Origin of the sequence: Bacillus sp. SIMBA_154 (assembly GCF_046536015.1) — a bacterium.
In the GTDB taxonomy this organism is placed as follows: Bacteria; Bacillota; Bacilli; order Bacillales; family Bacillaceae; genus Bacillus; species Bacillus pumilus_P.
In genome coordinates this window covers 114,950-575,390 of sequence record NZ_JAWJBV010000001.1, presented here as the reverse complement: position 1 = coordinate 575,390, position 460,441 = coordinate 114,950, and the positions used below count along the sequence as shown (strand labels likewise).

The window sequence follows — 460,441 nt, the reverse complement described above, 5'->3', positions numbered from 1 at the left end:
ATTGCAAGAGCACTTGTCAGAAAGCCCTCATTCTATCTGTTTGACGATAGTTTCTCTGCACTTGATTACAAAACGGATGCGAAGCTTCGTGCATCATTAGAAGCCGAAAAAGAGCATGCAGCCCTTATCATTGTCGCCCAAAGAATCAGTACAGTGAAGCATAGCGATAAAATCATTGTGCTAGATGATGGGAAAATTGCAGCTATCGGAACACATGAACAATTAATAAAGGACAATCTTGTGTATCAAGAGATTGTCGCATCACAGGAAGGTCAGGAGGTGGACCAAGGATGAGTAAGAAAATGTCTTCTGGAATGGGACATAAAGGCGGTCACCCTAGGGGAACGGTCGCAAAACCGAAGGAATTTAAGAAAACACTTCTTCGTTTGACTGGCTATTTAAAACCGAGGAAATTTCAGCTGATACTTGTACTGATTGCAGCGATCGGTTCAACCGTCTTTAGCGTGATTAGTCCTAAACTACTCGGGGATGCCACCTCTTCCCTGTTTGAAAGCTTTACACAAGGAACAGCCGTTCAATTTGATGTCATTTCACGCATTTTATTGCTGCTTGTCCTGTTATACGTCGTTGCCTCTCTCTTTTCATTCGTCCAGCAATACGTGATGGCAGGTGTTTCCCAACAGACCATTGCTGAATTACGGCAAGAAGCAAATGACAAGCTCACACGTCTCCCCCTTCGTTATTTTGATAAAACAACCCACGGGGACACGCTGAGCCGTGTGATGAACGATATCGATAATATTAATACATCGCTTCAGCAGGCACTCACCCAAGTGATTACATCTGTGATTACGGTCATTGGGATTGTCGTCATGATGCTTTTCATTAGTCCGTTACTCACCTTGCTTGTTTGTTTGACGCTGCCACTTAGTCTATTTGCGATTCGCGGCATCACGTCATTTTCTCAAAAGCATTTTAAGGCGCAGCAAAAAGAGCTCGGTATGATCAATGGGCATATTAATGAAATGTTCACAGGACATCAGACCGTTCGTGCGTATGGCTATGAAAAGAAAGCGATTGATACATTTGATCAATTAAACGAAAAGCTGTATGAATCTTCTAGGAAAGCACAGTTTATTTCCGGTTTAATGATGCCAATAATGACCTTTATCGGGAACCTTGGCTATGTGGCAGTCAGTGTAGCCGGCGGTATTCTTGTCATTAACGGGAATATTCGTGTTGGGGATGTGCAGGCGTTTATCCAATACACGCAGCAAATGTCTCAGCCGCTTGTGCAAGCATCAAGTGTCGCAAACTTAGTTCAATCTGCGATCGCTTCTGCTGAAAGGGTCTTTGAAATCCTGGATGAGGAAGAAGAAAGTGCCGAAGAGGATGCGGTGATTGATCTTGAATCACTTTCAGGAGATGTGACCTTTGAACAAGTTCAATTCGGATATGAGAAAGATCATCCGATTATTAAAGATTTGAATTTACATGTAGAGGAAGGACAAACGGTTGCCATTGTCGGGCCTACAGGCGCGGGAAAAACAACCATCATCAATTTATTAATGCGTTTTTATGAATTAGATCAAGGCTCCATTCGCATTGGCGGTGTCAAAACAACCGATCTCAGCCGTCAGCAAGTACGGGACTTATTTGCGATGGTTCTTCAGGATACGTGGCTTTTTGAAGGGACGATTTACGACAATATTGCATATGGCAGGCAGCATGTCTCAAAAGAGGATGTCATCAAAGCCGCCAAACATGCCTATGCAGATGATTTCATCCGCACGCTTCCAGACGGATATGACACGCTCTTAACAGAAGATGCAGGTAACCTTTCACAAGGTCAGCGTCAGCTGTTAACCATCGCCCGTGCGATTTTATCTGATCCGAAGATTTTGATACTAGATGAAGCGACGAGCAGTGTGGATACGCGGACAGAGATGCACATTCAAAAAGCGATGAATGACCTGATGAAAGGCAGAACGAGCTTCGTCATTGCACACAGACTTTCAACGATCAAGGATGCCGACCTCATTTTAGTTATGAAAGATGGCACCATCATTGAAAAAGGAACTCACAGTGAACTTTTGAAAGAAAAAGGCTTTTATGCTGACTTATATATGAGTCAATTTGCAGAACATCAAGTAGGTTAAAATCAAAAAAAGAGGATAGTCAGCATGGAAAATCGTGTCTATCCTCTTTTTCATTTCTTAATCTGCTCGTTTTTTCACTTTTACACTGAGTTTTGTCATATACTCTGCTTCATTTTTAGACATGAGCGAATGAAGCAAATATTCCTCAAATACATCTCCATCCAGCACCATGTCCTCTTTCTCGATGTCAGCTAACAGACGTGAATAGGCTGATTCGAGCTCTTCATATGTTCCTTGATCATACATGACCGCATAGAGGCCGGCAGGTTTTTGGACTGCACCTGGTCCTTCCATTCGGCAAAACAGCACATCTGACTGATGAAAGTGACGATGAAGAAACTGCTCCTTTTTTAAAACGGAACCATTCGCCGCAGCGCCTTTAATGCCAATTTCCTTTAGAAATTCTCCTACAATTCGAGATATTTCTTCTACGGGCGTGTTCAAATCAATCGGATGTGATGCACTTAGTATGACCGGTTCTTCTGGCAGTTCTTGAAACAAGACCTCCCCTGTCTTCACAGATGATAATTCATTCGTCGTCTCAATCACGCGCAAAAGAAAAGACTGGATATCCTGAAGTTTTTCAATCTCCTGCTTGACCTTTTCAACTTGTTCGGTCGCAAGGCTTTGAAGTCTGTCCCGGGAAGGCTCTGTGAAGTATTGTTTTAATTCTTTAATAGGAAATTGAACAGCTCGAAGGGACTGAATGGCAATGAATTGATCAAATTGCTCGAGAGTATAGTAACGGTACCCATTTTCATGGACCCCAGCCGGCTTAAACAAATCGATTTTATCATAATAAAGCAGCGTATCTTTCTTCACATCGAATAACTTTGCAAATTCCCCAGTGAAAAATGTTTTTTGCACATCATTGATCATCTGCATGTCTCCTCTCTTGACTATGGAGTTACTCCATCCTTTATCATAACATGTAGCAACACCACATACGTGGAGAAAGGATATAAAAATGAACAAAACATCTCGACATCAAGTCACATTATCACTTGCAAATAAAGAGGATTTCCCTTCTATGAAAAAAGAATTACAGGAGGCTTTTACAGCTGGCGTGATCGAGGCATTTGGCGATGCACAAGGTGGACCGATTCCTCCAGATGAAGCAATTGATGAATCCTTTCATGCGGCCGGGGCCCTTGTTTATCATATTTTGCTAAATGGTGAAAAGGCTGGAGGCGTTGTATTAAAAATCAACCCACAAACAGATCACAATTCGGTTGACTTACTTTACATCTCTTCATCATCACACAGCCGCGGCATTGGTCAGGCTGCATGGAAAGCTATTGAGGCTCAATATCCAGAAACCAAAGTATGGGAGGTTGTGACTCCTTATTTTGAAAAGCGGAACATTCATTTTTATGTCAATAAATGCGGGTTTCAAATTGTAGAGTTTTATCACTTACATCATCCAGACCCGAACTTTCCTCATACCAGTGATAAAGAAAATGACTCGTTAGCACCTGAGACATTTGAGTTCTTTAAATTTGAGAAAGTCATGAAGAAAGACTGTTCAAACGAATGAAAGTATTGAACTTATTAAAAAACACTACCCCATGAAGAAGGTAGTGTTTTTAACATTTATTCTCAGCTTCTAATCTGACCATCACCAGACAGAAGCAGCTTAGTTGTTGTAAGCGCAGGAAGCCCCATTGGCCCTCTTGCGTGCAGCTTTTGAGTGGAGATGCCTATTTCAGCCCCATATCCAAGTGCGCCGCCGTCTGTAAAGCGGGTGGATGCGTTATGATAAACTGCAGCCGCATCGACTTCGTTTAGAAACGTCAGTGCATTTTTTTCATCTTCTGTCACGATGGCTTCTGAATGTTTTGTGCCGTACTGGTCAATATGGTCAATCGCTTCCTCAATTGAATCGACTACTTTTACCGCAAGATCAAGACTTAAATACTCATCTGTCCAATCCACTTCCTCAGCAGAAACCGCATTTGAAAAGTAAAATTGTGCTTCCTGATCGCCATGTACAGTGACTTGATGGTGAAGCAGTGCTTCATTCAATGCTGCGCCATTCTCTTTCAGCCAATCACGATGAATGATTAGTGTCTCAAGTGCATTACACACAGCTGGACGATTCGTTTTCGCATTGATAACAATCTCAATGGCCTTATCGATATTCGCTGTTTGATCAATAAAAACATGGCAGTTCCCTGTTCCTGTTTCAAGGACTGGGATGGTTGATTCTTCAACAACTGTTTTGATTAAAGAAGCCCCGCCTCTTGGAATTAACACATCGATCCATTCCTTTAGATGAAACATCGCTTGAACAGATGAACGGTCTGTTTGTTCAATAAATTGGACCGCATCACGAGGGATCTTTGTATGATCTAATGCTTCATGAATGACGCTGACGATGGCTTTGTTGGAAGAAATAGCGGAGGAACCGCCTTTTAAAATCACTGAATTACCCGCCTTCAAGGCAAGTCCTGCTGCATCGACAGTGACATTCGGTCTCGCTTCATAGATCATACCGATCACGCCGAGCGGTACTCTTCGGCTTTTCACATGTAAGCCGTTTTCAAGAGTCCATTCATCCAATATTTCTCCAACAGGATCTGTTAATCTCGTCACAAGCCGCAAACTTTCAGCAAACTCATGAATTCTCTCCTCATTTAACATTAATCGATCCATCAATGCCTCAGAGAAGCCCTTTTCTTTTCCTGCGTCTAAATCCTTTTGATTCTCCTGTAAAATGAAGGTGCTTTGCTTTTCTAACGCTTCAGCTATTTTAAGCAGCGCCTCATTCTTTTCCTCTGTTTGAAGTAAACCTAGTTTTTTTGATGCGTGCTTTGCTTTTTTCGCTTTTTCTTTGACCGATGTGACAACTTCAGCTGTCAGTGTCATGAAATTCCTCCCTTTTGGTTAGCAAACTGGTATAGATAAATCTAAATGACAAACAAATGCTTCAAGATCGACGACATGAACAACTTCATCTTGTAACAAGCCACTGTTTAGCGCGAGTTCGTCAGACGTATAATTCACAATGCCAAGTCCTATTTCTCCTCTATCTTGATCTAAAATACGGACGACATCGCCTTTTTTAAACGAACCCTTCACATCTACTATGCCATCAGAATCAAGGCTTTTCTCACGGTGCATGAGGTGCTCCTGTGATTTCTCTTGAACAACGATCTCGCCTTTTGGTCCAGAATGAAATGCGATCCACTGCTTCTTATAATTCAGCGGCGCTAAATTTTCATCAGCTGTAAAATAAGTGCCGTCCTCTGTGCCATTGATCGCTTTGTCTAAAATGTGCGGCGTATCCGCTTTTCCTAGAAAGCCATTGATGCCTGCGGCCATTGAAATTTTAAAGGCGTCGAGCTTCGATTTCATTCCGCCTGTTCCAACGCTGCTTCCTGCATCTCCAGCAGCTGCTTCGATGTCTTCAGTGATTTCTGTGACTTCGAGAATTCTCTTCGCATTTGGGTTTGTATGCGGGTTATCTTCATACAAGCCATCAATATCAGATAAAATGGCAAGGAAATCCGCATCAATTAGTCCAGCTACTTTTGCAGACAATGTATCATTATCTCCGAACCTCAGCCGATTGATCGTCACTGTATCATTTTCATTGATAATCGGGATGATGCCTCTATCTAATAACACATTCATGGTGTTTCGCACATTTTGATAGCGCGTTTCATCTGAAAAATCACTTCTTGTAATGAGAAGCTGTGAGGCAATATAACCGTGCGATAAAAATAAAGTGGAATATGATTCCATTAAAAGCCCTTGCCCAATTGAGGCAGATGCCTGCTTTTCTGGCAGTGTTTTGGGTCTATCGATAAATCCTAGTTTTCGGTAACCAGCTGCAACCGCACCTGATGAAACCAAAATGACTTCGTGTCCTTCATCTTTCAGTTTCACAATTTGATTGACGAGGTTTTCTAGTTTTTTTATACTAATCTCACCTTGAAAGCTAGTAAGAGAGCTGCTTCCGATTTTCACAACAATTCGTTTTCTCTCTTTATCTGCGTACACCTTATCACTCCTGTATTGAGGCTCTATTTATATCGTTACTTTTTGTTTTTGCTGTTCACTTATCTCTTTTGATCGATTGGCGGCATGTTTGACGGCCTGCTTGATTGCTTCTCCCCCGCCAAAATCGTCTAATGCATTCAGTCCTGCAGCAGTTGTTCCATTCGGTGACGTGATTTTTTCTCTTAGGACAGAAGGATTTTCAGCTGTTTCTTGAAGCATTTTCGCTGCACCGAGAAGTGTCTGTGCACCGATTTGGCGAGACATTTCCTTTGATAAACCTGCTTCTTCTCCTGCTTCTTCAATTCTTTCCATTAAGAAATAAAAATAGGCTGGCCCGCTTCCGGCAATTCCTGTGAAAATATCCATTTGCTCTTCCTGAATGGTATAGACTTCTCCCATTTCAGATAAAAGGGCCTGACTCATGCTCACATGTTCTTTTTTCACATAACGTCCAGCAGATAGAGCGGTCGCTGACGCCCCAATCGTACTTGACGTATTTGGCATCACCCTCATGACGGGCTGACCCCCATGCAGCATGCCTTCAATATACGATTGCTTAACACCTGCAAGTACAGACAAGATGAGCTGATCTGGCTGAATATGAGGTTTTAATGATTCAAGTGCTGTTTCAGCATCCTTTGGCTTCATTGCCAGGATCAAGATGTCCATTTCTTCAAAAGGAAATGAGTCCATTGCGGCTGTTTGAATCCCGTATCGTTTCGTTAGTTCATTCAATCGAACTTGACTTTTTCTGTTTGTTGCGTAAATATGGTTGAGCGGCAGCTGTCCTGATCGCACAATACCTGCAATCATTCCTTCCGCCATAGAACCTGCTCCAATGAAAGCAACTTTCTTTTGATCAATGATATTGATCCTCTCCCTCGTTCGCTTTTTGTTCGTGTTTTTCCCACGTTAGTTATCGTAACATGATGAGAAATCGTGTCAAGAAAGAGCCGGCGCTTTTCAAAAGTCCCGAATGCATGGTGAACAGCTTGCTGTATGTATGTTAACCGTGTTTTTTCAAATCAGCAATTTAGATCAAAAGAACTATATGGATTTGATTCATAGTACCCTTTCGTTCGACTGAATTCACCATTTTACTTTTGGTTTCGGTGACTTCAATTCTATTTTTTAGAAAACGCTATCATTTTTGATGACTTTCTATTTTCCTATACGATGAATGTGCTTGAATATTTCGATTAGACTATTGACATATTTTAGAAAACATGTCCGTTGAAATGCAATTGTACTGGTGATACCGTGTAGGGGAAATCAAGTGAAAAAGGAGCGTTCATAATGAAAGTGAAAGAAAACTACGTCAATGTCATTCCAATGAAAGAAATCCGATCCACTGATGACCTTCTTTTCCCGTTCCCTATTTACAATGATTTACGTGCGCAGGGTGATATTAGATACGATGAGACTAGAAAGTGCTGGGATCTCTTTCGATATGCTGATATCCAGTCCGTTCTGAGGCAGCCAAAAGTGTTCTCATCACAGCGAGGAAGAAGCACGTCTAAAACGAGTATTTTAACAATGGACCCTCCAAAACATACAAAGATGAGAGCCCTCGTGAATAAAGCATTCACGCCAAAAGCGATCAAGCAATTAGAAGAAAAGATCAAAGACCTGACACATGATCTATTAAAACAAGTCAAGGATCAACGTACATTTGATATGGTTCAAGATCTAGCAGCTCCCCTGCCTGTAATGATCATCGCTGAGCTACTCGGTGCAGAGGTAAAAGACAGAGAGCTGATTAAGAAACATTCTGATGCTCTTGTGGCAGGGGCTAAGGATGAATCAGAAGAAGCCATTCAGGCGGTTGTAGACATGCAGAAACGCGCAGAAGAAGAGCTGTCCGTTTATTTTGCTCATTTGATCCAAAAACGAAAAGAAACACCTGCTGATGATTTGATCTCTCTTCTCATTCAAGCGGAAATTGATGGTGAGCGTTTAACGGAAAATGAACTACTTGGCTTTTGTATTCTATTACTCGTTGCTGGCAATGAGACAACGACCAATTTAATCACAAATGCAGTACGACTGCTTACAGAGCAGCCTCATATCGCCGAATCAGTGCGGCAAGATCCTTCTCTTATTCCTCAATTAACAGAGGAAACATTACGCTATTATCCGCCTGTTCAAGCAATTGGGCGAATTGCAGCAGAGGATGTTGAGATCGCAGGCTCACGTATTGAAAAAGGAGACTACCTCATCAGCTGGGTTGCTTCTGCGAATCGTGATGAACGGAAATTCGAAGATCCTGATACGTTCCGCCTTGACCGGAAATCAAACCCTCATATGAGCTTTGGTTTTGGTATTCACTTTTGTCTTGGTGCACCTCTTGCCCGGCTTGAGTGTAATATTGCGCTTGATATTTTACTCCATACGTTTCAGGAGATCACCTGTGCAGCAGATAGGCTAAACCCAATTCAAAGCACGTTTGTTTTTGGGGTAAAAGAATTCCCAGTACAGGTTACCCGATGTTAAAAGTCCCTTTTAGGGGGGCTTTTTTTCATTTTCTTCAATTCATCATCTCTTTCTTACCTTCCATCTCCGAACATGCTAAAATATAGTCCATACAAAGCGATAACGGAATGCAGAAAGGAAGCCAAAAACTCATGACCGATTATACAGCAATGAAAGACGGAATATTCAAATCAGTTTGTTCGTTAGATTGCCCGGATCAGTGCGGTCTTTTAATACATAAAGAAAACGGGAAGATCGTGAAAGTTCAGGGAGATCCAGATCATCCTGTGACACAAGGAAACATATGCAACAAAGTGCGAAATGTCACAGCCCGCTTATATGATGAAAAACGACTGACGACTCCTTTAAAACGTGTTGGCCGAAAAGGAGACGGTCAGTTTGCGCCTATTACGTGGGAAGAAGCCATTGAAACCATTCGGCAAAAATGGACAAAGCTGATCGAAGAAAAAGGTGCAGAAAGTATTTTACCTTACAGCTTCTATGGAAACATGGGCAATCTTAATGCAGAGGGAATGGACCGCCGCTTTTTCTATCGTCTTGGTTCAAGTCAGTTGGATCGAACCATCTGTCAGTCAGCTGGAACGACTGGCTATAAATATACAATGGGCGCAAGCATTGGGACAGATCCAGAAGACACCATTCATACAAAACTATTTATCTTTTGGGGCATCAATGCTGTGTCGACCAATATGCACCAAATTACCTTGGCTCAAAAAGCTCGAAAGCAAGGGGCAAAGATTGTTGTCATTGATGTTCACAAAAATCAAACCGGCCGGATGGCAGATTGGTTCATCCCGCTTCGACCTGGTACTGACAGTGCGCTTGCCCTTGGCATCATGCATGTCCTTTTTGAAGAGGAGCGTACAGATGCTTCATTTTTAGAGACATACACGGTCGGCCACAAGGAGCTTCGCGAGCATGTGAAGCAGTATGATCCAGAAACTGTTGAGCATATCACGGGTGTCCCTAAAAACGATATCATCGCACTTGCAAGAATGTATGCAGAGACATCACCATCTCTAATTCGCATTGGCAATGGTTTGCAGCATCATGATAATGGCGGGATGAGTATTCGAACCATCGCCTGCCTCCCTGCCCTGACTGGTCAATGGCTGCACAAAGGCGGCGGTGCGATGAAATCGAACTCTTCTTTTCTCAGCTATAATGAAACAGCTCTTCAGCGGCCGGATCTATTAAAGGAACGCTCGCCTAGAACATTTAATATGAATCAGCTGGGCAGTGTGCTGACGAATGCAAAGCCTTCCGTAGATTCACTTTTCGTCTACTCTTGCAACCCAGCCGTCGTAACACCTGAAGCAAATAAAGTAAGAGAAGGTTTGCTGAGAGAGGACTTATTTACAGTTGTTCATGACTTGTTCCTTACAGAGACAGCCGCATATGCAGACATTATTCTGCCGGCGACATCTGCCTTTGAAAACGAGGATTTCTATACATCGTACTGGCATCATTATATTCAAATTCAAGAGCCGGTCATTGAACGCTATGGAGAAAGCAAATCCAACACTGAAGTATTTCGCCTTTTGGCTCATGCCATGGGCTTTGAAGATGACGCCTTCCGCGAGACAGATGCGGAACTCATGGAACAAGCCCTTCATCACCCGGAAAACCCGCATTATGAAGACATTTCATATGAAGCATTAAAAGAGAAAACGTGGATCAAAGCAAAACGAGGGGCTTTCCAGGACTTAAAGCTTCCTACCCCAAGCGGGAAAATTGAGCTTTACTCTGAACAAATGAAGCAAGACGGATATCCAGCACTTCCAACCTATGTACCCCTTTATCAGGAAAGTGATTATCCGCTTACCTTTATACCGGGGCCGAACCATAATTTTCTTAATTCCACCTTCTCACTTCATGAAAAGCACCAAAAGCTTGAGAAATTTCCGAAGCTTCATATGAATGAACAAGATGCAAAAGAGAGAAAGATTGAAGATGGTGACATGGTGCGTGTGCTGAATGATCGGGGAGAATGTGAGCTTGTCGTTTCAGTCGGTCACAATGTATTATCTGGCGTTGTGGTCAGTCAAGGATTATGGGCGGATCAAAAAGGCAAAAAGCATTTGGTCAATGGATTAACACCTGATCGTTTGGCAGATATGGGCGGCGGTGCCACGTTCTTTTCCGGCAGAGTCGAGGTTGAAAAATTATCATAGAAAGGGGAAAAGCCAGCAATGAGACTGCTGGCTTTTCATTATGATCTTTTTTATCGTCCAATAAACAGTTGATTGGTCATCACATTCGCACTTCCATTGCTTCGGTAGCCTTCTACAGTTAATGCTGTTTCATACATTTTTCCCATTGGCATCCCTAAGCTTTCCCATTTTTTAAAATGCTGACTGACGGATACAGTCCCGCTTGTACGTTTTGTTTGACGTACACTCCAATATTGCTTGAAGGTCGCAATCCCAATAATGGAAGGCTGATTGACACGGGTTGTTTCATAAATGTCATATGTGCCTCCATCTACAGTAAATGTTCCTTTATGTGTTCCTGTTGGACGATACGTGCCCCATGAATCAACAATGTAGTATTCAGCTAGTGGAGATTGTGTCCAGCCATAGACACATAAATACGAATTTCCGCCTGGGTTAAAGCTTGCGTTGTAATTGATGGAGATGTTGCCAAGCTGATGATGAGTTTTAGTGGAATCAAACTTCTTTCCTTTTCGGAACAAAGCATTTCCGATATTGTTCCATTGCGCGCTAAATGCCCCGCCATTATTAAGCGTCATCGATGTATTTCCATAATCCTTCCATAATTCATAATCGTAGCCACTATGGTTACCCATTTGATTATTGGTAATCGTCATTGCATGAGCTGGTACAGCAGTCAGTATAAGCGTCAGTCCAATGCACATCACAAACAATAGCCTCAATCTTTTGAAATTCATTCTTTATTCCTCCCTTTTTTCATCCTTATTGTTCTGTCATCCCTAAGATGAAACGAGCCCATCACCTCCTTTCATGTAAAGACTCTCTGCTAGATGGAACGATACTGCTTTAAACCGACCTGTATGTCTCTTGTTTTTGTATAAATGCTTTGATACAAACGAAATAGATGGGCATAGACATCAACACGCTGCTGATTTGGCTCATATAAGGCCGCTTGATGAATAAACTGATCAGCGCATGCTTCAAGTGATGGATACCATCCGCCGCCAACCGCTGCAAGCATCGCTGCACCTAAAGCGGGCCCTTGTTCATTTTCTAACTGGATGACCTCCGCCTGAAAAATATCTGCCTGCATTTGAAGCCATGTTTGACTTCTCGCACCGCCGCCAATGGACACAATAGACTCTATTCTTTTTCCTGCCTGCCGGAATAAAGCAATTGATTCATTTAACGAGAAGGTGATCCCCTCTAGCACAGCTCTGACCATATGCGCCCTTTCATGCCTGCTGTCTAATCCAATCAAGCTTCCGCGAATGATTGAATCCGCATATGGCGTTCTTTCCCCAACTAAATAAGGGGTAAAGAGCAATCCATTCGCTCCTGGCGCTACATCAGCCACACCCTCTAACAGCGCTTGGAACGATTTTTCTGGAGCCAGTAAGGATTTTGTCCATTCAAGGCTATATCCTGCTGAAAGAGTGACACCCATTGTATAAAAAGCGTCTTTTTTTGCATGATGAAACAAATGCAAGTTTCCTTGCAGCTCTCTTTCATGGTCCTCTTCGTAGGAGAGAATGACACCGGATGTGCCAATGCTGCATAACGTGTGACCGGATGACAAAATGCCAGCACCGATTGCCCCGCACGCATTATCTGCTCCCCCTGCAAAGACTTTCACACCTTCTTTGATCCCAGTCTCCCGTGCAACTTGAGGCAAAAGTGTACCGACCTCCGCCTCTGATAAGACAAGCGGCGGGCAAACATGAGGAGGAATATCAAATGCCTGACAAATCTCCTTACTCCACGTCTGTTCTCCGATATCTAACAGTAAAGTGCCAGCCGCATCGGAATAATCAATATGAATAGCGCCGGTTAATCGAAATCTGACATAATCTTTTGGAAGTAAAAACATGTCTATTTGTTGATCAATATCTGGTTCATGCTCCTTTACCCATAATAATTTTGGCAGTGTGAATCCTTCTAACGCCTGGTTTTTAGTGATCTTTTGCAGCCGGTCCCCTAGCTTTTTTGTGATGCGTGTACATTGCTCTGTCGTTCTTGTATCATTCCACAAGATTGCGGGGCGGAGCACTTGGCGTGATTCATCTAATAAAACTAAACCATGCATCTGTCCAGAAAAGCTGATCCCTTCTACTCGCCTTGAATGAGCAGGCTGCCTCGCCATGAGTTCTCTCATTGCGGCAATCGTCTGCTCTACCCAATCCTCAGGATGCTGCTCACAATATCCAGGTTTATCTTGTATGAGGCGGTAAGGCTTAGAAGCTTCGCAGCACACCTTTCCGCTCTCATCTACTAATATCGCTTTGACTCCGCTCGTTCCAAGATCAATTCCCATCACATACTTCATGTTTTCACTCCTTCAAAACAGGTCCGCCTATTCAATTAATCTTCTAACAAGTATTGATTCAATCGTGCTTTCAGCTGTTCCTCTCTTCCCGATTCGTTTCTGATGAAAGGATGCGTCAAAGCATATTCTTCTAATGTATGAAAGTTTGCTTTCCCTTCTGAAATGTCGCGTCCAATTCCTTCAGAAAAGCTGCGGTACCGGTGCTTGATTACATCTTCAAACACACGATCTTCGATGAGTCTATGAGCCACCCGCAGCCCTTTTGCGAACGCATCCATTCCCGCAATATGGGCATACAAAATATCTTCAAGTTCAAAGGAGGCTCTTCTGACCTTTGCATCAAAATTGAGACCCCCAGTTCCAAGTCCACCATTTTGCAGAATTTCATACATGGCCAGTGTTGTGGCATATAAATCGGTTGGGAATTCATCAGTGTCCCAGCCTAGAAGCGAATTGCCTTGGTTCGCATCAACAGAGCCGAGCAGTCCATGAATTCTTGCTACACGTAATTCATGTTCAAATGTATGACCAGCTAGCGTTGCATGATTGGCCTCGATATTTAATTTAAAATGTGAATCTAATCCGTATTGCTTTAAAAAGGCGATAGATGTCGCTGCATCTGAGTCATATTGATGGGTTGTCGGCTCCTTTGGCTTTGGCTCAATTAAAAATTGACCGGTGTACCCAATTTCTTTTGCATAATCAACAGCCATGTGCAAAAAGGTCGCCATGTGGTCAAGCTCTCTTTTCATATCTGTATTCAGCAGTGTGTCGTAACCTTCTCGTCCTCCCCAGAAAACGTAATTTTCTGCACCGAGTTCTTTTGCGGTTTCAATTCCTTTCTTGACTTGCGCAGCCGCATAGGCAAATACATCTGCATGACAAGATGTAGCAGCGCCATGTACAAACCGGGGATGCTTGAACATGTTGGCAGTGTTCCACAGCAGCTTCACCCCGCTTTGCTGCATGTAATCTTTCATCCTTTCTAAAATGATGTCTAACTGTTGGTTCGTCTCTTGAAGCGTGTCTCCCTCTGGTGCAATATCACGGTCATGGAATGAAAAATACGGAACCTCCAATAGGTCAAAAAGCTGAAAAGCCACTTCTAATCTAACTTTCGCCAAATCCATTCCGCTATAGGAGTCCCAGGCTCTCTGCATGGTGCCCGTTCCAAACATGTCTGTTCCATCAGCAGTCAATGTGTGCCAATAAGCGACTGAGAAACGCAGGTGGTCTTTCATTGTTTTTCCACCAATCATTTCGTTCGGATCATAATATTTAAAAGCAAGTGGGTTTTTTGATTGTTTTCCTTCATATTGAATTTTGCCAACCGCCTCTAAACTGCGTAAGGATTTCATATTTGATTTGACCATTCTTCATTCCTCCTATGAATACACTTTGTAAGTTCACCCAACAAACTAATTATGAATTTGTCATCAAATCTCTTTGAATTTTCCATATTTTTTAGTTTTTTAGAAATATTTTCGTTATAATAAAGTTAAAATCATACTTCTCATGAAATACATTCGTAAAAAAGCACCTTTTTTCAACTTAATCTAAAGACGAAACAAATGGAGTGGATAACGTGAATATCGCTGATCAGAACTTTGTGAAAAAAATAAATCAAAAGCTATTGCTAAAAGAAATCCTCCATCATGCGCCAATCTCTAGAGCGAAATTATCTGAACGCACTGGTTTAAATAAATCGACTGTTTCATCTCAAGTGAGTACGTTAATGAAAGAACATCTCGTCTATGAAATCGGCCAAGGTGAATCTAGCGGCGGGAGAAGACCTGTTTTACTCATGTTTAATAAACGCGCAGGATACTCAATTGGCATTGATGTCGGTGTTGATTATGTAAACGGCATTTTAACAGACCTTGAAGGGTCTATTATCCATGAAGAGCAGCTCAAGCTCCCATCAAGCTCTCCTGATGTAACCATACGCATATTAATTGAATTGATTCATCAGTTGATCGCACAAATCCCCTCTTCCCCATACGGACTTATTGGCATTGGCCTTTGTATACCTGGGTTAGTGGATGCAGATGAACAAATCGTGTTTACACCTCATTCAAAATGGAAAAATGTTGACCTGAAAACAACGCTCCAAGATACCTTCCAAGTACCCGTCTTCATTGAAAATGAAGCAAATGCCGGTGCATATGGCGAAAAAATCTTTGGTGCCGCTAAACACTATGACCACCTGATTTATGCAAGTATCGGCACTGGAATTGGAATCGGTATCATTCTCAATCATCATTTATATAGAGGCGCATACGGTTTTTCTGGTGAAATGGGACATATGACGATCGACTTTAATGGACCAACATGCAGCTGTGGAAACCGTGGATGCTGGGAGCTGTATGCATCTGAGAAAGCATTGTTTCAGTCACTTCAAACAAATGGCCAGCACGTATCCTATCAAGACATTGAACAGCTGGCAAAGTTAAATGATATGAAAACACTCAATGCCTTGCGCAACTTTGGCTTTTATCTTGGCTTGGGTCTCACAAACGTCCTGCACACCTTTAACCCGCAAGCCGTTATTTTACGAAATAAGGTCATTGAATCACAGCCAACGGTTCTGAGTGTCATTCAAGATGAGGTATCCTCTAGAATGAATGCACAATTCAGTTCACGTGTTGAGCTGCTCCCTTCATCATTAGGGCACAACGCACCGGCGTTAGGGATGACATCTCTTGTCACTGAAGCTTTCCTGCATGATGCTACCCTTTCCCAATGAACCGCTAACTGATAAAAAGAGACAGCTTTTAGAGCGTTGTCTTTTTTTTATTCACCTGTTTCCTCATAGCGAAAATAATTGAAATCAGCTGGCAGATGCTCGCCGCTTGTATCTTGGCACTGCATGCCGACAAATGCCCCTGTAAAAAATCCCCCTCCGCGAATGAAATCATCGGATAAATGGCTTGATTCAAACGGCACATCAATCTCCTCCCACTCTTGCTGGTCAAAAGAATAAGAATATTTGTACGTCTCTTTCTGAACGGTCACTTTTAAATACACATACGTGACCTCGTCTGGAATGACGACTTTATTTGTCAACGGCTGAGAAAAGGTCAGATTTTCGCAGACGGATAATTCAAGGATACGGCCAAGCTCCTCGTCATATGTTACCTGAAGCGCTGTCCAGTTTTCCGTATTATAATAATTCACAAGACCAGCGGCTTGCTGAAAATTTTTTGGAAAGAATGAAACAGCTGTCTCAGCTTCAAAATAAAAGCTTTGCCAGCGCCTTGCAACAAACGCTTGGGTAAATTTAGACGTAAGAGACTCCTGACCGTATAGCCTTAAATGATGAGGGTTCTCCGTCAATGAACCTATCTGATCAGTAAAAGGGATTCTTAATGTTTGGAAATGTCTATTTAACGCCGATTCTTTAAATTCATCGACTGTATGGTGCGTTGGAGAGAAGACTTTTTCACTTATTGCTGGCGCTTCAACTTCCATTGCTCCTTCTTTTCCGCCTACCACATAAGGCCAGCCATCTTTCCATTCGAGCTTTTGAATCGCTGTCTCTCTTCCTAAAGGACACCAACCTCTTTGTTGAAAAATAGATTCCTTATTTGATTGAATCGGACGGCCCGTGAGATGAGCCAAGTACCATTCATTTGTATGCGTATGAACAATTGAGGCATGCCCGCATTTTTGAAGCGGATGGCTAGGCTCATGGAAAGCACTTAAGATCGGGTTATCAGGATGAACCTCATAAGGCCCTTCAATATGCGAGGACCGGGCAATCGTGGCCGCATGCTCGTACCGAGTGCCCCCTTCTGCCGTTAATAAATAATAGTAATCACCAAAGTGATAAAGATGCGGGGCTTCTGTCAGTTTAATAGACGTGCCTTTAAAAATGATCTTCCTCTGACCGATCAGTTTCTTTTCAGGCACACTGTATTCCTGCAAGGCAATACCTGCAAAGGAATGGTGCTTTTCTCTATGATCCCACAGCATATTTAATACGTATTTCTTCCCGTTTTGATCATGGAATAAAGATGGATCAAATCCAGAGCTATTGAGCCGAATCGGTTCGCTCCACTCGCCATCGACTTCGCTTGCCGTGACCAAATAATTATGACCATCCTTAAACGGGCCATCCACTACTTTAATATCTGAATAGATGAGCCAAAACTGGCCATCGGCATAGCTTAAGCACGGTGCCCATACCCCTCCTGAATCGGGATTTCCTTTCATGTCTAGTTGAGATGTTTTTTGCAAAGGGCGCGCGGCGAGCCGCCAATGGACAAGATCCTTCGAATGATAAATTTGAACCCCTGGAAACCATTCAAATGTAGAGACTGCAATGTAATAATCGTCTCCTACACGGCAAATACTCGGGTCCGGGTTAAACCCTTTTAGCACTGGGTTGGTAATCTTCATTGATCTCCCTCCTCTTTCAATGATTTACATTTTAAAATCGTCAATATGATCGACATACACCTGATCCCTATTCTCTAGCTCCCTCACGACTTTTTGATGTTTTTCTTCATCCAGGTTATAAAAATTAATATCAATCATCGCTAAAATCAGTAAGCATACAGGAATAACCGTTGTAGTGATTAAAATGCCAAGTAATGCTTCTGGTGTTTGCATTTGGTTCGCTACATAGCCAAACCGATCGAGTACAAGACCTGGAACGATCCCGCCTAATGCCATGCCAAATTTAAAGAAGAATCCAATCACTGCGTAGATGAGCCAGCCCATCCTTTTCCCTGTTTTATATTCGCCATATTCAACCGTTTCAGGAATGAGCGCCCACATATAAGCACCTGCTGTAATACTCCCAGCAGCAGCGACGAGTCTGAAAATAAGAATCAGAACAATTTGACTCGGCGGTATCACAAGTAGAGCAAGAAGACCTACGATATTCAGCAATAATGAATAATTCAGCAGTTTTTTCTTTCCTAGCAGCTTGTGTAGCCGCGGAATAAACGGCAGCACCATTAAAGCTGGCAGGCTGCCAATGAGTCCGTACCACTTCACTAAATCTTCTCTGCCAAGGTTATATGTCACATAATAAATCCCTACTGAGTTGCTGATCGAGTTCACGCCAAAAATAATGATAAAGAAAATACTTAACACAACAAGCGGACGATTCACTCGTAACTGGACAAAGATATCGCTGAATTTAATCTTTTCCTCAGGCCTTTGAAGCGTGACGCGTTCATTTGTGCTTTTAAAACAGAAAATAAGTAATGCGCCGCCAAGAACGCCGAGAAATGCCATCGTCATCTGCCAGCCAAGTGCTGTATTTCCAGTTGTATCGCCTAATAAAGTCGCAAGAAAAGGAACAAAAAAAGCAACAACCAAACCGCCGAGATTTGCAAAAACCATACGAACAGACGTAATGCTGACAACCTCTTGGTTATTTCTTGTCATTGCGGATGTTAAAGCCCCATAAGGAACGTTGATGAACGTGTATGTAAGCGATAAACCGACATACGTGATGTAGGCATAAATAAGTTTGCCCATAGCGGAAAAGTCAGGTGTCGTAAAGCAAAGGATTGCGAGTACCACAAAGGGAAACGCACCGAATAACAAGTAAGGTCTGAACCGGCCAAAACGGCTGTTCGTTCGATCAACCATTGCCCCAATAAAAGGATCTGCAAGCGCATCGATGGCGCGAACAACCAAAAACATCGTCCCTGCTGCTGCCGCTGATAAACCATATACATCTGTATAAAAAAATAATAGATACGTAGAGACAGTTGCATAAATTAAATTACATGCGAAATCTCCTGAAGCATATCCCACTTTTTCAGACATACGAATCTTCTTTAAATTCTCACTAACCATGAGCTTTCTCCCTTCTTTACTTAGCCTCTTCTAAAGAACAGATGGTGCAGGGCAGCAGCAATCAATGCATAAAATATAAAGCGCTTTCAATTCGTTGCAAAAATGAAGCTGAATCTCTCAATCATTCAGCTTAGCCCACATACACAGTCAATCATTTGAATGATGGAATCATCCCCTTTAGTGAACGGATAAACTGGTGATCTTTATCTTAGTTTATTGATTAAACAAACTAAGTTGAATTCATTTTATAAAATCTGATCTGACTTTTCAATATTTTTTGAAAAAATAATCCAAATAATCGATATCTTGTCATTATTTCTTTCATATGAGGTTCAATATCCTCTAAAATGACGACAAATGAAGAGAGAAAATATTTAATGGTTGCATTCAAGCTCATCCCATGCTATATTAATCAAGCGATGAGCTGAATTGTGTAAGTCGGGTAACATGTCTCTTTGAGACACACACGAATGTGGCGTGTGGTTATTCCGCCTCAATACGCAAAAGACATCTTCTATTGAAGATGTCTTTTTTCTTATCCTATTTTCGTCCCATTTTCAACCGGCTCATCTGTGGCAAGCAAGACAACGTCTTCTTTCGACGGCATGCCTCCTAAGACAAGCACTTCTGATTTGAATCCTGCAATTCTTCTTGGCGGGAAATTGACGACTGCCACGATTTGTTTGCCGATCAGATTTTCAGCGGTATAACGTTTTGTCAGCTGTGCACTAGATTGCTTTAGACCAATTTCGGCACCAAAATCAATCTTTAGTTTCAGTGCAGGTACTCTGGCTTCTGCAAAAAATTCTGCTTCTATTATTGTCCCAACACGCATATCTAACGCTAAAAACTGTTCAATATCTGCCATATGAATCTCTCCTCTTCCTTTAAAGGTACAAGCACTCAATTCCTCATCTGCTAGATGACCGCTAGTCTCTCGTTGATTTCCTCATTGTAGCACATCCAATTTTTAAAAAAACGGGTTCAAAAGCCGATTCAGCACCAACATCACTCACTAGTTTACATAATGAATTTATTGCAGTCTATTAAATGTTTGCATCTTGAAAATGAATTCTATAAAATGGCAAATAATCCTACTGCTTCCTCTCGAATATTTCAGGGAGGGTTAACACTTGTTTACATTGTCAGATATGTGGACGTTTTGCTGGTCGTTTTTCGTCATTCTTCCTATCGTTGCCATCCTGCATCAGCTAGGCCATGTTGTGGTCGCATGGATGTTTGGGGCAAAGGTTTCTTTTGCGCTTGGCAGAGGCAAACAAGTGCTGAAAATAGGTGTAGTTGAAATTAGACGAATCTATTTTCTAGATGCATTTTGCCATTATGAAGAAATGAGGAAAAATAACCGTTTGTCGCACATTCTTGTCTACTTAGGCGGATCATTATGCAACCTGCTCAGTGTTCTCATACTGAATACAATGATCGCCAATGATTTCCTGCCAGAACATCAATTTTTCTATCAATTTGCTTACTTCTCAGTCTACTATGTATTTTTTGCGCTGCTGCCAGTACAATATGCAGATCATCATCCGAGTGACGGGCAAGCGATTGTGAACATCATTCGGCACGGTGAACCATGTGACATCATTGACTAAAATAGATGACTTTTGCTGTCAATATGATACTGAATCGTTAAAAAAGGAATACCGAACAGCTTCATTTGATGAACCGCTGTGAGACTTTCTTCTGTCTCCGGTTTCATATGAAAGCTCTCTTCCATTGGCAGTTTCATGGTGATAAAAGGCGTATTCAAATACAATCCTTCGTCACCGCTACTGCCTTTTGGACATTTGCTTTTTAATAGAAAGTCTTCCTGCTCATTAAAGGGTTTTAAAATGGCGGTAAGCTGTGAATACGGAAGCGGCAGAGCAATATTCATATAACCCGCATCTGCATTGTGATGATGAGCATAAAGCGCAAAAAAGACTTGCTCACCTTTCTCGTTGTGACGAATCCACGCACGCACATTCTCTCTTTCTTCCTTAGGGTGTTGAAATCTGCAAAGGCTTCCCGGCATTTCATACGGAATACGAGATGACCCCAAATATAGCTGACCTATTTTTTTGAAAACTGGTTGAAATATATAGACAAAAGGCCTCACCCACCAATGAAAATTGACCGCTGCTTTTAACGTAAATTGCATGGGGTCCTCATAAAACCTGCGAATAACAGGTGACACCCTTTCAGCTGAAAACGTCTTTCCATTTAATTCTTCAAGCGAATCTACTAAACCGATCTTCTCGCTATCATGTATTCTTTCATTTTGAAAAGACAGCAACTGAAAACGACCATGAACCCTCGAAATCGGAAAATCCTTCTTGTTCAATCGATCGGCCGGCTTTTCGATCAGCCATCCAATCAGACCCGGTAAAATAACAAAACATGCGTTGATACTGCCATGAAACCAAAGCATTTGATCAATGCTTATGTAGGTCACACGCATGAGCATGCCAGCAGAATATAGAAGAGATAACACAATGGTCCCCATTAACATGCTGCTAGAAAACACAATCAGCCCTTTTGCCACAGCTGAACGAAACCTTGTTTTCATACAAAGGATTCCATACACGTAGAGTGCGATCACATAAACGATGACGCTAAACGTATCAAATAGACGGGAGAAGCTAATCCCAACAGCAATCATCACGGGTGACAGCAAAATGACCCAGCCACTTGCTTTGTATAAAAGCGTCTCTGATTTGCGCTGCCTCCCTAATAATCCATAAAAAAGCGGGATAAAAAAAGCGGAGTAATGAAAATGAATAGCAGTCAAAAGAACAATAAGCGGCGAAAATGTCATCACTTGTATATTTGCCGTGTACAGCCAAAACCAAAGCCCACCTAAAGCGATATACATAAACGCACCATCTATCATGAGCTCATGGAGCGGAAAGAGTCCTCTTTTCAGCAAACGAGTCAAACCAAATAAAGCTAGAACCACTGTATAGACAAGCCATCCCGATGCAAACCAAGCGGAATGATACATGAATGCACCAGTTGCACAGAGAGCAGCAAATGGAAAGGCTTTCATTAAAAAGCCGATAAGCAACCCCTTCTTCCGCTTTTTCCCTTCCTGATCGAAAAAGTGTAATACAACGGGAAGAAAAAACAAAATTGCAAGGAGAACAAAGAATTCTGCAATCGGACCTGTCAACAAACGGGTGGCGAGAAAACAAGACATGAAGATGATGCTAGACGCCAAATGCCATTTATTCATCATGAGACACCCTTTCAGTAAACCGGCCTTTATAAGTAAAAAGAGTTCCAAAAAGGCGATTCTTCACATGCACATCAATTGTATACTTACCTGCATGCTCGTCGTAGCCTTCCGTGACATCCGACACACCATATAGCCATGAAGGCAGCGGCAATTCCCGCCCTAACATCAGACATTTTTGCTTACCGGATTGAATGTGCAGGCACCCATTTTCCGTTACTGTAAAATGAAGCTCTGACATAAGAAGTCTAGGCTTTCCAAAGTAGTCTAGTACTTTATGACTCTCCTGATCAATGATCATATCTGCATCAAAATGTCTTTCCCTCTCAGGGAAATAGAACGTACGAAACCAGTGCATTCCTTCCTCTCCCTTGTTTGTCATAAAGGGTTCGTTCACAATTCGAAAGGGAATGTTTTTCCCTCTCTCAGGGAAAAAACAGCGAAACAATGGACCTATTCTGAAGAAAAATCGTATGAGCCTCGTCCCGCCGCCTATTTCCTCCATGATCCCTTCGGCAGTAAACGCGCGGTTGTACCGCTCTTTCAATTTCGGATGCAGCTTATCGTAATCCTTTACTTGATGACGATGAACGACCATGTCTACCTCCCCTTTTTCGTTTGATCGAAAACACATCTACACAATCTTTTAAATTAATCATTCCTGCAATGGATAAAATGAAAAATGCACTCACCACAAGCGGCTCATGAAGGCTCGCCTCAGGGGATAGGATTCCTATACAAAGCATCATAAGCAGAAAAATGCTTTGCAGAATAAAGAGATATTTCTTTGATAGCTTAGGAATCAAAAATGATACGCCTAAAAGGGCATAAAACAAGCGAAACCCGGTGCTATGATCAAAAGCAGAATGTGAAAAAGGAATGATCGCTTGGCATAGCCAGACGATGGCAAACAGCAAACAAATCCCGTAATGAGCAAGTGTTCTCTCTAGCAGCAAACGGGGATGTGTTCCCTTTTCAAGCCACGTCTTTAATGCGCCAAAACTAAAGGCGGTCATAAAGCCGATCATCGGCCGAAAAAAGAATCGGTCTGCCCATTTCCACCCTTTTCCTTCTTTCGTTTCATAATCAAATTGAGTTTGAAACACAATGTGATCGTTCGTTTTCATGTACTTCCAATAGCCGCTGCCTTCTTTAATGAAAGATAAAGGATGTGACGATTTGAATTTGAGCGAGGACGCTCTTTCATCGCGCTCATCCATCATTCTTGCTCGATACGCTCCTGTCCCTGTCACACTTATACCGAATCCAAGATGTTTTTCATACAAGAAGGATTGAGGCTGTTCATCTCTAGGTTCATTTAATGAAATGGTTGAAAATCGCAAATCCCATTGTTCATGAAGCTTTGGATTTTGCGTATATTCCCATACTTTCTCTATAGGTGCATGAATGGTTGTTTCCACATAAACAGGCTTTCTTTTCATCTGCCTCTACTCCTCTATGTGAATTATTTCACATAATAAGCATACCATGTTTCACAGAACTGTCAAATCTTTATTGGTTTTCTGTCAAAAAAATTTATATTCACGAAGCACTATAGCCCTTTTCATGATATCGGTTCGATACTTAAAAAAGACCTGTCAATGAGACAGATCTTCTTTTTGCTGTACGTCTGAGATATAAAGCCGGACCGCATAACTCACACTATCTTCAAGCTGTTCTTTTCGTTGAAATCCCTTTTTATTTGAAATATCTCCAAAGCCATGCAGTAAGCTTCTGAGTCCTCTTACTACATGCGTCATTTCCTCTCATCGTATAAAGAAATATCTTTTCGATCGGTTTGTCTTTTTGTGCCAAATTCAATGATCGAGCTTGCTGCCATTTTTAAAGCAGCATCAATGTGAGCTAATATCATTAGTTTCAGCAACTATTTTTTTATCAACCGCAATATAAATATCAATTTGCGCTTCTTTTGGATCAATTGATCTTTCGTCGTACCATTCAAAATCGCCTGTATATGTGCGAAAATAACGCTGATCCCAATTCCAAATCTGCTGCCATGTTTCAAGCACAACTTCTTCAATCGGTCCCTTTCTCGTTCGAAATCTTGCATAGGTGGACGAGGGAATCTCTTTTGCATGTTCCACATGATGATCCACAAATTGTCCCGCTGTAAATAAATATGAGCCATTTTCATCTGTTTCATAATCTGAATATAGCCCGATGACAGGCGCTTTTCCGCCATGAAGCTGCTGCGCGAAAAATTGCTGCCAAAGAGGTGCAATTTTCCGGTCTTCCGTCCGTTCCATTTCATTCGTTGTTCGGATAGACAACCCTTTGATCAAATATTTCTCTAATGTCACGATATCGTACATACATTCTCATCTCCTTTTTTACCATCTTATAAAAAGAAACCTGACAACACTGTGTCAAGTTCCTTTAGGTAAAAGAAATTGTTTCAACTGGAGATCAAATGCTTCCTGGACATGCTGCGGTGAGATAATGTCGACATCTGGTCCTAAATGGAATAGGAAGCTATATAACCAATCATCTTGAGGCAGGCTGATTGCTGCAAGATAGGTTCCGTCTGAACATACGATTAATTCGCTCTCATCCACCCACTCCTTCACTCTGCCAACTGATGCTTCTGTTACTCTTAGCATAAGTGTGCTTACTGAAGATGCTTCGTGCCAAGAGTCATTCCAGGGCTTCTCTTCGTTTTTGATCCTTTTCGGTTGGAAAAACCCTGAAATCGTGATGAGGTCTGTCATTCTTGTGAGCTTGAACAGACGAAAGGCTTTTTTCACACAACAAAACGCATACAAATACCAATGCCTTCCTTTTAAGACGAGCGTGTAAGGCTCCACTTTCCGAGGAAGTGTTTCTCCTTTCGCATTGCGATAGGTGAACTGAATATATTGGTGCTCTGAGGCAGCTGTATGAATGAGCTGGAGCTTCTTCTCTAAGTGGCTGTCTTTTCCCCAGGAGCTTAAATCAATGAAGATATGGTGCTGTTTTTCGCTTTCATCTGTTTGAGACGGAATCAAGGATTTGATTTTTTTCAGTACATGCTCACTTTCTTTAAAGGAGTATGCACTCGTCATGCTTTCAAGGGCTGTTAAAATGAGCTCGATGTCATCATCGGTGAATAATTTTTTCTCTAAACGATAGTCGTCAACAAGTGAAATGCCTCCGCCTGCTCCTTGCGTTGTCACAACTGGAATCCCGGCTTGATTGATAGTATCAATATCACGATAAATGGTCCTCACGCTCACTTCATGAAGTTCTGCAAGCTCTTTCGCTTGTACTTGCTTTTTGCTAATGAGCAGCATCACAATAGACAAAATGCGATCAATTTTCATGACTTTTCCTCTTTTTCATAAATGTAGGTTTTGATTTGATAAAAAAAGAAAGAATGGTAAAGATAAGTAACAGCCAGCATTCGTTTACATCCCTGCACGTGCAGGAGGAGGTTGCATCATGACACATAACGTGTGGCAGTTGTTCATTGTCGGGTTCGTCATATTGATCTGCATGATCATTCGAATGAATCGAATGAGACGCTATCAGCTCGTACGCCCGGTAAGTCTTTTGATAAGAATGTATGTATTTGGTTTCACTGCCCTTATTCTTATGACAGAAGGATGGCAAAATCACAGTATTTTCATCTATGCCGCCATTGGTATGATCTTCGGTAGCAGTCTGGCCGTTCACGCCTATCAGACGATTCGCATGAAAGAAGAAAATGGCCGTCTTTATGTCAAAACAAGTAAATGGATTGAAAGCTTCATTTTATGCTTGTTTTTATCGAGATTTGCCTTTAAATTAGTCGAGCTGACAAAACATTCACTGACGAAGATCGATGTCATTGAATTGTATCAGCGTATTGTGAGCGATGATGCCTTGACCATGCTCAGCTTTTTTCTACTAGCTGCTTACTATATTGTTTTTTCTTATCACATGATGAAAGCAAATAAAAGATCGAGTCATGTGCATCATGCATAAAAACCTTCCTATAAGAAAGTAGGAAGGTTTTTTATCAATCATGCTGTGCATGGTGAATCATTTGTTCAAGCACTTCCATCACATGCTGATCTTCAGGACTGTAGAAAATCGAGGTCCCTGCTCGTCTAGATTTCACAAGACGAAGGTTTTTTAAAAAGCGCAGCTGATGAGAAACGGTTGATTGCATAAGATTCAGTGTTTCCGCTATATCATTTACCGAGTGTTCACCTTGAGACAGCAGGTGCAGGATACGAATACGTGTCGGATCAGATAAGGCTTTAAATGTTTGTGAGACAAGAAATAGACTTTCTTCGTCCAGCTCCATCCGCTCCTGCTCTTGATTTGTATTCAGTTCTTCCTTCATTTCGCTTCACCTTTCTTGTCAGTCAAATCACGACTTATTCTATGTATCATCATATACCAAAACGTGCGGCGTGCAAAGCTTACACACCTTTAGAAAAAAGATTTATCCAAATAGCATTGACACTTGGTAGCATTCTTTTTAAAATGAGCATTATTTATTCATTTTTTTAGAGGAGCTGATAGGCAAATTGACTGAAGAGCCAAGACTAAAACGCAGCCTGACTGTCTTTCCACTTGTTGTGATCGGGCTTGCTTATATGGATCCACTTGTCGTATTTGATTCATACGGCATTGTTGCTCAACTGACGAAAGGACACGTCGCTGCAGCTTATATATTTACTTTACTAGCATTACTATTGACAGCGCTTAGCTATGGGAATATGGTGAAAGCTTTTCCAAAAGCAGGATCTGCATATACATATGCGCAAAAAAGTATTCATCCTCACGTCGGCTTCCTTGTGGGCTGGACGCTTTTGCTTGATTATTTATTTTTGCCTATGGTGAATTTCGCTATCGGAAGTGCTTATTTAACCGCAGCCTTTCCTGATGTACCTCATTACATTTGGATCATCATACTTGCTATCGCCATAACGACTGTCAATGTAATCGGTATTCGGCTTACAGCCAACATTACGGCACTATTTGTTACCTTTCAGGTCATTGTCGCCGTCACCTTTGTTGGGTTTATTATTTATGGACTCACGCAAAACGCAGGCAGTGGGGAATTATTGTCAGCCCGGCCTTTTTATTCAGCTAGCTTAGACCCGGCTCTTATTTTTTCAGGGGCGACCATTTTATGTTTTTCTTTTCTAGGATTTGATGCGATTTCGACCATGTCTGAGGAAACCATTAAGCCAAAAAAGACGATTCCTCTTGCGATTTTCTTAACGGTCGCCATTGGAGGCGTGCTGTTTACCCTTACCTCATATTTTTTGCAGCAGGTGTTTCCAAATTTCCAGCAGTTCAAGCATCCAGATGCGGCCTCACTTGAAATTGCGGAATTTGTGGGTGGCGCATTTCTGCACTCGTTCTTTTTAGCTGGCACGATGGTCGCTGTCATCTCTTCCTCATTATCGTCACACGCGAGTGCAGCAAGGCTGTTATATGCAATGGGAAGAGATCAATCGTTACCGAAGCGTTTCTTCGGTTATATTCATCCAACATTGAAAACCCCTGTTTTTAATATTTTATTAATCGGTGTTTTCTCTTTAACCGCAGTTATTGGCGAGCTTGAAGTCATTTATTCATTTATCAGCTTCGGCGCATTGATTGGCTTCACTTTTGTGAACTTGTCTGTGTTTGCGTACTATTTCGTCAGACATAAACAAAGAGGTGTACTGAACACATTGAGATATGCAATGATTCCTCTTTGCGGTACGGCCTTTTGTATTTGGCTGTTAACAAGCATCAGTACAAATGCATTAATCATTGGAATGGTCTGGCTCATTACCGGTTTCCTTTATTTCTGCTACAGGCTGAAAACAAGACCTGAATTTACGTTTGGGTATGATTGATCATAAGGTTTTCACTTGGTATCCGGTGCAGGATGTGGCATAATAAAAAGGCTGTACTTCCCTTTTAAAAGCGGGACAAAACAGGGGTGAACTGACCTTGAAAAAGAAAAAAACAGGATGTTTTGCCATTTCAGGCTGTTTCACGATTTTTCTGTTTGTTTTCGTATTAGCAGCCATTGTCATTTCCTTTAATCAAAAGGAGTTAAAAAAGCTGCCGATTGATACGGAATCAATTGTTTTGTCGAGATTGGATGATTACAAACCGCTTGTAGAAACAGAGTTAAGAGATCAAGATTTAGATCAATATACCGCGTTAATCCTCGGTATGATGTATCAAGAATCAAAAGGCAGAGGCGGAGATCCAATGCAATCCTCTGAATCTCTTGGTTTGAAAAGAAATGAAATCAATGACCCTCAGAAAAGCATTAGACAAGGAGTCCATCATTTTTCGACCATGTACAAGCATGGGAAGAAAAAAGGCGTTGATTTGGAAACCATTATTCAAAGCTATAACATGGGAATCGGCTATATTGATTTTGTTGCAAAAAACGGGGGAAAACATTCTGAGAAATTGGCAAAGCAATACTCCAAAAAGCAAGTGAAACGAAACCCCGAAGTTTATACGTGCGGGGGCAACAAAGATAACTTCCGCTATCCTTATTGCTATGGTGATTTCACTTATGCTGAAAAAGTAAAAGAAAAAACGAAAACAGTTGAAGAAAAGATGAAATTGGCTTCATCATCCACACCATCATCGTAAAAAAAGCACTTCCTACATGGAAGTGCTTTTCAATTTATTGATGCTCTTTTCCGATTTCCGGCAGAATCGTTTTCGCTAAATGCTGATCCATTTCCTCATATTCATCATAATGAATCGTTTCATACAGCTCTTTTCTCGTTTGCATGTCCTTCAGTATTCCTTGCTGCGTTCCCTTTTCCATGATCTCTGTAAATAAGCGCTCATACGCCTTTGCAGCGACTCTGAGTGATGATACAGGATAAATAACCATTTGAAAGCCAAACATGGAAAATTCGTCTGCATGATAATAAGGTGTCTTGCCAAACTCCGTCATGTTTGCAAGGAGCGGTCCTTTGATATGGTTTGAAGCATGCGTGAAGTCTTCTGCAGTGATGAGCGCCTCAGGAAAAATGGCATCAGCACCTGCTTCTACATAGAGATTGGCCCGGCGGATGACATCCTCCATCCCGTTAACGGACTTTGCATCGGTTCTAGCAATGACCAAAAGCGATGGTGCCGCTTGTTTGATGGCTTTGATTTTTGCGATCATCTCTTCTACTGGAACAAGTGACTTCCCGTTTAAATGCCCGCATTTTTTCGGCATTTGCTGATCTTCGATTTGAACAGCCGCCACCTTGCTCTCAACCATTTCTTTTGCTGCCCTTGCTGCATTTAATACACCGCCATAGCCTGTGTCCAGATCCACCAAAAGAGGCAATTGAGAAGCTCGAATGATTTCCTTCGCTTTTTCCGCCATTTCTGTTGAATGGATCATGCCGAGGTCAGGCAGTCCTTTGCTCGCACAAAAAGCTGCACCTGATAAATAGAGCCCTTGAAAGCCCGTTTTTTTCGCATAAAGCGCAGACATTCCATCGTGAACGCCTGGAATTTGAAATAAAGCTGATTTATTCATTTTCTCTTTAAAGGCTGCGGCTAAATCAGCTTGACTCGTTTCATCATTCACGATCCACACGCTAGTTCCCCCTTATATCACGAATAAGTCCATAAATGCTGGTACTGTCGTTGTTTTTAATTGATTTGGATTTTGGCAAAGAGACTCAATTTGATCGACTTGTTTTTGAGGAAATCTTGTCTTCAAATGATACGCCCATTTCTTTTCAAGCAGCGGAATGCCTTCCTGTCTTCTTCTGCGATGACCTAGCGGATATTCAATTTCGATTCGGTCTGTCATCGTTCCGTCTTTAAAGAAAATTTGAACACAGTTTGCAATCGATCTCTTTTTCGGATCTAAATAGTCAGCTGTATAACGTTTATCTTCCTTCACAACCATTTGATCCCGTAAACGATCAATGACCGGATTTTGCGCAGTTTCTTCTTCATAATGATCAGCTGTCAGTTCACCATAGATCAGCCCAATGGCGGTAATATATTGCAAGCAGTGATCGCGGTCTGCTGGATTGTATAGCGGCCCTTTCTTGTCAATAATTCGAATCGCTGACTCATGTGTCGTAATTTCCACCCGGTCAATCTCATCTAATCGATCTTTCACAGCGTCGTGCAGCATCACAGCAGCCTCTGCAGCAGTCTGCGCATGAAATTCAGCAGGATAAGCAATTTTGAAAAGCACATTTTCTATGACGTATGAGCCAAGCGGCTGAGCGAGTGTGAGTGGTTTTCCTTTCATGAGAACATCTTCAAATCCCCACTTCTCTGCACTGAGCGGCATTTGATAGCCCATTTCCCCTTTCAGTGTCATCATCGCCAGTCTCACCCCGCGGCTTGTTGCATCTCCTGCTGCCCACGATTTCCTTGATCCTGTGTTCGGGGCGTGGCGGTACGTTCTAAGCGGAGAGTTGTCAACAAAGGCTTGTGATAAAACATGCTGCACTTCCTCCTTCGTTCCGCCAAGCATCGCACAAACGACGGCACTTGTTGCCACCTTGACAAATAAAACATGATCCAAGCCATTTCGATTCAGGCAATTTTCTAAAGCAAGCACACCTTGTATTTCATGTGCCTTTACAATCGCATGCAGTACGTCATTCATCGTGAGCGGTTCTTCTCCGTTTGCAAGCCGCGTTCTGCTGATATAATCACTTACAGCTAATATCCCGCCTAGGTTATCAGACGGATGGCCCCACTCCTGTGCAAGCCACGTGTCATTATAATCTAACCAGCGAATCATACATCCTATATCAAAAGCCGCTTGGACTGGATCTAACACAAACGAAGTGCCAGGCACCCTTGCTCCGTTAGGCACAACTGTTCCAGGTACAATCGGCCCGAGGTGCTTCGTGCATTCAGGAAAATGGAGCGCCAGCATTCCGCAACCGAGCGTGTCCATGAGCACATACCGTGCTGTTTCAATTGCCTCTTTGCTCGTAATTTCTCCGTCCACTGCATAGGCTGCGATTTCTTCTAATAGCTGATCTGTTTGATTGGCGACTGCTGTTTTATTCATGTTCATTCCTCCGTTTTTCCATCATCATTTGAGACTTTTAATCCTCTTGGCCCTAAATACCGGACCCTCGGTCTAAAAATACGATTATGCAAATGCTGTTCAATGACATGGGCAGCTAATCCGCTTGCTCTTACCGCAAAGAAAATCGGTGTGTAAAGGGAAATAGGAATTCCAAGCACGTAATAAATAGGTGCTGCGTAATAATCAAGGTTCGGATAGAGGTTTTTCTTCTCTTTCATGTATGCCTCACCTGCTACACACATGTCATATAGCGTCGTATCTCCCTTTGACTCCGTAAGCGTTTTCAGCGATCGTTTTAAAAGAGCGGCTCTCGGGTCCATTTTTCTCATGTATACCCTGTGGCCAAAGCCCATCATTTTTTCTTTTGCGGCTAATTTTCGTTCAATGAGCGCAAGGAAACCTTCTGTTGTTTTCCCTTCGAGTAACATGTGCATGACTGCTTCATTCGCTCCTCCGTGTAGGTCACCTTTTAATGAGGAGATCGCTCCAGTAAAAGCGCCATACATGTCAGAATGAGTAGATGCAATGACTCTGGCAGCAAATGTTGAATTTGGCAGCTCATGTTCGCTATAAAGCGTGAGCGTTTGGTCAAAAGCGGTGATTTCGTCTTCTGTTGGAGTCCGGCCAGTTAACATGGCTAAAAAGGTTTCAGTATAGGATTTGGTCTGATCTGGAGAAATAGTGGCGTCTTTTGTGAGAATGTGATAACTTCCAGCAACAATGGCTGGCAGCTGGCCTAGTAATCGAACTGCACGCGCTTGTTGGCACGCTTCTGATCGATCATGTAATGCTTCATCGTACCCTGCAAGAGCAGATAAGCAAGTTCTCATGGCATCCATCGGGTGAGTGGTTTTTGGCAGCTTTGTCAAAATGGTTTGAATGGTTGGATGTAAGTTTGTTTGTGAGGAAATGTCTTGCTGAAATTGGTGATGTTCCATAGCATCTGGTAATCTTCCATAAATGAGCAGATAGGCTGTTTCTAAGTATGTCTTGTTTTGTGCCAACTCGATGAGGTCATAACCGCGAATGACAATTTCTTCTTGCTTCACATCTAAGTATGAAATGGACGTTTCGCTTGCCACAATGTCTTCAAGCCCCGGTTTATACTGCAATTGTTCAGTCATCATATAACCCCCGTTTCGTTCAATTGTTGTTCTCCAAACGAGCAAACGGCCAGAAATGATGTGATTCTATCGATGGGAAGATACCGTGCAAGCCGGATACCCAATTCCCATTTTATCCAAAGCGCTTCATCTTGTAAATAAAAGAACGTATGTCCAGTTGGACATACGTTAGCTGTAGTAAGGTGAAATCATGATATACACAATGACGCCAGTTAGACTGACATAGAGCCAAAGCGGCATTGTCCATCGGGCAATTTTACGGTGACGCTCGACTTGCATCTGTGCGCCTCTAAATAGTGTAATCAGTGCAAGCGGTACAATGACGGCAGATAACACGATATGTGTGATTAAAATAAAGAAGTAGATCGGGCGAATAATCCCTTCTCCCCCAAAGTGTGTATCAGCTGCCATTGAATGATACGTCACATACGAAATTAAGAAGACAAGTGTTGTTGAAAAAGCGGCAAAGATAAATCGTCTATGCGCTTTAATGTTCTTTTGTTTAATCATGATAAGCGCTGAAAGTAAAAAGATAAACGTAAAGCTATTCATCACGGCATTGAGTAGCGGCAGAAATGTAATATCCAGATGACTAAATTTATCTGTTTTTGGCATTAAAAATAATAAAGCAATTAATCCGTTTATGGCAATTGTTAAGAAAACAACAATGCCAGTGAAATTTTTTGGTTTTTGATTCTGTTCTTTCATGTTTGAAAACCTCTCTTTATTAGTTCCGACTAAGAGTATGTTATTTAACTTTCTCTATAAAGTCAATGAATTCGCTATCTTCGTCGAATTTTAGACAAACTTGCCGCCCGCCCGCATTCTAGCAGCTTGAAAGATTCATCCAATTCCTTTAGAATGGGAATTTATGCGGTTTTTATGATCTCTTATAGGAAAGGAGCAATGGACTTGTCAATCTTACAGGAAACAACCAAAGATGTGAAGACGTTAGAGAAAGAATTACAGCAATTGCAGTTCCAAATGTATCGAATGCAAGAAAATATGAAAGATATTTCGAAAAAAGCAAAGATCATTGGAATTGATCAAGCCAAAGAAGATGAGTGGATGATCGTCTCTGCCATTGAAAGTGCTGATACTTGTAAAATCATGTTAAGCGATTGTGAAAAAGCTTTTCGCGGACAATCTGATTTTTCCTTAATAGCAGAATATCCTGAAGAAGGAAAGATTCATATTGCCGATATTAAAGGCCCTCCAGACAATGGTTACGGCTCAATATGTATGAAGCATTTAAAAGAAATCGCAAGAGAACAGAACATTCCAGTGATTACTGGTGATCTCGTTAAAAGAGACTGGAATCATGTGGACCGCTTAATTCATTTTTATGAAAAACACCATTTTGAAGTCCAAATCAATTGGAAAGAACAAAGCGGAGGAATTTATTGGGTGGACAGCTAACGACAAAAACCAGCGTATATCTCATCATAAACGCTGGTTTTTGTCGAAAATGCAAATTTTTCAGAAAAATATGTGTGTTTTGACCAAAAAAAGGGTATAATAAAAGCATCAGGCCGCCACCTGATGCTTTTTTCCAAAAACAATAGACTACTAGTTAAGTACTTTTATTTTGACTGATTTTACGCCCCAATTTTTTGCTTGGGATTTGCTTGGTACATGTACATCGATTTTGTTACCTTTAATTGCGCCGCCAGTATCTGCTGCGATGGCTTCACCGTAGCCTTCAACATAAACCTTACTTCCTAATGGAATGACATTAGGGTCTACTGCAATGACTTTTGCATTCGGGTTTTTGTTTAAGTTTACCCCTGTTGCAGTGATACCTGAAATGCCACCATCATTTGCTGTATAAGCCGTAGCTGTTACAGTCATTGCTTTTTGAACACTTTGACTAGCAGAAGATGATTCTGCTTTAGCTGTTTCCTTTTTAGGAGCAGCTTTTTTCGTTGTTTGCTCTTTTTGGACAGGTGCCTGTTTTTGAACAGGTTCTGAGCTTACCGGAGCTGAGCTTTGACCAGCAACACTTAGTGTTGAACCAATCATAATTATATCTGAGTTTAAGTTATTCCAAGACTTAATATCGCTAATTGACACATTGAATTTTTGAGCGATTTTCCAGAGGCTGTCCCCCTTCTGGACTTTGTACTGCTCCTGAGTTTTCTCTTTTGAAGAGATTGTCAATTTATCTCCTACATAGATCATGTCTGTAGATAAATTGTTCCAACCCTTTAGGTTCTTTAGAGACACATCATTTTTTTGAGAGATTCCCCAAAGTGTATCACCTTTCTTCACAGTGATTTCCTTTGCAGAAGCTTGCTGCGCTCCAAATGCTGTTGTTGAGATTGCTGCAACAGCAACCAAGGACATAATAGTCTTCTTCATAAAGTAAATCCTCCCTTGTTAGCTTTTTATGGCGGCTAACGAGTGCTATCGTAACATATGTAAATGTCATTTCAATAACAAAACGATATGTTTTAGATTACAGTTCCTTTACATGAAACATCTCTCTCCATTGGTAAATCAGACCACAAAATGGCTCGGTCCCGCACCATATCAAGGTTTTGAAAGGATAGAAAACGTTCTGATGAAAACGTGTCCAATCTCAGCGAAAAAAATTTATTTTTCTTCTTCAAACTCTTTATTTTTTCTCTTTTTCGATAAATAAACGAATTTCTTCTAAAAAAACATCCCCGTATTTCTCTCTTTTTTGAGCACCGATACCCTTAATATGGAGAAGTTCTTCTTCCGTTTTAGGCTCCACTGCTGACATTTTCTTCAAAGTTTGATCTGAAAATACAACAAATGGCGGGACGCCCTGCTCTCTCGCTAACTTCATTCTCACAGCTCTCAATCGCTCAAATAATGCGTCGTTTTCTTGAATGGCCTCTGCTTTGATCGCCTGCTTTTTATATACAGCTTCTTGTCCTACTAACACTTTCTTTCCTTTATGTGTCACCTTTAGCGTTGGATAAGCCCCTTCAGACATGTGCAAATACTCTTCTGTAATTAAAAATTCGATGAAGTCACTAATTTGCTGGGCTGAATGTCGTTTCATTAAAGCATATGTAGGAAGCCGGTCGAAACCAAGGTCAAGTACTTTTTTGTTTTTAGAGCCTGCCAGTACTTGGGCGATCATCATTTTTCCGAATCGTTCATTCATTCTAACCGTACACGATAAAACCATTTGCGCTTCTCTTGTAACCTCTTCACGCTCTCTCTCGTCTAGGCAATTGCCGCATTTTTGGCAAGGGGCGCTTGTTGATTGATCAAAGTAGTCCATGACAAATTGCTGTAGACACTGCTCGGTATGACAGTAATCCACCATTTGTCTTAGTTTAAGCAGTTCATGCTGATACCGCACTTCATCTTCTGTCGACTGTTCAATGAGAAAACGCTGCACTCGTACGCCTTGGGGTGAAAACAGTAAAATACATTCACTTTCAAGACCATCTCTGCCGGCGCGCCCAGCTTCTTGATAATAACTTTCAATATCTCTTGGAATTTGATGATGAATTACAAAACGTACATTCGACTTATTAATCCCCATGCCAAATGCAGACGTGGCGACCATCACCTGGATGTGATCATTTAAAAAAAGGTTTTGCTGCTCTTCCCTCACATCGTCATCTAATCCACCGTGATAAACACCAGCTTTGATCTTTTGTTTTTTTAGGCGATTGTAAATGTTATCTGCTTCTTTTCTTGTAGCTGTATAAATAATGCCAGACTCACGGCTGTTTTTCTTCATATATTGTGTGATAAAACGGTCACTATTTTCTCCTTTGATCACTTGAAAAGACAAATTTTCTCTAGCAAACCCAGTAAAGATGGTTTCTTGCTCGTTCATGCCAAGCTGTTCACATATATCTTGGTGGACTTTCTTCGTGGCCGTAGCTGTTAATGCGATAATCACTGGCCTTTTTGACAGTTTGTTTAAGCATTCTTGAATATAGCGATAGCTTGGCCTAAAGTCATGCCCCCACTCAGATATACAGTGCGCTTCATCAATAGCGATGAAGGGGATCGTCAACCGATTAAGCAGCTGAAAGAAGCGCTCATTTTGTAAGCGTTCAGGCGTGATATAAAGCAGCTCATATTCCCCATTTTCGCATTTTTTCAGCCTTTCATTCATTTCGCGTGCTGACAGTGTGCTGTTTAAAAAGGACGATCGTATCCCCATCTCGTTTAATGCATCAACCTGATCTTTCATTAAAGAAATGAGCGGAGAAACAACGATCGTCGTTCCTTCCATCATAAGGGCAGGAATCTGGTAGCAAACCGATTTTCCCCCGCCTGTCGGCATGATGCAGACGGTATCCTTCTGTTTGCTCACAATCGATTCAATGGCCTGTTTCTGTCCCTGCCTAAAGGCGTCGAAGCCATAGTATTGTTTAAGAAGTGCTTCTGCTTGTTCTAACATCCAATTCCCTCTCCGTCATTTGTTTTGTCTATTTTAACATACATTCATGCTTCTACATGCCGTCTGTTGAATTTCGTCTTTTCACAAAATAAAAAGCCATTTTCCAAAATGGAAAATGGCTTGAATCATCCTAGGAAAAGCTGCGGATGCCGTAATCTAAGTAAGAAAGTTTTAAACCACCACTCCTCAAAGTGGGTGTTTGCAGAAACGTTCCTGTCTTCCTCTCTAAGGAGGCATGACATTCCGGCTTCAATATAAAACTCCCTATTACAGCTTAAAGGTTAAAACTTAATTAACATTACGCGCATCGCAGCCTTTAAACTATACTACACGAAAGTTTATTAAATTTCAAGAGATCTTTTTTCTATTAAATACTCATGTATACAAGACATTTGTGCTTGCGTATACAAGAAAACATTATTCTGAAAAAATTTAACTTCTTCCTATTTTCCTCAATCAACATCTTGCTCTTCCTCTAATCTTTCATACGTGTCTGAATGCATCTGATCCATTGTTTCTCTATTTGTTAAATCACGCATTTGATCGGAAAACGACCGATCAAACTCATTCGGATCTTGATTGGTTTCTTCGTTCTTCTTTGCATCGATTGAATAACGTGTATATGGTACTGCTTTTAACCGTTCGTATGGAATGTCTTTTCCTGTTTTCTCACATATCCCATATGTCCCGTCTTCCATTCGTTTCAGTGCTGCATCAATTTCACCTTCAAGCTGACCATCGACTTGATCCAACGTTTGTTCTGTCATGCGGTCTAAATAGATGCTGCCATGATCAGCGATGTGATTCCCAACACCATTTGAAATCTCATTTGATTCCACCAGCATGGATTCTTCTTTCTTTTTTGATCCTTTCACATCCTCTTGTAATTGAATCAGTCTTTCGTATAAATCAGCTTTTTGTTCTTTCGTTAAGCCCACGGTCAATCACTCCTTTCTCATTACCTTCCCGCTACAAGGTAAATAAAAACATCAAAAAAGCTACCGCCTCTTTGGCAGCAGCTTTTTCCTTTTAAAGCGTGCGAAGTGCTTCTTCTATTGGTTTGTCCCCTTTAATTAAGTCAAAGGACTTATTTTTCACATTGGATTCTGTTAAGCTTTCCACAAGAACAATGGCTACATCTTCTCTTGAGATCTCAATGGTTTGATCATCTGGGATATGCGCGGCAGCTTCGATTTTTCCTGTCTTTTCCTCATGCAGCAAGGCACCTGGACGGACAATGGTATAGGAAAGGCCAGACTGTTTTAAATGTTTATCTGCTTTTCTTTTCGCTTCATAATAAATTTCCATACTTCCTTGCCCTTTTCCTTGGTTAGGGTTATCGGCATTATAGGAACTCAGCATAACAAAATGCTGAATGTTTTCTTTTTTGGCTGTATCAACGAGGCGTTTGGCACCTTCTTGATCCACCGCAATGGTCTTATCTGCACCTGTTTTTGAGCCTGAACCAGCTGCAAAGATGACAGCTTCTGCTTGTTTCACAGCAGATGTAACATCCTTTTCAAGATCACCGATGACAGGTGTTGCACCAAGTTCTTTTAGTGCATCCGCTTGTTTTTCATCTCGAATGAGAGCAAGCGGCTCATGTCCTTTTTCTTTTAAATAACGAATGACGAGTCTGCCTGTATGTCCATTTGCTCCAGCAACTAATACTTTCATTGTTCATTCTCCTTTCTGTATCTGTTTCATCTTTATCCTTTTTTGCTATCATTCAAACACCTAAACAAAAAAAGCCCTTCCCAGCAAATATGGGTAAGGGCTCAGACAATGTGCGATCTATTAAAATAAGAACAAAGAATGAGAAAAGTGCATGTGATCTATGTAATCGCAACGTTGATCAGCAAAGATGTTTTGTTAAAATGGCTTGCACATCACTCAAATCTGTGTCTTTAGAAAAATCGAGTTCAAATACTTTTGAGCTTGTGACGAGTAGCATACCTGTGTCCTGATCAAACACGCCAGCTTCTTGAATGGCAAAACTTTCAATTGATCGATACGGCAAGGAGACCCTGACTTTCTTCTTAGAAAATACGCGGTTATCGCCAAAGATCAGTCGTTTATTGGTGAAACAAATTTGGTCGTGACGCAGTCTGTAAACAGCCTCAATTCTTTCCCCTTCAATCAATAAGGACTCGAATTTTTTATGATCATTTTGTTTACTGACAGAAAAAATACCCACGTAAACCCCCTCTTCCTGCATCAAATTCCTTTATGACAAAACGGCCACACGGCTCTGTGGGTACGTTTTATTCTCATTTATAGAATACGCTATAAATGGTCGTTATTCCATTACGAATAGATTAAATTTCATTTAACTTTTTCTTTTTGATCCGATGCTCTTTCCTCTACTTATTTAGACTGTTAAAGCAGGAAAAAAGTTTCAGTTCTTTTCTAGAAAAAAATGCTTCATCATCCCATAAAAAAACAGTGATTGTTCAAAATCACTGTTTTAGATGGCTATTCATCTTTTGGTGTATCAATGGTTCCCTCGGCATACACATCAGAAATCTGTTCAAGCGTAATCGCCATATTAGCATCCTCGTTATCGTGCCAAGCATGTTGGTTTTTCTGCTCGTCTGTTTGCTGCTTTTTCATCATCATCACCCTTTACTGTTTTTCTTAGTATGAGTGATGATCCTCAAAATCATTCAGCAGAAATATCTTCGAAATACTCCTTGTAATACCCGCCTACTTTACCCGTATTATCAACAACAAAGAGGAATTCCTCTGTTTCATTTTTCACTTCATATGTGCTTCCAACCGTTAATGCCCGGTCGACCATATATTTTTTCGCATTCGTATGTACACATTTTACTTGTTTTAACGTTTGAGCCGTTTGCCAGTTTTGATGGATCATGATTAAAAACTCCTTTTTTCATCTATACATTTATTGTAGCCAATTTTTCGTGAAATGCAATGAGTGTTATGGATTGCATTCAAACATGTCGTGTAATATGATGAATGTATACGTTTACATATGTGTGCGTATACATGTTCAGTTGCTTCATGTCCGCTTTTTCCACCTAGAACTCGCAGAACAACCCATATCTTTAAGGAGGTTTGTTTATTTATGAGCTCTACAACACTTCAAATTAGTTCAAAACTCGAATCTTTTCTCCAAGGGACAAAAAAACTCTACATCAACGGCCAGTTTGTCACAAGTCACAATCATAAAACCTTTTCTACTCCTAACCCAGCCACAGGCGAAACCCTTATTGATGTATATGAAGCAGGTGCGATTGATATTGATGAGGCAGTGAAAGCTGCTAAAAAAGCCTTTCATGGTCCTTGGCGCTCAATGTCTGCCGCTGAACGCGCTCGGCTTATGTTTAAGCTTGCAGATTTAATGGAAGAAAATCAAGAAGAGCTTGCTCAGCTTGAAACACTTGATAACGGAAAGCCAATTAATGAAACAACAAATGCGGATGTCCCTCTCGCCATTGAGCACATGCGCTATTACGCAGGCTGGACCACAAAAATGACTGGACAAACCATTCCTGTCAGTCAGGGTTATTTTAATTATACCCGCCATGAGCCTGTTGGTGTTGTGGGACAAATCATTCCTTGGAACTTCCCGCTGCTGATGGCCATGTGGAAAATGGGTGCTGCCCTCGCAACAGGCTGCACTATCGTTTTAAAACCAGCAGAACAAACACCACTTTCTGCTCTTTATTTAGCTGAATTAGTGGATAAAGCCGGTTTTCCAGAAGGCGTAATTAACATCGTTCCTGGATTCGGTGAAACAGCCGGGAATGCACTTACCGATCACCCTGATGTCAACAAGCTAGCCTTCACAGGATCAACAAGTGTTGGGAAATTAATCATGGAGAAAGCCGCTAAATCCATTAAACGCATCACATTAGAACTTGGCGGAAAATCGCCAAACATTATTTTACCAGATGCAGATTTAAAGAAAGCCATTCCAGGTGCTTTAAACGGCGTCATGTTTAACCAAGGCCAGGTATGCTGTGCAGGTTCACGGGTCTTTGTTCACCGGAGCCAATACGATGAAGTGGTCGATCAAATGGCCAAATATGCGACATCACTTAAGCAAGGCGCCGGTCTCCATCAAGATACGCAAATCGGACCTCTTGTGAGTAAAGAGCAGCACGAACGCGTATTAGGCTATATCGAAAAAGGTAAATCAGAAGGTGCAACAGCCGTTGTCGGTGGTGATTGCCCTTATGAAGCAGGCTACTTCGTCTCTCCTACTGTTTTTAAGGATGTAGAAGATGACATGACCATCGCTAAGGAAGAAATTTTCGGTCCTGTTTTATCCGCAATTCCTTATGATTCCATTGATGAAGTGGTCGAACGGGCCAATCAATCTGACTATGGATTAGCCGCAGGACTTTGGACAGAAAACTTAAAGCATGCCCATGATATTGCTGCACGTCTTGAAGCAGGAACAATTTGGGTCAACTGCTATAATGTCTTTGATGCCGCCTCCCCGTTTGGAGGATATAAGCAGTCAGGTTTAGGCAGAGAAATGGGTTCGTATGCGTTGAATAATTACACTGAAGTGAAAAGTGTATGGATTAATCTCCAAGATTAATAGACAAGCAGCAAAGCCGATGGCAATGTCATCGGCTTTTTTGTGATTGCATGTGACAGGCAGGCTCCTGAATATAGTAGTAAAGGAAAGGAGCATAGCCGAATATGCAAGGTTTCAAAACGAGAGTAAACGAGTATATTGAGGAACTGCACAAACAAGTAGAACGCAGACAACGAGAAGATGGCGCTTTTGTTTTCTGCTTTGAAGGCTCCATGATGACAAATGCTTTTTTAATTATGCTGTTAAAGGCTGTCGGCGATCCAGATCAGGCATTCATTCGTCAATTGGCAGAAGCGATACGCACGAAGCAAAATGAGGATGGTTCCTTTTCTCTCTATCATGATCAAACGGGACATTTAACAGCCACAGTGCAAGGCTATTGCGGAATGCTCGTTTCAGGCAGGTTTCAACAAGATGAGCCTCATATGGAAAAAGCAGCACAATATATTCGATCAAAAGGTGGTTTAAAGAACGTTCATTTTATGACAAAGTGGATGCTCGCCGTAAACGGAATGCACCCTTGGCCCTACTTCTATGCACCACTTTCTTTTTTACTCATCCCTACATACTTTCCGCTGCACTTCTACCATCTTAGTGCATATGCAAGAATTCATTTTGTGCCGATGATGATTGCACTGAATAAGCGGTATACCTCTCATGCAAAGTTTCCATCCTTAGCACACCTTGATGAGAGCATGTCTAAAAATCCATTTGACTGGTTTATGGCAAGAGAAGAACGTTCAACTCACCACTTTTTGACGTATATGCGATCATATGTAGCCTTAGACAGCCGGTTGGACTTTTTCGGGTATGAAGCGGCTAAACGATATATGTTTGACCGTCTTGAAAAGGATGGCACGCTGTACAGCTACTTAAGTGCGACCATCTTTATGGTCTATGCGCTCATGAGCCTTGGGTACTCTCCGGGATATCATCTTATCCAAAAAGCGGTGAAAGGCATGAAAAAGCTTGTCAGCTCCTGTCAAGGCGAGCTGTATGCTGAGAATTCTACATCCACAGTTTGGGATACTGCGCTTGTCAGTTATGCTTCTCAAAAAGCAGGCAGAAAACGAGAAGAGCCCCTTATCACAAAGTCTTTTACATACTTGCTGAATCGGCAGCAAATGAAGAAAGCAGATTGGGCGTTTCATAACCGCCATGCCGCTCCGGGGGGCTTTGGTTTCTCAGATATCAATACGAATAACCCTGATTGTGATGATACCCAAATTGTGTTAAAAGCCATTCCTAAAGCATGCGCACCTGTTCAATGGAGACGAGGTTTTGATTGGCTCCTTTCCATGCAAAACCGTGATGGCGGCTTTTCTGCTTTCGAAAAAAATCAAGATCACTTCTTGCTTCGTCATCTCCCGCTCGAATCTGCGGAGGATGCGGCCATTGATCCATCTACTCCCGATATTACAGGCCGCGCGCTTCATCTTATTGGTCTCGAGGAGAAAAACATTTCTCCACCAATTCTTAGGCAGAAAGATCAATGTGTAAAATGGCTCTTTGATCATCAAGAGAAAAACGGATCATGGTTTGGCAGGTGGGGCGTTTGCTATATTTATGGAACCTGGGCAGCGTTAACAGGACTTAAAGCTGCGGGCATCCCCTACTCACACCCTGCCGTTCAAAAAGCGTGCCGTTTCTTAAAACAGATTCAACTAGAAGATGGCAGCTTCGGAGAATCGTGCAAAAGTGCAGAGGTAAAAACGTTTGTCCCGCTCCCATTTGGCACAGTGGTTCAAACTGCTTGGGCCGCAGAGGCTCTTTTGCAATATGAGAAGCCAGATGACAAATCGATTTTAAAAGCCATTTCATTTTTGGTGAATCATCAGCATTCCAATGAAGCCTTGTACTATCCAGTAGGCATTGGCCTTCCAAAGCAGTTTTATATCACCTATCATAGCTATCCTTTTGTATTTCCAATGATGGCTTGTTCCACATTTTTAGAAGAAATGGGGCGTATCAATGAATAAGGAAGAATATCGAATGCAGCTCAAAGAGTGGCTTAGCTCTTTTCAAAACGTGGTTCAAGATGAAAAAATCCGTCAGAAAACAGAAAATTTATTGTTAAAAATGAATGATGAGCGCTCAAGTGAACAAGAGTGGTATGAACTTGCTGAAAGTATTGCAGTTGACATGAACCAGCCCGAAGCACTGCGAGATGTAGCAGCTGGAGGTCACCAATTACCACCTCTCCCTTATCGGTATGAAGCACTAGAACCCTATATTTCAAAAGAGATTATGTATTTGCACCACCAGAAGCATCACCAATCATATGTCGATGGCCTGAACAAAGCTGAGCTTGCGTTAAAAAAAGCAAGAAGAACAAATGATTTTACGATGATCAAGCACTGGGAACGTGAGCTTGCCTTTCATGGGGCGGGACATTATTTACATTGTATTTTTTGGTTTTCCATGAGTCCTTCAGGAAAAAGAAAGCCTACTGGTCAAATGCTCCGCCTCATTGAGCATTCGTTTGACAGCTATGACGCATTCAAATCCCAATTTTCAGCAGCTGCTAAACAAGTAGAAGGTGTTGGCTGGGCTATTCTCGTATGGGTGCCCCGAACACAGCGTTTAGAAATTTTACAGGCAGAACGTCATCAGCTTTTATCGCAATGGGATGTCATCCCTCTTCTGACCCTTGATGTATGGGAGCATGCCTACTACCTTCAATATCGGAATGAAAAGGCGCAATACGTAGACAGGTGGTGGAATGTAGTTGACTGGCGTGAGCCAGAAGCAAGACTTAAACAAGCGCAACAAGTCAAATGGACACCATTTTGAGATTTTACTCTATGTAGGCACAAGCCTATGTGGAGTATTTTCAGTTTACATAATTTTATTATTGAAACCCATCTAAAGAATGGGTTGTTTTTTCAGAAAATTCATTTAAAATAAGAAAGATATGTGAGGAAAGAGAGCTGAAGCAATGAATGAAGATTTTATTAACTATTAGTCACTTTGCAGGAAGAACCTTTGCGATTTGGGTCATTGTATTTGCGTGTCTTGGGTTTGCCTTTCCTTCCGAATTTTCTAAGATTGGACCTTATATTCCTTTTTTACTCGGTATCATTATGTTTGGGATGGGGCTTACCCTGTCTGCTGAAGATTTTAAAGAGCTGTTTCGAAAACCTCTCTATGTGTTGATCGGGGTTCTGACGCAGTACACACTTATGCCGCTTATTGCCTTTTTGTTAGCTTATGGATTACGGCTGCCTTCTGAAATCGCTGTAGGCGTTATTCTCGTAGGCTGCTGTCCAGGTGGTACAGCATCCAATGTCATGACCTTTTTGGCGAAAGGAAATACGGCATTATCTGTAGCCGTCACCACCATATCGACGCTCCTTGCTCCCTTTTTGACCCCTGTCTTTATTTTAATCTTTGCAAGATCTTGGTTACCAGTATCGCCGGGTGCTCTATTTTTGTCGATTGTACAAGTTGTGCTGATTCCAATTATTTTGGGCGTCATCGTTCAGTTGTTTTTTAAAAAACAAGTGACATATGCGGTTCAAGCACTCCCGCTTGTATCTGTTGCCGGAATTGTGGTGATCATTGCAGCAGTTGTCAGTGCAAATAAAGAGCAGATTCTTCAATCTGGCTTGCTTATTTTTGCAGTTGTCGTTTTACATAATGGTCTCGGTCTTTTATTTGGTTACCTCATTGCAAGATGGTGCAAAATGGATATTCCTTCTCGAAGAGCCATCTCGATAGAAGTAGGCATGCAAAACTCTGGCCTGGGCGCAGCTCTTGCAACAGCACATTTCTCGCCCCTCGCAGCCGTACCAAGTGCGATTTTTAGTGTGTGGCATAATTTAGCTGGATCCTGGCTTGCGACATATTGGTCAAAACGAGGAAATCAGGAAATCGAAAAGAAAAAAAGCTAGCACCTTAACGGGTGCCAGCTTTTCATGTCGATCATTATCCTTCAAGCAATAGCTGCTCAGGATCTTCAAGCAAGTTTTTAATCGTGACGAGGAATCCAACTGCTTCTTTTCCATCGACAATACGGTGATCGTAAGAAAGAGCCAAATACATCATTGGACGGTTTTCAAAACGTTCTTCATCAATCGCAACAGGACGAAGCTGAATTTTGTGCATTCCTAAAATCCCAACTTGAGGGCTGTTTAAAATTGGTGTCGAAAGCAGAGAACCAAATGTTCCGCCGTTTGTGATCGTGAATGATCCACCTTGTAACTCACTAAGAGACAATTTGTTGTCTCTTGCTTTTTTCGCAAGATGACCAATTTCTTTTTCAATCCCGGCAAATGACAATCTGTCTGCATCACGGACAACCGGTACGACAAGTCCTTCATTTGCAGCGACAGCGATGCCGATGTCGTAGAATTTCTTCAAGACAAGTTCATCACCTTGAATTTCTGCATTAAGAAGCGGATATTTCTTCAGTGCTGCTACAACTGCTTTTGTGAAGAAGGACATGAAGCCAAGTTTCACATCATTTTGTTCAAGGAAGGCATCTTTACGACGCTTTCTTAAATCCATCACAGCTGTCATATCAACTTCATTAAATGTTGTCAGCATTGCAGCCGTTTGTTGAACTTCAACTAAGCGTTTTGCAATCGTTTGTCTGCGGCGTGACATTCTTTCACGCTCAACTGGTTTTCCTGCTTGATCATTCTGCACCGCAGCATTTGCTTGTGGCGCGGCTTTTGGTGCTCTTGCAGGTGCTTCATTCTTTTGATAAGAAGCTACATCCTGCTTTCGTACCCTGCCCAGCGGATCTACGGTTGGAATCTCAGATAAGTCTAGCCCCTTCTCTCTTGCTAATTTTCTAGCTGCAGGAGAAGCGATGGTTCTGCCATTACCAGATTTCGGCTCTTCTTTTGCTGCTGCTTCTTTTTGTTCAGCTGCCGGTTCTTCTTTCGAAGCTGGTGCAGAATCTTGCTCAGGTGCTGGAGCTGCGGACTCGCTTCCGCCAGCTTCACCTGCTGCAATGGTTCCGATGACTTCTCCAACTTGTACAGTGTCACCAGAATCTTTCAGTACTTCTTTGAGTACGCCAGATTCTTCGGCTGTCAGTTCGACATTGACTTTATCTGTTTCAAGTTCTAACAGGTATTCTCCCTGCTCAACATAATCGCCCGGCTGCTTTAGCCATTGAGCAATCGTTCCTTCCGAGATCGATTCCGCTAATTCAGGTACTTTAATTTCCGCCATTTTTCATTTCCCCCTTAGTTTTTGCGAGTCAAGCTATCAGATACAATTCGTTCTTGTTCTTTTTTATGCACAGTTGGATCACCCTCAGCCGTACTTGAACGTCTTCTTCGGCCGATGTAACGTACTTTTACTTTTTCAGGCGCTATTTCACGTAAATATGGCTCAATGTATCCCCAAGCCCCCATATTTTGTGGTTCTTCTTGCACCCATACGATTTCTTCTAAGTTTGTCAGTTTCGTTAAAATTGCTTTAATATCTTTGGCCGGGAATGGATATAGTTGTTCCACTCTTGCAATATGAAGCCAATCTTTTGGCTCTTCCATTTGAGTAAAACGATCACTAATATCGATCGATACCTTCCCGCTAGATAGAACGAGTCGTGAAACTTTTTCATGATCATGCACAATACCTGGCTGTTCAAGAACTGGACGGAACTGTCCATCCGTTAATTCTTGGACTTCAGACAATGTGTTCGGATTACGAAGCAGACTCTTCGGTGTCATGATGACAAGCGGACGAATCTCTTCACGAAGCAGCATTTTTGCCTGTCTTCTAAGAATGTAGAAGTATTGCGCTGCACTTGTCAGGTTCGCAACTGTCCAGTTATTCTCAGCAGCTGATTGCAGGAAGCGCTCTGTTCTTCCACTTGAATGTTCAGGACCTTGTCCTTCATATCCGTGCGGCAAGAGCATGACTAGACCTGATTTTTGTCCCCATTTTGCGCGGCCTGCTGAAATAAATTGATCGAAATACACTTGAGCCGCATTTGCGAAGTCTCCAAATTGAGCTTCCCAAATCACTAATGTTTCAGGAGAATAGACATTATAACCATATTCAAATCCGATGACAGAGCCTTCCGACAGGGGACTGTTATGGACTGTAAATGATGCATTCACATCACTCAGTTCATGAAGAGCAATAAATTCATTTCCCGTTTGACTGTCGTGAAGAACAAGGTTTCTTTGAGCAAATGTGCCTCGCTCTGAATCCTGTCCGGTCATTCGAATTGGCGTACCGTCTTTTAATATAGATGCAAATGCGAGTGCTTCACCAAGTGACCATTCCACTTTACGGTCATCTGTAAACACCTTTGCACGTTTTTCAAGGATCCGCTTTAGCTTACCGAATACTTGGAAATCTTTCGGCCAGCTAATTAATTCTTCGTTCAGCTTTCTTAATACATCAAATTCTACTGATGTATCCACTGCTGGGAAGCCATTAGATACAGGCTCTGGCAGTTCGATTTCTTGAATCGTATGTTCTTTCTTTGAAGGCACTTTTTTATAGGCTTCTTCTATCTTCGTCGTCACAGCCTGCTCGATTTCTTCTCGTTGTTCTTTTGTCAGAAGACCTTCTGTGACAAGTTTATCTGCAAAGATATTCTTGACCGTTTTATGCTTTCTGACTGCATCATATAGCATTGGCTGAGTTGTAGAAGGCTCATCCATTTCGTTATGACCATATCTGCGGTAACCGATCAAGTCAATTAAGAAATCCTTCTTGAAGCGTTTGCGGTATTCTACAGCTAGCTGAACAGCCGCTAAACATGCTTCCGGATCATCTGCATTGACGTGCACAATTGGAATCTCAAAACCTTTTGCAAGGTCACTTGCATATTTCGTCGAACGAGATTCATTGCTTTCCGTTGTGAACCCGATCATGTTGTTTGCAATGATATGGATGGTTCCACCAACTTGATAGCCTACAAGTTGACTTAAATTTAATGTTTCTGCCACAATTCCTTCTCCAGGAAATGCCGCATCACCATGAATTAAGATGGCTAACGCTTTTTCAACGTCTTGTACTGGATAGCCTTTTTGAGTACGTAATTCCTGAGCGGCACGTGTGCTTCCTTCAATAATTGGGTCAATAAACTCCAAGTGACTTGGGTTATTAGCAAGCGTGACTCTCGCACTCTTTGTATCTTCGTCTTTAATTTGACGATCAGCTCCAAGATGGTACTTGACATCCCCTGTCCATCCGTAGCTAATGCCAATAGAGCCTTCTGATGGAACAAGCTCTTTATTTGGCGCATGCTGGAATTCTGAGAAAATGATCTCATATGGTTTTCCTAAAACATGTGCTAATACATTTAAACGGCCTCTGTGTGCCATTCCAATGTTAATATTTGAAGTCCCTTGTGTAACAGACTCTGATATAATTTCATCAAGTACTGGGACAAGTGCATCTAATCCTTCGATAGAAAAGCGCTTTTGCCCAACAAATGTTTTATGCAGGAACTGCTCAAAGTACTCGACTTCTGTTAATCTTTTGAATACAGAAACTAGTTTATCTGCTGGTTTTTTCTTAAATAGTTCACCAGACTCGATAGAGCTTGAGAGCCAGTTTCGTTCTTCGAAGTCATGCACGTGATCAAACTCAAATGAAATGGTGCGCTTATACGTATTTCTCAAATGGTTAATGGCTTCTATGCCGTTTGAAATGTGTTTTGGTGCGTCTGCACTAATAATCGATATCGGAATATTCTTGACATCTTCTTCTGTTAAACCGTACTCCTTTAAAGGGAACAGCTCTTGTAATTCCTTTTCTTTGCGAAGAGGATTGACGGAAGCATTTAAATGGCCATACGTTCTGATGTCTTCTGCCAGTTTAACGACTGATGCTATCTTTTGGATTTGTTCAGAAGTAACTACATTATTTTCTTTTTTCCCAATTTCCTCCTTCATTTCACTCGGTGGTGCACCAAGTTCATCAAATATGCCTCTTAGATCTTCGTCAACACTATTAGGATCTTGGACATACTGATCGTAGAGCTCGAGCACATAGCCGAGGTTCGGACCATGAAATTCTTCCCAACTCAACGGTTGTTTCACATCATTTTGAAACATTTTGAACACTACCCCCAACTTTGATCATCAAGTGATTGAACACTATCTCGATATAACTTCCAGAACACAATGACCAAATTTATGTAATAAAACGCTTCCAATAATATTCTACCACTGTTTCGGATTACTTTCTACATTCTTTGTTCAATTAAAGATAAAAAATTCACAGAAAAACAAAAAATTTAAATCATTCCGAAAAATATTTTGAAGAAAGGGGCAAAACCTTATGCCCCAATGCTTTTATGCAGCAGTTTCTTCAATAATGGATATAAGACATCTGGCAATGTATCGACATCTGGTACAAAAATGCTGAACTTGCCATACATATCTTGGATGGTTTTCATCTGTGCTTCTTCAATCGGCGAATTGGATAAAAACACGTTGATCACTTCAATTCCCTTTTTCCTCGCTTCAAGAACTGCTTCATGTGTATCCACGATCCCATTTTGTTCGTAGCTGAACGCAGCTGGCTCTCCGTCTGAGAATACAATGAGAAACTTTTGCTCTTCTCTTCGTTTTAAAATCATTTTCGTCATTTGACGAATCGCATAGCCGTCCCGGTTATCCTCTTCTGGCTCAAGTGACATAATGGAAGGTCCTGCATCAAATAAAGAATCTTTGAACGACACGACTGTGTTGAAATAGTTCGGCTGGCTTGTTTCTGTTGCATCGTTTGTATCTTCCCAAAACCCAACAATTTGATGTGGTACTTGAACGGATTTTAAGGCTTCATGAAATAGAACAATTCCCTTTTTCGTCTCATCCATCTTGTCAAACATGCTTGCAGAACAGTCAACTAATAAGGTGAAAACAGCATCAATTTGAGAAGACGGTGCCTGCTTTTTATAGAAAAGACGCGGGTTAGACTCTGTAAAATAGCGAATGAGCTTTTTACTCAGACGGCCTGCATGAAGATCCGTTTTCGGCCATGATTTTTTATGTTCAAGTGTTTTTTGAATCATCTGCTTTAAGCGTTTCTGGTAAGGCTCAATCGCCTTTGCATGCTGCTTGTACACATCTATTTGCTCTGGCTCAGGCGGCTCAGGCGATATCATAATTGGAAACGCATATTTGTTCTCTTTTCCATTCTCATGAGCACCTGCTCCGCTTTCTTCGCCTTCAGCCTCTTCTAATGCTTCGAGCTTTGAATAATCTTTTCGATGTGTTTGTTTTGCAGAGCCTTGAACAGTTCCAAGCGCCTGGTCTCCATCGTCACCTTCTCTTGCTGCATCCTTGCCGAGATCACTTTTCCCGCCGTGTTCTAAATCAAATTGAAGGAAGCTTTTTGATGGCGCTTCAGTTTCCCTATGCCATACTTCCATATATTCTTGGTGGATGTCTTCATCCCCCTCTTTTTCCCGGTCGACTTTGATGTCCTCACTTAATTTAGGTTTTCTTTTTAAGTCATGGAACAGCGGTTCTTTTGCCGCTTTTTCATAGTCCAATTCTGGAAAGAAAAAGTACGTATTCAGCATATCTTTTTCAAGAAGCTCATCAAAGCCTTCTGTCAATTCTTTTACAATGGTTGCGATGTCAGATGTTGAACCTGCTTCATATACACGTTCAAGACTTGACTCAATAAACGGAATCATTGGATGAATCTGCTCGTGAAGGGGCGGAATCTCTTCCAGCGGTGAATCAGCTGTCAGCTTTACATACATTGCACAAAAGAGTGCATCCGTTAAAATGGTTCGTTCTTGGTTAATCGTTAATTGCGTCTTAAAGTGACGCCTGTAAAGCTCTCTTCTCCGTTTAAACACCTTTTTTGTTCCTGGGCGGTCGCGTTTAATTTGCTCTTCAATCCGGATATCTTCAAACAGCATAAACAATTGTTTACATACATTAGGAATGGATAATGTGTGGGCGTAGCGGATCATGTCCTCAAATACAGTGAGATCACTATAGACTGTCCCTACTGCACGCAGGAAAACATCACTTTTTAGCCCTGCTGTCATGTCTTCTTGGTTACGATCATCCCAAAAATGGCTGATGAAAATTTTCTTTTCAAAAGGTTCATAGTAGGACTGCACACCGTATTCAAGCTCGACATCATCACTTTTCGCTAACGTTTTGGCTAAATCTGTTAATTCCATAAATAGAAATGAATCGATTCTGCTGTCATTAAATTTGATGAATTTCAAAAGTCAGAACCTCACTCGAATAATGTTTGGGCGATATTTCTTACCGCTGCTTTTTCCCGGTCATCTTCTAGCTTTTCAACAATCCCTCGTTCAATGGCACGAAGCGGCGGGATATATTGCGCAAGATCACATGTATCTAAGAGGGCGCGAATGGATGCTGCTTCTTCACTGACCTGTCCATTGTGTGCTTGTGTAATCAAGTCTGATGAGAGCTGTACGAATTGGTCGATTAACCGCTCATCCTTTAAAACAGATTGAGATTGAAGGACATCTTTCAGGATGCCGCCGCCGATGTAAGGAACATCAATGACAACAAAACGGTTTTTCAGGGCTTCATTTAGAGGCACTGTGCCAACATACCCTTCGTTGATTGCCGCAATCACGCCAAAGCCCTCTTCTGCTCTGACAACCTCACCTGTAAATGGGTTTGTCATCATTTTTCGGTAGTCGAGTACACCGTTTAAAATAGGCAGGGTTTCCGGTTTCGCCATGTTGATTTCATCAATATATAAAAGGTGGCCTTTTTTCATTGCTTTTGTAACGGGTCCTTCAATGAATTCAATAGAAGCGATCTGACCATCATTGTGGATGGTTTTATAGCCAATTAAGCTTTCTGCATCTAGATCAACCGAGCAGTTCACACTGTGCATCGGCTGCTGAAAGAAAGCGGATAAAGTTTCTGCTAGTTTTGTTTTACCTGAGCCAGTTGGCCCTTTTAATAGAACGTTTTTTCCTAGTGCTAGTGCAATCATGGCATCTTGAATGATAGAAGTATCCTGTGATTCATAGCCGCCTGTTCCAATGAGCGGACGGAATTCTTCTTCTAGCACTTTTGCTTTTGCTTCGATCATTGCTTGAATTTCTTCTGGGAGTGATTGTTGGTTGAACATATATGATTAATTCCTCTCTTCGATCATTTTCCTCACCAAGTATACTAAAAAAACCTTTATGCACTCAATACATAAAGGTTCGTCTTCTGTTATTTTACCATTTCTTTTGTGATCGCTCCGCAAGCAATTCGCTTTCCAGAGTTTCCAGAAGGGTTGCTTAAATAATCATCTGCTTCTGCATGAATGATAAAGCTTCGCCCATTTTGACCGATTAATTGATTCGGACCTCCCTTTAACGTCACATCTGGTACATTGACGACGACATCAATTTGGCCATCTGCTCCTACCTCTAAATTAGGCATATCTCCAGCATGATGCCCCTTTGGGTTGTCAAAGCCATGCTCCCTATGCGTTGGATTAAAATGAGGACCTGCCGTTTCAAAATCTGGCGCTTCACATACACCTGTCTCGTGAATATGGAAGCCATGAGGACCTGGCGGTAACCCTTTTGCTTTTACGTGTAGATCCAGACCATTTGCTGAAGATTCTCTCACTTCGATGCTTCCTATTTTCTGCCCACTTTCATTGATCAATGAAGTGGTCACCGGCGCTTGTTTAGGTGCTGCAACTTCATGACTTTCTTCTGCCATTTCTTTTTTCGGCGGTGCATGACATGCTGATACGAGAAAGACCAAACACATCATGATCGTCCACACTGACTTTTTCATATGACTGCCCCCTTTTCCTTTTGTTATCAGTATGGACAATCTCATGAGAGGGCAAACAAAAAAAGCCGAAAACCGGCTTTTTTAGAAGAAACGTTTTGCACCTAAATAGGCTTTTTTCCAATATGAGTTACTTAAGTTCGAAATACCTACTCCGCTGTCACTTGCATGAAGGAAATCTCCTCCACCCAGGTATAGTCCCATGTGAGAAGGACCTGCTTTGTATGTTGTAAAATAAACAAAATCTCCAACTTGCGGTGTACTGACAGGCGTCATCATATTCCAGTAGCCCGCTGTGCTTAATCTAGATACAGATGAAACCTTGTTAATGAGATAGTAAACAAAGCCGCTGCAATCAAACCCAGCTGGTGTATTACCGCCCCATCTGTAAGGAATTCCTGTCAGCTTTTTACCTTCTTGGATCATCGTCGTGATTTTTGCATTCATTGGAACATCGGTTTTGTTATTGTTGACCGGAGTTGTTGAACCGTTAGACGTAGAACCATTAGAGCCGGAAGCCGTACCATTAATTTTTAACACTTGTCCAATTCTAAGCACATCACTTTTCAGGCTGTTTGCCGTGCGAATGGATTGAACCTGCACCTTAAACTGATTCGCAATTTTCCATAATGAATCACCTGATTTTACGGTATAAGATGTTGTTTTCCCGCTTGAAGACGGGTTGCTAGGTTTAGCAGGGGCTTTCGGCTGACTTGGTTTTGATGCAGCCGTCCCTTTTACTTTCAATACTTGATTCGGATAAATCATATCAGATTTTAATCCGTTTAATGTTTTGATTTCACCAATCGCCATATTTAACGAATTCGCAATTTTCCAAAGGGAATCGCCTAATTTGACCTTGTATGTACTAGATGATGATGAACTATTTGAGTTCGTCGTCTTATTGCTTGAGTTTGAATTTGATGACTGACTGCCGCTCGTCTTCGTGCTCCCAGAGACTTTCAGCTTTTGACCTGGTCGAATCAGGTCACTGTTTAAGCTGTTTAGGCTTTTCAAGCTTGCGACTGACATTTTATGATTTTTCGCAATCAGCCATAGTGAATCTCCAAGCTTTACAGTATAGCTAGATGTCGTTGAAGCACCTGATTTCGTCGCTTTTGAGCCAGTTGATGAGCTGGTTTTTTTACTTTTTGCGCCAGGAATCTTTAAGCTTTGTCCTGCAAAAATCATCGTCGTTTTTAATTGATTAAGAGATTGAAGCTCCGAAATACTTGTATTGTACTGTTCGGCAATCTTCCAAAGTGAGTCACCGCTTTTCACCTTGATCGTCTGTGCTTCTGCCGGTGCAGCAATAACAGCTGAGCCTGCGATCGCTGAAACTGTGAGGCCGGTTACTACTTTTTTCTTCATAGATGAATCTCCGCCTTTCATGATTTCGTTCAACAAAACTTATGTACTAGTTTTGAGTTTCGCATTTAACGGTTCTGCTTCTCTTGCACTATTTTATCTTTATTTCTATTATATTACTCGACATGAAGACGTTGGGCAATAACAAATAGGTTAGAGCAGCAAACTCAAAATGCTAAAACAACGCCATATCGTTTCTATCGGCTGTTTGCTGTATTTATAAACATTTTTTAAGGAATTTTTAAGTTGACGTTTAGAAATATGTCAAAACAAGCACTTTGCTAGTTTCATAGTTCTATTCTACATGACAAATTTTTCTGTATCAAATGACTTTTTACTTAATTGGCTGTTTTTTCTCCTCAAATGAAAAAAGCATCCTTCCCAATGAAGAATGCAGCGATTCGTTTTTATTTTCTTATTTCCGGATCTTTCACGGTGAGCGGATAAAGCACTCCTTCTTTAGCAAACGACATCTTTCCCGTTTCTTCTGATACAACGAGAACCAGTGCGTCGGTCATCCCAGAAAGACCGATGGCCGCCCTGTGTCTTGTGCCAAGAGAAGGACTGACTTTTTTTGAGGTGAGCGGCAGCACATTTGCAGCGGAAACGAGTGTATTTTCTTTCACTAAAAGAGCACCATCATGAAGTGGATTTCCCGGATAGAAAATGCTTTCTATTAATGATGCACTAATTTTCGCATGGAGGTTTGTGCCTCTTTGGATAAAATCCTCGACTTCATCCCTCCTTTGAATCACAATAAGCGCTCCGTGCTTTTGTTTAGATAAATGCTCAATCACTAACGAAAATTGAGCAAATCCAGGCGTGAATTCCTCCATATATGATTGTAAATAAAACGAGGAAGCCTCTGCATGCATTTCATTAAACTGATCATGCAATGATTCGAGGTCACAAAGAAGACATTGTTCCGTCTCATCAAGTGAATCGGCGATTTTCCTTGCATCCATCATGATTTGCATCAAATGTGATTTCATTTCTAATTTAAACATCGCTTCTTCGTTTGTGCGATTTAACATCTTGACCATTTCCCTCCTTCTTTGGTTTGTGTCATAAAATAACAAATTGTGCACATTCTATTTGTATGGAGGTGAACTCAATATGACCATTCAGAAAGTCATTCAATATGCTTGCAGCATTTTAGGTGTTGTCAGTCTTTCTTTTATTTATGCCCAAATGTTTAAAAAAACGAAGCCATCAAAGAAAAATAATCCGACGGAGAATTGATTTTTTTACATAGCATGATATAATTCCTCTCGTTATTTCTGTTCAGAGAGGAACTGATGATGAGAGAAACGAATAGCATTCGAACAAAGTTGACACAATTTCTAACCATTTTGATCCCGATTTTAATCACACAAGCGGGTCTTTCGCTTATTACGTTTTTAGACACGGTGATGTCTGGAAAGGTGAGCGCAGAAGACCTTGCGGGTGTCGCGATCGGTTCCAGCATTTGGACACCTGTTTATACAGGGCTTGCCGGTATATTAATGGCCGTTACTCCGATTGTGGCCCAGCTGATGGGTGCAGACCAAAAACAAGACGTTCCTCGGGCTGTCTTTCAGGCCATCTATTTATCCTTTCTTTTAAGTGTCGTTGTGATCGTCATTGGAACGATTAGCGTCCCTTTCATATTAGGAGGACTTGGTCTTGACCCATCCGTTGAGGATATTGCCCGGCATTTTCTCAGCTTTCTTGCTTTTGGGATCATCCCGCTGTTTGGTTATTCAGTGCTGAGGTCATTTATTGATGCATTAGGGAAAACACGTGTGACGATGTTTGTTACGTTAACAGCACTTCCTATTAACTTTGTTTTAAATTATTTATTGATATTTGGGAATTTTGGCTTGCCAAAGCTAGGCGGTGCAGGGGCTGGCCTTGCATCTGCGATGACGTATTGGGCCATTTTCATCATGAGCATTTGTATTGTCATCAAGGCAGAACCATTTGCCTCATTTCGTTTGTTTCAAAAACTGCCTCGGTTCAACATCTCCCGTATGGGGCAAATACTGAAAATCGGTATCCCTATTGGGTTTGCGATCTTTTTTGAAACGAGCATTTTCGCAGCTGTCACGCTTTTAATGGGTCACTTTGATACCGTGACGATCGCCAGTCACCAAGCAGCAATGAACTTTGCTTCTATCTTATACATTTTACCGCTTAGTATCTCAATGGCTTTAACGATCGTCGTTGGCTTTGAAGCCGGTGCCATGCGGTATAAAGACGCACAAATCTACAGCTATATTGGAATTGGAACTGCTGTTTTATTCTCATTATGTACGGCAGCACTCATTTTGTTATTTAGACCAGAGATCGCAGGTTTATATACAACTGACTCGGCTGTTTTACAGCTGACACAGCACTTTTTGATTTACGCCATCTTTTTCCAGCTGTCAGATGCGATCGCTGCACCGATTCAAGGGTCTCTTCGCGGCTATAAAGATGTGAACTATACACTCATTGCAGCTTTTTTCTCTTACTGGGTCATCGGTCTTCCTGCCGGCTACCTGATTGGCACATATACCTCATTTGGGGCGTTCGGCTATTGGATCGGTCTCATTGCAGGGCTTGCCGCTGGTGCAATCGTCCTCTTTATCCGTCTCAGGTTGATTGAAAAACGACTGATTCAACTTAAACATGCACCCAATCATTAAATACGACACAAAAAAGCAGCTGATCCTTGTCAGCTGCCTTTTTCATTAGTCATTCCATTGATACGTCCAGAAAATTTCTTCATCCAACCATTTTTGGACGACTGGTTCTTTGTTTTTCAGTTTCTGCTCAATTTCTCTCAGTATGCCTTCTGTTTGTGTTCTGTGCGCTCTCAGTGCATTTAATTTGATATCTGCTACATCTGTAATATTGATCACAATATCTGCATTTCCTAGCACTTCTTCTCTATTTCTCGTAATGGCCATGCAGTATGTGACAGGACGGTCTTCTTTTTTCTTACGGTAAAGAGCACGGATGACGGCTTCCCCTGTCGCATCATGATCAGGGTGTACACCGTGTCCTGGGTAAAACGTGACAATAAGTGTTGGTTTGACTTCATCGATGATGTTTTCCATCACATCCGCCAAATACTCATCATCTTCAAATTCGAGCGTCTTATCACGTAGTCCAAGCATACGTAAATCCGTGACATCCATTTCTTTGCATGCATTGATTAATTCCTGTTTTCGTAATTCAGGAAGTGTCTCACGGTTGGCATATGGTGGGCTGCCCATAATTCTGCCCATTTCCCCAAGTGTCCCGCATGCATACGTGACTGGAATTCCGCGTTTTCTGCTTTGTGCGATGAGACCTGCGACCCCATAGGATTCATCATCGGGGTGAGGCAGCATCACTAATACATGTTCGTTCATCACTCGTCACCCTTTCTCCTACACCTGAAATGGTGTTTCACTAATTTGTAATGAGATCGCTAGTTTCCCGTCTGGCAAGTGCCCTGCTAATAGCAGGCGGCCTTGTTCATCAAACACATAGTCGGTCAAGCCTTCTGCGTAAATCCAGCCATCTTCTGTTTTCATTCCAACACGGTACGGACCTTGTCCTTTTATTTTCGCCTGTGAATAGACAACTTTCGCATTGCGGATATACGCCACGACCGTCATATTTTGTTCATTTACATGAGCTGAATAAGAACCAGTTGTCGTTTCAAGATGAACGAAGACTGGACGATTTAAAAACGATTCAAGATGTGCAGTGACATCTTCCGTTTGAATTGGTTTCATGAGTGGTTCCTTCCTTCATTTTGAATTAATTCTCGCAGCTTTTTCGTATGTAAGCTGATCAGCTGCAATTGATGATCATGCTCAAGCTCACTTTCTAATATTCTCTCCACAGCGAGCACATACTTTTGATGTAACGATTTTCTCGCCCGCGGATGGGTGCGAGCATCCAGTAAATCATCACGTATGGCCTCGTGTAAAGAAGACATATTATCGACATCAAGCTGACGATTTTTCCATAAAGATCGATAAGCGGCTGTAAGCTCATTGGCTGATGACATGTGATCACCTCTACAGTTTTGGTAACAACTTATTATGACATGATCTGCCTTTAAAAAAAAGCAAACTGCTTGTTCTCTTTAATGAGAATTCGCTGTTTTTTTCATGCGTAATTGTGAGGTGGTAAACAGTAAAATGGCCACCCAAATACAGAAAAACGTCAAGATTTTTGCTGCAGATAAGTGTTCGTGATACACAAATAGCCCTAAAAACAGCGTAATCGTCGGTGCAATGTATTGCAAAATGCCGACTTGATACAGAGGAAGCCTTTTTGCGCCTTCAGAAAATAAAAGTAGCGGCACAGCCGTAAAAACCCCTGCAAAAAATAAGAGGCCCAGCGATCCGAAACTGTTTGGATTCATGGTCACCACAGGTTCTTTTAAGTAGAATAATAAATAAACAAGTGCAGCCGGTGCGAGAAGCAGCGTTTCAATCGTTAACCCAATAGCGCTCGTAAAGCTCATCCTTTTTTTAATCAGTCCATAGAAACCAAAGCTAAAGGCTAATAAGAAAGCAACGACAGGAAATGAACCGTACTGAACCGTTGAAATGATCACACCAGCGGCGGCAATGAGAATCGCGATCGTTTGCATTTTATTCAGTCGTTCTTTCAAGAAAAGGATGCCTAATAAAACGGATACTAGCGGATTAATATAGTATCCTAAACTTGCTTCTAGCATGAGATGATGGTTGACTGCCCAAATGTACACATACCAGTTGACCGAAATTAAAATAGCAGATAAAAGTAATGAGAAAAGTGCTTTTCCATCCATCATCAGCCCCTTCACAGTCTGTATTGCTGGGCGGACTTGCTTTAAATAAAGGAGAATACCACACATAAAAACAAATGACCATACGATTCTGTGAGCTAAAATTTCGCCTGACGAAATATGCTCCATCAGTTTCCAATATAATGGGAATAGCCCCCATAATGTAAAAGATGCTGCAGTATACAGGACACCTTTTGATTGATGCTGTTCGTTCAATCTAACCATTCCTTTCTAAACCTATCGTATATTATAGCACGCACTCAGGTGAATGGGCATATACTAATTCAGGGCATTTAGAAAGGATGATTTGCATGTTTGACTGGAACCGATTATTCCCTTTTCAAAAGCAATTTTCAAAAGAAGCCTTAAAAAATTCAGATCCTAAAGACGTTGAGCAATATGTCAATCAAGTGATGGAAAGTGTATTCGGCTCCAATTATTCTGCTCAGTTCCCCTTTCAGGATCCGCTGTCTCAGCATCAAAAAACAAGAGAGCCAGACGTCAAAAAAGAGAAAGAGCCGAATGTTGAAGTGTTTGAAACAACTGATCACGTGTTTGTCAAAATAGAGCTTGCTCGTCCGAACACAGAAAAAGTGAAAATCAAACATACAGCCAATCTGCTGTTTATTGATCATTTTCCTGAAGAGAATGAACAAAAGAAGATCGTCCTGCCTGCTGCCGTGAAAAGAAAAGGAACGAAGGCTTCGTATCAAGAGGGTATTTTGGAAATTATGTTCTTAAAGCATGATGATCCGGGGATCTCTGAAATTGATATTCCATTATAAAAAGCCTGCTTTGATATGGAAGCAGGCTTACTCTTTTTTCTTAATAATATGGTGGATATCCGCCGCCATAAGGTGGTGGAGCAGGCGGTGGTGGTGGTGGCGGGTAATATGGACGAGGATAATTAAAAATCGCACTTCCTAGAAATCCGCCAAGCAGTCCGCCGACTAAAGGAGCGCCAAAACCAAAAAACAAAGGGACTCTGGATTCATATGGCGGAATGCCAGGGGCGCCGCCTCGAAAATACGGAGTATGAGGGTACATGCATTTCTCCTCCTTTGTCATGTGCCTAACATCAGCATATTCACCAGGAGACAAAACGTTTGGGCAAACCTGAAACTAGGCTTGCTCCTTTTTTTCATGAGATCCAGCATATTCCCCTGCCCAGCGCGATACTTCTCCAAACACACCGTTTAATGCATTCCCCTTTTCGGTTAGACAATAGATGACTTTGACAGGCGTTTCAGGCAGTACAATTCGCTCTATAATTCCTTCTTGCTCAAGCTCTTTTAAGCGTTCTGCGAGCATTTTTTGACTGATGGATGGAATAATGTCCGTCAGGTCTTTAAACCGCTTTGGACCATCAAGCAATACATGAATAATGAGACCATTCCACCTTTTGCCAAGAAGTAAAAAAGCTTGCTGAATGTGTGGACATAATTGGAATTCCATATATTTCAGCCTTTCTTTTCCTGATTGTTTGACAAACTAACGGTATACAATTTAAAATATCTTTAGTTACAATAAGTAAGTTTCTCACTTTTTTATTTATTGTACCATACTATTTGCAAAAACGGGAGGAAATATCCATATGGCGAGCGATCAAAAAACGATTGAAATTTTAAAAGAAAGAGCTTCAGTAAAAGAGTATGATACAACTCATGAAATGACAAAAGAAGAGCTAACAGAACTTCTTAATGTTACAACAAAAGCACCATCTGCGTGGAACCTTCAGCATTGGCATTTCACTGTATTCCATAGTGCTGAATCAAAAGCAAAGTTACTTCCAATCGCTTACAACCAAAAGCAAGTCTCACAAGCATCAGCTGTTATTGCAGTGTTAGGTGACCTTGAAGCCAATAAAAATGGCGAAAAAATCTACAGTGAGCTAGCAGAACAAGGCTTCATTACAGAAGATATTAAAGAAACACTCATGACTCAAATTAATGGCGCTTACCAAAGTGAGCAGTATGCACGTGAAGCAGCGTATTCAAATGCATCATTAGCTGCTATGCAATTAATGATTGCTGCTAAAGCAATGGGATATGATACATGCGCAATGGGTGGTTTTAGTAAAGAAGCGTACATCAAAGAATTCAATGTGAGCGGCCGCTACGAACCAGTCATGCTGATCTCAGTTGGTAAAGCAGCAAAAGAAGCTCATAAAAGCAATCGTTTTGACATCGAAGAAGTATCTGATTTCCTATAAAAAATGGCAGAGCCTCAGCTTTCATGCTGGGGCTTTTTTATTTGTTTTAAATATTATTCCTCCATACTTTTTTTCAAATCCCACTCTTCACTCTTCTGTCTTTTTGCGAATGAAAGCGTTATATTAGTATGGCATTCTCAAAAATGATTGTTTTTTCTGAAAATGGTCTTGTGATCTAATCTGACAACTGCTATTATTATGAAATTACAAAATATTCAGGAGGAAAACATGAATAAAAAATTGATGCTGGCACTACTTATATCGATTCCTTTCATCGGACAGCTCGCACTGCTTCCCTTTGTGAATCGTATTCATCCATTTGTGATTGGGCTGCCCTTTTTCCACTTCTGGCTCTTACTATGGATTGTTCTCACACCAGTTTGTACATTTATCATTTACCGGATGCAACATTCAAATGGAGGAACTGACTAATGCAAGGAAATTTAACAGCTTTATTGATTACTGCAAGTATTATTTTCATCGTCGTGGTCATCGGATTTGCCGCTGGTCGTGACAAATCGTCAAGACAGTCGGTAGAAGAATGGTCTGTCGGCGGGAGAAAATTCGGCGGGCTACTCGTCTGGTTCCTCGTTGGCGCAGACTTATATACAGCTTATACCTTTTTAGGGCTCACAAGTACAGCTTATACAGCTGGAAGTGTCGCTTTTTTCGCTATCCCTTATTCGGTTCTTGCTTATTTTATTGCTTATTTTTTCTTACCGAAACTTTGGACAGTTGCGAAAAATCACAAGCTTACAACCCTTGCTGATTATGCACGTGAGCGGTTTGACAGCAAGCTGTTATCTAGTTTGATTGCCATTATTGGTGTACTTATGCTTATTCCTTATATTTGTCTTCAGCTGAGCGGGATTCAAGATACGTTAACTGTCGCTGGAACTAGTTATATTAATGTGAATGCAGTTGTTATTATTTCATTTATTTTAGTTGCACTTTATACATTTTTCAGCGGTATTAAAGGACCTACATATACAGCCATTATTAAGGATATTCTTGTTTGGGTGATCATGCTCTTTATGGTGGTTTCTCTGCCAATCATTCATTTTAACGGATGGACACCTATGATGAATACGTTAGTCAAGGAAGCACCACAGCTTCTGACGATACCTGAAGGCGGTCCTAAAGGCATTTTGTGGTTCATTACTGCTTCAGGCGTTTCTGCCCTTGCTCTTTTTATGTGGGCACACGCGGCAACTGGTGTTTTTACAGCCAAAAGCGCAGATGCCATCCGTAAAAACAGCATATTTTTGCCTCTTTATAACATTGTGTTGATTTTGGTCATCTTCCTTGGGTTTATTGCATTTTTAGTCTTACCAGAAGATACTAATCCAAGATTTGCTCTTCTTCATTTAATTCAAACGTCATATGGTGGCGTGATGCAGGGGCTGGCTTATTCAACGATTGCGCTGGCTTCTCTCATTCCATGTTCCATCATGGCCATTGGCGCGTCGAATTTATTTGCGAATAATTTATACCGTGACTTAATCCATCCAAATGTGACACCGAAAAGATTAACCATCATTACACGTTCGATGGTGTTTATTGTCATCGGGCTGGCCCTTTTATTCGGGATGCTCTTCCCAACTGCACTCGTCACGCTCCAGCTGATCGGTGTTTCAGGAATGGTTCAAATTTTCCCAGCGATTGCGATCAGCTTGTTCTGGAAAAAACAGTCTAGAGAAGCCACCATTGCAGGGCTGGTCGTAGGGATTATCGTCACCTTTACAGCCAATATTACACAAGTAACGTTCGGCCTTTATGAGGGCTTTCTCGGTTTACTAGCAAACGTTGTGGTCATCTTGATGTTGAATCCATTCTTCCAAAAGAATGTCACATACAATTCAGTTACAAATGATCTGTTTGAAAAGGACAACGAAAAAGCAGCAACGATGGCAAATGAAGCGTAAGCATAAGAAAAAACAGTCCCCTAATGAGGACTGCTTTCAGCGTGTAGACAAACCCTCGCATTCTTTGTCAGGTCTGCGCTCCGGTGCTCACGAATGTCAAATTCGCTCCGCTCCAGTGCTCGTCCTTCCTAGACTTCAAAGGTTTTCTATCACGCTGAAAAGAAGACAAAGGGCTAAAATAAACATCATTTTAGCCCTTTGTCAACAATCTAAAAGCAGTCCCCTGATGAGGACTGCTTTTTCTTTATTTCATTTCTTTTTTTAAGACTTCAAGTGCTTTTTTCATTTGCGTATCATTTTTCTTTAGCTTATCTTGGATGTTTGTCATGAGTACCGTCGTTGTATCCCCTGTGAGAATACCGTCTGCCTTCAGATCATGATCTGTTTGGAAGCTTTTCACGATAGACTGGAATGCTTGATCATACTCACCATTTGCTTTTGCTTTATAGCCAAGTGCTTGGAACATTTTTTGAGCCGCTTTGACTTCATCACCATTATCATTGAGCTGATACGTCTTTTTAGGGCTTAAATATGGCAGCTTCGCATAACTTGGCAAAGATGCTTTCACCTGTGGTTCAATTCCTTTTTTGTGAATCCAAGAACCGTTCGGTGTCAGCCACTTCGCAATGGTTAACTTGACACTAGAACCATCATTATAGCTTTGCGCATTCTGAACAGTTCCTTTACCGAACGTCTTTTCACCAACAATTTGAATGCCTGATGATTGGTGCAGAGCAGCCGCCATGATTTCAGCAGCGCTGGCTGAGCCGCCGTTTACAAGGACAACTGCCGGTTGATGGACTTTGCGTTCTTTTTCAGCCTTGTACACTTGTTTCTTCCCTTTTTCTTCAACCTGCATAATGACTTTTCCTTTATCGATAAAGTCATTACTCATTTCAATCGCTTCTGTCATAATACCGCCTGGATTATCTCTCAGGTCGATGACAAATCCTTTTGCCCCTTTTTTCTCGAGGTCATCAATCGCTTTATCTAGCTCTTTAGATGTTGTTTCAGCAAAGGACGTAATTTGGATTTCTCCTATTTTATCTTTTGTTAATTTTGCATAAACCGTTTCAAGTGGAATGGTGTCTCTTGTGATGTTCACATCTACATTGCCAACACCTTGCCGATTGAGATGCAGCTTGACATCCGTTCCTTTTTTGCCTCTGATGAGAGAGACTGCTTTGTTTACCGACATTCCTTTTGTACTTTTTCCATTCACCTTTAAAATACGATCATGAGGTTTCAAACCAGCTTTTTCAGCAGGAGAGCCTTTAATCGGCGCGACAATTAAAATTTGTCCATCCTTTTCTTCTACTTGTGCACCGATTCCTTCAAATGAGGAAGAAATGGTATTGTTAAATCCTTCGGCTTCCTCCTGATCCATATATGTAGAGTATGGATCATCAAGTGATGCAATCATTCCTTGAATCGCACCATCTACTAGTTTTTGATCATCCGTTTTTTCGTAATACTCATCTTTTACTTTCGTATAAGCAGCCATGAGTTTACTAAACTTCTCATCTCCTGAGACACTGACAGCACCTTGTTTTGTGATCACAAATGTAATCGCTGAGGAAAGTGCAGCTGTCACCAGAATGGCTATCACGAACTTGAATTGTTTTTTCAAAAAAACACCACCTTTATCTCCTTTCATTATTATCAAGGACGATTCTCCATCCGTCAACCAAAGGATAAAACTTCTATTTGAAAAGATAAGCCACTTGACTCTGCATTGCATAATCTTTAGAGAGGAATATGATAAGGAAAGAAGGGATTTCATGAGTGATTATGTAGAAATGCTTGCCTATTTTGGCGTATCGGGTGCCCATCCTGGTGGAATTGAGTTAACGAAATCGATGATTGAGCATATAAAACTGACGCCGGATGCGCGTATACTGGATACCGGATGCGGTACGGGACAAACGGCTGCGTATTTAGGAAATTTAGGTTATCAGGTGGAGGCGATTGATACGCACCCTTTGATGATTGAAAAGGCCAACCTTCGATTCGAGCGAGAGGAACTGCCGATCCGTGCCTTGCAAGCATCCATTGAACAGCTTCCATTTCCAGATACAGCTTTCTCTCTACTGATCAGTGAATCTGTTTTAAGTTTCACCGAATTACCTGCGGCGCTTGCTGAGATTAAACGGGTGCTTTCCCCTGGAAGTCAATTGATCGCAAATGAAGCTATGTTAAAAGCACCTTTGAAACCGGAAGAGCTGGCAGTTGTTCGAGATTTTTATGGCTTCCACTCCCTCTTTTCGCTTGAAGAATGGAAAGAGCAGCTAATAGCGGCAGGCTTCCGTGATATTCGGATTCTCTCATTCGATGAACACATGGTGCAGGAGGAGCCTACAGAAATGGATTTATCTGAACAAATACCGCCTTCTCTTTACGATACACTGCAAACACACTATGACCTCATTCAAGCGCACCGGGAACATCTGAGTCACATTCTATTTGAATGTACAGTATAAAATGAGCAAAACTCCTATATGTTTTGTCCAAACTCTATGAGGTCTCTCGCATAGGATAAGAGTGAAAAGAGTTTGTCATAAGGAGGAAAAACATGGAGCGCTACTACAAGCTTTGTCAGCAGCATATGGGGAAAGTCGCTAGAATTACCGATCGTAATGGCAGAGTGCATGTTGGACGTATTGAGCGGGTGACAAACCGCAAAGTTTATATTCGTCCAGTCGGTGGGTCTCGCCAAGGCTTTGGCTTTGGTTATTACGGAGGATATTATGGCTGGGGTGCAGCTTATGGCATTGGTCTCGGATTCATTACCGGCTTCGCACTAGCAGGATTGTTCTTTTTTTAAAAGGAGAATAAAAGAAGGCCCCCCAAACAGCTGGGAGGCCTTTTATTTGTTTAGATTTTCTTCACTTTGTTCATGTACTCTTCAAATGTTAAGTCGTGATCATGCATCGCTTTTGCTGCTTCTTTTCCAACATAGCGCAGGTGCCACGGCTCATATTCAAATTTCGTGATGTCTTCTTTTCCTTTTGGATAACGAATGATAAAGCCATATTGATAAGCGTTTTTAGCAACCCATTTGCCATCAGGTGTTTCACCAAACTTTTCAGAGATCTCAAAGCCGGCACTCTTTGAGGAAATGTCCATTGCGAGACCTGTTTGATGTTCACTTTCGCCTGGTAAAGCTACTGCTTCTTGGGCTTTGTCTTTCCCTTTTAATTTGACCTCACTGTCAAAAATGACTTTTTGACGGTCGTAGGAGCGATAGCCAGATACAGCAGCCAGTTCGAAGTTTTCCTTTTTCGCGCCTTTGAAGAACTTCTCAAGTGCTTCCGCTGCTTCTTTACGAATATATCGTTTTTCAATATCCTCTGAAAAAGAGAATTCTACTTTTGGTACAACGAGATCAGAAGGTTTATAGGTTCCTGGCAGTGCGTATTCTTTGTTGACTAATGCTAGCACATTTTCAGGATTTTGTATGGTTTTCAGCCCACTGACAACCTTGATGTCATTGAAATGTTCACTCTTTAACGTCAGCTCTTGATCAGATGAATCTGCCGTATCATTTGAGTTTTGCTGGGATGTTGAACTTGCTGTGTTTTTTTGTTCGTTTGTTTTGCTTGATTCAGATGTACCGCTTTTTTGATCCAGCAACTGGCAGCCTGATAGTGCCGCTGTCAAACCAAGAATTGATGCGATTGAGAGTATTTTATAGCTTTTCTTCATGACATACCTTCCTTTTGCTCTACTAAAAAAATAAAGATGCGCTACATCGTAGCACACCCTTTATATTATTATAAAACAGAGTCTAGTGCAATTAAGATCATTTCGTCAAAAGTCGTTTGACGCTCTTCAGCAGTTGTTTCTTCTCCTGTCAGAACATGATCACTTACTGTCAGAATCGATAACGCTTTTCTACCAAATTTTGCAGCAAGCGTATAAAGAGCTGTTGTCTCCATTTCAATCGCTAGGATACCGTATTGATCCATAAGTTCAAGTGGTTTTTCATTGTAAAATTGGTCTGCTGTAAATACATTTCCGACACGAACGGCTACATTTTTTGCTTCTGCTGTGTCGTAGGCTTTCTTGAGAAGACCAAAATCAGCGCAAGGCGCGTAATCAATCGGTCCAAATGCCACACGGTTCATTTGTGAATCTGTTGAAGATGTCTGGGCTAAAATGACATCACGCACATTGACATCCTTTTTGATCGCTCCGCAAGACCCAACGCGGATTAAGTTTTGAACATCATAGCTTTGAATGAGTTCATTCACATAAATCGAAATAGATGGTACGCCCATTCCAGTGCCTTGTACAGAAACGCGCTTTCCTTTATAGGTTCCAGTAAAACCATACATTCCGCGCACTTCGTTATAGCACTCAACATCTTCTAAATATGTATCTGCTATATATTTCGCACGAAGCGGATCGCCTGGCAGCAATACCGTTTCTGCAATTTGTCCTTTTTCTGCTCCAATATGTACACTCATTTTTTAGCCTCCACTTACGTTTAACATGTGTTTTGTCCTATTTATTATAAACGATTGAGACCTAAAAAGAAAATACCAGCTGGTTCGAAAGCTGGTATCCTAGATCATCTATTTAACTTATCGTCATCAGTCGTTCACTGCGTTTCCACCCTGCCGGAAAGAGCTGATAATAGCATTTCCCCTTTTTCCTATCATCAATCACAACGATATCCCCTGTTGTGATAAACCGCGCATTGTAATCATTAGGGACTGTATCATGTACATTAAATGTCGAGAATGCTTTTTCCAGAACATCAAGGTGTGTTCTGCCGCCAATCTTTGTCCGGTACACAGGCTGATGCCCGCTTGCAGCACCATATTCAGGTGTCTGATAAATGGTTAAGTGATATGCTGAAGGTTTCTTTTGAAAAAATCTCAACGTCAATTGCATTCAAATCCCTCCCCTTTTATATAAAATTGGCTGGGATCTGTCAATTTCCTTCTTCTATTTTTGTCGAATGACAGGCAACCTTTCGTCAATCTTTTTACATAGAAGAAATAAAGCTAGTCCTATCGCAAAGCCTCCCGTGACATCTGTCAAATAATGGACACCAATATACATCCGGCTGATGCCAATCAAAAACACGCATAGTCCTGTGATCAGGTAGACGGTTTTTTGTTTTTCTTTCAGCCATGGAATCATCTCAACTAATAGATATGCGATAAAAGGATAAATCGTCGCTGCATTCATCGAATGTCCACTCGGAAAGCTGTAATAGGTTTCATTGACAAGATGATCAAAGGCCGGACGCTCTCTAGCAAACAGCCCCTTTAGTTCATGATTGATTGTTTTTTCTGTAAGATATAATAGAAAAAGCAGCATGATAGAGTAGTAGCGCTTATACACTAGGAGTACCACACTAAAGATGAGCATGATTGGAACTAGCAGCGCGCTGATGCCAAAGTCCGTCGCAGCCAGCATGACATCATTTATAAAAGGGAGTCTGATGTTCTCAAACCATAGGATGACCTGGTTGTCCAATTCCTGAAATACACCAGATACCATGAGCGCAGTGATGGCACCAAATAAAATGAAAAGAAATAGGATATACACGCGAAAGATTCCCCTCCCTCCTCAGAATCTCTTCAAAGTATAGTGCCTACCACGCCTCTTCTTCAACTATCATTGCTTTCCTCAGCATATATTCAAATGTAATGTCAGCCAGCTCAAACGTTTCTAGCTCAGTCGGTATGTACCCTCTTTTGACCAGCTCCATGTAGAAGAATTCCGCAATTTCCTCTGTATCAATCACCAAATCTGCTTCTTTCATTGCTTTCCGCCTCCTTTTTTATGATGTATGAACGCTGCCTGTTTTTTATTACAGTTTGTCATAATGGCTCATTCCATACATATAAATGCATTAAACAAAAAGAAAAGGGGCTTGAGGCAATGAAATGGTTAAGCATATTAGATGGAGAAACGTTTGATCAGGTGATGGGCCGTATCTTGAGGGGATGGTTTTATGTGATTGTATTTTTATGTGTACCTTATTTTTTATTCGTGTTAGGACAAGTCTTTCTTTAACCAAAATGCTCGTTTAAACTTTCCAAAATAAAATCCATCATATCCTTATATTCTGGATCTTGGAAAAATTCGTAGAGAATTTTATAATCATTGTAAATATCAAGAAGCTCATCCACTATAGATACAGCGAGGAATTCTAGTGGTGCTTCGCTTTCTTGTTTCTCTCCCAACTGTAATAGAGCCGTTTGTACCATATCTTCCTCTATTTCTTTTGAGGTTTCTCCCACGTAATGCACAAAAAGAAGCTGATGAACAAACTGGTCCATCTCATATTTCCTTAGGACAAGCGTTAAGTCTTCCTCCTCTGTTTCCAGCCACTCTCCGTCCTTTAGCCTCGTGAGTTCGTAAATCACATCTTCCCAGCCATCTTCAAGGTAGCGCCAAATTTCAGTCCGATGACCAATGATTTTAAATAGCTCTTTTCCGTAATCTTTTACATATACAACATCGCCAATGAGGAACTCATATTCAATGTCCAGCTTTTCTGTATCCACAATCACTCCGTCGTACTCATCGTAAAGCTGCAGTGATGTTTCAAAATAAAGCACCTCATTATGATTGACCTCATATAAATAGTGCTGGTCAATTTGATGGACTTTTGTAATCGTTCCGACTGTGCCGTACATGACAACGACGACAATATCCCCTACTTGATATTTTGGTGCTTTCGCCTTCATTCTGTCTCCCCCTTGCCCGACTTTTGGTCTTAACGTATCGTATGCCGGCGCAAGGAATTCTGCATGGGCAACCACACCATGCAAAACGCCATTTTATTTCTCCATCAAAAAACCGCTTCTCCCATCCGGAACAAGCGGTTGTATGTGTGTTATTTTTTTTTGACTTCTACTTCGTATTGTTCAAACGCTTCGTCAAATGTAGTCATCGAGTTTAAATAATCGCCATTCAATTCTAAATAGGCACACAGCTCATGATAATCAGTGGAAGCTTTAGGAAAGCTGTGATCTTCATAAGCAGCATTTGCAAAATGACTGATTTCATCTTTCGGTTTTGGATGTCTGTACTTCATTAAATAATGGTAAAACGACTTCACCTGGTTTTCCCTCCGCGACACTCTATTTTGTTGTTATATTATACAGGAATTTGCTGACTTGTATAGGCGGAGGTACAACTTATGATGAAAAATCAAAGTAATTTCGCTTTAATAACCGCTCCATGCTCATTAATTCTTCGTATGACATTTTTTCTGGAAGTTTTGTTTGGTCCACTAAAATTAATTGATCTTCTATCTCTTTTACCGTCTCATCCTTTTGATATGTCATTCCGCAATGCATGCAAGAAATGGACGGCGTGTCGATAATTTCAATGGATTGTGTGCCAGTGATCAGCTCCCAATAGACGGTTGTCTGCTCCGCGTTTGCTTTGTTTTCCTCACACCAATCACATGTCAGCAAGGTTATTTCTCCTCCTTTACAGTTTCTTCTTTTTTGAGCTGCGCTTGATATTTCTTCTCTTTTAATTGATCCCGTTTTTCACGTTTGTTTTTGAGCGTATCATGCTCAGGATTTGTCTCATATGCTTCTCTTCGTTTCATCCGGCTTAAATTTTCAGGCGTAAACGATCTTGCTTCATCTTGAAATAGAGCAGTGACGCCAATTGCCGGTTCTTGTTTTTCTTCATAAATTTCATTAAAATACGCATCTCCCTGGCCTGCGACGTAATGCTCTGGCTCTGGGTACGATGTGATGACGCCTTCAAAGTTACGAAGGACGACTTTGTCAGGGCTTTGCGATAATAAATAATTTGGCTGCAGGGCGATCTTTCCTCCGCCTCCTGGGGCATCTACAACAAAGCTTGGCACTGCATAACCGCTCGTATGCCCTCTTAAGCCTTCAATGATTTCAAGTCCTTTTGAGACGGGTGTTCTAAAGTGACCAATGCCCTCAGATAAATCACATTGATAAATATAATAAGGTCTGACGCGAATCTTCACGAGATCGTGCATCAGCTTCTTCATAATTGGAACACTGTCATTAATACCCGCTAGGATCACGGCCTGATTGCCTACAGGGACACCGGCATTCACAAGACGTTCACACGCTTCCTTTGCTTCTTTTGTGATTTCAATACTTGTATTGAAATGGGTATTCAGCCAGACCGGATGATATTTTTTCAAAATCTCACACAGTTCATCTGTAATTCTTTGCGGAAAGACAACCGGCGCGCGGGTACCAATACGAATGATCTCAACGTGCGGAATGTCTCGTAAGTTTTTCAAAATGTATTCGAGCACTTGATCATTGATTAACAGCCCATCTCCGCCTGAAATTAACACATCCCGCACCTCAGGTGTTTCTCTAATATAGCCAATTGCAGCATCTAGTTGCTTTTTTGGTACGCCCATGCCGATCTGTCCGGAAAAACGTCTTCTCGTGCAATAGCGGCAGTACATGGAGCACTGATTTGTCACAAGAAACAGCACACGATCTGGGTACCGGTGCGTTAAACCTGGGACAGGTGAATCCTCATCTTCATGAAGCGGGTCTTCCAGGTCATATTTTGTTTTATGAAGCTCCTCTGCAATTGGCACAGATTGCATGCGCACCGGACATCTTGGATCGTCTGGATTCATCAGTGAGGCATAGTAGGGTGTAATGTTGAGTGGAATGGTTTTGGTGGAAATCTTCACCCCTTCTTTTTCCTCTTCTGTTAAGTTCACGATTTTTTCTAAATCATCAAGCGTTTTAACGGTATGCGTCAACTGCCAAATCCAGTCGTTCCACTTTTCCTCGGGTACATCTTTCCAAAGCTCAATGTCCTTCCAATGACGCGTTGGTTCATACAGTTTCTGATTCATATCCATTCCCCCTATCAGCATTCACTTTATACTATGCAAGTTATGTGCCAACATGGGAAAATGCCCCTATTGTTTACAAAAGGAGCTTTTTTCACCATATTTTCATGATTGGAAGTGCCTACATTTCGGCATCTGCATATTTCTTCAGTTTGTATTGCAGCGTTTGTCGAGGGATCTTTAAGGCTGCGGCGGTTCGTTTAATATTCCCGTTATGCTTACTTAAAGCTTCTTGAATCAATGTTTGTTCAAATGAAGTAACCTGACTTTTTAATGTGGACTGCTGAGATTCGTTTTCTCTCTTCTGAGCCCGTAAATGAGCAGGAAGATATGCCGGGGTGATGTCTTCCGCTTCCTTTGGCATCATCAAAACAGCATGCTCAATGGTATGTTTTAATTCTCGGACGTTCCCTGGCCAGTGGTGCGCCATAAACAATTGTGCCGTTTCTTCAGAAAGGCGGGTGACATTTTTAGAAAACTGGTGATGATAGGTTTGAATGAAATGATGGGATAGCAGCTTGATATCTTGCTTTCTCGCTCGAAGCGGTGGAATATGAAAAGATGACACATGCAGTCTATAAAATAAGTCTTCTCTTAAAATTTGCTTTTTAACCGCTTCAAATGGATCTATATTGAGTGCAGTAATGACTCTGACATCCACTTTAATGGCCTTTGCACCACCGATGCGGCGCACAACGCCATCTTCTAACACACGTAATAATTTTGTTTGCAGCGTGAGCGGCATCGCTTGCAGCTCATCAAGAAAAAGCGTGCCCCCATCTGCTAATTCAAAAAGCCCCTTGCGATCAATTGCGCCCGTATAGCTCCCTTTGACAGATCCAAACAATAGACTCTCAAGTAATGATTCTGGAAGCGCTGCGCAGTTTTGCGGAATGAACACCTGGTTTTTTCGGTCAGATTCATGGACAATGGCTTGTACAAGCACTTCTTTTCCTGTCCCTGTTTCCCCGTAGACGACAACAGACGAAGGATAAGCAGCTGCTTTTTTTGCCTTCTCAAGCATCTCTTTTAAGAGCGGATCATTTGTTAAAAATGAAGAAAAATCATGCATTTGGTCTGTCTCAGAAACACCATTCGTTCGTTTTTTTTGATCTAAACGATTTGAAAGTGCCGACAGCTTTGATACATCTTTTGCTACTTCCACTGCTCCTATTAACTTGTTATCTTCAATAATGGGCAATGTGGTGTTGACCGTTTCAATTTTTTCTCCATTTTTATTCAAATACGTTTGTAAAGAATGATAAATGGGCTTCCCCGTTCTGAGGACATGCATGAGTGTACTTGTTTTTTCAGTTAACGATGGGTACACATCAAGGATGTACTTGCCAATCACCTCTTCTTTTTGTAAACAGTCAAATTTAGCGGCATTGTGATTATAAAAGATCGTGACCCCTTGATCATCTACAACGTGAATGGCTTCATCGATGGCTTCTAAAATTAATTCAAACCAATCCGCTCTTTCGACAACCTTCCCCATTCTTTCCCCCTCACTTTCAGTGCCGGAAAATCGGCATCTATCGCCCAATTTTCAGCGGCTTGTTCGTGTTCATATGGTTCCCCTGTCCTTTTCACGTTTCGCTTTTTCCTTTCGATTTCCTGCTTTTTTCGTCTATTGCAAAAAAAGCCCCCCTTTTATGAGGAGTGCTTCCGACCTGATGTTTGATAAAGAGACATATCGAATTCTTGCAGCGATTTCCATATACAGCGGTACAATTGGCTTTTACTTCTTGAAAAAATGCAAATCGAGAAGGATGCAGCTTGATTGGCTGATAGTAAAGCGCAAATAACTTCACTACCTCAGGGACAATCTATCATACTGTAAGGAACGCTCACTCTTAGCTGATTTTTTGCATGTTTAAAAACCGCACTGTGTCAAACACTTCCCGACCATCACTCTTTGGAATACATTCCACTAATTAAGTGGTTACGTGACAATGCCTCCCACATTCCGACCATTTAATAATTGTTTAATCCCATTCTAAATTACCTCTCTTTTCATGTAATCTTTACTAGAATGTGAAATTCATTTTATTTAGCCTAAGCATTTGAAAACTTTAAAAAAATGCAAGATGATTACATGAAAAAAACGAATGATTGAACATTCTGCTTATACCAAAAAAAGTGAATGGCATATACATAGTGGTGAGTTTAAATAAAAAAGAAAGGATGGGGAGCAAATGAGTGACAGTCGTACCGAGTTAAGAAGACAACTATTGAACCTATTCTTCAGACCGCTTAGCGACGCGTTAACAGTCAATATTGACGAAGGAGGAACCGAAATGGCAAATCAATTAAATAATCTATTAAGTGAAGTAGCTCTTGGATCATTATCAGCTTCAGCTTCAGTTTCAACCTCTGCTGGAACACCCACTTCACTTCAAGGAGCAAGATGGATTTTCTCAACACTTACACCAGGAACGGTTATTACTATTGTAACTGATTCTGGAGACGTCATTGGACCCGTTACATTTGTAACATTCGATGCTTCAACTGGTATCGTTTTTGTGACACAGGAATCTGCTGTTACACCTAACGGATCTGGAATCACTCTAATAGATGTAGATAAAATTGAAAGTGTTACCATCCCATCATAATGTGAGAGGGTTATCATGAAGCTACTTTATATCAGCTCTGGCTACGGAGGGATCTATCAAACTTTCGATCAATGGATAGTAGAAAGCTTCATCGATTCACCCTTTTCATGTTTAAAGATGGAAAGAGAATCTCTACTGACGCACATGCACAAAATCCGGACATTTTCTCCGGATTTTGTTTTCATGATGATCGGTGATCGTGTTCCAAAAGAAGTGCTTCAGCAATTCAAACAAGAACAGATACCAGTGGTCCTATGGATGACAGAAGACCCTTTTTATACAGATGTGTCAGCCAGCTGTGCACATGATGCACACATGATTTTGACAATTGACGAAGGCACACTGCCTTTTTATAAACAATTAGGTGTTCATCACGCACACTACTTTCCCATTCCGACAAATACACGTGTATTTCAGAAAAAAATGCCGCCAGCAGATTCGTTCCTCTATGATATTGCATTGATCGGTTATCCTTATCCAAATCGCATCAAATCGATCCGTGCACTATTGCAACAGCACAAATGGCGTATTCTCGTTGCAGGGAAGGAATGGCACCGTCACTTAAATAAATCTCGCAGACTATATCGTGATCTGACACTCGTGACCAATTGGCTGAACCCTCAGCAAATGGCCAAAATGTATGAGCAGTCAGCCATTATCCTTAATCCACACAGGCCTGCTCAATTTGCTTATAACCGAAACAAAGCAATGATTGAAAATATAAGTTTGAACAACAGAGCATTTGATATCGCAGCAAGTGGAAGTTTTCAATTGACGAATATAAATCCTCCAGGTGCTTTTTCAAGCTTTGCCTTTTACACTCATGAAGACGACTTGATTGAGAAAGTCGAATATTATGTATCAAATGATGAGAAAAGAAAGGCGATATCTCTTAAAAATTACGAACAAGTCGTTTCTTGGAATACATTTGACACGCTGCCATATAGGCTGTGTGAAATGGTAAAGAGCACCCTATAACCGGGCGCTTTAAATTGTTGACAAAGGGCTAAAATGATCTTTATTTTAGCCCTTTGTCTTCTTTTCAGCGTGATCGGAAACCTTTGAAGTCTAGGGAAGACGAGTACCGGCGCGTAGCGAGTTTAAGATTCGTGAGCACCGGCACTTGGACTGACAAAGAATGCGAGGGTTTGTCTACACGCTGGAGCGCCCTATAACAGGGCGCTTTTCCTTTTTTATATCAGTTTTATACTGTCCCTTTCGTATCTCGTCGTGCCAATAATACTTTCTCTACCTCTGTCCTATCTGCCTCAGTTTTGAAAACAAGCGAATGTGTGCGATCCATGATGTATGCCCCAACAGACCCTTCTAAAAATGAGTGTATGCATTCTTTTGCATAATGAGCATGAAAAGCATATACAGCGCCATTTAGACGACCATACGTATAAGGATGTTCTTGCTTTGGAATAAAAAAATGATGATTGTCCTTATACAACGTCGCTTCATTGTTGTCATGCAGTGTCCATGTTTCGTTTGGGTTTTCTAGCGCCTCTGTAAAAGAAGCGGTACAATCATAACTCCCTTCTACAAGAAGCTCCAGGCATTTCTCAATATCAATCGGCTCTCTCAGTGGAGATGCTGGATGCAGATACAGGACAATATCAAACGTCTTCCCTTCCCGCTCTAAATAAGCAAGCGCATGCTTCACAGCTAGTAATGAAGGCGTTTGTTCAGTCACATGTGTGCTTGGAAGCTCAATGACATTTGCTCCGTAGTGGGACGAAATAATTTGAGTATTCACATCATGTGAAGAGACGATAATTTCATCTAACTCAACCATTTGGAGGAGCGGCTGAATGGTCCAATAAATAAGCGGTCGCTCCGCCAATAGACGAATATATTCATCATGATGATCTTGCTGCCTATGAAAAGCTGGTATCAAAGCTAAAATACGTTTTCCCCTATACATGTATGTTCTTCTCCCCTCACGCCCAGCTCAATATCGAGCGAAAAAACTTCCTCTACTTTTTCACCCACCATGAAGCTGTTGGCAGTATTGAAGTGTTTTTCTCTCGTTCTTTCTACTTTTTCTTTGATCTCTCCATATTCTATTAAGAAGCCAAATGAAAAGTTATAATTTGTTCACCTAATTTATGCATGAAGTGGTTTTTTTCCTCAAACGTCTGCCGCTCTTTCACATATGATGCAAAGTAGAGAAATAAGAGTTGGGGGATTGGATATGTCCAAACAGATAGAAACAAGTATGAAGACCTTTTTTCGTGACAAAACGATTTTAGTCACAGGCGGTACTGGTTCGATCGGCCGGCAAATCGTGAAAAAGTTAACAGCATGCTCTCCAAAGAAGGTCATTGTATTTAGCAAAGATGACAGCAAACAATACATGATGAAAAATGAGTATGCAGAATATCCAGAGGTCGTATTTGCACTTGGAGATGTGCGGGATGCAAGCCGCGTGAGACAGCTCGTCAAAGGGGTTGATATCATCTTTCATGCAGCAGCCTTAAAACAAGTACCCTCTTGTGAAGATAATCCATTTGAAGCCGTTCAAACCAATATCATCGGCGGGCAGCATGTTATTGAAGCAGCGATCGAACATGAAGTCAGTCATGTGGTTAACATTTCAACAGACAAAGCCGTCGCTCCGACAAATGCCATGGGTGCAACAAAATTGATTTCAGAAAAACTATTTTTCCAAGCAAACGAAAGTATTCCGAATCAAAAAACGATGTTTTGCTCTGTACGCTTTGGCAATGTGCTTGGATCAAGGGGTTCCGTCATTCCGATCATGCTCCAGCAGCTGTTAAATGAGAAGCCTTTGACCGTGACAGACCCTAATATGACACGTTTTTTTATGTCCATTGAAGAGGCTGTATCCCTCACACTTGAAGCAGCGATCATGATGAAAGGCGGCGAAACGTTCATTCTCAAGATGGAATCATTACAGCTTGCTGATCTATTAAAGGCGTTTCATGAATATGCCAGTCAAATCAACGTCGCATCTCCAGATATTCTCGTTATCGGGAAAAGACCCGGAGAAAAACTTCACGAGGAGCTCACATTCCCGCACGAGGCAGATGCACTGTTTGAACATGAACAATTTTATGCGATCTTACCGAGACCACATCTGCACCCTGCCTTCCAAAAAGTCGATTTGACCAATTACACGTCAAATGAAGCACCGCTCATTACAAAAGCGAAGCTATTCCATATCATCGAACAATTACATCACACGCATCATAAAAAATAAAAAATCGTCACACGGAAGCAGATGCTTTCCATGTGACGATTTTTAAATGAATTATTCAAATAGATGTGCCAAATGACCGTAGCCTTCTTTTTCAAGAACATCCTTTGGGATAAACTTCAAAGCGGCTGAGTTAATGCAATATCGAAGACCGTTTGGCCCTGGTCCATCAGGAAAGACATGACCAAGATGAGAATCAGCTGTTTTGCTGCGAACCTCTGTCCGAACCATACCATGACTCGTATCAACCTTCTCCGCTACTTCCTCGCCTTCAATCGGTTTTGTAAAACTTGGCCAGCCGCAATGGGCATCAAACTTATCGAAAGAAGAAAACAATGGCTTGCCTGAAATGATATCCACATAAATGCCCTCTTCTTTGTGGTCCCAAAATTCATTTTGAAATGGCGGCTCAGTGCCATTATTTTGCGTGACCTCGTACTGCATCCGGTTTAATTCTTTGATGCGCTGCTCTTTTTCATTTGCCATTATTTATCACTCCAATGGGATTGAATAAAACCCGCTCTACCCGAACCGACATGATATCGTTCGTAGTGCATTTTGTTCTTTTTATAATAGTGCTGATGATATTCCTCTGCGGGATAAAAAGGACCAGCCTCTAAAATTTCTGTGACGATTGGCTTTTGGAAAATTCCGCTTTGACTCAGCTGCTCTTTCGAAGCTTCTGCAAGCTTTCGCTGCTCCTCATTATGAACATAAATACCTGTACGGTAGGACTCTCCTCTATCACCAAATTGCCCTCCATCATCTGTTGGGTCTATTTGCTGCCAATACAGTTCTAATAGTTTTTCATACGGGAAAACGTCAGGATCAAATGTGATTTGAACCGCTTCTCTATGTCCCGTTGTATTTGTACATACTTCCTCATAGGTCGGATTCACTGTATGTCCGCCAGTATACCCTGATTCAACTTTGATAATGCCTGGCTGTTCATCAAAAGGTTTAACCATACACCAGAAACAGCCTCCAGCAAATGTGGCTAATTCTTGTTTTTCAGACATATTAGTGCCCCCTTCATTTAAAAAATGGTATCATCATATTATAACATGATAAAAAATAATGAAAATGATACGACTTGTATACCTAAAATGAACGAAAGCTTTCTATCGTATCTTAACATATAATGGGGGTTTAATGATTGGAACAAAGAAAACAAATGATGTATGAAATGGATACTTTACTGAGAACCGTATTTAAGCAGATACGTTATGAAATTAACAGCCTGCTCGATAACGAATTATCTCGAAATGAATTTCTCATTTTAAATCTACTCCGTGAGCAAGGTGCAAAAAAAGTAACGGAATTCGCTTCGATTCTTGGGGTGTCAGCAAGCCATATTACAGCAGTGACCGACACACTTGTAGAAAAGGGCTGGATCACTCGTATCCGCTCAAAAGAGGATCGCCGCATCATCAAAATCCACTTAACCGATAAGGGTAAGGAAATTACTGAGCATTTTGAAAAAAAGAAAACAGAATACTTTATGGAACGATTTGAATCATTTGATGATGAAGAACTCAAAACGATGATCAAATTATTCAAAAAGCTGGATAAAAGTCAAAAGGATTAAGCATAGATTTTAGCGCTTAGGACATGCTACGGATAAAAAGAGGTGGATGAACTATGACAAGCCCTTATCTTTGTCCAAACTGTAAAACCAACAGAACGCGCTTTAATCTGATTGAGCAGCTTTCAGAACCTGTGAAGCTTGATCCGGCGACTGGAGCAGTTGTCGAAACATACAAAGGAGATCAGCTTTCTCCTTTTCACATGAGCTATCAAGGACCTCAACTCAAAGTCCAGTGCGGCGTTTGCGGTTTAATTGAGGATGAAAAAACATTCATTAAGCTAGCTGAATATCATCAATATTCTTCTCCTTCTTAACATGCAGGTCTGACGGAAAACGTCAGGCTTTTTTCTATGTTTCTTTTGCCTATACAGATCGTCCCTTTCGTGCATACGCTACAAAAAACACCATCGTATGAGAAAGAAGGAATGATAACATGCAGCAGCTCTGTGATATTAATGACTTTCCATATCGTCCATCAGCTACCGTCTACCAATACCATCAGAGACATACTTCTCAAAAAGCCGTTATTCGACTATTTCACGCTGCACCAGATCTAAGTGAGCTCGCTGTATTTGTGAATCGGCAGCAGATCGTGAGAACGATGCCGTATGGCCAGCTGACAGCTTATATGGAGTGGGATGAGGGTGTTTATGAGATAGAAGTATTCAAGCTGGCTACAAAAGAAAGGGTTCTTTATTCTCGCAAGATGCTCCAGGGAGACGAGACTTACACACTGTGTATCACAGGGGCTCGAACAGGCTTTGCATTGCTAACAGAGCGCCAAGATTCTCTTATCAAGCAAGATGACCTATCAGCACTTACATTTGTCCAGCTGTCTCCAGACCTCCCTTCCATTGATATATATGAACGTGATCAAGGAATGTTATCAAAGGAGCTTGGTTATGTGAGCGGCACCCAAACTCATCATTTCTCTCCAAATAAGTATCATTTTGAACTGAAAGCTTCCGGTACTCAAAGTGTACTGCTTGATATCCCAAAAGTTCACCTGCAAACAAAGCACGCATACCTCATTTTGCTTCATGGTTTTGCAAACGGAGAGCCAGAGCTCATGGCGAAGGTGGCCTTGTCTCGCCAAATATAAAAAGAGCCTTTCCAGATGGAAAAGGCTCCGAGCGTGTAGACAAACCCTCGCATTCTGTGTCAGTCCTGTGTGCTGGTGCTCACAAATCTCAAATTCGCTCCGCTCCAGTACTCGGCCTTCCTAGACTTCAAGGGTTTTCATACCACGCTGAAAAGAAGACAAAGGGCTAAAATAAGGTCATTTTAGCCCTTTGTCAACAATCTGAGAGCCTTTCCAAATGGAATAGGCTCCTTACGAGACATCTTCAGCTTTTTCTTGCTTTTGAAAATCAAAAGCAAGAATCATGATGCCTAAAAATAATGCACAATAGGCAATATTTAAGTAAAACTGATCGATATTTTCTGCTTTTAAATCAGTGGCAGCCGTAATGCCAAAGTACGCAGCAAATAAAAGCGACAGTAAACTAAAATATTGATAGATTCGCTTCATGATTTCACTCCTGACTTGCACGTTCTATTGTTTTGGATGGTAATATGAGAATTCGATTTCATCGTTCTCAAGATCAATTTTGTTCGCTTTGACATACATATCATTCGTCAGTGGCATTTCTGAAAGGCGCACTTCAACCGTTTTTTGGTCTGGTTTCACATGAACGAATTCTGGCAGTTCATAAAACTGACCCATGTAGCTTAAAACAAAACTGATCGGAATGCTCAATTGTCCAATTGAAAAGTCATCCACTTTCAGCAGGACATCACCATTATCTTCAACAGTTGGCGTAAATGACACGTTTGCATCAATGGTTGAAGAGAAGGCTTTAATCGCGCCTGTTACTTTCACATCTTGATCAATCGCAACATGAAAGTCAGGCATATCACTTGATCCTTGATTTTTCAAATAATCATTTACAAAGCTGGTCAGCGATTCTTTTGAGCTAGAAATGTTAAAAGAATACTCGCTTTTCGCTTCTTTTTCTGAAGCGGATTGACCGCCTGGCAGCAGCATCAAAATGCCGCACGCAACAACAATCAATAGATTGATGGCAAGTAAAATAAAAAATAAGCTTTTCCATTTTTTCATATGTTCACCCTATTCCTTCGGCAGTCCTTCTTTTTTCACTTCTGAGAATAAACGATTTGCCATAAGAGAGTACCCCTTTTGGTTTGGGTGGAAATCATCATCTGCCAGTAATTTTTCATCAGAATCTTCTTCAAATAAATCTGCCACATTGATCATGTCAGCATTGCCGTCTTTTTTCAGTTCTTTTTTAGCGACCGCGTTCCAGTCTTTGACAACTTCATCGATATCTCTCAGCTCAGTCAGACTGAACTTAAAGGGATTATACATACTTACATACATGATCTTCGCGTGGTCATTATGTTCTCTCAGTTGAGCAAGAATGGTTTTAAAGCGCTCCTCAAAAGGACCTTGCTCTTTTTGAAAAGGAGCAAAAGTCAAATTGAGTACATTTTGACGGACGACATGCATTAAGTCATTTCCTCCGATCGTAAAGAAAATATAATCAGCGTCTTTCAGCCCATCTTGCACCTTTTTCTCTTTTAATCTCTTTAATAAATCTACCGTTCTACTGCCTTTAACAGCATAGTTTTTTAATGTAACAGATTGCACGCCGTCCACCGCTTCTATCTTGTCGCGGGTGATGCCTGCATACCCCTTTTTATTTTGATCTCCGATTCCTTCTGTTAAGGAATCTCCAACCGCTGCGATGGTAATATGTTCTTTTACGTTTTGTGTGTCTTCTAGTTTATCCTTTATGCCAGCCTCTTTTGCAGAACATGCAGAAAGAACAAAAGCTAGAGACATCACAATCAAAATCAAACGAGCTTTCAAACGATGATGTCCCTCCTTTTTCTAATTAAAAAAGTTTACCATGTTTTCGCTCATTTGAACATCCTTATGCTAGCTTCGGTTAAGCGTTTTGATGTCCTTGATGATTTCATCATATGGTGTATTTTGTACGCCATCATAATTTTTCATCACTTTCCCTTCTTGATCGACTAGGAAAAACAGTGATTGATGAATGACTTGGTCTTCATCTTCAGGTTTTTTCACAATGGTTTTAAAGCTCTTCATGGCGAATTTTTCAATCGCTGACTGTGAGTAACCAGTGAGGAAATCCCAATTTTTAAAGGACAATGGATATGCTTTAGCAAATTCCTTTAGCTTTTTCGGTGAGTCCACCTCTGGGTCAACACTAAAGGAAATGATATGCGCATCCAATTTTTCTTCTTTTAACCGTTTTTGCAGCTCTGTCATATGAGCAGTCATAGGCGGACAGATCGTTTCACAGCTTGTGAAAATAAAATCTGCAATCCATACTTTCCCCTTCAAATCATCCAGTGACACCTTTTGACCCTCTTGGTTTTGATACTCAAACGGCTGTATTTGATAATTTAACGCATCCTTGATTTGTCCATTTGAACACGATACTAAAAGAAGCACGCTTATCATCATAAGCGCACCAAGCAAGGCTCCCCTTTTTCTATACATGATATGCCCATCCCCTTTTTCAATCAATCGGTATAAAAAGTAAAGCCTATTGCTCCCTTTCCAGTATGACAGGAAATAATCGGAGTTGTGTAGGCGATATCAACAAGTGCATCAGGTGTGTGATCGAGCAGTGCTGATTTGAGCTTTTCTGCAAGCTCCAATGCATCTGCGTGCGCAATCCCAATTGCCTGAACGGTTTTTCCTTTCACCGCCTGTACATACTGTTTTGTCAGATAGCGGACAAGAGCAGAGTAGCTTCTCACATTCGCTTCCGGCGTGTATACTCCGTCTGTTAAGCTGGCAATTGGTTTGATGTGAAGAAGTGAGCCGATAAGCGCCTTTCCTCTTCCAATCCTTCCACCCTTCACGAGATTTTCTAATGTATCAATTGTGACATATAGCTTTGTTTTATGGCGGATTTTCCCCACTTCTTTGATGATGTCTTCACGGCTTGCACCCTTTTTTGCAAGTTCTGCTGCTTTGATGACTTGAAACCCTAATCCATAGGAGATAAAGTTTGAATCAATCACCGTGATGTTTCCATCCACCATTTTCGAAGCGCTTTCAGCAGTTTGAACTGTACCACTCATTCCACCGGTTAAATGAATACTAATGACTTCGCTTCCATCTGCCGTCAGCGTTTCATATAATTCGACGAATTGACCGATTGCAGGTTGAGACGTTTTCGGCAATTCCTCAGCGGCCTCCATTTTATGAATAAATTCATCAGGCTGCAAATTCACTCGGTCAATATAATCAACTCCAGAAATGGAGATATTGAGCGGAATCACGTGAATTGAAAGATCATTGATTTTCTCTTGCGGAAGATCTACAGTTGAATCAGTTACAATTTTAATTTGTTTCACTATCGTCTCATCCTTGCTGTCTTAGTCTTTACTTATGATATTACCTTATTTCCTGTATTCTTGAAAACAACTGTCCTCACGTTTTTGAAATTGTCACATTTTCTTCTTTTCATGAAAAAAATCCTTGCCAACTGAGCAGCCGCCTTTTCTAAACGGCGCTCACTCCTTTTGACAAAGATTCCTATTTATGCATTGTGTTTCAGTGTAGGCTGCTGATAGATCTGTTCATATGTGCTCCACTTGACGTTACGTTTCACGTACTCCCTGAAAGAGTACACATCTCTCTTTCCTTTAGATACATAGACTTTTTTCAAGAAAGCTTCAAGTCTAAAGGTGAGCATGAAACAATACGTCTCATCCCCCTTTAGAACAGGGATTTCTGTTACCTTGATCTGATCTCCATCCATCCGTCTAAAACATATTGTTTTGAGCAGCACAAACGATCAATCCTCTTTTCCAATGATCTGTTAAGCCTAAATAAATAGGTGGAATAAATCTTGATCTTTATTCACTTCAACATAGTGGAAGCCTTTTTTATTCATCCGCTTAATCAGCGCCGCATAGTCATTTCTTTCTTTCAATTCGATGCCAACAAGTGCGGGACCTTTGCTTCGATTATTCTTTTTCGTATATTCAAAGCGTGAGATATCATCATTTGGCCCTAACACTTCATCTAAAAACTCCCTGAGAGCTCCTGCTCTTTGCGGAAAATTGACGATAAAGTAATGTTGAAGCCCTTCATAAATCATTGAGCGTTCTTTGATTTCTTGCATTCTGCCAATGTCATTATTTCCCCCGCTGACAATACAGACAACATTTTTGCCTTTAATCTCCTCGCGATGCGCTTCTAATGCCGCGATCGGCAAGGCGCCTGCTGGCTCTGCTACAATCGCACATTGATTATACAGCTCTAAAATGGTTGTACACACTTTTCCTTCTGGTACAAGACTAATTTTATCGACAACGGATTGAAGGGACGTAAACGTCTTTTCACCAATCCGCTGAACCGCTGCCCCGTCTACAAACTTATCAATCGAATCAAGTGTCACAACCTCTCCCTTCTCATGGGAAGCATGCAGTGAAGCTGCGCCAAGCGGCTCGACAGCAATGATTTCGGTTTCTGGTGCAATGTTTTTGATATATGTGCCAACGCCAGATAGCAGTCCGCCACCTCCGACGCTTGCAAATAAAAAGTGAGGCTCCATATCGATATCATTTAATATTTCTACAGCAGTTGTTCCTTGTCCTGCCATCACATCCAAATCATCAAACGGATGGATAAATTCGCGCTTTTCCTTATCTCCGCATTTTACTGCTTCATGATAGGAATCATCAAACGTATCTCCGGTTAAGATAATTTCAACATATTCTTTTCCGAAAAGCTCCACTTGAGATACTTTTTGCCTTGGCGTCGTAGCCGGCATAAAGATTTTCCCGTGGATACCTAAATATTTACAAGAATAGGCAACACCTTGCGCGTGATTTCCAGCACTTGCACAGACAATGCCGTTTTCTAGTTTATTTTTTGGCAGCTGGCTCATTTTATTAAAAGCGCCTCTTAATTTAAAGGAACGAACTACTTGAAGATCCTCTCTTTTTAAGTAGACATTACATTCATATCGTTCAGAAAGTCGCTCATTTTTTTGAAGCGGTGTATGAGTCACTACATCCTTCAAATTTTGATGGGCTTTTAAGATGTCTTTCACTTGAATTAGCGTGTTTTCTTTGAGCAACGGTTTCATGTACAAGATCCTTTCTCTTTAACCTTATTTAATTTGTCATTATAACATGAATATTCAAAAAATAAACTAATAGATCATGGATCAAACATAAATTTCGTGAACTTTTTCGTTTTACTATACATTTGTTCCAATTGGGTGTTATAATTAAACCAATTAGAACCATAAGGAAAGGAATCACCCTATGACCACACGTCCGTTTACTTCTATATATGGAGAGCACCAAGATATGAAGCACGCCATTCATTTGGCAAAACAATTCACGCAAAACAAGCAGCCTGTCTTAATAACGGGGGAAATCGGAACAGGCAAAACATTATTTGCCCAAGAAATGGCAAATACTTCTGTTCCTCACGCTTCGCTGACACATATTTATTGCCCGACATTGGATGAAGAGACCTTACAGAAAGCATTCACTCAAAAGAAGAATCAAGCTCTTTATTTAGACGAAATTGGCGCATTAAGTATTCCTATGCAGCATCAGCTCATTCGTTTTCTAGAAACTTCACCTGCAACAAAAATCATCGCTTCTTCGTCTTTATCATTAGAGGCATTGAGGGTTTCATCTACCTTTTTACCTGAGCTATTTTATCGTCTCAACGTACTCCATCTGTCCATTCCGTCTTTAGCAGATCGAAAAACAGATATTCCTGCTTTAACTACTGCCTTTTTCAAAGAGCTGGGCATACAGCCTGACATTGATACAAGTGTTTGGGAAACCTTGCAGCAGTATCCATTTGAAGGCAATGTACAAGAGCTCAAAAATATGGTTCATTACGCTGCAGCGATTCTCGAGGGGCAAACGGTTTTCTTACACCACTTACCGCCTTTTGTGTTATTACCTCAACACGCAGCGGCTGGAAAAGGAAAAAAAGAAGAGCACCAGCTTACACTTATGGAGAAACAAGAATTTGTTTTCTTACTTGAAGCCATTAAAGCACTGAATGAAAAAGGAGAAGCAGCAAGCAGACGACTCTTGTCTGAATTAAGCAAACAAGGTGACATTCCGCTGACCCCTCAGCAGGTGAGGAGCCGATTAGATGATCTTGAGAAAAAAGCATACGTGACGAAAGGAAAAGGCAGGGCTGGAACGAAGATTACACTTGAAGGTCTTTCATTCCTGAAGTCGCTTGATGGTTATATACCGATTCAATAAAGGAGGAAATCTATTGTTTACTGTAAAAGAAGAAATTGCAAACGCCGTTACACATGGCATTGGGGTTATTTTATCCATTCCAGCCATTGTTTTTCTCGTTTTATTCGCTGTTCAATACGGCACAGTCACAGACATTATTAGCTTTTCGATATTTGGTGCATCCATGCTGCTGCTTTATTTAAGCTCGACCCTGCTTCATAGCATTCGGCACAAAAAAACAAAAGATGTGTTTGAGATTCTCGACCACTCTGCTATTTATGTATTGATTGCTGGTACATATACACCCTTTTTACTTGGACCATTAAAAGGCGCACTCGGCTATACTCTACTTGCGATTGTATGGGCTCTTGCTGCAGGTGGTATTGTCTTTAAAATCTTTTTCGTCAAACGGTTTATCGTTGTATCCACTCTCGTTTATTTATTAATGGGCTGGATGATTATCATCGCCATCAAACCACTCTACATTCAATTAACGGGAGCAGGATTCGGCTTATTACTGTTAGGCGGTCTATTATATTCGGTCGGAACCATCTTTTATATTTGGCGTAAAATCCCTTATCATCATGCGATTTGGCACAGCTTTGTTCTCGGCGGAAGTGCGTCGATGTTTTTCTGCATCCTATTCTATTGTGTCAGCATCCCAGCGGCATAGAAAAACCAGCATCCACTTTCGGATGCTGGTTTTTCTATGCGCGCTTTTGAACGTAATCACTGATCACGACAGGTGCTTTAATATGAATATCGACATTGACAGGACGCAGCCTTTTCACGATCTTCCCTGTTAAAAGCCGATCCGTTCCGCTTGTTTCAATCGTAACAAGCGGACAATTACATTCTTCGGCAAGCGCCTCTGCAATGGCACGATATTTTTCTGAAAGCAATACACTCTGCCCAGACATGACCCTTTCTTTTGCTTCTTCTAACAATCCCTCATCAGACTGATTGTGACGAATAACCGCCATCTTTTTCAGCCATTGTTTTAAGATGGGGTAGCGAAACAGATTCGGCTTCGCCATGAAAGCAAATGGCTTCTCAAGGTGCCCAATTAATAATGTCGTTGTCACCGGATTAAGCTCATGGGTGACATAAATGACCGGTCCATCCGGCAGCTTCTTTTTCTGATGGATGGTCATCACTGATCCTGACTGATCAATACATCCTCTTGCAAACCTTTTCGCATGCTCATGAATGAGTTGCATTCGTTTCGTATAGGAAATGCGCGGATCAGTTAATTCATGATCATACAAATGCCTCATACTTTTTAAAAAGGATACAACAACATAAATCGTTAAAAACCAATAACGAAACAACCGTACTCCTCCTACTCATTTATCCTTCTTTTCTGTCATATACGACAAATTCATAATTGTAGGGGTTCTTTTCGTCACGATGGCCTTTTTCGCGTGATACAATCGTCCATTCGTCTTCATTGTAATGAGGAAAATAGCGGTCACCTTCAAAAGCATGATGAATGTGCGTGATGTAAAGACGATCCGCATATGGCATCATTTCCTCATACAGCTTAGATCCGCCAATGATAAATAATTCTTTCTCATTCTTCCCGATTGTTAAAATGTCAGCAATTGAATGGACAACCTCACATCCCTCTCTTTGAAAAGAAGGACTTGTGGTTAAGACGATATTACGGCGGTTAGGCAACGCTCGTCCAATCGATTCAAATGTTTTCCTGCCCATGACAATGGTATGGCCGCCTGTGACTTTTTTAAAATAAGCTAAATCCGCGGGTAAATGCCACGGCATTTGATTATCTTGACCAATGACTCTGTCTTTACCTGTCGCCACAATCATAGAAATCATACACTGACTTCTCCTTTAATATGCGGATGTGGATCATAGTTCTCAAGTACAAAATCATCAAACGTAAAATCAAAAATGCTCTTTACATCTCTTGTGATGCGAAGCTGCGGAAGTGTGCGCTCCTCGCGCTCCAGCTGCATTTTCACCTGCGGAAGATGATTTTGATAAATATGAGCATCCCCAAGTGTATGAATAAACTCTCCTGGCTCAAGATTTGTCACTTTGGCAATCATCATCGTTAGAAGTGCATATGAAGCAATATTAAAAGGCACGCCTAAAAAGATATCTGCCGATCTTTGATAAAGCTGGCAGGATAATTTACCGTTTGATACGTAAAATTGAAACAAACAATGACAAGGAGGCAGGGCCATTTGATCAATTTCTCCTGGATTCCAAGCACTGACGATGAGTCTTCTTGAATTCGGATTGTGCTCAATATCATGGATCAGCCTGCTGATCTGATCCACGGTCTCTCCATCTCCGCTATCCCATGATCTCCACTGCGCACCATACACACGGCCTAGTTCTCCATTCTCATCTGCCCATTCGTTCCAAATACGGACACCATTTTCTTGAAGATATTTGACATTTGTATCACCTTTTAAAAACCACAGTAACTCATGAATGATTGATTTCAGGTGTAATTTCTTGGTTGTTAATAAAGGAAACCCTTCCTGTAAATCAAATCTCATTTGGTAACCGAACGTGCTGATTGTGCCTGTTCCCGTTCTGTCACCTTTTTCATCCCCGTGCTGTAATACATGACGGCATAACTCTTTGTATTGTTTCATTTTTTTCATCCTTTATTTATGTTCTTGTTGTAGTTTACCTTATTTCTGCTTTTGTTGAAACCAAAAAAACACGTCTGCGTGATGAGCAGACATGTTTTTCTTATTATACTTGATTCACTCGATCCTGCTCTTCGTCCTTAATATCTTGGTGAGAGTGAGCAATGCGGCTTGCTGCTGCTGCTGCAAGTGCAGCGACAAGATCATCAAGGAAGGTGTGTACTTCTCCTGGACGACCTTCATCTAATTCTCGAATAATACCAAATTTCTCTTTATCTAAATAACCGAAGTTGGTCAAACCGATTGATCCATATACATTGACAATGGAAAGCGGAATAATTTCGTCAATTCCATACAGCGGCTCATCTGTTTCAACTAAGTGCTGTAAAGGTTCTGGCAGAAGCTTTTTTTCTGCCAGCTGATCAAGGGCAAGCCCTGTTAAAACAGCATGGACAATTTCCCTTTTCTTCAGCACTTTTTCAACATTTTCAATGCAGACACTAAGCGGGAGATTCGGATGATATTTTTCTTGAAGCTTAAGCACAATGTGTGCGATATCTTCAATTTTCACTCCGCGATCGTTTAACATTTGTTTTGTAATGTGCACCATTTCGTTCATTGTATACTTTTTCAATTGGCATGACATCTCCTTCTAGTGGCTCATCCAGCTCGGCGGGGTGTTTTTGTCCCAGTAAATATTACCGAGTTCATGGTGCGTCTGGAATCCATCTTCTGCTGTATGGTAATGAAAGTTAAACCAATATCCGCTATGAGGCGGCTGATCTCTTCTCACATGAAAACGGAGCAAATCTTCTCCGGTCTTCCGGTTGTAAATGTGAAAGATTTTTTCGCCATTTCCGCTGGAAGGTTGATCAGTTAAAACAACATCTTGAAATTTTTCGTCATCTTTGAAATTTGTTAAAAAGTCGGTTAACACTTGTTCAATCTTCGGTTGAATCTCTTCTCTGTACTCGTCCTCAATGACAGGTGTGATTTTATGACCAAATTTGAGAAAGGATTGGTTTTCTGCACTTGATAGAACCTCTTGCTTATATTGCTCAAAGGGATCTATCCGCTCTTTGTTGTCCTCTTGCGATAGTTCCCAGCTGCGCGTTTCATCTGATGTATCATAAACAGCTGTATAAGGGGACTTATCAGATGAAGAAAGTTCAGATGGCTTGTCTGTCATCAAAGCCGATGGAGGAGAGATTAAACCAAAAGTTGCAATCGTAAAGAGTGCAACAAGCGTTTTTCTCATCCACATCTTCATGATATCTAATTCCTTCCATAAGTTATCATACTGCTATTCTAGCATATAATGAATTTTCAGTCATTCAATTTGGTCATTGATTTGAGACTTTCTTTTTCATAATAAAACGTTTACAATGACAGTAACAGCGACTAAAATTTGGGAGGAATGGGTATGCTTGAAGGGTTTTTCGTCACGGCTTCCTTGCTGACATTATTTTATTTTGTCTATATGGAGATCACAGATTAAAAGCCCCTAATGAGGGCTTTTCAGATTGTTGACAAAGGGCTAAAATAATCTTTATTTTAGCCCTTTGTCTTCTTTTATTTGGATATACCCATAATGGAATTGGGCTGTTTTTCGTTTGATGACCTGAAATTGATAGGAGTCTGCTGTAAACCGAGTGCTTTTCCAATGATCTTTTAAAACCACTCTTTTTCTCGCTACTCTTATCGCTTCTTGCATGGCCATTTCGTGGTCAAAGTAGTGCTCTGCCGCATGACGAAGCGGCGCTATACTTGTAGATTCTTGAATCGTTTCCTCAAACATTGGATCAAAATAGACGATATCAAATGAACGATTTGGGAGCTTTTTTAGCTGCTCGATACTGTCTCCGCTTATGACAGATATCCGTTTCATCGCTTCATCTGCCTCGCCTACACCTGTCTCCCATGTGTTTAGCCCTTCTTGCACTAGTAATGCCGTCATGGGGTTCTTTTCAATACCAACTACCTTTCCATTTGGACCTGACGCGCAGCTTGCGGTAATGGCATCTGACCCTAAGCCAAGCGTACAGTCCAAAACGGAATCTCCTGGCTTAAGCTGTGCTGCTTCTATCAATGGATCCTTTTCGCCGCGGAGGAGCCGCTTCACCCTAAACATCGCTGAGCTTGGATGGAAGAAAAACTTTTCACCATTTGACTGATACCATTCAAATCTTTCTTTCCCGACAACGAGTACGTCCCCCCGTTTGATAGCAAGCTGTTTGACGGATTGTTTGCGCCGCTCTACATACTCACCATGCAAATCCTCTGCTAGTGCCTTTGCTGTTTCAATCGTTTGTACATTTGCTCTAAAGCTTGTTGTGATAAGCATGCGGTTCCTCCATCATGATCAAGAAAAAATGCCCTGATTTGATCACAGGACATTTCAACACTTGTATTAGCAATGTTTTTCGAATGCAGATAATACATTTTTCATAATGTCTTCCATTTCATGACCTTCAATTTCGTCACGCGGAATAAAATGAACAAGTTCATTTCCTTTTAAAAGTGCCATAGAAGGAGAAGATGGTTCCTCACCTGTGAAGTATTCTCTCATTTTTGCAGTTGCTTCCCTGTCCTGACCAGCAAAAACCGTCACAATTCGATCTGGTGCTTTTTCCGCCTTCATCACAGCTTGAGTGGCAGCAGGGCGTGCTAAGCCGGCCGCACAACCGCATACAGAATTGACCACAACAAATGTCGTTCCTTCTGCTTCTTGCATCGTTTGTTCTACCTCTTCTTCAGTTGTTAGTTCTTGAAATCCCGCACTTGTAAGCTCTTGGCGCATTGGTACAACGAGCTGACGCATATATTCTTCATATGCCATTGACATAAAAAAGCCCCCTCTAAAATCCTTATGTTGTGAATAAAGGATACTATAGAGAGAGCCAATTTTCAAATGTTCGCTTTCAGATTAAATTTTCATGATTCCGCCTGTATTGGCTGATGTCACAAGTTTTGAGTATCTGGCTAGATAACCAGTTTTCACTTTTGGCTCAAAGCCTTTCCAATTCGCTTTTCTTCTTTCCCATTCTTCTTCTGGAACATCTACGCTTAAAATACGCTTTTCAATATCTACAACGACATGATCACCATTTTCAACAAAAGCAAGCGGGCCACCCTCAGCTGCCTCTGGAGAGACGTGTCCAATGGACAATCCGCGAGAAGCGCCAGAAAAACGTCCGTCTGTAATTAAAGCAACCTTTGGACCAAGCCCCATTCCGACAATTTGTGAAGTGGGTGCAAGCATTTCAGGCATGCCAGGTCCGCCTTTAGGTCCTTCATATCGAATAATGACCACATGTCCTGCTTCTACTTTTCTATTAATGATTCCCTCAAGAGCTTCTTCTTGGGATTCAAATACGATCGCAGGTCCTTCATGACGTGTGATACCATCTTGAACTCCGCCTGTTTTAATAATAGCCCCATCTGGCGCAAGGTTTCCAAATAAAACGGCTAAACCGCCTTTTTCAGTAAATGGCTTGTCAATTGGATAAATGACGTTATAGTCTTTTACCTCATGCCCCGCAATATTCTCACCGAGCGTTTTCGCTGTGACGGTCATTGTATCTAAATGAATAGCTCCTTCTTTTTTGGACAATTCATTTAGCGCAGCTGTCACACCGCCTGCTTCATGTAAATCCTCAATATAAACATCCGAAGCTGGTGCAAGTTTTGATAAATGCGGCACACGCTCTGCTACTTCATTGATACGCTCGAGTGAATATTCAACGCCCGCTTCATTTGCGATCGCCAATGTGTGAAGAACCGTATTGGTTGAACCACCTAGTGCCATATCTAGTGCAAATGCGTTATCAATCGCTTTTTCAGTGACAATATCACGTGGTTTAATATCTTTTTTAATGAGCTCCATCAGTTGTTTTGCTGATTTCTTCGCAAATTCTCTTCGCTCTGGTGATGTCGCCAAAATTGTTCCATTTCCAGGAAGAGCGATGCCAAGCGCCTCTGCTAAACAGTTCATTGAGTTTGCCGTAAACATACCTGAACAAGATCCACATGTTGGACAGCCAAACTGCTCTAACTCATTTAATTCCTCTTCATTAATTTTTCCTGACTGGTATGCACCAACGCCTTCAAATACGGATGAAAGAGAAATTTTTCTGCCATCACTTGTTCTACCTGCTTCCATCGGACCGCCGCTGACAAATACAGTTGGGATGTTCACACGCATTGCTGCCATCATCATGCCTGGTGTGATTTTATCGCAGTTAGGAATACAAACCATTCCATCGAACCAGTGTGCAGACACAACAGTCTCTACTGAGTCAGCAATGATTTCACGGCTTGGTAATGAATATCTCATCCCAATATGCCCCATGGCAATTCCGTCATCGACACCAATCGTATTGAATTCAAATGGCACCCCGCCAGCTTCACGAATGGCTTCTTTCACAATTTTACCGAATTCCTGAAGGTGGACATGTCCTGGGACAATATCAATATAGGAATTACATACGGCAATAAACGGTTTACCGAAATCCTCATCCTTTACCCCCGCTGCTCTTAGTAAGCTTCGGTGAGGTGCTCTGTCAATTCCCTGCTTAATCATATTACTGCGTAGTTCTGCCATCTGTTTAAAAAGCCTCCTATACTACAAGTCTAAGTTGACTGCATGATTTTGAGTTGATTTTATTTTACAAATTTTCTGTTTATTTAGCCACCTATGAATGACTGATGACCAATATGGCTGCTGAAGCAAGCGCTCAGCAAGGATCGTGTCATAAAATCTGACCTCCAATATTCTATATTGGTACTACTATATAGAGTTTTTTTGTATATTTCAACAATATTCAAAATAATTTTTCTAAAAAAATTTTTCTGTCTATAAAAAACGTTATTCAGAAAACAAGCTGCCTTTCATTGGCAGCTTGCTCATCATCCTCATGATTCTAATGCATTTTTTCTACTTTCTGTCATTTGCTTCCACACTGAGCCTTTCGCTTCTTCTCCAAGCTCAATTCGCTCAATTGCCATTTTCACTTGTAGACTGACTTCAAATTCAGGGTCTTGCTCTGCTTCTTTCAATGCTTCAAGTGCCGTTTCGTCACCTTCTTCATAAAGGAACATGGCCGCACGCCAGCGGACAAGCTTACTTGGATCCTTTAATGCTGCGATCATCGCTTCTATAGCACTAGGGTCACCAAGATCCGAAATACAGTCTCCAGCTGTTCTGCGGACCGTGACTGTTTTGTCTTCAAGCCCCTTATATAAAATAGGCAGGATAGCAGGATCTTCAATCATTCCAGCATTCACAACGGCTTGTCTGCGAATAGACGTTTTTGGGTCCTCCATTGCTTTCATTAAAACAGGTATATCCTTTTGCTTGGGCTGCATTTGCTCTAAATGGGCAAAACGCTTTTTCCAATCTTCCTCGCGCAGCATCTCTTCTGTGACATCATATGCCTGGCGATTCACCTGTTTATCTACAGCCTCTTGTCCTTCCTTGACTGCCTCTGTTAAACGGAGTAAACGCTCGTCATCATAAGCTGCTTGAAGCTCTTCTGTGACTTCTTGACCGATATCAGCAAATTCCCCAAAACGAACGCCGTGTTCTTTCCACACACGTTCAAACACAACATTGTCTGAACTGCTTCTGAGCTTTAAGATGGCTGCCTGGAAGCGTTCAGGCATTCCAAACCGCTCTTCTCTCTCACCGTCCGTCAGCTTGACCTGCATCGGAATCCCATTAAACATTTGGACGAACACTTTGACTTCGCCAAATGTGTCATCGCCTGACTGCGACCCTTCCTGAAGACCTTCTGTTTCTTGTCCAAAGGCCTCTCTGACCTGTTGTAAAATGCCCTGCCAGTCAAATTTCGCATTGCGCTCGACCGCTAAGAAATCCGCTACATGATAAACCCCTTTAACACCTTCAATATTTAAAATGCGCTTGATCATCTCTGGCGCTTCGTCTTTTTGATCCTTTTTGTAGTTGTTGCTTTTACCGCCGGCAAGCGCTTCTGTCAAAATGACCTTCATTGTATTCGGACTTGGCGTCGGTTCTATTGCTGTTATTTTCATCTATACATCCTCCTTACACACATAAAGACCCTACTCATCTGTAAGGCCGCATTCTTCTTTCCACGTCTTGATAAATAAACACATGAATTCATGACGCTCTTCAGCAAGCTGCTTTCCTGCACGGGTGTTCATCAAGTCTTTTAATTTGAGCAGTTTTTCTTCCATATGCTCAAGCACTGATCCCTGCTGTGAATTGTGTGAATAATGGGGCTCACCTGTTGCACCTGCGTACGTAAACACTCTTGCAATGCCGCTTGCTCCTATCGCATCCAGCCTATCCGCATCTTGAACAATGGTCCCTTCTAATGTCATTGGCTTATGCTGCATATGACGGTGACGAAAAGACATCGTTGTAATGATGTCCATGATATAACGAATATCTCGCGTATCCACTTCCCACAATAGAAGCTGTTGTTCCAGTTGCTGTGGTGAAAGCTCCCATTCAATTGACAGTTTTTCATCAATTAAATCATGCACAATAGCCGCCATCTCGATGATAAATAGAGAGCCGCCTTCCTGCTTTGCGATATGGACTGCTAGCAGGCGGACACGATCGATATGAGCTGCATCGTGTCCAGTTGGCTCATTCTTCAGCTTATTTGAAACAAAGGAGGCAGCTGCCTTCAATTGTTTTTGCTGCATGATCGTCTGCATCTTATTTGTCCAATAAGGCGATGATTGAGCTTTCTAATTCTTTTGGTGGTGTCTTAGGAGAAAATCGTTCAGTGACTTCTCCGTTTTGATCGACGATAAATTTTGTGAAATTCCATTTCACTGTCTTCGTACCAAGCACACCTTTCGCATGACTTGTTAAGTGTTTGAAAAGCGGGTGCGCATTGTCACCATTGACATCTACTTTTTCAAACATTGGGAAGGTCACACCATAATTCAACGAACAGAATTCTTGAATCGCTTCTTCCCCTTCCGGCTCTTGGTTCATAAATTGGTTACACGGAAATCCTAAAATTTCAAGGCCCTTTTCATGATATTGATCATATAACTCTTGCAATTGTTTAAATTGAGGGGTAAGTCCGCATTTGCTCGCTGTGTTCACGATAATGAGCACTTTCCCTTTGTAATCTGCCATTGATTTTTCATGACCGTTAATGGTCTTGACCTGAATATCATAAATTGACATCTCATAGCCTCCTAGGATTCACTTTTTTTCTATCGTAACATGCTTCTTTTAGAAAATCGCTTTTTATGCTTCCTACTAAAAGAGTCCTGTCACACTGCCATCTTCCAATAAATCCATCTCAAGTGCCGCAGGTTTTTTAGGCAAACCCGGCATGGTAAGAATGCTTCCTGTTAAAGCAACAATAAATCCTGCTCCTACAGATGGTTTTAACTCACGAATCGTAATGGTAAAACCTTTAGGTCTGCCGATTAAAGCTGGGTCGTCTGAAAGAGAATATTGCGTTTTTGCCATACAAACCGGCAAATGAGCCCAGCCGTTCTTCTCGATCGCTGCCAGCTGCTTTCTTGCTTTTGATGTGAGCGTGACGCCATCTGCCCCGTAAACCACTTGGGCTACTTTAGATAACTTTTCTTCGATGGAATCTTTCTCCTCATACAAATAGGAAAAGCGGTTCTTATTCTTTTCAATAAGTGTCGTGAGTTCCTCGGCAAGTGCTGTCCCGCCAGCGCCTCCTTCTTCCCATACATTCACGGCTTTGACTGGATGCCCATGCGTTTTGCACCAATCTTCTACTGCTTGAATCTCTTCTTTTGTATCGGTGATAAAGCGGTTCACTGCGACGATGTATGGAAGACCGAAGGCTTGCACTGTTTCAATATGCTTTTCTAAATTATGTATACCTTCTAATACGGCACGTGCATTCTCTTCTTTGAGCTCTGTTTTCTGCATTCCGCCATGCATCTTCAATGCTCTGACAGTCGCAACAATCACAACTGCACCTGGTTTGAAATCACCGGCTCTTGTTTTAATGTGCAGGAATTTTTCCGCACCTAGGTCTGCACCAAAGCCAGCTTCTGTCACTACATAATCTGCTAGTTTTGCCGCCATTTTTGTTGCAATTAAACTGTTGCATCCATGTGCAATATTGGCAAAAGGACCGCCATGAACAAGGGCTGGAGTTCCTTCAATCGTTTGTACAAGGTTTGGTTTGAGCGCATCTTTTAAAAGTAAGGTGAGTACGCCTTCATATCCAAGCCCTCCAACTGTGACCGGCTCACCTTGTTGATTATAAGCAACAACAATAGAAGAAAGACGTTTTTTTAAATCGTTTAAGTCTTCTGCTAAACAGAGGATCGCCATCATTTCGGAAGCAACCGTGATATCAAATCCATCTTCTCTAGGATACCCATTTAATTGACCGCCAAGTCCTACAACAACCTGTCTTAAAGCACGGTCATTTAAATCTAGCACTCGTTTCCACACAATCCGGCGCGAGTCGATGCCAAGTTCATTTCCATGATGGATATGGTTATCAATAAATGCAGATAACGCATTATGAGCAGATGTAATGGCATGAAAGTCTCCGGTGAAATGGAGATTGATTTCTTCCATTGGCAGTACCTGAGAATAGCCTCCCCCCGCTGCACCGCCTTTAATACCCATTGTTGGACCTAGTGAAGGCTCTCGCATGGCAATGATCGCTTTTTTCCCGATTTTTTCGAAAGCTTGACCGAGACCAACTGTTACGGTGGACTTCCCCTCACCTGCTGGCGTTGGGTTAATTGAAGTCACAAGAATGACGTTTCCTTCTTTTTGTTCCTTTAAACGATCAAAAATGGTCAAAGATATTTTCGCTTTTGTGAAACCATAGCATTCTAATTCTTCGTCATGTATTTGTAACTTTGCTGCGATGTCTTGAATTGGTCTCAGCTGTGCCTTTTGGGCAATGTCAATATCTGATAAATGCTTAGTAATCATAAATAAACGGCCTCCTTTTTTACAGAAACAGCTTTCATTTTTGCTCTATTTTTCATTGTAACATAATTGAAACATTGAAATATCGCCAGAAAGTTCCTATAATGAAGTGAAATTAGCTTTGGTTCAGGGGGTGGCGAGTTGCCTATTAACATACCAGTTCATCTGCCGGCAAAACAAATACTAGAAAGCGAAAACATTTTCGTCATGGATGAGACAAGGGCATTCAAGCAAGATATCCGTCCTTTGAATATCGTGATCTTAAATTTAATGCCAAAAAAAATACAAACTGAAACGCAGCTGCTGAGAATGCTCGGGAATTCTCCTTTGCAAGTGTACTTTACGTTTTTGATTCCAAGTACGCATACACCGAAGAATACATCGAGAGAGCATCTAGATGAATTTTATACGACCTTTGAATCGATTCGCCATAAAAAATTTGATGGAATGATCATCACCGGCGCACCAATTGAGCATCTACCTTTTGAAGAAGTTTCCTACTGGAAAGAGCTGCAGGACATCTTGGACTGGAGTAAAAACAATGTGACGTCTACTCTTCATATTTGCTGGGGTGCACAGGCAGGTCTATATCACCATTATGGCATTGAAAAAATCAAGCTTCCTGAGAAAAAGTTTGGCGTATTTGAGCATCTTGTCAAAGAGAAAAAAGAAAGATTAGTAAGAGGTTTCGATGAAGTATACTATGTCCCACATTCTAGGCATACAGATATTAATACAGAACAATTAAAAAACACACCGAATCTAAAAGTGTTGAGTATGTCTGAAGAAGCTGGTGTTTGTTTAATTGTTTCAGATGATGATAAACAAGTATTTTTAACTGGACATCCTGAATACGATACAGACACATTGAAGCAGGAATATGAAAGAGATTTGTTGAAACATGATACAGTCAAAAAACCCGTCCACTATTTTATAGAAGATGGTGACACACTCGTCCCAATAAATCGCTGGAAAGCCCATGCAACCTTACTGTTTATGAATTGGCTTAATTATTATGTGTATCAGGAAACTCCATATGTGTGGGAATAAAATAGACTGAGGTCTGATGATAAATGTTCAAAATGTGTTAAAATACAAATGGCTCTGTCTTCCATTATCAATTTAGTCTGTTTGTTTTTTAAAATTAGTTTAATTCTTTCGTAACGAATGATATGCTCTGACTGTTTATATGTTATCTTTATGTATATGTAGACCTATGAGATTCATAGTTTTCGTACGAAGTTTTGTTGTTGTTGATTACATTTGAGGTGAATATTCTTGAATACCAATAAAAAAATATTAATCTTGACCGCAAATTATGGAAATGGACATATGCAGGTGGCAAAAACACTGTATGATGAATGCAAATCCCAAGGGTTTGAACATGTGATAGTTTCTAATTTGTATCAAGAATCCAATCCCATTGTGTCAGAAGTGACTCAATATTTATACTTGAAGAGCTTTTCCATTGGGAAACAATTTTATCGCTTGTTTTATTACGGTGTAGATAAAATTTACAATAAACGCAAATTTAACATTTACTTAAAGATGGGAAATAAGCGTCTCGACGAATTAATTCAGTTACACAACCCTGACATCATTATTATTACATTCCCGATGATTGTTGTGCCAGAATACCGAAACAAAACAGGCAAAGTGATTCCGACATTTAATGTCATGACAGATTTCTGTCTTCATAAGATTTGGGTACATGAAAACATCGACCGATACTATGTTGCAACCGATTATGTGAAACAAAAATTAGTGGAAATCGGCACACATCCAAGCGATGTCAAGGTGACAGGCATTCCTATTAGACCACAATTTGAAGCAGACGTGCCAAAATCGATAATTTATAAAAAATATGGATTATCATCAGACAAAAAGGTCCTTCTCATTATGGCCGGTGCTCACGGTGTACTAAAAAATGTGAAGGAATTATGTGAAGCGTTACTTCTTGACAGTGAAGTACAAATTGTTGTTGTATGCGGAAAAAACGCAGCGCTGAAACAATCGCTCAGCGATCTTGAACAAGCACACCCAGATCAATTGAAGGCGCTTGGATATGTGGAACAAATTGATGAATTGTTCAGAGTAACAGATTGTATGATTACAAAACCCGGCGGTATTACATTAACAGAAGCAACAGCAATCGGTGTTCCAGTTATTCTTTACAAACCTGTCCCTGGACAAGAAAAAGAAAATGCTCTTTTCTTTGAAGATTATGGTGCTGCCATCGTCATCAACAGACATGAAGACATTTTAGAATCTGTGACCAACCTGCTGCAAGATGAAGAAAAATTAGAAGCAATGAAACAAAACATTAAAAAACTGCACTTAAAACAATCTTCTCAAACCATTTTGGAAGATATCGTTGAACAATCAGATCTCATCACGAGTAACAAAACGTATGCTCGTGCATTATCATAAAAAGGTGCCCGTCATATACGGACACCTCAGATTGTTGACAAAGGGCTAAAATGATCTTGATTTTAGCCCTTTGTCTTCTTTTCAGCGTGATAGAAAACCTTTGCAGTCTAGGAAGGACGAGTACCGGAGCGGAGCGAATTTGAGATTCGTGAGCACCGGCACACAGGACTGACACCTTTTTTTCTTTTAGCCTTGATTCCCATTTGTTGTGTACACCTCTTCAAACGGCTGAACGACAACAAAACCGCTTCCGCTAAACTTCATTTGTATGGACTCCCCGCTCCCTCTGCCAATAAAGGTTTTGAACGAAACATCTGTCACAAATTCAGTTTTTAAATCCCCTGACCATGCGACCGTCGCATTTGGATCTGTATAGACAGAGTCACCTGGCTGAACAATTAATGTAAGCGGTTCGTAATGACTCGTGATCGCAATAAGGCCTGGCCCTTCAAGTTTGACATTAAATAATCCGCCTGCAAGCATGCCAGAAACCTTTTTCATCAATTTGATATCCCAGCGGACTGACGGTTCAAATGCAAGAAGATCATTTCCATTAACGAAAATGGATTCACCTTGAGCCAAACGAAGAATCGAGATCTTTTTGCCTTGGTCTGCGACATATAATTTTCCATCACCTGTTGCTTTCATGAGTGAGGTGCCTTCTCCTGATAACATTTTCTTGAACATCTTTGAGACGCCATGTTCAAAAACGCCCTCACGTTCAAACTTGATTTTGCCTCGATATGAGACCATGGAACCTGTTTTTGCCCAAATGGTATCGGTCAAATTAATTTCTAGAAGTCTTGATGTTTCAAGCTCGAAGACCCCTTCTCCTTTATCTTCTTGCTGGGTTTTTTGGACAAATTCTTCAATCGTATAACGATTCATGCCGCGCACCTCTTTCTGTATTTTTTTTATATACGGACAAGATGCACGTTAGGTTTCGGAACATCAGATTCTTTTATATATAAGTGACAATTCACCAAAAAAATCAAACATTTTGCTCAAAATTTGGTTCGCCTCCTTGACGCTTTACTTTTGATGGTGTATAGTGGAACCATCATTTAACAACTTCTAAGGCGTTAGATGATGAAAAATTTTTTTTAGTATGCCAAAAGGTATGCTACAGTACTAGGAGGAAAAAGCAATATGCAAAACGGTAAAGTAAAATGGTTCAATAATGAAAAAGGTTTCGGCTTCATTGAAGTTGAAGGTGGAGACGATGTATTCGTTCACTTCACAGCTATCGAAGGTGACGGTTACAAGTCTTTAGAAGAAGGACAAGAAGTTTCTTTTGAAATCGTTGAAGGTAATCGTGGACCTCAAGCTGCAAACGTAACAAAAATCTAATCAACTAAATGAATGATGAACCGACAAAATAAAGAGAGGCTTATGCCTCTCTTATTTGATTTTCAGCTGAATTTCAATCGCTAAAATATTTTGCTTCAGTCTTTGTTCAATTTCAGAGATATCTTTTTCGAGAAAAGGTCTTCCCTTCTTTGCTACATCTACTAGCTGCTCTAGATCGCTATACACCTCTTGAAATGTTCGATGTAATACCGTTTCGAAATCCTTATTATTCATACCGGCCTTCCTCTTTTCCTCTAATATCCGTCACTTAGTCAAAAAGTAACTCAACCAAAACTTTCTATAGTTATATCGGCTCATTTTCTGGAATATGTTCTTTTTTTACGCATTCTATCCGTTTTTTTTCACGAGCCGATGTGTGATCAGGGAAAACCGGTGCACCCTCTTACTTTTTGAGCAGTGCATTTCCGTATTCTTTTATTTTTTCTCCTACTGTACATTGCTGAATACAAAAGGAATGGGCATATTTTTTGCCAAATTCTTTTCGAAAGTGCTTTTTAATAAAACAATCTGAACAATACGTGTCTTGAAGATCTGTCAATTCTTTTACTGCTGTTTTTTTATCCACATTATTCAGCTCCGTCTGCATCTAATTTCAACTTACTTTCGATTGGGACGTCTGCAAGAATCTGCCTTGCAAGCTGATCCGCTTCTGCATTTTGTTTACGATCGATGACTTCATATGTTGGCGTGAGCTTCAGCTCTTTTAAAGACGCTTCAATCCGGTCGAGCCATTTGTTATGTATATCATCATAACAAGGCCATTCTCCTTTTAGCTGATTCATGACAACAAGTGAATCTCCTCTAATCGTGACAGAATTTCTGCTGGCACCCAGGTCTTTTAAAGCTTTTACTGCTTCAAATAAAGCGGCATACTCTGCTTCATTATTGGTGATCCCTTGGAAAGGCTGATTTTTTCTCAACCGATAAGCATCTTTTCCGAGCTTGTAATAGACGACAACTCCAAGTCCAGAGTCACCTGTTTCTTTACGAAAACTTGCATCAAAATAGACTTGAATCTGATCAGGTTCAAGCTTTAGTTCTTCCTTTAGCTTTTCAAGTTCTTTTATCGACCACATGGCCCCTTTTTCATCTTCAAATGATAGGAGTGACTGTGGTTCTTTTTTGTCGATATGTTTTGCAAAAATCAAGGCCTCTTTTAGCTCCATCCAATCTTCTTGAAAAAAAGCAATAGACCCAATTGATGTCACTTTCATTGTATAGTGTGCTCTTAATTTCATTGATCACATCGCCTTCCCGTGCTTTTAAGGTAAACGTTCGTTATGCTATAATCAAAAAGTTACATTTTACAATGAGAAAGGAAGTTCATGTCACTTGTTTAATGAAGGTATTTGGATCTTATTTGCGATCATTAATTTTATCATTGTTCTTCTATTTTATAAAGGATTTGGCAAGATGGGCCTTTTCGTCTGGATTGGCTTTGCGACTGTTGCCGCAAATTTACAAGTTGTCAAAACCGTTGAATTGTTTGGATTAACTGCAACACTGGGGAATATTTTGTATGGCAGTGTGTTCTTTGCAACGGACGTATTGAATGAAAAATATGGACAAAATGAAGCTAGAAAGGCTGTCTGGATTGGCTTTGCCACCCTTTTAACGTTAACTGTTGTCATGCAGGAGGCTTTGCTTTTCCACCCCGCTCCCTCTGATATCTCACAAGCATCGTTAGAAACCATTTTTGGCTTTATGCCGAGGGTTGCACTTGGTAGTCTTGCTGCTTATATCATCAGTCAAATGTTAGATGTTTATGTATATTCGTTTATTCGCCGGATATTTCCTTCCGATGGTGCGCTTTGGGTGCGCAACGCTGGAAGTACGATGATTAGCCAGCTGCTTGATACACTCATTTTTACGACCATTGCCTTTCTTGGCACCTATCCATTTCATGTATGGATTGAAATCTTCATCACGACATATGTCATTAAATTTATCGTAGCCGCGATTTCGACACCATACGCGTATGCGGCGAAAAAAATGGTCCCACTTGATGAAAGGGGGAAATAAATTGCCAGCTGAAATATATATTGATGGTGCTAGTGCAGGTAATCCAGGCCCCTCTGGCATCGGCATTTTCATTAAATATGATGGAAATGCTGAATCTTTCTCCATTCCTCTTGGAACAATGAGCAATCATGAAGCAGAATTTTCCGCTCTCATCGAAGGGATGAAAATTTGCGTAGAAAAAGGATTGCGTACCGTTTCGTTTCGAACAGATTCACAGGTAGTTGACCGTGCTGCCAATGCAGGGTTTGCTAAAAATCCAGCGTTTCAGCACTTTATTAAAGAGATGATCCAGCTTCAAAGCCAGTTTGATTTATTTTTCATTAAGTGGATTCCAAGCAAGGAAAATCAAATAGCTGATCAGCTCGCTAGAAAAGCGATTCACCTATCTAAAGGATGAATCGCTTTTTTTTTGGTTATGCTAATGTATGAGGTGATACTGATTGGATAAAGAGAATAAAGGTCGTGTCACAAATGGGACAACCCCTCAAGGTGATGCGCAAACAAAAGATAAACAGCCTCTATCTCAGCTAGAAAATCGGGCGAAAAAAAGCAATACGAAAAGATAAACCATGGAGATCAGCTTTAGCTGATCTCTATTTCACTTAAGCGGTTCACCATTGGTTCAATTCCTTTGATTTGATGTAGGCGCAGCATAGCCGCTGCCCGCTCTTGATTGATTTGCATTTTCGTCTCTTCCATTGGACAGCTGAGTGGTACATCACATTTGATCTCTGCCAGTATACGTGAAAGCTTCAAATCTTCTACACCTGCTTGCATTTTTTTTTGCTGCGCAGCCGTTAATTCATGAACATTTTCTAATAGCCGGTCAATCGTTTGATACGTTTGGATAAATTTCAACGCCGTTTTTTCTCCGATTCCTTTTACACCGGGATAATTATCACTTGAATCACCCATCAATGCTTTCATATCAATCAGCGCCTTTGGAGAGATTCCCATTTCCTCTTCAAATAAGGCTTTTGTATATTGCTTATAATTCCCGATTCCTTTTTGCATCAGGGCCACTGTCACTTGTTCATTCAAAATCTGCAGCAAATCTTTGTCTCCAGTTAAGACGGTTACACGCGCCTCTTTTTGATAGAGTGCAGCAAGCGTACCGATACAATCATCTGCTTCAAAGCCTTTTAAACCAACATTCACAATTCCTAGTTCTTCTGTAGCCTCTTTTGCCAAATCGAACTGCGGGATAAGCTCGACAGGCGGCTCCCCTCGATTCGCTTTATAATCTTGAAACAATTCATTTCGGTACGTTTGGCTTCCCATATCCCAGCAGCAAACAATATGAGTTGGCTCAAATGTCTGTACAGCCGTTAATAAATGCTTCAAATACCCATTGACTCCATTTGTCGGCACACCGTTATCATTTATCATAAAATTGCGATGGACAGCCGTCGCATAAAACGACCTGAAAAGTAGTGCCATTCCATCTACAAGCAGTACGTGTTTATTCATTTTATAAACTCCCTTTTTCAAAACAATACTACTATTCTATCACAGAACAGCAAAATGGACATAAAAAAGGCGCCTTCTTCTTTTTGAAAAGAAGAGGCAGCCCTTTTACTTTTTACCATATTGCATTTTTTCTGTTTCTGCTTCTGCATAGGACGGCATGTCTTTTTGTTTAGGCACACGCTCTTCCTGCTGCTTTACGTTTTTCTTTTTTTCCATCATCATTCCCCTTTCTCGGTTCATTTGTTAAGATGACCAAAAAAGAGAAAGTTACTCTTTACTTCTGTTTACGCTCGACATACTCCCTGACCATATCGATCGTGACATGCTTACGCAGCGGCACAATTCCGCCTCTTGCAAGCTCATTCATTTTTGAAGTAACGGCATTGATCTCATCTGTTGTAAATGGCTCTTTTTGCTCACACTTTGCCACAGCAGCCTCTATCGCCTGTTCTCTTTTCTGTTCAAGCTCGAGAAAGGACTGGATATGGGCATGCTGCTTTTGTGAATGTGCAGAAATGTCTTCGTGTACGCTCGTCATTGTGTATCAACTGCTTTCTTTTTTTATCTAGTCTACCATGAATCAAATGGTTTTCAACTGGCTTTTCCATTCATTTGTTTGTTCATATACTTGTTCAATGATGGCCTGCTCTTTGTCATCTGTCGTCAAGCTTGTGATAAATGTTTGTTTTTGTTCATTCAGCTGCTGGAGCGCTTCTGTTTCATATCTTACAGTAAAGGTCTCCACCATTTTTTCGTATCTACTCAATAATTCTTCTTTTTCTTTATCAGCCCATTCAGTGGTTAATTGAAGAAGAATATCTCGAATCGCTTCAATACACGCAGCCTTCCCATTTTGTTCAAAGAAAGCTTTCGCTGATTTTTGCTTTTTTAAGAGCGGCTCAAATTGGCTAAGTTCTGCTTCGACTTCAATTTGTTTTAGCTCAGCTTTTTTCTCTTCTGGCGGTGACAGTCTGAGAGAAAAGTAAGGATCCTCAGCACATGCAGCCTGCATACCCTTCTCCCACTCCTCTTGGAAATACTGGTTGATAAACGATTCCATTCGGATATCGAGCGCCTTGAGCTCCTGTACAAATTCAAATTCATAATCCTTCAGCGCCTGTTCAAGCGCCTTTTTCAACTGCTGTCCGAAGTTTCCTTGGGATAGTCCAGGATAAAAGGCGGTCTTTAACATATCATTCGCAAATAGTGATAAACGCTGAACAATGTGGTAAAGCTGTTCTTGCAAGTCCTTTTTCACGCTTTCTGTCACTAGCTTTGACCGTTTGACATGACTCATTTTTTTAAGGATTGCTTCATATGATGATTCTACCTTTTTCTTTTCGGCTTGTTTTTCATCCTCTGACTGATGCAAGGTGGCATGTAGCTTGTCGACGGTTCCACATAATGTACTAGCTTCAAAATGCAAAAGCTCGATGGCATCTTTCGTTAATTCTTCCTCAATAAAATAGTCGAGTTGTTTTCTAAGCTGTTCATATTGATTATAAGGTGTTGACCCTTTTCCTTCGATCTCTTCCTTACTGGACACATGATGAAGATTTGGGTTTCGGATGCCTTCTTTTGTGAGCTCTTTTCGCACATAGTCAAAGACGGTTTCAAGCTCTGCTTGATCCTTTGCCAAATCAGCTGCATTGATAATAAAGAACATTTTATCCATGCTAAAAGAATCTTTTACGAGCCCAAGCTTACGTAAAAATGACCGATCGGCCTTGGAGAAAGAATGCTGATAGTAAGTTAAATAAAGAAGGGCGTCTGCGTCCTTCATATATTGAAAGGCCATCTCTGTGTGACGCTTATTCATACTGCTGGCGCCTGGCGTATCAACAATCGTCAGCCCTTTATCTGTCAAAGGTGTACTTAAATACACCGTTACTTCCTTGACCACACAAGAAACAGCTTCTTCTGCCACATACGGCTTTAGTTCTTGAAGTGTGACATTTAATGGGGTTTGCTTGTCAATGTATTCATGAAACCGGGCATGCGCTTCTAGAAAATGTTCAACAATGATGCGGTGATCTTGTTCAAACTGTCTTTTTTTCAGTACTCGTTCGAGTTTCGCTCTAAACGTATCTCCCTTTTCTCCTGTGATAGAAAATCCGAGAATCTGATCGAGCTCTTCTAAAATATCCTGCTCTGATTTGAACACCACTTTGACACTTTCATGCGGGTGATCTTCCGTCGGCTGCGTTAGCTTATTGATCGTTGCCGTTGTTGGGGTAGGAGACGATGGCAGCACCTTTCGCCCAACAAGGGCATTGGCAAAGGAAGATTTCCCCGAACTAAAAGCCCCGAATAAGGCGAGTGTGAATTCTTTCGCCTGCAGCCGCTTTGTTCGTTTTTCAAAGGACTTTCTTTGAGATTGAAGAACGTCTAATGGCAATAAAATACGAGAAAGCTGTTCAAACTGCTTAATCGACTGTGCCGTCGTTAAATGCTGAGACTGACGTATTTGATCATGATCTGTCTGCTCGTTTTCTTGCCCGCTCTCTTCAGCATGAAATGGCGCGTGGTACTGCTTCAGCTGGTCATGCTGCATCCTTTGTTTTTTCGCATAAAACCAATCTTCTTGGACCAGCTCATCCGTTCCGTTTTTCCATATATCCCATACATGCTGGATGTCTCGTTTGATTTGTTCATTTTTTTCGATGCACTGCTCAAGCATTTGAAGCTCTTGTTTCGCCTGCGTCCATTTTTCTTGCTGCTTCCCCTTTTCCTTCGTGAGCTGGTCTTTCAGGGTCTCAGCCATTTGTTCAATCAATGGCAACGCTTTCTGTTTAGCCTGTCTTTTTAGGGCTTCACCAGCATCTTTCGCATATTGAAGAACATATTCATTAGAAAAAGTCGCACCGGGATGAATGACTTTTTCAAGCAGGGATTCTTGGACAGGTGTTTCAAATGCCATCACTTGATCTAACAGCTCTTCTCCAAGCTGATGCCGCTTGACTTCCTTTTTGAAAAGCTCTGCAATATGCCAGTCCACTTCTGCTTTCATTCTCGTCTTTACATCTGTTACGATATCGTTTGCCCGTTTTTCTTTTTCCTGCTCGGTTTTATTTTTAGAAAAGAGCAACCCTACTTTAAAGCCAGGTGCTTTCGATTCGATATAGTCACTTGCGAGCTCCCTCATCTTAAATGGAGTTAGATTCGCATTTTTTAAAATGTTCTCCATTTCAGAAGATATTTCGTCTTCTAACTGTTTTGCGCCATTTTCGATGAATCGGTTTTTCGCTTCAAGTTCTTTGACTTCATTTCTTTTATCTTGAAGCTGCGTATCAAGACCCTCTTCCTGCAGCTCTTCTTTTAACGATTCGATATGTTCTTTTAGGACATGCTCTATTTTCTGCTCTGTATAGGCTCGAAGTGATGCTTTAGGCAATGTTTGTAATTCTTGTAGTTTCTCAATTAAACGAAGCATTTCGTTTCTTGGGTGTGCCTCATCGGTTACAGATGTAAAATACAGATGTTCTTCCTCAATGCCTTCTTTGAGGAGCATTTCAACCACTTGTTTTTTGTAGTCTTCAAAAGCTGTCTCATGTTCATCATGTCGATCGACTTGATTCACAATGAAATAAAGATTTGGCACTTGGTCTTTGATGGAGCGAATAAAACGAATATTTTCTTCAGAATGAACATGGTTATAGTGAACGACATAAAAAAGAGCATCTGCTTGATGTAGAATTGACGCAGCCGATAAAAAGTGCGCATGATCCGTTGAATCAATTCCTGGCGTATCGATCAGTGCCACCTTTTCTTCAAGTCCCCTATAATCACCGCTCATTTCGACCATTTCAATCTGTTCTCCATCCTTACAAAAACGCTGCACCGCTTCTTTGTCATAAGAACCGCTCATTTTTGCAAAACGGCCATCAGAGGTGTGAAGCTGTACTTCACTTCTCCCTTTTCTTACAACGACTAAGTTTGCACTTGTTGGGATTGGGCTCGTTGGCAGGATGTGATCATGAAGCAAATGATTCACAAGTGATGACTTACCAGCAGAATAGTGGCCGGTAAATGCAATATACACTTCTTCTTCTGCTTCCTTTTTGATAATCGATGCAAGTTTGACTGCGCGCTCATGATCATCCCTTTTGAGAAGGCTTTGATATAAAGCACCTGTAGTTTGAACGAGCGAATCTCGAATAGACAAGTCTTTCATGACGATAAACCCCTTTGTTTTTAGAAAAGTCAGTTATGTATGTGATACCATTTTACACAAAATAAAGAGATTTTTCTTCTGATCTGAGGAAATAAAAAAAATCTGCTGCCCGATCAGTCGTAATTGACTGCGATCAGGAAGCAGATTTTTTTGAAACACCTTTTAATACAAAGCCAATTAATAGGCTGTATACACAGACCGTACCTAGTAAGAAAATCATTGTCATGTGATCACCGTCCATCCTTCGTGATTGAGAATGCTTATCATTAATGAAAGTGTATCACAATTGATAATGATTTTCAATATTAATTTAGTAAATACTGATTTAGTGCTTTCTCTTCTGTTTGAATTCTCACCATCATCATCCATGCATTTAAACACGTAAACAAAATGGCGGTAATGTACGCTTCAAACAATAGCGGGATCAAGATAAGCTCAATCGCCACCACCACATAGTTAGGATGCTTTAACCAGCGATACGGTCCCTTTTTTACAATCACCGCATTTGGCACCACTAAAATCTTTGTATTCCAGTACGTCCCAAGGGAACATAATGCCCAGTATCGAACCACCTGTGTAGCCAGCAGGAAAATGAGCAGCAACAGAAAAAAACGGGATGGTTCCCGGTTTAACAGCCATGTCTCTCCAATGAGTGAGAGGAAAAAAGCAGCATGCATTCCGACCATATAAGGATAATGGTTAGCGCCGAATTCGATGGCGCCTATCGCTTTCACTTTCTTCTCATTTCTTTTGGCAACAAGCATTTCAATCAGGCGCTGACAAATGAAGAAACCAATGACCAGCCAAAAAATCATGACGAGATCTCCTCCCATTTCATGAGTAATAATTCAGAGGAAAAGCCCGGACCAAGAGCCCCGCAAAGCCCCACATCGCCCGGATCAGCTGATTGATGTTCAAGAAAATGCTTCATGACATACATAACTGTAGCAGAGGACATATTCCCGTGGTGTTTGAGTACTTCTTTTGAAGAAAAAAGCTGATCCTCTTGTAAAGATAGACTTTCAAGATAGGCATCAATTACTTTTTTACCTCCAGGGTGGGCAAGAAAAACAGTTAGATCATCTGTTGAAAACCCGAGCTGATGTAGAAATTGATCCACCTGCTCTTTTAACCAGCCTGAAATAATGGACGGAATGTCACGTGAGAAAATGACCTGAAAGCCGGCACTTGTAAATTCCCAGCCCATCACATCCTCAGAATCTTTCATCGTTACTGACTGTGTACCCATCACTTTAGGCACTGTTTTTAACTGCGTATAGTCAAATGCAGCTTTTTCTCCAGTTAACAGAACCGCCGCCGTCCCGTCTCCGAACAAGGAGGTGCCGATTAAATTGCTTTTTGATTGATCTTGCGGCTGAAAGGTTAAACTGCAAAGCTCACATGCGACAACTAGAACCTTCGCTTCTGGGTATGCCCTTATATATTCATAAGCTCGAGACAATCCTGCCGCTCCGCCCCCGCACCCTAGCCCCCAAATCGGCACTCGTTTCGTATAAGGCGAAAAAGGGAGAACGTTCATCAGCTTTGCATCAAGACTTGGTGTCGACAATCCGGTGCTTGAGATGAAAAACAAAGCATCGATTTCTTCAAACGGAATAGGCCTTTGAAGGAACGTCGTCTCATGAAGACAGTGAATGATTGCTTCTTTCGCATGAGCCAGTGCTTTTTCCAAATAGATATTATTTTTCTCTTCAAAAGAGTGGTGCTTCTGATACCATTCAATAGGCTGCACAAACTGTCTGCTCTGAATTTCTCCATTATTAAAAGCTCTTAGCAGCCGGTCAATATCTTTAAACGATCGTTTAAATTGAGATCTTGCAAATTCAGCTGCTGTTTGCTGATTCACATGATTCTTTGGCAGACTCGTTCCAACTGAAAGAATGTAAGCCACCTGCTTCACCTCTTTTTTCGGTTAATATACCCTATCAAAAATAGGATATACATGCCAAAGCGTCAAAGCGTCACAATTCAGTCAAAATATTTTCCTTCGTCTAACTTTTTGTCTTGACGACAATTGATAAATATTGGATAATATAGGTGGAAACATGATGTAGTTTTCCTCCTTCACAGGTTCGTTCCAAGCCAAGCGAACCTGCTTTTTTTATGCAAAAAACACCTCTAAAAGAGAAGTGCAGACCGTAGACAAACCCCACCTTTACTTCAAGTAAAAGTGGGGTTTTCACATAATTATAAAAAGTTACGCTGGACATGGCGTTTTCCATGTCTAGTTGGCTAATTTTTTAAGATTCATGGCAGCGAAAGTAAGCATCGCTTGCATTGAAACTTTTTTTAGTACACGAAGTTTCGCCCAACGCATACCATGCTTTTCTTTTGCATCCGCAAAGACGCGTTCTATTATTTCTCACCGCTTTGCATAGATGTTCTTATTCATTTCAGTGAGTCTTAGGTAGTTTGGTTCATCTAGTCTTGCCAAATATGCCGATGAATTTGTTTGGTATAATTTTGACTTTGTGTACAGTTATCTAGAAAAGAACAAGTTTTACATACCTCTGAATCGGACACATATTGCTTATATCTCTCTAGTCGTTGTACGGTAAGAGAGAATTTGACGGTTTAGGCACATGTAACAATCAAAATATGCGTCCATACACGCATTCATTCTTTTTGAATAACCAGCTGCTGTTCTCAGACGAGTATAAGGCTTGACAGGTCTTATCTCTTGATCCATTAAAAACTTAGCGATGTAAGGTGTTTTATATCCAGCATCTACTGCAACTACATTTGGTTTTCCGACTTTCTTTGTCACCTTTGATACGAGCGAATCTAACATAGGACTATCATGAACATTTCCACCAGTGACCAGTGATCCAAAAATAAATCCTTTTGAATCACAAGCTGTATGAAAGGAATAAGCAAATGACTTTTCACGTTCACCTTTTACATAGTAGCCAATCTCTGATTCAGTTGTACTGACTTTGATCTCTTTTGTTTCTTCTTTATTTTGTAGGGGTAAGAGCTTTTCTCCATGTTTTTCGCGATTGATAGCCTCTATCTACAATATCCACATGAGCATCCTTTTTTTCAATGAAATCGTCATTATACAACACTTTCATACGGAATTTCCCTTCCCTTCGCATTAATGGTTAAATCTGATGCTATCTTAGCGTATACATATCAACGTTTCGATCATTATTCAGAATTATTTCATTTAAACATGAATGGATCACCTTTTTTCTGATCCATACAAACAATAACCATAAAATTCTAATTTATTTGATTATTATATATAAAAAGGTGTTTTTTCCTGTATACTTAATCAATATGAACACCATGAAAAACAGTGAAAAAAGATAGAATCTACTACATGATTCGGCACAAAATTTAATTGACTGGAGTGATTGTAATGAAAAAGGTGTCCAAAAAACAGACACCCTACAACACGATACTTCTCTCGAAGATAATTGGTTTAGTGCTTCTTACACTGTTTCTCTTTTTTATCTGGGATATGTCTAAACCCCATTTGCAGGCGACACATGGGCAAGCAAAAATTGTTGCCAACAGTGACTTCCGAGACACAAGCATCAGTCTGAAAGCAAAAGATCATTCTACAAGAACATTGGATACACATTTTAAGTCCAATCCAAACCAACAGACAACGAATAAAACGGTCTTTTTAACATTTGATGATGGTCCTTCTGCTACATCAAATCAGCTGTTAAATGTATTAAAAGCACATCACGTGAAGGCGACATTCTTCATGCTTGGACCGCAAATCCAAGCACACCAAGCAGCTGTGAAAAGACTTTATCAAGAAGGACATCAATTAGGGCTTCATGGCATGACGCATGATATAAACCGCTTTTATCAGAACAGTGAGTCTCCCGCAAATGAAATGAGAGAAGCTCAGCGCATTCTTGCTTCTGTTACAGGTGTTTACACCCGTCTTGTGAGAACACCCTATGGCAGTGTTCCAAATTTAACATATCATCAAAAAGTACGTTTAAACCAAAATGGCTTTATTTACTGGGATTGGACGATTGATAGCCTTGACTGGAGATATAAAAACTCACAATATGTTCCAGAGGTATTGAATCAACTGCAAATGTTTGAGAAAAATAAACCATGGGAACCAAAAGTTATTTTAATGCATGATCAACCCTCTACCACAAACTATTTAGATAGCCTGATTACACAGCTAAAAGCAAGGGGCTATACATTTGCAGTCATTAACGAAACAATGCAGCCGGTACAACATTAATAGCACTAATCACAACAAGCCCGTATCCAAAAGATGCGGGCTTTCAACTCCAAGAGAAGTGTTTACACAACAGATTTCTTAGGCTCTTCCATCAGGTCCTGCCCGGTTTCTTTTTTAAAAGGAATCATGTGATAAATAATATGAAGCAAAATAGCGATAAAGCTGCCGGCCACGATGCCATTACTTGTTAATAATTTGATTGATTCTGGCAGATGCTCAAACATTTGCGGCACAACGGTGACACCTAAGCCGATCCCAACTGAGCAAGCAACAATCAGTAGGTTTTCCTGTTTGGCAAAATCCACACGCGAGAGCATTTTAATACCGTAGGCAATGACCATCCCAAACATGGCAACCATTGCGCCGCCAAGAACCGATTTTGGGATAATCGTTGTAAATGCAGCGATTTTAGGAAAAAGACCGAATATCATTAACAATGCCCCTGTCACAACAATGACCTGGTTTTTCTTGACACCTGTTAACTGAATCAACCCAACGTTTTGTGAGTAGGCTGTGTACGGAAAGGCATTGAAGATACCGCCTAATAACACAGCAATCCCTTCTGCACGGTAGCCCTTTGCTAAATCCTTCTCCTTTAATGAGCGATTCGTTAAATCTCCTAGCGCGAAATAAACACCTGTTGATTCAACTAAAGACACGACGGCAACTAAAGTCATGGTCATGATTGGCGCAAATTCGAAGGTAGGCATGCCAAAATAAAAAGGTTCAATCATGCGGAAAACTTGTGCATTTGCTACTTCGGCCGTTTCCACTTTTCCTAGCAGGGCTGCGACTGCTGTCCCAAGTAGAATGCCGATTAAAATAGCGATAGCTTTCATAAATCCCTTTGTGAATCTATAGAGCAAAACAATGATAAACAGCACAAGGAAAGCAAGCCCTAGATTTTCAAAAGAACCATAATCTGCACTTCCTTCCCCTCCTGCCATATTGTTCATCGCTACCGGAATGAGGGTAATTCCAATAATGGTGACGACAGATATAGCTTGAGTACAACAATGAATACACTTTAATTATAATAAACTTTTACACTCAACTCAGGCTGTTTTCCATCTTCATCTTTAACTTTATATGACACATGGCTAATAAGTTTTTTGAGAATTATATTGATCTCTGACTCTGACATTCCCTGATCTGATTCTAGCAATGCCTGAACATCTTCTTTTTGCCATAGGTAAGTTCTTTTTTCTAATGCCTTTTCTTTTTGATATTCAACTGATGAATATAATTCACTGAGCTCTTTTTCAGATTTTATTAAATTTTCTTGTGCTTTTTCTAATTTTTCTTTGTACTCATTTTTGTCTAAATCACCGTCTAAGTAGAGTTCTTTTAACCGATCAATTCTTCCTCTCAGTTTTTTAATCGCTTTTTCTTTTAATTCAATTAACTGCCCCGAAAAAGTAGCTTGTTCGTCAGTTTTAGTATTCTCATTCCTTTTGAATAATTCAGAGCTATACTGTTTCATTTCTTGTAGTATCGCTCGGTATAAAATGTCTTCATTTATCCCTTTTGTTGTATCACACATTGGTTCACGAGCTGTCGATCTTCTGAGACACTTTCTTACGTGTTTTTGTCTTCCTTTTGGCTGATCTATACTTTGAACTTTCAAACAATAAGGACATCTAACTATTCCTGAAAGTCTGTTAGTGTTCATGTTCAAACGTCTTCCAGCCTCTGGATATGTCCTTAGTTTTGATAGTCGTTCTACAATTTTTATATGCTCTTCCTCTGTTTTGGTTGGCTGATGAATACCTTTGTTCTGTTCATCTTTTCCATACCAGACAAATCCTCTATGAAAATCATTTATCAAAAGATAGGTTACCACTTCTCCATACCACATTTTCCCTCTACTAGAAGGAGGCGGGATTTCCAATTGATTCAGTCTATCTGCAATTGCCATGGAAGACATTTCTTCATTAAGAAACCAATCAATCATCATACGATAAATTTTTATTTTTTCTTCATCAACCTTTGCCTTCTTGTCATTCTTGTCCCATTTAAACCCGTATGGAACAGATCCAGAATGCGGTCTTCCCTCTTTGACAGCACCTTTTCGACCATTTAACAGCCTTCTCTTAATAGCTCTATATTCATTTCTAGCAATAACCAATTCGAACTCTGAGAGCATTTCATCACTCTCATTGGACATATTATATATTTTTTGAGGAGTTATGAGTAGAGTGTTGCTTTCTTTAAAGGCTTCCATGATACGTCCTGAATCTATCTGTGATCCCCTGGAAAGTCTATCGTTCGCAATTACACACACAACATCAAATTCACCTGATCTGATTCTAGGCAACAATCTAGAAAAAATAGGCCTATTATCAATAGAATCAGAAGAGACAACTTCTTCGAACCACTCTACATCTGTAAAACTGTATCTATTTAAGAGTGCTTTTAGTTGATCCCTATGTTTCAGTAAAGTATCTTCTGTGTCTGGGTCTTCTCTTGATTTTCTTGAATAGACTGCCACTTTTGAATTTTCATCAATGTTCATATTTAATCACCACACATTTTTATTATTAGTTGTAAATATTATAACAAAAATAAAGACAGAGACTTATCCTGATCCCTGTCAATAATATGCATCACCTCCTTGAAATTAAATTCTCGCACATCTTATTTATGTAGTATGTATAATTCACTTTCTTCTTCATCCACCTTACCTCTGTTCCGATCTCTTCACAGATGCCAATAGGTATGCTGGCTTTATTAACCTTGCTTATGTATGTATGTGCTAATTGTTTTTGAGCTATATTCTTATATGTAAGAAAGTCTTTAATGTGTACAAAGAAAGTTCTATTCTCATGCTCTCTAAAGTTAAACAGAAAACCAGGTAACACTCCTTCATATTTAGAAGCTACCTCTAAATGTTTTATCTGCTGTGCTTTAATGATACTTTCTGAGAACGAAACGTACCCTTTTTTCGTTGATTTTAATTCTAGTGGAAACAAATGCCCCTTAGCGAAAAGAATACAATCATATTTATTTTTCGATATTCCAAAATTTCGTTTCAAAGCCATTGGATTTACATCTTTAATTCGATAAAAAAACAAACCCTGATCTTTTGCTGATTGTTGAATATTTGCTTCAAAAACTTTTCCCAAGTTTGTGCTCAATAAACCAATCCTTTCTTTGTGTTTAATAACTAAATGGGGTATTCTATGATTATCAATATCTAGGAGAGTGTTCCCATTGACTAAACTGATCAACCAACACAATGAACTAACTGAATATCTAAAATCCAATGGTTATACAGTAAAATTTCATGTGGATATGTCTGAAAATCATTTATTCGAAAAACACTATGCTGTTTACAATGAAACAGAGTCTAAAAGTGCAGAGCTCGTATTCAAAGCAAATGCTAAAACAAATGAAGTTGAATACTCTTTCGTTGATAACAACCAGTACCCTGATTTAGTTAAAGAAGTGAATAATCTAATTAAAAATTTTAAATCTTCATGATATACACCCTTGTCCTATGACAGGGGTTTAAAATTTCAATTCGATTACATCTCCTTCGATAAACTTCACATACTTCTTATCAAACTTATACCTATCTCCTAAAACAGTATTCTCCAAATCAATCAAGTCTAAGTGGAGCAACTCTTTACCGTTTACATCCTCAGCAAGAATATAGTCACTTGAATCAAATTCAGTTTTGTACCAAATGGCAGTTAAATTTGTTTCGATGTTGAGTTTATTTGTTAAGTACATGTAAGCATCCTGTGATGTATTGTCTGTAACATCTCTAATTTCTTCATCATCAATGTTGTTGATAACAATTAAGTTGTTTGATTTCTCATTATAAAAATAAGCAAAATCACCTCCTTGATTTTTTAATTGATAAGCGCCTTTTAAGTTATGTAAGTTAAGCATATGTATTTACGTATCTCCCTTTTTCATTGTTGGACAAGTCTCTTGCTTCTTGCATTAATTCTTCGTTATTGTTACTTAGACTGATGCCTAGACGGTTTACTTTTGAAAAATCATTGTTATGTATCGCTTCTTCAATTGATTCCATTTGTTTTTTCATTTTGCTGTGCAGCTCAACCAAACTATTTTCTTCTATTATTTAACTCCCCTTTCATAAGCGCATTGTCTACATGCTGGCCTATAATCGTTCCCAACTTTAACTTGAGTATTTGAATCATTAGAAACTTCAAGTGAAACCCAAGCGTCATCGCCACAAAAAGCACAAACTGCATGATGTTTAGTCACATGATCTGCTTTGGCCATTAAGTACGGTACAATTCCAAATGGCTTACCATATCTGTCCATGTCTAATCCTGCAACAAACACTTTCTTCCCTTGTTCGATTAGTTTCTCAATGTGAGTGATCATTTGATCTGGGAAAAATTGAACTTCATCAATGCAAACAACATCAGCTTCAAACAAATCTAGGGGTATACCAACCTTGTTTTCATCTGTTATTTGTATGTTTAACGCCTCAACTTTCTTACCATCATGTGTCACAATGAAGTCTTCTGAGTATCTGTTATCTATGGACGGTTTGAGAAACACCACTTTCTTTCCAGCTAACATGAATCGTTTCCCGTGACGCTGCAACGCTGTTGATTTCTCAGCAAACATACTTCCTACATCAATTGTTAATGATCCTACTGTTATGATTCATCACCTCCTCCAAGAATGAGTTGTCTATATCTCTTATAATCTTCTTCACTATTAAACGAAAATACTGGAGTTTTGCCCTTTTGAAAAGAAATTCTACCGCCAACTTGAGATAGGTACGCTTGTTTTAATGCATCCTGTTCAAACGGAATTCTAATAGTCATATGTAATTTCTCCTTTCAATATAAAAAGTGCTTGATTTATGTAGTAAATATGAATACTTATTTCTGGTTAAAAGACCGATTTTATCTAGAACTTTTAAGTTGTATAACAATACCACACATAATAATTAAATATCCAAGACCAATTAAAGGCACAAAAATGACTGCCCAGCTTGTTTTATCGTGCCCCCATCCATTTGTTCTTGCCCATCTAACTAAGCAAAACTTAATTAGAGTGGTTAATATGTAATAAATTATTGCAATGAGTATCATTGGAACAATCCTCCCCAAATTACTCCAGCAGCTACTGATACAATAATCATTGAAATAAACTTAGCTACTCCAACCCAAACAGCAAACTTCATATCTCCATCTGAATCCCATTCACCTAGCACAACAAGTCCAAATGCAATTAACAAAACCCAAGCGGTAACGATCATCTACGAATCGCCGCCTTATGAGATTTCTCTAATTTCATTTCAAGTAATTCTCTTTCAGTAATAGGTATCAAAGATTTGTTTTCCTGCTCTGTTTTCGATTCTACATAGAATGTATCGTTGTATGTAATAAACTCAATAGCACCAGTAAGGTCGTATACAAACACTAAAAAATTTAAACTTTGCATTCTAATAGCATGAGTCAGGTTATTTTCTTTGATAAATTTATCCCACTTCTTAAAGTAGCTTGAACTTTTCTTAAATTGTTTGAAAATACGTCCATCTAATTCTTGTTCTTTTTTGATGAAATGCTTATCATCAATCTCATCAGCATAAGCTTCATTTATTAAAAGACCTCCATTAAAATCATATGCTGCTTTACTCGCTAAATCTTCGATCCCAACTAAACTTGAAATTTCCTCGTTCCTATCTTGCATAAATTGTCCTTTGATGAAAAATCCATATTCAAGATCTCTGTGTAAGTTAGAAGTTTGCTCCACTTTGTAATAATATTTATTCATTTTCCGTCCCCCTTTATATTTGTTATTTTTCATTTATAAACGTTGATAATAGCTGCCTACGACCACTCCATATCTTTTTTGATTTCTCTTATTCGCTGCTTATTAACTTGGTCTGTAATGACAACACCAGAATCGCTTAAAAAGTCACCTTCATCATTTTGAATACAAGTGCTTCCTCCAAACTCAATACCGTTTGCTTCAATTAATTTAATGAACTCTTCATATGTAAACTGTGTGCCGTCTTTTTTAAAGAATGTACCTTCTACATGTAATCCTTTCATTTAATCACCTTATTTTTATAATAGTTAATAAAATCATCAAACTGAATCAAGTAAACACCATAAGCTGTGTTATTCAATTTATTAATTGTCTCTTCATTAGGTTCTTCAAACCAGCTGTCAGTTCCCTGACCACGGACTTCATAGATTTGAAGTATCTCTTTTTTATGCTCAAAGAATGCCCGTTTATTTTCGAATTCACTTTCTTCATCAACCGGATTCCCCACATGATTTGTCGCATATTCCATCATTGAAGTTAGCATGTAACCTAATTCAACCTCTGAGAAGCTTAGTTGAGGTGTAGGAATTCCGTAATACATATCAGCTTCATTTAGAGATCCTCTTTCCTTAACCTCTTTAAGGATTTCTTCAAAAGCAGCACAACCTTGATGAATGATGAAATCTTTTTCCATTTCCTCTCTTCTTTTTCTTTCCTCAAAGAAACTCTTTATTTTAAGATCATCATCTTTATTCATTTAGATTCTCCTTTGTTTTAAATTGAAGTAAAAACTGTTTCACCTTTTTCGATGGATAATCACTAAGTGCAAAATCTCCAATCATTTTCAAGAAGATTTCTTCGTGGTAGGTGTCGATCCATTTTTTAAGGTCGTGTTCAGGGCTACATGGACAATTCTCTTTGTTGCAATAACGAAAATCATTAACATATCTTGTTGTATGTACGATTAATTCAAGGAAAACAACTCTTAATTCATCTTTGTCATCTCCACGATAGCCGCTCATAAAATCATTTTGATATATTTGAATTAATGCTTCTAAAACTTTTCTATCCATTAAAATAACATCCTCATTGTTTCTGGCATCTCCTTAATAACTGAAATTAATGTACCTCTCATCTCTTTGTGTTCTTGCTCCCACTCATGTTCATTTTCAATAACGAATTTATCGAACTCAATAAAGCTAACAAATCTCTCTTCTTGTGACACTCTTTCAATATTTAATTGATGTAGTGATGAAAAACCAATTGCTTTAAACCACTCAACGAAGTAACTATCGTTGCTACTTTTATCTAATAGCTCTTGTAATGTCTCCGATTGACTCACCTGAAAGTATTTATGAAGTTCACTTTTAATTAAATTAAGCCATTCCTCAAACGCATTCTGAATGTTTTTTGAGGAGCTTCTTTTGAAATCTGCGCCGTACCATGAATAGATATTCTTCATACATTTCACCCTTCTATATACTTGTTATTTGTTATTTAATAAGCAACTTCGTGGCTATAATAAGGAATACAGGCAATAAGATTAAGTTTGAGTAGAACGCTCCTGAATAGAACCCTTTCACATATTCCGATGGCAACTCTTCTTCTTTTTTAAATTTTGACTTCATTGTTTTAATCATTGATTTAACTCCTCCAATCATCATTGACTTCAATTACAGTGAGACCATTTGCATCTGTTTTTGTATTTTGTTTAGCAATCTGATACATTTTATTGAGCTTATTCAGTCTGTTAATATCTTCATTTAGCCTATTGAAAAAGGTGATTATAGTATCTCTGCTGCTTACAGGATAAATACAGTCGATTTCTGGTTCGTAAACATATAAAGCATACTCCATTCTTAAAATAAACTGCCTGTCACAGACACTGATATTTTTGATTCCTTCTCTAAGTAAGGATAGCTCATCTTTTAGAAATCGAATAATTGGTTTTTCGTAATCTGGAATCACACTTCCCAATTCTTCTATAGCAGAATCAATTGAAGATCGTTTAACATTGTATAGGTTCTCAAATGTTTGCTTAATCGTACTAAATAGTTTTATTAACAAGTCTCTAGAAGATTCATCTTTGATTCTTAAATTAATTCCCCACCATTTCAACTCATCCACCTAATCACTCCTTACTTTTAAACTTCTCTCCCGCTTGCTTTTCCCAGAGTTTAACCGCTTCATTCATCGTGTACTTATCGAATTCTTCGCAGTATAATTCTTCATTACATTCACTACAATAAGCTACCATGCTGTTTTTTACGACCACCGTTTGTCCCTTAAATGTAAGCTGCTCATCTTTTAATCTAGCAAACATCAAAACGTCTTTATCGCAGTTATTGCAATACTTAGTCACATCTTTCTTTATCTTATTGAAGTATTTATGAACGCTTTCCATAAATCACATCTCCTTTAAATAAAATCAACGTTTTAAACTAAGGGGCAGTAGCCCCTACAGTCTTTTAAACCCTTTACTTGCAATGTCATCTATTACCCTTTGATGATACTCTGGATCATCCTCTAGAGAGTCATAAACAATCTTAGTGTTAATTGATGCAGCCCATGTGAGATCCAATGCATCTTGATTACTTACCAAAATGAGTTTCTTTACTTTCACACGATCGAGTAAATTAGATATAGCTTCTGTTCTTAGTTTTTCAGCGCTCATAGGTTTAAGTGGATATATAACCGCTGTATGGATTGGATCACCGTGCTTGCCCCATGTTCTTTCTTTTAAGGTATCTACATAAATGTTATTAAGACTTCCACGATACGCTACACCTGTTTTAAGTTTTGTTGATGACTTTAAGAATCTTGATGCGTTTTCTAGTGTGTAGGTTCTGAAAAGAATATTCTCAGAAAACAAGTGCTCGCATAACACATTCATAACTAGGTCTATCTTTTGATGCATATGAGTACCTGTGACAATCGCAACCCTTTCATCAGACTTCAAAAAATCAATAATCTTCTCTTCAGCTTGTTCTCTTCCATTCATAGTATCAGCCTCCATAATTTGCTACATAAATAGTATAGAGTTGATTCGTATTAAATTAACAGCTAAATGTTGTTTTGTTCGAATTTAATTCTGATAAACTCTTCATGTAGCCTATTAAACTCTTCTTTGTTTATGTAAGCTTTGGCATCACCTTTAAAGTCGAATAGTTTTAGAAACTCTTTGTTGATTCTTACTGCCTTCATGGCCATAGATGAGCTGACCCACTCTGATTGCTCTGTCAGCTGCAATACTTCACTTAATTCAAATAGTCTCTCTAATGCCAATGGATTTTGATTTGTTTTAATATGTAGCAGGTCTCTTTTTTTCTCTAAGATGTCCGATTTAAGCTTGTATTTGCTTTTTTCTAACTCATTTAATTCTTGATGTGATTCAGTCTTTATATCACACACCTCCTACAAGACTTTGTTTAAAATTCAGATTTTATGTAGTTTAAATAGCTTTTAAATGATTCTTCTTAGATTCAGATTTCCACTTGATCAAGTTGTTATTTGTTTTATTGATACGGCGCTTGGCATTTTCAATTGTTTTGATTTCTTTTTCATCAACACTCAGCAAGGACTTTCCGAGTGTATCTCTAATCATACGAAGTTTGTCGTATTCACATTTGACTTTTCTTCTTTCAATAAGAATTGCTTGCCCTCTTTTAGATAGGCTCCATCCTTCACAGGCATTGAATACTGCAACTTCTAAGTCATGATAAAACTCACTGAGTTCTTTATCTGTTCTGCTAACTTCTTTTCTATAGAATTCAATGTCCTTATCGATCTTTTTCTTGATTTCATTTAGTTCGTTTACTTTCACTTCAATTTCTTTTATGTATTTAGTTGCTTTACACATTCAATCATCCCCCTTTTTAAATTAAAAAAGATAAACCGATTTGGCTTATCTTTATAATATATGTAATTTGTATTTTAGTCAATATAAATTATATGTTATTTGCATTTTTATAATGGATGAAACTGTACCCAACAGGTCTCCCTTTGTCTCTGTAGTGATGTTCACTACTATTTCTTAACCAGTTGTCATTAAGACTAGGAAAATATGAGTCTGCTTCAGACATATCATGAAACATTGTTAAATAAACATTGCTTGCATGATTAAGGAACTGTTTGTATATCTCACTGCCTCCTATAACCATAACTTCATCTCCATAATTAGCTTGCCCGTTAATTAATTTCAATACCTCATCAATTGAATGATAAACAAATGTGCCTGGTAAGGATTTATATGTCTTATCCTTTGTTAAAACAACATTTGTTCTGTTAGAAAGTGGCTTGCCGTTAATCTTAATAATTGATTCATATGTTTTTCGTCCCTGTATGCATAGCTTACCTTCAGTTAATTCTTTAAACCTTTTCATGTCTTCTTTAACAGAAAACATGAGTTTTCCATTTAATCCAATACCCATGTTCATGTCACATGCTGCTATTAAACTGATCAAATTGCTACATCTCCTTTGATCAATGGATGGTGGTCATATTCGATCACTTCAAAGTCTTCTAAGCTATACTCAAAGATTGACTCAGGCTTACGTTTAACATTAAGCTTTGGTGCTTGATATGGAGATCGAGCTAGTTGTTCTTTAATTTGATCTAAATGATTGTGATAAATATGAGCTACACCAATTGTGTGTTTCATGATACCTGGCTTTAGATCACATTGTTGAGCAATCATGGTCAATAGCGTTGCATATGAAGCGATGTTGACAGGAACACCTAGAAACATGTCTCCTGAACGTTGATAGTGATACATATGAAGGTAATCACCTTCTACATAGAATTGAACAACTGTACTGTGACAACATGGTAAAGCCGTATCTTCCCATTGCATCTCTGGAGCATTCCATCCAGTGAATAAGATACGTCTACTTGTTGGGTTATTTTTAATTTGATCAATCACATATTTAATTTGATTGAAAATGTTCCCACGACCGTCTTCCCACCTAGTCCACTGTTTTCCGTAGATGTTCGGTAACTGACCAACTTCATTCGCCCATTCTTTCCAAAACTTGATACCATACTTCTCTTCTAACTCTTTATTGGATGTTGAACCACTTAAAAACCATAGCAACTCTCCAAAGACTCCTCTAGTAAACATCTTCTTAGTTGTAACCAAAGGAAACCCTTCAGACAGATTAAATTCCATTGTCTCTCCAAAAAGGCTTCTCATACCTGTTTCCGTTCTGTCTCCAGTGTCATGACCATATGCATAGATTTTTTGTAATAAATTTAAGTACTCTTTTTCCAATATATCTCTCCTTAAGTTATAATAGATTCATAATAAAACAAGGCGGTGCTTTCCATAGCTAAAACAAGTAACAAATCCATTTCTTATCCTGAGTATGTAATTGAAAAAAACTGTGATTGCCACTCATTTGTAAGTCAGCAAGGAAAAACGATTAATGTTAGAACATCATTAGTCATAAAAACTGATAAAGATACTAATAAGGTAATAACCTATATTCTTAAAAATCCTAGTAAAGCTAATGAGCATGAATCAGACCTCACCATAAATAAAATAATAGCCGCAGCTTACAAACAAGATGCATCCAAAATTTTTATCTTTAATGTACTTCCATTTTATTTAACTGATTCAAATCAACTTATATCTTATGTGAAAAAACTTATGAAAAACGACAAAAGCGAATATGATACCGTTGTATTTAAAAACTTAGACGTAATTAAGAATTACTTAGCTACAAGGTCAGAAGATGAATTTGTTTGTGCCTGGGGATCGAATACAACAGATGAAGGTAATCTTAACAATATAATTAGTGCAATAAAACAATACCGTGTACAAGTTAAAAAAATTAAACTAGTAGATGACTTTCCAGTTCATCCTCAAGGCAAACCAATCGACATGGATGATCCTTTTGAACCGTTGGATTTATAAAGCTGAGCTAAACTGTCTCAGCTTTTTTCTTTGTATTAAGCATCTCAATTCTATTTCCAACGTCTTCACTTCCAACTTTCTTTAATAAAGCAGTAGCCTGTTTTATACCTTCTAGTGCTCCATCTCCAATTGAATCAAACTCTCTAATCATGTTTTCCAATGCTTTCATTTTCATTTCTGGATCATCGTCCATTAGGTCATACACTTTCATTTGTTTATCTATCTTTGCTAATGAATTATGTAATGTGTCAATTTTAATCAAGTTCTCTACCTCTTTTCCTTAAACACTTATTTAGGGTTAAATCTGTTGCAAGTCCTAGTAATACTATTGCTGATGGGATTGTTACTGCATAATGAAGTATTTTTAAACAAGGGAGAAGCACAAGAAGCAGAGATACTAAAATACATGTTTTTATGATTATGCACTCAAATTTTACCAGTTCCTTTAAATCTTTGTGTATAGCTATTCCTCCTCCTTAATCAGCAAAAACAAATCTTCAATAAACTCGTAAGCATTCTCAATGACTCCGTCTGTTTGATATATTGCTTCTTCACATTCGATCCCGTTTTCTTCCATAAATCTTTTCACACGTTTCAAAACAGTCTCTTGCATAATTTCCTCCCTTTTGTTTAAAAGTCTTCTTTTATTGGAAATCCTGTTGTTCCGATGGATATCATTACCTTTAATTTCTTTCATTTGATATAATCAAATTATTAATACTATTCATAAAAAGGCGGTAGATCAGATGAAAGTTGCAAAAGTTATCACTGAGAAGAACAATATTGAAGGTACTATCTACGAAGCAGGTTTTGACGAGAAAAGTCACTTTAACTATCTCTATGAACCAGAAAAGAAAATACTTCATATATACGATGATAGATCGCACTTTAGTACCAGTGCCGTAAACTCAGTTAATGAAATTGTTGCTGAGATTGACAAAATCATCACAGGAGAGGTCAAGGGATTAAACAAATTCACTCAAAATTTCATCTCTCTTTTTTCTAAGCAGGAGCCTGTAAAAATTATTATCTATACTGAAGCTGGAGACCTTGGAGGATCAGGTACAAATAACTTCGGTGACCCGTTACGCATACAAGCCTATGACCTACAAAATAAAGATTACACAGGATACACGAAAGACGAACTTCATCCCAACTTTGCGTATATTCATTCAGTTGTAGAACCAAACTAAACAAATCACTTGGCTGTGATACCCCACAGTATAAAATCTTCAGAAATCACACCATGCACGCAGCCAAGTGTTACTATTATTTAGTACCCGTTGATCCATGTCCTCCACGATCATCGTTACCTAGATAATCTACTTCAATCAATTCAACCTCTGGCATTTTCTCAATGATTCTAAATTGACAGATACGCACACCTTTCTTAATTTCTGTGTCTCGTAGAGCGTAAGCTGGTAGGAACCAGAAATCATTGTCTCCTTTGAATGATTCATCAATAACTCCTTTGGAGTTTGTTTGAATGATCCCAAAGTGTTTAAAAGTGCTTCCCCGTGGGACAACGTGTGCTTCATACCCTTCTGGTAGCTCCATCGCAACTCCTAATGGAATAAGTTTAAATTCGTCTTTGCTCATTAGAATATCCTCAGCTGCACGAAGATCAATCCAGTCTCCTTTTTCAATTTTGCTGATTCTTGTTTGTGTCTCGTCTAGATATTTGATTTTAATTTGCATTATGTCGTTTCATTCCTTTGTGATATTTGTTATTTATCTTTTCTTATTTCGAATCTTTTTACGTTTTTCCCACTCATCTCTGAATTCCTTATATTCTTTACTGACTTTAAACTTTACATAGAGTTCATCCAAGGGCGGATGTTCTTTTCCTCCAAAATCAGTTAAATCAAATTTTCTTTCCTCACATAGTGTGATCTGCTTTTCTCGGCTTCCGTCTTTTTGTTCCCACACTAAGAAAGCATCGAGTTTAGATTGAGAGACTAAATAAAATAACCTCTCAAATGTAGTTTTTATATCTAAATCCAAACTGTTCATTATCGTTTCACCATTAAACATGTTTTCTGCCAGGTAGTCTATATTCTCATTGATTAAATCATCGATTAGCCACTTATACATTACTGACTTCTTTTTTAATATATTCATAGCAATTACGACATTTATATCTTGTCTTGTCCCATGACCATGAATCAACTAGGTAGGTATCTTCATGGGGGCATACAGCGTTTAATTTCTTTCTGATCTCATTTTTTACCGTCCCTAGCCGACTTATCTCTTTCTCAATGGCTGTTAGTTCATTTTTTAGTTCTTCATGAGTTTTAATTTGACTCACTCCTTGCAAGCTCTCAGAAAGTTTTTTAATAGCTTCTTGACCAAGTTTAGTGAACATATCGTGCCTAATGATTACATTTGAACCTAGCAAGTCTCTAACAGTCCATTTTGACTTTTCACCAATAGTGTTAAACCAAGTAATGTCGGAAGAGTTCCACCTATTTTTTAAAATCACTTTCTGTCCTCCAACTTCAATCGCCCCAATTGAAACGATTTCAAGCAAGTGCTTATGTTTTAAGTGGCCTCTTATAGTATCGATTAGATCTGATTGTGTTGTTGTTAATTCACTTTGTCTGATAACGTGCATAATTCATCTCTCCTTTTAATTCTCAATAAAATTACCATTTCATACAGACTACATGACGATTTTTCATTGACCCCAATTAGATTCTTTTGTTAAGTTATATCACCAAAGACAAAATCCTCATCTTTAAGTGCTTCAACAGTTGCTTTCTTATAACTAACACCCTTCATTGAGAAGAAGTCTTGTGACTTTGTTTTTGTATTGAGTCCGTTCAATACAATTGGATTGATCTCTTCTTCTTCAAAGTAAGGGGCAAATCCAAGGTTCATTAACGCTTTATTGGCATTGTAACGAATGAACTTTTTCACATCACTTGATAGTCCTACTTGATCGTATACATCTTCTGTATAGTCGCATTCATTTTCATATAGAGCACTCAATAGATTGATTGTCCACTTATGTAATTCATCTTGTACATTGGCAGGTTGCTTATTATAAATCTCCTGAGCTAGCAGCCCGACATATACTCCATGAATAGCCTCATCTCTTAAAATTAAGTTGATAATTTCCCCTGATTGCATCAACTTACCTTGACCATAAAAGTAGAGTGGGTAATAAAAGCCGCTATAGAACAGAAAGCTTTCCAGCATCACTGATGCCACCATTCCCTTGTAAAGGGAAATGGGATCACCTTTCATAATATTTCTATATTCAGATATAATCAGGTCTGCCTTCTTCTGAAGATATTTGTTATTTTTAGTCCATTCAAACACTTCATTGATCGTTTCAGTTGGTGCGAGTGTCATGAAGATATTTGAGTATGATTTCGCATGTACCGCATTTTCCATCATCGCCATAAAGTTTAATACCGCTTTACGCTGATGGCCTTCTACATGTTCAGCCACAATCGGCATCCCTGTATTTCCTTGTTCTGTATCAAGCAAAGTCAGTCCAGCAAGTACCTTCATATACGTATCTCGCTCTTTTTCACCAACCGTTCTCCAAGCTAACAAGTCTCCTTGTAATGAGATTTCCTCAGGAAGCCAGAACTGCTTCACATTTTGGTTGTAAAACATTTGTGTAAAATCGTCTTCGTGTTTTGACCAATCTGCAGCTGTGTATGTTGAATTTTTGTTTAAATTTGTTATTTTTTACTCCTCCAGACAAAAAAATTAAAAAAGTTTGGTTTCAGTACTTGTAAAACACCTACATTTGTTGCCCCTATATACGAGGTGGTCTTTAAGCCTCAAAAAAATAATAGAGGTGACTAATATTGAGTGGAAAAACAATAGTTGAGATGGTAGAGATAGTTTTTGAATTAGGGTTAATTGCACTTACAAGTAACAACTTTAATCAGTTCATGCTACAGACATCTGTAGCTTTTTTTATTAGGTTTGGTTTCGGGTATATAAAAAAAGAGGATTAAACAACGCAGCTAAGGCAGCCCTCTTGTGTTGTATCCTTAGTTCTTGCATAGTAAAGTGTTTTGATACCTTTGTGATGTGCATATAGATCAATTCTATTCAAATCTCGTGTTGTCATAGTGTCTTTGAGGAACAATGTAAACGAGATACCTTGATCAACATGAGTTTGAATAGTTGAAATTAAATCAATAACCTTAAACATATCCATATCATAAGCTTCTTTATATAAGAACCAATTGTTCGGAGACAGTCCAGGCATAGGATAATAAGTCTTACTGTTTCCGTAGGTTCTTTCCTCAATTCTTTCCATGATAGGCATTACGCCTGCGGTAGATGACTGTACATATGAAATGCTTCCAGTAGGTGCTACGGCTTGTCTGTAACTATGATAAAGTCCATATTTCTGTACATCACTCTTTAATTGCTTCCAATCTTCAATCGAAGGAATATGCTGATCTTTGAAAAGTTTCGCTACCTTATCAAGCATCGGTGAATAATCAATACTTAAATACTTATCAAAAAAGCTTCCTGATTTATATGTAGATCCTTCAAACATGTAATATGTTTCTCCAGTCTCTTTAGCGATTTCCATTGAACGCTTCAGAGAATAATAGTTGATCATCATAAAGTATGTATTAGCAAAATCAATTGCTGCTTCTGATTCATAAGGGATACCGTTTTGAGCTAGATATCCATGTAGATTCATCTGACCTAAACCAATTGATTTCATTGTTTTATTAGCTTTATTAACTGCTGGAGCATTAACAATATTAGTGGCATCAGAAATTCTTGTAAGAGCATCTACTGCAGTTCTAACTGTCTTCTCGATTGATTGGTTATTCATAACATTTAAGATGTTCATTGAGCCTAAATTACATGAAATATCGAGGCCGATTTCATCTTCTTGGTCGTAGTCAGTATACTTTGACACTTTAGAGGACTGAATCACCTCGCTGCAAAGATTGGAAAATTTAACCTGCGATATTTGGTTATTCGCATGAACCTTGTTTACGTTATCCTGGAACATAATGTATGGATACCCTGATTCATATCTAAGGATGGCCAGTTTCTCAAGAAGCTTCCGAGCACTTCCTTTAGCTTTTCTGACATTGGGATTGTTCACTAACTCATCGTACATTTCATTGATGTTCATCTCGTCTAAATGTTGCCCATATACTTTATAGACTGAATGAGGATAGAACATATAGTAATCTTTATCTTCTCTGGCCAATTCGATGAATTTGTCAGGAACAACTACTCCAATTGATAAAGTTTTAGCTCTTACATCTTCATCTGCTGATATTTTTTTTGTATCTAATACATCATTGATATCTGGGTGAAATACTGTTAAATATGTTGCTCCACTTCCAGTACGACTACCCATCTGATCTGCATATCTAAAAGCATTATCGAGAAGTTTCATAACTCCTACAACACCCTTTGTTACATTCTCTATATCTTTAATATCTTCACCTTTAGCTCTAATCTTACTTAAATTGAGTGCTACTCCACCGCCTAGTTTAGAAAGCTGCATGGAAATATCGATAGCTCTAGAGATGTCATTCAAGCTATCCCCGACTTCAATTAAGAAGCAGCTAACCATTTCACCTCTACGTTTTCTCCCAGCATTCATAAATGTAGGAGTTGCCGGTTGATACTCTTGCTTGATCATTGATTCAACATACCCAATCGCTTTATCAGTATTTCCCTTAGCCAAATACAATGCAACAATAGAGATACGATCTTCGTAACGCTCTAAAATTTTCATCTTATCGTTAGTCTTGAGAGCATAGTCGTTGTAAAACTTAAACGCACTCATGAATGATGGGAATCTAAATTTAAAACCGTAAGCAAACTTGAATACTTTTTTGATATCCTCTTTGCTGTATAGACTTAAAAATTCTTCTTCGTAATAATCATGTTCCTTTAAATAATCCAATTTCTCCTCAAGATTATGAAAGAAAACCATATTCTGATTAACGTAATCGATAAAGTAACTCTTTACAGCTTCCTTGTCTTTTTCAAATTGAAACTTTCCTTCCTTCTGAATCATGATCTCGTTATTTAATTGAATCCACTTAGGTATATTGTTTGTGCTGATTGTCAATAAATTTAACCTCCTGTAAGAACTTAGCTACATCAGAATCTGTTCCAGCCAATTCAAATTTAAGTAAGATTGGAACACTGTATTGGTTTGCTATTTTATCTGCAGCAAGCCCAAAATTATTCCCCCAATTCTTATTTCCGCTAGAACAAATTCCTCTTAGCATATCCTTGTTGTTATGTATGAATATCTGAGTTAACTTTGGCACCTCACCAAATCCGATTGTGTATGTAATATGTATGAATGGTTCAGTAATCAACATGTCCTCAGTTATTTTCTTAACTTTATAATATTTGTTATTTGTAATTTTATCAACGAATCGTTGAACGTTTCCAGTCAAACTATCATAAGTGATTAACATCAAAGAGTGCTTTTACCTGATAACAATTGAGCTGTTAACATTTCTGCACGATTAGTTGCATTATGACCTGCATTCGCTTCTTCTAGATTAATCTGACCCATTTCTTCATATCCTTTGGCCATTTCCTCATAAAAAGAGGTAGATTTAACTTTTTCAACTTCAGTGTATTTAGCAATGTACTTTTTTGGTACCGTATACTGCTCACCAAATTGATTTGTTGCAAGCATCTCTCCAGCTACAGCAAGAAACGCAGTCCCGTCTGGATTATGTATAGGCGTATCTGTTTTAACTTCTTCTAAGCTAACCAAGTGTCTTTCATTAACATATAATTTTTTAACAGCTCCCATTGCCATTGTATTTCCCCCAATTTTTATTTATATGAAACTGTGATTTTATAGCAAGCTTCTATCCATTGATAACAACATTTCTTCATCGTTTGTTAGCTGTTCAAACACTTCGTTCGCAGTTAACTGCTTTCCATCATGATCAACTGTACGACTGTGACAAATTGCAGAAAATAAATCTGTTACCTCAGTAATTTCATCAGATAGATTACCGTCATCGTCAGCTACTGTATCTGTGTAAATCTCCATAGCTTTTTCTTTTGTCCTCGCTTTAATCAGTGCTCTGTAGGGCTCATTCACTTCAAAAAACTTCATAACGGGCTTATCCACTTCCAATTCATCAACATAATCGCCTTTAATTTTGACATCATCAACACCGTTTTCTAGCAAATTGTCTACAATGTCCTTTCCTAGTTTTTTTAATGTCTCCCCTTGAACAGATGCGCTTTCGTCATTAAAACCTTCATGAGCGTAACAAGTTGCTTTTATTTCAAATACCGCTGCTTTATTTTCCATAATCTATTCTCCTCTAATCTATTTTTGTGAACCTGTCTATCTCTTTTCCATCAACAATAACTTTTCCAAAGAACATCTCTTTAGGTCTTGCCCATAATACAGTACCGTCCATATCATGGTATACAGCAAGCTCTTCTTCTGTTTCTGTATGAATGACTTCTCCAACGAGTTTATAGGTTCCGCCCTTGTAGTGCTTGAAGTCGCTCATGATATGCTCAAATATTTCTATTGAATTCTCCTCCTTAAGCTTCCTCTATATTTAACACAAGCACATTTTTATATGGATCTAGTTGAATTTCATCGCTTGTTTCTTCGTCATCAATCCAAAATTCAACTCGTGTATCTCCGTAAAAATCTAGTTGATCTTGTAATGCTTTCATTACATCACTTACCTTGGGTTTACTTAGCTTTCCTTTATATTCATCATATGCCATTTAAAATTTCCTCCTTTCGCTTAAATTTTCTTATCAAGAATATCTTTAATACTCTTTAGAGTTTGCTTGTACTCACTATCCAATCCGCTTACATCAAGATTTGTTGAGATTCGATAACTTCCTGAGTTGTCATACATTGCGATGAAAGCCTCAGTGTCATTATCTTTAGCACTGAAAGTGATATCATGAAGCTCAACTTGTTCTGCATCGTTTTCTTGTTTTAGTTGTTCAATATAATCGGGCTGCATCATCTTAAACAGCTCTTTAACTGTGGTGAATTTTACTTGTTCCAATATGCTATCCTCTTTATAATCAAATGAATGAAAATAAAGATTAAATGTTATGTAACCTTCTACTGATTTTCCATGCTTAGTGTATTGCATCCTATCCTCCTCATCTGATTTCTCTTTGAAATCATCCTTTTATTTTATTTATAGCTTCATCCTTAAGATCAAGAAGTAGATGCCCTTGTTCTTCAGTGATGTTCGAATTATCCGCAATAGCCCTTATATAACCCAGTAAAAAGGCCTCTTGATAGACTCGAGGTAATCCGTTGGTGTACGCTATAAAATTATTCATATTATTCAAAATTGACTCCCAACTCTTCATAATGTCTTCCTCCTTTCTCAATGAAATAAAACTTTTATTTAAACTTTTCAGTGTTTTCGATTGGAGTGAAAGTGATGTTTCCTTCTCCTTTAATCCGCTTGGAAACAATTTTTCTTAATTCTCCATAAGAGAACCCAGATTGCACAAACTTGTAATTCATTATTTCTTTTAAAGGAATTGTCATTCCACTACCAAAAGATGATAAATCGTAACTGATATAATCAGTGATTGAAATGTTTCCATTTACGATGCTAACCTCATTGCAGTAAACTCTGAACTCGCCGTTTCTGTCTGTAATTAAAATTGCCAATTTAACACCTTCTTCTAAAATTATTTTTAGATAAACAATGAAGCAATGTATAACATAAGTAAGACAAAAGCTGATCTTGCTACACCTTTACCAAAAATTTTGAAAATCGTATCATCATCTTTCTTTTCAGAGTTTTTACTTCCTTTCACAAACACCATTAACAGAACCCCGATTACAAATGAATGTGCTAGTGAAATTTCAGGGAAGCTAAACCCATATACTTTCACAAGTGGACTTAGTACAAAATTTAAGCCGTAAAAGATTACCCCTGCATTGACTACAGCACCAGCTGCTAACATTAGTGCGGATAATAAAATTGCACCTGATCCAATAAAGAATCCATTCCAAACTTGTTTTTCTTGATTATTCATTTCATTCTCCTTTTAATATATGTAATTTGTATTTTATTTTGATGAAACTGTAGTTGGTAGCAGAAAACCAACCAGGTATCCAGCTAAAAATGCAGCTAATGACCATTTAATTAATGTTAACCAGAATTTCTTATCTAGCTTATTGATCTTTTTTGGCAATATTTATTTCCTCCTATTCATTTATCTTCTTTAATCAATCTGTCCAAAGCTTTTAAAAGCATATTAAGTGATTTCTTGTCGCCCATTTCTTTTCGATTTGCCTCGATAAAACCTACTGCTGTGATTAATTTTTCTTTCATTTCATATCCTCCATTCTCTATAAAACTTGAATTTTATTTAAATACTTCTCCCAGGATAACAAGTATAAACATTCCAACGCTGCCAACTACACCAAACCACTTTGAAGCATCTAATGACTTTATGAATAAGATATTTTTACTTATCATAGATCAATTAAATTCAGGCCATTCATTCCATAGACCTTTCCACTTTCGGTTATTTTGCCATTGTTCTTCATTACCCTCAGTGCATTTTCAGCTTGTTTTTGATTAGAGTAAATTTTGGGATGATAGTAATTTAGGTAATTGCCAACATCACTCTTAGAAGCGATAACGAACATATTCATTTTTGCTCTCTCCATTCTCATTTTTTATAAGGCTTAATATGATCAATCCCAAGCACATTCAATGTTTTCTTTACATTCATCCCCTCACATTTTTCTCGAATTTTCTCGCTCAATTCATCAGCACATTTACTGCAGCAATTAAATTCAATTCTTTCTTCAATGCTTTTTGAGTTCTCTTCTGTTAATCTTAAACATAAGGGGTATTTCTCAACCCCTTCGCTGCAAATCTCACATATGTAGTCCATTGATTCTCCTTAGCTGTTATATCGATTATATATGTAATTTGTATTTTAATCAATACTTTTTATATGTTATTTTCAATTTATTCAGATCCTAAGTTCTTCTTGATTTCCTCTAATAATACCCATGACTTAGTAATTCTCGGCTCAATTAATTTCCATGTTTCATCATCAATTGCTGCATCCTCTTCCAGAGTAGTGTGTATATAATCCAGGTTGTTATGTACTGTCTCCAGATCATCTTCCATCTTAGCTTTATCCCGTTCTCTCAGTCTATCTTCTCCTCCTTAATGCAAGGGAATATGGTACGTCCAGCTGTCTACAAATTTGTTATCATATGTACGTTCTTGTATCTCACAGGTGAATCCTTTCCTGCGTCTAACAAACACTTCTGCTTTTGCTTTGGTATCAAACTTCTTTGGAACTCTTGTTCCGTTCCATAATACTCTAAAATAATTCTCTATCTACTCCACTAACCCTTCTTCTAAAGTTTTTCTTTGTTGAATTAAATCATCAAACCAATCCTTATCTTTTGTATCTAATGCTTGGTCAATTAGTGAATTTATCTCAGCTATTTTAATCTTACTAGATTCTTTATCTTCATATGTAAGTAATGATTCATCAAATTCCTGAGCGTACAAAAGCCCATCCACTTCAACTTTATATTTAATAACACTCAGTTTTTTTCCTTTTTCAATTGATACATGGTGTGTTGCTTTAATAACTTTACCAACAACACCCCTAGATGAAATCAGAACGCTCTGCCCAATTTTAAATTTCATTCCTTTCTTCCTCTCTAGTGGATAAGATTATTCTTATCAACAATTTGCATTTTAGGATGTCCGCCAAGTGACACAATCATATTCTCAAGGTATTCTATTCTGCTGTTCAACTCTAAACACCGCTGCATGTTGAACTGCTTAGGTTCAGATACAAATCCCTTGCCTTGTTTATATCCATCCGCTGCTCCTGTTCCGATTACAGCAGGAATTAGATCGAGTAAATCATCTTTGCTGAAGTTATGTATGTACTCTTCTACAGTCATATCCTTAACCAATGTATGTAATATATGAATCACTTGCTCGTTTTGCTTAACGTAAATTGCGTAGTTGTCTAAATCAATATGTACGACTTCCAATGAGTTGATTTGCTCTAGGATGCTTTTCATTTTCCTAGACCGTGTTTTTTCAAGTCGGCGTTAATAATGTTCATACCTTCTTGGTATGCTTCCTTTAAATTATTTAAAGCCTGGATTTCAGTAGCTAAATATTGAATAAATTTTTCAGGGTGCGCTTCTCTACCAGAGGCCAGTTTTACACGAAATTCCTCAACACTTTTCTTGAAATTTGTGATAATAATTTCACTTTCCGTCATATTTCACCTTCCCTTTCTGTTTAAAATTCTTTCCTTATGAGCGTAATTAATCCAGGAGAGGATTTTTACTTTTCTACTTGCACTGTAATTAGGATTTTCAGTGGTATACCACTCTTTAAATTCGAACGTCCATTTACTGCTGTTGCAATTTTTGCACGCAGGTACACAGTTACTCAAGTCATTTAGACCTCTATGAATAACATGCTCTTTATGTAGATCTTGTTGATGCATTTCTCTGTGATTCTGTTCAGTTAGTCCGCAGTATGCACAACTATTATTAAAGTATGTTTTACAACTATTCCATTCTTCATTATTAATTGTATGGTTTCTAGATTTTCTTTCAATTCCGTACCTTTTATATAAGGCCTTGCCCTTTTTTGATTGCTGATATTCTCCGAAATACCTCTTTATATGATCTTTATTCTTCTGTCTCCAGTCTTTCCTTCTTGCTGAATGTTCTTTACTATGTTTGATAAAATATTGCTTTAAGTTTTCTTTGTATTTGCTATGATCTTTTAATTGGTTTTGCCTTACTCTAGTTTTGGTACACTCTTTACATTCATTGAAATAATATATCTTCAGGTTACCAACTGAGTCTTTTCTTTTCTGAGAATAATAGTCATCGATACTCTTAGAGATGTTACACGTTTTACATACTTTATTTATTTTCTTCACCTCTGTATACTATATTGCGGCAATGAGCTATATTCTTTCCTCACTGACCAAGTAGATAATGTCCTCAACAATTTCATCGCTACCATAAATCTCTGTATCAAATGAATATGTATGTAATTTTGACTTTGGTATCACTTCATTATAGAGTTCCACAATTGGTTCAATGTCTTTCGTGTTAACCTGATCATCTCCTCTGCTAAGAATCCTTTCTTTAATTACTTCAGGTCTTGCATACAGATAGATTAACTTGGCCTTACTCAGTAATTTGTTCTCGATATTGCTTACTTGCCCATGTGTGAGCTTTGTATTACCAGGGAATTTGGTTGCATAAACAAGGTTAGAATATATGTATCTATCGATGATCAAGTTGTCGTGTTCTGTTAGTCCAAAGCAATAATCATATAGGCTGTCTTGACTTCTTTTTGCTAATTCAAACGATGAACCCCGTAGTATCTTGTAATCTAGTTTCTTTGACAGCTGCTTTGCTACTGTCGATTTATAGCAGCAGTCACATCCCTCTAAAATGATGATCATTTATCATCCTCCTTTGTAACTTTGTGAAATCCCATAACTTCATGTGAACCATCCCCATACTGGACTTCAAGTTGTGAATATCGAGTCGACACTGTAGCCACTATTGCCCTCTCTTTGTTATGGTTGACTATTACTGCATCGTTTACCTTAAACACGACATCACCCCCTTAATTGAGCTAATTCACTTCTGTCATAAAGCTCGACCATATTGTATTCATCATCAGCAACTCCATATTGATCGTTCTTATGTACTTCCACTACTGTCCCTACTCCATATAAAGTAAGAACTCTTTGTCCTAAAGTAAGCTTGTTCAATCAAGTCACTCTTTTCTTTATGTATTATTTGTTATTTTTCATTTATTTCATCGACTGCTAATGTTTTTCGTCCAAACTCTCTGGCCTTTTTTAAGTTATCAATGAAGACATCTAATCTATTTCCTTTTATGTCTCCACCTCTATCCTGACACACTCTTAGTCCGACATCTTCTATGTATAATTTTGTTCCAAATTCCATATATGGCGGGCAAGCAATTGTAACGCCTTGCTTTGTAGTCAAACCGCTTGCTGTTGTACCATACTCAGAATGACCTGGATGCTTGCCCGTGCTTTCGAAGCCGTTTGTATATGCTGTAACAACCATTTTGCGTGTTTGACTCTTTTGTTCCACAGTTTTCTTAGCTTGTTTGACATTTTTATCTCCTTTCTTCTTTTCAACCTTTTTTGCTTTCTTTTGAATTGGCTGTACTTTTACCTTCAGGTATTTCATTTGTAATTTCTTAATTATTTCTTTTTTGCTTTCTTGTTTTGGCAATGGAGCATGTAGCTCGATATGCCTCATTGGGAAACCCTCAACCAACTTTGTCCTACTTGCCTTTTCATTCGGCTTGTCTCTAATTAAACTCATCTCCATCTTAATAAACGAGAATGTTAGCAGCCATCCTGTTAAAACTATTAAGACCTTCGAATTAACTTTATAATATATGTTATTTGTGTTTTTGTCTACAAGTTTTTTGATAATTCTCATCACTCCTCTGTATTTTTTCTTTGGGTTGTAAGGATCAGAGAACCGTCCTCATTGATATGATCGATTTTTGAAATTGTATGGTTGTAAACACTGTTTTTATATACTTTTGGAATGAAGTTATTCCCTCTTCTAAATCCAGTAACCATTAAAAGCGTACCTCTGGTATACCAAGATTTTTCTACAATTTCTTTTTTTCCATTCCCTATAGGTTTCGATATTTGTTTATTATAGTGGCCGAATGAACCGCTCCATTGCTTAACATTTACAACTCCATCCTTAGTGAGTAGTGTAATTGTGTGTTTATTCTTATCTCTATCTAATACAGTTCCAGCAATTCTACATAACTCATGCTCGTATAATGTTTTACCTTTCCATTGATATGGTCTTCCCTGGACAGGTTCTTCTGGAAGGTCGAAGAAATTTTTGATGCCATACTTTATCTCGTCTACATGCTTCAACTCATGATCACCGTAATAGAAGCTTAGCGACTCCATTTCCCATTTGCTATAGGAGCCGTCAGCATACTTTATCCATTCAGATTCAAGCAGAGCGTTATTTAATCGCAATAGTGCCTCTTCTGATGTTATCCAATCTTTTAAGGGTTGTATCTTTGTTTCTTGCTGCTTATCAAACTTTTGTAAAGATACTATTGGCAGACCGTTATCAAAATCAACTATGCATGATTCATCGTAATGATTGTTTAGAAATTCTGCTGACACATCATCTAAAAGAAGTAATTTGTCCTTAGGCTTGTTAAATGTCTTATAAACATTCTTCATTATGTAATCTCTGAATTTAAAGAAACGTGCCTCTGCATGATACTCTTTTGGAATAAGATTATGATTTAGAAGCATCTTTGTGTTTGCCATCGTTAGCTTTGTCTTAGGTTCTGATATTAGCGTAATAAATTCTTTCATCAGCTGTTTTCTTTCACCGAAAGAATCAAATGCGCCACCTTTAATAAGTTGTATAATCTGTCCTTTTTTTAGCTCTCCTTCAATGAACATTCTCTTTACAAAGTCATCAAAGCTTCTATAAGGTCTAGCTGCAACAATTTTATGAACAACATCATCTCCAATGCCATTCATACCTTTCAAGCCGAATAGAATGCTCCCAGAGTCTCTGTCTGCTTTGAAACTAAACTTAGCTTTATTAATATCAGGCAGATCAACTTTAACTCCTCTTTGTCTCATACTGCCAATTGCACTTGCAATCTTCCCATAGTTAGTTGAAGCTTTTTTATCATCTCCCTCGGAATCAATGCCACCACTATTTACTGTGAGACATGCAGTGTTCCAGTATAGTGGATCATATTTGTAATTTAGGTTTTGTTCTTGTAGAGCAATCACTGAATATGCCAAAGTGTGAAGCAGTGAGAATGAATATCCAAATTGTCTCTTAAACTGAACATTCCAGACATAATCAAGCATGATTCTTCTAGTTCCTAGTTTTTTGCCTTTTTCAAAAAATAAAGTTTGGACTTTCTTTAAAACATCGTCTTTCTTTTTGGCAATTGCTTTTCGTAGATGATTGCTTTCTTCAATTGAAAATCCTGAAATTTCTTGATCCATTGACATTTGCATAACTACTTCTTGAGTATCAGCAACTCCATATATGCTTTTAAGATGTCTTGAGAGAACGAGGATTTCATCTTCATTAAGTCCATATTGCTTCATTTCGTTTATCCAAATCTCAATGTTTGATTTATGTTTTGTATAAACGTCTACAGGTTGTTCTTCCCCATCTGACATTAATCTCATTAGAGAGTTAGTGACTGAAGCCTCCAATAAATTCGTTGGGGCAACCTTGATTGCAGCTTGTTGACCCACTTCTGTAGAAAACTGAAACAAATCAATAATTTCACCCTTGCCTACCATTTTCCATAGCTTTGGATCTTCATATTCAATTACATCAGGATGAAGATATTTATTATATGTGTTCTTCAAATTATTTTGGGTTTCAATTTCTCCACTTTCAATCAAGTGATCCAACGTAACTCTTATTTTGTCTAAAGCTTCAATGGTTAGTAAATCAAATTTCACTGATCCCATTGATTCGCTGTCGCCCATATCAAATTGTGTTATATAAACACCTTTTGGGGTTCTCATCATAGCATTAGACTTTGTGTAGTCTTCATTAAAAATAAGTACTCCTGCCGCATGCGAAGAACGCTTATTTGTAAGACCTTCAATTTTAAGACAAGTCTCTTTTAGTTTGGGATACGACTCAACCTCTCTTATAAATTCTTTAATTGGCTTTCTATCTAATTCCTCATTTCCAAAGAAACAATCATTAAGTGTCCAGTTTGCTCCTCTCTCAAATGGTATCATTCCACTTAGATATTGTGAGATGTCATTATCAATTCCCAACCCACGGCATGCTGTTTGTAAAGCAGATTTAGATTTTTCTGTTCCAAAGGTACAAATCTGAAGCACTCTCTTTTCACCAAACTTAGCACGTAGAGCTTTCAAAATTTTAGGCCGCTTGGAACCCTCAGTATCTATATCAATATCAGGTAAATCTGGTCTTGATTTATGTATATGTCTCCAATGAGGCAAGTTGTATTGCATTGGGTTAATTTGAGTTATATCAAGTAGATAGTTAACTAAAAACCCTGCTGCCGATCCCCTTGCAACACCAACCAGACTATCTCCACCACATTCATCATCCCAAATGGTGTTAATGATTTCTCTAACAGTTACATAGTAAGATGACATTGCTTGATTAAGCTTTTGACTGATTTCCCACAGTTCCCCTAATTCAACATCAATTCTTTTAAGAATTTCATGAAACTGTTCTCTAATTAAATCTGGTCTTTTTAACTTTTCTTTGAACCCATCTTCAATTAGCTTTATTAGATACCTGTCTTGCTCATTGTTGGAATTAGCCATTTTACCAATGTACTCATACTTTTCATATCCTGGTTTAAATATGTGTGACAGCTCAAAATCAGGTAGTTCAATTTTTGGAATATATGGTTCATGTTCAATTGTATAGTCATCAACCATGCTTCCAATAAGCATTGTATTTTCGATTGCATCACTTACAACCTTTTTATCTATATAGCTCATTCTTTCATATATTTCACCTATATTTTGAACAAAGCAAGCCTCATAAAAGGAATCAACTTCTCTTTCTCCGTCTTTTGCGTTGAGAAATGCCTGATGAATTGCTCTGTCTTCTGGTCTAAGATAATGAGCATCGGTTGTGACAATCATTTTTAATCCATAACCGTTAGCTATATCAATTAATTTCTTATTGCAGTAAACCTGCTCATCGGAATAAGCTGGCTGTAGCTCTACAAAGAAATTCTCTTTACCAAATACTTCTATACACCATGACATAAAGTCGTGAATCTTTAGTTTCAATCGCTTAATCTCTTCAATGTCATTATTAACTTCAGCTTCTCTAATTTTTAGCAATTGAATATTAACTTCAGAACCCAAGCAAGCTGTGGTAGCTATCAGATTACCTGGATTCTGCTTAACAATTTTCTCTACATCTTTTTTTAACGTTGGCACCCTTTCCATTGTTCCAGTGTAAAAAGAGTTCTCCCAGGCCATCGAGGACAAAATTCTTAGTTGCTCATGACCAAATTGATTTTTGGCCAACATTAAAAAGTGTGGGAATTTAGTGACTCCAGACTTATAGTTATCTCTAACTTCTTCCAGTGAATCCACCAGATATGCTTCATTCCCCAGAATTAGCTTGAAGTCTTCTGGCATTTCACCAGAATCCTTCATTTTTTTCACAGTTTGGATTGCTTCTAAGTGCGCCGACAATACTTCATGATCTGTAATTGCTAAACCTTTGTAACCCTGATCTAAAGCTGTTTTTAGCAACTGTTTAACCTGGTTTGTAGAGTCTAATAACCTAATATTACTTTTGTCAGTATGACAATGACAGCCAATCATTTAACCCCTCCTAGAACACGAGTTCTTTTTCTTTGGTCTTCACCTCCAGTTCAACAATTTCAAACTGAGCTGTTTTTCTTCCCATATATTCATTTGCCTTTGCTTTTCCAATGATGTTTAAAACAAGTAATTTATTCTTGTTTGATGCTAGGTTTTCATAAAACTCTGTATCACTTTTAAAACGTATGTATTCTATGTCATCATACTTGAACTTAATAGTATTTTTATTCTTCTTTCCTATGTGTTCGATACCTTCTGCTGCAATTTCAATGTTTGTAATAGAAATCAAAGGTTCTTCAACTTTGTATCCCCATAAAAATTTATGATTATCGATTGTAAATATAAAATCTTTGGTTAACTCACTTGATGGGATCTCAAAATCCACTTCAAAGCAATCATTGTGTTCAATTTCCTTTAATCGTTCATTCAGTGTTTCATTAACTGTTGTAAGTCTTTCTCTTTTGATTTTAAAACCCGCAGCATTCGGATGACCTTCTACAAATTCGAATTGACCTGTAGACAAAAGCAATTCTTTAAAATCCTTAATCTCACCTTTGTCATAGCCTCTGATAGAACCTGAAAGCATTCCTTCTTCTTCATCCTTCCTAGCTAATAAAACAGGTCTTTTATAGGAATCTGCCAGCTTATTAGCCACAAGCCCTGTTAAGTCTTTATCCAGAATACCTTCCACATACACAATGAGCACTTTGTTATCTAACAAACCCTTGCTTTCAATTTTAATTTCAATCTCTTCTGTAGCTTTATCAACCAATCTTTTTTGTTTCCCTTTCAGATTGGTAAGCATCCTCACTGTATCATCTTGAATAGAAACCATTTCTTCTGTGTCTGAGCCTCTTTTTTTATAGGGCACTTTCTCTCTGGATCCAAGCAAAGCTTTAAACATTTGTTCTTTTTCTTCTCTGCTGCCAACTCTTATCGCCGCATTTATCAAAGGATTGATGTAAAATTGTGTGCTTTGAATTGTTTTATTACCACCCGTAGAATACTCTTGCTTTTTAAACAACTTTCTAAGCAATGGATTTTTTAGCTCATTTAATCCTAAATACATGTAATATCTCGTTTCTAATTCACGTGAATCCGCTGAATCAGCAATATTACCGATAGAAACTAAATCGACAAACTGTTTGGCGATATCTTTATTGAGTTTTGCATCTAATGCCTGGCATACCTTATAGACCATCCCTGCTCCTGTTAGAGACTTGTTTTTGTATTTAAGAGACAACTGGTTATTAACAATTAGAGCGTCTTCAGATTCAATGTCACAGTCATGGTGATCAATTACTATAGTCTCAATATCTCTATCCCTAAGTACTTTATGTTCATCATATTGATTAGATCCTGCATCAGGAATGATAACTAAATCCGTGTTTAATGGAACATCATCTGGATTGATTCCATGTTGCTTACCTTCTTGCAGTCTATAGGTAATTTTCGCTCTAGGATACGCTTTCTTTATGTACCCAATTAAAATGGCTGATGAAGTGTACCCATCCGCATCACTATCCACTTGAATAAATATGTTATTTTTATTTTCTAAGTGGTGAATAATTAATTCAGCAGCTTTATCAATATTGTGTAATAAGGAATAATTCAATTCACTGCTTTTTCCCACATCAATAAAACCACTTGGATTAGTAATCCCTCTATTAACAAGGATTGTTTTAATCGGATTCTTGAGGTAATCATTACTACCAATAAGTTTGTACTCCATTTATTCCTCCCTCGTTGTGATCTCTATTTTATTTTTCATCAACTCCTCCAGTATTTGTTTCCCTTTATCTGCTGGGCTGTCTCTGTAATCCAAAAGATCATTATAATCCCAAAGTGCAAATACTCTCATGTATGGGGTGAATTTACTTGCCAGCTTCACAATTTTCTTCTCATACTCTATTAATTTTTCAGCATATATATCATCAGACTCATCTTCTTTTTGCGACCTGAATTTATCTAATGCAATAATTACTTCTTCAACTCCAAGTGATAGCAATATATCCCGATGATAAACTGAGATATTACTAGAACAAACCGCACAAGTGAAGTTATCGTCACCATAGAAATCGTTGCATTTTAAAACTGATTTTTCTGATTCAAATAGAACCGCTTTTTTCAGTCGCTTAACTGCTGATTTTGTTATATGAAGTCCATACAAATTCAACATTGTTGGATGATTGTACAGCGTGTTTTCTATTTTCAAAGGCATGTATTTAAATCCTTGATCTATTTCTTCTTTAATCATCGATCTCTTTCTAATCCCCACCAAATTCCCATGTAAGTCTCTATGAGGAATTGAAATACCTTCTGTATGTGATCTGAAATAGTAGCCTATCTCAAATGCATCCATTGTAGAGTGGCTTATGCCTTCTCTAAGCCACTCAGTATGATGGTAAGGAATAAATACATTGAGTACCTTTTCGTTAAATATAGGAAGCTCTGTGTTCTGTTTTGGTGTTCTTTTAAATCGGTCAAATATTGCCCAATCTTCTTCTAAGGTTTGTTTTTTTGAAGCACTTGAACCTCCAAAGCCAAACCTTTTCCCAGTTATACTTACTATGTATTCAATTGCCTGGCTAAAAGTAAAATTGACGCCTTTTTGTTTTTTCGCTCTTATAATAAGCTCAAATACATCAAAACTGTCACCGCATTCTGTATAACATTTGAACTGTTTGCTTTCATTGTAATAATACAACTTGAAGCTTCCACCTGAAGCGTTGTGACACACAGTTCTATATACTGGATGACCATTCTGCCAAAGATTCTTTTCGCTTCCTAAATCAAGCATTATCTTATGTATTTCGTCTATCGTCAAACTATCTTTTATTTTATCTTTATCAAAACGCAAGGGTTAATACACCCCTATCCTGCCTGAATAACAAGTTTATCTACATTAACAATTTCATTGTCTACATTAGTAACAAAGCAATCTTTAATTCGCATAGTCCCCATGTTTATGTATGTAAAAACTTTGACGTTCACATGTCTATTTCCTCGATTCTTATACACATGAACTACGAAGTTGGGCTCTCTGCCACCGAAATTACCTCTAGCAGTCATAATTTTTTCGACTGCTTTCTTTTCTTTGTTGCTTAATGGCAATATAATCATCCCAGCATCAATTTTGTTTGCTACCGCTTTACTTCCACTTAGATACTGACCATCAATCACTTCTCCTTTCTTCCACGCTTCTTTCCACTCTCCATTCAGCTGTGTTGCAGACGAAAGAAAAATCTTGTATTTATTAGCCAATGTTTTTAATTTATCCGATATTACCAGCAAAACTTGATCTTCCCTAAGTTTTATTCCACTTCCTTTTGCCATTTCAGCAAAGATTGAAACTGATGTATGGATGTAATCATAGAAATAGTACTGAACCTTATTTTTCACTACATTCCTTTCAATTGTTCTCTCAATCTCTTGGATGTTGAAGTCTGGTAGATAATCAAACCAAATTGGTGATTCACTTAGAATTTCAGCTGCTTTTATAACCCTTGCTTCTTCATCTTCGGTCATATTGTTCAATTGTATTTTTTCTTCATCTACATCACTAATGAAAGCCAAAGCAATGGTTTGCAATTCTTCTTGCAACATTTCTGTTGATGTTACATTTGAGTGTTTGCCCCATTTGTTTTCGACCCACTGCTTTTTTTCTGTGTCATAAAGCATTGTGGCACTTATAGCGCAAGCATCAGCAACCATGTTTCGAGTCTTTCCTACTCCAGTTGTACCTGAACGAAGATAGAACTTTTTCAACCTAGAACCTCTAAAAAGGGAAGTAAGCATTTCACTATTCATAGGAGCACCAATTTCAGGTGTTTTCTTGATTCTCTCTAATAAATTATTAACACCTTCTCCACCCTGGATGCTACTACTCTCTGACGATTCTTTAAACTTCTCTTTGATTTCAACAATGTTATTCTCATAAATTCTCAAAATCTCATCCACTGAAGTTGAATCAAAGTTAGACTGCATTTCTTCCTGCTCTTTAGGATCGATCAATGTATCGTCATAGATTCCACTAATATCAAACCCGACACCTTGCATCTCTCTAAGTAAGCTAAACTTTTTCAATTTCTCATAATAGTAATCAAAATTCTCTAATGAGGGGAATTCCTGAACTTTCTCAATATATTCATCCCCGTTAGCATCTTCAAATACCTTGTATTGAGTTGGATATTCCTGTAGATAGCCTACAATTTCTATTAAATTTAGGTCTTCTACTCCCTGTCGCTGCAGATTACGCATAACAGAAAAAATGATCTTGTGAAACTTCTCAGGAAAATCTTCTGGCACAAGTTTGTATTTGCTGCTTTCAGCAACAATTGAAGGATCTTTTAAAATGCATCCCAAAACTTGCATTATTGTTTGTTTATCTTGTAACAATAGCACCCTCCTTTCTAGAATTGAGCAATATCAATTAAATCTCTTGGAGTTTCATCTTTGACTTCCTTTAAGGTGAAATGCAATTCTGTTCTTTCTTCATATCTAGATGCTGCATCGATAATTCTTTTTTCTTCTATGTAATTTCTTTTTGCATCCTCATAAATATAAGGCACAATACCAACACCACCGTGTTCTTGAGGATTGTTTCCTAAAATCTCATAGAAGTATTTAAGTGCTAATTCGATGCCTTTAAGCTTATACTTGTATTCTTCTTGAAATTCCTTGATTTGCTTCCGAATCATGCCTGTAGGAGCATCGAGGTTGTACAATTTGCAAATATATTCGTACAAGTTTTTTCTATCCTCAGCCTCTCTTTGCCAGGTATTAAAACAAGCTGTATGATAATATCTTTTTTTATATGGAAAAGCATCATCCTTGTCTAAAGATTGCTCACAATAGGGACATTTTACTTGTCTGCCCATTAAATCCCCCTTTTTAAATTAAGAGAGGGAGAAGCCCCTCTCTATTAATCTAATAAATCATTTAAATCATCAAGAATAACAGACATAACATCTAATTGCTTTGGAGTGCACTCAGTTACTTTCTTGTCTTTACCTAAATGTTTTTCAACTACTTCATTCAATTTTTCAAGTTTTCCTTCAGCATTAAGCTGTTTACCAGTCTCTTTAATACTGTTCATTAAACTATCAAAATCTTGACTTTCGGAAGAGTTCACCTCTTTTTGTTGCTCATACGTAACAGCTGTGATCCCTTCAGCTGCTTCTTGTCTCTCAACCGCTTCAATAATGGCTTGGTTAAGATTCTCAGCGGTGAACTCCTCTAGGTATGTATCAATATAATCAAAGCGAGATCGAGCAAAAAATTCATCTGTTTCGGCCATCCATGCACTTGATTTGATAACATTCTTATTCTCGTCTACTCCATTGGATTCTAAGTAAACTACAATGTCACTATTATCAATTACTGGAGCTAATGCACGTTTATCACCTTTAGGATAGATTTTACCTGATTTATCTGCTTCTGCATGTGCGATGAAAATAACAGTAAAACCATTACTGATTAATTTATTAATCTCATCCCAAACTTCATTTTCGTACTCTTTCCACAATCCAAAGCCATCGTTTCCATCTTTAATTCTTTCAACATTGTATTGATTACAAACATATCTGGTCGCATACTTTGCAAATGCATCAACCTCGTCTACTACAATTGTTTGATACATTTCCTTTGCTTTTTCAACGTTTTTGGAAAGCTGCTTGTTTACCTTTTTAAAGTCTCCCCAACTATTGATTGGCATAAAATTTACACCAGCAATTGCATTTAACCCTTTTTCAAAAGGTAGATACAATGGTTTAGTCATTCTTGATGATTGCTTGCTTTTACCTAAGTTGTTAGACCCATAAATAGTGACAACCTTACCTTCAATTCCTTTTGCAATTACTGAAACTTCTGGCTTGAAAATATCTAATCCTGACAAATAACCCGCTCCTTATATGTAATTTATATTTTATTAATGTTGTTTTGTTCTTTAAAATGGAAGATCGTCGTCTGCAATGGTTACAGGTTTGTTATTTGAAGCTGCTGGCTTTCCTCCACCAAACCCACCTTTTTTCTTGTTATTCTTGCTGTTCGCATCTTTGTTGGCTTCTTGTTTCTTTTGATCTAATTCGATTTCTCTTTCATTTAGTGCTTTTTCAATAATCTCAGGGTTATACGCATTTTTATTATCTTCATCATATGGATCTTGGCCAGCAGTAACCAAATACTCTCTTTTCGTTTTTCTTTCTACTTCCACTTTAGGCTTACCAAAAGCACTTTCCTTCTCTTTTTGAGTTCTTTCTTTATAATTAACAATTTCTCCATAAACATTTACTGTAGAATGCTTCTCGTAGTTGTCAGCTACATATTCAGAACCTTCTTCAGTTACAACAAACGAAAATGGAATAACCTTGCCACCATATAGTGGGATATGTCCATTTAATACTGCTCTACCTGTTTCTTCACCATTTGCTCTTTCTTGTGCAACATTCTCTACAAACATCTCTACATCAAATGTAGCTTGTGGTTCAAATTCGTCAATCGACTGTCTTCTTGCAAAGTTTAAAGATAATTCAGGGTAAGATTTCAATTCATCATTCGCAAAATATTCATTTAGACCAAGTTTGCCTTCTGCTTTAATCTTGTCTGCTTCCTCTCTGGAAGAATTTGCGATTGATTTGTATTCATCAATCATGGTCTTAAAGGCTTTTGCCTTTTTGCTCTCTTTTCCATCTTTAGTTGTGTATGAAGACATTCCTTTTAATGTATGTACAGAGAATTCATCTGTCTCAATATCAAGTTCAATATTAATACCCTTTTTATTTCCCCATTCATTTGATCTAATTTCAGCCAATGTTCCTTCTACTACTACCTTGTTCAATGCTTCTCTTAATTCAGTGTTCGCCATATGTATTATTCATTCTCCTTAATATATGTTATTTGTTGTTTAATTGCTTTTCAATTGCTTGAAATACGCTATCTTCTAAACGTTTTTCAATTCTTAGCTTATGTGGGAGATTAATAATTTCTACAATCTTTCCCAATCGTACTTTAATCATTAAATTTCCATAAAGATAAACCTTACCTAACAATCCTTGTTTAATAATTCTTTCAGGTTCTCTTTCCTGTAAACAGATAATGTGTCTATTGAGTTTCTTTTGAATCTTCTCGTCAGAGAATGTGCTTCGTCCTTTTACTGTCTTTCTGTATGTATCAGCAGCTGTTTTACTTACTTTCAATAGCTTCATATGCTCACCTCCTCTTTAACTGTAACTCTATAATATATGTAATTTGTATTTTAGTCAACACCTTTCATATATTATTTTGATTTAAAATGACAGTTTTATTTAAAAATGAATAACCCCTTTACAATGAGCTATTCATTCATCATCTTTATTTTTGGCCATCCTTCTCTGTTTTGATCTAATTAGCCATATCGATCCTACAAAAAAAGACATCCCAATCAACTTTAAAATAAACCTTGTTAGAAATGTAGACCCATCAATTTCAATTCCTAGCATAATTGCAGCTATTATGATTCCTATAAAGCCAGTTAAGTAATATAAAATCACAAAATATACCTCCTTTAAAAACATTGAAAGGAACCCCTGAAAACCAGGAGTTCCTTTCTCCATTCAATATTTTCTTAATGGGATATTTCCAATAAAATTATTTAGTGAAATTTTAAAATGTTGTTCAATATCATGTCCAAGTCTTTCATGTAATATCTTTATTTGTTCGATTATATAATTAAGATCGAAAACATTATATAACTGTTGAGCTTCCCAAATAGTGGTGAGTCGAGCCTTATTATCAAATGGTATTACTGAAATAATGGGTTCGTCTTCCTCATACTCCATTGTGTAATATCTATACTCTGTAACTTTGTTTTTTTTCTTAATCTTTTTAATCCAGTCGTGCAAAGATGCATAAAATTCTAATAAGGCAATATTTTCTTCGAAATAAACTTCACCATTTATAACAATCTTAAACTCTCCCTCTACTCTTAGCGCTGTTGAGGGATCTTTCTTCATGTTCTTTGGAATATCTTCCTCATCGGATGTGAACATATAATCAAATTTTACTTGATTGGATACGCAGTCCATATTTTACCATCCCAACCTATAACTATTTTTATTTTTGTCTCACCTTTTGTCCCGATTTTCTTTTTCAAGTTTGCAGTGATGACAAAGGATAATTTTTTATTATTGTTTATAGTAAAGGAAACACTTTTAGATTGTAAAGCTTCTTTTATCCATTTATTCACTGTGCTCTTACTTTTAGTGTTAAATTTTCTGTACCTGCCTTTAGCATTACTAAGGTGTTTGTTGCTAACAGAAAACTTAGAAACTTTTTTTATACCTTGTTTAATTACCTGTTTTTTAAATGTTTTTATTATTAGCTTCTTTCCGTATTTTTTAATAGCCCATTGTATGCCATATCTAGCCACAATTCCAACTATTATTGCTGGAACAATGGATGACTGAGCTTCTATGGTGCTTACTTTATATTCTTTTCCTGTATCATGATCCACAAGTGTTGCTGTAAAATCATTTCCCTCAATCTCTTCAATTAATACGTTGAAGTTGTTGATTTCTTTTTCCCCGTTTTCTAACTCTGTAGTACCAGCAACTGTGATTTCACCTGTCTCATGATTAATTTTCATGTCAGTTTGGACATTCGTACTCTCAGCTTCCAAGTGAGTAGATACATTAACTTCCTCTTGATTTTCCTTAACTTCCATTACAATATCGTTTTCTAGCTCTATACCTAATTCCTTTTCAACGTTTACTTCATACTCTTTACTAGCATTCTCTTCTATCCTTAAAGAATCAGAATCAATTTCCCCTGATTTGGCACTCGCAAATTCAGGAGCAACTCCACAGAAAAACAATGTTATCACAAGTATTTTTATTAAAACCTTTTTCAATCTATTTCTCTCCTTTGTTACAAATAATCATCCCATTGCCATACTCTCTGTCGTAACCTAGATTACCAAGATCAACTGTATTCTTCTTGATTGTTTGATGAATGTTTTTTTTAGTATTCTCTTTTTTAGAATACATACAGCCTATAGCACCAGTTGCAAACGCAGTTGCAAAGGAGGTACCTTTAACATTTGTATATCCTCCGTATTTATCGGTTGTTTTTATATCTACTCCAGGCGCAGAAAAGTCAATTTTTCCTTTTGCTGAAATTGGATCAATTTTTAGTTTTTCATTAAGAGAGGATATAGATAAGACTCCTTCATATTTCGCAGGGTATTCAACAGTTAGACCTAATGTATTTCCAGAAGCAGCTGTAATAATTATGTTGTTATCTAAAGCACTTTTTATAACATTTCGCAATTCATCGTAGTCTTTTCCAAATCCGAAACTTATATTAATTATGTCTACCTTTTGCTCAATACACCATTTGATCCCATTGACAACATCTTCAACTTTTCCTTTACCATTTTTATTTAGTACCTTGACATCATAAATAATGGAATTCTGTGAAATACCTTTTATTTCTTCACCGGTTGCAGCGATTATTCCAGCAATTGCAGTACCATGACCATACTCATCTTCAATGGGTTTTTTAGGTTTAATAGCATTGTATTCATAAAAAGTTAAATCTTTAAATTCTTTATGAGACTTATTAATACCACTATCAAGGATACCAATTTTGACATAATTCTTATGATTATTAGGTTTTTCCTGACCTATAACTTTATATCCCCATAGCAGTTCTTTTTCCTCGTCTGTCTTGTATGATTTACTATTATCCTTAGAAATATCGCCATATAATCCCCAACATAATACAATTGCAAAAGTCACTAGGCACGAAACAAATAGTAATAGGGCTTTTGACTTTTTCATTCAAACTTCCTTCTCACATACAGTATTTAGAATTAATACAGAATACACCTACCCTTCCTTTTATATGAAATACAAGAATATATTAACCTATATTTATTTTAATGTAAATATTATTTAATACAATATATCCTTATATATAAAAAATTTCCCATGCAAACAAAATGCCAAATACTTTCTCGAAGAGTGACTGCCTCTGATTTGGACTATTAATGAGCTTATTCATTTTGTCCACTCGCAGCAACAATCGCTTCAATTCCACATGTCTAATGTTCTGATATCAAAGTCTACAGGGTACTTCTTCATCTCTAGCCAAACTTTATAACGTTCACCCGAATTTTTATGTACAACGCTTAATTCTTCCCTGTTAAAAAATCTTAGAATAGCTTCGTCGAATTCAATTGGTTGCTCTACCACATACCCATGCTTAAAAGCAGCAATAAAGCTTTCAGGCTTTTCTTTATAGAAATTGTAGATCACATCAGCAAGCTCAGGGTTTTTATCTTTCATTACATCAAATTGAACCAACCCCAAATAGAGATGTTTATCTGAATAGCCAAGATTTTTCTTAAAATATTCAACTACCTCGTGAATCTCTGGACTTAAAACAACTGTCATACAATCACCTCTATATCTTATTTTTAATTTAAAACGAATGTTTTATCGCATTTCATAAAATGTCACCTGCTTTTTGAAATCTTCTAGGCTTACCCCTAACTTAATCAATTGACGCTCAACTTCTGTATTACCTTCCTCACCAAAGTATGCCGGATCAGCGCCAAGAACTTTCGTTGCTTCTTCCATGGCTTTGTTATAAATATACTCATTGTCACCCATCATTAGCCCTCACCCACTCTCGAATCGTCGATGACTACGAGATCAGCATCTTCTGTATAGTCGAAATCTCCTCCGATATATTTGTATTTGCCGCCCTCGATTTCCCCTACCGTTTCTTCATATGTATCCATTCTAAATGCCGTTCGTCCTCTCACAACGTCACCCACATGTACTTCTGTCGGCTGCGGAACGTTTAGATACTCCGTTGGCTCTTCGAGTCCTAACGCACGTCTTAACGCAATAGCCTTCCCGATGTGTGCGTTGAAGCAGTCGTTAGGAGCGCATTTGGCGATTCCTCTACGAAGAATTCTGGTGTCTATCAACGACTTCTTTAAAGCTACAACGGTTCTTTTTGCGGCATTTACGATAAAATCAGCCTTAGTTACGAAGAAGTGTTTTATGACCAAATCTTCTACATCCTCTTTCGCCTGCGCAACGATCTCATCCCGTTTCTGCTGATCGGACTTCTCATATGTACCGTGCGCCGCCTCGATATCCGCATCAAATCGCCCTTGATCGTAGCCTAGTTTATATGAACGTGTTCTTAACGTCTTCATTACGTCTTCGCTTAGCGAAACTAATTCGTCATAGCCCATCTCGTCAAGGTTCGGTGCGGGCGTGTGTTCTCCGACGATGACTTCGTATTCATTGTGCAAAATAAACCACCCGTCCCCCTCACCCTTAACACCTTTAGCGAAGACGCTACTTACAATAACCACATCCCCGTTTTCATAGTAACCAAATGAATATTCGTCATTCGTGATTAGAATCCGTTCGCCTGCTTCCGCCTTACGTTTCTCTGTTTTATACTTAGTTCCAGTCAATTCAATTCCCCCTCAATAGATTTGCTTTCTTTTTAATTTGATATCCTTTTCCATTCCACGATGCTCAATATTGCTTAAAAGGTGTTTCAATTTCTCATTTTCGATTCTCAATAATCTGTTATCTGCTTGTAATTTGTTAATTAATACTTCTGAGTTCAACATATATCCTCCTAATAAAGCTCAGGAGAGTTGGACTTTACCTCTCTATAGCCTAGCCCTTTTAAATGTTCTTCCCAAACTTTAAATATCTTGTCTATTTCAGGCTTTAACTCCCTCTGTTTTTTCAATATATCATTATTCCTTTTAATTTCTTTGTGACACGATTTAATTCCATCTTCATGGTTTTTAATTAATTTTGTAAGCAAATCAATGTATTCATTCTTTTTAAATGGATGAACCAGTAACGTGAAACATTGAACTGCTATGTACTTAAATGGGTTCTTAATGAATCGATTATTATCTTTTAAAAGTCCAATTAAGGGACTTTTTAAAACTTCAGTGTATCGTTTAATATCAACTTCAAACTCTCGAATTCTGTCTTCAAGGTCTTGATCCATTCTCTTGTAGTGCTTTTCTGAAGACCAATCAACAGTTCGTCCGTATATTTTTGATTCCCAATTTACTCTAAGAACACTGCCTTTATCGCTTATAATTACGAAGGGGTTTAAGTTTGCAGTAGATATTTTGACACTACATCCATCGTATATGTTTCCCACATACTCATTAAGAAGCTGCAAAACTCGCTGTCTAATATCTATTGAAAACTTACTCTTTGCTTCCTTGTCTAAAGCATTAAATAAATTCTTTTGGACAATGGTTAGACTTGCTAAGTATGTATTTAGGTTGCTTAAAACATTGTCTTTTTCCTTGAGAATGGTTGAATATGCATTACACAAGTAATCTAAATCAGCTTGTTTATTTAATGTGACCTGCTTTAATTCGTTTAACATTAGATTCCTCACTTTCGTTAAAAGGTTGTTTTTATTTGAAGTTATGTATGATAATTAGGGTGAATATAATAGCAAGTACGCTTACATTAAGTAATGTAAGTATGAAATGTTTCTTTTTCCAGTTTTTCATTGTCATATTCATTTTCTTTACTGTGTCTACTGATTCGAATAATGATTTTTCAATTTTCTTTATTTCATTTCACCTCTGCCAAAGAAATTTTCATCACATTCCTTACTACACGTTGGTGGGTGGATAGGAAGACCTTTACATCCACACTCATAACCATCACAACAAAACTCAATATCTTTAGTTGTTACTTTTCCACATTGAATACATGGAAATGTTTCGTTCACTCTACTTCCCCCTTGTTTTTCTTCTCAATATCCATTTCTGTCATGCCGCAGTCTGCACAGCATTCAAAGTCGGGTATCTGCAAATGATCTTCTCCCAATGGCGTAATATAGCTCATTTCCATATGTTTGTGTTCACAGAACTCCTGACGTTTCTTATGTTCAATCATTGCTTCTCTCTGTCTAACAACTGAACAATACTTAATTTCATGTAATTTAGCACCATGCGGCGTAAGAAGACGTTTTCCGCACTGTTCACATTGATAGAGAGTTTGATTCAACAATACCTTTGCCATTAGTCACCCTCCGCTTTCAATCTAATTCCTGCCGTTAATGCATCCTGGTAAACAAGGCTTGCACTCAATGCGTGGTGATTTCTAGCATCTGCACTACTGCTCCATCCATCAAAATTCCCTGCCATTGCTTCATATTTTTGTGAGATATGATGATCATAACGTGCTTGAAAAACCTGTTCTTTATCTTCCAGCTCATGAAGAACTTTTAGCATCTCTTTTACGGATTCCTCTATGGATTCTGGAACAACCCATTTACTTTCGCTCAATTCATCGAGACATTTTCGCTGTTTATCACTGAGATTCACTGTGCTTCCTCCTTTGCTAGTTGTTCATTTGGTAATACCGACAGGTCATAACCTGATTCAATAAAACTAATGCTCAATTCTCTATTAACATCATTTCCTAAGTGAGTATAAACATTGTCCATTTCTTCTTTAGAGAAGTTAGTCCCTAAAAATTCGTTGAATATTTGAAGCACTCTCTTTTGCCAGTAGTGACCTACTCCTTTGCAACTTGGTCGAGATAGCCAAGCTAAAACCTTACATTTTAAATCAAGGTTTGTTTTAACATCCTCTAATCTAAAATATATGTTTTTGGTTGGAACTAAGATCAACTCATTATTGTGATTAATAAATACTTTAGGCGATACTTTCTCAGTGATTTCTATGAGCCTATTTAATTCAGTTTTTACGCTCGTCATTCAGTATCCCTCCTGCTTAACGTATTGATTAAACTCAGATAATCTTTTGAAACAGTCCTTACAGAAGCGTGTGCTGGTTTGATTTCCTTTAACATGAATAACTTCATCGTAAGGATATTGCACCCGACTTCTTCCGTAGATTGTGGCTCTGTCGCAATAATTACAAGAACCAGCTTCTTTTCTTTTTTCAATTCGAATTTCCACAGATATTCCTCCTAAGCCGCTAGGCTGTTAGTTTGCTTTCTGTTCTCTGAAACTGTATGTCTGCCATTCTCTGAAACTGTATGGGTAGTCCACAGTTTTAATAAATCCGATTTCCTTCGCCTTTTGACGAATCTTTTCACAGCCCTCACGACTGTAAGCCCATATTTCTTTGTAATCTCTGAGATCGCCATATCGACCTGTGATGATAAATTCCCTAAAACGGTTGATCAGCTCCCACATGTTCCCTCCGTGAGAAAATCCGTTAGCTCGACCGTGCCATTCATATGGATAAACATATTCTCCTGTGTAATCGTCAATAAAAAATAGCTTGGTTTTAAATTTGAAAGAAGCAACTCGATCTTTTGATTTACAGTAGAATGTTCTGCGATCAATTCTTGCTATAGCTGGATCAGCTCGTTTATTTCACTCATTCGTTTAAGCTGTTCAGGTTTTGGCATTTCTCTTCTCCTCCTTAGCTGCTTTCTATATATTTGTAATCATTCCGTAATTTTCATTTAATAAAACAACCTAACATTTTCTGATAAAATTACTTTGGATGGTGGTGATATTGTGAGATATTACATTGAGGATTTCATAGATTCTATTGCAGAGTACTCTAAAACTCTGCTATTCAAGATTTTCTTTTACATAGGACTTCCTATGGCTTTAATTTATTCAGTTTTCTTCAGATAAGTAGGGTCACTTTAACCCTACTTTATTGCATTTGTTTAAAAAATTACTTTTATGCAGACTCAATACTGATGCCAGTATCTTTTAACAATTCAATTTGTTCACTTGGAATATCCGCTTTCACCATACTCCACCCGACTAAGGTCATTCCGTAATAAAGATCGGTTAATTCAACTTCATCATTCAACTCACCTTTTAATCGAATCATTCGATCTTTATATTTTTCATGACCAACAATATCAAAGCTCTGATTATAAATTGCATATGTTTTACCATCTGCTTCGTTGTCTTGATATGGGGTATAGACTGCCCTGCCGTCAGACAGGCTTGGATCAGTTTTCAACCATTCATATACTTCTTCATCAGATTGAGCAAGCACATATGTAAAGATGCCCCGCTCACTTCCCTTGGGTGCAAAGTGCTCTAGCATAATTTCATATAAGTTCATTTCATTACCTCCCTGGACTCTGGTTGAAATATCGTTTTTATTTAGATTCTAAAAGCTCAGGATCTTTGTAAATGTTGCCGATGACTTCTGCTTTGGTGCATCTACAGCCAGTATCGACATCACGAGTATTGTCCACATAAACAAACAGTGGCCTTTCTCCGATATAGAAGCCCGCATAATCTTCTCGATACTCAACTTTCATGTATTCAACAATATCTTCAGGTGGTTTGCCTGAACCGTACATAACAACCGTGACTGTTCTTTTTAAAATATCCCCCTCATAAATCTTCTGATCGTTCTTGTCCTTCAATCCGGTGTATTGCCCAACTGTTTCCGGCCTCACTCTGTAAGCAAATGGAACGCCAGCTTTATTAGAGATATAAGAACCAGGATTAATGTCCATGCTTTTAATTCTTTGTTTAATGATTGATAGATCACCGTAATACCATTCTCCGTTGATACCCATTCCTCGAATCTTGATTTCCCTCATTGTACAGCCTCCATTTCATTTTATTTTTTCTTTATAAAATCTCTGTTTTACCCTAACTTATCAAACTTCTTTTTTAATCTGTCATATCTCATCAACTTTTTATTATTTATAATTTCTAGTTCGATCATATCCATTTCTTCTTGAATCATCGGTTTCCAATAAATTATGTATCCTATAACACCAACTGTAATGAATGAGATATTTATCAATCCCCATAAGAATTCCATATTCACGAATTCACCATTACCATTACTTCTGGATAAGAGGTAAATAAACAGATTTACAAAGATCAGTCCTGCCAAAGGCTGCTTTAATACTCCTGTCTTCATAAGATACTTTATGTCTCTGACCAAAACCTTCAAAAAAACACCTCATAATATATGTTATTTTTTAATTAATCCGCCGTGATCTTCTTCAATATGTACCATCCACTGTTCGTATAGCTCATCGTACCAGGCATTGCTAATCGCTGTGTATACACCAATCCCTTCATCCTGCAGTATTTTAAATATTTGACCAGCCTTTAAGTTTCTAAATGACTGATCAATCCAAGCACCCTCAATATACACATGCACTTGCGATTGTTCATTTCCTATTGCAGTCATTTCATCACCACTTTCTTGTTTTTGAAAATAAGTTCTGTATAGGATCAGGCTTATCCACTTTTTTGCTTTCTAAAGTATTCACAAACCTTACAATTTCATTGACTTTGTGTGCAATTTCTTCATTGTTTGGTAATCTGCTAATCTCAATTCCTTCTTCGGTACTTTCAACTATCACTCTCTTAAGTGGCTTTATAGGCATCTCATTCTGTCTCTCCATTCCAAAGTGGTCGAAACCTACCAGATTCCTCATCGACAACAACCAACTCTACTGTACCAATATCAGTTTGAATTGTATCAATAAACATTCCGTATTCCTTTTCAAGTTGCAATACTTCTTGAGAAAACTTCTGATACTTATTCATTTAGCTCCTCCTTTTGTTTAAAAACTATCTTTTATCTAATACCTATTTAAGTCGAGTTTCACAACGCCAAATCAGTCAATATTCAGCATTGGTAATCTCAAGTTCGACATTTTCTTCATCAACAACCAATTTCGAACCACGTGCATACATTTTAAACAGAATTTCTTCTAACCCACGGAATCCTCTCATGATAGCCCGTGCATCAAATTCATTTACGTCTCTTGAATGGCTTCTGTTCTCTTTGATTTGAATGTTGCTAATTTTAGCAGTTTCCTTGTTCACCCAAAATGTATATTTACAATCGTACTTTTCTTTGTCGTTTTCGCTATCTAGATAGATGATCTTTGATAAACTAAAAGTGTCATCAATTATCATTGTCATTTCATGGTAATCATCATATCCGAAGTCATCTGTATCAACCTCTTTAGCCATTTCCTTTACAAGTTCAGATAGGCTGTATTCAGATTTTGCTGAATCTAATAATGCATCAATTGTTTCGTTAATTCTCTTCACACCTTCACTTGCAATTGAATCATCCAACTTTTCTTTTACAGCTTTCATAATGAATGTATTATAAGAAGCTAAGTCTAGTTCTTTAAGATTCACTTGTAACTCCTCTTCTACTTGTTTCTTCAGGTTTTTAGAAAACTCACTCCAGTTACCAAAAAGATCTCCAACAATTGAACCAATTGTCTTAGCAACATGATTATCAACAATTTCTTGCACCTTTCCTTCTGTCTCCATCTTTGTCAAGCTCTTCATAACCATTTTATTTAAGTCCATTGCTATTCCCCTTTTCTTATATTTAAAATGTATTCTCCTTAAAATCACGATTTCATCTAAACTGATAAACCAGAGTGTCTATCATTCATCATGATTTTAATCAATTTGCTGTTTCTCATTTTTTCCTTCTCTTTCAAAATTGCTTCTTCATTAGCTGCCAGCTTCATTTTCAATTTAACGTTTTCTTTAATCAATTTCTTCATATTGTTCATATGTATTATCTCCCTCAAGATGTGTGTTATTTATATTCAAACAATGTACCTTCATCTGTCTTTGGAACTTTAGTACATTGATTTGAATTTGTTTTATGTCCAACATAAATATATTCCTTATCCTCATCAAGAACTTCATATTCTTTATCCTTTATGAAATATAAAGTATATGGATACTCTGCAAGAGCAATGTCTTTTTTAAAAATTACCTTGTCCACTTCTTTCACCGTCCTTCTTATATTGTTTGTATGCTATATATGACTTCCAGCTGCAGTTCTCAAAGATGTTTATTTCTGCTTTATGGTGCATCTTATACCAAATAAGATTAAACTTCGCTGTTTGATATGCGAAATATATGTAATTTATTATTTTAATGAATATCTCAACCTTTCTATATATTTAATCTTCCCACTCAGAATCGTCAAATGGCTCTAAATCAACGTTACTCTCCCATCCTTCAGTGAAAATTGTTTCATTGTCTTGGTGCTTCAAAAGATAATCTGCCAATTCCTCTGGAGTTCTAATAGATGATTCTTCATCGACAATATCTAAAATAATATCTCTTACCATTAAATTTGTTACAACTGTTTTCATACTTCCCCTCCCAATTCTTATGAAATAATCCTTTTATTGGCTTTACTCTAAATCTATTAATTCTCTAGACACATTCATGAAAAGCCATTCTAAGGCATCCCGTTCACTTTCAAACTTCAAGTGGTTTCCCTGGCGATTGGTCAAGAAGTCTGAGTCTTGATAGTTTAATTCATCAAACCACTGCAATGTAACAACTGAATACTTGGGTTTATTGGAAGTGTAAATCTTATAATAAACTTCATTGACTTCTTCCATTTCTTCCTTCATTCGTTCAAATTTGCTATTCACAGCACTCACCTCCTAGCTAGGTGTATAATAAATGTCTAATTGAAAATCATATTGCGGATACAGTCTCCATATTTCATGTCCTAAATATCTATTCTGAGCATAGTACAAGCAGTTTGATGTGCCGCTCCTGCTACCATCATAAATCGCTACAATACTCCCACTGTGATCCACCATGTACTCGTTTCTTCGACTTAGCTTCTCAATTGTGTATTCTCCAGTTGGAACTGTATTGTCTTTGTAATTTTTAATTTGATCTACTTTGATTACTTCATCTGCTTTTTCAAGCATCTTTCTGTACCAAGCCTGTTGCTCTGGAGACCATTTCTTATCTTGACTTTCAAATGGCAACGCAACAATATTTTTGATATAAGGATACTTCTCTTTCATAATATGTACACACCAAAACGCAGCAGTATCAGCACCTAAAGCACCGCCTGTGATAAATCGATCGCTTTCATTTTCTTCAATCAATTTTTCAATCACTTCTAGAAGCTTTTCTTTTAACTTCAGCATTGTTGGATTCTTCATATCATATCCACCTAATTTTTGTGGACGATGACCTGTAAAGCACACAGTTTTATGTCTTATTTTTTCATTTTCTTCGAAGATACGCCTTTCTTCTTCTCTGGCTTCCTCTTGCTGCTTTATCCACTCAGGATCAGACATTTGTTTAGACAGTTTCTTGAAATCGACTGGCAATTCATCTACTCCTTTCAATAAACTCTGGAATATTAGGTTAGTAATTTCTGTAATGAATCAATTTCACTTTTCATATTTTTAATTTCTGTTTCAAGCTTCTTTTTTGTTTCGTAATGTTCTTTCTCTTCAAGTTCAATCAACTTTTCATAAGAATGATACGGCTGGTTGCCAATCCAAATTGAATATTCGTCTGTTTCTGGTAAGTAATTAACTGTAAAACATTGTGGATGATAATCTACTTCTTTAAGGAAACCAATAACATCATCCCATTTCTTCAATCGATCATACATACTCATACAAGTCACACCCTTTCCCTTAAAACAGTCTTTTTAAACTAATTCCCTCATATCATCTCTTTGTTCAATATAGCTTTTAAACCGTTCCCAATCACGTTCGATTTCTTTTATGTGTCTTGCAATAAAATTCTCAGCTTCTTTTCCATCCACCCTTTTGTTTACAGAAAGCTGATACATCAACTCAATTCTGTTGACATTTTCCAGAAAAATCCTAGTATAATCTTTAGCTGCATTTAACCTTCCTTGACTTAATCCGTGTTTAGAATTCATTATTAATTACTCTCCTATTCTAATTTAATATGAAATGCATCTTTTATTTAACGTTTTCGGCATATTTCTCAAAGAACTCTTCAATCGTTCTCAGGTATTTATATTTACTAGCATCCTCAGGATCCTCATATCTCTTTGTTAAGACAAGCTGGCAATTGAACATTAGTGGTGAAAATCTAGCCCATTTTTTAAAGCTAAGATGAAGTTTCATCCACTCTCTTCCTGCTAATTCAGCAAGCTCTAAAATCATATCCTCTTTCTGATTGACATCATCTTCAAAAATTACATAGATTTCATCCATTGGCTCATGTCCAAAACAGCAGTGACGAGTTTTCAAACCCAGCTTAAAATTTAAAATGTCTATTAAGTTAATTAGTTGTTTGTCGATACGGTCGTATGGAATATTGTTTTCCAGAAACTTCTCTCTAATATTCATGGTGTCACACTCTCAAGTTCATCCATTGCTTTGTTGGCCAACTCATCTGCCTTTTCATTCCCTGCATCTCCACTATGTCCTTTTACTTTTAAGAATGTGACTGACGCTTGATTCTTAACAAGCTCGTTTAATTCCATCCAGAGTTCCTTATTTTCAACTGGTTTCTTGTTTGATTTACGCCAATTGTTTTTAATCCAATTCTTCACCCAGCTGTTCATACCATTTACAACGTATGCAGAGTCTGCATAAACCTCAATATGTATGTTATTTGTCTTTATGTGTTTTAGCCTGTAAGCTCCATCACGTTGTTTGTTGTGTTTAGCTTGCCGCCTTTCAATTCAACTTCTTTCCCTTTATATGATAAGACTGCTCCCCAGCCTCCAACATTTGTTTCGTTTTGGTTCCCTCTACAACCGCCATCAGTGTATACAATTACTTTTTCCATAGCTCTCTCCTCCTTAATTAAACAACAAGTATAAGTTTTTCAGCAGCTCTAGTGATAGCTGTATAAAGCCATCTATGATGTGTTTCATGATTTAGTACTTCGTTTATTACAACAACATTGTCCCATTGTGATCCTTGAGATTTATGACAAGTGATTGCGTACCCAAAATCAAAACGATTGTAATCAGATTCATCATAGGGCAATAATTTAAAGCCTGGATTCCCTATTGAATCATTTGGAATATAAAGTTCTTTGAAAAGTTCATCTGTAAAGTCTGGCCTAAAATCAATAACTGTTGACTCATATTTAGGATCCCTTTTAATTTCATCACTGCTGTATACTTTATGTACATAACCAGTCATTCCATTAACTAGTGAATAATCGTTGACTGATTTCTCCCAATCGTTCTTCAGGCATATCAATTTATCGCCAATCATTGGATAAATTGAGTCGAAACCTAAAAGTTCCCTAATCTCACCGTTAATATGTGACCTTGTTTTATTGAACCCACAAATAATTTGATCAGCAGTTTTATACAGTCTATTTTTATGAGCTTCCCACGTTGATTTATCAATAACCACAACTTCTTTATTTTCGCCATATACACCAGGTTCAATTTTTTGTTTAGTTCTAGCCATCATGGACAATTTAATTATAGGGTTTTCAGCTGCCTGTCTATGAATCTCAGTAAGGGTGAAATCTGGATTGTTAAACATAGTCATGAAATCTTCAATTCCATCTTGTGATACAGGTGGTAATTGTCCTGTATCTCCTATGAATAGAATTTTAATACCGAATGACTTCAGATCTTTCATGATCTTACCATCCACCATTGATGCTTCATCAATTACAATCAGCTTTAAATGAGATAATTCGTTTTTTGATTTTCTCTCTAATTGCAAGTCACCATTTCTATCTGTTCTCACGTTGTAAATAAGTTTATGTATTGTACTTGCTGTATACTTCCCATTTGCTTTTCTTGTTACCACCAAGGACGCTTTGCCTGTATAACAAGCAAAAGCCACTTCGCTATCTTTCATTTGTAATTTTTTAATTATGTACTCAACCAATGTTGTTTTTCCTGTCCCAGCATATCCAGCCAAGAAAAATGATTTCTTTTTTGAATTCTTAAACCAGTCTTCAATAATCCTTACAGCTTCCTGTTGCATCTCTGATAACTCAAATTTCTTAGTCGATATACTCTCCTCCTTAATAATGTTCAACAATTACTTTCCCCTTATTTATAAAGAACTGATTACCGTTATCTAAATGAATCCAGAACGCCTTCTCTGGCTCTTCACGATAGTCATAGATAGAATATATCTTAGCTCCCATGAAGCCCTCTACACTATCTCCAATGGAATATGAGACATCTTCATCAATAAATCTAATTGACTTAATCAATGTATCCCTACTTTCAGCTTCGCCATTTGCAATATTAAACATCTCAGTTATCATTTCTTCAGAATGAATGTAATTTGTATTTTTAATTTCGAAAAAATATTCCTTTACGATATAGCATTCACCTCCTAGAGTCTAAATAAAACTTACATTTTATCTTCTTTAGCTGCTGCTTCATATATGTAGAGTAATTCATATCCATACTCAATTATTGAGTGAATATCTCCAATAGCTTCAGACTTACCTTTTTCCAAGTTTCTTTTGAAATTAGAAATGGAACCCTCAATCTTTTCCAACTTTGATTCTAATATTTCCAAACAGAACTCCTTCCTTATCGATATATGTTATTTGTATTTTAATGTTACGATACTCTTCCTTTCCTTGTCAATAGACATTTGTTATTTTTCTTTGCTTACATAAAAATAAGAGCATTATTTGCTCTTATGACAGCTTAAAAATTGTTTGATTAATTTTATCCCTCAGCTGTATCAAGTCTGAGGGATTCATTGTTATTGCAATATTATTGTTTTTCCCCGAAAACATTAGCTCGAAGGTAAACTCCATTTCACTTAGTTTGTCCACATTGATTTTTAGATTAATATCCTGGTAGTCTTTTCTTTTGATATTGACATTTGCCATATTTAGCTATCTTCTTTCCAATCCAAAAGCAAGGTGCTCGCAATCTTAGATGTAGGATTTATGTTATTTTAGGTTTAATCTATTTCTTCAACATCTTCTATTAATGTGATATCCAAACATCCAGATTCTAATTTTATTTCTTTGTCTCCTATTTTCAATATAATATCTGTTGTTAGCTCGAACGGTGAGATTACCAATTCCGCTTTTTTATACGCAGCCTCAGTATTTTCAACATCTTCAATATCTAAAAATGTATCAGCGCTTATAACGAAGCAGGTTCTAAACTTAGCCATACTCATTTCTCCCTATCTGATTAGTCTCCTGCAACATAAAAGGAACATGTGTTCTGTTTCTTGTTTTCATTATACATCTAAGCTCTAATATTAGCTACAGTATTTTTTTCTTTTTTTATTTCACTTTGATTGGTATGATATGTAATAGAGCTTGTACATTTTAACAACAAAACTGGAGGTTGTCCGATGTTAAATGTAGAGATCGGGCAATGTCATATTCCTAAGCTTCTAAAGGAAAAAAACTGGACACAGGCTGACTTGGCACGTGCCACTGGCTTGACACCACAAAGCATCTTTCAAATAATTAATCAACCTGTAGACATCCGCATTAAAACAGCAGCGAAGATCGCTATGGCTTTAGGATGCAAGATTGACGATTTATTTGAGTTTAGGATACGACATTGATTAACTGAGACCATTGTCTCAGTACACCTCCATTATCAGCGAATTCGCTGATAAGACTATACTACTATAAGCATAACAGGTTGTATACGCAATATTTTGTCTTTTTTTGTCGAATAGGGAAATTATTTAGAATTTTTCATAAAAAAGAGACAAATCATAAAGATTTGCCTTCTTTTTTAAGTTCATCTGCGTAATATTTTCTTATGGTTTCCTCATTCATGAATTCTCTTCGATCTGAGATGATTTTTTGATTTAAATCAGTTGTTTGGACTTTCCTATCCTCATATATTTCATTAAGAGCTTTTCTGTCCAACTCTTCCCCTTTTAATATTAGCTTATAGCCCTCATATAGAAGGCCTGACTTAACTATACCGATAGGTCTTAAAAATGAAAAACCAAAAATTTCTTTAAGGTTTCTAAAAGTAGAACTTACTACAGTTCTTGAAGCTTGTCCTTGCCCAATCGCATTAGTCAGTTTTGTTTTTATTACATATTCATTATCAACTAAACTTAATGATGGCTTTCTAAGCCCTGGTTTCCCATTCAATGGTCTATATTCTGTTTCAAGGTTTGCTTCAAGACAGTCTTGCAAGGTTGCTTTCTCTACTTTTATTGTTCTCTCACCATTTTTTGAATCATGTACAGTTAGCATATTATTATTATTTAACGCTTTTTCTATATCACTTCTTGTAAGACTGGTCATTTCACTTGCCTCGTAACCTAATATGCCCTCAAAAAGCAATCTAAACAAGGCTCTATCTTGGGCATTAATTAATTCTTCGCACATTTTTTCCAATTCGTTTTTAGTTATATATAGTTTTAATGATGAATCTATACATGACAATAGATCATTGGTTTTTATCAACCTAGCTAAATTATTACTCCCTTTTGTAACACCGTTTGCAATCGACCAATCTATATAAGTTATCATGGTGTATAAGAATGTTTCCAAAGATGCAAGAGAAGTTGAATACATCGCTCTTAGCACATTCAAAATTTCATCAGTTGTGAAATCAAATAAGTCTTTATCCCTTATTTTTTCTTCTTTTTGTGAATGACTAAATAAAAGGGAGGCTTGCTTTAGTTGACTATCACTACTTAATGTATCTAAATAAGTTTTCTTAAACTCCTCGTTATACAAAGCTATACACCTTCTACTTCGTTCAATTTGTATTGAAAATATTTAATAACATGTTTTTTACTGTGAGTTACTTCATTCTTTTTATTTAGAATTTTGTGTTCTTTTAACTCTGGATTACTTCTAATAAAGCTAAGTCTCATTTTTTTAATTATTTGTTGCGTCATTGATGCACTAATACCAGAAGTGTACATGAAATATGCTATTTCCATGAACCCAACCAAAATGTTTTTATTTATTACAATAGTTTTTTTGGCTTGCTCAAATTTGTCTCCTAGAAATTCTTCGTAATACAGCTCAGTTAATTCATCAAAGAATTCAACCAAAAAGACACCAATTTTCCTTACAGCTATTTGATCTTTCAGCAACTTAGGGAATTTTGTTGCCTCTATTGCACTTACTACATCATTTAAGGAATATAAATAATCTGATTGAGTTGCAATCACATCATGATCTAAACTTATTCTTTGTCCAATTACACTGTTGTCTCTAATATGAGTAACAACTTTGTTCACAGGATTTTCTTCGTTCATTTCTTTTAGTTTCGATAGTCTAACTGGAGTCATTGTATTATGTTGCCCAAATAACTGCCTAGCAACTTTTTGAGTTACGTTGTAAAAGTCCACTTTCATGTATTTGTCATCAAAGTTGCCAGACCTTGCTGCTTTAGAAATACCAACAATACGATGATAACCATCAATTACATCAACCAGAGTATCTGTCATGACCGTCAAACTTCTTTCATGTGGATCGTAAGAGATCTCGATACCCTCAGACGATGAGCCAAATCTTGCATTAAATATTAATGTTGAACTTATTAATGTACCATCAATTGCTTTTTGAGCAATCTGCTCTACCGCTTCTTGGTTAAGCTCAGGAATAGGTATTTCACCACCTAAGAATTCAAAATTCTTGGTCTCACTAGTTCTCTGAGTTCTAGGGTTATATTGAAGCAAATGATTCTCATACATTTTTGCTATTTCACTTCTTTTAAGTAAGAAAGTAAAATTATTGTCATCAACTTTCGTAACATCTTCAAAGGTTATAGGAAAACTAATCTCATTGTTATTTTGCGAAAAGCCTTCCCATGTTGTTTCAATTTCTTGTATTATTCTTTCAGGGAAATAATTAACTGGATTAATCTTTTCATCTTTAGTCACTTCGTATATACCTGAAGCTAAAAGGTATTTTTCTTCTTTTCGAAGCACTTCCTTCCTACCAAACCTAATAATAAGATTCATTGTTTCACCTGGTGAAACACCTTTGTGAGAGAGAATATTTTGCAGGCTCTCTCTAAAATGTTTATCGTGCTTATTTTTTTGCAATAGCATTTCTATAGTTTCATTTAATAAAGCGTCTTTTTCATTATCGAAAATAACCAGGTTCATTTAATACTCACCTCTTCTAAAACAAAAATAACAAACAAATGATATTAAATCAATTTATAGTCACAAAATTAATGTAAATGTAAACTTACCTCACAAATTCTAGGAACTTTTGCATAGTTCCCCTATCTGCTTTTCGAAAAAAATTGACAAAATCCTCTTTTGAAGCACTTTCAATTAATGAAAAATCCACTTCTTTATCCATCAATATACCCGCAGAATTTTCGATATTGTCATTTTTACTTAAATATCTAAGTGGAGTCTTAGGATCTTTATGATTCCCCTGAGCCATAGCAATTCGTATATCATTGCCAGACTCTTCATATGCTATATCTATCCCAACTCCCTTTAAAGAGTGGGGTTTAAGGTTTCTTGATGCAGGTATTCCTAATCTATCCAAAGCTCTGTTGAACGATTCTCTGTAAGATCTTGATGTCAATCCACCAAATACTAAATCGTTATCCATGCTGTTTTGTTTTTTTAATTGTTGCAGCTCATTCAAAAAATTTTCATGAAGGCCAGTTGAAACTACATACGAACCCTTGTTCAACGCTTCAACTTTATACAATTCACCATCAACTTTCTTGATATCCATCCATCTAACAGTAAGTGCATATTCAATTCTAAAGGAAGTACGAATTAGAAATTTAGTGAGCAGTTTCTTTTTCAGGCCATTCTCCCGCTCTAATAACATATTTTCAGCAATTCTTTCTGCTTCGGTTTGTGTGGTTTTGCCGTAACTCTTAGAGATTTCTTTTAATTTTTTTGCTGATCCAAATTGATCTAAATCAATTAAAGAAGAATAAGTACTAACTGTCTTAAGAAACTTGTATAATCCTTTAACTGATATTACTTTACGATTGATTGTTGAATTCGCTAAACCTTCTTCTTTTAGATGTTTTCTAAAGTTTATTAAGTCAATTGAAGTAATTTCAATATCGCTCGGTGTTAAAAACTCGATACCCACTTCAGGTTTAATGTGTTTAAAAAATTGTTTAATGTCCCCATAGTAGTTCACCGCAGTGTTTGTCTCAAACATACTGTGCCTTCTTTTTGCTTTTGTAAAGTGACTTGTATTGCCTACTGATCCTTCATCATCAATCTTTTTTAGATAAGTCATAATATCGTTATACACCGTGTATTCCTTTAATGGAACTGGTTTAGAATTCATTTTTCTCCCTCCTTCACATTAATTCTTCAATGGTTGAGTTAAGAACAATCGCTATTTTTGCCATTTCAATTAACCTAGCCTCTTCAGGATTAGAGATGATTTGGCTTAGCCTTTTCACTGAGATGCCTGATTCAGCAGCTACACTCTCAATAGTTTTGTTTGATTGTTCTATAATATTAATTAAGTTATTAGGCACTGGCACATCTCCTTCGAATGCTTATGTATCTTAGATGCCCTGCCCATTGATGTTAATTTTATGTAGTGATAAAATACTCGAATTCATATTCAACAGATTTTCGAAGTTCTTTAATGAATTCCATTCTTTTACTATAGGCTGCGAGAAGATCTCCAGTATATGTGTTTCTCAATACGGTTTGATTAAAAGAAAACTCATCTATTTGTTTTAAGTATGCATCTACAGCTTGTTTAACCCTATACAGATCAACAGGTGAATTGATTGAAAAACTAAGGCTGCGTAAATATGTGAGCTCTTCTTTTAAGCTGTTGATTATTTCGTATTGATACTCAATGTCCGCACAGCTTTTTTCTGGTGATGCAATCACTAGCCTTACCTCCTAACTATTCAATAATTTCATGTATCCAGAAATCATCGACTTTCTAATTTGTTCTTTTTTAAATTCCTTATCTATGTTATTTGTATTTTCTTTATGATTAAACCATTCTCCTCCGAATTTATCTATCTTACGAGCATATACAGTTTTATTAAAATTTATAACATTGTCTTTTCTAGCAGCTAACATAGTTCTCCCCCTAAATTAGATATTTCCGTATGTCTTATTTATATTTTAATGGATAAAAAAACATATGTAAAGCCTTTTTCATGACAAATAACACATTCTTTTAATTATTTTTGAATGCGTTAATTTAGTTCCTATTCATTTAGGTTTAAGACTACAGGCACTTTCCCTTTAAATTAGAAAAGACGCTTAGCTCAGTAGAGCCAAACGTCATGCTATGTATTGCTAATATTTATTTTTGTTTAAATCAACCGCCACGACCTGGATCAGCTAACTTGTTTGTTGTATGTGATTTAGCTTGTTCAAAATCATTTCCTGCTGCTACACCTGTTGCTGCTACCAATACTAACGTTAAAACTAGAATCATTTTTTTCATTATATCACCTCCCTTCAAGTTGTAAAGACTACATTGCGAAAATTTCCAAAATTTCATTTTCAACATTCATTTTTTTGAGTTCAATTAATGGTAGTTGCATAAAAAATTTGTCTCCAGACTCCTTAAAAAACTTTACAGATTTAAAGAAGTCTCTTTTATCTTTGCTGATCAATCCTTGATAAAAATAATTAAAAGCTTTTTGTCCAGGCTTCAGTTTTTTCAAATCAATTGAGTTTAATATCTCAATAGCTTTCTTGTTTTGATTGTTCTTTATATGGTAAAAAGCATGTTCATGTTTATCTGAATAGTGTTCTTTTTCTAAAGGAAGGTACTTATTTTCTTTGCCCCAGTAATTTTCTAAAAAGCTTAATGAACGATAAACTTGTTTTGTATATATTTCATTATCATTACTGGCTTCAAGTGCTTTAAGAAAATATTTTTTTGCAGTATCATAATCACTAAAAATATATGAATTTCCGCTGTGTAAGTTGCCAAAGACTACAAACCTATTTGAAATATTTAATTCTGTAGCTAGATTTGCTAATCTTCTGGCCTCATCAATCCTTAATTGCGCTAAAAACGCATCAGAATTAATTGCGTAAACCCTACTTTTGTACGAACCAGCAATATATTCATTGCATAAGTCACTAAAGTCAAATTTGTTTATTTGCTCATTAAGTTCTTCCATTCGGTTGAATTCAGTGTTTAAATTTCTGTTATGTAGTAGCACAATTCTGCTGAAAAGTTTCATTTCCTTTGTTTTAAGCTTTAGAGAGTGTAGCTTTTCTGTTGTTTCAAACTCATCAATTTTATTGCCCAGTAACTCTTTTTGTAATTTGTAGACATTTGCCCATTCTTTGCTTTCTGCATTTGTAGAACTTTGCAATTTTTCAATTAATTCTTCGGTGAATTCATTAAGATTATTAGATGAAGCGTACTCCAACCCATCTCTAGCTAATTGCTTACGTGGATCTGTATTTAAAACAAACCTTTGTATTAATTCACTTTCATTTTGTGGAAAAACAAAACGAACAATTTTTAATAAGGAGTTAAAGCTCTTAAGGGGTCTGTCTTGTTCATTTAAAAATTTATAAAAACCTGATGTTTGTGAATATCCTGCCAAACTAGCTAATTTTGCTGCTAACGAAGGATATTCTTCACATTTTGTCTTTAATACTTTCTTTATATCCACTAAATGACCTCCTTATCTTCTTATTATAAATATAACTTGTTTACTCTGTATAGTCAACCATAAATTATATGTTATTTGCATTTTATTAATTGAGTTTTGACTTCCTTTTCATAAATCATTAGTATAGTGATGAATAATAAACTAAAGGAGTTCATCATTTTAATGTTAGAAGAAATTGATTTAGAAAAGATCTACGACATTCGAGAATACCCTGATAAGAATAGTGGCCGTTGCGACAATTGTGATACAGCTCAATTTAAGTCCACTATATCTAAAGGCGAATTCATACGTAAGTGTGCTAAATGTGGAATGAAAAAGAGGGTTTAATCCCTCCTCCACTCTTATCCTCCTGGACGAATATCAGCCATAATCTCACCTCCTATAATCCTTAGCCTCCAACTTTAATTGCTTCAATAATCATGTTTAATCACCTTCTAAATGAAATACTTCTTTTATTGCAAATCCAACTTATCAAATTAAATTAACAATTACTTTAATACATTATCCCCTTACCGCTCATCAAGACTATCGTAATATGCATCATCAACCATTGCTTCAACATCTGGCTCATCAAATAAGTCATCATTATGCAACTCAAACCTTGCGTCACCGACCATATCCTCCAAGTTAGGAATATGTTTTGAAAAATATTCAATTGATAGCTCATAACAATCTGTTAATTGTTTGTATACTTTTTCTGCTTCTTCCACACTCAAATTAATTTCATAATGCATAATTTCATTTCTCTTTTTGTTTAAATATGTCATTGCCTTTTTAAATTTTTGAGGCACTTCTATATCACAAAGAAGTTCAAGCCTTCTAATCGCTTCAGAAAAACCAACAGTTTGTATGTTTGGGGAAACTTCAAAAATACTATTTTTCTTTTGTTTAATCATTTCTTCTTTTGCCTTCATATATGAAGTAAGGTCTTTGAAAACCAAATATTCGTTTTTACTTTTTAATAAATATTTAAAAAGCAATTCAGCAGCATGATTTATGGATAGTATTGCATCTTTGATTCTATGATCGTGCCCCTCAGTCAATTCCAGCATTACCTGAATTGAACTATGCGTTGCGTTAAGGGAATCTACAGCATTGTCTAATAATGTGAATTTCATTTGATCCCGCCTTTCATTAAAAGAATGATTTTATTTTAATAACTTTTGTCTCTCTTTTAATCTTCTATAAATACTCAACCCAAAATAATTGTATTTAAACGCATTGCTACACCTCTCTATATAAGTGTTATTTTAGCATATAGCTGGTCGATACTCACCAATATTTTCCTCTTCAGAGTCCTAAAATTCAATTTCGCACCTCATAAAACAGCCTAAGTTTCTAAGCTTCATTTTAAGGAAATACTTGCAAAAAATTAGAAGGAGCAACTCCTAGGGTTAGGTTTAAAGTTGTTTTTGTGTGTAAATATCCCCCTTTTTAGGTGCGGGAAATTAGTAATACATTGAATGAAACAATGACAAAAAGCGTGTGAATTAAATACTGTTTATTCTAATTTATGTAAAATTTATTTCATTTTGTGATATCCTCACTATTGAAAAATGATTAGAAAGGAAGTATTCCAATGAAAAAGTTTTTTGTTAAGATGTTGCTAGTTCTCATATCAGCAGCAGTATTTATTCCAACTACAGCTACACATGCAGCAGAAAAGATCGAACAGACAGAAGATTTGGTAGTAACTATCAATCCTACTGAGCTTCAGAAACAACTTGCTCTAAGAGATGTACCTTTAGAAAAACAAGAAGCCTTGCTTCAAGCATTTAAAGCTATTGAGAATGCTAACAATGATCCACTTGCTACTACAAATGGCCCTAAGGGTGCAGCTATTAAGGCAGCAATCAAAGTAATTAAAGGCTTAGTAAATAACGACTGGGCAAAATGGGTTTTACAGCAACGTTTTGGAAAGGAAGCTGTAAATGGTACTGTCAAAAATGCAAACAAGATCATTAAAGAATTAGAAAAAATTATTGATACTCCAAAAAATGCAGCTGGTAGGGCTCGAAAAGTTGTTTCTGCAGAACTTAAAAAACATATAGATTCGGGTGTAGCTGATACAATCGGACTTGTTGTTGAATACATTGTTCTCACTGCTGATTTACTCATACTTTAGATAAAAGGATGGTAACTATATATGTCACAAAATCAATTTATTCAGTTCCAAAAAGCCAATGGTTTAGACGATGAAGACGTTCAATTCCTTATCACTCTCTCGGGAGCATTTTGCACCTGTGAAGAAGAAAACAAAAAGGCATATGATATAACAAGGACAGCGTTTATTAGACACTTTGGTGAAGAATTAAACCTTTCAGATATTGAAGGAAATACTAGAGATGAATATGAAAAGATCATCAATCAATTTCTAAGCAAGAAGGATAAAAAAATCAATGTAGATGAACTCTTACAATCTTTTTATGCTGCAGATATGATGGATGGATTAAAAAAGAAATTCAATTAATGGCCTTCGTAAGTAAATTGTGTGAAAAGGGGAGCTGTTTATATGCTCCTCTTTCTTATTAAAAACATCATTTTATTCAGAAGCCGGTGTCATTTCAAATGAGACCGGCTCAAAATTGAGCTCATTTCATATTTTCACTCGGAAAGATTACTGAGTGAAAAATCTTCTTCTACATACTCTGTTTACTACACCCTATTCCATAAATTTTTTACTGACCACAATTTTGTGGTGAGTGAGTATTTGTTTATTGATGACGTAACGATTCGTGACGCCATCTCCCGTCATTTCAAATGACATCAGCTTATTACTACTTCATAATTTGACGGCTCAAAATTGAGCTGTGAGGGTGTCGGTTGAAACTACGCCCTATGTTTAACATAGCTCGTCATCTGCGATGAATGAATACCCTTATTTGAAATGATGGTAATACGAGTACCATTTTGGTACTTGAGCATGATTCAAATTTGAGCTGTGAACAATAAACCTTTTGTTCCAGTCATTTTGTTAGCAACCATATCGCAGCCTTTACGAGTAAGGAAGAAACATTTATAAGGTTTTCCTGTTCCTGATTCATAAGAACTTTCAATGAAGAATTGGTCAGCCCCCAAATTTGGGTTTTGACTTAAAACGTTGATATACCCATTAATATCCCTCACTAGATGATTATGTCTCTTTCCAGTCATCTCAGCCACTTCTCTGCTATCTACCAAAAGCTGTCCATTCTGTTCAATTACCTTTAAGGGAAATGCAAAAAAACAAACAAAAAAGTGGAGATACACTCCCCACTTTCCACATTATGCTCCCCGTCCAAATCCATATAATTTAATTGGCATATTCATTCACCTCCTCTAAAACATCAATTGCATCATTTTTGTCTATAGTCGCTCTCACTTCACGACACCACGCTTCGACTCTATTAACTGTACTTAGTAAATTCTCTCTCGCTGTTTTACTTTCAGAAACACTCATAATTGCATTTGAATACTTTATGGGCGCTACAGTTTGAAGCATATCCTCAACAAGAAACATGAAATTTGATACTTCAGTTGTAGCAGCAACTAGCTTACCCATACTGTCTTCAGATTCAGTAACTGTTTTAATTTTTTTCTTGAATTCTTCGTGCTTCTTTAATTGTAATTCAGTATCCTGAAGTCTCTCTTTTAATAACGCTGTCTTCTCTTTCTCATTATCGACTAACTCTTCTTTATACTCAATATCTCTTTTTAAATCCTCAATTAATTCATCTTGATCCATATTCTTAGCTTCATCTAACTCACGTTCTAATCGCTTCTTATCTTGTTCAGCTGCCTTCAACGCTTTCTTAACTTCACGCAACTCACGTACAGTCATTTCATCTACAGTTTTTGTCTCACCTGTGGATGGTATTTGGTGAGATGAGTCGATGAATTCTCGTGGGGATAGCTCTCCACTAATCTGAATTATTTCAAACAGTTTGGAGCTTCCAAAACGGACGACGTCGTCCGTTTTAAACTCCTCAGCTATCTGAATAAACCTTCTTGCTTGTCTATCCGTGAAATGGATATACTTGCTTAACCATTTCTCCCATTCACCATGAACTAAATCATTCTCTTTTACATGTTTCAACCGTCTACCAATCTCAAATATGGCCTGCCCAGCTACTTGCTTATATGAGTTTATTTCTGCTGTAATGATGTTTAAGTCATTTGAAAGTAATTGGATTTCATTTGACATATTAATCAATCCCTAATTGTATTTTTCTAAATTTCCATTCCGATTCATTTTTAGAACAGTCGCCTTAAATTCTTCTTTAGAATTTTCTTGAACATCAATTTCATTAATTAGTTTGTCGGCAATCACTTTTTCTAATTTCCGAATCTTTCTTTTTTGCAATTTGTTCTCCTTTTCAAGCGTGGCAGTCTCTCTATCTTTGATTAATGAAATGTTAGAAATTGAATGCTTAATTTTAATTATTTCTTCTCTTAAAATTTTGTTTTCTTCAAGCATTCTACGTGAATAGTTATTTGATGTAGCGATTTCATCCATAAGAGGTGCTAAAAAACTTTTGATAGTGTCAATCGCATACTGGGATTGGTTAGCGAATCGTTCTTCTTTGATATGTATGTTATTTTCAACTTGTTTTGCAATTACAGATGTTTCTTCGTTTGAGCGAACTTGCAATTCTCTTAATTCATTTCTAATCATACTAGCATTGGCAGACTTCTTGAAAATCATGCATAATCTGATAACAGCTTTTTTTGTGACAATATAACAACTCTTCACTCCATTTAAGTCATGTTCTTTTTTGAAGTTAATTAAATCCCATCCTGTCAGTTTTCTAACCCCGTCTTTTTTCAATTCTTTGAAGTTGTTTCTAATAATTGAAGTTAAGTATGGATAACTGACATTCAAGAAGTCTGCAACTGATTTAACAGATGTGTATTTACCCCACTCCATTCTAAAATACTTGTCAATAACATCTGTTTTGTTTAAGTAACTTTCATAATCGATTCTAGTATCGTCAGTTTTCATGTTATTCTCCTTTTTCTGCTTTTCAAACACTCTTTTACGATTGTTATAGTTTTCAATATTGTAGATAGGTTTAATTTTAGAGGAAGCCTCCTCACCAGCTTCTACTCTAACATCATAGTTCCAATGCCTGTCTTCTTCGATTAACGGAACCTCTTTACCGTCTAATGTAAAGTTTTTAAACTTATTCATATGCTTACTAACTGTTAAACCGCTAACCCTTCTTAATTTTTTAGCAATTGTACTCTTTTTAAAATATAATTGACTGCTTAATGGTTTATCATATTTATGTCCTTTTAATAAAATTAAGTATGTAATGAATTCTGATCTAGTTAGATGATTGTTTTTCAGTAGATTGAAATCTTCTTCAGTTACAACAAAATAAGATGTAGAGACAGGCTCCATAACTTCCGAATGAACTTTGAACGGTGGAAGGAAATTAGGAACCCAATAAGTTTCATTTTTACTGGTTTTCTTCTTTTCAATAATCCATTTAACTTTACTTTTGCCGTCTGGGTATAGATTAACTGTATTGCCATCATAATAAGCATTTGACACGCATTTAAACTTTTCTAGTTTTTTTAACGATTGAGAAATTTGAGCTTCTCCGTATCCTGTATACTCACTAATATGTTTTACTGTATTTAAGGAGCTATTCTCCATTCCCATCTGTAAAGCAATGTAAGTAATTAAATCTGCTTCCGTCATACCACTTTCTTCTTGTTCATAATAATGGTCAAACAAACTGTTTCTAATATAAGCGTAGCCCTTCATATCTCCCTCTCCTTTTTGTATGTAATTTTACTTTTAAATACTCAACTTAAAATCGATGTATTCATTTATGGTTCCGTCAAAATTGTTATATCCATCAACTAATTCATCTAAAACTTGCTCCTGAATCGCAAGGTCTTTATAAAATTTAGGTTGTGAGTTCGCAAGTAGTACCATCTTTATTGCCTCTCTCATGCTCACACACCTCTTATGTATTTATTATATATGTTATTTGTATCTTTATCAATGTTTTTTAGGAATTCATTAATGCAGTTAGTAGCATTAGTACTACCCCACTCAATACCCCTATTACAATTAACTCGTCCCTGTACTTATTAAACCTATCTTGAATCGATTTCATAAGTTTCATCCCCTTTTAATTATATGTTATTTATTTGTTTAAAACTCATGTTTTATCTACTTTTAGAAATTACTTTTTCAATGTAATACAATTCTAGTCCTACTCTTACAAAACCATAATTATGATATTTTCCATTTTCTAAAATTTTTCCAACAAACCATAAAAACATTGTTTCTATTTTATTAGGTGAAAATTTCATCAATTTTTGAATAATATCTTTTAATTTAAAAGATGTCCTATTTTCATTACGAAATGATTCATATGCTACATAATCCTTATGTGCAACTGTAACCTCTGCCAAGATTGATGAAGCCCCAGTTATCTTAGCCCATAATGTACGATGCGTTCCATCTCCGTTAACTGCATAGAAATCATCATCTTCAAAGTAAATTAACCTTACTGGATATTCCTTATAAAAAGCTTGGAATTCTTCAAGTGACTGTTCTAATAAATGCTTGTAAGCTATCTGAGAACGCCGTGGGTCTATGTTTGATCCTTTTCCATTTGCATGGTCGTACCATGATAAACAAGCAGAGCCTCTATACCCTAAACTTTTTATTTTTGAAAGAGGTACATCGCTTAAAATTTCTTCACTTTCTTTGTAATATAGTGAAAACAACCGCTCTCTAAAGTTTTGTGTTTGTTTCATTTCTTTAATATGAGTATATGAAACACCTTTTTGAATTAATAGTTCATCTAAATTACCCTTCAAGTCAATCCCTCCTCTTCCTATTATAGGATATTTTTATGTTTTTGGGGTTGATTTTGGGTTTTTCAGATCGCCTTAAAAGAAACATTTTATTTAATTATTTTAAGATCACGCTTATAGATTTTTTCCCAACCCTTATCTTTGGTGAATAATCTATAATAGCCAATTTCTTCAAAGCATTCTTGTATTTCAGATATGTTATTTAGATTCCAACCTAATGTTGGATCGTTGCTACGTTCTGAACCATCAGTAAAAAGGATTCTTATCAAAACTACTCACTCCTTTCTGTAGAAAATCAATATTTTATCACTTTTTTCTATCCTCAAACATTTTTTGGTTTTCTAGTAACTTAATAGCGTAAACAAAATCGAGCGCATATTCACTATCTTTGTTCTTCTTTAGTTCTTCCCTTAAAAACTCAATTACTTTATCCAATGCAAATCATCCTTTCTGTAGAAAATTATCAATCCCTCACTTTTCAATTCTCCAACTCACCAATTCCCTTGGCGACTCTCCAACTCTTAACGTGCTATTGAAGTACACCATAAGATTTTTAGCGTAATGCTCAACCTGTTCTTCCGTTAAGTTGTTAGGTATCTCCTGATGTATACCCTCTTCATGCGTGTCAAAATGCGGACTTTCCTTTGTTACATACATAGAGTCTAAAGGTTCTTCCCACTCGTTCCCAGTTTTTACTTGTCTTACTTTGATAAAATATTTAGTCATTTCTACCTCTCCTCTTCTAAATACTTGTTGGCAAAGTGCAAGAATACTTTTTCTAGTTCAGCTATATTATCCTCAATGTCGCCTTCATTGTAAGATATAAGTGTCAAAGACTCATTCCAAGGCTCTTCTTCTGTATCACCTATAACGTGATCAATAGGCACATTGTATCTCTCTAGTTCCTCGGTAATTTTATAATGCAGTGTATTCATTCTCGCTACTGCTTTACCATATTGTCTTAAAGTCTGTTTTAATTCATACGGAATCGTCTTATATCGTTTTGTCACTTCGCTCTCCTATCTGTAGGAAATTAGCTGTTGTATATAGTATCTTCTTTATCATCATTCTTTAAAATATTCCTCAACACACTAAATTCATAATCAAGCAAGGGTTTCAATTTCGGATCAGCATTCAAAAGGTTAAACTCAATAAGGTTTATAGCTTCTCTAGCTCTCTGAATGCGTTTTGCTTTCCTTCTGGCGATCTTTTCATTTTCTTTTGCTTCCTTTTCGAAGGATTCCATTAAACTTTCACCACGTTTCTGTAGAAAATCAACATTTTATCTAACTTCCCATTTTTCATAGAACAAGTCATACTGAGGATATTCTTTAACTAAGCTAATTGCTTTATCTTTGCTATCCACAATTTGAAACAAGGTTTTATCGTTGTCATCGTAGTAACATTTTAGTTGATTAAAAACACAGTATACAATATTCATTTAACCTTCCTCTTTTCTATATAAAATTAGAATTTTATTTTAATCTCGATACCAAGGCTGCATAAACCTTCTCATGAAGATGTATGGCGGTTCCTATCGCTTCTTCTTCACTTTTGAATCCAAACTCTTTACCTAGATTCCGTACGTCAATATTGAATCTCCCTTGTTCTTTTCCAGGATAAATGACGGCGATTGGCTCAGGTGCTGCTGAGTGGACTCTATAAATCACTTTATAACCTGTTTCTTCTTGAATGCTGTATTCTTCATTTTGACTTTTCTTTTGATTATATTTCTTCATCTTAGTCACTCTCAGCACCCGATGACTTACTTCATCTGCTGTTTTTCTATATCTTTATTATATATGTAATTTGTAACATTGTAAAGGGTTTATATATGTTATTTGTACTTTTATGTTAACATTAAAACCTTTGATGTATCTAACATATAATAGGACTTGTTTTTCATTGTTTTGTTATATTCTCTCTCACCTTCAAATTCATTGATAACCGCTCTTTCCTCTTCGTTCATTTCAGTATACTCTGTATTACCGAATGATGGTGGCAGCCACCCTTTTTTCTGACTTCCGAAAATATTAAATTTCTTTAAAATCTCATCATTTTTAAATTCAATATGACATGTCCCTTTTTTGTAAAACGTTAAATAAAAATACTTCAAATCAATTTTTTTCGTTTCTCCATAGTGTTTAGACAGTTTTAGAACTTCATCAATGTTAATGTCTTCAGTTAGGCCATTGTCTAGATAGTTGAATACTTTTTCAATGTCTTTGAGTTTATCCTTAACTGTATAGTAAGTTGGATCATATTTACCGTCCCACGTACCATAGCCATTGAGTGGGATTACAACTTTTTTATTTATTTTATATGACTTGTTTGTTTTCCATCCGTTATATAAGTGAACATTTTTTGATGATTTATCATAATAGTGTTTATGGCTGAACTCTTCAAACAAATTTAAAATGGTTTCTTCGACTCCCTGAATCATTTCTTTACTCATTTGTATTCTTAATGTGTATATGTTGAATAATGAGAAATCATAATCCTTTAACTCTTCGACATGCTGCAAATATTTTTGCTTTAGATTGCTTGTAAAAAGACTCATGAATTCAGCATTATTAAACAGTGTATTCCAATACTTTTGCCTTACACTTTTAATAAATTCGTTTTCCATATCTTCTGTATAGTTATTTGCAGAAGAATCCACTTCTAATTTTAGTATCGGTTTAGAAGTTTCTTTAAAGCTATTTAAGATTAACGGTTTCATGCTATTGTATTCATTTATAAGTTTCAAGCCTGCTTTAAGCTCATAGTTAAATTGCTCAACAATTCCCCTTATGTAATCAGAATCAATTAATTGAGTTGATTTATAATCATTTGAAAGTATGTGGCTTTCATCTTTTTGCAATTCATCTATAAGAACACTATTATATTCACCTTTATCAATTTTTATATAGACTAAAGCTGTTTCTACGCTTGTCTTTCTTTCGGAACTAGCAAAGGCATCTTTTATGAATTCAACATCTGAATCAAGGTCAGTCAACTTTCTCACCAGGTGTTTTCTGTCATTAGAATAGGGATTTTTTAAAGTTTCAGCGTTTAACAAACAAACAATCTGACCCGCTCTGTTCTGTGATTCAATTAAATCGATAGCCTTTAACAAATGTTTATCTCCATTACTGAAAGGAGGATTCATAAATATAAGATCATATTTCTTGTATGTATTAAAAGTTATAAAGTCATCAGATATAACCCTGAAATCTTTACCTTTTAAGACGTGGCGCAAATTCTCATCATGTTCAATTACATCGATATCATATTTTGAATCACGTCTGTAAGCCTTTGTGTAATCAAATTGTTTATGAATTGCTTCCACCAAATTACCCGAACCCGCTGAAGGCTCTAATACTGATTTAATACTCTTCCAATCTATTTTTTTATTCATTTTGTTTATTAAACTTGCTGGAGTGGGATAAAAATCTGGATTCTCTTTAAACATAAATGCTCCTTTTAGGGGAACATATTTGATTTGTTCCCCATTTCTATTTTTCAATTTGTTCGATATGTGTTTATAACAGGTTCTATATCTTGTTTTTTGAAGTAATTCAATACCTCATCAAACTGTTGCTTATCACAAGAATGATACTTGCTTGAAATAGTCAAGAAACCTTTAGATTCTTTAACATTATTCAAAACATTTTCAGGAAGTTCATGCCACCCTTTAAAAATTAATAAATCGGAATAAAAATGGGTGTAGTAAAGTTTTCTTTTGTTTTGAGGCTTAAAGACAAGTTTCACAGCATTTTCATACTGAGCATATTTAGTTGACTCAAAAGAATCGAATGTGAGTTGTTGTGTAATAAATGCCCCTAAATCAGATATATAACAAAGCGTGTATTTTTCACCCTTTTTCAAAAAGGCTTGTTCAAATTGTTCTTGGATTCCTTCTACTTCCATCAACAACTTATAAAGATTTTGCTTAAGTTCTGGTATGTCAATTTGTTGAATAATATTCTTTGAAAGATTAATATTGGCCAACAACATTTCTTTTTTCAATGCGTTTTTGTAAGCTTTCCAGCCTTCGTTTTTCCATGTTTCCAACAAGTCTAATTCTGCAATAATCGATGTTGAAATATCTTCTATTTTATTGGCTTGAGTAATAAGGTCGTTTAGATCATCTTCTTTGATAGTTTGTTGATGTTCAACTGTCTGTTTAATTTCACTGCCCTCTACTAACCCCACATATCTTGCATAAGAATACCCTTGAGGATCTACAACAAACATCATTTTATCCCCAAAATAAACCGCAACACCTTTTCTAAACCATTTGACCGTTCTTTTTTCAAATTCGTCCATCATATCGTAATCTAAATATGAATTAATCCTATTATCTTCAGTAAAGCTGCCACCTGTTTCATTTAAGAAATCAAAGTTAGTCAATAACATATTTCCGAAATTTTTAAAAGCATCAGCATTATGAAAGTGAATTTCTTTAGTGATTTTTACATCTTCTTTAGAGTAATCACCTTTTTCAACTTCAGTTTTATATTCTGTTATTGAATTATTCTTGTTTAAGTTCGCAAATTTTGAATTAATCACGTAATATTGATTTTCTTCACTAAGCTCTTTAATTTCAACAGATGAATTTATTTCTTCTGTCTTTTCAGACTCTTCAAGCTGCATTTTTTGGTATTCTTTATTTCTTCTTTCTTCTTCTTCGAGATATTGTTTGAATTCTGCATCTTTCTTTATTTTCTCCTCATTTGCTTTTTCTCCAGATTTTAGGTTATACATATCACAGTCAGTTTTTGTGTCTTCGGTAAGCTCAGTTTGTTTGTATTCCCAATCAATTGACACGTTACCGTAAAAATTATAGCTGCCAGCATAATCTGTGTAAGGATCAGCAGCATCGTAACAATTGCGGTAGTGATTAAGTAAAGTTTCACAATAAACACGAATCGCAGAAAGATAAACGCTCTTTTTCTCATATGGTGTCTTCTTAATCTGAATGTTGATACTGCTTGTCATAGAAGTATAACTAGATGTAACAGAAAACTTACAGTGTGGAAAACGTTTGGTTAAATGCTTTTTAATCTCTTTAGCTATGCTTTTTTCATCTTGTTCTTTATCAACTTCAAATGGTGTCCACTGTGTAGCTTTCCAGAGATTAAAGTCATTCTTTTTTACTTTTTTGTTTTTATTTTCCGCATCAATATATGTAATTTTGTTTTTAGTGATATCGTTAGCAACTTCTAAAGATTCATTAGTACGTTTACTCCACCAACATTTTTTAAATCCAGAGTACCGAAAACCGTTAGATTTTAAATGAGTTAATGTTTCATTTCCTGGCTTATTATCAAAATACAATTCGATTCCATTCAATTCTTCATTAATTTTTAAAACTGCTGTCATTTTCAATCTCTCCCTTTAAAATATTCATTTTATTTCGTTCTTTTCTATATCTTTATTATATATGTTATTTGTATTTTAATCAATACCTTTTGTATGTTATTTTTAATTTATTTTAGTATTTTATTACGTCCTATGAGGGGTTTGGGGTGGTGTAGGACGAAAGGGCAATTCAACTTGTTGAAGTGACCAAAAGTCAGCACCCCAAGGTCTTATTTTCCTTACTCTCCTTAGGTAAAATCAAAATTTTGCCCATTTAAAGCCTATATAGTTATTTATATATAGGGTTTAATTGGACATTTTTTTCATTTTAAGCTGATATGACAGTCTTTTTCGATCAAAATTTTAGTTAGTTTTTTTGTTTGGGCAACATATTCTTTTTTACGTCTATAGCCCTTACTTTTTGTTAGAACAGATTTCTTATGTCTTACTTTAGCATTTGAAACAATCCTACCTTGTACATCATTGTTTAAGTTTTCTTTTGCCTCTCTTTTCTCTCCAGCAAGCATAAGACCAATACTTTTATTTTTCCATTCTTCGTTTATATGATCCTTATTAAACTTAATTTCAAATGAGTTGTAGTACAGATAAATGTTTGCTTTATCAAATAGAATTTCGTGTACTTCCTTATAAAACTTATCCTGCTGGCCTTTTTTATAAACTTCTGCAATTGATTCGCATTGGTAGTCACGTAAAAGATCCCTTTCAGTGGACAGAATAAGTTTTATTTCTTCATCTGTAGCTTTACGGTGAATTGTCTTCTCGTGAACATCTGACATGTAGTGGTATAGTTCATCACCGTATTTATCAAAGTCTTTATATTCTCTTGCTTTGATATGTCCATAATCATTTAAAGCTGCTTCTGTCTTAATGAAACCAACTGTAAGACTATTGCTCCACATGATCAAAGCTTTACTTCTCAAACGTTTTAAAGCTGCTTCAACGTTTCGTTGCAACATCCCATCTGTAAGAGTATAGAATTCATTTATCTCTTCTTTAGACACATTAGTAATCTTAGAAAGCTTCAACGGCTTTCTTTTGCCAATCATATAGTTAGCATTCGTCATCTGTAATTCTCTATATAGAATATTCTTTGGAATGAACAACTCACCATCATTCTTATCTTGGTGAAGCAAATCAATTATTAGCTTTTCAATATGTTTAATGTGTTCGCTGCTGTTGTTTCCATTTGTTCGTCTATCTGTTTTTGGCCTTGGTTGTGAATAAACTTCTTTAATCTTAATCCTATGTCCTATTTTTACAAAGCTGAAATGTCTCTCCCATTCATTTAACTGAGCTTTCTTCTGATTGCCTGATTTACATTCAACGGACAAAGCATCGCAAAGATATTTGTAATTTTTATATTCATCTCCTGGCTTAATATTATTTAGATTCAATTATTCATTCTCCCCTATTCAAATTATATGTATGGCGAGCTGAGCTAACGCTCACCGTTTAAAACCTTTAAATAAAAAGTAAGACAACCAAGTGATTATAAGGATCAATGTAGTAATAGCATATGTCCAGATAATAAATGATTGTGCGTTGCTGCTGAATAAACCTTTTATAAGCCAGAATACAATGAATGTAATACTAAACGTTAAAAGTGAATAGTACAATGGATTATGTTTCATATATGTTTACAAAGTGCTGCAAGGTGCTATAATATAGGTGACAAAGGGAGAAGCATCTCCCAATGTCTAATGGTGTTTAATGGCGTATTCGTTTGCGTGTCCTTGACCTAGGTCGCTTACGTATACGCTTTTTCTTTTGGCTTATACTTTTAGTGATACTGACAACCTTCTCAATAATCACAAGCATATTGATTAAGACTGTAGTAAGACTGATTAGTAAAGCCATAATTATAGTCACCTTTTCAAGCACTTTTGCACCTCCTTTCCATACTTCTATTATAACATACATTCGTTAGTATGTATGTAATTTGTGCTTTAATAACTGAATTTATTTATATTTATTTTTGTTCTTATATTCGTCTGTATGATGTGTTGAGTAGGATTAGATAGATTGGTTGTGTGATTAAATTAAACCTTTGTATGAGTGTGTGAGTGTGCTTAGGATGGATTTGGTGATGTGTAAGTGATGTAGGAATAGAATAGATTTTGGTGAATGTGTGTAGACATAAGGTGATGCTGACTTGTTAGGCTAGATAATGTTAGAGTGATAAAGTGTACAGTGTGAGATTAGATAGTATTAAATATAAAAATAGTAGAATAAATAACACTTCGATTTCCTGCCCCGTGTTATTCATACGAAGAGTTCCGTATAATGGAACAAACTTTCAAAATTACAACATTTTTTAAAAATTTTAAAATTTAATTCAATAAAGTATTGATTTTTCTATTTAATTGTGCATCAAATTGGTCGCAAATAAAAAAGCAGACTCATCAAGTAATCTGCATTATAACTATAATTATAAGACGTATTCATAACCATCTATTACCATATGGAGGGGGTATATTAACATCCAAAACGCTAAAACAAAGAACAAATGTGCCCATAGCACTTCCATTTCCACACCCTTTAAATTTTATCGATTTTAGCCTATTTTCTATCGTACATGCTATCGTAAACGCCTTATATATCAACGTTTCTCCCTTCCTCTACTCACCCATTTTTCACGATTCCCATCAAATTTGACCACTTTTCCCTACTCCCACAACGACTTTACGATCACTCACCATTCGCAATCATCAAATTATCGTCAAACCTATTGATATTACTGTGTATTTTCTCTTTTTGAGCAATTTTACGATATCGTCCTCAAAAATTTACGATAACAAAAAATGAGACAGTCATTTGACCATCTCATCCTATTTATTTCTTTAATGATTTAAGTCTATCTAAGTAACTCCCCTTGCTTACTTGTTTCTCACCCTTTTTAGTGTTAGTCTGCTGCTTTAAAAATGCTGACTTTGAATTAAATTTTGGAACATATACCTCTTCTTTCACTGGTTCAACTTTTCTTGATTCAATCAGGTCATCTAATTGCTTCATTCTGTCGTTAATCCATCTTAGACCACTTAAAATAGAAATCACTTGATTCTTACCAGTATCATAATACCCTCTAAATAAATCTAATGGTTCTCCCTCACTGAAAAGTCTCTTAAAACTAATTTGACCAGTTAAATTTGCATTACCGTCTATAATAAGACCAGCTTTAACTAATGAATCAAAAGTGTCTGCGCTATAAATGGATTGCTGCCATGACTGTTTAATATCATCATGAAGAGTGTTTGCGAATTTCCCTTTATTATAATCAGATAAATCCATTTTTGATATCACAGTCACACCTGGTGTATTGAAAATTTGATTCAAGTCCTTTTTGTCTAGTGTACTGTAGCTAGATGAAAGGTTTGTATACCCTTCAACCTCTTCAATCATATCAATAAATTGTTTGTTTACCTTTTGATATAGGACTGGCTCTGAGAATGATTTAATGCCTTTTTGAGACACTTTAAGATTGTCTAATGGGATTATATTCAATTGCTTTTCTGAAAGTTCCTGAAGGCATTCAATAGTGTTTAATTGATTCAATATAACTTCACTTTGATCAGGCAGTACAGGTACAGCAACTACGGTTTTGTTATCCAAATATTCATCTAATAATTCTATTAATGTTGGTGCAATTCCTGATCCTGTACCTCCTGCTGTTGAAAAGACTACGAACACTACTTGAATCGATGGCTTTTCCATTGCTTCTTTAATAAATTCAACAGATGATTCCCAGTTATTTTTAAAGTAATTGATAGCTGCTTCCCTATCCTTGCCTACTCCTTCGGATCCAACTAGCTTTAGTTTGTCTTCAACAACTTCCAAACTATTTAAATCTGAGCTAGAGTAATTGACAGCAATACTGAAATATCCTCTTTTCATTGCTTCATCTGCAATGCTCCCGCCACATTGACCAATTCCAACAAATCCGTACATTAAATCATTTCCCCTTCCAATTGATATTCTAAAGCCATAACTCCATATGATGTAATAATGAATCTGTGGTGTTTACTCGTTGAATCTCTTTCAATTAGTAGCAACGCCTCTAATTTACTTAAAGACGATCTTATAGTCGCTTCTGAGAATTGTGTCTCTACTTTAACTGATTCGCTCTTTAAGTCTTCTTTCGTCATTCCTTTTATTAGCCTAATTGCACCGCATTCTTGCAGCAAAGTTAACAGTGATACATCGTCAATATTCAATCTAGCCACGACTTCATCAAAATATGTCATACTGCACCTCCATTGATAGAGTAACAAAAGTTATCCATATAGACAACTTATTTTGTCTATTTAAGTGAGTTTAATCGAACATTTGAATAAAATCAACACATAATATAAAATTCTCATTGGGTGATATTATGAAATATAAGGTTAGAAGCAATCTAAAGAATTACTTAAACTCCAAAGGTATTAAACAAAAGTGGCTTGCTGACCAAATAGGCACTAATTCCAGCAGGATTTCTATTTGGTGTACAAATAATGATGAAGGGTTTTGCTCAAATCCCCCTTCCCTTCCTTATGCTATGGCCTTGTGCAAACAATTGAAATGTAAAATCGATGATCTATTCTCAATTGTTGAAGACTGAGTAATCAGTCTCACTTATTAAAATACAAATAACATATATTTATTATTGACTAAAATGCAAATTACAAATATAATCACCTTATAACGTACTGAAATGAGGTGATTTATTGGGATCATGTAACAAGCAGGACATCATTGAACTTCTTGAATATCGGATTGTTAATGGTATTGCTTCTCAAGAAGAGAACATTTTTTATGAAGACTTAAAATGGTTTGGCAAAATGGATGAGTCTTCTACGATCTTTAAAAGATTGGCATTACATATTGAAAGACAAAATAACAAATAAAGGAGAGCGCTTTTGGGGAGAAAAACAAATGATTTAAGTAAGCAAGTATTTATCTATAGCCTCGATACTTCGAGTTTTTATAATGACCGAGAGAATTTATTACATAGAAAGATTTTAAAGTCTTATAGATATAGAGATTTGCTTAAAACACATAATGGGGATACCAAAAAAAATAAGAAATACATAAAAAACAGAATCGCTAAATTAAAACAGGAGTTAAATCAAGCCTTCAGTGAACATGAAAGTGTACGAATGCTTAGAGCTGACACGTTAACTGACAATAAAAAGATCGCTATGTTTGATTCAGTTATGACTCGCACCCTAGGTATAAAAGAAAACAATTTTTCTGATGATGTAATTGTGGTTCAGGTTTACCACTTTCAGGTGTTCAAGAGCATTCTTGATAAAGGTTTTGTACATAACAATGAACTTTATGTTTACTTTACAAGTTCAGCAGGTCAAATCAGAACTAAAAAAGCTTGTTTTATTAAGAAGTCTACATATGATAAATATCAAAACTCATTAACTTGTGGACTTAGTCTAGATCACATCAATTCTAAAGGCGGTATGAACATTAATAAGTGGAATGCATATCTCGCATTATCCAATAGTGCAAGCAGCCACTGGGATATTGATATAAGTAAAACAGTTGTAGTTGATGATTTAGAGACTGAAGTAATGAGTGAAGTGGATTATATAAATCGAGACACATACGAGATTACTAGAAAGAAAATGAATATCCCTATCGAACACACAGACGGCTGTGGTATTATATCTCCTCAGCTCAGCAAAAAAAGTTTTATGGTTAGGCTTCCTTGGGTTAAGGGCTTGTTAGTTCCTTTTGATTTTCACAAATTTGCTGACAAACACAATAAATCCAAAATAACAGATATATACGGAAAAGTGTGGGATATTAAAAATGATGATATTCAAATCATATTTACTAAATCACAGTTTAAAATGTGGAAGTATTACTCCTCTTGGGATGAATATCAGAATAAATTTATCCAGTTTGCATGCCTTGGGGCAAGATTAAACGAAGAAGACACTACTGTAGAAGGAAAACTTACATATCAAATGCTTCAGACGCTTACGGATATTACATATGATGAACTCAAGTCGATCAGTGAAAAGACAATCAAGGAAATAAAAGCAATTGGAAATGACAAAGATGTGATGATGAAGGTTATGGGAGCTACTGAAAATCGAAAATTTAGACCACCATTGCAAGATGCCCTTCTCCTCTACCCACAGCTTTTAAATGATGACTATGTAAAAGAAACAATCAAAAATAAAAAGAAGAGCCTTGTTAAAGATGCGAAATCAGGAAAATTACAAGTTGAGAACTCCAGGTATACATATCTTTGTCCTGATTTATACGCTTTCTGCGAAAAACTGTTTCTAGGAATTAGTAATCCTAACGGGCTTTTAAATGGTAGTGATGTTTACTGTTCCTTGTATGATAGTGGAGATATTGATGTTCTACGTTCCCCTCACCTATATCGTGAGCATGGTATTAGAAATAATACTCGTAATAAATTATTGGATGAATGGTTTATTACAAAGGGTGTATACACAAGCATCCATGATCCAATTTCTAAGTTGCTGCAGTTCGATAATGACGGAGATAAAGCTCTTATTATATCGGATCCTTACTTTGTAGATATTGCTAAGAGACATGTAGTGGACATCGTTCCACTTTACTATGAGATGGGAGTAGCCAATAAACAGGTAATTAACAGCAAAAACTTGTATGAATCACTGACCAATGCTTATGCGGTGAACATTGGTGAGTATAGTAACAACATTACAAAGATTTGGAACAGTAACTCTGTAAATATTGATGTCATCAAATGGCTATGCGCTGAAAACAACTTTGCTATCGACTATGCCAAAACACTTTTTATGCCGACTAGACCAGAAAATGTAGATGAGCAAATCAAAAATTACATAAAAGACAAAGTACCTTTCTTCTTTGTTCATGCCAAGGACAAAGAGCACACCTCTGTGCAACCGATTAATGAAAGCACTGTTAATAAATTGGACAGTATCATCCCAACTGAAAGAATCAATTTCAAAGCTGTGGCTGGTATTTTCGATTACAACTTTCTATTAAAGAATAAACGCATCAAAGAAGATGAGCAGTTAATTAAGGAATACATAAGGCTTGATCGCAATAAAAAATGGCTCATTAACAATGAAGAAACTAAGCCGAATCAAAAGCTATATGTTTATAAATTAATTAGAGATAGGTTGTTAGAGATTAATAGTGATGAGCACTATGTTGTGGATGTGTTGGTTAAACATCTATATAAAAAGAAAAGCAGATATAAAGCTACACTCTGGGAATGTTTTGGTGATGTTATTTTAAAAAGTTTAACAGAGAACTTGAAACATCATAAATCATGTGGTCAATGTGGCAGCATGTTTAAACCTAATTCCAATAAAGTGATTCATTGTACTGCTTGCAGTAAACAAATAAAAACAGCTAATAATAGAAAAAGGCAAATTAAACATAGAAATAAACAACATGTAACGCTATAGAAAGTGCCCTCAGCCTTAGAGCCACAAGGGTTACAGCGTTTTTATGCAAAAACAATACATATAAAAAGTGGCTTCTCACTTAGAGCCGCAAGGGTTACAGCGTTTTTTGAGATAATCGTCATAAGGGAGGTAAAAAGCAAATATCCAAATTAAAAAGGTTAGTATATCTCCCCTCCCTGATTTTTAAAATACAAATTACACATATAACCAGGAGGTTTTAAAATGAATAAAACAGAATTAGTCTCAGCAGTGGTTGAAAAAACAGGATTTTCTAAGAAAGAAGTTGCTTCGGTAATTGATACGACATTAGATGAAATTACATCTGTATTAAAAGAAGGCGGACAAGTTAAGATTGCAGGTTTTGGTGGATTTGAATCAGCAACACGTGCAGCTCGCAAGGGAAGAAACCCTTCAACTGGTGAAGAAATCGACATCCCCGAAACAAAAGCACCAAAATTTAAAGCTGCTAAAGCACTCAAAGACGCTGTAAAAGGTTAATTTTATTTAAATAAATTACATACTTCTTCAAGGTTAGAGGTCAATCACGAATATGGGGGTATTCGTGGCTGACTAATGATTATTAATAGAATAATAGTCATTAGTGGGTTGACTACCCTGTACAATTTTGTTCTCCGAACTGTCTCACTCCCTTTCATAAGATAAGTCTGACTCTGTTTATAGGAGATGGCTACTCCTGAGTCGGATAATATTCATTTATATAGGTTTGGACTCCCCCTCCTCAACTTATACCAAATGAATATTATCGGGCTACTAATGCCAATAAGTCTTCACGCTCAAATGCGACTGTATCCTAGCAGGGGCTTATTATAGGAGGCATTTTGCTCGACAATTAAAACTAATTGCGGTGTTGAGCTTCGGCCTTCACTTAAGGTGATTGGATGCGTCCGATCTTCTTTTAAACTATATTCTCCCAAGCATGTACCTTCTCACACAAGGTAAAGAAAAACCATGCAGAATAAGAGACTGGCGATCTACACGCTATGTATGTAGATAAGGTGTGTGACCTGACAAGTAAGACAGGGTTTGTCTCAAGAAAGGAATTATTATGGGTCTTGCCTTTCTACTTACTGTTCACTAATCAAAACTTTCACTCGAAGCAACAATTACACTAATGTCTACACTTGGTATTTCTACAGCACAAGATATTGTGACTGTCTGACTTGTGGATTAGCTAAATTTTAGTAAGAGTACTGTGTGTGCTCCTGTCCATGAGGTTTTTCAAATTGGCGATGTGGTGGCGGAATAGGTAAACGCACAATCTAGGTGGAATTTAAATGATTCCAAGTCAATACTGAGCCGTTAAATAGAGCAGACGTTCCTAGTCTATACGGTTATACGAGGTGCAAATCCTCGTACGCATCCCCTTTTTGTTAATTTAATAAGTTTAAACCTGCCTCTTTCCTATGTAAAGAGGTTGTTTTAATTAGTAAATTCCTTCGGGTGTTTCCCCAACACCCTTCCGACTTTTCTTTTTTATCCCCTTCTTCTCTCCTTTTTCGGGTGTTCCAATGTGTCGGCATTGGGCATCCGAAGGAATTTATTCGGTTTAAATAAAAATTACATATATTATGGAGGTTTTATAATGGCAAGTAAACAAACTATCACAGTTGATTTGAAAGGTACTTTTGATATGGACGTTATGGAAGTTGTTGAGCGAACTAGAGAATCTGAAAAAAATCCGTATGACCTAAAAGAAATTTTATCTAAATTTAACGGAAAACAGGTAAGTATCTCCATCAAAGAAGTTAATGAGCTTCCTGTTAAGTATGAGTAAAGGTTGGTGAATTAATGATTGATCCAATTAAATTGAAACGTCACTCTGATGAAAATTTGAAGCAGTGGAAACTTCGGATTTGCGAAAACTATAAGGAATATGGTCTTAGTAACTGGAATGAAGTCGCTGATGTGATTAACAAGGAAACTGGTGACAAAAAAGGTGAATCGGCTTATCGTAAATGGTTTACTAACTTCAATGAAGGTCGTGACTATCAAAAAGAAGTTGTCGCTGAAGAAAACGGAGCAATTGTTGAACTTGAACTGAAGAAAATTGAAGTGATGGAAGAACGGAAAAAGCTTCAAGCTATGAAGAATGAAATCCACAAAAAAACGAGGATCAAAGGCAGAAATGAATTAATGTACGAACATGTTACTGCTGCTATTGAGAATCAACCTTCTCTCCCTCTCCCCTCTTTCAAAGTATTACAACCCAATCACAAACAAAGAGCTGCGATCTTAGGTTTTGGAGACGAGCACTTTGGTAAAGAATTCAAAAGTTTAAATAATGAATACAACGAACAAATCTACCTTGAAAGAATGGCCCAACTTTTAAGTGATACGGTTGAATGTATTCAAAAAGAGTCCTTGAATGAACTCGTAGTATTAAATGGTGCTGATAGTGTTGAAGGAATGGCTTTGCGTGTTTCACAGTTAACTCCTTTACAATATGGCTTCATGGATCAAGTAATTAAATATTCACGTTACAAAGTTGAATGGCTCAAAGAGCTGTCTAAATATGTGAAGATTAAATACATACATATCCCCTCTGCTAATCACACAGAGCTGAGACTGCATGGGACAAGTCGTGGTGAAATGCCTAAAGAAGATGTTGAGCGTATTATTGCAACATACATTCACGACATGCTACAAGAAAACGAGAGAATTGAAGTACCGCTTTATGATGATGGTATTGTCGATTTTAATTTATTAGAGTTTGAGTTCGTTGCATGTCATGGACATCAGATTAAGAATAAGAAGAATGCTATACGTGATCTTTCACAGCTGAAAAGAAAATTCTATGACTATATGTATATTTCACATTTCCATCATGGGAATATGCTGACTGTTGGTGAAGCAGCTGGTCATAATGTGCAAGTGATCCAACTCCCTTCTGTGATGGGATCAGATGAGTACAGTGACAGTTTAATGACTGGTGCAAAAGCTGGCGCTAACCTATCGATCTTCGAATCTGGAAAAGGAAGAACAATTCAGTACGATTACATACTTAATTAATCATTACTTATAGGGTTGCGACCAATCGCTACAAAGGAGAAAAAATGAAAACTATTGAATTTGTCAAAAAAAGTATCGCTGATACAATTCTTGAAATCGAGCATAAGTTCAATGAAAAGAAACTTCCGTATGCAGAGGTTAAAACATTAGTTAAATCTGCAAAGGAATTTGCTTCTGTACTAAATCCCTCTTTAAATGTTGAACAAAGAATGAAGCATTCTGATTTTCTCAATGCAACTTCAGAAAAGCTATGTAAAATTGAAATTGATCTACAAATCTCTATAGCGAATTCCCTATCAAAAAAAGATTATAAGGCTCACTTTGCCCTCTCTAATACTTATAAAGATGTAGTTGAACTTAAAAAACAACTTTATGTACCTATTGTTTTTGAAACAGGTGGATGGAGTAAGTGTAATTTAGTTAGTTTGCTATAAAACTTTAATTTTATTTCAAAAATATTTCAAACACATTTTTAGAGCGTCTAGTATACCTGGGCGTTTCGTAAAATGTGTTTTTATTTTTAATTGGAGGTGCTGCATTTGGTAGTCAAAAACGGAAAAGAGTATTTGAAGTGTATGGATTGCTTAAAAGAAAAAGATAAAGTCAATGGATTTTATAATACTAAGAACAAGCTATATGAAAAGGTTGGCAAGTTCCCTATTTGTAAAATTTGCTTGAAAAAGTCTATAGATTACTCCAATGTAGACACTATTTTTAACATACTGCAACAAATGGATGTGAAATATGATCCAATGTATTGGGAACAGGCAATCCAAAGAAAATCCGACACATTCAGTGCTTATATCACAATGGCCAACTCATTGAAACAGTTCAACGGGACAGGATGGAAAGATTCTATTTTTAATGATACTCCTGATGGAAGTTCAGAAAAGGATACTATAGATAGGAAGAGCAGCTCTGAAGATTTGGATAAGTTAAAAGAAACATATGGGTATGGGTATCCCGATGATGATTATTTTCTATTTGAAAAGAAATTCCTTCAATTGAAACCATCTTTCCAATTAATCACAACAATGCATGAAGAGTGTTTACGAGAATATTGTGTCAACAAAGTCTATGAGACATTAGCAAAAGCTAAAGGTGATTTCAAACAAGCTAAAGATTGGGCTGCGATGGCCAAAGACACTGCAGAGGCTGGGAAATTAAAACCTTCTCAGATGAGCAAAGCCGACTTATCACAAGGGTTAGATGGTTTTGGACAGTTAGCTAGAATGGTAGAGGAAAAAGTTGACATTGTCCCTGTTCTCCCTAAGTTTATTTCTCAGCCTAAAGATAAGCCTGATGTAGTGCTGTGGTGCTATCTAAATTACGTTCGTGATTTAAAAGGATTGCCCGAAGCTGATTACAAAGATATTTACCAGTTTTATGAAGACAGAAAAAATGATTATGAGAAACAAGAGTTGGATAACGATCCCTCTATGACAGAGGTTGAATAATATGGCATCATATAAAAATTTTCAAAGCTCCAATTTTAAATATCAAAAACCTAGTTCTCGAATTGATACGGATCCAGCTTTCAATACATCAGTAAAAGTAAATCAACATAAAGCTGATTCTTTTGAAAGAAATTTAGATAAGTGGATAGAGTTTGTTCAATGGGCACGCTGGTTTCCTGACCTTTGGTTTGATCTTATTAAACCTGAAAAAGGTGGAATGCGTTTAGATTTAGATCAAAGGGTTTTCTTAAGATGTATGAGTCGGTTTGTTAGTACATACGGTGTGTTCCCTCGTGGATTCGGTAAAACAATGCTTGAGCTTATGTCGATCTATCATACCTGCATTTGGTTTCCTGATATCACCATCGCAATGTCTGCTCAAACTAGAGAAAATGCCGCATCTATAAGTGAAGAAAAACATAACGAAATCATAAAGTGGTTTCCTTTAATAAAAAATGAATTATCTGGAAAGCCCTCTTTCACCAAAGATAGTGTAGAAGTCAATTTTTCTTCTGGAGGAACATACTCCGTTTTGGCTAATGCTCAATCCACAAAAGGTCAGCGAAGAAGACGATTAAATGTCGAAGAATCAGCTCTACTGAACAACGAACTTTTTAAAGACGTATTAGAGCCTGTTGTAAACGTTCCTAGACGCACAATAGGAAAACTAGCTACAGTGAACCCATATGAACTAAATGGTATGATCAACTACTTAACAACTTCTGGTTACAGAGGATCAGACGAATTTAATAGAATTCTTAATATGCTTGATGAGATGGCCGATTTAAAAGGCAAAATTGTACTAGGTGCCAGTTGGGAATTGCCTTGTTATTTTGGTCGTGGAGAGACAAAAACACAGATTCTTGCAAAGAAAAAAGACCCTACAACTTCAGCTACATCATTCGCTATGAACTATGAGTCTAAATGGGTCGGTGCCACAGATGGTGCATTGATCAATATATCGAAACTTCTTAAAATTAGAACCCTTAAAAAGGCTGAAATCGAATGTCCAAAAGACAAAAAAGGCAATTTTCAATTAAACGAATATATTTTTGGTGTTGACGTAGCACGTAGCAACTCGCAAAGTAACAACAAAACTGCAATTGTTGTTTTGAAAATAATTCGAAATGAAAATGGAGTTATAAGGCAAATACAACTGGTCAATATTGTAGAACCGCCAAATGGATTAAGTTTTAAGGAACAAAGCATAATTGTTAAACAAATGTTTTATAAATATGGGGGAAATCTAGATATACAAAAGTCTAGAGTTAAAGCTATAGTTGTTGATGGGAACGTAATTGGTAAGGGTTTAATCGATAGATTATTAGAAGATGTGACTGATCCTGAAACTAATGAAGAACTAGGATGTTTCGATACAATTAATACAACTCAGCAACCAGATGTTACATCAGCCCCGAAAATCATTTACGATTTAACATCACAAGGAATAAATGGTGACATTATTAGAACATTTATTGATTATGTTGAAACTGGAAAGTTAAAGCTTTTGAAAGTATACGACTCTGTCAAAAGTAAAACCTCCTCAACTCAAACCGCAAGTCAAGAAGAACACGCTTCAATTCACACGCAATTTTTAGTTGACGAAGTTTCAAATTTGAAACTTAAGAAGACTACTACTTCAATTACGGTTGAGCAAGTCCAAAGAAAAATTGATAAAGATAGATATTCAGCATTGGCATATGCATTATACTATATTTTCTTATTTTTAGAAAAAGAAGAGCTTAATGAATATGAAGACGATGATGATTTAGTATATTTCTAAAAGAATTGAGGTGAAAAAGTGGCAAAAAAAAATAAGCAAGTGGATATTGAAACTGAAGAACATAAGCAAATGTTGAATGATCTTGAAACATATACATCAACCTTTGCTACTGGTTTTGTTTCAAACTTATTCTCCAAAGGAATTATAAATGATGTAACAGCGGAACAGTTAAAAGAATATTTCTCCTCACCTGATGCGTATCAAAGAGAGATAGAAGATTTAGCCAACTATTTTTATGTGTCCACTGGAGAAATCCATCAACTTTTCGAACTCATTGAAGCTCTACCTACATTAAATTTTAAAATAGATTCCTTTGAAAATCCCGATGCTTCAGAAAGCCATGTTAAAACAATAAAAAAAGTTTTGCATAAGAATAAGCACAAGCGATTAACTAGAGATTTGTTGAAACAAACTGCAGCTGCAGGAATTTTAATTGGTATTTGGCTAGGCGACAAAAAATCTCCCTACCCCTTCATCTTCGATGGATCAAAATATGTGCAACCTTCTTATCGTAGAAATGGTGAATGGGTATGCACGTTGAATATGAGTTTTTTTGATAATATCTCTGATAATGATGCCCACCGCAAAGATCTCATTTCGAATTTTCACCCCTATATTACATATCAAGATTATCAAAACTTCAAAAAAGATACCGTTCAATATAAATATAAAGAGCTTCCTCAAAACAGAACATTCTGTCTTAGAACTGGGACTCTTAAGAGAAATCAGGGTTTAGGTACATCTTGGGTTGCTCCTGGTCTCTATGATGTTCTCCATAAGAAAAAGCTTAAAGATGTTGAGCAATCCATTGCGAATAAAATCATTAATGCAGTTGCGGTATTGACAATTGGTACTGATAAAAATAATGGAGAATACAGCAACCAAAAACTTCCTAAGCCTATCAAACAAAAAATCCACTCAGGAGTAAAACAAGCTTTAGAGAAAAATCAAACTGATGGTGTAACTGTCGTTTCCATTCCAGATTATGCAAGCTTAGACTTTCCTGATGTTAAAACTGACGGTTTAGATGGCAAGAAATTCGATCATATAAACAACGATATTCAATCTGCATATGGTCTTTCTGGGTCTATGTTAAATGGCGAAGGCGGTAACTATGCAACATCTTCATTGAATTTAGATACCTTTTATAAAAGGATTGGAGTTCTTTTAGAAGATATTGAACAAGAAGTGTATCAGAAATTGTTTAATTTAATTCTGCCAAAGAATCAAAGTGACAATTACTATATTGTATATGACAAAGAGAAACCGTTGACTCTCAAAGAGAAGGTTGACTTACTGTTGAAATTAAACGATAAAGGCTGGTCGATTAAACATGTAATCGACAATATCCCTGGAGTGTCGTGGGAATCATATTTAGATCAAACACTTCATGAAACAGAAACATTACAACTGCAAGATAAAATCAAGCCATATCAAACATCATATACATTCTCAGGTAACGATCCAGGGAATATTTCTGATGACACTTCGACTAATGAAAACACTTTAAAATCAAAATCATCAGACGGGAACAACACTCCATAGCTCTCCCCTTTTTGTCTTTGGAAGGAGGTGAAAATACTTGAAAGACAAACAAAAGAAAATTGATTATAAACTTCAATTGAATGAAATTAAAGCAAGCGATGATCCATCCAAATTATCTTGCACATTTGTCATTTTTGATTTTGAAAAGTCTCATAATAATACAGTAATTTCAAAAGAAGTAGCTCTTGAAACAGCCACTACGATTATCAATAAGCCAATTGTAGCAAAATACAATGAGGTTGATTCCATTGGAACAGCAACTGATTCATTTGGGTCTCACGAGATGTATTTAAGCACTGATAAACACGGTGATTTAGAGGTGAAGATGGATACCGCAGCAATCGGTGTTTTCACAAGTGAGGGCTACATCATGGAAATGGTAGGCTCTAACGGAGAAAAGACTGAAGTGCTCGCTGCTGATGCCATTCTATGGAGATCACGTTTTAAAGATGCTTGTGATCTGCTTTTAGAGTGGAATTCCAGAGGTATAAATGTAAATACGAGTTGCGAACTACTTTATTCAAATTACACATTTAAAGATGGTATTGAATATCTTGAATCGCCTGTTTACTTAGAAGGTCATGCTATTTTGAACTCTGAAAAACGTGGAGATCAAGACATTGTTTTCCCTGCATATGATTCAAGCAAACTATTGAGTTTTAATGAAAAAAATAAATTTGAAAAGCTTATTGCACAGGCAATTATCAATGAAAAGGAAGGTGAAAATGTGAGTTTCAAGAAAGTGTTTGAGTTATCCCATGATGATGTTAGATCACTGTTATACTCCAAGCTAGATCCAGAGTTAGGTGAGAATGTTCACTCATATATTTGTGATGTTTATGAAAATTACTTTGTCGTTAACATCGAAGATTACAACGCAAAGACAGACTCATACTATAAGTACAATTACACAAAAAATGATGACGTTATCGACATCCAATTCGACTCTAAACAAGAAGTGTTCCTTAAGAGAAATTGGGAAGAAGTTACTCCAGAAGAAGTCACGAATCAGCTTAATGCAAAAGATCAACAAATCAGTGATTTAACTACTAAACTGTCTGCTAAAGAAGATTTAGAATCTAAATTCAATAGCGCAAGCGAAAAACTAGTACAGCTTAATCAAACGGTTGAAGAGTTAGCCCCTTTTAAAGAGCAATATGAGAAGGTTCAATTCGAAGCTCGTTTAAACGAAAAAAGTGAGCATTTCAAAGCCAAATTTAATGCATTGAATGCTTCGGATAAGTTTGAGACTGATGAAGTTCAAACACTTCTATCAGAAGTAGCGAAACAGGATGAGAATTCTGACAAAGCTCTGTTGCAGTTGAATTCTATTCTAGTTGATTTAGTATCCACTAATATCTCCCCTACCGAGATCCCCCCTCTTAGAGAACAATCCAGTATTCGTAAAGAGTTAATTCCAAAAGACGATTCATTTGAAGCAAGATATTTTATTAAATAATTGGAGGCAAAATTAAAATGGCAACAAAACTTAAAAAAGCTATTACTGAAGTAGGTAAACATACTACTGGCAATTTAAATTCATTAAAAATTAAAACAGTGGCGCATGGCGCTAAAGTGTCTGGTTCTGATATTGATAATTTCACATTGGTGGAACTAGGATTCAATTCAGACGGAGATCGTATTGCGAAAAAATTGTCTGATAAGACGAAAAAAGCTTATTTGATTGCGACTCCAGAAACTCGTTACATGGGTGAGTCACTAAGAGACTTTTACAATGGTGACGGCGAACGTGCAAGAATTGTTATTTTAGAGCCCGCTTATACTCGCTTCGATGTTTCGGCATTCACGCTTAACACTGGTCAAACTGAAGTTAAACGTGGACAAGTAGCCCATTTCGACATTGCAACGGATAAATATATTCTGAGTGATGCTGCAGCACCGCATGAAGACTATGAAGGCTCTTCAGCTAAATTCCTAGTAGTCAATGGTGAAGATGACCTTAGTTATACGATGGGTCAAAAACTTGTTCGACTTGAAGTAATTGAAGCTTAAGTAATTACATACAAAAATTTCTCAATAAAAGGAGCATTTTAATGTTTGATAACGTAAAAATTAAAGGCCTATTCAGCCGTGTTCTAAACAACCAAATGGAGCAAAAGGATGAATCGGATATTAAAGATTGTATTAAAAAAGTTTTTGGTGATGGTACAGTTACTCCTGACCCTTCTTTGTTACATCAGTTTAACAACTTGGTTGTAGAACAAGCTGACGCAATTGCGAAGCCTAAAGTAACTGAGCTTTTAAAACTATTTGCTGATACTTCACAAGAGAAACCGGGCAATTTAAAACAGCTTAAAATCCCTAAGAAAACTAAGGCTAAAGTCGTTTGGTCAGCATCAGGATCAGGCGTAGACTTGGTTCGTGTTGAAGGTCGTGAGTCGATCACTGCCATTCCAGAAACAATGTCAGCTGGATTCTATTACGAGCCGCTTGATCTTGTAACAGATTCAATTGTCGCTTTCAATAATCTCGTAAACGATATTGCGGATGCAAAAGTTAGGCTGTATCTAGACAAAATTCATGAATTGACTGCAACAGCAGTTGGTTCTGGTAAGATTCCTGCAAAAAATGTTCAAACTGGATCTAACCTAACTCTGCAAAAATACAGTGAAGTAGCTTCTGTCCTTCAACGATATGGTGGTCGCCCAGTGTTCATCGCTGACTCACTATTGATTGATTACTTCGCATCTCAACAAGGAACTGATCCGAAGTACGTAAACCTTTTATCTGACAAGATTAAAGAGGAACTTCTTACAGCTTTGAACCCTACCACTATCGGAAGAACTACTGCAGTAAACTTAATCAATCCATTCACTGATGAGACTAATTCAAAAGTTGAACTACCTGTAAATAAAGGTTATATGTTTGCTGGAGGCGTTTCACAAAAACCATTCTCTGTAGTTGAGTATGGTGGTTTGAAACAAATGACAGAGCAAGATATTGAGGATGAAAGAGTAAAAATGAAGATTACTCAATCCGCTTCAATCGTTCTATTGTTTGGTGAAGCTATTGGTATTATTGAAGAACAAGCAGCAGTATCTATTTAATTTACACAATAAGGATTTTTTAGGAGGAATATTAGTTGGCGGAAAAAGTTAAATTAGCACGATATAGAAACACATCGTATTTTGTTGGTTACACAGGTGACGGAGCTCTCAAACAGTATAATTGGGCAGGCAGTAAAAATGGAAAAGTCGATGTCAAAGAAGTTCCAAGAGAGCTAGTTGATTGGTTAACTATGAGTAGCGTTTGTTTTGACAAAGGTGAATTGGTTTTGATTGAGGAAAATGAGGAATCAAAAGAAATTCAAGACTCTATTAATGATGTTGAAACTTATGTTAATAACACTCATACCAAAGAAGAAATTGAAGCTATGGTTAAATCTAGCACTATCCCGCAACTCAAAAAAAAACTAGCTGAAATCACTGTAGATGCAGAAAAGCAATTTGTAATTGATGTTGCTTCTGAATTCAGCGAAGAAATTCCAAGCGGGAAGCTTAAAGCGATGGCTGAATGGATGGGCGTTGAAGACAGTTCTATTCTTTTTGATTAGGTGGTAATTTATGAATACTACATATGATCAAATTTGGCAATGTTTCTTAGATAATTGCAAAACCTCTGATATAAACCTCCCTACTGATGACGAAGGTATTTACTCTCAAATTAAGAATGCCTCCCTTCTCTTCAATAATCGGTTTAGAGATAATCGAATAAAGTGTGATAATGATACAGAGACTGTAGATCGTCTTCTAAATGAAGATGATCTACTAATCTTGGGAAACTATATTCGTTTAGTGTTTTTGAAAAATGAACTGACCGCTTATTCGAGTACATGGCAACCCTTCTCCAAAGACATTGGGACAACTCATTTTTCAGCTCAAATTAAAGCACTGGAATCCCAGGTAAATGAGCAGCAAAAAACAATTGACAAAATAATTTTTAATACGGAGGTAGATTTCGTATGAAATTATATGTAAACGATCAATTGTATTCTAGCTGCGTTCCAATTAATGAACACCTCATTAGACTAAGTAAGAAAAATAATTCAGTACTATACAAGCTGGAAGAATTTCTAGATAAAAAACTGATTACTGATCCCTCTTTGTCTGAAATTAGAGATATTATTTTATCAGTAAGTGGTGATATCGTGCGGTTGGAAAATTCAATTGTTTGTGGTGATCACGATGAGGAACTTTAATAATTATCATAAGTTTAATCCTAATCAGAAGATTTCTTTTGATGGTCAGGGTATTTTTGAACGTGGATTAGAAGGCTTTCAAGGTGAAGAGGTTCTTGTTGATGGTAATTTTGCGAAATGTCTGATTCAATCTAAATCAAATGACGGATTATTTAGATACATATTAGCTAAACCTGATGAGATTAAATTAGGTAGTGTTATTGAATGGGATGTCGGCAAATGGTTGATTGTAACACAGCCTTATGACAATAAGATTTACAAAAAAGCAGAAATGCGAATGTGCAACAATTCAATCAAACTATCGACAGGTGACATACAGGTTGACACGGGCAAAATCAATGAAATCACTGGAAAGCCGATTAAAAAGCTTGTTCCTGGTGAGTCAATTGAAATTCCTTGTGTACTTGAGAGGACTGTTTCAGTTAACGGATCCGATCAACCGATCAATCTTCCTGATGGCCAAGCCCACATCACTCTCCCCTACTCTACTAATCCTCAATTAAAAATTGGGTTAAAAACGCAATTTTATTCAGAAGAGTATATTGTCCATGATATTGATTATTCAAAAGTAATTGATGGCGTAGGTACCATTAAACTCATCGCAAAAAAGAAAGTCAGTGATAACAAATGAGTATGATGGTTCAACATATAACGGATATTTTTAGAGAAATACTGAATGATATAGAAGTTAATCGCCTCCTCTATTATAAAGATGATCCCCTTTCGTCTGATCTTCCAGATGTCCAAACTTTGGATAACTATTATGAACCTACTGTCGATGAAGATAGTGGTCTCACCCTCCCTCCTATCTATTCAAATCTGTTTAAGCGTGCGCCCAAAACCGATGATCTCGACTCTAAGCCCATTTGCAGAGTGTGCATATACTTAGGATCTGGTACGCCTAAAAGTCCAAATGAAAGCTATAAACTCCTAAATCAAGACATTATGATCGATGTTTACACACATATAGATACATTTGAGGAAACTGAATTCAGGAACACAAAGATATCTGATAGGATATGTAATCTTTTATTCGATAGGAACATCACCGGCTTCGGTTCAATGATTACATACAAGAGATTGCTTATTCCAAATCCACCTGATGGTCATCTTGGTTACAAGTTGATTTTCACGTTCGGAGCTTCTAAATGACAGACAAAGAGAGTTTAAAACAATTTTATTTTCTTGGTCGTGCAGTTGATACTGAAATTGGAAAATTAAATTTCATACGTTTAAAAGACTACCCCGAATATGCTATTCATTTGAATGCTATTAAAATGTCAAAAAAAGAAATTCTAAGGCACTATAAAAAGCATAATTTCAATGGTGAATTAGATCAATTGATATTCGATTTGAACAGGAGCTCTCTTTTCAATATTGTCAACAATATCTTACCTGACTTCAGCAATAGTTATCATGTGATTTTAACAAAAATTGCTGAAGATAAGGAATCACTCGCTAGAATAACTGCAGAAAATTTCAATAAGATTAGATTAATTATTATGGATATGCACTGCTTGTCAGAAGAAGCAATAAGTGAGAATGAAGAAATTCAAGAGTTTAATGATATCAGTAAAATGTTAAAGTCTGACTCCCAATCGGAGTTAAAGGATATTGTAAGTTGCGTTGCTGCTTTTAATGGTTATGACTACGAATACATTGGCAACATGACTATCTATCAACTCTATTTATCCTATTATAGGATGGCAGAAATAATGAACTATAACACCTCTATATTATTCGCTACTGTCTCCCCAACAACAAAAATGGGAGATTGGAGTAAATATGTAGATATTTACAAATCTGAGGATCATCATTTATCTAATGAAGAATCCAATAGTTTGCAAAAAATGTTTGAAAGCCAATAAAGGCTTCTTTTTTTATTATAAGGAGGAATATATTTGTCTAAAGACACTGTAATTCATGACGTTGGTAAAGTCTTGATTAAAAAAAAAAGTGATGGACGAGTGTTTGGATCAGCCGTTACTCAGCTAACATCCCTCGCTCAACAAATCCAAGAAGATTTCCTAAAAGCTGGTTGGGGCAATGCCGATGTTTATACCATTCGTTCTGATAAATCTTTGTCAGGTAATATTAGAAATGCATTTTTCAACTTAGAATTCATGGCTATGATTCAAGGCGTTAGTATCGAAAACAATACAATTACAATTTGGGAAGAAGAAAAGCTGACTGTGAAAGACAGTAAAGTAACTTTGAAAACCCTACCGATTGATACTGTTGCGTTGAGAAATGACGATGGCGAATATAGTGAAATGGATATCATCACTAAAGTTATCGATATCCCATCCAGCTTCGCATCTAATGGTGATAAAGTCACTATTCACTATCCGATTGAAGCTGATGCTGAAACTGTCAAAATTAGCGCAGAGAACTTTTCTGAGAATTATTACCTTGAAATCCATACTATTGAATACGATCCAAAGACAGCTAAAATTTTCAGTGACCTTTATATTCAGCTACCAAAGGTTACATTCAGTGGAGAATTCGATATGTCATTAGAAGCTGGGCAGGTGTACACACCTGAATTTGGTTACAAAGCTTTAAGCGAAGATGGGGATATTGGTCAATTTGCAAGAGTTAAACGTGAAAAAGAAGAAGCTCCCACTTCTCCAACGCAACCCGACAACGGCAAAGACGATGGTGATCTAGGAGATTAAGAATATTTAAAGGAGGTTTATATTATTGGCTGACTTTTTAAACCAGTCTAACGGTCGTTACACATCATCCAAAGATGATGGACAAGGCAACCCTATTACTTCTGTTGAAGTGAACAACAACGAGCCGATTGATGTGACTCTATCAAATGAAAAACTTTCTGTGGAGGTTTCTAACACATCTTCTATCCCAGTTGTTATTAGAAATACAATTCCAATTAAAACAACTGTTCAAAAAGGTTATAAGGAAGCGATGCTTGCCGAAAATGTAGATATCGCAACTGGCAAATCTTCTATATACGCACTTGATCTAATAGATGATTTCGGCTTATTTAACACATACGGAGTTTCATTGTTAACTACGCAAGAAGATGAAACAGGTAAGGTTGATTGTGAAATTTATGCAACCCCAAAAGCTTCCTCCCCATTTTCTCCTTCTGAACAAAGTGATAAAGATGCGTTGTTCAAAGACTCTGCACTTACAAAAGACTCCCCTCTTTCTAAATCGATTTCTTTTAGATCACCTAAAATTTCAATTGTTGTTAAGGCAATTGGAAATGTTGATTTAACAGGCTTAACTTTAGCTGTTTGGGGAATGGATTAATTTATTTATGAGGAGGTCTCCCCTCCTCTTTTTAATAAGGAGTGATTATTATAGCTACAGAAGATACAGCTCCTATTGTAGTAATTCCTGATCGTGCATCATTTGTTTTTCATGAGAAGTCAGTCTCCCCTTCTGACGGTGAGCCATTTGAAGTTAAACATTATCAAAAATTAGCCATCAGCATCACTGGGACATCTACTTCAAGGAAAATTTCGTTTGTGGGATTGACGAATGATGATCAGGAAATTGAATTAGGAGGTACTCAGTTAAGTGATTACCGAATAGCAAATGGGACAGAAGGAATTAATGAAGCATGGGAGTTCTCGATTTTCCCTTTCAAAAAGATTGTTTTGAGATTGAATGAAGTGACTGGTGGAGATGTCTCTGTTTATGGGGAGGTCTCAACTTAATGCTTGACTCAAATATTAGGGGTCTCTTCAAGAGAATTGAATACCAAATCGCAAATTTAAAGGGTTTGTTTTTTAAAAACGAGAAACAAATGCTAGATAATATCAATGAGTTTAAAAAAGACAATGAAGAATTCAAAGATAATCAAAAATATGTTCTTACTGTACATATCGATGATCAAAACAACCCCCATAATGTAACGAAAAATCAGATTGGATTAGATAAAGTAGATAATGTTAAGCAAGCTTCTGAAGTGGAGTTTCTAGCACACAAGAAAGATACCGAGCTACATGTGACCGCAGACAAACAAAAATACTGGGATGCAAAAGAAACTACATCTGGATCGCAGTCTAAAGCAGACGCAGCACTTGTAGCAGCTAAAAAATATACAGATGACACGGCAGAAACGCCTGATGGAGCTCAGAAGAAAGCAGATGCAGCTTTGCAAAAGTCAAAGGACTTTGTGTCAGGGTTTCAGAAAATGAAAATTACAACTGACACTGGAATGCCATTGCTCTCTCTTAGAGACACATCTGTTAGCATCCTAGACGCTGTTATTAATAACGGTCTAGGACAAGGCACGTTTTACGCTATCGCAGGATCAAAAGACTTGCCGAATCATCGTTCATTTAGAGGCTTCTTTCATATTACCGATGCGACCAACGGAAAAGGTACATTCGGTTGGGTATACGCAACCGACTACATAAATAACATCTACACCAACTATTTAAACAACAACGTGTGGAGTGGTTGGTCAAGGCTTTCAAACCATAACTTATTATCCGAGAATGGTCAAAGTCAGTTGCTTCCTAACGGCACTGATATATTAACGCTGGCCTCCGGATATTACTATGCAGTAGGCACGAACGTAGTTAATATGCCGAGTAAAACCGATTCATCCTGGTTTAACATTTATGTTGTTGATAATAGCAACAATCGTAAAACATTCCATATCATCAGAAGTGGAGATAATCTTCATTGGTGGGGAACCGTCCATACGGATGGATCATTTAAGGGTTGGAAACGAATGTTAACTGTAGAGGATTTTGAGAATAGTACATATGTCGATACGTATGATCAAGACAATTCTTCAGTTTCAGCTGCTGAGAATGTTGCTACCAAGTTAAATTTTGGAGCTACCAGAGCAGATGATTTATCAGAATACAATCGATCACGTTCAGAGATTACTTTAAAAAATAATGGTCTTTATTTAATCAGGCTTTATATTACTAGCGACAATATTACTGTGGGATCTGACAATGTTTTGTCTTGTTATGTTAATGGTGCGGAATACCAACGACTAGGCAACTGGAGTCCTAATAACTCTGCTAGCACCTGTGTGCTATTCCTTCAGCAGAAATTTAAAGCTGGAGACAAAGTGACTTTTTATATAACTCCAAAGAACACCGGAAAAACAATAGCCATTGCCACTTGTTATGTCACTATGTCTCAAATACGGTGAGGGGGTACTAATCCTTGAACAAAGCTCTAGCAATTATGTACTTATTTCCTAATTCGATTTTAGGGAAAGATTTCTCTGTAAGAGATGATGGGGATGGACAATTCATAGACACATGGCTCATGAAAGATCCTGAACCCTCTGACGAAGAATTGGATGCTGCCTGGCAAGAGTATCTGAAATTGGACAATGAAAAACCGATGTCACAAGTTGAAAAGCAATTGCTTCTTATTGGAGAGCAATTGGCACAAGAAAAAATTGCTCGTCAACAGTCTGACAGAATGAACGCTATGCTAGGACAACAGATTGCAGAAATGAAAATTGAGATCCTTAAATTAAAAGGAGCGAACCAGATTGAATCTTAACTTTTGGGTGATGGCGCTGTTTTATAAATGGGCTACGACTTCAATGGTAAAGCAAGCTATGTCCTTTGATGACTGCACCGTTGAGGAATTAGGAGAAGGCGTTTTAGCTGAATATGTAACACCAGATCAATACTTCGAAATTACAGGATCGAAATATAAATGAAATAAGAATTTTATCTAGACACCTCTCCCCTATTTGAGGTGTTTTTATTTTAATCATAAGGAGAGATATGATGACAACACAAAAATTAACACTAGATCATATTAAAGAGGGAAATAAAAAGTACGATGAGAAAGTTAAAGTTCAGTTAGATGATAAGTTCCATGTTCACATCTACCCCAACTTTGATCCAGTTAAGATCACGCAAATGATCAAAATGGCTCTAGAAGATGTGGTTGAGATTGAGTCGAATAATAAGATCAAACACAAACTCAATTTTGCTGATCTTTTAAATATCTATACAACCCTTACATTCAGTGATGTCGCTAATATCCCCCAAGGCATTACTTCTAAAGTGAATTTAATGAGTGAATTGGTTAAATCCCCATATTTTAAAACAATTAATGAATCCTTTCCTGAAGAAAGTATTGAAAGAATCTATGAAAAATTACGTATTATGACAGAAGGCGTGATCGCAACTCAAGAAGCACTTGTTGACAAAGCTAATCAAGAAATCTTGAAAAAAGTTGAAAAATTAACTTCTGAAACATGATGGCTAAAAATCATAAAGAATTAGCCGTTATGGTTGAAAAAGCAGCTTTAAAAGCCTTGCAGACTGGCATTCATACTAAAGAACTCTTAGTCAAAACAGGTCAAGAACAAGTCCAATCAGTTGTGTATGACTCGTACAATCCTGTGGAGTACAATCGAACTGGTAAATTAAAGGCTTCATTTGTTGTAGCGAATGAATCGAATGGAATCTCATTAGATAACACCAGAACAGATGAAGGAGGAGATGTTTCGACTATTGTTGAGACTGGTGAAGGCTACCAATTCCCTGATGAATATGGTTATGGATATGGCGAGCCTCGTCCTTTTATGGGCAACACTGCCGAAAAGCTCAAACATGGTGGTGAACTAGTGGAAGCTGTTATGAAAGATGTTCGCAAGGCTGGTTATAAGACAATCAAATAGCCTGGCGGTGAATTTAAAAATGAGCAAAGAAATCGAACAAAACATGCTGCGTAAAAGAGCGCAAAAGCTACCTGAAGTCACTGATGATATGTGGTCACAGGTTGATCAAGAACACCAAGATTTAGTTACTGAATTTTTAGATGCTAACTCATTTAGAGATAAGACTAGAAAGCAATACAATTCCACCCTTCGCCAATTTTTCTGGTGGGTACACACTTCTTTAAATGGTAAGAAGCTTTATAAAATTACCAAAAGGGATTTTATAAGATATCAGAGCTTCTTAAAAAATCGTGGTATGTCTTCGAGTGGAATATCCTTGAAAAAAGCTTCAGTATCATCTCTTAATAATTATATTGAGAGTATTGTTGCAGAAGAAGAACAAAACTATAAAGCTTTTAGAAATTTCACCCGTGGTCTACCCGCAATTCCTAAGACAGTTACATATGAAAAAGTTAAAGTGACATATGATGATTACAAGCTGATGATGGACACATTAAAAGAAGATGAAAATTACCTCGGTATGGCTTGGTTAGCGACAGCGTTCAATGTTGGTGCTAGAAGAGCTGAAATTGTACAGTTTAAAACAGAGATACTTGATTATCCCATCAAGGAAGGCAACCCTTACATTACCGCTCATAAAATAATCGGTAAAGGCAGAGGTGAGGGAAAACAATTGGAATATATGGTTAACTTAGAGGCTTTAGAATACATGCGAATATGGAAAGAAAAACGTGGATATGATCATGAATATATCTTTACGACTCAATACGGTGGAGAACCAAAACAGATGTCGGAGTCTTGGGCAGATTATTTTTGTTCAGATGTACTTTCTGACATTCTTGGCAGGCGTATCAATCCCCATTTATTCAAGGCATCTTGTATTACTTATCTTCTTGAAGTTAAAAAGGTCAAATTGGAATTGGTCAGCAAGAAAATAGCGCATCATGAAGATGTTTCAACAACAATTAAACACTATGACTTAAGAGATTTCGAGGAAGAAAAAAATCAAATTTTTAGTTGAAATCCCTCTTTTATTCAGAATCAAGATCCTTCTTTTGAGGGATTTTGCTTATGGTTAAAAATACGAACACCTTCTCTCTTTTGGTTCTTGATGATAGAATCGATGTATAAATAAGCACATTTGAAAGTGTTAGGAGTAATTCATATGCCTAGTTTAAGCGAACGACTGAAGTGGTTGAGAAATGCCCACCAACCTAAATTGACTCAACAAGTTCTTGCAGAGAAATTAAATATTAGTCGAGGAGCATACGCTAGATACGAAACTGGTGACAATGAGCCTAATATTGATACTCTGAGCAGGTTAGCCGAATTTTACAACATAAGCATTGAGTATTTAATCACAGGAAAAAGAGACGTAAAGTGTAACAGCTTATTGTCTCAGAGTGTTAATCCTAAACTAGTAATGCTTTGCAACGAGCTTCAGGGTGCGCCTGATAATAAACTAGATCATCTAATTCATTTTTGGGAATTCATTAAGCTTAAAGACAGTTGAGTCACCCCATTGGAATAATCAGGGTATATTTTGTGCATAATGGAAATAATATAAGTTAATTCTCTTCCCAACAATTAAGTCTAGTGTTACAATTATTTTATTAACGTAAAGGTGGGATAGCTATGGGCAAAGTACTAACCATGTTACCATCCCTTGATAGAGAAAAAGTAAACCAAGCGATAAGCCAAAAACACAAAAGACGCAGTCTTCTCAGTCAAGCATTCGCTGAATTAAAACAAGAGACTGGCATTGATCATCGTAAAGTTATAAACGGAGATACAAAAGAAAAAAACCGTTTAAAGATGAAACAATACCAAGATGCACTAAAAGACAAATAATTGTACACTTGGGGAGAGAAGATTGTTTTATGGACAGGTTTAAACAAAACAGAAAATTTATAAGAGGCGAAGTTTACAACGTTAACTTCCCTAAAGAGCCTAAGTTTGGGAAAGAAGATTCTAGAATGCTAGAAGGTGTGCACAGAGCAGTCGTGCTATTTGATAGCACTTTCCCAAGAAAAACTGTAGTAGTTTTACCTATTACATCCTTGTACTTAGATAAAACAACTACTAAGAATACTATTTCTTCAGATGTTGTATTGAAAAGATTAGAATATACTGGTCTGACTGGTAAAGAACAAATACACAACAATACGATTACAAGAGATTCATTTATTATGACAAATCAAATTAGATCAATCTCAAGAAACCACCTTCAGCAGTTTAAAGGTAAAATTCTAGATAAAGATATGATAAAAGTTGATCTACAACTTATTAATGTTTTAAGTCTACAAGAGACTATTGAAGAGATCATTGAGCAACGTGTAGAGGAAAGGCTGCTAGAAATTGTTGAGCAGCAAGACATTGAAAACAAACAAGATTAATCAACCTCACTTAACGTGGGGTTTTTCTATGCCATCATTTAACAATCCTCCCCTTCTGCCGATAATTTTGTTGAGGTGGTAAAGGAATGAGTTGGTACCCGTTCAAAAATTTTTTGGAGAAGAAAGCTGCTATAAAAAAGTTTAAAAACGAAGAGTTCAACAAAGCAAATCTTAGGAATAACTTAGTGAGCATGAAAACAAATGTGTTCGTTGAATATTTAGAATTTCACTTCTCTCTCGATGGACAGAGGTATCGATCTTATAGAAGTAAGCTTCGAGTAATAAATTCACTTGAAGAAGAAGTGCTGCTGATAGCCATTTCGAGAATTAAGGGGTTTGAAAAGGTTTATGAAACTAAGTATATTACTTTTTATGTCGGTGCTATTCTCACAGCTGTAGTACAAGTATTAACAACATTCGGCAATTTGTTTCCTGGTTACACTATTGTTGTTAGCCTTATTGTTATGGCTTTTTCCATGTTAACATTAAAGTTATTTTTAAAGTTAATGATTAAGGATAAAAAATTCATAGCTGTGCTTATCTCATTTAGAGATTTATTAGAGAAAACTCTAGACAGAAAGAACCTGCTAGATGAAAGTGGTTAATTTCTCTCTCCCCTATTTCTACATGAAGATTTCTATGTATTATAAATTATGATCACACTCAAAATCGTTCCCTTTTTTCCGATAATATCCATGAGGTGACTATAATTGAGAAGCACATTGAAGGAAAACAAAGAAATTAAGGAATTTAGAAAACAGAAGTTTACTAAACAAAATTTAAAGCATAATTTGGTGGAGTTGAGTTCACGTGGACTCATTGTTTACTTAACAGAAAACTTCCCTAGAGATGGTAAAGATTATCTTGAACATGAAAAGAAGCTGATGATTCTAAGATCATTAGATATGAAAGATATATCAGGCGCTATCGCTCGAATGGATCGAATTAATCGTGTTAATGATCAAAAAAGATTCTTCTTCTTTATTGGAGCAATGTCAACAATTATCGCTGCTGCAATTGGCACCATTCTCAGGAACATAGAATTCGCCCCTAATGCAACCAATTTAGATATTGCTACAACTATTGCAATGATATACATAGTTCCCGTAATTATTTGTCTAATGTTTTCTTGGACAGTGATAATGGACAGTTTAAGCAAAGCAACAGTTAATTATTTTAAAGACTTGCTTATCCTTGCTAGAGATGAGAAAAAGAACGATATTGAAATTGTTTAGCTTCTTCCCTGCCCTTTTTATTCATATTGAGTTTACTGATCGTAGATTATTGCGGTATGTTGAAGAATAATATCATTTTAAATGAGGGTATTCAGCTGCCTAAGTTGAACTTAGGGACGTATATAAATCTACTATCATTTTAAATGATACCAGCTTCACGATTAAGAATGAGTATCCCCTCCCCTGTTCCTCAGGGTTGGTATCGTGGTATACTATAGGAAAAATATACTGGTGGTGGGAATGAGTGGGTTGGCTTATTTTTGGATTTTTAGCGTTTTGCGGAATAGGCATTTTTCTAGTCATGAAATCAATAGATCATCAAAATAACAGAAAAAAAGCACTCGGTAGCATTGATGACGAAAATTATTCCCGAACTTATACTTCAACTGACGGATCAACCAAAATATTCTTCGATGAAACAAGTGAAAAAGTGAAAATTGGCTACATTTCAATTGACAACTTTAAAGACAGTAATGTTACTCCCGTCATAAAAACTTATGACTTCAAAGATATAGTTGATGTTGAGGTTAATATAGATGGCAGTACTGTATCAAAAGTGTCTAAAGGAGATTCGATTTTAGGGGCAACTGTAGGTGGAGCAATTGGAGGCGGAATTGGTGCCATAATTGGAAGTAGTAGTGCTTCTAGTAAAACAAGCGATTACATCAATTATATTCATTTAAGGATATGCTTTGAAGACTTCGATACACCCTTCTATGATGTTGCTTTTTACAGTGGCGTTGTTTACGATCCTGATTTACCTACATCTATTAAAAAATCCTCTCCCGAAGCTCATAAATCCTTAAAGGAAGCAGAAACTTGGTTTAGATATTTTAAATTAGCTATACGAAACGCTGAAAAAGTCGCTCATTAATTTGGGCGACTTAATTTTTTAGACGGCTTTCTACTTCAAAAATTCTTTTATTCAACAGCTCTGTTTTATTCTCAACATTCTGTAACTGTTTCAAATGGGCTTCTATGTCTCTAGGGTCATTTTCTTCAATGCGTCTTAAGGACTCTTCAATTCCGTCCAATCTTTTGTTGACATTTTCAAATCCATCGCTTACTTCTTTACGCATCTCTTGAATTGCTTTTAAAATTTGATTGTCCATTTGTTTCACCTCTCCGTTAATTATAACATCACTTGCAATACTTTTGCTTAAGACTCCTTTTCTATGATTTCAAGTAAATCATCTATCTCACAGTCTAATGCTTTGCAAATTTTTTCTAGAGTATCAAATTTAATGCCATCGGTTTCTTCATGGTAAAGCCTTGTTATGCCGTTTCTGTGAAGACCTGTTATTCTTGATAATTCAGCAATATTAACTCTTCTATCTCCCATAATTCTTGATAAATGCACTTTGATCAAGTACTGACTCTCCTTTATACGTTCACTTATTGTTTAAATTATACACCACAAATAAAATAATTGAAACTAATTGTTGACTTTGCACATTACAGTGTATATCATAAGGGCATAAAGAACATTGTAGTGTTCATAATTAACAGCGGGGTGATATATCCATTTAGCAAGTTGCGATTATGAAAAGTACAAGGAGGAGTAGAAATGTCAGTTAACAATGTTACTGGAACTATATTGTTAGACGTTTCAAAAAGTGTTGATTCTAATAAAGAGGAATTGGCCATATTGGAGTCTTATTACTCTATTTCAGAAGAAAGAGTCCAACTAAACGAATTGATGCTTGTGCACAAGAACGGTAAAAAATTAGGCACTGTTAAGGTACATAACGTGAGTATTTCTTGGAATAATTTTATTGGGGGATTAAATAATGAATCAATTTGAAAAAGTCTTTGATTATAATAGCAATGATGTGAGAACTTATTTTAGAGATGAAGAAGTTTGGTTTGTTGCAAAAGATGTGTGTAATATATTAGAAATAGGTAATCCTAGTCAGGCGCTAAATCGTCTTGATAATGATGAAAAGACCACTATCATTTTAAATGATAGTGGGGGAAGACCTTATAAACAAAGCATTGTAAACGAAATAGGTCTTTACACTCTCATTCTTGGTAGTCGCAAACCTGAAGCGAAACAATTCAAACGATGGATCACACATGATGTATTACCAGCAATTCGTAAAAACGGAATGTATATCTCGGAAGATGCTACAAGAGAACAGAAACTATTCAATTACGATTTATTAGAAGAGACTTTTAAAAATTGTGGAATTGAAAATCTGCATGAACTTTATAAGGAATGTGTGGATTATTACAAAGAGAATAAAATTCGCTTAGATTATAAAAGAAGCTCAAAACATCGAAGAAATGATAAGAAAAAATCACTGTCAGATTCTCGGATTGAAATGATGAAAAAGATTGAAAATGTACTTCAAGAGCGGGAATTAAAATATAAGCAATCTCTCAATTTTGCCTTTGTATCAGTTGTATCTGAATTATTGAAGATTATTGCACTGGACATTAAGTCAATAAAACATAACAAGACTAGAGGAAAGCTGGCTCAAGCGAGATGACCAAATTTGTTAATCCTGTCATATTAGATGTAGTTGCAATGGTTGATCAAACTTCTTCATCTCAGGAGCTTGCTGATATTTCTACCGAACATCTTTTAGCAAAATTTAACGATATACTTGAAATTGTTTTGGTGAATAGACATGGAGAAACTCTCAAGTTAGAAGCGTATGAATTGAATTATAAAGTGAGTGAATCAGAAGAAGGATAAGAATATAAAAACAGCTGTGCTGAATGTGTTTTCCTACAAACGGCACAGCTTCTTAAATAAAGATTCATTTAGAAATTGAAGTTAATATTCCATTTTCAAAGTACAAGTATTTGTTCCCTTTATAAACCCACTGTTTCAAGGTTCGATTTTTAGTGAAATTTGTATTTACTTTTGTAGGTCTCCCCCACCCGTTTAAAAGCACATCATCTTCTGTCATTCCAATAGATACGATTTGTGGATTTAACGTTCGATCCTCTATCTGTTTGCTCCTTTCGTATTCTTCAATCTCATTCTTATCTAATTTTGTGTTTTTGGTTTTAAGAGTTTCTAAAGATTTAATTTTATCTAAATTATCTTTCTTGATTTGCTTAAATTTCAAATCACTGTGATCATTTGAATATTTAACTTTATCAAGCATGGCTTCAATGTATGCATATGAGTCATAGTTCTCAACGTCTGCTTTCTTTTCATTTAAATCTTTAATTTTTTTGAAAGCAGAAGCTATAAAATAATAATCTTTTTGAAAAACGTTATTCAATTCAGAAGTCTTGCTGATAACCTCATCAAATTTTTCTTCTTTTATAAGTCTTATAAGCCTTCTATCTTCTTCAGTTAAATTATGACTATCATTATCAGAACTCGTTTCTTCATTAACGGTTACAGTTTTAGTACTAGTAGATTCTTCTGTTATCTTGTTTTGTCCACATCCAGACAGGATAAAAACAGTTCCCAATATAAATAATATGGATTTATTCATGGCGCTCCCCCATTTATCTGATGTTAAAAGTATAGCTGTAATAAACTGCTTAATCAAACACAATTTCCTGCATGGTGCTGAAAGGATGTGAGTAATTAATTGAGCGAACAACTAAAAATATTTGTTACTCCTGTAGTAGATACGTCTTCGCAAACAACTGAAAACCTAAACAAGCAAATCAGACAAATACAATCCAAGCTTAATGCCCTTGAATTAAAAACGAACATTGATAACAATACGTTAAAGGCCTTAAAAGAATTCACTGCGGCAATGGACAAATATCAGTCCAATTTAAAAAATTACAATGACACTGTAAAAGAAACCACTAAGATTACTCAACACCTTAACGGTAATGTTACAAAGGTAACCCAGGAACATAAGCGCAGTGGCGAAATTATTCAGAGAACAACTGAGAAAATTAAAGAGCAAACCAAAGAAACAAATAATTTAACCTCCGCACAACAAAAGCTAGGTCAGGTTGTAAAGAATACTGACAGACTGAATGCTCAAGGTAAAGTTACCGGTTCTACTCAGAAAAATCGTGATGGTTATAAGGAATATACATACAATCTCGATGAAAAAGGAAATGTAAAAAACTCAACTGTTTCTACTAACTTTGATAAAAAAAGAAAAGATATTGAAGCGTTGAATGTCTCCCTGCAGAGACTTCGTGAACAAGGTGTTTTATCAGACGCTACCCTCTCCTCCCTAGGTCGTAAAATCAACCTTGCTCAATCAGCAGCTCAAATTGATTCCCTTAAACAAAAAATCCGTACATTGGATGACAAGTCGTCTGCTGTAGCAAAAAACAATGAACTTAAACAAACGATTTCGCTGTACCAACGACAAGCGCAGCTCAATGCAAACAATTTAACAAGTAAGTATGGCAATAACCTTAGTAATCAAAGCAAGGCGCAAATTCAAGAATACCTTCTTGCTGTTACTCAGCTCACCTCTAAAACCCCTGCTCTGTCTTCAAAGATTAAAGACCTCAATATGCAGTTTAGAGAGCTTTCATCCTCTATTCAAAATTCAACTCAAAGAGCTACGTCATTTGGTCAACAATTGGGTGATGCTTTTAGTCGTATCCCAGCTTATTTGCTGTCTGGTTCTATATTTTATGGAGCTATTACAGCTTTAAAAAATATAACCCAGCAAGCTCTTGAAATCGACACTCTAATGACAAACATTCGAAGAGTCATGGACTTGCCAGATTACAAATTCAATGAGCTCCTTCAAACTTCATTAGATTTAAGTAATGAATTATCGAACAAAGTTTCAGATGTGCTTGAAATTACAGGAAGCTTTGGACGTATGGGCTTCCAAGCAGACGAGTTATCTGATTTAACAAAAACTGCACAAGTTTTGCAGAACATTTCAGATTTGAGCGCAACAGATACAGTAAATTCACTTACTGCCGCTATGCTCAACTTTAATATTTCCGCAAAAGATTCAATTTCTATCGCTGATAAGCTCAATGAAGTTGACAATAATTTTAGTATAACCACGCTCGACATGGCTAATTCGATAAGAAAAGCTGGAAGTACCGCTTCCACCTTCGGTGTTGAATTAAATGACTTAATTGGCTATACTGCGGCCATCGGAAGCACCACACGAGAAAGCGGAAATATAGTCGGTAAACGAATTGCTGACTTTAAATCTCTTCTGATTGACTTGGAACTCCTAACGTATAGACGAGGACAACAAGGGGCAAGCGTAATGGTAGCCTGAACGACTGAGCGAAGAGACACTTTTTGTGAAGCGACAGTCTGAACTTCTATGGAAACATAGAGAGTGTGGTTGAAGTGCCCCACCGCCATTCATTAATGGTCAGTAACCTTTAAGGTGAAGTAACAGAATCGAACTCGTTAAAAACCATATTTGCAAGAATAGGCAACAACAGAAGCTCCATTAAAGCCCTAGATCAAATCGGCATTTCTGTACAAACTGCTGCTGGAGAAGCAAAGACCTCTAGCGAACTTATTGGAGAAGTAGCAGAAAAATGGGACAACTTATCAGATGCCCAAAAACAAAACACTTCAATAGGTGTTGCAGGTATTTATCAACTATCTAGATTTAACGCCCTATTGAATAACTACTCAATCTATCAAGATGCAGCAAACACGTCTGCAAACTCAATGGGTTCGGCATGGAAAGAGCAAGAAAAGTATGCTGATAGTTTACAAGCAAGAATAAACAGACTTCAAAACACGGTTACTGAATTTGCCGTTGCCGCAAGTGATGCCTTCATTTCAGATGGACTTATCGCCTCTACTGAAGCATTAGGAAACTTCATGGGGTTGACAACTGGGTTGGTTAAAAACATCGGCTTCCTTGCCCCTGCTTTCGGAACAGCTACAGTGGCCACATTATTATTCTCATCTGCACTTAGAAGCACGTCAATGCAAAGTGGAAATAAGATAATAAACACGCTAAGGGAACTTCCTGCAAATCTGCAAACCTATTCTATAAAAGCAGCAACTACAACAGCTACTACTAATATATTATCGCATTCGTTTGCAGCACTAGGTAAAGCAGTAAGATCAGCAGGTGTATTCTTAGCTGGCACCGCTCTCCCTATCGCCGCATTTGCCGCTCTTGGATTTGTGATTGAGAAGCTAGTAAGCACTTATGCTGATGCCAAAAAATCTCAAGAGGAATTTGAAACAGCACAAAAAACTTCCGTCGAAGCTTGGACTACCAATAAAGAAGCCACTCAAGGGTTAATTGATAAGTATAAAGAGCTTCGTAAAGCAAAAGAAGACAACCAACTAACACCTGAAAAAGAACAAGAATACTTATCAGTTTCACAACAGTTAGCAGCAACATTCCCTAACCTAGTTGAAGGGTATGATGCTCAAGGTAATGCCATCATTAAGAACAACGAAGCCTTAAAAGAGGCAATCAAATATACTGAAGAGATGGCAAATTTCAATAAACGTGATTTAAAAGATAACGCAACTTCCAACTTTGAAGATCAAATTAAAAAGCTAAAAGATTTGAACAAAGAAATGGAAGCAAATAAAGCCTTAGCTGATAACTACAAAGAAGGTTCAAGTTGGATTACAAGAATCTTCGAGAATCCTTTTGCTAATGATGATGATTACGTAAAAGAAGGATACAAATACGAGCGTGAAGCCTTGCGTGCGAAACAGTCAATAGTAAGCGCAAATGCTGAAATTCAGGCTTCAGTATTAGACGTAATAAGTGCATTTAATTCCATTGATATTAACCCTAATATTAAAAAGTCCATAACTGACATCCTGAATACAATGGACTTCAGCAAGTTAAGTCCTGAACAGCTTAAGAGCTTTTCACAGCAAGTAGCTGTCATTATGGACTCTCTACAAAAGTCTCTAAACAACGGCAATGGCTCAGAATTTGATAAGCAAACAGCATCACTAAAATCACTCATTACAGAATTTTCGGACGGGAAAGTAAAAGTTGATGACCTAAACCTCTCCTACTCTACTCTTAAAGATTCGTTAGATCAGGCTAAAAATGCTGGTGATTCAGCAAAAGTAACCTGGAATGAAAATGGCGAAGGTGTAGATGAGTTAGGTGAATCAGTTGGTAATCTATCTGATAAGCTTAAAGAAGTTAAAGGTGATATTGAAGCTACGACAGATGTATTAGACCAATTACTACAATCTGGTCAAGCTACTGCAGCGATGGAAGCTTTACAAGGTGACGTTTACGATGATTTAGCTGATCAAGTGTCCCCTCTCAATGGATTACTGGAAAAAATGGCAGAAGGTAAGTCTATTTCTGCATCAGAAGCAATGAAGCTTATTCAAAAGGAAAAAGATTTAGCTGGTGCGATTTCAATAGAAAACGGAATAGTGAAAATAAATCGTGATGCAGTAATAAAGTTGCGAAACGCAAAGGTTAAAGCATATGCAGATATGCAAACTTCCGTAAAGCAAGAACTATTGAATCAAGCTAATGCATTAAGTAAAAAAATCGGATATTACAAGTCTGAAATTACAGCCATTAAAACTGTTCAAGATGCTCTGAGAAAGAAAGCGGAGTTAGAAAAACTCAAAGAAGATTCTTTGAAAATGACCAATGGTAAGCAAGATCAACTCGCTATCGAACAATTTAAAGCAGCTCAAAGAGATCTTGGTGAATTATCAGGTATCACTGATCAACTTGAAGAATTAGATAAGCTGTCAGACTTAACTCAAGCATCTCTAAATGAAACAGGAACGTCTTTTGAAACAATGTCGGATTCAGCTGACAAGGCTTCAAAATCAACGAAAGATTCAATCTATGTTGCAGACAAATATAAAGAAGCATTAGAGCGAGTCAATAAGCAGATTGAAGAACAAAACAGAAAAACTAACGATTACCCTAAATGGTCACAGAAATATCGTGATTCCATTAAGAAGGAAATCAAGGCGTTAGAACGAAAAGAAAAACTTCTTAAAAGTCAGATTAAGTTGCTGAAAGAACAAATTAAATCTGGCTACATTGCTCAAACGGGTATTGTTGACTCTTCTTCATCTTACTCCCCTTTCAGCTCTTCATATTCTGCTTCAGGTGGTTCTTACTCAGGGAAATATTCAAATGTCATCAATCAAGCTGCTTCAAAATACAATGTTCCTGCCACTCTTATTGCTGCAGTAATTAAGCAAGAATCAAACTTTAACCCTAATGCTCGTTCACATGCAGGCGCAACAGGATTAATGCAACTTATGCCTGCAACAGCTAGAGGTCTAGGAGTTAAGAATTCTAAAGATCCTTATCAAAACATTATGGGTGGTACTAAGTACCTTAAACAAATGCTTGATAAATTCGGGTCAATTGAAAAGGCATTAGCGGCATACAATGCGGGGCCAGGTAATGTAACGAAGTATGGCGGCGTACCACCTATTAAAGAAACGCAAAATTACGTTAAGAAAGTAAACAACTACTTTAAACAAATGGGCGGTTCACTATCCTCTAATGGTGGATCGGCTGCTGGTTACTATGACTCAATGAGAAGAACATCTCATTTCGGTCAGCAAGAAAAAGGTTTACGCTCTGCTCCTCATAAAGGTTTAGACTTAGCTGCTAAATCTGGCACTCCAATCAAATCGCTTAAATCAGGTAAAGTCCTTACTGCTGCATACTCTAAATCTGCTGGTTATTGGGTAGTTGTTCAACAAGATGACGGCACCGTAGCGAAGTATATGCATATGCAAAAAGGTCTCAATGTTAAGGCTGGCCAAAAGGTTCAAGCTGGTCAAACTCTCGGCAAGATGGGAAGCACTGGTCGTTCTACTGGTACTCATCTTCATATGCAGATTGAGAAAAACGGTAAAGCGATTGATCCAGAAGCATATATGCAACAAATCGGCTCAGATTTGTCTAGCTCTGAAGCTGAACGTCAACAAGCTATTTCACAAGCTAAATCAGATTTATTGGGACTTGAAGGTGACCTATCTTCTGTCAAAGACCAAATTCAAGACCTACAATATGAAATCGTTCAGTCAAAACTTGATGAATTTGAAAAACGCAAGTCTGATTTAGAGTTGAAAGTTGCTCAAAACCAATCTAAAGCCAGTCGCTATCTCAACGATAGTGCTCAGTTTAGAAAATATACAAATGAGCAACGTAAAGCAGTTGAAGCGCAACAAAAGATACAAACTCAAAAGGTTAATTGGATCAACAAAGAGCTAAAGCAAAATAAACAATTGAATGCTGCTCAACGTGATCAATTACGTGAAGAATTAAAGCAGGCTAAACTCGACCTCATCAGCATCAAAGATCAGGTTTATGAGTTACAGGCTACTATTGTTCAATCTAAAACTGATCAAATTCTTAATAATATTGATAAGTCAGTCAAAAAGACTGAATCAAAACTTAAGAATGTTGATATTAAGATTCAGACAACCGAAGAAGACAAAGATAAAGTTAAGTACTATAGTCAGCAAATCAAGCTGATTCAGCAACAGCAAAAAGAAGCTGCTAAGTACATCAAAGAGTTAGAAAAGCAAAAGAAAGCAGCTAAGGGTTTCCCTGAAATCCAAAAACAAATATCGGACGAAATATCTTCTTGGAAAGATAAGCAAAAGGATTTCAATCTAGAGCTATATCAAACCAAGAAAAGCATTAAAGATATTTACAAGTCACTAGCAGATGAAGTCGTCTCTATCTATAAAGAGATGTACGAAAAAATGCGTGATATTGAGTTAGAAGCCCATCGTAAAGCCACTCAAAACATCATTGACGGCATTGACAAAGAAGATGATGAAGCTAAGTTCCAAAAGGATTTAAAGGATCGCCAGGAAAGCATTCAAAAGCTTTTAGATCAGATAAATCAATATGCGCTCGATGACTCTGAGTTCGGTAAATCCAAAGTCAAAGAACTCACTGAACAGATGCAAAAAGAACAACTTGATTTAGATCAATTCCTCAAAGATCGTGAAAACTCCAAACGTAAAGAAGCTCTGCAAGATCAGCTTGAAAAAGATGAGAAATCAATCAACACAAAATATGATGATCTTGTAAATGATGAGCGTGGGTTCAAGGATCTAGAAGGAAAATTGATGAATGGTAAGATTAGTGATATCAATAAACAGCTTTCTGAGTTTACTAAATTCATCAATTCAAATATGGAGTCAATCGGTAAGTCTATCTCTAACAATTTGATCGATAAGCTAAAAGAGGCTTCAAATGCTCTTGGTGTTGTCGTTAAGGGAAATACAACAGGTAAAAAGGTAGCCGCTTTTGACACAGGTGGCTACACTGGCACTGGGCTAGGCAGTGGCAAACTAGCCGTACTTCATGATAAAGAGTTGGTTCTTAACAAGACCGACACTAAGAATATGCTTAAAGCTGTCGAAACAGTTAGAGACATAAGTCAAAACGATGTGCCATTTACCCCGAAATGGGGAACTGGACAAAAGTTGAGCTCGGCTTTAACTAGCGTTCCTACTGAAGCAGTTAAATTAGCAGGAGCGAATATCGTGAAAAGTGCTGCGTCGGCTATTAGCATTATTCCTAGTGCAATCACCAAGCTTACAAAAGCTCCGCAACCTTCTGTAAACAGTACAGATAATAACTTAGGCAATATTGGTGAATTGCATTTCCATATTGAAAACATGTATGGCGACCAAAATACAGCAGAAAAGTTTTCTGATACTGTTATAAAGAAAATCACTAACTATACCAAACAGAATTATGGAAGTTTATAAAGAGCCTAGACTTTAGGCTCTTACTTCGTTTAAAAAGGTGATTAAATGATTAGAGAAAGTCAATACTTTATCTTTAACCACGTCAGATCTACAGACATGGGTGTAGCAAATGTTAATACTGACGGTGGATTACAAGAGGAAAATTTTTTAGCAGGAAAGACAGTTAATGAGACTTTTATAAAAGGTCGGACAGAGCCCATTGTTGATAGTATTACCTATGAGCCATACGAAGTTTCATTGAATTTCTATGTAGATCAGAATATCAAAGAGGGTTTCTATAAAAATAGGAATCTGACTCAAAAGAAACTCAGAGAAATTGCAAGTTGGTTAAGTGTTACAGATTACTCCCCTCTCGCCTTCAGCTCAAATCTAGATATTATTTATTATGCAATGCCTGTCAATCCGATCGATCTGGTTCATAACTGTTCTGAAGATGGGTACGTTCGGTTAACTATGAAGGTACTCCCTTTTAAATTTGGAGTTAAAGTAGCTTCCCCCTGGATAGACCCCTCGAAACATCAAGATAATATTATAAAACTAGACAATAAAGGTGATCTTGATATACCCCTTTCAATGGAAATTAAAAAAATAGGTAATGGAAATATTAAAATCACTAATCTCAGTTCGTATAGAAGTCCGTTTTCCTTTGATGCGTTAATGGATAATGAAATTGTAAAAATTGATTCAGTTAAGGAAATCTTGGAATCGAGTGTTTCTGGCTATGAATGCTATGAACAGTCTAATGAAAATTTTATCATACTTGGCAAGGGGCAAAATCGAATTAAAGTCGAAGGGTCTTGTTTGATTAGATTCAATTATCGCTTTAAATACTTCTAGGAGGTGAGGCTTCATTTGAATTTAGGAGAATTTACTTTTAAACCAGGTAAGCTTAAGCTGGAATTGTGTAAAACGAATAAAAAGAAAATAGCTAATATAGTGGATTTCTCTAATGCTTCGGTAAACTTAAATCATGCTGCCATTAACGACTTAACTTTTAGCATACCTCTTAAAGCAAGATATGGTGATGAAATTAAAACAAATCACGTTACTAAGCTAATCAATGAATGGTACCTAGTCAAAGCAACTTTCTTGAACCGTACAGAATACTATGTAATTGACAGTATTACAGATTCCAGCAGCCAAGAGAAAGATGATATTCAGATTAATTGCCAACTAACTCCTTACATGCTTCACAAATCTAAAATCATGCAGTACGAAGGCATTTCTAAGAATTTAAAAGAGATTGGTGAAGTTTGTTTAAGCGAAACAGGTTGGACTGTTGGTGAAATCGATGATACTTTCAATGAAAAAAGGCGTTCGTTTTCAATCAGCTCAATGACATCAAGATATGATTTTTTAAAGAATATCTGCGAAACGTTTGATGCAACCCCAGTTTTCGATACCGTCAAAAACACAGTGTCATTTTACAAAAGTGATGAAATCTCAAAGTTTAAAGGCGTTAAAATTTCTTCTCATAACTTTATGATCGATATGACAGACACACGTAGTATGGAAGATGTCGTGACCAGACTTCATGTAACTGGAAAAGATGGCATTGTGATCAATTCGGTTAATCCAACAGGTCAAGGCTACTTGGATGACTTCAGCTTCTTTTTAACTCCCTTTCAGCGTGATGAAAATAGGATTGTAATTAAAAAAAGTGATTACATGAGTAATGAGCTGTGTCATGCTTTGTTAGACTACAATGAGATGGTGGATAAAGAGTCTGAAGCATTTAAACGTCTGCTGGATGAAAAAAAACAGATAGAAGCCAATAAGACAACTCAGGAAAATGAACTGTTCGTGCTGAAAAGTTTAGAATTGCAACAAATCCTAGATCGAATCGAAGTGGTTAAAGAATCCAATGGTGATACTAAGGATTTAATCAAACAAAGAGATTTAAAATTAAGTCAGGTTGATTCTAAAAAAAGTGAAATTGCCCAAAGTGAAACAAGAATCAATTTATTAAACAGCGACCTTACAGCTTTGAAGAATCGATTAAATATGTCCGCTTTTTTGGGTGAAACGCTGTTCAACGAGTTAATTCCGTTTATTCACAAAGGAGAATGGTCTAACGACAACATTTTTGATGAAACGGAACTATATGAAAAAAGTTACGAAGAGTTAGAGAAACGAAGATCACCTCCTATCGACATTAAGACAAACATAGTCAACCTGTATAATGCAGTGAGTGAAAAAGATTATTGGGATAGAATTTCTTTAGGTGACATACTTAGAATTCAAAACAAAGAATTCGGCACTGAGTATAGAGCTACTTTAGCTGGGATGAGTTTGAATTTTGATGATTCCACTATTTCTGTAACACTTACAAATGGTAAAAAACCAAAAAGCATTGAGCAGGAATGGTCAGATATGCTCTATAGAAATAAAAAGGCTTCGACTGAATTCAACACTCGTAAAATTGACTACGATCGGCTTGCTACTAACTACAACGCACGCAATGATCGTATTTCCACCCCTCCCTCTCCTCCTACTATAGGAATGAACTCTGTCACTCACAAAGTGAACGAAAATGGTTCTGTTGATATTTCGGTGTCGTGGAATTATACAACCTCTGATGAAGATAAATACAACATTGACGGCTTTATCGTACATTGTTATCCTGACACATCTTCAGACACCTATTTATTCGGTGCCTCACTAGCTAAAGAACAACGAATTTCTGTTAGATATGATAAGCGAATAGCTACCTTTACTTCACAAGTTCCAACAAAATATTTCACTTTTGGAGTACAGTCATACAGAAATGTTGAAACTTCTATTAGCTCAAATGGTGTTTTGTTATCTGATATAGTTCAACCACAAACACCAAGTGAGAATCCTTACAGGCCATCTAATACTGTTGAGGTTAAAGGTAAAGTAAACGGAATACGCCAGATTTCTACGCCTGAAAAGCCTTCTAGTCCAGATGTCAACACTCTCTGGATTGATCCTACAACTAATAAATCTGAATTGTATGATGGCGAAAAGTGGATTGTTCAATCTGCTGGTAACGCAGACTCCTTAAATGGTATAACTCCTGCTCTAAACGAAGAACCCAACACTATACCTGTTAGAGATGATAACGGTGTAATATCAGCATCTATATCGGGAAGTGCATCTAAATTAGGTGAGTATACAGACAAAGACTTTATTCTAAACACAGCAAAAGATTCGCCAAATGGAGTTGCGGCATTAGATGCTAACGGAAAAATTAAGCCGACCAATCTTCAGCAAATTAGTTATGTCGGTACATACATTGGCAATGGGATTCAAAACAGGGCAATCCCTCTCCCCTTCACCCCCTCTCTAGTTAAGGTTAAATCAACAGTTCAAAGCGATCCTGCATTAGCCATTGTAAGCACAAGCGGTGGTTATGCTGAGGAAATATTTGAATCAAATATCTATTTTAAAGGAATAGATAATCTTCCTGACAACACAAACGGCCGACTTGTAGACATGGGATTTATGACAGGTTCTGATTCACCGTTTAAAGGTAACAAGCAAGGAGTTACGTACTATTTTGAAGCATATAGAAATCTATAGGAAAGGAGTGATTCTAATTGGATTTCCCAAAACTTTATAATGATCCTGTCTTGTACCACAAAAGAAAGGATACTTATGATGATCCTTATATGAGCTATGATGAAACCCACTCTATTCTAAATGGACGGATATTTTTAACTGAAAACCCTAATCGTGAAAATAGAGTTGTAATAAGTGGTGGAAATACTGAGTGGAAAGAAATTGAAGATGGTGAATTAGAAGATGACTGTTATCGTGTTGATTACATGATGGGAGTTGTCTTTTTTAATTCCTCTAACGAAGGAAAAGAACTACAAGTTAAATATGTAGGTGAAGGTGCTCACTTCTCCCCTGCTGCACGAATTTGGGTTAAGCGTTCAGGGAATACGGTAGTCGAAACTTTACAAGGGCTTATTGACGAAGCGGAAGATTGTATCATTCGTATGAATGAAAGAATTTTAGAATGTGAGCGAGTAATTAAGCGATGTATTGAAATAACTGAATGGTGCAGAGCAATTACTTCTAACTATGAATACGTAGTGGAAAACACAAAAAAAGAATATAAGCCACTTGTTAATACATACACCGAGCTACTAGATACCTATCCCAATCCTCTTGTTGGATGGACTGTAACAGTTAGAGACTCTGGGATTGTGTACAGATGGGACGGTTTTGACTGGATAAACATTAGCATTTCAGAAGAATTTGATGGTTACGATGTTATTACGAGCTACAACGAACCTCATAACATCAAAAGAGTTTGGCTGCGCTTAAATGCACCGCCTAAAAAAAGAAGAATTAAGCCTTCTGTCAATGCTCCTATAGGTGGGCTTATTTGGTTTAGAAAAGAATAAAAGGAGGAAAATATGGCATTTGAAAATGAATTAATTCCAGTTAATACATTAGGTGTTCAAGATGAAGAAACTGGTAAATGGATACCAGTAGATGCCGTTGCGTTAAGATCGCACACAGATAGACTGACGATTGATGAGATCAAAGATAAGTTTATTGAAACATACAATGAAATACTTAAAGTTGATAAGAGTTTGGCTGAAAAAATATTACTTGTTGAGAAATCAACTAAAGATGAAATTAATGGTATGAAGAGTACCATCGGCAACATAGGTGACTTTCATGCTAGTGGTACCAACCTAGTAGAAAAGATAATCAACTCTTTAATTAATAGAAGAGTTAACGTTAAAGACTTTGGTGCTAAAGGCGATGGAGTAACAAATGACCAAGTTGCATTTGAACTAGCATTCTCTTCTGGTTACTCCGAGATTTTCGTACCTGAAGGTACTTATTTAGTGATGGGATTATCGATTCCTTCTTATACAAGATTGATCGGTGCAGGAAAGTCTTCTGTCATTAAGCTTCATAAAAACGCTGACCCTAAAAAGGATGTAATAGTTACTAAACCTGGAGCTGAATATGTTCAAATTGAAAACTTAACAGCAGATTGGAACAGATCGAAGACTAACAATACAATTGGTTCAGGAGCAAACGCAACTTGTATTAGTATTAAGAATGCTAAATTTGTATGGGTTCGTAATGTTTATGCTGAAAATGCTGGACTACATGGTTTCGATGTAACCTCTCCTTCATATAACAAATCCTCTGATAATCAGACAGTTTACCAAACTGGCGGATCGAGTTATGTATGGATTGATAATTGTGTAGCATCAAATTTTGGCGATGATGGCTTCACGACACATTTCTCTGAGTATATTTTTATTACAAATTGCTATTCTTTTGATGGTAATGGATCAGCGCATGCTGCTAAGGCCTCGAACACTAACGGGTTTGAAGTTGACGATGGATCTAAGAATGTGTGGATTAAAAACTGTCATAGTCGAAAAAACGCAAGAGGATTCGAAGTTAAAGCTCATGCTTCTGCTCCTGCAGCTCAAAATGTTAACTTATCAGACTGCACGTCATTGAACGATATTAGAAGTTTTGATTTTCGTCATATCGGACATCACCTTTCGACAGATCCACTTTCAACAACAGCTAGAAATATAAATGTTGTAAACTGCTTTGCAATTAAGCCCATTTATAGTTCTATGTATGAAGGTCTTTCCCCTAAAGCATTAGTTGTTTCTGCATTTGTAAACGTGAATATTACTAATTTCCACGCAATTGGCGACCCTTCTTATGATTACAAAAAAACCCCTGCAATTGCCTTTCAATACAAGAGTCGTAACATTAACATCTCGAATGTCACTTTAAAAGATTTTAGAACAGCTGATGCCGATATTTACATTTATGGCGGAGCTCAAAAAACCGACTTCATAAACATTTCTAATGTGAGCATTTTTGAATCAGCGCCGATTGGTATTAAAGTAGGCAGTGGTGTGACTAATGTTAACATTGACAATGGAAGTTTGATCGGAAGAAATATTGCTGGTTCAATTGGAATCTATTGTTACAATAACCAAGCTAACATTAACTCAGTAAATGTTGAGAAATATTCAACTCCCAGTGAAATGGCCGGAAACAAGTACACGTTCATACCTAACAATTTTAAAAATGGAACACGGATTGCTACAACTTCTGGGTACGCTAAAACAAAAACTTCTTTCCTTGCTGCATCAACTGGTGGGGCGCAAGTAACCGCTGAAGCCGCTGCTGTAATAGCTACAACAGGTGGAGCAAAAGCTAGAGGTATGCGTAATGCAGTTATCGCTTCATCAGGAGGTTCCAACACTTCGGCTGAAGGAAGTCGCTCTTTAATTACAGCATCCAATAATTCTTCCATTGTGGGTGCAGGATCTTCTAGAGTTGTGATCGGTTCTAACGGAGTTGCAAATAAAAAAGACTACACAACTACATGGGGATACGGTACAAGTACAACTCCTCTTTCATCCAATATTAAATTAGAAATTCATTCTAAAACAGGTGATGTTACCAGTGCGGGACAAGTAAAAGGAGGCTCAACCTTTTCCGACTATGCTGAGTATTTCGAATCTGCTGATGGTAAGTCAATTCCTTCGGGCTATTTTGTAACCCTCGAAAACGAGAAGATTAAAAAAGCTAATCTAGGAGACCAAGTTCTTGGTGTTATATCCGAGACAGCTGGAATTGTCTTAGGCGAATCAACTTTTAACTGGCAAGGTCGATACGTGAAGAATGAGTTTGGTGGGTTAATATACGAAGATGTAGATGTAACTTTTATTAACCAAGATGGTGTTGAGGTAACTGAAATAAGAAGAGTGCCTAAAGAGAATCCTTATTTTAACCCTGAAGAAGAATATGTCGCTAGATCTGAACGCCCTGAATGGAATGTTGTAGGAATGTTCGGACAGGTTCATGTAAGAATTGATGAAACTGTACAGACGGGAGACAAAATTGTACCGAAAGCAGGTAAAGGTACTAAATCTACTTCTAATGAAGGATTCCATGTGATGAAGGTTACAACACCGTTTAGTAAAGAACGTGGTTTTGGTGTAGCCGTATGTTTAATAACACCGCAATATTAAATAAAACTATGATTTTATAGGAATATATTCAATACATAACAGAGAAATACAGGGCATGTGTGAGAACGAGAGAGCTGGGTTATCCCCTGCTCTCTTTTTGTGCTCAAAAAATTAATTGGAGGAATTTAATTAATGAAGATTACTCAAAGTTTGTTGACTCCCAACAAATACTCCAGACCTCAAACAGCTTTAAAAGGTGTGAAAGCTGTTGTAATTCATTGGGTTGCCAACCCTGGTTCATCTGCAGAAGGAAACCGCAACTTCTTCAACAATCGCAAAAGTGGGACATCTGGATTCGGTTCAGCTCATTACATTGTCGAAGGCACTAAAGTAATTCAGTGCTTGCCGAACAGTGAGCTGGCCTATCACGTCGGGTCGAATGTTTACACAGCAAGTGCGCTTAGAAACTTAAGCTCTTATCCGAACAACTGCACTATCGGTATTGAAATGACTCATCCTGATTGGACAGGTAAACCCGATGCTGCAACTTATAAAACAACTGTAGAATTAGCTGCTTCCCTTCTCAAAACTTACGGACTCAAATCTGAAAATCTGTGGACACACCATCAAGTAGTAGGATGGAAAGACTGCCATCGTTATTACACTAACAACCCTAGTGCATGGGTTCAATTTGTCAGTGATGTTAATAAAGCTTTAACAGGTAAAACTGTAACTATTCCATCACCGAAGCCATCAAACAAAAATGACCTTGAGTTAGTTGAAGCTTACGGTCTTGGTGATAAAGGTGCAAAAGTTAAAGAAATTCAGTCTAATCTAATTAAGCTTGGCTATAAATTGCCTAAATACGGTGCGGACTCCCACTTTGGTGATGAAACAGTTGCTACTGTGAAGGCATTCCAAAAAGCAAACAAGCTTGCAGTAGATGGAATCGCTGGTAAAGCAACTCTTGCAAAAATTAAAGAGTTGCTAACTAAATCTAAAGCCCCTTCTTCCTCTACTACCTCTAAGTCTAACTCTTCTAAAGCAAGTGGCTCTCTAAAATCTAAAGTAGACGGTCTTCGATTTTATACTAAAGCTTCATGGGATGATAAAGATGTTGTCAGTACTGTAAATAAAGGTGTTGGCTTCCCTACTGTTGTCGAAAAAGTAAAAGTTGGTACGGCATACCAATATAAAGTGAAAAACTCAAAAGGTGCAACGTTTTATATCACTGCTTCAGATAAGTATGTTGAAGTAACAGGCGCAGTTAAAACATCTGCTCCTGTTAAGAAAGCCACAAAACCAAAACAAGCAGCTAAGAGTTCATCAATTAAATCTGTTGGAAAGATCAAGATTATTGGAGTGTCAAACGCAGCTATTATCATGGATAAGCCTGACCGCAATTCAGCCAAGAATTTAGACACCATCGCATTAGGCAAAACAATTGAAATCTCTGGATCTGTTAAGGGTAGCAACAATCCTAAAGGATACTGGGAAGTAATCTACAAAGGAAAGCGTGCCTATATTTCAGGTCAGTATGGAAGCAAAGTATAACTAAATTAATATAGATTTTTGTGGATTTACAAATATCCATGAGAATTTATGAAAATCAACTTCAAGGAGGTGAACTAAAGTCACCTCCTTCTCTAAGGCTGGTGTCAAATGGAAAGTAATGACGTTCATGTTCGTATAAGCTTGCTTGAAGAAAAATCAAATCAGCAAGCAATTCAAATTGTTAAGCTAGAAGATAAAACAAATACACTCAACAGAATTGAAATGATATGCGAACAACAACTTGAATTTAATAAAGAATCTCAAAAGCAATCGAAAGAGTTAACTTCAACACTCATTGAAATGAGTAATAATTTAAAAAACCTCAATAAATCTTATGAAAAATTAGATACACGGGTTGAAACTCTTGAACGAAGTGATTCAACAAGAAAGATAGATCCTTCACAGTTTACCAAAGATATTTTTTATAAGATTCTTCCCTCAGTAGCTGCAACGATAATCGGAGCATATTTGCTATACCATTTCGGAATTAATAAATAAGGAGCTTGATGTAATGAAAATCAACTGGAAAGTACGTTTAAAAAAGAAAACATTTTGGGTGTCAATCCTCTCAGCCACCCTTTTATTCGTTCAAATGATCGCTGAAGCATTCGGTTATGACTTAACAGGATTTGGCGATGATCTAACTGTGAAATTTAATGCTCTGCTTATATTCTTATCTGCTATCGGCATTATTGATGATCCGACCACTAAAGGTGTATCTGACAGTGATCAAGCTTTAGAATATGATGAGCCTAGAAAATAATGAATACAGTCAACATTAAGTATTCGCCATACCCAAATAAATTCAGTGAAGCCCACATTAATACTGAGGGTGAGGAGAAAGTTCTAACTCTGTTGTTAGACTAAGTTGAAGTTCCCCAAGCTGATGAAGAAAGTGAACCAGCTATCTTCCCCGTTCTCAAGATTTCACTCTCTGAAGGCTTGGGCAACGAAGACATTTTAAGGATGGAAAAAGAAGATGCTAAAGCATTTCTTCAAGTTTTAAAAGATATGATTAAACAAATGTGAGAGAGGTAATCTCTCTCTTTTTTTCATTTTTTATGGAGGTTAAATTATGCGATTAGGATCTGGATACAAAGGCTCTTTAAAACTAGAGTCAACAAACATTGAGAACTTCGATATTGTCCCTCCAGAATCACAAGGTTCGAATAGACCGACACAGTTTTATAAATTTCAATTTCGCAATGACCAAGATTGCACTGTTTCTATAAATCATGGAGAACCCATTTTCATCAGGTCTGGGGATGGCTTTTCAATGGATCATATTGACACTCCTATCTTTAGCTTTGTAATCAAAGAAAAAGGAATTCAGTATAACTTTGCTGGTGCTCACACATGAGTTTTTTTAATCCTAGGTTAAACAATGGAATATCACTGAAATGGTCTTTTGAATATACACCTGACGAGAACGAGCAAATGATCTCGTTTATTGAAGTTCCAGATTACGACCCAACTAAAGATCAACTTTCAGTTATTGTTGGAGGAGTTGAGTGCTCCCCTTCCTCTTATGTAAAAACCGATAAAAACATAATAACCCTCAATAACCCAGTTGATACGAATTTGTTCGAGATCATGGTGAGATGTTTTGGATAGAAATGAGGTGATAATTTGAATTTAATCTTACAAACCATACAACACATAGCTGGAAAAGAAGCAATCCTTGTTGTTGAAAGTAAGGCAAAGCTTATAAATGGACAAGAAGGAGCTATTTATGCTGTTTTAAGCGATGAATCCCAATCAAATAAACCAACTCTTTATATTTTTAAAGAAGGTCAATTTGAGCTTGTTAGTGGATCGCTTGCCGATGATGCAGAACTAAGTTTTCTTGACCTAATTGATACACCTGCTTCATACGAAGGTTTTGCGAATAAATGGATTAAGATAAATCCAAGTGGAACTGGACTTATATTTGTAGATGCTCCACAGGGCGGTGACGCTTCTTCGGTTGTGTTCACCCCTAATGATTCAATTGAATCTGATACTGTACAAACTGCTATTGAGGAAATTGACTTCAAAAAGGCTCCAGTTGACAGTCCTATATTTGAAGGCATTGTTCAATTACCAGAAACAACTTCCATTGGAAATGTTAAATCAAAGGAAATTGCTTACTTACAAGGGTTAACAGGTAATGTTGAAAACAGGCTAAAGACTGCAGCAGAAGACATCAGAACAGTTAATGATTCTATTGATCAACTAGAGATAAAAAGTCATATACACAGCAACAAGCAAGTGATTGATAAATTTACTGAGCAAAACGGCAACCTGATGTATGGCAACTCAAAAGTGGCTTCAGGAGATATGCAAAAATCAATCTATGATGCAGACGGAGATGACATAGTTGATCTCTCTAAATCACTGTCTGGACAAGTTGTATCGATCGATGAGATTAATAGCCTATTAGGCATTACTGGCAATATTCAAGATCAGATTAATGGAATCACTACAGGTGTACAGTTTAAAGGTGAGTTTGATACATATTCAGCTGCTATGCAAGCTTTCCCTTCTCCTCAACGTGGATATTGGATTTTCATTAAAAGTGATTCAAATCATAGTGGGAGTAAAACGCAGTACATTTATAGCGGAGATATTTGGGTATATGCAGGAGGAGCATCCTCCATAAATGATGCTACCTCAACAGTTAAGGGTGGAATTACATTAAGTGGCGATTTGACGGGCACAGCTTCCCTCCCTCAATTGGCTAAGAACGGTGTTGAAGCAGGAACGTATGTTAATCCCACTGTCACTGTCGATGACAAGGGAAGAGTTTCAAGTATAGCCAATGGCCAATCAACTGCTATTAATGACAATAACGTTGATAAGGTGTCTACATGGTCAAGCGATAAAATTAATGACTCATTAAATTTCAAGTCTAATACTAATCACACTCATACTAACCTGCACGATCCTGCTCAAGTAGGCACAGTTTTAGTTGATGAATCTGGTATTGGCAACAATAAAGTTCTTGCATATAACGAAGGCACTGAAAGACTTAATTACGTACCTGTTGAAAGCAGTTCAGTGTTTGTTGGCATGAAGAAAATTACTGGCAATTACGAGCTGATTGCTGGAGGATACACAAAACTAGCCGTTGATGAAACTGGCAAGAAAATCACAATTACTTCAATTAATAGTGGTGGGATTAAATATCGATATGAATCTTTACCGAATGATCGATCTATCCCTGTTAGGTTGTTTAATGTACCAGAATATGAAAACCACAATGATACAATGATGGTTTACAAAAATGGTGTTCTTCAATCAAAACAGATTGATTACATTGAAAAATCGAATAAATCCATTGAGTTTATTAAAGAAATCCCTGTTGAAGACCATATTGTTTTTATTGCAATGTCAGGAGGACGAGGTGGAGTGCCTACGTTAAACGAGATTAATGATACTGTTGCACTGCTGCCAAGTGAAACAAAAACACTCTCACTAGATGCGTGGTTTGATAAATATGATATTAGAACCATTTACGCAAAAGATGAGAACAAGAATTTAATATCCGTGTCTGTTTTTGACAAATCTTCAAATGGTGACGTTGTTTATCAAAGTTTGAAATCTAATTCAATCTACGATATCGCTAACATTCCTTGTCAAGATAAAGATGGAACGCAGAAAATACATGTTCAATTGATCAATCACAGTCAGAACAATGCTCAAGTAACACTAAAAATCAAAACAACAAACTTACTATAGGAGGTTATTTATGGGATACATATTTACAACTGGGACTTGTCTTAAGAGCGACCTCTACTCAGTGATTAAGAATTCTTTAATTAATGCTGGATGGGAAAACAAATCCTCTAACTCCGCTTCTGATTATGATGTCTTTTATTCTACTGGAGAATCAGGAGATAAAAAACTTGTATTTCAGATGAGAGCAACTGATATCACAGACAAAAACTCAATAGTCTCAACTGATTATTGCACAGCTTCGTTAAGATTAGTTGAATCATATGCCCCTGGTTCAAATGGTGCCGCTGGAACTGTAGGTAGACCAGGTGAGCCATGGAAGTATTTTATGGTTTCCCCCACTACTGGATTGCTCTCTAAAGATACTGTAATGACGTATCGCCTAAATGTAAACAAGAATAGATTGATTATCGTCATTGAAAGTCCCTCTGCAACTGGTATAGGCTGTGTTCTGAATTACATTGGAATTCCTGACGAAATCTATGCAGATGAACCAGATAGCCGAGGTTTAATTTATGCTACAACAACAAGAGCAGATTCTGTAAACAACGTAATTATTTCAAATTCACCAGTGAATATTGCTCCTTCAACCAGTGCTTCAGTAAGGCCGATTATAGTAAACTTATCGCCAAAGAACCCAAACACTCAAGGTCTATACATGCTCTCTGAATTCTATTATGGGAATACAAGTGAAGGAACTAGAGGTAAAATCACTGGAATTTATGGGTTGCCGAATGATAATGTGCTACATGGGAGTATTATAGAGGACGGTTCTAGACAATACTTTGTAATTGTACCTGGGGTTCTTTCTAGTAACTCTTTTGGCACTGCAGCTATAGCAATTGAAGTCACAGGGTATTAATCATGAGCGTTGTGTTCAAGAAGGAAAACATAAAGAAAAAGAATCTCTATAATCGAATTATTTCCTTGTTAATTGATGCTGGATGGACTAATGTTACATCGAATCCAAGCACAGATTTTGATGTTATGTATTCCACTGGCGAGACTGGTAAAGAAAGCATCTATTTTAATATTCGTCCCTTTGCTAGCGCAGTTACTTCCCCTTCTGCTTCAACAAATTTTTCATCAACGGACTACGCTTACTTTTCCTTCAGACTATGCAAGGAGTACACTCCCTCTTCTACTCCAGTGAATCCTGGAACTTTCAAAAGAAATGAAGCTTGGAACATTGTTTTTATAACAACTGCTGCAACGCTTAATCCAGAAACTGATTTAACTTTATATTATTCAGTAAATAGAGATCGGATAGTTTTCACTGTCGTCCCTCCCACTATCTTAAGGTCTAATGCCAGTGTATGTTATTTCGGCAAGCCGATTATATATGGTAAAACAGCTAAAAATGTGAATTGTCTTTATGCTACTTCTGCAAACTCGTTGTCTACTGGAAAAGCATTAATAGACGATCAAGCAGAAATTCCACAGGCAGCTTCTTATTTATTAAGTACCTTTATGAGTGATAACCTAACTAACATTTTTGGCACTATGTTTATTAGTCCAATTGCTTTTGGTGACACCCTAGAAGGTGTAAGAGGTTATTTAGATAGACTGTATGCTATAAAGCCAGACATTGGCCTGTTAGATGGAGATATTTACACTGATTTGAATACCAAGAAAAAATATAAGGTATTCTATACTTTTTTCACAACTAATAGGACAACCTCTTTTCCATCAAACTATATTGGAATTGAGGTGGAATAATGGATAAGCTGAAAGGTTTTGTAATGAGTTCAAACCTTTATGGTCAAAGGAAGCCGACGTACACTAGTGTTAAAATTATTCCACCTACTCCTGTTGTAGGATTAAGGGACTCGAACTTCGAAAAACAGATTATTGTTTCGGATCCCTTTGCAATTAAATCAGCTAAAAAGAAAACTGATATTAGAAAAGGTTTCGTTTTAGGTGGATCGTCCATGAATGCCCCTAGACAAACACCATTAGAGCATAGTTGGACTAAGGGGATGAAGAATTAATGTCTGATACAATTTTCAATAAAATAACTGTTTTAAAGAAAGATTTGTACTCAAAACTGAAGCAAATCATGCTTGAATCAGGATGGCAAAATATTTCTAGTCGTCCATCAACTGACTATGATGTGATGTTTTCAAATGGTGAGGATGGGAAAAAGGAAATTTATTTTCAGATAAGGGATATTGCTAGTACAATTGCTGGATCAACTGCATCATTTTCAAATTCTAGTGCAAGAGTTTTTTCAATGAGATTATCAGGAAAATACTTGCCTGGAGCTTCTGGTGTTTCGGGTACCTTTTCAAAAAACAGTGACACTTGGAAAGCTGTAGCGATAACTTATCAATCAGAAATTCTTCCTAATCAGCCAATTGAACTTTATTATAGCTGTAATAAGGACAGACTTATTTTCTTGACTGACTATTCTCTATCGCTTGCACTGCCCTCTACATTGAATTACATAGGTGTTCCAGTAACTTTAGCAGATGAGCATGAATGGAGTGCTTGTCTGTTCGCATCAAGCAGCATTGGAAGTGGCAGACGGTTGTATGTGACTGACATCAAAAATGATTATTCTGTAACTGCGCCAATCACTTGCTTAACTTACTTAGGATTAGGTAGTAAGAATAGAATCGGTGAAAACATATTGATGAGTAACGTTATTTATGGGAGTACGAGCGAAGGATTTAAAGGTACGATACCTGAAGTTTTCTCGTTCGCTTCTACAGATGGACTAATCCACGGTGATATATTTAGCGATGGAGTTAAATTGTTCAAAGTTTTTGAAACAACTCCTGGAACATCAACAGTTTATTCCTCATTTATTTCAAAATTTATTGCGATTAGGATTAAATGAACAACAAAACCCCTTCTCATTAGAGCAGGGGTATTTTTTTCGTTTTTATGCAACAAAAAAGACATTCCATGAACGTGGACAGTTATCGGAATGTCCTCTTTGTTTAGTCTAGGCTATGCCAGTAGCCCAAACTCATTTCACCCCAAAGGAGGTGAAAAATTTGATGAAAATAAGCACGGCATTATTTTTAATCATCGCTTATTTATATTGTAACCTAATCAATACAACGCATCAACTTTGTTTTAAACAAAAGTCGATATGGCTATTCAAGTGCCACTGAAAACATGCTTAATCCATCATTTGCTTCTATGTCCGCCAGTTAAGCCAGCTCTATACAATGCAGTACCACCTTTAGTATATGAAACAGCCCTCAGCAGCGACTTTGATCCGTACTTTTTTCTAATACCATCCATAACATAGCCCAACTGTCTTTTTTTCTCTATTCCTATTTCATCAAATAAAGTTAACTGATGGTTAGCATCTTCTTCAATCTTGCTTAACGTTACTGAAATGCTTCTAACCGTCTTATTCTGATAAAAAGTATTAAACAGCTCAATACACGTGCTATAGATGTCCATAGTGATATTGGTTGGTCTTTCAATGGTCTTGCTTCTGTGAAACCCTCCACCATATTCTTCTTTACTATATCCGATACCTAAGCTAATCGTTCTTCCCACTTTGTTATTATCTCTCGTTCGTTTTGCAACCTCTTCACAAATTTCGAGGATCACAGCTTTGATTTCTTCTTTTGTCGTATAGTCTCTGAGTAGAATCTGACTTTTCCCAAAACTCACTTGCCCTTGTAACACTGGAGCACCTATCTCTGATAAATCAATTCCCCAAGCATGGTGGAACATCTGATTACCCATCACTCCGAATTTCTTTTCTAAAGCTTCGAGTGAATACTTAGCCAATGCACCAACTGTGAATATCCCCATTCGATTTAAGTTTTGTTCCATTCGTCTTCCTATTCCCCACATTTTAGAGATTGGTCTAACTGGCCATAGTTTCTCTGGAATGTCTTCATATCTCCATCTAACAATACCATTCGGTGCTTTCTTACTTTCTAAATCCAAAGCAAGTTTGCTGATCAGCATATTGTCACCAATTCCAATTGTGCAAGGTAACCCAAATTCTCGCATGATGGCATCTTGGATATGTTCAGCAATCTCTTCAACACTGTTCCACATTCTCATAACTCCATCAACTTTTAAAAACGATTCGTCTATGGAATAAGTGTGAACATCGCACTCAGGCACGTAACGATAAAACAATTGCGTGATTTTCGTTGAAACATTTATAAAGGTATCCATTTTAGGGTTAACAATATGAATTCTTGGATCATCTGGAATTTCAAATAGCCTTGAGCCAGTTTTAATTTTAAAATCTTGTTTGAGTTTAGGGCTTGCTGCTAACACTACACTCCCCTGTCTCTCTGTGTTTCCTACAACAGCTAGATAACACTTCAGAGGATCCAAGCCCATCATAACTGCTGATATGGAAGCGTAAAAGGATTTCATGTCTACACACAGTATCTTATGTCGTGGAAATTTGGTGTAATCAATCATAAGCAACACCCACTATGTCATCTATTAAAACAAAGTGAATATCATCTGACATATCCTTTATATGTAGCATCTTCTTTTCGTAATTGATGTATTGTGTGAAACCTTTAAGTTGATTGACAACTCCTGAATCATAAATTGAAAAAATTAATGGCTTGTTAACACTCATGGCGTAAGCAATTGTTGATTCGAATTCTTCTATTTGTTGTTCATCTATAATTGGCTTATCTGTTTTTTTCGTTTCTGCTAGATCGTGTTTAAGTTGTGCAACATGCTCAGGTAACATCATAGCTGTCCATTTTATCGTACCTCTGTCTCTAAGCATTTAATCACTCCTTCTTGAAGGATTAAATAGTAACAGAACAAACGTTCTTTATCAATGCGTTTTAAGAACTTTTGTTCGATGTAAATATTGGTATACAAAAAACCCCCAATATAAAGGAGGGTTATGTGTTAGTTATTGTTTTCTTCTTTATTTTTAATATAATTTAGTACAATTTCTTTGTTTTTTTCATTTTCAGGTAGAATTCCAAAAGTTTCATATTCCCAAACTTCTATTCTCTGAATGCCATAAAGCCCTATATTGAGAATGTCTTCGTAACCATAGTCAATTGCGAATTTTCCCGATCTCTCCAATTGAACGGTAGCTGTTGTCCAAGCTCCCAAATCATTTTTTATATATTCATTTTTCAATTCTTCAAAGGCTTCACAGAGTTCAACTAATAAATGATCATAAACGGAGTCACTTACTCTATATCGTTCGGGAATATCGTCTCCATAGACACGTTCTTCACTATTAGGTTCAGTGAAGTAAAAAGTAATTCCAGCTGAATCATCAAGTATTTCTGCATACATCCAAACTTTATCCCAATCACATGGGATCATTTTATCAGTTGATTCTGCTATTTTTTTATAGTATTGTTCTAATTCTTCCATTGAGTTTTAACCTCCAGGTTGATTTTTAATAGTTTCACGTTTGGTACGTTCTCCAATTTTATATCGCACTACGAACCTTTCAGGTCTTAATGAATCATCTTTATAGATAGGTCGAATACTAACCTCTACATGTTGAGGCGGAACTTCTTTCAATGCAGCCAACCACTCTTGTTCCATGGTATACCACTTCCCACCACTACGATTGATCTGTGAATTCATCGGAAGCAGGTTATCAATATCTCCAGACCCTTTGAAAATAGATGCGATCAAATGACCACCATCATCATCAGGTAATCGATCTGGCTTACCTGAATTGGATTGGGCGTATTGGTTTCTTTTGACCTCTCCGTATTTTAAATCACTTGCTTCAACTTTGACAATCCGTCCGTAGTGATCTGTTGTATAGGTGTAGCCTTGTTTGGTTGAATAGACAATATTCGGTTTTAATACTTTTTTACGTTTCCATCTCACATAGTGATCTCCATAACTGACAACGGTCGGTGGTGATTTAGGTGCTGGTAATCGTCTGCCTGTCTGAGAGATTCCATAGCCTGAATTGTTGTCTAAACGTTTTGCCATGGAAAGAAGTTTATTTTTGATATTCTCCCCGTCAAAAACGTTATACGGTAGTTTCCCTCCACCAGCTATTTGAAACTTTGGTGAGTATGGCAATAGATTCGGAATGGAGACATTATCTATTGATTTTGCCCCTTGTTCAAGCCCTTTTCTAACGGTTGTTTTTGCTGCAGATGTCCCCGTTTTTGTAATGGCTCCTGCCCCTTTAGAGCCAAAGACGATTTCCGCTAGAGAACCAGTCGCATAGGCGAACCAGTGTGACCGGGAATACGCATCACCATCTATGACTTCTTTTTGGAATGAGTCTGAAATCGATTTTCCAATCGCTTTCGATGTTTCAATTGGATGGGAAACAGCTGTTACGACTGATTCAACGGCACCCCCAGGGTCTGTCACAAGATCGTAGATTCCAACTACTGTATCTTTGGCCACATCATATAGACCAACTGCAGCACCTTTTACACTATCAACGAATACCTCTGATGCTTCTTCTTGTGCTTTGATTTGGAGGAGCTGGCTGTAATACATTTTTTGATCATATGAGAGATTATCATATCCTATCTCATCTACAATCTCAAAGTATTTCTCTTCTGATATACACGAAGGATCATTGAGCTTTTCTTTCAGCTCTTTGATTCTTCGTTTCTCTTTTTCTTCTTTTTTCACCTTTAAATATGCTTTCACTTGAGCATCAATTTTCTCATGGTTTTTGTACACATCTGTCTCATGAAATGCTTTTGCATCATAATACATTGGCTGAGCGTTCTTTCCTTTTCCTGTTGCAGCCATCATCTTTGCATAAAAAGTTTTGAGGTGATTCTCAATCGCTTCTGACTTTGCGTATTCCGTTTTCAAATCATTGTCTATTTTATGTAAAGCATCAATCGCATCTTTTCTTTTTTTGTTCGCATCATCTAAATGATCATCTATCTCTTTGCTGGAAAACGTCTGCAATTCAATTAAATCACTGATATCATCAAAAATAGTTGATAAGGCTTCTTTTTGTTCCTTGATCATATCTTTATTGTTCTGAATACCTTGCTTCAATTGAGCTTCTAAGAAGTGCTCATCAATAAATGTGCTTCCGCCTAATGATTCATCATCAAGCTTTCCTTTCACTCCATCTAAAAAAGCCTTTTGCATATCGATAAAATCAAGATAAGTGTCCGTGTATAGTGCAAGGTCATTATAAAAAGCTTTGATGTTATCTGCACCTTTTCCAGTAAATTCATCACCTAAATTGGACACGCCTTGTAATGCTTTTTTCAAATCTGTAATTTCTTCCCGAAACTGTTCATATGCCTTTGACCTTTTCTCTACAGCTGATATTAGGGAAGGAGCGTCTAATATTTTCATATAAAAAGACTCCTTTTATGGAATATTCTTTTATTAGAATACCATAAGGAGTCTTATACTTTAATCCATTTTATCGTTTTTTAACCAATTATCCTCCAGAGCTGCCTCTTGATGCAACTGTTTGAGCATCTTCCTTTAAGGGTTGAGTCAAACCATTTGAAAAGAAAAGTGTGCCTAGTGCAACTACAGCTATTGATAATGTAATAAAAACAGATTTTTTCAATTAATTCACTCCTTTTCCTACGTACTGGCTTGCAAGTAAGGCTCTTTTATAATAACTCAATGACTGTTGCAGCAAGCCTCTTTCCTCTAAATATTTCGCCACATCAACTAAGATTTCCTCTAAATCAACCCATACTCCTTTTTCTTCAAGTTCTGAGCACAGAGTGTTAATATTATTTATTTGAGATTCAGTAACATCATAAACAAGCTCTTTTAATAATTTAAATTTAATCTGAAAAATTTCATGGTCAACTTGTTCAGATAAACTATACCCCTGGTCAATTAATTCTATTGCTTCTTTACTTTGAGTTGAAATTTCAACTCTAGATAATTCGTACAAACATCTCAATTTCAATAATTCATGGTTTTCTATTTCTTCGTGGCTTAAGGTACCTCTATATAATTCAGCAGCATCTGTGTAATTGCCTTTTTTACTTTCCAAAAATCCCATACTGTAGTAAAGGTGTATGATTAAGTGATTATCGTCAATATCCTTAATCATTTCCTCTGCTTCATTAAAGAGATCACTTGCTTTATCATATTTAAATTGATCTATTAAGTTTAGCGCATGAAGTATTCTACAATTGATTTGTCTTTTGATATACGTTTCATGTGCATTAAAAGTATCTGAAGCGATTTGAGCATGATATTTAGATAGAAAAGTCATTTTCAAGTCATAGAATAGAACGGCTATTTTATAATGAAATTCAGCTTTTTCTATTTCGTCATCAACATAAGCTAACTTCTTTTCGGCTATTCTGAAATAACTTAATGCCTTATCATAATCTTGCAAATACTCATGATAAATTCCATTATAAAAATAGAAGTAATATGACATGAGTTTATTTGTTTTTTCTTCTTTTTCATCTGGGGCGTTTCTCTCAAAGAATGGCTTGTCTAAATTTCTGCTAATATTCTGAATTTTCAGCTTAAGTCTAAAGCCCAAAAGTTGATAATACAAAAGAATATCTTGATTTTCTTCCATTGATTCAATTGCCCTGTCAATGTCATCTTGCATTTCAATAGCTGCTGATAAATCCCCTTTTTGTATGGCAAGATTCCAAGTATTTAACATGTTTCCTACCTCTTGAGAGGCAATTAACCTTGTCATCCCGTTACCCCCTTGTAAACAATTCCTTTGTATAATTTTAACATGATATTTACAACATATGTAAAGTTGGGTTGCTCATTTTAAAAGTTTTCGGTATACCGCAATCGAGGTGTTTTACTTGGTTTGCTGTGCTTGAATAATCAATGAGACAACATTTTGAACAGATCATTTTAATTTAAACAAAAAAGGATGCGAAAAAAGCATCCTTCAATCTTTAGAAACTATCGAGTTCAACTATTATTTCTCTTTCACCGAAATATGGAGAATACATTAAGTAATATCTATCTCTTACTTTAACATCAAAATGCACTTTGTTTGTCTTTTTGTCAACCAAGAAAGATTCATCGTCTTTATTTGCGAAGTAATAAGGGTACTCTTTTCCTTCATCATCTTTCAACTTGAAATCTCCAGGTGTAAGACTCAGTCTCTCTTCTTCTAATTCAAATGTAAGAACGTAGTCATTTTTAACATGCATAAACTCATTAGTCATGGTTTTGTATGATCTGCTTACTCTAAATGATTTTCCATCCACTTGAATTAATTCATTTAATTGGTGAATTTCAGGTTCTCCATTGTTCATTTTCATTCCCATTTCTATATTAATGCCGAATTTTTTAAATTTAAAATTCTTTTCCATATCATTACCTCTTTCCAACACTATAATTTCAATTGGTGTTTTGCATAAATAGTGCGAGATACTATAGTATCTTCATTTGGATTAAACATTACTTGATATTTAGGGTCATTGCCCTGATTAGTAATATGGTATATTATGTCATGAGAAGCACTATCAGCACAAGCTAATACTATATCAGCACTGATCATCATATTTTTAGTTTCTTTTAATTTATTGAAACCATCCATCCACTCAACTTGTAATCCATGCAACCTTAACCGATCTGTAAATTTTTTGCCGTCCCTGCTACTAATGATTAAAACTTTAAAATCCCCGATATGAACGTGCTCAACTTCATTCTCTTTAGAGCCGTTCTTTTTTCTTCTTACTCTGTGTGTTTCCTGATCTGTATTAAATGACGTCTCATCTTCGTATGTTAAAACAATGTCTACAGTACCGTCATCATTTAGTATTCCTCTCGCAGGTTTACCTGATTCATCTGAAGATTCTTCTACATGAATACGAATTTGATATGTTTCACCATTAGTGCTTTCTAATTTATAGCTATCCTCGTATTTTTTTAAATACCCAAACACATTTACTCTTTCGGCTTGAGAAAAGCTGTAAAACTTGCTCAAAGAGCGATATTTTTTCACTAATTTAAAAACTGACTTGAAATTGCTATAGTTGCTTTCATCCATTCGTTCATACAAATCATTCAACATTTGTTCTGGATCAATCATACTTAGATTCTCATAGAAATTATCATAAAAAGATTTATAATACTCGATTTTCTCGTCCTTTTTATGAATTTTAGACTCTAGCGTCTTCATACCCTTAGTTTTTTCAACCAATCGTTCTTCAAGGCGTTCAGCAGTTCTCTTCAGTTGATTTAGGTTGTCCTTTAATTGGTTTATTGTATTTAGACTCCCCTTGTATCGCTTTTCATAAGTTCTGAACTGTTTTGACTTTAAGACTTCTTCATCCAATTTTTCATTCAGCAGTTCGATGTCTAGGTGTGCTTGAGTGAGTTTTTCTTCATATTCTTTGATTAGAGCAGAGTCTCCATATTTCAAAGAATTTATTTCTTTAATTAAAGAATACTTCAAACTCTGAGCATCTTTTAATTTATTATTTTTGTTTGAGAGCTCTTCCCTGTCTCTTTTAGCTTGTTCAGATATCTGAATCAGCTCTTTTTTTAATTTTTCGTTTAATTTCTTTTGTTCTTTATAAAGCTTTTTATAATTTATATCTGACTTTTCATTTTCTTCTTCCTGATTAACATTTTCGTGACTTTTTTGTATAGACCTCATTTTTTTTATAAGTTCGTTCTTATTAGAGGCACTATCTTTTTGTTTGAATGGATTTTTTTTATTTTGTTCAAAGATGTGTTTATTATGCATCAGATACACCTAACTTATTACTGTATTTTAGAGTTATGCTTATTATATCAAAGGTTCAGCTTTTATTGAAATTGGTGTACTTAGAATGAAAGATATGTTGAATGCAGAAATAATCATTTAATAAAATACAAATTACATACATATGTGGTATCATAGATTAAGGGGAGGTGAAAATGATGACCGAGTACATACATAACGAAATTTCCACAAATGATTTTATCAAATCGAGTTACATACGTGTTCGAAAGTTTATTGAGAAGACCTTAGATTCTTTAGAAATTGATGAGGCAGAAAGTGTTTCCAAGTATTCTAAAGGAGGTTATAACATAACAGTTTATTCAAGTAACAAGCCCTCTGATGAAGCTTTGTTTCAAACCAATCGAGCAGTCAATCAATTTATGAACAACTTATCTATAGACTAGAGCCTATTGTACGGCTCTTTTTTCATGCAAACTTACGTTGTACTCAAACTATATTCCTTACGACGGAACCTGTTACAACAGGCGGAAAAAATTTCACAAGCTTCCCAAAGAAAAAGGAAAGGGCAATGACAATACAACCTGAGGCGATAATACTTCCATATATAGACGAAATCCCATATTTAGAGCCAATGGCAATCATAGGAGAAACTGCAGTAAATGTACAGCCTAGTACAACAGGTAATCCAATACCAAAGAAGCGGTTTTTCCATACTTGCAGCAGTGTGGCAGCACCACACATGAAAATATCCGCAGAGATTAAGTAAGTGAGCTGTGCAGGCGAGAGTCCAAGCGCATCTCCAACAATGAGGGGTACAAGAACCGCACCTGCATACATCGCCAGCACATGCTGAATTCCTAGAGAGAGCGTTTTGGCTTTTTTAGCGGCACTCATGATTGTATCTCCCGTACAAACGTGACTTTTCCTTCCTCGAGTGATGCAATACGTGCGAGTGACTCGACTCGGTAGCCCATTTGCACAAGCTCTTTTCTTCCAGGCTGGAATGACTTCTCAATGACAATTCCAAATCCTGCTACTTTTACCTTCGCCTGCTTTGCAATAGCGGCAAGCCCTTTAGCGGCTTCACCGTTCGCTAAAAAGTCATCGATGATTAACACACAATCATTTTCACTAAGGTGTGTGTTCGAGACAGCGATGGTGCTTTCTACTTTTTTCGTAAAAGAGTAGACACTTGCTGTTAAGAGGTTATCCGTTAATGTGAGTGATTGTCGTTTTCGAGCAAAGACGACGGGCACATGAAGGGCAAGTCCAGCCATCACAGCAGGCGCGATGCCAGAAGATTCGATCGTGATGATTTTTGTAATGCCATCATGCTTAAATAATCTAGCAAACTCTTGACCGATCTCATGCATGAACATAGGATCAATTTGATGATTTAAAAAGGCATCTACCTTTAACACTTGATTCGACAGAACGATTCCTTCGTTCTCAATTTTTTGACGTAACAATTCCATCATTCTTCCCCCTAGCATATTGGCAAACATCCTATTTTTTGCATAAAAAAAGCATTGCTGTCCATTAGGAGCAAGCAATGCGAAAATGATCCACGGATCTTCAGCTCAAACAAGAGCTGTTTCATTTTGCTCACTCATAGTCGGACAGTATCGGTGTCCGGTAGAAACTTGCGTGCCATCATCACGCGATTATATGAGTGTTATCGTGTTCAAATTATAACAAGATTTCAGACGCTTGGAAAGCACTTTTCTAGAAAAATACCGAACTTAAATAATAGATCAGATCAAAATGTTCGTTTTTAGAATATTCAAGCATCAAAAAAACACCCTTTTGACGAAAGGGTGCCTTTCATTTATGATAAATACAATTTCGTATACTTATCCGTTAAGTAATCGATTAAATATTGAACATTTAATTCTTCGCCAGTCGCATCTTGAATGATTTCAGATGGCTTTTTCCGTTTTCCATGCTTATGAACATGTTCAGTTAGCCATTCTTTTATCGGTGCAAAAGACCCATTTTGAATCAGTTTATCGAAATTTGGTAAATCTTTGATCATTTGATGCTTTAATTGCGCCGCATACATATAACCAAGAGCATAAGAAGGGAAATAACCAAAGCTTCCATCTGACCAGTGAACATCCTGCAAGATGCCGAGTGCATCATTAGGCGGTGTTATGCCAAGATACGCTTTATATTTTTCATTCCAAAGCGCAGGCAGGTCTTCAACGGCGACTTCTTCATTGAAAATAGCTTTCTCAATTTCATACCGGATAATAATGTGAAGCGGATACGTGAGTTCATCTGCTTCAATTCGAATGTAAGTCGGCTTAGACTCATTCACTGCATGCACAAAGTCTTCTAAAGATACATCTTTAAATTGTTCAGGAGAAGCTTCTTGCAGCTTTTGATAATATGTTTTCCAGAAATCTTCATGTCTGCCGATAAAATTCTCAAAGAAAAGAGATTGTGATTCATGGATACCCATTGACGTGCCATCACATAATAGCGTTCCGCTCAGCGCTTCATCAATGTTTTGCTCGTAGATGGCATGACCACACTCATGAATGGTGCCAAAGATCGCCATCCGAAAATCATGCTCATCATAGCGAGTCGTCACACGAACATCCCCTCTGCTTAATGTCACAGCAAACGGATGAACCGTTGTATCAAGACGCCCTGCATCAAAGTCATACCCTAACTCTTTTAAGAAAAAGAGGCTTAGCTCTTTTTGCTTGTCGATCGGGAAGCTTTTCGATAAAAATGAAGTATCCGGTTTATTTGGAGAGGCTTCAATTTTTTTCACGAGAGGAACGATGGCGTCACGAAGTGCGCCAAATTTTTGATCGAGCTGTTCAACGGTCATATCTGGCTCATAGTTATTGAGCAGCACATCATATGGCGTTTTTTTCACGCCCCAATACTGAATAAAACGCTTGTTAAAGTCAATGAGCTGTTTTAAGTAAGGTGCAAAAAGTGAAAAATCTGATTTCTCCCTTGCTTCTACCCAGACATGCTCTGCTTTGGATTGTAAAATGGAATATTCTTTAAATTCTTCTTTTGGAATTTTGCTGTTTTCATCATACTCTTTTTGCGATAATTCGAGCGCCTTCTGTGTATCTATTGACAGCTCCTCTCGATTTTTATTTAATGCGTCAAGAAGATCTCTCATTTCATCAGAAGTCTTCATATTAAAAATATCACTTGATAATTGACCGATGGTTTCAGCTCTGAAATCAGCGCTTTTTTTAGGCGCCTGTGTTCTAGAGTCCCAATAAAGTAAATGGAGCGCCTCTGTATAATGGGCGATTTTTCCTAATAATTGATAAAACGCTTTCTCTTTTGATTCAAGATTCATGCGTTCGTTCCCCCAATCAATAAAATATGTATGTACGTTTCAAGGCTACTTCAATGAATGTTCGTTTGTCAATGAAAAAGGAGGATACACAATTGGTATCCTCCTCTTTTCGTCGTTCGTCCCTATGATGAAGTGATGACTGGCTTCACTGGCAGGACGGATTCAATTTTACTTTGAAGCTCTTTATCTTCCTTGCGATCAAAGTATATATGAATGCTTCCTGCATCTTGACTTGTCCGAATCAGTCTTCCAATGCCTTGTCGTAATCGAAGCAGCATATATGGAAGGTCCACTTCAGCATATGCATCCTTTGCTTCATTCCGTTTCGCCTCAAATACTGGATCATGCGGCGGATAAGGAAGCCCCCAAATGACCACATTCGTTAGGGATTGACCTGGAATATCCAGCCCTTCCCACAGATGAACGGAGCATAACACTGATGTCTCATCTGCTTGGAACTTTTGAACGATGGTGCTGATTTCCTCGTCTCCCTCAAAATACACTTGGAAAGGCAGTGATTCATTTGATGCCTCAAGGTGCTTTCTAAATACATGGAGTTCATCAAATGAAGGGAATAGAATCAGAGATCGGCCTCCATTTTCTTTCAGCTGAGTGATCACTTGCTGTCCTTTTGCCTCTGGCTCTAAGACCGGCTGCTGAATCCCGTGGAAATAAATCTGCATTTGCTCATCGTAATCATACGGCGAAGCCACACTCATTGATAAGTAATCTTTTATCCCAAGACTCTCAGCTAAATAATCAAATGATTGGTTTTCAGACAATGTCGCTGAAGAGAAAATATATGGTCTTTTTTGCGAGAATACTTTCTCGCCAAGCACCTCTGCGACCGTCTTTGGCATGACGACAAATGTCGTATCTAATTCCTGTTTTTCAAGCCAGCTAATGGCATTTTTTTGATAAAGTGACAGGGAATACGCCATTTGTTCAATGTACTCTTCCACAACAGACAATTCGTATTGATCAATTGTATACATCTCGGATTCAAACACGAGCGCTTCTCCGATTTTTTCAAGTAAGTCACACAATTCACTTGCTGAGCGCTTCACCTCATCCACGCGCCCAATTTCAAGTCGATGCGAGCCTTTGACTTCTTTGGCATTTGTTTTTAAAAGATAGAAGAACTCATCGTTTGTTGCTAATGCATCTTCAACAAGTTCTGCAAATTCTTCGCGAATGTCGTTTTGCAAAAGACGCTCCAAAAATGTCTCGAGCGTTGATTGCTTCACTCGGTACGTCAAAGCTTTTTGTGCGGCAAACTCAAGAAGATGACCTTCATCAAATACAGCGGAGCTATGTTCAGGAAGCAGCGGAAGCTGGCCCTCACGTTTGCGAGATTCCTTTGTCCACACATGCTCCATGTAAAAGTCGTGTGAGCAGATGATCAGGTCTGCCGCTTTCCGGTAATGATCTCTTGATAAATTCAAGCCGCAGCGATGACGCATGTCGCACGTCAAGCAGTCCTGAAAAGAGTCATAGCCAATGCGTGACCATTCATCATTTGAAAGTTCTGGATACTCTTTACGATCGCCGTACGGATAAAAGGTCTGCATGCCATGTGATTCATGAACAAATGAAGGAAGCGATTCATAAATATCGAGCCACTTCTCATCATCTTCACGCTGCATGGTTTTCTCTAGTTTTTTCAAGCATAAATATTGATCATGCGATTTACTTAATCTCGCATCTATTTGTATATCAAGATGATTGGCAATTTTATAGATATCACCTTCTTGTTTGACCAGCTGTTCAATTAACGTTTCGTCTGCACATGCAATAATTGCAGGTTTCCCTGTATATCTTGCATATGTGACGGCAAATAATAGATAGACGATTGTTTTGCCTGTGCCTACCCCAGCTTCGGCAAACATTACACTTTTTTCTTTAAAAGCTCTTTCTAACTGAAAAGCCATAAATATTTGTTCATCTCGAAGATCAAAGCCCTTTTCTGGCAAAATGTCATAAAACACATCACCAATCCAGTTGCCCAGTTCTTCGTAAAAATTGTGTTCTTTTGATAATGAAAAAGGCAAACGAGATGCTGTCACCTGCTTCAACCCCCAACTTTTGAATCATTCAGACATTCAATAGTAACATTTATGCTGGGGAATGACAATCTTTTTTATGAACGCAAGCGATGTTGATAGCTTTCCTTCATTAAAAATGCATGCTCTGAACGTTCTATGTAAGCCTGAGCAAGCGCTAAATCTTGGATGGCTGCCGCAAGCTGAGCAGATTGTCCAGTTTCATGCCCTTCTATTTCTTGAGCAGTCGAAGCGAGTGCTTTTTCGATTAACTGAAATTGATCATAATGAATCATGGAGACACCTCTTTTTTTAAAATCAAGTTCAGTTTATTCCGTCTCGTGAAGCTTTATACCTTTCCGCAATAAAAAAGTCACACCTTCTTTAGGCGTGACCATTTTTTATGATTCAGTTGTCTGCTTTCTAGGAGGGCGTTTCCCCCAATATTGATAATAGTCTGTTTTAATAAATCCATTAAACAGCTTTCTCTTTTTCGTTGCTTTTCTTCCGAAGCACTCTTCGAACTTTTCATGTGACGTTAAGATGTAAATGGACCAAGTGTCTAGGTTCTTGAATGCTTCACCCATCCCTTGATACATTTTTTCAACAGCTGGTTTATCACTGAGTCGTTCTCCGTAGGGCGGATTTCCGACAATCACACCATACTCTTCTTTTGTTTGGAAGTCTTTCACCTGCATTTGCTTAAATTGAATCAGTTCACTTAGTCCAGCTTCTTCTGCATTCATTTTTGCAATGTCTACCATGCGATGATCGATATCGCTCGCAATAATATGAAGCGGCTGATCATAGTTCGCTTTTTCTTCCACTTCTAGGCGCGCTTTGTTCCATACGTCCTCACCGATCCATTCCCATGATTCAGATGCAAATTCCCGGTTAAATCCTGGGGCAATGTTTTGTCCTATCATAGCTGCTTCAATAGCAATTGTGCCTGATCCGCAAAAAGGATCAGCAAATGGGCGGTCAGGTGTCCAGTTCGTTAATAACACGAGCGCGGCAGCAAGGGTTTCTTTAATAGGTGCTCCGCCTTGATCCACACGGTACCCCCGTTTATGAAGGCCGACACCAGATGTATCAAGGGTTAGCACTGCTTTATCTTTTAAAAGCGCAATCTCGATTTTATATTCAGGACCCGTCTCTTCAAGCCATTCAGACTGAATATTGTAAGATGATCTAAGCTTTTGCGCGATGGCCTTTTTGACGATGCGCTGACAATCCGGCACACTTGCAAGCTGTGATTTGACTGATTTACCGATGACAGGGAACGTACTATTTTCCGGCAAAAAAGCGGCCCAGTCAATCACTTTTGTCTGTTCAAAAAGCTCATCAAATGTTTTTGCTGAAAATTCAGCAACTTGTACCTTTATCCGGTCTGCTGTACGCAGCCAAAGGTTTGCACGGCAAATCGCAAGGGCATCCCCTTGGAAAATGACTTTCCCGTTATCTACAGTGCACTCATAGCCAAGGTCCCTTACTTCTTTTGCAACAACCGCTTCAATCCCCATTGGAGCTGTCGCGATGAGTGTATAAGTTTTCATTTGTTTATCACCTGTTTTCTCGTCCTTTTATTTATTCAAGATAAAAGCTCTCCATATGTAGAAATAGGAGAGCTTTGTTTTCATCATGTTTAAAATAACGGATATAACGTTCTGTAAGCCATGTTTTGTTCCATCGTACTGCAAACGGCAAATGCCTCGTACTCAGGTGGTAATCATCTATCTACAGAATTCTCTGTCCTTCTCTCCGTTTGGTTCCTTTGAGAAAGTTCCCCTACCAAGTTTGGGTTTCTCGCTCGAGGGGTTTACCGCGTTCCACTCTCACCATTTCTAGTGAGACTTCGTCACTGTGGCACTTTCAAGGATACTTTGCCATATCCTAAAAGGACGTAGGCATTTTTCCTGCCGTCAGCCTTTCCCAGGCTGCCCTGGCTTATTTTTTCGCCAGGCACGAACACTACGGGCATCTCAGCACCGTGCGAGCATGGACTTTCCTCTGCAATGCCTAAAAGCATTACAGCGATTACCCGAACGTTAATCAATAAGCGTTATTATAAACGATAATGTCATCTGACACAAGCTTTTTCGGCATGACTCAATCATAAAGTTTGCTGCCAAAAACGTGTTTCTCAAGATTAGATAGTCTTTTTAAAATATCAAAGTTCGTTGTATTGGACTGTGCAGGCTGTCTTTTCCCTTGTTCAACTGCTTCTTCAAGCTGTTTTGACAAGTAAAGGTTTTCTTGTTGAAGCTTTTCGATTTCTTGGTTGAATGTCTCATAGTCTTTAATGACCATATCTAAAAATTTATCGACTTCTTCTTGTTTATACCCTCTGACACCTGTTTTAAATTCTTTTTCTAAAATTTCTTTCGCAGAAAGCTTTACTTTATCAGCAAGCATCTTTTTCACCTCATATCGTGAATTCATAGTATATTTTTTCAGAAATACGTGACGTTGTCAAATTTTCTCTTGCTTTTAGTCAAAAAACGGATCTTCCGCCTCAACCTGTGCTCTTAGATCATCCATTGTGATATACATAATTGGGTAATCGGTATAGGTTTCAGCTTCTCTGATCATATACTTTGGAGAGCCCTCATGCTCGGGATCATAGAGGACGAGAAGACCATCTGTTTTTTCAATAAAAAAGCGGTTCTTTTGTTTAAATTGTGCCGGACTTTCATACGGTCTATGCGTGACACTTTCTACAAAATCTGTTTGTGCAAGAATGCCTTCATACAACTCTTTATTTTGTTCATTCCAGCGCTCTTCTTGTTCATAAAATGGCGTAATGACAGCAAGTTTTAAAGCTGGATACTCCTCTTGAAGCTCTAACACCACTTCGGCTGTCCAGATTTCAGCACCTAGCTGACCCGATATGAGAACCCATTCCAGCCCCCCTTCGATAAGGGCTGTCAGCCTTTTTTGAAGCTCCGCTTTTATGTATTGAAGTGCAGGCTCGTCTTGTTTGAATATCCCAAGTTCGAATGGCTTGTACCCTGTGACAGCAATAATTTTCATTTTTTCACCTGCTTTTAAAAAAAGGGACTTATAAAAGTCCCATTTCACGTTATCTGTTACAGCAAGGTCCACCGCAGTTAAAGTGTTGATGTGTTGCCGGGTCCACCTGAGAAAACGTATGCGGGAAGTAGTGAACATGTTGGAAGTTTTGATGGTGAACATTTGTCACATGCTGCGGATGGATGTGCGGCACAATTGTTGTTGACTCGCTGTGTGTACAGCAATGATTCGTCGGATGAACAATTGGCTGTGTAACATTTGGCTTGCAATGATGATGGTACATGTAGCATTCCCCTCTCCTTGAATTTCTTACATTAACAATGTATGAATGAAGAGGTGTACATGTACTAATGCATTAACCTATTTTAAAAGTTTGCAAGAAAAACATCTTTATAATTCGAAAACACAAAAGCGACCAAAATGACAACAAGAAAAAACAAGTAAAAAAGACCCTTATACATGCTCTACGCTCCTCATTCAATATCTAACGTTATTTTACAGGATTCGTGACTTTTCTACAATAAAAGTGCTAAACAATTTTTATTTTCGGCCGATAGCCGAACGTTGTCATTTCTTGCGCTTTCCCAGGCAATAATTTTCATTGCCCAGCTTTCCTTAAGAGCCGCTTTTTTCGCTTTTCAAGTTCTTTCATGTCGCGTTCACTTAAAGACGGGAGAGATAATAATGATTGAGTGATCGAAAGAGCTGACGTCGCATTTTTTTGACGATGCTCTTCATACTTCGCAAGCTCTATGCCCGCTTTTAATGCTAAATGGACATCGTTTGATTCAAATAGATCTTTCCATATACGGATAGCTTCATCCCACTGGTTTAATCGTTTGTATTGTAAGGAGAGATCATAAGCCGCTTTTTTCGCATGCTCAAACTCAGCATCCGTTAATTCTCGCAAATGCTTCGTTGCTTCCTGTACATCACGATGAGCAAGATGCCATTTAGCAAGTGCGTATTTCTCATCGTTTTCCTTCACCGCATCCACAGATAATATTTTTTTGGATAGATGAATGTAGAGGCTGATTAACGATAAGACGTCTAGTTCATTATGAGTCAAGATCCCTTCAATCAACTTCGGATTTTGTTCCTTTAGAAAATGAAAATAGATCATCGGTGCCAAGAACCCTGGCGTGTCACCCTCTCGATGGACGTGCAGCTCTTCCTTTTCTACAACAGAAAGAGCCATCCGTTCATATTTGTGCTTCCACAATCGTCTAGATCCGTGCAGAAGATCAAAATGGCCAAATTCCGGAAGTGCAGGTATTTGATCGCGTAATAACGTATGTCTCGTTTTCACTTGCGGCCAATCGAATGATTTTCCATTATATGTAACAAGGGATTCTACGTCCACTTCATTAAGAAAGCTTTTGTACAGCGCTGCTTCATTTCCTGGATTGGTGAGCAGATGCTGTTTCACCACCACTTTGTCTGTAAAAACCCGCGCATGTCCTAGCAAAAAGATCATATTTCCCGTCCCGCCAGATAAACCTGTTGTTTCTGTATCAAAGAAAAACAGCTCGTGCGGCTTGTACCCTTTTGCAGAAAGAGAATGCTGGATCTCACTTTCGTTCCAAGCATCGACGATCTTCGGCAGTTCTGCAAACGAATACAGTCCATGCTGATCACCTAATTGATAGGTGACTTCTCGAATCAGACAGAAAGAGTCCTCAAAGTAGTAAGGAGCTGCACCCAATTGCTCCCACTTTTTTAAAAATGGGATGTTTTCTGCTGTCACAGGTTGAGTTTGTTCTTCTTTTGTTTCCTGCCGCTTTTCATCTGTCTGATTGTGCGAAAGGTGCTTTTTCATTCTGTTTAATTTCCCTTTTAAAGACATGAGAAGGTGTCTCCCTCCTTTTCCTTAAAATACCGACATCAATTCAACGATGCTGCTTTTTCCGCTCACCTCTTTCATTTCCATGCCAATACAGGATGGACAGCCATTCTCACAGCGGCAGCGCTCAATCAGCTGAATGGCCGCACGGGCAATTTCATCAAAACGAGCTTGAACTTCCTTGCTTAAGCCGATTCCGCCAGGATAATGGTCATATAAAAAGACAGTCGGCTTTCCGGTATGAGCTGCTTTAATTTGAGAAACGACATGAATATCTGAACGGTCACACATCACAAAAGCGGGTACAATATGCTGAAGAACATTTGCGATGCCAAGCAGCAGCTGCTCAAGTGTTTTCTCTTCGAATCGACGTTCTGCTTCATGTAATTCAAACCAAGTGGCACTCGTATGAATTTCTTCTTCAGGTAAGTGAATCGGACCGGATCCTATATTTTCACCAGACGATAACCGGATTTTTTTAAAAATCGTCGGCATTGCGTTTACGGTCACATCACCGTAGTGAACAGATACCGCTTCCTTTTCCGTTGTCTGATCAATTTCAAGCACCTTCAATTGAACAGCTAAATTAGCATCTGTATAGTATTCTACATCTACCTGTTTCACATAAGCCTTCAGGTGCTCGTAATCTAGCTTTTCCACTTGATACTGAACGCCTTCATGTAAATAAATCGCTTCATCATGAAGTAACGTCATCGCACTGAATCGATCCATCTCACCAATAATCCGAACATTCGCTACATCTGATTGATCCACAATAACCACATTTTCCTGGCTTGCAGACCGCAGGCTGATGCCATGCGCTGGAAACGATTGATCTGACCAATAATACCGGTTGCCGCTAAAATGAAGAACCCCCTCTTCATGTAAGTATTGCAAGATTTCTTCTACATCCATGCCGCCAAACTGTTCATCCTCTCGAAACGGGAGCTCGTAGGAAGCACATTTGAGATGGTCGACTAAAATAATGAGGTTTTCAGGATTGATTCTGGCTGCTTCAGGCGGTCTGTTAAAGAAATATTCAGGGTGTCTGACGATATATTGGTCAAGGGGTGATGAGCTAGCCACCATGATAATGAGTGCTTCCTCGTGACGCCTTCCAGCACGGCCTGCCTGCTGCCACGTACTTGCTACACTACCAGGATACCCCGTCATGATACATACCTTTAACTGGCCAATATCAACCCCTAATTCTAGTGCGTTCGTGCTGACGACGCCTAGTATATCTCCATCTCTTAACCCCTTTTCAATCACGCGCCGCTCTTTTGGTAAATAGCCCCCGCGATAACCACGAATCGATTTCGGACCAATCTCTTTTTTCACTAGCTCTTGAATATGACTTAAAATCACTTCCACTCTCACTCTGCTTCTAGCAAAGACGATCGTTTGGATTTTTTCTTTTAAGAATGTTTTAGCCAGTTGATTGACAACAGTGGCCGCACTTTGTCTAATGTTTAATGGTTTATTGACGACTGGCGGGTTGTAAAACACAAAATTCTTTTTACCGCTAGGCGCTCCGTTTCGTTCAATGAGGTGCACTTTGCTCCCGGTCAGCTGCTCTGCAAGCTCTTTCGGATTCGCAATCGTTGCGGATGTACAAATAAAGATCGGATCACTTCCGTAAAATGCACAAATTCGCTTCAACCTGCGAATCACATTGGCGACATGACTGCCAAACACGCCTCGATATGTATGAAGCTCATCAATCACAATATACTTCAAATTCTCAAACAAACTGACCCATTTCGTATGGTGAGGCAAAATGGCTGAATGCAGCATATCCGGATTTGTGATGACAATATGTCCTGCCTGCCTGACGCGCTGGCGAACAGCTGGGGAGGTGTCCCCGTCATATGTTTCACTATGAATCGGAATATCCATCTCGTGGATGATTTCGTTTAATTCACTTTTTTGATCCTGCGCGAGCGCTTTTGTTGGGAATAAATAAAGAGAGCGATTGGTCTGGTCTTCTGCGATCGACTGAAGAACAGGCAGATTGTAGCAAAGCGTTTTACCTGAAGCTGTTGGTGTGACAGTGACCACATGCTCCGCGTCCATCACACGTTCAAAGGCTTCCTTTTGATGAATATATAGTTCTTTCACGCCTCGTTTCTCAAGCGCCTTTTTCAGCCTGTCGTTCACTCTTTCAGGAACCGGAGAGGTCTGTGCAGGCTTCGCTTCAATTTCATGCCAATGTTCTACCTGTTCGTCTTTCTTTAATTCTTCTATGAGTTCGTTCATTGTTTTCTTTTTCATATCGCATCACCTCTCATTCATAGTGTACCGAATATTTGTTTGCATGACTAGGCGGCAATTTTTTGATGCGCCGCTCGTGAGCAAATATTTTGATGTGTTGTAACAGTATCTATTACACTTCTATAGTGAAATGATTTTATCAAGGAAGAAGATGATGAGATTGAAAAACGAATTTAAGCCTTTATTTGAACCATTTACATTTCCAGGAGGTGCCTCTATTGACGGCCGGTTGGTCGTTGCTCCAATGACACACTTCGGTTCTCACGAGGATGGCACCATCTCAAAGGAAGAAATTGATTTCATTACAGCTAGATCAAGTGAAATGGGCATGGTCATCACAGCATGTGCGAACGTTACTCCAGATGGAAAGGCCTTTGAAGGACAGCCTTCTATCGCAAGAGATGAAGATATACCTGGTCTGAAAAAACTAGCTTCTGCGATCCAGGCAAAAGGAACAAAAGCCATCATTCAAATTCATCACGGCGGCTCTCAGGCCCTTCCTCATTTAGTTCCAAACGGTGATGTGGTTGCGCCTAGCGATGTGTTCAAAGATGGAAAACAAATTGCACGCGCTTTAAAAGAAGAGGAAATGACTCATATTATCGACTCATTTAAAGAAGCGACAAGACGAGCGATTCAAGCAGGGTTTGACGGCGTGGAAATCCACGGAGCAAACGGGTATTTATTACAGCAATTCTACTCCCCGCATAGTAATCAGCGTACAGATCAATGGGGAGGAAGTGAAGAAAAACGTCTAGCATTCCCTATCGCCGTTGTGGATGCAGTCAAAGAGGCGATCAAGGAGCACGTGACAAAACCATTTATCTTTGGATATCGACTATCCCCTGAAGAACCAGAAACACCTGGTTTAACAATGACAGAGACATTCACGTTAGTTGATGTTCTCAAAACAAAAAAACTCGATTATTTGCATATCTCTTTAATGGAGATTGACTCTAAAGCAAGACGAGGCGCAGATTCTAACAAGACACGTATGGAGCTATTAAAAGAGCGCTGCGGTGATACCCTTCCACTAATCGGTGTTGGCAGCGTCATTACAGCCGACGATGCATTGAGTGCCTACAATCAAGGGATTCCGCTGATCGCTGTCGCACGAGAGCTAATCGTTGATCCTGATTGGGCAAAGAAAATTAAAGAAGGACGAGAAAGCGAGATTGAAACCGTCATTAAACGCAGCCAAAAAGACAAGTACCTGATTCCAGAGGGATTGTGGTCTGTCATGGAAGCGAGTCAAGGCTGGGTCCCGATGGAGGATTAATTTCATTAAAAAAACTACCCTATCATGTGAGGGTAGTTTTTTTGTGCTGCATGATTATTTCACTTTAACCGTAAAGAGCTTAGAGGTCTGTTTTTCCACAGATCCCTTTGGTTCTTTATCAAGTCGTTCGATCAGATCACCATTCATGATCACAATGGGTGTCACTGTGCTTGCTGCTTTCTCTTCAATGAGTTCTAAATCACATGTAATGAGAGGATCACCGGTCTTCACTTTATCCCCTTCTTTTATGTGCGCTTCAAAACCTTCACCATTTAACCCAACTGTTTCAAGTCCGATATGAATCAGAAGCTCAAGCCCTGAGAGTGTTCGAATTCCAATTGCATGTTTTGTATGGAAGAGCTGAATGATTTCACCCTCTACTGGTGACACAATGGTGCCACTTTTTGGTTTGACTGCTACGCCGTCTCCCATCATCTTTTGTGAAAAGACTGGATCTGGTACATCAGTCATATCCATTAACTCTCCATCAGCTGGAGAATAAATGACTTCTTCCTTTACATCATCTTGGTTTTTTCCGAAACCGAATAATTTTTTCAGCAATGTCAATTTGCTCCCTTCAAGCTTTGCTCCTAGATCTATTCAGCGTATGAAACTTACGCTCATACACCTTGCTTCATTCAACACTATTTAATCATAATTTTTTCCGCTCATCAATTGATAACCGCCTGAGCCCTTTTTGCATAGGCTGTAGATGAGAGGTGATTTAAATGAAACAAGAAGACGAAAAAAAACATGAATTGTTGGCAAACGAGGAAATTCTGCATGAAGCAATTGAACAATTTTTTGCATCCTCCCCGTTTCACGAAATTTTAAATAGTGCGGAGGCGCTCATGACCACATCCCATTCACTTGCATCGATTACAACCGATGTGACAGAAGATGATCAATTTGTGTATATTGAGATCCAATTTCCAGACCATTTTGTCGAAGGTGATATTGCGCTAGAAGTCAAAGCCCAATATTTACACTTATCGGTACAGGAGAAAATCAAAACGGACACGACTTCCTCCTTTTCTAGCTTTACCAAAACCATTTTAATGCCTGCAAAAATAGATGAAACAAACATGAAGAGTGTGTGGAAAGATCAGTCACTTCGCGTGACCGCACCAAAGCAAATAACCCAATAGATGCTTCTATTGGGTTTTGCTATGCTTTAAAAATGCTTGTAAATCCTTTCGCCAATGACCCCACTTGATTCATCGTACTCATCATTTGCCCAGCTGTATCAAACAATTTGTTAAAGTCGTATTGCCCATTCGTCTTTTTGAACTGTGACAGCACACTTTTAAATTGAGATGATTGCTGTTTTTGCGGTCTTGGCAAAGGATAAGGATTCATAGGCTGCTGCATGGGCATCATGCCTGACTGCTGCATTTGCGGCTGATTGATTGCTTCTGGCTGCTGAAAAGGCTGGAAATTCTCTTGGTATCCATAAGGCGGTTGATAGGCAGCAGATGGCGCCTGGCTCATTCCAGCTTGATATGGAGGCATGAAATATTCTGGAGGCTGCGGAGGCTGCTGCATGTCTGAATACGGTAAAGGACCTTGCTGGAATTGATTGAATTCATATGGCTGCTGGTTTGAATAAGGGAACATATATCTCGCTCCTCGCTCTCAAAACATATTGATGTCACTCATATATTATGATCAAAAACAGAAGGTGTGCCTAAAGCAGCCATAAGAAAAACGCAGGATATTTCATCAGCTGCGCTTTTTGATTTCTTCTATTAGAAGGTTCATTGTGTAAATCACCGACTCAACTAAATTTTTCACACGGGGTGCGTGCTGTTTGCCAAAATAAGATTGCAGAACAACCTCTTTTCCATTTTCTTGTACGGCTTCAAGCTGTTCTTGATGTAAGTATCTAGGTTTGGCCTGATGAATAAACGAGATGGCAGCGGTGAGCCACTCTTCCATTTGCTTGTCAAATTTGACAACGGCCGGCTGAATGTCCTTGTAAAAATCATATGATGGATATTCCTCTTCAGCCTTTCCCTTTTGGTACTGCTCATATGCTTCTTCGATCCATATTCTCAGCTCTTGTGTATGTTCAAGTAATGTTTGATTATCCAAAGTGTTCACCTCTATGAACATCCTATCAAACGTTTCCTTATTGCTCAAATATGAAAGCTACCCAGCGTGATATGCCGGTCTTGCCATCAGTTTATACTCTGCTTCATGAATCTTACATTCACAATCCTTCACTTCTGATTCAAGCCGGTCAATGATTTGTTCTTGCTCCTCTTTGACTGCGTATGTTGTTTGCTGGACAGCATGAGACAGCTCAGCTTCCACTGCATCAATTTTCCGCTCGATTTCCTCTAACAACTGCATAATGGATTCTTTTGATACAAATTCGCTCATCATCAGATTCCTCCTTTATCGTCTCTCGTTACATTCTCTTTTCTTTCACACCCTCCTTCACACATGACAAAACTAGAAGCAAATCGCCAATCTAAGTGAAGATGAGCGCTATTTCTTCATTTTCGACATGTGCTTGTCCTTCTTTGTATGATTGCGTCCGATTCTGTAAATTCTAAGGACAAAGGAGGTAGATTTCATGAAAAAGCAGCCAGCACCAAAAGAGCAAAAGCCGAAAGAGAAAGAAAACAGTACAGATCAGCTTGATAAAAAGCTCGGCGGCCCTAATCGTCCATCCACGTAAAAAAGCAGGTACCCCCTGCTTTTTATTTATGCAGAAAATAGTGCTCTAATGAGAAAAGAAAGCGAAGCTGCCTTTTTTTATGGAAATACCAGTCGGTCAACTCGATTTGTTTTGGTAACGGTTCTGCATCGAATAAGGCTGGATTCAATTTCCTTTGAAACCAATCTTCCCGTTGATCGTCTAATGAATGTGTCATCACCGGATAAACCGTTCGAAGAAAAGGTGTTGACCTTCTAGCGATCCCTAAAAACGGTTCAAAATCAAACCGAGACCCCGTATGAGGAACGGTATGCAAAAAATGATAAAAATCCGAAAATAAGTCGGCTCGAAATAATAGTTTCGCTAATTTTTTTCCTAATGTAATGCGCTCCTTTACATGGGAAAACTTTCGTATAGTTAACCCGTACAAATGCCCGTCCACCGTTGGAAAAACGACGGTTTGAAAATGTCCCCACTCGCTGAAAAGATATTGAATCGAGTGAAAAACATTCTTTTTCAGAAGAGGATTTTGTATAATAGGAGATTGTATAGTATATTGTTCATTTATGATGAGTGCATAAAGCAGGCGCTCTGTGTCACGCTTTAGCCAAAAACGTTCCCACTCAGCGCTCATAAAACGAGACACGCAAAAATATGGAAGCAGATGAAATAAAGGTTTGCTGCAACGCTTTGACCATTCATACAAGAGAAGCTGCGGGTAAGCATCTGAAAAGATCAGCCAATTCGCTCTTTCATATGCTGTGAAAAATAGGTGTCCCTGCTGATCAGTTAAACCTGGATGAAAGAGCTCGCCCTTTAAATCCGTCATGGACCAACCAGCATTTCTCGATACAAAGGAAGCAAGCAGTGACCATTTCATTTCTGGATGGCGGTCATAAAAGCGCTTGTAAGCATTTGTCCTCGTCAGGTTGTCCTTATTTTTCGCTTTCGTTTCTCGTAAAATATGCTGAGTAATGATGTACTCTTCTTGTGACAACATGGTGATCTCTCCAATACAAAATGCATTAAAAGGAGGCTGAAACTTGATGATTCGGTATCCAAACGGAAAATCGTATCAGCCCATTCAACAAATTGGGACAAAAAAAAGAATCAGCGGCGAATCCTCTTATAGTAATCGCGGGATGACGCTTGAAGCTGATTTAAATGAAACCAACCAGTACTATTTGGTCAACGGGATCGCAGTCATTCATAAAAAGCCTACCCCAGTTCAAATTGTAAATGTGGATTATCCGAAAAGAAGCGCTGCTGTCATCAAAGAAGCTTACTTTAAACAATCATCCACAACAGACTATAACGGGGTGTATAAAGGGCGCTATATAGACTTTGAAGCAAAAGAAACCAAAAGCACAACCTCGTTTCCGCTCAAAAATTTTCATGAGCACCAAATTGAGCATATGAAACAGGTTGAAAAGCAAAGCGGTATTTGTTTTGTTATTATATCCGCATTTGGCTCCGTTTATTATTTGTCCGCTTCTGACCTCTTCTTCTTTTGGGAGCGCCAGAAGCAAAAAGGCCGTAAATCCATTAGCAAAGAGGAATTATTGGAAGCTGGCCACTTAATGACACTTGGATATTCGCCAAGAATTGATTATATTAAAGTAGTGGAGACACTTCATTTTTCGGATGAAAGTGAGCAATATTTACGTTCGAAAAAGGTTTAACACGAAAGGTTGAGATGTGATGTCTGATCAATTTACAAGTCGTGAACAGCGACGTAAAGCAAGTCAAGAAAACAATAAGAAGCAAAAGAACAAAAAAGGCAAAAAGAAAGCAGGTCTATTTAAAAAAATATTTTTATCTTTACTCGTGATCGGTCTTCTTTGTTTAGTTGCCGGAATCACAACTTTTGCCGTTTTTGCATCAAGCGCTCCTTCTATTGATGATAGTAAGCTCAAAACACCGTATTCTTCAAAGCTTTATGATAAAGACAAAAAAGTGTTTGCAGAAGTCGGTGCAGAAAAAAGAACGTATGTCTCGATTAAAGATATACCCGATGTGGTAAAAGAAGCGTTTATTGCGACTGAAGATGCACGTTTTTATAAACACCACGGGATTGATCCAATCCGTATTGGCGGTGCACTTGTCGCAAACGTCGAGGACGGTTTTGGTGCTGAGGGTGGAAGTACGATTACACAGCAGGTTGTGAAAAACACCCTTCTTAACAACCAAAAGACATTAAAGCGTAAAGTACAGGAAGTATGGCTCTCGATTCAGCTTGAGCAAAAATACTCTAAAGATGAAATTTTAGAAATGTATCTAAACCGAATTTTCTTCACGCCTCAGGCTTATGGCGTTGGAAAAGCGGCTGAACAATTTTTCGGTGTCACAGATTTAAATAAACTAACCGTTGCACAGGCTGCCACACTTGCAGGTATGCCGCAGAGTCCTTCTGCCTATAACCCAGTCAAACATCCTGAGGCAGCGGAGAAACGACGTAATATCGTTTTAAGCCTCATGAAAAAACAAGGCTACATTACAGAGAAAGACTATGACGTTGCAAAAGCAACACCTGTCAGCAAAACCGTCGTCTCAGCTGATAAATATAAAAGCCAAAACTCAAGTAAGTACTCTGCTTATATTGAAGAAGTCATGGAAGAAGTACAGAAAAAAGCCAAAGTTGATGTATCAACAGATGGATTAAAAATCTATACATCACTTGATCGAAAAGCACAGGATCACCTAGATGATATTATCAATGGAGATGCTGCTGGATTTACGAAAGGCATGCAGGCGGGTGTCACCCTGCTTGATACGAAAAATGGTGAAATTCGTGCTATTGGCGGTGGACGTGATGTACCAGCCGGCGGATTTAACTATGCGACTGATGCAAAACGCCAGCCAGGATCTACAATCAAACCAATCTTAGATTACGGTCCTGTCATTGAAAACAAAAAATGGTCAACATATCAGCAAATTGATGATGCACCGTATACGTACTCAAACGGTACACCGATTAATAACTTTGACAGAAGACATTTAGGGAAAATGTCGATGAGAAGTGCTTTGGCACAATCACGAAACATCCCTGCCCTAAAAGCATTCCAAGAAGCAGGCACAGACAATGCCGTTCAATTCGCCAATAACTTAGGCATGGACTTACCGTCTGATATTCCAGAGTCCTACTCAATCGGTGGATTTGACGAAGGGGTCTCCTCCCTGAAGATGGCTGGAGCATTTAGTGCATTCGGTAATAACGGATACTATAACGAACCGCATGCTGTCACGTCTGTTGAGTTTAATGATGGAACAAAGCTTGACCTTACGCCAGATTCTAAAGCGGCAATGAGTGATTACACAGCATTTATGATCACTGATATGCTGAAAACAGCTGTACAATCTGGAACAGGTACACTTGCACAAGTACCGAACGTTCAAGTAGCTGGTAAAACAGGTACAACCAACTTTACACAAGATGATATGAATAAATACAATATCCCTTCTGGCGGTGCGAAAGATTCGTGGTTTGTCGGTTATACGCCGCAATACACAGCAGCTGTTTGGACCGGAATCGGTAACTCAAAGGATGCGGATGGCAAAATGTGGCTCACAAATTACGAGCAGCGCGTTGCCAAAATCGTCTTCCAGCGATTAATTTCTCAAATTGATGATGGAAGCGGCTCATTTGAAAAACCAGACAGCGTCGTTGAAGCGACCATTGAAAAAGGATCAGATCCAGCAAAATTAGCCGGACCAAATACACCAAGTGACAAGAAGACAACAGAATACTTCGTGAAAGGGACTGTTCCAACAAAAGTTTCTGACACATTTGAGAAAAAAGAAGCCGATAAGCCATCTGACTTAAAAGCGGTGTATGATGAAGAGAAAAAATCCATCACACTGACTTGGGGCTATGATGACGACGCAGATGCCACATTTAATGTGAAGCAGGCTGTCGATGACGGCGGCTATAAAGAAATTCAAAACAGTTCTGCTAAAGAAGCGGTCATCTCTGATGTGAAGCCTGGCTCCACATATAAGTTCCAAGTGACAGCGACTGTAGAGGATGTCACAAGTAAAGCGGCTTCTACCTTCCTCACCATTAAAGATGACGAAGATGAGGAAGAAAAAGCGGATGATGAGAACAAAGAAGAAGAGCCGCAGCAGCCTGATGATGAACAGACAGATCAGACTGACGATAACAAAAATCAAAACCCAGGCACTGATGAGCAGAAGCCAGATGATAAAAAGGATCAAGATCAAGGTGGAAATACGGAAAACGGCAATGACAATTCCGATAATGGCTCAGACAGTACAAATGGGAACAGCAACTCACAGAGTGATGCCAATAAAGATAAAAAGAAAGATGACGAGAAAACCAATTCTCAAAGCTCAAATGCCCAGTCAAATTCTACTTCTCGAAAAGAAGGCGAATAACGAAAAAGCACTTGCCATATGAGGCAAGTGCTTTCAGATTGTTGACAAAGGGCTAAAATGAACTTTATTTTAGCCCTTTGTCTTCTTTTCAGCGTGATAGAAAACCTTTGCACGAGTACCGGAGCGGAGCGAATTTGACATTCGTGAGCACCGGAGCGCAGACCTGACACCGAATGCGAGGGTTTGTCTACACGCTGAGCACTTGCCATATGAGGCAAGTGCTTTTTTTAACGTTGTTGTTTTAATTTTTTGAGTGCTTCGTATTTTCCATACTGCTTTTTTAATTCTGTATATAGCTCGTCCAGTTGAATAAAGCAGTGATATTGAGTAGGCTTCAGTAAAATGAACTCTAATCGTTCCGTCCAATTAATAGGAGCAACAGGAAATGTTTCTTGTTTGATGTCTTCCCATTCGAGCGTTTGAAGCCTCTTCCCTTTGATCCAGTAAAACATCGCAACCATACTGACGATTCCTTGCAGCATATCATCCTCTTCACAGCGGGATTTTCTTGTTTGAAAACGAGGAAGCATTTTTTCTTTTAATTCATTCCATAGTTCGAACATCACAGGAATAAATTCTTCTGTTTTCTGCCACGGAAGCTCGCCTGTTAAAGGCTCTGAAGAGAGGTCAAATGCGAGTGGATTGGCTCTAAGTATATCCATTCGTTCGCCTTTTATCGCTATCTTTTTCTCTTTTAGCTTTTCGACATATGAGGTGAATACAGCTGACCCGCTCATGCCAGCTTCACCAGCCCTTTTTTCAGCCTCTTCTGTCCTTCTCTACACATATCAAGAAGCGGACAGGACTCGCACTGCGGCCGCTGCGCCTTGCAATGATATCTGCCAAAAAAGATCAGGCGGTGATGCGTCACAGACCAATCTTCTTTTGGCACCTTTTTCATTAGGGTTTGCTCTACTTCAAGAACAGAATCCTTCCACCGGCAAATCCCAAGGCGCTTGCTGACTCGTTCTACGTGTGTGTCTACAGCAATGGCCGGCACTCCAAAAGCGACAGATACGACGACATTTGCCGTTTTTCGGCCAACACCAGGAAGCTTGACAAGCTCATCCCGGTCCTTTGGCACTTCACCGCCATATTCTTCAATCAGCATTTTGCTCAATTTTTGAATATTTTTCGCCTTATTCCGATAAAGGCCAATTGAGCGAATATCTTGCTGCAATTCTTCAAGCGGTACACTTAAGTAGTCTTCTGGTGTTTTATATTTTTGAAATAAAGTTTTGGTCACTTTGTTCACAAGTACGTCTGTACATTGAGCGGAGAGTGCGACAGCGATCACAAGTTCAAACGGATTTGAATGAACAAGCTCACACTCAGCCTCTGGAAACATATCTCCTATAATATCTAAGCACTCATTGATTTGTTTTTTTGATAACATGCCTTCTCCTTTATTGGTTATTGTTCCAGCCAATTATAAAAAGGAACTTGTCGTTTATAAGATGAAGTCTCTTCTTTTGAAGGTGTGGCTTTTTGCTGTGAACGGAAATGCTGGCTATGCTCTTTCGCTTCTTCCGCTGTTTTCAGCCCTTTCTTTTTCCACTCAAATAAAATTCGATCGATATAACGGAAATTTAATTTCCCTGATAAAACCGCTTCTCTAAGTGCTAAACGAATCATCGCCGCATCATGATGATCTTGATCCATCCAGATAGAGAGTGTTTCTCCTTCAAGAGGAGACAGCGGTCTGCCGAATTCATCTTCAAATAGTGCATATAAAGACTTTTCAGCCTGCACATGATTCTTTTGTGCTTCTTTCGCCTGTTTTGCTTCTAAAAAGTCATACAGCACGCCCCATAAAGGCTCTACTGAATACCGGTCATGCTGAATACCTGATCTGTCTTCAAACGGCTGAATCGAAATAAACCCCTTTTGGATTAAATGCTGCACCATATACGCACACTCTTCAGCAGAAATGGTCATGCCATGAGAAAGCTCTTCAAATGTTTGAAAGAAAACGCCTTGTTCTTCATTCATTTTAATCTTTAGCATCACCATCATTTGTGATTCATTCAGTCCTAACTGCTCATAATGAGCAATCAGCAAATTAGGCAAACTTGTCGAACCCATTTGCTGCATATTAATAAATTGCTGCCTATTCATCGGATACACCTCTTCACTTTAAGTATATCACGTTTTATTTCACGTGCCCTCCTAAAAAGACGTTTGAAAAAGCCTCCATATGTTGGAGGCTTTACGTCTTAAGGATATAAACGGTTTAATAATCTTGGGAATGGAATGGTTTCACGCACATGCGGCGCTCCGCTAATCCAAGCAACTGTTCGTTCAAGTCCAAGACCAAAACCTGAATGCGGGACAGAACCGTATTGTCTTAATTCTGTGTACCATTTGTAAGTTTCTTGATCTAACCCGTGTTCTTTTAGTCTTGCTTCAAGCAGCTCAAGATCATGAACACGCTCAGAGCCGCCGATAATCTCTCCGTAGCCTTCTGGTGCAATTAAGTCTGCACAAAGGACTACGTCATCACGGTCTGGTGCTGGCTGCATATAAAACGGTTTTAATGAAGTTGGGTAATGAGTGATAAACACTGGTTTATCATAGCTTTCGGCGATTGCTGTTTCATGAGGCGCTCCGAAGTCATCTCCCCATTCAATATCATCAAATCCTTTATCCTGTAAGAATTTGACCGCTTCATCATAAGTGATGCGCGGGAATGGTGCTTTGATATTTTCTAATTTAGCTGTATCACGGCCAAGTGTGTGCAGCTCCACTTTACAGTTTTCGAGTACACTTTGAACAACGTGAGACACATAATTTTCTTGATACTCAAGGTTTTCATTAAATTCTACAAAAGCCATCTCAGGCTCGATCATCCAAAACTCGATTAAATGGCGTTTTGTTTTAGATTTTTCAGCTCTAAATGTTGGGCCAAATGAGAATACTTTTCCGAGTGCCATCGCAGCAGCTTCCATGTAAAGCTGTCCACTTTGAGAAAGGTACGCATCTTCATCAAAATATTTAGTAGCAAACAGCTCAGTTGTTCCTTCAGGTGCACTTCCTGTTAAAATGGGCGGATCCACTTTCACGAAGCCTTCTTGATGGAAAAACTCATATGTAGCACGAATAATTTCGTTACGGATTTTCATAATGGCATGCTGTTTTTTTGAACGAAGCCATAAATGACGGTGATCCATTAAGAATTCTGTCCCGTGCTCTTTTGGTGTAATTGGGTAATCAGTTGCTTCGTGAATCACTTCAATGGATTTCACTTGTAATTCAAAACCAAGTGGTGAACGCTCATCTTTTGTCACTTGTCCTGTCACATAGACAGATGTTTCTTGTGTGACTGATTTCGCAAGCTTAAAGACATCCTCTTCCACTTCTGCTTTTACAACGACTCCTTGAATAAAGCCTGTCCCGTCACGCAGCTGCAAGAATGCAATTTTTCCGCTTGAACGTTTATTGGCAATCCATGCGCCGATTGTTACTTCTTCATCGACGTGTTTGAACACTTGATTAATAGTTGTTTTCAACATATTTCCCTCCAAAGCCAGAAAGAAACTCACCTTTTTAATAGGTGTGATTCTTTTTTCATACATTTTATTATAACCGTTCTAAATCAGCATGGTCAACGCAAGACAGGAGAAACTACGGTGTTAAATTTTTTTCCACTCGTCCTGTTGTAAAATCGACATAGCTGAAGCTATATTGGTTGTTCTCATTTAAGTACGTCACTTCCCAAAGGAGTACGTCACCTTCTCTTGCTAATTTGACATCCTTTACCTTAGAAACGGTGTTCTCCTTTTGAACAGCTTGTACTGCTTGGTTTGAGGTAATGCCTTCTTTTGCTTTTTTTTCGATCACTTTTTCTTTTTTGCTGGCAGGTACCCACACATAGGTCGTTTCATTTTGTTTGTTTTTTCCTTCAACAATAAATTGTTTTTCTTTCCCAACAAAGGTTTCCACTTGCTCGACCTGTACTATTTTTGCTTGTTCTTTTGCTCGTTCAATCGCTGCCTCATGACCTTGTTCTTTTTGCCCCATGGCAATCTGATAAATCCATGCAAAGCTGATGATGCCAATGAGTAAAACGAGAGCCACAACGGACGAAATAATCCAGACTATTCTTTTCATGTCAAGCTTCCCCTATGTGCGATATATTGTAAATATCGCTTGATTTTGATCTAATTGATCTAATGCTAACCCAAACATCAGATCTTCTCTTTTCAGCGTTCTGTTCAACAAATCAACGATTTTGTATAGGTCTTCTGAATGCTGAATGTGAACAGTTGAAAGTACCTCTATTTTACTTTCCACTTCTCATTCCTCCTCGGTACGTAAATATTGTTAGTCATACTTTTCTGCGCGGGAACCGATACTATTTTTACAACGGAACACAAAAAGCCGTTACGATAAATTAACTCCAAACCCACACCAGCTAAAGGCCGCTTATGACAGCGGCTTTTCGTTGTTTAGCTTCTCTATATACGCCGCAAGTGATTCCTTTGACATCTCATGGACAGGTGCATGAGGAAGTGATTCTAAAAAGAGTTTTCCATATGAAGCGGTTTTCACTCGGCGGTCTAAGATCAGCAATGTACCTATGTCCTTTTCAGAGCGAAGCAGGCGTCCTGCGCCTTGCTTGAAGGTTAAGACAGCTTCTGGAAGAGCAACGGCTTTAAACGGATTCTTCCCTTGTTTTTTAGCTGCTTCGCATTTTGCTTCAATGAGCGGTGAATCAGGCGGCCGGAAAGGAAGACGTGCCATAATGACAGTCGTCAGCTCAGAGCCTGGAAAATCGACTCCCTCCCAAAAACTACCCGTACCAAGTAAAATGGCTTGCTTTGCTAATTTGAACATTTTCGTCAATTTCACAGGGCTTCCACCTGTCAGACCTTGAGCAAACAGGGCTGATTGCATGCCTCCTGTTCTCAGCTCTTCATACACTGCTTTTAACATTTCATGTGAATTAAACAAGACCAATATCTTCGCTTTATGCTGCTTTTCCATGATCTTAATATATCCTGCTGCTTGCTTCACATAGTCTCGTTCATCACGGTTTGTAATTGGCGGCATGTCAGCCGGTACAATAACCTTGAGCTGTTTTTCAAGTTCAAAAGGTGAATCAATTTGGACAAGGTGCGGGTAAAAATCTTGCAGGCCAAATCGCTCTAAGCAATAATCAAAGCGATGGTTGACTGTGAGTGTTCCTGATGTGAGAACCACACTTTTTTTGTTCATAAAAAATAGATCAGCCAAAAGCTCCCCTGTATCTAGCGGCTGTGCATGCATAAAGACAGCATTTTTGGCACCCTTTGCATCAATTTCTATCCAAACCGTTTCATCGTTTTTCGGTTCAAAAATAAACCGGTACAGCGTACTGCAAAATGTATGCATAAACGACATGACTTGATCGTATTCCTCTGCTTCAAAGGCAAAGTGTTCTGTCAGCTGATCACTTTTATGAAGAAGCTCGTTTTTTTGCTGCTCATACAGCTTCTCACAAGCAATTAACAAGGAACAAAGCTTACTTGCTGTCTCTTTAATCCGTTTCCACTGAGCATGCTTTGAATGATGACGTACTCTATAAATGAGACGATTGATGTCTGCTTTTGGTTTTGTCCTTTTGACAAAAGAATGCACTGTGCTAAAGAAAGCGTCACTTTCCATTTGAAGCTGATTGAGATATTCATCCATTTCGATAAAGGTATCTGTCGATAAACCTGCACCGTGAAATCTCTTTTTCAGTTTCTTTAACAGTCCGCCTTGTAAGGAGCCAATCTGTGTTAATTTCGCATGAAGCTGGATATAAGATGCATTGTCCCCTAGTGTTTCATTGGCTGTTTTCTCAAATTGATGGGCTTCGTCAATCACATATACGTCTGCATGCTGAAAGATAGACGATGCCTCGGTTTGTGATAAGAGCAGGCGGTGATTCGTTAAAATTAAATCAGCTGTTTTTGCTCTTCTTTTGGCGCGTTCATAAAAGCAATATTCTTTAAAGCGGCGCTTTTTCGATGTAAACGGCATGTGCACACAGGAAATTCGATCTTTTATATTTGCAGCACCTGACGGTAAATTCAGTTCAGATAAATCACCCGTCTCTGTTACAAGGAGCCACATTAATATTTGCGCTTTTGTTAAGACAACATCATAGTTATCATCTTCCTCATGGAGTACGTGCTCAAACTTATCTAAACAAATATAATGTGCTCGTCCTTTGAATACACAGGCAGCTGGCTCAAATGGGAGCAATTGATTTAAAAGCGGCACATCACGCTGAAGCATTTGCTGCTGCAAAAGAATGGAATATGTACTAATAATGACAGGTTTTCCTGATTTCTTTGCCTCTAAAGCAGCTGGAATGAGATAAGCCAGTGTTTTCCCGATTCCTGGTGCCGCTTCAATTATAGCGTAGGCCCTTTCATGAAACACGTCTCTGACTTTATTCATCATCGTGAGCTGGCCTTCTCTTACTTCATAGCCTTCTAACGTTTGCGGAAGCTTCTCTTTTATCTCCTCAAACAGCTTTTCGTCGTCTGCGCCTACTGAATGTGTCGTATCATTTGTGCGATTGGTCACATCTTTTACAGCAAAAGAGCCGACTTCCACCAAAGAATCTTCCTGACTAGAATGACTCGTTTCAAGCTGCTTAATTAAAAGTCCAATATCACTTAAAAGATATGAGGATAATCTGCGCAGCTGCTTTAACACATTTGGCGGTGTATGTTTTAATTGGTGTAACAAGGTTAAAAATAACATGGCAGTAACTTCCGCATCACTATCCGCTCGGTGCGGGTGGTCATGTGGAAGCATGAGCTCTTCACTTAATTCAGTTAACTTGTAACCTTCAAGCTCAGGATAAAGAATTCTAGAAATCTCAACCGTATCAATCGCTAGCACATCCAGCTCATTTTTCCCGCATGCTTTTAGTTCATCATTTAAAAAGTTCAAGTCAAAATGAACATTGTGCGCAACAAAATAAGCGCCATGTATGAGGTCATACACCTCTTGGGCAATATCCTCAAAAAACACCGCATCGTCAACCATGTGCTGCTGAATGCCTGTCAGCTGTTCAATAAATCCAGGGATCGCCTTCCCTGGGTTCACATATTTTGAATACCGTTCGACAATTTGTCCATTTTCAATGACCACCGCAGCAATTTGAATGATTTTATCACCCTTCTTTGGTGAATTCCCGGTGGTTTCAATATCAACGACAACAAACCTTTGATCGGTCATAAAATGGACACCTCAATTCCTCGTTCCACTCGAAGTGAAACACGCTCTGGGCAATATAACTGAAACAGAACAGCTTCTTTTCATGAAACTGTCCTGTTTCCATGTAGCGTGCGTTATAAAATCGTTCTCGCAGGCTCTTGCCCAATCATTTGTTCAATTTGATTTTGTTTATTTAACACGACCACTTTGGGTGTATGTGTCTTTGCTTCTTCTTCTGACAACATCCCATAAGCGATAATGATGACTTCATCCCCTGGCTGAACCAATCTTGCTGCCGCACCATTTAGACAGATGACACCGCTTTTTCTTTTACCAGGAATAATATATGTTTCAAGTCTCGCTCCATTGTGATTATTGACAATTTGCACTTTCTCATTTGCCATCATGCCTGCCGCATCAAGTAAATCTTCATCAATTGTAATACTGCCTACATAATGTAAGTTTGCTTCTGTCACAGTCGCTTTATGGAGTTTAGAGGTCATAAAGGTTCTATACATGTTTTTCACCGCTTTCAGGAACATGGAAAATCACATTATCAATCAGTCTTGCGCGTGAGAATTTCACTGCAATCGCAATAATGACCTTACCTGCTAGTTGTTCAAGTGGTTCTAGTTGTGGATATGAGTAGATCTCAATATAATCAATTTCTCCACTTGTTTGAAGAAGCTCCTCTTCAACCATCTGATACATACGATGTAAATCACGTTCACCTTTTTCAACAGCTGCCTGTCCTTTTTTTAATGCCCGGTATAGAGCGGGTGCTTCTTGTCTTTCTGTTTCAGACAAATAGACATTCCTTGAGCTTTTTGCTAAACCGTCTTCTTCTCGAACCGTTGGAACAGACACAAGGTGAAGGTCGAAGAAGAAATCCTTGATCATCGCATCGATCACAGCGACTTGCTGTGCATCCTTTAGACCAAAGTATACATTTGTTGGTGAAACAAGATGAAATAGCTTTGTGAGCACAGTGACAACGCCGTCAAAATGCCCTGGGCGTTTCTTCCCGCATAAGACATCTGTCCGTTTTTGAACCGTCATCGTAATTGATGGTTCATTTTGATACATTTCCTTCACATCAGGTGTAAATAAAATATCCACTCCTGCTTCTTCTGCAAGGCGCTGATCTCTTTTGATATCCCTTGGATACGATTCAAAGTCTTCGTTCGGTCCAAATTGCAAAGGATTGACAAAAATGCTCATCACCACGATGTCATTTTGATCTCTTGCCTCTTTCGCCAAAGTCAGATGCCCTTCATGAAGAAAGCCCATCGTTGGTACAAAGCCAATGGAATACTGCTTTTCTTGATGCTGCTTGATCAGTTCTTTTAGCTCATGAATATGGGTGACAACGTTCATTTTTTGATTCCCCCATATAAACCATCAAGGACTTCTTCTTTGATATGAAATGTGTGCGTGTCCTCTGGAAATGTACGTGCTTTTACTTCTTTCGTATATTGAATGAGCGCTTCTTCTAGTACAGCATCAATTTGCGCGTATTGTTTCACAAATTTAGGTGTTCTAGACACCCCGTATCCTACCACATCATGGTAAACGAGAACTTGTCCGTCTGCCTCAGCTCCTGCACCAATTCCAATGACAGGGATCTTCAGCATGTCGCTAATGCGTTTTGTCAATTCACCAGGTACGCATTCTAGCACAAGTGCAATTGCACCTGCTTCCTCACATTTCAGGCTATCTTCAATCAATTTTTGAGCACTCTCGTGGTCTTTCCCCTGTACTTTATACCCGCCAAGCACACCAACTGATTGAGGTGTGAGGCCTAAATGACTGACAACAGGAATTCCGCCTCTTGTTAAAGCCTGAATGGATTCAAACACGCCATCTCCGCCTTCTAGCTTTAAGGCATCAGTACCGCTTTCTTGCATCATCCGTGCTGCGTTTTTCATCGTTTCTTCTAATGAATAATGATAAGACATAAATGGCATATCGGTCACAATAAATGTGTCTTTTGCGCCTCTTTTGACTGCTTTTGTGTGATGGATCATATCATCCATCGTGACTTGTACTGTGGAATCAAGACCAAGTACAACCATCCCAAGTGAGTCACCAACTAAAATCATGTCGACTTCCGCTTTTTCCGCTTGTTTTGCAGCTGGATAGTCGTATGCTGTCAGCATCACAATCGGTTCGTTTTGTTCTTTCATTTTGAAAAAATCTAGTTTTGTCTTCATTTGTTCCTCCTCATTCTGGAGAGGAGATGGCTTGCCTCGCATCACATGTTCTTTTCTCTCATGCGCGGCGAATCATCCCTCTGTCCAAGTCCCTTAGGATCAAGGCAGAAATTGATCAAATTTTTCTTCCTAACAGGTACAGTTCTTTTACAGATACTGCCCACACGAAGTATATCAAAAATGCACCGGGTGTTCCACTTAAGTTGACTTGATCTCTATGTCTGCGGAATAGATTTTTTGGATACCATCCGCCGTTTCCAGTAATAAGACACCTTCATCATTGATTCCGATTGCCGTTCCATTATATTGCCCATTGACGGTGCGTGCGACAATACGTTTACCGATGGTCATCGCAAACGATTCCCATAATTGTTTGATCGGGGCAAATCCATGCTTCATATAATCGTCATACCTTTTTTCAAAGGTAGACATGATGTTTTGAATCAGTGCAGCTCGATCTACTTTTTCATTCAGTTCCATTCGCAAACTTGTGGCGATATCCTTTAATTCATCAGGAAAGTCACCAGCTGTTTGGTTCACATTAATGCCTGGACCAATAATCACCGCGTGAACCTGGTCAGCTTCTGCTTTTAATTCAGTTAGAATGCCAACAACTTTCTTTCCGTTTAACAGAATATCATTTGGCCATTTAATCGATGGACTGAGTCCTGTTTGATGTGCGATTGCTTCTGTGATGGCTACAGATGCTAAAAGCGTCATTTGCGGCGCTTTGTGCAGTGGAATTTCAGGACGGATGATCAAACTCATCCAAATGCCTGTCCCATTTGGTGAATGCCACATTCTTTGAAGGCGCCCTTTTCCGCTTGTCTGATGATCACTGACAACAAGCGTGCCGTGGGGCGCTCCTTCATTGACAAGATCATGGGCAATCAGCTGAGTTGAAGCGACTTCTTCTTGAAAGTATATGTGCCTGCCAAAACCCTCTGTTTCCAGACCAAAAAGAATTTCATCCTCACTAATTTTGTCCGGTTTACGAAGCAGGCGGTATCCTTTTCTCCTGACGGCTTCTACTTCATAGCCCTCTTTTCGCAAATCCTCTATATGCTTCCATACAGCCGTTCGGGAGCAGCCAAGCTCATCACATATTTGCTGGCTCGAGACAAAATCTTGATCAGATGTTGTAAATAGTTCAATTAATCGTTTTCTAATTGCTGATCGCATGCTATGAGCCACTCCTCTATAGCTTCTTTTCGGTTTTCCAAACGGTTTTGCAGAACCGCTTTTTTCACGACATGAAGCTCTTCCGCAATCCATTTACCGGATGCCTTCTGCCGAAAGGCCATTAAATCTTTTCCTGAAACAGCAAGGTCTTGGAGCTTTTTAATAGGCAGCGCATCGTATGAATGCTTCGCCGCCTCCAGCTCGTCAAAGAAAATGCGGCGCTCATGTTTTAACTGCGTGATTTTCAAACTAGATAATAGCACGTGTTCACCAGCTTCAAACATCTTCTCCGCATTCCAGTCACAATCGACGTATTGGCTCATGGCCACAGCGTCTTTCAATAGCTTTGTTGACAGCTTCCATTCTTTTAAGAGGGATACAGCCTCCGTCTCATCTAGACCAAGCAAATGAATGAAAGCGCCCCATACCTCTTCTAGTCCATCCAGTAAATAATACGGGAATGCTTGGAAAGATTCATTGAGCCTATCCTTTTGGAGGCCTGGCAATTCTTCATACAATTTGGTTGAAATGAGAACCTTGATGGCCTGCTCACAATAGCGCCCTTTTAAAAGTTTCTCCATTTCAATCTTTTTGCGCTCAACAGATATGTTGGCAAGCAGGTGCTTATCTTTTTTCATCGCATCAGCCGTCTCAGCAGCGAGCTCAAAACCGAGCTGGCTTAAAAAACGGACGGCTCTCATCATGCGAAGCGCATCTTCTTCAAAGCGGCAAGCGGGATCGCCAACGGTTTGAATTCGTTTCCGCTCAATATCCTGTTTGCCCCCTACATGGTCAATGATCTCGCCATTTATATCCATGGCCATCGCGTTGATCGTTAAATCTCTTCTTAAAAGATCTTCCTTCAAGGATGTGATAAACGCCACTTCTTTCGGTCTGCGAAAATCTTCATATTCTGATTCAGTTCGAAACGTCGTCACCTCATAGCTGACCCCATCATGTAAAACAATGACTGTGCCATGCTCCTTGCCAACATCAACTGTTTTTTCAAATAAAGACTCCACCGTATCAGGCGTTGCATCTGTCGCAATATCGATATCCCCGATTTCTCGACCTAAAAGAACATCTCTCACCGCTCCGCCGACAAAGTAAGCCTGATAACCATGTTCGTGCAGTGTATGTAAAATAGGGATCGCATGTGTGAATGGTTCATTCATCTTCATCATCACCTTCGATCAATTCTAGGTAAAGCGCTTCATATTCTCTCACAATTTTTTCAGAAGAGAAATTGGTCTGAACACTAGACTGGGCTGCCATTGACACTTGCTCATGGAGCGCTTTGTCCTTGAGTAACGACACTGCATGATTTGCTGCTCCGTCTATATCGCCGAGCGGGACAAGAAATCCTGTCTCTCCATGTGCAATGACCTCTGGAATTCCGCCAACATCTGTTGCTATACAAGGGACACCGCAGGCCATTGCTTCAAGAAGTACAAGCCCAAAGCTCTCCTTCTCAGAAAGCAGCAGCTTCAAATCACTAATTGAATAAAGCTCCTCTACCTTCTCTTGCTTTCCTAAAAACAACACGCGGTCAATTAGTCCCAGCTTTTTCACGAGTTCGCATACGACCGACTTTTCAGGACCATCGCCAATCAGCAGCAGCTTTGCATCCACCTGGTTAGAAATCTTTTTAAAGACATGAATCACATCATGCACACGCTTTACCTTTCGGAAGTTCGATACATGGATGATGACCTTTTCGTCCTGCATGAGGCCATAATGTTTCTTCAGCACTTCGTGATCTTCACGCAAATACACACGCTCATCGACGAAATTATGGATCGTATCGATTTTTTTATCCGGTTTAATCAGATCATACGTCTGTGCAGCTAATGATTGCGACACAGCTGTTACGCGATCCGATGATTCGATGGCAAACCGAATCACTTCCTTTAATGATGGATCATAGCCTAAAACCGTAATATCTGTCCCGTGAAGCGTGGTCACGACTTTCACTGTGTGTCCCGTCATTTGCTTGGCTAAGAACGCACAGACGGCGTGCGGGACCGCATAATGCGCGTGAATAATATCGAGCTTCTCTCGTTTTGCGACTTCCGCCAATTTACTTGCTAGTGCAAGGTCATAAGGTGGATATTGAAAAACAGCATATTGATTGACATCCACCTCATGAAAATAAATATTCGGATACACTTTATTGAGTCTAAACGGAATGCTTGAGGTAATGAAATGAACATCGTGCCCTTTTTCAGCTAAACGTTTTCCAAGCTCTGTGGCAATAATGCCCGAACCGCCAACACTTGGGTAACAAGTGATTCCGATCTTCAGTTTTTTCATAATGACCCCCCAAGTAAGTCATCATCCATCAAAAGTGGTTTCTTTGTCAAAAACCCTTCTGCATAAACTTTATTGACTTCCCTTCCATACATAGACTCTCTCATTTTGACAAAATCAATATAACCATTCACAAGAGGTGTCTCCACTGAATTTGGCGATTTGACAAATTGGCTTTTATACGCATGTAAGCTATCGATTTTTTGGTGCATCTCACTAGAAATATCGATCACAAAATCTGGACGATGTTGGCCGTTAATCATGTAATAATACATCTGGCTTATTTTATGCGCTGGCTGCTTGTATGAATCTTCAAATTTATGTATACCTGCAGAAAAAGCCGCCTCTTCTACAAGTGAACCCGCATGACCATGATCAGGATGTCGATCTTGGTGGTGCGGAGCAAAAATAAGTGTTGGTTTATATGTTCGAATGACACCCGCAATTTCCTTCATCGCTTCGTCATTCAGGTAGAGCCCTCTATCTGGCAGCGTGAGCTGAATTCGAGTCGTCACGCCTAAAATAGCGGCGGCTGCTTTTGCCTCTTCTTTGCGGCTCTCTACCGTTCCATTCGATGATAATTCAGCCTGGGTCAAGTCGCAAATTCCGACACGCGCCCCTTTTTTTACGTATTTTGCAATCGTTCCGCCCATTCCGATTTCAACATCATCGCTATGGGCACCGAATGCAAGGATATCAAGTCGTTTCATTTGTTCCTCCGTTTTTTGCTACATCTCGAAAGTTAAACGTACCTATATTTAAATTCCTGACTAAAATTTCCGCTGTACCCATATTGGTGGCTAATGGAATGGCATACACATCGCAAAGCCGGATAAGTGCAGATACATCCGGTTCATGCGGCTGCGCGGTTAGCGGGTCTCTAAAAAAGAGCACAAGATCCATTGCATTATCAGCAATCAAGGCACCAATCTGCTGATCTCCTCCAAGTGGTCCTGATTGGAAACGATGAATGGGAAGCCCCGTCGCTTCTTTCACTCTCAAACCTGTTGTCCCTGTTGCATAAAGTGTATGATCTTCCAAAATATCACGGTACGCAATGACGAACTGAATCATGTCGCTTTTTTTCTTATCGTGAGCGATTAAAGCAATGTTCATCAGGAATTCACTCCTTATTAGTCGATGATATTTTCTAAGCCATAGACAAGTTGATCAATGTGCATGACCTGTTCTACTGAAAGCTTCACACCTGACATAAATGATGCACGGTTATAAGAATCGTGACGAATGGTCAAAGTCTGTCCGTCCATCCCAAACAGCACTTCTTGATGTGCAATCATACCTGGAAGCCTTACACTGTGCAGACGGATGCCATCATAATCTGCTCCTCGTGCGCCTTCAATTAATTCTTTTTCTTCTGGATGTCCCTGCTTTTTGCTTTCTCTTACTTCTGCAATCATTTCAGCCGTTTTTAACCCCGTACCGCTCGGGGCATCCAGTTTTTTATCATGATGAAGCTCAATGATTTCAACGTCAGGAAAGTAATTCGCTGCCATTTTGGCAAACTTCATCATTAAAACGGCACCGACAGCAAAGTTAGGTGCAATGATACAGCCTATGCCCTTTTCTTCTGTTAATTGCTGAAGCTCTTTCAGGTCAGCTTCTGAAAAACCAGTTGTGCCTACGACTGGACGCACGCCATGTTCAAGTGCTTTTTTTGTATGTACTTTCCCGATTTCTGGTGTCGTCAGATCAATTAATACATCAGGTGCTGTCTCTGAAAGACACACATCAATATCTGTATAAATTAGCGCATCAGATGTCGTATGAATCACGTCAGATAACTTTTTTCCTTCGTGCGCGTGATCAAGTGCTGCCACTAGCTCAAAATGGCTTGTTTCTTCTGCCAGCTTGACAGCCTCTATCCCCATTCTTCCTCTTGCTCCAGCGATTACTACTTTGATGGTTTGGTTCGTCATCGTCTCTACTTCCCTTCTTTTTTCGTCCAGCGGTCTTTGTCTCTAGTATTAAATTTATGCATCACACGATCATGGGCTTCTTCAAGTGATATATTGAGTGAATTGGCCAGGCATGTTAACACAAACAATACATCACCAATTTCTTCTTCCATGCTTTTTTCCGTTTCGGTTGTTTTTTTCGGCTTCTCTCCATAATAATGGTTAACCTCTCTTGCCAGCTCGCCTAATTCTTCAGTCAGACGGGCCATCATGGCAAGCGGGCTAAAATAGCCTTCTTTAAATTGTCCTATGTAATCATCTACTTCTTGCTGCACGTGACGCAGCGTTTTTTCATTCGTCATGAAGCTCATCCTCCTATCCGTCTCTTACATGTTAGCGAAATCATAAATATTTGACAAATGTTTAAAACTCAGTTTGCTTGTTTCTTTCCCATACCATATAATATTATCGCTGTCTAAGCAAAAAAAGGAGTGATCTCTTGCTAAAAGAAATTCGTCTTAAAAATATCGTCTTTATTTTAATAGGATCTGCGATTTTTTCTTTCGGTCTTGTTCATTTTAATATGCAGAACAACTTGGCGGAAGGCGGATTTACAGGTATTACACTGCTTTTATATTTTCTATTTCACATTGACCCATCCATTTCAAACCTTGTCTTAAACATTCCGATCTTTTTTATCGGCTGGAAAATGCTCGGCAGAACGATGTTTACTTATACAATTGTAGGAACAGTCAGTCTTTCTGTCTTCCTTGCCATCTTCCAGCGCTTTCAAATACATATGCCTCTCCAGCACGATTTAGCCTTAGCCGCACTCTTTGCAGGTGTCTTTATCGGAACAGGCCTCGGGATCATCTTTAAATTCGGCGGTACAACAGGCGGCGTGGACATTATCGCAAGACTGATCAACAAGCATTATCATGTGGCCATGGGAAGAACGATGTTTATCTTCGACGCATGCGTCATTACCATCTCTCTCACCTATTTAAATTACAAAGAAGCCATGTATACACTCGTCGCAGTGTTTGTTGCTGCAAAAGTTATCGACTTCATGCAAGAAGGCGCTTACGCAGCCAAAGGGGCGATGATTATTTCTGAAAAGGATGACATCATTCAAAAGAAAATCACGGAAGAAATGGAACGCGGTGTGACCATTTTAAAAGGTGTCGGTTCCTATACGAAACAGGAACGCAATGTCCTTTATTGTGTCGTTCCAAAAAATGAGCTTGTCCACCTCAAAAGCGTCGTCACCTCAGTGGATCCTCATGCGTTTGTATCAGTGAGTGACGTGCATGACGTACTCGGTGAAGGCTTCACATTAGATGAACACAAAAAGCCGCTCAATCCCCATTAAAAAAAGAAGCCCAAAAATGGTGCTTCTTTTTTCATGATTTTGGATAATCAGCCTGCCGCTTTTGTTTCTTCTCTTTTTCAGCACGGTATTTCCGAAATCCAACATACGTTAAAGTGAGTAAAATCATACTGCCTGTTGTTAAGATGACCCATAAAAGCGATGGATCCGCTTCATCTTGATCGACGTTAGCAAATACACTCGATAAATCCTCTTCCAGCTTTGTGAGACGCTCAAGCTTTGTCCCACTCGAAGCTTTTAAAAATCCACCTTGTTCAATCACTTCCATGTGCTGCTTAATCGTTTGAAGCTTTTCAGGCGAAATATCGATGGTTAAACTCGGATAAATCATATCGTATAAAGAAACCAGCTCATTCCAAGTTTCATAGAACGTTGTGGATTCTGGATCTTCCACTTCCTTTTTCAAAGTAGGAAAAGACCCCATAATGGGCTTCTCCAGCGAACCCCAAAGAGGTTCAGAATCCGATTGAATCGCATCGATCAGCATTCTAAACTGAGAGGCATAACGAAGCTTTTCCCGCTCATTCAATTCTTCCTGCGGGAGCCCTTTAATGATATCTTGATAGCCAAGTGTAATTTGCCGAACCTGTGTATTCGTCAGAGTTCCACGCCAATTCTCAGCTTTAAATGTCTTTTCAACATACAATGCGACCTGTAATGCCTCATCATATTTAGCTTGTCTCGTTAATTGAAAGATTGAATCTGATAGTTCCGTTACTTCTTGCAGCGCTTTAGCGGCTGTTTCCTCACCTTTAGCTACAGCTGGATGTAATACGAGAAAAAATAATAGAATCATCGCGATTGGCTTTCGTTTCATGCAAGTCCCTCCTAGCCCTTCTCCATACAGCGTATGAAGAAAAGGACAAGGTTAGACCAACATTGTTAAGGGAGTTCAAGCTTGACCGATTTTTTCGATAGGACGAGATAATACGAAACAAGAAGAACAGCGATACTCAACCAAAACGTGACATAGCCGATCTCATTCGAATATGCAGAAAGCACAGAATACCGCGGCATCATACCAAATACATAATCAATCACATCATTATGTAAAATCCAAATGCCAGCTACAACCAAATGGCGCATGTGAAAACGGTAATAAGGCGCAAATAATACGGCCTGAACCGCCATCGCAAAGTGTGAACCAATCAGCATATACCCTTCCCACGGGAAATCATCAACCGAAACGAGCACAAAAATATTCATTCCTACAGCCCATAACCCATATTTAATCAAGGTCACAAGCGCAAGCGCTTCAAAATAAGGGGCGTGACGTTTCATCAGAAAGGCTAGCAATACAAATAAAAAGAAAAAGCTTGCCGTTGGGCTGTCTGGAACAAAAGCTAAAAAGATAGCCGGCGTCTCTACGAGCTGAGGAATATACCAATAGTAGCCGTACACAGTGCCAAGGAAATTGACAATAAGCACCAGTACAAGCATGTAGCGCGTGGCTAGCAGATATTGAATCCATCTCATATGTCTCTTCACTCACGATCTGTTAAAATCAGAAAAAAGCTGACAGCGCCAGCTTTTTTCTCTTTTGAGTATATCCTTGTACTTGCATTTAAACAACTGAATTATTTTGATTTGACCTCAGATAAATATTTAGAGAGCTTTTCAAGTTCTTCATCGCTGCCTTTAAAGATACCCTTAGGCATGTTGCCTTTTCCTTCTACAGCAATTTTAGCAATTTCCTCAGGCGGAAGACCGTTGTCAACAAGTGACGGTCCAGCTGCTCCGCCTTGCATATTATCCCCGTGACAGGAGATACATGTCTGCTCTTGATAAATTTTATACTCTTCGGCTGAGGTGTCAATCTCCGCTTCTTTCTTAATTTCACCTTGTTTCGCAGCTGCTTCCCAATCATGAGTAGCAACAGACTCCCAAGTTAAATATATTGCTGCACCAACTGCAAGGATCATCATCCCCACTGCAACCGGTCTTCTATACGGTCTGCGTTCAGGACCAGAATCAAGAAATGGTGCGAGCAATAGTGCACCAAACGCAATCCCAGGCATAATCATCGCGCCAACTACAGTATAGCTTCCTGCAGCAAATTCATATTTTAATAACTGGTACAAAAATAGGAAATACCAATCTGGCAGCGGAATGTAGCCAGTATCTGTTGGATCAGCCATCCGCTCAAGCGGAGGTGCATGAACAACAGTTAGGACAAGAAATCCAATTAAAAAAACGGCACCTACAAGCCATTCCTTTAAAAGAAAGTTCGGCCAAAAGGCTTCTGTTTTTCCCGGATATTCGGAATAGTCTTTAGGTATGTTAGGTTTCCTTTCTGCCGGAATTCTAGAATCTCCGACAAACTTCATCCCTTTTCCCCTATGCAAAGTCATCCCCTCCTCATTGAACATTCATCAAACGCAAATTTTTATAGCGGTCCAGAAATTCCTTGCTTACGAATCATAATAAAGTGGGCAGCCATCAGCCCAAATAATGCCGCTGGCAAGAAAAAGACATGGATAGCGAAAAATCTCGTCAGCGTTTGTGCTCCTACAATGTCAGGATGACCTGCAAGCAGCGTTTTGATCTCTTTTCCAATGAAAGGTGTTGCCTCTGCAATTTGAAGACCAACCTTCGTCGCAAACAGCGCCTTCATATCCCATGGTAAAAGATAACCTGTAAAACCAAGTCCAAGCATCACAAAGAAAATGAGCACACCAACAATCCAATTTAACTCTCTAGGCTTTTTATACGCCCCTTGGAAAAAGACCCTTAGCGTATGTAAAAACATCATGACAATCACTAGACTCGCACCCCAGTGGTGCATTCCTCTGACAATCTGACCAAATGCCACTTCATTCTGCAAATAATAGACAGATTCCCATGCATTTTTAATGTCCGGCACATAATACATCGTTAAAAACATGCCCGAAAGGACTTGAATGACTGTCACAAAAAACGTTAGACCGCCAAAACAATACACAAAAGCGGAGAAATGATGCGCTGGATTGACGTGCTCTGGCACCTCATGATCCGCAATATCTCTCCATATCGGTGTAATGTCTAGCCGCTCATCTACCCAATCGTAAATCTTGTTAAGCATCGTTACCCTTCCCCTTTCGGCACAGCTTTTCCAAGATAGAGGTATCCGTCCTTCACTTGCTGCTTATAATGGTCAAGCGGTGCAAGCGGTGGAGTTCCGGGTACGTTTGTACCATCCTTGTCGTACAGCCCATAGTGACACGGGCAGAAAAATTTGTTTGGATTTTTCGGATCACTGTTCCAGTTCACTGTACATCCTAAATGTTTACAGATTGGCGATAAAGCGACAATTTCATCCCCTTCTTTGTACACCCATGCTGACCTAGATTCCTTTGACTCATACCACGCATCTACTTGATCAATTTTAAAGTCAAAGCGCTTCGGTTCCTTCGTCAGTTCATCGACACTGACAACTTGAACCATATCCTGATCCTCTGTTCCTTTTAGCACAGGGTCAAGCGCAAAGCGAACCATAGGCATGAGCATTCCAGCGGCCATAAATCCCCCCACGCCGGTCAACGTGTAATTCAAAAATTGACGCCTGGACACTCCATGTCTCTTCTCGCTCATTTTTTTCTCCCCCCCTCAGGTCGTCAGCTACTTTATAACTGAATTAGAAAAAATTTCATAAAACTAGGACACCCTCATAATATATCAATCTATTCACAAGGTCAACAGCCTAAAAAGCTATGTACAATGCAAATGTAAGGGTTTTTATGAAGGGTTCCATTTTTGTAACAAAAAGTTCAAAATTTGTTCTACACTATCTTGAATGACTTTTTGCTTTAATTCGACCTTTAAGTGCTCTAGCGGAACCGGCTTCAACAGAAATAGTGTTTCACTGATTTCTGAATGCTCCTTCCAGTTGTGATCAGATGTGATGAACACGACATGCTGAAAATGCTCTTGTAAGGACTGCTTGACCGCAAGTGTGTCGTCTTGTTTACGATCAATTACTTCTAAATATGTATGTGATGGAAAAAGAAACACTCGCCCTTTCAGTTGCCTTTCAAGTTCCTCTGCCACAAGAATTGTAAACTCACCTAGAGACACGGTTTGTTTGATTTGGTTCGCATCTATTCCAACTAATGGAATGATAGCGGTATCAATGTAATCTTTAGATTGCAAAAAGCGATCCGCATCCTCCGCCTGAAACTTCATCTATTTCCCCTCTTTCATGACATAAGCCCTGCCTGTATAGGGCAAGGCTTATTGGTTCAGTTTATGATAATAGGCTTAATTCTTTTGCTAACTTATTAAATGTTTCTTGATCATGACGGTCAAGTGCTTCATCTATTTCTTTCATAAGTCGTTCTTTTTGGAAAGTAGCGATAGAGTGCTCGAGCACTTTCTCAGCAAGATCTTTATCTTTTTCATTTTCATAAAGATCCTTTGGAATATGTGGATTTGTTTCAAGAACAGCTGCATATTCCGGCGAACGATACGCAGAACGGAAATTCAATTGAATAAACAAATCTTGCTGTTTATTCAAACGAATATCATGAAATGACTTTTCAGCATCTGTCGTCATAATGTTTTCTTTATAAAATCTAAAGGGAACTTCATCCACACAGTGTGTTGACATAATGATTCCCCTTGGGCAAAATTCTGCTTGCTCTACAAAATGAACCTTTTCCATCAAAGAGTCGTGACTCATTAAATAATTTAATATCCAAACACACTCTCTTCGCTTTAACTGATAATGGTTTAAGAACCACCGGATAAATTCCTTTTTTTCATTGACAGAAACAGGGGTCTGCATGTTATTCCCTCCTCTATCGTAAATTAAATTGCTATACATGAATTATTCAACAAACCAGTTCTTCATTCCTGCAAACTATAAGGAAATTTCGTCTTCAATTCTTAAAATCGTTTCTTCAATTTCTTCATTCGTGCCATCTTTCTGAAGAACTTTACGCAATAACGGCAAGGCTTCTTTTTGTCTGCCTTCTTCTAAAAGGAACGAAGCGTATTCATATAAAAAGTCACGCTCCTCATCAAAATCAGGCAGAGCAAGCTTGAAGTACTCGGCTGCTTCTTTGTATTCCTCTCGTCCGACAGAAGCAGATGCAGCATACCAATTCCATTTTGGATCATCTTCCCCAAAACTTTTCACTTCTTTAATGACATCAAGGATTTCATCAAAAAGTTCTTCATTTAGATAGATCGCAAGCAATGTTTGAATCGCTTCAATATATCCTGGATCAAGAGCAAGTGCTTCTTGAAGCAGCTTTTTCGCATCTTCTGAATCACCATTTTTCAAATCAATCTTTGCACCATATAAATATAATTCTTTGTTATACTCATCAACTTTAATACCCTCTTTTACTACCTCTAAAGCCTCGTGATATAGCCCTTCTTCCTCATAACTTTTCGCTAAAGGCATATAAAGTGATGAATAAGACGGATCAATATCTTTTAGTTGTGAAAGCTGCTGAATGGCTGTTTTCGTTCTGCCAGCTCTCATCGCTGTAAATCCATAGCCAAAGAGTGTATTCGGGTCCGCTTGATCTTTTACTGCCTTTTCGTACCATTCAAGCGCATCCTCAAATTCCCCAGCTGTGCTGAGGGATTCAGCGAGCCGCTGGTATACATTGACGCCGCCAACCTCATTTTGTTGATCTGCCACTTTGTAGAAATAGTCGGCTGCTTTCTTTGAAAGCCCTTGAGAAAAATACAATTCACCTAATGCAAAATCAATGATGGCTTCATTCGGAAGTAGTTCTTTCGCTTTTAAAAGCTTTTGTTCACTGACTTCAAATAGTCCTTGCATTTGATACAAATCTGCCATTAATAATAAACTCTCTGGATACGCATCGTCATCTTCAGGAATCGTTTCTAATACAGCAATCGCCTTCTCTTCTTCATCTGAGTCAATTAATAGCTCTGCATAAAAACACGTTAATCCGGTTTCCTCTGGATATAAATCATGTAAATCACTAATGAGATTCCGCGCTTTGTCGATATCTCCCCAGTCATAATATAACTGAGCTGCCTGCGCTTTTTCTTCATCATGCAACTGCTTTTCTGCTCGAGCAAGTGTTTGAAGTCCTTTTTCAGTCTCACCTGCCTCAACTAATTTTATGGCTTCTTGTAATGAACTATTCAAATCAAACCGTTCCTTTCTGTTTCCAAAAACTTAAACTGTTGTTACTTCATATCATAATCGACAGCTACACATCCAGCAAATATGTTGCCCTTTTAAAATGAACCCATTTTAGTTTTTTAAAGACTCTTTTTCAATTAATCCTTTACGAAACTGACGATTTATAAACTGCAGGCACTCGAAAATCATTTTTTATCGGGCAAAATGATTTTTTTCAAGGTTTCACCTTGAGACAAGCTATGCTATATTTCTTTCAAATATGCAAAAGGAAAGAAAAAGCCTGAGGACATCCTCAGACTGTTTTCGTTAAGTATTCAATGTGTTCAAAGAAATTCGGGTAAGATACACGCACGGCATCTGTATCTTCAATCTCGACTGCTTGTTCTGTGATACATGCGGCAATTCCTAACATCATACCGATTCTGTGATCTCCGTAGCTTGAGACGACTGCACCGCCTGTAAGCGTGGTTTTACCATGAATTTTCATTCCATCATCCGTTGCTTCAATATCGGCACCAAGTTTTTTGAGTTCAGAAACCACTGTATCAATTCGATTGGTTTCTTTTACTTTTAACTCAGCAGCATCTTTAATGATCGTCGTTCCTTCCGCTTGGGTAGCAAGAAGCGCAATAATAGGAATTTCGTCTATGAGTCTTGAGATCATATCACCAGAAATTTCAATCCCTTTTAATGAAGAGGTAGAAATCGTTAAATCACCATATGGTTCTCCGCCTTTGGCATCCACTTCATTGATGTCAAGATTCGCACCCATTTGTTTCAGAACATCAATAATACCCGTTCTTGTTTTATTTAGGCCGACATTTTTTAATACAATCCGGCTGTTAGGAACGATAGATCCAGCTACAAGGAAGAACGCAGCTGAAGAGATGTCCCCAGGGACAAATATATCTGTTGCTTTTAACGTTTGTCCACCTTTGATTGAAACACTTTGTGCATCTTCATTTAGCGAGACACCAAACATTGAGAGCATTCTTTCTGTATGATCTCTTGATTTATGTGGTTCAGTTAACGTCGTCGTTCCATCTGCTTGAAGTCCAGCTAAAAGGACAGCAGACTTAATTTGTGCACTTGCAACAGGAGACTCATAAGAGATGGCTTTTAAATTGCCACCACGAATAGACAGTGGCGTATACTCGCCGTTTGCTCTGCCATCTATTTTGGCTCCTAGTTGTTTAAGCGGACCCGTCACCCGTTTCATTGGTCTTTTGGCAATACTTTCGTCACCGATCATTGTACTGTGAAACTCACAACCAGCTAAGATCCCCATCATTAATCGAATGGTTGTACCAGAATTACCAACATCGAGGATGTCAACCGGCTCCTTAAGCTCTTTCAATCCCTTGCCATGAATGATCACATCTGTACCTTTTTGTTCGATTTCAACGCCCATCTTTCTAAAGCAATCAATCGTACTTAAACAATCGGCTCCAGGAAGAAAGTTTTTCACCACCGTTGTCCCATCAGCAATTGCACCAAACATCACGGATCTATGAGAAATGGATTTATCGCCTGGAATATGAATTTCTCCGTTCATAGGAGCATTTTTATGAATTTTCATGTTTGTCACCTCAGTCAGCATAAAATGTATCGTAATTCGCTCTCTTTTTTATACAGATTTCTGCACGCTTGCGATCATCATCTGTTTGAAAACTAATGCGTAAAATCCCGTTAATGTCTTCTCGTGTTTCAATAATCCGGATATTCGTAATACTGATGTTTTCACTAGCTAAATATCCTGTAATCTCCGAAATGACCCCCGGGTGATCCGGAACATCCACATAAAGGTCATAGAAAGCAGGAATCGCTCCTTTTTTCCTCAGAGGAAGACCATCGCGATATTCCTTCGCATCTTGAAAATATGAGAACAATCCTTCAGCGTCTTCTTGCTGCACAAAGGACTCAATGCGGCCGATCTCTTTTTTCCATTCATGGAACCGATCTAAAATCTTGTTTTTATTGTGCAGAAGGATATCTCGCCACATTGCAGGATTACTTGAAGCAATTCGCGTAATATCACGAAAGCCTCCAGCAGCAAACCGTTTTACAAGAGGAAATTGTTCTTCAAAATGATGCGCTTGATGCACAAGACTGGCTGCCACAATATGAGGGAAATGACTAATAACACTTGTCACAGCGTCATGTTCTTCTGGGGTCATCTCAATGAAATGAGCATGTGTCCCTTTTAGCAAATCCTTCAAACGATCAACAGCCTGACGATTCGTTTCCTTTGCCGGCGTTAAAATGTAGAATGCATTTTCAAATAAAAAGTCTTTCGCTGCAATGACACCTGACTTATGAGAGCCTGCCATTGGATGTCCACCAATAAATTGGTAGTGATCAGGCAGCGTTTTTTCAGCAAAATTGACGACCTTTTGCTTTGTGCTGCCAACATCAGTAATCGTGAGCTCTCTTTCAATCCCAGATGCTGCAATATCACTAAGCATCTTGACTGTTTGTTGGACTGGCGTTGCCAAAATAATGGTTGATGCTTCATTTAGACCTGCCATTAATGAATCGGCTGTTGCATCAATGATACCCAGCTTTGTTGCAGCAACCATTTGCTCTTTGGAAACATCGTAGCCTACAATTTTTTTATGAGGATACTCTTTTTTAATCGACAGTGCAATGGAACCACCAATTAAACCAAGTCCAGCGATTAATATTGTTTCGTTTGCATCGTTCATGTTCATCACCTGATTTTTCGCAAAAATTAAACAAGCCATTTCAAAAGCTTATATGTATATTGGATTGGTACAATGAAAGCCATATCCTATAGCAGGATATGACTTCATTGTTATGCTACGCACGAATGCCTTGTAATAAATCGGCAAGTGTAGTTAGAATTTCTTCATTTTGCTCCTTTGTTCCCACAGTAATACGTAAAGAAGTTGGGAAACCAAGTGCTTTACCAGAACGAACAATATAGCCTTTTTTCAATAATGCTTGAAACAGTTCGTCTGCATCTCTTTTAAAATCAATGAGTACAAAGTTTGTTTGAGACGGATAGATAAATAGTCCAAAACGGTCAGCAAATTCTTGATATTGCATAAGACCTGCTTCATTTTTTTGTCTACACGATTGAATAAAGTCTTGATCTTTTATGGCTGCACGCGCAGCTGCCTGAGCGATACGACTTGTATTAAATGGCTCTCTCGCTGGTTCAATGGCAGTAATCAGTTCCTCTGACGCAATCCCATAGCCTACTCGAAGCGCCGCAAGCCCATAGGCTTTAGAAAACGTACGAAGTACGATGATATTTTGATATGAGTTTAATAAAGATAAACTGTTCGGGAAGTCTTCCGCCCGAACGTATTCAAAATACGCTTCATCTAGAACGACAAGCACGTGAGGTGGTACTTGATCTAAAAACGCCACAAGCTCTGCTTCTGATAAATGATTCCCAGTCGGGTTATTTGGATTACATACCCACAAGACCTTCGTTTTTTCATCAATCGCATTCAGCATCCCTTGGAGATCGTGAGCTCCTTCCTCTAAAAGAGGCACTTCTCGAATCTCTGCATGTTCAATCACTGCATTGTGACGGTATTGCGGAAAAGATGGAGACGGAATGACGGTATTTGTATGTTGGTCAAGGAATGCTCTAGCAATAATTTGCACAAGTTCATCTGAGCCATTCCCGAATATTAATTGTTTTTCACTCACTTGAAGAAATTCGGCCAGCTTCGTTCTTAAACTCGCGCTGTATCCATCTGGATAAATCGCTAATTGTTCAAGCTCGGCTTGTATCGCCTCTCTTGCATGTGTGGAACATCCAAAAGGGTTTTCATTTGAAGCCAATTTCACAATTTTGTCTAATTGATATTCTTTTTTGACCTCTTCAATTGGTTTCCCAGGTTGATACGGTTTTAGTTGTTTTAATTGATCCTTGATTTGCAAAATGTTTCACCTCATTTGAATGAATAGAGGGGACTAAATGTTTTTGCATATGTTTCAAATTCTCTTAAAGCATCTTGACGTGTATCACTTGCTAACAATTGTTCTTGAAGCTCTTCAATTTTTTTCACAAGTGCACTGCCTACAACGACACCGTCACTCAATTTATTCATTGAGTCTACCTGCTCTCTTGTTGAAATGCCAAAACCTACCGCAACCGGTATGTGACTCAGCTGTTTCACTTGTTGAATAAAATCAGTAATTGATGCGTCAAATGATTGCCGGACACCTGTTACACCAAGAGATGAAACACAATACACAAAACCTTCTGCCTGCTCTACGATTTTTTCTAATCGTTCTTTGCTTGTTGGTGCAACGAGCGAAATATATGAAATGTCATGTGTTTGACAGTTTTCTTGCAGCTCGCTGCTCTCTTCAAACGGCAAGTCGGGTGTTAAGAGTCCCGAAATATGATTTTTGCGCAGTAAAGCGAAAAAGTATTCTGTGTCTAATTGTAACACAGGATTGTAATACGTAAATAGAATTACGGGAATTTCCACACCGTTTTTTTTCATCTTCCCTGCTAATTCTATCGCTTTTACGATATTCATGCCATGATTTAGAGCTCTTTTGGAGGCTCTTTGAATGACAGGACCGTCCGCTAGTGGATCGGAATAAGGAACACCTAGTTCAATCGCATGTGCACCAGCTGCTTGAAGAGTGATGGCTAAATCAATGGTGATCTCTTCTGACGGATCTCCTGCCGTGATAAATGGAATGAATAATTTCTCATCTTGCTCTAATTGAAATGTGATCATTTTGTTTTGTCCTCACTTTCAAGCACATTCATTAATGTATGCACGTCCTTATCTCCCCTTCCTGACAGGCAGACAAGGACGATTTCGTCTTCACTCATATTCCGGCTCATCTCAAACGCTTTGGCTAAGGCGTGTGCTGATTCAATCGCTGGCAGGATTCCTTCTTTTTCTGTCAGCAGCTTTAGCGCATCTAGTGCTTCTTGATCAGTGGCACTGACATATTGAACCCGGCCGCTTGCATGCAAATATGCGTGCTCTGGTCCGATCCCGGGATAGTCTAATCCAGCGGAAATAGAATACGGCTCAATAATTTGGCCAAATTCGTCTTGGATCAGATATGTTAAAGATCCATGAATTACACCTTTTGTTCCTTTCGTGATGGTCGCTGCATGAAGGGGGGTATCTATTCCTTTCCCTGCTGCTTCTACACCAATGATATCTACCTCTTCATCTAAGAATGCTCTGTACATTCCAATGGCATTACTCCCGCCGCCAACGCAGGCAATGACTTTATGAGGAAGCTGACCTTCTTTTTCAAGTATTTGCGATTTTGCCTCATCACCGATCATCCGCTGGAATTCACTGACGATTTGAGGATACGGATGAGGTCCAACGACTGATCCAATCATATAAAAATGATCGCTGCAGTGCTGGACCCAATAGCGGATGGCTTCGTTGGTTGCATCTTTTAATGTGCCGTTCCCGCTTGTGACAGGTATGACCTCAGCGCCGAGCAGTTTCATTCGGAATACATTGAGTGATTGTCTTTCCACGTCTTCTTTTCCCATAAATACGGTGCAGGATAATCCAAACTTTGCTGCCACCGTTGCAGCGGCTACTCCGTGCTGACCTGCTCCTGTTTCGGCGATAATGTTTGATTTCCCCATTTTTTTCGCTAGCAGGGCCTGACCAAGTGCATTGTTAATTTTATGAGCGCCTGTATGGTTTAAATCTTCTCTTTTTAAATAGATTTTTGCACCACCGACGTATGCTGATAATTGGTCAGCATATGTGAGCGCAGTCGGTCTGCCTGAATAGTTTTTCAGAAGCGATATATATTCCTTTTGAAAAGCAGGGTCTTCTTTTAAGTCACGAAATGCTTTCTCAATTTCTTCTAGTGGCTGCATGAGCGTTTCTGGGACAAATTTCCCTCCGAATTCTCCATATCTGCCAATCTCATTTGGATATGCGTACATCGTTTAACATCCTTTCTTCGAGCGCTTTGATCTTTGCTATGCTTTTCTTCCCGTTTTCTTCTATTCCACTTGAAAGATCGATCGCTTCTGGACCATAGGCAAGCAGCTCTGTAATCGTTACTGGCGTCACTCCGCCTGCAATGACGCAATTTTTGCGCAAATGCTTTGCATGCTGAACATATGAAGGTACCGCCTCCCATGCAAAAGCTGTTCCAGAACCGCCTCTCATCCCTTTTACTTTCGCGTCAATGAGAAAGCCGTCGACAAAGGGCGCAAATGCCGTCATTTTTTCGAGCGTTCCTGTTAAATTGGGCTCGTGGTGAAATACTTTCCATACAATAGCCCCTGTTTGCTCTTTTATTTCTTTTGCGTGTTCTCGTGTTTCATCTCCATGAAGCTGGACGATATCTAAAGGAATGTGCTTTATGATGTCGCACACTTTTTGTATCTTTTCATTCACAAATACACCGGCGGTATCTTTCTCGCACTTCGTTTGTGCTAGCCATTGCTTCACTTGATCTGGATGGACCTGTCTTTTACTTGGAGCAAAGATAAATCCGATCGCATCCGCTTGAGATTGCGCGATGCAATCGACGTCCTCTTGCGTGACAGCCCCGCAATATTTTACATAAGGCTTCGTCATGTTCATTCTCCAAACAACGCTTTAACGGCTTTTTCCTGAGATTGCTCTCTCATTAATGATTCGCCAACAAGAACAGCGCTTGCTCCATGATTCTTCACAAAGGTCAGATCATCAAATGTCTGAATACCGCTTTCACTCACTAGTAAGACATCCTTTGGAACAAGTGGTGCAATCTCTTTTGTTTGCTCGACTGTTGTTGTAAATGTATTTAGATTCCGGTTGTTCACTCCAATGATCTCAGGGGTGAAAATGTTTAAAATGTTTGCCAGTGTATCTGCTGCATGTACCTCAACGAGGACATCAAGTCCTTTTTCTTTTGCTTCAGCATACAGCTCATACAGCTTTTGCGGCTCAAGGACTTCTCCAATTAATAAGATGGCATCAGCCCCTAGGCGTTTTGATTCTTCTACTTGTATGGAATCAATGATGAAATCTTTTCTTAAAATTGGACATGCTACATGTTCTTTAATGAGGGACAAGTACTCGTTTTTCCCTTGGAAAAACGGTTCATCCGTTAAGACAGATAAGCAATCTGCATTTGATTTTTCGTATGCTTTTGCTGTTTGTAAAGGATCAAAATTTGGCTGAATGATGCCTTTGGAAGGAGACGCTTTTTTCACCTCAGCAATAAGTCCGATCGAGCGATGAGGGTTCATAAGTGCTGCTTTAAATGATCGTCTTTCATAGTGTCCATCATCAGGTAATTGCAAGGTTTGGATATGTTCTTTTTTACGCGCGATAATTTGATTAAGCATAGATCTCTTCCTCTTTCTTTTTTTGTTTTAAACGGGCCAATTGTTCTTTGGCTGCGCCATTTTTAATCGTTTCTAACGCTTTTAATGTTCCTGCCATCAGACTTTCTGACTTTCCTGCGACATATAGTGCTGCTCCAGCATTGAGGGCTGTAATATGAAGCGGCGCTCCTCCCGTTTGATGATTCAATATATTCTGAATTAAATTAGCACTCTCTTCCGGTGACTGGACCTGAATGTCTGATAAGTGCCCTTTTTCCAGTCCAAAGTCTTCTGGGTTTAGTGTATATTCTGTTATGACATTTTTCCTGAGTTCAATGACATATGAATTTGCTGTAATCGTTAATTCATCCAGCCCATCTTCTCCGCAAACAAACAGGACATGTTCTGGCTCTAAAGGCGCAAGGGCTTTCGCCATTAATTTTGCCTTTTCCTTTGAATACACCCCGATGATTTGCTTTTTGGCTTGCATCGGATGGCAAAGCGGACCTAATAGATTAAATACCGTCCGAAATCCAAGCTGCTTTCGGACTGCTGCTACTTGTTTCATAGATGAATGATAGAGCGGTGCAAATAAAAAGCCCATGTTTTTCTGCTGTATTTGTTGTCTTGTTTCTTCTGGTGTGGACTGAATTTGGATCCCAAGACATTCTAGCACGTCAGCACTCCCGCTTTTAGAAGAGACCGACCGATTTCCATGCTTGGCGATTTTGGCACCAGCAGCAGATGCTACAATGGCTGCGGCAGTTGATATATTAAATGTCGATAGCCCATCGCCTCCTGTACCGCACGTATCAACGACATCAAACGACGCTTCCATTGGCGCTGCATTTTGCCTTATTGCTTTCACGAAGCCTGTCATCTCTTCAGAGGTTTCCCCTCTAAGCGCTAAAATGGATAGACTTGCAGCGACTTCAGCATCTGTTAAAGAGCCGCTCATCATATCATGCATGAGTCTGTTCGCTTCATTTTCTGATAGAAATCCTCCATTAACAAGAGCTGATAGTCGTTGATTCATCTTGCACACTCTCCTTTTCTGAGAAAATATGTTCAGCAAGCTGAATGGCTTTCAGAAGCGCCCCTGCCTTGTTACATGTCTCTTCCCATTCATTTTCAGGAACAGAATCAGCGACAATACCAGCGCCTGCTTGTATAGAGGCGGTCTGATTTTTAACGCTCATGGTGCGAATGGTAATACAGGAGTCGATATTGCCGTCGAATCCAATATAAGCAATACAGCCGCCATACGTTTCTCTTGGCTCTGGCTCCATTTCATTTAATAATTGCATCGCCCTAATTTTCGGTGCACCTGTTAATGTGCCCGCTGGAAAAGCAGACATAAGCGCATCGACTGGATGCGTATCTTGCTTCAGCTTTCCTGTCACAATGGAGATGATGTGCATGACGTGTGAAAAGTTCACTACTTTTGTAAAAGTCGGGACGGATACACTGCCGTATTCTGCCACGCGGCCTACATCATTTCTGGCAAGGTCTACTAACATATAATGCTCTGCTTTTTCTTTTTCATCATCTAGCAGCTCTCTCGCTAGTGCAGCATCCTCTTCTTTTGTCGTTCCTCGTTTTCTTGTGCCTGCGATTGGATGAATTTCTAAGTGCCCATTCTTGGCATGAATTAATCGTTCTGGCGAGCTTCCGACTAAATCGCGATCCTTTAATTTCATAAAATACATATAGGGAGATGGATTCACAATCCGAAGCACGCGGTACAATTCAAATGAACTCACTGACACAGGGATATCAAAGCGCTGTGAGAGTACGCCTTGGAAAATATCACCCGCTCTAATGTACTCTTTGATTTTTTCTACGTCCTTTAAAAATTGCGTTTTTTCATATGTTGACGTCACTTGTTCAAAGGACGGTGGTTCGTTCATATTCCCTGATAAAATCAGTTCTTTCATATCAATCTTCGTGTGAAGCTGCTGAATCAAATATTCAAGCCGCTCTTGATTTTTCTTGTAAACTTGTATTTTTTCGTCCTTTGTTTCATTTCCAGTCAGCTGAGTGTATTGAATAAAATGAACATGATTCGTTTCATGGTCAAAAGCAATCATCGTTTGACAGACAAATAATGTGCAATGATCTGTCGGCGATGCGTTCCTATGCGGCCTGACAGAAGGTTCAATGCTTGGGATGAGATCGTAACTTAAGTACCCAACGGCCCCGCCTGTAAACGGGATATCAACATCTGGTGTCTTGATTTGATATTGCTCTTTCATCCAGTCTAGTAAATCTTTCAGCTCGTGCTTTTGCATCACTTCCTGCCCAGCAGCGTCACGTGCAATATATTGGTCTTGGTCGTCATGCAAGGTTAAGAAAGGGTGTAATCCGATGAAGGAATATCTCGACCAGCTAGAAGATTCGTCTTTGCTTTCTAGCAGATACACAATATCCTGTTTGAGTTTCTCGACAATTTGAATGGGTGAAAGTGTATCGACTGTAATGGTTTCAACAATCGGGATCGTTTTGTAGGACTCACTGTCCCTTAAAAATTGGGTAAGGTTTGATTGGGATTTCATAAGCACACTCCTTAAATGGGATTAAGGAGAATGAGGGGACATATAGAGGGTTTGTGTGAGTATACGAAATAAGCCTAAAAGAGGTTTGCTCTTTTAGGCAGTATGATTAAATAGAAGTATCGTATCTCTGCTCAACTCTACTCATCTCAACTACCCTAGTCTCATTCTCATCTTCTCTAAGCTTGCATTTGCCGTTTACACCTATGTGTAAACTTCGGCTGTTCATATCGTATTATAATTCCTTGTTTTTTGTCAACTGTAAATCAGGGCGAAGCGTAACGGCTCCTTCCAAGTACACATGCTGTATGTCTTCCTGCTTTGTATCTGTCTGGACGGTCATTAACACCCGAATGCACTGTTTTAGACCGCCATCAATGTCAAGCTCCTGCATACAAGTGACAGGCACATATGTCCAGCCTTCAAACTGACGAAGTGCTTTTGCCGGAAAAACGGAGTGAATATCTTGTGTAGCTGAAATCAAGATCTGCACGACACGCTCTGGATCTACTTGGTTTTTTGAAATAATGGCTTCTAGCAGCTGTTTCGTTTTGTTTAACACTTCTTTTTCTGTATCTTCTGTCACAGTTGTAGCCCCACGTATCCCTCGAAACATCATAGACACCCCTCCTCCCGTTTCCATTCTTCGAGCCAATGATACAGCTCATCTTTTGTGAAAGAATGCAGGGTAACGTCTCCAACCTGTTTTAATAAAACAAATTGAACACTGCCCCCTCTTGCCTTTTTATCACCAATCATGCGATCAACAAATGTTTTCGTTGAAATATCTTGCGTGACTTGTACTGGGAATCCCAGTTCGTTCATCCACATTTTTAGTTCCTTACGATGAAGGCGGAGTCCTAGTTGCTTTTCGCTCACATATAAAGCAAACTGCATGCCAATCGCAATTGCATCTCCGTGAGTGATGGCTCCGTATCCATACTCCGCTTCAATGGCATGCCCAAGTGTATGGCCTAAATTCAAATATGCGCGCACGCCTTGTTCTTTTTCGTCTTCTTGAACAATCGATGCTTTGACTTGGATCCCTTGATACAACATATGTGCGAGCTCACCCTTTGATAATTCGCTCAAAGAACGAATGGACATCAGTTCTGATAAAAAGTCTTCACTTGAAATCAGCGCATGTTTGATGACCTCAGCGAAGCCCGATCTCAGCTCAATTTGAGAAAGTGTCTCAAGCATACTCGTATCATAGATCACAGCTTTCGGCTGATGAAACGCACCTATTAAATTTTTACCAAGCGGATGATTGATCCCTGTTTTCCCGCCGACTGCACTGTCATGTGCCAGCAGGGTCGTCGGAACTTGAATAAAATCAATGCCTCTCATATAAGTGGCAGCAGCAAAGCCAGCCAAATCCCCAATTACGCCTCCTCCCAGCGCAATGATGCACGAGGAGCGATCGAGCTGAAATTGAATGGCTTTCGTATGAATATGCTCAAACTGCGCAAAAGATTTCGATTGTTCTCCGTTTGGAACCACCACTTTTTGTACAGACCACTTCTGTTCAAGTAATCGCACCATTTCATCACCGTACATAGCATCAACGGCTGAATCTGTGATGATCATGAGCTTGGTAAAGGAATGCCCAGTGGAAGTCATCAAGTCTACGATATTGCGTTTAATCCCATCACCGATATATACAGGATAAGTGGCTGAAGACGTCTTCACTTCCAGTGTTTTCATTAAAACTCCCTCTGAAGCTGGCGCATTTTTTCAACATTTTCTTTAATGCGATCTATTTGGTCAAGACCAAACTGCTCAACGACTGCATTGGCAATTTCCCATGCCACGACTGCTTCTGCGACAACACTTGCGGCAGGAACAGCACAGCTATCAGAACGCTCAATACTTGCAGAGAAAGGCTCTTTCGTTTCAATATCAACGCTTTGAAGCGGCTTATAAAGAGTTGGGATTGGCTTCATGACCCCTCTAACGACAATCGGCATGCCAGTTGACATTCCGCCTTCAAGACCACCTAAGCGATTTGTTTTTCTCGTATAGCCTTTTTCTTCATCCCAGATGATTTCATCATGGACCTCACTGCCATTTTTAGAAGCCGCCTCGAAGCCAATACCGAATTCAACCCCTTTAAAAGCGTTGATGCTAAGGACAGCGCCCGCGAGCTTGCTGTCCAATTTGCGGTCATAATGAACATAGCTGCCAACTCCAACTGGCATACCTTCAACAATCACTTCGACAATGCCGCCAATCGAATCGCCATTTTTTTTAGCTTCATCGATGGCATCCATCATTTTTTGACCTGCTTCACTGTCATAACAGCGAACTGGTGATTCTTCTGTTACCTTTTGCAAATCTTCAATAGACTCATATGCAGTATCAGCTGCTTTCACTCCGCCAATTTCAAGGACGTGACCAGCTACCTTGATCCCTAGATGAGCTAAGATTTGTTTGGCTACTGCTCCTGCTGCCACGCGAACTGTAGTCTCGCGGGCTGATGAACGCTCTAATACGTTTCGCATATCACGGTGACCATATTTAATCGCACCATTTAAATCCGCATGCCCTGGTCTTGGACGGGAGATTTGACGCTTCATTTCACTCTCTTCTTCCTCAGTGATCGGCTCTGCCCCCATCACCTTTGTCCAGTGCTTCCAGTCATTATTTTCAACAACAAGTGTAATAGGAGAACCTAATGTTTTCCCGTGGCGAACACCACTTAACACTTTTGCTTGATCTTTTTCGATTTGCATTCTTCTTCCGCGGCCATGACCTTTCTGTCTTCTAGCCAGTTCATAATTGATATCATCCTGCTCTATGTAAAGTCCCGCTGGAACTCCTTCAATAATTGTGGTCAGTTGTGGCCCATGTGATTCACCTGCTGTTAAGTACCTCATGACTTAATCTCCCTTCATCGCATTAACGCTTTTAAGTAAAACTATGATAACACACTTGCTACTAAAAAGTCAGCTAGATACCCTTCTTTTGATAAAAGAAAGTATCAGCAGATGTCAGTCCAAACTTTTCCGGGTGAAAAATTTGTTCTGTAGAGCCAACAAATAACACACCATTTTGCTTTAAACTGTTGCTCATTTTCAAGTAAATCTCTTCTTTCGCCTCTTCTGTAAAATAAATAAGTACATTTCGGCAGACGATGAGATCAAGCTGTTTTTCATATGGATCTGCTAAAAGGTTGTGCTTCTTAAATTGAATGTGCTTTCGAATCTCATCTTTCACAGTGTAAAATGAAGAATCTTCTTTTGTGAAATATTTTTGTTTGATCTGATCTGGCACCTCTTGCAGAGAGCGTTCATGATATCTTCCTTTTTGTGCTGATTGCAGGACTTTATCATCAATATCAGTTGCAATAATTTGGAAGTCCTTCACAAGAGGATGACTTGACAGCAGCATCGAAAGGGTATACGGTTCTTCTCCTGTCGAGCATGCTGCACTCCATATCTTTACGTTTCCACTATTTTTTAAAAGCAGCGGAAGAATTTTTTGCTCAAGTACTTCCCAGCGCTGATAGTTTCGGTAAAATTCTGACACATTAATGGTCATTCTGTCCATTGTTTCATCTAACAGCACTCTATCCTTTTCAAGAGCAGCCGCGAATGTTTCAAAATCTTTATATCCTTTTTTATCATAAAGTGATGTTAATCTTCGTTTCATTTGTGCTTCTTTATAGAGATTCAGATCAACCCCGGTTAGTTTTTTCCATTTTCCAACAAATACTTGATATTGATCCATCAATGTCCTCTCCTGTCTCATCTATCTTTGTCCTAGTATAGCTGTTTTTATCAAAAATTTGTATCATCTCATGCGAAATTTCGTATAGAAATATCAATATAAAAAAGCCAAAGTGCTCAATTGATGAACACCTTGGCTTGAACCTTAATAAATCCAGCTTGAGATGGTTTGATCCCAGTTTGTGAGTTCTTCTTGTTTAAAGAATAAGTCGATTTCTCTTTCAGCACTTTCTGGTGAGTCTGAGCCATGGATAATGTTTTTTCCAACGGTTAACCCATAATCTCCTCTTATTGTGCCAGGCAGTGCTTCTTTCGGGTTTGTTTTTCCAATAATCTGCCTTGTCACGTCTACTACCTGTTCACCTTGCCATACCATAGCAAATACAGGTCCTGACGTAATAAAGTCAACCAATTCTCCGAAAAATGGTTTTTCTTTATGCTCTCCGTAATGTGTTTCTGCTACTTCTTTCGGAATACTCATTAGTTTTGCACCAACAAGCTGAAGTCCCTTTTTTTCGAACCTTGACACAATTTCACCGATTAATTGTCTTTCAACACCATCAGGTTTAACCATAAGAAATGTTTTGTCCATATACGTTTTCCACCCCGTCGTTATGTATGTATAGGCTTACATTGTTACAGAGTGATCGTATCATTTTTTTTTATAATAATCAATTTTTGACAAAAAATTTCACAAAAAAACCAATCAACCAAAAGTTGATTAGAATTTTCGTTTCCCAATATATTTTGCAATGGAGGCTAATGACGTTTTCGCTCGTCCACGTGGAAGCTTGTCAAGCTGTTCAAATGCCTTTTTCAAATACATTTCACTCACTCGAATGGAGCGGTCAATCGCATCTGTTTGTTTGAGATGTTCAATTACAGGCTTCAGCTGCTTTTCGGTCGTTTCGCTATTAATCAGCTTCAATTGTCCTTCTAGTGTCGGATCCTTTAGTGCATATAAGACTGGAAGTGTGACATTCCCTTGTAAAAGGTCTCCGCCAACAGGCTTCCCTAGCTCTTCTTCAGTTGATGTGAAGTCAAGGACATCATCAATGATCTGATAGGACATGCCAACATAGTATCCAAACCAGTAAAGGGCTTTATGTGTTTTTTCATCTGTCCCTGCTGCAATGGCACCTAATTGACAGCTGCCTGCAATGAGCAAGGCTGTTTTTCTCTTAATTCTTCTTAAATATGTACGAAGGTTTTGATCCATGTTGTATTTGTCTTTTACTTGCTCTATTTCACCAAGACAGAGCTCGACAACCATTTTTGACAAAATTTCATGTGCCATTGGGTGATTGATCTTTGTCATGTACTCAAGCGATCGTGCAAACAAGTAATCCCCTGTGTACATGGCAATTCTATTGTCCCATTTTGCCTTAATCGTTGGCTTTCCTCTTCTCAGCTCTGCATCATCAATGACATCATCATGAACAAGCGATGCCATATGAATTAATTCCAGGGCAACAGCAACATATTTAATTTTATTAATGTCATAGTCGCCAAACATGCCTGAAAGGAGAACAAAAACGGGGCGGATTCGTTTTCCGCCCGCTTGCAGCAAATGAAGACCTGCTTCACTTAATAATGCATAATCAGAGCGAACTGTTTGTTCAAGCTCTTTTTCAATTATATCGATATCATGATTTAAAAAAGAGATCATTGCTTTTAGTTTCATTATCTTCACCCAAATATCGTTTATTCAAAGCTTCTTTCCGATATGTGTTGCTGCTACACCGCCTGTAAATGGATGATACGAGACATCAGACAAACCGGCCTCTTCGAAAAGAGCCGCCAGCTCTTTCATGCCAGGGAACGTTTTGGCTGATTCTTGAAGCCATGAATACTCCTGATAGCTTTTGGCAAACAGCTTACCAAAAAGCGGCATGATGTATTTGAAATAGACATAATAGCCTTGTTTAAAGCCAATCATCTCAGGCTGTGATGTCTCAAGGCAGACAACCATTCCACCAGGCTTCACCACTCTTGTCATTTCCTTTAACACCGTTAAGTAATCAGGGACATTTCGAAGACCAAAACCAATTGTCACATAATCAAATGTGTTATCCTCAAAAGGAAGCTCCATTGCATTGCCGTGGATCAATTCAATTTGATTGTAGCCCCCTGTCTTCACCTTCGTTTCACCAACACTCAGCATATTTTTACTAAAATCAAGGCCTTTGACCTCGCCCTTTTCTCCGGCAGCGTCTGCAAGCGCAATGGTCCAATCGGCTGTCCCGCAGCATACATCTAATGCTTTGGCTCCTTTTTGAACATTCATGAGCTTCATTGTTTTATCGCGCCATTTTTTATGCTGTTTAAAGCTGATGACAGAGTTCATCTGATCATAGTTTTTATAAATTTTTTCAAATACACCGTGTACTCGCTGTTCTTTTGATTGCTGCATGACTTACCCTTCTTCCACTTTCTGATGGTACGCAGGCTCATTTTTCATATGATCCAAGCGATTTAATAGCTCTTTTTGAACGACCGGAGATGAATCAAGATACTTCTTGATCGGCAGTTTGGCTTGCTCATAGCCTTCATTCTCAAAGTTGTCAAAACATGTATAGGCGTCCGTATAGCTATCGTTCAAAAAAAGTTTTAAATGTTTGTCATCTTCTGCTTGTTTCATAAAACGCTTATAAACAAGGAAACGACTTGCAATCTCATTCCAATGCGTTAATTGAAAATGCTCAGAAATCCTTTGGAATAGCGCAGACTCCACTGTAGCTACACTTTTGTAAAAGTGCGCTGCATCTTGAATGGATCGATCATACAGTCTAATTTTATGTTCATTAATCTCTTTAATTGCCGTAGCGAGCGTGCGGATCATGTAAATGTCTTTCATGTCAGAGAGAAGAGAATAATAGAGACCGCTGAAATAGTCTCCTGCTAGGATGGTCAGCTGACGATTTTTGAATTCGTCTTGTTTGATGGCTGCAGCAGTTGTGACTTCGTCATGGGTATCAAGGGCAATTTGCACAAGCATCGCCGTTAGAATATAATTTTCTTTTTTCTCTGCATCAATTTGAGCTTCATCAAACATAGCATGAAAAAGAAGGAGCTTATCTTCATCGATGAGTGGCGCACGCAAATGCTTTGCCAAATAAGGATGAGAAAGCTTTTTATTTAATTTTATATTTAGATTAGATAAAATTCCGTAGATGTCTTGCAAAGATATCACCCTTGTCCCAAAAATTACAGTTTCATATGTAGCCCTGCACATTGTATAGAGATTTATTATACCATATGAGCTCTCACTTTTATGCTATCAAGTGCATACTCGTGCTCTATTTCTTTGCTTCGCTTTGAATTTCACCGAAGCTTGTTTGAATGACAGCATCGCCTCTTACTTTGATGGCTGACGTATGCTCAGTAAATTGTGCGATAATGACTTCACCTTTATCGAGCTTTTCGGAATGGTGAAATCTTGTATCAGAGCCTCTAGTTAAGCCGATTACGTTTACACCATTATCAATGGCTTTAATGACCACAAAATCAGATGCTTTTTTTTCACTCAATCTGTTCACCTTCCATCTATTGATTAGTCGTTTTTAATAAAGGAAAGCACTTCTGCTCTTGCTGCCGCATCCTTTGCAAATGTGCCGCGCACTGCTGATGTGACCGTTTTGGCACCAGGCTTTTTCACTCCGCGCATCGTCATGCACATATGCTCAGCTTCAACGACAATCATCACACCATGCGGATTTAGTGTTTCCACCATACTATCTGCAATGGTTGATGTAATGCGTTCCTGAAGCTGCGGGCGCTTTGCAACGGCCTCTACTGCTCTTGCAAGCTTGCTAAGTCCCGTTACTTTCCCGCCGCGCGGAATATAAGCGACATGGGCTTTTCCATAGAAAGGTACAAGGTGGTGTTCACACATTGAATGGAAAGCAATATCTTTTACAAGAACGAGTTCTTCATGATCTTCACCAAAAATGGTTTTAAAATGTTCTTTTGGATCTTCATTTAATCCCGAAAACACTTCTTCATACATTTTTGCTACTCGTTTTGGGGTATCAAGAAGTCCTTCACGATCCGGATCTTCTCCGATTGCTTTTAATATATCGCGTACAGCGTGTTCGATTAGTTCTTTATTTATTTCACTCATGTATTATATCCTCCAAAGGCGATTACATTTCAATCAGATTCTAGCACACTTCAGATCCTAAAAGCAAAGGAGAGCGTTCTAAACGAACCTTTTGAATCAAAAGGAAAAGCCCCTTATCGAAGGGGCTTTTCTAGACTAGTGTGAAACTGTATATGTATAACTCCTTAAATAGGATGATTACACATAACGATTATTTACCTGCCACCGCATCTTTAAGTGCTTTACCTGGTTTGAAAGCAGGTACTTTGCTTGCAGGGATTTCGATCTCTGCACCAGTTTGTGGGTTACGTCCTTTACGAGCTGAACGCTCACGTACTTCAAAGTTACCAAAACCGATAAGTTGGATTTTGTCACCATTTTTAAGTGCATCTAAAATTGTATCAAAAACAGAGTCAACTGCTTTTGTCGCGTCTTTTTTAGATAACTCGCTTGCTTCAGCAACCGCGTTAATAAGTTCTGTCTTGTTCATGCCTTTCACCTCCTCCCAAAAATATGCATTCAGTAGATTGTTATCATTTCTTCACAATTCATCTTCTTTCTATACACTTTTTTTGAAAAAAAGAGCGTCTAGAAAGCGTCATACATGGCTTTTCATTAGAAAACTACTCTTTGAAGGAATGTTTGTCCAACAAAGTGAAGATTTTCTGTAAGTAGATTAACACATATGAAATACCATATCAAGCATTTTAAAGGGAAGAATCCTTATTCGTCAAGGATTAAGGGCACTTTTGCGAACGAATATTCCTAATTTCAGCCTGAATCTGACTAATCTTTATACAATTGTCTTTTTATGACTCATATAGCACGCAAAAAAAGACCCCTATCAAAGAGAGGTCTCACATGTTATAGAATAATCGCGATCAGACCGCCTGATCCTTCGTTGATGATTCTTTCAAGCGTTTCCTTCAGCTTATATCTTGCATTTTCTGGCATCAGAGACAGCTTTGCTTGAATGCCTTCTCTGACAAGGGAGCTGAGTGAGCGTCCAAATATATCTGAATTCCAAATCGAAAGCGGATCATCTTCAAAGTCTTGCATTAAGTAGCGGACAAGCTCTTCACTTTGTTTTTCTGTTCCGATAATCGGTGCAAATTCGCTCTCTACATCCACCTTAATCATATGAATAGATGGAGCAACTGCTTTTAATCTCACGCCGAATCTTGATCCTTGCCTAATGATTTCAGGCTCATCTAAACTCATATCTGATAAAGCTGGCGCTGCAATCCCATAGCCAGTTTGCTTCACCATTTTTAATGCGTCTGACACTTGATCATATTCTGTCTTTGCATGCGCAAAATCTTGCATGAGCTCTAGAAGGTGGTCTTTGCCCCTAATTTCCACACCAACCACTTCTTTTAGGATATGATCATATAGATCATCTGGCGCATACAAGTCAATTTCTGCGATTCCCTGACCCATTTCAATACCCGCTAAGCCCGCTCTTTCAATAAAGTCAAATTCACTGAATTGACCTACGACGCGGTCGACATCTCTTAATCTTTTAATATCCTTTACGGTTTCCTTCACTGAATCCTGATAACTCTCTCTTAGCCAATGGTCTTCTTTTAGCACCATGACCCAGCTTGGCAGGTTCACATTCACCTCAAGCACTGGGAATTCATACAATGCTTCACGAAGAACACTGAGTACGTCTTGCTCTCTCATACTTTCCACACTCATGGCAAGTACTGGAATATCATATTTTTGGCTGAGTTCCTGCCGCAGTGCTTCTGTTTCAGGATGATATGGTCTCACGGAGTTGATCACCATAATAAATGGCTTTCCAACTTCTTTGAGTTCATCAATCACACGTTCTTCAGATTCAATATAGTCATGTCTTGGGATTTCGCCAATTGATCCGTCTGTTGTAATCACAACACCGATGGTTGAATGCTCTTGAATGACCTTGCGTGTACCAATCTCTGCTGCTTCATGAAATGGGATTGGTTCCTCATACCACGGTGTGTTGATCATTCTCGGTCCATTTTCATCTTCATACCCGCGTGCACCAGGGACTGTGTATCCTACACAATCGACAAGCCTGATGTTGACATCAAGACCGTCACTCACGTGAATAGATGCCGCTTGATTTGGCACAAATTTTGGCTCTGTGGTCATAATGGTTTTTCCTGCTGCACTTTGCGGCAATTCATCCTGTGCTCTTGCACGGTCTGCCTCATTATTGATATTCGGGAGCACCACGAGCTCCATAAACTTTTTAATAAACGTAGATTTCCCTGTACGAACAGCTCCAACGACTCCTAAATATATATCGCCTCCTGTTCGTTCAGCGATATCCTTGAAAATATCGACTTTTTCCAAGTGATCCCCTCCCGGACTTGCTATCCTCGTTTTCAAATAAAATACTCTATACTTCAATCAAACTGTGCTTGAAAGGTGTCTGGACAATATATGTGTATGACGTTGTCCTATTTGAATATGACACCTTTTTTGTTTTGAGAGTAAGTTTAGCCATAAAAAAACCTTTCTCCTCATTTATATGCAGAGGAAAAAGGTTCATTCTTGTTTATGACGTCTTTTTTTCTAAAAAAGCAGGCTCACCTTTTTTATTGATTGTATATGGGACAGAAAATGCCGGTACAAACGGGGTTTCCTGCCAATATACATCTTGAATGTTTTCACCTGGTTTCAGCTTTTGTTTTGTGTTTTTCAAAATATGAGCAAAATCACTGCGATAGTCCACATAGATTTCGCCATTTGATGAAATGAGTAATGGGAGGGAATTCCCCGTAACAGGACTCATGACCGTAGGCGGCGCTTTTAATCCTAGTTTTTTTTCATTTAACGTATATAAATTTTTGGACACCACTTTGCCGTAGGGCGGATATGTATGTTCGTCTTGATATATTTTGATTCTAAGCCGTAATTCACTGATGGTTTGCGTCATTTTGACATCAAGCAGTTTCACAGTTGGTTTTTTTTCGACGTCTGTGAGGACATAAATATATTCGCCTCCGCCTTCAAAGGATGTAGACGGTACATCGTGTAAATACCTTGGTGATAAGCGCTTAAAGTCGATGACGTACTTCTGATAAACTGGCGTTTCTGCTTCTTTTGTTTCAATTGGCAAAAGACCATTTGTCGCTTTTTGAAACTCCTCGATCGCTGTCTGCACGCTTTGCAGCTGCTCCTCGTATGGTACCCGGCTTTCAGCTTTGCGATTCTCTGGATAAAGACATCCTGTAAGTAAAATAAGTGTTAACAACGTGACACTGACTTTCGCTTTGATCATCACATTCTTCCTTTTTCTTATTCATTGACCGGCCCGCTAAATACAACTAAAAAGACAATGATCCCTGATATGAGCATCAAGCTGTATGCGACGGTCGAGGCTGTTATTTTCAGAAATCGGCTTTTCAGCTTAAACCTGCTGAAATAGATGGTTACTACGGCTAAAAACATGAGCCCCATTGAACCAAGCGCAAACCACATCTTGATTAAAGCAAAACTCATCGTGCCTGTCCCCCTTCAAAACGAACAAATTGTAAGCGTTTATATTTCATTCTAAACCAAAAATAAGGTAAATATCAATCATTTTTCCAATCATTCAGGAAAAAGCGCATAAAAAAAAAGAAGCAAAGAGGGGGACTCTGCTTCAGTCATTAAGTCGACTATTTTTCCTCATTCTGTAGAGGCAAAGCTCTATTCAAACTTCATTGCTATGTTATGCAAGTCTTCCCCTTCTTGCATCCTCTACATGCCTAAGTTCAGTCTTCCAATTATTTTGTTTGGTTTTCGAACATGTTCACAAGGTCTTCCATCTCATGTGTTTTCACACGTGCCATCAGTGATTCTACAGCATCGTCTACCTTTTTCCCTTCAAACAGGACATGGTAAAGCGCTTCTGTAATGGGCATGCTGACCTTGTATTCTTTGGAGAGCTGGTATGCGCCTTTTGTTGTGCGGACGCCTTCGACAACCATCCCCATTTTTTCAAGTACTTCTTCAAGCTTATAGCCTTTACCGAGTAAATTCCCGCAGCGCCAGTTACGCGAATGAACACTTGTACATGTGACGATCAAATCTCCAACGCCTGTTAAACCGGCAAATGTCAGGGGATTCCCTCCCATTTTTGTACCAAGACGTGCGATTTCAGCCAGTCCTCTTGTGATGAGTGCCGCTTTCGCATTGTCACCATATCCAAGTCCGTCAGTGATCCCTGCCGCAAGGGCAATGATATTTTTCAGTGCTCCGCCAATTTCTACACCAATCACATCAGGATTTGTGTACACTCTAAAGTTGTTGTTCATGAACAAATCTTGAACAAATTGAGCCGCTTCAATATTTTCTGATGAGACAGTGACTGTTGTCGGATGACGCAAGCCTACTTCTTCTGCATGACTCGGTCCTGATAGAACAACCACAGCTTCTCTTTGCGCCGCTGGGACTTCCTGTTCAATCATTTGAGAAATTCTGAGAAGTGTATCTGGTTCAATTCCCTTACTGACATGAACAAATGGCACTTTCGCTGAGATCAGCTCATTTGTCTGCTTCAATACTTCACGAATGGCCTTTGTTGGCACAGCGACAATAATCGCATCTGTCCCCTCTAAAGCCTGCTTCATATCTGTTGTCGCCTTAATAGACGCTGGCAGTGCGACATTTGGCAAGTAATCATGGTTTTCATGTTTCTCATTGATTTGATCAATCAACTCTTGTCTATGTCCCCACATGTGTACATCATGATGATTATCAGCTAATACAAGCGCAAGAGCTGTTCCCCAGCTGCCTGCTCCAAGTACTGAAATTTTCTTCATCCTGCTCACCCTTTTTATTTTCTCGCTCTCGCAAATATTTTAATCGGTGTTCCTTCAAAACCAAATGCATCTCGAATCCGGTTTTCTAAGAAACGCTCATAAGAAAAGTGCATAAGCTCTGGATCGTTTACAAACACAACAAAGGATGGAGGCTTGATGGCCACCTGTGTTGCATAGTAAATTTTTAGGCGCTGTCCATTATGGGTCGGCGTTGGATTCATCGCAACGGCATCCATGATAATATCGTTCAAAATATTGGTTTGAACGCGCATCGCATGATTCTCACTAGCTGTAATGATCGACGGCATTAACGTATGAATTCTCTTTTTCGTGAGAGCCGACATGAATAAAACAGGTGCATAATCAAGGAATTGAAAATGCTCGCGAATATTTTGCTCAAATTCCTTCATGGTACGCTCATCTTTTTCAACAGCATCCCATTTGTTCACAATGATCACAACGGCTTTACCGGCTTCATGTGCGTAGCCTGCAATACGTTTATCCTGCTCAATAATGCCCTCTTCACCATCAAGAACAACACCAACCACATCAGAACGATCAATGGCTTTTAATGCACGTAGCACACTGTATTTCTCTGTTGTTTCATACACTTTCCCTTTTTTTCTCATACCTGCTGTATCGACAATGACAAAGTCACGCTGATTGTACGTAAACATCGTATCGACAGCATCTCTTGTCGTACCAGCGATGTTGCTCACAATCACGCGTTCTTCCCCGAGCATAGCATTCACCAAAGAAGATTTCCCTACATTTGGTCGGCCAATTAAGCAGAACTGTACAACCTCTTCATCATACTGTGTATCTGGCAAGTTTTTAAAATGCTCTGCGACTGCATCAAGCAGATCACCGAGGCCTAATCCGTGCGTTCCTGAAATCGGATATGGCTCGCCAAATCCAAGTGCATAAAAGTCATAAACGTCGCTTCTCATTTCAGGGTTGTCCAGTTTATTGACAGCAAGTACGACTGGTTTTTTCGTGCGATATAAAATTTTTGCGACTTCTTCATCCGCAGATGTCACACCATCTCGGCCATTCACCATAAAGATGATGACATCCGCTTCATCCATTGCGATTTCTGCCTGATGGCGAATTTGCGCCAAGAATGGCTCATCTCCAATATCTATTCCACCAGTATCTATTAAATTAAAGTCATAATTTAACCATTCAGCAGAGCTATAGATTCGATCTCTTGTTACACCAGGTGTGTCTTCTACAATCGATATTCTTTCGCCTGCGATTCGATTAAAAATTGTAGATTTTCCAACGTTGGGCCTTCCAACAATGGCTACGACAGGTTTACCCATAGTACCCTTCCTTTCAATCCAGCCGCGATTCAATATGTTCATCATCATGTTTCAACCGGGATTTAAAATTTTCATTTAGTTTGTTATGAAATAAACCCTTCAAACATGAAGGGTTCAACTTATATATTATATCAATTTTTAATCAGACCACAATGAATAACTTAAAAATGTTTGACAATCAAGTAAAGATCTTCACCAATTCCGTGTGCAATCCCATCTAAAATGGCCTCTAAATTCATAGCATACATGTCGAGTTCTTCTTTATTTTCACAGAAAAAAACCGCTGTTCCTCCAATGACTCGCTCTTTATTTGTTGTGGCCACAGCCAATATGAATTGCTCAATTGTGTTCGCCATTTCTCATTACCTCGCTTTCTTTTTAATGAAATCTGTCGGCATTCTAATGGCATTTTCTAGAATTGGCACCTCTTCTAATACACGAACAGCCAAATCTTCACGTTTCCATTGCGGTAAAATAAACACGCCAAGTGTGCCGTTATTCAGATCACGTTTTGCGAGCGGACAAAGCGATGGTTCACCAGAATCACGATACACGCCAAGCACATTGGATAAATCAAATAAAATCGCTTGCCGCTGTCCAAGGTTTGCAATCGTTGTGGCCGAGTTAAAATTCTTGGGAGTCAAGATGAAGCCCATTCCATGCTCTAATATTAGTTTTTGCTTTTCAGGAAGCCCGATATTCATAATGTAAATATCATTCACGTAAAGTCCTGCCCCGTCAAAGCGAAGTTCGCCTTTTTGAATATTGACGATATCCTTTAATTGGCTGCCAGACATCAATAGCTTTGCCATGAAAAAACAAAGAATACCGACCACTGTTCCAACAACGAGCGAGAAGAAAATACAGGCTGTGGTTGTAATTAGTGCAGTGAGAATGGCAATATAATTTCGGCTTTCAAAGGCAATGGCAATGCCTTCAATATATGTACTGCCTCTTGAGACAAGCTCATACGAATCCAATTGGGTTAACGTATTTCTTTCCATATTACGTACATCACGAAATTGCGTGGCTGCTAGCGTTAGAAAGGTAATCGCAGTAAATTCCTCCTGAATCAGTGCAGGCATAATGATTGCACCAAGCCCTGACGCGATAAAACCAAGTGCTATATGAATCACTTGTCCATGAATATACGTAGGGTATTGCCGATAATCTGTTCTTAGCATATAAAGCCTGGCCGCCATCCCAAAGATGACACCAATAATGACAGGAAACGTGTAATTCGTCATGTTGATTTTGCAGCCCCTTTAACTGGTTTTCTGGAAGAACGGACGCTCAAGAGCTTTTCAAGCTGATCTACACCTAATAGGAAGATGGCGCCTTGAACAACAAGGGAAAGAAACGAGAGATCTCCTATGACAACCGATGAGGTGAGGCGATGAATCGTAAGCGTATAAAGGGCTTCGCCTAGACACACAGACATCATCCATAAGGTCAATCGTTCCGTTAACTGGTGTCCATATGTCAAACACATCAAGATCAGCAAGGCAAATATAGCCCAATCCACCTTTATTATCGTGAACCAAACCGGGTCATATAATGCAAAAATCATAAAAAAGGCATACGCGCTCACCATTGAACATAATTGCATGATTCTCATGATTCGATAAGCAGGCCGGAATATGACGAAGGCCATACAAGCATATAAAAAGGTCATCAAAAACCCTGCATTGATGCTGATGTCTAAAATGGATATCATGAAATGACTGAAGATAATATGAACAAGTACACATACTCCCAGCACGCTGCGCAAAGTGCTTTTTTCCATGATAAATGTCACCATAATCCAAACGAACCATATTGACCAATAATAGTACAGTGCCTCCAACGCCTCATCACCTCAATTACATTATGGGAAAATCTCCAGTTTTTAAACGTGCGAGAGCGTTACGGGCTTTGTATGAAATGAACAAGAGGTGACACCCTAATGGTTGAGGAGGGATGTATGATGGGTAAGGATAGACAGGAAAAACGCCTAAAGGCGTCAAGAAGAGTTGAATCTGATCGTGATCAATCAATTCATCATAAAGGGGCAACAGCATTAGAAGGTCCTGAAAACGCTCGAAAAAGAAATCAATAAAAAAAAGGCATGTGATGATCACATGCCTCAGCGTGTAGATAAACCCTCGCATTCTTTGTCAGGTCTGCAATGGTTTTTGTGTCACGCTAAAAAGGAGACAACGGGCTAAACTTTATTTTAGTCCTTTGTCTCTTTAGATCTTAAACTATAGTACGTCGTATCCACGCCTCTTTCTTTTAGCCAATGACTCGTTTCACCTGTAATCACAATCTGAGTTTGTCTAAGTTCTTCAATGGTTTTCACCCCAAGCACTGTCATCATCATCTTCACATCTTCCTGAAGATCGATGATATCAGAGATGAGGCCGCTTTCTCCTCCACTAGTGAGTGATTTTAAGAAAAAGCCAGCTAACCCAGCAGCGGACGCGCCAAGAGCGATTGATTTTGTCACATCTAGTGCATCTCGAATCCCTCCAGAGGCTAAAACCGTTTGATCCTGAAAGGCTGTATGTACTTCAGCAAGACTCGCTGCAGTTGGAATCCCCCATTGATCAAAATAACGAAGTGCTTTTTGGCGTCGAAGATTTTCGATCTTAGAAAAGTTCGTTCCGCCAAATCCTCCTACATCAACGGCCGCAACTCCGGCATCAAATAATTTCTTTGCCGTTTCCTTGCTCATGCCAAATCCGACTTCTTTTACGACAACAGGCACGCCAACTGATTCAGCGATGACTGCGATTCGCTCAATTGCACCTCTAAAATCACGATCCCCTTCAGGCATGACGATCTCTTGAATGACATTTAAGTGAATCTGGAGCATATTTGCCTCCAGCATATCGACCGCTTCCCGAGCTTGCTTGATTGTCGCCTCACTGCCTAAATTCGCAAAAATCAGTCCATCTGGATTGACCTTTCGAACGACTTCATACGTTCGTCTTTCTTCTTTATCTTTCAGTGCAGCCATTTGTGATCCGACTGCTACTGGAATATTGGTTTCCTTCGCTGCGATCGATAAAGAGCGATTGATCTCATAGGTCGACTCTCCACCCCCACCAGTCATTGCATTGATAAAAATTGGCGAACCGAAAGTCAGTCCGCCAATTGTCGTATGTGTATCAATTTGTGATGTCGCAAGATCTGGTAAACTGGCGTGAACGAAGGAAACATCCTCTAAACCTGTTGCTGCATGCTGGTCAGTCGACAAAGCATGTTCAATATGCTGTTTCTTTCTTTCTGCTCGCGTCAATTTTGATCACCAAATTATTTTAGTTTATTGAGTTTATCACCGATCAGGTCACCAAGCTGGAATCCGCTTGTGTTTTCTTCTTTCGCCTGATATTGACGATAATTCTCTTCTATTTGTTTTTCAGGATTTTCTTCTAAATCACGGATGCTTAGTGAAATGCGCTCTTCATCTTCATTCACATCAAGCACTTTCACTTTCACAGCCTGCCCTTCTTCAAGGACTTCTTGAGGGGTACCGATATGTTTATGAGAGATTTGGGAAATATGCACAAGCCCTTCTACACCTGGTAGAATTTCAACAAATGCACCAAAGCTCACAAGGCGTTGAACGGTTCCTTCAAGCACATCACCTTGTTTTACCTTTTCACCAATTTGGCTCCAAGGTCCTGGTAATGTTTCTTTAATAGATAGTGAGATACGTTCGTTATCACGATCAACAGCAAGTACTTTGACCTTGACTTCCTGTCCTTCTTCCACAACGTCAGACGGCTTTTCAACATGTGCATGGGATAGTTGAGAAATGTGAACTAATCCATCGATGCCGCCAATGTCAACAAAAGCACCAAAGTCAGTCAGGCGCTGTACTTTTCCATCAATCACACTACCTACTTCAAGCTTTTGCAGGAAGTCCTGCTTTTGGTCTAATTGCTCTTGCTCAACCACTGCTCGATGTGAGAGAATCACACGATTTTTTTCGCGGTCAAGTTCGACCACGACAAGTGAGAGCGTTTTTCCTTTGTAGTCCGTGAAGTCTTCTACATAGTGTGCTTCAACAAGAGATGCAGGAATAAATCCTCGCACACCAATGTCTACGACAAGACCACCTTTCACAACGTCTTTTACTTCAGCTTCAAATACTTCTTTTGTTTCAAACTTTTTCTCTAGGTCTTCCCAAGCGCGGTCTGCATCAACAGCACGTTTCGATAAAATCAAAGCATCGTCTTCGACTTTTGTTACTTTAAGCTCTAACTCGTCGCCATCTTTCACGACATCTGATGCTTTTTCAACGTGAAGACTTGATAATTCACTGATTGGGATAATCCCAGGTTGTTTCACATTGACGATATCTACATTTACATGCTTGTCCTCAACTTTTGAAACAATCCCTTTCACTACATCTCCAACCTCTGGTACCTGAACATCGATTTGATTCATTTCCTCTGTCATTTCGATAACCTCCTTGGTCCAAACCTACACAGCTTAGTTAAAACGACTGGGTGAATATGTGTCTTAAGCATGATGATTGCCAGCCGAATATGTATTATAGAAACATTCAAATCAACATAATTGCTTGAATGATCAATAAAAATAGTATTAGTATAAACTTCTAATAAAAGACCTTGTTTGTCAAGAGATAAACCTCTAACTTATAAAAGTTTTCTAAAATTTCTTACTGTTTTCCCACGCGGTCTGCTGCGTCTAAAATTTTACCTGCCACCTCTTGAATGGAAAGGGAAGTTGTGTCAATTTCAATCGCGTCATCAGCCTTCTTCAACGGTGATACCTCCCGCTCAGAATCAAGCTTGTCACGTCTTGCAATCTCTTCGATCAGCTGATCGTAATTGACATCGTAACCTTTTTTCTGATTCTCTTCAAAACGGCGTTTTGCTCTTTCCTCTACTGAAGCAAGCAAGAAAATTTTCACTTCTGCCTCTGGAAGAACGTGTGTGCCAATATCTCTACCGTCCATGACGACGCCGCCTCGTTTGCCAAGCTCTTGCTGCCGGCGTACCATTTCTTCTCGAACAGCTCTGTGCTTTGCGACAACAGATACTTGGTTGCTCACGCGGTCTGTTCGAATATCCTCTGTGACATCGGTGTTGTTTAGATGTACTTTTTGACCTTCGTCTGTTGACACAAGTTCAATCATTGTCTTTTTCAGTAATGCATCAAGTGCCTGTTCGTCTTCAAGGTCTACACCATGATTGAGTGCCGCAAGTGTAATCGCACGGTACATCGCACCTGTATCGATATAAATATATGATTTTTTCGCTGCGACAATTTTTGCCACAGTGCTTTTTCCTGCCGCTGCAGGACCGTCAATTGCGATAGATAATTTCTTTTTCATAATACCTCTCCTTGATTGAATCTCCCTTATGAATTGTAACACGATCACCGCTCAAACGGGGGAATTTTCTATCAATCCTTCTGCTTAAACGTCTCAATCCAATCTTCAATACTTATGTTATTCACACCCTCGTATTGCACGACTTTTGACAAAAACAGTTCTCCTTTCGTCAAATGAAGTGTGATCTGAACGGCTAATAACAGAACAAGCTGAATCAGCACCGCTTTACATAACCATCTTTCCATTGTCTTCATACAAAAAGCCTCCATGCTAGATTCTTACACCTCTAGTATGGAAGCTTTTTACACCCTTTATTCTTATGCTTTTTTCACACGTGTTAAAAGCTGCTGTTGGAAGCAGTATTTCATGATGTGCTGCTGGTGGTCATTCGTGATCTCAGAAAACTCCATGATCGCTCTTGTTTTGCCAGTCTGTTCATCTTGATATACTCGATTCATTTCTGCAACCGCTTTAATTTTTACGGGTTCTTTAAGCGGCAGTTCAAACTCTGTGCTCACTTCTCCGTATTCTTTGAGCGAGACGCCTTCTGGAACAGCAATTACTACACCGCCAGCACTCATATTGACGATAAAAGTGTCAAAGGCCTCTTCATCCGTTTGTGTGATGGTCGCTTTCACCATCGTATCCACTCGAAGGTATTCTCTGCGCTGAAGCCGAATCATCTCTCCTTTTGGCGGAATTGAAATAACAACCATCGGAATATCCTCTTTTCTTTTTCCGATGACCTCGCTTGTACATTTGTATGGAATTTGATTTTCATCGAAAAAGAACACGGTGATTTCTGTATGCTGGTTTAAATAGATCGTGCGCCCTGTTTCTTTATCAGCTGGATAATGAATGCAAATATCATCGTTATTATTTTCCAAAACTTTCGATTTTGCTGTTTTCACTTCTTTGTTCTCATTGACATACTCAATTGTGATAGCATCCCCTATTTGTAACATTCCTCATCACTCTTTTCATCTGTGAAATCGTATCCTCTCCTATATTAAACCATGTATAAAACAAAAGGAAAAGACTTATTAGCCTTTTCCTTGCTTCTTTTTCTATAGGTCTTTGTATATAGGTTCTGCGTTTTTCAGCTTATCTACTCTTTCTTCTTTTCCAGTATCTGCATTGATGAACATCCGGTACGTATCATTTTTAATTGTTCCAAGAAACTCATAGCAGAGAACTTCCTCTGACATATCATTTTGAACAATAGCTAAATGAGTATCTTCAATCTTCACGTGCTTATTCAACGTTTTCTCTGCTTCTTTTTGCGAGATTTTAGGTGCTTTGATGTCACGTTTTTTATGCTTCAATAAGTAGTCTTTCGCTGAGAATCCAACGACCTCTCCGTCATCTAAAGCGACTTTCATGCGAATGCTATCCGGATAAAGCAGCACATTTTTTTGGAGGGGTACATAGGTAAATACGCCGATATTATCAAATTGCGCACTTTCATCTAAATGGAACGACTCTGTATCAAATCCATGCTTTTTTAAGAAACTTAACGCTTTTTCAGATGCTCCATTTAAACTGATTTTCTGTTTTTTGACGTCTCGATTTTGAAGAAGGTAGACTGGGTGGCCTCCTTTTTCAGTCAAATCTAAATAAAAATTCGCTTTGCTATCTGGATCTGACATCGATAAGCTGTACACATCTCGATTTGTTTTGCTTCCGCTTTTTCTCACCTTAAAATCTTGATTATGGTCAGGCGCGAATCGCTGTGCAATGCGGATCGCTTCTTTTTTTGAAATCTTTTGGCCTTTTAAATGACTGTAGCCTCGTGATTCTGATTCTGATGACACATTTGTAGGACCGAGATCGACATTCGCAAATGCATCAGCATTTTTCTCGACTGTTTTCAAACCGTCGATAATGGTGTTGTCGTTCTTTTTATCGCCGTCCGCCAGCGCCATTTCAACATCCATCCATTTTAAATTTTTGTTGAGTACGAGATGCTGCACTTGTCTAAGCTCGTTTTGGATATCTGCCGCTTGATCATATAAAGCAGTAATGGTTTTATGAGTATCTTTGTTTAATGGTTCATCTGATAAAGATTTAACTGATGATTTGTAGCTAAAGTCTCCGACATTCGCTAGAAATTCTTCCGTTTTGTTAAAGGGCATCAATGTGAGCGGAAGCTGACTGACATTGTTATGCGCCTCTGATGACATTCTCCATACATCTGCAAGTGCTGGCGAGATCGATGTTTGGCTGTTCATCGCAAGTGTTGCTCCGAGTTTGTCGTGCAGCTGATCGACTTGGTATGTTAAATCGTGGAAGGCTCTTTGGTAGTTGTTCTCTGCATGAAGCAGCACTGCGTCTTTTTCTTGATGCTCTTTATAGCCCCAGTAACCTGTTGAGATAACAGCAATTCCTAAAATAGCAATCAATATTCCTCTGATCATTTATTTACACCTCTTTTTATTCACAGAAAATATGTTTCCCGATTCGTTTAATTTGTGGCCTTCCCCAAATCCATGGACTTGTTGCTGTATCAGGATTAAAGTAATAGACGGCGCTTTCAGATGGATCCCAGCCATTAATTGCATCAAACACTGCCTTTTTTGCAGTTTCATTTGGTGCCATATAAAATTGTCCATCTGCTACCGCTGTAAACGCAAGCGGCTCAAAAATGACACCAGCAATGGTATTTGGAAAGGTTGAACTGTTCAAACGATTTAAAATGACGGCAGCAATGGCCACCTGTCCTTCATACGGTTCACCTCTTGCTTCACTATATACCGCTTGTGAAAGAAGCTGAATGTCATTGCTAGAGAAACCACCTGGCATGTTGGCAGCCGTTTGCTTCGGCGTTTGATTTGCTTGCTGATTGCCTGACTGGTTTCCAGACTTCCCAGATGACCCGCTTCCTCCGCTTTGACTTTTTTGCTTCTCTTTTGCACCTTGAGCTGTCTTTTTTTGTGAGCTTCTTTGCCCAGGAGCCTTTGTTTGCTGATCAAGAGGCTTCCCGCCATAATGGGTAAACTGATTCCCTTTTTGCAGCTGCTGCTGCACAAACTCTTTATAGTATTTCGTCTTTTGAACTAATAGGCTTTTTGTTTTAGCACCTACGAGTCCATCGACATTCTTTACACCAAATTTGCTTTGAAAGTTGCGAACGGCCCAGTACGTGCCCCAGCCGTACACGCCATCAATTTTGCCATTGTAAAAACCATTGTATTGGAGCCTTGCTTGCAGCTCGACTACATCTTCTCCTGTTGCTCCTCTCTGAATGACTTGATTGGTGAAAGCTTCACTTTTTTCAGCTGTCAAAAGTGAAGACGCGAGTAGAACGATTGAGAAGATAAGGACGATTTGTTTCATGAAACGAGCTTTGTCCATATTTGATCCTCCTGTACTTTTGATGTTTGAATATATGTTTCTTCCGATCCCTATTTTTATACATTCATCACAGGAGGGAATTGGATGGAAAAGACAAAAAAACGCCCTGTGAACTTACAGGACGCTTTCCAAATTAAATTTGCACCATTTTCACCGCACGAGCTTTTTTTGCTTTCCGCAGACCGAACCACCATAAAAAAATCATGAACGGCATCATAATATATCCCCAATTTTTCATCCCAAGAAGAATGAAATCATATAAGCCGTGAAAAAGCACAGGGAGTGTTAAAGAAAGGATCAGCCATTTGCGCTGCTCTTTTTTATCAGAGAAACGGGCTTTGCCGATATAAAATCCCATCACAACGCCAAATAAAGCGTGACTTGATACGGGTAATAAGGCGCGTGTAAACGCATATTCCACCCCATGACCGACTAAGTAAAGAATATTTTCAAGTGTCGCAAAACCGAGAGAGACACTTATTCCATACACAATCCCATCATAGTGTTCATCAAACTGGGCATGCGCATAGACGCTGACCATTAAAATAAACCATTTTAATGATTCCTCTAAAAAGCCCGACGTCACAAATGAAATCAAGATAGGGTTCGTTGCGATATTTTCTTCTTGAAGGACATATTGAATAAACATGGTTGGAAACACAAGTATGACACCTAGCATAAAAGATCTGATGACCATATGAACCGGCTCATTGTCGTACTGATCTTTCAAATAAAAATAACTTAAAAGTGCGATGCCGGGAGCTAAACCTGCTGAGATGATTGCGATCATAATCAGACCTCTTTCCCTACATTATCCTTCATTATCGTACCATGATTTACCCCTTTTTTATATGACTCGAGCCCATTTTTCTTAAAATAACTTTCTATATAATCCCATTTTATATAAAAAAAGAACTGAATCCCTTTGAAGGATCCAGTTCTTTTTTTAGCTGTTGATTCTTTTGTTGATAACTTCTGCAATCAGACCTCCATGAAATCTTCCATTTTCAATGAAAATTTCATTGGCGTTGTTTCCAGCTGCAATGACTCCTGCAATGAAAATGCCTTCTACATTTGTTTCCATTGTCTGTTCATCAAAGGCTGGGCGGCCTGATTCTTGATCAATCATTACACCCATTTTTTCTAAGAAAGAATGATCAGGATGATAGCCTGTCATCGCAAACACATAATCACTTTTCACTCGATCTGTTTGGTCTTGCTGGTTTGTAAAGACAACCTCTTCTTCTGTGATTTCTTTCACCTGCGATCCGAACTCCATTCGAATGGTTCCATTACGGACAAGGGCTTCAAACTCTGGTAAAATCCAAGGTTTGATGCTGGACGAATATTCAGTTCCTCTATATAACACAGTGACTCTGCTTCCGCATTTCACTAGTTCTAGCGCGGCATCGACACTGGAGTTTTTCCCCCCGATGACCGTCACATCTTTATCAAAGTATGGGTGCCCTTCTTTAAAATAATGATACACGTGAGGCAGGTCTTCCCCTTTGACATTCATATAGTTTGGATGATCATAGTAGCCAGTGGCAATCACGACGTAGTCACATGAATAGACGTCTTTTGATGTGTTGACGGTAAAACGCCCATCTTTTTTCGTCACAGCGTTTACTTTTTCAAAAGCATGAACACGCAGGCTTTTTCTTCTGACCACCTCTCGGTAATAGGAAAGAGCCTGAATACGAACTGGCTTCCGGTTTTCAGTAATAAAAGCGACATCACCGATCTCAAGCTTTTCACTTGTACTGAAAAAGGTTTGATGTGTTGGATAATGATAAATACTGTTGACCACATTCCCCTTTTCAATCACAAGTGCATCGATACCGATTTGCTTGAATGCGATGGCAGTTGATAATCCACATGGGCCGCCTCCTATTATGATCGCTTTTTCTTGTTTCATTTGTTCCACTCCTGTCGTTTCACTGCAATAACAATTGCTGGGCTGTTTGATTCTTTGTTCCATTACATAAAAAAATCTCCTATATTAGGATAGGAGATTTTTGGACGCGATGCAAATAAGCCGCTTAAATCCAGCCTCTGAATCGAGAAGCTTCAGCCATTTTACGTACGCCGACCATATATGCAGCAAGACGCATATCGATGCGGCGGTTTTGCGCCATTTCATAAATATTATTAAATGATTTCACCATCATATTTTCTAAACGAGTTTCCACTTCTTCTTCTGTCCAGTAGAACCCTTGGTTATTCTGAACCCATTCAAAGTAAGAAACAGTGACACCACCCGCACTCGCAAGTACGTCTGGGACAAGTAGTACACCACGATCTGAAAGAATTTTTGTTCCTTCTAGTGTCGTCGGACCATTTGCTGCTTCTACGACAATTTTGGCTTTAATGTTTGCCGCATTATCTTCTGTAATTTGATTTTCAATGGCTGCAGGTACTAAGATATCACAATCCAGCTCAAGCAGCTCTTTGTTTGTAATTGTATCGTTAAATAATTTAGTGACGGTTCCAAAGCTGTCACGCCGGTCAAGCAAGTAGTCAATGTCTAGACCATCTTCATCGTATAATCCGCCGTAAGCATCTGAAATCCCTACGATTTTTGCTCCAGCATCATACATGAATTTAGCCAAGTAACTTCCTGCATTTCCGAATCCCTGTACAACAACACGAGCCCCTTTGATGTCAATCCCTTTTTTCTTCGCCGCTTCTTTGATGCAGATCGTCACACCTTTTGCTGTTGCGGTGTCACGTCCGTGTGACCCTCCAAGAACAATCGGTTTTCCTGTAATAAATCCTGGCGAGTTAAATTCATCAATTCTAGAATATTCATCCATCATCCATGCCATAATTTGAGAGTTTGTAAATACATCTGGTGCTGGAACATCTTTTGTTGGTCCCACGATTTGACTAATTGCGCGCACATAGCCGCGGCTTAGTTTTTCGAGCTCTCTGAATGACATTTCTCTTGGATCACAGATAATACCGCCTTTTCCTCCGCCATAAGGAAGATCCACAATACCACATTTTAAACTCATCCAAATTGAAAGCGCTTTTACTTCTTTTTCAGTTACGTTCGGGTGGAATCGAATTCCGCCTTTTGTCGGACCGACAGCATCATTGTGCTGCGCGCGGTAACCAGTGAAAATTTTCACCGATCCATCATCCATACGTACTGGAATTTTGACCGTTAATAGACGAATTGGTTCCTTCAGCAATTCATATACTTCTTGCGGATATCCCAATTTGTCAAGCGCTTTATGTATGACGGTTTGAGTTGACTTTAAAACATCTAGCTTATCTTCTGCGTTATGAGCGGCGTTTTGATCGGCTGCCATTAAAATAAACCCCCTAGAAATCTTTCATGATCTACTGCTCCCTTTCAAGCAATAGTATACACCTTCGTACTGGTAAAGCAAAGGTAAAAAACGTTTTTTATCAAAATAAAATATCAGCGTTTATAAATATAAAAAAGGATATAAAAAAATACTGTTGTTTCATCACAACAGTATTAAATATAATAGAAAAAAATGATTAAAAATACATCTGAATCGTTTTCACTGCATCTTCTTGCATAATCACTTTTCCATACTCTTTTAGCCGGTGAATGGTTAATGTCGTAGGAGAACCAAATTCCGCTAAAATGGAAATAACAGTATCAGCAGACAGTTCTTCATCAACATCATCTAGGCTGAGAAAATATTGACCTTCATAATGGTAAACTGTACCCCCTAAAAGTCCAATACGACTTAAACTATGGGACAGTTGAATCACATCTTCAAACGAGGCAAATTGATAGAGCACATGCTTGCTCTCGTCGAGCTTGACCTGCATCTCAATGTAATCTTCATCAAACTCATCATCAGCATCATCTTCCTGCTGACTCTTTGTGACAATGACGACCATCCCCTGCGCCTGAAGAGAAAATACTTCAACAGCAATCGGTCCATTCGCTTCAAAACCGAGCTCCTGATTCGCTTCGTTCATCATGTCTTTAAACAGCTGATGAACTTTGAACGAATCTTTCCAAAGGTCTTCTTTCGTAAGACCTCGGTCTGTCAGGTCATCTAGTGTGAGAAAAATTTTGATTTTATTATAATTCAGACGCTCCAGTCGCATAACGTTCCCTCCTGCCTCTTCTAACACACATCATACTGTAGTATATGAGATGATGAGTCATAGGTTCTTAATTTTGTATTCAGTTTACACTGTGTCAAGACGGAAGACAAGCACGAAGCAATGCTCACGGTGACTTTTATGGAAAATATTGAGGGTGCATCAAGTTAACGTGTTTTTAGAGGCATTAAATAGATCAGATGGGTTTCTGGTTCTGCCCCAAGACGCATTGGAATCTTTGTTGTTCCATAGCCATTACTAATCAGAAAAAAAGCGCCTTTGACTTGGCCTGTTCTCCCTTTTTCATACGGGCCAAATTTCCCGATGCGGATCTGTCCTCCGTGGGTATGACCACTCAGGACAAGATCGATTCCCTCTTCCTCACCCATCATGTGATGCACATCTGGATTGTGTGATAAGAGGATATTCACTTCATCTTTAACAAACTCCGGCCGTATCGCTTCATAATCTGCTTTTTCAAGCCGAATATCGTCGATTCCTCCAATTTTAATGGGCTGGCCTTCAAAATCCCACACAGCCATTTCATTTTGCAATGTGGTGACATCATAAGCATGAAGAATCTCTTTAAACTTTTGCTGATGCAGCTCATGGTCATTATTTCCCCAAACAAAATAAACCGGAGCAATTCTTGATAAACATTTCACATTCTCTTCAATCCTGGCATAGGGTACACCTTTTTCTGCTAAGTCCCCGCCTATCATAATCACATCTGGCTTTTCCTGCCTTACTTCTGCTAATAATGTGTCACTAATGAGGCGTCGATGCGTATCAGAAATAAAGAAAATGACTGCGGGTCTATCTGATTGAAGTGCTTCTATTGTAAAGTAATGCTTTTTGATGTTGTTTTGTTTTGCCGTTTTCACCATTTTTGCCGTTACACACACACCTGTTGTAACAGCCGCAATGGCGGCAGTAAATCCGATGGCATATTTCATCATAAATGGCTCCCTTATATATCTTTCTTTCATAAGACGCTTGAATGAAAAAAGACGTTTCAACTGTTAAACGTCTTTGCCTCATTTATTTACTTTCATAATAGAGATTAATGTCATATTGCTTCTGCATGTAGTGAAAAACCGTCTCACGCTCTTCCCACTGATTTGATTGAGGCCATAAATCTGTGCTTTTTTGTATAATTTCACATCTGAGCTTATGATATTCATCCTCAGCCTTTTCTTCTTTTTTCTTATAATAATACGATGCGTAAAAAGCAAACACTTCTGCCATGATCCAAAACAGAAACACCTCATGACCAAGCAGTGTTGCAATCATAGCTTCTGGCTGCAGCGAGCCTCCCGTTTTGGCTGTTATGACAAAATAAAACAAAAGAATGGCTAGAGATAGAAGGGCTGTCCACTGCCATCTTTTGCTCTGCTTTGCAAAACCCTCGTATTTGCGCTTTCTTTTGATCAATGTTTCAATCATTTTCTGTGTCGGCTGATCCATATAGCGGCTGATTGCGTGCAATGTCATCACATACACCCTGTCCCTTTTTTCTACATATGTATGTGCTTTTCAATTGATTCATGTCAATTAATTTAGTTTTCTAATGGGATATTCAGCACTTGTCCGCTGTACACACTATTTCCTTTTAAATGATTATACGCTTTGATCTTCTCTTCACCCGAACGATTTTGGTAATATTTCATGGAGATTCGATACAGGTTTTCCTCTGGTCCAACGGTATGCTGTATGACACGGACTGGTTTCTTTTCCTGCTTCTTTTTCTCTTCAGCTTCTTTTCGTTTTTTCTCTTCCTGCTGTTTTTGCAAAGCTAGCTGCTGCTGTTCACGCTTTTTTGCAGCTGCTGCTTTTTCACGCTCTGCCTTCTCTTTAGCGGCTTGCTCTTTTTTCTTTTGTTCAGCCTTTTCTTTCGATCGCTGCTTTTCTTTTTCTGCCTCTTTCTTTTTCTTCTCTTCAGCAGACGCATCAGCTTTATCAGCGCTTGAGTCATTTTTCGTTTCGACAAGTGCTGACGGGACTGGGTCTGTGTCAGCACTTGATGTTTTATCAATATATACGTCTTGATTATTGTTATGTTTGATTTCCTCTGATGTGTAGTAAATCAAAAGGAAGAATACACCGATGACGATAATAGGAAAGATAATAGCCAATGTCGTAAACAATGGATTGCGCACCTTTTTCGTGCGCTGCTTTTTATATTCATGAAAATCTTCCCGTGTAGGAAAGTGAGAGTCATCTGAAGGATGTACTTCTTCTTCAAGGTTTTCCTCTACATCGTCATGGATGTTTGTCAGCTGCTGTTTTTTTCTCTTCATTCTCGACATTTCTTCCATGTTCATCCCTCCCCCCTATATTTCAAACGAATCTGACATGCAAAAACGAAGTCAATGACAAAATGGGTCATGACCGGAACAAATAAATTCCCAGTCCACTCGTATAAAAGTCCTAAAAAAATACTAATGGAAATCACAAGGATAAACAAGAGTATTTTTGATAAATAGCGAAAGTGAAGAAGCGCAAACACAATGCTGGCGATCTCAAGTCCAAATTGCTGTTGAACGATCCCTCGGAATAAAATCTCCTCAGAAAAGGCAATGAACAGTGTTAACCAAACAATATGCGGGATGCTGCGATTTTTGAACATTTTTTCATTTAAGCCGCCATCATCATACATATGAGCGGGAAACACCTTCATGACAATTGCATCCACCATCATCACAAGCAAAGCGCCGCCGATTCCATAAGTCAGTATCCGCATATCATGGATCTGCCAAAGTGCAGTAAAATCAGTCCAATGATCGAACATAAAAATACCTAGCAAAAAAGAAACGATAAGCATGAGCAGCTGCGTGAAATACAGCTGTTCTACTACTTGTCGATCGGTTAATTTTTCAATGATTCGGCGGTGTTGTTCAATCAATGCTGCGCCTCTTTTGTCAGATGAAACATACGCTCCAGCACGGTCTTCCAGTGTTTCATTTCATTCAGCTCCAATTGTCGATCTTTTTTTTCATAATCAGATAGGTCAAGTCCGCAAGAAGAGCAGCAGTTTGCAGAGGAAGAGCCCTCCGTTTGATCAAGCTGTTCGTAAAAGTATGATAACAGAGATTGTCTAAAACAGCCTTGATGAGTGATTCGCTCTTTAAATTGCCACACTTTTCTTAGCTTTTCTGTTTGCCTGTCCTGCAGTTTTTCTTTCAGATTTTTGATGAGTACGCGAGGCTGTTTGGATTGGTACATGATGTAATAATGCGTCAGCATCCTCGCACGCGTTTCCTGAAGCCCTGCTTCCATCAATCGTTCACGTAATTTCTTTTCGTCATTTGTCGGCATTTGTGTTAATTGGGCTAAGAAAAAATCAATTTCTGGATCATCAAAGCCTTCTGCTTGAATCAAATGACTTTGAATATCCGCATCCTCTTCTGTATATAAAAGAACGCTCACACTGTTTTTCCCATCTCGTCCCGCTCTTCCAATTTCCTGCATAAATGCTTCAATTGATTGCGGGGGGCTCATATGAATCACAAATCGTATATCTGCTTTATCAATTCCCATCCCAAAAGCACTTGTACAGCAAATGAGATCAATTTGGCCGCTGATAAATTGCTGTTGAATGAGCATGCGGTCTCCTGCATCCATTCCGCCGTGATAAAATTCTACACGTTGATGGGTTTTTTGTTTGATGAAGAGTGAAATATCTTCTGTCATTTGCCGGGTCGGGCAATAAATCAGGCCAGGCCCTTGCAGGGTTTCCACAAGCTCAATGGCTCGTTTCTCTTTCGCTTCTTTTGTTTCATGCGCTTCTTTGACTAATGCAATGTTAGACCGGTTCACGGAATGAATATGAAAATCCGGATGCTGCAGGCGCAAAGTTTGCACTGTATCCTTTAGCGTTTGCTTAGTAGCTGTTGCCGTCAGTGCTAAAGCCGGGGGATGACCTAACGCTTCTCTCCATTCTCCCAGCTTGGAGTATTCAGGACGAAAATCATGCCCCCATTCTGATATACAATGGGCTTCATCGACGACAAAAAGACCAATATGCATCGACTGGAGCTGCTCTAACAGCACCTCTGACATTAATGCCTCAGGAGCGACAAATAAAAATTTATATGATGGCAAATGCCGAATAATATGACGTCTCTCCTGAAAAGACAGTGTGCTGTTAAGCGCCGCCACTCGTTTTTCCCCGCGCATTTTCATTCGTTCTACTTGATCCTCCATGAGCGATAAAAGCGGCGAAATTATGAGAACTAACCCCTCTGTCATATAGCCGGGAATTTGATAACAAAGTGACTTTCCTCCGCCAGTAGGCAGCATAGCAACCGTATCTTTTTGATTCAGTACACTTTGAATAATGTCCTCTTGACCCGCTTTAAATGAGTCGTAACCAAAGTATCGCATGAGCGTCTGATGAAGCTTATCCATTTGCTTTCACCATCCTTGTCAGTGCCAATCGTATTTGAAAATAAGTAAATGGATGCTCGAGGTTTTCTTTAATCAGCTTCATTTTGTTTGTTTGAAGCTGGCTGGCTACATCATGGATTGCCTGCTGCTCTTCGGGGCTCACATACGGTTCTATTAAGAAGCTCGGCTCATGTATGGACAGCTCCACAATATGGTCCTCGATCGTTGCCTTTTTTAATGAACGAATGTGGGCAATTTGATCAATGCTAAACCCTTTTTGTACAAGCTCAAGCGTTTTGTGGGTAGAGGTTGTTAACACGCGTTTGAATTCAAGGTCACCTACGATCAGCTGCATGATCGGCGCCTCACCTTTTTGTGCAGAATGAATAAAATAATGGAGCACATTCCAAAAAAGCAGGTACACATACCACACATCTTCTTTCACCCACTCAGCCATTTGCTGATACGTACGCCCGATTCTTTCATTTGAGGTCAATGAATAAACAAAGATCAGTGCTTCTCGATCACTTAAACGAGCAAGGAGTTTTTCAAGTTCATGATGCAGATCTTCAGAAAACTTTTTCTTATGGTGATGCTGCTTTAAGAAAGATTTCGTCCAGCTTTGAACCGATACATCTCTTTGAATTGGCACATATTGATGTGACCCTGCCGTATAATGAGAAAGCACTTGTACAAGTAAAGACAGCCTCATCCATAGCATCTTTGCTTTATCATGATACTGGGCACCATGAAAATAAGCGGGCAGCGGTTTTTCAGAAAAATACTGTTTTAGCATATGCTCTCCTGTATCCGTGACGCTGAATGTATCCCCTGTTTTTCTAATGAAGTGTTCCTCTTCAAGCTTTCGAACAGAGCGATTCAGCTGATCCCGCGTAAAACCTGGATAACACCCAAAATAGCTAGAAAGTTGAAACAAACTTGCATCCTGTATCGTTTGTGATGATTTTTTTCCTTTAAAAAGATGGTAGACAGCGCTAATGGAGCGTTCGCCGTTCAATTTATGTACACTGTCCATTAACATGACATCCAAGTAATGAATCGTCATTCATCAAAGCACCTGTCTTCCTGACAAAATTCGAATATTTTCTCCCTTTATTTTAACAGATTTCATAGAAGAAGAAATGTTTAAACTCAATTTATGGGGGAAAGTTATGAACAAACCCTTATGTGATAAGTATTCTCAATCACTTTACAGTTGAAATGTGAATTTAAAATCATTACAATAAGGTTTGAGGAAATTGGTTTTTTATCGGTGAAACTAAAAAGGTTAAACCATTTGTTCCATCGAACAATCTGGGAGGTATTTTTTTAACATGGCAAAATATACAATTGTAGACAAAGACACATGTATTGCTTGCGGCGCATGCGGTGCAGCTGCTCCAGACATTTATGATTATGATGATGAAGGCATTGCATTTGTTACGCTTGATGACAACCAAGGGACTGTAGAAGTTCCAGAAGTACTTGAAGAAGATATGCTTGATGCATTTGAAGGATGTCCAACTGATTCAATCAAAGTTGCGGACGAATCTTTCGAGGGTGACCCACTTAAGCATGAATAGTATAAAAGCCCCTTATGCAGGGGCTTTTAGCGTGTAGACAAACCCTCGCATTCTTTGTCAGGTCTGCGCTCCGGTGCTCGTCCTTCCTAGACTTCAAAGGTTTTCTATCACGCTGAGCTGAAAAGAAGACAAAGGGCTAAAATGATCTTTATTTTAGCCCTTTGTCAACAATCTGAAAGCCCCTTATACAGGGGCTTTTTTATATTAACTATTTTGAAGTCGGCGTTTATTTTCAAACCATGGACGCATTTTTACAAAAATAAAACTAAATACGATAGTAATGATGATCCCTTTAATAAAGTTAAAAGGTAAGATTCCTGCTGTAATGGTTGTCTTGAGCGCATGATCTGACAGTTCAGGCGCATTTAAAAACCATGTATACGCGGGAAGGAACAAGAAGTAATTTAAAATGCTCATCATCACAGTCATAAGCAACGTTCCCATGATCATAGACCACGCCATCCCTTTTGCTGATTTAATTTTTTTAAACATAAAGGCGACTGGCAAGATAAATAGTGTGCCTGCGATAAAGTTGGCGACTTGCCCAACAGGAACGCCAGACATACTGCCTTGGATGAGGTAATGCAGCACATTTTTTAATGCCTCAACGGCAATACCTGCACCCGGTCCATAAATTAATATCGCAATAATCGCTGGAATATCGCTGAAATCAATTTTTAAATACGCTGGAAGCCCTGGAAAAGGGAAATCCAATAAAATTAAAACAAACGAAATACTACTGAGCATACTTGTGACTACTAAACGTTTTACTCTACTTTGATTCAACATTCTCTCTCCTTTTCGATCAAATCTTTCGAAAAGAGGATTGTTCAATTTTCAGCCACAAAAAAACCGCTCTTGAAAACAGGAGCGGGGAATTTAGGCTAGACAAATAAACGTGTAAACAACGATGTTTTCAACGTTTATGAACCTCCATCTTCTCCCATCCAGACTATACTGTCGGCTTCGGAATCACACCGAATCCTGCCAAAAAAGGCTCGCGGGCTTAGAGACTATGCTCATCACCGCCGGTAGGGAATTGCACCCTGCCCCGAAGATTGATCATTATTCAATTCGACATCATTATATATGATATATGAGCATTTGTACAGATAAAAATCCTGAGCAATTTCATCAGTTTTAAAAAATCGTAAAAAACGTAAAAATTATAATGACAAATGCGTAAAAATTGGTTATCTTTTGTTTAAAGGTGTCCATTCTTTATAAAGATACTAAGAAATGTTCGTGTTTTCTTTTTCGCTTTACTGCTTTAATTTGATTGACACAGTGAAAAGGAATATGGTAAATTATCAGATATTTATGACGTTTATTTTAGGAGGAAATCTTACGATGTTTCGAGTATTAGTCTCAGATAAGATGAGCAATGATGGTCTTTTACCACTTTTAGAATCAGATTTTGTTGAAATTGTCCAAAAAAATGTAACAGAAGCAGAAGATGAATTACACACGTTTGATGCCTTACTTGTCAGAAGTGCAACAAAAGTCACAAAAGAACTTTATGAAAAAATGACTTCATTAAAAATTGTTGGCCGTGCCGGTGTGGGAGTAGACAATATTGATATTGATGAAGCGACAAAGCATGGCGTCATTGTCATCAATGCACCAAACGGTAATACGATCTCAACAGCAGAGCATACGTTTGCAATGATCTCATCTCTCATGCGTCATATTCCGCAAGCCAATATTTCTGTTAAATCAAAAGAATGGAACAGAGGCGCATATGTCGGTGCTGAGCTTTACGGAAAATCTCTTGGGATTGTTGGCTTAGGTAGAATCGGAAGCGAAATCGCCCAGCGTGCAAGAGCTTTTGGCATGACTGTCAACGTGTTTGACCCATTCCTCACAAAAGAACGTGCAGAGAAAATCGGTGTCAATGCCAAATCACTTGATGAAGTACTCGAAGTATCAGATATTATTACTGTACATACCCCATTAACAAAAGAAACAAGAGGACTCCTCAATAAAGAAACGATTGCAAAAACAAAAAAAGGCGTTCGCCTGATTAACTGTGCACGCGGCGGTATTATTGACGAAAGTGACCTTCTTGAAGCACTTGAAAGCGGCCATGTCGCAGGAGCTGCACTCGATGTATTCGAGGTAGAACCGCCTACCGATAATCCGCTTGTAGATCATCCGCACGTCATTGCAACTCCGCATCTTGGTGCATCTACAAAAGAAGCACAACTAAATGTAGCGGCTCAAGTATCTGAAGAAGTGCTTCAATTTGCAAAAGGACTTCCTGTCATGTCATCTATCAATCTACCAGCGATGACAAAAGACGAGTTCAAAAAGATTCAGCCTTACCATCAATTTGCAGGGAAACTTGGACGTCTTGTCTCTCAATCCATGAGAGAACCTGTCAAAGAAGTGAGCATTTCTTACGAAGGCTCTATCTCAAAACTCGAAACATCCTTTATTACAAAAAGTTTACTGTCTGGCTTTTTAAAAGAGCGCGTCGACTCGACTGTGAATGAAGTAAATGCTGGGATGGTAGCGAAAGAACGCGGCATTAGCTTTAGTGAAAAAATTTCTTCTAGCGAATCTGGTTACGAGAACAGCATTTCAATTGAAGTCAAAGGTGATCTTTCAACCTTTACTTTAAAAGCAACCTATATCCCGCATCTAGGGGAACGCGTTGTCTCTATTAATGGATTTAATATTGATTTTTACCCAGATGGACATCTTGTCTACATTCAGCACACGGATGCACCTGGTGTGATTGGTCAAGTTGGACAGATTTTAGGCGACCATGATGTTAACATTGCGACAATGCAGGTAGGACGTAAAGAAAAAGGCGGCGAAGCCATCATGATGCTTTCCTTTGACAAGCATCTTGAGGATGAAATTGTCCAAACATTAACTGAAGTACAAGATATTCTTTCTGTACGTCTGATCGACCTATAAAAACAATGGTAAACCTCATGCAAAAGCATGAGGTTTATTTTGTTGAAATCATTAAATGGCCACCCGTTCGAATGACATGAGTTGTGAGCTTATTGATCTTTTTCAATTGATCGACGGTCATCTGGTGTGCTTTAGCAATCGACCAGAGGGTATCTCCTTGTTGAATGACATATGTATGTTTTTCATGTCCGTTTACATGAAGGGCTGGCTCTTGGAAACGGTCCCTCGCGATGATTGTGAGCGGATCGACCGCATCCTCTTTGCTCACTGACCAATGGCCGCGGTGCACCTCAAAATGCAAGTGAGTGCCTCTAGAGGCTCCTGTGTTGCCTATGATGCCGATCGGCTGTCCTGCTTGTACACGGTCTCCATTTGTAACATAGCGCTCGTGTAAATGGGCATAGACGGTTTCATACCCATTTGGGTGCCGAATAAACACGACTTCTCCATATGTAGCAGAAACATAAGAACGAGTAACCACCCCTTCGCTTGCAGCAAAAATGGATTCTCCTTCTGGCGCAGCAATGTCTAATCCCTTATGCGAACCACCTCTTGTCCCAAACAAATCGGTAACCTCTCCTTTCACTGGTTCCACCCATTCGGTTGTTTTCTGTGCATGTGCAATTGGTGATAAAATAAGGAGCAAAAAACAGCTGGCGCATATGAAGCAATACCTTCTCATCAGTGACTCCCCTTCTTTGAGGTTCTTTTCATGACAGCTTAGTATACAGCAAGGATGCCCTTTTCTATACATCAAAAAAGAACGCAATATGTTGCGTCCTTTAACGATCTTTTATGACAACTGGATTTGGCAGAGCCGGCACCTCTATTGGTTCTTTTAATTCGTATGGTCCTACTTGATCTGTCCCTGCATTTTGAATCGTGACATCTGTAAAACCAAAATCTTTCGCTGTGAGCAGCAGACCTTCAATAAGTAGAATATGATTAATTGAGTCCGTTAATTGTGCTGATGCTCCAAACGTGATGGTCACATGTTTTCCTTTTGATGTCACTTCTTTAATTGGTTCTTTTTTAATTAATGGATCAAGTCCTGCATCGCTTGCCCGCTTCATGGCCTCTACCGCATCTTCATAAGATGAATAATGAGTTTTTGAGGGTACCAAAAATGTCCCGCTCTTATTCTCTAATACATAATAAGCGTGCTTTGTTTGTTTATCAATTGAAATCGTTCCAATGCTTCCATTTGTTCCTAATTGAAGATGAGAGCCTTTAACTGACTTGACTTGCACTTGGTTATATCGGCTCCATTTCAGTGTTTCTTTTACCATGTCTTTAAACCGGTTGGCTTCTTTTAATGTATCAAGAGACAAATCACTTTTTAGCTGAAAGACCAGCGTATCCCCTTTTTCACTAATATCCACCATATCAATATAAGATTGAAGAGGCTTTGTCATGTCAGGCAGCTGCACCTGTTCATATGTGCTCAGCATTGCCTGCACATGGTCGTGTTCATTCTCTTTTTCTATACTAATCGGGACAACTTGAGAAGTCGATTCATCTATGTATGCAATCGTCATATACTTTTGCTGGTCAGCATTCGAAACAACATGTGAGGGCTCATCTGTATGTTTTACCGCCTCTAATGTTGCATTCACCTGCCCTTTGTCAGCACTCGATTCCATCTTCACTCGCTTCATATCGTGAGCAGCCGGCTGAAATAAATGAGGAGAAATCAAAAACGCCATAAATAAAACCACAACGGTAGCCACCGCTGGACCGATCCATTTGACACTTTTCTTTTTCTTCCCGCTTGCCAGCAGCATCTGCTGATAAATCTGCTTAGATGAACGGTTGTCCTCCACCTTTGGAAGCTGACTTAGTAACACCTTGATTCGTTCTTCGCTCCAATCGGACCTGTTCGTTTTCATTCACTAGCTCCTCCTTCAAAAGCTCCATATGTTTTCGGAGCACTTTCAGGCCTCGGTGCTGAGTTGTTTTGACTTTGCTTTCCGAGAACTTTAACGCCTTTGCTGTCTCCAAGATTGAGTAGCCATGGATAAACCTTAAAATGATGACGGCTCTTTGATCAATGGTGCAATGATCAAGTGCGGCATAGATTTCTTTTACATTTTCATCCTGTACAGCCAGTTCATCTGGGAGTAAATCTGGATCTTTCACATCCTGCTTATCCCAATCAAACGTGCCGAGCACCCGTTGTCTAATGGTTTGCTGTTTGCGAAACCAGTCAATCGCCACATGCCTTGCAATTGAAAACAGCCAAGTTTTCTCGCTGCTTCTTCCTTCAAAAGTTTTATATGAGTGAAGTACCCGAATGTAAACCTCCTGAACGAGATCCTCTGCCTGATTTTTATCTTTTACCATATAAAATAAAAACTGGTACAAATCTTGATGGTACGAATCATATATTTTTTGAAAGGTTTCATGCATAGGAAACCCCTCCGTTCACTTATTTTTGTCGAGTGACTCTTACAAAACGTTACATTACAACTTTATGACAAATATATTACAAGTTCAACAATTTGGAAAGGGCTTTTTGTTTAACTTCTCCTTAAAAATATGAAAACAAAAAAAACACTTCGTTTTCTTTCGAAAAGAAGTGTTTCTCATGTAACAAGAATCTTCGTCAAGATTAGACGAGTTCCTGCCTTTTTCTAGGGATATAGAAGGTAAAGTGTGTACCTGTACCGGCTTTGCTGTGTGCATGAATGGAGCCTTGGTGTGCCTCTACAATGTTCTTCACAATCGCAAGACCAAGCCCAGTACCAGAACGTCCTCTTGTTCTTGCTTTATCCGCTTTATAGAACCGTTCGAAAATAAATGGCAGATCCTCTTCTGGAATTCCGCTGCCCGAATCTTTTACATCCATCTTCAGCCCGTTCTCCACCGATTGAACTGAGAAATGAACCTCTCCGCCCTCTGGTGTATGACGTATAGCGTTATCAATGAGATTGGTAAAAACCTGCTCAATCTTATCTGGATCGAATACAAAGTGCGGTTCTTCCACTTGAATCTCATACGTGAGGTTGATTTGTTTTTCTTTCGCAACACCAAGAAACTTACGATAGATTTTCTCAATCAGCTCTTCTGTATCTGTTGATTCAAGATTAAGCGTTATATGACCAGCTTCCATCCGTGCTAGATCTAGAAGGTCATTCACAAGACGCCCCATTCGAAGTGATTCGTCATAGATAATTTGCGCAATTTCTTTCTTTTCCTCTTCTGATCCAGCAATGTCATCTACAATGGCCTCACTATATCCTTGCAGCATAGCAATTGGTGTGCGAAGTTCATGACTAACATTGGCAATGAAGTCTTTTCTCAGCTTATCAAGTCTTCGTTCCTCTGTCATATCGCGAAGTACCGCGACTGCTCCCCTGACATCCTGCTGATTATAAAGCGGAGACATGAGAAGAACCCAAGTACGTCCTTGCAGCGACACTTCGATCATCTGCTCTTTTTCCGTGCTGACGGCTGTATGAAACAGTTCTCGTGCTTCTGGCGGCAGTTCATCTCCATCTTTGATCTTCATATTTTGCTCGTAATACCAAGCCTGCAAGAATCTTTCTGCAGGAGGGTTGGTCATAAGGATCGTTCCATCAATATTGATGGTGATGACGCCATCAGCCATACTGCTTAGAATGTTGGACAAATGTTCTTTTTCTTGATTTAAGGCTGTAATATGAAATTTAAGCTGCTTCCCCATTTGATTAAAGGCGATAGCCAGTTCGCCAATTTCGTCTTGCGTTAAAATAGGGATTTTTGTATCGAATTTCCCTTTCGCTAAATCCTGCGCTCCTTCTCTCATCTTTCTCAGAGGGTAGGTGACACGTGTAGATAAGAAGAAAGCAAATATTGTGGTAAGAACGATCGCAATTCCGGCAGCTAAGAAGATATAACGCGTCGTATGTTTGGTTGTTTGTTCTACAGCGAGGAGTGACTGAGAAAGAAAGACCATGCCTTTTTTTCCGTTTGCCTCAAAAGGAACACCTACTACAATTCGTTCGTCCTTCTGGTTGCCTGTATCAGGTTCTGCACGTTTACTGATTTTCTTTCTGTCTTTGAGTGCCTCGTTCAAATCTTTGTCCGCTTCAATTTGTTCCTTTGTTATCGCAGGAAGCTTTCCGCCTCTTTCAGACGAATACCATTCTAGACCATCTTCTTGAATAATCGCAATACTCGTCAATTTATCAGCAAGCTCTGATGTAATTGACCTTGCAAGAGATTGATCCTCATGTCTTTCTAAGATGACCGCTACTTTGTTTGCCATTTGTGTTAAATCAGACTTTGCTTCTTCCACATGATAATTCTCAATAAATTCTAAAAGAAGCACGGTCAAAATAGATAAAACAATCAGGACGAGGAAGAGAATGGTTAACCATAGCTTTCCTACGACACTTTTCCAAAGCTTCATTCAGCGCCGACCTCAAATTTGTACCCGACACCCCATACAGTTACGATTTTTTTCGCAGCTTCTGGGGACACTTTATTCAGTTTTTCTCGAAGTCGTTTCACGTGGGTATCTACCGTTCTCAGATCACCAAAGAATTCATATTGCCACACTTCTTTTAAAAGCTTCTCCCTGTCATAGACCTTATCTGGGGTTTTCGCGAGGAAGTATAAAAGCTCATATTCCTTCGGCGTGAGGCTTACTTCTTTACCATCAGCTGTCACTCTATGTGCATCGTGGTCAATAGATAAATGAGAAAACACAAGCACATCCTTTGTTGTGGTCCCAGTATTGAGATAAGAAGTTTGAGACGATCTTCTGAGCAATGCCTTCACGCGTAAAACAACTTCACGCGGGCTGAAAGGTTTTACAATGTAGTCATCCGTTCCTGCCTCAAATCCTTGGACACGGTTCGCTTCCTCACCTTTTGCCGTCAGCATAATGATTGGTGTGGCTTTTTTATCTCGAATTTGATTACATACTTCAATCCCATCTGTGCCAGGCATCATTAAATCAAGCAAAATGAGGTCATAATCCGTTTGAAGCCCTTTTTGAATCGCCTCGTCCCCATTTTCCGCTTCATCGATTTCATAATTTTCACGTTCTAAATACATTTTTAAAAGGCGGCGAATTCTTGCCTCATCATCTACGACTAATATTTTCGTTTGAGTTGTGTGTTCCATTAGACAATCCTCCTGCTTTCTCCGTTGTTACATTCATTTTAACAAAAAGCCGAATTGAATCATAAAGGTTGGCCTTTTTCTTGTGATTATGCGTAAGAATGCAGTCCCGCAATCACAAGATTGACAAAGATGAGATTAAACATAATAATGGCAAAACCGATCACGGCAAGCCAAGCGGACTTTTCACCATGCCAGCCTCGCGATAACCGAAGATGGAGATAGGCTGCATAAAAGAGAAACGTAATCAATGCCCATACTTCCTTCGGGTCCCAGCCCCAAAATCTTGTCCACGCAATTTGCGCCCAGATCATCGCAAAGATCAGTCCACCTAACGCAAATACAGGGAAGCCAATGGATACAGCCCTGTACCCAATTTCATCGACTAAATCGAGATTTACCTGTCTCACGAGCGGCTGAAGCAGAGCACTTAGTCGCTTGCGAATGATCAATCTAAGCAGTCCGTAAATGATCAGCCCGACGCCAAATGACCATAACACTGTATTGACCTTTCTGCCTGAAAAAACAGGTGGTAAATCAATGAAAGGCTCCAATCGATCTTGCGTCACAAGTTCCCCTTTATGAGGCCCGACTAAGGCTGGCATCTCATAAACCATGACACTTTCTTCTTTATTTTTATCTACCCAATTAAACTTCGCTTCATATCCTGTCATTCTAAAAACTGAAGTGACAGCGATAAACGAAAGTGTCACCACAATCATAAACATGACAAGCTCTAAACCAAACGTCTTCTTCCCTGGCTTTGCTTGATCGACATGCTTCAAAAGGAAGATGACACCTGCAACAAAACTGATCGCTAAAATGGCTTGCCCAAGTGCTGCTGTTGTCACGTGAATGTATAGCCAATTACTTTGAAGTGAAGGAATCAGCGGCGAAATATCTGATGGAAACATGCTTGCATAGGCAATAATCAATAAGGCTATTGGAAGTGTGAATAACCCAAGTACAGATACTTGATACACAAAATATAAAATGATAAATGCAAGCACCAGCATCATACCAAAAGCCGTTGTGAATTCAAATAAATTACTGACTGGTGCATGACCAGACGCCATCCATCTTGAAATAAAATAACCAAATTGGCTCAAAAAACCGATGATGGTGAGCGTAATGCCGATGAGTGCCGACTTATTCCTGCGCGGTCCATCCTCTTTCTTTTTTCCTTTAATGGCACCGCCAAAAAAAGGAACTGCTGCTAAATAAAATAGAAAAGCTGCAAATAACAGATTTTCACTGACTGCCGCCATCTAATCCTTCCCCCTTGCTTTTGCTGATACTCGTTGTATCAGGCAGTTCTTTTTGATCAACTGGCTGCTTGATGCCACTGCCACTCAGTAACACATTGAGATCGGACTTTAAGCCGAACCAGTTTTTGTTTGTGTGTCCTGCCACAAATACTTTTCCATCCTTTGCCGACAGCCAGATTCTTCTATGCTGCCAGTACATCCCCTGCACGACACCAATCATGAAGATAATCCCGCCTACGATAAGCACCCCGAGAGTTAAATCTTTTCTAACCGTCAATCCTGTTACGTTTTTCGTTTCAACACGATCAAACTTCATCTTATATATATTGTTATCAGAACCCTCTACTGTCTCTTGAATGGCCACAAAGCTTTTTTCACCTTTAGGTTTTTCAGGAGAAATCATTTCAAACACGAAAGCAGGATTATTCGGATTCCTTGTTTTCGTACTTGGCGTTCCATCTTCGTCAAAATAAAAATCAGGCAAATAGCTCATCACCTTGACTTTGTAACCGCTACCAAGATCATATTCTGACTTAGGCTCCAGCAGATTAATCTTCACTGTTCCAAAAGATTTTTCTGTATCTTTTCGAATCAGCTGAAAGACCATTTGATCGAGTTCATTTTGTTTAAAATCCACTTGATATAATGAGAAATTGTCAAACTTGAGCGGTTCGTTCACTTTAATATCGTGTTCTGTTACCCGCTTGAGCTTGGGCTTTTCACCAAAAACAACGTCTCCTTCACGTTTGTATAATATGGCATCGGTTTTATAACTTTTCACCACTTGACCGTCGCCAGCTTTTTCAATGGCATTTTCAAACACTTCTTTTTCATTTCCAGATTCATAACGATCAATTGAAAACGCATTATTTTTCAAGAAGTATTGACCATCCGTGCCAGGGATCGGTGCTGTTTCGCCTTCTCTCACCCACAGCGTTTCATCGACATACATGCCTGGGACAAACCGGAGCATCGAGCCAATGAGAAAGATAATTAATCCGATGTGATTGACGTAAGGTCCCCAGCGTGAAAAGCGGCCTTTTTCACCTAAAATATGTCCATCTTCTTTTCGCACGCGGTAACGCTTTTGTTTCATCGCTCTAACGATGCCTTCATATGTATGCTGATCTAATGTTTTGTCTGTTTCGCTGAATAGACGCTGCCTTCTCATAAAGCTTTCTTTTTTGACAACACCTTGATTTTTAAGTGCCCGATAAAGAGGAATGACCCGGTCGAGACTGCAAATCACAAGGGAAATTCCAATAGAAGCTACAAGGGCTAAGAACCACCAAGAATTATAAAGATCATGGAATCCAAGTATGTAATATAGCTTGCCAAACGATCCATATTGCTCTTCATAATAGGTGGAAGCTGATGCACCTGGCGGAATAAATCGCTCCTGCGGAAAAATGGTTCCAAGCGAGGAAGCTAACAGTGTGATGACAATCAGCCACACACCTACTTTAACGGAAGAAAAAAAGTTCCACACTTTATCAACAATCGTTTTGTTGTATGTTTGCGAGCGTCTCGCACTGCCGTCATACCTCATATCTAGCAGCTTTGAAGAATTTTTCTCTATTGCCGCAATGGGATTCCCGCATGATTCACATAGAACAGTACCGATTGGATTAATATGTCCACAATCGCACTTTATCTCTTTCATTCTAAGACCCCTTTGGTTTAATCAAATTCATATATTCATAGACATTACGTTCTGTCATGGTTCCCTTTATGACTTTGATTACCTTGCCTTCAGGATTAATTAAAAATGTGGTTGGCAGCGGCGTAATATCATATGCCTCTGTGACTTGACGGTCTTTGTCCATGGCAACCGGAAAATTTACACCATAAGCATCCATAAAATTCTTAACGGCAATATTTGATTCCCCAACATTCACTGCAACAATTTCCACACCGCGATCCTTGAACACTTCATATTGATTCGCCATATAAGGGAATTCTTGTTTACATGGACCGCACCAGGTCCCCCAAAAATTAAGAAAGACGCCTTTGCCTTTTAAGTCCTTTAATTCAATCCGCTCCCCATCCACAGATTGAAGGACAAAGTTAGGTGCAATAGATCCTTCTTTGACTCGATCCTGTTTGGCAAATACTGAGTTATACATTGTATAACATAGTGCAACAAGCATCACGAGGAGAATGCCCGTCCGTATGAAAAATCGTCTTTTCTTCATCTGAAGTACCCCTTCCCCCTAGACATTCAGGTAAATTATAGCATTCTCCTTCTTTTGATGCTTCTTCATTTTTTGAAGTTTATGTGAAAATTAGTTAGCACTTTTCCCGTGATCAGCAATCGCTCTTAGGCGTTTTACTTCATGCGGAGTTAATTCTCTGCGCTCTCCCGGTCTCATGCCTTCAATATGAAGGAATGCATATTGCTCTCTTTTTAGCTTTAAAACGTCATGACCAATCGCTTCAAACATGCGGCGCACCTGTCTGTTTCTACCTTCATGAATGGTTAATTGAACAATAGATGTTTGCTTTCGTTTATCAATAGAAAGCATTTTGGCACGAGCACGTGCTGTCTTTTTATGATCTAGCATGATCCCTTTTTCGAGCTTTCTGAGCAATTCCTTTGAAGGGATGCCTTTTAGCTTCGCTGCATACGTTTTATCAATTTCATATTTCGGGTGCATGAGTGTATGGGCAAATTCGCCATCATTTGTAATCAAAATCAAACCGCTCGTATCATAATCTAAACGGCCGATTGGATAAAGGCGCTGCGGGATATCATCAAAGAAGTCTGTGACGACTTTACGTCCTTTATCATCCTCGGCAGCTGAAATGACGCCGCGCGGTTTATAAAGCATAAAGTAAACCGGTTCTTCTCTTTCTAGCTTTAATCCGTTGACTTCAATTTTATCTGAAGAGCCCACTTTCACTCCAAGCTCTGTCACTGTTTGACCATTAACGGTAACTCGTCCTTCTTTAATTAATTCTTCAGCCTTCCGCCTAGAAGCGACGCCGGCATGTGCAATTACTTTCTGTAAACGTTCCATTTGTCTTTCACCTCATGTACTATCTTACTTGCTTGACTTAAAACAAACAAGCATTCGTCGAAAAATAAGCGTTTCGTCTGTCTAATTTCAGCTAAAAAACTGTTTTCCATCCATTAAATACAAAAAAGCGCCTGATTAGGCGCCGCTAAATAACAAACTGACGATAATAACAGATGCAATGACACCAATGAGATCTGCTAACAGACCTACTTTCAGCGCATCCCCCATTTTTTTAATACCGACTGCTCCAAAATAGACCGTTAAAATGTAAAGAGTGGTGTCTGTTGATCCTTGCATGACAGCTGCGAGCTGGCCAATAAAAGAATCTGGACCATATGTCGCAATTAAGTCTGATGTCATGCCGAGTGCAGCTGTTCCTGATATCGGACGAATAAACGCAAGCGGCACCAACTCTGTAGGAAAGCCAATCGCTGTAAATATGGGTTTTAATAACCCCATGACAAAGTCAAGTGCACCTGACGCACGAAATATCGTTATGGCTACAAGCATACCAACTAAATATGGAATGATTGAAAAGGCAATCTGAATGCCTTCTTTACCGCCTTCCACAAATGTTTCATAAGTCGGTACTTTTTTGATGGTTCCAGCAATCAAAATGCCTGCGATGATCAGTGGAATCAAAGCAAGTGAAAGCCAGTTAATAAATGCCACAAGATCACCCCCGCCTGCTTCTGCGATAGTGGAAATAGCGATCAATGATAATCGCACCAATTCCTGAAATAAGTGTCGCCAAAATGGTTGGTCCAACAATGTCTGTTGGCTGATCTGCGCCATAGGTCATTCTAATGGCAATGACGGTTGTTGGCACAAGTGTAATAGAGGATGTGTTGACAGCTAAAAATGTAATCATAGATCGGCTCGCCTCATTTTTGCCGCCATTTAATGTTTTCATCTGCTCCATCGCCTTAATGCCAAGCGGTGTAGCGGCATTCCCGAGACCAAAGAAATTCGCCATGAGGTTGGACAGGATATACCCCATTGCTGGATGATTAGGAGGAATATCTGGGAATAGCTTTGAAATAAAAGGGCGGCACAATTTACTAAGGAAGTTTAACAGCCCCGCTTCTTCTGCAATCTTCATCAGTCCGAGCCAAAAAACAAGTACACTAATCAAACCAATTGAAATGGTGACCGCTTCTTTTGATCCCTTAAATACAGCTTCATTCACTTCCTGCATCGTTCCGTTAAACATCGCATAAACAAGCCCGATGACAGTGAGAAACACCCAAATTAGATTGACCATGAAGATCCGCCTATAGATGTCTGAAAGACAGACTTAAACATTTCTTGAAAGCTTTTTTGAGGCATTCGGTTGCGTTTATTTTCATAAAAAATCGGTACTTGCTCGATCACCTGACCATCTAATAAGAACGTCATTTTTCCTACGACATCTGGGATGGCTTCGGCGTTTTTTTTCCACTTCTTTTCGGGAGTGAGCATTTCAGTTTCAATCTCCACTAATTTTTTCTCATCTTCATTTAAAAAATAGTCCACATCACGCTGAATAAACGCTTTTTTTTCGTAAAAGGTCCCTTTTAACGAAGCAAGCCTTCCTTTTTCAGCAAGCACATATGTTTTATAGTGATCAAATGCATACTCAAACATAGAGATATGATCTTTCCAGTCATCCGGCGCATTAATGGTCACAGCAATTAACGCAGCATCTCCTTTTGCAGCTGTGGAGACGAGCGTGCGTTTTGCAAGCTTCGTATATCCCGTTTTCCCTCCAGTCGAATATTGATATAAACCGGTGAGCAGCTTGTTTTTATTTTTCCAATAGCCTTCCATTGTCTTCGCTTTATAGAAAGTCGTGCCGGCAATTTTTTGATAATGTCTATGCTCCATAGCGTATTTAGTTAAAATCGCCATATCATAGGCTGAGGAATAATGGTTTTTATGATCATCGAGCCCATGTGGATTTTGAAAATTCGTATTTTCCATTCCTAGTTCAGACGCCTTTTGGTTCATCATAAAAATAAAGCCTTCTAAGCTGCCGCCAATATGTTCAGCAATGGCAACAGCTGCATCATTTCCAGAACGCAGCATCAGCCCGTACGTCAGGTCTTCTAAGCTCACCTTCTGCCCTTCCTTTAAATAAATCGATGAGCCCTCCGCTTGAATCGCCCGTTTTGATATTTTGACGGTGTCTTTCATTTTTCCTGATTCAATGGCTAATACAGCCGTCATAATTTTTGTAATACTGGCGATTCTCCTTTTTTCGTGCTCGTCCTTCCCAAATAGGACTCTGCCTGACTGTCCATCTATTAAAATGGCGCTTCTTGCACTCACCGATAACGATATGTCTGCTTGAGCAGCTGAGGAAAAAGGCAGTAAGAGTGTAAATAGAAGAAGGACTGCTGTTCCAATTTTTAAATAGGGCATGTTCATTCACGTCCTTGTCCGTTTTGTACAAGTGTATGCGCGGCTGAAAAAGTTATGATGCCTCGTCCATAAAAAAAAGCGCCTCTATATTTAGAGCCACTCTCAGCGTGTAGACAAACCCTCGCATTCGGTGTCAGTCCTGCGTGCCGGTGCTCACGAATGTCAAATTCGCTCCGCTCCGGTACTCGTCCTTCCTAGACTTCAAAGGTTTTCTATCACGCTGAAAAAAGAAGACAAAGGACTAAAATAAAGATCATTTTAGCCCTCTGTCAACAATCGAAGCGCCTCTATATTTAGAGCCGCTTTTCATTCTTGCTTATACCATTTTCATTTGTTGATGAGATGTCGTATATTCTAGCTCTTCTCTCATTGTTAAAAAGTCTTTTTCTAATGAAGAAAATAATCGCTTTACATCAGCCGATACTTCATGGCGGAAAACAATGCTGCTTTTCCCTGTATAGGCCGAACGGCTATCTTCATACCATGTATCCTTTTTCGGCGTAAAAAATTCTTCAATACATTGATGATAAATACGGTGAAGCGTCTGCTGAGCCGCTTGCTGCGGGAATGTCTGCTGCTGGCCGATTTTTTTGCAAACTGCCGCTGCATCCTCGCTATACACTGCAAGCTTCCGTAATGTACTCAATATGTCACAATAATAGGCTTCCGCTTCGGGGTTTAATCGTTTCAAGCTTGACAAGGTAGCTTCGTTCAAAAAACCATTCACTTCAGTTGCAACCTTTAATAAAAAGACGCCTGCTTGATCAACTTGAGCCTTTACATTCATATGTGCCATTTGTTTCGTGTTTACCTTCCCCTCATGGCTTTGTCACCATTTTATCTTTCATTAAAAGATTTTAGACCTAAAATCTTTTTATATTTTATCATACATTTTTCCTTATTTTGAACTATTTTATCTCTTCAAATGTTTGATTGAAGTTTTCAAAAAATAGATCCGCCTCTTCTTGCACACCATCTGCTTCAACATTCTCTGGAAGCGGTGGTAATTCATCTAGGGCTTTTAAGCCAAATTGCTCTAAAAAGGTAGGCGTTGTGCCATAAAGAATCGCTCGTCCTGGGCCATCGGCACGTCCAACTTCACAGAGCAGCGCTTTGGCTACTAGGCTATGAAGCACCCGCTCTGATTTGACTCCCCTGATCTCCTCTACCTCACTACGCGTGATCGGCTGTTTATAAGAGACAATGGCAAGCACCTCCAGCGCTGCCTGTGACAAACCTTTGGAAGGTGTCTCTACTAATTTTTTTAAATAAATGCTGTATTCTTTTTTAGTCAGCAGCATATATGAATCTGCATATTCGATGAGCTCAATCCCACGTTCTTGTTTTTGATATTCTTCCTTTACGGCAGACATCATATCGAGTAATGCCGCCTCATCTACTTCAAGAACAGACATGAGCTGTTTTCTTGTTAAGCCTTCGTCACCTGCTGCATACAGCAGCGCTTCTAAGATGGCTTTCCAATTCACGATATCAAGCGTCATGAATCGTTTCACTCCCTATTATATAAATGTCTTCAAAGTTCCCTTCCTGCTCTAACATGATGTGATGACTTTTCATCAATTCGAGAACAGCAAGAAACGTCACGACAAGGTGTTCCTTTTGATCATGTTGAAATAAAGTCATGAAATTGGTCCGTTTTTTTGTTTTTCTTAAATGGTTCATAATCTCATTCATTTTGTCTTCAATCGGAATTTCTTGTCTTGTGATTTTTGATGGAGCTGGTTTCGTTATTTTTTTTCGGTTTAATACCTTTTGAAACGCACCTAACATATCATACACCGTTACATGTAAGTTTGTGTCCTTTGCTTCCGCTTCTTTTGCAAATTTACTTAAATCACTCGGTGGTTTTGTAAAGGCATTTTGCCTTTCTTCTTCGCGCTCCTTTAGTTCTTGCGCTGCATTTTTATACTTTCGGTATTCAATCAATTTGCCAATCAGCTCTTCTCGAGGATCCTCTTCCTCTTCGAGCAGGTCTTCATCAAATAGCTCTTCCTCTTGTTTCGGAAGAAGCATTCTGCTTTTAATACTTAGGAGGGTTGCAGCCATCACCAAATATTCACTCGCAACGTCGAGCTCAAGCTCCCTCATCGTGTGGACATATAATAAATACTGCTCCGTAATTTTAGCGACGGGAATATCATAAATATCAATTTCCAAACGGTTGATTAAATGTAAAAGCAAGTCCAATGGACCCTCAAACGAATCTATTTTCACCTGATATTCCAGCATTCTTTTCTCACCATTTCTACTGTCTTCTAAGTACCGTTTCACCGGCTAACCTTTAGTATAAGACAGGATAAAGCTCTCGTCCAATATAATTTCGACCATGATGCCCTAGGCAAAACAAGAAAAACAGTGGAATCGCCCATACCAATGAGGGCACTTATACATAGAATACCATTGTAATCAGAACTGATGAAAAAAGGAGGCCGTATCATTATGGGAGATGGCTATAACTTCGGCGGAGGATTCGCGCTTATTGTCGTGCTTTTCATCTTGCTGATCATCGTTGGCGCGGCTTGGGTTTATTAAAGAAACAGAGCGTCCTTTCACTAAGGGACGTTCTTTCTTCTTTTCTTTTCGGTGTGTTAGACTGATAGTGGAAAAGGAGATGACCGCTGTGTATCCTGAAGCGTACGTGGCTTTTTTACACGAATTTCATACGACAAGAGATTATTTTGAGTGTCATGAAATTCTTGAAGAATATTGGAAGGAAGATCCCCCGGAGCAGCGCAAAGAATATTGGGTTGGCCTGATTCAGCTTGCTGTTGCTTTGTATCATCAAAGACGGGGAAATGAAAAAGGAGCGAAACGGCTTATTTCAAACAGCCTTCACTTGTTAGAAGCAAATCGGCCAGTTTTATCGAACCTAGGTCTTGATGATGAGGCGTTTATTTTGCTTCTTAGGACACTGAAAAAGAAAATGGATGAAGACAGGCCCTACGAGAGTGTGATGCTTCCAATCAAAGATCAAGCACTTCTTTCTTTATGCAGAGAAATGGCTCAAAAAGAAGGATTGACCTTTGGACAGGAAAGTAACTTATCCCACACGTTTCTAATCGAAAAACATAGACTGCGTGACCGGACAGATGTATTGCTTGAACGGGAAAAGCAGATCAAACGTAAAAAAAGCAGAGGACTGTAGCCTCTGCTTTTACATGAGTGATATTTAATTTGTTTCACTGTGACACTTATGAAAGAAGCCTTGCGTTAATTCATTTGGAATGAGTGTTTTGGTTTTGAATACCTCTTCCACGGCTAAAATCATTTCCTTGCCGATTCCTTGATCACGATGGGATGGATTGACGCTAATATGCTCGATTTGCACTTGGTCGTCTGTTTTCAGCACACCAATGGCACCTACGATATCCTCGCCATCTTTCCAAAGGAACAGCTGCCGATCTTCATCCATTTCATATGACTTCATCGTCTGCTGAAGTTGTTTGACGTCTTTCTCACCCGGCATAAAGGACAGAAGTCCCATGGCAATTTTTTCAAAAGACCTCTTGTAACGAATTAACATATATACCCCTCAATATTAAAATTGTCCTATTTTCCAGCAAATGTCTTATGAATCATTTGCTCATCACACATTATAAACATTTTCATGCCGTTTTTAAACTCTTTTTCATTAAATTAACGAAACGTTCGATTTAGGTTGGCCATTTCAATGGCAGCTGCAGCCGATTCGCTGCCTTTATTTCCAGCTTTTGTACCGGCTCTTTCAATGGCTTGTTCAATGGATTCTGTTGTCAGTACACCAAAGATAATCGGTACCCCTGTTGAGATGGCACTTTGAGCAATTCCTTTGGCCGCTTCGTTACAAACATAATCATAGTGAGTTGTTGCGCCTCGTATCACTGTTCCAAGTGTAATGACCGCATCGTATTTTTTTGTTTCGGCTAGTTTTTTTGCCATATACGGTATTTCAAAAGCGCCCGGTACCCACACAACATCGATATCGTCACCGTTTGCTCCGTGTCTAAGCAATGTATCTTCTGCTCCATCTAGCAGCTTACTTGTAATAAAATCATTAAATCTTGCCACTACGATTGCAAATTTTAGTCCTTCTGCTACTACATGCCCTTGTATTGTATTCATATGTTCATCATCCTTTTTTGTGATTTTTATTTTGTTTCCATCGTTTTTGTTTGATTATTGTTTAAATGTGTCTGCAATGCTTCTATTGTAAGCACCTTTAAATCATGTTCTTTTTGAATCTCCTTCAGTTCAGGGACGCGCGCCATTGATCCATCTACATTCATAATTTCACATATGACACCCGCTGGCTCTGAACCCGCAAGCTTAGCAAGATCAACGGCCGCCTCTGTATGACCCGGTCTTTCTAGTACGCCGCCCTCTTTTGCAATGAGCGGAAATACATGACCTGGGCGGGCAAAATCTTCTGGTTTTGCGTCTTTATTTAACATGGCCAAAATGGTTGTTGAACGCTCAAAGGCACTAATACCAGTCGTCGTTGACGTATGGTCGATGCTCACTGTAAACGCTGTATGGTGTGCATCCGTATTTCGCTCTACCATTGGATGCAGGTCCAGGTGTTTGGCAATCGACGCATGGACCGGCGTGCAAATGAGACCTCTTCCATGTAAAGCCATGAAGTTAATGACTTCCGGCGTTGCATGCTCAGCAAGTGCCACAAAGTCTCCTTCATTTTCTCTGTCTTCATCATCTACTACGATAATGATTTCTCCTTGTTTCAGGGCATTTACTGCCTCCTCAACTGAATGATACATACAATCGCCTCCTAGAATCCGTGCTCTTTTAAAAATGATGGGGTCAATCGGGATGGCTGCTTTCCGTTTTGCTCCTTTGTTAAAAAGCGATAAATATATTTACCGATCATGTCACACTCTATATTCACTATATCCCCCATAGATTTAGTCGGGAAAATAGTTCCTTCAAGCGTATGAGGAATAATAGAGACTGTGACGTGTGCATCACGCAAATCGAAAATGGTCAAGCTGACACCATCTATCGCAATTGATCCCTTTTTGGTGAGCATGTCTGTGAGGGTCTTGTCCATCTCTAAATCATAGTAAATGGCATTACTCTTCTTTTCTATTCGGGTAATGATCGCCGTCCCATCGACGTGGCCTGATACAAAATGGCCGCCAAATCGTCCATTCGAGGGCATCGCTCGCTCTAAATTGACTGGACTGCCTGACGTAAGGTGATCCAGTGATGTGGCTTTCACCGTCTCAGGCATCACATCTGCCGTGAACTGTTCTTTTGTAAAGCTTGTGACTGTGAGACATACGCCATTGATCGCGATACTATCTCCAAGATGAACATCTTCTAGCACACGGCTGCACTTTATGACAATTTCCATGGCATCTGCTGACTTTTTGCTTAATGACTGGACTGAGCCAACTTCTTCAATAATTCCCGTAAACATGTGATCCTCCCTTTCTCTTTCATTTGTATTTCTCACTTTATCAAAAAGCGATGTTAGGGACATGTGATCGATTGAACACCTTCGTCGCTTTTTATGGTCCATACAAGGTAAATGAGGGATCACCTAATAAGCACTGCATGCCGTCTATACTCATGTACATACAGAAAGCCCCGGAAAAAATTCCGGGGCTTTGGTTTTTTTGCATTAGAAATAAAACTATGATCAACAAATATTTTTCGTTCATAGCTTTCTTTATCCTTCTCCCATCCAGACTTTCACTGTCGGCTTCAGCTTTTCACTGAATCAACCGTTAATAAATTAACGGGTCACGGGCTGTAAAGCATTTGCTTTATTACCGTCGGTCGGGATTTTCACCCTGCCCCGAAGGATACAATCGATATTCAGCTGTCCTTAGGGGCTATTATAGCGATCCTTTTTGACAAATGCAACAATCAAGATTTCCCTACTTATTTTATAAAAAAAGCCTCCTTATAGGAAAGGAGACATGTTAATTAACGACTTTTACTACTTTTATAAGACCATCTATTCTTTTTTCATTACTAAAGTAGGCTTTGATACGATCACCTTTCTTCAAATCAGCGACATCATCTTCAAATTTCTTTCCATTAAAAATGATTTTCGTGCCGTTTTTCGCTTGACCGTAATATTCATCTCCATCAATTTTCGTAATGGTATATTCATAGATTGTGTAATCTTTATCATTATTCGTTAAGCTTTCGCCAATGGCTGTTGGCACATCTTCAATTTTCATGCCATTCATGTATAAATAACCTGCGCCTAAACAAAGCAGTAAAACAAATAAGATCGCAATTTTTAATTTAATTTTCCCCATATTTAGAACCTCCATCATCTGCACTTCGCCTTTTTGTATGTTTTATTCCTTATCATGATGAAATAAAACCAAAAGAGCAATTTTTCATTAATGGTTACTTATATAACGATTGAGACGGACCTTTGGTTTCCACCTATTAATCATTACATATGATACGAATATGCGTTCTTTATTAAGGGGGTATCTTTCCTTTTTATCATTAGTAAAACACACACCAAAAGAATGTAGGCTTTTTGATTAGACTCTTTTTTCGAGTGCGAATAGGTCTTCCTCTAACAATTGTGATCGCTGAACAGCGATGTTGCGACTGTCACGAACCCCTTGATTATAATAGTAGCTTCCAAGATTTTTTGTGATAAATTCTAGTATATTGATGGCAGCTAATTCACCAATCTCTTCTTCTCGTTCTTCGGCAAAGTAACGCTGAATGTCAATCATCATTTGATTTTTTTCTTCTTTTGTTAATGGTTTCAAAGTATCTCCTGCTTTCTTTCAGCATGACCACACGCTTTCATGATTTGCAGATGTCACTCGTGTTTCATCTGTATGGTTGACAATCATAAGTGCGAATGTTTGTTCTGTTATCGTATCACAAAAACAGGTTCTGTGCATGGTTGTTCAAAAAGAAAAAGCGCATTTTGAAAAAAATTGATCAAAATACGCTTTTAAAATGAAGATATAAATCAAAAAACACCGCGATTAAGCGGTGTTTTGGATTAAGCATCTACAACTTCGACTTTTTCCATACCTTGGCCTTGCTCCATATCAAGAACAGCCTCGATACCAGATGTTACCTTACCAAAAACAGTGTGCACGCCATTTAAATGCGGCTGCGGATCATGTACGATAAAAAATTGGCTGCCGCCCGTGTCTTTACCAGCATGCGCCATTGATAATGAACCTCTTTCGTGTTGATGAGGGTTTCCTTCTGTTTCACATTTAATTGTGTAACCAGGGCCTCCAGTTCCATTACCGTTTGGGTCGCCGCCTTGGCTGACGAAGCCAGGGATCACGCGGTGGAATTTCAATCCATCGTAGAAGCCCTCATTTGCTAGTTTTTCAAAGTTTGCTACTGTACCTGGAGCAGCCTCTGGGTAAAGTTCAAACTCAATTTTCTTTCCATTCGTTAATTGTATGTATCCTTTTTTCGCCATTTTTCACATTCTCCTTTCAGGTTAAACAACGCTCATTATAGCACATTTTCAGTGATGTTAAACATCCCCTGCTTTTTGAATGTTATTTACCTCCCATCTCATCATTGTTAAAATAGAAGAGCCTGATCCTTTTCTCCTAAGTACATGAAGTTAGACTGATCAAAACAACTTCAAAAGAAAATTGAAACGTCAGGCTGATTTGTTACGTCTATATGTTGGAGTACGCTTCACACGTGTACTCAAAAGATGAGTTTCTCTAGAAAGAGGAACGCTCTCGACTTGAAGGAGGTCAACATGTTTAAAAAAACGATGCTTGGTATGATGGCAGCGCTCCTTTTACTGATTGGTGCGCCAAAAGTCAGCTTAGCGGATGCAGCTGTAGGCGATGTCATCGTCACACTCGGGCAAGACTTAACACCGGCTGATCGCCAGAAGGTGCTTGACGAGTTGAATCCACCTGAAAATGCGACAAAAATTGAAGTAACCAATAAAGAAGAGCACGAATATTTAGGAAAGTACATCCCTCGTTCTCAAATTGGGACTAGAGCATTATCATCTTCATCCATCACCATAGAAAAATCAGGTACTGGTCTGACTGTGGATACACATAACATTAAGACGATTACAGATGAGATGTATTTAAATGCTTTAATGACAGCAGGTGTCAAGGATGCGAAGGTGGTCGTGACTGCCCCGTTTGAAGTATCTGGTACAGCAGCGCTGACGGGTTTATTAAAAGCCTATGAAGTGTCAAGCGACAAAGCCATTCCAGAAGATGTGAAGCAGGTCGCAAACGAAGAGCTGGTGACAACATCTAAATTGGGTGACTCCATCGGAAAAGACAATGCTTCTGCTCTTATTGCAAAAATCAAAGATGACATTGCGAAAAACGGTGTCCCTAAAACAACAAAAGAAGTGGAAGAAAAAGTGGATCAAGCCGCTTCCGATTTGAACTTAAATCTGACGCAAGAGCAAAAGGATCAGCTAGTCTCCCTCTTTGATAAAATGAAAAACATCAATATCGATTGGAACCAAGTAGGGTCTCAAATCGATAAAGCAAAAGACAAGATTACGAAATTCATAGAATCAGATGAAGGTAAAAACCTTCTACAAAAGATTTGGGATTTCTTTGTCTCCATTTGGAACGCGATTGTGTCTGTATTCACTGGCGGAAAATAAATTTCATAAAAAACGCTGCCTGATCATCAGGCAGCGTTTTTAAGTAGATGACTTCACTTTTGATTGATAGGGTAAATCCAGTTTGACAATGTCCTCATATGTTTCACGCTCAACTACAAGCTGCGCTTCCCCATCTTCTACAAACACAACAGCCGGGCGCGGGATACGGTTATAGTTGTTTGACATACTGTAGCCATATGCTCCTGTACAAAAGACAGCTAATAAATCTCCTTGTGATAACTCTGGCAGGTCGATATCCCAAATGAGCATATCTCCGCTTTCACAGCATTTCCCTGCAATTGAAACCGTTCGATCATGCGTTTGGCTCATTTTGTTGGCACTCGCTGCTTCATATTTCGCTTGATATAAAGCTGGGCGAATGTTGTCACTCATTCCGCCGTCTATGGCTACATAATCACGAATTCCAGGTACATGTTTTGATGAGCCGATCGTATAAAGAGTCGTCCCTGCATCTCCAACAAGAGAGCGGCCAGGCTCAATCCAAATTTCCGGCATAACGAACTCATAGCGGGCTACGTTCGCTTTGACAGCTTGGATAATTTTTTCAACGTATTCTGTCGGAGGAAGTGGTTCATCCTCAGCTGTATATCGGATCCCAAAGCCTCCGCCTAAGTTTAACACTGTGGAGATAAAGCCAAAGGATTCTCTCCATTCATCCAGCTTCATAAAGATTTTATCTGCTGCAAGGACAAAACCAGCCGTATCAAAGATTTGTGAACCGATATGGCAATGGACACCTAAAAGCTCGATCACTTCTGACCCAATCACTTGTTTCACCGCTTCGTCTGCTTGTCCATTATGAAGATCAAAGCCAAACTTTGAATCCTCTTGGCCTGTCGTAATGTAATCATGAGTATGCGCTTCGACACCTGGCGTGATACGGAGCAGCACTTTCACCTTTTTTGACAGCTCTTGACCAAGCTGTTCAATGAGTTTCATTTCATAGAAATTATCAACTACAATACAGCCGATCCCATACTCTAATGCCATCTTTAATTCTTCTCTGCTTTTGTTGTTGCCATGGAAATGAATTTTATCTACTGGAAATCCGGCGCAAATGGCTGTATGCAGCTCTCCGCCAGATACGACATCAAGAGATAATCCTTCTTCTTTGGCAAGCTGAAACATGGCAATAGAGGAAAATGCTTTACTCGCATATGCTACCTGCGCCGTTAATTCTTCTTCTATAAACGCTTTTTGAAAGCTTTTTGCGCGCTCCCGTATTAAAGCCACATCATATACATAAAGTGGTGTCCCATACGTTTCAGCTAAAGAAACGGCATCAACACCACCAATTTCTAAATGACCGAGTTCATTTTGTCTGCAAGTGCCGTGTAAATACAATGTCATTCCCTCTTTCTCCGCCTCGGCTGAAAAAAGACAGCTACGTGAGCTGCCTTTTGCCGTTTCTCAAAGTTAAAAATACAATATCACAATCTTCAGCCACTTTCAATGAGCGCTAAGAATTTGGCGGAATTTTTGATCTGTTTTGAGGGTGTACGATGCTTGGCCTTACTTTTGAGCCCGGAACAGACGTCCGAATCAGCACTTGCCACAAAGCCTTTCCATTAAAAGGAATGAACGGCCACATATAAGGCGTCTGCAATGAACGAATGGATGTTAAATAAATGAGTAACAAGGTAAAACCAATGATGAGTCCATTCAGCTTAAAGATCGCCACTAGTGCTAATATGATGAGTCGCACGATCTTATTGGCGACACTCAGTTCATAGCTCGGTGTTGTAAATGTGCCGATGGCTGCTAGTGAGACGTATAAAATGACCTCCGGTGTAAATAAACCGACATCGATGGCAATTTGTCCAATTAAAACGGCCGCAATCAGCCCCATGGCGGTCGACAGTGCAGTGGGCGTATGAATTGCTGCCATTCTTAAGAACTCCACCCCAAAATCAGCAAGAAATACTTGGAGAATAACAGGGATATGTGAAGGCTTGTTAAACCCAATATAGCTTAAATTGTCGGGCAGGAGATTTGGTTCTAGGATAAACAGAAACCAAATTGGCAATAAAAAGGTAGAACATAATATGCCTAAAAAGCGTACCCATCTTAGAAACGTGCCTACTGCCGGTGCCTGGCGGTATTCTTCTGCATGCTGAACGTGATGAAAAATTGTGGTTGGAGTAATGATGACACTAGGCGATGTATCGGTAATGATGATGACATGCCCTTCTAATATATGGTTAGCAGCTACATCTGGGCGCTCGGTGTATCTTACAAGCGGAAAGGGATTATACCCTTGTTTAATAATAAATTCTTCAATCGTTTTATCAGACATCGTCAGCCCATCGACTTTGATACCTGACACTTCTTTTTCAATGATATCCACAAGATCTGGATCCGCAATATCTTCAATGTAGCAAACACATACATCTGCTTTTGAACGTTCGCCTACTTTGAGCATTTTGTATCGCAGCTTTTCATCTCGCACTCTTCTACGAATGAGCGCTGTATTCACAATAATGTTTTCGACAAACCCGTCTCTTGCTCCTCTGACAACCTTTTCTGTATCCGGCTCCTCTGGCATTCTTCCAGGATAGCTCCTGACATCAATGATAAATGCGTAGTTTTCACCTTCTACAACGACTGCCACAAGTCCCGACAGCACTTGATCTACTGCTTCATCCAGCGTTTCAACTTTTGAGACCTGCTGATTGACAAGGCGGTTCTCGACCACACGAGCGAGGTCATCTGATTCAGGTTCGCTGTCATTGATTTCAATCAGTTCTTTTAATAAATAGATGACATACTGCGTATCACACAATCCGTTTACATAGTAAAGTTGGATTTCCTGATCATGTATATAGATTTTCCGAACGCCAAGGTCGAAGCTGAGACCCATCCCGACATTATCCTTGAAGTAATCTTCATTTTTCTTTGGGTCTCGGTACACGTTTACCTTGTCTTTCTTCATGGAAACCACTCCTTTCTAATATTAACTCAACTGCTTTCATCGTGATTGGAGATCCTTTGCTCAGATCATCTTTCCGTCCCATTTTGCCAATATCCCCAATCCCGACAACAAACGGAAGATGGAGTGAGTCGAGACAATACACCGTATCCCCGCTCATTTTATGTGGCTCCATTTCTGGAAGTCCGTGTTTGTCGACACCGTATTCTGTTAGTTCACCTTCCCGGTCAATGGAGACATGCACCTTGGTCCATTCGGCTTGATGCGTCTTAGATGCAACTGCAATGGCTCCAATCACTTCAATTTCAGGGTGACACGCCACATGCTTCATCGCCGTCTCCCCTGTTCCTTCACCCGTCAAACCAGAATCATCAAACATGACAAACACTGGATCATACGGCGTCTTTAAAATCATCTGGACAAGTTCAGGTCCTGTCCGTTTGCTCGGATTCCCTTTTGAGCTAGAAATACTTCGTCCGCCGACTTTTTTGGCGACAAGCTCAATCGTTTTGGCAGCATATATATCTCCGTCTGTCACTAAAATGACTTTACGTCTTTGCCCCATATGAGGTTATCCTTTCGGTTTAAAGATAAGTGCGATAATAAATGAGAATAAAATCGCAGCTGATATTCCAGCAGAGGTTAATTCAAAAATACCGATCCCGATTCCGATGAATCCATGTACATCTGCCTGGTGCATTGCCCCATGAAGCAAACTATGACCAAAGCTAACGATAGGTACGGTTGCACCTGCACCTGCAAATTCAATAAATTTATCATAAATTCCGAACCCGTCTAATATGGTTCCTGCCACAACAAAGATGGTCATGACATGTGCAGGCGTGAGTTTGAGTACGTCCAATAAAAGCTGGCCGATGACACAAATAAGTCCGCCTGCAACAAAAGCGATCAGATATTCCATTAGCTTTCTCCTCCCGCACGCTCAAATACGACACCATGCGCAATGGTGGGAATGGTCTCTTTTTGCTGGACCATCGTCGGGCTGAGAAGTGCCCCGGTTGCGACAACAAATACTCTTTGCAAATTCCCTGCCTTCATTTCTTGAAAGATGTGACTAAATGTCACAACAGCTGAACACGCACAGCCGCTGCCTCCAGCGAACACATTTTGATCGGGTGTGTAGATGATTAATCCGCAATCATCGTGCTTTCGGCCGAGCTGAATGCCGTCTTCTTTGAGCAGATCCTTTAAGATCGGTGAGCCAATGCCAGATAGATCACCTGTTAAAATAAGATCGTAATCGTCAACCGTTCTCCCTAGATCTTCTAAGTGCTGCTTAATGGTATCTGCTGCTGCCGGTGCCATTGCCGATCCCATGTCAAATGGGTCTGTAATCCCAAGATCCATGACTCGTCCCACAGTTGCGCTTGTAATTTGAATTTGGGAGGGCTCTTGGCTGATAATAACGGCCCCGCTCCCAGTCACTGTACTTGTCGCTGTATCTGGTTTTTGCCCGCCGTATTCTGTCGGATTACGAAATTGGCGTTCTGCCGTCGCATTATGACTGCTTGTCGCAGCAATGGCTCTTTTTGCAAAACCACCATCTACTAATGCCGAAGCAATGGCGACCGATTCCATTGATGTGGAGCATGCTCCAAATAAGCAAAGAAACGGAATTTTAAGTTCTCTTGCCACATAGTTTGCTGTGACGTTCTGATTCAGTAAGTCTCCTGCCAGCAAAAGATCAACATCGCTTTTTTGCAAATTTGCTTTTGATAAAGCGGTTGATATCGCATCATCCATGAGCTGCCTTTCAGCCATTTCCCAGTTCTTTTGATCACAATGCATTTCGTCGTATGTTTTATCAATTAGATGACCGATTGGGCCGTCTTTTTCTTTCGGTCCTGCAGCTGTTCCTTCTGCATTGACATAAAGCTTATGCTCGAATACCCAAGATTGTTTACCTGTTAGTTTCACGTTTCATTCCTCCTACGAAAACACCTTTTCCAAGATGTATCGAATGATCCCTACGACATAAGCCGAGACGACACCAAAAACAATGACGTTCCCAGCAAGCTTAAACATGTTCGTGGCTACACCTAACACAAGCCCTTCACTTCTATGCTCAAGAGCAGCACTTGTCATGCTGTTTGCAAACCCTGTCACCGGGACAGCGGATCCCGCTCCAGCAAACTGGCCAATTTTATCGTAAATACCGATACCAGTTAAAATAGAAGAAATTAAAATGAGGGTCGCCACTGTTGGATTCCCCGCTGTCTTTTCATTAAAATCAAAAAAGTGAATATAGAAGTTTTGCAGCCCTTCGCCTATGGCGCAGATCAAGCCGCCAACAAGAAAAGCCTTGATGCAGTTGAGTACATAAGGAGGTTTGGGCTGATACGTTTTCACCTTAGATGGATAGTTCTCTTTTAAACTCGACACGTGTTGTTCCCTCCAAATTTTTTTAAATATAAATAAGCCAATGAAATAATGAACCAAATACCTTTCCTAAGACGATGGCCATGAGCAGCAAAACAATTTTCCCGTCCATTCCAATTCTTTTCGTTAATATAGGAAGGACATTTAATACCTCAGTCAATGCGGCTGCAAGCATACCGTAGAAGATGCCGGATAAAAGACCAATCGGCAGCGCCAGCCATTTGGATAAATGCAAATGCATTTGACTTAAGGTGGCCCATCCTCCAACGACCGCTCCACTGATGACAGCCGCCTCGTATCCTTGTATGAAGCGCTGCGTTTTGGTTAATTGCATTAATCGAGGGATGATGCCAAGCACTGTTAGAAATGCCACAAATCCTGCTCCGACCGTTAAACCGCCGCCAAGTCCAACGAGCACGACAAAAAGCCACTTACCGATCATGGATATCTTTCAATGTTTCTTTATTTTCTTTAAGTGCGACATAATGATCGAGATCGAGCTGGTATTTAAACATTTCCACTTCGAGCGGACTTGGTTCTTCATTTAAACGCTTTTTAAATACATGATTGAAAAATAAAATCATGCCCAAACCGAGTCCAAAGCTATATGGAATTTGTAATAAATAAGGATGCTCAACCGTTTTTCCTGTGATCATTTCATATAGGCGAATATGAACAAGCCGCATACTGACATCCTCGTGGAAATTCATGATGGCAAGAGCCGCTCCGACAAATAATAGGAGCCATACAAACACAAATAAAACGGGAGAAAGCTGGCGTTTGCCTGTATCAATTTCAACAATCGCCTCAGAGCCTCCGACGGTTTGAATGTCGATGTCTGGCCACGTTTTTTTGATCGTTTTGACCACATGCATGATATCTAAAACCACAATGTGACGATCCTTTTTGCTGACATGATACATCGGCATTTTGCTAAGCTTTTGCACAGTCAACTCATGACCAGTGATTTGGGCGATATCCTCTAAATAAATGAGCTGATCAATACCGGTCTTGATCCGATGGCGCAGCCGAATAAAGATTTGTCCGTCCATCCAAGTCACTTCCTATACGATGGGTTAAAAATAGTATGTGGTGAAAAATGGTTCTCATACTGACAGAACTTGATTTACCGGTAATTACCACACAAAAAAAGCCAGCCGAATTGGCTAGCTGTCTTTTTGATCCATTTGCATTTGAATTTGCTTTAAGATTTTCTTTTCAAGCCGTGAGACTTGTACTTGTGAAATACCCAGCCTCTCTGCTACCTCAGATTGTGTTTGGTCTTTATAATACCTTAAGTACACAATCAGTTTCTCCCGTTCTTCTAATTCCTTGATCGCTTCTTTTAGCGCGATTTTATCAAACCATCTTTCTTCTGAATGATCGGCAATTTGATCCAGCAATGTAATAGGGTCTCCGTCATTTTCATACACGGTTTCATGAATCGATGACGGTGAGCGGACCGCTTCTTGGGCGAGAACGACATCCTCTGGTGTGATGTCAAGATATTCAGCAATTTCCTGTACGGTCGGCATTCTTCCATGAGACTTAGACAATTCATCTTTTGCCCGCCGAATTTTATTTCCAAGTTCCTTTAATGACCGGCTGACTTTGACTGTTCCATCATCGCGGATGAAGCGCTGAATTTCACCAATGATCATGGGAACGGCATAGGTCGAAAACTTCACATCATAGGACAAATCAAATTTATCAACAGATTTTAGCAGTCCAATGCAGCCAATCTGAAATAGATCATCTGGTTCATATCCTCTATTTAAAAAGCGCTGAACAACGGACCAAACAAGACGCATGTTTTTTTCTACGAGGAGGTCTCTTGCTTGCTGATCTCCGTCTTGGCTTTTTTTGATGAGCTCTTTGACTTCATCATTTGACAGCTGTGCTTTTTTTGCTTGCTTTTTTACCTCCACATCCATACGAGCAGCTCCTTAATTACAAAGCGCTTTGCTTTTTGATAGATGCTTTGTTAAACGGATCGTCGTGCCCATTTCTGGTGATGAGTCCACCATGACATCATCCATAAAATTCTCCATGATGGTAAAGCCCATTCCAGAGCGTTCTAAGTCTGGTTTTGTTGTAAAAAGCGGCTGTCTTGCTTCTTGAAGATCTGTAATTCCCATGCCTTCGTCACGGATGGTGAGGTAAACGACATGGTCATCTAGTGTGACATGAATATGCACCTTGCCATCTCGATTCCCATCATAGCCGTGGATAATGGAGTTTGTCACGGCCTCTGATACAACGGTTTTGATTTCTGTTAATTCATCTAATGTTGGATCAAGCTGGGCGATGAACGCCGCGACTGTTACCCTTGCGAAAGATTCATTTTGACTCAATGCAGAGAAGGTCAGGTTCATTTCATTTGTCATGATGCCACCCCCAATGTTTGCAAAGCTGTTTGCTCTGAAGGCTCCATACGGATAATTTTAAATAAGCCAGACATATCAAATAAACGGTTCACCGCTGGCGAAATCGCGCAGACGACCATTTCACCGCCAAGCTGCTTGATTTCTTTATATCTCCCTAAAATCACCCCGAGTCCAGAGCTGTCCATAAACGATAAATCAGCCAAATTCAGCACGATGTGGCGAATGTCCTCTGTTTCCAAATAATTCGTCACCTTTTGTCTCAATGTTTCTGCGGAGTGATGATCGAGCTCTCCTGTCAACCGAATGCAAAGTACGCTCTCTTTTACTTGAAAATCAATACTAAGGCTCATCTTTTTCTTCCTCCTTGCTCTCATTTCGGATAAAGAATGTTTCTCTTTTAAACAAGGTAAATCCTTCACCATGACAAAACTAGTGATCATTCGTCATATTTAGATGTTCTTTTCTTCTAGCTCATAGCAAAAAGACTGCCAATCGCAGCAGTCTTTATCCTTTATTTCCATTTTATAAATTCGGCCATGGCCCGTTTGAAGAAAGTCCAAACCCCTGCTTTTTCCATTCCTTCTTTTGCTTCTACAGGGCTTTCATGCAGTACTTTACCGTCTTTTTTCAAGACAATGGTGCCAAGTTCCGTCCCTTTTGAAAATGGGGCTTTGACATCATGAGTCAATTTGATTTCTTTTTTAATCTGATCCACATTTTCGCCTTTTTTCGTTAAAAGGGAGATCGGTTCAGAAGTGACAAGCTGAATTTTCTTCTTTTTCCCTTTGCTCACTTTGATCTCTGCCACGTCTTGTCCTCGTTTGTAAAGTGGATGGGTTGTATATTGACTAAATGCATAGTCTAACATTTTGACCACTTGGGCGTTTCTGTCCTTCGGTGTACTTGCGCCAAATACGACAGCAATGACGCGCATGTTGCCTTTTTTAGCTGATGCGGTTAAACAGTATTTTGCCTCGCCTGTAAAACCTGTTTTCAATCCATCGACGCCTGGATAAAATTTAATTAGTCGGTTCGTGTTCACAAGCCAGAATTTTTTATCCGTGTTTTGACGAAGATAGTCTTCATAGACGCCTGTGAATTTGGTGATTTGTTCATATTTCAACAACTCTTTCGCCATTTTTGCCATATCATGAGCTGTGCTGTAATGATCTTTTTCAGGAAGTCCCGTTGGGTTTTGAAAGACTGTTGAGGTGAGCCCGAGTTCTTTTGCCTTTTTGTTCATCTGCTCAACGAACTGTTCTTCAGATCCAGCAATATGTTCTGCCATGGCAACAGATGCATCATTTCCTGAAGCAATTGCAATGCCTTTCAGCATTTCTTTCACAGTCATTTCTTCTCCTGGTTCAAGGAAAATTTGTGAGCCTCCCATGGATGCCGCATAGTCGCTCGTTCTGACCTTGTCTGTCATTTTCAGCTTTCCTTGGTCCATTGCTTCCATAATGAGAAGCATGGTCATGATTTTGGTCATACTTGCAGGTGCAAGCTTTTCATCGCTGTTTTTGTTGTAAAGCACCTTCCCCGTGTCACGTTCAATTAAGATGGCTGATTTGGCTTCATGCGCCAATTCTGATGTTTGTTTTTCTCCTGGTTTTTCTATCTTTTCTTTTGCTATCGCTGATGGTGAAACCATTGAGATAAGGATCATTAAAATAAACAATGCACATATATGACGTTTCAAGTGGCAGACCTCCATTATCGTAATCCTTTCTATTTTTTCCTCATACAGGCTGTTTTATTCAGAGATCGTTTGATTACATATAAAAAAAGTCTTCTGTTTAATGAACAGAAGACTTTTGGAAACATATTATGAGAGTTGCTCCACAACATCTTTTACTAAATCAAGGAAACTTGCTTTCACTTTTTCCGTCACTTCAATGACTTCATCATGAGAAAGCGGCTGATCTAAAATACCTGATGCGGCATTGGAGATACATGAAATACCAAGCACTTTCATTACTGCATGACGCGCAACAATCACTTCTGGGACAGTCGACATTCCCACTGCATCTGCTCCAAGCGTTCTAAGGAAACGAACTTCAGCTGGTGTTTCATATGAAGGACCTGTCATCCCGGCATATACTCCCTGCTGTACAGATATGCCTAAGTGTTGAGCCGTTTTTTCTGCAAGTGCCAGCAAATCTTTATCGTATGGTGCAGACATGTCAGGGAAACGAACGCCTTGACTGTCATTTGGTCCGATTAATGGATTGGTCCCCATCATATTGATATGATCCGTAATCAGCATCAGATCACCTGGATGAAAGGACGTATTCACGCCGCCGGCTGCATTTGTCACAATACATGTCTCAATGCCAATTTCTTTCATCACACGAACAGGAAACGTTACTTGCTTCATATCATATCCTTCATAGAAATGAAAACGTCCTTGCATTGCACATACGACGGTGCCTTTCAGCGTCCCGATGACGAGCTGTCCTGCATGTCCCTCTACTGTTGAAACAGGGAATCCAGGGATATCTTCATATTTCAATTTGATTGGATTTTCAATCTCATCTGCTAAAATGCCAAGCCCTGAACCTAAGATCAATCCAACTGTTGGTACGTATGCCGATGCTTGTTTAATGTATGCCGCCGCTTCTGAAAACTGTGCTCCCACGAGATTTCCCCCTATTTGAGTTTAGATAAAAAGCTTGTACCGTATTTTGGCATCGCTGACTTGAAATTATCTGCTACCGTTGCCCCAAGATCAGCAAAGGTTTTTGCTGTTGGCAGTTCATTTGCTTCCTGATGCTTTTTACTGTAAGCAATAAGTGGAACGTATTCTCTTGTATGGTCTGTTCCGTGATGAACTGGGTCATTTCCGTGATCTGCTGTGATCACAAGGAGATCATCCTCTTTTAACAGGTCAAACACTTCAGGAAGACGTGCGTCATATTCCTCTAGTGCTTTTCCGTAGCCCTCTGGGTCTCTTCTGTGCCCATAAAGAGCGTCAAAATCAACAAGGTTTAAAAAGCTGAGTCCTGTAAAGTCTGTTTTAAGTGTCTCGACGAGCTTGTCCATTCCATCCATATTTGATTTCGTTCTGAGAGAAGATGTAATTCCTTCACCGTCATAAATATCAGAGATTTTTCCAATGGCAATGACATCAAGCCCATCATCTTTCAGCTCATTCATAACGGTACGGTCAAATGGTTTTAAAGCATAGTCATGACGGTTTGGCGTTCTGACAAATGCCCCAGGCTCCCCGACAAACGGACGAGCAATAATGCGTCCTACCATATATTTTTCATCTAAAGTCAGTTCTCGTGCAATTTCACAAATGCGGTAGAGCTCTTCCAGTGGCACAACTTCTTCGTGCGCAGCAATTTGCAAAACAGAATCCGCAGATGTATAAACGATTAAATCACCTGTTTTCATGTGCTCTTCGCCAAGCTCATCCAGAATTTCTGTCCCAGATGCTGGTTTATTCCCAATGATGCCCCGTCCTGTTTTTTCTTTTAGTTCATTTAATAGTTCATCTGGGAATCCGTCTGGAAAGACTTTAAACGGTGTGTCTATGTAAAGACCCATTATTTCCCAGTGTCCTGTCATTGTGTCTTTTCCATTTGATGCTTCTTGCATTTTCCCATAATACGCAAGCGGTTTTTCGTCCGCTGGAATTCCTTTGATTTCTTTAATATGACTCAGCCCAAGCTTCGCCATATTCGGCATATGAAGCCCGTTCATTTTTTCAGCAATATGTCCAAGTGTATCTGCACCTACATCATTAAAATCAGCAGCATCTGGTGCTTCACCAATCCCTACTGAATCCATCACAATGAGGAAAATGCGTTTATACTGATAATCAGGCATTAAAAAGCGCCTCCTTCAATATTCTTGTCCTTTGACCTTTCAAATATAGAGAGGTCAGACATCTCAAGTATAAACCGTTTACAAGTCAATTGACAACTATAAACGGTACAAACAACAAAAAGCATGGTACACGTTCACCGTGCCATGCTTTACTTATGCCCTTGGATGGAATTTGTGATACACATCTTTCAGTCTTGTTTTCGTCACATGTGTATAAATTTGTGTTGTTGATATATCCGCATGCCCGAGCATCTCCTGTACGGCTCTTAGATCAGCACCGTTTTCAAGCAGATGTGTAGCAAATGAATGTCTGAGCGTATGAGGCGTCAATTCCTTTTGAATGCCTGCTTCGATGGCTCGTTTTTTTAAGTTCTTCCAGAAGCCTTGCCGCGACATCTTTTTCCCGTGATGATTGAGGAATAAGGCATCGGCTGGCTGTTTTTTTAGCAGCTTGCTTCTTCCTTTTTCTATATATTCTTCAATCGCACTTGCAGCGGCTTCGCCAATTGGCACAATTCGCTCTTTTCTTCCTTTTCCAAAGCAGCGGATAAAGCCCATTGTAAGATGAACATCTGCAAGGGTCAGATCCAGCATTTCACTCACGCGAATGCCTGTTGCATATAAAAGCTCCAGCATAGCTTTGTCCCGGTAGTCAAATGGTGTGTGCTGCTTTGGTGTATCGAGCAGCTTTTCGACCTCACCCAGTGATAGAACTTTCGGTAATTTCCGCTCTGTTTTTTGCGTTTCAATGTTCCATGACGGGTCATCTGTTGTCACTTTTTCCCGTAGCAGAAATTGGTGAAAGGAGCGAATCGATGATAGATGCCTTACGGACGTTTTGCTCGATTTCCCTTCCTCTTTTAGCTGCTTTAAATAATGAATGATATGAAGACGCGTGACGTCTTTGATATCGGCTAGCTGCTCGTGTGTCATTAAAAAAGACAAGTAGTTCTGTAAATCTCTTTTATAAGAGACAATGGTATTTTCAGAGAGTCCTCTCTCTACCGTCATAAAATGAATAAAGTCGGATAATTGATCGTTCAATGGTTTCTACTCCCCGTTTTGATAAAAATAAATCAATCGGTCTTGCCAGTTGTCTTGATTCGGCTGATCCATTTCCATCACTTTAATCGCTGCACCCTCTGGTTTATCATAACGATGGTAGCTTTCATATTCTGAATTTATCCATATCATAGCATAATAGAACAGGACGGTAAAACCAGTGAACAAGATAAATACTTTCATCACTTCACCTGTTGTTTTGAGCCATTTTCGCATGATCTTCATGTCCTTTCTCATCTTCTCATTACTTCAGCATATGCCAGGTGGGACAAGGAATATACAGCGAAAATGCAAAAAACCTCTTCATATGAAATGAAAAGGTTCCAATTCGGATTATTGGCCGGATTCATCATCATGACAGCGATGGCAAATACCATGGAATGTCAATCTATGATCCTTAATTTTAAATTTCCAGTCGCGTTCAATAATCTCTTCAACATCTTCTAATAAATCATCTTCTATCTCATCGACTGTCCCGCATTCCATGCAGACAAGATGGTGATGGAAGTGGGCGGCTCCTTCTTTGCGAAGATCATATCGCGAAACGCCGTCTCCAAAGTTAATTTTATCAACAACTTTCAGTTCAGTTAGCAATTCTAACGTCCGATAAACAGTAGCAAGACCAATTTCAGGAGACTTCTCTTTTACGAGGAGGTATACATCTTCTGCACTTAAATGGTCTTCTTCATTCTCAAGCAGTACTCTGACTGTTGCTTCACGCTGTGGCGTGAGCTTATAGCTGGAAGAATGAAGCTGTTTCTTAATTCGATCAATCCGATTTTCCATTGACTTTCCCTCCTACGCCACATTACTTGATCATTATATCAAATGATGTGCAGAGAGCCAACTATAATCATTTTAAAATGATAAATAAATTGATTATTATTTAATAACGATTATAAAAAATATTAAAACAGGACACCGGCTAGCTTTTTCATCAGCATGAATGATAAGTACGATTCAAAAAAGGATGAGAGTGCAGCAAGCGCTAATATCATCAGCAGAACAGATGCATACCGTCCAAACCACTGGACTGGCGCTTGACTGATCGTTTTTTTCATGAAAAGCTGTCCAATGAGACGGATGGAAAACGCAATCGCACATGTTCCGATGACTAAATATGCTGGAATGAGCAAAATATTTTGCGGAAGAACCGATACGAAAGAAAGAAAAAATCCACTGAGCCCCATTTGATTCACTAGAAAACCAACAGTAAAGCCAACGACAATCCCTTTTAAAAAGATCATGAGAAAGATGAGCGGCAGACCAATGATGGAAATTCCTAGTATCCACATGAGGCCTAAATATTTCATATGATGCAGGAAGCTTTGCAAAAACATTTCTTTTGATTCTGCTGCTTTCTCATTCGTCAGCTGACCAAAAAATTGATTTAAATAATAGAATAAATCCTCTTTCTGACTGATTGTCATGCTGTTGACGATAATAGCCCCAAAGATGACGCCCATTAAAAAGAGTACCGAGACAAACAAATAAATCGATAGATGATCTTTTACGTGCTGAAGAAGATGTTCCTTCCAAGACTTTTTCCGCATGCGTCTTCCTCCCAAATAGTAAAGGTTACTAGATTCTATGAGAGAGAATACGAAACATGACAGTTTTATCGAAAGAAAAAAGAGAAAGCAGTGTACAGGCTGCTTTCTCTTTTTCATTTATCGTGACGCTTTTTGTACGTTCACAAGCCCGGCACCATAATAAAAAGGATCTCCAAGCTTTGTTGCTGTTTTTGAAAGTCTTTCGCGCACTTCTTCGTTTGTCAGATTAGGATGTTTTGATAGAATCACAGCCGCAGCACCCGTAACATGAGGTGATGCCATTGACGTACCGCTTTTGTAGCCATATTCGTTATGAGGAATCGTGCTTAGCGTTGAAACGCCTGGTGCTGATACTTCCACCTCTTCGCCAACAGAGGAATCAAAGGCTCTTTGCTTCCTTTGGTCAACAGATGCGACAGCCATCACTGAGCTGTATTTGGCCGGGTAGTCAATCGTATTGAGTGAGCCATAACTCCCAGCATTCCCGGCAGAAGCCACAATGAGAATCCCTTTGTCATACGCTTTATCTACCGCTTCTTTCAGCGCCTCAGATTCACTTGCTCCCCCCATACTAATATTGATGACATCCATGTCATTTTCGATCGCCCACTCAATGCCTTTAATGATCCAGCTATAGTAGCCGTCACCATTTTGATCTGCCACCTTGATAGCATAGATAGAAGCTTTTGGCGCGACACCAATGACGCCCACTTTATTATCTAATGCTGCGATCGTGCCTGCCACATGGGTTCCGTGTTCATGCGGGTCAACGAGTGGATCGGACTCTGTTGGAACAAAGCTGACTCCGCCGGTTACGTGTAAATCTTCATGTTTGCCATCGATGCCGCTATCAAGAACAGCTACTTTGACATTCTGTCCGGCATATCCTCGTTTATGTACCTTTTGTGCTTTGATGCTTTTAATGCCATATGGGACGGTTTGACCGCTTGTTTTTGCTTTTTGGTCCTCCTCAATAAAGGTAACTTCTTTTGCTTGATTCAGTTTCTCTTTCGAGGTCTCATTCAACGAAACTTTCATCATATCTATTTGGTCTATGGATTCTTTCACATGTCCACCAGCTTCTTCTACAAGCTGTTTTTGTGCTTTGTCTTGAACGGAAGAAGAAAAGCCGATCATATACTCTTTTTTTGCTTGCTCCTTTGCAGTTATATCTGACGCACCGAACGTGGTTGATGCCAGCAGCATACTTGCCATACAAAGCCCTGCTCCAAATGACTTGACGTTCACGATACTCACTCTCCCTTTCATTGCTTTTTGTCATTTAACTACATTTTTAGACAAAAAGAAACGACCGTTTGTCCTATTTTTTAAAATTTTTCCATTTATTTGATCTACTTGTCACAAAAAAGCAAAATAAAAATGCTTATGATCCTCTTGATAGCGATCATAAGCATTCCTTCCTTTATGTTTCTTCATCATATGCTGCATGGCTTCTTGTTTTGTTTTAGTCTTTCTTTCATGTGTGCTAAAATGCGGCACGAATCCTCTTGACAGTTCTGGATTTCGGCTGTGCTGCCTTTGAATATGTTCTCGTTTTTTCTTTTCTTTGCTTTTTCCCATTTGGCAAAACCCCTTTCGTTGTCGTTATGATACACGAAAGCACATAAAAAAGATAGACGTATACACGCCTATCTTTCTGTTTTCACCATATCAAGATGCGGGATCCCATCTTCATCATAACAATCTGAGACGGCTTTGAAACCAAACGATTCGTAAAACGATTTCAGGTAGGCTTGCGCCTGAATTTTGACACTTGTTTCACCTAAATCACTAAGCTTTTCCAACGCCTTGCTAAGCAGCATTTTCCCATAGCCTTTTTTCCGGCCAGCCTCCGTCACAAGGACACGGCCAATGGATGCCTCATGGTACATGATCCCGCTTTGGAATATTCGGCAATAAGCTACAATGATGCCGTTCTCTTTTGCAATGATATGAAGTGCCTCTTGGTCTCGATGATCGATTTCAGGATAAGGGCACCTTTGTTCTACGACAAACACGTTGACTCATTCCATTAAAATAAGGTAAAGATCCTCTTTCGGCAGTTGTTCAAATGTTTGACATGTCCATTTAAGTTGACTCATGATTAATATCCACCTTGCCGTAGACTCCGCCTCCACCAGCTATCAGTCCGACTTCACCTTTTCTTGCTTTAATGATGTAATTGGCTGTTTTTTCTGGCAGAACAGCTTTTAGTTCTTGTTCTGTTGCTTGATGAAGAATATTCATTTCTGTGTGAAACACGGCTTTTAGCTTGTCTAACGTTTTGGCTCCGACTCCCGGAATAAATTGAAGAGGGAGCTGGTGAACATAAGGAGGTCTCGTCCCTTTGTCACTTTCTTGGTCAGCAAGCTCCTTTAAACGCTCACTCACCCCTTTTATCATCCGGGTATGTCCGCATGCGTGGCACTTTTCTTGGTCTGGGCTGTCAGGTCTTACCCCGCATTTCTCGCAGGTCGTATGATAATACTTTCCAAGCCGCGGGGCGAGTCCATAATTTCCTGTGATGTTTCTGCCATCTTTTCCTTGAAGGGCTAGTTTGAATTCGGCAAAAGAGGCATGATCCATTTTGATTTTTGTATATTCTCGCGCAATTTTTCCTAAGGAATGAGCATCTGAATTCGTTAAAAAAGGATAACGGCTCAGCTCACTTAGCTGGGAGGCCATTGACGTATCGCAGCTAAGGCCAAGCTCAACCGCATCAATGAGTTCTGGATCGAATACTTCTGTTAAAGAAGTGTTTACTCCTTTACCGTATAAACTTTTGTGCGGCGTGAAAATATGGGCAGGAATAAATAATCCTCCAAGCTCCTTGACCTTGTGCTGAAGTGTTCTCCCATCAACATATAGGCGCTGTGAACTCAAATGCACATTTTTCATATGAAGTGAGAGCCATGCGGAGAACTTAGACATTTTGTGTAATGTGGGCATAAACGCAAGCACATGAATCGGACCCTTTGAATGGCCGTCATTGATTTCTAATTCACTGCCTAAAAGTAAAACTGTCTGTCCAAATGATAGACCTCCATCATTCAGTTCAGTGTACTTTTCTTCCTCTACACCCTCTATTAACTCTTCTAGGACTTCAGGAGATTGTGCATCAATCACACCAATCATCCCCATCCCTTTATTTTGTGACGCTTCTATTAAAATTTGGTCAATTGTGAGCGACCTTGCACCTGTAATTTTGACAGCCCTGCCTGTTCTCGTTCTGCCTATATGAATATGGATGTCGGCAAAAAACTCCCTCATTTTGTAGACTCAAGTACCTCTTGCAGTTGTAAATACTGAATAGCATAGGCTGTTTTTGCATCATAAATATGCTGTTTTTCAATGAGGTGCAGTGCTTCTTCTAATGAAACTTCCATCACTTCTACAAATTCATCTTCATCCAGCTCTCTTTTTTCTTCAAGCGGAACCAACTGATCTGCAAGATAGATGTGGACAAGTTCATCTGCAAACCCAGGCGATGTATAAAAAGCAGTCAGCTTTTTAAGCTGCTGAGCTGTATACCCTGTTTCTTCTTCTAATTCTCTCAGTGCTGTATGTGCCGGCTCTTCCCCTTGTTCTAATTTCCCAGCCGGAATTTCAACGATGGCTCTCTCTAGTGCTTTACGGTATTGCTTGACCAAAATGATTTTATTTTCGTCCGTACGTGCAATGACTGCTACTGCACCTGGATGTTTGATGATTTCTCGTTTGCCCTGTTTTCCGTTTGGCAATTCTACATCTTCAAGAACCAAATCAATGATTTTTCCGTTGTATAATTCTTTAGATGATAATGTTTTTTCTTCAAAGTCCTTCAATTTTGTCAGCTCCTCGTTCTACTTTCACTTTTTACTTCATTCATTTTAACATAGATGATTTAGGAGAAGCGAAGAGCGAACGCTCGCTTCAAATGCGCCATTTGAAATCACCTAGCTTGAATTCCAAATTTTTTTCACTTAATGTGAAAGGATAGGAGTGTGATGAAATTGAAAAAAAGACGAATTGGTACCTCTGATCTCTTGGTGAGCGAGTCTGCACTAGGATGTATGTCCCTTGGGACTGAAAAAGAAAAAGCGCTCTCTTTATTAGATGAAGCCATTGATCTTGGGATTAACTATTTGGATACAGCCGATTTATATGATTTTGGGACAAATGAGGAAATTGTCGGGGAAGCCATTAAGAACAGACGGCAAGATTTGATTTTGGCCACAAAAGGCGGGAATCGCTTTGAAAAAGGCAAACCGGGCTGGGACTGGGACCCTTCAAAGGCGTACATAAAAGAGGCAGTAAAACAGAGCCTCAAGCGGCTTCAGACAGATTATATTGATTTATATCAATTGCATGGCGGCACGATTGATGACCCAATTGATGAGACCATTGAGGCTTTTGAAGAATTAGTGAAAGAAGGCGTCATTCGATATTACGGCATATCTTCTATCCGTCCTAATGTCATTAAAGAATATGCCAAAAAGTCGAACATTGTCAGTGTGATGATGCAATATAGTTTACTCGACCGCCGTCCTGAAGAATGGTTTTCTCTTCTTGAAGAACAAGGCATTAGCGTCGTCGCAAGAGGGCCTTTAGCCAAAGGGCTTTTAACTGAAAAACCACTCTCTCAAGCAAGTGCAGCCATTCAACATAACGGCTATCTTCAATACTCATTTGATGAGCTTCAGCAGGTCATTCCTTCTTTAAAGAAAGTCGCTTATGACCTATCGCTCACCGAGCTGTCCATTCAATATTTGCTCAAGCATTCTGCTGTCAGTTCCGTTGTTTTTGGCGCAAGCTCGGTGAAACAGTTAAAAGAAAATGTAGCAGCGGCAAATGCACGTTCTTTAAGCGGCCAAGAAGTAAAAGCATTGACATACTATACAAAACCATCTGTGTATGAGGCGCATCGGTTCAATATAACGTAAAAGAGATCACGTCATGTGATCTGCGTGTAGACAAACCCTCGCATTCGGTGTCAGTCCTGCGTGCCGGTGCTCACGAATGTCAAATTCGCTCCGCTCCAGTGCTCGTCCTTCCTAGACTTCAAAGGTTTTCTATCACGCTGAAAAAGAAGACAAAGGGCTAAAATAAAGATCATTTTTAGCCCTTTGTCAACATCTGAAGAGATCACGTCTGGTGATCTCTTTTTTAGCTTTTATATTTTCTCCAGTCTAAATGACTTTCATCTAGCAGCTCTGAGAAGCTTTTATTTTTCTCTTTTTCTTTCTGCTGTCGAAGGAGATCTTGTCGTTTTTGTTCTTCTCTTTTTCCTGTCTCGACTGCAAGATTCTGCTTCATTTGAAGGAGTTGCTGTTTGACATCATCATTTATGCCATCTTTTAGTTTTGCTTGATCTTGATTGGTCTTTTTCATTGTGCCTCTCTCCTTTTGCCTTAGTGTATCATCCGTTTTATTTGCTGAGCAAGAATCACGCCAATCTCCCAACATGTGGTATGATCATCGTAGGAAAAACTTCGGAAAGGAAGAATCGGCTTAATGAAGAAATGGATCGCTCTACTTGCCTTTATATTATTTCCACTCGTTGCAATCGGCTTTTTTTTCACCAATAAAATGATGTATATTCGTAAATTAACGGATGAAGAGCTAATCAAACGAGAATCAGATGAAGGTCATTATCATCACGAGGAATTTAAACAGCTCAAAAAAGAGAAAGTTTGTATTCCCTCATCCTTTGGTTATGATCTTCATGGCTATTTTGTACCGTTTCCACATACAACTCGCACCATCGTGCTTTGCCACGGCGTTACTGTCAGTCTGATCAATTCAGTTAAGTATATGAAATTATTCCAAAAGCTCGGATGGAATGTGATGCTTTATGATCATAGAAGACACGGAATGAGTGGCGGGAAAACCACTAGTTATGGATACTATGAAAAAGAAGATTTAGCTCAGGTGGTGAAGTGGCTCAGAAAAAGGTTCGGGGAAAGTGCCATCATTGGTGTACACGGGGAATCGATGGGTGCAGTCACTACCTTGTTATATGCTGCAAAACCTGAAGCAGCCGCGGATTTTTACATTGCCGATTGTCCCTTCGCTTCTTTTGAGGATCAGCTGGTGTATCGGTTAAAAACGGATTTTCGCCTTTCAGGTCATTGGATTCTTCCACTGAGTGATCAAGTGTTAAGATGGCGGGACGGATATCGCATCCGGCAAGTTTCCCCGCTTGATGTGATCGATCAAGTGAAAGAACCTGTGCTCTTTATCCATAGCCTTCATGACGACTATTATATCCCTTGTGTGCAAAGTCAGCAGTTATATACACGAAAAAAGGGTGATAAACTGTTATTTATTGCGCCACATGGGGCTCATGCGATGTCTTTTAGCGAAAATAAGGAAGCTTATGAACAAGAGGTCCAAGCATTTCTTCAAAGATTTGAACTCAATCAAGATGAAAGAGGAGAATGAACAGCAGTTCGCCTCCTCTTTTTTAGCTAACTTATACGATAGTCACCACTGTTGTATGGTGTCTGCCCGCCATTTCCATATGACTCTCTTCCGATTGCTGCTGACTCATGACCGATAATCCTGCAGTTGCTGCCAATAAAAGAACTATCAAACTCATTTTCATATAAATGACCCCCATTTTGGATTTTTGATATAGCTTGAATTTTCCTTTCGTAAAACCGGGTAGATACTTCAAATAGTCCGAGCTCATTATAATAATGAGCCGCATCAAGTGCCAATTCCTCAATATCTGGGTATAAGCGCTTGTCCTCCAACAGGTCTAATGTATCGTCTATGATCTTTATTTCTGCATCAACGTATAGTGCTTTTAGAAACTGAAATTTGCAAATGTAAATTTCATCTTCTAATTCACAGGCTTTCATAATACCTTGTTGATAGAGTGATAACGACTCTTCTATCTTTTTTTGTTTAAACAGGATTTGGGTCAGCATAAATAGTGGGTCTAGAGAGCGATTTAGATGGGTTAAATTCTCCTTTTCAAACACTTCAAGAGAGTCTTTCAGATAACGACTTGCTTCCGGAAGATCATTCATTTGGTAATAACAGTTACCTAAGTTGAAAAGGGCCGAACCTATGACTCGAGGGTTTCCAATTGAGCGTGCTCGCTTTAGAGCATTTTTAAAGTAGGGCAATGCATGTTCATAGCATTTCAAATCATCATAGTTTGCACCGATGACAAATTCACAGTGGATGATTCTCAGCGTGTACGTTCTATAGGCAGAGTACGTATCTAACGCTTGCAAGGCATAGTGCATCGAAAAGTGGGTTTGTTTCATGTGGTAATATATTTCTGCTAATTTAAAGTAAAATTCTGCTCTTTCTATATCATCTGATATGAGATTGAGCTTTTTTTCTGCTGAACGGTAATAAGCAATGGCGCTCAAATAGTTTCTCTGCTCAAATTCAAACATTCCTGTGAAAAAATGAACATAGTATTCAAGCATATCCGTTAATTTCGTTTGCGAATGTTCAATCGTTTCAAGGAGATTCTTAATTTCTTCATCATTCGAGGCTTTTTTTGCCGGTTCAAAATATTCAAGCATTACCTTATGGCGAAAATCCATCAGCTGGTAAAACAATAACAAGTTTTGATCCTGCTCCATCTCAAGGATTTCCTGCTCGATCTCGGCCTTCAGCTTCTCTGCTTTCATGACATGAAATCCGCAAATCTGTCTATACCATTCGTTTATTTTGATTCCAACCTGAGGCGATGACAACTTGAGCTTCAATTCACTTTAGCACCTCCCTTCTCATATACGATACATGTTGTATTCTATCACATTTCCTCGAATGGAAGAAATATGAAATGTCATTTTTCGCAAAGTTTTCGGTATCCCGCAATAAACGCTTCCATTGCCTATTTTTCGGCATTTACAGCCACTATTTTTTCATTTTCATTTTTCTCGTTTTGTCGAATCTTTTGTTAAAAACTGCTTTTTTCCGTTTAAAAAGAGCATTTTTCAGATTAGACAGCCCTGTTGTTTGATGAGATGATGGCAGAAAAAAAAGCCCCTTCAGCAAAGGACTCTTCATAAGACATCTGTTACTTGATCCATATTCTCTTTAATCCAATTGACAGCTAATTCAAGCGTTGGAAATTCTTCCGTTTCAAATGTGACTTCATCTTGAAGAAGCCAAACGTCCTTTTTCACCGAATCCATTCCACCTATTGACCAGTGCAAAAGGCTATAGGGATGATTGTTATTTAAAAACGACACCCATGTTTTATTTTGTGCCGTGTTTTGTATCACTCTAAGCTTCTGATCCACTACGTTTCCACCTTACTTTACAAGTATGCCCATTCTTGGACTGAGTATTTGCTGAGGACTTTTCAGCATCAATGTATTGGCTTTTTCATTAAAATCGATGGTCATTTCCTCATCAAAGAATACCTTCTGTGCAATGTGTATATATAGTTTTAAATGTTGGCTATTATTCAGTTGTTCCCATTCACCTGTTCTTTCACTTGTTAACCAAAGCATTGGTACGCCACTCACTGCACAGCCACAACCTTCTGAATCGTAGCGAAGCAGTAATTCCTTCGTTTCGTTTCCTGTTTGCTGTTTTTCTATATATGTTTTAGCCAGTTCTGTGATGTGAATATACATGGTGAACATCCTTTTTAAATTGATGCTTACATTGTAACACATAAAACACCATAAAACATGACACACGACTAAATCCGAAAGTCATATTCTTTGAAATACACGCTCTTCTCACTAGGATTATATCTATCTATTGGCTCTTTCTGCTTCTTGTTTTTTAGAATTATACTTATGACGCTACCAATTTCAAAAGAATAAACAGGAGGTTTTAGATCGTGAAAAAAAGATTATCTCTCTGCTTCATCGGGGCACTGATATTGATGTTGAGTTTCGCTGTGCCAAACATGAAAGCGGCATCTGTCCTTGATGAAGTACGAGAAAGCTATGCGACTTATACGGGATCTGGTTACTCAGGGGGCGCCGCATTATTAGATCCTATTCCATCTGACATGAAAATTACGGCTTTAAATCCCCATGACTATAACTATAAAGGGATAAATGCAGCACTTGCAGGGGCTTACCTTGAAGTAAAGGGTCCAAAAGGAAAAACCGTTGTGTATGTAACCGATAAATATCCAGAAGGAGCAAAAGGAGCTCTTGATCTTTCTCCTAATGCCTTTGCCAAAATCGGCAATATGGCAGACGGGAAAATCCCAATTAGTTGGAAAATTATAAAAGCACCGATTAGCGGAAATGTAGCTTACAGAATAAAAGAAGGTAGCAGTAAGTGGTGGGCTGCGATTCAAGTGCGCAATCATAAATATCCGATTATGAAAATGGAATATTACAAAGATGGACAATGGGTGAACATGGAAAAGACAGACTACAACCATTTCCTTGGATTTAATATGGGGTCTACATCTCTTCCTGTTCGAATCACAGACATCCGCGGGGTCATAGTAAAGGATAAATTACCCGCTCTTCCATCTACTGCTGCTTCACAGGCCTATATTGTAAAAGGCCATGTTCAGCTTCCTAATTAACGAGGAAAAGAGGTAGCTTATTTATGAGCTTCCTCTCTTCCTTCTCTATCCCAGTGATATGCCTCATTTTCTATTTCTTTTATGATTTCTTTCTTTCCCGCCATATAGCTTTGTATATCTTCCGGATACTGATTTGCTAATTGTTCCTTGACAGACGCATACGCTGCAGCTCGTTCTGGGTGGACTCTTAAGTAATTTCGAAACAATAAATGTCTTTTCACATCAGGATGATTTCTCTCATAAACATGGACATGATGCGTACGATTCAAACCACCCTTTTGAAAAAAACGTCTCCCTTTTACGCCATTTTCACCTAGCGCTTGATATCCAAGATGTTCAAAGCTCTCTCTTTTTCTATCGATCTCTTTTATATGACTTACTTCTATTAATATATCAATAATTGGTTTGGCAACAAGTCCTTCAACTGACGTACTACCAATATGATGTCCTTCTATCCAGCTCTTTTGAATGATTTGCTTGAGTCGCTGCTTTTCTTGATGGAATTCTTCATGCCCTTCTTTTTTGAATTCGACAACCTCAACCTTTCGCCTCGGTGTCCATTTCATTTTTGATAAGGTGAGCTCTTTTGCAACATGAATCACATTTGTTTCAAGAAATCCTAACTTTTCGTATAGCCTTTTTGCAGGGGTGTTTTTTTGTCCTGTGGTCAGTTCTATAGGAACATTTTTCTCCATAATTGTAGACATAAGTCTTGTTCCAATACCCTGTTTTAGCGCTTTGGGATGCACAGCCAATCGACTAATGATCAAATAATCTTTCTGCTCTTCATAAGAGGCAACACCTAGTAAGATTCCCTTTTGCTCAAAACCAATAAATTGCTCTTTTGCTTTCATTACATCTTGAATGGTCTCTTTTAATGGTGGAAGATCGGCATAGCCAATTTGTTCAGCTTCTTGTTGGTATGCAGCTAGTTGAATATGTAAGATCTGCTTTGCTACCTCTCCTTTTGTTTGATCTAAATTGACAATCATGACATCGCCTCTAACTTTTTCACAAATAACACACGGTCTTCATGCATACCATCATAATCTGAAAAAACCGAAATGCCATCTACTGTTTTATCTCCCTTTTCTATCTGAAATCCGAGCCTTGTATGGTACGCAATGGAGACTTTATTGACAGGAGCTGTGACGGCCTTAATCGTCGTTCTTCCTTCCTTTTCAGCCGCTTCATAAAACGCTTGATAGAGAATTTTGCCGATCTTTAATTTGCGATGGTCTGGATGTACCCCAACAAAGTGAATATACGCTTCATCTGAATGGGATTGCGATAAAAAACCGACTAAAAAGCCGATCAGTTCACCCTTTTCAACGATAACAAAACTTGTTTGCTGAAAATGTTCAAAAAATAGCTTTGGCAATTTTGCGCGTAAATCTCTGCCTCCCCACCAGCTTTGGATGACGGATGTGACGGCGTAAAAATCTGACGGCTTCACTTGACGTATCATAACGACCTCGCCCCTTTTCAATTTCGGCTTTATTTGATCTTTCTTTTTTACAAAAAAACTGTTGTTTCAATAGTCTACCTGTCAGGTGAATTATTTGTAAAGGTCACGTGTCCGCCTTTTTTCGTTTCAGCTTTTTTCATCTTCTTTCAGCCGCCATCTCCTTTTAAATTTTCACACTTATTTCATAAAGTTCACTTTTCGTGCGAAAGTTTCATTCTTTTGTTATGTTAAGATGGTTCATATAGGAAATGTAACAAATGTTATTGGAGATGATGATATTGGTTTGGATTGTTACTTCGCTTGTTGTGTTTAGTCTGTTAAAGTTGCTTGTCACTTCGCTGCCTTCCGGTGTTGTTGAACGCCTTTTTAGTCGTTATGCGGTGCATGCAAAAGTAACAAGTGATCAAACAAATATGACTTTTCAAGGTCGTCCGCTCGATGATCAGCAAAAATCTGAAATCATTCAACATTTTAATGATGCGATCTTTATTGAACGCTATTATATTTATCCTGGTGACGAAGAGCGTTTTCTTCATCCGAATGAAGGGCCGGCGCCGCTTACAATGCAAACAAAGCTTGGCAAGCAGGATGTGACCCTTTATTTGTTTCATTATGATGACCACGTGGATGTGGTGCGGCAGTTTACACATAAGCCAAAGAAAAAGCTGACAGCTTATCGTTTGCGCTCTGAACCGCTCCAAACATCCCACAACATGGCACATGCATGAAAACATGCTCATTTTGCATCAGATTAGACGAAGTGTCTTCCACTTCGTCTTTTTTGTATGGATATACACTCTTTTCTTTGAATGATTTACCAGTATGAATTTCGCCTCCTGACGGTTACAATAAGAACATATGTTCTAAGAGGTGAAAACAATGAATGAACGAGCGATTCTGCTTGTGGATATGCAGTCATTTTATGCGTCAGTAGAAAAAGTGGAGGCTCCTCATTTGGAGGATGTGCCGCTCATTGTCTCAGGAGATCCAGAGCGGCGAAGCGGGGTCGTACTTGCAGCCTGCCCTCTCGCCAAGAAACGAGGCGTACAAAATGCATCAAGATTATGGGAAGCACAGGAGAAATGTCCCGAAGCAGTGGTCGTACGTCCACGTATGCAGCGCTATCTTGATGTCTCTGTCATGATGACAGAACTGCTTGAACAATACACAGACCTTGTCGAACCGTATTCAATTGATGAACAGTTTCTCGATATTACAGGCAGTCTGACACTACTCGGCTCTCCGCGCGAGATCGCTGAAAATATACAAACCACCATCATGAACCAGACTGGCATTTACGCCCGTATTGGCATCGGTCCTAATAAAGTGCTCGCTAAAATGGCCTGTGACCACTTTGCTAAACAAAACACATCTGGCATCTATGAACTCCGTGCAGACCGGGTTGCTGCTGATTTATGGCCGCTTCCGATTGGGAAATTATTTGGCGTCGGCAAACGAATGGAGCATCATTTAAAACGAATGGGCATCAGTACCATTGGGACGCTTGCTACTTATCCATTAGACCGGCTACAAAAACGCTGGGGAATCAATGGGGAGCTCTTGCAGCGAACAGCTTTAGGGATCGATCCCTCACCGGTCACCGTTCACACACATGATCAGCAAAAAGCCGTTGGGCATCATATGACCCTTCCCCATGATTATGCGTCTTTTGAGGACATCAAAGTCGCCCTTATTGAATTGAGTGAAGAAGTGGCAAGGCGTGCACGTTTTAAGCATTATCTTGGGCAAACGGTGTCTGTCGGCGTGAGAGGCGCTGATTTTTCACATCCGACAGGATTTCATAGACAAATCAAGCTTCATTCACCCACACAGTACGGCACAGATATTGCAGAAGCAGCCATACAGCTATTCCAGCAGCACTGGGATGGTCAGCCCATCCGCAGTGTGGGCATTACTCTCTCACAGCTGCAGTCTGACAGCCAATATCAGCTGACTTTATTTGATCACCATCTTAAGAAAGACAAACTCAGCAAAGTATTCGATGCGATTCATATGAAGTATGGTCCTGCTGCATTACTGCACGCTTCGTCACTCACAAGCGCAGGGCAGGCATATCACCGCGCCGAAAAAATTGGCGGACATTATAAATAACGGAGGCAAACAACCATGAATCCCAATAAATTAACACCTGGATACAACATCATGTGGGAATCGAGCCGAATGATGCTGCCAGAGCACCGGGAGCAGCTTCTTGTTCAAAAACGGAAGAAAAAAGAATATACGCCTCCCCCGCTGAGCACCGATCAGCTAGAGGAAATGAATTTTTTGATCACACAGTCGATTACCGAGGATCAAGCCATTTGCATCACGTATGTCTCCTCAGGTGTGAAAGAGCAGTTTTGGGGCTGGGTCAAAGCCATTCATTATGAAACGCAGCGCATGAAAATCGTCAATGATGAAGATGTTCTAAACCTGTCCTTGCAGCAAATTGTCGCCATTGATCTCGATTGATTGTCGTCAAATGACAGTGCGAATCAGCGGAAAGTCATCCGCTTCCTTTTTCTGAAAAATCAATATCCATCAAGGCCTCAAATGCATCGTCAACAAGAAACACGCTCTCCGAATTTGTGACCAGTTCAAGCTTCTCTGCCAGGCGGATGTCTCCTCCATCAAATTGTGTATTTAATTTGCACAATTTTTCATGTATGATTGGAACATCTTACAATCTCAGGGGAGAAACAGCATGAAAAATAACTTACGTACTTTACATCCACTTAGTTGGACGATCATCATCGGCACAATATTTGGCCGAATGGCGACGTCCATGAGTATTCCTTTTTTAGCCGTTTATTTGACTCAAGTCAAAGGAGCCTCAGCCTCTTCAGCTGGGTTAATCATTGCCGTTAGCTCTCTTATTGGGATCGTTGCGAGTTTTTACGGAGGCTATATTTCTGATCGAATCGGCAGAAAAAAGGTCATGCTTCTATCCATCTTCGGTTGGGCACTTGTTTTTGTTGGCTTTGCATTTGCAGATGCCATTTGGGTCTTCTTTATCATGAACGCTTTAAATGGGCTGTGCCGTGCACTTTTTGAGCCAACATCTAAGGCGCTCTTATCAGATGTCACCCCGTCAAGCATACGATTATTTGTTTTTAATTTACGGTATACAGCCATTAACATTGGTGTGATCTTCGGCCCGCTGCTCGGCTTATATCTCGGGTCATCGAAAACAACCTTTCCGTTTCTCGTCGCTGCCTTTATTTACTTTTTATACGGATTAATGCTGGCATGGCAATTTCAGAAACATCCAGTTGCTGCTCCAGAAAGCATCAAACAAATCAGCGTCAAAAAAGCCCTTTCTATTATCCAAAAAGATACGGTCTTTAGCATTATCCTCATCGGCGTTACCTTATGTTCGTTTGGCTATTCACATCTAAGCTCAACGCTGCCTCAATATTTATCAGCGTCTCCTGTTATTGAGGATGGCCCTAAGCTGTTTGGATATCTTTTATCCTTAAATGCAGTCGTTGTCATTGTCGTGCAATATCCGCTCATCATGATCGCCAAGCGCTACTCAACCATTTTGTCGTTGACCACTGGGAATATTCTTCTTGCCGGTAGTTTGTTTGCCATTTCTTTTTCACAAAGTCTTGGCATGCTTGCTTTCATCATTGTCGTATTTACGATTGGTGAAGTACTGCTGTTTGCAATGATGGATCTCTTTGTGGACAATATTGCAAAGCCTGAAGTGAAGGGATCGTACTTTGGCGCAATGGGATTTTCTCAGCTTGGCAGCGTCATCGGACCGTGGGCCGGCGGATTGTGTATTGACTATTTTGGCGCAGCACATCCCCTTTCTATTTTTTCAGTGCTGTCCATTGTCACGATTGCGGGTGTACCGTTCTTACTCATCGGATACTACCGCCTGAAAAAACGATCGGCGGCTGCCGTGGCTGTTAAAGTAAGTGGAGGTCATAAAGAAAACCGCTCTCATGTGTGAGCGGTTTTCTTTATACCCGGCGGATGGCGATCTCTTCCACCTTATGCTGATCGCCTTTTTTCAAAATCAAATCAGCTCGATATTTTGTCGGCAAAATATTTTGATATAAGTTAGGGCGATTCACTGTATTCCAAATCGTGCTTGCCATCTGATCCGCCTCTTTATCCGTCAAATCTTTGTATTGATGAAAGAAGGATTCAGGGTCTTGGAAGGCTGTTTCCCGCAGCAAACGGAACCGCTCTTTATACCAAGATTGTATTTGCGTTTCAGCCGCATCCACATAAATCGAAAAATCAAAGAAATCTGATACAAACACGCGCGGTTCATCCTTCAGACCTTCAAGTGCTGGTGATTGCAGCACATTGATCCCTTCGATGATCACAATATCTGCATCCTCCACTGTTTCATACACCCCATCAAGCCGGTCATAGGTAAGATGCGAATACACCGGGGCATGCACAGTTTGTTTACCTGACTTCAATTCATTTAAAAAAGAAAGAAGGGCTTTGACATCATAGCTTTCTGGGAAGCCTTTCTTTTCCATCAGCCCTCGATCTTTTAACTCTTTTTGGGGATACAAAAAGCCATCAGTTGTCACAAGACTCACCTTCAGCCCATCTCCAAGCCTCGATAAAAGAGTCTCAATGATACGCGCAGTCGTGCTTTTCCCAACAGCCACACTTCCAGCAATCCCAATTAAAAAGGGGATTTTGGCATGATGTGGGTAGTTTAAAAAAGCATTCACATGCTGGTTTTTTTGTTTTTCTGCAAAGACATGTAATGTCAGAAAACGAATAAGTGGTATGTAAATATCTCGAACTTCTTCAAGCGATAAATAGTCGTTTAACCCTTGAAGCGCTCTTGCTTCCTCTTCTGAAACAGATACCGGCATATATTCCCCAAGAGCTGCCCAGGCCTCTCTCGTATGGCGTGTATATAGTGTATTAAAATCCAGTCGTTCGTCACTCAAAGTCTTTCCCACCAATCTTCACTAAACTCATAACCAAAAAGACGATAATCCGATTGTAGCCTAAAATGAAGGCGCTGTCTTTATTTTTCAACTAAAGTTTGCTTCTTTTGCGAAAAAAAGCATTAAAAAAAGGAAAATGAGGGTAAATAAGAGTATTCAGTTTGATAGATAGAAGGGAGCACACCAAATGAAATATGTGATGATTGGCGGAGATGCAGCAGGAATGAGCTGCGCTATGCAAATATATAGAGAGGATCCAGACGCACACATTGTGGCTTTTGAAAAAGGAGAGATTTTCTCATATGGACAGTGCGGACTCCCCTACTTGATCGGCGGTCTCATTGATCATCACAAAAAGCTCATCGCACGCAGCGCTGAAACCTTTCGCGACAAATATGGAATTGACGCCAGATGCTTACACGAAGTGACATCCATTGACCCAGAGCAAAAAACGGTGTCGGGCATTCACACCAAAACAAAAGAACCATTTACAGAAACGTATGACAGGCTGTTAATTGCGACAGGAGCAAGCCCCGTTACACTGGATCTAGATAGCCATCCATTAGAAGGCGTACACGTATTAAAAACAATCCCGCATGCCCTGTCGATTTTAGACCATTTAAAAAAAGACGTCACACATATCACCATCATCGGTGGAGGATATATCGGCTTAGAAATGGCAGAAAATTTAAAAGCGCTAGGAAAAGACGTTCACATCATTCAACGAGGAGCAACACTTGGTCCAGGCTTTGACCCCGATATGGCAAAATATCTTAAAGAAGAAGCAGACGATCAAGGCATTCACGTGGTGCTTGGAGAAACAGTGCAGAAATTAGAGGGCAGGACACATGTAACAGCTGTTCAAACAGACAAACAGACCATTGCAACGGATATGGTCATCATCGCCATTGGTGTCACTCCGCAAACAGCCTTTTTAGACGGCATAGAGATCAATCGACTTCAAAATGGAGCAATTGCGGTGAATGAATACATGCAGACCAATGTAAAAGACATCTATGCTGCCGGGGATTGCGCAGCGACCTATCACCGCATAAAAAAAGCACTGGATTATATTCCGCTCGGCACGACAGCGAATAAACAAGGGAGAATCGCAGGCTTTCATATGACGGGGACACACCGGGCGTTTCAAGGCGTGACCGGAACAGCGGTGATGAAATTTATGGACATGACAGCGGGACGAACGGGCTTATCAGAAAAAGAAGCAAAAGAAGCGAGCATCCCTTTCTCCACCATCACCATTGACAGTACTGATCACGCTGGATATTACCCAGATGCGCAGAAAATGAAAGTAAAACTGGTTTATAGAAGCGATGACCACACCTTGCTTGGTGCCCAAATCATCGGCAGAAACGGTGTAGATAAACGAATCGATGTCATGGCAGCTGCCCTTTACCAAGAGCTGACCATGACAGACCTTGAAGATTTAGATATTAGCTATGCACCGCCTTTTAACAGTGTATGGGACCCGCTTCAGCAAGCTGCAAGGCGAATATAGAAAGACTATCGCACCGATAACATGAAGTCTTATCAAACAGAAAAAGAAACCAGTTGATGACCGGTTTCTTTTTTGAGTTATTTTTTCATCATCGCTTTGCGTGCTGCTTTTTCAAATAAAAACGGGAATAATTGATACAATTTACTCCCAGCGTTCATCCAGCCTGGTAAATTAATTTCTCTTTTTTTCGTCATCATAGCTGATACGACCTTCCCTGCCACTTTGTCTGCACTAAGCATCATAAAATCAACGTTCTTCACATATTCACCACTGCGATCTGCGATGGTAAAGAAGTCTGTAGCAATCGGTCCTGGGTTCACTGTCGTGACGTGAATGCCGCAGTCTGCCAGCTCCATTCTGAGGCTGTTTGAAAATCCGAGGACGGCGTGCTTTGATGCTGAATAAATCGCTGATTTGGGGGTGGCAATTTTACCTGCTTGAGACGCGATATTGATAATATGCCCCTGCCCTCTTTGTTTCATCTCTGGGATGACCTTTTTCGTGCAGGCAATTAAGCCAAACACATTCACCTCAAACATCGACACCATTTCCTCAATGGACGCATCTTCTACGAGATCGAATACACCAAAGCCGGCATTGTTGACCAAAATATCAACAGCACCTACTTCTTGATACGCTCGATCAAAGTCCTCAAGCTGGCTGACATCAAGCTGAGCGATGTGACACACCCCGCCAGCGCTCATGATCTTTTCTTTCACACCTGTAAGCTTCTCGATTCGTCTTGCTGAAATGATGATTTCTGCGCCTTCTGCTGCTGCCAAGTACGCCATTTTCTCACCAAGGCCGCCAGATGCGCCTGTAATCCATATTCTCTTTCCTGTTAATCGCCCCATGCATTTCACTCCTTAATTTGCTCGGTAATAGAGGATTCCGTCTTTTTGCACTTCTTCAATTTGTCCAGCCGCTAAGAGTACATCCAGCTGCCCTACTGTCTCAGACATCGTTAAAAATAATGCCTCTTCATACAGCACTGGAAAAAGCGTGCGGCAAAGATGAAAGGCGGTCATTTCTTTTCGTTTGAGCAGCTGATACATCGTATTTGCCCGTCTTTCTTGTTTCTTAAATCGTTCTTCAATCAATTCGAGATGGGACGTAATCAGCTGACCGTGTCCTGGATAGATGGTCTTGATTGGCAAACCCAATAATCGATTGAGTGATGCTTTATATTGAAGCAGCGATTTTTGACGTTCCTTGCCTTCATCCGGCGCTTCCATTAATGGGTTTGAGGAAATGGTTGTCAGCAAAAGGTCTCCACCAATGAAATTCCCCGTTGTTTCATCTAGGAAGGAAAGGTGAGATTGTGCATGTCCGGGTGTTTCCATCACGAAAAAGTGTTCATGCCCTTTCAAACGATCGCCTTCTTTTATGACGTCATCTACATGTGCAGTACAAGAATATGTATAAGATTGCTTCACGATTCTTTCACATTCACCTTGACGAAGCGGCACACCTAACTGCTGAAAAAAACGATCCATAAAGTCAATTTGGCGCTGCTTAAACGCTGAATTTTGACTAATATAGGGCTCATTCCACTGGTGTCCGATCACACGGACATGAGGTTTCATCAGATTTAAAAGGCCGACATGATCTGCATGATGATGGGTCAAAACCACTTGATCAATATCGTCTATCGATAAATGATGTTCCTTTAATTGCATGACAAAGGCATGCTCCGCCTCTTGTGTCATCGGTCCGCAATCCACTAAGGTCACGGCATCTCCTTTTAATACATATGCATGCACATCCCCAACGGCAAACGGTGTAGGGATGGATAATTGAATGATGTCTTCTTTCACTTTTATACGTCATCTCCTGCTTTTTGACTCATGGATGATTACAACTCAGTCTTCTTTATTCATTGTAGCTTGCAAAGGGCAGACTGTCATGCGGTTTGGATGGTCAATTTTTTATCTGCCCCTATTGACACAAACTTGTCCATCGTTGCATAATGAACAACAAATATAAGATGCGCGATGACAAGGATTAGTAAGCAAAATAATGATGCAAGAGAGTGAGGTCCGCCGGCTGTAAGACTTCACCATCCTCTTATTTGCTGAACCTGCCCTTTGAGCTGTTAGGCAAACCTAAACGTTTCCCGCGTTAAGGGACTAGAGCTGAGTATGCATGTTTGCATGCTAATTGAGGGTGGTACCGCGAAAAACCTTTCGTCCTTTTCAGGCGAGAGGTTTTTTTATTTTCTACAAGGAGGAGCAGCTTATGAGTAAAATTGGATTTATCGGTGCAGGCTCGATGGCGGAGTCTATGATTAAAGGTTTATTAAAAAGTGGTATCATGTCAAATGAAGATATCATTGTCACAAATAAAACAAACGAAAAACGATTAAACGAATTAAAGGTGCGTTATGGGATCAAAACGGATTTCTCTCGTTCCTTTATTTATGAAGAAGCGGATATTTTGGTATTTGCTTTAAAACCGAAAGATGCGGAAAGCGGGATTTCCGAGGTACGCCCTTACTTAAATGGACAGCTGATCATTTCTATTTTAGCGGGTATCTCCATTGAAACGATTCAACACTATGCTGGCGGGAAAACTGCGGTGGTTCGCGCGATGCCAAATACATCAGCGGCGATTCAGCAATCAGCAACAGGCATTGCCGTAAGTGATAAAGTCACTGAGGAGCAAAAGAAAAAGGCGGTCGAGCTGTTTGAAACGATCGGGCATGTGACGGTATTAGACGAATCACAGCTAAATGCTGTCACAGCCATCGCAGGCAGCGGTCCTGCCTTTATTTATCATTTGATTGAAGGAATGGAGCGAGGCGCTACTGAACTTGGGATGGACCAAGCAACAGCAAAATTGCTCATTTGCCAAATGATTGCAGGCGCTGCCAATATGCTTCAAGATAGCGGAAAGGAACCTGCTGAACTGCGCAAAGAAATCACAAGCGAAGGCGGAACGACAGAAGCCGGACTGAACACACTAGCTTCCTATCAATTTGAAGAAGCGATTGTCGATTGTGTAAAAACAGCGACAAAACGTGCCGCAGAATTAAACGACATGTTTTCAGCGGGCACGTATAAGTGATATGAAAAAGCACCTGTTTTGATGACAGGTGCTTTTTCACATATGCCCATCTATTTTTTCTCGCTAGTGACTGGATTTGAACTGTGTGATTCACACTTTGGTTCTTTCTGTTCTTTTTGAGAGAAGGCTTGTTCTAATAGAGAATCACGTGCTTGATAAAAATTCACATCAATTAACAATTCTTGATGCTTCATTTATTAACACCTCCTCATGTAGATGATTCACTCATTGACATGATGGCTTTGATTTGAGCCAGATGATGATTTTCATGTAAAGCGATGGTTTCAGCTAATATTTGAACTGTCATCACGCCTTCTTCCGGATGCAAACCTGATTGATCCCATATATCCTTTTCTAATAGCTGAAGCGTTTTGCTTCTTCTCTCTTTCAAACGATTGATCATCGAATTGATCTCCTGAGCATTATACAATTCATAAGCTCTTTCCTTCACATAAATTTCAGGATCATACGATTGAAAAGGCGTGTGATCACTTAATATCGCCTGCTCTATTCGCTCTGACCAGACTTCTTCTGTATCAAACAAATGTCCGGCGATTTGTTTGATCGACCACTTGCCCTCTCCTATAGATTGATCTAACGTGTGCTCATCACATGTCTGCATGAGCTCCTCTAGTTCACGAATACTCTCCTGAAGCGATGTGATGATTTCTGTTTTTGTTAATTTTCCAGTTTCCATTTATTCTCTCAATCCCCCTTCAAATAAATGTAAGTCTCTTTCAATATCATACTCTATTTATTTAGGCTGAAGGAAGGTTCATTTAAAAGCCAAAAACCCTATCATCCAGATAGGGCTCTTCATCACATATGCTTAATTCTTTTCTAATAAAGCATGAATCGTTGATTCTAGTAATGACGGCAATATACCGAAAGAGAACGGGACGTGCAGCCGTTCTGTCCATTTGTGCGGGTCTTTTCCTAATGGACCAACGTTGATGACCGGAACGTAAAGAGCCTCCTTTTCTCCTTGTGGTAATGAATAACCTTTTTGGTAAAGCGGCATGTTGGTCGTGTAATCGCCTACATTCTGTTTTTCGAGCTGCAAGTAGCTTAAATCAGACAATCCGGGGAAATATTTCACTTCCTCTACTTCAAGCCTATAGACCTCCTTTGCCTTCCTTTGAATCTTCTTTAAGGCTGTCTGGATATGCGGCTCATCCGTTGAGGACACAGATGGGTAAAATGGCGGACTATAAAACAGAACAATCAGCGGTCCCTCTTCCTTACAAAGCGTCGTCAGCTCTGATACGATTTTTGTTGAAAAGTCGCGATCTCCAAGCTCACCTCGGTTCGCGAATGCATAGTTGACAATTCGCTCGACCTCCTGCGTACCTGATCGTTCAGCGGCTTTTTGATACAGCTCTTGATACGTGAGAACCGTGATGCTCGTGTCAATCGGGGTGAAATGTTTAAAGCGCTGAAATTCAGCTGTTTTCTGTCTAAGATTGGCCTCGATTTGGACTGCTGCTTGTTTCGCATTGTCGTAGAGAAGCCCGTGCAGCTCTTCACTTGAGCGTTTCATCATGAGCACGTTAAATAGAGAAACAGCCGTGTGAGGCGTTTGAACGGAATAGGCTTCTTTTAAGTCCTTTTGCATCAAATTGGTCGGAGGAGGTGTCACTTCACCATCTACTTCCTCACAATAATCACTATTCAGCTCTAACAACCGGTTTAATTCAGATACCATAAAATTTGCATTTAAGCCTGAGAATGGCTCTCCTACATGCGTTTCAATCCCTTTGCAAAAAAATCCGGCAAGCACCTTCCCTATACTGCCTGTATAGATATATTGGTGCGTATCACCTGGATACTTTTCAAACATCGGCTCACTATTTAAACACGCGGTATAATCAAGGTCATACTCCTCCTTGAGCTCTTTTAGCTTAGGGACAGCCTCCAGCATTCCCTGTGAATTCACCTCTTCATCTGGGACTGTGACGAGCAGGACATTTCCTTCAAATCTCTCCGTCATCGCTCTTTCCAGCATAGAAAGCTGCACGGCGAGACCTGCTTTCATATCCATGGCACCTCTTCCAAACAGCCAGTCGCCTGAAGCAAGGTCCTCTCTTGCCCTCTTTGGAAGAAGCGCACTTTTTTGCGAAAATGATGCCATCAGCTCTTCTGGCTTACATGCCATGTTTTGAAATTCTCCGTAATCCTCTGTATCGACTACATCAAAATGACTAAGAAGCAAAACGGTACGTGGCAGCATGCTGCGCTTCACTAGAGCCGTTAAAAAATACCGGCCATCTTTCATCGGATGCAAAGCCAAATGATCAGGGTTCTGCTCAAAATAAGGCCGCTCCTTCAGCAAGTAATATAAATATTCCGCTAACGCTACTTCTCCTGTTGTACCAGATATGCTTTCATACTGCATCAGAGCTGTGAGCAGCTCTTTTAGTTCACTCTCTGTTTGCCATTTCATCCGTTTTCCCCCTTTGTTGTCTCTTTCCCTCTATTATACAAAAACGTATATAAAAGCTATATTCTTTGAGCACCTTTTATGACGAAAGTTTGAATGGCTGTTATAATCGGCTATACAATTCAATGAGGAGGCGAAGGTATTTGGAAACAAAACTCTTTTCACCTTGGACATTAAAAGGTGTTACGCTCAAAAACCGCATCGTGATGTCCCCGATGTGTATGTATTCATCCTATGACCGCGATGGGAAATTACAGCCTTTCCACTTTGCACATTATATTTCCCGCGCGCAAGGTCAGGCTGGGCTGATCATGGTTGAGGCGAGCGCTGTTTCCCCTGAGGGAAGAATTAGTGATCAAGACCTCGGGATTTGGAGTGATGAGCACATTGAAGGATTTGCCTCATTAAACGAACAAATCAAAGCATACGGAACAAAAACAGCCATCCAGCTCGCCCATGCAGGACGTAAAGCTGAACTAGACGGTGACATCCTTGCACCATCCAGCATTCCGTTTGATGAACGGTCTAAAACACCTGTAGAGATGTCTGTCGATCAAATCAAAGACACCGTTCAGGCGTTTCAAGATGCGGCTGTCCGGGCAAAAAAAGCTGGCTTTGACATCATTGAAATTCATGGGGCGCATGGCTATTTAATTAACGAATTTCTTTCACCGCTTGCGAATCAACGAACAGATGAGTATGGCGGTTCACCAGAAAAGCGTTACCGCTTCTTAAGCGAAGTCGTTGATGCGGTCCATGACGTATGGGATGGACCTTTATTTGTCCGTGTATCCGCTTCTGATTACACGAGAAAAGGACTCGATATTGCTGATTATATTGGCATTGCCACATGGCTGAAAGAACAAGGTGTCGACTTAATCGATGTCAGCTCAGGTGCTGTCGTGCAGGCGAAAATTAGCACATTCCCTGGCTACCAAGTAACGTTCGCAGAGAAAATAAAAGAAGGTGCCGGCATTCAAACAGGAGCTGTCGGTTTGATCACATCTGGTGTACAGGCAGAAGAAATTTTACAAAATCATCGTGCTGACTTGATCTTTATCGGCAGAGAATTTTTACGGGATCCTTATTTCCCAAAAACAGCTGCCAAAGAGCTTCGTACATCCATTGAAGCCCCGCGTCAATACGATCGCGCTTGGTAAGGTATCTAGGAAAAAGGTGTCTATTTTTTGAATTAGGCATCTTTTTTGTTTTTAAGAGAAACATCTTTGCCTTTTGTGCCGTCTTTTAGCTAAAGAACCACTTAGAGGAGATGGAAGAATGAACTCGGTAATGATTGAAAGAACGTATCATATAGATGGACATCACTTTAATACGAAGCATCGTCAAGGCAAAAGGCAAGCGACCATTATCTTTGAAGCAGGCTACGGAATGTCTGGCGATACGTGGACAAATATGGCCCGTGATATTGACCCAGAGCTTGGGGTTTTCTTATACGATCGTTTAGGAAATGGAAACAGTAGTCATAGCGATGAAGGAAGAACCCTGCATGACCTTGCAGATGATTTAGATGCGCTTTTAAAACAAGCCAATATTCAGCCGCCCTTTCTCATTGTGGCTCACTCATTCGGTTCTCTTGTCAGCCGGTTATGGGCAAGCCGCAGAAGAGAAGATGTCATCGGCATGGTGCTGTTAGACCCAGCAAGTGAGGAGCAAGAGCAGGTCATTCTGCCGCTTTTATCAAGGGAAGAACGTGCTTCCTATATGGCGCAGTTCACAGCAGAATGTACGCATGAGGACTTTCAGCAAATGCTGAACACGATCAAAGAGGAACAAACGCATTATGGGATGATGCCGCTTCTTGTCATTTCATCAGGCAAAAGCCGGTTGTTTCATCCAGCGCATGAAGCTTGGCTTAGGCTTCATAAACGGATGCTGTCTTTTTCATCCCAAAGCGGATGGATTCAGGCGCAGAACAGTTCGCACTATATTCATCATGATAAACCGCACATTGTGCAGCTTGCCATCTATGATGTATGGTGCGCGGCCAAACAACCCGTCTCCTATTATCAAACAGCCAATTAAAATTGAAAACTCCTTGACCGGTCATGAGTCAAGGAGTTTCTTTGATTTATGCCGTTGGGGCAGATTGACTTTTTTCAGAAAGCAGCTTTTCAATACTGACAAGCTGAACACATAACGTAAAGATATCAATCGCTTGCTCAAGTTCTTCAAGTGCTGGGAACGTTGGCGCAATGCGAATATTACGATCAAGCGGGTCTTTTCCATATGGATATGTCGCCCCTGCACCTGTCAGTGTGACACCTGCTTCTTTCGCTTTTTGCACAACAGCTTTTGCACAATGATCAAGTGTATTTAAACTAATGAAATATCCGCCATTTGGCTTGTGCCATTCAGCGATGCCTTTCCCGCCAAGCTTTTCGTCAAGGATAGAAAGAACGAGGTCAAACTTCGGCTTAATGATCGCTGCATGCTTTTTCATATGTTCCTTCAAGCCTTCTGGATTCTGGAAGAAACGAAGGTGTCTTAATTGATTGATTTTATCTGGTCCGATCGTTTGTACTGCTAATTGCTTCTGAGTGAAGCTCACATTGTTTTGACTAGACGCCATCAGTGCAACACCTGAACCTGGGAATGTAATTTTAGAAGTAGACGCAAACATAAACACACGGTTTGGGTGCCCTGCTTCCTCTACTGCTTGAAAAATATCTTTTAATGTATCAGGTGTATCTGTTAGATGGTGGACTGCATAGGCATCATCCCAAAAGATACGGAAGTCGTCTGCTTTTGTTTTCATTGAAGCAAGGCGGTCAACGACCTCATCTGAATACGTTATGCCATCTGGGTTGCTATATTTCGGTACACACCAAATGCCCTTAATGGCTTCATCTTCTGCGACCCATTTTTCCACCTGATCCATGTCAGGTCCATCAGCCTTCATGTCTACCGTGATCATCTCTATGTTAAATAGCTCACAAATGGCAAAATGACGGTCATACCCTGGACTTGGTGCAAGGAATTTTACCTTTGGCAGTTCTCCCCAAGGTGTTTTACTGCCGTATACGCCGTGAGTCATGGCACGGGCAATCGTATCATGCATCATATTCAGGCTGGAATTACCGCCAATGATGATTTGTTCTGGCGTCAGATTGAGCACATCTGCAAAAAATTTCTTCGTTTCAGGAAGGCCTGTCAAGCCGCCATAGTTTCGCACATCTGTGCCATCCTCAGCTGTCATCACATCCCTTGATGTCACAACATCGAGCATGCCCATAGACAAATCAAGCTGTTTTGGCGAAGGCTTACCTCTAGACATGTCTAAGTGTAAGTTTTTACTTTTGTACGTTTCATACTCATTTTGTAGTGCCAAATAAAGGTCATTCAATTCTGCTTCACTTAACGCTGTAAAACCGCTCATCTTTGATTGTGCCTCCCGTATTCTTCATAGTTTGATATGTCATTTGTTTTTTCTTCACCATTTTACCACTACCTGAAAAAGAGCGTCATCATAAATATCAAAAAAATCACACAACTATTTTTAACGATTCATCCAATTTTTACAGGGTGCGGTCAATAGTAAAAGAAGAGAAATCATGTGCAGCTTCTGTCAGCGGGAATATATCGCGGGCTTCTTTCAACAGTTGTTTCAGTGCCTCTTCCCCTTGGTACCTTGCACTAATATGGGTCAAAATTAGTCTTTTTGCGCCTGCTTCCTGCGCTGTTTTCGCTGCCTGTTCTGTCGTGCTGTGATAATAATTGTAGGCTAATTCTGCATCTTCTTTACCGAATGTTGCCTCATGGACTAACACATCCGCATTCTTGGCAAGCCTTGTTATATTCTCGCACAAACGAGTATCTCCTGAAAATGCAACAATCCTCCCTTTTTTAGGGGGTTCCAAATAATCGGTTCCGTCAATGATTCTGCCATCTTCGAGTGTCACGGTTTCCCCGTTTTTTAACTTCTGATACAAAGGTCCAGGTTTTACTCCGATTTCTTTTAGGTCTTCGGCTTTTAATGCACCAGGTACATCTTTTTCTACAACCCGATAACCGTAAGCTGGGATACCGTGCGACACCCGTCTTGCTTCTACTTGAAAGGTATCATCCTCAAATACGACTCCTTCATCTATTTCTATGATATGCAGCGGATATGTCAAATGCGTTTGTGTAGCTGAAAGTGCAGCGTTTACAAACGCTTTGATCCCCTTAGGCCCATAGATCGTTAGTTCATCCTCTCCACCTTGAAAGGACCTGCTGCCAAGCAGTCCTGGGAGACCGTATACATGATCACCATGCATATGAGTGATAAATATTTTCTCAATCTTTCTCGGTTTAATCGTTGTATGTAATATTTGATGCTGCGTCGCTTCTCCGCAATCAAAAAGCCACACTGCTTTTCTCTCTTCTAAGAGCTTTAGCGCTGTGCAAGTGACGTTTCTTGTTTTTGCAGGAATGCCTGCACCTGTTCCTAAAAAGAGCAGTTCCATTACTTTTTCCTCCTACAGCCGGTATACAATATCTTCATTCATATAGAATACATGAAGACAAGGTAAATGTGAATTCAGCGGAATTTTTGAAAAAAGTCAAACTAGAGCAGAAAAAGTCGAATCAAATGTTTGCTTTACGAACAATGAACCTTTAAAATAAAGAAAATGTACATACATTCTCGGTTTTTACTACAATGCTACGAATAAAGTGAGGTACTTTTCGTGAATACAGAAACTAACAATCCAAAAGCAGTCATTGTCATTTTTGGCGCAACAGGAGATCTTGCCAAACGCAAGCTCTACCCTTCTATACATAGACTTTATCATAGCGGAAAGCTTGGAGATCAATTCGCCGTTGTAGGTGTCGGGCGCCGCCCGTGGTCTCATGAGGACCTCAGAGCTGTGGTAAAAGAATCTGTCCCTTCTGATGATGCAGAAGCGAAAACAGAGGAATTCATTTCTCATTTCTATTATCATGATTTTGACGTATCAAGCCCTGCTTCCTACCAGGCACTCAACACGCTTCTTTCCGGTCTTGAAGATACGTACAGTATCCCAAATAACCGTATGTTCTATTTAGCCATGGCACCGGAATTCTTTGGAACGATTGCGAAGTTCTTAAAGAGTGAGGGCGTATCAGAAACAACCGGCTGGTCACGTCTTGTCATTGAAAAACCATTTGGACATGACCTGCCAAGTGCCAAAACGTTAAATGAAGAAATTCGTGATGCATTTACAGAAGATCAAATTTATCGTATTGACCACTATCTCGGTAAACAAATGGTGCAAAACATTGAGGTCATCCGTTTTGCGAATGCGATCTTCGAACCACTTTGGACAAACCGCTATATTTCAAACATCCAAATTACATCGAGTGAATCTTTAGGTGTAGAAGACCGGGCTCGATATTACGAAAGTTCTGGTGCACTAAGAGACATGGTCCAAAACCATATGCTTCAGATGGTTGCACTTTTAGCAATGGAGCCTCCAATTAAGCTGAATACAGAGGAAATCCGAAGCGAAAAACGGAAAGCATTGCGTGCTCTTCGTCCTTTCTCTAAAGATGAGGTCGATCAATTCTTTGTCCGCGGGCAGTATGATGCTGGTACGATTGATGGCAGCATGGTTCCTTCCTATCTTGAAGAGCAAAATGTTGACCCGAACTCTAATACGGAAACATTCGTTGCAGGGAAGCTGCTGATCGATAACTTTAGATGGGCTGGCGTGCCATTTTACATTCGTACAGGAAAACGTTTAGAAAAGAAATCCACTCAAATCGTGGTTCAATTTAAAGACATTCCAATGAACCTGTACTATGGAAACGGGAATTCTATGCATCCAAACTTACTCGTTATTCACATTCAGCCAGATGAAGGCATTACCCTTCACCTGAACGCTCGTAAGCTTGATGGCGGAACGTATGCGAAACCAATTAAGCTCGACTACCAAACGAACTATAATGACATCATGAATACACCAGAAGCATACGAAAAGCTGATTCATGACTGCTTATTGGGCGATGCTACAAACTTCGCTCACTGGGATGAAGTGGCACTTTCTTGGAACTTTGTTGATCCAATTTCTGAGAAATGGGCAGAAAATAAAACCTTAAAACCAAATTACCCTGCTGGTTCTATGGGACCGAAAGAAGCGGATCAGCTTCTAGAGAAAGACGGGTATCATTGGTGGAATATATAAAAACGATACGAAAAAAGAGCAGTCTCCCTAAGGGTTCTGCTCTTTTTTTATCGTCCTGTTTTCGTAATTTCAACAGTTGAAAAGTCAAATTTATCATAGCGATGATGGCTAAAGGAGTATTCAAAAGGCCGGCCTGTGTTTAAATAAGCAACCTGCTCGACTTCAAGCACCGGATCACTTGGATCACAGCCTAAATACTGCTGATCAAGCTGATCTGATTTTGCCGCCCTTATTTTCTTGTGCGCCCCTGCCACTTTCAAATGAAGTTTCTTTGATATGTAGTCATAGATAGAACCCAGCAGAACCTCTTCATCTATTCCCTTAATCACATTTACTGGCATAAACGTTTTTTCTAATACATAAGGTTCTTCATCCACAAGGCGGAGACGGATGATGTCATAAACGGGTGTGCTTGAGTCAATCGATAGGTGGGCTGCCACCTCTTCACTTGGGAAATGTACATCAAAGCGAATGATTTGGCTCGTCACGTTTTTATCTGCCATGACTTTCGTGAATCCTTTATTTTCATGGCCTGAGACGTTGATTGCACCTTGATTTAGCGCTGCCTTCACAATAAATGTGCCGTGACCTCTTTTTCTAAAGAGCAGACCTTCTGCCACGAGAAGATCGAGCGCACGCTTCATCGTCATTCTGCTACATTGAAATTCAGCGGCAAGCGAGTTTTCATCTGGAATGGGTTGATCTTCTGGATAATATGCTGTTCCTATTCGTTTTCTGATTTCTTCTGAAATGAGTTCGTACTTTTTCATCTCACACCACCAACTGACTTGTTTTTTCATATCATATTATAGCGCTTTCTTTATGGCGTTTTTTAGCCTTCCTCTCATTCTACACTAAGCCTAGTGAGCTTAAAAGCTTCCAGCGATTTTTGTTTGATTCTCTGCACCGTGCCATAAGAAAAATACTTGCCCTTTTAAAGAAAAGAGCAAGTATCTTCATTAAAAACCGTTATTCTCTGAAACAGATTGAAACCAGTATCCGCTTTTTTTAATGGTTCGCTTCCCGTCTTCTTGAAGGTCAACTGAGACAAATCCATAACGATTCTTATACGCATTCGACCATGACCAGTTATCCATAAACGTCCACAGGTGATAGCCTTTCACATTGCTACCTTCTTGAATGGCTTGATGCACCCATTTGAGATGCTCAGAAATAAAGTCAATGCGGTAATCGTCATGAATCATGCCTTCCTCATCCTTAAACCGCTCTTCTCCTTCGACACCCATTCCATTTTCAGAAATAAAGCATTCAATATTATCATAGTCTTTTTGGACTTTTTTCAATATATCGTAAATGCCTTTTTCATAGATTTCCCAGCCTCGATACACATTCATTTTTCTTCCTGGCATATCAAAAGAATCAAAGTAATGGTCTGGCATAAATGGTGCTTGAGGATGCGGCATATGCTCCTTTGCTTTCACTCTTCTTGGCTGATAATAGTTGATACCGAGAAGATCAATCGTATTCTCTTGAATGAGCGCGAGGTCTCCTTCCTCCATACGAGGCATAAAACCTTCTTTCTTTAACACTTCTACTAGTTTTTCAGGGAAGTGTCCTTTGACCGCAGGGTCTAGGAAGGATCGGTTAAAGAAAGTGTCAGCCATCTCAGCTGCTTCTACATCCCGAGGATTCTGGCTTCGCGGATACGAAGGGGTGAGATTCAGGATGATGCCGATTTTCCCGTCCTGCTGCATCTCTTTGTAAGCCGCAATTGCCTTAGCGTTTGATAAAATTTCATGAAAACCGACTTGCACTGCCTTTTGGAAATCGACTTCGTTTGGATAATGAAAGCTATACATATATCCGCCCTCTACAGGAACAATCGGTTCGTTATGGGTAAACCATTTTTTCACCCGGTCCCCAAATAACTGAAAGCACAATGCCGCATAGCTGACATAATCGTCTACCACCTGCCTGTTCACCCATCCGCCCTTCTCCTGCAGCGCCATTGGCATATCAAAATGGTAAAGGTTCACAAACGGTTCGATATCGTGTGCAATGAGTTCATTGATCACATCATTGTAAAAAGACACAGCTTCCTCATTGACCGCTCCTTTTCCTTCAGGTAAAAGGCGTGACCATGAAATTGATAGCCGAAACGAATTGTGGCCAATTTCTTTCATAAGGCGGATATCCTCTTTATACTTTCGGTAAAATTGAGATGTCACGCTCGGCCCTACACCATTAAAAAAACGTGTCGGCTCTTTTTCAAACCAGTGATCCCAAATGTTCGGTCCCTTTCCATCTCCAAGGACACTGCCTTCTGTTTGCGTGGCAGAGGCAGAAGAACCCCACCAGAAACCTTCTGGAAATGTATATGATTGCTTGTTATTTTCCATCGACATGTATTGAGTCTCCTTCGCCTTTGATGTTTGTTGTCTTCGTTTTTTCCGTTGTGGTTATTTTTTCATTCTTCACATTCATACGGTCAATAAACTTCAGGAACGGGAACCAAATGACAAACACAATCATTAAATTAAACAGCTGAAGCAGACCGCCTGCTAATGAATTTGTTGCCATGATCCCGCTAATAAAGATCGGCACCGTCCATGGAATATTCACGCCTGTCGGCGGCGGTACAATGCCTGTTGCCATCGCAAAATAAGAAATACATGTAATGACCATTGGCGCCAAAATCCACGGAATCAAAATAAGCGGATTCATCACAATTGGTAAACCGAAGATAATCGGTTCATTGACGTTAAATAATCCTGGTCCTAAGCCGAGCTTTGCGACTTGTTTTAATTGCTTACTTTTCAGGAAAATTAAAATCGTAAACACAACAGCCAGCGTCATACCGGTTCCACCCATGCCAACCGTATAGATTTCGATAAACTGCTTGCTGATGATGTTAGGAACCTCACCTGTTTTTGTATAGCTTTCAAGGTTTTGAATGGACAACGTATTCCAAATCGGGTCCATGACAGAGTTAATAATAATTTGACCGTGCAATCCAAAAAACCAAAGAATTTGTATAAAGAAAACGGCGATCAGCGTCGGAATGATACCGCTTCCAAGACCAACAAGCGGGGCCTGAACTGCATGATAAATCAGGTCATGCATATTTGTGTGAAAGCCTTGTGTAATGATGATATTGATCAGCAAAAAGGCTGTTAATGTAAGGGTAGCCGGAATCAGTGCAGCAAAAGACTTTGAAACAGCTGGTGGAACCCCTTGAGGCATATTGATGACGAATTTCTTTTGCACAAAATAACGATAAATCTCAGCTGATAAAAAGCCTGTAATCATTCCAAGGAACATACCCTTTGCACCTAAGCGGTCGACTGGGATCACTCCTGCAATGGAAGCAGCGCCCTCTTGTTCTAGTAAAAATGGCGTCAGTAGTAAAAACGATGCTAAAGCGATGACACCGCCAAATACAGCTTCCACTTCATAGCTTTTCGATAAATAGTAGCCAATCCCAAATACAACAAACACACTCATAATGCTGATGGTCGCACTTGGCGCGATATTCAGTGCAGACTGAAACCCTTCCAGTGCTGTTTGACTCATGATTTTATCTAAAAATGGCAAATTCATTAACACAACCATAATGGATCCAAAGATGGTGAGCGGGAACGCAAGCATAAAGGCATCCCGTAATACGCCTAAATAGCGGTTGTTGTTCAATCTCCCAGCAATCGGAACCAAAATGGCACTTATTTTATCAAACATTGGTTTCCCCCCTTGTTTACACCCTTTATTGTTTTAGCGATTGGAATATCGGCAGGAGCTCTCCCACAAGCTCCTTGATGGTAATGGTCGACATTAAGTGATCTTCAGCGTGCATGAGCAGTAAGGAGAATGATGTGGTTTTCCCGCTTGCCTCCTGCTGTACGAGCTGAAAATGGATTTCATGTGCATTCCGCAAATCTTCTTCAGCTTCTTTCATGAGGTCAAACGCTTCTTCTTCTTGACCTTCTCTAAATTGTTTAAGAGATAGAAGCAATTTGCTTCGTGCATTGCCGCTGTGTAAGATCAATTGAAAACTGACTTGTTCCTCGGTGAGTCCTTCGAGCGTTTTCTTTTCCATCCTTTAAGATTCCCCCATCAATGCAACCGCTTGTTCATACGCTTTTTGTCCATCTGCAAGCCCATAGGCCTGCATATCAATGACCTCTACCTCAATCCCGTATTTTTTTGCTTCTTTTTGAAGGTCGCCTTTTAAAAAGCTCATTTGCGGTCCAATTAACACCACATCCGCATTCGCCATTTCTTTTCTCGCTTGATCTTGCCCGACTGCCCAAATCTCTGCTTCGTCCCCAATCGAATCGGCATGGGCTTTCATCTTCGTGACTAGTAAACTCGTAGACATTCCTGAACTGCATGCTAATAAAATACGTTTCATTTCTCTCACCCCATTGTTGTAATAAAAGCGCTTCCAAATAATATTATATATTTTTATTTTTAAATGTCTAGACATTTCATTTTATTTGTCTGTATTTTATAAAAAAAAGAGCATATCTATGTATACTCTTTTCAGATGATTGACAAAGGGTAAAATGATCTTTGCTTTAGCTTTTTGTCTCTCTCTTTATCCTTTTCCCGCTTGAAACCCAGGGTACTTTGTCATGCCGCCGTCTACATATAACGTCAATCCTGTGACATAGCTGGCCTCTTTTGACGCAAGCCAGACAGCGCATGCTGCCACTTCTTCAGGCTTTCCGATATAGCCGATTGGAATCAGTTCAATGACTCCTTTTTTCAATGCTGGATCATCAAATTTCTCGGCATTAATTGGGGTATCAATCGCTCCTGGTGCAATGCTGTTTATGCGGATTTTTTTAGGGGCATATTCTAGTGCCAGCGTTTCTGTTAGAAGCTTGGCACCTCCTTTACTTGCTGCATAATGGACGAAATGAGGCCATGGGATTTGCTGATGAACCGACGACATATTAATGATTGAGCCTTCTATTCCATGATCCGTCATATACTTCAGTGCATCACGGCAGCCTAGAAACATGCCTGTTAAATTGGTTGACATCACTTTATTCCAGTTATCTAACGTCATTTCTGTCGAAGGAACTTCATTTTCTATTCCTGCGTTATTGATCATGACATCAAGACTGCCGTACGTATCAACGGCTTTCTCGATCATCGCTCTCATATCTTCTTCCTTTGATACATCTCCCTTGATTTTGACAGCCTGTCCGCCATTTTTTTGAATGTCCGCAATGGTGTCATCCGGATTTTCTTTATCGGAGAAGTAATTGATCACCACATTGGCTTTTTCTTGTCCAAATCGGCGCGCCATCGCTTGACCTATCCCTGTACCTGCTCCAGTGATCAGTACTGTTTTTCCTTCTAAATCTGGATACATTCGTTTAACCTCCTATTTTGTAAAGCCTAATAGCACGCCGCCTGCAATGATCATCAAGCAGCCTGCAATCACAAAGCTTGTTTTAGATGCTTTCTCTTTTAATAAGTAAATGCCGCCCAATGTTGAGATGACAATCCCTGTCTGTGACATCGAAAAGCTCACGGCTACGCCAATTAGCGGAATGGCTAAAAGAAGCCCTAGATTTCCTGTCGACCAAACAAGCCCTGCAATGATATTTCTGAACGTATATTTGCTAAACGGATCTTGCTTTAGACTAATGGCCAGGGATGAAAGCAGCATGCCGACGGATTGTGGGACGAGGGCAGACCATCCATCAATATCAAACCATCTTAAAATGACGACATATCCGACGTAGCCAACGGTTGAAATGAGTAAAATGATGATCCCTTTTTTAAAATTGCCTCCGCCATTCCCGCCATTCTTTTTTTGACCGAGTGATGTCATCACAACGCCTGCAATGATCAGTAAAATGGCACAAGAACCAATAAGTATGACCGTCATCGTTTGCCATTCTTTGAAGACCATGACGCCAAATAATGTTGTGCTCACAAGCTGCATGCCCGTTGATAAAGGAACTGCCTTAGACACTCCGAGAAAGGCGACACTTGAGAGCTGATTCATTTGGCCAATACTCCAAAAAATCCCTGAAATGACTGAAACCGCAAAAATAAGCGGTGTGAGCTCTGGCATTTTGATCAAAAAGGCGCCAATTGAAAATAAAAAGGCGCCAAGGGTAATGCCAAGTGTTTGCTGGTATGCATTCCCGCCAAGTTTGACACTGATGAGAACAATACTTCCCCAAAATATCGCTGGGAGAAGTGCATATAAAATGCCCACTTCTATCCCTACTTTCATTCTTTTTTACATAGCATCCCTCTTTTTCGCATTTTTAGCCGAAAATATGAAAACACAAAAAAAACCTTACCAAAGGTAAGGTTTAAGGTAAGGTTTTCTGCCGCTTTATGCTTATTTCATCCATTCAGTATGGAATACGCCTTCTTTATCTGTTCGCTCGTACGTATGTGCACCGAAGTAGTCACGTTGTGCTTGAATTAAGTTCGCTGGAAGCACAGCTGTGCGATAGCTATCAAAGTAAGCAAGTGCACTTGAGAATGAAGGAACAGGAACTCCTTGTTCAACAGCAAGTGAAATGACTTTACGAAGTGATGATTGATAGCTTTCGGCGATATCCTTGAAGTAAGGATCAAGCAATAGGTTTTTCAGTTCAGGGTTACGGTCATATGCTTCTTTAATTTGTTGTAAGAAGGCTGCACGAATGATACATCCACCGCGGAAGATCATCGCAATTTCACCGTATTTTAAATCCCAGTTATATTCATCAGATGCTGCTTTCATTTGCGCAAAACCTTGAGCGTAAGAACAAATTTTACTCATGAATAGAGCTTTTCTGACAGCTTCGATCAGCGCTTGTTTATCATCAGCTGATTGAGTCGGCTCAGGGCCTTGGATTAATTTGCTTGCTTCAACACGCTCATCTTTCATCGCTGAAATAAAGCGCGCAAAAACAGACTCCGTAATGATTGGAAGCGGGACACCTAGATCAAGTGAGCTTTGGCTTGTCCATTTTCCAGTTCCTTTTTGTCCAGCTTTATCTAAGATGACATCCACAAGCGGCTGGTTTGTTTCTTCATCCACTTTTGTGAAAATATCAGCTGTAATTTCGATTAAGTAGCTGTCAAGCTCGCCTTTATTCCACTCTGAGAATACTTCATGAAGCTCTTGTGCTGATAATCCAGCGACATGCTTCAATATAAAGTATGACTCAGAGATCAATTGCATGTCTCCGTACTCAATGCCGTTATGGACCATTTTGACATAATGACCTGCTCCATCTGGACCGATATACGTTGTACAAGGCTCGCCGTCTACTTTTGCAGAGATCGCTTCTAAAATTGGTTTCACTAGTTCATGCGCTTCTTTTTGACCGCCAGGCATGATAGATGGGCCTTTTAGTGCGCCTTCTTCACCGCCAGAAACACCCGTTCCAATGAAGTGAATGCCACTTTCCGCAAGCTCTTGATTACGTCTTTGTGTATCCTTGTAATATGTATTTCCACCATCAATTAAAATGTCACCTTTCTCTAGGTGAGGAAGTAATGATTGAATGGTTGCATCCGTTGCTGCACCAGCTTTCACCATTAAAAGAATTTTACGCGGTGTTTCAAGCGACTGAACAAATTCTTCGATGCTGTATGTGCCTACAACGTTTTTCCCTTTTGATTCTTGAAGAAATTCTTCTGTTTTGCTGCTAGATCTGTTATAAACAGACACGGAGAAACCGCGGCTTTCAATATTAAGGGCAAGGTTTTTCCCCATAACGGCTAGTCCAACCACACCGATTTGTTGTTTTGACATAATTCTGACGTCCCTTCTAACACACTATATTGATTACTGCTGAAATGATGTACCCTTTGAAATTACCACAACATCACCTCTTTTATCAAGTTTTCAGGCTAGTCATTTCCTCTTTCGTCCTGAAAAAAGTCTTTATTAAAACTTGTACCGCTTGTTTTGCTCTCTTTTTCCTTAATGGTCATCCCTCTTTGAATCAATGGCTTTCCATACTTTTCTTTGAGGTCGTCTAAAATGGATTGGAGCGGCTCTTCTTTTGCATCTTCTGTATAAGAAAATAAATCAAGCTGCTTGACGGCTGATTTTCGTTCTACAAGATCTGTCCCCGTCACACCTAAGAGCCTTACTGGCTGGTCATTCCAATGCTTAAGGAATAACTGCTTTGCCGCCTCAAATAGATCTTCCTTTCGATCGGTTGGATTCGTGAGCATGACGCTTCGTGTGATATTTTTCCAGCTAGCATACCGAATCATAATGAGCAGCCGATTCGCCATCACTTCTTTTCTCCTTAATCTTGCGCTCACGGATTGTGACAGTTTTTCGATTAAAGTGACGAGCTCATCTGTATCGTCAGAATCATGCGGAAGGGTTGAAGAATTGCCGACGGATTTAAATTCATATATCCTGTCAGGATCAACGATACCGTCATGCTCACCATTCGCCTTTTGTTTTAATCTCGGCCCATTGATACCTAACAATTCTTTTAACGCATACTCATTTGCTTTCGCTAAATCTTCAATGGTATGAATTCCGATCGTTTTCAATTTATCTGCCGTTTTTTGCCCAACACCATGCATGTCACCTGCTGGCAGCGGCCAGAGCATTTGCGGGACATCTCGTTTACGCAAAATGGTGATACCCATTGGCTTTTTCCAATTAGACGCCATTTTGGCTAAAAATTTATTCGGTGCAATGCCGATACTTGAAGGAAGCATGAGCTCTTCTACTAGCCTCGTTTGAATATCATGAGCGGTTTTCACTGCATGTTCGGCATATGGCGTATGCGTTAAATCAATATAGCCTTCATCAATCGATACTGGTTCAACTAAATCGCTATATTCTCTTAGTATCGTAAACATTTCTTGTGAGGAGCTGCGATATCGGTCAAAGTTTGGCGTACGGACAATCAGTCCAGGACAAAGCCGCTTCGCTTCCCACAATGGCATCGGCGGCTTCACACCTAATGCCCTTGCCTCGTAGCTGCACGTCACAACAATCCCTTTACGCTCTTTCGCATTTCCGCTAATGGCTAAAGGTTTCCCTCTCAGAGAAGAGTCATACGCCATTTCTACATTGGCATAAAAAGCATTCATGTCTATGTGAAAAATAATATTTGACATTGGCATAACCCCATTCTCTTGTCTACCTATATTTTGAATCAGTTCAGAATGAATCAATCATTACAGATTCCCTTTTATACTCAATTATACATTGATTTGATTCACCTTTCCTCAAAAAAAACCTTCTCCTAAGAAAGAGAAGGCTCCACGTTCATTTAAACTTTTTCTTCAAGTATACCATTTTGATATTGAATATCCTCATATGTTAACACTTCATTTTGACTATGGTAGAAATGTTTAACAACCGGCGTGGGCTGTTGATTAAAATTCATACTCAAACTTTGATTAGAGTAGTGTCCAGCCGGATCAATATAATATTTAAAATCAATCACTCTTTCCACATCAATTTCAGCGTAAGCAATCCCCTCTGTTTCAGCTGGAACCATATCACTGATCGGTTCTCCATCCGGACCGTAAATGCACGTATGCCCACTCTTAAATGTTTCAAAGTAATCTCTTTGCTCCTGTGTTAAACAAATTTTCTCTTTCATTTCCTCAGTATAGATAGATGAAGTCATCAGCACAAATGTCTGTGTCGCGATGGCATAATATCTGCTTGAAATTTCATCATCAAAATAGCCTGGCCAAGATGCAACATGTACCTGTTCATTTTGAGCATTCATCGCCATAAGATCTAACGGCACTTGATGCTCCCAACACATCAACCCACCAAGATTTCCAATCTCCGTTTGAAAAACCGGCATCATACTTCCGCTTCCATCACCCCAAATGAGTCTTTCTGCTACAGAAGCTCTCATTTTTCGATGTTTTCCTATTAAATCTCCATTTGGATTAAACCAAAGCTGTGCTAAATAGAGAGAGCCTCCATCTTTTTCACTGCACGATATACAAACGTACGTTTCATTTCTTTTCGCTGCCTCACTTATTTTTTGAATGGCTAAGCTGGGGATTTCCACTGCGTTTTTATACAATTCATGATAGAACTTTCTTGTATATTCTGGATGACCAATAAAAGCAAACCAAGGATAACCAGGCAAAAATGCTTCTGGGAATGCCACAAGCTTTGCACCATTTGAAGCTGCCTCGTCAATCATTTCACATGATTTGTCAACTGTTGCCTCCAAATTTAAATAGATGGGTGCTGCTTGTACCGCAGCTGCTCGAAATTTAGGGTAAATGCTTGTCATATTTCAAAACCTCCATTTCTTCTATTCCACTTAATTATAAGATAGGAATTATGAAGTTTGGATGACAATTACCATTTTAGTTAAAATAAGGATTTTTATTCAATGAAACAAACACGTGGTTCTGTTAGACATTTAACAATGTGTATAGTACACTGTGAGTAATGAAATGGATGTGATAATCATGATTATTGATACATTCAATGAAGTCTTTTTCCTTGTTGAATTCTTTACGATTATTCTTCCAGCACTGACGGCCATCGGCATTGCGTTTTTATTAAAAGATTGCCGAATGAACGAGCACCTTGGTGGACATCGTTTGGAAGAGTTGGACGCATCTTGCTTGAATCGAACAGACTTTCTGTTTATCATATATGATCGCATTACAACTTGGATTAGTAAAGTCATTCGAATGAAAAGATCATCAAATGATGATGAAGACCATTCGCTTCCTCTCTCTAATTAATTTTTTAAAAAATGAGGAGGAAACGAATTGAAACGTTTATTGACTATTTGTACGACTTTATGTTTAATGATGATTGCCTCACCTGCATTTGCGGCAAGTGCGCAAACGAATACGAGCTCTGATGGGTTTTTCCATCATTATTTTGTCCAGCCTTTTTCTGAGTTGATCATTTGGCTTGCGAACTTCTTTCATGATGATTATGGCTTATCCATTATGTTTGTAACACTCATTGTACGCCTGCTCATTTTCCCGCTTTTTGCGAATCAATTTAAGAAACAAAAAGTCATGCAGGAGAAAATGGCATTGATCAAACCTCAGATTGACCAAATACAAAGCAAATTGAAGAAAACGAAAGAACCTGAGAAACAAAAAGAACTGCAAATGGAAATGATGAATATTTACAAAGAGAACAACGTGAACCCGCTGGCGATGGGCTGTCTGCCTATGCTGATTCAAATTCCAATTGTTCTCGGCTTTTACTCGGCTATCCGCTCAACACCAGAGATCGCAACGCATTCGTTCTTATGGTTTAACTTAGGACAAACTGATGTATTCGTAGCGATCTTTGCAGGCGCTATGTATTTCTTACAATTTTATGTCACGCAAAGATATGCGAAGCAATCAGGCACCCAAACAGAGGCTGCGCTCAAGCAGGCCAAAATCATGGGCATGATTTTTCCTATCATGATGCTATTTATTTCAATCAATGCCCCTGCTGCTCTTCCTTTATACTGGATGACAAGCGGACTATTACTCACGATTCAGACGATTATTTTAAATGTGATGTACCAAAAGTCAAAAACGAAAGCTGAGGCAAACGATCAAGTCAAGCCCGCTGCTGAATAAAAATAGGCCCCTTATCCTTTGATAAGGGGCTTTTCTTTAAGCCAATTCTTCTTTCATTCGCTCTGGCAATTGATCGAGGTCCTCAATTTTCCCAAGAAACTTACTTGGGTCGACTTGTAAAATCATCTTGTTCTCTCTCTCCACAACGCCGAAGAAATATTCAGATGCTTTTGTGTTCATATGAAATGGCTTGATCTCGCTTAGCTCGATATCAATGATATCTTTTGCATCTGAGACAAGGCAGCCAATCATTTGATCGTTTAATTCAAATAGTAAAACCTTGGACTGTTCGTTCACATCAAGAGACTTTCCGTGAAGCATCACACCTGTGTCGCTGACTGGAATAACCTCTCCTCTTAATGACATGAGTCCTTTAATCTCTTTTGGAAGGTTCGATACTTCTTGTAAATAAGGGACCTTCTCAATCGACCGAATATGCTCTACACTGATGCCAAAATCCTCTTGTCCCACCTGGAAAATAATGATCTTTTGCGTGCTCACAGAGTCTCCTGCCTTTACGATGGATTTGTCGTTTCTTCGATAATGGCGAGAACCATTTCAGCTGTTTTGACTAATTCTTCAATCGGCATTTTCTCATTTTTCGTATGAATATCTTCATATCCAACAGCTAGGTTGACGGTTGGGACGCCGTTCCCGGCAATGACGTTTGCATCACTGCCTCCACCGCTTGTCTGTAGTTCTGAAGGACGGCCAATTTTCGCAGCCGCTTTTTTCGCCACTTCTACGACTTGATCGCCGTGAGAGAATTTGAAGCCTGGATACATGATGTCAATTTGTACATCGGCACTTCCGCCCATTTCTTTAGCGGTTTTTTCAAAGGCTTCTTTCATCTTTGCTACTTGTGTTTCCATTTTTGCAGGTTCTAAAGAGCGTGCCTCAGCAAGAATATCGACTTGATCGCAGACAATATTCGTTTGCGTTCCGCCTTCAAAACGGCCGATATTCGCCGTTGTTTCTTCATCAATGCGGCCAAGCGGCATGCTGGCAATCGCTTTTGATGCAATCGTAATCGCAGACACGCCTTTTTCAGGTGCTACACCTGCGTGAGCTGTTTTTCCATAAATGGTTGCGCGTACTTTTGCCTGTGTTGGCGCAGCCACGATAATCGTACCGACCTTTCCATCTGAATCAAGAGCATAGCCATATTTCGCTGTCATTCGTTTTGGATCTAACGCTTTTGCTCCAACAAGTCCTGATTCCTCACCTGCCGTGATGACAAATTCAATCGTACCATGAGGCAAATTCTTCTCTTTCAGCACGCGGATGGCTTCAAACATAGCAGCAAGTCCTGTTTTATCGTCAGCACCAAGAATGGTTGTTCCATCTGTTTTCACATATCCGTCTTCAATGACTGGTTTTACGCCATTCCCTGGAACAACAGTGTCCATATGAGAAGTGAAATAGATCGTATCCGCCTTTTGATTACCTTCCAGTGTGCAGATCAGATTACCTGCACCGTGGCCAGTTGTCGCTTTTGAATCGTCTTCAACCACTTTAAGACCAAGCTGCGTGAATTTTTCTTTTAATACTTCAACAATTTTTTCTTCGTGTTTTGTTTCCGAATCAACCTGTACAAGTTCTAAAAATTCGTCTAGTAAGCGTTTCTCATTGATCATGATGGTGCTCCTCCTCTTATAGCGGCATGTTGCCATGCTTTTTTAACGGTCTATCTTCTTCTTTACTGCGAAGCAGGTCAAATGAGCGAATCAATCGCTCTCTCGTTTCAGCTGGCGTTAAAATATCGTCTACCAGTCCTGACTGAGCCGCTTTCAATACACTCGGTTCTTTGTCAAACTCCCGCGAAGCAGGATGAACAATTTCGTCTGCGAACGTTTTTCCCATGACATCAATTTCTGCCTCTGGCCATGCATAAACAAAGTCAGCGCCTAAGCCCTTACTATTCATAGCGACATATGCACCGCCAAACGCCTTTCTTAAAATCACGGTGATTTTTGGAACTGTCGCCTCTGCGTACGCATATAAAAGCTTCGCGCCGTGCCGAATAATTCCCGCATGCTCGGCTTTCTCCCCTGGTAAAAACCCAGGAACGTCCACAAGAGTTAAGATGGGAATATGAAACGCATCGCAAAACCGAATAAACCTGGCCGCTTTATCAGCAGCATCAAGATCAAGGCTTCCTGCCAGCACCTTTGGCTGATTGGCGACAAGACCAATCGAAGACCCTTGTAATCTGGCAAAACCTGTGACGATATTTTTCGAGAAACAAGGCTGCGTTTCAAAGAATGAGCCGTGATCCGTTATCGCTGTCACCACTTGTTTGACATCATAGGTGCGTGATGGATCCTTTGGCAAGATGTCGCCTGGATCGATGGCATCATACTTTCGTGCCTCTCTATGAATGACAGCCTGTTGTTTCGTTGGTATGTACGTTAAAAGAGTTCGAACCGCTTTTAACACGTCTCTCTCATCTTTCCCAGTATAGTGCACATTCCCGCTTGTCTGATGCTGAACACTTGCACCGCCAAGCCGGTCAGGACAGACCGTTTCTCCTGTTGCCTTTTCTAAGACTTTCGGACCAGTTAAAAACATATGGGCTGTTTGCTCCGTCATGAAGACAAAATCAGTCAATGCAGGAGAATAAACTGCACCTCCAGCACATGCGCCTAAAATAACGGATATTTGCGGGATTTGACCAGAGTACAACACGTTTCGTTTAAAAATCTGACCGTATCCTTCTAATGATACCACACCCTCTTGAATTCTCGCACCACCTGAGTCTTTTAGACCGATGATAGGCATTTGATTTTTAGCCGCCAGATCCATTAAAGAGGCAATTTTTTTGGCATGCATTTCGCCTAACGAGCCCCCATATACGGTCGCATCTTGTGCATAAACACATACGGGCCTTCCATGAATGAGTCCCGTTCCAATGACGACGCCGTCACCTACATGCTCTGACCTGTGACCTTTTGCAAATGGCTGAATTTCCATCAAGCTGTGCTGGTCAAGAAGGTCATGCAGCCGCTGACGAACAGTCAGCTTTCCTTTGTTTCGGTGGGCCGCTAATCGTTTTTCACCACCGCCCTTTAAAGCCTTCTCTCGCCATTCGGACAAGTCATTGAACGATTCATTCATCGCCATATTTCTCTCCTTTCAAGGGCTCACACAATTCAACTAACACACCGGATGTTTCTTTTGGTGAAATAAACGCGATACGCTTTCCGCTGGCACCCATTTGTGCTGTTTTTTGAAAAAGCTGCACGTCTAAGTGATCAAGATGGCTAAGATCAGCCTGAATGTCATCTGACTTTAATGCGATATGATGAAGACCCTCTCCTCTTTTTGTTAAGAAGGTATGTAATTTGCTATGATCTGCCATCGGTTCAATCAATTCAATGTGCAGGTCACCAAGTGAAGCGAAGGACGCCTTAATCTCTTGTTCAGGAATTTCTTGTATGTCTGAAAATTGCCAGTTAAACAGCTGATGAAGCGTTTGACTTGTTTCTTTAATAGAAAAGACAGCAATGGCGATATGATCGATTTGGTTCATTTGTTCACTTCCTTTGTTGATCACTTGTCGCGTACGAAAAAACGAGCTAGAATAAAGAAAGGTGCGCTCGTCGCAAAAATCTTCCGTAATAGGGGTGCGATATGTCTCAGAAATTCATGAAATTTATGGTATTGCTCATGATTAGCTTGCTGTTAATTTCTTCACTATTAGCAGGAGCGGCAACCTTTTTATAAGGTTTTGATAAAAGCAGACAAGCAGGTGGTTCGTTCGATCAACGAATGGCCTGTTTGTCTTTGGCTAGCTTTTCAAATGAATCGCTTGATTTTGTAATCCACACCTTTGTTCCAATTGGAAGCTGGTCAAACAGTCGTTCTACATCTTGATTATGAAGTCTCACACAGCCTGCCGTGATAAATTTCCCTATCGATGTTTCGTCGCTTGTTCCATGAATCCCATAGGTTCTTCCATCTGTCCCTCGTGCATCAAATCCAATCCACCTTCGGCCAAGAGGATTATTCTTCGCACCGCCTTCAATATTCTTTCTTCTGTAATAAGGATCTTTCGCTTTAATCATAATGGTAAATTCACCTTCTGGCGTTAACTCAACTGTTTTCCCTGTAGAGGCAGGATATACGTTTTGGATTTTTCCTTGATCAATAAAGGCAAGTTCATTCGTTTGTTTATTAATAATGACAAATGGGTCTCCGGGAAGCGGGTTCTGTCCAAGCGGCCAAATAGGCGAAAGGGACATGGTCAGCACGATATAAAATAAAAGACGCATAGGCTCCTCCTTTTTTCATTAGATTGACCAATGAAGGAGGAACTCATGCGTCTCTATTCTTTCATGCCTTTAAAATAGCTTTTCAGCACTAAATATTGTTCCATTTCCCCGAGGAAATGAAAGAGTGCGGCTCTTGCCTCAAATTCTTCTCGTGTTTGCGGAAGCGGGAGGCCATCGAACTCTTCTTTCATATCAACCAAGCGTCTTAAAAACTTATGCGCCGTGTTACCTGGGTGAATATGTTCGCGCAAGTCTCTGACGTATTCTGCAATAATTTGCCCATGCTCCGTTGTGATGGAAATAGACGTAATTTTCGGAAGAACGCGCTCAATGATTTCAAATTGCTTTTGTCTCATGTTGAAATAATGATAATACAGATTTTCATGCCTTAGCACATGGTTTTCAACATCACGATATGCGAGAGCTTTCGCTTCTTTGATCAATTGGTGTGTTTCTGGTATTTCTTTCCCTGTCCAGTCTTGTTTCCCTGTCATTAAGTATTGCTCGATTTCTTCAAAGATTTTCGCAAAATTGGCTTCAATTTGTTCACTGTATCGTTTGAGCTTTTTATCGACACTTGGCATATACAGGTTCATAATGAGGGCTACCCCAACACCAATTGTGATCAGCAGCAGCTCATTCCAGATGAGCTGAAGGGTAATCCCGCCAGACATGTACAAATGAAGAATGATCACAGAGCTTGTGACAATCCCTTCTTTCATTCTGAGCAAAACGGTTGTCGGAATAAAGACGAGCAGCATTAGACCAATAACGAAAGGATGATAACCAATCAGATCGAAAAATAAATAAGAAAATAAGATGGCGAGACTGCATGCGGCAAACCGGGCGCCTGATGCTATCAGTGACCTTTTTTTCGTCACTTGAATGCAAAGGATCGTAATAATCCCGGCAGCTGAATAATTTTCCAAGCCAAGCATTTGTGCAATATAAATGGCTATAGCTGTTCCTAATGCTGTTTTCAGCGTTCGGTAGCCGATTTTAAACATGATGTGATTCACTCTTTTCTGTCTTGTTTCCATTCACTTTTGTGAAATGATGAACTTTTTTTACTTTCCCCATTATAATCAAAAAAAGAAGAAGATGTTAAGTCTCCTTCTCTTTTTTCTTTATAATATTTTTTGCAGAAAGTCTTGCGCACGCTGTGAAGACGGTGATTCAAAAAATTGCACAGGGTTCGCATCCTCCACAATTTTCCCGTCATCCATAAAGATGACGCGGTCAGCCACTTCTTTTGCAAAGCCCATTTCATGTGTGACGATCATGAGCGTCATTCCTGATTGAGCCAGCTCTTTCATGACCTCTAATACTTCCTTCACCATTTCAGGATCAAGTGCAGAAGTTGGTTCGTCAAACAGCATAATGTCTGGTGTCATCGCAAGCGCACGTGCAATGGCCACACGCTGCTTTTGACCACCGGACAAGCGGTTCGGGAAATCATCTTTTTTCTCTAAAAGCCCTACCTTTTTTAACAGATCCTCGGCTTGTTTGATACTGTCTTCCTTCGATTGATTCTTCACGTTCATTGGTGCATACGTAATATTTTCCAGCACGGTTTTATGCGGGAACAGGTGGAAATGCTGAAACACCATTCCAATGTTCTCACGTACTTTTAGTGCATTTGTTTTTGGATTTGTAATCTCCGTATCCTTAATCGTAATGACACCGGAAGTCGGCTTTTCAAGTAAGTTGATGCAGCGAAGGAACGTCGATTTTCCTGAACCAGATGGACCAATGACCGCGACTACTTCCCCTTCTTTAATGGTGGTGTCGATTCCTTTTAGTACTTCATTTTTGCCAAAAGATTTTGTGAGCTTCTCTATTTTAATCATTTGATTTTAACTTCCTTTCCACCGATTTGCCGACAAAGGTGAGAACAAGCACGATGACATAATAGATGAGACCCGCAAAAATAAGCGGTTCAAGATAATTATACGTGACGGCACCTGCTTGGTAGGCTCGTCTCATGACATCGCCCAGTCCAATGACTGTGACAATCGCTGATTCTTTTGTCAGTGTAATCGTTTCGTTCACAAGTGCAGGTGAAATATTTTTGAATGCTTGCGGAAGCAATAAGTCCTTCATCATTTTAGCATAAGGGATGCCTAAAGCAACGGCCGCTTCTTTTTGACCTTTATCAATGGCATTAATACCAGCTCGAATAATTTCAGATACGTATGCCGCCGAGTTGAGTGAAAATGCCGCTACAGCAGCCCAGTATTGATCGATTTGAAAGCCAAGTAGCTGAGGCAGACCAAAATAGATAATCAGAAGCTGAAGCACAAGCGGTGTGCCTCGGAAGATTGACGTATAAAAATCTGCAAGCCAAATGAGCGGCTTAAATACACTAATTTTGCAGAGTGTTAATAAAATTCCTAAGATAAAACCAAGAAAAAGTGACACCACTACAATAGAAAGCGTGACCTTAAGACCTTCTAAAATAAAGGGCATTTGAGGTATTACATCTTTAAAATCCATCATGATATTCTCCTTTTTTTGCCTTCATACGAAATCAAAGAATAAACAGGAAAAAGTTCAACACATGTTGAACTTTTCAGCGCTTACTACTTGATTTTCATGAATGACGCTGATCCTATTCCTGCATTATTTTTCATCAGCAAACCATTTTTTAATCAATTGATCAAGTTCGCCATTATCCTTCATTTCTTTTAAAGATTTATTGAATTTCGCTGTTAAGTCACTATTTTTTTTGAAAGCAATGGCTGACCCTTCGTTTGAGCTATTCAATCCAAATGCTTGAAATTCTTTTTCCTTTTTTAAGTAACCAGCAGCTACTTTATCTTCAATAATCGCTGCATCAAAGCGGCCTGCTTTGATCTCCTGAATGATATCAGAGATTTTATTACGATCTTCCACTGTTAAGTTATATTTCTTTTGCAAACCGTTTGCTTCATCCTGTTGAATAGAACCTAATTGAACGCCGACTGTTTTGTCTTTTAAATCTTTCTCTGCTTTCATTCCGCTAGATCTCTTTGATACAACCAAGTTTTCAGCATTGTAATAGACATCAGAGAAATCAACTTGTTTTTTACGTTTTTCTGTAGGTGTCATTCCTGCAAGGACAATATCAGCTTTGTTTGTTTTAAGTGCTGATACAAGGCTTGCAAAGTCCATATCTTGAATTTCTAGCTTGTAGACGTTCTTTTTCGCTAGTGCTGTTGCAAGATCTACATCGAAACCGACAACTTTATCGCCATCTTTTGATTCAAATGGCGGATAATCTGCTGATGTCGCCATGATGAGTGTTTTGTCGTCTCCTGATGCGTTTGAATTATTAGAAGAAGTTCCGCATGCTGCTAGGGCAGCTGCAAGACCAGCTGTCATAAGTAATAATAACCACTTTTTCATATGATGATGCCTCCCAGTATTTAAACTCATGTGTAGATTTGAATATTTATTCACTATAATGTATTTTAAACACTTTCTTTTTAAGATGCAATAGTATTTTGCTAAAATTGTTTTGATTCAATTGTCTTATAAAACAAAAAAACAGACCGATCAAAAGACCGACCTGCTTCATATTTATTCATTCAAAAGGTACATTTTATATTTCTTCGCAATGCTCATCGAAAGCGGCTTGAAGTTTTGACACAACTTCCATTGGTTCGTGTCCCTCAATTTCATGACGCTCTACCATTTTGATGATCTTACCATCCTTTAGTAGTGCAAATGATGGTGAAGACGGCGGGAAGCCTTCAAAGTATTCACGTGCTCTTGCCGTTGCCTCTTTGTCCTGTCCAGCAAACACTGTGAGCAATTGATCTGGACGCTTATCGTAATGAACAGAATAGCCAGCAGCTGGCCTTGCAATACCGCCAGCACAGCCGCATACTGAATTCACCATCACAAGTGCCGTGCCTTTTTTCGTTAGTGCTTCGTCTACTTCTTCAGCTGTTGTCAGTTCCGTGTACCCTGCCTGCTTGATCTCTTCTCTCGCTTGTTTCACAATATCATTCATAAATAAATTAAAATCAATATTCATTTCCGTCCACTCCTTCTACGTACCAAACCATTTTAACTACATCATATCAAGGAAAACGCCGGCGGGCAAATGTGTTGTCTCTCCCCATTCACTTTTTCCAAACATCGTTTATGAGCTGTGAAGTTGGGGAAAAGTGATGATAAAGAAATGAAAGGGAGAACTGCGTGATGGCACAATTCAAAAAAGCGATGCTTATTTATAATGGAAATGCTGGACAAAAAAACATGGAAAAAACGCTAGGTCAAACAGTGCCCCTTCTTTCTCTACATATTGATGAACTCATCCTTAAACCGACAAAACAACCAAATGATGCGTATCATTTCTGCCGCAGGATAGATGAAACGGTTGAATTGCTGATTATATTAGGAGGGGATGGAACCGTCCATGAATGTATAAACGGAATCGGCGGTTTAGCAAAAAGACCTGCTGTAGCGATATTGCCTGGCGGGACATGCAATGATTTTTCTAGAACGCTAGGCATACCTCAACAAATGCCAAAAGCTGCTCAAATGATTGTAGATGGCGCCCGAAAAAAGGTCGACTTAATCAAAGCAGAAGATCGATACCTTTTAAACTTTTGGGGAATCGGGCTTATTGCAGATACCTCTAATAATATTAATGACAAGGAAAAAGCCGTACTCGGCAAAATCAGCTACTTCACAAGCGCTCTTCGAACCCTTCAGCAAACAGACCCTTTTCACGTACGCATTGAAACCGAAGAGGAAAACTGGGAAGAGGAAGCTGTGATCGTGCTTGTGATGAACGGACAATTTATCGGTACAAATAAAATTGATTTGCCAAATGCAGCATTTGATGATGGAAAAGCCGAAATTTTAATTTGCAGAAGTACTAGTTTCTCTGCTTTAAAAGAGATATTTTCAATGAACCGAGAAGAGCTAGAGGATTTTACAGGCGACCTGTCTCTCATACAAGCGTCCCGCGTTCATATCCATACAAAACAGGAAATGGATGCAGATACAGATGGTGAAGTATACATGACAGCCCCCACTTCCCTCGAAGTATTAAAGCAGCATTTGACCTTTATTGTTCCAGCAGAATAAAAAAAGCGCCCGAGATCATTTAGATTCGGGCGTTTTTTTAATGTAGCGTCTGTATAAATATTCAAGTGCATACCCAAGCAGTGTGCCTAAAAGAAGTGAAAACCCTAAAAAGCTATTTGCTGCTCCTTTAAATCCACCTACAAGTAGCAAGCAGTACGCAATTTGAATGATCGAAACGATGGATATGATGAGTAGTAATCTTTCAGGATGATTCCGTGATTTGGAAATATACCGAAGAAAAGTGAACGCAATCGCTGTAATAAACATGAGGCCAATCGTTAAAAAAGCAAAAAAATCTAGTCCGGACATATCATCGCTCCTTTCTCATTGATGTGGAAATCCCCCTCTCATGATCGGGAGGGGGAAATTAAAATGGGTTTTAATAGACTGATGTCTGCTCGTCGATGCCTTCAAGGATTTGTTTAATTCTTTGAAGGAATCTGCCGCACACAAGACCATCAAGTACTCTGTGATCTAATGAGAGACAAAGGTTCACCATGTCTCTTGCCGCAATCATTCCACTCACAATCATTGGACGCTTCACGATCGATTCTACTTGCAAAATGGCCGCTTGCGGGTAATTAATGATTCCCATTGATTGTATGGAACCAAATGATCCCGTATTGTTTACGGTGAAGGTGCCACCTTCCATGTCACTTTGCTTCAGCGTTCCTTTTCTTACCTTGGAAGCAAGCTCATGAATTTCTTTGGCGATGCCCTTAATGGTCTTTTCATCAGCATCCTTAATCACTGGAACAAAAAGAGCGTCATCTGTAGCGACAGCAATCGAAACATTGATCGCTTTCTTTTGAACAATTTTATCTCCAGCCCACATGCTGTTCATTTCAGGGAATTCCTTTAAGCCCTGAGCCACTGCTTTGACAAAGAATGCAAAGAACGTCAAATTAAAGCCTTCTTTTGCTTTAAATTGGTCCTTTAGCTGATTTCTTCTTGTCACAAGGTTTGTCACATCAACTTCCATCATCGTCCATGCATGCGGAATTTCATGTTTGCTTCTCAGCATATTTGCTGCAATCGCCTGTCGGATCGGCGTGACGGGCAGCTCGACATCACCAGGCATTGAAGAGATGGAAGGAGCATCTTTTGCTTTTGACGGCTGCGGAGGCTCTGTTTGGACCACTCCTGAACTGACAGGTGCTGCCTTTTCTTTTACGCCTCCACCCTCGATGAGCTGAAGCAAATCTTTTCTTGTGATTCGGCCGCCTGCTCCTGTTCCTTGAACAGCCGCTAAATCAATTCCATGCTCATCTGCTAAACGAAGGACTGCTGGAGAGTAACGCTTCTTTTGACTTTGATCCACTTTTGTTTGATCCGCTTCAGGCGCTTCGCTTTGCTCAGGTGCCGCTTCTTCTTTTGCACTCTGCTGCGTGCTGCCTTCTACTTCAATTTCACAAAACACTTCTCCTACTTGAAGTGTTTCTCCTTCCTCAGCCGATAGCTTTGTAATCGTTCCTGTAAAGGATGACGGGACCTCTGCGTTCACTTTATCCGTCATCACTTCCGCAATAGGATCGTATTTATTCACTTGATCGCCAGGTGAAACGAGCCATTTGCTAATGGTTCCTTCTGTTACACTTTCACCTAGCTGAGGCATTTTCATTTGTTCAATTGCCACTTGGAACCCTCCTCTTTCTTAAAACGCTGCTAGCTCTCTCATTTCAGCTTCTACCTTATCCGGATTGACCATGAAGAATTTCTCCATTGTCGGGGCATATGGCATTGGCGGGATATCAGGTCCTGCTAGACGTTTAATAGGTGCATCTAAATCAAATAAGCAATGCTCCGAAATGATCGCCGCAACCTCACTCATAATGCTTCCCTCTTTTGTATCTTCCGTTAAAAGAAGAACTTTGCCCGTTTTTGATGCCGCTTCAATAATCGCTTCCTGATCAAGCGGGTATACTGTTCGCAAATCGAGAATATGAGCGGAAATTCCGTCTTTTGCAAGGCGGTCTGCTGCTTGCAGCGCAAAATGAACACATAGGCCATATGTAATGACCGTGATATCATCGCCTTCACGTTTCACATCTGCTTTTCCAATAGGAAGTGTATAATCCTCTTCAGGCACTTCTCCTTTAATGAGACGGTATGCACGTTTGTGTTCAAAGAACAATACAGGATCTGGATCACGCACTGCGGCCTTTAAAAGACCTTTTACATCATAAGGTGTAGAAGGCATCACAATCTTTAAGCCCGGCTGATTGGCAAAAATCGCTTCGACCGATTGTGAATGATAAAGCGCTCCATGAACACCGCCGCCATAAGGTGCACGGATGACCATTGGACAGCTCCAATCATTATTTGAGCGGTATCTAATTTTTGCAGCCTCAGAAATGATTTGGTTGATAGCAGGCATAATGAAATCGGCAAATTGCATCTCTGCAATCGGGCGCATTCCATACATCGCTGCCCCAATACCTACACCAGCAATGGCTGATTCTGCAAGTGGTGTATCCATCACGCGCGCTTCTCCAAATTGCTCGTAAAGACCCGCTGTCGCTTTAAATACGCCGCCTTTTTTCCCGACATCCTCTCCGAGCACAAACACTTTCGGGTCTCGCTGCATTTCTTCTTTCATCGCCAGTGTAATGGCGTCTATATATGACATAACAGGCATTTTTCTTCCCCCTTACTCCGCATACACGTAACGAAGTGCGCTTTCTGCTTCAGCATAAGCTGCGTTTTCCGCTTCATCAGTGGCTTCGTTTACGATTTGCATGATTTCTTTTGTCATCTCTTCTTTCATTTCAGAAGTCATGACGTTACCTTCGATTAAATACGTTTCATATTGGATGAGCGGATCTTTCTTTCTCGCTTCGAGCACTTCTTCTTTTTCTCGATAGCTTGAATCATCGTCATCACTTGAATGCGCAGTTAAACGGTAAGAAATAGCTTCAATCAATGTTGGGCCTTCGCCTCTCGCCGCACGATCTCTCGCTTCTTTGACAGCTGCATATACTTCAAGCGGATCATTTCCATCTACGGTGATGCCAGGCATTCCGTATCCAATCGCACGATCTGAAATGCGTTCACATGCCACTTGTTTGTCGTATGGAACGGAAATTGCGTACTTATTGTTTTCACACATGAAAATAACAGGCAGTTTATGCACAGCAGCAAAGTTGGCTCCTTCGTGAAAATCACCTTGGTTTGAAGAGCCTTCACCGAACGTGACAAAGCTGACAAAGTTTTTCTTCTCTAAACGTCCAGCAAGTGCGATCCCCACCGCATGAGGAACCTGCGTTGTGACAGGTGAAGATCCGGTCACAATTCGGTTTGATTTTTGTCCAAAATGACCCGGCATCTGTCTTCCGCCTGAGTTTGGATCGTCTTTTTTTGCGAAACCAGACATCATTAAATCTTTCGCTGTCATCCCAAATGCCAGGACAATCCCCATATCGCGATAGTAAGGTAATACATAATCTTCTTCTCTATTGAGCGCAAAGGCTGCTCCGACTTGCTGCGCTTCCTGCCCTTGACAAGAAATCACGAATGGAATTTTCCCAGAACGGTTTAACAGCCACATCCGTTCATCGATTTTTCTTGCTAGCAGCATTGTTTTATATATGTCAATTGCTTGTTCATCTGATAATCCTAATTCCTGATGACGCATGTTACTCATCATGTTTCCCTCCTTGATTAAAAATGGATCGCCTTACCGTCAACAGCAAGTGCTGCCTCGCCAATCGCCTCTGACAAAGTTGGGTGCGGGTGAATTGTTTGCCCCACTTCCCACGGCGTTGCATCAAGTACTTTGGCTAATCCAGCTTCAGATATCATATCTGTTACATGAGGACCAATCATATGAATCCCTAAGATATCATCTGTTTTTTGATCGGCAATGATTTTGACAAATCCATCAGACTCCCCAAACACAAGAGCTTTTCCAATCGCCATGAAAGGGAATTTCCCAATCTTCACTTCATACCCTTGGTCTTTTGCCGATTGTTCAGTGAGTCCAACACTAGCGGTTTCTGGGTGAGAGTAAACACATTTAGACACGAGCGTTTCATCGAGCGGCTTCGGTTCTTTTCCGGCCATATGTTCCACGGCAATCATGCCTTCGTGTGAAGCCACATGTGCCAGCTGAAGCCCGCCAATTACATCTCCTATCGCGTAAATATGTGATTCCTTCGTTTGATAATGTTCATTCACGACAATGCCATGCTTTTCTGTTTGGATCTCCGTATTTTCGAGCCCTATACCTTCAATATTTGGTACTCGGCCGACTGAAAGAAGGAGTTTTTCCGCTTCAAACAACTGAATGTCTCCGTCCTTTTCCGCTTGAATCTTGACGAAATTCTCTTGCTTTTGTATTGTATCTGGCAGTACCTTCGCATTTGTAACAAAGGTGATACCTTTTTTAGATAAAAGCTTTTCCATTTCTTTAGAAATGTCTTGATCTTCTGTTGGCAAAATGCGATCTGCATACTCGATTACAGTGACTTTCACCCCAAAATCATTCAGCATGGCTGCCCACTCGATCCCGATCACCCCGCCGCCGACAATCAGTATCGACTGAGGCAGCTCTTGCAGTTCAAGTGCATCATCTGATGTCAGGATGTGCGTTCCGTCTGCTTCAAGCCCAGGCAGCACGCGCGGTCGTGAACCTGTCGCAATGATGACCTGCTTTGGAATCAGCATTTCATTTTCATCCCCATTCGCCATTTCTACAGAGATGGTTCCTGGCATTGGCGAAAAGATAGATGGGCCAAGTATACGACCAAGCCCTTCGTATACATCAATTTTTCCTTGCTTCATTAAGTGTTTAACGCCGCCTGCTAGTTTTTCTACAATCTCTGCTTTTCTTTTCTGCACATTTGCAAATTGTAAGGCGATACCACTTGCCTCCACGCCGAAATCGGCCGCACGTTTAACCGTTTGATAAACTTCTGCACTTCTGAGCAGCGCTTTAGACGGAATACAGCCTTTATGAAGACATGTTCCTCCAAGCTGTGATTTTTCTACGACTGCTGTTTTCAATCCAAGCTGCGAGGCACGGATGGCCGCTACATAGCCGCCTGTGCCTCCACCAAGAATGACGAGGTCATATTCAGTTGCCATGACTTGTCACTCCTTTCTTTGTCCTTTGATCATTTGGGTATTCTTTCGGTGATTCTTCTTCTTTTAAAATACGAAGTGCACCTTCTGCTAAGGATTGCAATTCGTTTTCACCTGGATAGACAACGACATCTGAAATCCAGTCAATGTACCCTCTAATACTTGACGTAATTTGTTTGCTGTACGCAAGGCCGCCTGTTAACACAATGACGTCAACTGCTCCTTTCAAAACCGCACTAGCTGCACCAATTTCCTTTGCGATTTGATAGCACATCGCTTCATAAATAAGCGCTGCACGTTCATCTCCTGCTTCAATGATGCGCTCTACTTTGACAGCATCTGTCGTGCCGAGATAGCCCGCAAGACCACCTTCACCAATAATGCGCTTGAGCATTTCCTCTTGCGAGTATTCACCAGAAAAGCAAAGGTTGACGAGGTCACCGGTTGGAAGCGTACCTGCCCGCTCTGGGCTAAAAGGGCCTTCGCCATGAAGCCCGTTATTGACATCAATGACCTTTCCTTTTTCATGTACACCAATTGTGATACCGCCGCCCATATGCGTAATGATCATGTTCAAATCTTCGTAACGCTTTCCAAACGAAGCGGCTGTTTTTCTTGCGACCGCCTTTTGATTCAAGGCATGAAAAATGCTTTTTCTCTCAATCGTTGGCAGCCCTGAAATACGAGCAATTGGCTTTAGTTCATCCACTACAACTGGATCGACAATAAAAGCTGGGATATTCAGGCCGAGTGCAATTTCTCGTGCAATGATACCGCCTAGGTTGGACGCATGCTGTCCGGCATACCCTGCTTTTAGGTCCTCGACCATTTGCTCATTTACTTCATATGTGCCTCCTTCAATTGGGCGAAGAAGACCGCCGCGTGCACAAACTGCATCAAACTTTGAGATGTTCATCCCCTGTTCATGCAGGGTTTTCAGAATTGTTTCCTTACGAAATGAAAATTGATCAATGATATGAGGAAACTGCTTTAATTCCTCATCTGTATGTCTTAGTGTCGTTTCAAAGATGGACCGTTCATTATGAAACACACCGATTTTTGTTGAAGTAGAGCCAGGATTAATCGTGAGAATACGCCATTCTTTTGTTTGCAAAAACAAAACCTCCGTTTCAACTCATTCTTCAAATTAGCGACGACTTAAAATATGTTGACCATTTTGCAAGAATTGACTTCTTGATTTGCGCATTCTTTCAATTCGCTCTTCAGCCAATCGGTCTGCCGCTTTATAGGTTGGAATGGCATCACGGTTTGAAATTTCAATGACACGCTCAATATTTTGGTAAATGCCTTCGACTTTTTTCATTGCACGATCAGCATTATAACCGTAAAGCTCATCAGCAACGTTAATCACACCACCTGCATTGATGACATAATCAGGTGCATACACAATGCCCATTTCATGAATAAGATCCCCGTGATGAGTTTCTCTTAGCTGATTATTCGCTGCACCTGCAATGACTTTTGCCTTTAGTTTAGGAATCGTCATATCGTTAATGGTTGCACCTAGTGCACACGGCGCATAAATATCACATGCTTGATCATAAATATCGTCAGGGTCTACAGCTTTTGCACCGAAGTCTTCTACCGCTCGCTGAACAGAGTCTTTGTTGATATCTGTCACAATCAGCTGTGCGCCTTCTTCATGTAGATGTTTACACAGATTGTAGGCCACATTTCCAACACCTTGGACGGCAATCGTTTTTCCTTCTAATGAATCCGTCCCGAAAGCAGCTTTAGCAGCTGCTTTCATCCCTTTATATACACCATAAGCTGTGACAGGAGATGGGTTCCCGGAAGAACCAAACGCAGGAGAGATGCCTGTAACAAAGTCTGTTTCTTCATGGATAAGATCCATATCTTCTACAGTTGTTCCGACATCTTCAGCTGTGATATAGCGGCCATTCAGCCCTTGAATGTAACGTCCAAACGCACGGAACATTTCTTCATTCTTGTCTTTTCTCGGATCACCGATGATGACTGTTTTCCCGCCGCCAAGATTAAGCCCTGCTGCCGCATTTTTATAAGTCATCCCTCTTGCTAGACGCAAAGCATCTTCGATGGCTGCTTCTTCGTTTTCATACGTCCACATTCTCGTTCCGCCTAGTGCCGGCCCAAGTGTTGTATCATGAATCGCAATAATGGCCTTTAAGCCCGACTGCTCATCCTGACAAAATACAAGCTGTTCATAATCGTATCGTTCCATATATTTAAAAAGTTCCATTGTCTATTCCTCCTAATACTTCCGCTTAATTTGATGTACAGATAGCAAGTGCAATTGAATAGAGCTTACTTTCGGCTGAATCAGACCGGCTTGTTAAAGCGATCGGCGCCTTCGCTCCTGCCACTACAGCCCCAACCTTTGCATGCGCAAAGTAGATGAGAGATTTATAAAGGATGTTGCCTGCTTCAATTGTTGGCACAAGCAAAATATCTGCATGGCCAGCTACATCACTCGTAATATTTTTATGAGAAGCCGCCGTTTGAGAAATGGCATTATCTAAAGCAAGCGGCCCATCAATGAGGCAGCCAGAAATTTGACCTCTTCGATTCATTTGGGCAAGACTTGCAGCAGTCAGCGTCGAATCCATTGCTGGGTTGACTACCTCTACCGCAGATAACACCGCAACCTTTGGCATGTCGTTTCCGACAGCATGTGCTACTTGAACAGAATTGATCGTAATTTCTTTCAGCATATTTAAATCTGGCGCGATGTTCATCGCAGAATCTGTTACATAGATAAAACGGTCAAAGCCTGGCACTTCGAAGGCCGCGACATGTGATAGGACACTCGCTGTTCGAAGTCCGTATTCTTTATTCAGTACCGCTTTTAAAAGAATTGCTGTCGGGACATTCCCCTTCATCAAAATATCTGCATGCTTCTCACTTACTGCCTGTACAGCGATTTTGGCAGATTCTTCGGGTGAATCAGAATGAATAATATCTATCCAGTCTTCATTGATTTCATGCTGTTTGACTCGCTCCTTCAGGTTGCGTTTGTTCCCAACCAGCAGGAAGCGAGCGACCTTTCGTTCAATTGCCATATTGATGGCATGAAGCACTTCTTCGTCTTCTGCATGAGCCACAGCCGCTGTTTTATTCTGCAGCTGCGAGGCTTTGATAATCAGATCGTCCAGCTTCATACATGCCCACCTTTCCTTGTGCTCGGTTCATCTTTTCTTTATGCAAGTTCCGTGCCAGCGTGAAACGCGAGGTAAATGAACCATTTCCCGATAAATACGTGCATTTTTTTGCAGGTAACATGCATGTTATTGCATGCTATCTTTTGCAAGCTGATATTTATCCATTTTATAGTAAAGGTTTCGAATGCTGATCCCTAACGTTTTCGCTGTTTTGGTACGATTGAATTGATGCTTTTCAAGGGTTTGTTTAATTAGCTGCGCTTCAAATGCTTCAACGGCGTCCGAAAGCGTCTCACCCTCAAATTGGCTGACAGCAAGTTCCTGCTCTTTTTCTTCATGCTTTTCCGATTCCATGAATGCAATATGCCCTTCATCAATCCATTCTTCTTGCGGGTTCAAAAAGATCATAGCTCGTCCAAGCACATTTTCAAGCTCTCTCACGTTGCCTGGCCAGCTGTATGAACGAAGTCTATTAAGTGCATGTTCTGTTAAACCACTCACATTCCGTCCATAGTCTAAATTGATCTTCTGGATGAGACGTTTGCTTAATGAGTCAATATCTTCAAGACGCTGCCTAAGCGGGGGGATGGAGATCGGGTATCTGTTCATCCGATAATATAAATCCTCTCTGAACTTCCCTTCCGCCATCGCTTTTTCAATATTGACATTTGTTGCCGTGATCACACGCACATCCACCGGTATGGCTTTTGTTCCGCCTACTCTCACAATTTCTTTCTCCTGCATGACGCGAAGTAATTTCGCTTGAGTACTTGGGGACATTTCACCAATTTCGTCTAAAAAGATGCTGCCGTGATTCGCTTCTTCAAATAGCCCTTTTTTCCCGCCGCGCCTTGCACCAGAAAACGCTCCTTCCTCGTAGCCAAAAAGTTCTGACTCTAAAAGGGTCTCCGATAAGGCCGCACAGTTAACCCGTACGAAGCGGTTATATTTCCGGTCACTTTCATTGTGTATGGCGTGCGCAAACAGCTCTTTCCCAGTACCTGATTCTCCTCGGAGTAAAATGGTAGCCGGTGTTTTTGCACCTAGCTTTGCCTGCTCAAGTGCCACAAGCATTTGCTCACTTTCTCCAATAATGTCTTCAAACGTGTACTTGGCCTCTAGTGTCCGGATAAGCTGCCTTGCTTTATTTAATTCATTTGTGAGTGATTGAATTTCTGATACGTCGTGAATGACCCCGACACTGCCCTTGAGGATGCCATCAACGATGACTGGCGCTACGTTGACGATCACATCTTTTTTGTTTGGTCCGACTTTCATTCTGACGCCTCGAACAGGTCTTCTTGTTTCAAGAACCTTCAAGTGCATGCTTTCACCTTCAGAAATATCTGCACCTGCTGGTTTACCCACAATCTCTTTGTCCGTTAAACCGGTCATTTTCGTATAAGCACGGTTAATTAAGATCCCTTTTCCTTGCTCATCGACAACCGATATGGCTTCATCTGATGATTGAATGATGGCCTCAAGCATCGTTCGCACTTCTTTGAGGTTCGTGACTTCCTCTGCAAGCTCAACCGCATCTGTAATATCTTTAAAGATGGATAAAGCGCCGAGCATTCTCCCTGCGTCATCAATAATCGGCAGACGCGTAGTAACAATTTGAATTTGCTGATTCAAAAATTGTTTTTGGTTAAATTCTGGCTCTCTTGACCTTAAAATGTCGGGAAGTTTTGTATTTGGAATCACTTCTCGAATGTGACGGCCAATCGCATCTTTTTGTGAACGTCCCACCATTTTGGCAGCCGATCGATTAAATAGGACCACTTCTTCATCCATATTAATAAAAATCATGCCATCATTCGTTGCATTGAAAATGCGGTCATGTTTATAGGTTTGTTCCTTTAGTATTTGAATAAGCTGTTGCTTTTCTGACATTAATTCCGATATGACGTATGCCATCGAACTTGGAACAATGACAGTATGCTCTGGTTTTTTTTCAATCAGTTCCTTTAACACAGCAGAACGGCCAGTTGTTTCAATGATGATATCAATGTCATCTTTTATGTATTCTTTCCAATCCGTTGTCGTATCAATTCCATTCTTTTTCGCTTCTACCATCCCCGGTGCCCCAAGATCAAGGTCAGCGATCGCGATGATTTGAATCATATTTGTTTTCAGCAATGTTTCAAGCAATGCTGATCCACCCTGTCCTGCACCGACAATCAAGACTCTCTGCATCCCGTTACCCCTTTGTATGAAAAAATTTGCACACCATATTTTTCCGTTGCAAAAAATTGCACAACTCTTATATTACCACGTTTTCCTTTCTTGACAAAATATTTTTTGAATTAGACAATGGAAGTAAATGACGATTAAGGGGACATTTGATGGGGAGAATACTTGCATTAGTGATTATTTTAATACCTGGCGCTTTTGCAGCACTTGGGATTAAGCTGCTGCGTGACACTGTTTTTGGCATCACCATTGCACCATTTCCATTTTTATGGCTGCAAGGAATTGCAGGGTTGTTATTTTTAGGGGGAGGTCTTTATGTTGTAGCTGGGTTTATTTTATATAGAGACCGTAAACGTAATAAAGTGACTTCTCGCTTTAAGCAAAGATAAACACGAAAAAAGACCCGCTGATGATAGCAGGTCTTTATTTCATATCTTCTCTTAATTTCACCGCTCGGTCAGGAAAGTCAGTAAAAATCCCATCGACGCCTAAGGAGAACATGTTTCGCATCTGCTTCTCACTGTTTACTGTAAACGGCCTGATCACTTGCTTATCAGCATGGAGAGCCGACACGACCTCTTTCGTTACCCCAGCCCCCTTCATATTTGGATGGTATCCCCTTGCCGGTATTGTTTTTAAGTACATCTCGGGCTGATGAATCACATCCATCGTAAGTACCGCAAGTTCAATTTGCGGCATCAGCTTGTGGAAAAGAGCTAAACTGCCGTGATGAAAGGATGAGACAAGTACACGATCCTCAATTTGAAAGTGTTCGATTTGCTCTTTTACTTTCTCTTCGATCCCTGGATATCGATAAATGGAGTTTTTCAGCTCAATATTGATGATCAATGATGATTGCTGCGTAACTAGCTCCAATACTTCCTCTAAAAGGGGAATGGACACAGCACCTGTTTCTTCATAGAAAGAATGACTTGCATCTCCTGCTTTTAACTCTTCATATGTATGGTCTTTCACTAAACCTTTCATATTCGTCGTTCGGTTCAGCTTCTCATCGTGAATGACAGCCAGTCTGCCGTCTTTGGTCAACTGAACATCAAGCTCAATACCGTCAGCTCCAGAATGGAGTGCATGCTCAAAGGCGATCATTGTGTTTTCAGGATAGATTCCTTTATAGCCTCTGTGTGCGAAAATTTTCGTCATATGTCACCTCTAAATATGATGCTTACCTTCATTATGACGGGTCTTTTTCATTTTTTCCAGTTTGGGCACATAAAAAAACCTCTTCTTTTAAGTGCGAAGAGGTTGAAAGATAAATTCGATCACGTAATCGCTCTGATGGCTTGCTCTGTCATCTCTGCGTCGAGAGCAAAAAGGGAAGAAACAACTGCGACTGCTGTAACGACTGTTACACCTAACAACAACTTTTTCATAAGATAACCTCCACTTTCTTTTGAAGTATTTGTGCATCGAATTTCTTTTCAAGAAAACGAATGGCATTTTGATAGTCATTTCGTTCCTTGAAGTATTTCGATATTTGTTCAGACAAATCCTCAAGCTCCACATATAATCTATTTTTTTCTATGTAGTCTAATTTTTCAGAGAATACGTCTGCTGCTCCACTATTTTCGCACATTAAATCTAAAATTTCAAATTTTACTATATATTCATTATTTTGGATATCGCAGCTATACTGAATGCCCTCTTTGATATATTCTTTCGCCTCTTGATCTCCTAGATGAACTAAGGCATTTGCCAGAACATATAAAGATTGGATGTAATAATGGCTATTGTCGCGGTGAATTTGAATGCCCATTCCTTTTTTTGCATATTGTGCGCTTTTTTCATAATCAGGCTTTGCATAATAAAGGACCGCTAAATTGTGATAGCATTTCCCAATCAGCACTTCATTGTTAATGCGCTTACTTTTTTCAAGTGCCTCTTGATATTTATCCTCTGCTTCATCAAATTGGAACAAATCAATACAATTGCTGGCATGTAAAATTAAGCTGTCAATCGCCTGAGCTGTATATTCTTCATGCGCTTTGAACGTATCGATGGCTTTTTTAATATGATTAATGGAAATGAAATTTTGTTTCAGTTCGTAATAGATAGAAGCGACCTTATGGTGAAAAGTTCCCACTTCCAGATCTTCATTCACTCGTTTTAGCCGCTGTTCTGCAATTTTGTAAAAACTAATGGCTTCGTCATACTTCTTTACATACGCGGCGTATTGGCCTTTGTAAAAATAAAAATAAAAATTAATAATGTCATCTGCTTTCTCATCCAGCGTTCCGACAGTTTTCATAATTTGATTGGCTTTTTCAATATTTCCAAGTAACATTTCATGTCTGCCGTCAACAAGCTGATAATAAAGGAGAACTTCGCGGTCTTCATCTGTATTTTTTAGCAAATTCAGAATTTTCTCTTTATAGACAGCAGATTTTTCTAGGTCATTCTGAGAAATGACCCTCGTCCACTTGCTAATTTCGTTCGCTACCTCAGCAGAGTGGATTTTCAGCTTTCCCATAACCTCACCCTCTTCTTTTCATTATTATAGCATAGTAAAAGAATGTGAAAATTATTAAATTCGACAATGGGAATATTCAGTTCAAATGGCACAATCTCTAAGAAGCCAGTGACTTTAAAACGCCAACCAATCAGGTCAATAGAAATAGAAATTTCGATCTCATTTGCTTTATTTACCAATTCCATAAGACCTTTTCCTCTCATCCTTTTTCTTACGAATGAGCGTTTTCTTCTTCTACATCGATTGTTTGGCGTAGCTGATTACCACTACTTTATGTCTTTTCGATTTCTTTCATGCTTTATTTTTCATTTTATTCTGAAAATAAAGCAGCCCGTTTGTCCAATTTAAACATTAAGATGATTTTATCAACACAACCATTTTTTTACAATCTTTTTCAAAAATAAAAAAACGCCTCAATGAAGAAACGTTTTTTCATCTGAAATGAACTAGCTTGCTCTATGCTCTAAACGCAGACGATCAGCCACCATGGCAATAAATTCTGAATTGGTCGGTTTGGCTTTTGACATGCTGACTGTGTAACCAAAGAGTGATGAAATGGAATCGATGTTTCCTCTGCTCCAGGCGACTTCAATGGCATGACGAATTGCTCGTTCCACCCTGCTGGCTGTCGTGTTAAATTTCTTCGCGATGTCTGGATACAATACTTTTGTAATGCTGCCTAGAAGCTCAATATCATTGTACACCATAGAAATCGCTTCTCTTAAGTATAAATACCCTTTAATATGAGCTGGCACGCCAATTTCATGAATAATCGTCGTAATGCTCGCATCTAAGTTTTTACGTTTCGGTTCAGGTTTGTTACGAAGGACACTGTTTTGGATAGATGAAGATCGATGGGTAACTTGTGTGCCGTTTCCACTGACTTGACGAATATGACCTACTAGGTTTTCCATATCAAATGGCTTTAAAATGAAATAGGATGCACCCAAATCGACTGCTTTTTTCGTTACATCTTCTTGTCCGAATGCCGTTAGCATAATCACACTTGGCTGCTTGGTCATATCAGAGTTTTCACGGAGTCGTTCCAGTACAGCAAGACCGTCTAAATGAGGCATGATAATATCTAAGAGGAGAACGTCGGGCTCTTTATCTTTAAATAATGTCAGACATTCCTGACCATTATAGGCCACGCCAAGTACTTCCATATCTTCCTGTCCCTCAATATACTCTGTCAAAAGGCCAACAAGCTCTCGATTATCATCAGCTACACACACTTTAATTTTCTCCACGTTCTTTCCTCCCCAATGTCGATTCCTTTAGTCTTTTGCATTTCTCTTCTGAGTGTTCAATTCGACAAAACCATGCTATCCCCTTTAAAAAACTTTAATTTTCCGAATAATAGAGCATTATCTAGCTTTTTCTACGTTTTTCTTAACGAATCGACGATTATTGCAATTTGACAACATACTATTTTCCATTTTGTCGAAAAATCTCTTTTTCCTTATTTTATAACATGACGGGAGAGAAAGAAAGGGTAGAAAAAAACTGCCGGAAGATTCGCGGCAGTTTGTGATCAGCTTGCTTTTTTGTTTTTTTGATAAAGATTGATTCCTGCTTCTGACAGCATCCATTCAATGTGTACGCCGTATCCGCTTGTCGGGTCATTGACGAATACGTGTGTGACAGCTCCAATGACTTTGCCATTTTGGATGATGGGGCTTCCGCTCATTCCTTGTACAATTCCGCCCGTTTTGTTTAATAATCGTTCATCTGTTATCTTCAGTACCATCCCTTTTGTGGCCGGGAATTTCTGCGGTGTTGTGCTGACGATTTTGATATCAAACTTCTCCACTTTATCATGGTCCACAACGGTTAAGATCTCTGCTGGACCTTCTTTTACTTCATTTGATAAAGCGACTGGAAGTGGTTTGTCCGCTACATGATTTTCGAGCTTTTCGGTTAATGTACCAAATATACCGAATGGACTATTGCGCGAGATATCACCTATCGTTTTTCGCTCGGAAGAAAACCTCGCCAGTTTTTCTCCAGGATTGCCTCCTGTGCCTTTTTCAATCGATGTGACGGTTGATCTGACAATTTCACCATTGTCGACAACGATTGGTTTTTTTGTATCCATGTCAGAAATCACATGCCCAAGGGCACCATATTTTTTAGAAGATGGTTCAAAGAAGGTCATCGTTCCGATTCCTGCTGCGGAATCACGAATGTAAAGACCAATTCGATAGGTGCCTTCACTTGCATCTTTTGCGGGTGTTAATGTTGTTTGAAAGGTTTTATGATCTCTTTTTATGAGTAATTGAAGTGTTTCACCCGTTTTCCCAGCTTTCTGAATAAATGGGGTGAGGTCATTCATTTTCTCCATCTTTTGACCATTTATTTGAATGATCATATCCCCTGATTGAATGCCTGCGGCTTCACCTGGCGATTTTTTGCCGTCTGCTGTTGTGATTTGATGAAAACCTACAACGAGAACTCCGACAGAGTGGAGCTTGACGCCAATGGATTGTCCTCCAGGAATGACTTTTAATTCAGGGAGAACATCGACTTTTGTTTTCTTAATAGGAAATCCTTTAAAATCATAAACAATTTCGGCTTTCCCCGCCTTTTGTCCGGTTACTTCAAGCTGATTCTTTTTCTCTGAAAGACTAAAGGCTGGTGAAGAAGTATTGGCTGAGGCTTCAATCGATGTCTCAATTGAGTGCTTTTCTTTTTCAAATACAGCAACTTTTGTTGGAATGCTGATATATTCCTTCACTATGCTCATAAACCCTGTACTTATTAAAGAAACAAGGAGAATCACACCAATGGCTTTTCTCATCTTTTCGGGCATTCATTTTTCACTCTCCTCGCTCCTTACCCACACCAGAACACTAATGTTTTGGCTACATCTATACTTTTGCCTTCTTCGCGAGGATTTATAACTGGCACATGTAGAAAATGATTGGATAAATTGATAAAAGAAAAAGACGATTTCATGCGTATATACAGCGAATTTTAGACAACATAAAAAAGGCAGCTGGTCATTCAGCTACCCTGTCGTTTTGACATCATTTGCTTGGTGCAATAATTCTTTTGCATGCTGTTTTGTCAGCTCAGTGACTTCCACACCTGCAATCATCCGGCCAATTTCACTCACTTTTTCTTCATGACTTAATGATTTGACATTCGTTAGTGTTCTGCCGGCTTTAGAGCGTTTAGAAATGAAAAGATGGGTATCAGCCATTGCAGCTACTTGGGGCAGATGTGTGATGCAGAGCACTTGTGATCCTGCCGCTACTTTATAAATTTTTTCGGCAATGGCCTGTGCGACCCTGCCGCTGACGCCTGTATCAACCTCATCGAAAATAATGGATGTGACTTCTTGTTTGGCTGAGAAAATACTCTTCACTGCCAGCATGACACGTGAAATTTCTCCACCGGAGGCTACTTTTGATAAAGATTTCATCGGTTCGCCTGGATTTGTAGAAATGACAAATTGTGCTTGGTCTATTCCGTTTTTTCCGAGCTGGACAGGTTTTCCGTCTAAAAGGGGGCAGTCCGTGCTGCCAAAGGGCGCATAGCGAATGGCAAAAGCCGTATCAAAGGATGATTTCTCCATATACAAATCCTTTAACTCTGCTTGGATTTGCTTCGCTAGCTTTTTGGCCCATTTTTCACGAAGCTCTGACACGTTGAGTGCTTCCAGCAGTGCATCGCGGCTCATTGCATCCAGTTTGTTTTTGAGCGTTTGCAGGTGGCTGTCTCGATTTTGGATTTGATCTATTTCTTCTTCAATCTTAGCCGCATACTCCAAGATTTCTCCAACCGTTGCGCCATACTTTCGCTTTAACTGCTTCATTTCATTCAGCCTAGACTCAATAAAGTCAAGACGCGCCGGGTCGAATTCTAACTGATCCAGCATGCTGCGCATTTGGAAGGTAGAATCCTCTAATAAGTAATAGGAGTTCGAAACTTGCTCAGAAAGCTTTTTTAGATCATCATTGATCTCAGAAACCTGCTCTAGCTCGCTTGAAGCCATCCCAACCCAATCAAGCCCTCCTTGCTCATTGCGCAGGGCGTTATACGCGTTTTGAAGCGAGGAATAAATTTTTTCGTAGTTGCTGATTTGATGACGTTCTTCCTGAAGCTTCTCATCTTCTCCCAGCTCTAATTGGGCCGCTTCAATCTCTTCCAGCTGAAATTGCAGTAAGTCTAAACGGTGCACCATTTCCTGCTCATTTTCTGACAGCTGTTTTAGCTTTTGAGCTGTCTTGGTATATTGATCATACGCTTCATGGTATTGTGATAAAGCAGGTACAATTTCTTCTGCCCCAAATTGATCAAGCAAATGCAAATGGTTTTCATCCTCCATCAACAGCTGATTATCGTGCTGTCCATGTATATCGAGCAAAAGCCGTCCTACTTCTCTCAGAAGAGAGATCGTGACAAGCTTGCCATTAATGCGGCAGATGCTCTTCCCGCTTTGATTCATATCACGGCGAAGAATCATCATTTCATCCGATGCATCAATTCCTTGCTCTTCGCATAGGTCAAATACAGGATGATCTGCCGGCACAAGAAAAAGCCCTTCCAGCTCTGCTTTTTTTTCACCGTAACGAACAAATTCAGATGATCCTCTTCCCCCGACAAGAAGTGAGACAGCGTCAATCAAGATAGATTTTCCGGCACCTGTTTCCCCTGTTAGAACCGTGAGTCCTTTTTCAAATGAAACCGTTAACTCTTCAATGATTGCAAAGTTTTTAATGGTTAGTTCTGCTAACACTCATTTGACACCTCTTTTTGTAAACCTGATCTCTTTATAGAAGCTCTAAAATTTTGGTCGAAACTGTATCCGTATCATCTGGTGTGCGGCAAATAATCAAAATGGTATCATCTCCGCAAATGGTTCCCATAATTTCTTCCCAATCTAAATTATCCATTAAAGCACCGATGGCCTGAGCATTACCTGGCATTGTTTTCAGAACGATTAAATGGCTGGCAGCATCCATCTTAATAAATGCATCCATTAGTGAACGCTTCAGTTTTGACAGCGGGTTAAACCGCTGATCCGCAGGAAGGCTGTATTTATACGTTCCATTGTTTGTCGGTACTTTCACTAAATGTAACTCTTTAATATCTCTTGATACAGTCGCCTGTGTGATGTTATGACCATCGGATTTCAATATATCGACTAATTCATCTTGTGTTTCTATCTCTTGGCTTGCTATGATTTCTCTAATCTTAATATGCCTCTGACCTTTATTCATTTTGACCCCCCTAGGCGTTTGATTCTCATTTGTCTTTACGTTCTATGTTATATGATGCACACTTCAAAAAACAAGCATTACGTGAGAAACTGTCGATTCTCGTCTTTTGTCCATGTAAAAAGGAATAATAGCGAGCTATTATTCCTTTTGTTTGAATGATCTCATGTGTCAGCGGGCTCAGGACTGTTTTTCTTTTCTTTCAATACGGAATGGGCTTCCTTGACCACTTTCTCAAGTTCAGAAGCCGGAAGTGCCGCATTCTCCTCTTGATCAGGATGAAGCACCAAATGAAGCAGGAATTCAATATTCCCATCTCCACCAGTGATTGGTGAAAAAGAAACATCCTTTACGTCATAGCCTTCTTTTGCAGCAAATTGATTCATTTCTTCTAGCACACCGAGGTGGACAGATGGATCACGCACGATGCCTTTTTTTCCGACAAGCTCTCTGCCTGCTTCAAATTGGGGCTTGACGAGCGCGATACAGTCACCGCCTGGGACAAGAATATGCTTTAAAGCCGGAAGAATAAGTTTGAGTGAAATAAAAGATACATCAATCGACGCAACCTCTGGCAATCCTTCAGTAAAATCAGCTGGGACGGAATGGCGGAAATTGGTGCGTTCCATCACGATCACTCGGTCATCCTGCCTTAATTTCCACGCAAGCTGATTGTAGCCAACATCAACAGCGTATGATTTGACCGCTCCATTTTGGAGTGCACAATCTGTGAATCCGCCTGTTGATGAGCCGATATCGATCAGCAATTTCCCTTCAACTGTTAAGTCAAATTCTTTTAGCGCTTTTTCAAGTTTTAACCCGCCGCGGCTCACATATTTCAAGGGATTCCCCTTCACAGTGAGCGGTGTATCACGAGCGATTTTCTCTCCTGGTTTATCTAAACGGTTCTCATTTGAGTAAACAATCCCTGCCATGATGGCACGCTTTGCTTTCTCTCTCGTTTCCATTAGTCCTTGTTCGACTAATAAAACGTCAAGTCGTTCTTTCTTTGATGTCATGATCCAATTCCTTTTCTTGGTACTGCGGGAAGCAGGGTACGTAAAGTTTCAGCAACCTGCGCTTTCGTCAGACCAATTTCTTCAAGCAGGGCATCGACACTACCATGCTCAATAAATTCATCTGGAATGCCCATACGTTCTACCTTTATATGTGACGCTTTCTTGTCGTGTATATATTCTAATACGCTGCTTCCAAATCCACCTTGGAGAACAGCTTCTTCAATCGTTAAAATCGGAATGTCTTCAGACAGTATTTCATTTAGCATCTGTTCATCAAGGGGCTTAATGAAACGAGCATTGACGACACGAATTGATTTCCCTTCTTTTTGCAGTTCCTCTGCTGCTTGCAGCGCCATTTTAATGGTCGTACCGAATGTTAAAATCACGGCATCCTTCCCTGGACGAAGAACTTCCCATGAGCCAATCGGAATGGTTTTCAGCTGTTCATCCATTTTGACGCCGAGTCCATTTCCGCGCGGGAATCGCATCGCAATAGGACCGCCATCATATTGAATGGCTGTATTGACCATATGCTGTCCTTCATTTTCATCCTTTGGCATCATCAGAACCATATTCGGCATATGGCGCATGAAAGCAATATCAAACACACCTTGATGCGTTTCTCCATCTGCACCGACAAGGCCCGCACGGTCAATTCCGATAAACACATTGAGGTTCTGACGACAAATGTCATGCAGCACTTGATCATAGGCTCTTTGAAGGAAAGTTGAGTAAATTGCTAAGAATGGCTTCATATCCTGCGTTGCAAGCCCAGCCGCCATTGTGGCTGCGTGCTGCTCTGCAATCCCTACATCAAACATTCGCTCTGGAAATTCCTTTGCAAACCCTTCAAGTTTTGAGCCAACAGGCATCGCAGGCGTAATGGCAACAATTCGTTCATCTTCCCGCGCCAGCTTTCTGACGGTTTCACTGACTAGACCACTCCATGACGGAGCCGCTGCTGTCGGTTTCACAAAATCACCTGTATCGATTTTGTATGGACCTGTGCCGTGCCAAGTTCCGATTTTATCAGATTCTGCCGGCTTATAGCCTTTTCCTTTTTTCGTGATGACATGCAGGAGAACAGGACCTTTCGTTTTCTTTGCATATTCAAGATTTTCAAAAAGATCTTCATAGGAATGTCCATCTACAGGACCTAAGTAGGTGAAGCCCATTTCCTCAAAGAACATGCCAGACACAAGTAAATATTTCAGGCTGTCTTTAATACGCTCTGCTGTTGCAGCTAGCTTCCCGCCTACGGCTGGAATGCGCTTGAATAAGTATTCGAGCTCGTCCTTTACCCATTGATATTTACCAGCTGTACGCAGTCTGCCAAGCATTGTGTGAATGGCACCAACGTTTGGTGCAATACTCATTTCATTGTCGTTTAATATGACAATCATGTCTTTCTTTTCATCACCGATATGATTCAGCGCTTCTAACGCCATACCGCCGGTTAACGCACCATCTCCGATAACCGGAAGAATATATTCATCTGTTCCTTTGATATCCCGCGCTGCCGCCATACCCATCGCGCCAGATAATGAGGTTGAACTGTGACCCGTCTCCCATACATCATGTTCACTTTCATTTCGTTTAGGAAAACCGCAAAGTCCTTTATATTGACGAAGTGTATCAAACTCCGCACCTCTCCCAGTTAACAGCTTGTGAACGTAAGACTGATGTCCAACATCCCAAAGGAATTTGTCTTTCGGGCTGTCAAATACTTTGTGAAGTGCAACAGTGAGTTCAACAACACCTAGGTTCGGACCGATGTGCCCGCCAGAGTTAGCTAATGACTCAATTAAAAACATGCGAATGTCAGCACTAAGCTCCTCTAATTCTGCATTTGACATTCCTTTTAGAAACGTTGGATTTTTTATAGATAAAAGATCCAATCAGGATCAACTCGCTTTCAACAAAATTTCTACATACATATATAATGCCTTATTCCTATGAAAACCCATGAAGGAATAAGAGTTGTCTCATCATAATAAACTGTTTACAGTTTACCACAATTGCTCGAGGACCCTCAAATCTAGGCTGTTTTTAATGATCTCTTGAGGCAATCAGATCACATAAATCATGCAACAATTGCTGCTCTAACGTAAGATTTGAGACAATTTCTTTTGCACGTGTGATGTGTTCATTTAGTTTTTCTTTTGCGCCTGAAAGCGTTAATAAAGAAGGATATGTTGACTTTTCATTTGCTGTATCGGAGCCGACCCGTTTTCCTATCTTTTCTTCGCTTCCTTCGAGATCTAAAATATCATCACGGATTTGAAAAGCAATGCCAATATGATAGCTGAATTCTCTCAAGTTTTCGATATCGTCATCAGGTGCACCTGCCAGCATCGCACCTGCTGCCACGCTGAAGGTCAGAAGCTTTCCTGTTTTCCGGGCGTGAATGGATTCTAATTCAGCAAGAGGTATTTGTTGTTTTTGCTCTGCTTCCATATCATCAAATTGACCGCCAACCATTCCAAGCGCACCTGCTGATTTCACAAGTTCATCTATGATTCTGAGCTTTTGATCAGCGGATATATTGTCAGATAGTTGCGATGTAATCAGGCGGAAGCTTTCGGTTAAAAGCGCATCGCCTGCAAGAACCGCTGTTGCTTCTCCATATACTTTATGGTTGGTCGGCTTTCCTCTGCGAAGGTCGTCGTCATCCATGCATGGAAGGTCGTCATGAATCAATGAATATGTATGAATCATTTCCACTGCGCAGCCAACAGGTATACCATCTTTTTCACTTTTTCCATAGGCATTTAAAAGAGCCAGGACGAGAACAGGACGAAGCCTCTTTCCGCCTGCTTTTAAAGAATAAAGCATAGAGGATTTCAAGTCTTCTGGAATATGCAATTCCTGAACATATGTAAATAAATAATCTTCGATTGCCTGTTTTCGTGTTGTCAAAAAATCATTTAAATTACTTGTCACCAGCATCTGCCTCCTTTACTGAAAAAGGAGCCAGCTCACCGTCCTCTTTTAAAATGAAATCCATTTGCTTTTCAACATGCTGTAATTTTTCATGACAAAGCTTTGAAAGTGCCATACCTTCTTGGAAATAATGGATGGCTTGCTCAAGCGGTACATCTCCCTCTTCGAGCTTCCCAACAATGTCTTCAAGACCTTTCATGGCCTCTTCAAAAGTCATTTGTTCTTCTTTTTGTTTATTTGATTCTGTCATGATGATTGTCCCTCCTTCTCAATAACCTCACAAATAAGACGTCCATCCTTCATTGTAATGGTTAGCTGATCCTTCGTATCTACTTGGTTCACACTTTTAATCAGTGCATCTTCTTTATAGGCTAAACTGTAGCCTCTTTCCATCACTTGAAGCGGATTTAATGCATTTAGTTTACCAAGAACAGATTGGAACTGCGAATGAATTGTTTTCATTTGCACATTCATACTGCGGATGAGTTGATCTGTTTCATTGGCGTGACGTTTTTTCGCCTGAAGCAGCTGCTCTTTTGGATGAAGCGGTTTAAGTCTGTATGTCTGGCGGTCAAGCTGACTGCGTTTTTGTTCAATTTGTCTCGTCAGCTGTTTTTGAAAACGATCAAATACCATATCGAATTGCTGCTCTTTTTGCTCTTGTAATCGCTTTGGAAAACGGAAGGCATAAGAGGATTGAAGCGCCACAAGACGGTCTTTCGCTTGTGAAGTTCGATTCTTTACGGCCCTTGTTAACCGAATGTCGATCGATTTGATTCGTTCAATTAAATCGGCCGTGCTTGGAACAGCTAGCTCGGCTGCTCCTGTTGGTGTGGGTGCTCTCATGTCTGCAGTAAAATCACTGATCGTAAAGTCCGTTTCGTGCCCAACTGCAGAAATGACTGGAATGTCTGATGCGAAGATCGCTCTTGCGACTGCTTCTTCATTAAAGGCCCAAAGTTCTTCAATCGAACCTCCTCCTCTTCCGACAATCAAGACATCGCAGATCTGTTTTTCATTTGCTTCTTTGATCCGCTCAACGATTGAACGGGTGGCATTTTCACCTTGGACTAACGCCGGAAGCACAATGATCTTGGCCTGCTGATAGCGCCGGTTGATGGTTGTAATGACATCTCGAACAGCCGCTCCTGTTGGGGATGTAATCACACCAACGACTTCTGGATATTCAGGAATTGGTTTTTTATAGCGCGCATCAAATAAGCCTTCACTTGCTAGCTTTTTCTTCAGCTCTTCATAAGCAAGATGAAGAGCACCAACACCATCAGGCTGCATTTCTTTAGCATATAATTGATAGTTGCCGCTTGGTTCATATACTTGAATCCCGCCGCGTACAAACACTTTCATCCCGCTCTTTGGTGAAAAAGGCAGCTTGGAAGCGGAGCGCTGGAACATGACAGCTTGCATGCGGGCGTTTTCATCTTTCAAGGTGAAGTAAACATGACCTCTTGAATGAATCTTCACATTGGATAACTCACCTTTGATCCAAATATCTTCTAAGTGAGGGTCCACATCAAATTTTCTTTTTATGTATTTTGTAAGGGCTGTGACCGTCACAAAGGCTTTTTCACTCATGACGTATTCCTCCTCTTCAAAAACGCACATTCATCCACCGGCAGCATGCAGGTGGATGAATGGATAAAGCTTATGCTAATGTACGTTTTGCTGATTTAACCGTATTATGTGCAAGCATCGTAATCGTCATTGGACCGACTCCGCCAGGGACTGGTGTGATATAAGAAGCTTTTTCTTTCGCCTCTTCAAAATCAACATCCCCTACAAGCTTCCCAGTATCTAAACGATTGACTCCTACATCGATGACAATAGCGCCTTCTTTAATTTGGTCAGCTTTAATAAAGTTTGCTCGACCGACGGCAACAACTAAAATGTCCGCTTTTAACGTATGTTCTGAAATATTGGCCGTTCTTGAATGACAGTATGTGACGGTTGCATGTTCGTTTAACAGTAATTGTCCAACTGGTTTGCCGACAATATTGCTTCGTCCTACAACAACCACTTCTTTTCCAGAAAGATTGACACCTGTTTTGTTTAGCAGTTCAACAATACCTGCAGGTGTACAAGGAAGAAATGTATCTTCCCCTAGTAGCATTTTCCCGATATTTAACGGATGAAAACCATCTACATCTTTCTCTGGTGAAATACGTTCAATGACGGCTTTTTCAGAAATGTGTTTCGGCAGTGGAAGTTGAACAAGAATCCCGTGGAATTGATCGTTCGCATTGTACTGATCAATCAGCTGAAGCAATTCCTCTTCTGTTAAAGAAGCATCTAAATGATCAAGTTGAAAATGCATGCCCATTGCTTCTGCCGCTTTTTTCTTCCCGCGTACGTAAGAAAGTGACGCCGGATCATCACCGATTAGAATAACGGCAAGACCAGGTGTGACTCCTTTTTGTTTTAGCTCTTCTACTTCTTTTGCTAATTGTTCACGCTTTTCTTTTGCTGTTTCTTTCCCATCGATGATTGTTGCTGTCATGTCGAATCCTCCTATTGCTGCTTTAGGTCGTTTTTAATGTTTGAAAGTACACCATTTACAAATTTCGGTGCTTTATCATCACCGAATAATTTGGCCAGTTCAATGGCTTCATTCATTGAAACACTAGCCGGGATGTCATCTTGATACACCATTTCGTACACAGACAGCCTTAAAATGGCTCTATCTACGTTCGCAATACGATCGAGTTTCCAATTCACAAGGTGCTGCGAGATCATGTCATCGAGCTTGTCCTTTTGTTCAAGCACACCGAAAACCAGTTCCTCGAAAAAAGGATCTGATTCTTGTTCATCCAGCGCATGTGTAATGGCCTCTTTTGGATCAATATTGCTGACATCAATTTGAAATAATGTTTGTAGCGCTTTTTCTCTTGCAGTTCTTCTTTTCATTATTTACTCCTTTAACCACTTTATCCGCTTGTCGTTAAGCCATACAGAGATCATAACATATTTTGACCGTGGTCGCACCAAGATCCATGCGGGCTGTGGCGAAAAACGAATAAATCAACACGTGACGTAATCAATATTCGGAACTTACCCAAAAATGGGCTTTAAAAAACCAAAGAGGCGATGCCTCCTTGGTTTCACTTGAACCCTTTTTACACTTCTTGATCTACTTCAGCCTCAGGTGCTTTTGTATCAAATTGAATGCCAACGACATGAATGTTGATTTCATTAATCGTTAAGGCAGTCATGTTCAAAAGGGTTTGACGGATATTTTCTTGAACAGCAGTGGATACCTTTGGAATGGATAGGCCAAATTCAACCACACAATATACATCAATTGTGATGCCTTCATCAGAGACATCTACTTTTACACCTTTACGGTGATTTTTCTTACCAAAGCGTTCTGCTACATCAGCAGCGAAATTGCCGCGCATTTCGGCAATTCCTTCGACCTCTGAAGCGGCGATCCCAGCAATGACTTCAATCACTTCTGGCGCAATTTGCACTTTTCCCAATTGATCTTCATCAAGGTTCATCTCAAGCAAATTGTTTTCTGACACGATCATTCACCTCCGAAAGCTGTTATTATTTCATGATTTGATACGTTTCTAAAAACTTCGTATTAAAATTACCACTCACAAATGTTTCATGCTCGAGCAATCTGAGATGGAATGGAATTGTTGTGTAGACTCCTTCAATGACGAATTCTTGAAGCGCACGTTTCATTTTCGCAATCGCTTCTTCTCTCGTCTTACCATACGTGATCACTTTTGCAATCATGCTATCGTAATATGGTGGAATCACATAGCCCGGATAAGCCGCAGAATCAACACGTACACCTAGACCGCCTGGCGGAAGATACATTTTAATTTCACCAGCTGACGGCATGAAGTTTTTCTCTGGGTTCTCTGCGTTAATACGGCATTCAATTGCCCAGCCTGCATATACGACATCCTCCTGGGTAAGAGAAAGCTTCTCACCTGATGCAACCATGATTTGTTCTTTGATCAAGTCAACACCTGTGACCATTTCCGTAACAGGATGCTCTACTTGAATGCGAGTATTCATTTCCATGAAGTAGAACTTCTCTTCATTATAATCATAAATGAACTCAACCGTTCCAGCGCCTGTGTATTCAACAGCTTCTGCTGCTTTCACAGCTGCTTCACCCATTTGCTCACGGATATCTGCATTCAGTGCTGGTGATGGTGTTTCTTCAAGAAGCTTTTGCATTCTTCTTTGGATTGAGCAATCACGCTCTCCTAAGTGAATCGTATTCCCATACTTGTCTGCAAGCACTTGGATTTCCACGTGTCTAAAGTCTTCAATGAATTTCTCCAAATAGACGCCTGGGTTACCAAAGTTTTGTGCTGCTTCCTGCTGCGTGATTTTGACACCGTTAATGAGCTCTTCTTCAGTACGAGCTACGCGGATCCCTTTACCACCGCCGCCTGCAGTTGCTTTAATAATAACAGGATACCCAATACTTGCTGCTGTTGAAACGGCATCATCAAGATCTTTTACAATTCCTTGAGAACCAGGGACAATCGGAACTCCTGCCTGCTTCATTGTTTCTCTTGCGACATCTTTCGTTCCCATTTTGGAAATCGCTGACGCCGTTGGTCCAACAAAGATGACATTACATTCCTCGCAAAGCTCTGCGAAGTCTGCATTTTCAGCAAGGAAGCCGTATCCTGGATGGATGGCATCTGTACCTGTTAGTTTTGCTACACTGACAATGTTTGTGACATTTAAATAACTATCTTTTGAAGCAGTCGGTCCGATGCAATATGCTTCATCAGCCATTTGAACATGCAGCGCATCGCGATCCGCTTCAGAAAATACCGCAACTGTTTCAATTCCTAGCTCTTTGCAAGCGCGAATGATTCTAACTGCGATTTCTCCTCTGTTTGCAATTAATAGCTTTTTAATCATGATCGTACTCCTTACTCTGCTTTCACTAGAAAGAGGGGTTGTCCGAATTCTACGAGCTGACCGTTTTCAGCTAATACTTCGACGATTTCACCTTTTACTTCTGCTTCGATTTCATTAAACAGTTTCATCGCTTCCACGATACAGACAACTGAGTTTTCCTTCACCTTAGAACCTGTTGTCACGTATGGATCTGCTTCTGGTGAAGAAGAAGCATAAAATGTGCCAACCATTGGGGATGTGATTTTATGCAGATTTTCAGACGCAGTTGTCTCTTGTGCAGGGGCTTCGGTCTGAGCTGGAGCTTGTGCTTTAGGAGCTTGTTGAGCTGGAGCTGCTTGGACAGGAGCCACTGGTGCTTGTGCCGCAACTTGCTGAACGACTTCTTTATTTTTCTTCAGTTTGATTTTTGCACCTTCGTTTTCGTACGTAAATTCATCAATTGTAGATTCGTCAATTAATTTAATCAGTTCATGAATTTCTTCGATTTTTAACATGGATTTGCACCCCTATGTATGGATTTATCTTTTTTTATAGGCTAGTACTAAAAGTACATACTATAACCATCTTACAGGAGGATTTCGTTGAATTCAACTACTATTGTGATCAGACACCTCGCGTGAGTACCTTGAAGAGGGCGTTAAACCGCATCAAAAAACGCCCTTTTCGGCAAAGGACGTTTGTTCATTTTTTTATTGGTTGGATGGCTCAAACGTGACAGCTACGTTATCAAGCCCTCTGATTTCTTTTGTAACCATATCAATAATATCTGCCGCTTGGGACTTTGATTTTTTATCTGAACGAACCGTGATGCTCACTTTATCTCCTTCAGCACTCACTAGAGCATCTTTGTATCCTTTCGTTTTAATCAATGTCTCAAGCTGACGCTCTGTTCCTTCTGCCTCACTGAGAGCTGTCATTTGATCATAGGCTTCACTTTTTTCTTGTGCTGTTGCATCATCACTTGACACGATTTCGTTGAATTCTTCGCGCTGCTTGCTGCGTTTATCTTCAAGCTCTAGTCTGTATGTTGTAAAAAGTTCATCGTCTGTCTGCTCTGAAACAGCCTTTCCTTCTTCACCACTTGTTTCAACATCCTCTTGTTTGCCGTTTGTTTCTTTGTCAGTGGACTTGTCACCTGAGCCTTTTTCTGTTCCTTTGTCAGTCCCTTTTTCTGTTTCGGTCTTTTTCTCTTCAGTTCCTTTTGATTTCATATCTTCTACTGTCACTGCATTCTCACCTTGTGGCGACATGATATAGTACACACTCAATACGACAACTAAACTTAGCATCGTTAATAGCCAAACCGTTTGTTTTTTTAACATCATTCCGAATCCTCCTTGATTTTTTTAGGGGCAACAGCCACTCTATGGCTCGGTACATCAAGCACTCGTGTAACAGCTTCAATGATGGTTTTCTTTATTTGAACGTTGTCTACTCCTTGAGCAACAACGAGGACACCTCGAATTTCTGGTTTTTTCGTTTGGACAACAACAGGTGTTTCTTCATTGCCATTTTTAATGATGACGATCTCTTCTTCCTTTGTTTGATCCGTGACACTTCGCACGCCGCCTTCTTTATCTGTTTCCTCGGTCGTTGTGCTTTTATTTGATTTGTTTTTTTCAAACACTTTTAAAGAAGTCGCGTCTACATTCACTACAATGGATACATCCTCAACACCAATGATCGTCTCTAAAATTTCTTTCAGCTGATTTTCGTATTCTTGCTCAACGTCCTCAATCGAGTCCTTTGGTTTACCCGAGGATGCCGGTTTGAATACCTCCTGTTCTTCGGAGGATGTTTTTTTAGAAGCAGGAACAGCAGCCTGTTGTTTGTTTGATGGCGGTGACAGGAGCTGACTGACTAACATGAAAGACACGCCGATAATGAATACAAGCAGCAAGTAATGGTGTTTTGTTAATTTCGGTTTCCCTTCACCTTTTTCAGGTGGTTGGAACAATGATTTCAGCTTTTGTTTCCAGTCCTTGTTATTCATGACCTGCTGCGTCACCTCCCTCGATGTTCAGCGCAATGTGTTCAGGACTCGTATTCCATATGTCAGCAAGCGTCTTTTTCATCCTCTCGATCTCTTTTGATGACGATCCAGCGCTTTCCTCCTTTTGTCTGGAGAGATCAATGTCCACCTTTGCCACCGTTTCTACAGCATCACCTGCGAGCGGGGAAAGGACTGCTTTGATGCGAAATTGATCTGCCTCCATGTTCTGATCAAGGTGCTCCTCATCTGCCAACACTTCTACGTGTTTCATTTCATAGCTCTCCTTCTCCAGTGGCTCCTTTGCGCTTTTTTCTAGTTGGACAGCCATTTGCTTTAAAATATATGCACGCTGAGAGGCTTGTATTTCTTTTTTTTCTAAATTCATCTGATTTTTTATTTCTTCTGACTGTGCTTCTTCCTTTCCTTTCATTAATTCTGAGAAAATCTGGTCAGGATCCGCCCGAAATAAGGAAAAAATGGGATTAAGCATGACGACGATCAACAATAAGCTGACGACCATTTTGGCATACTTTTGCATGCTTGAATTGGGAAGCAAAAGATCAATCACAATCGCAAATAAGATAAATAGGATAATACTTGTGATCCATTCTGTCAGAAAACTCAAAAGGTGCCCCCTCCTTACTTCATCATCATGGTCAGATTACCAGCAGTAATGATGACGGTAATGCTTAAAAAGAACATGAGCGACACAACAGCAAGTGCGGCAAATATATAAAGAACACTTTTTGAAATGACATCAAGACAGCTAATGATCGGTCCGCCCCCTAGAGGCTGAAGAATGGCAGCAGCAAGTTTATATATAAGGGCAAGCGACAGAACCTTAATCGCCGGAAATGCTGCAATGGAAATCAAAATGGCGACTCCTACAAGGCCGACCGTATTTTTGAGCAAAACAGAGGCGCTGATGACTGTATCCGTCGCATCTGTAAACATTCTGCCAAGCACAGGGATGAAATTTCCGGTGATAAATTTGGCTGTACGAAGAGCGATGCCATCAGTAATGGCAGCAGATGCACCTTGCACGGAAATGACGCCGAGAAAAACGGTTAAAAAAACGGCTAGTCCGCCAATTGCTACATTTCTTAACAGCTGGGCAAGCTGAGTGACCTTGTATTGTTCGGTCAGCGTACTGACAATGCTCAATATCGCTGATAAAAAGATAAGCGGAAGGACGACATACTGAATAAAAACGCCGCTCGTGTTCATCAAAAATAAAATAACGGGATGAAAGAAACCGGCCGAGACAAGCCCGCCTGATGAAGCAATGAGTGCTAATAAAAGAGGAATAAGAGCAAGAATAAAACTGGTCATCGTTTGAATGGCTTCTGTTGCATAGGAAATCGCTACATGAAAGCTGTTGAGTGCAATAATGATGAGCACCATATAAACGAGAGCATATGCGACTTTACTGACGGTGCTTTGCTCAAAAGCATTTTGTAAAAGCTGCAACAGCGAACAAAAGATGGTGAGTAAAATCAGTGTTCCAAGGAGCTTTCCGTTTGCAATGACCTCATGAAAAAGATAATGAACAAATGCTTTCAGCCACGTTTGTGGAGACAGTTCTTTATCGCCATCAATCATTTCCTTCACTGTACCTTTTTGGCTTTCTGGCAGAAAGCCGCCATACTCGTCCAATATGGTTTCCCAAAAGTCACTAATGGAATGAAGCTCTAATGCATCAGCCTGTCCATTCGCTACTTCTTCTGCTACTGGTTCTTCACTTGATAAAGGCACATTTTCTTCTGCACCTGCATGCGGAGCGATCAGCCAAAAGAAAAACACAAGTCCCATAACAGCTGTCACTCGTTTCATTGTCATCACCTCTTTTCAATTAAGTCATAGACGGAATCATGCCTAAGATGGTCTCAATGATGACTGTTAAAATCGGGACTGCCATGACCAAGATGAGGATTTTACCGCCAAGCTCTATTTTCGATGCAATGGCGCCTTGTCCAGCATCCTTCGTGAGCTGGGCGCCGAATTCCGCAATATAAGCAATGCCAATAATCTTTAAAATGGTTTCAACATACTTCATATTGACGCCGGCACTTGCCGCAATTCTTTCAATCATCGAGATAATGGCATAGATTTGATCAATTAAATAAAGAAAAATCACACACCCTGTAAACACAACAAGCATAAAGGCGAAGGTTGGCTTTTGTTCTTTGACGATTAATGCTAAGAAAGTAGCGATTAAACCAAGTCCAACAATTTGTATGATTTCGATTTGTAAGCCCTCCCCTATCCTTGAAATAGAAATACGGCTTTAATCTTCTTAAACAAATCATCCACAATGGTTGCCACCATAAACAAAATGTAGATAAACCCAAGCAGCGTCACCCACTGAGCATACTCTTTTTTCCCCATTTGATCTAAAATCGTATGAAGAAAGGCCACGACGATGCCTACTCCCGCAATTTGAAAAATGACGTTTACATCAACGCCCATGCTCTCGACTCCCTTCCTCTCACATCAATAAAAGAATCAGTAGTAATCCGCTTAAAAATCCGAGGCTTCTGACCATTTTCTCATTTTTCGCTTGGGCGATTTCAGCTTCCTTCTCCTCTGATTCCAAATGGCCTAAAGCTAGCTTGATATACTTTTGCTGAGCAGTGACATCATGCTGACCAAGTGTTTCTCCAAAGTGCTTCAGCGCCTCGTATTCGCCTTTTTTCAAAACGGTCTTTTTCCAAACATCCTCCAAACTTTCATTCCATGCATGCCGTGCAGAAAAAGTCCCGACTTTGAGCTTTTCTGCAAAATGTTCAAATAAACGATTCACTGGGGGGCCTACTTGCGACGCAATTTGCTCTGCTGCCCGCGCTAGAGGAGTTTGACCATACAAGATTTCAGCTTCAAGAGACTGGAGAGCAAACCGGAGCTGCCGAATTTGCTTAGGCCGGTCGCTGTACCGTTTAGCAAACTCAAATCCTCCCCATGTCGTGGCTGCGACAATGAAAATAGCGCCAATGAGCTTTAACATATGTCCACTCCCTGCCTCCACTTCATCTCTTTTCCATCTTGGTCATACATCCGTCCGATCGTGCCGGGACCATTTTTTCTATTTAATTCAACATATCGATCAAACACACGGAGCTGCCATAACGGCTTAAATGATGGCCGTTTATATAAATCTTCAAGTGAATACCCATGAGCTGAGACGATAATGGTGACTCCGGCATGAATCGCTTCTAAAAGTGCCTGTACATCCTCACTTTTTCCTATTTCATCTACAATGATGACCTCTGGGCTCATGGACCGAATCATCATCATCAAACCCTCAGCCTTTGGACACGCATCAAGCACATCAACCCGGTGCCCAAAATGATGCTGCGGCACTCCTCTTATACACCCGGCAATTTCAGAGCGTTCATCAATAATTCCTGTTTTTCTAGGAGAAATTGTTTTTGTGCCTGTACTAGCAAGACGCGCTACATCACGCAGCAATGTCGTTTTCCCTGTTTGCGGAGGGCCAATGATAAGTGTATTGCACCAATTTTGTTCATATAGATAAGGAAGAAAGGGAAGTGCAATCCCGATTTTTTCTTTTGCGATGCGAATATTAAATGAAGAAATATCTCTTAATCCTTTGACGAATCCATTTTCAACGATTACCTTTCCTGCAAGACCCACCCTGTGTCCGCCAGATATGGTGATATAGCCTTGTTTTAATTCTTCCTCAAGTGTGTACATGCTGTAATTGCTGAGCCTGCCTAATAGCTGAGACGCATCTTCTCCTGTTGTGTGGTAGGAAAGAAAGCGCGGTTTTCCGCCTTGCATCAATTCAATCGGACGATCCGTGCGAATGCGGATTTCTTCTATTTGCGCCCATTCTGTCTCTTTTAGAAGCCTGAGTTCTTGTCCAATCGAGTGCGGGAGAATATCCAACAAACTCCGCAACGAATTCCCCTCCTTTTTTTCTTCTCTAAAATGTATGATGCGAGTCGTTAATTATGCCAAGCCGTTTCACTTATAGATCCCAACAAGAATAAACACGACACCAATGAAAATAAACACGAGCTTTGCATAGGATAACTGCCCTGCCATTTGATAGATTCCAATCGTCATCGTGATAATAAAAATGAGCGGCCCGATGATCGCCAATATACTATTGATGACAACCGCTTTGCGTATATCATTTGTGATCAAAATGAGGATGGCGGCCGTCAGTTCAATAGTTGCAGATAAGAACCTCATGCCTGCCATCGCAGCCACTGATGGGTGTATGCCTGGGAAAAGAAATTGTTTCATATAGAACCTCCAGCTTTTTTTACACTATATGCTTGACTAGCTGGAAGTAGTCTTGTTTTTCAGACGTAGAAGAGTTGGATGAGAGAATAGAGTGAGGGCGTTCTTACAGGGAGACATATTTTTCCCAATAAAAAAAGACTGTAAACACGAGGTTTACAGTCTTTATTGTTCATTACGCTCTTGAAACGTATGAACCGTCAGATGTATTAATCACTAGTTTATCTCCTTGGTTCACAAAGAAAGGAACGTTGACGATTAAACCAGTTTCAGTTTTCGCAGGTTTTGATCCGCCTGATGTTGTGTCACCTTTAATACCAGGCTCTGTTTCTACTACTTCTAGTTCTACCGTGTTTGGAAGTTCAACTCCAAGGGTTTCAGCACCGTACATCACGATTTGAACTGACATATTTTCAAGCAAGTATTTCAGCTCATCTTTAATTTGTGTTTCACTTAGTTCAAGCTGCTCGTATGAGCTTGTATCCATGAATACATGCTGGTCGCCATTTGCATACAAGTATTGCATTGTTTTTGTTTCAATTTGAGCTTTCGCTACTTTTTCACCTGCACGGAATGTTTTTTCTTGAATAGCACCCGTACGAAGGTTACGCAGTTTAGAACGAACAAATGCTGCGCCTTTCCCTGGTTTTACGTGTTGGAAATCCACTACACGCCAAATACCGCCGTCCACTTCAATTGTCAGGCCTGTACGAAAATCATTTACTGAAATCATTTTGTCATCCTCCTACATTTCACCATCATAATATGATAAGTTCTTTCGGTGAGTGGGTCAATCGTTTATTGCCGTCAGCTGTCAGGACAATATCATCCTCAATTCTCACGCCACCGACATCCGGCAAGTAAATTCCTGGCTCAACTGTTACAACCATTCCCTCTTCTAACACGACCTCTGAGCGTGAGGAAAGGCCCGGCGCTTCATGTACTTCCATACCAAGCCCGTGTCCAGTTGAATGCCCGAAGTATTGACCGTAGCCATACTTTTCAATGATGTCTCGTGTGATGCGATCAGCTTCTTTTCCTGTTAAGCCAGGCTTGATTCTATCCACACCAGCGTTTTCTGCTTCTAATACGATATGATAAATTTCCTTTAGCTTGTCGCTCGGTGTTCCGACGGCAATCGTTCTTGTCATATCAGAACAATAGCCTTTATAGTAGGCTCCGAAATCAAGTGTAACCAAATCACCAGATTCAATCACCTTTTCACTCGCTCTCCCGTGTGGCAGGCTTGAACGAACACCTGAGGCGACAATCATATCGAATGAAGATCCTTCAGCACCTTCTTTTCTCATGAAAAATTCAAGCTCGTTCATGACCGCAATTTCTGTCAGGCCCGGCTTGATGTAAGTGAGAATATGATCGAAGGCGTGATCTGCAATCTTCGCAGCTTCCTCTAATATCTTAATCTCTTCACTAGACTTAATCAAGCGCAACTTTTCAACTGATTCTGAGACAGGAACAAGCTCGATACCGTCTGCTTTTTCAGCATACTGCTGATAAGTGGCAAATGTCATATGGTTTTGTTCAAACCCAAGTCGTTTTACCCCAAACTCCCTTGCCGTTTGAGCAGCTGTTTCCACAATGTTCCCTTTATGTTCAATGATGTCATAGCCTTTCACTTGATCCTTGGCTTGTTCTGTGTAGCGAAAATCCGTAATAAAGGCCGCTCGATCCTTTGAAACGACTGCAAGACCGGCTGATCCAGTAAAGCTGGTCATGTACTGCAAATTAAAGCTGCTCGTAATCACAAGACCATCAATCTTTAATTCGGTTAAAAGTTTTCTTAGTTTTTCAAGCTTCATGATACCGCTCCCCCTTCACTGACTAAATAACGAATCGCCAATTTATACCCTTCTAAACCAAGACCAACGATTTGCCCTTGGCATACTGGAGCAAGTACAGAATGATGACGGAATTCCTCTCTCTTATGAACATTTGAGATATGTACTTCGATGACAGGTAAAGAAATACTTGCAATGGCATCTCTCAGCGCGTAACTATAGTGGGTAAAAGCCCCCGGGTTAAACACGACGCCATCGTACTGATCCTCTGCTTCGTGGAGCGCATCGATCAGATCCCCTTCGTGATTCGATTGAAAGAACGTTAGTTGGATATTTGCTCTTTCTGCGAACTGAAACAAATCCGTTTCTAAATCCGTCAGCGTTTTACTTCCGTAAACAGCAGGCTCTCTCTTGCCGAGCCTATTTAAGTTGGGTCCATTCAGCATAAGAAAATGAGGCATATGACCACTCCTTCACCCTAATTCAATCTATATCGATATCTGTTTCTTTTTCCTTAGAAACCTTTCGTTCCCCAAAAATATTTTATCATATGAATGGGTGATTTACACTTTATTCTGTCTTTTTCCCGAGTGCCCTCGCTAGCTTCTGACTCGTTAATTCATTGTATTCAAACGAAATACTGTATCCAATAAACATGCCATATAAAATATATATGCAAAATGTCGTCACAATCGTGCTTTGCTGCAAATCTTGCACTTGCTTCACATCTGGGAAAATAGGATTAAATACATAAAAAACAAGCAACCATAATAGCCCCCCATAAATCAGCCCCACCCAAAAACCTTTGATCCGTTTTAAAAGCCCGTAATAAATAAAGGCCGCTCCAATAGATAAAAGGCCTAAAAGCACAATACTAATAAAAGTGCCAAGTCCGCCCTTTTTCCATTCTCCGAGCACAAAAGGCTGAAGCAGCATATTCGGACTCACCTCTGAAAAATGAAACATATGGGTCAGAAATCCGATAAAGCCCCAAAAAACACCGCCAACAAAGCCAGTAGCAGCTGCTCTTGCCACGAGCGATGACGTTTGCACTGACTGATTTTTTTCTTCTTGTTTTTTCTTTTCATCACGTTTCATATGAACACCTCCAGCAAGTAGTATGTCCAATATGTCATGAAAAAAAAGGATTTCCATGCATGAGTGTAAATTTTTTATAACAGGGTATACTGGCTAAAAAGAGGTAGATAGAATTCTAGTAGATAATCGACCTGTGAGCTAGTGATTTCCCCTCATTTCCTGTACAATAAAGGTATAAGGAAATGCATGTAAATTACAGGAAACAGGCAGGTTGATGAAATATGTCCAATCAAACAAAATCTCCAGCATATGGAGGGCAGGCAGTTGTCGAAGGTGTCATGTTCGGAGGTAAAAAGAACTATGTGACAGCGATTCGGCGTAAGGATCAGTCCATTGAATTTTTGAAGCTTCCCCGGACATCCAATAAACGAACCGCCATTCTCAAGAAAATCCCATTTGTCAGGGGTGTTGCTGCACTTGTTGAAGCAAGCGCAAACGGCAGTAAGCACTTAAACTTCTCCAGTGAGCGCTATGACTTAGATCCTTCTGAAGATCATTCTCTTGAAAAAGAACAAAAAGGCTCGAAATTATCGATGATCTTCGGCATTGCTGTGATCGGAGTTCTCTCTCTTCTTTTTAGTAAATTTGTCTTTACCCTAGTACCTGTCTTTTTAGCTGAGCTTGTGCGGCCTGTGTTTTCTGGAAATTTCGCACAAATCGCAGTTGAAACATTCTTTAAATTGATCCTGTTATTAGGCTATATTTACTTTATTTCCATGACCCCTTTAATTAAAAGGGTATTTCAATATCATGGGGCAGAACATAAAGTCATAAACTGCTATGAACAGAATCTTGACATCACAGTGGAAAATGTCCAAAGCCAATCCCGGCTGCATTATCGATGCGGCAGCAGCTTTATTTTATTCACTGTCATTGTCGGAATGTTCGTCTATTTACTCGTACCGACAGATCCTTTATGGGTGAGAGTTCTGAACCGCTTGGCGCTCATTCCGGTTGTTCTGGGCATTTCTTTTGAAGTCTTGCAGCTCACGAACAAGCTCCGAGAAGTGCCTGTGCTAAAAGTGCTTGGCTATCCTGGCCTTTGGCTGCAATTGCTCACAACAAAAGAACCCTCTGACGATCAAGTCGAGGTAGCCATTGCAAGTTTTAATGAACTTCTTCGTTTAGAGGAAGCGTCTGAGAAACAAGCGTCAGATTCTGCTCATCAAGTGATCTAACTTATAAATCCGGTAAATTCCTTCGGAGGTGGACAGTTATGAATCGCCGAGTACATCCTGCTTTTACCATTATTTTCGCTTTAGGTGTTTTGGGATTTGTGTATTTACTCACAACGAACCCAGGCAGACTCTTTACGATGCTGCTATCAGTTGTGATCATTGGAGCGGTTGTGTTTTTCCTATTTAGATGGCTGATGAATCGAAGAATTGGAACAGAAGGAAATCTTTATCGTAAAGCAGTCAAACAATCAAAACGTCGCTACCAGCAGCAGCCTAAACCAAAAACGAAAAGCCAGATGAAAAATCGGGTCACTCATTTGCGAAGCGTGCCGACTGACCACAAGTCTAAGCCCGTCCTTCTCAAAAAGAAAAGCCAAACACAATTAACTGTGATTGAAGGCAAGAAAAACAAAAAGAAGAATCGCGCCTTATTTTAAAATGTCCAGCTTTTTAAAAATTGCTCGGCCTTCTGTCTACCTAGATCGACGAGCGCCCTTTTCTTTTCTGTCATGAGATGAAAATCAGTGGCAATAACGTGTTCTACAGGAATAAAAATAATATGACGTTCGTGTTTTGTGGCGATATGTCTTTCATCATGAGCACCACGCATCGTTTCAAAAAGAGCGCCAAACAGTTCAAACGCATTGCGGATGGAGTGTTGAGGGCGTTCTTTTTCGTTTGGGGTTAACGTAACACCAACAAACGGTCTTTTTTTCTCTTCAGCAAATAACCAAATCGGGAAGTTGCTGAGGACTCCGCCATCAACAATGGTACAAATGCCTTTTGAAGACTTTAGTTTGACTGGCTCGAAAAAATATGGCAGGCTGCAGCTCATGCGAATGGCACGTGCAACGGAAAACCGTTCTGGATTTAATCCATATGAAGGAAGGTCGTCTGGCAGGACGAGGATTCTTCCATTTGTTAAATCAGAAGCGACGATTTTGAGCGAATCTTTTTTGAGATCCCCAAATACGGTAACCCCTTTTCGTTTTAAAACATCTGTGAGCCATTTTTCCAGCCGGTCTCCTTTGTAAAGACCAAGACGCCAATAAATGGATACCCATCTGAGCATTTTAAACGGGATGAATTGACACCTTCGGTCAAGCAATTGATGTTCATCCATTTCATCTAAAAGCTCCCGAATCTCCTGACTCGTAAAACCTGCTGCGATGAGTGAAGCAATGATCGCTCCAGCACTTGTACCAGCAAGGCGGACAAATTGAAATCCTCTCGCTTCAAGCGCCTCATAAGCACCTGCAAGCGCTGCACCCTTAATGCCTCCACCTGAGAACACACCATCTATCTTCATTAAGGAGCCCCCTTTTTATCTCACACTATTAATAGTGTAGGAGCATTTGCTTTCAATTAGAACTTTATTCAAAAAGGACACCCATACTGAGGGTGTCCCTTTCAGCGTGTAGACAAACCCTCGCATTCGTTGTCAGTCCTGCGTGCCGGTGCTCACGAATGTCAAATTCGCTCCGCTCCGGTACTCGTCCTTCCTAGACTTCAAGGGTTTTCTATCATGCTGAAAAGAAGACAAAGGGCTAAAATAAAGATCATTTTAGCCCTTTGTCAACAACCTGAAAGGACACCCATGCTGAGGGTGTCCTTTTTTCTTAAGATTCTTGATTTGTTTGTTCGTTTTTCTTTTGAATCGCTTTCAGCTGTACAGATCGCTCGTCGTTTTCTTCAAAGAATTGAACAAGATCGCCGATGCGGTCAATGCTGTTCCAGCTGAGATGATGCTCAATGCCTTCTACATCATCATAAATTTTCTTTTCATCTACACCAATGATTCTTAAAAA

The 460,441-nt window shown here is 39.4% G+C and carries 540 protein-coding genes, 2 other RNA genes, 12 pseudogenes, 3 riboswitches and 1 other annotated feature (2 of these 558 cut by a window edge); of the genes and pseudogenes, 130 read left to right on the top strand and 424 right to left on the bottom strand.

The genetic code is table 11. The features are described 5' to 3' along the window. Both R0K30_RS03430 and R0K30_RS03425 read left to right on the top strand, forming a co-directional pair. Positions 1-294, top strand: the final stretch of a protein-coding gene (locus R0K30_RS03430; protein WP_410609122.1) for an ABC transporter ATP-binding protein. Its footprint begins 1,440 nt before the window's first position; only the last 294 of its 1,734 coding nucleotides appear in the window; the start codon falls outside the window, past its left edge; it ends in the stop codon at positions 292-294. Continuing rightward, positions 291-2,120, top strand: coding sequence for an ABC transporter ATP-binding protein (locus R0K30_RS03425; protein ID WP_230030259.1), 1,830 nt, complete (start codon positions 291-293; stop codon positions 2,118-2,120). Before R0K30_RS03430 ends, R0K30_RS03425 begins: the two co-directional genes overlap by 4 nt. A gap of 57 nt (positions 2,121-2,177) precedes the next feature. On the opposite strand, the gene R0K30_RS03420 is transcribed toward R0K30_RS03425, so the two are convergent. Next, complete coding sequence (locus tag R0K30_RS03420; protein WP_256498679.1) at positions 2,178-2,999, bottom strand: MerR family transcriptional regulator; 822 nt, start codon at positions 2,997-2,999, stop codon at positions 2,178-2,180. 88 nt (positions 3,000-3,087) lie between these two features. Here R0K30_RS03420 and R0K30_RS03415 point away from each other — a divergent pair, with 88 nt between their 5' ends. Further along, positions 3,088-3,657: a GNAT family N-acetyltransferase gene (locus R0K30_RS03415; RefSeq protein ID WP_099727860.1), complete on the top strand. Its 570-nt coding sequence runs from the start codon at positions 3,088-3,090 to the stop codon at positions 3,655-3,657. Positions 3,658-3,719: 62 nt separating this feature from the next. On the opposite strand, the gene R0K30_RS03410 is transcribed toward R0K30_RS03415, so the two are convergent. Genes R0K30_RS03410 through proC (R0K30_RS03400) form a run of 3 tightly spaced genes read right to left on the bottom strand, consistent with a single transcriptional unit; the run spans position 3,720 to position 6,950 of the window. After that, the gene (locus tag R0K30_RS03410) at positions 3,720-4,988 is read right to left on the bottom strand and encodes a glutamate-5-semialdehyde dehydrogenase (RefSeq protein WP_256498680.1); all 1,269 of its coding nucleotides are present in this window, start codon (positions 4,986-4,988) and stop codon (positions 3,720-3,722) included. Between the two features lie 18 nt (positions 4,989-5,006). Next, on the bottom strand, positions 5,007-6,125 hold the full coding sequence (gene proB, locus R0K30_RS03405) for a glutamate 5-kinase (protein ID WP_099727862.1): 1,119 nt from the start codon (positions 6,123-6,125) through the stop codon (positions 5,007-5,009). Between the two features lie 27 nt (positions 6,126-6,152). Then, positions 6,153-6,950 carry a pyrroline-5-carboxylate reductase gene (gene proC / locus R0K30_RS03400; RefSeq protein ID WP_230030262.1) on the bottom strand — a complete coding sequence of 266 codons (798 nt, stop codon included), beginning with the start codon at positions 6,948-6,950 and terminating at the stop codon, positions 6,153-6,155. 471 nt (positions 6,951-7,421) lie between these two features. On the opposite strand from proC (R0K30_RS03400), the gene R0K30_RS03395 reads away from it, so the two are divergent. Then, the gene (locus tag R0K30_RS03395) at positions 7,422-8,618 is read left to right on the top strand and encodes a cytochrome P450 (protein ID WP_099727864.1); all 1,197 of its coding nucleotides are present in this window, start codon (positions 7,422-7,424) and stop codon (positions 8,616-8,618) included. Between the two features lie 131 nt (positions 8,619-8,749). Then, a complete protein-coding gene (locus R0K30_RS03390) occupies positions 8,750-10,792 on the top strand; it encodes a molybdopterin oxidoreductase family protein (RefSeq protein ID WP_099727865.1) in 2,043 nt (680 codons plus the stop codon). Between the two features lie 50 nt (positions 10,793-10,842). On the opposite strand, the gene R0K30_RS03385 is transcribed toward R0K30_RS03390, so the two are convergent. From R0K30_RS03385 to xylA, 3 genes are all read right to left on the bottom strand, one after another. Next, a complete protein-coding gene (locus R0K30_RS03385) occupies positions 10,843-11,529 on the bottom strand; it encodes a glycoside hydrolase family 11 protein (protein ID WP_230030264.1) in 687 nt (228 codons plus the stop codon). Between the two features lie 89 nt (positions 11,530-11,618). Next, a complete protein-coding gene (xylB, locus tag R0K30_RS03380; RefSeq protein ID WP_099727867.1) occupies positions 11,619-13,118 on the bottom strand; it encodes a xylulokinase in 1,500 nt (499 codons plus the stop codon). Positions 13,119-13,153: 35 nt separating this feature from the next. Further along, a complete protein-coding gene (gene xylA / locus R0K30_RS03375; RefSeq protein WP_099727868.1) occupies positions 13,154-14,491 on the bottom strand; it encodes a xylose isomerase in 1,338 nt (445 codons plus the stop codon). Positions 14,492-14,703: 212 nt separating this feature from the next. Between xylA and xylR the strand changes: the two genes are divergently transcribed. Further along, positions 14,704-15,864, top strand: coding sequence for a transcriptional repressor XylR (gene xylR, locus R0K30_RS03370; RefSeq protein WP_249705522.1), 1,161 nt, complete (start codon positions 14,704-14,706; stop codon positions 15,862-15,864). A 47-nt stretch (positions 15,865-15,911) separates the two neighbouring features. On the opposite strand, the gene R0K30_RS03365 is transcribed toward xylR, so the two are convergent. The 3 genes from R0K30_RS03365 to csaA form a co-directional block, all read right to left on the bottom strand. After that, a complete protein-coding gene (locus R0K30_RS03365; RefSeq protein WP_410609113.1) occupies positions 15,912-17,519 on the bottom strand; it encodes a glycoside hydrolase family 43 protein in 1,608 nt (535 codons plus the stop codon). Positions 17,520-17,543: 24 nt separating this feature from the next. Beyond that, positions 17,544-18,935, bottom strand: coding sequence for an MFS transporter (locus R0K30_RS03360; RefSeq protein ID WP_410609111.1), 1,392 nt, complete (start codon positions 18,933-18,935; stop codon positions 17,544-17,546). A 535-nt stretch (positions 18,936-19,470) separates the two neighbouring features. After that, a complete protein-coding gene (gene csaA, locus R0K30_RS03355) occupies positions 19,471-19,803 on the bottom strand; it encodes a chaperone CsaA (RefSeq protein WP_099727872.1) in 333 nt (110 codons plus the stop codon). A gap of 265 nt (positions 19,804-20,068) precedes the next feature. Between csaA and R0K30_RS03350 the strand changes: the two genes are divergently transcribed. Continuing rightward, on the top strand, positions 20,069-20,548 hold the full coding sequence (locus R0K30_RS03350; protein ID WP_230030269.1) for a site-2 protease family protein: 480 nt from the start codon (positions 20,069-20,071) through the stop codon (positions 20,546-20,548). Here R0K30_RS03350 and R0K30_RS03345 read toward each other — a convergent pair. The 6 genes from R0K30_RS03345 to R0K30_RS03320 form a co-directional block, all read right to left on the bottom strand. Further along, positions 20,545-22,170 carry a YndJ family protein gene (locus tag R0K30_RS03345; protein WP_410609108.1) on the bottom strand — a complete coding sequence of 542 codons (1,626 nt, stop codon included), beginning with the start codon at positions 22,168-22,170 and terminating at the stop codon, positions 20,545-20,547. The two genes, R0K30_RS03350 and R0K30_RS03345, sit on opposite strands and share 4 nt — an antisense overlap. Then, entirely contained in the window at positions 22,163-22,768 is a 606-nt protein-coding gene (locus tag R0K30_RS03340; RefSeq protein ID WP_249705518.1) for a DUF4166 domain-containing protein, read from the bottom strand. The genes R0K30_RS03345 and R0K30_RS03340 overlap by 8 nt, the downstream gene beginning before the upstream one ends. After that, positions 22,731-23,612 carry a hypothetical protein gene (locus tag R0K30_RS03335; protein WP_410609105.1) on the bottom strand — a complete coding sequence of 294 codons (882 nt, stop codon included), beginning with the start codon at positions 23,610-23,612 and terminating at the stop codon, positions 22,731-22,733. Before R0K30_RS03335 ends, R0K30_RS03340 begins: the two co-directional genes overlap by 38 nt. 156 nt (positions 23,613-23,768) lie before the next feature. Then, positions 23,769-23,930: a hypothetical protein gene (locus R0K30_RS03330; RefSeq protein WP_410609103.1), complete on the bottom strand. Its 162-nt coding sequence runs from the start codon at positions 23,928-23,930 to the stop codon at positions 23,769-23,771. A 93-nt stretch (positions 23,931-24,023) separates the two neighbouring features. Beyond that, positions 24,024-24,503, bottom strand: a complete 480-nt coding sequence (locus tag R0K30_RS03325; RefSeq protein WP_410609101.1) for a GyrI-like domain-containing protein — start codon at positions 24,501-24,503, stop codon at positions 24,024-24,026. 54 nt (positions 24,504-24,557) lie between these two features. Beyond that, positions 24,558-25,490: a helix-turn-helix transcriptional regulator gene (locus tag R0K30_RS03320; RefSeq protein ID WP_099727877.1), complete on the bottom strand. Its 933-nt coding sequence runs from the start codon at positions 25,488-25,490 to the stop codon at positions 24,558-24,560. A 118-nt stretch (positions 25,491-25,608) separates the two neighbouring features. Between R0K30_RS03320 and R0K30_RS03315 the strand changes: the two genes are divergently transcribed. Next, positions 25,609-26,133: a CcdC protein domain-containing protein gene (locus R0K30_RS03315; RefSeq protein ID WP_099727878.1), complete on the top strand. Its 525-nt coding sequence runs from the start codon at positions 25,609-25,611 to the stop codon at positions 26,131-26,133. Between the two features lie 34 nt (positions 26,134-26,167). On the opposite strand, the gene czrA is transcribed toward R0K30_RS03315, so the two are convergent. Continuing rightward, positions 26,168-26,497 carry a Zn(II)-responsive metalloregulatory transcriptional repressor CzrA gene (gene czrA, locus R0K30_RS03310; RefSeq protein WP_007500691.1) on the bottom strand — a complete coding sequence of 110 codons (330 nt, stop codon included), beginning with the start codon at positions 26,495-26,497 and terminating at the stop codon, positions 26,168-26,170. A gap of 187 nt (positions 26,498-26,684) precedes the next feature. On the opposite strand from czrA, the gene R0K30_RS03305 reads away from it, so the two are divergent. Beyond that, a complete protein-coding gene (locus R0K30_RS03305; RefSeq protein ID WP_230030275.1) occupies positions 26,685-28,010 on the top strand; it encodes an APC family permease in 1,326 nt (441 codons plus the stop codon). A 97-nt stretch (positions 28,011-28,107) separates the two neighbouring features. Beyond that, entirely contained in the window at positions 28,108-28,770 is a 663-nt protein-coding gene (locus tag R0K30_RS03300) for a lysozyme family protein (RefSeq protein ID WP_034319273.1), read from the top strand. 34 nt (positions 28,771-28,804) lie between these two features. Here the strand turns inward: R0K30_RS03300 and prpB are convergent, their stop codons facing one another. The 4 genes from prpB to R0K30_RS03280 all read right to left on the bottom strand — a co-directional run bounded on the left by prpB (position 28,805) and on the right by R0K30_RS03280 (position 33,024). Further along, on the bottom strand, positions 28,805-29,722 hold the full coding sequence (prpB, locus tag R0K30_RS03295; RefSeq protein ID WP_099727880.1) for a methylisocitrate lyase: 918 nt from the start codon (positions 29,720-29,722) through the stop codon (positions 28,805-28,807). 12 nt (positions 29,723-29,734) lie between these two features. Continuing rightward, positions 29,735-31,171 (bottom strand): bifunctional 2-methylcitrate dehydratase/aconitate hydratase, encoded by a 1,437-nt coding sequence (locus R0K30_RS03290; protein ID WP_099727881.1) that lies wholly within the window; start codon positions 31,169-31,171, stop codon positions 29,735-29,737. A 2-nt stretch (positions 31,172-31,173) separates the two neighbouring features. Continuing rightward, entirely contained in the window at positions 31,174-32,316 is a 1,143-nt protein-coding gene (mmgD, locus tag R0K30_RS03285; protein WP_410609096.1) for a citrate synthase, read from the bottom strand. Positions 32,317-32,484: 168 nt separating this feature from the next. Then, positions 32,485-33,024 (bottom strand): DUF420 domain-containing protein, encoded by a 540-nt coding sequence (locus R0K30_RS03280; protein WP_099727883.1) that lies wholly within the window; start codon positions 33,022-33,024, stop codon positions 32,485-32,487. Positions 33,025-33,228: 204 nt separating this feature from the next. Between R0K30_RS03280 and R0K30_RS03275 the strand changes: the two genes are divergently transcribed. Further along, on the top strand, positions 33,229-33,735 hold the full coding sequence (locus R0K30_RS03275; protein ID WP_099727884.1) for a GNAT family protein: 507 nt from the start codon (positions 33,229-33,231) through the stop codon (positions 33,733-33,735). A gap of 150 nt (positions 33,736-33,885) precedes the next feature. On the opposite strand, the gene R0K30_RS03270 is transcribed toward R0K30_RS03275, so the two are convergent. The 8 genes from R0K30_RS03270 to R0K30_RS03235 all read right to left on the bottom strand — a co-directional run bounded on the left by R0K30_RS03270 (position 33,886) and on the right by R0K30_RS03235 (position 39,590). Further along, positions 33,886-34,677, bottom strand: a complete 792-nt coding sequence (locus tag R0K30_RS03270; RefSeq protein WP_099727885.1) for a LysM peptidoglycan-binding and 3D domain-containing protein — start codon at positions 34,675-34,677, stop codon at positions 33,886-33,888. Between the two features lie 256 nt (positions 34,678-34,933). Next, a complete protein-coding gene (gene recQ, locus R0K30_RS03265; protein ID WP_410609092.1) occupies positions 34,934-36,715 on the bottom strand; it encodes a DNA helicase RecQ in 1,782 nt (593 codons plus the stop codon). Between the two features lie 133 nt (positions 36,716-36,848). Beyond that, a non-coding RNA gene (ssrS, locus tag R0K30_RS03260) (6S RNA) lies at positions 36,849-37,034 on the bottom strand. Between the two features lie 133 nt (positions 37,035-37,167). Then, positions 37,168-37,653 carry a TraR/DksA family transcriptional regulator gene (locus tag R0K30_RS03255; RefSeq protein WP_410609090.1) on the bottom strand — a complete coding sequence of 162 codons (486 nt, stop codon included), beginning with the start codon at positions 37,651-37,653 and terminating at the stop codon, positions 37,168-37,170. Positions 37,654-37,744: 91 nt separating this feature from the next. Continuing rightward, positions 37,745-38,392: an SDR family oxidoreductase gene (locus R0K30_RS03250; protein WP_099727888.1), complete on the bottom strand. Its 648-nt coding sequence runs from the start codon at positions 38,390-38,392 to the stop codon at positions 37,745-37,747. 178 nt (positions 38,393-38,570) lie between these two features. Beyond that, positions 38,571-38,912 (bottom strand): PH domain-containing protein, encoded by a 342-nt coding sequence (locus R0K30_RS03245; RefSeq protein WP_008346505.1) that lies wholly within the window; start codon positions 38,910-38,912, stop codon positions 38,571-38,573. A gap of 278 nt (positions 38,913-39,190) precedes the next feature. Further along, positions 39,191-39,328, bottom strand: a complete 138-nt coding sequence (locus tag R0K30_RS03240; protein ID WP_099727889.1) for a DUF4025 domain-containing protein — start codon at positions 39,326-39,328, stop codon at positions 39,191-39,193. Between the two features lie 49 nt (positions 39,329-39,377). Then, a complete protein-coding gene (locus R0K30_RS03235) occupies positions 39,378-39,590 on the bottom strand; it encodes a DUF6501 family protein (protein WP_024422683.1) in 213 nt (70 codons plus the stop codon). Between the two features lie 213 nt (positions 39,591-39,803). Here R0K30_RS03235 and R0K30_RS03230 point away from each other — a divergent pair, with 213 nt between their 5' ends. The 4 genes from R0K30_RS03230 (at position 39,804) to R0K30_RS03215 (ending at position 45,181) form a co-directional block, all read left to right on the top strand. Beyond that, entirely contained in the window at positions 39,804-41,288 is a 1,485-nt protein-coding gene (locus tag R0K30_RS03230) for an aldehyde dehydrogenase family protein (protein WP_410609085.1), read from the top strand. A gap of 104 nt (positions 41,289-41,392) precedes the next feature. Further along, positions 41,393-43,267, top strand: a complete 1,875-nt coding sequence (locus tag R0K30_RS03225; RefSeq protein ID WP_410609083.1) for a terpene cyclase/mutase family protein — start codon at positions 41,393-41,395, stop codon at positions 43,265-43,267. Further along, a complete protein-coding gene (locus R0K30_RS03220) occupies positions 43,260-44,081 on the top strand; it encodes a superoxide dismutase (protein ID WP_099727892.1) in 822 nt (273 codons plus the stop codon). Before R0K30_RS03225 ends, R0K30_RS03220 begins: the two co-directional genes overlap by 8 nt. 149 nt (positions 44,082-44,230) lie before the next feature. Next, positions 44,231-45,181 (top strand): bile acid:sodium symporter family protein, encoded by a 951-nt coding sequence (locus R0K30_RS03215; protein ID WP_256498695.1) that lies wholly within the window; start codon positions 44,231-44,233, stop codon positions 45,179-45,181. A gap of 34 nt (positions 45,182-45,215) precedes the next feature. Here the strand turns inward: R0K30_RS03215 and odhB are convergent, their stop codons facing one another. From odhB to cdaS, 7 genes are all read right to left on the bottom strand, one after another. Then, complete coding sequence (gene odhB, locus R0K30_RS03210) at positions 45,216-46,472, bottom strand: 2-oxoglutarate dehydrogenase complex dihydrolipoyllysine-residue succinyltransferase (protein WP_256498696.1); 1,257 nt, start codon at positions 46,470-46,472, stop codon at positions 45,216-45,218. A gap of 14 nt (positions 46,473-46,486) precedes the next feature. Beyond that, on the bottom strand, positions 46,487-49,321 hold the full coding sequence (gene sucA, locus R0K30_RS03205; protein ID WP_410609080.1) for a 2-oxoglutarate dehydrogenase E1 component: 2,835 nt from the start codon (positions 49,319-49,321) through the stop codon (positions 46,487-46,489). A gap of 224 nt (positions 49,322-49,545) precedes the next feature. Continuing rightward, on the bottom strand, positions 49,546-51,462 hold the full coding sequence (locus R0K30_RS03200) for a vWA domain-containing protein (RefSeq protein WP_410609077.1): 1,917 nt from the start codon (positions 51,460-51,462) through the stop codon (positions 49,546-49,548). Positions 51,463-51,473: 11 nt separating this feature from the next. Beyond that, positions 51,474-52,352, bottom strand: coding sequence for an ATP-binding protein (locus R0K30_RS03195; RefSeq protein ID WP_099727897.1), 879 nt, complete (start codon positions 52,350-52,352; stop codon positions 51,474-51,476). A gap of 89 nt (positions 52,353-52,441) precedes the next feature. Further along, positions 52,442-53,020, bottom strand: coding sequence for a superoxide dismutase family protein (locus R0K30_RS03190; protein ID WP_099727898.1), 579 nt, complete (start codon positions 53,018-53,020; stop codon positions 52,442-52,444). A gap of 81 nt (positions 53,021-53,101) precedes the next feature. Further along, complete coding sequence (locus R0K30_RS03185) at positions 53,102-54,388, bottom strand: C40 family peptidase (RefSeq protein ID WP_230030285.1); 1,287 nt, start codon at positions 54,386-54,388, stop codon at positions 53,102-53,104. 404 nt (positions 54,389-54,792) lie between these two features. After that, entirely contained in the window at positions 54,793-55,419 is a 627-nt protein-coding gene (gene cdaS / locus R0K30_RS03180; protein ID WP_410609074.1) for a sporulation-specific diadenylate cyclase CdaS, read from the bottom strand. 82 nt (positions 55,420-55,501) lie between these two features. Here cdaS and R0K30_RS03175 point away from each other — a divergent pair, with 82 nt between their 5' ends. Both R0K30_RS03175 and R0K30_RS03170 read left to right on the top strand, forming a co-directional pair. Then, complete coding sequence (locus tag R0K30_RS03175) at positions 55,502-55,627, top strand: hypothetical protein (RefSeq protein ID WP_003215647.1); 126 nt, start codon at positions 55,502-55,504, stop codon at positions 55,625-55,627. A 59-nt stretch (positions 55,628-55,686) separates the two neighbouring features. Further along, the gene (locus R0K30_RS03170; RefSeq protein ID WP_410609071.1) at positions 55,687-57,054 is read left to right on the top strand and encodes an MATE family efflux transporter; all 1,368 of its coding nucleotides are present in this window, start codon (positions 55,687-55,689) and stop codon (positions 57,052-57,054) included. Between the two features lie 45 nt (positions 57,055-57,099). Here the strand turns inward: R0K30_RS03170 and bshB2 are convergent, their stop codons facing one another. From bshB2 to rarD, 4 genes are all read right to left on the bottom strand, one after another. Further along, positions 57,100-57,765 (bottom strand): bacillithiol biosynthesis deacetylase BshB2, encoded by a 666-nt coding sequence (gene bshB2 / locus R0K30_RS03165; RefSeq protein WP_230030287.1) that lies wholly within the window; start codon positions 57,763-57,765, stop codon positions 57,100-57,102. Between the two features lie 18 nt (positions 57,766-57,783). Further along, entirely contained in the window at positions 57,784-58,134 is a 351-nt protein-coding gene (locus R0K30_RS03160) for a YojF family protein (RefSeq protein ID WP_008346474.1), read from the bottom strand. Further along, positions 58,131-58,412 (bottom strand): hypothetical protein, encoded by a 282-nt coding sequence (locus R0K30_RS03155; protein ID WP_410609068.1) that lies wholly within the window; start codon positions 58,410-58,412, stop codon positions 58,131-58,133. Before R0K30_RS03155 ends, R0K30_RS03160 begins: the two co-directional genes overlap by 4 nt. A 78-nt stretch (positions 58,413-58,490) precedes the next feature. Continuing rightward, positions 58,491-59,396 (bottom strand): EamA family transporter RarD, encoded by a 906-nt coding sequence (rarD, locus tag R0K30_RS03150; RefSeq protein WP_410609168.1) that lies wholly within the window; start codon positions 59,394-59,396, stop codon positions 58,491-58,493. Between the two features lie 95 nt (positions 59,397-59,491). Between rarD and R0K30_RS03145 the strand changes: the two genes are divergently transcribed. Beyond that, positions 59,492-59,965, top strand: a complete 474-nt coding sequence (locus R0K30_RS03145) for an Hsp20/alpha crystallin family protein (RefSeq protein ID WP_099727903.1) — start codon at positions 59,492-59,494, stop codon at positions 59,963-59,965. Between the two features lie 40 nt (positions 59,966-60,005). Here R0K30_RS03145 and R0K30_RS03140 read toward each other — a convergent pair whose 3' ends face one another. Then, complete coding sequence (locus R0K30_RS03140; protein ID WP_060697072.1) at positions 60,006-60,227, bottom strand: hypothetical protein; 222 nt, start codon at positions 60,225-60,227, stop codon at positions 60,006-60,008. Positions 60,228-60,302: 75 nt separating this feature from the next. After that, positions 60,303-60,635, bottom strand: a complete 333-nt coding sequence (locus tag R0K30_RS03135; RefSeq protein WP_099727904.1) for a winged helix-turn-helix transcriptional regulator — start codon at positions 60,633-60,635, stop codon at positions 60,303-60,305. Between the two features lie 139 nt (positions 60,636-60,774). Here R0K30_RS03135 and R0K30_RS03130 point away from each other — a divergent pair, with 139 nt between their 5' ends. The 3 genes from R0K30_RS03130 (at position 60,775) to R0K30_RS03120 (ending at position 63,317) form a co-directional block, all read left to right on the top strand. Continuing rightward, entirely contained in the window at positions 60,775-61,392 is a 618-nt protein-coding gene (locus R0K30_RS03130; protein ID WP_099727905.1) for a nitroreductase family protein, read from the top strand. A gap of 228 nt (positions 61,393-61,620) precedes the next feature. Continuing rightward, positions 61,621-61,824, top strand: a complete 204-nt coding sequence (locus R0K30_RS03125; RefSeq protein ID WP_099727906.1) for a DUF3311 domain-containing protein — start codon at positions 61,621-61,623, stop codon at positions 61,822-61,824. Next, positions 61,824-63,317 carry a sodium:solute symporter family protein gene (locus tag R0K30_RS03120; protein ID WP_230030291.1) on the top strand — a complete coding sequence of 498 codons (1,494 nt, stop codon included), beginning with the start codon at positions 61,824-61,826 and terminating at the stop codon, positions 63,315-63,317. The genes R0K30_RS03125 and R0K30_RS03120 overlap by 1 nt, the downstream gene beginning before the upstream one ends. Before the next feature lie 244 nt (positions 63,318-63,561). On the opposite strand, the gene R0K30_RS03115 is transcribed toward R0K30_RS03120, so the two are convergent. Continuing rightward, entirely contained in the window at positions 63,562-64,947 is a 1,386-nt protein-coding gene (locus R0K30_RS03115) for a S41 family peptidase (RefSeq protein ID WP_099728733.1), read from the bottom strand. A 151-nt stretch (positions 64,948-65,098) separates the two neighbouring features. Between R0K30_RS03115 and R0K30_RS03110 the strand changes: the two genes are divergently transcribed. Both R0K30_RS03110 and R0K30_RS03105 read left to right on the top strand, forming a co-directional pair. After that, positions 65,099-65,797, top strand: coding sequence for a class I SAM-dependent methyltransferase (locus R0K30_RS03110; protein ID WP_410609063.1), 699 nt, complete (start codon positions 65,099-65,101; stop codon positions 65,795-65,797). 92 nt (positions 65,798-65,889) lie between these two features. After that, positions 65,890-66,141, top strand: a complete 252-nt coding sequence (locus R0K30_RS03105) for a hypothetical protein (RefSeq protein ID WP_099728729.1) — start codon at positions 65,890-65,892, stop codon at positions 66,139-66,141. A gap of 50 nt (positions 66,142-66,191) precedes the next feature. On the opposite strand, the gene R0K30_RS03100 is transcribed toward R0K30_RS03105, so the two are convergent. From R0K30_RS03100 to R0K30_RS03080, 5 genes are all read right to left on the bottom strand, one after another. Beyond that, positions 66,192-67,022: a M15 family metallopeptidase gene (locus R0K30_RS03100; RefSeq protein ID WP_410609060.1), complete on the bottom strand. Its 831-nt coding sequence runs from the start codon at positions 67,020-67,022 to the stop codon at positions 66,192-66,194. A gap of 68 nt (positions 67,023-67,090) precedes the next feature. Beyond that, positions 67,091-67,786 (bottom strand): purine-nucleoside phosphorylase, encoded by a 696-nt coding sequence (gene deoD / locus R0K30_RS03095; RefSeq protein ID WP_034319185.1) that lies wholly within the window; start codon positions 67,784-67,786, stop codon positions 67,091-67,093. A 112-nt stretch (positions 67,787-67,898) separates the two neighbouring features. After that, positions 67,899-68,216, bottom strand: a complete 318-nt coding sequence (locus R0K30_RS03090; protein WP_099728727.1) for a hypothetical protein — start codon at positions 68,214-68,216, stop codon at positions 67,899-67,901. A 54-nt stretch (positions 68,217-68,270) separates the two neighbouring features. Beyond that, on the bottom strand, positions 68,271-68,879 hold the full coding sequence (locus tag R0K30_RS03085; protein WP_099728726.1) for a phosphatase PAP2 family protein: 609 nt from the start codon (positions 68,877-68,879) through the stop codon (positions 68,271-68,273). Positions 68,880-68,925: 46 nt separating this feature from the next. Continuing rightward, positions 68,926-69,096: a YozD family protein gene (locus R0K30_RS03080; RefSeq protein ID WP_099728725.1), complete on the bottom strand. Its 171-nt coding sequence runs from the start codon at positions 69,094-69,096 to the stop codon at positions 68,926-68,928. 119 nt (positions 69,097-69,215) lie between these two features. On the opposite strand from R0K30_RS03080, the gene R0K30_RS03075 reads away from it, so the two are divergent. Next, positions 69,216-69,350 carry a hypothetical protein gene (locus R0K30_RS03075; RefSeq protein ID WP_256498704.1) on the top strand — a complete coding sequence of 45 codons (135 nt, stop codon included), beginning with the start codon at positions 69,216-69,218 and terminating at the stop codon, positions 69,348-69,350. Here R0K30_RS03075 and R0K30_RS03070 read toward each other — a convergent pair. From R0K30_RS03070 to R0K30_RS03040, 7 genes and pseudogenes are all read right to left on the bottom strand, one after another. Beyond that, on the bottom strand, positions 69,347-70,027 hold the full coding sequence (locus R0K30_RS03070; RefSeq protein WP_099728724.1) for a hypothetical protein: 681 nt from the start codon (positions 70,025-70,027) through the stop codon (positions 69,347-69,349). The two genes, R0K30_RS03075 and R0K30_RS03070, sit on opposite strands and share 4 nt — an antisense overlap. Positions 70,028-70,176: 149 nt before the next feature. Beyond that, positions 70,177-70,401 (bottom strand): YozE family protein, encoded by a 225-nt coding sequence (locus R0K30_RS03065; RefSeq protein ID WP_099728723.1) that lies wholly within the window; start codon positions 70,399-70,401, stop codon positions 70,177-70,179. A 79-nt stretch (positions 70,402-70,480) separates the two neighbouring features. Then, positions 70,481-70,762, bottom strand: coding sequence for a YokU family protein (locus R0K30_RS03060; RefSeq protein WP_099728722.1), 282 nt, complete (start codon positions 70,760-70,762; stop codon positions 70,481-70,483). 2 nt (positions 70,763-70,764) lie between these two features. Then, positions 70,765-72,165: a lysine 2,3-aminomutase gene (kamA, locus tag R0K30_RS03055; RefSeq protein ID WP_099728721.1), complete on the bottom strand. Its 1,401-nt coding sequence runs from the start codon at positions 72,163-72,165 to the stop codon at positions 70,765-70,767. Between the two features lie 118 nt (positions 72,166-72,283). Continuing rightward, on the bottom strand, positions 72,284-73,660 hold the full coding sequence (locus R0K30_RS03050) for a sigma-54 interaction domain-containing protein (RefSeq protein WP_410609055.1): 1,377 nt from the start codon (positions 73,658-73,660) through the stop codon (positions 72,284-72,286). After that, complete coding sequence (locus R0K30_RS03045) at positions 73,621-73,755, bottom strand: hypothetical protein (protein WP_283775132.1); 135 nt, start codon at positions 73,753-73,755, stop codon at positions 73,621-73,623. Before R0K30_RS03045 ends, R0K30_RS03050 begins: the two co-directional genes overlap by 40 nt. A 60-nt stretch (positions 73,756-73,815) precedes the next feature. Next, positions 73,816-73,991: pseudogene (locus R0K30_RS03040) on the bottom strand (glycosyltransferase family 2 protein); the annotation flags it as partial. Positions 73,992-74,360: 369 nt separating this feature from the next. Here R0K30_RS03040 and R0K30_RS03035 point away from each other — a divergent pair. Further along, positions 74,361-74,777, top strand: a complete 417-nt coding sequence (locus tag R0K30_RS03035; protein ID WP_099728719.1) for a hypothetical protein — start codon at positions 74,361-74,363, stop codon at positions 74,775-74,777. A gap of 15 nt (positions 74,778-74,792) precedes the next feature. Continuing rightward, positions 74,793-75,755: a CgeB family protein gene (locus R0K30_RS03030; RefSeq protein WP_099728718.1), complete on the top strand. Its 963-nt coding sequence runs from the start codon at positions 74,793-74,795 to the stop codon at positions 75,753-75,755. A gap of 226 nt (positions 75,756-75,981) precedes the next feature. Here R0K30_RS03030 and R0K30_RS03025 read toward each other — a convergent pair whose 3' ends face one another. After that, entirely contained in the window at positions 75,982-76,704 is a 723-nt protein-coding gene (locus tag R0K30_RS03025) for an acylneuraminate cytidylyltransferase family protein (protein ID WP_099728717.1), read from the bottom strand. Between the two features lie 270 nt (positions 76,705-76,974). Between R0K30_RS03025 and R0K30_RS03020 the strand changes: the two genes are divergently transcribed. Continuing rightward, positions 76,975-78,003: an SDR family NAD(P)-dependent oxidoreductase gene (locus R0K30_RS03020; protein ID WP_099728716.1), complete on the top strand. Its 1,029-nt coding sequence runs from the start codon at positions 76,975-76,977 to the stop codon at positions 78,001-78,003. A 51-nt stretch (positions 78,004-78,054) separates the two neighbouring features. Here the strand turns inward: R0K30_RS03020 and msrB are convergent, their stop codons facing one another. Both msrB and msrA read right to left on the bottom strand, forming a co-directional pair. Then, positions 78,055-78,486 carry a peptide-methionine (R)-S-oxide reductase MsrB gene (gene msrB / locus R0K30_RS03015; RefSeq protein ID WP_410609050.1) on the bottom strand — a complete coding sequence of 144 codons (432 nt, stop codon included), beginning with the start codon at positions 78,484-78,486 and terminating at the stop codon, positions 78,055-78,057. Further along, positions 78,486-79,019: a peptide-methionine (S)-S-oxide reductase MsrA gene (gene msrA / locus R0K30_RS03010; RefSeq protein WP_099728714.1), complete on the bottom strand. Its 534-nt coding sequence runs from the start codon at positions 79,017-79,019 to the stop codon at positions 78,486-78,488. Before msrA ends, msrB begins: the two co-directional genes overlap by 1 nt. A 137-nt stretch (positions 79,020-79,156) precedes the next feature. On the opposite strand from msrA, the gene R0K30_RS03005 reads away from it, so the two are divergent. From R0K30_RS03005 to R0K30_RS02995, 3 genes are all read left to right on the top strand, one after another. Then, positions 79,157-79,588: a MarR family transcriptional regulator gene (locus tag R0K30_RS03005; RefSeq protein ID WP_099728713.1), complete on the top strand. Its 432-nt coding sequence runs from the start codon at positions 79,157-79,159 to the stop codon at positions 79,586-79,588. 53 nt (positions 79,589-79,641) lie between these two features. Next, on the top strand, positions 79,642-79,902 hold the full coding sequence (locus R0K30_RS03000; RefSeq protein ID WP_099728712.1) for a DNA alkylation repair protein: 261 nt from the start codon (positions 79,642-79,644) through the stop codon (positions 79,900-79,902). A gap of 119 nt (positions 79,903-80,021) precedes the next feature. Continuing rightward, on the top strand, positions 80,022-80,690 hold the full coding sequence (locus R0K30_RS02995; protein WP_410609046.1) for a DUF4397 domain-containing protein: 669 nt from the start codon (positions 80,022-80,024) through the stop codon (positions 80,688-80,690). A 231-nt stretch (positions 80,691-80,921) separates the two neighbouring features. On the opposite strand, the gene ypmT is transcribed toward R0K30_RS02995, so the two are convergent. From ypmT to ilvA, 7 genes are all read right to left on the bottom strand, one after another. Then, the gene (gene ypmT, locus R0K30_RS02990; protein WP_099728709.1) at positions 80,922-81,119 is read right to left on the bottom strand and encodes a protein YpmT; all 198 of its coding nucleotides are present in this window, start codon (positions 81,117-81,119) and stop codon (positions 80,922-80,924) included. 24 nt (positions 81,120-81,143) lie between these two features. Continuing rightward, positions 81,144-81,710, bottom strand: a complete 567-nt coding sequence (locus tag R0K30_RS02985; protein WP_099728708.1) for a YpmS family protein — start codon at positions 81,708-81,710, stop codon at positions 81,144-81,146. A 9-nt stretch (positions 81,711-81,719) separates the two neighbouring features. Then, entirely contained in the window at positions 81,720-82,481 is a 762-nt protein-coding gene (locus tag R0K30_RS02980; RefSeq protein ID WP_230030300.1) for an SGNH/GDSL hydrolase family protein, read from the bottom strand. A gap of 69 nt (positions 82,482-82,550) precedes the next feature. Then, positions 82,551-83,141, bottom strand: a complete 591-nt coding sequence (locus tag R0K30_RS02975; protein WP_099728732.1) for an SCO family protein — start codon at positions 83,139-83,141, stop codon at positions 82,551-82,553. A 23-nt stretch (positions 83,142-83,164) separates the two neighbouring features. Beyond that, a complete protein-coding gene (locus R0K30_RS02970; protein ID WP_410609043.1) occupies positions 83,165-84,007 on the bottom strand; it encodes a DegV family protein in 843 nt (280 codons plus the stop codon). 185 nt (positions 84,008-84,192) lie between these two features. Further along, the gene (locus R0K30_RS02965; protein ID WP_099728705.1) at positions 84,193-84,444 is read right to left on the bottom strand and encodes a YpmP family protein; all 252 of its coding nucleotides are present in this window, start codon (positions 84,442-84,444) and stop codon (positions 84,193-84,195) included. Positions 84,445-84,480: 36 nt separating this feature from the next. Beyond that, positions 84,481-85,749 (bottom strand): threonine ammonia-lyase IlvA, encoded by a 1,269-nt coding sequence (gene ilvA / locus R0K30_RS02960; RefSeq protein WP_410609040.1) that lies wholly within the window; start codon positions 85,747-85,749, stop codon positions 84,481-84,483. A gap of 181 nt (positions 85,750-85,930) precedes the next feature. On the opposite strand from ilvA, the gene R0K30_RS02955 reads away from it, so the two are divergent. Both R0K30_RS02955 and trhA read left to right on the top strand, forming a co-directional pair. Next, positions 85,931-86,902 (top strand): sigma 54-interacting transcriptional regulator, encoded by a 972-nt coding sequence (locus R0K30_RS02955; protein WP_099728704.1) that lies wholly within the window; start codon positions 85,931-85,933, stop codon positions 86,900-86,902. A gap of 13 nt (positions 86,903-86,915) precedes the next feature. Next, entirely contained in the window at positions 86,916-87,554 is a 639-nt protein-coding gene (gene trhA / locus R0K30_RS02950) for a PAQR family membrane homeostasis protein TrhA (protein WP_099728703.1), read from the top strand. A 34-nt stretch (positions 87,555-87,588) separates the two neighbouring features. On the opposite strand, the gene R0K30_RS02945 is transcribed toward trhA, so the two are convergent. The 12 genes from R0K30_RS02945 to R0K30_RS02890 form a co-directional block, all read right to left on the bottom strand. After that, positions 87,589-88,212 carry a lysophospholipid acyltransferase family protein gene (locus tag R0K30_RS02945; protein ID WP_410609038.1) on the bottom strand — a complete coding sequence of 208 codons (624 nt, stop codon included), beginning with the start codon at positions 88,210-88,212 and terminating at the stop codon, positions 87,589-87,591. 19 nt (positions 88,213-88,231) lie between these two features. Next, the gene (gene folA / locus R0K30_RS02940; RefSeq protein WP_099728701.1) at positions 88,232-88,720 is read right to left on the bottom strand and encodes a type 3 dihydrofolate reductase; all 489 of its coding nucleotides are present in this window, start codon (positions 88,718-88,720) and stop codon (positions 88,232-88,234) included. Then, positions 88,717-89,511: a thymidylate synthase gene (locus R0K30_RS02935; RefSeq protein ID WP_099728700.1), complete on the bottom strand. Its 795-nt coding sequence runs from the start codon at positions 89,509-89,511 to the stop codon at positions 88,717-88,719. The genes folA and R0K30_RS02935 overlap by 4 nt, the downstream gene beginning before the upstream one ends. Positions 89,512-89,614: 103 nt before the next feature. Further along, positions 89,615-90,142 (bottom strand): phosphatidylglycerophosphatase A family protein, encoded by a 528-nt coding sequence (locus R0K30_RS02930; RefSeq protein ID WP_099728699.1) that lies wholly within the window; start codon positions 90,140-90,142, stop codon positions 89,615-89,617. Between the two features lie 18 nt (positions 90,143-90,160). Continuing rightward, a complete protein-coding gene (locus tag R0K30_RS02925; RefSeq protein ID WP_099728698.1) occupies positions 90,161-90,778 on the bottom strand; it encodes a YpjP family protein in 618 nt (205 codons plus the stop codon). A 279-nt stretch (positions 90,779-91,057) separates the two neighbouring features. Further along, the gene (locus tag R0K30_RS02920) at positions 91,058-91,852 is read right to left on the bottom strand and encodes a class I SAM-dependent methyltransferase (RefSeq protein WP_410609034.1); all 795 of its coding nucleotides are present in this window, start codon (positions 91,850-91,852) and stop codon (positions 91,058-91,060) included. Positions 91,853-91,918: 66 nt separating this feature from the next. Continuing rightward, the gene (locus tag R0K30_RS02915) at positions 91,919-92,353 is read right to left on the bottom strand and encodes a BrxA/BrxB family bacilliredoxin (RefSeq protein ID WP_099680918.1); all 435 of its coding nucleotides are present in this window, start codon (positions 92,351-92,353) and stop codon (positions 91,919-91,921) included. 81 nt (positions 92,354-92,434) lie between these two features. Then, complete coding sequence (gene ilvD, locus R0K30_RS02910; protein ID WP_034319100.1) at positions 92,435-94,111, bottom strand: dihydroxy-acid dehydratase; 1,677 nt, start codon at positions 94,109-94,111, stop codon at positions 92,435-92,437. Positions 94,112-94,422: 311 nt separating this feature from the next. Beyond that, positions 94,423-95,562 (bottom strand): conserved virulence factor C family protein, encoded by a 1,140-nt coding sequence (locus tag R0K30_RS02905; RefSeq protein ID WP_410609031.1) that lies wholly within the window; start codon positions 95,560-95,562, stop codon positions 94,423-94,425. Positions 95,563-95,592: 30 nt separating this feature from the next. After that, complete coding sequence (locus tag R0K30_RS02900; protein WP_370461100.1) at positions 95,593-96,204, bottom strand: HD domain-containing protein; 612 nt, start codon at positions 96,202-96,204, stop codon at positions 95,593-95,595. Between the two features lie 13 nt (positions 96,205-96,217). Then, positions 96,218-96,700: a glutathione peroxidase gene (locus tag R0K30_RS02895; protein WP_099728481.1), complete on the bottom strand. Its 483-nt coding sequence runs from the start codon at positions 96,698-96,700 to the stop codon at positions 96,218-96,220. 75 nt (positions 96,701-96,775) lie between these two features. After that, positions 96,776-98,458, bottom strand: coding sequence for a formate--tetrahydrofolate ligase (locus R0K30_RS02890; protein ID WP_099728480.1), 1,683 nt, complete (start codon positions 98,456-98,458; stop codon positions 96,776-96,778). Positions 98,459-98,596: 138 nt separating this feature from the next. On the opposite strand from R0K30_RS02890, the gene metA reads away from it, so the two are divergent. Both metA and R0K30_RS02880 read left to right on the top strand, forming a co-directional pair. Then, the gene (gene metA, locus R0K30_RS02885) at positions 98,597-99,505 is read left to right on the top strand and encodes a homoserine O-acetyltransferase MetA (protein ID WP_410609028.1); all 909 of its coding nucleotides are present in this window, start codon (positions 98,597-98,599) and stop codon (positions 99,503-99,505) included. Between the two features lie 228 nt (positions 99,506-99,733). Continuing rightward, positions 99,734-100,885 (top strand): diglucosyl diacylglycerol synthase, encoded by a 1,152-nt coding sequence (locus R0K30_RS02880; protein ID WP_099728478.1) that lies wholly within the window; start codon positions 99,734-99,736, stop codon positions 100,883-100,885. 186 nt (positions 100,886-101,071) lie between these two features. Here R0K30_RS02880 and R0K30_RS02875 read toward each other — a convergent pair whose 3' ends face one another. Beyond that, the gene (locus R0K30_RS02875; protein WP_099728476.1) at positions 101,072-101,773 is read right to left on the bottom strand and encodes an AIM24 family protein; all 702 of its coding nucleotides are present in this window, start codon (positions 101,771-101,773) and stop codon (positions 101,072-101,074) included. Positions 101,774-102,034: 261 nt separating this feature from the next. On the opposite strand from R0K30_RS02875, the gene cspD reads away from it, so the two are divergent. Next, entirely contained in the window at positions 102,035-102,235 is a 201-nt protein-coding gene (gene cspD, locus R0K30_RS02870) for a cold-shock protein CspD (protein ID WP_003215784.1), read from the top strand. 51 nt (positions 102,236-102,286) lie between these two features. Here the strand turns inward: cspD and R0K30_RS02865 are convergent, their stop codons facing one another. The 3 genes from R0K30_RS02865 to R0K30_RS02855 form a co-directional block, all read right to left on the bottom strand. Continuing rightward, positions 102,287-102,469, bottom strand: a complete 183-nt coding sequence (locus R0K30_RS02865) for a hypothetical protein (RefSeq protein WP_039179402.1) — start codon at positions 102,467-102,469, stop codon at positions 102,287-102,289. Positions 102,470-102,638: 169 nt separating this feature from the next. Then, entirely contained in the window at positions 102,639-102,821 is a 183-nt protein-coding gene (locus tag R0K30_RS02860; protein WP_099728475.1) for a zinc-finger domain-containing protein, read from the bottom strand. A 1-nt stretch (position 102,822) separates the two neighbouring features. After that, positions 102,823-103,494, bottom strand: a complete 672-nt coding sequence (locus R0K30_RS02855) for a reverse transcriptase-like protein (protein ID WP_099728474.1) — start codon at positions 103,492-103,494, stop codon at positions 102,823-102,825. Between the two features lie 94 nt (positions 103,495-103,588). Here R0K30_RS02855 and R0K30_RS02850 point away from each other — a divergent pair, with 94 nt between their 5' ends. Genes R0K30_RS02850 through R0K30_RS02840 form a run of 3 tightly spaced genes read left to right on the top strand, consistent with a single transcriptional unit; the run spans position 103,589 to position 104,844 of the window. Continuing rightward, the gene (locus R0K30_RS02850; RefSeq protein WP_230030308.1) at positions 103,589-104,278 is read left to right on the top strand and encodes a queuosine precursor transporter; all 690 of its coding nucleotides are present in this window, start codon (positions 103,589-103,591) and stop codon (positions 104,276-104,278) included. A gap of 1 nt (position 104,279) precedes the next feature. Continuing rightward, positions 104,280-104,675 (top strand): reverse transcriptase-like protein, encoded by a 396-nt coding sequence (locus R0K30_RS02845; protein WP_249705760.1) that lies wholly within the window; start codon positions 104,280-104,282, stop codon positions 104,673-104,675. Between the two features lie 43 nt (positions 104,676-104,718). After that, complete coding sequence (locus tag R0K30_RS02840) at positions 104,719-104,844, top strand: hypothetical protein (protein WP_003215584.1); 126 nt, start codon at positions 104,719-104,721, stop codon at positions 104,842-104,844. A gap of 16 nt (positions 104,845-104,860) precedes the next feature. On the opposite strand, the gene R0K30_RS02835 is transcribed toward R0K30_RS02840, so the two are convergent. The 7 genes and pseudogenes from R0K30_RS02835 to R0K30_RS02805 form a co-directional block, all read right to left on the bottom strand. Beyond that, complete coding sequence (locus R0K30_RS02835) at positions 104,861-105,748, bottom strand: 5'-3' exonuclease (protein ID WP_099728471.1); 888 nt, start codon at positions 105,746-105,748, stop codon at positions 104,861-104,863. Positions 105,749-106,022: 274 nt separating this feature from the next. Then, positions 106,023-106,286: a YpbS family protein gene (locus R0K30_RS02830; RefSeq protein ID WP_099728470.1), complete on the bottom strand. Its 264-nt coding sequence runs from the start codon at positions 106,284-106,286 to the stop codon at positions 106,023-106,025. Between the two features lie 42 nt (positions 106,287-106,328). Then, positions 106,329-109,922: a dynamin GTPase gene (gene dynA / locus R0K30_RS02825; RefSeq protein WP_410609023.1), complete on the bottom strand. Its 3,594-nt coding sequence runs from the start codon at positions 109,920-109,922 to the stop codon at positions 106,329-106,331. A 133-nt stretch (positions 109,923-110,055) separates the two neighbouring features. After that, positions 110,056-110,142 (bottom strand): Fur-regulated basic protein FbpC, encoded by an 87-nt coding sequence (locus tag R0K30_RS02820; protein ID WP_223251174.1) that lies wholly within the window; start codon positions 110,140-110,142, stop codon positions 110,056-110,058. Between the two features lie 85 nt (positions 110,143-110,227). Then, a complete protein-coding gene (locus tag R0K30_RS02815; RefSeq protein ID WP_099728468.1) occupies positions 110,228-110,737 on the bottom strand; it encodes an isoprenylcysteine carboxyl methyltransferase family protein in 510 nt (169 codons plus the stop codon). Next, on the bottom strand, positions 110,734-111,834 hold the full coding sequence (locus R0K30_RS02810; protein WP_410609020.1) for a type III polyketide synthase: 1,101 nt from the start codon (positions 111,832-111,834) through the stop codon (positions 110,734-110,736). The genes R0K30_RS02815 and R0K30_RS02810 overlap by 4 nt, the downstream gene beginning before the upstream one ends. A 333-nt stretch (positions 111,835-112,167) precedes the next feature. Beyond that, positions 112,168-112,947 (bottom strand): annotated as a pseudogene (locus R0K30_RS02805) (transposase); the annotation flags it as partial. 360 nt (positions 112,948-113,307) lie between these two features. On the opposite strand from R0K30_RS02805, the gene R0K30_RS02800 reads away from it, so the two are divergent. Next, positions 113,308-114,162 carry a polysaccharide deacetylase family protein gene (locus R0K30_RS02800; RefSeq protein ID WP_099728465.1) on the top strand — a complete coding sequence of 285 codons (855 nt, stop codon included), beginning with the start codon at positions 113,308-113,310 and terminating at the stop codon, positions 114,160-114,162. Positions 114,163-114,224: 62 nt separating this feature from the next. On the opposite strand, the pseudogene R0K30_RS02795 reads toward R0K30_RS02800, so the two are convergent. The 3 genes and pseudogenes from R0K30_RS02795 to R0K30_RS02785 all read right to left on the bottom strand — a co-directional run. Then, positions 114,225-115,160: pseudogene (locus R0K30_RS02795) on the bottom strand (nucleobase:cation symporter-2 family protein); the annotation flags it as partial. 29 nt (positions 115,161-115,189) lie between these two features. Further along, a complete protein-coding gene (locus R0K30_RS02790; RefSeq protein ID WP_106037327.1) occupies positions 115,190-116,677 on the bottom strand; it encodes a recombinase family protein in 1,488 nt (495 codons plus the stop codon). A 91-nt stretch (positions 116,678-116,768) separates the two neighbouring features. Continuing rightward, complete coding sequence (locus R0K30_RS02785; protein ID WP_410609166.1) at positions 116,769-117,308, bottom strand: PDDEXK family nuclease; 540 nt, start codon at positions 117,306-117,308, stop codon at positions 116,769-116,771. Positions 117,309-117,375: 67 nt separating this feature from the next. Here R0K30_RS02785 and R0K30_RS02780 point away from each other — a divergent pair, with 67 nt between their 5' ends. Next, a complete protein-coding gene (locus tag R0K30_RS02780; protein WP_410609017.1) occupies positions 117,376-117,645 on the top strand; it encodes a hypothetical protein in 270 nt (89 codons plus the stop codon). Between the two features lie 27 nt (positions 117,646-117,672). On the opposite strand, the gene R0K30_RS02775 is transcribed toward R0K30_RS02780, so the two are convergent. The 17 genes from R0K30_RS02775 to R0K30_RS02695 form a co-directional block, all read right to left on the bottom strand. After that, positions 117,673-118,059, bottom strand: coding sequence for a hypothetical protein (locus tag R0K30_RS02775; protein WP_410609015.1), 387 nt, complete (start codon positions 118,057-118,059; stop codon positions 117,673-117,675). Further along, a complete protein-coding gene (locus tag R0K30_RS02770; protein WP_106037331.1) occupies positions 118,052-118,237 on the bottom strand; it encodes a hypothetical protein in 186 nt (61 codons plus the stop codon). Before R0K30_RS02770 ends, R0K30_RS02775 begins: the two co-directional genes overlap by 8 nt. 14 nt (positions 118,238-118,251) lie before the next feature. After that, a complete protein-coding gene (locus R0K30_RS02765) occupies positions 118,252-118,788 on the bottom strand; it encodes a thymidine kinase (protein WP_410609164.1) in 537 nt (178 codons plus the stop codon). Positions 118,789-118,805: 17 nt separating this feature from the next. Further along, on the bottom strand, positions 118,806-118,976 hold the full coding sequence (locus R0K30_RS02760) for a hypothetical protein (protein WP_169510695.1): 171 nt from the start codon (positions 118,974-118,976) through the stop codon (positions 118,806-118,808). Positions 118,977-119,242: 266 nt separating this feature from the next. After that, entirely contained in the window at positions 119,243-119,413 is a 171-nt protein-coding gene (locus R0K30_RS02755) for a hypothetical protein (protein ID WP_410609012.1), read from the bottom strand. Next, complete coding sequence (locus tag R0K30_RS02750) at positions 119,410-119,931, bottom strand: hypothetical protein (RefSeq protein ID WP_410609010.1); 522 nt, start codon at positions 119,929-119,931, stop codon at positions 119,410-119,412. Before R0K30_RS02750 ends, R0K30_RS02755 begins: the two co-directional genes overlap by 4 nt. Positions 119,932-119,987: 56 nt before the next feature. Next, positions 119,988-120,212 carry a hypothetical protein gene (locus R0K30_RS02745; protein ID WP_410609008.1) on the bottom strand — a complete coding sequence of 75 codons (225 nt, stop codon included), beginning with the start codon at positions 120,210-120,212 and terminating at the stop codon, positions 119,988-119,990. After that, positions 120,209-120,685, bottom strand: a complete 477-nt coding sequence (locus tag R0K30_RS02740; RefSeq protein ID WP_410609006.1) for a hypothetical protein — start codon at positions 120,683-120,685, stop codon at positions 120,209-120,211. The genes R0K30_RS02745 and R0K30_RS02740 overlap by 4 nt, the downstream gene beginning before the upstream one ends. Next, the gene (locus tag R0K30_RS02735; protein ID WP_340911314.1) at positions 120,678-121,001 is read right to left on the bottom strand and encodes a hypothetical protein; all 324 of its coding nucleotides are present in this window, start codon (positions 120,999-121,001) and stop codon (positions 120,678-120,680) included. The genes R0K30_RS02740 and R0K30_RS02735 overlap by 8 nt, the downstream gene beginning before the upstream one ends. Continuing rightward, complete coding sequence (locus tag R0K30_RS02730) at positions 121,001-121,390, bottom strand: hypothetical protein (protein WP_410609004.1); 390 nt, start codon at positions 121,388-121,390, stop codon at positions 121,001-121,003. The genes R0K30_RS02735 and R0K30_RS02730 overlap by 1 nt, the downstream gene beginning before the upstream one ends. A gap of 182 nt (positions 121,391-121,572) precedes the next feature. Further along, entirely contained in the window at positions 121,573-122,055 is a 483-nt protein-coding gene (locus tag R0K30_RS02725; RefSeq protein ID WP_410609002.1) for a hypothetical protein, read from the bottom strand. Positions 122,056-122,059: 4 nt separating this feature from the next. Beyond that, positions 122,060-122,332, bottom strand: coding sequence for a YgiT-type zinc finger protein (locus R0K30_RS02720; protein ID WP_410609000.1), 273 nt, complete (start codon positions 122,330-122,332; stop codon positions 122,060-122,062). A gap of 54 nt (positions 122,333-122,386) precedes the next feature. After that, positions 122,387-122,929, bottom strand: coding sequence for a hypothetical protein (locus R0K30_RS02715; RefSeq protein WP_333980344.1), 543 nt, complete (start codon positions 122,927-122,929; stop codon positions 122,387-122,389). A gap of 62 nt (positions 122,930-122,991) precedes the next feature. After that, positions 122,992-123,339 carry a hypothetical protein gene (locus tag R0K30_RS02710; protein WP_410608998.1) on the bottom strand — a complete coding sequence of 116 codons (348 nt, stop codon included), beginning with the start codon at positions 123,337-123,339 and terminating at the stop codon, positions 122,992-122,994. 40 nt (positions 123,340-123,379) lie between these two features. Beyond that, entirely contained in the window at positions 123,380-123,787 is a 408-nt protein-coding gene (locus R0K30_RS02705; protein WP_340972954.1) for a hypothetical protein, read from the bottom strand. Positions 123,788-123,875: 88 nt separating this feature from the next. Then, entirely contained in the window at positions 123,876-124,391 is a 516-nt protein-coding gene (locus R0K30_RS02700) for a dihydrofolate reductase (protein ID WP_410608995.1), read from the bottom strand. Beyond that, positions 124,388-125,200: a thymidylate synthase gene (locus R0K30_RS02695; protein ID WP_410609162.1), complete on the bottom strand. Its 813-nt coding sequence runs from the start codon at positions 125,198-125,200 to the stop codon at positions 124,388-124,390. The genes R0K30_RS02700 and R0K30_RS02695 overlap by 4 nt, the downstream gene beginning before the upstream one ends. Before the next feature lie 42 nt (positions 125,201-125,242). Here R0K30_RS02695 and R0K30_RS02690 point away from each other — a divergent pair, with 42 nt between their 5' ends. Further along, positions 125,243-125,842, top strand: a complete 600-nt coding sequence (locus R0K30_RS02690; RefSeq protein ID WP_410608993.1) for a DUF1643 domain-containing protein — start codon at positions 125,243-125,245, stop codon at positions 125,840-125,842. Between the two features lie 7 nt (positions 125,843-125,849). Here R0K30_RS02690 and R0K30_RS02685 read toward each other — a convergent pair whose 3' ends face one another. After that, complete coding sequence (locus tag R0K30_RS02685; RefSeq protein ID WP_342487267.1) at positions 125,850-126,104, bottom strand: hypothetical protein; 255 nt, start codon at positions 126,102-126,104, stop codon at positions 125,850-125,852. Between the two features lie 201 nt (positions 126,105-126,305). Then, positions 126,306-126,455: a hypothetical protein gene (locus R0K30_RS02680; RefSeq protein ID WP_333980360.1), complete on the bottom strand. Its 150-nt coding sequence runs from the start codon at positions 126,453-126,455 to the stop codon at positions 126,306-126,308. A 133-nt stretch (positions 126,456-126,588) separates the two neighbouring features. Here R0K30_RS02680 and R0K30_RS02675 point away from each other — a divergent pair, with 133 nt between their 5' ends. Further along, positions 126,589-127,035 carry a hypothetical protein gene (locus R0K30_RS02675; protein WP_410608990.1) on the top strand — a complete coding sequence of 149 codons (447 nt, stop codon included), beginning with the start codon at positions 126,589-126,591 and terminating at the stop codon, positions 127,033-127,035. A 76-nt stretch (positions 127,036-127,111) separates the two neighbouring features. On the opposite strand, the gene R0K30_RS02670 is transcribed toward R0K30_RS02675, so the two are convergent. The 68 genes and pseudogenes from R0K30_RS02670 to R0K30_RS02330 form a co-directional block, all read right to left on the bottom strand. Then, the gene (locus R0K30_RS02670; RefSeq protein WP_410608988.1) at positions 127,112-127,540 is read right to left on the bottom strand and encodes a dUTP diphosphatase; all 429 of its coding nucleotides are present in this window, start codon (positions 127,538-127,540) and stop codon (positions 127,112-127,114) included. A gap of 33 nt (positions 127,541-127,573) precedes the next feature. Beyond that, entirely contained in the window at positions 127,574-127,936 is a 363-nt protein-coding gene (locus R0K30_RS02665) for a hypothetical protein (protein ID WP_410608986.1), read from the bottom strand. Further along, the gene (locus R0K30_RS02660; protein ID WP_410608984.1) at positions 127,929-128,456 is read right to left on the bottom strand and encodes a hypothetical protein; all 528 of its coding nucleotides are present in this window, start codon (positions 128,454-128,456) and stop codon (positions 127,929-127,931) included. The genes R0K30_RS02665 and R0K30_RS02660 overlap by 8 nt, the downstream gene beginning before the upstream one ends. An 89-nt stretch (positions 128,457-128,545) precedes the next feature. Continuing rightward, entirely contained in the window at positions 128,546-129,541 is a 996-nt protein-coding gene (gene nrdF, locus R0K30_RS02655; protein WP_410609160.1) for a class 1b ribonucleoside-diphosphate reductase subunit beta, read from the bottom strand. Between the two features lie 274 nt (positions 129,542-129,815). Beyond that, positions 129,816-131,918 (bottom strand): class 1b ribonucleoside-diphosphate reductase subunit alpha, encoded by a 2,103-nt coding sequence (gene nrdE, locus R0K30_RS02650; RefSeq protein ID WP_333981472.1) that lies wholly within the window; start codon positions 131,916-131,918, stop codon positions 129,816-129,818. Beyond that, the gene (nrdI, locus tag R0K30_RS02645) at positions 131,896-132,282 is read right to left on the bottom strand and encodes a class Ib ribonucleoside-diphosphate reductase assembly flavoprotein NrdI (RefSeq protein ID WP_217012429.1); all 387 of its coding nucleotides are present in this window, start codon (positions 132,280-132,282) and stop codon (positions 131,896-131,898) included. Before nrdI ends, nrdE begins: the two co-directional genes overlap by 23 nt. Further along, entirely contained in the window at positions 132,282-132,635 is a 354-nt protein-coding gene (locus tag R0K30_RS02640; protein WP_254110813.1) for an antitoxin endoai, read from the bottom strand. Before R0K30_RS02640 ends, nrdI begins: the two co-directional genes overlap by 1 nt. Positions 132,636-132,805: 170 nt before the next feature. Then, a pseudogene (locus R0K30_RS02635) lies at positions 132,806-133,142 on the bottom strand (hypothetical protein); the annotation flags it as partial. A gap of 13 nt (positions 133,143-133,155) precedes the next feature. After that, positions 133,156-133,350: a DUF1653 domain-containing protein gene (locus tag R0K30_RS02630; protein WP_410608981.1), complete on the bottom strand. Its 195-nt coding sequence runs from the start codon at positions 133,348-133,350 to the stop codon at positions 133,156-133,158. Between the two features lie 34 nt (positions 133,351-133,384). Beyond that, positions 133,385-133,576 carry a hypothetical protein gene (locus tag R0K30_RS02625; protein ID WP_410608979.1) on the bottom strand — a complete coding sequence of 64 codons (192 nt, stop codon included), beginning with the start codon at positions 133,574-133,576 and terminating at the stop codon, positions 133,385-133,387. Between the two features lie 20 nt (positions 133,577-133,596). Then, a complete protein-coding gene (locus R0K30_RS02620; RefSeq protein WP_410608977.1) occupies positions 133,597-133,959 on the bottom strand; it encodes a hypothetical protein in 363 nt (120 codons plus the stop codon). 31 nt (positions 133,960-133,990) lie between these two features. Continuing rightward, a complete protein-coding gene (locus R0K30_RS02615; RefSeq protein ID WP_410608975.1) occupies positions 133,991-134,185 on the bottom strand; it encodes a hypothetical protein in 195 nt (64 codons plus the stop codon). Positions 134,186-134,219: 34 nt separating this feature from the next. Next, positions 134,220-134,495 carry a hypothetical protein gene (locus R0K30_RS02610; protein ID WP_410608973.1) on the bottom strand — a complete coding sequence of 92 codons (276 nt, stop codon included), beginning with the start codon at positions 134,493-134,495 and terminating at the stop codon, positions 134,220-134,222. A gap of 26 nt (positions 134,496-134,521) precedes the next feature. Then, complete coding sequence (locus R0K30_RS02605) at positions 134,522-134,866, bottom strand: hypothetical protein (protein WP_217012427.1); 345 nt, start codon at positions 134,864-134,866, stop codon at positions 134,522-134,524. A 33-nt stretch (positions 134,867-134,899) separates the two neighbouring features. Next, positions 134,900-135,025 (bottom strand): hypothetical protein, encoded by a 126-nt coding sequence (locus R0K30_RS02600; RefSeq protein WP_410608971.1) that lies wholly within the window; start codon positions 135,023-135,025, stop codon positions 134,900-134,902. Positions 135,026-135,042: 17 nt separating this feature from the next. After that, positions 135,043-135,165: a hypothetical protein gene (locus R0K30_RS02595; RefSeq protein WP_302053121.1), complete on the bottom strand. Its 123-nt coding sequence runs from the start codon at positions 135,163-135,165 to the stop codon at positions 135,043-135,045. Between the two features lie 648 nt (positions 135,166-135,813). Then, complete coding sequence (locus R0K30_RS02590) at positions 135,814-135,978, bottom strand: hypothetical protein (RefSeq protein WP_340960944.1); 165 nt, start codon at positions 135,976-135,978, stop codon at positions 135,814-135,816. Between the two features lie 216 nt (positions 135,979-136,194). Further along, positions 136,195-136,512: an IDEAL domain-containing protein gene (locus R0K30_RS02585; protein WP_340960943.1), complete on the bottom strand. Its 318-nt coding sequence runs from the start codon at positions 136,510-136,512 to the stop codon at positions 136,195-136,197. Between the two features lie 14 nt (positions 136,513-136,526). Beyond that, positions 136,527-136,868: a hypothetical protein gene (locus R0K30_RS02580; RefSeq protein ID WP_410608967.1), complete on the bottom strand. Its 342-nt coding sequence runs from the start codon at positions 136,866-136,868 to the stop codon at positions 136,527-136,529. A gap of 26 nt (positions 136,869-136,894) precedes the next feature. Continuing rightward, positions 136,895-137,104 carry a hypothetical protein gene (locus tag R0K30_RS02575; protein WP_410608965.1) on the bottom strand — a complete coding sequence of 70 codons (210 nt, stop codon included), beginning with the start codon at positions 137,102-137,104 and terminating at the stop codon, positions 136,895-136,897. A gap of 3 nt (positions 137,105-137,107) precedes the next feature. Beyond that, positions 137,108-137,779, bottom strand: coding sequence for an HNH endonuclease (locus R0K30_RS02570; RefSeq protein WP_410608963.1), 672 nt, complete (start codon positions 137,777-137,779; stop codon positions 137,108-137,110). A gap of 27 nt (positions 137,780-137,806) precedes the next feature. Beyond that, positions 137,807-138,313, bottom strand: a complete 507-nt coding sequence (locus R0K30_RS02565) for a hypothetical protein (RefSeq protein WP_410608961.1) — start codon at positions 138,311-138,313, stop codon at positions 137,807-137,809. Positions 138,314-138,472: 159 nt separating this feature from the next. Next, positions 138,473-138,628, bottom strand: a complete 156-nt coding sequence (locus tag R0K30_RS02560) for a hypothetical protein (protein WP_410608959.1) — start codon at positions 138,626-138,628, stop codon at positions 138,473-138,475. A gap of 31 nt (positions 138,629-138,659) precedes the next feature. Next, positions 138,660-139,337, bottom strand: coding sequence for a 3D domain-containing protein (locus R0K30_RS02555; RefSeq protein ID WP_410608957.1), 678 nt, complete (start codon positions 139,335-139,337; stop codon positions 138,660-138,662). Then, the gene (gene dnaE / locus R0K30_RS02550) at positions 139,337-143,251 is read right to left on the bottom strand and encodes a DNA polymerase III subunit alpha (RefSeq protein WP_410608955.1); all 3,915 of its coding nucleotides are present in this window, start codon (positions 143,249-143,251) and stop codon (positions 139,337-139,339) included. Before dnaE ends, R0K30_RS02555 begins: the two co-directional genes overlap by 1 nt. Positions 143,252-143,261: 10 nt before the next feature. Next, the gene (locus R0K30_RS02545) at positions 143,262-144,983 is read right to left on the bottom strand and encodes a DHH family phosphoesterase (protein ID WP_410608953.1); all 1,722 of its coding nucleotides are present in this window, start codon (positions 144,981-144,983) and stop codon (positions 143,262-143,264) included. After that, complete coding sequence (locus tag R0K30_RS02540) at positions 144,984-146,111, bottom strand: hypothetical protein (RefSeq protein WP_410608951.1); 1,128 nt, start codon at positions 146,109-146,111, stop codon at positions 144,984-144,986. It abuts the gene before it with no gap. Positions 146,112-146,125: 14 nt separating this feature from the next. Next, entirely contained in the window at positions 146,126-147,649 is a 1,524-nt protein-coding gene (locus R0K30_RS02535; protein WP_410608949.1) for a DnaB-like helicase C-terminal domain-containing protein, read from the bottom strand. A 14-nt stretch (positions 147,650-147,663) separates the two neighbouring features. Then, the gene (locus R0K30_RS02530; RefSeq protein WP_410608947.1) at positions 147,664-148,131 is read right to left on the bottom strand and encodes a hypothetical protein; all 468 of its coding nucleotides are present in this window, start codon (positions 148,129-148,131) and stop codon (positions 147,664-147,666) included. A gap of 44 nt (positions 148,132-148,175) precedes the next feature. Further along, on the bottom strand, positions 148,176-149,147 hold the full coding sequence (locus R0K30_RS24030) for an ATP-binding protein (RefSeq protein WP_471660121.1): 972 nt from the start codon (positions 149,145-149,147) through the stop codon (positions 148,176-148,178). 51 nt (positions 149,148-149,198) lie between these two features. Further along, complete coding sequence (locus R0K30_RS02515) at positions 149,199-150,116, bottom strand: hypothetical protein (protein ID WP_410608945.1); 918 nt, start codon at positions 150,114-150,116, stop codon at positions 149,199-149,201. A gap of 28 nt (positions 150,117-150,144) precedes the next feature. Then, on the bottom strand, positions 150,145-150,456 hold the full coding sequence (locus tag R0K30_RS02510; RefSeq protein WP_289383069.1) for a hypothetical protein: 312 nt from the start codon (positions 150,454-150,456) through the stop codon (positions 150,145-150,147). 132 nt (positions 150,457-150,588) lie between these two features. Continuing rightward, positions 150,589-150,843, bottom strand: a complete 255-nt coding sequence (locus R0K30_RS02505; protein WP_410608942.1) for a hypothetical protein — start codon at positions 150,841-150,843, stop codon at positions 150,589-150,591. Next, the gene (locus tag R0K30_RS02500) at positions 150,844-151,242 is read right to left on the bottom strand and encodes a DUF7878 domain-containing protein (RefSeq protein ID WP_410608940.1); all 399 of its coding nucleotides are present in this window, start codon (positions 151,240-151,242) and stop codon (positions 150,844-150,846) included. A gap of 47 nt (positions 151,243-151,289) precedes the next feature. Beyond that, a complete protein-coding gene (locus tag R0K30_RS02495) occupies positions 151,290-152,138 on the bottom strand; it encodes an SAR2788 family putative toxin (RefSeq protein ID WP_410608938.1) in 849 nt (282 codons plus the stop codon). Between the two features lies 1 nt (position 152,139). Further along, positions 152,140-153,069, bottom strand: coding sequence for a S8 family peptidase (locus tag R0K30_RS02490; protein WP_410608936.1), 930 nt, complete (start codon positions 153,067-153,069; stop codon positions 152,140-152,142). 249 nt (positions 153,070-153,318) lie between these two features. After that, positions 153,319-153,684 carry a hypothetical protein gene (locus tag R0K30_RS02485; RefSeq protein WP_410608934.1) on the bottom strand — a complete coding sequence of 122 codons (366 nt, stop codon included), beginning with the start codon at positions 153,682-153,684 and terminating at the stop codon, positions 153,319-153,321. A 42-nt stretch (positions 153,685-153,726) separates the two neighbouring features. Continuing rightward, the gene (locus tag R0K30_RS02480; RefSeq protein WP_217012410.1) at positions 153,727-153,903 is read right to left on the bottom strand and encodes a hypothetical protein; all 177 of its coding nucleotides are present in this window, start codon (positions 153,901-153,903) and stop codon (positions 153,727-153,729) included. 2 nt (positions 153,904-153,905) lie between these two features. Next, entirely contained in the window at positions 153,906-154,727 is an 822-nt protein-coding gene (locus R0K30_RS02475; protein WP_410608931.1) for a hypothetical protein, read from the bottom strand. Between the two features lie 12 nt (positions 154,728-154,739). Next, positions 154,740-154,886 (bottom strand): hypothetical protein, encoded by a 147-nt coding sequence (locus R0K30_RS02470; protein WP_216927177.1) that lies wholly within the window; start codon positions 154,884-154,886, stop codon positions 154,740-154,742. Between the two features lie 11 nt (positions 154,887-154,897). Continuing rightward, entirely contained in the window at positions 154,898-155,677 is a 780-nt protein-coding gene (locus R0K30_RS02465; protein ID WP_410608929.1) for a hypothetical protein, read from the bottom strand. 189 nt (positions 155,678-155,866) lie between these two features. After that, complete coding sequence (locus R0K30_RS02460) at positions 155,867-156,031, bottom strand: hypothetical protein (RefSeq protein ID WP_189288412.1); 165 nt, start codon at positions 156,029-156,031, stop codon at positions 155,867-155,869. Continuing rightward, positions 156,028-156,324 (bottom strand): hypothetical protein, encoded by a 297-nt coding sequence (locus R0K30_RS02455; protein WP_410608927.1) that lies wholly within the window; start codon positions 156,322-156,324, stop codon positions 156,028-156,030. The genes R0K30_RS02460 and R0K30_RS02455 overlap by 4 nt, the downstream gene beginning before the upstream one ends. Beyond that, entirely contained in the window at positions 156,324-156,629 is a 306-nt protein-coding gene (locus R0K30_RS02450; RefSeq protein ID WP_106037445.1) for a hypothetical protein, read from the bottom strand. The genes R0K30_RS02455 and R0K30_RS02450 overlap by 1 nt, the downstream gene beginning before the upstream one ends. Beyond that, on the bottom strand, positions 156,626-157,024 hold the full coding sequence (locus R0K30_RS02445) for a hypothetical protein (RefSeq protein WP_410608924.1): 399 nt from the start codon (positions 157,022-157,024) through the stop codon (positions 156,626-156,628). The genes R0K30_RS02450 and R0K30_RS02445 overlap by 4 nt, the downstream gene beginning before the upstream one ends. Next, complete coding sequence (locus R0K30_RS02440; RefSeq protein WP_142395346.1) at positions 157,025-157,228, bottom strand: hypothetical protein; 204 nt, start codon at positions 157,226-157,228, stop codon at positions 157,025-157,027. Between the two features lie 27 nt (positions 157,229-157,255). Beyond that, positions 157,256-157,686, bottom strand: a pseudogene (locus tag R0K30_RS02435) (hypothetical protein). A gap of 284 nt (positions 157,687-157,970) precedes the next feature. Continuing rightward, positions 157,971-158,366: a hypothetical protein gene (locus R0K30_RS02430; RefSeq protein WP_263463345.1), complete on the bottom strand. Its 396-nt coding sequence runs from the start codon at positions 158,364-158,366 to the stop codon at positions 157,971-157,973. 37 nt (positions 158,367-158,403) lie between these two features. Beyond that, the gene (locus R0K30_RS02425; RefSeq protein WP_410608921.1) at positions 158,404-158,856 is read right to left on the bottom strand and encodes a YopX family protein; all 453 of its coding nucleotides are present in this window, start codon (positions 158,854-158,856) and stop codon (positions 158,404-158,406) included. Between the two features lie 47 nt (positions 158,857-158,903). Next, positions 158,904-159,218, bottom strand: a complete 315-nt coding sequence (locus R0K30_RS02420; protein ID WP_410608920.1) for a hypothetical protein — start codon at positions 159,216-159,218, stop codon at positions 158,904-158,906. A gap of 21 nt (positions 159,219-159,239) precedes the next feature. Then, on the bottom strand, positions 159,240-159,461 hold the full coding sequence (locus R0K30_RS02415; protein WP_410608918.1) for a hypothetical protein: 222 nt from the start codon (positions 159,459-159,461) through the stop codon (positions 159,240-159,242). Positions 159,462-159,465: 4 nt separating this feature from the next. Next, the gene (locus R0K30_RS02410; RefSeq protein WP_410608916.1) at positions 159,466-159,660 is read right to left on the bottom strand and encodes a hypothetical protein; all 195 of its coding nucleotides are present in this window, start codon (positions 159,658-159,660) and stop codon (positions 159,466-159,468) included. A gap of 1 nt (position 159,661) precedes the next feature. After that, on the bottom strand, positions 159,662-159,823 hold the full coding sequence (locus R0K30_RS02405; protein ID WP_410608914.1) for a hypothetical protein: 162 nt from the start codon (positions 159,821-159,823) through the stop codon (positions 159,662-159,664). A gap of 75 nt (positions 159,824-159,898) precedes the next feature. Next, positions 159,899-160,606 (bottom strand): hypothetical protein, encoded by a 708-nt coding sequence (locus R0K30_RS02400; RefSeq protein ID WP_410608912.1) that lies wholly within the window; start codon positions 160,604-160,606, stop codon positions 159,899-159,901. A 56-nt stretch (positions 160,607-160,662) separates the two neighbouring features. Beyond that, complete coding sequence (locus tag R0K30_RS02395) at positions 160,663-160,818, bottom strand: hypothetical protein (protein WP_410608910.1); 156 nt, start codon at positions 160,816-160,818, stop codon at positions 160,663-160,665. Positions 160,819-160,844: 26 nt separating this feature from the next. Then, a complete protein-coding gene (locus tag R0K30_RS02390; protein WP_216927198.1) occupies positions 160,845-161,036 on the bottom strand; it encodes a hypothetical protein in 192 nt (63 codons plus the stop codon). Between the two features lie 181 nt (positions 161,037-161,217). After that, the gene (locus R0K30_RS02385; RefSeq protein ID WP_410608908.1) at positions 161,218-161,412 is read right to left on the bottom strand and encodes a hypothetical protein; all 195 of its coding nucleotides are present in this window, start codon (positions 161,410-161,412) and stop codon (positions 161,218-161,220) included. 42 nt (positions 161,413-161,454) lie between these two features. Then, entirely contained in the window at positions 161,455-161,700 is a 246-nt protein-coding gene (locus tag R0K30_RS02380; protein WP_410608906.1) for a hypothetical protein, read from the bottom strand. Between the two features lie 12 nt (positions 161,701-161,712). Next, the gene (locus R0K30_RS02375; protein ID WP_410609157.1) at positions 161,713-162,228 is read right to left on the bottom strand and encodes an SLOG family protein; all 516 of its coding nucleotides are present in this window, start codon (positions 162,226-162,228) and stop codon (positions 161,713-161,715) included. Positions 162,229-162,431: 203 nt separating this feature from the next. Further along, complete coding sequence (locus tag R0K30_RS02370; protein ID WP_410608904.1) at positions 162,432-162,695, bottom strand: hypothetical protein; 264 nt, start codon at positions 162,693-162,695, stop codon at positions 162,432-162,434. A gap of 33 nt (positions 162,696-162,728) precedes the next feature. Then, the gene (locus R0K30_RS02365; protein WP_410608902.1) at positions 162,729-162,965 is read right to left on the bottom strand and encodes a hypothetical protein; all 237 of its coding nucleotides are present in this window, start codon (positions 162,963-162,965) and stop codon (positions 162,729-162,731) included. Positions 162,966-163,008: 43 nt separating this feature from the next. Then, entirely contained in the window at positions 163,009-163,401 is a 393-nt protein-coding gene (locus R0K30_RS02360) for a hypothetical protein (protein ID WP_410608900.1), read from the bottom strand. Next, on the bottom strand, positions 163,398-163,619 hold the full coding sequence (locus R0K30_RS02355; protein WP_410608898.1) for an RNase H family protein: 222 nt from the start codon (positions 163,617-163,619) through the stop codon (positions 163,398-163,400). Before R0K30_RS02355 ends, R0K30_RS02360 begins: the two co-directional genes overlap by 4 nt. A gap of 65 nt (positions 163,620-163,684) precedes the next feature. Next, positions 163,685-163,846, bottom strand: coding sequence for an RNase H family protein (locus R0K30_RS02350; RefSeq protein WP_410608896.1), 162 nt, complete (start codon positions 163,844-163,846; stop codon positions 163,685-163,687). Positions 163,847-163,863: 17 nt separating this feature from the next. Further along, the gene (locus R0K30_RS02345) at positions 163,864-165,069 is read right to left on the bottom strand and encodes an ATP-dependent DNA helicase (protein WP_410608894.1); all 1,206 of its coding nucleotides are present in this window, start codon (positions 165,067-165,069) and stop codon (positions 163,864-163,866) included. After that, positions 165,056-165,292 (bottom strand): hypothetical protein, encoded by a 237-nt coding sequence (locus R0K30_RS02340; RefSeq protein ID WP_106037427.1) that lies wholly within the window; start codon positions 165,290-165,292, stop codon positions 165,056-165,058. The genes R0K30_RS02345 and R0K30_RS02340 overlap by 14 nt, the downstream gene beginning before the upstream one ends. A gap of 101 nt (positions 165,293-165,393) precedes the next feature. Further along, positions 165,394-165,564, bottom strand: a complete 171-nt coding sequence (locus tag R0K30_RS02335; protein WP_309217631.1) for a hypothetical protein — start codon at positions 165,562-165,564, stop codon at positions 165,394-165,396. Positions 165,565-165,960: 396 nt separating this feature from the next. Beyond that, entirely contained in the window at positions 165,961-166,179 is a 219-nt protein-coding gene (locus R0K30_RS02330) for a hypothetical protein (protein WP_106037425.1), read from the bottom strand. Between the two features lie 186 nt (positions 166,180-166,365). On the opposite strand from R0K30_RS02330, the gene R0K30_RS02325 reads away from it, so the two are divergent. Further along, positions 166,366-166,584 (top strand): helix-turn-helix domain-containing protein, encoded by a 219-nt coding sequence (locus R0K30_RS02325; protein ID WP_044141742.1) that lies wholly within the window; start codon positions 166,366-166,368, stop codon positions 166,582-166,584. A gap of 154 nt (positions 166,585-166,738) precedes the next feature. Here the strand turns inward: R0K30_RS02325 and R0K30_RS02320 are convergent, their stop codons facing one another. The 8 genes from R0K30_RS02320 to R0K30_RS02285 form a co-directional block, all read right to left on the bottom strand. After that, the gene (locus tag R0K30_RS02320) at positions 166,739-167,725 is read right to left on the bottom strand and encodes a phage lytic cycle repressor MrpR family protein (protein WP_216927215.1); all 987 of its coding nucleotides are present in this window, start codon (positions 167,723-167,725) and stop codon (positions 166,739-166,741) included. Between the two features lie 2 nt (positions 167,726-167,727). Beyond that, a complete protein-coding gene (locus R0K30_RS02315) occupies positions 167,728-169,110 on the bottom strand; it encodes a ParB N-terminal domain-containing protein (protein ID WP_216927216.1) in 1,383 nt (460 codons plus the stop codon). 85 nt (positions 169,111-169,195) lie between these two features. Continuing rightward, a complete protein-coding gene (locus tag R0K30_RS02310) occupies positions 169,196-170,278 on the bottom strand; it encodes a tyrosine-type recombinase/integrase (RefSeq protein ID WP_410608890.1) in 1,083 nt (360 codons plus the stop codon). Between the two features lie 13 nt (positions 170,279-170,291). Further along, the gene (locus R0K30_RS02305; RefSeq protein ID WP_187441825.1) at positions 170,292-170,474 is read right to left on the bottom strand and encodes a helix-turn-helix domain-containing protein; all 183 of its coding nucleotides are present in this window, start codon (positions 170,472-170,474) and stop codon (positions 170,292-170,294) included. 58 nt (positions 170,475-170,532) lie between these two features. After that, entirely contained in the window at positions 170,533-170,841 is a 309-nt protein-coding gene (locus R0K30_RS02300; RefSeq protein WP_117730707.1) for a hypothetical protein, read from the bottom strand. 12 nt (positions 170,842-170,853) lie between these two features. Further along, a complete protein-coding gene (locus R0K30_RS02295; protein WP_268467212.1) occupies positions 170,854-171,039 on the bottom strand; it encodes a hypothetical protein in 186 nt (61 codons plus the stop codon). Positions 171,040-171,283: 244 nt separating this feature from the next. Further along, entirely contained in the window at positions 171,284-171,412 is a 129-nt protein-coding gene (locus R0K30_RS02290; RefSeq protein ID WP_268467210.1) for a hypothetical protein, read from the bottom strand. A gap of 28 nt (positions 171,413-171,440) precedes the next feature. Then, positions 171,441-172,604, bottom strand: coding sequence for an AimR family lysis-lysogeny pheromone receptor (locus R0K30_RS02285; protein ID WP_410608886.1), 1,164 nt, complete (start codon positions 172,602-172,604; stop codon positions 171,441-171,443). Between the two features lie 162 nt (positions 172,605-172,766). Between R0K30_RS02285 and R0K30_RS02280 the strand changes: the two genes are divergently transcribed. After that, positions 172,767-172,931 carry a DUF8096 family protein gene (locus tag R0K30_RS02280; RefSeq protein WP_268467204.1) on the top strand — a complete coding sequence of 55 codons (165 nt, stop codon included), beginning with the start codon at positions 172,767-172,769 and terminating at the stop codon, positions 172,929-172,931. Positions 172,932-173,113: 182 nt separating this feature from the next. Here the strand turns inward: R0K30_RS02280 and R0K30_RS02275 are convergent, their stop codons facing one another. Then, entirely contained in the window at positions 173,114-173,722 is a 609-nt protein-coding gene (locus R0K30_RS02275; protein ID WP_342487314.1) for a hypothetical protein, read from the bottom strand. Positions 173,723-174,183: 461 nt separating this feature from the next. Between R0K30_RS02275 and R0K30_RS02270 the strand changes: the two genes are divergently transcribed. Next, positions 174,184-174,729, top strand: a complete 546-nt coding sequence (locus R0K30_RS02270; protein ID WP_410608883.1) for a hypothetical protein — start codon at positions 174,184-174,186, stop codon at positions 174,727-174,729. Between the two features lie 21 nt (positions 174,730-174,750). Beyond that, positions 174,751-175,074: a hypothetical protein gene (locus R0K30_RS02265; RefSeq protein ID WP_340911491.1), complete on the top strand. Its 324-nt coding sequence runs from the start codon at positions 174,751-174,753 to the stop codon at positions 175,072-175,074. Positions 175,075-175,538: 464 nt separating this feature from the next. Here the strand turns inward: R0K30_RS02265 and R0K30_RS02260 are convergent. The 18 genes and pseudogenes from R0K30_RS02260 to R0K30_RS02175 all read right to left on the bottom strand — a co-directional run. Further along, positions 175,539-175,853: pseudogene (locus R0K30_RS02260) on the bottom strand (Rha family transcriptional regulator); the annotation flags it as partial. Between the two features lie 43 nt (positions 175,854-175,896). After that, on the bottom strand, positions 175,897-176,787 hold the full coding sequence (locus R0K30_RS02255; protein ID WP_410608881.1) for a DUF3102 domain-containing protein: 891 nt from the start codon (positions 176,785-176,787) through the stop codon (positions 175,897-175,899). Positions 176,788-176,799: 12 nt separating this feature from the next. Next, on the bottom strand, positions 176,800-178,356 hold the full coding sequence (locus tag R0K30_RS02250) for a hypothetical protein (protein WP_410608879.1): 1,557 nt from the start codon (positions 178,354-178,356) through the stop codon (positions 176,800-176,802). Between the two features lie 33 nt (positions 178,357-178,389). Next, positions 178,390-178,548 (bottom strand): hypothetical protein, encoded by a 159-nt coding sequence (locus tag R0K30_RS02245; protein ID WP_410608877.1) that lies wholly within the window; start codon positions 178,546-178,548, stop codon positions 178,390-178,392. A 218-nt stretch (positions 178,549-178,766) separates the two neighbouring features. Further along, the gene (locus R0K30_RS02240; protein ID WP_410608875.1) at positions 178,767-179,426 is read right to left on the bottom strand and encodes a hypothetical protein; all 660 of its coding nucleotides are present in this window, start codon (positions 179,424-179,426) and stop codon (positions 178,767-178,769) included. Positions 179,427-179,512: 86 nt separating this feature from the next. Further along, positions 179,513-179,692 (bottom strand): hypothetical protein, encoded by a 180-nt coding sequence (locus tag R0K30_RS02235; protein ID WP_410608873.1) that lies wholly within the window; start codon positions 179,690-179,692, stop codon positions 179,513-179,515. A 37-nt stretch (positions 179,693-179,729) separates the two neighbouring features. Further along, positions 179,730-179,858 carry a hypothetical protein gene (locus R0K30_RS02230; protein WP_410608871.1) on the bottom strand — a complete coding sequence of 43 codons (129 nt, stop codon included), beginning with the start codon at positions 179,856-179,858 and terminating at the stop codon, positions 179,730-179,732. A 36-nt stretch (positions 179,859-179,894) separates the two neighbouring features. After that, positions 179,895-180,149, bottom strand: coding sequence for a hypothetical protein (locus tag R0K30_RS02225; RefSeq protein ID WP_410608869.1), 255 nt, complete (start codon positions 180,147-180,149; stop codon positions 179,895-179,897). 2 nt (positions 180,150-180,151) lie between these two features. Next, entirely contained in the window at positions 180,152-180,433 is a 282-nt protein-coding gene (locus R0K30_RS02220) for a hypothetical protein (RefSeq protein ID WP_410608867.1), read from the bottom strand. 23 nt (positions 180,434-180,456) lie between these two features. Further along, positions 180,457-180,669 (bottom strand): hypothetical protein, encoded by a 213-nt coding sequence (locus tag R0K30_RS02215; protein ID WP_410608865.1) that lies wholly within the window; start codon positions 180,667-180,669, stop codon positions 180,457-180,459. Between the two features lie 36 nt (positions 180,670-180,705). Continuing rightward, positions 180,706-180,864 (bottom strand): hypothetical protein, encoded by a 159-nt coding sequence (locus tag R0K30_RS02210; protein ID WP_410608863.1) that lies wholly within the window; start codon positions 180,862-180,864, stop codon positions 180,706-180,708. 34 nt (positions 180,865-180,898) lie between these two features. Further along, positions 180,899-181,162 (bottom strand): hypothetical protein, encoded by a 264-nt coding sequence (locus R0K30_RS02205; protein ID WP_410608860.1) that lies wholly within the window; start codon positions 181,160-181,162, stop codon positions 180,899-180,901. A gap of 110 nt (positions 181,163-181,272) precedes the next feature. Then, positions 181,273-182,877 carry a DUF4942 domain-containing protein gene (locus R0K30_RS02200; protein ID WP_410608858.1) on the bottom strand — a complete coding sequence of 535 codons (1,605 nt, stop codon included), beginning with the start codon at positions 182,875-182,877 and terminating at the stop codon, positions 181,273-181,275. Positions 182,878-182,927: 50 nt separating this feature from the next. Then, positions 182,928-184,790 (bottom strand): LPD29 domain-containing protein, encoded by a 1,863-nt coding sequence (locus R0K30_RS02195; protein WP_410608856.1) that lies wholly within the window; start codon positions 184,788-184,790, stop codon positions 182,928-182,930. 302 nt (positions 184,791-185,092) lie between these two features. Continuing rightward, positions 185,093-186,184, bottom strand: a complete 1,092-nt coding sequence (locus tag R0K30_RS02190; protein WP_410608854.1) for a hypothetical protein — start codon at positions 186,182-186,184, stop codon at positions 185,093-185,095. 313 nt (positions 186,185-186,497) lie between these two features. Beyond that, positions 186,498-186,710 (bottom strand): type I TA system toxin YonT, encoded by a 213-nt coding sequence (gene yonT / locus R0K30_RS02185; RefSeq protein WP_410608852.1) that lies wholly within the window; start codon positions 186,708-186,710, stop codon positions 186,498-186,500. Between the two features lie 912 nt (positions 186,711-187,622). Then, positions 187,623-188,735, bottom strand: a complete 1,113-nt coding sequence (locus R0K30_RS02180) for a tubulin-like doman-containing protein (protein WP_410608850.1) — start codon at positions 188,733-188,735, stop codon at positions 187,623-187,625. After that, complete coding sequence (locus R0K30_RS02175) at positions 188,735-189,031, bottom strand: hypothetical protein (protein ID WP_410608848.1); 297 nt, start codon at positions 189,029-189,031, stop codon at positions 188,735-188,737. The genes R0K30_RS02180 and R0K30_RS02175 overlap by 1 nt, the downstream gene beginning before the upstream one ends. Positions 189,032-189,159: 128 nt before the next feature. On the opposite strand from R0K30_RS02175, the gene R0K30_RS02170 reads away from it, so the two are divergent. The 34 genes from R0K30_RS02170 (at position 189,160) to R0K30_RS02005 (ending at position 215,402) form a co-directional block, all read left to right on the top strand. Next, entirely contained in the window at positions 189,160-189,387 is a 228-nt protein-coding gene (locus tag R0K30_RS02170) for a helix-turn-helix transcriptional regulator (RefSeq protein ID WP_373466238.1), read from the top strand. Between the two features lie 106 nt (positions 189,388-189,493). Then, positions 189,494-189,673, top strand: coding sequence for a hypothetical protein (locus tag R0K30_RS02165; protein WP_217012369.1), 180 nt, complete (start codon positions 189,494-189,496; stop codon positions 189,671-189,673). 12 nt (positions 189,674-189,685) lie between these two features. Next, positions 189,686-192,217 carry an RNA dependent RNA polymerase gene (locus tag R0K30_RS02160; RefSeq protein WP_410608845.1) on the top strand — a complete coding sequence of 844 codons (2,532 nt, stop codon included), beginning with the start codon at positions 189,686-189,688 and terminating at the stop codon, positions 192,215-192,217. A gap of 222 nt (positions 192,218-192,439) precedes the next feature. Continuing rightward, on the top strand, positions 192,440-192,715 hold the full coding sequence (locus R0K30_RS02155; protein WP_217012367.1) for an HU family DNA-binding protein: 276 nt from the start codon (positions 192,440-192,442) through the stop codon (positions 192,713-192,715). Between the two features lie 1,105 nt (positions 192,716-193,820). After that, on the top strand, positions 193,821-194,012 hold the full coding sequence (locus tag R0K30_RS02150) for a YonK family protein (protein ID WP_410608842.1): 192 nt from the start codon (positions 193,821-193,823) through the stop codon (positions 194,010-194,012). Between the two features lie 14 nt (positions 194,013-194,026). Beyond that, a complete protein-coding gene (locus tag R0K30_RS02145; RefSeq protein WP_410608840.1) occupies positions 194,027-195,247 on the top strand; it encodes a hypothetical protein in 1,221 nt (406 codons plus the stop codon). Between the two features lie 44 nt (positions 195,248-195,291). After that, entirely contained in the window at positions 195,292-195,681 is a 390-nt protein-coding gene (locus R0K30_RS02140) for a hypothetical protein (RefSeq protein ID WP_410608838.1), read from the top strand. A 105-nt stretch (positions 195,682-195,786) separates the two neighbouring features. Then, positions 195,787-196,704: a hypothetical protein gene (locus R0K30_RS02135; protein ID WP_340973101.1), complete on the top strand. Its 918-nt coding sequence runs from the start codon at positions 195,787-195,789 to the stop codon at positions 196,702-196,704. 1 nt (position 196,705) lies between these two features. Next, the gene (locus R0K30_RS02130; protein ID WP_410608835.1) at positions 196,706-198,487 is read left to right on the top strand and encodes a hypothetical protein; all 1,782 of its coding nucleotides are present in this window, start codon (positions 196,706-196,708) and stop codon (positions 198,485-198,487) included. Positions 198,488-198,556: 69 nt separating this feature from the next. Further along, positions 198,557-200,032, top strand: a complete 1,476-nt coding sequence (locus tag R0K30_RS02125; protein ID WP_410609155.1) for a hypothetical protein — start codon at positions 198,557-198,559, stop codon at positions 200,030-200,032. Between the two features lie 37 nt (positions 200,033-200,069). Beyond that, positions 200,070-201,491, top strand: a complete 1,422-nt coding sequence (locus R0K30_RS02120; protein ID WP_044141774.1) for a hypothetical protein — start codon at positions 200,070-200,072, stop codon at positions 201,489-201,491. Between the two features lie 17 nt (positions 201,492-201,508). Next, positions 201,509-202,045: a hypothetical protein gene (locus R0K30_RS02115; RefSeq protein ID WP_410608833.1), complete on the top strand. Its 537-nt coding sequence runs from the start codon at positions 201,509-201,511 to the stop codon at positions 202,043-202,045. A gap of 41 nt (positions 202,046-202,086) precedes the next feature. Next, a complete protein-coding gene (locus tag R0K30_RS02110) occupies positions 202,087-203,100 on the top strand; it encodes a hypothetical protein (RefSeq protein ID WP_410608831.1) in 1,014 nt (337 codons plus the stop codon). Between the two features lie 35 nt (positions 203,101-203,135). Next, positions 203,136-203,606 (top strand): hypothetical protein, encoded by a 471-nt coding sequence (locus R0K30_RS02105; protein WP_410608829.1) that lies wholly within the window; start codon positions 203,136-203,138, stop codon positions 203,604-203,606. A 10-nt stretch (positions 203,607-203,616) separates the two neighbouring features. Beyond that, on the top strand, positions 203,617-204,018 hold the full coding sequence (locus R0K30_RS02100) for a hypothetical protein (RefSeq protein WP_410608827.1): 402 nt from the start codon (positions 203,617-203,619) through the stop codon (positions 204,016-204,018). Further along, the gene (locus R0K30_RS02095; RefSeq protein WP_410608825.1) at positions 204,015-204,251 is read left to right on the top strand and encodes a hypothetical protein; all 237 of its coding nucleotides are present in this window, start codon (positions 204,015-204,017) and stop codon (positions 204,249-204,251) included. The genes R0K30_RS02100 and R0K30_RS02095 overlap by 4 nt, the downstream gene beginning before the upstream one ends. Beyond that, a complete protein-coding gene (locus R0K30_RS02090) occupies positions 204,238-204,882 on the top strand; it encodes a hypothetical protein (protein ID WP_410608823.1) in 645 nt (214 codons plus the stop codon). Before R0K30_RS02095 ends, R0K30_RS02090 begins: the two co-directional genes overlap by 14 nt. Next, complete coding sequence (locus R0K30_RS02085; RefSeq protein WP_106037384.1) at positions 204,879-205,403, top strand: hypothetical protein; 525 nt, start codon at positions 204,879-204,881, stop codon at positions 205,401-205,403. The genes R0K30_RS02090 and R0K30_RS02085 overlap by 4 nt, the downstream gene beginning before the upstream one ends. Further along, positions 205,400-206,119 carry a hypothetical protein gene (locus tag R0K30_RS02080; protein ID WP_410608821.1) on the top strand — a complete coding sequence of 240 codons (720 nt, stop codon included), beginning with the start codon at positions 205,400-205,402 and terminating at the stop codon, positions 206,117-206,119. The genes R0K30_RS02085 and R0K30_RS02080 overlap by 4 nt, the downstream gene beginning before the upstream one ends. A gap of 33 nt (positions 206,120-206,152) precedes the next feature. Further along, complete coding sequence (locus R0K30_RS02075; RefSeq protein ID WP_410608819.1) at positions 206,153-206,929, top strand: hypothetical protein; 777 nt, start codon at positions 206,153-206,155, stop codon at positions 206,927-206,929. Between the two features lie 25 nt (positions 206,930-206,954). Further along, positions 206,955-207,530 carry a hypothetical protein gene (locus R0K30_RS02070; protein WP_410608817.1) on the top strand — a complete coding sequence of 192 codons (576 nt, stop codon included), beginning with the start codon at positions 206,955-206,957 and terminating at the stop codon, positions 207,528-207,530. A 41-nt stretch (positions 207,531-207,571) separates the two neighbouring features. Beyond that, a complete protein-coding gene (locus R0K30_RS02065; RefSeq protein ID WP_410608815.1) occupies positions 207,572-207,940 on the top strand; it encodes a hypothetical protein in 369 nt (122 codons plus the stop codon). Next, on the top strand, positions 207,940-209,400 hold the full coding sequence (locus R0K30_RS02060; protein ID WP_410608813.1) for a hypothetical protein: 1,461 nt from the start codon (positions 207,940-207,942) through the stop codon (positions 209,398-209,400). Before R0K30_RS02065 ends, R0K30_RS02060 begins: the two co-directional genes overlap by 1 nt. 14 nt (positions 209,401-209,414) lie before the next feature. Next, the gene (locus tag R0K30_RS02055; RefSeq protein WP_410608811.1) at positions 209,415-209,762 is read left to right on the top strand and encodes an XkdW family protein; all 348 of its coding nucleotides are present in this window, start codon (positions 209,415-209,417) and stop codon (positions 209,760-209,762) included. A gap of 10 nt (positions 209,763-209,772) precedes the next feature. Continuing rightward, entirely contained in the window at positions 209,773-209,925 is a 153-nt protein-coding gene (locus tag R0K30_RS02050) for an XkdX family protein (RefSeq protein ID WP_410609153.1), read from the top strand. Between the two features lie 70 nt (positions 209,926-209,995). Then, a complete protein-coding gene (locus R0K30_RS02045) occupies positions 209,996-210,475 on the top strand; it encodes a hypothetical protein (RefSeq protein WP_410608809.1) in 480 nt (159 codons plus the stop codon). Beyond that, positions 210,475-210,897 (top strand): hypothetical protein, encoded by a 423-nt coding sequence (locus R0K30_RS02040; RefSeq protein WP_410608807.1) that lies wholly within the window; start codon positions 210,475-210,477, stop codon positions 210,895-210,897. The genes R0K30_RS02045 and R0K30_RS02040 overlap by 1 nt, the downstream gene beginning before the upstream one ends. 19 nt (positions 210,898-210,916) lie before the next feature. Beyond that, positions 210,917-211,918, top strand: a complete 1,002-nt coding sequence (locus R0K30_RS02035; protein ID WP_410608805.1) for a tyrosine-type recombinase/integrase — start codon at positions 210,917-210,919, stop codon at positions 211,916-211,918. Between the two features lie 144 nt (positions 211,919-212,062). Then, a complete protein-coding gene (locus tag R0K30_RS02030) occupies positions 212,063-212,410 on the top strand; it encodes a helix-turn-helix domain-containing protein (protein WP_410608803.1) in 348 nt (115 codons plus the stop codon). 122 nt (positions 212,411-212,532) lie between these two features. After that, entirely contained in the window at positions 212,533-212,748 is a 216-nt protein-coding gene (locus R0K30_RS02025) for a hypothetical protein (protein WP_410608801.1), read from the top strand. 29 nt (positions 212,749-212,777) lie between these two features. Continuing rightward, positions 212,778-213,293 (top strand): type II toxin-antitoxin system PemK/MazF family toxin, encoded by a 516-nt coding sequence (locus R0K30_RS02020; protein WP_410608799.1) that lies wholly within the window; start codon positions 212,778-212,780, stop codon positions 213,291-213,293. Between the two features lie 86 nt (positions 213,294-213,379). Continuing rightward, positions 213,380-213,898: a hypothetical protein gene (locus tag R0K30_RS02015; protein WP_410608797.1), complete on the top strand. Its 519-nt coding sequence runs from the start codon at positions 213,380-213,382 to the stop codon at positions 213,896-213,898. A gap of 105 nt (positions 213,899-214,003) precedes the next feature. After that, a complete protein-coding gene (locus R0K30_RS02010) occupies positions 214,004-214,528 on the top strand; it encodes a hypothetical protein (protein WP_410608795.1) in 525 nt (174 codons plus the stop codon). Between the two features lie 244 nt (positions 214,529-214,772). Next, positions 214,773-215,402, top strand: coding sequence for a hypothetical protein (locus tag R0K30_RS02005; RefSeq protein WP_410608793.1), 630 nt, complete (start codon positions 214,773-214,775; stop codon positions 215,400-215,402). Between the two features lie 10 nt (positions 215,403-215,412). Here the strand turns inward: R0K30_RS02005 and R0K30_RS02000 are convergent, their stop codons facing one another. Next, a complete protein-coding gene (locus tag R0K30_RS02000; protein ID WP_410608791.1) occupies positions 215,413-215,640 on the bottom strand; it encodes a hypothetical protein in 228 nt (75 codons plus the stop codon). A 47-nt stretch (positions 215,641-215,687) separates the two neighbouring features. Beyond that, positions 215,688-215,897, bottom strand: a complete 210-nt coding sequence (locus R0K30_RS01995; RefSeq protein WP_144468658.1) for a helix-turn-helix domain-containing protein — start codon at positions 215,895-215,897, stop codon at positions 215,688-215,690. 198 nt (positions 215,898-216,095) lie between these two features. Between R0K30_RS01995 and R0K30_RS01990 the strand changes: the two genes are divergently transcribed. The 3 genes from R0K30_RS01990 to R0K30_RS01980 are packed head-to-tail and all read left to right on the top strand — an operon-like array spanning position 216,096 to position 217,229. Then, the gene (locus R0K30_RS01990) at positions 216,096-216,332 is read left to right on the top strand and encodes a hypothetical protein (RefSeq protein ID WP_410608788.1); all 237 of its coding nucleotides are present in this window, start codon (positions 216,096-216,098) and stop codon (positions 216,330-216,332) included. Continuing rightward, a complete protein-coding gene (locus tag R0K30_RS01985; RefSeq protein ID WP_410608786.1) occupies positions 216,319-217,020 on the top strand; it encodes a BRO-N domain-containing protein in 702 nt (233 codons plus the stop codon). The genes R0K30_RS01990 and R0K30_RS01985 overlap by 14 nt, the downstream gene beginning before the upstream one ends. Beyond that, on the top strand, positions 217,017-217,229 hold the full coding sequence (locus tag R0K30_RS01980; protein ID WP_410608784.1) for a hypothetical protein: 213 nt from the start codon (positions 217,017-217,019) through the stop codon (positions 217,227-217,229). Before R0K30_RS01985 ends, R0K30_RS01980 begins: the two co-directional genes overlap by 4 nt. 64 nt (positions 217,230-217,293) lie before the next feature. Here the strand turns inward: R0K30_RS01980 and R0K30_RS01975 are convergent, their stop codons facing one another. After that, the gene (locus R0K30_RS01975; RefSeq protein ID WP_410608782.1) at positions 217,294-218,043 is read right to left on the bottom strand and encodes a hypothetical protein; all 750 of its coding nucleotides are present in this window, start codon (positions 218,041-218,043) and stop codon (positions 217,294-217,296) included. 42 nt (positions 218,044-218,085) lie between these two features. On the opposite strand from R0K30_RS01975, the pseudogene R0K30_RS01970 reads away from it, so the two are divergent. From R0K30_RS01970 to R0K30_RS01895, 16 genes and pseudogenes are all read left to right on the top strand, one after another. After that, positions 218,086-219,624, top strand: a pseudogene (locus R0K30_RS01970) (phage tail tape measure protein); the annotation flags it as partial. A 224-nt stretch (positions 219,625-219,848) separates the two neighbouring features. Then, positions 219,849-225,167, top strand: a pseudogene (locus tag R0K30_RS01965) (phage tail tape measure protein); the annotation flags it as partial. Between the two features lie 45 nt (positions 225,168-225,212). Then, a complete protein-coding gene (locus tag R0K30_RS01960) occupies positions 225,213-226,004 on the top strand; it encodes a phage tail domain-containing protein (protein WP_333980618.1) in 792 nt (263 codons plus the stop codon). Positions 226,005-226,019: 15 nt separating this feature from the next. Continuing rightward, positions 226,020-228,713, top strand: a complete 2,694-nt coding sequence (locus R0K30_RS01955) for a DUF7359 domain-containing protein (RefSeq protein WP_410608780.1) — start codon at positions 226,020-226,022, stop codon at positions 228,711-228,713. A gap of 17 nt (positions 228,714-228,730) precedes the next feature. After that, positions 228,731-229,546, top strand: coding sequence for a hypothetical protein (locus tag R0K30_RS01950; protein WP_410608778.1), 816 nt, complete (start codon positions 228,731-228,733; stop codon positions 229,544-229,546). Positions 229,547-229,558: 12 nt separating this feature from the next. Then, a complete protein-coding gene (locus tag R0K30_RS01945; protein WP_410608776.1) occupies positions 229,559-232,171 on the top strand; it encodes a peptidase G2 autoproteolytic cleavage domain-containing protein in 2,613 nt (870 codons plus the stop codon). Between the two features lie 132 nt (positions 232,172-232,303). Beyond that, positions 232,304-233,077 (top strand): annotated as a pseudogene (locus tag R0K30_RS01940) (peptidoglycan recognition protein family protein); the annotation flags it as partial. A gap of 51 nt (positions 233,078-233,128) precedes the next feature. Further along, positions 233,129-233,665: pseudogene (locus tag R0K30_RS01935) on the top strand (N-acetylmuramoyl-L-alanine amidase family protein); the annotation flags it as partial. A gap of 108 nt (positions 233,666-233,773) precedes the next feature. Next, positions 233,774-234,163 carry a hypothetical protein gene (locus tag R0K30_RS01930; protein ID WP_106037369.1) on the top strand — a complete coding sequence of 130 codons (390 nt, stop codon included), beginning with the start codon at positions 233,774-233,776 and terminating at the stop codon, positions 234,161-234,163. A 13-nt stretch (positions 234,164-234,176) separates the two neighbouring features. Then, entirely contained in the window at positions 234,177-234,428 is a 252-nt protein-coding gene (locus R0K30_RS01925; protein ID WP_169510819.1) for a phage holin, read from the top strand. A 312-nt stretch (positions 234,429-234,740) separates the two neighbouring features. After that, positions 234,741-235,025, top strand: coding sequence for a hypothetical protein (locus R0K30_RS01920; protein WP_044141823.1), 285 nt, complete (start codon positions 234,741-234,743; stop codon positions 235,023-235,025). A gap of 269 nt (positions 235,026-235,294) precedes the next feature. Continuing rightward, positions 235,295-237,385, top strand: a complete 2,091-nt coding sequence (locus R0K30_RS01915; RefSeq protein ID WP_410608772.1) for a hypothetical protein — start codon at positions 235,295-235,297, stop codon at positions 237,383-237,385. A 10-nt stretch (positions 237,386-237,395) separates the two neighbouring features. Then, positions 237,396-238,244, top strand: a complete 849-nt coding sequence (locus R0K30_RS01910; protein WP_410608770.1) for a hypothetical protein — start codon at positions 237,396-237,398, stop codon at positions 238,242-238,244. Between the two features lie 2 nt (positions 238,245-238,246). Next, positions 238,247-239,101, top strand: a complete 855-nt coding sequence (locus tag R0K30_RS01905; protein ID WP_410608768.1) for a hypothetical protein — start codon at positions 238,247-238,249, stop codon at positions 239,099-239,101. After that, positions 239,101-239,373: a hypothetical protein gene (locus R0K30_RS01900; RefSeq protein ID WP_410608766.1), complete on the top strand. Its 273-nt coding sequence runs from the start codon at positions 239,101-239,103 to the stop codon at positions 239,371-239,373. Before R0K30_RS01905 ends, R0K30_RS01900 begins: the two co-directional genes overlap by 1 nt. Continuing rightward, positions 239,373-240,224, top strand: coding sequence for a hypothetical protein (locus tag R0K30_RS01895; RefSeq protein ID WP_410608764.1), 852 nt, complete (start codon positions 239,373-239,375; stop codon positions 240,222-240,224). The genes R0K30_RS01900 and R0K30_RS01895 overlap by 1 nt, the downstream gene beginning before the upstream one ends. 296 nt (positions 240,225-240,520) lie before the next feature. Here the strand turns inward: R0K30_RS01895 and R0K30_RS01890 are convergent, their stop codons facing one another. The 20 genes and pseudogenes from R0K30_RS01890 to R0K30_RS01795 form a co-directional block, all read right to left on the bottom strand. Next, on the bottom strand, positions 240,521-241,792 hold the full coding sequence (locus tag R0K30_RS01890; protein ID WP_410608762.1) for a Y-family DNA polymerase: 1,272 nt from the start codon (positions 241,790-241,792) through the stop codon (positions 240,521-240,523). Further along, on the bottom strand, positions 241,785-242,114 hold the full coding sequence (locus R0K30_RS01885) for a YolD-like family protein (protein WP_410608760.1): 330 nt from the start codon (positions 242,112-242,114) through the stop codon (positions 241,785-241,787). Before R0K30_RS01885 ends, R0K30_RS01890 begins: the two co-directional genes overlap by 8 nt. A gap of 128 nt (positions 242,115-242,242) precedes the next feature. Continuing rightward, positions 242,243-242,725, bottom strand: a complete 483-nt coding sequence (locus R0K30_RS01880; protein WP_410608758.1) for a TIGR01741 family protein — start codon at positions 242,723-242,725, stop codon at positions 242,243-242,245. A gap of 6 nt (positions 242,726-242,731) precedes the next feature. Further along, on the bottom strand, positions 242,732-244,657 hold the full coding sequence (locus R0K30_RS01875) for a T7SS effector LXG polymorphic toxin (protein ID WP_410608756.1): 1,926 nt from the start codon (positions 244,655-244,657) through the stop codon (positions 242,732-242,734). A gap of 88 nt (positions 244,658-244,745) precedes the next feature. After that, a complete protein-coding gene (locus R0K30_RS01870) occupies positions 244,746-244,880 on the bottom strand; it encodes a hypothetical protein (RefSeq protein WP_410608754.1) in 135 nt (44 codons plus the stop codon). Next, positions 244,881-245,990: a response regulator aspartate phosphatase gene (locus tag R0K30_RS01865; RefSeq protein WP_410608752.1), complete on the bottom strand. Its 1,110-nt coding sequence runs from the start codon at positions 245,988-245,990 to the stop codon at positions 244,881-244,883. It lies immediately after the preceding gene. A 214-nt stretch (positions 245,991-246,204) separates the two neighbouring features. Next, complete coding sequence (locus tag R0K30_RS01860) at positions 246,205-246,627, bottom strand: hypothetical protein (protein WP_410608750.1); 423 nt, start codon at positions 246,625-246,627, stop codon at positions 246,205-246,207. A 20-nt stretch (positions 246,628-246,647) separates the two neighbouring features. Further along, positions 246,648-248,009: a coiled-coil domain-containing protein gene (locus R0K30_RS01855; protein WP_410608748.1), complete on the bottom strand. Its 1,362-nt coding sequence runs from the start codon at positions 248,007-248,009 to the stop codon at positions 246,648-246,650. 480 nt (positions 248,010-248,489) lie between these two features. After that, positions 248,490-248,882, bottom strand: a pseudogene (locus tag R0K30_RS01850) (solute carrier family 23 protein); the annotation flags it as partial. After that, positions 248,879-249,463 carry a xanthine phosphoribosyltransferase gene (xpt, locus tag R0K30_RS01845; protein ID WP_410608746.1) on the bottom strand — a complete coding sequence of 195 codons (585 nt, stop codon included), beginning with the start codon at positions 249,461-249,463 and terminating at the stop codon, positions 248,879-248,881. The pseudogene R0K30_RS01850 and the gene xpt, both read right to left, overlap by 4 nt. A gap of 117 nt (positions 249,464-249,580) precedes the next feature. Continuing rightward, positions 249,581-249,680: riboswitch (purine riboswitch) on the bottom strand. A gap of 136 nt (positions 249,681-249,816) precedes the next feature. Beyond that, positions 249,817-251,322 carry a carboxypeptidase M32 gene (locus R0K30_RS01840; protein WP_230030310.1) on the bottom strand — a complete coding sequence of 502 codons (1,506 nt, stop codon included), beginning with the start codon at positions 251,320-251,322 and terminating at the stop codon, positions 249,817-249,819. A 122-nt stretch (positions 251,323-251,444) separates the two neighbouring features. Next, entirely contained in the window at positions 251,445-253,388 is a 1,944-nt protein-coding gene (locus R0K30_RS01835; RefSeq protein WP_410608743.1) for an ATP-dependent DNA helicase, read from the bottom strand. A 74-nt stretch (positions 253,389-253,462) separates the two neighbouring features. Further along, on the bottom strand, positions 253,463-253,660 hold the full coding sequence (locus tag R0K30_RS01830; protein WP_099728460.1) for a hypothetical protein: 198 nt from the start codon (positions 253,658-253,660) through the stop codon (positions 253,463-253,465). 105 nt (positions 253,661-253,765) lie between these two features. Continuing rightward, a complete protein-coding gene (locus tag R0K30_RS01825; RefSeq protein WP_410608741.1) occupies positions 253,766-254,920 on the bottom strand; it encodes a THUMP domain-containing class I SAM-dependent RNA methyltransferase in 1,155 nt (384 codons plus the stop codon). Positions 254,921-255,029: 109 nt separating this feature from the next. Continuing rightward, an RNA gene (rnpB, locus tag R0K30_RS01820) (RNase P RNA component class B) lies at positions 255,030-255,413 on the bottom strand. 60 nt (positions 255,414-255,473) lie between these two features. Further along, on the bottom strand, positions 255,474-255,779 hold the full coding sequence (gene gpsB / locus R0K30_RS01815; protein WP_410608739.1) for a cell division regulator GpsB: 306 nt from the start codon (positions 255,777-255,779) through the stop codon (positions 255,474-255,476). 75 nt (positions 255,780-255,854) lie between these two features. Continuing rightward, positions 255,855-256,397, bottom strand: a complete 543-nt coding sequence (locus R0K30_RS01810) for an SLOG family protein (protein ID WP_410608737.1) — start codon at positions 256,395-256,397, stop codon at positions 255,855-255,857. Between the two features lie 49 nt (positions 256,398-256,446). Further along, complete coding sequence (gene cotD, locus R0K30_RS01805; protein WP_256498722.1) at positions 256,447-256,680, bottom strand: spore coat protein CotD; 234 nt, start codon at positions 256,678-256,680, stop codon at positions 256,447-256,449. Between the two features lie 315 nt (positions 256,681-256,995). Next, positions 256,996-258,243, bottom strand: coding sequence for a ribonuclease H-like domain-containing protein (locus tag R0K30_RS01800; RefSeq protein ID WP_410608734.1), 1,248 nt, complete (start codon positions 258,241-258,243; stop codon positions 256,996-256,998). Between the two features lie 24 nt (positions 258,244-258,267). Next, a complete protein-coding gene (locus tag R0K30_RS01795; RefSeq protein ID WP_099728455.1) occupies positions 258,268-260,514 on the bottom strand; it encodes a DEAD/DEAH box helicase in 2,247 nt (748 codons plus the stop codon). A 160-nt stretch (positions 260,515-260,674) separates the two neighbouring features. Here R0K30_RS01795 and R0K30_RS01790 point away from each other — a divergent pair, with 160 nt between their 5' ends. Next, positions 260,675-261,793, top strand: a complete 1,119-nt coding sequence (locus R0K30_RS01790; RefSeq protein WP_410609151.1) for an NADH-dependent flavin oxidoreductase — start codon at positions 260,675-260,677, stop codon at positions 261,791-261,793. A 54-nt stretch (positions 261,794-261,847) separates the two neighbouring features. Here R0K30_RS01790 and R0K30_RS01785 read toward each other — a convergent pair whose 3' ends face one another. Next, the gene (locus tag R0K30_RS01785; protein WP_099728453.1) at positions 261,848-262,354 is read right to left on the bottom strand and encodes a PTS sugar transporter subunit IIA; all 507 of its coding nucleotides are present in this window, start codon (positions 262,352-262,354) and stop codon (positions 261,848-261,850) included. 167 nt (positions 262,355-262,521) lie between these two features. On the opposite strand from R0K30_RS01785, the gene R0K30_RS01780 reads away from it, so the two are divergent. Beyond that, positions 262,522-262,941, top strand: coding sequence for an Hsp20/alpha crystallin family protein (locus R0K30_RS01780; protein WP_410608732.1), 420 nt, complete (start codon positions 262,522-262,524; stop codon positions 262,939-262,941). A 19-nt stretch (positions 262,942-262,960) separates the two neighbouring features. On the opposite strand, the gene R0K30_RS01775 is transcribed toward R0K30_RS01780, so the two are convergent. From R0K30_RS01775 to R0K30_RS01765, 3 genes are all read right to left on the bottom strand, one after another. Continuing rightward, entirely contained in the window at positions 262,961-263,410 is a 450-nt protein-coding gene (locus tag R0K30_RS01775) for a YppG family protein (RefSeq protein ID WP_099728451.1), read from the bottom strand. A 105-nt stretch (positions 263,411-263,515) separates the two neighbouring features. Continuing rightward, on the bottom strand, positions 263,516-263,896 hold the full coding sequence (locus R0K30_RS01770; protein WP_230030313.1) for a YppE family protein: 381 nt from the start codon (positions 263,894-263,896) through the stop codon (positions 263,516-263,518). Between the two features lie 48 nt (positions 263,897-263,944). Next, positions 263,945-264,178, bottom strand: a complete 234-nt coding sequence (locus R0K30_RS01765; RefSeq protein WP_230030314.1) for a DUF5446 family protein — start codon at positions 264,176-264,178, stop codon at positions 263,945-263,947. Positions 264,179-264,374: 196 nt separating this feature from the next. Between R0K30_RS01765 and sspM the strand changes: the two genes are divergently transcribed. Further along, positions 264,375-264,479: an acid-soluble spore protein SspM gene (gene sspM / locus R0K30_RS01760; protein WP_099728448.1), complete on the top strand. Its 105-nt coding sequence runs from the start codon at positions 264,375-264,377 to the stop codon at positions 264,477-264,479. 22 nt (positions 264,480-264,501) lie between these two features. Here sspM and R0K30_RS01755 read toward each other — a convergent pair whose 3' ends face one another. After that, complete coding sequence (locus tag R0K30_RS01755; protein WP_230030315.1) at positions 264,502-265,458, bottom strand: DUF2515 domain-containing protein; 957 nt, start codon at positions 265,456-265,458, stop codon at positions 264,502-264,504. A gap of 46 nt (positions 265,459-265,504) precedes the next feature. On the opposite strand from R0K30_RS01755, the gene recU reads away from it, so the two are divergent. After that, positions 265,505-266,140, top strand: a complete 636-nt coding sequence (recU, locus tag R0K30_RS01750; protein WP_410609149.1) for a Holliday junction resolvase RecU — start codon at positions 265,505-265,507, stop codon at positions 266,138-266,140. Between the two features lie 19 nt (positions 266,141-266,159). After that, positions 266,160-268,853, top strand: a complete 2,694-nt coding sequence (locus tag R0K30_RS01745; RefSeq protein WP_230030316.1) for a PBP1A family penicillin-binding protein — start codon at positions 266,160-266,162, stop codon at positions 268,851-268,853. 227 nt (positions 268,854-269,080) lie between these two features. On the opposite strand, the gene R0K30_RS01740 is transcribed toward R0K30_RS01745, so the two are convergent. From R0K30_RS01740 to R0K30_RS01660, 17 genes are all read right to left on the bottom strand, one after another. Continuing rightward, positions 269,081-269,590: a YpoC family protein gene (locus tag R0K30_RS01740; protein ID WP_099728054.1), complete on the bottom strand. Its 510-nt coding sequence runs from the start codon at positions 269,588-269,590 to the stop codon at positions 269,081-269,083. Further along, positions 269,587-270,249 (bottom strand): endonuclease III, encoded by a 663-nt coding sequence (nth, locus tag R0K30_RS01735; RefSeq protein ID WP_099728055.1) that lies wholly within the window; start codon positions 270,247-270,249, stop codon positions 269,587-269,589. The genes R0K30_RS01740 and nth overlap by 4 nt, the downstream gene beginning before the upstream one ends. 17 nt (positions 270,250-270,266) lie before the next feature. Then, on the bottom strand, positions 270,267-270,971 hold the full coding sequence (locus tag R0K30_RS01730) for a DnaD domain-containing protein (RefSeq protein WP_099728056.1): 705 nt from the start codon (positions 270,969-270,971) through the stop codon (positions 270,267-270,269). Positions 270,972-271,069: 98 nt separating this feature from the next. Next, entirely contained in the window at positions 271,070-272,362 is a 1,293-nt protein-coding gene (gene asnS, locus R0K30_RS01725) for an asparagine--tRNA ligase (RefSeq protein ID WP_256499675.1), read from the bottom strand. A 115-nt stretch (positions 272,363-272,477) separates the two neighbouring features. Continuing rightward, positions 272,478-272,963, bottom strand: coding sequence for a cell wall elongation/penicillin-binding protein regulator TseB (tseB, locus tag R0K30_RS01720; protein WP_256498728.1), 486 nt, complete (start codon positions 272,961-272,963; stop codon positions 272,478-272,480). Between the two features lie 12 nt (positions 272,964-272,975). After that, the gene (locus R0K30_RS01715; protein WP_410608725.1) at positions 272,976-273,146 is read right to left on the bottom strand and encodes a YpmA family protein; all 171 of its coding nucleotides are present in this window, start codon (positions 273,144-273,146) and stop codon (positions 272,976-272,978) included. Positions 273,147-273,278: 132 nt separating this feature from the next. Continuing rightward, complete coding sequence (gene dinG, locus R0K30_RS01710) at positions 273,279-276,071, bottom strand: ATP-dependent DNA helicase DinG (protein ID WP_410608723.1); 2,793 nt, start codon at positions 276,069-276,071, stop codon at positions 273,279-273,281. 113 nt (positions 276,072-276,184) lie between these two features. After that, positions 276,185-276,568, bottom strand: coding sequence for an aspartate 1-decarboxylase (gene panD, locus R0K30_RS01705; RefSeq protein ID WP_230030318.1), 384 nt, complete (start codon positions 276,566-276,568; stop codon positions 276,185-276,187). After that, positions 276,561-277,427, bottom strand: a complete 867-nt coding sequence (gene panC / locus R0K30_RS01700; RefSeq protein ID WP_230030319.1) for a pantoate--beta-alanine ligase — start codon at positions 277,425-277,427, stop codon at positions 276,561-276,563. Before panC ends, panD begins: the two co-directional genes overlap by 8 nt. Beyond that, complete coding sequence (gene panB / locus R0K30_RS01695; protein WP_230030320.1) at positions 277,424-278,263, bottom strand: 3-methyl-2-oxobutanoate hydroxymethyltransferase; 840 nt, start codon at positions 278,261-278,263, stop codon at positions 277,424-277,426. The genes panC and panB overlap by 4 nt, the downstream gene beginning before the upstream one ends. A 198-nt stretch (positions 278,264-278,461) precedes the next feature. Next, on the bottom strand, positions 278,462-279,445 hold the full coding sequence (locus R0K30_RS01690) for a biotin--[acetyl-CoA-carboxylase] ligase (RefSeq protein WP_099728064.1): 984 nt from the start codon (positions 279,443-279,445) through the stop codon (positions 278,462-278,464). Beyond that, complete coding sequence (locus R0K30_RS01685; RefSeq protein WP_410608719.1) at positions 279,418-280,620, bottom strand: CCA tRNA nucleotidyltransferase; 1,203 nt, start codon at positions 280,618-280,620, stop codon at positions 279,418-279,420. The genes R0K30_RS01690 and R0K30_RS01685 overlap by 28 nt, the downstream gene beginning before the upstream one ends. Continuing rightward, the gene (bshA, locus tag R0K30_RS01680; RefSeq protein ID WP_230030323.1) at positions 280,613-281,758 is read right to left on the bottom strand and encodes an N-acetyl-alpha-D-glucosaminyl L-malate synthase BshA; all 1,146 of its coding nucleotides are present in this window, start codon (positions 281,756-281,758) and stop codon (positions 280,613-280,615) included. The genes R0K30_RS01685 and bshA overlap by 8 nt, the downstream gene beginning before the upstream one ends. Further along, on the bottom strand, positions 281,755-282,465 hold the full coding sequence (bshB1, locus tag R0K30_RS01675) for a bacillithiol biosynthesis deacetylase BshB1 (protein WP_410608717.1): 711 nt from the start codon (positions 282,463-282,465) through the stop codon (positions 281,755-281,757). The genes bshA and bshB1 overlap by 4 nt, the downstream gene beginning before the upstream one ends. After that, entirely contained in the window at positions 282,452-282,871 is a 420-nt protein-coding gene (gene mgsA / locus R0K30_RS01670) for a methylglyoxal synthase (protein ID WP_099728068.1), read from the bottom strand. The genes bshB1 and mgsA overlap by 14 nt, the downstream gene beginning before the upstream one ends. A 17-nt stretch (positions 282,872-282,888) precedes the next feature. After that, complete coding sequence (dapB, locus tag R0K30_RS01665) at positions 282,889-283,692, bottom strand: 4-hydroxy-tetrahydrodipicolinate reductase (protein ID WP_230030324.1); 804 nt, start codon at positions 283,690-283,692, stop codon at positions 282,889-282,891. A 5-nt stretch (positions 283,693-283,697) separates the two neighbouring features. After that, the gene (locus tag R0K30_RS01660; protein ID WP_008344575.1) at positions 283,698-284,033 is read right to left on the bottom strand and encodes a nucleotide pyrophosphohydrolase; all 336 of its coding nucleotides are present in this window, start codon (positions 284,031-284,033) and stop codon (positions 283,698-283,700) included. Positions 284,034-284,170: 137 nt separating this feature from the next. Here R0K30_RS01660 and R0K30_RS01655 point away from each other — a divergent pair, with 137 nt between their 5' ends. Beyond that, positions 284,171-285,043, top strand: a complete 873-nt coding sequence (locus R0K30_RS01655; RefSeq protein WP_034318953.1) for a YitT family protein — start codon at positions 284,171-284,173, stop codon at positions 285,041-285,043. Between the two features lie 31 nt (positions 285,044-285,074). On the opposite strand, the gene ypjB is transcribed toward R0K30_RS01655, so the two are convergent. The 36 genes from ypjB to R0K30_RS01475 form a co-directional block, all read right to left on the bottom strand. Next, positions 285,075-285,878: a sporulation protein YpjB gene (gene ypjB, locus R0K30_RS01650; RefSeq protein ID WP_410608713.1), complete on the bottom strand. Its 804-nt coding sequence runs from the start codon at positions 285,876-285,878 to the stop codon at positions 285,075-285,077. Between the two features lie 65 nt (positions 285,879-285,943). Further along, positions 285,944-286,537 (bottom strand): lipoprotein heptaprenylglyceryl N-acetyltransferase LhaT, encoded by a 594-nt coding sequence (gene lhaT, locus R0K30_RS01645; RefSeq protein ID WP_099728071.1) that lies wholly within the window; start codon positions 286,535-286,537, stop codon positions 285,944-285,946. A gap of 101 nt (positions 286,538-286,638) precedes the next feature. Next, the gene (locus R0K30_RS01640; RefSeq protein WP_099728072.1) at positions 286,639-287,406 is read right to left on the bottom strand and encodes a menaquinol-cytochrome c reductase cytochrome b/c subunit; all 768 of its coding nucleotides are present in this window, start codon (positions 287,404-287,406) and stop codon (positions 286,639-286,641) included. Between the two features lie 41 nt (positions 287,407-287,447). Next, on the bottom strand, positions 287,448-288,122 hold the full coding sequence (gene qcrB / locus R0K30_RS01635; RefSeq protein WP_003215804.1) for a menaquinol-cytochrome c reductase cytochrome b subunit: 675 nt from the start codon (positions 288,120-288,122) through the stop codon (positions 287,448-287,450). A gap of 2 nt (positions 288,123-288,124) precedes the next feature. Then, positions 288,125-288,631 (bottom strand): ubiquinol-cytochrome c reductase iron-sulfur subunit, encoded by a 507-nt coding sequence (locus R0K30_RS01630; protein WP_007500911.1) that lies wholly within the window; start codon positions 288,629-288,631, stop codon positions 288,125-288,127. Between the two features lie 144 nt (positions 288,632-288,775). Continuing rightward, positions 288,776-289,222, bottom strand: coding sequence for a YpiF family protein (locus R0K30_RS01625; protein ID WP_230030325.1), 447 nt, complete (start codon positions 289,220-289,222; stop codon positions 288,776-288,778). 61 nt (positions 289,223-289,283) lie between these two features. Next, positions 289,284-289,823, bottom strand: coding sequence for a ReoY family proteolytic degradation factor (locus R0K30_RS01620; RefSeq protein WP_008344562.1), 540 nt, complete (start codon positions 289,821-289,823; stop codon positions 289,284-289,286). 75 nt (positions 289,824-289,898) lie between these two features. Then, positions 289,899-291,170 (bottom strand): tetratricopeptide repeat protein, encoded by a 1,272-nt coding sequence (locus tag R0K30_RS01615; protein WP_099728074.1) that lies wholly within the window; start codon positions 291,168-291,170, stop codon positions 289,899-289,901. 289 nt (positions 291,171-291,459) lie between these two features. Next, positions 291,460-292,746, bottom strand: a complete 1,287-nt coding sequence (aroA, locus tag R0K30_RS01610; protein WP_410608709.1) for a 3-phosphoshikimate 1-carboxyvinyltransferase — start codon at positions 292,744-292,746, stop codon at positions 291,460-291,462. Between the two features lie 10 nt (positions 292,747-292,756). Further along, positions 292,757-293,872 (bottom strand): prephenate dehydrogenase, encoded by a 1,116-nt coding sequence (locus R0K30_RS01605; RefSeq protein ID WP_410608707.1) that lies wholly within the window; start codon positions 293,870-293,872, stop codon positions 292,757-292,759. A gap of 115 nt (positions 293,873-293,987) precedes the next feature. Next, on the bottom strand, positions 293,988-295,085 hold the full coding sequence (hisC, locus tag R0K30_RS01600) for a histidinol-phosphate transaminase (RefSeq protein WP_410608705.1): 1,098 nt from the start codon (positions 295,083-295,085) through the stop codon (positions 293,988-293,990). Positions 295,086-295,096: 11 nt separating this feature from the next. Then, on the bottom strand, positions 295,097-295,900 hold the full coding sequence (trpA, locus tag R0K30_RS01595) for a tryptophan synthase subunit alpha (protein ID WP_099728077.1): 804 nt from the start codon (positions 295,898-295,900) through the stop codon (positions 295,097-295,099). Continuing rightward, a complete protein-coding gene (gene trpB, locus R0K30_RS01590; protein ID WP_099728078.1) occupies positions 295,897-297,096 on the bottom strand; it encodes a tryptophan synthase subunit beta in 1,200 nt (399 codons plus the stop codon). The genes trpA and trpB overlap by 4 nt, the downstream gene beginning before the upstream one ends. Continuing rightward, positions 297,077-297,739: a phosphoribosylanthranilate isomerase gene (locus R0K30_RS01585; protein ID WP_410608702.1), complete on the bottom strand. Its 663-nt coding sequence runs from the start codon at positions 297,737-297,739 to the stop codon at positions 297,077-297,079. Before R0K30_RS01585 ends, trpB begins: the two co-directional genes overlap by 20 nt. A gap of 2 nt (positions 297,740-297,741) precedes the next feature. After that, complete coding sequence (gene trpC / locus R0K30_RS01580; protein ID WP_410608700.1) at positions 297,742-298,494, bottom strand: indole-3-glycerol phosphate synthase TrpC; 753 nt, start codon at positions 298,492-298,494, stop codon at positions 297,742-297,744. Next, a complete protein-coding gene (trpD, locus tag R0K30_RS01575; RefSeq protein ID WP_230030327.1) occupies positions 298,487-299,509 on the bottom strand; it encodes an anthranilate phosphoribosyltransferase in 1,023 nt (340 codons plus the stop codon). Before trpD ends, trpC begins: the two co-directional genes overlap by 8 nt. Beyond that, positions 299,481-301,028, bottom strand: a complete 1,548-nt coding sequence (trpE, locus tag R0K30_RS01570) for an anthranilate synthase component I (protein ID WP_410608698.1) — start codon at positions 301,026-301,028, stop codon at positions 299,481-299,483. The genes trpD and trpE overlap by 29 nt, the downstream gene beginning before the upstream one ends. A gap of 232 nt (positions 301,029-301,260) precedes the next feature. Continuing rightward, positions 301,261-301,644: a chorismate mutase gene (aroH, locus tag R0K30_RS01565; RefSeq protein ID WP_099728083.1), complete on the bottom strand. Its 384-nt coding sequence runs from the start codon at positions 301,642-301,644 to the stop codon at positions 301,261-301,263. Then, complete coding sequence (gene aroB, locus R0K30_RS01560; protein ID WP_410608695.1) at positions 301,641-302,732, bottom strand: 3-dehydroquinate synthase; 1,092 nt, start codon at positions 302,730-302,732, stop codon at positions 301,641-301,643. Before aroB ends, aroH begins: the two co-directional genes overlap by 4 nt. After that, positions 302,732-303,904, bottom strand: a complete 1,173-nt coding sequence (aroC, locus tag R0K30_RS01555; RefSeq protein WP_099728085.1) for a chorismate synthase — start codon at positions 303,902-303,904, stop codon at positions 302,732-302,734. The genes aroB and aroC overlap by 1 nt, the downstream gene beginning before the upstream one ends. 73 nt (positions 303,905-303,977) lie before the next feature. Continuing rightward, complete coding sequence (locus tag R0K30_RS01550; protein WP_099728086.1) at positions 303,978-304,757, bottom strand: CheR family methyltransferase; 780 nt, start codon at positions 304,755-304,757, stop codon at positions 303,978-303,980. Between the two features lie 144 nt (positions 304,758-304,901). Beyond that, positions 304,902-305,348 (bottom strand): nucleoside-diphosphate kinase, encoded by a 447-nt coding sequence (ndk, locus tag R0K30_RS01545; RefSeq protein ID WP_410608692.1) that lies wholly within the window; start codon positions 305,346-305,348, stop codon positions 304,902-304,904. 129 nt (positions 305,349-305,477) lie between these two features. Then, positions 305,478-306,440: a heptaprenyl diphosphate synthase component II gene (hepT, locus tag R0K30_RS01540; protein ID WP_099728087.1), complete on the bottom strand. Its 963-nt coding sequence runs from the start codon at positions 306,438-306,440 to the stop codon at positions 305,478-305,480. Between the two features lie 24 nt (positions 306,441-306,464). Continuing rightward, on the bottom strand, positions 306,465-307,169 hold the full coding sequence (locus tag R0K30_RS01535) for a demethylmenaquinone methyltransferase (RefSeq protein WP_099728088.1): 705 nt from the start codon (positions 307,167-307,169) through the stop codon (positions 306,465-306,467). 3 nt (positions 307,170-307,172) lie between these two features. Then, a complete protein-coding gene (locus tag R0K30_RS01530) occupies positions 307,173-307,940 on the bottom strand; it encodes a heptaprenyl diphosphate synthase component 1 (RefSeq protein ID WP_099728089.1) in 768 nt (255 codons plus the stop codon). A 115-nt stretch (positions 307,941-308,055) separates the two neighbouring features. After that, positions 308,056-308,286 (bottom strand): trp RNA-binding attenuation protein MtrB, encoded by a 231-nt coding sequence (mtrB, locus tag R0K30_RS01525; protein WP_034318894.1) that lies wholly within the window; start codon positions 308,284-308,286, stop codon positions 308,056-308,058. Between the two features lie 23 nt (positions 308,287-308,309). Continuing rightward, positions 308,310-308,879 carry a GTP cyclohydrolase I FolE gene (gene folE, locus R0K30_RS01520; RefSeq protein ID WP_099728090.1) on the bottom strand — a complete coding sequence of 190 codons (570 nt, stop codon included), beginning with the start codon at positions 308,877-308,879 and terminating at the stop codon, positions 308,310-308,312. 190 nt (positions 308,880-309,069) lie between these two features. After that, entirely contained in the window at positions 309,070-309,348 is a 279-nt protein-coding gene (gene hbs, locus R0K30_RS01515) for a non-specific DNA-binding protein Hbs (RefSeq protein WP_003215863.1), read from the bottom strand. Positions 309,349-309,722: 374 nt separating this feature from the next. Then, positions 309,723-311,201 carry a stage IV sporulation protein A gene (spoIVA, locus tag R0K30_RS01510; RefSeq protein ID WP_008344534.1) on the bottom strand — a complete coding sequence of 493 codons (1,479 nt, stop codon included), beginning with the start codon at positions 311,199-311,201 and terminating at the stop codon, positions 309,723-309,725. Positions 311,202-311,406: 205 nt separating this feature from the next. Further along, positions 311,407-312,132, bottom strand: coding sequence for a hypothetical protein (locus R0K30_RS01505; RefSeq protein ID WP_410608688.1), 726 nt, complete (start codon positions 312,130-312,132; stop codon positions 311,407-311,409). 17 nt (positions 312,133-312,149) lie between these two features. After that, a complete protein-coding gene (locus R0K30_RS01500; protein ID WP_034318888.1) occupies positions 312,150-312,353 on the bottom strand; it encodes a DUF2768 domain-containing protein in 204 nt (67 codons plus the stop codon). Between the two features lie 266 nt (positions 312,354-312,619). Next, positions 312,620-313,657, bottom strand: a complete 1,038-nt coding sequence (locus tag R0K30_RS01495; protein ID WP_367307854.1) for an NAD(P)H-dependent glycerol-3-phosphate dehydrogenase — start codon at positions 313,655-313,657, stop codon at positions 312,620-312,622. A 14-nt stretch (positions 313,658-313,671) separates the two neighbouring features. Beyond that, complete coding sequence (der, locus tag R0K30_RS01490; RefSeq protein WP_034318883.1) at positions 313,672-314,982, bottom strand: ribosome biogenesis GTPase Der; 1,311 nt, start codon at positions 314,980-314,982, stop codon at positions 313,672-313,674. 161 nt (positions 314,983-315,143) lie between these two features. Then, positions 315,144-315,338 carry a capping complex subunit for YIEGIA gene (locus R0K30_RS01485; protein ID WP_008344527.1) on the bottom strand — a complete coding sequence of 65 codons (195 nt, stop codon included), beginning with the start codon at positions 315,336-315,338 and terminating at the stop codon, positions 315,144-315,146. A 6-nt stretch (positions 315,339-315,344) separates the two neighbouring features. Beyond that, positions 315,345-316,229 (bottom strand): YIEGIA family protein, encoded by an 885-nt coding sequence (locus R0K30_RS01480; RefSeq protein ID WP_099728093.1) that lies wholly within the window; start codon positions 316,227-316,229, stop codon positions 315,345-315,347. Then, the gene (locus R0K30_RS01475; RefSeq protein ID WP_419180174.1) at positions 316,226-316,828 is read right to left on the bottom strand and encodes a YphA family membrane protein; all 603 of its coding nucleotides are present in this window, start codon (positions 316,826-316,828) and stop codon (positions 316,226-316,228) included. Before R0K30_RS01475 ends, R0K30_RS01480 begins: the two co-directional genes overlap by 4 nt. Positions 316,829-316,948: 120 nt before the next feature. On the opposite strand from R0K30_RS01475, the gene R0K30_RS01470 reads away from it, so the two are divergent. Then, entirely contained in the window at positions 316,949-317,080 is a 132-nt protein-coding gene (locus tag R0K30_RS01470; RefSeq protein WP_078061648.1) for a YpzI family protein, read from the top strand. A 117-nt stretch (positions 317,081-317,197) separates the two neighbouring features. Here the strand turns inward: R0K30_RS01470 and fni are convergent, their stop codons facing one another. The 17 genes and pseudogenes from fni to R0K30_RS01385 all read right to left on the bottom strand — a co-directional run bounded on the left by fni (position 317,198) and on the right by R0K30_RS01385 (position 333,236). After that, a complete protein-coding gene (gene fni, locus R0K30_RS01465; protein ID WP_410608684.1) occupies positions 317,198-318,265 on the bottom strand; it encodes a type 2 isopentenyl-diphosphate Delta-isomerase in 1,068 nt (355 codons plus the stop codon). Positions 318,266-318,279: 14 nt separating this feature from the next. Next, a complete protein-coding gene (gene rpsA / locus R0K30_RS01460) occupies positions 318,280-319,431 on the bottom strand; it encodes a 30S ribosomal protein S1 (RefSeq protein WP_230030331.1) in 1,152 nt (383 codons plus the stop codon). A 223-nt stretch (positions 319,432-319,654) separates the two neighbouring features. Further along, positions 319,655-320,332 (bottom strand): (d)CMP kinase, encoded by a 678-nt coding sequence (gene cmk / locus R0K30_RS01455; RefSeq protein WP_410608682.1) that lies wholly within the window; start codon positions 320,330-320,332, stop codon positions 319,655-319,657. Positions 320,333-320,403: 71 nt separating this feature from the next. Beyond that, a complete protein-coding gene (locus R0K30_RS01450) occupies positions 320,404-320,586 on the bottom strand; it encodes a DUF5359 family protein (RefSeq protein ID WP_410608680.1) in 183 nt (60 codons plus the stop codon). A gap of 63 nt (positions 320,587-320,649) precedes the next feature. Next, positions 320,650-321,297: a flagellar brake protein gene (locus tag R0K30_RS01445; RefSeq protein ID WP_249705734.1), complete on the bottom strand. Its 648-nt coding sequence runs from the start codon at positions 321,295-321,297 to the stop codon at positions 320,650-320,652. Between the two features lie 102 nt (positions 321,298-321,399). Next, positions 321,400-322,749 carry a germination protein YpeB gene (ypeB, locus tag R0K30_RS01440; RefSeq protein ID WP_410608677.1) on the bottom strand — a complete coding sequence of 450 codons (1,350 nt, stop codon included), beginning with the start codon at positions 322,747-322,749 and terminating at the stop codon, positions 321,400-321,402. Positions 322,750-322,765: 16 nt separating this feature from the next. Continuing rightward, positions 322,766-323,668: a spore cortex-lytic enzyme gene (gene sleB / locus R0K30_RS01435; protein WP_370461105.1), complete on the bottom strand. Its 903-nt coding sequence runs from the start codon at positions 323,666-323,668 to the stop codon at positions 322,766-322,768. A 151-nt stretch (positions 323,669-323,819) separates the two neighbouring features. Beyond that, on the bottom strand, positions 323,820-324,476 hold the full coding sequence (prsW, locus tag R0K30_RS01430; protein ID WP_099728101.1) for a glutamic-type intramembrane protease PrsW: 657 nt from the start codon (positions 324,474-324,476) through the stop codon (positions 323,820-323,822). Positions 324,477-324,632: 156 nt separating this feature from the next. After that, the gene (locus tag R0K30_RS01425) at positions 324,633-325,604 is read right to left on the bottom strand and encodes a YpdA family putative bacillithiol disulfide reductase (protein WP_230030543.1); all 972 of its coding nucleotides are present in this window, start codon (positions 325,602-325,604) and stop codon (positions 324,633-324,635) included. A 124-nt stretch (positions 325,605-325,728) separates the two neighbouring features. Continuing rightward, the gene (locus tag R0K30_RS01420; RefSeq protein ID WP_099728103.1) at positions 325,729-327,003 is read right to left on the bottom strand and encodes a Glu/Leu/Phe/Val family dehydrogenase; all 1,275 of its coding nucleotides are present in this window, start codon (positions 327,001-327,003) and stop codon (positions 325,729-325,731) included. A 196-nt stretch (positions 327,004-327,199) separates the two neighbouring features. Beyond that, positions 327,200-327,784 carry a genetic competence negative regulator gene (locus R0K30_RS01415; protein WP_099728104.1) on the bottom strand — a complete coding sequence of 195 codons (585 nt, stop codon included), beginning with the start codon at positions 327,782-327,784 and terminating at the stop codon, positions 327,200-327,202. Between the two features lie 164 nt (positions 327,785-327,948). Beyond that, a complete protein-coding gene (locus R0K30_RS01410) occupies positions 327,949-328,737 on the bottom strand; it encodes a metallophosphoesterase (protein ID WP_410608674.1) in 789 nt (262 codons plus the stop codon). 85 nt (positions 328,738-328,822) lie between these two features. Next, entirely contained in the window at positions 328,823-329,275 is a 453-nt protein-coding gene (locus R0K30_RS01405) for a DUF2663 family protein (RefSeq protein ID WP_099728105.1), read from the bottom strand. A gap of 65 nt (positions 329,276-329,340) precedes the next feature. Beyond that, positions 329,341-330,099, bottom strand: a complete 759-nt coding sequence (locus R0K30_RS01400) for a LysM peptidoglycan-binding domain-containing protein (RefSeq protein ID WP_230030335.1) — start codon at positions 330,097-330,099, stop codon at positions 329,341-329,343. After that, a pseudogene (locus R0K30_RS01395) lies at positions 330,044-330,686 on the bottom strand (CPBP family intramembrane glutamic endopeptidase). The gene R0K30_RS01400 and the pseudogene R0K30_RS01395 overlap by 56 nt, the downstream one beginning before the upstream one ends. Beyond that, positions 330,683-332,191 (bottom strand): RecQ family ATP-dependent DNA helicase, encoded by a 1,509-nt coding sequence (locus R0K30_RS01390; protein ID WP_249705732.1) that lies wholly within the window; start codon positions 332,189-332,191, stop codon positions 330,683-330,685. Before R0K30_RS01390 ends, R0K30_RS01395 begins: the two are co-directional and overlap by 4 nt. Next, positions 332,184-333,236: a YpbB family protein gene (locus R0K30_RS01385; RefSeq protein WP_099728109.1), complete on the bottom strand. Its 1,053-nt coding sequence runs from the start codon at positions 333,234-333,236 to the stop codon at positions 332,184-332,186. Before R0K30_RS01385 ends, R0K30_RS01390 begins: the two co-directional genes overlap by 8 nt. A 268-nt stretch (positions 333,237-333,504) precedes the next feature. Here R0K30_RS01385 and R0K30_RS01380 point away from each other — a divergent pair, with 268 nt between their 5' ends. Next, complete coding sequence (locus R0K30_RS01380) at positions 333,505-333,753, top strand: ferredoxin (RefSeq protein WP_003215700.1); 249 nt, start codon at positions 333,505-333,507, stop codon at positions 333,751-333,753. 204 nt (positions 333,754-333,957) lie between these two features. Here R0K30_RS01380 and fmnP read toward each other — a convergent pair whose 3' ends face one another. Further along, positions 333,958-334,542, bottom strand: coding sequence for a riboflavin transporter FmnP (gene fmnP / locus R0K30_RS01375; protein WP_230030339.1), 585 nt, complete (start codon positions 334,540-334,542; stop codon positions 333,958-333,960). A 142-nt stretch (positions 334,543-334,684) separates the two neighbouring features. Next, a riboswitch (FMN riboswitch) is annotated at positions 334,685-334,816 on the bottom strand. Positions 334,817-335,103: 287 nt separating this feature from the next. Here fmnP and serA point away from each other — a divergent pair. Continuing rightward, positions 335,104-336,678, top strand: coding sequence for a phosphoglycerate dehydrogenase (serA, locus tag R0K30_RS01370; RefSeq protein ID WP_099728822.1), 1,575 nt, complete (start codon positions 335,104-335,106; stop codon positions 336,676-336,678). Positions 336,679-336,712: 34 nt separating this feature from the next. Here the strand turns inward: serA and R0K30_RS01365 are convergent, their stop codons facing one another. The 15 genes from R0K30_RS01365 to R0K30_RS01295 form a co-directional block, all read right to left on the bottom strand. Further along, entirely contained in the window at positions 336,713-337,360 is a 648-nt protein-coding gene (locus R0K30_RS01365) for a M23 family metallopeptidase (protein WP_230030340.1), read from the bottom strand. A 100-nt stretch (positions 337,361-337,460) separates the two neighbouring features. After that, positions 337,461-338,567 carry a sigma X negative regulator gene (locus R0K30_RS01360; protein ID WP_249705730.1) on the bottom strand — a complete coding sequence of 369 codons (1,107 nt, stop codon included), beginning with the start codon at positions 338,565-338,567 and terminating at the stop codon, positions 337,461-337,463. Then, complete coding sequence (sigX, locus tag R0K30_RS01355; RefSeq protein ID WP_099728825.1) at positions 338,479-339,087, bottom strand: RNA polymerase sigma factor SigX; 609 nt, start codon at positions 339,085-339,087, stop codon at positions 338,479-338,481. The genes R0K30_RS01360 and sigX overlap by 89 nt, the downstream gene beginning before the upstream one ends. 202 nt (positions 339,088-339,289) lie before the next feature. Next, entirely contained in the window at positions 339,290-341,071 is a 1,782-nt protein-coding gene (locus R0K30_RS01350) for an ATP-binding protein (protein ID WP_099728826.1), read from the bottom strand. Continuing rightward, positions 341,068-341,790 (bottom strand): response regulator transcription factor, encoded by a 723-nt coding sequence (locus R0K30_RS01345; protein ID WP_003215596.1) that lies wholly within the window; start codon positions 341,788-341,790, stop codon positions 341,068-341,070. Before R0K30_RS01345 ends, R0K30_RS01350 begins: the two co-directional genes overlap by 4 nt. An 86-nt stretch (positions 341,791-341,876) precedes the next feature. Continuing rightward, the gene (ccsB, locus tag R0K30_RS01340; RefSeq protein ID WP_256498749.1) at positions 341,877-343,055 is read right to left on the bottom strand and encodes a c-type cytochrome biogenesis protein CcsB; all 1,179 of its coding nucleotides are present in this window, start codon (positions 343,053-343,055) and stop codon (positions 341,877-341,879) included. Further along, the gene (gene resB, locus R0K30_RS01335) at positions 343,039-344,718 is read right to left on the bottom strand and encodes a cytochrome c biogenesis protein ResB (RefSeq protein ID WP_410608668.1); all 1,680 of its coding nucleotides are present in this window, start codon (positions 344,716-344,718) and stop codon (positions 343,039-343,041) included. The genes ccsB and resB overlap by 17 nt, the downstream gene beginning before the upstream one ends. A gap of 1 nt (position 344,719) precedes the next feature. Beyond that, positions 344,720-345,250 (bottom strand): thiol-disulfide oxidoreductase ResA, encoded by a 531-nt coding sequence (resA, locus tag R0K30_RS01330; RefSeq protein ID WP_099728829.1) that lies wholly within the window; start codon positions 345,248-345,250, stop codon positions 344,720-344,722. Between the two features lie 90 nt (positions 345,251-345,340). After that, entirely contained in the window at positions 345,341-346,075 is a 735-nt protein-coding gene (rluB, locus tag R0K30_RS01325; RefSeq protein ID WP_034318807.1) for a 23S rRNA pseudouridine(2605) synthase RluB, read from the bottom strand. Between the two features lie 135 nt (positions 346,076-346,210). Further along, entirely contained in the window at positions 346,211-346,747 is a 537-nt protein-coding gene (locus tag R0K30_RS01320) for a spore maturation protein (RefSeq protein WP_099726779.1), read from the bottom strand. Positions 346,748-346,751: 4 nt separating this feature from the next. After that, positions 346,752-347,339, bottom strand: a complete 588-nt coding sequence (locus tag R0K30_RS01315) for a nucleoside recognition domain-containing protein (protein WP_099726778.1) — start codon at positions 347,337-347,339, stop codon at positions 346,752-346,754. Further along, positions 347,327-348,478 carry a D-alanyl-D-alanine carboxypeptidase family protein gene (locus tag R0K30_RS01310; protein ID WP_249705726.1) on the bottom strand — a complete coding sequence of 384 codons (1,152 nt, stop codon included), beginning with the start codon at positions 348,476-348,478 and terminating at the stop codon, positions 347,327-347,329. The genes R0K30_RS01315 and R0K30_RS01310 overlap by 13 nt, the downstream gene beginning before the upstream one ends. Positions 348,479-348,794: 316 nt before the next feature. Continuing rightward, positions 348,795-349,274: a YpuI family protein gene (locus R0K30_RS01305; protein WP_099726776.1), complete on the bottom strand. Its 480-nt coding sequence runs from the start codon at positions 349,272-349,274 to the stop codon at positions 348,795-348,797. Between the two features lie 112 nt (positions 349,275-349,386). Beyond that, positions 349,387-349,980: an SMC-Scp complex subunit ScpB gene (scpB, locus tag R0K30_RS01300; protein WP_099726775.1), complete on the bottom strand. Its 594-nt coding sequence runs from the start codon at positions 349,978-349,980 to the stop codon at positions 349,387-349,389. Beyond that, positions 349,970-350,728 (bottom strand): segregation/condensation protein A, encoded by a 759-nt coding sequence (locus R0K30_RS01295; protein WP_410608664.1) that lies wholly within the window; start codon positions 350,726-350,728, stop codon positions 349,970-349,972. Before R0K30_RS01295 ends, scpB begins: the two co-directional genes overlap by 11 nt. 210 nt (positions 350,729-350,938) lie before the next feature. Between R0K30_RS01295 and R0K30_RS01290 the strand changes: the two genes are divergently transcribed. Continuing rightward, positions 350,939-351,031, top strand: a complete 93-nt coding sequence (locus tag R0K30_RS01290) for a YjcZ family sporulation protein (protein WP_012010430.1) — start codon at positions 350,939-350,941, stop codon at positions 351,029-351,031. Between the two features lie 88 nt (positions 351,032-351,119). Further along, positions 351,120-351,644: a DUF309 domain-containing protein gene (locus R0K30_RS01285; RefSeq protein WP_099726773.1), complete on the top strand. Its 525-nt coding sequence runs from the start codon at positions 351,120-351,122 to the stop codon at positions 351,642-351,644. 24 nt (positions 351,645-351,668) lie between these two features. Here the strand turns inward: R0K30_RS01285 and R0K30_RS01280 are convergent, their stop codons facing one another. The 7 genes from R0K30_RS01280 to R0K30_RS01250 form a co-directional block, all read right to left on the bottom strand. Then, positions 351,669-352,022, bottom strand: coding sequence for a GNAT family N-acetyltransferase (locus R0K30_RS01280; RefSeq protein WP_099726772.1), 354 nt, complete (start codon positions 352,020-352,022; stop codon positions 351,669-351,671). A gap of 113 nt (positions 352,023-352,135) precedes the next feature. Continuing rightward, positions 352,136-352,600 carry a 6,7-dimethyl-8-ribityllumazine synthase gene (ribH, locus tag R0K30_RS01275; protein ID WP_034318783.1) on the bottom strand — a complete coding sequence of 155 codons (465 nt, stop codon included), beginning with the start codon at positions 352,598-352,600 and terminating at the stop codon, positions 352,136-352,138. Positions 352,601-352,626: 26 nt separating this feature from the next. Further along, on the bottom strand, positions 352,627-353,253 hold the full coding sequence (gene ribB, locus R0K30_RS01270) for a 3,4-dihydroxy-2-butanone-4-phosphate synthase (protein WP_099726771.1): 627 nt from the start codon (positions 353,251-353,253) through the stop codon (positions 352,627-352,629). 11 nt (positions 353,254-353,264) lie between these two features. Further along, positions 353,265-353,915: a riboflavin synthase gene (gene ribE / locus R0K30_RS01265; protein WP_230030345.1), complete on the bottom strand. Its 651-nt coding sequence runs from the start codon at positions 353,913-353,915 to the stop codon at positions 353,265-353,267. 251 nt (positions 353,916-354,166) lie between these two features. Then, positions 354,167-354,308, bottom strand: a riboswitch (FMN riboswitch). 115 nt (positions 354,309-354,423) lie between these two features. Next, a complete protein-coding gene (locus R0K30_RS01260; RefSeq protein ID WP_008344451.1) occupies positions 354,424-354,768 on the bottom strand; it encodes a hypothetical protein in 345 nt (114 codons plus the stop codon). A 237-nt stretch (positions 354,769-355,005) separates the two neighbouring features. After that, positions 355,006-355,242, bottom strand: a complete 237-nt coding sequence (locus tag R0K30_RS01255; protein ID WP_099726770.1) for a DUF2164 domain-containing protein — start codon at positions 355,240-355,242, stop codon at positions 355,006-355,008. Positions 355,243-355,484: 242 nt separating this feature from the next. Further along, on the bottom strand, positions 355,485-355,922 hold the full coding sequence (locus R0K30_RS01250; RefSeq protein ID WP_008359679.1) for a peptidylprolyl isomerase: 438 nt from the start codon (positions 355,920-355,922) through the stop codon (positions 355,485-355,487). A gap of 294 nt (positions 355,923-356,216) precedes the next feature. On the opposite strand from R0K30_RS01250, the gene R0K30_RS01245 reads away from it, so the two are divergent. Next, the gene (locus R0K30_RS01245) at positions 356,217-357,101 is read left to right on the top strand and encodes a DUF1002 domain-containing protein (RefSeq protein ID WP_099726769.1); all 885 of its coding nucleotides are present in this window, start codon (positions 356,217-356,219) and stop codon (positions 357,099-357,101) included. 39 nt (positions 357,102-357,140) lie between these two features. On the opposite strand, the gene lysA is transcribed toward R0K30_RS01245, so the two are convergent. From lysA to R0K30_RS01130, 23 genes are all read right to left on the bottom strand, one after another. Continuing rightward, positions 357,141-358,466 carry a diaminopimelate decarboxylase gene (gene lysA / locus R0K30_RS01240; protein ID WP_230030544.1) on the bottom strand — a complete coding sequence of 442 codons (1,326 nt, stop codon included), beginning with the start codon at positions 358,464-358,466 and terminating at the stop codon, positions 357,141-357,143. Between the two features lie 115 nt (positions 358,467-358,581). Beyond that, positions 358,582-360,054 (bottom strand): spore germination protein, encoded by a 1,473-nt coding sequence (locus tag R0K30_RS01235; RefSeq protein ID WP_268254708.1) that lies wholly within the window; start codon positions 360,052-360,054, stop codon positions 358,582-358,584. Then, positions 360,008-360,616 (bottom strand): stage V sporulation protein SpoVABEA, encoded by a 609-nt coding sequence (gene spoVAEA / locus R0K30_RS01230; protein ID WP_410608657.1) that lies wholly within the window; start codon positions 360,614-360,616, stop codon positions 360,008-360,010. The genes R0K30_RS01235 and spoVAEA overlap by 47 nt, the downstream gene beginning before the upstream one ends. 6 nt (positions 360,617-360,622) lie before the next feature. Further along, the gene (gene spoVAE, locus R0K30_RS01225; RefSeq protein WP_230030347.1) at positions 360,623-360,973 is read right to left on the bottom strand and encodes a stage V sporulation protein AE; all 351 of its coding nucleotides are present in this window, start codon (positions 360,971-360,973) and stop codon (positions 360,623-360,625) included. Beyond that, positions 360,973-361,989, bottom strand: coding sequence for a stage V sporulation protein AD (spoVAD, locus tag R0K30_RS01220; protein ID WP_249705697.1), 1,017 nt, complete (start codon positions 361,987-361,989; stop codon positions 360,973-360,975). The genes spoVAE and spoVAD overlap by 1 nt, the downstream gene beginning before the upstream one ends. Positions 361,990-362,001: 12 nt before the next feature. Then, positions 362,002-362,454, bottom strand: coding sequence for a stage V sporulation protein AC (gene spoVAC / locus R0K30_RS01215; protein ID WP_099726763.1), 453 nt, complete (start codon positions 362,452-362,454; stop codon positions 362,002-362,004). A gap of 22 nt (positions 362,455-362,476) precedes the next feature. Further along, positions 362,477-362,893, bottom strand: coding sequence for a stage V sporulation protein AB (locus R0K30_RS01210; protein ID WP_230030349.1), 417 nt, complete (start codon positions 362,891-362,893; stop codon positions 362,477-362,479). Beyond that, a complete protein-coding gene (locus R0K30_RS01205) occupies positions 362,883-363,503 on the bottom strand; it encodes a stage V sporulation protein AA (protein WP_099726761.1) in 621 nt (206 codons plus the stop codon). Before R0K30_RS01205 ends, R0K30_RS01210 begins: the two co-directional genes overlap by 11 nt. 114 nt (positions 363,504-363,617) lie before the next feature. Further along, positions 363,618-364,385: an RNA polymerase sporulation sigma factor SigF gene (gene sigF / locus R0K30_RS01200; RefSeq protein WP_230030350.1), complete on the bottom strand. Its 768-nt coding sequence runs from the start codon at positions 364,383-364,385 to the stop codon at positions 363,618-363,620. Between the two features lie 12 nt (positions 364,386-364,397). Further along, on the bottom strand, positions 364,398-364,838 hold the full coding sequence (spoIIAB, locus tag R0K30_RS01195) for an anti-sigma F factor (RefSeq protein WP_410608653.1): 441 nt from the start codon (positions 364,836-364,838) through the stop codon (positions 364,398-364,400). Then, complete coding sequence (gene spoIIAA, locus R0K30_RS01190) at positions 364,835-365,188, bottom strand: anti-sigma F factor antagonist (protein ID WP_099726758.1); 354 nt, start codon at positions 365,186-365,188, stop codon at positions 364,835-364,837. The genes spoIIAB and spoIIAA overlap by 4 nt, the downstream gene beginning before the upstream one ends. 161 nt (positions 365,189-365,349) lie before the next feature. After that, a complete protein-coding gene (locus R0K30_RS01185) occupies positions 365,350-366,504 on the bottom strand; it encodes a D-alanyl-D-alanine carboxypeptidase family protein (RefSeq protein WP_370461106.1) in 1,155 nt (384 codons plus the stop codon). Positions 366,505-366,663: 159 nt separating this feature from the next. After that, a complete protein-coding gene (locus tag R0K30_RS01180) occupies positions 366,664-367,476 on the bottom strand; it encodes a purine-nucleoside phosphorylase (RefSeq protein WP_410608650.1) in 813 nt (270 codons plus the stop codon). An 11-nt stretch (positions 367,477-367,487) separates the two neighbouring features. After that, entirely contained in the window at positions 367,488-368,672 is a 1,185-nt protein-coding gene (gene deoB, locus R0K30_RS01175; protein ID WP_099726755.1) for a phosphopentomutase, read from the bottom strand. A gap of 153 nt (positions 368,673-368,825) precedes the next feature. Next, positions 368,826-369,716, bottom strand: a complete 891-nt coding sequence (gene xerD, locus R0K30_RS01170) for a site-specific tyrosine recombinase XerD (RefSeq protein ID WP_230030353.1) — start codon at positions 369,714-369,716, stop codon at positions 368,826-368,828. Positions 369,717-369,722: 6 nt separating this feature from the next. Next, positions 369,723-369,950: a YqzK family protein gene (locus R0K30_RS01165; protein ID WP_003215798.1), complete on the bottom strand. Its 228-nt coding sequence runs from the start codon at positions 369,948-369,950 to the stop codon at positions 369,723-369,725. Between the two features lie 117 nt (positions 369,951-370,067). Next, positions 370,068-370,520: a ferric iron uptake transcriptional regulator gene (gene fur / locus R0K30_RS01160; protein WP_034319892.1), complete on the bottom strand. Its 453-nt coding sequence runs from the start codon at positions 370,518-370,520 to the stop codon at positions 370,068-370,070. 122 nt (positions 370,521-370,642) lie between these two features. Then, entirely contained in the window at positions 370,643-371,287 is a 645-nt protein-coding gene (spoIIM, locus tag R0K30_RS01155; RefSeq protein WP_034319889.1) for a stage II sporulation protein M, read from the bottom strand. Positions 371,288-371,404: 117 nt separating this feature from the next. Further along, positions 371,405-372,535 carry a S8 family peptidase gene (locus tag R0K30_RS01150; protein ID WP_099726753.1) on the bottom strand — a complete coding sequence of 377 codons (1,131 nt, stop codon included), beginning with the start codon at positions 372,533-372,535 and terminating at the stop codon, positions 371,405-371,407. A gap of 111 nt (positions 372,536-372,646) precedes the next feature. Next, positions 372,647-372,868, bottom strand: coding sequence for a hypothetical protein (locus R0K30_RS01145; protein ID WP_230030354.1), 222 nt, complete (start codon positions 372,866-372,868; stop codon positions 372,647-372,649). Between the two features lie 68 nt (positions 372,869-372,936). After that, on the bottom strand, positions 372,937-373,305 hold the full coding sequence (locus R0K30_RS01140) for a GNAT family N-acetyltransferase (protein ID WP_410608646.1): 369 nt from the start codon (positions 373,303-373,305) through the stop codon (positions 372,937-372,939). 70 nt (positions 373,306-373,375) lie between these two features. After that, positions 373,376-374,557: a TIGR00375 family protein gene (locus R0K30_RS01135; RefSeq protein WP_099726750.1), complete on the bottom strand. Its 1,182-nt coding sequence runs from the start codon at positions 374,555-374,557 to the stop codon at positions 373,376-373,378. Then, entirely contained in the window at positions 374,554-375,111 is a 558-nt protein-coding gene (locus tag R0K30_RS01130) for an NUDIX hydrolase (protein WP_099726749.1), read from the bottom strand. Before R0K30_RS01130 ends, R0K30_RS01135 begins: the two co-directional genes overlap by 4 nt. A gap of 168 nt (positions 375,112-375,279) precedes the next feature. Here R0K30_RS01130 and R0K30_RS01125 point away from each other — a divergent pair, with 168 nt between their 5' ends. Further along, positions 375,280-376,209, top strand: a complete 930-nt coding sequence (locus R0K30_RS01125; RefSeq protein ID WP_410609145.1) for an aldo/keto reductase — start codon at positions 375,280-375,282, stop codon at positions 376,207-376,209. A 223-nt stretch (positions 376,210-376,432) separates the two neighbouring features. Here R0K30_RS01125 and R0K30_RS01120 read toward each other — a convergent pair whose 3' ends face one another. Then, positions 376,433-376,657, bottom strand: coding sequence for a YqkE family protein (locus tag R0K30_RS01120; protein ID WP_099726747.1), 225 nt, complete (start codon positions 376,655-376,657; stop codon positions 376,433-376,435). A 123-nt stretch (positions 376,658-376,780) separates the two neighbouring features. Between R0K30_RS01120 and R0K30_RS01115 the strand changes: the two genes are divergently transcribed. After that, positions 376,781-377,710 carry an alpha/beta hydrolase gene (locus tag R0K30_RS01115; protein ID WP_410608643.1) on the top strand — a complete coding sequence of 310 codons (930 nt, stop codon included), beginning with the start codon at positions 376,781-376,783 and terminating at the stop codon, positions 377,708-377,710. A 26-nt stretch (positions 377,711-377,736) separates the two neighbouring features. On the opposite strand, the gene R0K30_RS01110 is transcribed toward R0K30_RS01115, so the two are convergent. From R0K30_RS01110 to R0K30_RS01100, 3 genes are all read right to left on the bottom strand, one after another. After that, positions 377,737-378,999, bottom strand: coding sequence for a response regulator aspartate phosphatase (locus tag R0K30_RS01110; RefSeq protein WP_099726745.1), 1,263 nt, complete (start codon positions 378,997-378,999; stop codon positions 377,737-377,739). A 300-nt stretch (positions 379,000-379,299) separates the two neighbouring features. Next, positions 379,300-379,539: a YqkC family protein gene (locus tag R0K30_RS01105; RefSeq protein WP_099726744.1), complete on the bottom strand. Its 240-nt coding sequence runs from the start codon at positions 379,537-379,539 to the stop codon at positions 379,300-379,302. 12 nt (positions 379,540-379,551) lie between these two features. Then, positions 379,552-379,878: an iron-sulfur cluster biosynthesis family protein gene (locus R0K30_RS01100; protein WP_034319861.1), complete on the bottom strand. Its 327-nt coding sequence runs from the start codon at positions 379,876-379,878 to the stop codon at positions 379,552-379,554. Positions 379,879-380,090: 212 nt separating this feature from the next. On the opposite strand from R0K30_RS01100, the gene R0K30_RS01095 reads away from it, so the two are divergent. After that, a complete protein-coding gene (locus R0K30_RS01095) occupies positions 380,091-380,798 on the top strand; it encodes an expansin EXLX1 family cellulose-binding protein (protein ID WP_099726743.1) in 708 nt (235 codons plus the stop codon). A gap of 17 nt (positions 380,799-380,815) precedes the next feature. On the opposite strand, the gene R0K30_RS01090 is transcribed toward R0K30_RS01095, so the two are convergent. Further along, a complete protein-coding gene (locus R0K30_RS01090) occupies positions 380,816-381,790 on the bottom strand; it encodes a GNAT family N-acetyltransferase (RefSeq protein WP_410608639.1) in 975 nt (324 codons plus the stop codon). Next, complete coding sequence (locus R0K30_RS01085) at positions 381,787-382,266, bottom strand: GNAT family N-acetyltransferase (RefSeq protein ID WP_410608637.1); 480 nt, start codon at positions 382,264-382,266, stop codon at positions 381,787-381,789. Before R0K30_RS01085 ends, R0K30_RS01090 begins: the two co-directional genes overlap by 4 nt. Before the next feature lie 278 nt (positions 382,267-382,544). Here R0K30_RS01085 and R0K30_RS01080 point away from each other — a divergent pair, with 278 nt between their 5' ends. The 4 genes from R0K30_RS01080 (at position 382,545) to R0K30_RS01065 (ending at position 386,227) form a co-directional block, all read left to right on the top strand. Beyond that, positions 382,545-382,994 carry a YfmQ family protein gene (locus R0K30_RS01080; RefSeq protein ID WP_099726740.1) on the top strand — a complete coding sequence of 150 codons (450 nt, stop codon included), beginning with the start codon at positions 382,545-382,547 and terminating at the stop codon, positions 382,992-382,994. A 151-nt stretch (positions 382,995-383,145) separates the two neighbouring features. Beyond that, entirely contained in the window at positions 383,146-384,378 is a 1,233-nt protein-coding gene (locus R0K30_RS01075; RefSeq protein ID WP_249705699.1) for a DNA polymerase IV, read from the top strand. 15 nt (positions 384,379-384,393) lie between these two features. Then, positions 384,394-384,738, top strand: a complete 345-nt coding sequence (locus R0K30_RS01070) for a YolD-like family protein (RefSeq protein WP_410608635.1) — start codon at positions 384,394-384,396, stop codon at positions 384,736-384,738. 232 nt (positions 384,739-384,970) lie between these two features. Then, complete coding sequence (locus R0K30_RS01065; protein WP_099726737.1) at positions 384,971-386,227, top strand: MDR family MFS transporter; 1,257 nt, start codon at positions 384,971-384,973, stop codon at positions 386,225-386,227. A gap of 10 nt (positions 386,228-386,237) precedes the next feature. On the opposite strand, the gene coaA is transcribed toward R0K30_RS01065, so the two are convergent. Further along, entirely contained in the window at positions 386,238-387,197 is a 960-nt protein-coding gene (coaA, locus tag R0K30_RS01060) for a type I pantothenate kinase (RefSeq protein ID WP_410608632.1), read from the bottom strand. A 187-nt stretch (positions 387,198-387,384) separates the two neighbouring features. On the opposite strand from coaA, the gene R0K30_RS01055 reads away from it, so the two are divergent. After that, positions 387,385-388,713: a CoA-disulfide reductase gene (locus tag R0K30_RS01055; RefSeq protein ID WP_230030359.1), complete on the top strand. Its 1,329-nt coding sequence runs from the start codon at positions 387,385-387,387 to the stop codon at positions 388,711-388,713. Positions 388,714-388,790: 77 nt separating this feature from the next. Here the strand turns inward: R0K30_RS01055 and R0K30_RS01050 are convergent, their stop codons facing one another. Together R0K30_RS01050 and R0K30_RS01045 are read right to left on the bottom strand one after the other, a co-directional pair. Then, on the bottom strand, positions 388,791-389,567 hold the full coding sequence (locus R0K30_RS01050) for an SDR family NAD(P)-dependent oxidoreductase (protein WP_099726734.1): 777 nt from the start codon (positions 389,565-389,567) through the stop codon (positions 388,791-388,793). 12 nt (positions 389,568-389,579) lie between these two features. Continuing rightward, entirely contained in the window at positions 389,580-390,530 is a 951-nt protein-coding gene (locus tag R0K30_RS01045; RefSeq protein WP_230030360.1) for an MBL fold metallo-hydrolase, read from the bottom strand. 168 nt (positions 390,531-390,698) lie between these two features. Then, positions 390,699-390,910, top strand: a binding site (T-box leader). Positions 390,911-390,951: 41 nt separating this feature from the next. Here R0K30_RS01045 and proC (R0K30_RS01040) point away from each other — a divergent pair. Next, on the top strand, positions 390,952-391,779 hold the full coding sequence (proC, locus tag R0K30_RS01040; RefSeq protein ID WP_099726732.1) for a pyrroline-5-carboxylate reductase: 828 nt from the start codon (positions 390,952-390,954) through the stop codon (positions 391,777-391,779). A gap of 50 nt (positions 391,780-391,829) precedes the next feature. Here proC (R0K30_RS01040) and R0K30_RS01035 read toward each other — a convergent pair whose 3' ends face one another. From R0K30_RS01035 to R0K30_RS01025, 3 genes are all read right to left on the bottom strand, one after another. After that, positions 391,830-391,973, bottom strand: a complete 144-nt coding sequence (locus R0K30_RS01035; RefSeq protein ID WP_160171269.1) for a hypothetical protein — start codon at positions 391,971-391,973, stop codon at positions 391,830-391,832. 14 nt (positions 391,974-391,987) lie between these two features. Then, complete coding sequence (locus tag R0K30_RS01030; RefSeq protein WP_099726731.1) at positions 391,988-392,476, bottom strand: DinB family protein; 489 nt, start codon at positions 392,474-392,476, stop codon at positions 391,988-391,990. Positions 392,477-392,608: 132 nt separating this feature from the next. Further along, positions 392,609-394,222 carry a M20/M25/M40 family metallo-hydrolase gene (locus R0K30_RS01025; protein WP_410608627.1) on the bottom strand — a complete coding sequence of 538 codons (1,614 nt, stop codon included), beginning with the start codon at positions 394,220-394,222 and terminating at the stop codon, positions 392,609-392,611. Positions 394,223-394,362: 140 nt separating this feature from the next. Between R0K30_RS01025 and namA the strand changes: the two genes are divergently transcribed. Together namA and R0K30_RS01015 are read left to right on the top strand one after the other, a co-directional pair. Further along, positions 394,363-395,379 (top strand): NADPH dehydrogenase NamA, encoded by a 1,017-nt coding sequence (gene namA, locus R0K30_RS01020; RefSeq protein ID WP_410608625.1) that lies wholly within the window; start codon positions 394,363-394,365, stop codon positions 395,377-395,379. A gap of 118 nt (positions 395,380-395,497) precedes the next feature. Then, positions 395,498-396,262 (top strand): alpha/beta fold hydrolase, encoded by a 765-nt coding sequence (locus R0K30_RS01015; RefSeq protein ID WP_410608623.1) that lies wholly within the window; start codon positions 395,498-395,500, stop codon positions 396,260-396,262. A 46-nt stretch (positions 396,263-396,308) separates the two neighbouring features. Here the strand turns inward: R0K30_RS01015 and R0K30_RS01010 are convergent, their stop codons facing one another. Further along, the gene (locus R0K30_RS01010) at positions 396,309-397,616 is read right to left on the bottom strand and encodes an aspartate aminotransferase type Ic (protein ID WP_099726727.1); all 1,308 of its coding nucleotides are present in this window, start codon (positions 397,614-397,616) and stop codon (positions 396,309-396,311) included. 139 nt (positions 397,617-397,755) lie between these two features. Next, a complete protein-coding gene (rnz, locus tag R0K30_RS01005; protein ID WP_099726726.1) occupies positions 397,756-398,685 on the bottom strand; it encodes a ribonuclease Z in 930 nt (309 codons plus the stop codon). Positions 398,686-398,907: 222 nt separating this feature from the next. Between rnz and zwf the strand changes: the two genes are divergently transcribed. Continuing rightward, the gene (gene zwf, locus R0K30_RS01000) at positions 398,908-400,383 is read left to right on the top strand and encodes a glucose-6-phosphate dehydrogenase (protein ID WP_099726725.1); all 1,476 of its coding nucleotides are present in this window, start codon (positions 398,908-398,910) and stop codon (positions 400,381-400,383) included. Between the two features lie 47 nt (positions 400,384-400,430). On the opposite strand, the gene R0K30_RS00995 is transcribed toward zwf, so the two are convergent. The 10 genes from R0K30_RS00995 to R0K30_RS00950 form a co-directional block, all read right to left on the bottom strand. Further along, on the bottom strand, positions 400,431-401,153 hold the full coding sequence (locus tag R0K30_RS00995; protein ID WP_099726724.1) for a GntR family transcriptional regulator: 723 nt from the start codon (positions 401,151-401,153) through the stop codon (positions 400,431-400,433). 189 nt (positions 401,154-401,342) lie between these two features. Continuing rightward, positions 401,343-402,749: a glycoside hydrolase family 1 protein gene (locus tag R0K30_RS00990; protein ID WP_099726723.1), complete on the bottom strand. Its 1,407-nt coding sequence runs from the start codon at positions 402,747-402,749 to the stop codon at positions 401,343-401,345. Then, a complete protein-coding gene (gene celB / locus R0K30_RS00985) occupies positions 402,733-404,079 on the bottom strand; it encodes a PTS cellobiose transporter subunit IIC (protein ID WP_099726722.1) in 1,347 nt (448 codons plus the stop codon). Before celB ends, R0K30_RS00990 begins: the two co-directional genes overlap by 17 nt. 25 nt (positions 404,080-404,104) lie before the next feature. Beyond that, a complete protein-coding gene (locus tag R0K30_RS00980) occupies positions 404,105-404,437 on the bottom strand; it encodes a PTS sugar transporter subunit IIA (RefSeq protein WP_410608618.1) in 333 nt (110 codons plus the stop codon). Between the two features lie 3 nt (positions 404,438-404,440). Beyond that, on the bottom strand, positions 404,441-404,752 hold the full coding sequence (locus R0K30_RS00975; protein WP_099726720.1) for a PTS sugar transporter subunit IIB: 312 nt from the start codon (positions 404,750-404,752) through the stop codon (positions 404,441-404,443). 186 nt (positions 404,753-404,938) lie between these two features. Beyond that, complete coding sequence (locus R0K30_RS00970; RefSeq protein WP_099726719.1) at positions 404,939-405,724, bottom strand: glucose 1-dehydrogenase; 786 nt, start codon at positions 405,722-405,724, stop codon at positions 404,939-404,941. Between the two features lie 12 nt (positions 405,725-405,736). Further along, entirely contained in the window at positions 405,737-406,582 is an 846-nt protein-coding gene (locus tag R0K30_RS00965) for a GRP family sugar transporter (RefSeq protein WP_180275492.1), read from the bottom strand. A 129-nt stretch (positions 406,583-406,711) separates the two neighbouring features. Then, entirely contained in the window at positions 406,712-408,121 is a 1,410-nt protein-coding gene (gene gndA, locus R0K30_RS00960; RefSeq protein WP_099726717.1) for an NADP-dependent phosphogluconate dehydrogenase, read from the bottom strand. Between the two features lie 98 nt (positions 408,122-408,219). Further along, complete coding sequence (locus R0K30_RS00955; protein WP_230030364.1) at positions 408,220-409,464, bottom strand: DNA polymerase IV; 1,245 nt, start codon at positions 409,462-409,464, stop codon at positions 408,220-408,222. A 149-nt stretch (positions 409,465-409,613) separates the two neighbouring features. Continuing rightward, positions 409,614-410,606: a carbon-nitrogen hydrolase family protein gene (locus R0K30_RS00950; RefSeq protein ID WP_099726715.1), complete on the bottom strand. Its 993-nt coding sequence runs from the start codon at positions 410,604-410,606 to the stop codon at positions 409,614-409,616. A 181-nt stretch (positions 410,607-410,787) separates the two neighbouring features. Here R0K30_RS00950 and R0K30_RS00945 point away from each other — a divergent pair, with 181 nt between their 5' ends. Beyond that, positions 410,788-411,069, top strand: coding sequence for a hypothetical protein (locus R0K30_RS00945; RefSeq protein WP_099726714.1), 282 nt, complete (start codon positions 410,788-410,790; stop codon positions 411,067-411,069). A gap of 27 nt (positions 411,070-411,096) precedes the next feature. Continuing rightward, on the top strand, positions 411,097-411,915 hold the full coding sequence (locus R0K30_RS00940) for a membrane protein insertase YidC (RefSeq protein ID WP_230030365.1): 819 nt from the start codon (positions 411,097-411,099) through the stop codon (positions 411,913-411,915). A gap of 36 nt (positions 411,916-411,951) precedes the next feature. Here R0K30_RS00940 and R0K30_RS00935 read toward each other — a convergent pair whose 3' ends face one another. The 4 genes from R0K30_RS00935 to mce are packed head-to-tail and all read right to left on the bottom strand — an operon-like array spanning position 411,952 to position 415,447. Further along, the gene (locus R0K30_RS00935; protein ID WP_099726712.1) at positions 411,952-412,416 is read right to left on the bottom strand and encodes a chemotaxis protein CheW; all 465 of its coding nucleotides are present in this window, start codon (positions 412,414-412,416) and stop codon (positions 411,952-411,954) included. Between the two features lie 14 nt (positions 412,417-412,430). Continuing rightward, positions 412,431-413,552: a tripeptidase T gene (locus R0K30_RS00930; RefSeq protein WP_410608613.1), complete on the bottom strand. Its 1,122-nt coding sequence runs from the start codon at positions 413,550-413,552 to the stop codon at positions 412,431-412,433. A 16-nt stretch (positions 413,553-413,568) separates the two neighbouring features. Further along, positions 413,569-415,038 (bottom strand): acyl-CoA carboxylase subunit beta, encoded by a 1,470-nt coding sequence (locus tag R0K30_RS00925; RefSeq protein ID WP_180275485.1) that lies wholly within the window; start codon positions 415,036-415,038, stop codon positions 413,569-413,571. After that, the gene (gene mce / locus R0K30_RS00920) at positions 415,025-415,447 is read right to left on the bottom strand and encodes a methylmalonyl-CoA epimerase (protein ID WP_099726710.1); all 423 of its coding nucleotides are present in this window, start codon (positions 415,445-415,447) and stop codon (positions 415,025-415,027) included. The genes R0K30_RS00925 and mce overlap by 14 nt, the downstream gene beginning before the upstream one ends. A gap of 101 nt (positions 415,448-415,548) precedes the next feature. Between mce and prli42 the strand changes: the two genes are divergently transcribed. Further along, positions 415,549-415,641, top strand: a complete 93-nt coding sequence (gene prli42 / locus R0K30_RS00915; protein WP_149865350.1) for a stressosome-associated protein Prli42 — start codon at positions 415,549-415,551, stop codon at positions 415,639-415,641. Positions 415,642-415,679: 38 nt separating this feature from the next. Here the strand turns inward: prli42 and R0K30_RS00910 are convergent, their stop codons facing one another. The 6 genes from R0K30_RS00910 to R0K30_RS00885 all read right to left on the bottom strand — a co-directional run bounded on the left by R0K30_RS00910 (position 415,680) and on the right by R0K30_RS00885 (position 420,210). Next, positions 415,680-416,189 (bottom strand): L,D-transpeptidase, encoded by a 510-nt coding sequence (locus R0K30_RS00910; protein ID WP_099726709.1) that lies wholly within the window; start codon positions 416,187-416,189, stop codon positions 415,680-415,682. A gap of 53 nt (positions 416,190-416,242) precedes the next feature. Next, entirely contained in the window at positions 416,243-417,196 is a 954-nt protein-coding gene (locus R0K30_RS00905) for an aromatic acid exporter family protein (RefSeq protein ID WP_410608609.1), read from the bottom strand. Between the two features lie 120 nt (positions 417,197-417,316). After that, positions 417,317-418,039 carry an arginine ABC transporter ATP-binding protein ArtM gene (gene artM, locus R0K30_RS00900; RefSeq protein ID WP_099726707.1) on the bottom strand — a complete coding sequence of 241 codons (723 nt, stop codon included), beginning with the start codon at positions 418,037-418,039 and terminating at the stop codon, positions 417,317-417,319. Continuing rightward, positions 418,032-418,685, bottom strand: coding sequence for an arginine ABC transporter permease ArtQ (gene artQ / locus R0K30_RS00895; protein ID WP_008358556.1), 654 nt, complete (start codon positions 418,683-418,685; stop codon positions 418,032-418,034). The genes artM and artQ overlap by 8 nt, the downstream gene beginning before the upstream one ends. A 126-nt stretch (positions 418,686-418,811) precedes the next feature. Then, a complete protein-coding gene (locus tag R0K30_RS00890) occupies positions 418,812-419,576 on the bottom strand; it encodes a transporter substrate-binding domain-containing protein (RefSeq protein WP_410608606.1) in 765 nt (254 codons plus the stop codon). Between the two features lie 196 nt (positions 419,577-419,772). Further along, positions 419,773-420,210 carry a BrxA/BrxB family bacilliredoxin gene (locus tag R0K30_RS00885; protein WP_099726705.1) on the bottom strand — a complete coding sequence of 146 codons (438 nt, stop codon included), beginning with the start codon at positions 420,208-420,210 and terminating at the stop codon, positions 419,773-419,775. Between the two features lie 167 nt (positions 420,211-420,377). On the opposite strand from R0K30_RS00885, the gene R0K30_RS00880 reads away from it, so the two are divergent. Further along, the gene (locus tag R0K30_RS00880; protein WP_099726704.1) at positions 420,378-421,271 is read left to right on the top strand and encodes a YegS/Rv2252/BmrU family lipid kinase; all 894 of its coding nucleotides are present in this window, start codon (positions 420,378-420,380) and stop codon (positions 421,269-421,271) included. Positions 421,272-421,286: 15 nt separating this feature from the next. Here the strand turns inward: R0K30_RS00880 and R0K30_RS00875 are convergent, their stop codons facing one another. The 9 genes from R0K30_RS00875 to R0K30_RS00835 all read right to left on the bottom strand — a co-directional run bounded on the left by R0K30_RS00875 (position 421,287) and on the right by R0K30_RS00835 (position 431,710). Further along, positions 421,287-421,580, bottom strand: coding sequence for a YesK family protein (locus R0K30_RS00875; protein WP_099726703.1), 294 nt, complete (start codon positions 421,578-421,580; stop codon positions 421,287-421,289). Positions 421,581-421,650: 70 nt separating this feature from the next. Next, on the bottom strand, positions 421,651-422,907 hold the full coding sequence (locus tag R0K30_RS00870) for a dihydrolipoamide acetyltransferase family protein (protein WP_410608603.1): 1,257 nt from the start codon (positions 422,905-422,907) through the stop codon (positions 421,651-421,653). 18 nt (positions 422,908-422,925) lie between these two features. Further along, positions 422,926-423,909 carry an alpha-ketoacid dehydrogenase subunit beta gene (locus R0K30_RS00865; protein ID WP_099726701.1) on the bottom strand — a complete coding sequence of 328 codons (984 nt, stop codon included), beginning with the start codon at positions 423,907-423,909 and terminating at the stop codon, positions 422,926-422,928. A 12-nt stretch (positions 423,910-423,921) separates the two neighbouring features. After that, the gene (locus tag R0K30_RS00860) at positions 423,922-424,914 is read right to left on the bottom strand and encodes a thiamine pyrophosphate-dependent dehydrogenase E1 component subunit alpha (RefSeq protein ID WP_099726700.1); all 993 of its coding nucleotides are present in this window, start codon (positions 424,912-424,914) and stop codon (positions 423,922-423,924) included. A gap of 17 nt (positions 424,915-424,931) precedes the next feature. Next, positions 424,932-426,356: a dihydrolipoyl dehydrogenase gene (lpdA, locus tag R0K30_RS00855; protein ID WP_410608600.1), complete on the bottom strand. Its 1,425-nt coding sequence runs from the start codon at positions 426,354-426,356 to the stop codon at positions 424,932-424,934. Then, positions 426,346-427,467: a butyrate kinase gene (gene buk / locus R0K30_RS00850; protein WP_099726698.1), complete on the bottom strand. Its 1,122-nt coding sequence runs from the start codon at positions 427,465-427,467 to the stop codon at positions 426,346-426,348. The genes lpdA and buk overlap by 11 nt, the downstream gene beginning before the upstream one ends. A 33-nt stretch (positions 427,468-427,500) precedes the next feature. Beyond that, a complete protein-coding gene (gene bcd / locus R0K30_RS00845) occupies positions 427,501-428,595 on the bottom strand; it encodes a branched-chain amino acid dehydrogenase (protein ID WP_249705708.1) in 1,095 nt (364 codons plus the stop codon). Positions 428,596-428,620: 25 nt separating this feature from the next. Further along, a complete protein-coding gene (gene yqiS, locus R0K30_RS00840) occupies positions 428,621-429,514 on the bottom strand; it encodes a phosphate butyryltransferase (RefSeq protein ID WP_099726696.1) in 894 nt (297 codons plus the stop codon). A 126-nt stretch (positions 429,515-429,640) separates the two neighbouring features. Continuing rightward, positions 429,641-431,710, bottom strand: coding sequence for a sigma-54 interaction domain-containing protein (locus tag R0K30_RS00835; protein ID WP_099726695.1), 2,070 nt, complete (start codon positions 431,708-431,710; stop codon positions 429,641-429,643). Positions 431,711-431,859: 149 nt separating this feature from the next. On the opposite strand from R0K30_RS00835, the gene R0K30_RS00830 reads away from it, so the two are divergent. Continuing rightward, entirely contained in the window at positions 431,860-432,096 is a 237-nt protein-coding gene (locus tag R0K30_RS00830; protein WP_230030371.1) for a DUF2627 domain-containing protein, read from the top strand. Positions 432,097-432,130: 34 nt separating this feature from the next. On the opposite strand, the gene R0K30_RS00825 is transcribed toward R0K30_RS00830, so the two are convergent. The 30 genes from R0K30_RS00825 to R0K30_RS00680 form a co-directional block, all read right to left on the bottom strand. Then, complete coding sequence (locus R0K30_RS00825) at positions 432,131-432,868, bottom strand: glycerophosphodiester phosphodiesterase (RefSeq protein ID WP_410608596.1); 738 nt, start codon at positions 432,866-432,868, stop codon at positions 432,131-432,133. A 226-nt stretch (positions 432,869-433,094) separates the two neighbouring features. Beyond that, a complete protein-coding gene (locus tag R0K30_RS00820) occupies positions 433,095-434,195 on the bottom strand; it encodes a Rap family tetratricopeptide repeat protein (protein WP_099726692.1) in 1,101 nt (366 codons plus the stop codon). Beyond that, on the bottom strand, positions 434,183-434,380 hold the full coding sequence (locus tag R0K30_RS00815; protein ID WP_410608594.1) for a hypothetical protein: 198 nt from the start codon (positions 434,378-434,380) through the stop codon (positions 434,183-434,185). The genes R0K30_RS00820 and R0K30_RS00815 overlap by 13 nt, the downstream gene beginning before the upstream one ends. A gap of 261 nt (positions 434,381-434,641) precedes the next feature. Beyond that, positions 434,642-435,445, bottom strand: coding sequence for a sporulation transcription factor Spo0A (spo0A, locus tag R0K30_RS00810; RefSeq protein ID WP_034319717.1), 804 nt, complete (start codon positions 435,443-435,445; stop codon positions 434,642-434,644). A gap of 284 nt (positions 435,446-435,729) precedes the next feature. Continuing rightward, positions 435,730-437,007: a SpoIVB peptidase gene (gene spoIVB, locus R0K30_RS00805; protein ID WP_099726690.1), complete on the bottom strand. Its 1,278-nt coding sequence runs from the start codon at positions 437,005-437,007 to the stop codon at positions 435,730-435,732. Between the two features lie 198 nt (positions 437,008-437,205). Further along, positions 437,206-438,939: a DNA repair protein RecN gene (recN, locus tag R0K30_RS00800; protein ID WP_410608591.1), complete on the bottom strand. Its 1,734-nt coding sequence runs from the start codon at positions 438,937-438,939 to the stop codon at positions 437,206-437,208. A gap of 34 nt (positions 438,940-438,973) precedes the next feature. Beyond that, entirely contained in the window at positions 438,974-439,423 is a 450-nt protein-coding gene (gene ahrC / locus R0K30_RS00795; RefSeq protein WP_099726688.1) for a transcriptional regulator AhrC/ArgR, read from the bottom strand. A gap of 161 nt (positions 439,424-439,584) precedes the next feature. After that, positions 439,585-440,439: a TlyA family RNA methyltransferase gene (locus R0K30_RS00790; protein ID WP_034661248.1), complete on the bottom strand. Its 855-nt coding sequence runs from the start codon at positions 440,437-440,439 to the stop codon at positions 439,585-439,587. Then, the gene (gene dxs, locus R0K30_RS00785; RefSeq protein ID WP_410608588.1) at positions 440,436-442,337 is read right to left on the bottom strand and encodes a 1-deoxy-D-xylulose-5-phosphate synthase; all 1,902 of its coding nucleotides are present in this window, start codon (positions 442,335-442,337) and stop codon (positions 440,436-440,438) included. Before dxs ends, R0K30_RS00790 begins: the two co-directional genes overlap by 4 nt. Before the next feature lie 151 nt (positions 442,338-442,488). Further along, positions 442,489-443,388, bottom strand: a complete 900-nt coding sequence (locus R0K30_RS00780) for a polyprenyl synthetase family protein (RefSeq protein WP_180275484.1) — start codon at positions 443,386-443,388, stop codon at positions 442,489-442,491. After that, on the bottom strand, positions 443,372-443,632 hold the full coding sequence (locus R0K30_RS00775; protein ID WP_099726685.1) for an exodeoxyribonuclease VII small subunit: 261 nt from the start codon (positions 443,630-443,632) through the stop codon (positions 443,372-443,374). The genes R0K30_RS00780 and R0K30_RS00775 overlap by 17 nt, the downstream gene beginning before the upstream one ends. Next, on the bottom strand, positions 443,629-444,975 hold the full coding sequence (xseA, locus tag R0K30_RS00770) for an exodeoxyribonuclease VII large subunit (RefSeq protein WP_099726684.1): 1,347 nt from the start codon (positions 444,973-444,975) through the stop codon (positions 443,629-443,631). The genes R0K30_RS00775 and xseA overlap by 4 nt, the downstream gene beginning before the upstream one ends. A gap of 70 nt (positions 444,976-445,045) precedes the next feature. Beyond that, complete coding sequence (folD, locus tag R0K30_RS00765) at positions 445,046-445,897, bottom strand: bifunctional methylenetetrahydrofolate dehydrogenase/methenyltetrahydrofolate cyclohydrolase FolD (protein WP_099726683.1); 852 nt, start codon at positions 445,895-445,897, stop codon at positions 445,046-445,048. 11 nt (positions 445,898-445,908) lie between these two features. Further along, positions 445,909-446,304 carry a transcription antitermination factor NusB gene (gene nusB, locus R0K30_RS00760; protein WP_099726682.1) on the bottom strand — a complete coding sequence of 132 codons (396 nt, stop codon included), beginning with the start codon at positions 446,302-446,304 and terminating at the stop codon, positions 445,909-445,911. 209 nt (positions 446,305-446,513) lie between these two features. Further along, positions 446,514-446,921: an Asp23/Gls24 family envelope stress response protein gene (locus R0K30_RS00755; RefSeq protein ID WP_034319693.1), complete on the bottom strand. Its 408-nt coding sequence runs from the start codon at positions 446,919-446,921 to the stop codon at positions 446,514-446,516. A 25-nt stretch (positions 446,922-446,946) separates the two neighbouring features. Further along, the gene (gene accC, locus R0K30_RS00750; protein ID WP_230030375.1) at positions 446,947-448,296 is read right to left on the bottom strand and encodes an acetyl-CoA carboxylase biotin carboxylase subunit; all 1,350 of its coding nucleotides are present in this window, start codon (positions 448,294-448,296) and stop codon (positions 446,947-446,949) included. 11 nt (positions 448,297-448,307) lie between these two features. Continuing rightward, the gene (gene accB / locus R0K30_RS00745; RefSeq protein WP_230030376.1) at positions 448,308-448,790 is read right to left on the bottom strand and encodes an acetyl-CoA carboxylase biotin carboxyl carrier protein; all 483 of its coding nucleotides are present in this window, start codon (positions 448,788-448,790) and stop codon (positions 448,308-448,310) included. Between the two features lie 195 nt (positions 448,791-448,985). Continuing rightward, on the bottom strand, positions 448,986-449,618 hold the full coding sequence (locus tag R0K30_RS00740; RefSeq protein WP_180275491.1) for a SpoIIIAH-like family protein: 633 nt from the start codon (positions 449,616-449,618) through the stop codon (positions 448,986-448,988). Beyond that, positions 449,618-450,289 (bottom strand): stage III sporulation protein AG, encoded by a 672-nt coding sequence (spoIIIAG, locus tag R0K30_RS00735; protein ID WP_099726679.1) that lies wholly within the window; start codon positions 450,287-450,289, stop codon positions 449,618-449,620. Before spoIIIAG ends, R0K30_RS00740 begins: the two co-directional genes overlap by 1 nt. Further along, a complete protein-coding gene (gene spoIIIAF, locus R0K30_RS00730) occupies positions 450,282-450,914 on the bottom strand; it encodes a stage III sporulation protein AF (protein ID WP_410608582.1) in 633 nt (210 codons plus the stop codon). Before spoIIIAF ends, spoIIIAG begins: the two co-directional genes overlap by 8 nt. Before the next feature lie 14 nt (positions 450,915-450,928). Next, positions 450,929-452,122, bottom strand: a complete 1,194-nt coding sequence (spoIIIAE, locus tag R0K30_RS00725; RefSeq protein ID WP_099726677.1) for a stage III sporulation protein AE — start codon at positions 452,120-452,122, stop codon at positions 450,929-450,931. 19 nt (positions 452,123-452,141) lie between these two features. Continuing rightward, positions 452,142-452,555 (bottom strand): stage III sporulation protein AD, encoded by a 414-nt coding sequence (gene spoIIIAD / locus R0K30_RS00720; protein ID WP_099726676.1) that lies wholly within the window; start codon positions 452,553-452,555, stop codon positions 452,142-452,144. Then, positions 452,552-452,758 carry a stage III sporulation protein AC gene (gene spoIIIAC, locus R0K30_RS00715; RefSeq protein WP_003153142.1) on the bottom strand — a complete coding sequence of 69 codons (207 nt, stop codon included), beginning with the start codon at positions 452,756-452,758 and terminating at the stop codon, positions 452,552-452,554. The genes spoIIIAD and spoIIIAC overlap by 4 nt, the downstream gene beginning before the upstream one ends. 19 nt (positions 452,759-452,777) lie before the next feature. Then, positions 452,778-453,293 carry a stage III sporulation protein SpoIIIAB gene (gene spoIIIAB / locus R0K30_RS00710; protein ID WP_099726675.1) on the bottom strand — a complete coding sequence of 172 codons (516 nt, stop codon included), beginning with the start codon at positions 453,291-453,293 and terminating at the stop codon, positions 452,778-452,780. Next, complete coding sequence (spoIIIAA, locus tag R0K30_RS00705) at positions 453,287-454,210, bottom strand: stage III sporulation protein AA (protein ID WP_230030379.1); 924 nt, start codon at positions 454,208-454,210, stop codon at positions 453,287-453,289. Before spoIIIAA ends, spoIIIAB begins: the two co-directional genes overlap by 7 nt. 66 nt (positions 454,211-454,276) lie before the next feature. Beyond that, positions 454,277-454,561, bottom strand: coding sequence for a YqhV family protein (locus R0K30_RS00700; protein WP_099726673.1), 285 nt, complete (start codon positions 454,559-454,561; stop codon positions 454,277-454,279). Positions 454,562-454,733: 172 nt separating this feature from the next. Next, complete coding sequence (gene efp / locus R0K30_RS00695) at positions 454,734-455,291, bottom strand: elongation factor P (protein ID WP_012010541.1); 558 nt, start codon at positions 455,289-455,291, stop codon at positions 454,734-454,736. Between the two features lie 25 nt (positions 455,292-455,316). Then, positions 455,317-456,378, bottom strand: a complete 1,062-nt coding sequence (locus R0K30_RS00690) for a M24 family metallopeptidase (RefSeq protein WP_099726672.1) — start codon at positions 456,376-456,378, stop codon at positions 455,317-455,319. Beyond that, positions 456,375-456,818, bottom strand: a complete 444-nt coding sequence (gene aroQ / locus R0K30_RS00685) for a type II 3-dehydroquinate dehydratase (RefSeq protein ID WP_099726671.1) — start codon at positions 456,816-456,818, stop codon at positions 456,375-456,377. The genes R0K30_RS00690 and aroQ overlap by 4 nt, the downstream gene beginning before the upstream one ends. A 109-nt stretch (positions 456,819-456,927) precedes the next feature. Beyond that, positions 456,928-457,455, bottom strand: a complete 528-nt coding sequence (locus tag R0K30_RS00680) for a YqhR family membrane protein (RefSeq protein WP_099726670.1) — start codon at positions 457,453-457,455, stop codon at positions 456,928-456,930. A 221-nt stretch (positions 457,456-457,676) separates the two neighbouring features. On the opposite strand from R0K30_RS00680, the gene R0K30_RS00675 reads away from it, so the two are divergent. Then, positions 457,677-458,633, top strand: a complete 957-nt coding sequence (locus tag R0K30_RS00675) for a DUF1385 domain-containing protein (protein ID WP_249705717.1) — start codon at positions 457,677-457,679, stop codon at positions 458,631-458,633. A gap of 38 nt (positions 458,634-458,671) precedes the next feature. After that, the gene (locus R0K30_RS00670) at positions 458,672-459,070 is read left to right on the top strand and encodes an SA1362 family protein (protein WP_099726668.1); all 399 of its coding nucleotides are present in this window, start codon (positions 458,672-458,674) and stop codon (positions 459,068-459,070) included. Here R0K30_RS00670 and R0K30_RS00665 read toward each other — a convergent pair. Both R0K30_RS00665 and mntR read right to left on the bottom strand, forming a co-directional pair. Further along, a complete protein-coding gene (locus R0K30_RS00665) occupies positions 459,067-459,942 on the bottom strand; it encodes a patatin-like phospholipase family protein (RefSeq protein WP_099726667.1) in 876 nt (291 codons plus the stop codon). The genes R0K30_RS00670 and R0K30_RS00665 overlap by 4 nt on opposite strands. Before the next feature lie 310 nt (positions 459,943-460,252). Next, positions 460,253-460,441, bottom strand: the final stretch of a protein-coding gene (gene mntR / locus R0K30_RS00660) for a transcriptional regulator MntR (RefSeq protein ID WP_410608576.1). The gene runs 246 nt beyond the window's last position; 189 of the gene's 435 nt are visible here — the last part of the coding sequence; its start codon lies off the right edge, out of view; it ends in the stop codon at positions 460,253-460,255.

Coding starts and splice junctions, on each gene's coding strand:
- R0K30_RS02750 (WP_410609010.1), bottom strand. CDS start 119,931: ATGAATAAATATTATTACAAAGTGGAGCAAACTTCTAACTTACACAGA.
- R0K30_RS02020 (WP_410608799.1), top strand. CDS start 212,778: ATGGACAGGTTTAAACAAAACAGAAAATTTATAAGAGGCGAAGTTTAC.
- R0K30_RS01165 (WP_003215798.1), bottom strand. CDS start 369,950: ATGCGAAAATGGCTCAAAACAACAGGTGAAGTGATGAAAGTATTTATC.
- R0K30_RS02350 (WP_410608896.1), bottom strand. CDS start 163,846: ATGGAAAAAGTAATTGTATACACTGATGGCGGTTGTAGAGGGAACCAA.
- R0K30_RS02295 (WP_268467212.1), bottom strand. CDS start 171,039: ATGTTAGCTGCTAGAAAAGACAATGTTATAAATTTTAATAAAACTGTA.
- R0K30_RS00740 (WP_180275491.1), bottom strand. CDS start 449,618: ATGTTAAAAAAACAAACGGTTTGGCTATTAACGATGCTAAGTTTAGTT.
- R0K30_RS01890 (WP_410608762.1), bottom strand. CDS start 241,792: ATGATTGATTACACCAAATTTCCACGACATAAGATACTGTGTGTAGAC.
- R0K30_RS01985 (WP_410608786.1), top strand. CDS start 216,319: ATGAATCAATTTGAAAAAGTCTTTGATTATAATAGCAATGATGTGAGA.
- R0K30_RS02515 (WP_410608945.1), bottom strand. CDS start 150,116: ATGGCGAACACTGAATTAAGAGAAGCATTGAACAAGGTAGTAGTAGAA.
- R0K30_RS01905 (WP_410608768.1), top strand. CDS start 238,247: ATGAGCGTTGTGTTCAAGAAGGAAAACATAAAGAAAAAGAATCTCTAT.
- R0K30_RS01620 (WP_008344562.1), bottom strand. CDS start 289,823: ATGCAGACCCCTGTTTCTGTCAATGAAAAAAAGGAATTTATCCGGTGG.
- aroA (WP_410608709.1), bottom strand. CDS start 292,746: ATGAAAATTCATAAAAATGCTCCTATGAACGGAGAAATTCATATTCCA.
- kamA (WP_099728721.1), bottom strand. CDS start 72,165: ATGAATCAGAAACTGTATGAACCAACGCGTCATTGGAAGGACATTGAG.
- R0K30_RS02565 (WP_410608961.1), bottom strand. CDS start 138,313: ATGATCATCATTTTAGAGGGATGTGACTGCTGCTATAAATCGACAGTA.
- der (WP_034318883.1), bottom strand. CDS start 314,982: ATGGGTAAACCTGTCGTAGCCATTGTTGGAAGGCCCAACGTTGGAAAA.
- rnz (WP_099726726.1), bottom strand. CDS start 398,685: ATGGAACTGCTCTTTTTAGGAACAGGTGCAGGCATTCCTGCAAAAACA.
- R0K30_RS00905 (WP_410608609.1), bottom strand. CDS start 417,196: ATGTTTAAAATCGGCTACCGAACGCTGAAAACAGCATTAGGAACAGCT.
- R0K30_RS02900 (WP_370461100.1), bottom strand. CDS start 96,204: ATGCAGCAAAAACAATTGAAGGCAGCTGCCTCCTTTGTTTCAAATAAG.
- sucA (WP_410609080.1), bottom strand. CDS start 49,321: ATGTTTCAAAATGATGTGAAACAACCGTTGAGTTGGGAAGAATTTCAT.
- R0K30_RS02590 (WP_340960944.1), bottom strand. CDS start 135,978: ATGGAAGATGATCTGGAGACAGTACATAACAACCTGGATTATATACAC.
- R0K30_RS01295 (WP_410608664.1), bottom strand. CDS start 350,728: ATGCTGGAATATCAGGTGAAAATAGATTCGTTTGAGGGTCCATTGGAC.
- R0K30_RS01065 (WP_099726737.1), top strand. CDS start 384,971: ATGAAAAATAACTTACGTACTTTACATCCACTTAGTTGGACGATCATC.
- panD (WP_230030318.1), bottom strand. CDS start 276,568: ATGTATAGAACCTTTATGACCTCTAAACTCCATAAAGCGACTGTGACA.
- R0K30_RS01930 (WP_106037369.1), top strand. CDS start 233,774: ATGGAAAGTAATGACGTTCATGTTCGTATAAGCTTGCTTGAAGAAAAA.
- R0K30_RS00690 (WP_099726672.1), bottom strand. CDS start 456,378: ATGAAGCTTGAAAAACTAAGAAAACTTTTAACCGAATTAAAGATTGAT.
- R0K30_RS01280 (WP_099726772.1), bottom strand. CDS start 352,022: ATGTTAATTCGTTACAAGAGGTCTTTTGAAAAAATTGCCATGGGACTT.
- dapB (WP_230030324.1), bottom strand. CDS start 283,692: ATGACGAACCAAACCATCAAAGTAGTAATCGCTGGAGCAAGAGGAAGA.
- R0K30_RS02050 (WP_410609153.1), top strand. CDS start 209,773: ATGGCGCTGTTTTATAAATGGGCTACGACTTCAATGGTAAAGCAAGCT.
- R0K30_RS01480 (WP_099728093.1), bottom strand. CDS start 316,229: ATGACGAATTACACGTTTCCTGTCATTATTGGTGTCATCTTTGGGATG.
- xylB (WP_099727867.1), bottom strand. CDS start 13,118: ATGAAGTATGTGATGGGAATTGATCTTGGAACGAGCGGAGTCAAAGCG.
- R0K30_RS02035 (WP_410608805.1), top strand. CDS start 210,917: ATGAGCAAAGAAATCGAACAAAACATGCTGCGTAAAAGAGCGCAAAAG.
- R0K30_RS02545 (WP_410608953.1), bottom strand. CDS start 144,983: ATGGAGTACAAACTTATTGGTAGTAATGATTACCTCAAGAATCCGATT.
- R0K30_RS01010 (WP_099726727.1), bottom strand. CDS start 397,616: ATGAGCGGTTTTACAGCGTTAAGTGAAGCAGAATTGAATGACCTTTAT.
- R0K30_RS01865 (WP_410608752.1), bottom strand. CDS start 245,990: ATGACAAGGTTAATTGCCTCTCAAGAGGTAGGAAACATGTTAAATACT.
- R0K30_RS03175 (WP_003215647.1), top strand. CDS start 55,502: ATGACCATTCAGAAAGTCATTCAATATGCTTGCAGCATTTTAGGTGTT.
- R0K30_RS02110 (WP_410608831.1), top strand. CDS start 202,087: ATGTTTGATAACGTAAAAATTAAAGGCCTATTCAGCCGTGTTCTAAAC.
- R0K30_RS00815 (WP_410608594.1), bottom strand. CDS start 434,380: ATGGAATTGGTAAATAAAGCAAATGAGATCGAAATTTCTATTTCTATT.
- artQ (WP_008358556.1), bottom strand. CDS start 418,685: ATGGATTTTAAAGATGTAATACCTCAAATGCCCTTTATTTTAGAAGGT.
- cdaS (WP_410609074.1), bottom strand. CDS start 55,419: ATGTTAAATCGCACAAACGAAGAAGCGATGTTTAAATTAGAAATGAAA.
- R0K30_RS01910 (WP_410608770.1), top strand. CDS start 237,396: ATGGGATACATATTTACAACTGGGACTTGTCTTAAGAGCGACCTCTAC.
- R0K30_RS01900 (WP_410608766.1), top strand. CDS start 239,101: ATGGATAAGCTGAAAGGTTTTGTAATGAGTTCAAACCTTTATGGTCAA.
- R0K30_RS02640 (WP_254110813.1), bottom strand. CDS start 132,635: ATGGCAATGGGAGCTGTTAAAAAATTATATGTTAATGAAAGACACTTG.
- msrB (WP_410609050.1), bottom strand. CDS start 78,486: ATGGCAAATGAAAAAGAGCAGCGCATCAAAGAATTAAACCGGATGCAG.
- resA (WP_099728829.1), bottom strand. CDS start 345,250: ATGAAGAAAAGACGATTTTTCATACGGACGGGCATTCTCCTCGTGATG.
- R0K30_RS03080 (WP_099728725.1), bottom strand. CDS start 69,096: ATGAAAGAAGCAGATTTGGTGATTGATACAGAGGAAATTGCGGAATTC.
- R0K30_RS03315 (WP_099727878.1), top strand. CDS start 25,609: ATGACACATAACGTGTGGCAGTTGTTCATTGTCGGGTTCGTCATATTG.
- R0K30_RS02330 (WP_106037425.1), bottom strand. CDS start 166,179: ATGGCTAAGTTTAGAACCTGCTTCGTTATAAGCGCTGATACATTTTTA.
- scpB (WP_099726775.1), bottom strand. CDS start 349,980: ATGACGCTTGATATCGTGAATTGGAAAGCCATCTTAGAAGCGCTGCTG.
- R0K30_RS01775 (WP_099728451.1), bottom strand. CDS start 263,410: ATGTTCCCTTATTCAAACCAGCAGCCATATGAATTCAATCAATTCCAG.
- R0K30_RS01410 (WP_410608674.1), bottom strand. CDS start 328,737: ATGAAATATGCCATCGGATTTACTGCCGCCATTGCGGCTGTTACAACA.
- R0K30_RS02875 (WP_099728476.1), bottom strand. CDS start 101,773: ATGAATCGTTATACGATTGAAGAATTTGTCCAAAAAACCCAGCAAGAA.
- R0K30_RS01740 (WP_099728054.1), bottom strand. CDS start 269,590: ATGAGCGGGTCAGCTGTATTCACCTCATATGTCGAAAAGCTAAAAGAG.
- R0K30_RS02820 (WP_223251174.1), bottom strand. CDS start 110,142: ATGATTTTCTTACTAGGTACGGTCTGTGTATACAGCCTATTAATTGGC.
- hepT (WP_099728087.1), bottom strand. CDS start 306,440: ATGAAACTAAAAGCAATGATCTCTTTTTTAAATCATGATATCGATATA.
- spoIIAB (WP_410608653.1), bottom strand. CDS start 364,838: ATGACAAATGAAATGAACCTGACCTTCTCTGCATTGAGTCAAAATGAA.
- R0K30_RS02755 (WP_410609012.1), bottom strand. CDS start 119,413: ATGATCGTTACCGCTTGGGTTTTGTTAATTGCATTTGGACTTGTTGTG.
- R0K30_RS02410 (WP_410608916.1), bottom strand. CDS start 159,660: ATGCCTATAAAGCCACTTAAGAGAGTGATAGTTGAAAGTACCGAAGAA.
- rpsA (WP_230030331.1), bottom strand. CDS start 319,431: ATGACAGAGGAAATGAATCAAATCGATGTTCAGGTACCAGAGGTTGGA.
- aroB (WP_410608695.1), bottom strand. CDS start 302,732: ATGAAAACACTGGAAGTGAAGACGTCTTCAGCCACTTATCCTGTATAT.
- R0K30_RS02090 (WP_410608823.1), top strand. CDS start 204,238: ATGAGGAACTTTAATAATTATCATAAGTTTAATCCTAATCAGAAGATT.
- R0K30_RS02665 (WP_410608986.1), bottom strand. CDS start 127,936: ATGTATAAGTGGCTAATCGATGATTTAATCAATGAGAATATAGACTAC.
- R0K30_RS02995 (WP_410609046.1), top strand. CDS start 80,022: ATGCAGCAGCTCTGTGATATTAATGACTTTCCATATCGTCCATCAGCT.
- R0K30_RS03170 (WP_410609071.1), top strand. CDS start 55,687: ATGAGAGAAACGAATAGCATTCGAACAAAGTTGACACAATTTCTAACC.
- R0K30_RS02200 (WP_410608858.1), bottom strand. CDS start 182,877: ATGTTTAAAGAGAATCCAGATTTTTATCCCACTCCAGCAAGTTTAATA.
- R0K30_RS01210 (WP_230030349.1), bottom strand. CDS start 362,893: ATGATCGGTAAGTGGCTTTTTGTCGTGCTCGTTGGACTTGGCGGCGGT.
- ndk (WP_410608692.1), bottom strand. CDS start 305,348: ATGGACAAAACATTTCTTATGGTTAAACCTGATGGTGTTGAAAGACAA.
- R0K30_RS01350 (WP_099728826.1), bottom strand. CDS start 341,071: ATGAAGCTTTGGAAAAGTGTCGTAGGAAAGCTATGGTTAACCATTCTC.
- R0K30_RS02095 (WP_410608825.1), top strand. CDS start 204,015: ATGAAATTATATGTAAACGATCAATTGTATTCTAGCTGCGTTCCAATT.
- R0K30_RS01260 (WP_008344451.1), bottom strand. CDS start 354,768: ATGGGGAAAATTAAATTAAAAATTGCGATCTTATTTGTTTTACTGCTT.
- R0K30_RS00675 (WP_249705717.1), top strand. CDS start 457,677: ATGTCCAATCAAACAAAATCTCCAGCATATGGAGGGCAGGCAGTTGTC.
- R0K30_RS01405 (WP_099728105.1), bottom strand. CDS start 329,275: ATGACATTGCACGCAATCAGCCGCTATATGGATCAGCCGACACAGAAA.
- R0K30_RS02375 (WP_410609157.1), bottom strand. CDS start 162,228: ATGAAGAATCCAACAATGCTGAAGTTAAAAGAAAAGCTTCTAGAAGTG.
- R0K30_RS03025 (WP_099728717.1), bottom strand. CDS start 76,704: ATGTATAGGGGAAAACGTATTTTAGCTTTGATACCAGCTTTTCATAGG.
- R0K30_RS00860 (WP_099726700.1), bottom strand. CDS start 424,914: ATGAGTAACATGCGTCATCAGGAATTAGGATTATCAGATGAACAAGCA.
- xpt (WP_410608746.1), bottom strand. CDS start 249,463: ATGGAATTGTTACGTCAAAAAATTGAGAACGAAGGAATCGTTCTGTCG.
- R0K30_RS02140 (WP_410608838.1), top strand. CDS start 195,292: ATGAAAACTATTGAATTTGTCAAAAAAAGTATCGCTGATACAATTCTT.
- deoB (WP_099726755.1), bottom strand. CDS start 368,672: ATGCCTGATTATCAGTATAAACGCATTTTCCTCATTGTGATGGATTCA.
- trpA (WP_099728077.1), bottom strand. CDS start 295,900: ATGATCACATTTCAATTAGAGCAAGATGAGAAATTATTCATTCCATTT.
- R0K30_RS03105 (WP_099728729.1), top strand. CDS start 65,890: ATGGAGCGCTACTACAAGCTTTGTCAGCAGCATATGGGGAAAGTCGCT.
- R0K30_RS03130 (WP_099727905.1), top strand. CDS start 60,775: ATGGCGAGCGATCAAAAAACGATTGAAATTTTAAAAGAAAGAGCTTCA.
- R0K30_RS03160 (WP_008346474.1), bottom strand. CDS start 58,134: ATGAAACCAATTCAAACGGAAGATGTCACTGCACATCTTGAATCGTTT.
- gndA (WP_099726717.1), bottom strand. CDS start 408,121: ATGTCAAAACAACAAATCGGTGTGGTTGGACTAGCCGTTATGGGGAAA.
- R0K30_RS03230 (WP_410609085.1), top strand. CDS start 39,804: ATGAGCTCTACAACACTTCAAATTAGTTCAAAACTCGAATCTTTTCTC.
- folA (WP_099728701.1), bottom strand. CDS start 88,720: ATGATTTCTATGATTGTGGCGACAGGTAAAGACAGAGTCATTGGTCAA.
- R0K30_RS02355 (WP_410608898.1), bottom strand. CDS start 163,619: ATGAACAGCTGGGTGAAGAATTGGATTAAAAACAATTGGCGTAAATCA.
- R0K30_RS00825 (WP_410608596.1), bottom strand. CDS start 432,868: ATGACGAAAATTTTCGCACACAGAGGCTATAAAGGAATCTATCCTGAA.
- csaA (WP_099727872.1), bottom strand. CDS start 19,803: ATGGCAGATATTGAACAGTTTTTAGCGTTAGATATGCGTGTTGGGACA.
- R0K30_RS02205 (WP_410608860.1), bottom strand. CDS start 181,162: ATGAAGAAATATAATCAAAAGAAAAGTCAAAATGAAGAATACAGCATT.
- R0K30_RS01365 (WP_230030340.1), bottom strand. CDS start 337,360: ATGAGAAGGTATTGCTTCATATGCGCCAGCTGTTTTTTGCTCCTTATT.
- R0K30_RS02215 (WP_410608865.1), bottom strand. CDS start 180,669: ATGGAATCCTTCGAAAAGGAAGCAAAAGAAAATGAAAAGATCGCCAGA.
- R0K30_RS02385 (WP_410608908.1), bottom strand. CDS start 161,412: ATGAAAACAGTTGTAACAAATTTAATGGTAAGAGATATTATTTTAGAT.
- R0K30_RS02290 (WP_268467210.1), bottom strand. CDS start 171,412: ATGAAAAAAATGATTCTAGTTTTAACGTTAGTATTGGTAGCAGCAACA.
- R0K30_RS02730 (WP_410609004.1), bottom strand. CDS start 121,390: ATGAAGAATATCTATTCATGGTACGGCGCAGATTTCAAAAGAAGCTCC.
- R0K30_RS01945 (WP_410608776.1), top strand. CDS start 229,559: ATGGCATTTGAAAATGAATTAATTCCAGTTAATACATTAGGTGTTCAA.
- spoVAEA (WP_410608657.1), bottom strand. CDS start 360,616: ATGGGGCAAAGACGTAAAGTCATTTTAGTGACAGACGGAGATATATAT.
- R0K30_RS03185 (WP_230030285.1), bottom strand. CDS start 54,388: ATGAAGAAAAAAGTAGTAACCGGCCTCACAGTTTCAGCGATCGCAGGC.
- R0K30_RS00945 (WP_099726714.1), top strand. CDS start 410,788: ATGATTATTGATACATTCAATGAAGTCTTTTTCCTTGTTGAATTCTTT.
- R0K30_RS03360 (WP_410609111.1), bottom strand. CDS start 18,935: ATGGTTAGTGAGAATTTAAAGAAGATTCGTATGTCTGAAAAAGTGGGA.
- dynA (WP_410609023.1), bottom strand. CDS start 109,922: ATGAAAGACTTGTCTATTCGAGATTCGCTCGTTCAAACTACAGGTGCT.
- R0K30_RS01400 (WP_230030335.1), bottom strand. CDS start 330,099: ATGGAAGAAATGTCGAGAATGAAGAGAAAAAAACAGCAGCTGACAAAC.
- R0K30_RS02315 (WP_216927216.1), bottom strand. CDS start 169,110: ATGAACCTGGTTATTTTCGATAATGAAAAAGACGCTTTATTAAATGAA.
- R0K30_RS03340 (WP_249705518.1), bottom strand. CDS start 22,768: ATGGTCGTTCATCGTCATCAAGTAAAGGATTACGATAAGCTGCATCCG.
- R0K30_RS02760 (WP_169510695.1), bottom strand. CDS start 118,976: ATGACTATTAGAATTCCGTTTGAACAGGATGCATTAAAACAAGCGTAC.
- R0K30_RS01765 (WP_230030314.1), bottom strand. CDS start 264,178: ATGAGCGAATTTGTATCAAAAGAATCCATTATGCAGTTGTTAGAGGAA.
- R0K30_RS02040 (WP_410608807.1), top strand. CDS start 210,475: ATGGCTAAAAATCATAAAGAATTAGCCGTTATGGTTGAAAAAGCAGCT.
- bcd (WP_249705708.1), bottom strand. CDS start 428,595: ATGGAACTTTTTAAATATATGGAACGATACGATTATGAACAGCTTGTA.
- spoVAE (WP_230030347.1), bottom strand. CDS start 360,973: ATGGAATATCTGATCGCTTTTGTTGCAGGCGGACTTATTTGTGTCATC.
- accB (WP_230030376.1), bottom strand. CDS start 448,790: ATGTTAAAAATCGAAGAAATTCATGAACTGATTAAATTAATTGACGAA.
- rluB (WP_034318807.1), bottom strand. CDS start 346,075: ATGGAACGTTTACAGAAAGTAATTGCACATGCCGGCGTCGCTTCTAGG.
- R0K30_RS03100 (WP_410609060.1), bottom strand. CDS start 67,022: ATGAAGAAAAGCTATAAAATACTCTCAATCGCATCAATTCTTGGTTTG.
- R0K30_RS02620 (WP_410608977.1), bottom strand. CDS start 133,959: ATGCAATACACTAAGCATGGAAAATCAGTAGAAGGTTACATAACATTT.
- R0K30_RS01780 (WP_410608732.1), top strand. CDS start 262,522: ATGAAACAAGAAGACGAAAAAAAACATGAATTGTTGGCAAACGAGGAA.
- R0K30_RS01100 (WP_034319861.1), bottom strand. CDS start 379,878: ATGTATATTCACATCACAGAACTGGCTAAAACATATATAGAAAAACAG.
- folD (WP_099726683.1), bottom strand. CDS start 445,897: ATGACAGCAACAATCATCGATGGGAAAGAAACAGCAAAAGAAAAGCGT.
- R0K30_RS02800 (WP_099728465.1), top strand. CDS start 113,308: ATGAAAAAGGTGTCCAAAAAACAGACACCCTACAACACGATACTTCTC.
- R0K30_RS02935 (WP_099728700.1), bottom strand. CDS start 89,511: ATGAAACAATACAAAGAGTTATGCCGTCATGTATTACAGCACGGGGAT.
- R0K30_RS02270 (WP_410608883.1), top strand. CDS start 174,184: ATGAAAAAGTTTTTTGTTAAGATGTTGCTAGTTCTCATATCAGCAGCA.
- R0K30_RS02225 (WP_410608869.1), bottom strand. CDS start 180,149: ATGACTAAATATTTTATCAAAGTAAGACAAGTAAAAACTGGGAACGAG.
- ahrC (WP_099726688.1), bottom strand. CDS start 439,423: ATGAATAAAGGTCAGAGGCATATTAAGATTAGAGAAATCATAGCAAGC.
- hbs (WP_003215863.1), bottom strand. CDS start 309,348: ATGAACAAGACAGAACTTATTAACGCGGTTGCTGAAGCAAGCGAGTTA.
- cspD (WP_003215784.1), top strand. CDS start 102,035: ATGCAAAACGGTAAAGTAAAATGGTTCAATAATGAAAAAGGTTTCGGC.
- spoIIIAC (WP_003153142.1), bottom strand. CDS start 452,758: ATGGGCGTTGATGTAAACGTCATTTTTCAAATTGCGGGAGTAGGCATC.
- R0K30_RS02660 (WP_410608984.1), bottom strand. CDS start 128,456: ATGCACGTTATCAGACAAAGTGAATTAACAACAACACAATCAGATCTA.
- R0K30_RS02740 (WP_410609006.1), bottom strand. CDS start 120,685: ATGAATAAAGATGATGATCTTAAAATAAAGAGTTTCTTTGAGGAAAGA.
- R0K30_RS01625 (WP_230030325.1), bottom strand. CDS start 289,222: ATGAAGTTTCAGGCGGAGGATGCGGATCGCTTTTTGCAATCTAAAGAT.
- R0K30_RS01830 (WP_099728460.1), bottom strand. CDS start 253,660: ATGATTCATTATGATCAATTTCAGTTAATCGAAAAAGCACTCGCTTCG.
- R0K30_RS02925 (WP_099728698.1), bottom strand. CDS start 90,778: ATGAAGATGTGGATGAGAAAAACGCTTGTTGCACTCTTTACGATTGCA.
- R0K30_RS02775 (WP_410609015.1), bottom strand. CDS start 118,059: ATGCTTAACTTACATAACTTAAAAGGCGCTTATCAATTAAAAAATCAA.
- R0K30_RS02245 (WP_410608877.1), bottom strand. CDS start 178,548: ATGAGAGAGGCAATAAAGATGGTACTACTTGCGAACTCACAACCTAAA.
- R0K30_RS03280 (WP_099727883.1), bottom strand. CDS start 33,024: ATGAAAGAACAGAATCAAAAACCAAAAAATTTCACTGGCATTGTTGTT.
- recU (WP_410609149.1), top strand. CDS start 265,505: ATGATTCGGTATCCAAACGGAAAATCGTATCAGCCCATTCAACAAATT.
- folE (WP_099728090.1), bottom strand. CDS start 308,879: ATGAGTGAAATAAATAAAGAACTAATCGAACACGCTGTACGCGATATA.
- R0K30_RS02395 (WP_410608910.1), bottom strand. CDS start 160,818: ATGAACAATATGAAGAAATTGATTAAAGAAAACGTTAAATTGAAAATG.
- R0K30_RS01120 (WP_099726747.1), bottom strand. CDS start 376,657: ATGAAAAAGACCAATCAAGATCAAGCAAAACTAAAAGATGGCATAAAT.
- spoIIIAE (WP_099726677.1), bottom strand. CDS start 452,122: ATGAAACGAGTGACAGCTGTTATGGGACTTGTGTTTTTCTTTTGGCTG.
- efp (WP_012010541.1), bottom strand. CDS start 455,291: ATGATTTCAGTAAATGATTTTCGTACAGGCCTGACAATTGAAGTGGAC.
- R0K30_RS03000 (WP_099728712.1), top strand. CDS start 79,642: ATGACAAGCCCTTATCTTTGTCCAAACTGTAAAACCAACAGAACGCGC.
- R0K30_RS03110 (WP_410609063.1), top strand. CDS start 65,099: ATGAGTGATTATGTAGAAATGCTTGCCTATTTTGGCGTATCGGGTGCC.
- aroH (WP_099728083.1), bottom strand. CDS start 301,644: ATGATGTTTCGAGGGATACGTGGGGCTACAACTGTGACAGAAGATACA.
- R0K30_RS01895 (WP_410608764.1), top strand. CDS start 239,373: ATGTCTGATACAATTTTCAATAAAATAACTGTTTTAAAGAAAGATTTG.
- R0K30_RS02170 (WP_373466238.1), top strand. CDS start 189,160: ATGAAATATAAGGTTAGAAGCAATCTAAAGAATTACTTAAACTCCAAA.
- R0K30_RS01390 (WP_249705732.1), bottom strand. CDS start 332,191: ATGGATAAGCTTCATCAGACGCTCATGCGATACTTTGGTTACGACTCA.
- R0K30_RS01035 (WP_160171269.1), bottom strand. CDS start 391,973: ATGAAGCATCAAGAATTGTTAATTGATGTGAATTTTTATCAAGCACGT.
- R0K30_RS01990 (WP_410608788.1), top strand. CDS start 216,096: ATGTCAGTTAACAATGTTACTGGAACTATATTGTTAGACGTTTCAAAA.
- R0K30_RS01360 (WP_249705730.1), bottom strand. CDS start 338,567: ATGAAAACGAACAGGTCCGATTGGAGCGAAGAACGAATCAAGGTGTTA.
- gpsB (WP_410608739.1), bottom strand. CDS start 255,779: ATGCTTGCTGATAAAGTAAAGCTTTCTGCGAAAGAAATTTTAGAAAAA.
- R0K30_RS01745 (WP_230030316.1), top strand. CDS start 266,160: ATGTCTGATCAATTTACAAGTCGTGAACAGCGACGTAAAGCAAGTCAA.
- R0K30_RS02915 (WP_099680918.1), bottom strand. CDS start 92,353: ATGTCAATGGCATATGAAGAATATATGCGTCAGCTCGTTGTACCAATG.
- R0K30_RS01685 (WP_410608719.1), bottom strand. CDS start 280,620: ATGAATGAACCATTCACACATGCGATCCCTATTTTACATACACTGCAC.
- R0K30_RS02030 (WP_410608803.1), top strand. CDS start 212,063: ATGCCTAGTTTAAGCGAACGACTGAAGTGGTTGAGAAATGCCCACCAA.
- R0K30_RS01380 (WP_003215700.1), top strand. CDS start 333,505: ATGGCAAAATATACAATTGTAGACAAAGACACATGTATTGCTTGCGGC.
- R0K30_RS03250 (WP_099727888.1), bottom strand. CDS start 38,392: ATGAAAGTATTAGTTGCTGGAGCAAATGGACATACAGGCAGACTCGTC.
- R0K30_RS00820 (WP_099726692.1), bottom strand. CDS start 434,195: ATGGGAAAGCTGAAAATCCACTCTGCTGAGGTAGCGAACGAAATTAGC.
- R0K30_RS01235 (WP_268254708.1), bottom strand. CDS start 360,054: ATGAAGAAAGACAAGGTAAACGTGTACCGAGACCCAAAGAAAAATGAA.
- R0K30_RS02675 (WP_410608990.1), top strand. CDS start 126,589: ATGAAAGTTGCAAAAGTTATCACTGAGAAGAACAATATTGAAGGTACT.
- R0K30_RS03120 (WP_230030291.1), top strand. CDS start 61,824: ATGCAAGGAAATTTAACAGCTTTATTGATTACTGCAAGTATTATTTTC.
- trpD (WP_230030327.1), bottom strand. CDS start 299,509: ATGAATCAACGACTATCAGCTCTTGTTAATGGAGGATTTCTATCAGAA.
- mmgD (WP_410609096.1), bottom strand. CDS start 32,316: ATGACTGAACAATTGCAGTATAAACCGGGGCTTGAAGACATTGTGGCA.
- R0K30_RS02340 (WP_106037427.1), bottom strand. CDS start 165,292: ATGTTTAATATTGCAAATGGCGAAGCTGAAAGTAGGGATACATTGATT.
- R0K30_RS03385 (WP_230030264.1), bottom strand. CDS start 11,529: ATGAATTTCAAAAGATTGAGGCTATTGTTTGTGATGTGCATTGGACTG.
- R0K30_RS00980 (WP_410608618.1), bottom strand. CDS start 404,437: ATGGAAAAGAAAACGCTCGAAGGACTCACCGAGGAACAAGTCAGTTTT.
- R0K30_RS01960 (WP_333980618.1), top strand. CDS start 225,213: ATGATTAGAGAAAGTCAATACTTTATCTTTAACCACGTCAGATCTACA.
- R0K30_RS03270 (WP_099727885.1), bottom strand. CDS start 34,677: ATGAAGAAGACTATTATGTCCTTGGTTGCTGTTGCAGCAATCTCAACA.
- celB (WP_099726722.1), bottom strand. CDS start 404,079: ATGTTTGATAAAATAAGTGCCATTTTGGTTCCGATTGCTGGGAGATTG.
- R0K30_RS03155 (WP_410609068.1), bottom strand. CDS start 58,412: ATGTCATCAGCCAATGAGCTTACAGCCGCTTATCGATCTTTATGGAAA.
- R0K30_RS00890 (WP_410608606.1), bottom strand. CDS start 419,576: ATGAAAAAGTGGTTATTATTACTTATGACAGCTGGTCTTGCAGCTGCC.
- R0K30_RS02490 (WP_410608936.1), bottom strand. CDS start 153,069: ATGAAAAAGTCAAAAGCCCTATTACTATTTGTTTCGTGCCTAGTGACT.
- R0K30_RS02835 (WP_099728471.1), bottom strand. CDS start 105,748: ATGAATAAACACGTACTGCTTGTAGATGGAATGGCACTACTTTTCAGG.
- ribH (WP_034318783.1), bottom strand. CDS start 352,600: ATGAATACAATACAAGGGCATGTAGTAGCAGAAGGACTAAAATTTGCA.
- R0K30_RS01445 (WP_249705734.1), bottom strand. CDS start 321,297: ATGTTACAAATAGGGGATGCTATCACAATTGAGTATGTCAATGAGAAC.
- R0K30_RS02975 (WP_099728732.1), bottom strand. CDS start 83,141: ATGTATAGAAAAAGGGGAGCCTTGCTTGGTGCGCTTATGATGATAAGC.
- nth (WP_099728055.1), bottom strand. CDS start 270,249: ATGTTATCAAAAAAACAAATCAATGAGTGCTTAGATATTATAGGAGAT.
- ribB (WP_099726771.1), bottom strand. CDS start 353,253: ATGTATCATTCAGTTGAGGAGGCAGTAAATGCCCTGAAACAAGGAGAA.
- R0K30_RS01730 (WP_099728056.1), bottom strand. CDS start 270,971: ATGAATAGGCAGCAATTTATTAATATGCAGCAAATGGGTTCGACAAGT.
- R0K30_RS01840 (WP_230030310.1), bottom strand. CDS start 251,322: ATGAATCTTGAATCAAAAGAGAAAGCGTTTTATCAATTATTAGGAAAA.
- nusB (WP_099726682.1), bottom strand. CDS start 446,304: ATGAAAAGAAGAACTGCAAGAGAAAAAGCGCTACAAACATTATTTCAA.
- sleB (WP_370461105.1), bottom strand. CDS start 323,668: ATGAAACAAATCGTCCTTATCTTCTCAATCGTTCTACTCGCGTCTTCA.
- R0K30_RS02175 (WP_410608848.1), bottom strand. CDS start 189,031: ATGACATATTTTGATGAAGTCGTGGCTAGATTGAATATTGACGATGTA.
- dinG (WP_410608723.1), bottom strand. CDS start 276,071: ATGACCGATCAAAGGTTTGTTGTCGTTGATATTGAAACCACCGGGAAT.
- R0K30_RS00880 (WP_099726704.1), top strand. CDS start 420,378: ATGGCACAATTCAAAAAAGCGATGCTTATTTATAATGGAAATGCTGGA.
- R0K30_RS02505 (WP_410608942.1), bottom strand. CDS start 150,843: ATGGAGAAAGGAACTCCTGGTTTTCAGGGGTTCCTTTCAATGTTTTTA.
- R0K30_RS01115 (WP_410608643.1), top strand. CDS start 376,781: ATGAAGAAATGGATCGCTCTACTTGCCTTTATATTATTTCCACTCGTT.
- trpE (WP_410608698.1), bottom strand. CDS start 301,028: ATGAAATCCCAATCAAACCTTACCCAATTTTTAAGGGACAGTGAGTCC.
- R0K30_RS02115 (WP_410608833.1), top strand. CDS start 201,509: ATGGCAACAAAACTTAAAAAAGCTATTACTGAAGTAGGTAAACATACT.
- R0K30_RS02905 (WP_410609031.1), bottom strand. CDS start 95,562: ATGAAAATAACAGCAATAGAACCGACGCCAAGTCCGAATACAATGAAG.
- R0K30_RS01550 (WP_099728086.1), bottom strand. CDS start 304,757: ATGGATCAATATCAAGTATTTGTTGGAAAATGGAAAAAACTAACCGGG.
- R0K30_RS00955 (WP_230030364.1), bottom strand. CDS start 409,464: ATGCCAATGTCAAATATTATTTTTCACATAGACATGAATGCTTTTTAT.
- R0K30_RS03135 (WP_099727904.1), bottom strand. CDS start 60,635: ATGGAATTCCAATTATGTCCACACATTCAGCAAGCTTTTTTACTTCTT.
- R0K30_RS03235 (WP_024422683.1), bottom strand. CDS start 39,590: ATGATCCATCAAAACTGGCAAACGGCTCAAACGTTAAAACAAGTAAAA.
- R0K30_RS03425 (WP_230030259.1), top strand. CDS start 291: ATGAGTAAGAAAATGTCTTCTGGAATGGGACATAAAGGCGGTCACCCT.
- panB (WP_230030320.1), bottom strand. CDS start 278,263: ATGAAGACAAAACTAGATTTTTTCAAAATGAAAGAACAAAACGAACCG.
- R0K30_RS03335 (WP_410609105.1), bottom strand. CDS start 23,612: ATGAAAAGAAAGCCTGTTTATGTGGAAACAACCATTCATGCACCTATA.
- czrA (WP_007500691.1), bottom strand. CDS start 26,497: ATGAAGGAAGAACTGAATACAAATCAAGAGCAGGAGCGGATGGAGCTG.
- R0K30_RS02150 (WP_410608842.1), top strand. CDS start 193,821: ATGGCAAGTAAACAAACTATCACAGTTGATTTGAAAGGTACTTTTGAT.
- R0K30_RS03330 (WP_410609103.1), bottom strand. CDS start 23,930: ATGACGCATGTAGTAAGAGGACTCAGAAGCTTACTGCATGGCTTTGGA.
- R0K30_RS02735 (WP_340911314.1), bottom strand. CDS start 121,001: ATGGATAGAAAAGTTTTAGAAGCATTAATTCAAATATATCAAAATGAT.
- R0K30_RS02530 (WP_410608947.1), bottom strand. CDS start 148,131: ATGGGCAGACAAGTAAAATGTCCCTATTGTGAGCAATCTTTAGACAAG.
- yonT (WP_410608852.1), bottom strand. CDS start 186,710: ATGTATGTTATAATAGAAGTATGGAAAGGAGGTGCAAAAGTGCTTGAA.
- R0K30_RS01605 (WP_410608707.1), bottom strand. CDS start 293,872: ATGAACGATGCAAACGAAACAATATTAATCGCTGGACTTGGTTTAATT.
- bshB1 (WP_410608717.1), bottom strand. CDS start 282,465: ATGAAACGACTTGATATCCTTGCATTCGGTGCCCATAGCGATGATGTT.
- R0K30_RS03050 (WP_410609055.1), bottom strand. CDS start 73,660: ATGGGGAAGGTTGTCGAAAGAGCGGATTGGTTTGAATTAATTTTAGAA.
- panC (WP_230030319.1), bottom strand. CDS start 277,427: ATGAACGTTGTCACCCATATTCATGAGCTAAAAGAACTGATCAAGCAG.
- R0K30_RS02920 (WP_410609034.1), bottom strand. CDS start 91,852: ATGCTTATCACAACAAGCTTTAGAGCAAATGTACAAACGATTGAAACA.
- spoIIAA (WP_099726758.1), bottom strand. CDS start 365,188: ATGAGCCTTAGTATTGATTTTCAAGTAAAAGAGAGCGTACTTTGCATT.
- R0K30_RS01015 (WP_410608623.1), top strand. CDS start 395,498: ATGAACTCGGTAATGATTGAAAGAACGTATCATATAGATGGACATCAC.
- R0K30_RS02060 (WP_410608813.1), top strand. CDS start 207,940: ATGCTTGACTCAAATATTAGGGGTCTCTTCAAGAGAATTGAATACCAA.
- mgsA (WP_099728068.1), bottom strand. CDS start 282,871: ATGAACATTGCTTTAATCGCTCACGATAAGAAAAAAAGCGACATGATT.
- R0K30_RS00700 (WP_099726673.1), bottom strand. CDS start 454,561: ATGAAACAATTTCTTTTCCCAGGCATACACCCATCAGTGGCTGCGATG.
- R0K30_RS03035 (WP_099728719.1), top strand. CDS start 74,361: ATGAGTGACAGTCGTACCGAGTTAAGAAGACAACTATTGAACCTATTC.
- bshA (WP_230030323.1), bottom strand. CDS start 281,758: ATGAAAAAACTGAAGATCGGAATCACTTGTTACCCAAGTGTTGGCGGT.
- R0K30_RS02430 (WP_263463345.1), bottom strand. CDS start 158,366: ATGAACTTATATGAAATTATGCTAGAGCACTTTGCACCCAAGGGAAGT.
- R0K30_RS03225 (WP_410609083.1), top strand. CDS start 41,393: ATGCAAGGTTTCAAAACGAGAGTAAACGAGTATATTGAGGAACTGCAC.
- R0K30_RS03325 (WP_410609101.1), bottom strand. CDS start 24,503: ATGTACGATATCGTGACATTAGAGAAATATTTGATCAAAGGGTTGTCT.
- fur (WP_034319892.1), bottom strand. CDS start 370,520: ATGGAAAATCGGATTGATCGAATTAAGAAACAGCTTCATTCTTCCAGC.
- R0K30_RS03320 (WP_099727877.1), bottom strand. CDS start 25,490: ATGAAAATTGATCGCATTTTGTCTATTGTGATGCTGCTCATTAGCAAA.
- R0K30_RS01825 (WP_410608741.1), bottom strand. CDS start 254,920: ATGAAAACTTATACACTCATCGCGACAGCTCCAATGGGGATTGAAGCG.
- R0K30_RS01420 (WP_099728103.1), bottom strand. CDS start 327,003: ATGGCAGCCGATCAAAACGCCGCTCATAACGCAGAAGATAAGCTAGAT.
- ypjB (WP_410608713.1), bottom strand. CDS start 285,878: ATGAAACGAAAGCCAATCGCGATGATTCTATTATTTTTTCTCGTATTA.
- R0K30_RS01485 (WP_008344527.1), bottom strand. CDS start 315,338: ATGGCGAACACAATTGAGCAATTCATATTGGCTGTGGCCACAACAAAT.
- accC (WP_230030375.1), bottom strand. CDS start 448,296: ATGATTAAAAAGCTATTAATTGCAAACAGAGGAGAAATCGCAGTTAGA.
- R0K30_RS01025 (WP_410608627.1), bottom strand. CDS start 394,222: ATGAAATGGCAAACAGAGAGTGAACTAAAAGAGCTGCTCACAGCTCTG.
- R0K30_RS02715 (WP_333980344.1), bottom strand. CDS start 122,929: ATGAATGGAAGAGAACAAGCTGAAGAGAAGATTATTGATTTTTTGAAG.
- R0K30_RS01425 (WP_230030543.1), bottom strand. CDS start 325,604: ATGAAACAAGAAAAAGCGATCATAATAGGAGGCGGCCCATGTGGATTA.
- R0K30_RS00665 (WP_099726667.1), bottom strand. CDS start 459,942: ATGAAGATAGATGGTGTGTTCTCAGGTGGAGGCATTAAGGGTGCAGCG.
- R0K30_RS02585 (WP_340960943.1), bottom strand. CDS start 136,512: ATGAAATTTAAAATTGGGCAGAGCGTTCTGATTTCATCTAGGGGTGTT.
- R0K30_RS01290 (WP_012010430.1), top strand. CDS start 350,939: ATGGGAGATGGCTATAACTTCGGCGGAGGATTCGCGCTTATTGTCGTG.
- R0K30_RS02500 (WP_410608940.1), bottom strand. CDS start 151,242: ATGAAGAAAGATCCCTCAACAGCGCTAAGAGTAGAGGGAGAGTTTAAG.
- R0K30_RS03410 (WP_256498680.1), bottom strand. CDS start 4,988: ATGACACTGACAGCTGAAGTTGTCACATCGGTCAAAGAAAAAGCGAAA.
- ribE (WP_230030345.1), bottom strand. CDS start 353,915: ATGTTTACGGGAATTATTGAAGAAGTTGGCTCAGTCCAGTCATTAAGC.
- R0K30_RS01050 (WP_099726734.1), bottom strand. CDS start 389,567: ATGGGGCGATTAACAGGAAAGAGAATATGGATTACAGGCGCATCTGGC.
- R0K30_RS01880 (WP_410608758.1), bottom strand. CDS start 242,725: ATGGAAGAATTAGAACAATACTATAAAAAAATAGCAGAATCAACTGAT.
- R0K30_RS02130 (WP_410608835.1), top strand. CDS start 196,706: ATGGCATCATATAAAAATTTTCAAAGCTCCAATTTTAAATATCAAAAA.
- yqiS (WP_099726696.1), bottom strand. CDS start 429,514: ATGAAGCTGGACGATCTGATTATCAAAGCCTCGCAGCTGCAGAATAAA.
- R0K30_RS02400 (WP_410608912.1), bottom strand. CDS start 160,606: ATGGACTTAAATAAAATGGTTATGAAGAGCTTGACAAAGATGGAGACA.
- R0K30_RS01855 (WP_410608748.1), bottom strand. CDS start 248,009: ATGCATAATAAACACATCTTTGAACAAAATAAAAAAAATCCATTCAAA.
- R0K30_RS03345 (WP_410609108.1), bottom strand. CDS start 22,170: ATGAATAAATGGCATTTGGCGTCTAGCATCATCTTCATGTCTTGTTTT.
- R0K30_RS02425 (WP_410608921.1), bottom strand. CDS start 158,856: ATGAGGGAAATCAAGATTCGAGGAATGGGTATCAACGGAGAATGGTAT.
- R0K30_RS01630 (WP_007500911.1), bottom strand. CDS start 288,631: ATGAGCGAGAAGAGACATGGAGTGTCCAGGCGTCAATTTTTGAATTAC.
- R0K30_RS02890 (WP_099728480.1), bottom strand. CDS start 98,458: ATGATTACTAAGCATTTATCAGATATTGACATTGCCCAAAAGGCACAG.
- R0K30_RS02365 (WP_410608902.1), bottom strand. CDS start 162,965: ATGAATTCTAAACACGGATTAAGTCAAGGAAGGTTAAATGCAGCTAAA.
- spoIIM (WP_034319889.1), bottom strand. CDS start 371,287: ATGCGGAAAAAGTCTTGGAAGGAACATCTTCTTCAGCACGTAAAAGAT.
- proC (WP_230030262.1), bottom strand. CDS start 6,950: ATGGCGGAAGGAATGATTGCAGGTATTGTGCGATCAGGACAGCTGCCG.
- R0K30_RS01345 (WP_003215596.1), bottom strand. CDS start 341,790: ATGGAACACACAACTCAAACGAAAATATTAGTCGTAGATGATGAGGCA.
- R0K30_RS02145 (WP_410608840.1), top strand. CDS start 194,027: ATGATTGATCCAATTAAATTGAAACGTCACTCTGATGAAAATTTGAAG.
- R0K30_RS03140 (WP_060697072.1), bottom strand. CDS start 60,227: ATGTACCCTCATACTCCGTATTTTCGAGGCGGCGCCCCTGGCATTCCG.
- R0K30_RS02680 (WP_333980360.1), bottom strand. CDS start 126,455: ATGCAAGAGACTGTTTTGAAACGTGTGAAAAGATTTATGGAAGAAAAC.
- R0K30_RS01310 (WP_249705726.1), bottom strand. CDS start 348,478: ATGCCCTATTTAAAAATTGGAACAGCAGTCCTTCTTCTATTTACACTC.
- R0K30_RS03220 (WP_099727892.1), top strand. CDS start 43,260: ATGAATAAGGAAGAATATCGAATGCAGCTCAAAGAGTGGCTTAGCTCT.
- R0K30_RS00950 (WP_099726715.1), bottom strand. CDS start 410,606: ATGACAAGCATTTACCCTAAATTTCGAGCAGCTGCGGTACAAGCAGCA.
- R0K30_RS00835 (WP_099726695.1), bottom strand. CDS start 431,710: ATGCAGAGAGTCTTGATTGTCGGTGCAGGACAGGGTGGATCAGCATTG.
- R0K30_RS02180 (WP_410608850.1), bottom strand. CDS start 188,735: ATGTACGGATTTGTTGGAATTGGTCAATGTGGCGGGAGCATTGCAGAT.
- proC (WP_099726732.1), top strand. CDS start 390,952: ATGAGTAAAATTGGATTTATCGGTGCAGGCTCGATGGCGGAGTCTATG.
- R0K30_RS00910 (WP_099726709.1), bottom strand. CDS start 416,189: ATGCGTCTTTTATTTTATATCGTGCTGACCATGTCCCTTTCGCCTATT.
- R0K30_RS03365 (WP_410609113.1), bottom strand. CDS start 17,519: ATGAAGATTACCAACCCAGTGCTAAAAGGGTTTAACCCGGACCCGAGT.
- R0K30_RS02865 (WP_039179402.1), bottom strand. CDS start 102,469: ATGAATAATAAGGATTTCGAAACGGTATTACATCGAACATTTCAAGAG.
- R0K30_RS03395 (WP_099727864.1), top strand. CDS start 7,422: ATGAAAGTGAAAGAAAACTACGTCAATGTCATTCCAATGAAAGAAATC.
- odhB (WP_256498696.1), bottom strand. CDS start 46,472: ATGGCGGAAATTAAAGTACCTGAATTAGCGGAATCGATCTCGGAAGGA.
- R0K30_RS02445 (WP_410608924.1), bottom strand. CDS start 157,024: ATGACGAGCGTAAAAACTGAATTAAATAGGCTCATAGAAATCACTGAG.
- R0K30_RS02625 (WP_410608979.1), bottom strand. CDS start 133,576: ATGGCATATGATGAATATAAAGGAAAGCTAAGTAAACCCAAGGTAAGT.
- R0K30_RS03075 (WP_256498704.1), top strand. CDS start 69,216: ATGAAATGGTTAAGCATATTAGATGGAGAAACGTTTGATCAGGTGATG.
- R0K30_RS01250 (WP_008359679.1), bottom strand. CDS start 355,922: ATGGCGAAAAAAGGATACATACAATTAACGAATGGAAAGAAAATTGAG.
- R0K30_RS01470 (WP_078061648.1), top strand. CDS start 316,949: ATGGGTAAGGATAGACAGGAAAAACGCCTAAAGGCGTCAAGAAGAGTT.
- lpdA (WP_410608600.1), bottom strand. CDS start 426,356: ATGGCAACTGAATATGACCTCGTCATTCTTGGTGGAGGCACAGGCGGC.
- R0K30_RS01090 (WP_410608639.1), bottom strand. CDS start 381,790: ATGATTGTCAATTTAGATCAAACAAAAGGAGAGGTAGCAAAGCAGATC.
- ccsB (WP_256498749.1), bottom strand. CDS start 343,055: ATGGCGGCAGTCAGTGAAAATCTGTTATTTGCAGCTTTTCTATTTTAT.
- sigX (WP_099728825.1), bottom strand. CDS start 339,087: ATGCATGAAACCTTTCAAAAAATATATGATTCGTACCATCAAGATTTG.
- spoIIIAB (WP_099726675.1), bottom strand. CDS start 453,293: ATGTTAAAGCTCATTGGCGCTATTTTCATTGTCGCAGCCACGACATGG.
- R0K30_RS02615 (WP_410608975.1), bottom strand. CDS start 134,185: ATGAAGAGTTGGGAGTCAATTTTGAATAATATGAATAATTTTATAGCG.
- R0K30_RS02485 (WP_410608934.1), bottom strand. CDS start 153,684: ATGACAGTTGTTTTAAGTCCAGAGATTCACGAGGTAGTTGAATATTTT.
- aroQ (WP_099726671.1), bottom strand. CDS start 456,818: ATGCCTCATTTTCTTATGCTGAATGGACCCAACTTAAATAGGCTCGGC.
- R0K30_RS02325 (WP_044141742.1), top strand. CDS start 166,366: ATGTTAAATGTAGAGATCGGGCAATGTCATATTCCTAAGCTTCTAAAG.
- R0K30_RS01415 (WP_099728104.1), bottom strand. CDS start 327,784: ATGCGACTGGAGCGTCTGAATTATAATAAAATCAAAATTTTTCTCACA.
- R0K30_RS02195 (WP_410608856.1), bottom strand. CDS start 184,790: ATGACAGCAGTTTTAAAAATTAATGAAGAATTGAATGGAATCGAATTG.
- R0K30_RS02790 (WP_106037327.1), bottom strand. CDS start 116,677: ATGAACATTGATGAAAATTCAAAAGTGGCAGTCTATTCAAGAAAATCA.
- R0K30_RS02250 (WP_410608879.1), bottom strand. CDS start 178,356: ATGAAGGGCTACGCTTATATTAGAAACAGTTTGTTTGACCATTATTAT.
- R0K30_RS00990 (WP_099726723.1), bottom strand. CDS start 402,749: ATGTCGATGGAAAATAACAAGCAATCATATACATTTCCAGAAGGTTTC.
- R0K30_RS00975 (WP_099726720.1), bottom strand. CDS start 404,752: ATGAAACGTATTTTATTAGCATGCAGTTCAGGAATGTCTACGAGTTTA.
- R0K30_RS00970 (WP_099726719.1), bottom strand. CDS start 405,724: ATGTATCCAGATTTAGAAGGAAAAACAGTACTGATCACTGGAGCAGGT.
- R0K30_RS01085 (WP_410608637.1), bottom strand. CDS start 382,266: ATGATACGTCAAGTGAAGCCGTCAGATTTTTACGCCGTCACATCCGTC.
- R0K30_RS02405 (WP_410608914.1), bottom strand. CDS start 159,823: ATGAATAAGTATCAGAAGTTTTCTCAAGAAGTATTGCAACTTGAAAAG.
- R0K30_RS01505 (WP_410608688.1), bottom strand. CDS start 312,132: ATGATCAAAGCGAAAGTCAGTGTCACGTTGTTAACACTTATTTTACTT.
- prli42 (WP_149865350.1), top strand. CDS start 415,549: ATGTCTCAGAAATTCATGAAATTTATGGTATTGCTCATGATTAGCTTG.
- fmnP (WP_230030339.1), bottom strand. CDS start 334,542: ATGTTGAATCAAAGTAGAGTAAAACGTTTAGTAGTCACAAGTATGCTC.
- R0K30_RS03125 (WP_099727906.1), top strand. CDS start 61,621: ATGAATAAAAAATTGATGCTGGCACTACTTATATCGATTCCTTTCATC.
- ypmT (WP_099728709.1), bottom strand. CDS start 81,119: ATGAAGCGAATCTATCAATATTTTAGTTTACTGTCGCTTTTATTTGCT.
- R0K30_RS02815 (WP_099728468.1), bottom strand. CDS start 110,737: ATGATTTTTTGGCTGGTCATTGGTTTCTTCATTTGTCAGCGCCTGATT.
- bshB2 (WP_230030287.1), bottom strand. CDS start 57,765: ATGAACGAACATGTATTAGTGATGCTGCCTCACCCCGATGATGAATCC.
- R0K30_RS02045 (WP_410608809.1), top strand. CDS start 209,996: ATGACAACACAAAAATTAACACTAGATCATATTAAAGAGGGAAATAAA.
- R0K30_RS02575 (WP_410608965.1), bottom strand. CDS start 137,104: ATGACGGAAAGTGAAATTATTATCACAAATTTCAAGAAAAGTGTTGAG.
- R0K30_RS02415 (WP_410608918.1), bottom strand. CDS start 159,461: ATGACTGCAATAGGAAATGAACAATCGCAAGTGCATGTGTATATTGAG.
- R0K30_RS02275 (WP_342487314.1), bottom strand. CDS start 173,722: ATGAAATTCACATTATTAGACAATGCTGTAGATTCCCTTAACGCAACG.
- R0K30_RS01875 (WP_410608756.1), bottom strand. CDS start 244,657: ATGAAAATATTAGACGCTCCTTCCCTAATATCAGCTGTAGAGAAAAGG.
- R0K30_RS00670 (WP_099726668.1), top strand. CDS start 458,672: ATGAATCGCCGAGTACATCCTGCTTTTACCATTATTTTCGCTTTAGGT.
- R0K30_RS00885 (WP_099726705.1), bottom strand. CDS start 420,210: ATGAATATTGATTTTAATTTATTTATGAATGATATTGTGAAACAAGCG.
- R0K30_RS02605 (WP_217012427.1), bottom strand. CDS start 134,866: ATGAATAATCAAGAAAAACAAGTTTGGAATGGATTCTTTATTGGATCA.
- R0K30_RS03240 (WP_099727889.1), bottom strand. CDS start 39,328: ATGAAAAAGCAGCAAACAGACGAGCAGAAAAACCAACATGCTTGGCAC.
- R0K30_RS03070 (WP_099728724.1), bottom strand. CDS start 70,027: ATGAAGGCGAAAGCACCAAAATATCAAGTAGGGGATATTGTCGTCGTT.
- R0K30_RS01070 (WP_410608635.1), top strand. CDS start 384,394: ATGAATCCCAATAAATTAACACCTGGATACAACATCATGTGGGAATCG.
- R0K30_RS02310 (WP_410608890.1), bottom strand. CDS start 170,278: ATGAATTCTAAACCAGTTCCATTAAAGGAATACACGGTGTATAACGAT.
- R0K30_RS02855 (WP_099728474.1), bottom strand. CDS start 103,494: ATGAAATTAAGAGCACACTATACAATGAAAGTGACATCAATTGGGTCT.
- R0K30_RS02830 (WP_099728470.1), bottom strand. CDS start 106,286: ATGACGAGCGTACACGAAGACATTTCTGCACATTCACAAAAGCAGCAT.
- R0K30_RS00780 (WP_180275484.1), bottom strand. CDS start 443,388: ATGCTGGTGACAAGTAATTTAAATGATTTTTTGACAACACGAAAACAG.
- R0K30_RS01450 (WP_410608680.1), bottom strand. CDS start 320,586: ATGAAGACAATGGAAAGATGGTTATGTAAAGCGGTGCTGATTCAGCTT.
- R0K30_RS01145 (WP_230030354.1), bottom strand. CDS start 372,868: ATGGGAAAAAGCAAAGAAAAGAAAAAACGAGAACATATTCAAAGGCAG.
- R0K30_RS01860 (WP_410608750.1), bottom strand. CDS start 246,627: ATGGAAAAGAATTTTAAATTTAAAAAATTCGGCATTAATATAGAAATG.
- R0K30_RS02210 (WP_410608863.1), bottom strand. CDS start 180,864: ATGAATATTGTATACTGTGTTTTTAATCAACTAAAATGTTACTACGAT.
- xylA (WP_099727868.1), bottom strand. CDS start 14,491: ATGGTCAAATCAAATATGAAATCCTTACGCAGTTTAGAGGCGGTTGGC.
- R0K30_RS00925 (WP_180275485.1), bottom strand. CDS start 415,038: ATGGCGATGAATGAATCGTTCAATGACTTGTCCGAATGGCGAGAGAAG.
- R0K30_RS01315 (WP_099726778.1), bottom strand. CDS start 347,339: ATGGTCAATCTAATTTGGGTGTTTCTCACTGTCATCGGGCTTGTTTAT.
- R0K30_RS01495 (WP_367307854.1), bottom strand. CDS start 313,657: ATGAAGAAAATTTCAGTACTTGGAGCAGGCAGCTGGGGAACAGCTCTT.
- R0K30_RS03090 (WP_099728727.1), bottom strand. CDS start 68,216: ATGCAATTGACGTTGAGATTTTTTCAAAAGAAACCTTCAGCATATCAC.
- R0K30_RS02155 (WP_217012367.1), top strand. CDS start 192,440: ATGAATAAAACAGAATTAGTCTCAGCAGTGGTTGAAAAAACAGGATTT.
- R0K30_RS02125 (WP_410609155.1), top strand. CDS start 198,557: ATGTTGAATGATCTTGAAACATATACATCAACCTTTGCTACTGGTTTT.
- R0K30_RS03190 (WP_099727898.1), bottom strand. CDS start 53,020: ATGAAAAAGTCAGTGTGGACGATCATGATGTGTTTGGTCTTTCTCGTA.
- R0K30_RS00830 (WP_230030371.1), top strand. CDS start 431,860: ATGGGGAGAATACTTGCATTAGTGATTATTTTAATACCTGGCGCTTTT.
- R0K30_RS00790 (WP_034661248.1), bottom strand. CDS start 440,439: ATGACATCAAAGAAAGAACGACTTGACGTTTTATTAGTCGAACAAGGA.
- R0K30_RS02720 (WP_410609000.1), bottom strand. CDS start 122,332: ATGGAAAGCGTTCATAAATACTTCAATAAGATAAAGAAAGATGTGACT.
- R0K30_RS01690 (WP_099728064.1), bottom strand. CDS start 279,445: ATGCGATCAGCAATTAGAAAACGATTAATTGAACTATTTACAACATCT.
- R0K30_RS01135 (WP_099726750.1), bottom strand. CDS start 374,557: ATGAGGGAGTTTTTTGCCGACATCCATATTCATATAGGCAGAACGAGA.
- R0K30_RS02705 (WP_340972954.1), bottom strand. CDS start 123,787: ATGTGTAAAGCAACTAAATACATAAAAGAAATTGAAGTGAAAGTAAAC.
- trpC (WP_410608700.1), bottom strand. CDS start 298,494: ATGCTTAATCAAATTATCGCGCGTAAAAAAGAACATATCCAAACCTTG.
- R0K30_RS02555 (WP_410608957.1), bottom strand. CDS start 139,337: ATGAGAATTATCAAAAAACTTGTAGACAAAAACACAAATAACATATAT.
- resB (WP_410608668.1), bottom strand. CDS start 344,718: ATGAAAGAGATAAAGTGCGATTGTGGACATATTAATCCAATCGGTACT.
- lhaT (WP_099728071.1), bottom strand. CDS start 286,537: ATGAGATGGATTCAATATCTGCTAGCCACGCGCTACATGCTTGTACTG.
- R0K30_RS01925 (WP_169510819.1), top strand. CDS start 234,177: ATGAAAATCAACTGGAAAGTACGTTTAAAAAAGAAAACATTTTGGGTG.
- serA (WP_099728822.1), top strand. CDS start 335,104: ATGTTTCGAGTATTAGTCTCAGATAAGATGAGCAATGATGGTCTTTTA.
- R0K30_RS00775 (WP_099726685.1), bottom strand. CDS start 443,632: ATGACAGAATCAAATAAACAAAAAGAAGAACAAATGACTTTTGAAGAG.
- R0K30_RS02670 (WP_410608988.1), bottom strand. CDS start 127,540: ATGCAAATTAAAATCAAATATCTAGACGAGACACAAACAAGAATCAGC.
- recQ (WP_410609092.1), bottom strand. CDS start 36,715: ATGTTAGAACAAGCAGAAGCACTTCTTAAACAATACTATGGCTTCGAC.
- R0K30_RS01660 (WP_008344575.1), bottom strand. CDS start 284,033: ATGACGAATGAAAAAACGCTGCGTCACGTGCAGCAAGAAGTAGATGAT.
- R0K30_RS01245 (WP_099726769.1), top strand. CDS start 356,217: ATGTTTAAAAAAACGATGCTTGGTATGATGGCAGCGCTCCTTTTACTG.
- R0K30_RS02630 (WP_410608981.1), bottom strand. CDS start 133,350: ATGAGCGACTTCAAGCACTACAAGGGCGGAACCTATAAACTCGTTGGA.
- R0K30_RS00680 (WP_099726670.1), bottom strand. CDS start 457,455: ATGAAACGTGATGAAAAGAAAAAACAAGAAGAAAAAAATCAGTCAGTG.
- R0K30_RS01795 (WP_099728455.1), bottom strand. CDS start 260,514: ATGAAAAAGAAAACAATGAACGAACTCATAGAAGAATTAAAGAAAGAC.
- ypeB (WP_410608677.1), bottom strand. CDS start 322,749: ATGATCAGAGGAATATTGATTGCTATTTTAGGAATTGCTGTTATCTCA.
- dnaE (WP_410608955.1), bottom strand. CDS start 143,251: ATGATTGGCTGTCATTGTCATACTGACAAAAGTAATATTAGGTTATTA.
- R0K30_RS01385 (WP_099728109.1), bottom strand. CDS start 333,236: ATGACGATTCATTACTTGGATGTCATGTTAATGGACAGTGTACATAAA.
- R0K30_RS00995 (WP_099726724.1), bottom strand. CDS start 401,153: ATGAAAAAGTACGAACTCATTTCAGAAGAAATCAGAAAACGAATAGGA.
- R0K30_RS02360 (WP_410608900.1), bottom strand. CDS start 163,401: ATGAATATTAGAGAGAAGTTTCTGGAAAACAATATTCCATACGACCGT.
- R0K30_RS01055 (WP_230030359.1), top strand. CDS start 387,385: ATGAAATATGTGATGATTGGCGGAGATGCAGCAGGAATGAGCTGCGCT.
- R0K30_RS03415 (WP_099727860.1), top strand. CDS start 3,088: ATGAACAAAACATCTCGACATCAAGTCACATTATCACTTGCAAATAAA.
- R0K30_RS01535 (WP_099728088.1), bottom strand. CDS start 307,169: ATGCAGCAATCAAAAGAACAGCGAGTACACGGTGTATTTGAAAAAATT.
- cmk (WP_410608682.1), bottom strand. CDS start 320,332: ATGAAAAAGAAATTATCTATCGCAATTGACGGTCCTGCAGCGGCAGGA.
- R0K30_RS01980 (WP_410608784.1), top strand. CDS start 217,017: ATGACCAAATTTGTTAATCCTGTCATATTAGATGTAGTTGCAATGGTT.
- R0K30_RS02480 (WP_217012410.1), bottom strand. CDS start 153,903: ATGGGTGACAATGAGTATATTTATAACAAAGCCATGGAAGAAGCAACG.
- tseB (WP_256498728.1), bottom strand. CDS start 272,963: ATGAAAAGAATAGTCTGGATTATTTCGTCCGTTGTGGCTCTCGTTTTA.
- ilvD (WP_034319100.1), bottom strand. CDS start 94,111: ATGGCAGAACTACGCAGTAATATGATTAAGCAGGGAATTGACAGAGCA.
- R0K30_RS03145 (WP_099727903.1), top strand. CDS start 59,492: ATGTTTGACTGGAACCGATTATTCCCTTTTCAAAAGCAATTTTCAAAA.
- R0K30_RS00875 (WP_099726703.1), bottom strand. CDS start 421,580: ATGTCCGGACTAGATTTTTTTGCTTTTTTAACGATTGGCCTCATGTTT.
- xseA (WP_099726684.1), bottom strand. CDS start 444,975: ATGAGTGAAAAAGCCTTTGTGACGGTCACAGCCCTTACAAAATACATA.
- sspM (WP_099728448.1), top strand. CDS start 264,375: ATGAAAAAGCAGCCAGCACCAAAAGAGCAAAAGCCGAAAGAGAAAGAA.
- R0K30_RS01185 (WP_370461106.1), bottom strand. CDS start 366,504: ATGATCCTTATCTCAATGGTTTCACCATCAGCGATAGCAAAAGAAAAG.
- aroC (WP_099728085.1), bottom strand. CDS start 303,904: ATGAGGTACTTAACAGCAGGTGAATCACATGGGCCACAACTGACCACA.
- R0K30_RS02085 (WP_106037384.1), top strand. CDS start 204,879: ATGAGTATGATGGTTCAACATATAACGGATATTTTTAGAGAAATACTG.
- deoD (WP_034319185.1), bottom strand. CDS start 67,786: ATGAGTGTACATATTGGAGCAGAAAAAGGACAAATTGCAGAAACGGTA.
- spoIIIAG (WP_099726679.1), bottom strand. CDS start 450,289: ATGAATAACAAGGACTGGAAACAAAAGCTGAAATCATTGTTCCAACCA.
- sigF (WP_230030350.1), bottom strand. CDS start 364,385: ATGGATGTGGAGGTAAAAAAGCAAGCAAAAAAAGCACAGCTGTCAAAT.
- R0K30_RS03030 (WP_099728718.1), top strand. CDS start 74,793: ATGAAGCTACTTTATATCAGCTCTGGCTACGGAGGGATCTATCAAACT.
- R0K30_RS01800 (WP_410608734.1), bottom strand. CDS start 258,243: ATGTCTTTAAAAGGGAAATTAAACAGAATGAAAAAGCACCTTTCGCAC.
- R0K30_RS00930 (WP_410608613.1), bottom strand. CDS start 413,552: ATGATCAATGAGAAACGCTTACTAGACGAATTTTTAGAACTTGTACAG.
- R0K30_RS03290 (WP_099727881.1), bottom strand. CDS start 31,171: ATGAATAAAACAGCAGTCGCCAATCAAACAGATCAGCTATTAGAAGAA.
- mce (WP_099726710.1), bottom strand. CDS start 415,447: ATGAACCAAATCGATCATATCGCCATTGCTGTCTTTTCTATTAAAGAA.
- artM (WP_099726707.1), bottom strand. CDS start 418,039: ATGATTAAAATAGAGAAGCTCACAAAATCTTTTGGCAAAAATGAAGTA.
- R0K30_RS03420 (WP_256498679.1), bottom strand. CDS start 2,999: ATGATCAATGATGTGCAAAAAACATTTTTCACTGGGGAATTTGCAAAG.
- R0K30_RS02025 (WP_410608801.1), top strand. CDS start 212,533: ATGGGCAAAGTACTAACCATGTTACCATCCCTTGATAGAGAAAAAGTA.
- R0K30_RS02015 (WP_410608797.1), top strand. CDS start 213,380: ATGAGTTGGTACCCGTTCAAAAATTTTTTGGAGAAGAAAGCTGCTATA.
- R0K30_RS02510 (WP_289383069.1), bottom strand. CDS start 150,456: ATGAAGCTATTGAAAGTAAGTAAAACAGCTGCTGATACATACAGAAAG.
- R0K30_RS02080 (WP_410608821.1), top strand. CDS start 205,400: ATGACAGACAAAGAGAGTTTAAAACAATTTTATTTTCTTGGTCGTGCA.
- R0K30_RS02370 (WP_410608904.1), bottom strand. CDS start 162,695: ATGAGTATGTATGATCGATTGAAGAAATGGGATGATGTTATTGGTTTC.
- R0K30_RS02255 (WP_410608881.1), bottom strand. CDS start 176,787: ATGTCAAATGAAATCCAATTACTTTCAAATGACTTAAACATCATTACA.
- R0K30_RS02280 (WP_268467204.1), top strand. CDS start 172,767: ATGTTAGAAGAAATTGATTTAGAAAAGATCTACGACATTCGAGAATAC.
- R0K30_RS03215 (WP_256498695.1), top strand. CDS start 44,231: ATGAAGATTTTATTAACTATTAGTCACTTTGCAGGAAGAACCTTTGCG.
- R0K30_RS00865 (WP_099726701.1), bottom strand. CDS start 423,909: ATGCCTGTTATGTCATATATAGACGCCATTACACTGGCGATGAAAGAA.
- R0K30_RS01075 (WP_249705699.1), top strand. CDS start 383,146: ATGAATGAACGAGCGATTCTGCTTGTGGATATGCAGTCATTTTATGCG.
- R0K30_RS02595 (WP_302053121.1), bottom strand. CDS start 135,165: ATGAAAGAAAAATTAATCACAGCAGTAGGTTTTATCGAGGCAAATCGA.
- R0K30_RS02465 (WP_410608929.1), bottom strand. CDS start 155,677: ATGTTAAACGAATTAAAGCAGGTCACATTAAATAAACAAGCTGATTTA.
- R0K30_RS02000 (WP_410608791.1), bottom strand. CDS start 215,640: ATGGACAATCAAATTTTAAAAGCAATTCAAGAGATGCGTAAAGAAGTA.
- spoIVB (WP_099726690.1), bottom strand. CDS start 437,007: ATGCCCGAAAAGATGAGAAAAGCCATTGGTGTGATTCTCCTTGTTTCT.
- R0K30_RS01030 (WP_099726731.1), bottom strand. CDS start 392,476: ATGGAAACTGGAAAATTAACAAAAACAGAAATCATCACATCGCTTCAG.
- R0K30_RS01920 (WP_044141823.1), top strand. CDS start 234,741: ATGCGATTAGGATCTGGATACAAAGGCTCTTTAAAACTAGAGTCAACA.
- nrdI (WP_217012429.1), bottom strand. CDS start 132,282: ATGTTAATCACTTATGATAGTTTGACTGGAAACGTTCAACGATTCGTT.
- R0K30_RS01885 (WP_410608760.1), bottom strand. CDS start 242,114: ATGCTTAGAGACAGAGGTACGATAAAATGGACAGCTATGATGTTACCT.
- R0K30_RS02455 (WP_410608927.1), bottom strand. CDS start 156,324: ATGGCAAAGGTATTGTTGAATCAAACTCTCTATCAATGTGAACAGTGC.
- R0K30_RS02265 (WP_340911491.1), top strand. CDS start 174,751: ATGTCACAAAATCAATTTATTCAGTTCCAAAAAGCCAATGGTTTAGAC.
- trpB (WP_099728078.1), bottom strand. CDS start 297,096: ATGTACGCATATCCAAATGAGATTGGCAGATATGGAGAATTCGGAGGG.
- msrA (WP_099728714.1), bottom strand. CDS start 79,019: ATGTCTGAAAAACAAGAATTAGCCACATTTGCTGGAGGCTGTTTCTGG.
- qcrB (WP_003215804.1), bottom strand. CDS start 288,122: ATGCTTAACAAGATTTACGATTGGGTAGATGAGCGGCTAGACATTACA.
- R0K30_RS02100 (WP_410608827.1), top strand. CDS start 203,617: ATGAATACTACATATGATCAAATTTGGCAATGTTTCTTAGATAATTGC.
- R0K30_RS01810 (WP_410608737.1), bottom strand. CDS start 256,397: ATGAAAATTATTGCTGTCACAGGGTACAAGCCATTCGAACTTGGGATA.
- R0K30_RS01500 (WP_034318888.1), bottom strand. CDS start 312,353: ATGAGTTTTGCTTTAATCAAGATGTGGTTTGCGCTTGGTTCAATGGGG.
- R0K30_RS02895 (WP_099728481.1), bottom strand. CDS start 96,700: ATGTCAATTTATGATATTCAGGTCAAGACCATTAACGGTCATGAAAAA.
- ilvA (WP_410609040.1), bottom strand. CDS start 85,749: ATGAAACCGTTGCTCAAAGAAAACACGCTAATTCAAGTGAAAGACATC.
- prsW (WP_099728101.1), bottom strand. CDS start 324,476: ATGATCGCAATCATCTCAGCAGGTTTAGCTCCCGGCATCGCACTTTTA.
- R0K30_RS02745 (WP_410609008.1), bottom strand. CDS start 120,212: ATGAAAGGATTACATGTAGAAGGTACATTCTTTAAAAAAGACGGCACA.
- cotD (WP_256498722.1), bottom strand. CDS start 256,680: ATGTACCATCATCATTGCAAGCCAAATGTTACACAGCCAATTGTTCAT.
- R0K30_RS03195 (WP_099727897.1), bottom strand. CDS start 52,352: ATGTTCAACCAACAATCACTCCCAGAAGAAATTCAAGCAATGATCGAA.
- R0K30_RS02955 (WP_099728704.1), top strand. CDS start 85,931: ATGACCACACGTCCGTTTACTTCTATATATGGAGAGCACCAAGATATG.
- R0K30_RS03390 (WP_099727865.1), top strand. CDS start 8,750: ATGACCGATTATACAGCAATGAAAGACGGAATATTCAAATCAGTTTGT.
- R0K30_RS03020 (WP_099728716.1), top strand. CDS start 76,975: ATGTCCAAACAGATAGAAACAAGTATGAAGACCTTTTTTCGTGACAAA.
- R0K30_RS01205 (WP_099726761.1), bottom strand. CDS start 363,503: ATGGACGGACAAATCTTTATTCGGCTGCGCCATCGGATCAAGACCGGT.
- R0K30_RS01585 (WP_410608702.1), bottom strand. CDS start 297,739: ATGACGAAGCCTTATGTAAAATATTGCGGGGCTGTCACGCAAGAGGAC.
- R0K30_RS01755 (WP_230030315.1), bottom strand. CDS start 265,458: ATGTTGTCACAAGAAGAGTACATCATTACTCAGCATATTTTACGAGAA.
- R0K30_RS01305 (WP_099726776.1), bottom strand. CDS start 349,274: ATGGCACATATGAATGTAAAGGCTCAAGTTGATCAAGCAGGCGTCTTT.
- R0K30_RS02985 (WP_099728708.1), bottom strand. CDS start 81,710: ATGAAAAAATGGAAAAGCTTATTTTTTATTTTACTTGCCATCAATCTA.